The organism is Leclercia sp. CFBP8987 (assembly GCF_034044995.2).
Taxonomy (GTDB): Bacteria; Pseudomonadota; Gammaproteobacteria; order Enterobacterales; family Enterobacteriaceae; genus Enterobacter; species Enterobacter tamurae.
On record NZ_CM188255.1, the window covers coordinates 919648 to 1381020 of the forward strand.

A 461373-nucleotide genomic window follows, 5' to 3' on the forward strand; every position below is an offset into this window, starting at 1 on the left:
GAACAGCTGGCGCGGGATAACCCAAACTTCAGCTTCCACATTGCGCTGTCCGATCCGCTGCCGGAAGATAACTGGACCGGTTACACCGGGTTCATTCATAACGTGCTGTATGAAAATTACCTCAAACACCACGCTGCTCCGGAAGACTGCGAGTTCTACATGTGCGGGCCGCCAATGATGAACGCCGCGGTGATCAAAATGCTGCAGGATCTCGGCGTGGAAGATGAGAACATCATGCTGGATGATTTTGGAGGCTGATGATGGTGACCTTCCTGCTGACCTTCGCGATCTTTGTGCTGGTGATATTTGGCATGTCGCTCGGCTGGCTGATTAAGCGTAAAAGCATTCAGGGCAGCTGCGGCGGCATCTCTTCGCTGGGGATGGAGAAAGTCTGCGACTGCCCGGAGCCGTGCGACGCGCGTAAAAAGCGCATGGAACGCGAAGCACAGCGCCAGCAAAACCGAATCCTCTGAACGAAACAGGCCGCAACAGCGGCCTGTTTTTTTTACTTAACCCACGCTCTGGCCTGGGCCGGAGAATCCACCATCACCCCATCGGCCCCCAACGTTTGGGCTTTCTGATAATCCTCAGCGGAGTTAACACCAAGCAGGATCACATGGGCATTCCCCTGTGAGCGGAAACAGTCCATCGCCTCCTTATCCCATGTCAGGGTAGCCGGGGAGATACCATCCCCCAGTGTGAATTTCTCCACCACTTCCACCTTGCGATTCAGCTCCAGCCCGTACCAGTACGCATCCATTTTCTTTGCCGGGGTCTGGCAAACGTGGTTCAGGGAGATATTCGCCAGCCGGGTGCGGGTTTCACTCCGGGTGACAAAGCGCGGCACCTCTGCAGGCAGAGCATCCAGATAGCGATCCTCTGTGGAATAGACGCGAACACGCGCCAGGCTGTTGGTCTCTTTCAGCACGCCAAGCAGCTGTTTGCCCATCTCAGCCGGATCGGCGTCGGGGGATTTAATATCGATGTAAAAGTGTACGTCAGGCCAGCGTTCCAGTACCGCTTTCAAGGTCGGAATGGTGGTTCCGGCGACCTTTTCTTTCCATTTTGCACCGGCATCAAAGGTCGCCAGCTCGGCCTGGGTGTACTGAGAGACGTTGCCCTTTGCTGCGGTTAACGCGCTGAGATCGCTCGGGCGATAGAGAACGGGCACGCCGTCACGGCTGAGCTGCACGGTGACCCAGATCGCCTGAGCGCGGTTTTCCAGCGCAAGCTGGATGGCCGGAAGCGTATTCTCCGGCGCATCGGCGGTTCCCCCGCGGTGAGCGATAATTTGTGGGCTGGCCCAGGCGGAGGTCGTTAGCAGAAGTGAAGCGATAATCATCTTTTTCATGAATAATTTTCCATTTTAAATCATGTAATTCAATGAGTTGTAAATGCCCAATGGCTTATCCTTGTACCACGGTTTAATGACAGAAGTGCGACAGTAAATCTGCTGACGCATTTTTTGCACTTTGTTATACTGTGCATAATTACAGGTGTGGTGAAGATGATGCGCAAAATAATCCATGTCGATATGGACTGTTTTTTTGCTGCGGTGGAAATGCGGGATAATCCGGCGCTACGGGATATCCCCATTGCCATTGGCGGTAGTCGTGTGCAGCGCGGAGTGATCAGTACCGCGAACTACCCGGCACGTAAATTTGGCGTGCGCAGCGCCATGCCGACCGCGATGGCGTTAAAACTCTGCCCGCACCTCACCTTGTTACCAGGCCGTTTCGAGGCCTACAAAGAAGCGTCCCACCATATTCGTGAGATCTTCTCCCGCTACACTTCCCTGATCGAACCCCTGTCGCTGGACGAAGCCTATCTGGATGTCACCGACAGCCTTCACTGTCACGGCTCCGCCACGTTGATGGCCCAGGAGATCCGTCAGACGATTTTTGATGAACTGCAGCTCACCGCCTCGGCGGGCGTCGCGCCGGTTAAATTTCTCGCCAAAATCGCCTCGGATCTCAATAAGCCCAACGGCCAGTATGTGATCACCCCTGACGAAGTGCCGGCGTTTATCAAAACGCTGCCGCTGGGCAAGATCCCCGGCGTAGGGAAAGTCTCTGCGGCAAAGCTGGAGAACCTGGGGCTGCGCACCTGTGAAGATGTGCAGAACAGCGATCTGGGGATGCTGTTAAAGCGCTTCGGTAAGTTTGGCCGGGTGCTGTGGGAGCGGAGCCAGGGCATTGATGAGCGCAATGTTAACAGCGAGCGGCTGCGTAAATCGGTGGGGGTGGAACGCACCCTGGCGGAGGATATTCATGACTGGGCAGACTGCGAAGCCATTATCGTCGGGCAGCTCTATCCTGAGCTGGAGCGGCGGCTGGCGAAGGTCAAACCGGATCTGCTGATTGCCCGCCAGGGGGTAAAACTCAAGTTCAACGATTTTCAGCAAACCACCCAGGAGCACGTCTGGCCGCGGCTGAACAAAGAGGATTTGATTGCCACCGCGAAGAAAACCTGGGAAGAGCGTCGGGCAGGGCGGGGAGTACGGCTGGTGGGGTTGCATGTCACGCTGCTGGATCCGCAGCTGGAGCGGCAGTTAGTGCTGGGGCTGTAAAAAAGCCCGGTGGCGCTGACGCTTACCGGGCCTGGGTATTTCTCCCTCTCCCTGTGGGAGAGGGCTGGGGTGAGGGGATTACTTCGCCGGGATCGCTTTCAGCAGTTCGGTCAGCAGGGTCCAGTAATGGCCCACGCTTTCGATATGCACCTGCTCATCCGGAGAGTGAGGACCGGTAATGGTCGGCCCGATGGAAACCATATCCATATCCGGGTACGGTTTCTTGAACAGACCACACTCCAGACCCGCGTGGATCACCTGAATGTTCGGCGTGCTGTTGAACAGACGCTGATAGGTTTCACGCACCAGCGCCATCACCGGTGAACTCGCATCTGGCTGCCAGCCCGGGTAGCTGCCTTTGGCGACGGTTTGCGCGCCAGACAGTTTGCCCAGAGATTCCAGCATGCTCACCACGTACTCTTTCCCGCTGTCGATCAGGGAGCGGATCAGGCAGATAATCTCTGCGCTGTCGTCAGCCATGGTCACCACGCCGACGTTCAGGGAGGTTTCTACCACGCCTTTCGCCACGTCAGAGTTGCGGATCACGCCGTTTGGCGTAGCGTTCAGCAGCTGAACAAAGCGGTCGCGGGACTGTTCAGTCAGCGCAGCTTTATCCGTCGTAACCGCTTCCAGCACCACGGTCAGGTTCTTCTCTTTCGCTTCCAGTTCGTTTTTCAGGATATCCAGATAGACGGTGGAGAGCTTTTTCAGCGCATCGGCTTTGTCTGCGGCAACGGCCACGGTGGCAAAGGCTTCACGCGGGATCGCGTTACGCAGCGTACCGCCGTTGAAATCCACCAGACGCAGATCCAATTCGGCAGCATGACCGGCCAGGAAGCGGGCCAGCAGCTTGTTGGCATTGCCTAACCCTAAGTGAATGTCACCGCCGGAGTGGCCGCCTTTCAGCCCTTTCAGCGTCAGCTTGAAGGTCTGGAAGCCTGTCGGGATCGCTTCACGAGTCAGCGGCAGGGTGGAGATAAAGTCGATACCGCCCGCGCAACCCATGTAGATTTCGCCTTCCTCTTCGGAATCGGTATTGATCAGGATATCCGCCTGCAGCCAATTCGCCTGCAGACCAAAGGCGCCATCCATCCCGGCTTCTTCGGTCATGGTCAGCAGCACTTCCAGCGGACCATGCTCAACGCGATCGTCTGCCAGTACCGCCAGCGCAGAGGCCATACCGATACCGTTATCGGCACCCAGAGTGGTGCCGCGGGCTTTGATCCACTCGCCGTCGATGTACGGCTGAATCGGATCTTTGGTGAAATCGTGAACGGTGTCGTTGTTCTTCTGTGGAACCATGTCCAGGTGCGCCTGGAGCACAACCGGTTTACGGTTTTCCATCCCGGCGGTGGCAGGTTTACGGATCAGAATGTTGCCAACCTGGTCGCGTTCGGCGTGCAGCCCTTTTTCCTTCGCCCAGCCCATGATGTGTTCGGCAAGCTGTTCTTCGTGATAAGACGGGTGAGGAATGGAGCAGATTTTGGCAAAAATATCCCACAGCGGTTGTGGCGATAACTGAGACAGTTCAGACACAGTAAGTCTCCTTGTCGATGGCCTGCAGACAATGTTGCAGGTCACGGGGTTAGCAGGTTTAGAGTTACCACAAGTCAGACTTGCGAGGTGGGTTCGAGAATACCACTTTCTCTGTCGGCTGGTAGGGGTTAGCAAGTAAAAACTCCGGGCCGGGCCGCTTAGCACTGGTTTTTAGTGCTTCAGATCTCTATAATCTCGCGCAACCATTTTCCCCCTCGAACACTTTTTAAGCCGTATATAAACAGGCTGGGACAATTCACATGAGCGAAAAATACATCGTCACCTGGGACATGTTGCAGATTCATGCACGTAAACTGGCTGCACGCCTGATGCCATCTGAGCAGTGGAAAGGCATCATCGCGGTTAGCCGCGGTGGCCTGGTACCGGGGGCATTGCTGGCACGTGAGCTGGGTATTCGCCATGTCGATACCGTGTGCATCTCCAGCTACGACCACGACAACCAGCGTGAGCTGAAAGTGCTGAAACGCGCTGAAGGCGATGGTGAAGGTTTCATCGTGATTGACGATCTGGTTGATACCGGCGGTACAGCAGTCGCCATTCGCGAAATGTATCCAAAAGCCCATTTCGTTACCATCTTCGCTAAGCCAGCCGGTCAGCCGCTGGTTGACGATTATGTGATTGATATCCCGCAGGATACCTGGATCGAGCAGCCATGGGATATGGGCGTAGTATTCGTCCCACCTATTTCAGGCCGCTAATCCATACATTTTTAACGCCCGGTGATGCCGGGCGTTATTTTTTTCGCCCTTGTCGCGTTACAATGATGCCCTCTGACGTATCTTAAGAGGCAGCGCGCAATGTCCCAGGCGAATCTCAGCGAAATTCTCTTCAAGCCCAAATTCAAACACCCGGAAACCTCGACGCTGGTTCGTCGCTTCAACAGTGGCGTACAACCGTCAGTGCAATCGGCGCTGGATGGCAAAAACATCCCGCACTGGTATCGCATGGTTAACCGTCTGATGTGGATCTGGCGCGGCATCGATCCTCGTGAAATTCTGGATGTGCAGGCGCGTATCGTGATGAGTCAGGCCGAACGTACCGACGACGATCTGTACGACACGGTGGTAGGCTATCGCGGTGGCAACTGGATTTACGAATGGGCAACCCAGGCGATGATCTGGCAGCAAAAGGCGAGCCAGGAAGAAGATCCCTTGCTAAGCGGCAAGCACTGGCTGCATGCCTGTAACCTCTACAGCATTGCGGCTTACCCGCACCTGAAAGGCGACGAACTGGCCGAGCAGGCGCAGGCGCTGGCGAACCGCGCCTACCAGGAAGCGGCCCAGCATCTGCCGGGTCAGATGCGCGAACTCACCTTTACCATCCCTGGCGGCCCGGCGGTGACCGGCTTCCTGCATATGCCCGCAGGCGACGGCCCCTTCCCGACGGTGATGATGTGCGGCGGCCTCGACTCGTTGCAAACCGATTACTACAGCCTGTATGAGCGCTACTTAGCCCCGAAAGGGCTGGCGATGCTGACCCTCGACATGCCGTCAATCGGCTTCTCGTCCAAGTGGAAACTGACTCAGGATTCCAGTTTGCTCCACCAGCATGCCCTCAAGGCGCTGGAGCAGAATCCGTGGGTGGATCATACCCGGGTGGCGGCGTTTGGCTTCCGCTTTGGCGCTAACGTCGCCGTGCGTCTGGCCTATCTGGAATCCTCACGCCTGAAAGCGGTGGCCTGTCTGGGGCCGGTGGTGCATGCGCTGTTAAGCGAACCTGCGCGGCAGGGCAGCGTGCCGGAAATGTACCTCGACGTGCTGGCCAGTAGCCTCGGCATGCACGATGCCTCCGACGAGGCGCTGCGCGTGGAACTCAATCGCTACTCCCTGAAAACCCAGGGCTTACTGGGCCGTCGTTGTCCGACGCCGATGCTCTCTGGCTTCTGGAAAAACGATCCCTTCAGCCCGGAAGAGGAGTCCCGCTTAATCACCTCGTCATCTGTCGATGGCAAGCTGCTGGAGGTGCCGTTCAATCCTGTGTATCAGAATTTTGACAAGGCACTGCAACAGATAGCGCGCTGGATCCATCAGAGATTGAGTTAAGAGATTGCTAATTTTTGGTGTTTTGGTACAACAGTGGCTTCATAAAAGGAGATCGCAATGACGTTACCGAGTGGACATCCCAAAAGTAGAATGATCAAGAAGTTTATGGCTCTTGGCCCCTACATCCGCGAAGAGCAGTGCGAAGAGAATCGCTTTTTTTTCGACTGTCTGGCCGTTTGCGTTAACGTAAAGCCATCGCCGGAAAAGCGCGAATTCTGGGGATGGTGGATGGAAATGGAAGCCGAAGCGTCACGCTTCACCTATAACTACCAGTTTGGCCTGTTCGATAAAGACGGTCACTGGCAGGCGACGGCGATTAAGGATCCTGAAGTGGTTCAGCGCCTGGAGCACACCCTGCGTGAATTCCATGAGAAAGCCCGCGCGCTGCTGGCGACGTTCGATCTGAAACTCGAGCCTGCGGATGATTTCACCAACGAACCGGTGAAGCTGACCGCTTAACGTCCGGCGTAAAAAGCAGACAATAAAAAAACCCGGCCATCCAGCGCCGGGTTTTTTATTTCGCTCAATCAGAACTGGTAGGTCATGCCCAGGGCCACGATATCATCGCTGCTCACGCCCAGTTTATTGTCGTCATCAATCTGGTTGATTTTATAATCAACAAACGCGGACATATTTTTGTTGAAATAGTAGGTCGCGCCGACGTCGATATATTTCACGATATCTTCATCACCGATGCCTTCAATATCCTTGCCTTTAGACTGGACATAACCCAGGGAAGGGCGCAGACCAAAGTCAAATTGATATTGAGCAACCGCTTCGAAGTTCTGTGCTTTATTGGCGAAGCCACCGGAGATTGGCGTCATATTGCGCGTTTCGGTATACATGGTCGCCAGGTAAATGTTGTTGGCGTCATATTTCAGACCGGTGCCCCAGGCTTCGGCTTTTTCACCTTCACCACGTGCCAGCAGGTTCTGGGCATTGGTGCGGTCAGAGTTGGTGTAGGCGCCGCTGATGGCGAAGTCGCTGCCGCCGAAATCATAGGTCAGCGCCGTACCGAAACCGTCACCGTTCTGTTTCTTCGCTTCACGGCCTTCGTTTTTACCCTGATATTGCAGGGTCAGGTCCAGACCATCAATGGCACCGAAGAAGTCGGTATTACGGTAGGTAGCCAGGCCGCTGGCGCGTTTGGTCATGAAGTTGTCGGTCTGCGCGGAGGAGTCACCGCCGAATTCCGGGAACATATCGGTCCAGGCTTCGACGTCGTACAGGGCGCCGAGGTTACGACCGTAGTCGAATGAACCGAAGTCTTTCAGCTTGATACCGGCGAAGGCCAGACGGGTTTTTTGTGTCGCGTCGCTTTCGGCTTTATTGCCGGAGAATTCAGCTTCCCAACGGCCATAACCGGTCAGCTGTTCGTTAATCTGGGTTTCGCCTTTAAAGCCGAAACGCACATAAGTCTGGTCACCATCTTTGGCATCATCATCGCTGAGATAATGCATGGCTTTTACTTTACCGTACACGTCCAGTTTATTGCCGTTTTTATTAAATACTTCGGCTGCCTGTACAGATGAAGTTGCTACAACGCCCATGACCACTAATGCCAGAGTACTCTTTTTCATTTTCAATCCTGGTTTCTTATAAACGCGCTAATATTCGCTGAACAGTCAGCTCAAGCTTATGTTCCGTGAAAAAACAGGAAGGGTTTTAACGTTCTGAAATGAACGTTTTATGACAAATACAGAATAAGTTTAAAAAAGCGTATTTTTTTATTTCAGTAATAAAAGTGTCAACGTTTGCCGCTACGCTTCCTGATCCCGCGCAACAAAGTGCCAGCCTGCGTGTTATGGCGGTTGGCAACGGGCCCCAGTCCTGATAAAAAGTCTGATTGATATCATTTCCCTTATTATTAAACGGCAGAGAATCATGAGTGACAGCCAGACGCTGGTGGTAAAACTCGGCACCAGTGTATTAACAGGCGGATCGCGCCGCCTTAATCGCGCCCACATTGTCGAACTGGTGCGCCAGTGCGCACAGCTGCATGCCGCAGGGCACCGTATTGTGATTGTGACCTCCGGGGCGATTGCCGCCGGGCGTGAACATCTGGGCTACCCCGAACTCCCGGCCACCATTGCCTCCAAGCAGCTGCTGGCTGCCGTCGGACAAAGCCGACTGATTCAACTCTGGGAACAGCTGTTCTCTATCTATGGTATCCACGTCGGGCAGATGCTGCTGACCCGCGCCGATATGGAAGACCGCGAGCGTTTCCTCAATGCCCGCGATACCCTGCGCGCGCTGCTGGATAACAACATCGTGCCGGTCATTAACGAGAACGACGCGGTCGCCACCGCCGAAATTAAGGTTGGCGACAACGATAACCTCTCGGCGCTGGCCGCCATTCTGGCGGGTGCGGATAAGCTGCTGCTGCTCACCGATCAACAGGGGCTGTTCACCGCTGACCCACGCACCAACCCGCAGGCCGAGCTGATCACCGATGTGAAAGGCATCGACGATGCGCTGCGTGCCATTGCGGGCGACAGCGTCTCTGGCCTTGGCACCGGCGGGATGGGCACCAAACTGCAGGCCGCCGACGTGGCGTGCCGGGCGGGTATCGACACCATCATCGCCGCCGGCAGCCGTCCGGGCGTGATTGGCGATGTGATGGAAGGCATTTCGGTTGGAACCCGTTTCCACGCCGAAGCCACCCCGCTGGAAAACCGCAAACGTTGGATTTTCGGCGCGCCGCCTGCCGGGGAGATCACCGTTGATGAAGGTGCCACCGCCGCGATTCTGGAACGAGGCAGCTCATTGCTTCCAAAAGGAATTAAAAACGTGACAGGCAACTTCTCCCGTGGTGAAGTGATCCGTATCTGTAATCTGGAAGGGCGCGACATTGCCCACGGCGTGTGCCGCTACAACAGCGACGCGCTGCGCCGTATTGCAGGCCACCATTCACAGCAGATCGATGCCATTCTCGGCTATGAGTATGGCCCGGTTGCTGTCCATCGCGACGATATGATCACCCGTTAAGGAGCAGGACATGCTGGAACAAATGGGCGCCGCTGCCAAAGCCGCCTCGTACAAACTGGCGCTCCTTTCCAGCCGCGAGAAAAACCGCGTGCTGGAAAAAATCGCAGAGTATCTGGAATCACAATCCGCAGAGATTTTACGTGCCAACGAACAGGATTTAGCCGAAGCGCGCGACAACGGCCTGAGCGAGGCGATGCTCGATCGCCTGGCCTTAAACCCCGCGCGCCTGAAAAGCATTGCCGACGATGTGCGTCAGGTATGCAGCCTGGCCGATCCGGTTGGGCAGGTGATTGACGGCGGGCTGCTGGACAGCGGTCTGCGCATTGAACGTCGCCGCGTGCCGCTCGGCGTAATTGGCGTGATCTACGAAGCACGACCTAACGTCACCCTTGATGTCGCTTCTCTGTGCCTGAAAACCGGTAACGCTGCCATTCTGCGCGGCGGGAAAGAGACCTGGCGTACCAACGCTGCAACGGTAAAAGTGATCCAGCAGGCGCTGGAAGAGTGCGGCCTGCCGGCCGGTGCGGTACAGGCGATTGAAAGCCCGGATCGTGCCCTGGTCAACGAGATGCTGCGGATGGACAAATACATCGACATGCTGATCCCGCGTGGCGGGGCAGGGCTGCACAAGCTGTGCCGCGAGCAGTCGACCATCCCGGTGATCACCGGCGGTATCGGCGTATGCCATATTTTTGTCGATGAGACTGCTGAGATCGAACCGGCCCTGAAGATCATCGTCAACGCCAAAACCCAGCGTCCGAGCACCTGTAACACGGTGGAGACGCTGCTGGTGCATCAGCATATCGCCGAACGCTTCCTGCCTGCATTGAGCCAGCAGATGGCGCAGAGCGGCGTCACCCTGCACGCCGATGCCAATGCGCTGACGCTGCTGAAAGCGGGCCCGGCGAAGGTTGAGGAAGTGAAAGCAGAGCAGTATGACGACGAGTTTTTGTCGCTGGATCTGAACGTGAAAGTGGTTGCCGATCTGGACGACGCCATCGCCCACATTCGCGCCCACGGCACTCAGCACTCGGACGCGATCCTCACCCGTACCCTGAGCAACGCTAACCGCTTTGTGAACGAAGTGGACTCGTCTGCCGTCTACGTCAACGCCTCCACCCGCTTTACCGACGGCGGCCAGTTTGGCCTCGGCGCCGAAGTGGCGGTCAGCACCCAGAAGCTGCACGCGCGCGGCCCGATGGGGCTGGAAGCCTTAACCACCTACAAGTGGGTCGGCTTCGGCGACGATACCATTCGGGCGTAATCCCCGTGCGGGCGGCAACTGCTGCCCGCGCTATCCCTGTGAATTCTGTTCGATACGTTCCTGTGCCGCCGAGTCCAGCGTGGCAATTTGCTCCTGCAACGCCGTCAGGCTGAGTGGCCTGCTGATTAAATAGCCCTGCGTTTCATCGCACTTCATCATCATCAGCTTCTGCAGCTGGCCTTCGGTCTCTACCCCTTCAGCGGTAATACTCAGCGAGAATGCTTTACCCAGGCCGATAATGTTTTCAACGATGGTGTTGGCGCTGTCGCTATCCGGCATGCCGTCGATAAAGGACTTATCCAGCTTGATGCCATCGAACGGGAAATTGCGCAGATAGCTCAGGGAGGAGTAGCCGGTCCCGAAATCATCCATCAGCAGCTTCACGCCCAGCTTCTTCAGCGCCAGCATGATTTCGAGGCTGTTTTCCGGGTTCCACAGGGTGGCGTTTTCGGTGATTTCGATCTCCAGCCGGGCCGGGTCTAACTGTGAGATCTGCAGCGCATCCTTAATACGATCCACTACCTGCCAGGACTGGAACTCGACGGCAGAGATATTCACCGAGACCGAGAGACCGTGCAGAGACTGCTGTGCATCCCGACAGGCGGTCTTCAGCACCCAGTCGCTGAGCGGAATGATCAGCCCGGTCTCTTCGGCCAGCGAAATAAACTGATCCGGCATGATCAGGCCAAGCTCTGGGTGATCCCAGCGGATTAACGCCTCCACGGCGATGATCCGCGACAGGTCATGGCCGTAACGCGGCTGGTAGACCAGACGGAACTGCTCTTTTTTAATGCCGTCGCGCAGGCTCTCTTCCATCTCCCGGCGCTGCACCATCTGCTCAGCCATTTCGGGCATATAGAACACCCACTTGTTGCGCCCGGTGCTTTTGGCTTTGTACAGCGCGATGTCCGAGAAGCGCAGGAGTTCGCCCGCATCGACGGCATCGTGCGGCGCCATCGCGATTCCGATGCTGGCCCCGATCACGATCTCATTCCCGTTGATCAGGAAGGGGCGGGTCAACTCGGCAATAATACGTTCACACAGGGTATCAATGTACCGCCGATCATGAATGTCGGAGATAACCAGAATAAACTCGTCTCCGCCCTGGCGCGCCACCAGATCGTAATCGCGGATACAGTGCCGGAGCCTGGCCGAGGCCTCATGCAGCACGATATCGCCGGCGCCGTGACCGAACAGATCGTTGACCGGTTTAAACTTATCGAGATCGAGGCTAAGCATCGCCAGCGGGTGCATCTGCGTCGGCTGCGCCCGCAGTTTGCCCTCCAGAAACTCGCGCATCCGCACCCGGTTGGGCAGCCCGGTCAGCTCGTCGTGGCGGGAGAGATACTCCACGCGCGCCTGAGCTTCGACCTCCAGCGTGACATCCGTGGCGGTGCCCCGGTAGCCGGTTATCCCTTCCGGGGTGATAACCGGTTTGATCGCAATATGGCAGTAGCGCTGGTGGCCCATCGCGGAGAGATAGCGGCAGTGCAGCAGGCGGCGATGACCCGTCTGGCCGGGGAGGGTGATCCACTCCGCCAGCGACTGGTTTTCAGCGGACATTAACTCGCTCAGCGGGCGGCCGATCCAGGCTGATATGCTGTGCCCGGTAATGCCGGGAAAACGCTCGGAAAGCCAGGTAAAACGCAGCTCGGGATCGGTCTCCCAGATCCAGTCCGTGGTCGCCTCGGCGACGTCACGAAAACGGCGTTCGCTGGCGGTGAGCGCCAGACGGTTCTGGGCCAGCAGATAAGTATTTTCATCATACATCCGCGCCTTTTTGAGCGCGTTGCGTCCCAGCATCAGGCCGGGGATCGCGGTGCAGAGCGCCAGCAGGATCAACAGCGGCAGGATATAGCGCAGCAGTTCCCGACCAGGGTTCTCGCTTTTCCATTCAAAGGTGATTTGCTGGCCATCAATGGGAAGGGTTGCCACCCCGCGTCGCCCTGCCAGTTTCGCGGCACCCTTGTGCTGCACGCGGGTCTGGGCGATACCGTACTCTTCACCCAGCGCGCTGAGCTTACGGGCGTCCAGCACGTCAACAAAGACCAGCGCGGAGGCCGGGCCAGGAGCCACAGGGATACTCATGTCGTCACCCGTGGTGATGCGCGCTGCCGCCACCAGCGCCGGATGGCCGTCCTTCATCACCACTGTACTGGACACCGGCATGGCGTCCGGTTGGGCTATTTTCTGCAGCAGCTCGGGCAGAGGATCGTCTCCCAGCCAGGTTTGCAGCGAGCCTGTCACCAGCTTGCCGTCGATCACGCTGTAACGGGTCTGCCCGCTGCCGTCCACGACGAACAGCCCTTCGTACTCAAAATCGCGCCACAGCGTGGCACCCATGTTTTGCCGGGTGTACGCCCAGTCAGTATCCACGCTGGGATGAAGATGCTGGTAGGCTTCGCCCCACCAGGCGTAGTCTTTGACATGGGTGGTGAGCGTATCGACGCGGTTATGGATCGCCTTTTCCAGCAGCATGGCACTGTGCTTATCGCTGTCCTGATTGATGTTTTGCACAATCGTCAGCAGCGCGATGATGGCGATGAGAAATAGCCCTGACAGCAGGGCAACCATCAGCAGCAGGGCACGTTTGATAAAGGTCGCCGTTCTTTTCGGCTCCAGATCCGTGCCGGATATATCATCGGTGACAAAAAATTTATGCATTATTTACCCACTCTCTCAGGCATTTCTGTGTTCCGATTAGAATTAGTATCGACCTGTTCTGGCGGGGCTTTATTTTGAAATGTAAAACTTCAAGATAGCCGATCCTGGAGGGAAACGGGGGAGATGGCCTCTCCGGCGTGGGCAAGTAGCCGCAAAATGTGAAGAAAGGCGATGATAGCCCTTTTATTTGTAGGGTCTAAAGGCGGGTTGGTGTAAAAATCAACGACTAAAAGGTGAGGGGTTGACGAGGTGGGCGCTTTTTCTTACCCTTTTACACCGTAGTACCTCTCCTGAAAGCCGATATAGCTCAGTTGGTAGAGCAGCGCATTCGTAATGCGAAGGTCGTAGGTTCGACTCCTATTATCGGCACCACTCAGCATCTCTCAACGTCTGCTCAAGTTCACCAACGTCAGGCTTATCACTACTTTATAAGCCCAGGGCATTATTTACATTTTGAAAATCATATTGTTGCAGGAAAAAATAAGCGCCCGACCAGAACAGTAGCCGGGCTTGGCGAAATAAACCGGGACGTTACAGGCCCAGTTCCGATAACCCTGGATGATCGTCCGGACGACGCCCCAGCGGCCAGTGGTACTTGCGCTCGCTTTCCTTGATGGGCATATCATTGATACACGCGAAACGACGTTGCATCAGACCATCTTCGCCGAATTCCCAGTTCTCGTTGCCGTAAGAACGGAACCAGTTACCTGAATCATCGCGCCACTCGTAGGCATATCTGACTGCAATGCGGTTGCCGCCAAATGCCCATAATTCTTTAATAAGACGGTACTCAAGTTCCTTTTTCCATTTGCGCTCAAGGAATCCTTTGGCTTCTTCGCGATTATTGGCAAATTCTGCGCGGTTACGCCATTTGGTATCCAGAGAATAGGCCAGCGAGACCTTTTCAGCATCGCGGCTGTTCCAGCCATCTTCAGCAAGCCTTACTTTTTCAATCGCTGATTCAAGGGTAAACGGCGGAAGCGGTGGACGGATTTGTGCATCAGACATGGTAAAGACTCCTGTAAATTTGGGGGGATCGGTATGATCCTGCTTTACGAAACTCAGACATAAATTCCTCCACTGTTATTTGATGGTTCAGCATTGTCTATTAGCACTGGCATTCATTTTCAGAGGGGGCGTTGTGTCTATGAATTGATGGTAGAACGATCGTTCTACCTCGTCAAGATAGTCTTTATAAAAATAGTTAAATAATAAAAAAACCTCTCAAGAGGTTTTTTTAAGTTAATGAATAATAAGGTTTTTTTCGAGAGGTTGAATAGTGGTGGGAGTAAGGGGTAGGAAAAACAGAATACGATATCTATCGTTAACTTTGAATTAACGATAATAGAAGTAGATGCAGGGTGTTAATATTTCATAGCACAGTGTGCAATTAAATTAATCACATATGTGTCAAAGCCTCCAGTAATACTGGATATTCAGTGAGTATTTTATCTCTGGAATTCAGGTCTCTGTTATGAGACCTGTTTCAGTAATAGCTGAGCAATATCTTTGGCATCATCTGCGGCGCTGTAATCGCCCATAACACGTGACATGGTGATGGCACCTTCAATCAATAACAGCAACTGCCTTGCCAGTGCTGAGGAGTGCTCAATATTCAGCTGTCCGGTAAGTTCAAGGGCATAGTCCAGGATTTTTTGTTTATGCAGTCTGGCAATCTGGCGAACGGGATCGGCACTGTCACCCACTTCCCCCGCGGTGTTGATGAATGCGCACCCGCGATAGCCCTCTGACTCAAACCATCCTTTGAGCACGATGAACATATTCAGGATGCGTTCCTGCGGCGTATCCGCTTTGTCGCACTCAGTCCTGAACCATTCCATCCAGCGTACATCCCGTGCGTTCAGCGCTGCTGCCGCCACTTCGTCTTTGTTGGCGAAATAGCGATAAATACTTTTGCGCGCCACACCTGAAGTCTTTACCAGAAGATCCATACCGGTGGCATGAATACCGTTCTGATAAATGAGCTGTTCAGCGGTCGCGAGAATTTTTTCTCGGGTATCAGTCGTATTTTTGTTCATAGGTTAATGGTAGAACGATCGTTCTCCTCGGTCAAGTGCGCGTCAACACTCTTTTTGACCTGATGGGTTAATGAGATGGGGACGGCCAGCCTGAACGTGTCACCTGACAAAGACCAAGTGACCAGCATTGCTATGAACCCTTTCTGTTGCGGTAGGCCGCCACTTTCATGCGATTACCGCACGTCGCCATACTGCACCAGCGGCGGCGATGCGATTTGCTCAAATCCTGGAAAAGCAAAATACAGTTATGTGCTTCACACTGTCTCACGTATTCGAACTTGTCATCCGTGACCAGTTTCACCAGGGCATCAGCAACGGGCCAGAGCAGGCCTGCAGAGCTATGCGCGTTGGAACAGACATCAACACGGTATCGCTGTGTATTTTCATCCCATTGCAGCCCGATCTCAGGACGTCCTGCTTGCAGCACCCTGTTAATCACCGTCAGGTTAGCCGCAACGGATTTCATCGCGGCGTGGACCACTGCTCTGGCGGCATCGCGCAGCTGACGGGCTTCAACCAGTAAGTCATCGGGTGCTTCAGTGCCTTTCGGCACAAGGCCCGCCGTTTCCAGCCAGTCGATGACGCTGAGATTGTCTTCAAAACAATCATGCCGCTCATCACCTGTCCCATATTCACTGTTAATAAAATCCAGTGCGAGGTTATCGGCCAGGAAGAGAGGCTGAGAGGGAGGTTGTTTGAATTCCATAATTATCCGTAACTCATAAAATCATTTTGACAGGTTACCAAATTTGCATGTAACCTTCAAATTATCAATTTAACGGTTACAAGGAATTTGTCATGACCACCTCCATCACAGATAACGCATCTGCCTCGCCAGCTACGCAGATCCATTACCGCTATCAACAGTCAGGCGATGTTAACGTTTTCTACCGGGAAGCAGGCGATCCGGCTGCACCTGTATTGCTGATGCTTCACGGCTTCGCGGGCTCATCCTTTATGTTCCGTGATCTTATTGCCCAGTTGGCCGATCGTTATCATCTCATCGCGCCAGATTTGCCGGCCTTTGGTTTTACCGAGGCGCCAGCACGAGGTGAATATGCGTATACCTTTGACCAGCTTGCTAAGACCATTGAGCAGTTTACCGAAGCGCTCAATCTCGATAGCTATGCTCTGATGGTCCACGACTACGGTGCCCCTGTCGGATGGCGTCTGGCATTAGCCCATCCGCAGCGCGTGACAGCCCTTATTTCTCAGAATGGCAATGCCTACGAAGAGGGCCTGGGAGAGGCCTGGGCACCTATACAGAAATACTGGCACGAACCCACTTCTGAAAACCGACGTTCGCTGAGTGAATTCCCGACGCCAGCTTCAATCAAATGGCAGTATCTGGAAGGGGTTGCCGATCAGAGTCTGGTTTCACCTGATGGTTATACGCTTGAAGGGATGCAGGTATTACGGCCGGGTAATGCGGATATTCAGCTGGATCTGCTACTGGATTATGCTTCTAACGTGAAGATGTACCCGCTGTTTCAGCACTATTTCCGCCAGTATCAGCCACCATTATTAGCCGTATGGGGAAAAAACGATCCGTTTTTCATGGCGGCGGGAGCTGAAGCCTGGAAACGTGATCTGCCTGAAGCTGAAATACACTTTTATGACACCGGCCACTTCGCCCTTGAAACGCATGCTCAAGAGATAGGTATCGACGTGCGTGATTTTCTTGACCGGCATGTCCGGCAGTCAAATTAACGGGCTGGCCAATCAGATTGAAATTGAATTCTACTACCCTGGATAAGGGTAGTTAAACCCGTATCAGTCAGGAACATCGGAGGTTACCTACCGTATTTCCTGCGCTGTCCGTAAATCTGCCAGCGTATCGATATCAAACGTAACCCCATAATCCGCCAGCGAAAGATCCAGAACATCCCCCTGGCTGCGCGCATCCATGACTATCTCCCGTGCGCCCCTGTCTCCACTTAACCCCAACAACGCCTCGCGATATTCCCGCCGGAAGCCCACCGGGTGCCCCGCCTGCTGCTGGTGGTGAGGAACCACAATCCCTTTCTCCCCAAGCCCTTCAGCGACACTCAGCAAGGAAGCTGGCTGGATCAACGGCAGATCCGCAGGCAGAATCAACCATCCCGACGCCTCAGCCGTCGCCTGCACCCCAAGTGAGATCGACTCCCCCATGCCACAGGTGCCGCCCTCGGGCCTGACCAGATGCCAGGGCAGGTGCGCGGCTTCTACCGCCTGAATGACATGTGCCAGCACGGTTTTCCCGTCCAACAACGCCTCCAGCTTATGGGTTTTGCCCCCCGAAGCGAGAAACCGTTCGCCACGTCCGGCGGCGAGAATAAGCACAACCGACGAGGACATTAGCCTTCGTCCCGACGCAGGCGCGCGGCGGCCACGTCTGCCAGAACGGACAGCGCCAGGGTGCGCGCATCCCGGGCTTTCGGGAAGATGCCGATCGGCGCCTTGATGCGATCTATCTCTTCCTCCCGCCAGCCCAGCTCACTGAGCTTTTGCCGCCGCTGCATATGGGTTCGCTGGCTGCCCAGCGCGCCGATGTAAAAGGGGTTCGCGTTGCGGGCGGCCTGCAGAACGGGCAGTTCCCGGTGAAGATCGTGCCACAGCAGGATCACCGCCGTGTCAGCATCAATCTGCGAAGCAGGGTGACCCGAGAAGGGATCGAAATGACAAACGTCATACCCTGCCGCCGCCGCAAGTTGAGCCGTCGCCTGCGCTTCGATGGACCCCCCGTGGATCAGCACCTGCACGCAGGGGTGGAAGCACATCTCAATGCCGTTGTTATGCCAGCCGGTTCGGGTGGTCGCAGGCAGGAAGGTGAGGGTTTGGCTCTGCGGGGCGTAGCGCAACCCGGCGGGCTGGCGCTGCTCAAGGCGATTCAGCACCGCCAGCAGCGGCTGCGCCGAACGCAGCTTATGAATGGCAAGCGTAATCCCCCCGCCGCACGGGAGGACAATGTCGAACCAGGGGGAGCCCTGACCGTAACGCACCTCGCGATCCTCTCCTGTCGCGATGACCTCCAGCGCTTCAAACGCCGCCGCCGCTTCGACGCAGCCCCCGGAGACAAAGCCACAGTACTGGCCATCCTCACGCACCACCATCTGCGCCCCCAGGGATCGCGCCGCGCCGCCGCGTATCTCCGTCAGCATCACCAGCGCCGCCTCCTGGCCGGACATCAGGGTCTCTACCGCGAAGCGCATTATCTCCCGGCTGTCGTCGGTGAGAAACGCCCGTTCCGGCGTCCGGCGCAGATCGTCCGCCAGATTAAAAAGTTGGGGCATGGTTCCTCCTTAAACCGCGTCCGGCAGGTTGCTGAGCAGTTTATCGAGGGTGATGGGATAGTCCCGGACTCTCACCCCCGTCGCGTTATACACCGCATTGGCAATAGCCGCGCCCACGCCGCACAGGCCCAGCTCACCCACGCCTTTGGCTTTCATCGGCGAGGAGATAGGGTCGGTGTCGTCGAGGAAAATGACCTTCTGCTCGGGAACATCGGCATGGACCGGGACTTCATACCCGGCCATATCGTGGTTGACGAAATAGCCCAGCCGGGTATCCACCGCCAGCTCTTCCATCAGCGCCGCACCCAGCCCCATGGTCATCGCACCGATAACCTGACTGCGGGCGGTTTTCGGGTTAAGGATGCGTCCGGCTGCGCACACCGCGAGCATCCGGCGCACCCGCACTTCCCCGGTGGCGCTATCCACGCCCACCTCGATAAAGTGTCCGGCAAAGGTTGACTGCTGATACTGCTTATCCAGATCGCCGAACTCGATGCCGTCCTCGGCAGTCAGCGTGCCATTGGCGGCGGCCTCGGCAATATCCGCGCTGCGGGTATCAGTCGTTATCTTGCCGTCGCTAAACTGCGCCTGGTTGGGATCAAACCCCAGCTTCGTGGCAATGCTTTCGCGCAGCTTCACGCAGGCGGCGTACACCCCCGAGGTAGAGGTGTTGGCCCCCCATTGTCCCCCTGATCCGGCGGAGACCGGGAAGCTCGAATCACCGAGGTGAACCGTCACCTTTTCCAGCGGCACCCCCAGCATCTCCGCTGCCGTCTGGGCGATGATGGTATAGCTCCCGGTGCCGATGTCGGTCATGTCGGTTTCGACCGTCACGTTCCCGGCCGCGTCGAGATGCACCCGGGCGGCGGATTTATCTAACAGGTTATTACGAAAACCGGCGGCCATGCCGATACCCACCAGCCAGCGACCGTCGCGAACCTGGCCGGGCGTCGCGTTGCGCTGTTTCCAGCCAAACTCCTCAGCGCCGGTGCGCAGGCACTCGATCAGCTGACGACGGGAAAAAGGCCGACTGGGATCGGCCGGATCGACCTGAGTGTCATTGAGGATGCGAAATTCAACCGGATCGACGCCCGCTTTTTCCGCCAGCTCGTCGATGGCGATCTCCAGCGCCATCATACCTGGTGCTTCGCCAGGGGCGCGCATGGCGTTGCCCTCCGGCAGATCCAGTTTGGCCAGCCGCAGACCGGTATGGCGATTCGCGCCAGCGTAGAGCAGTTCAGTCTGCTGAACTGCCGTCTCCGGCGTACCGCCGGGAAGATTGCCGGACCAGCTGTCGTGGGCGATGGCGGTGATTTTCCCGGCGCTGTCAGTGCCAATACGGATATGTTGAATGGTGGCCGGACGGTGGGTGGTGTTATTGGGGATCGTCGGTCGCGACAGCATCACCTTAACCGGGCGTTTTATGGTGCGGGCGGCCAGCGCGGCCAGCAGCGCATCGCTACGCAGGAACAACTTCCCGCCAAAGCCGCCGCCGATATACGGGGAGATGACGCGCACATTCTCCTCTGGGATCTTCAGGGTCTCCGCCAGATCGGTGCGACACCAGGCCACCATCTGGTTGGAGGTCCAGACTGTCACCTTATCGCCCTCCCAGGCGGCCATCGAGGCGTGCGGCTCCATCGCCATATGGCTCTGGTCGGGAGTGGTGTAGGTGGCATCCAGCTTCACCGCGGCGGTGGAAAAGGCGGATTCAAAATTCCCGGTGTTTTTATCGGGCGTATCCTCGGGAGGCTGTTTAACATTGGGTTTTTCATCCGCCAGCGAGTACGATCCTTTTTCACGCCGGTAGCTTACCTGCACCAGCGACGCTGCCGCCCGGGCCTGCTCAAAGGTCTCTGCCACCACCAGCGCAACGGCCTGATGGTAGTGCTCTATCTTCGGGCCGCCCAGCAGCGTGGCCGCGTTTCTTTCGCCTTTGCCGAGCTCGCCTGCGTTACTGGCGGTGATTACCGTTAGCACGCCCGGCGCGTTTTTCGCAGCCTGGGTGTCGAGGGTAGCGATCTCGCCTTTGGCGATCGCCGATCCAACGACATAGCCATAGGCCGCATTGGGCGCCTTATCATGCCATTCGTAGGCGTAGTGTGCCGTGCCGGTGGTTTTTAATGCGCCGTCAATACGGTCCCGGGGCTGACCGACCACTTTTAAGCGATCGATCGGGTTTTCACCTGCGGGTTTATCGAATTTCATACCACAGCCCTCGCTTCTGTCAGCACGGAGGCAAGCGTTCGCTTCGCCAGGGTTAATTTGAACGCGTTTTCAGGCGTCGGGTGAGCGTCGGCAAACAACGCGTCATAGACGGCCTGAGCGCCCTGAGGGAGTTGCGCATCGGCCTGCTCAACCCGCCAGGGCTTATGGGCCACGCCGCCCAGGGCGACGCGTCCGCTACCGTCGGGCTGGACAATCGCGGCGACCGATACCAGCGCAAAGGCGTAGGAGGCGCGATCGCGGACTTTACGGTAGATGTGCTGCCCACCGACAGGTGGCGGCAGGGTGACGGCGGTGATCAGCTCCCCTGGCGTCAGAACGGTTTCAATATGGGGCGTTTTCCCCGGGGCGCGATAAAAATCGGCCAGCGGGATATTGCGCGCTTTGCCGTCAGCGGAAATGGTTTCCACTACCGCATCCAGCAGGCGCATCGCGACAGGCATGTCACCCGGATGCGTGGCAATACAGGCTTCGCTGCCGCCCACGACCGCGTGCTGACGGCTAAAACCTTCCAGCGCCGCGCAGCCGCTGCCGGGAAGGCGTTTATTGCAGGGCTGGTTGGTGTCGTAAAAATAGGGGCAGCGCGTACGCTGAAGAAGATTACCGGCCGTGGTGGCCTGGTTGCGTAACTGCCCGGAAGCGCCCGCCAGTAGCGCCCTGGAAAGCACACCATAGTCACGGCGCACGCGCTCGTCGGCGGCCAGATCGGTGTTTCGCACCAGCGCGCCAATGCGCAGACCACCCTCGTCAGTGGCGACAATCTGGTCCAGACCGAGCCCGTTGACGTCGATCAGATGGGTGGGGGTCTCGATCTCCAGCTTCATTAGATCAAGCAGGTTAGTGCCACCGGCGATAAATTTTGCGCCGCTTTTATCCCTGGCGCTGGCAGCAGCTTCGGCCGGGGTTTTTACCCGTTCATAGGTGAAGGCTTTCATGATTTAAGCTCCCCCGCAGCGTCTTCGATGGCGTCCAGAATGTTGGCGTACGCGCCGCAGCGACAGATGTTGCCGCTCATGCGTTCGCGAATTTCATCCGCATTCATTGGTGGAGGGGAGACAAGATCGAGCGTGACGTGGCTGGGAATGCCCGCCTCGATCTCTTTCAGGACCGCGACAGAAGAGCAGATTTGCCCTGATGTACAGTAACCGCACTGGAAACCATCATGTTTGATAAATGCCGCCTGCATGGGATGCAGATTGTCAGGCGTACCCAGTCCTTCGATAGTGGTGATATCGGCATCCTGATGCATGACAGCCAGCGTCAGGCAGGCATTAATCCGGCGGCCATCCACCAGCACGGTACAGGCCCCGCACTGGCCATGGTCACAGCCTTTTTTGGTGCCGGTAAGCTGCAAATTCTCGCGCAGCGCATCCAGTAGGGTAGTGCGTGTATCCACCTCAAGTTGCTGACTTTTGCCGTTAACGCGCAGCGTCAGGGGCAGGATCTCAGGTGGGGGCGTAACGGCGGGTTCGCCCTCGGCCAGTGCGCCACAGGGATAAACGGCCGCGGTTGCCGCCGCTGCGGCACTGACTTTGATCAGATCCCGTCGGGACAGGCTGAAATCGTGCGACTGACCATCTTCAGGGTATTCGCCTTGGTTGCTCATGCCAGGCCTCCGGTATGTAAAGGGGATAAAAAAGAGAGAGGGTGCGACTGTGTCGTCTGTTTTTTTAAACGTTAAGCATAGACGGCGATGGGGGTGGGATTACTCTTAAATCGAGAATGCTGTTATGAGGCGATTTGATAAGTGGCAGGGGGAAAGGGGAGGTGGTGAAGGGCGGGCCAGCTCATACGCCGGGTGATGCTACGCTTACCCGGCCTGTGAATGAGTTATCTGCGCGTAAACTGTTGCTCGGTGATGGAGCTACCCCACTGGTCGCCCTGCCACTCTTTTGTTAATTCAAAACCGAATGACTCATACAAACGCCGCGCCGCCGCCAGCTTATTGAAGGTCCACAGCTGAACCGCAGAAAACGCCTTCTCATCGCAAAATTTCATCGCTTCGGCAATCAGCTTTCTGCCCACGCCGCTGCCGCGACAGCCGTCATCCAGGATAAACCAGCGCAAATGCGCCTCGTTGTTTCCCAGGTCTTCGCCATCAATGGCGACAGAGCCGACGATGCGCCCGTTGAGCATTGCCAGCCAGATTTGATTGTCCGGGTTATCCAGACGCCCTGAAAATTCTGCCAGGCCCGCGGCGACTTTACTCTCAAAGAAACTGCCGAAATTGTGCTCGCGAGCATAAAAGCTGCCATGCATTTCCGTTATGCGGCCAATCATGCCCGGGTGATAGCCAGAGACAATCTCGATGGCGCTCCTGGTGTTCAGGTCGGCATCATCGCGGCAGGCTTTCAGGGCGCTGGCATAGAAGCCAAGACCCTCGGAAACGATGCGCTGCTGGCTGGCGTCCATTTTTTGCAGAGCAGAAATGACGCGTTCATTGCCGTAGGCATTAATCTTGCGCACCGTTTCTTTGCCCTGTGCGCTAAGGCTCAGCTGCTTGAACCGTGCATCTTCCGTGGAGGGGGTTTCTTCCAGCTCACCGGCCTTAATCAGTTTGGCGAGCATCCGACTGACGCTGGATTTCTCCAGTCCCAGAACCTGCACGATCTGGGCTGCCGTCATTGAGCCCCGGCTCTCCATTTCCAGTAGGGTATGCACCACAGAAGGGGAGTAGTCCGTTGCCGCCAGGGTGTGATTCATGAATCCGAGTTCCCGCACCATCAGGCGCGACGAGATACGAATTTCTTCAACAATCGACGAATCAGCCATCATTAACCTTAACTTGTGCTATTTAGTTGTACTATACAACCATGTTTCACAAGCGGCTGTCAATCAAGGCCAGAACCGCCAGGCTGCCAGCAGCACCACGACGTTCACTACTACAGTGATCATAAAGTACGTCCTGAACGGCTGTTTCCGGGTTTTATGGCGAAACAGCTGCTGGCCGAGGATCGCCCCAGGCCATCCGCCCACCACGCCAAATAGCAGCAATGTCGACTCAGGTACCCGGCGCCAGGCTTTGCGGGCCGCCAGTTTGTCTGCACCGTAGATAACCAGCGTCAGCACGCTGGAAAGCACAAACCACGTCGGCAAAGGGTGTGGCAGCAGGGTGCTGCCCACCGCGGTAAGGACCAGAAGAAAATAACAGAGGGAATTGAGATTCATAGGACAGTAATGGCATGAGCGAAAACAGGGGAGGGCAATGATACGTGATTCTGGCGGGAGAGTAATCAGGCCTGGTCCGGTAACCGTTTTGCCAGACAGATCGCCTCTTCACGCCCGACATAGGGGCCATAGTTGTTTATCTGTGCATAGCCATGCTTCAGGTAAAACTGCACGGCACGAGTGTTAATCTTTCGCGTCTCCAGCCACAGCTCACGATAGCCCATCGTTCGCGCCGCCTCTTCAAGCCAGGCGAGCAGCGCTGCCCCCGTGCCCGGATAAGCGCGGGAAGAGAACATTCGCTTGAGTTCGGCAGTGGTGTCCGAGAGGGGCCGCAACGCGCCGCAGCCAACGGGATGATTGTTTTCATCTTTCGCGATGGCCCACACGGCCCGCGCACCTGAGACATCCTGGGGATTAAAGTGACTTTTACCGCTGTCACCAGTAATCGCGGCCAGCTCAGCGGAGAGTTGCTCGATAAGTGCCTCCGAGTCGGTGGAGGTCGGGCTGGATTTTTCGATGGTTATCATTTTAAAAGGGTCAGAAGCAAGAGCTGCTGCCAGTGTAGAGCAACGTGTGCACCCTTACTCATACGAAAAATGTCTGAGAGCTTTTTCTGTTATCCGGGCCTTCACTGAACGCCGCGAAGACCCGACAGTCGTTACATCTGCGAAAACACGTTCATAATAATGCCGCCAGAGATAATCAGCAGCATAGCGAAGATCGCAGGCAGATCTGGTTTTTGCTTATACAGGATCATGGAGCAAATAGTGACTCCTACTATCCCGAACCCACACCACAGAGAGTAGGCCACGCCGACAGGGATGGTGCTCATCGCGCGGGTCAGGGCGAAATAGCACAGGGAATAGGCGCAGATCACCAGCAGGGAAGGCCCCAGCTTGCTGAATCCATTAGTCTTTTTGATCATAGAGGTGCCGGTAATTTCGGAGCAGATAGAGAGTGCCAGCCATAAAAATCCAAGATTAAACATGTTGTGCTTTTCCTTTCCTGTTAGTTGGCGGTTTTCGTATCCAGAGGGTTAACCGGTTCTGCGGGAGCAACATCGCTCTCCTCGCTGCCCATTTTCGAAAACAGATTCATGATGATGATGCCTGCGGCGATCACCGACATACCGATGATGGCGGCAGTATCCGGGTGCTGGCCGTAAAACGCCATTCCCAGCGTGGAGACCACGAGGATACCGGTGCCGGACCAGGTGGCGTAGGCCAGCCCGACGGGAATATCCTTCACCGCGCGGGACAGCGAGTAGTAGCAGGTGCAGTACAGCAGCACCAGTAGCCCGAGCAGCAGCATTTTGGTGCTCCCTTCACTGCTGCCGAACATTTTAAGGGTGGACGTGGCGGAGGTTTCTGAAACAATAACCAACAGCATCCATAGCCAACATTTTGTTTTTGAAGACATAAATTAAACTCCGGGTTAACTGGTTAAGGTAAGGTTCTTTTTTCTGTTTTTTAAAAAATCACTGGCGGCATCGGTTAACTGCGCTTCGGGTGCACAGGCCAGCGCCGGATTATTCACCACGTCTGTGACAGTGAGATAACGCCGCACGGTGCCTGCCTGAGGTGCCGTGACGTCGCTACCCGATGCCAGCCTGGCCAGCAGCTCATTCATGGTGCAGAGCGTAACCCCACATTCGACCAGGCGGGCAAGCGTGGCCTGTATATGTCCGGCGTAGGCGGAGTTCGGCTGCGCGCCCTGCAGCTGGTTAAGCTCGCTGGCGGGATCGCAGTGATAGCGCAGCGCCAGCACCGGCAGGCCGCTCAGCAGAGCATCGTGCACGCGGCGGGCAAGTGGACTGTGCAGGGAGCCATGCACCAGATCCGCCGCCAGCGGGTAGTCAAGAAATGGCAGCAGCAGCGCTTTATACGGAGCTGAAGGCAGTCCATGTTGCCAGTCGGCCGCAGACAGCGTTTTACCGATAGCCTGCCACTGCTCGTTGTCTTCAATTTCGCCATCCAGCACCAGATGCAGACTCTCGCCGCAGTCGGCCAGCCGCTGGCGAATGGCATGACGATAGCCTGCCGCGGCGGTTACCATCACCAGTACTGGCGACCGCAGACGTTGAATAATGCGTTCAACCAGGCATTCAATTTGTTCGTCGGTCATGGCGAGCCTCCGTTTAACCGATGAGCATGACCTGCGCGCCGTTTTTCAGGCCGGCGGCGTTGGCCTCTTCGGTATCAATATGAAACTCCAGCGCGAAGTCTTCGCGTACCCGCACTACCACTTCATCGAAGGTCAACTGGCGTTCGCCGTTGCTGCGGACGCTAACCTTCTGGCCATTGGTGACGTTCAGCTGACGGGCATCCTGGGGCGACATATGGATATGTCGCCAGGCGCAGATCACCTGAGAGTGCAGTTCAACATGGCCTACCGGGCCGATCAGCAGGGCGCTGCCCGCATTTTCCAGTTGACCGGATTCGCGCACCGGCGCTTGTATACCGAGCGCAAAGCAGTCGGCGCGGGAGATTTCCAGCTGCGATACCGGGCGGGTCGGGCCAAGGACGCGAACATGGGTGAGCGAGCCCTTCGGGCCAACCACGGTGACGCACTCCTTGGCGGCGAACTGCCCCGGCTGGTGCAGCGGCTTAAATGGCGTCAGGACGTAGCCCTTGCCAAACAACGCTTCGACGTCCTGCTGCGCCAGATGGACATGGCGGTTAGAGATGCCGACCGGAATGGCCGGAGCAACATGGCTCAGGCGGGCGGCGATTTTTTCATGTAGCAGAGTGTCGATCATCCCTTTTTCCCTTTCCCCATAGCCGCATTTTTAACTTCCGCCGGCACCTGCACGAGCGGGGGGGCGGGCTCGACGACGTCAACTTCAGGAGGCGCTACAGCGGGGGGTTCAGCGCGCGGGGGGCGACCTTTTAAGGAGCTGAGAGCTTCCACGACGCTGCGCTCAGGACGGGCGATCACCAGAGAATTGACCTGCGGGTCAATGGCCGCTGCAACGGCGACGCCACGTTCGATAGCGGTGTGAATGGCGCTGATCTCACCTGCAAAACAGACACTCACTAGCCCCGAACCGACTTTACGATAGCCGATGCAGGTTACGCCTGCGCTTTTACAGGCGGCATCCACCGCCTGAACGGCGGCCACTAATCCTCGCGTTTCAATTACGCCTAAACTTTTCATTGTCGGCTCCTGTTAATGGCGAACTAAGCGAATATCAAAATCAAACTGCGTGAAGAACCTCTCCAGCCGATCTAACTCTTCGGCGGAATAAGTCGGGTCCTGGGTAATGGGGTAGGGTATATCGAGACGTTCATATTTTTTGCGCCCGAGCTGGTGGTACGGCAACATATCGATGCGGCGGATATTTCCGCGCTTCGCCAGCTTTTGTACATAATCAATAGCCCCGGTAATGGCATCGAAGGAGTCGTTATATCCACGAACCAGCGGCATGCGAATGATCACGTTAGCGCCAGAATCCACCAGCCATTCCAGATTGCGGCGAATGCCTTCGTTGCCAATGCCAAATAACGCTTTATGGTGCTCGCTGTTAATTTGCTTAATATCGAATAAGAAGGTGTCAGTCACCGGCGCCAGCTTTTGATAATTAGCCAGCGGAGTCGTGCCCTGCGTTTCCACGGCGGTATTGAGCATCATCTTTTTGCATTCACTAAATAGCGCGACGGCAAAATCGGTTTGCAGGCTCATTTCGCCGCCGCCGATAGTGACGCCGCCGCCGGAAGCGATATAAAAATCATAATCCTGCATGATGATCTCCATCAGTTCGCTGACGGTCACGTCTTTGCCCATAATATCGAGCGCATTCCGGGTACAAATCTCTTCGCACTTGCGACAGCCTATACAGTCTTTATTGCGGTTGACGACGTGCTTCATTTCGCCGTTTTCATCCGCGCGGGAGTGAATACCCATCGGACAGACGTTCACGCAGTCGCCGCAGTTAATGCATTTATCCTCTGAGAACATCACCTGAAACTGGCTGCTCAGCCCTTCGGGGTTGGCGCACCACGGACAACGAATATTGCAGCCTTTGAAAAACACCAACGTGCGAATGCCATCGCCGTCATAGATCGAATATTTCTGAATATTGAATATTCGGCCGGTTAATTCTGTATACACGCTTCCTCCAGAAAAATAGCGGGACATCCCTGTCCCGAAACGTCTGTCTGTTTATCAGAACTTCTCAATCACCGTACGGCTGATAATCTCGTCCTGAACTTCTTTGCACAGCTCAACGAAGTAGGCGCTATAACCCGCCACGCGAACGATCAGATCGCGGTATTTTTCTGGCTCTTGCTGGGCCTTTTTCAGTACTTCGTTATCGACATAGCTGAACTGCATCTGGCCGTTGCCGAGAATCGACGCGGTGCGCAGCAGAGTGATCAGGCCATGGCGACCTTCCGGGGTATCAAGCAGTCCTTTAAGGAACTTGAAGTTGTGCACCATGCCGATGTTCATGGTTTCCACATTCATCTTGCTCACCGACTTGATGATCGCGGTCGGACCCTGCTTATCCGCGCCCTGAGTTGGACTGATACCGTCAGAGAGCGGCATCCACGCCAGGCGACCGTTCGGTGTGGCGTTGGTCAGCTCACCAATGGGGGTGTTGTTGGAGATGGACAGGGTGCCGTGGCTCAGCGTGGAGTAGAGCATCTGGTACTTACGGCACTCGCGCTCGGTCCACTCGGTGATATCCAGCGCATACTGGTCAACGTAGTTGTCGTCGTTGCCGTACTTCGGTGCGTTGAGGCAGTCGCGGCGCAGGCCTTCAAAGCCTTCGAAGTTTGCCAGCATCGCGTCGCGCATCTGCTCGAGGGTGTATTTCTTGTCCTCAAATACCAGCTTGCGGATCGCGGCGAGGGAGTCGACATAGGTCGCCAGCCCGGAGAAGATCAGCCCCGGTCCGTGGTTGATCATCGCGCCGCCGGCGGCCACGTCTTTACCCTGCTCCATGCAGCCTTCCACCAGCAGCGACATCAGCGGCTTCGGCGCCACGTCGCGGTGGACGCGCTGGCTGATCACCGTGCCAATCGCCGACAGGCGTACGATATGGGCAATCTGCTTTTTCACCGCCGCATCGAATTCTTCGAAGGTGTGCAGGTCGCGCAGGTCGCCGGTATCCAGCCCCTGATAGCTGTCGAACAGCACCATCCGACCACGGTTGAGCACGAACTCGATGGCGATTGGCCATTGGGTGTAGCCGGTGGAGGTCCACTGGTAGATACGCCCCGATTTCTGCGGTTCGACGCAACCCATCAGGCAGTAGTCGCGGGCGTCTTCAAAGTCGAACCCTTTGCGCAGCATCATCTTGATATGGGAGTCATCGAAGTGGCAGGCCGGGAAACCCATCCCCGCCTTCACCACATCGACGATTTTTTCCATGTACTTTTGCGGCGACTGATTGTGAATACGGCAGGCCAGCGACGGCTGGTACACCTTCACGAAGCGCACGGCATCCATAATCAGGTACGTCAGATCGTTACAGGCATCGCCGCCGGAGCGCTTCTGACCGCCAACGGTCAGGTTGATAAATGGCTGGTAACCGGCAAAGTATTTCGCCCCCAGTTCGCTGGACATCCACATCAGCTCGGCGCACTTGATGATAAAGGCCTGCATCAGTTCCAGCGCGGCGTCGTGGGTCAGGCGGCCTTCGCGGATATCGGCTTCGAACATCGGGTAGCAGTACTGGTCGACGCGACCCAGCGACAGGCCGGTCTGGTTCTCTTCGATTTCAAACAGCGACTCCACGGTCCAGATACTTTGCAGCGCTTCCTGCAGGGTTTTCGGTGGATTAGCCGGAACGTTCTGGTTCACCTCGGCAATGGTCAGCAATTCGGCGCGGCGCTGGGCGTTCGGCTCATTCGTAGCCAGCTCGCGGGCATGGGCGGCAATGCGATGGGCATAGTTCACCACCCCTTCGCAGGTCTCAATGGCCGCTTTGTAGTAGTAGATGCGGTCGATATCGTCCGGGTTTTCCATGCTCAGGCTGGCGAGATGCGCTTCGGCATCGGCTTTGATGCCTTTCATCCCTTTAGTAAACAGCAGCACGTCGTAGCCCGGGCAAGTATCGCCCCCGCCGTTGATCTGATGGTAGGAGAGGTCGCTGACGAAGGTTTCGCCGCTGAACGCCCACACGCCCGCTTCGCGGTATTGTGCCTCGCAGATCTCATCCAGCGAACGGCCTTCCCAGAACGGTACGATCTCTTCGCGAATGGTTTTCTTATCTTCTTCGCTGATCTCAAAAGGATCCTGTGGACGGGTGCTCATGGTTTCCAGTTCGTCGCGTACCCAGCGCCAGGCGATATCCGGCGAGAAGGCTCCCGCGCGCGGCTTGCCACACGGATGGCCGACGATCAGCTCATCGTCCTGAATCAGAATCGGCGCGGTTTCGCAGGCGTGGCGGAAGGCTTTGGCGCGCAAAAGAATCGTCGGCATTCCGGGGTTGGCTTTTACCACTTCGGTAAAGGCCAGCGCGCGGTAGATAGCGACGCTTGGGCGCACGGTCAGGTAGTGGTTGCGCAGGCGCTGCATGCGTGGGGTCAGACCTTCCATCACCGGCGTGTCGCTCCAGGCGGCGCACGGCGCGGTGGAAACGTGCTGCACGCCTTTAAACAGACGCACCGGCAGATTCAGCGCGCTGAGGTTGCGCTGGGCGTTGATGAACATATCAGACAGCGCATTGATACTGGCGTTTTCAAGGCTCGCACCATGCAGCAGGGCATCGAACATCGGATAGCCATCGACGGCGCAGGCGGCGCGTACTTCGCAAAGGTCTGCCAGTTTGAACCACAGGCTTTCAACGATCTCATAGGCCTGCTGCTCGTTCAGCGCGCCATTATTGATATCGTGCTGGTAGTAAGGCAGCAGGGCCTTATCGGCACCTTCCGGGTTGACGGCGTAGCTGCCGTTGTCTAATTGCAGCGCCAGCTGGAACAGATAGAACGCCTGGCAGGCTTCTTTAAAGCCGCGTGCCGGATGCGCCGGAACCTGGTGCAGAATGGCCGCGCTGTCTAACAGTTCAGCCCTGCGGTAAGTATTGGTTTCAGCGGCGGCAAGCTGCTCCGCGCTTTCTGCCAGTTTTTGCGCCAGTGCCATCAGAGCATCGCAGGCGTAAATCGCGGCGCGACAACCGTTGACTTCGTCCATACCGCTGCGGCTGACTGCGCTGCTCAGCGCACGGGTTTTCTCTTCCAGTTGGTGTTTTATCGCCAGCACACCTTTTTCAACCACCAGCTTATAGTCCGGAGAGTCGAGGTCGCTGTTCAGATTGAGAAACTGGAAGACGGACGGACGACGGGCGGCGCACTCTTCGTGGAAAATCGCCCCGTGTGGTTTGCGGGTCTGGTTACCGACGATCAGCTCGTCGGGGCTGATACACAGCGGTAGCTGGCGCATTAGTTCATAGAAGCGGTGCGCCGGTTTGACGGCGGCGGGGACCCCCGCGATATCGTTATCAAGGGCATTCAGCGTGGTGGCATGCTCGGTGCACAGGATGCTTTTTTGTGCGAGTAAACGTTCTGCCAACACTTTGACGCGCGGCGTTAAGCTGTAGTGTGCCATGGGTAAAGTTCTCCAATTCTTGTTATCAGTGGCCCTGAACGGCGTTGCCGGTCCACGCCCGGCGATAGAGTTCGGTGAGGGCAAGAGCGTCCGGCGTGCGTGGGTTGGTCGGCGTACAGCTATCGCGCAGCGCCTGGCCGACCATGTCCGCCAGCCGCTGTTCAAACTCGGCTGCGCTGATGCCGGTATCCCGAATGCCGGCCGGTATCGTCATTTCGTCTTTTAGCGCCTGAATGGCCACCAGCAGGCTGGCGACGCCATGGCGGGTAGTGGCCGCAGGCAGATCCAGCAGATGGGCTAATCGGGCATATTTGCGGGCGGCATCGGTCGCGCACTGCCCGTGATAATCGGCGTTCCAGGCCACTACATCCGCCATCAGTAGGGCGTTGGCGCGACCGTGGGGCACGCGAAATACGCCGCCGAGCGCGTGGGCGAGGCTGTGGGTAATGCCCAGCGAGGCGTTGGTGAAGGCCATACCCGCCATGCAGGAGGCGTTATGCATCTTTTCCCGCGCCAGCAGATCGCGACCGTTGCGCCAGCAGGTCGGCAGAAAGCGAAACACCTGCTGCACCACGTTTTCCGCCAGCGCATCGGAAAAGTCGCTCGCGGCGCGGGAGACATAGGCTTCCAGCGCGTGGCACAGTACGTCCATCCCGGTATCGGCGGTAATTGCTGGCGGCACCGAGGCCACCAGCGCCGGGTCGAGAATGGCGATATCCGGCAGCAGCGACGGATCCACCAGCACCAGCTTCTCGGCGTGAGCCTTCACCACCGAAAAGGTGGTGACTTCCGAGCCGGTGCCGCTGGTGGTGGGGATCGCCACAAAGCAAGGCGGTTCGCGACGCGCGTCCGGACGGGTTTGCGCCAGGGCGAAAATAACCGCTTTGGCTGCATCAATCACCGAACCGCCGCCCAGGGCTATAACCAGATCCGGATAGCTGTTATCCATCCGTTTCATACCACGCACCAGGGTGGCGATATCCGGGTCGGCCACCACGTCGTCCCAGATCTGGAAGGCGATACTGCGGGCATCCAGGATCTGCGTGACGCGCTGGGCGAGGCCAAACTTGACCATCGCCTGGTCGGTTACCAGCAGCACGTTGCGGGCGGGAAGCTCGTTCAGGATGGAAAGTGCATCCTGACCAAAGCGGATCCGGGGTTTCAGCAAAAATTCACTCATTGGGTTATTAACTCCTTAAGCGTCCCGAAACACGTTCTCGACAATGGCGACCACTGACATGGCCTTGTAGTGCTCTTTATTGAGCGCCAGATACTCTTCGGCCAGCACGATGTCGTGCATACCGGCGCCGACGCTATCAACGGCGACCCAGGTCTGGTCTTTCATCGGGTGCTGGTCATCATCTAATTTGACGATCAGAAGCAGATTGCTGCCCCGTAGCTCATCGCACTTCTGTGTGGCGACGACATGTCCGACTACCTTTGCGAGAATCAATGTTTTTATCGCCTTATATCAATGTGTTACTTGCCAATGCGTTCCAGCGCCTGGCGGATAACGCGTTCTACGTTTTCCTCATTGATCTCGCTTTCCACATCGGGAGCCGTCGCAAAACGATCGTCTGCGCTCACCGTCATTGTTGCGGCAACCGGGGTGTGGAAACGCTCATCGTTAAAGATGCTGCGGTTAGGACTGACCGTCGGGCTGACGATGTTCGGCTGCGGTTCCGGGCGACTGCCCGGCGCGCGCAGCTCATCGATGGAGCGAACGCCATAGCCCACTTTGCGGATGTTGAGCAGGTTCATCGGCCCGACGTTATCTGAGCTGGAGCCGCCGCCCACCGCGCCGCAGCCCAGGGTCAGGGCCGGAGTGAGGTTGGTAGTCGCGCCGATGCCGCCCAGCGCTGCCGGGGTGTTAATCAGAATGCGGTTAACCGGTTTTTCGAGGCAGAACTGGCGGATAACATCCTGGTTGCGGGTGTGGATCACCAGCGTGTGGCCGAGACCTTCGTTGGTCAGCAGTTCTACTACGCGGTGGCAGGCGGCTTTCCAGTCCTCTTCCACGTACAGGCCGAGTACTGGGCACAGTTTTTCCCGCGAGTAGGGGTTGGAGTGTGAAACGGTGGACTGTTTAGCAATCAGCACCCGGGTGCTGGCCGGGACGCAGAATCCGGCCATCTGGCTCAGATAGAGCGCGGTTTTACCGACCACTTTGGGATTGATAGTGCCGTTCGGGCGCAGCAGCAGGGCCGCCATTTTCGCCGCTTCGCCTTCGGTCATAAAGTATGCGCCCTGGGCTTCCAGCTCGCGGTGTACGTCGTCGTAGATGCAACGTTCGACGATGATCGACTGCTCGGAGGCGCAAATCACGCCGTTATCGAAGGTTTTACTGGTGATAATATCTTTCACCGCGTGGGGGATATCGGCGCTGCGTTCGATAAACGCCGGGCCGTTACCCGGACCACCGCTGATGGTTGGCGTGCCGGAAGCGTAGGCGGCGCGCACCATCCCTTCGCCGCCGGTCGCCAGGATCAGCGACACGTCTTTGCTGTGCATCAGCTCTGAAGTGGCTTCGAGTGTCAAATGGCTTATGACGTCAACGCTACCAGGCGGGGCGCCTGCCGCTTCGGCTGCACGTTTAACGATTTCAATCGCTTTCCAGCTGCACTGACGCGCGCCGGGATGCGGGGAGAAGATAATCGCGTTACCGGCTTTCAGCGCAATCAGCGTTTTGTAGATGACGGTAGAGGTGGGGTTGGTCGACGGCACCAGTGCACAAATCACGCCCAGCGGCACGCCCACGTCCATCACTTTTTGTATCGGATCGTCATGAATGATGCCGACGGTCTTCATCTCTTTGATCGTATCGTAAACGCGCAGCGAGGCGAAACGATTCTTCAGCACCTTATCCTGCCAGTTGCCAAAGCCGGTCTCTTCCGCGGCCATTTTCGCCAGCGCTTCGGCGTGATGCGCCGCTTCCTGGGCCACGTTCTTCACGATGGCGTCGATTTGCTGCTGCGAAAAGGTGGCCAGAATCGCCTGTGCCTTTTTGGCATTGCGCACCAGCGCCCGGGCGTTTTGCCGGGACTGCAAATCGTTGTCCAGTTCAATCATGAGTCTATCCTTCATCAGACGTAAAGAGTGGTGACGGGGCATGCCCTGTCAGGTCATGCTTTGTGCTGTTTGGCGATTTTTTCGATATCGTTATGCGGGCGAGCAATCACCCGGGAAGTGACGACTTCACCGATGCGCTTTGCCGCTTCCACGCCAGAATCCACAGCGGCGTTGACCGCTCCGACGTCGCCTTTCACCATTGCCGTCACCAGACCAGAACCCACGTTCTCGTAACCAATCAGTTCAACGTTGGCGGCTTTGCACATCGCATCTGCCGCTTCAATACAGGCCACCAGACCTTTGGTTTCGATGAGACCAAGTGCTTCTTTCATCAGCTTTTCTCCACTTATTCTGCGATTTTGTAGTGCGAGACGATTTTGTTGATGTCGTTATGCGGGCGGGCGATAACCAGAGAGGTCACCACTTCCCCGATGCGCTGTGCCGATTCCACGCCGGAATCTACAGCCGCTTTCACCGCTCCGACGTCGCCTTTCACCATCGCCGTCACGAGGCCGGAGCCGACGTTTTCATAGCCGATCAGCTCGACGTTGGCGGCTTTACACATCGCATCAGCCGCTTCAATACAGGCCACCAGACCTTTGGTTTCAATCAGACCTAATGCATCACCCATTTGTGTTCTCCTGGCTTTACGCCTTGTGTTTAATAACGATTTTGTTGATATCGTTGTGTGGACGCGCAATCACCAGCGACGTCACTACTTCCCCGATGCGCTGCGCAGACTCCACGCCGGAATCCACAGCCGCCTTCACCGCCCCGACGTCACCCTTCACCATCACGGTGACCAGGCCGGAGCCGATGTTTTCATAGCTGATCAGCTCGACGTTGGCGGATTTGCACATCGCATCCGCGGCTTCAATGCAGGCCACCAGACCTTTCGTTTCGATAAGCCCCAATGCATCACCCATGATTTCTCCTTCAGGACAGGTTTTAGATTCGGGAAAACCGTTCGCGTAACGACGTCAGGACGCTGAAGCGGCGTTCGCAGCTCACTATAAGCAAAGGCGCTTTCATTGAAATTTAAATTCGGTAGGCGTTTATTTTTAGTTTTTAATGCTGCTATTTAGGTTTTTATGCAGGCGTTTTTATGCCTTTATGCTGATTTTTCCCAGGGGATGTAGTGATGGATAAGGCAGGTTTTTCGGGTTTGCATGCCAGCCGGATGAATGTTAAGAAATTGCTAAACACATGGGTGCTAAGCGTGAAATATCCACGCTTAAAGTGTGGCTTTGGTCATCTATTTTTGCGGGAGGTGAAAACAAAATGTGCGGTTTTAACGTGAGGCTGGTGTGGGGGAAAAATGGAGTGTGAGGTCAGTCAAGTTTGCTGCCGGACTTCAGGGTACAGATGTAGAGCGGGGAGTTAATGGAGCTGAGCAGAATGGCTTTCTCGTTCAGCTTCTGGGCGGTGACAAACAGGCCATCATGACTATCGGACATCTCCCGCATGAAGTAGTCAAAAATCACGTTCGGGGATTCATCTATCGACGAGGCGCTGGCATCCCACTTGTTGACGAAGTACTGGCGTTCAGTGGAGGAGATGCGCTTGCTGGTCCAGTTGAATTTAACGTAGCGTTGCAGATAGAGCCAGCCGGCGGCGGAGTCGGTGTAACCTTCCACCACCATAGAGCCACGGCCATTGGCGTTAAAGTTGAAGTGCACGTTGCCATTCACATTCTCTTTATCCATGTTCTCAAAGCGCATGATCACTTTGGTCGAGCAACTCATCACCCCGGCATTTTCCGCAGGGAGAAGTCTCCAGGCGCTAAACCCGGTAGCGGCGATAAGCACCAGCGAGGAGAGGGCAAAAAAGGAGCGCGGGGCGAGTCTCATTGCGGGTTCCAGGAGTAGTAAAAATAATTATCGCAGTAGCTGAACGGGTTATCTTCATGCATGGCGCAGTTCGCCAGGAAGACACGGCCAAGACCGTTGGTCTCCAGCCTGTCGCCATAAAAGAAAACGAAGCGCTCACCCGGCTTACATTGCAGCTTTAGCCGCTGGCGCACCGCTTCAAAGTTATTCCCCCATGCGCTTTCGGCGACGGAGCGCAGCATGTCATCGCTGGCCATCAGTTCACACTCGCTGTGACGTAACTGCATGAGACTAATGGGGCGTAACTCGCTCTTCCCCACCAAACCGAGGAGCGTCAGCAGCAGTGCGGTCACCAGCATACCTGTACCCGCCATATACCAGCAGGTGCCGCGTGACGGCGGCGCTGTGTTCGTCACCGCCGTGGGAAGCGGTGCCGGGATGGGATCATTTTCGGCCACCATGGGGCTACTGGCATCTATCATCTCAATGCTCAGGGCTGGATTGAGCTGCAACAACCCGCGCGATACGGTGACAATAATGTTGTCGATGTCATAGTGGCGAAAGGTTTTACGCAGCATGCTCAGGTACTGATTGAGATTACTGTTAGACGAGGTTAGTCCGTTGTCATCCCAGACTTTTTTCAGGATTTCGTCACGGCTGATCACCCCGGTATAACGCAGCATAAAATAGAGCAGAGCGCTGGCAGTGATTGAGAGCTGGCTGTCCGGCTCCGGGCTGCCAGGCAGGGTCAGGGTCCCGTCGGAGGCGTCGTAGATTATCCGGGCGTTGATGTTGTAGCGCATCATGGCCTCAAGGTTGCCTCGGAATCCAGCAGCAGCTCCTGTAAACGGACAGGATGGTTTTTCCGGTGTTGGACTGTGTTGTTCATTTGCGGATCATACCGACCAGACGGTATTCATCTTTTTGATCGCTATCAATGTGGCAAGAGGTGAACCACGTTGATTGTCGTTATTGCGTGGAGGCTCACAATTTGTCATATAAATGATGGGCATAACCGATATAAGGTGCTCATTTACCCCGTCTCCAGTCCCCCAAAACTGACAATACGTGAACGCCCCAGCTCCTTGGCCCGGTACAGCGCCACGTCGGCGGCGCGCAGCAGGTTGTCGCTCTGGACGTGCTGCGGATAGCTGGCAATGCCGATCGATACGTCCACCGTGCCAATCTCCGCCAGCTCATAACGCAGGGCCAGACTGTGTACGTTGGTATGGATTTCCGAGGCGCAGGCAAAGGCTGCAGCGTCGTCTGCCCCCGGGAGCAGGATCAGAAACTCCTCCCCGCCATAGCGAAACGCCATCCCCTTGTCGCCTACCGCGCGTTGCACCACCGTCGCCACGCTTTTAATCACCAGATCGCCAGCATCGTGACCAAATTTGTCATTAATGGCTTTGAAATGGTCGATATCGATCATCAGACAGCTTACCGGCTGACCGGTATGCTGCGCCTGGCTGAGCTGGGTGCGCAGGGCATCCTCAAGATGATGACGATTGCGCAGATTGGTCAGCGGATCGAACAACGCTTTCTCCAGCAGAGCATCGCGCAGGCGCTGGTTGGCCAGCGCCAGGCCAAGTGCCTCGGCCATCAGCTCCAGATAGGCGCGGGAGGGAGCCATCGCCGGGGTTACGTTCTGGAATGAGAGCAAACCAATGGTCTCGCCCTGAGCAATCAGGGGCACGCAGAGGGAATGGCTGGCGCAGGTGTCTGGCAGGTGATAACAGGTAATATCCGGCTCACCGGTCACCGGCGGATGGCTCTGCCCGCGGCGCACCGCCCAGCACTGGTCCGGGTGGAAGGGCGCGGACTCGTCCTGCGGGTCAAGCCATTCGGCGGCACAGTGCATCTGCCACGGCTCCCGTTCGAGGAGCCATAGCCGTCCGGGGATGCCCGGCGCAATGCCTGGCGCGAACAGCCGTGCCACGTTCAGAACATCCTCGACGGATTCGCAGCCCTGCAGCCGCTGGGTCATGCGCGCCAGCAGCTCCCGGATCGCCCAGTCGGCATCACGCTCCTGCTCCAGCCGCTGTCGCACCAGGCCGTTTTCGCGGAAGATGCGGATCGCCTGCGCCATATCGCCAATCTCATCGATCTGACGGTAGTCCGGCGCTTCGACCGCATAATCCTGCGACGCCAGCCGGTTGACCACATCGCTCAGGCGCACCACCGGGCGCAGCACCCGGCGTTTGAGGATAAACCCGAGCACAAACAAAAACATCAGCGCGGTCAGGCCAACCATCACCTCCGAGAGCGTACGCAGTGCCCGGGATTTGACCGTGGCATCGTCAATCGCCGCGTCGGTGCGCCTGTCCAGCATCTGCCGGAAATGGTCGAGCTGATTCTGTACCTGCTCCAGCTCGCGCTCGTAACGCTCACCATAAATCAGCTCGATGGCCTGGGGTTGCTGCCCGCGCCCCACGCTGGCGATAGCGCGCTGTTGCTCATCCTGCAGGGCATCGGCCACCTGCAAACCTTCATGCAGCAAAGCCAGCTCTTCCTCACCGGCGCCCGCGTCATTCAGTTTTTGCAGGCGATGCTCGATCTTCACCATCGCTTGCGCTTTCTGGCGGTACTCGTCTGCCACCGCAGGATCCTGCTTGATGACGTACAGCCGCGCCAGGTCGGAGAGCGCCCAGGCGTCAACCTCCACCTCTTCGGTGAGTTGATCGAATACGTAGCGCTGTTCAACGGCCTGTCGCTCAACGTTTTCGGCGCTGGAGGCCATCAACATGGCCACACCGGAAGCGAGGGTCAGACAGACCGTGGCGCCGTATGCCCAGTTAGTGATAGTGGCGATACGCACGGCTTATTCCTTCTTCAAAGATCAGGTGAATTTCTCCCTTCTTCGATAATTGCATCGTCAATCTCCTCGGCATTACCGGCATGATCGCGACCTGAGAGCAGATTCCAGCAGGCGATAAACAGCGCGGCGATCAGCGGACCAATTACAAAGCCGTTGATGCCGTAAATCTCCATCCCACCAAGGGTGGTGATCAGAATGAGATAGTCGGGCATTTTGGTGTCTTTCCCCACCAGCAGCGGACGCAGCAGGTTATCCACCAGGCCGACCACCAGCACAAAGAACCCGACGATAAACAGGCCCTGCCACAGCTGATGGGTGGCGAAGAGGAAAATGGCCGCCGGCACCCAGACAATGGCCGAGCCGACCGCCGGGATCAGCGACAGGAACGCTATTAACGCACCCCACAGGATGCTGCCGTTAATACCGACGAACCAGAAGGCGAGCCCGCCCAGCACCCCCTGGACAATGGCCACCACCGCCGTGCCTTTTACCGTCGCCCGGGCGACCCCGGCGAATTTAGCAAACAGATGCTGTTTGGCGAAATTCGACAGCGGCAGGCTGTCGAGGATCTGGCGCACCAGCCAGGGGCCATCTTTCAGCAGGAAAAACAGCAGATAGACCATCACGCCAAAGCTGATGGCGAAGCCAAAGGTGCCTTTACCAATCAGGAAGGCGCTGCCGGCAAGGTATTGTCCACCTCTTAATGCCGCATCAGAGAGCTTTTGCTGGATCTGCGAGGCGGTATCCAGGTCATGCTCGATCATTAGCGCACGCAGCCAGTCAGGCAGATGCGAGAACAGATTCGCGAATACCCCGGAAAACTGGGTGTCGTTTTGCTGCAGGCGCGTGTAGACGATATTGAGTTCAAAGGCTAAAGAGGAAAAGATCACCATCAACGGGATAAAGACGATCAGGCAGATAAGCAGCACGCTCAACAGCGACGCCAGCCCGTTGCGATCGCCCATTTTGATACGCAGCGTATTTTTGACCGGGTAGAAAATCACCGCCAGGATCGCGGCCCACAGGATCGCCGAGAAGTAGGGTGACAACACATCAAAAAACGCCCAGGTGACAATCAGGAGTATGAGTATGAAAAACCCTTTGGTCAGTCCGTTAAATCGCATTAGCTCATCCTTTATGTAATAAACACTACGACTATAGAGTGTTTTACGTAATTTAACATATTGCGCTGTTACGCCGGGTGGCGGCTGCGCCTTACCCGGCCTACGTGGATTAGTAGGCCCGCGCAAGCGCAGCGCCGCCGGGCAACAGGCCGCGACGCTCTCTAAAGTTTAGTGAGAGAAAACAGATACCACTTTCGTTTGACCGACGGGGCGACCGGCGCGGTACATGCTTTACGTATCGGCTTGCAGGAGGTCTCTTATGGCATGGCGACCCTATCTATACGTTATTTACACGGTTCGACCCCGGCTAAGCGCTCGTCGCGCTCGACTTCGTCTGGTGCATGGCTAGCAATTTGTTAACAATCGCGGTATAAAAACACCTTCTTTGGATGTTTAGATGTCCATACGTATAGAAGGTGATATGCAAACAGAACAAAACGGGCAGCTACAGCGCACCATGAAGACCCGCCACCTGATCATGCTCTCCCTCGGCGGCGTGATCGGCACCGGGCTGTTTTTTAATACGGGTTACATTATATCCACCACCGGGGCGGCGGGGACGCTGCTGGCCTATCTGATTGGCGCGCTGGTGGTCTGGCTGGTGATGCAGTGCCTCGGCGAACTCTCCGTGGCGATGCCGGAGACCGGCGCCTTTCACGTCTACGCCACCCGCTATCTCGGCCCGGCGACCGGCTACACCGTGGCGTGGCTCTACTGGCTCACCTGGACGGTGGCGCTGGGATCGAGCTTTACCGCCGCCGGATTCTGCATGCAGTACTGGTTCCCGCAGGTGCCGGTCTGGGTGTGGTGCGTGGTCTTCTGCGCGGTCATTTTCGCCCTCAACGTCATCTCGACCCGCTTCTTTGCTGAAGGGGAGTTCTGGTTCTCGCTGGTGAAGGTCATCACCATCATTGCCTTTATCATTCTCGGCGGGGCGGCAATCTTTGGCTTTATCCCGATGCAGGATGGTTCTCCCGCGCCGGGGCTGAGCAACATCACCGCCGAAGGCTGGTTCCCGCACGGCGGGCTGCCGATCCTGATGACCATGGTGGCGGTCAACTTTGCCTTCTCCGGCACCGAGCTGATTGGCATAGCGGCAGGTGAAACCGAAAACCCGCACAAGGTGATCCCTGTCGCCATTCGCACCACCATTGCCCGCCTGATCATCTTCTTTATCGGCACCGTTTTTGTGCTGGCGGCGCTGATCCCGATGCAGCAGGCCGGGGTGGAAAAAAGCCCGTTCGTACTGGTGTTTGAGAAGGTCGGTATTCCGTATGCCGCAGATATCGTCAACTTTGTGATCCTGACGGCGATCCTCTCGGCGGCCAACTCCGGGCTGTACGCCTCCGGGCGCATGCTGTGGTCATTGTCGAACGAGAAAACCCTGCCGCGCTGCTTTGCCCGGGTGAATAAAAACGGCGTGCCGCTCACCGCGCTGTCGGTGTCGATGCTCGGCGGCGTGCTGGCGCTCTTCTCAAGCGTGGTGGCCCCGGACACGGTGTTTGTCGCCCTGTCGGCCATTTCAGGTTTTGCGGTAGTGGCGGTGTGGATCAGCATCTGCGCCTCGCATTTTGTCTTCCGCCGTCGTCATCTGCAGGCGGGTAAGCCCCTTAGCGATCTGCACTACCGCGCCCCCTGGTACCCGCTGGTGCCGGTGCTGGGCTTTGTCTTGTGTCTGGTGGCCTGTATTGGCCTGGCCTTTGACCCGAGCCAGCGCATCGCCCTTTACTGTGGCCTGCCGTTTGTGGCGCTGTGCTACGGTGCGTACTACTTTACTCAAAATATGAAAACGCAGGAGCCTGAACATGTCGCAGAATAATCCGCTTACCGCCCTCCTTGAGACCCAGCCGTTTGTGGTGCTGGACGGGGCGATGGCAACGGAACTGGAAGCGCGCGGCTGCAATCTCGCCGACAGCCTGTGGTCGGCCAAAGTGTTAATGGAAAACCCGGCGCTGATCCGCGACGTGCATCTCGACTACTTCCGCGCCGGGGCGCAGGTGGCGATCACCGCCAGCTATCAGGCTACACCGGACGGGTTTGCCGCCCGCGGGCTGGACGAGGCCCAGTCCCGGGCGCTGATCGGTAAAAGCGTGGGGCTGGCGCGCAAGGCGCGGGAAGCGTATCTCTCTGAAAACCCGCAGGCCGGTGCGCTGCTGGTGGCCGGCTCGGTCGGGCCCTATGGCGCGTATCTGGCCGATGGGTCGGAATACCGCGGTGACTATGTGCGCAGTGCTGAGGTGTTTGCTGCGTTTCACCGTCCGCGGGTGGAAGCGCTGCTGGATGCCGGTGCCGACCTGCTGGCCTGCGAAACGTTGCCGTCGTTTGCTGAAATTAAAGCTCTGGCGGATCTGCTGACCGCCTGGCCGCGCGCCCGGGCGTGGTTCTCCTTCACCCTGCGCGACAGCGAGCATCTGAGCGATGGCACCCCGCTGCGGGACGTGGTGTCGGTGCTGGCGAACTATCCGCAGGTTGTTGCGCTGGGCATTAACTGTATCGCGCTGGAGAACACCACCGCCGCGCTGCAACATCTGCAAAGCCTGACCGCGCTGCCGCTGGTGGTCTACCCGAACTCGGGCGAGCATTACGATGCGGTGAGCAAAACCTGGCATCACCACGGCGAGGCGTGCGAAACGCTGGCGGGGTATCTGCCGCAATGGTTAGCGGCAGGCGCGAAGCTGATCGGCGGGTGCTGCCGCACGACGCCGAAGGATATTGCAGAGTTGAACGCACAGCGCTGAGGATAGTGCCGGGTGGCGGCTACGCCTTACCCGGCCTACGTTTTGTGTAGTTCGTAGGCCCGGCAAGCGCAGCGCCGCCGGGCGATATTGCCGCCGAGGGTGATGTGCGGTCTGATGCCCTCACCCCGGCCCTCTCCCACAGGGAGAGGGAGAAAACACTAAAAACGACAACAGAGTTGCCGTTTTGCTTTTACCTAGGCCACTTCAGCCAATACAAACATCCCGTACGGGTGGATCTCCAGGTAATACGCTTCCCCCACGTCCGGCTGCAACCTTGTGGCGTTGACCTGCAACAAAATCTCCTGCCCGTGCCACTCCACAATCACCTCGTACTGCGGCCCCATATAGGCCACGTGGCGGATCACGCAGCGTTGGCTCTCTTCGCCGTGCTGGCTCAGGGTGATCGCCTCCGGGCGCACGCCGACGGTGCCCGTACCTTGCGCAGCAAAGTGCAGCGGACGCGGCAGGCGGTAGCCGTGGATCGCCACAGACTCGTGGCTGAAGCTGGCCGGGAACAGGTTGGCATCGCCCATAAAGCTCGCCATAAAGCGCGAGGCCGGCTGGCGATAGAGATCCTGCGGCGAGCCAATCTGCATGATGTTGCCCTTGTTCATCACCAGCACGGTGTCGGAGACCGCAAAGGCCTCGCTCTGATCGTGGGTCACGTACAGCGACGTAATGTTGAACTGCTTTTGCAGCTCGCGGATCTTGTCGCGCATGCTGCGGCGCAGGTTGGCGTCGAGGTTACTCAGCGGCTCATCGAACAGCAGCACTTTCGGTTTGAGGATAAGCGCCCGGGCCAGGGCCACACGCTGCTGCTGGCCGCCGGAGATCTGATCCACATAGCGATCGTCGAAGCCCTCCAGATCCACCATCGCCAGCGCCTCTTTGACGCGGGTTTTGATCTCGCCACGCGGCACGCCGAGCATCTTCAGGCCGTAGCCGACGTTCTCGCCCAGCGACATGTGCGGGAACAGGGCGTAGGACTGAAACACCATGCAGATATCACGCTGCTGAATGGAGCTGTGGGTCACGTCCTCGCCGTCGATAAAAATCTGCCCGTCGGTGGGCTTTTCCAGCCCGGCCACCAGACGCAGTACCGTGGTTTTACCGCAGCCGGACGGGCCGAGCAGGGTCACCATCTGCCCCTGCGGGATCGCCAGGTTAATGTTTTCAATCACCGTGTTCGCGCCAAAGCGCTTGGTCACGTTACGCAGTTCAACGAAATGTTTCTGAGTCATAGTGTTACGCCTGGTTTTTGGCTTTAGAGCGGGAGATACGAGCCTCACCGATCAGCCAGTCAAAGAGGAAAATGATCGCCAGCATGACCACAATCAGGATCGAGCCGTAGGCGATCGCCACGCCGTATTCGCCGTCTTCCACGCGGTTCAGAATGTACGCCGTAGCCACGCGGGTATCCGGCGTGACGAGGAACACAATGGCGCTGACGGTGGTAATGGCCCGCACAAAGCTGTAGATCAGCGCTGACAGAATCGCCGGGCGCAGCAGCGGCAGCAGGATGTGCGTAATGGTGCGCAGCGACCCGGCACGCAGGCTCAGCGAGGCCTCATCCAGCGACTTGTCGATCTGGCCTAAGCCCGCAATCCCGGCGCGAATGCCTACCGGCACGTTACGCATCACCATTGAGATAATGACGATGGCGGCGGTGCCCGTGAGGTACACCGGGGCGCTGTTAAAGGCCAGAATGTAGGAGACGCCCGCCACGGTGCCAGGCACCGCGAAGCACAGCATGGTAGTGAACTCGATGGTTTTTTTGCCCCTGAACTGCTGGCGCACCACCACCCAGGCGATCAGCAGACCAAAGCCCGCGGTGATCGGTGCGGCGATCCCGGCGTACAGCAGGGTATCCAGCAGCGAAGGCCATGCCCCGTCGCTCATCCCCTGGCCGAACAGCTTGATAAAGTTATCCAGCGTCAGGGTGTAATCCACCCCCCAGTTGACGGTAAAGCTGCCGTAGAAAATGCTGCCGTAGAGCAGGGCGTTAAAGGCGATCCACACCGTCAGCAGGGCGACGACTCCCCACACCAGGGTCACCGGCAGCGGCTGGACGTCACCACGATAGGACTTGCCGGAGACGGTCACGTAGGAGCGTTTGCCGATCCACATGTACTGGATGCAGAACACCAGCAGCGAGAACAGCAGCAGGAACGCCCCGAGGGTGCTGGCGGCCTGGTAATCGAGCTGCGAGCCGGTGATGTAGAAGTAGATCTGCGTCGCCAGCACGTCGAAGTTACCGCCGAGCACCAGCGGGTTACTGAAGTCCGCCAGCGACTGGACGATGACGATCAAAAAGGCGTTGGCCAGCGCCGGTTTCAGCAGCGGGACAAAGACGCCGTTAAAGGTCTGCCAACGGCTGGCGCGCAGGGTATAGGAGGCCTCTTCCAGCGATGGGTGAATAGTCTTGATCGCCCCGTCGAGGATCATAAAGGCCATCGGGGTGAAGGCCAGCACCTGCGCCAGCCAGATGCCGGTAAAGCCGTACAGCCAGTTGGTGTTGGTCAGGCCAAACCAGTCGACCATCAGCTCGGTAACGTAGCCGGAGCGCCCCATCATCAGCGTCACGCCCAGACCCACCACGAACGGCGGGGTGACGATTGGCAGGATCGAGAAGATGCGGCCAATAATGGCGCTGCGTCTGGCGATGCGGGTGGTGTAGATCGCCAGCACCAGGCCGAAGAAGGTGCAGCCGATCCCCACCGCAATGGCGAGCAGGATCGAGTTGATGATCACCTGAATGATGTGCGACTGCGACATCACATTCATAAACGCCAGCGGGGCGAACTCGCCCGCGTCGTTGGTGAACATCGGAATAAAGATGGCGATGCTCGGCCAGACGATAAAGATGCCGATCAGCGCGACGATGGCGATCAGCGAGCCGATCACAAAGCGGTCGCCCCCCAGCCACTCAAGGCGCGTCAGGGCCAGGGTCATGATCGCCCCCAGCGCCACAAACAACACGATCGTGGCATAGCCTAAACCGCGCCCTTCGATCGTGGCGCTGATGACGATAAAGGCCATGCACAGCAGCGCCCAACCGGCGTCGAGGTAGTGGCGGCTGCGCTGTTCGCGTTTTGCCTCGTTAAACGGGCGCACCAGCAGCAGGCTCGGGAGCAGATACCACAGCCAGCTGATGTTGAAGTGCGACCAGCTGTAGGCTGCGAGGATCTCATCCCCGGTGGATTCCAGCAGGCCATAATCCAGGCTCCAGCTCGGCAGCAGGGCAAAGGCCAGCCAGCCAACGAAAACCCAAAGGAAGACCGCATCCCGTTTTTTCACGGGATGAAGAGCGAGTGTCTGTGACATAGGTATTCCGGGTGTTGATGAAGTTGTAGGCCGGGTAAGCGTCGAGCCACCCGGCATTTACCGCATAGTGGGCTTATTTACCCATCTTCACGTCGCTGACCCACTTGTTGATCAGCGCCTTGCGCACGTCCGTTGAGCCGTACTTATCCATGTCGTAGCTGATCAGCTTCAGGTCATCCAGCTTCAGCGAGTTCGGGGAGGTTTCTGCGGTGGTGTTGGTCAGGATCTGATAAGACTTGCCCTGTTTCCACGCCAGCTCCTGAGCCTCTTTCGACAGCACCCAGTCCACGAACAGCTTCGCGTTCTCTTCGTTACGCGCGCCCTTCAGAATGCTGACGCCGCCGATTTCATACCCGGTGCCTTCGCACGGAGAGATCAGCTCCAGCGGCGCACCTTGCTCTTTTTCCAGCGAGTAATCGTGCAGGAAGCCGATGCCGATGGCGGTTTCGCCGCGGGCGGCGTTACGCGCCGGTGCAATACCCGATTTGGTGTACTGGGAGACGTTGCCATTCAGCTGCTTCAGGTAGTCGAAGGCCTGATCTTCACCCCACAGCTGGACGAAGGTCGCCAGTGCGGTATAGGCGGTGCCGGAGCTTTGCGGATCGGCAATCTGGATCTCGCCTTTGTATTCCGGCTTGGTCAGATCTTTCCAGCACTGTGGCACCGGCAGGTTCTTCTCTTTCAGGCGCTGGGTGTTAACGCCAAAGCCCAGAATGCCGACATAGACCGCCGAGGAGAGGTTGCCTTTTACCTTCGCCGGATCGCGGAATTTCTCCATGATCTGCTCGAGGTTGGCGGATTTGTACGGCTGCAGCAGCCCCATCTCACCGGCCTGAGATTGCGGGTCCAGAGTGCCGCCGTACCAGACGTCGGCCTGCGGGTTTTTCTTCTCGGCATCGACCTTCGCCAGGGTGCTGCCGGAGCCGTTGCGGATAAACGAGGTTTTGACGTCGTACTTATCGCCAAACGCTTTGGTTTCGGCTTCGCACATTTCGTTGGTTGCGCTACAGTAAACCACCAGACGGCCTTTGGCCTGGGCGGCACCGGTTAAGGTGGCCAGCGCGATCCCGGAAGCAATGAGGGTAGAGAGAAGCGTTGTTTTCATTATTCAGCCCTTGTTATGACGTTATGTGACTGCGAGAAGCGGTGATGCCCGCCATCAGCAGGGGCATCAGGAGTAAACCCATCAGCACGGCGGCAATCGAGAGCAGACTGAACATCCCCGACCAGCCGTAGCGTTCGATAACCTGTGACAGCGGCCATCCGGCCAGCGCCGCCCCCAGATAAGCGAACACGCCAAGAAAACCGGTAATCGAGCCTGCTGCCTGCTTGTGTCCACACTCCACGGCGGCAAGGCCGATGAGCATCTGCGGACCAAAGACAAAAAATCCCACCGTAAAAAAGCACATCGCCAGCAGGGCGTAGTGATGAACCGGAGCCAGCCACAGGGCCGCCACCGACACCATTAATCCCAGCGTGAACAGCAAAATCATCGGTGCCCGCTGGCCGCTGAACAGCAGATCCGATCCCCAGCCGGCGAACAGCGCCCCGAGCAGGCCGCCGACCTCAAACAGCATCACCGTGGCGTTGGCGCTCAGCAGGTTGACCCCGTGGCTCTCCGCCAGCCAGATGTTGCCCCAGTCGTTGAGGGCGATGCGGATCAGATAGACCAGCACATAGGACGCCCCGAGCAGCCAGATCATCGGGTTTTGCAGCATGGTGGTGCGCAACATCTGCCACAGCCCCATTGGCGGGCTCTGTTGTTGCTGGCGCAACTCCAGCGGATCGTTGCGCCACTCCCCGACCGTCGGGAGACCCTCTTCCTGCGGTGTGCCCCGCAGTTGTGTGGTCAGCCACAGGCCGAGCACGATACTGATGATCCCCGGTGTCAGCATCGCTGCCTGCCAGCCCCAGCGATGGGCGGCGAAGGCACAGATCAGCGGAATAATGGCCCCGCCGATGTTGATAGAGGTGTTCCAGCATCCCCACCAGAAGCCGCGCTCGTTGCGCGAATACCAGTGGGTGAGCAGTCTGGCGCAGGGCGGCCATCCCCATCCCTGAAAGAAGCCGTTCAGCGTCCAGATAAACAGCAGCAGCGGCAGGGAGTCGCCGAAGGCGAACAGCACGTTCAGTACCCCGGTGGCCATCAGGCCGATGCCCATAAACACCCGCTGGCCTTTGCTGTCGTGCCACAGTCCGGCGGCAAATTTCGACAGGCCGTAGCTCAGGTAAAACAGCGATCCGATCAGGCCGATATCGCTTTTGCTCAGCCCCAGATCCATCTGCAATGCAGGCAGGACGTAGTTGAGGCTTTTGCGCGTCAGGTAAAACGCGGCGTAACCAATCACCATGCAGATCAGCAGTCGCGGACGAAGCCGACGATAGCGTTGAGTAACCTGGTCAGCTGACAGTGCGGGCATGGCGTTCTCCGTTTGAGATGACTGTATGAAAGCGCGACGAAAAAGGGATGAGAGAAAGTCTGGCGTGACTAAGACTTTTTCCTGGTTAGCGGTGTGTTTGTTGCAAAACTGTGGGCAGGTTAACAATTACGCGCGTGCCGCCCTGCGACTCCAGGGTTAACTCCCCGCCGAGAGCATGCACGCGCTCGCGCATCCCCTGAATTCCAAAACCGGGCATCTGCTGCGGGCTGATGCCGCTGCCGTTATCCCGCACCTCCAGGCGCAGCTGGTCGTGGTGCTGGCAGAGCAGAATGCTGACCTCGCTGGCATCGGCATGTTTGCTGACGTTATTCAGCAGCTCTTGCAGCAGGCGATAGAGAGTAAAGACCAGGGTTTCACTCTGGGGCGGGGCCGCCAGCTGGTACTCAAACCGGCACTGGATCCCGCGCTCGGCAAAGGCGAACTCGTTCACCAGATGGTGCAGGGCCTCATTGAGTGACAGCTCGTCCAGCACCGGGGGGCGCAGCTGACGCAGCAGCTGGCGGGTGGAGTGATGGATGCGCCGCGCCAGCTCGTTGATCTGCCCGGCGGCCTCCAGCGCCTGCGGGGTATCGCTCGCCCGCTTCACCAGCTGGGACTGGATCTGAATCGCGGTAATGTTCTGGCCAATTTCGTCGTGCAGCTCCCGGGCCAGGTGCTTGCGGGTATCCTCTTCGGTGTGGATCAGCTTTTCCGCCAGCGCGCGCCGGGCCTGCAACTCCGCCTCCAGCCGACGGCGGTAGTGATCGAGGTTCATCGCCAGATGCTGCTGGCGACTGATGGCGATCCCCAGCCCGATCCCCAGCAGCGACTGGGTGGCGAGGAAAATCTCCAGTTCCAGCAAGTCGCTGAACCCCACCCCGACCTGGCGGGCGATGGTGATCATCATGCTTCCCAGCAGGCCGGAGAGCACGCCCCCCTGCCAGCCGAACTTCCACGCCATCACCACGTTGGGCAGAAATACTACGATCAGCAGCAGCCGCTCCAGGGCCGGGGAGAGCACCATCTGGGTGCCGATGCCGATAATAAAAAACAGGCTGCACCAGATAATCAGCGAGGTACGCAGGGGCGGGTTGCTGGTGTCGAGCCCGAGCAGATGATAGCGGTGCTGCTGGCGTAAAAACTCAAACACCAGGTAGACGAACGGGGTCAGCAGCACCCCGCCGGTAAAGGAGGCCAGCGCCAGTAGCGTAGTCGGGCTGTCGAGAAAGGGCGCCAGGATCAAAGTCTGGAGCAGGGCATTAAGGCTCACCGCGGCGATCAGCAGCGACAGGCGCTGCCAGTAGAGCGGAAAGCGGTGCCAGAAATGTTGCGCCAGCCACGCACAGACGGTGCCCACCAGCGGCACCACCAGCATCAGATGATGGGTGAGCAGTTGTTCGCTGTGCAGCCAGAGCATCGCCGCCAGCGGGGGAAGGATCAGCGCTGGCCAGAAGCGGCGCGAGAGCACGATCAGCAGCGCCAGATAGACGCCCTGGGGCAAAAACAGCGCCGCCTGCTGTCCGTTCTGGGTGAGGTAAAAGCTCAGTGTCCAGAGCATCAGCCAGCCGGTGCCCCAGGCCAGCATAATAAACAGCGAGAGAATGATGTGCCGCAGGGAGCGCCGCATCAGTGGCCGGTCAGCAGCTGGTGGTCGAGGGCAAAATGCACCAGCTCGATGGTGCTGTTGCACTGCAGTTTGCCCAGCACGTTGGCGCGGTGCACGTGAACGGTCTTGTGGCTGAGTTCGAGTTTGAAGGCAATCTCCTTCACGCTGTCACCCTTGACCAGCAGCTCAAACACCTCTTTCTCGCGCGGGGTCAGGGCGGCCAGCGCCTGGGACACCGGCTCGCCGCCGCGCAGGGCTTTCACCGCATCGGCACAGAGATAATGGCCGCCCATCCCGACGGAACGCACGGCCTGCACTAACTCTTCCGGCCCGCAGCGTTTGGTGAGATAGCCGCTGGCCCCGGCGTCCAGCGCGCTTTGCACAAAGGCGGGAGTGTCGTAGATGCTGAGGATGATGGCGCGAAACCCCGGGCGCTGCTGGCGCAGGCGTTTGAGCAGGCTCAGGCCGTTTTCATCGGGCATAGCAACGTCGAGTACCGCCACGTCGACGGCATCGCGGGTGAGGGCGGGCCAGGCCTCGGCGGCGCTGCTGTACTGACCTTCGACCACCAGATCGTCTTCCAGATTTAACAGCTGGGCGAACCCGGACCGCACCACCACGTGATCGTCTACCAGCACCACTTTGATCATCTCAGATACCTTTGCGGAATAGTGTCTCTATGATGCCTGTCCGCGTCGGGCTGGCAATTGTGCGGCTGCGGTTATGTAACGGATGTAACAAAATTGCAATAAATGCCGGGTGGCGATTTTGTAGGCCCGGCAAGCGCAGCGCCGCCGGGCAATGCTGACCGCACAAAATTCACTATCTATTGCCACTTTTTTTCTAAAAACGATTCGGCATTAACGATGCTTTTTAATTCCTTTATCAAAATTCCGCCGCCGGAAATACTGCCCCCATAACAACTCGGGGAGCAGACATTATGGCAATTTCATCGCGTTTTACCTTATTTGGCGCACTGGCGCTGTGGGCCGTTCAGGCGCAGGCGGTGGACGTCACCATCGCGTATCAAACTTCCGCTGAGCCAGCAAAAGTGGCGCAGGCGGATAACACTTTCGAAAAAGCGAGCGGCGCGAAAGTCGACTGGCGTAAGTTCGACAGCGGCGCCAGCATCGTGCGGGCGCTGGCCTCCGGCGACGTGCAGATTGGCAACCTCGGCTCCAGCCCGCTGGCGGTGGCTGCCAGTCAGCAGGTGCCGATCGAAGTCTTCCTGCTGGCCTCCCAGCTCGGCAATTCCGAAGCGCTGGTGGTGAAGAAAAACATCACTAAGCCCGAGGATCTGATCGGCAAACGCATCGCGGTGCCCTTTATCTCCACCACCCACTACAGCCTGCTCGCCGCCCTGAAACACTGGGGGATCAAGCCGGGGCAGGTGGAAATCATTAACCTGCAGCCCCCGGCGATTATCGCCGCCTGGCAGCGGGGCGATATTGACGGGGCCTACGTCTGGTCGCCTGCGGTAAATGAACTGCAGAAAGATGGCAGCGTGCTGACCGACTCCGCCCAGGTAGGCCAGTGGGGCTCGCCAACCCTCGACGTCTGGGTGGTGCGCAAAGACTTTGCCGAGAAGCATCCGGAGATCGTGAAAGCCTTCGCCAAAAGCGCCATCGACGCCCAGCAGCCCTACATTGCCAACCCGGATGAGTGGCTGAAACAGCCTGCCAACCTGGAGAAACTCGCCCGCCTGAGCGGGGTGCCGGAGGCCGACGTGCCGGGTCTGGTGAAGGGCAATACCTACCTGACGCCTGCCCAGCAGTTGCAACAGCTGGCGGGCCCGGTGAATAAAGCGATTGTTGATACTGCTGGCTTCCTGAAAGAGCAGGGCAAAGTGCCCGCGGTGGCGGCGGATTACAGCCAGTACGTGACCGATCGCTTTGTGAAGTAAGGAGGAGCGGATGCTGAATATTACAAATCTGTACGCTGATTACGCTGGCAAGCCTGCGCTGGAGGATATCAACCTGACGCTGGATAGCGGCGAGCTGCTGGTGGTCCTCGGCCCGTCCGGCTGCGGGAAGACCACGCTGCTGAATCTGATCGCCGGGTTTGTACCTTATCAGCACGGCACCATTCAACTGGCAGGCAAAAAGGTGGAGGGCCCCGGCGCCGAGCGTGGCGTGGTCTTCCAGAACGAAGGGCTGCTGCCGTGGCGTAACGTGCAGGAGAACGTCGCCTTCGGCCTGCAGCTGGCGGGCACCTCGCGGGAAGCGCGGCTGGCCACCGCCCGGGAGATGCTGAAAAAAGTGGGCCTTGAAGGGGCGGAAAAACGCTTTATCTGGCAGCTTTCCGGCGGCCAGCGTCAGCGGGTCGGCATCGCCCGGGCGCTGGCGGCGAATCCGCAGCTGTTGCTGCTGGATGAACCCTTCGGGGCGCTGGACGCCTTTACCCGCGAGCAGATGCAAACCCTGCTCCTGCGCCTGTGGCACGAGACCGGCAAGCAGGTGCTGCTGATCACCCATGACATCGAAGAAGCGGTGTTTATGGCCACCGAGCTGGTATTGCTCTCGCCGGGGCCGGGCCGGGTGCTGGAGCGTCTGCCGCTCAACTTTGCCCGCCGCTATGTCGCCGGGGAGCCGGTGCGCAGCATTAAGTCCGATCCTGATTTTATCGCCCGACGTGAATACGTCCTGAGCCGCGTGTTTGAACAGCGGGAGGCCTTCTCATGAGCATTGTGGTGAATGACAAAACGGCGGGCAAACGCCTGACCCTGCGCTGGCCCTTTTCCCGCCAGTTAACCCTCAGCGTCAGCACCCTGCTGGTGTTGCTGGCCGTGTGGTGGGCCGTGGCGGCGGCGCAGTGGATCAGCCCCCTGTTCCTGCCGCCGCCGGGTCAGGTGCTGGTGAAACTGTTCACCATTGCCGGTCCGGAAGGGTTTATGGATGCCACCCTGTGGCAGCATCTGGCGGCCAGCCTCGGGCGCATTCTGGTGGCCCTGCTGGCGGCGGTGATCCTCGGTATTCCGGTGGGGATTGCGATGGGCTTAAGCCCGACGGTGCGCGGGATCCTCGATCCGCTGATTGAGCTTTATCGTCCGGTACCGCCGCTGGCCTATCTGCCGCTGATGGTGATCTGGTTTGGCATCGGCGAGACCTCCAAGATCCTGCTGATCTACCTGGCGATTTTCGCCCCGGTGGCGATGTCGGCGGTAGCCGGCGTTAAAAGCGCCCAGCAGGTGCGGATCCGCGCGGCACAGTCGCTGGGTGCCAGCCGCACCCAGGTGCTGTGGTTTGTGATTTTACCCGGCGCGCTGCCGGAGATCCTCACCGGGCTGCGGATCGGGCTCGGGGTCGGCTGGTCAACGCTGGTGGCGGCAGAACTGATCGCCGCCACGCGCGGGTTAGGCTTTATGGTCCAGTCGGCGGGGGAGTTCCTGGCGACGGACGTGGTACTGGCAGGGATCATGGTGATCGCCGTGATCGCCTTCGGATTAGAACTGGGGCTGCGCGCACTTCAGCGTCGCCTGACGCCCTGGCATGGAGAGATACAATGAGTGAACGTCTGACCATTACCCCGCTGGGGCCGTACATTGGCGCACAGATTTCTGGCCTGGATGTCACCCGGCCATTAAGCGATAACCAGTTTGAGCAGCTCTATCATGCGGTGCTGCGCCATCAGGTGGTGTTCCTGCGCGAGCAGGCGATCACCCCGCAGCAGCAGCGCGCCCTGGCGCTCCGTTTCGGCGATCTGCATATCCACCCGGTCTATCCGCACGCGGAAGGGGTGGAGGAGATCATCGTCCTCGATACCCACAACGATAATCCGCCGGACAACGATAACTGGCACACCGATGTGACCTTTATTGAGACGCCGCCCGCCGGGGCGATCCTAGCGGCCAAACAGCTGCCGGAGAGCGGGGGAGATACCCTGTGGGCCAGCGGGATAGCGGCATTTGAGGCGTTATCCGCGCCGTTCCAGCAGCTGCTGAGCGGCCTGCGGGCGGAGCATGATTTCAAAAAATCCTTCCAGGAGTACAAGTACCGTAAAACGGAAGAGGAGCACCAGCGCTGGCTGGAGGCGGTGGCGAAACATCCGCCGCTGCTGCACCCGGTGGTGCGTACCCATCCGGTTAGCGGCAAGCAGGCGCTGTTCGTCAACGAGGGCTTCACCACGCGGATTGTGGATCTGAGCGAGAAAGAGAGCGAGGCGCTGCTGGGGTTCCTGTTTGCCCACGTTACCAAACCGGAGTTCCAGGTGCGCTGGCGCTGGCAGGAGAACGATCTGGCGATCTGGGATAACCGTGTAACGCAGCATTACGCCAATGCCGATTACTTGCCGCAGCGGCGCATTATGCACCGGGCAACGATATTGGGGGATAAACCTTTCTTCCGTGCGGGCTGATCCCCTCACCCCGGCCCTCTCCCCAAAGGGGCGAGGGAGAAAAGCTGTACGTGCTCATCTTCACATACGGCACCTGACTGTCCCCTCTCCCTTTCAGGGAGAGGGTTAGGGTGAGGGTGTTAAATGCGCTTCGATATACCGCTGATAACGGCTGGCTTTCAGATAACAGAGATCCACCAGCACCAGCCCGTCCACACAGTTGTTGAACGCCGGGTCGCTGCCGAAATCGATAAACTGCACCCCACCGGGCTCGCACAGCTCGGAATACTGCTTGTAGAGCGGCGGGATGCCGCACCCCAGATTGCCGAGCAGCGATTTCAGCCGGGTCAGATCCTCCACGTAATCTTCCCCACCAAACTGCGCCAGCACCTCGGGTAACGAGGCGGGATAGGGGCGTCGCGAAGCGGCCAGCGGATGGCTTGCCGGGAACCACAGCCGGTAGAAGGCCACCAGCAGATCCCGCGCCGCGGGCGGTAACCCACCGGAGATGGAGACCGGCCCGAACAGGTAGCGATAGTGCGGATAGCGCGCCAGATAAGCACCAATCCCGGACCACAGGTAATCCAGTCCGCGCCGTCCCCAGTAGCGCGGCTGAATAAAGCTGCGCCCCAGTTCGATGCCGTGTTCAAGGATGTCCTGCATTTTATCGTCGTAGTGGAACAGGCTGTAGCTGTAGAGCCCCTCCGGCTCCCGCATTGCCGTCGGGATAAAGCGGTAGGCGCCGACGATCTCCAGATCCTCGTCATCCCACAAAATCAGGTGCAGATAGTCATCATCAAAGCTGTCGGTGTCCCGACGCTTGCCGCTGCCTTCTCCCACCGCGCGAAAAGCGATCTCCCGCAGACGTCCCAGCTCGCGCAGGATCGGTGCCTCTTCCTGGCCGTTACGCTGCCACAAATAGATGGTTTTGCCATCGGCGGTGGTGCCCAGCGATTCCGCCTGCGCCAGCTCGCGCTTCAGGATCGCCCGGTCTTCCGCCCGGGCAATGGCGGATTCGGTTTTGAATACCCCCGGAAGCCCCTTACCGAGACGCAGCACGTGCTGGCGGCACTGCTCGGCCATCTCCCGCGGGGAGAGCGTGGGGCTGAACCACTTCTGCCAGCCGATCTGCTGCCCGATTTTCACCGGCAGGCGGCTGTGGCGGCGGCGGAACATCTGCTGCATCAGCAGCAGCATCGACAGGTTCGGGGAGAGCAGGGTGCTGGCATAGAACAGCAGGCTGTTGCGGGCGTCGATATTGACCGGCAGCAGCGGCGCGCGGAATTTGCCCGCCAGCTTGATAAAGCCGGGGTGCCACTTTTTATCGCGGATCCCGGTGCGCGTCGGGCGGGAGACTTCCCCCGCCGGGAAGAAGATCAGCACCCCGGCGTTTTGCAGGTGCTGTTCCATCAGGGTGAACGAGGATTTCGCCGTCCGCCCGCCCATGTTGTCCACCGGAATAAACAGCGAGCTCAGTGGCTCCAGATGCGTCAGCATGCGGTTGGTCACCACTTTCACATCCCGGCGCACCCGGGAGACGGCATACAGCAGCGCCAGTCCATCCAGCGTACCGGTAGGGTGGTTAGCCATAACAATTAACGGGCCGTGAGCGGGGATCTGTTCGAGGTCGTGAGCGGGAATGGTGCAGAGGATATCGAGATGGTCCAGAACCTGTTCCACCATATCCAGCCCTTTCAGGTGGCGGTGGTCGGCGGCAAACTGCCGGAACTCCTCTTCGTGGAATAACTTCTTTAACAGCCTTTTTTGCCAGGGTGTAGGCCTCGCCTGCGGCCAAAGGTCATCGAGAACGCTGTCGAGACTAAACATAGTGGCACCTCCTGCTGTCCTGTTCAGACAGTAGAAGCGCCAGATGTCGGTGGTATTGCAGTGTGGTGAAGGTTTGTCGTAGGCCGGGTAAGGCGAAGCCGCCACCCGGCACTACGGATTAACGCAGAATTTTCTTCTCGGCCAGATCCAGCGCGAAGTAGCTGAAGATCAGATCCGCGCCCGCGCGTTTGATCGCCCCCAGGCTTTCGAGGATCACTTTCTCTTCGTCGATCGCTCCCGCCTGGGCGGCAAATTTGATCATCGCGTACTCGCCGCTCACCTGATAGGCGCCCAGCGGCAGATCGGTGCGCTCGCGGATATCACGCAGGATGTCCAGATAGGCGCCGGCCGGTTTCACCATCAGGCAGTCGGCGCCCTGGGCTTCGTCGAGCAGCGATTCACGGATCGCTTCCCGGCGGTTCAGCGGATTCATCTGGTAGGTTTTGCGATCGCCTTTCAGCGCGGTGCCCGCTGCTTCACGGAACGGGCCGTAGAAGGAGGAGGCGAATTTGGTGGAGTAGGACATGATCGCGGTATCGGTGAAGCCCGCGGCGTCCAGCGCCTGGCGAATGGCCTGCACCTGGCCGTCCATTGCGGCAGACGGGGCGATAAAGTCAGCGCCGGCGGCGGCGGCCACGACAGCCTGTTTGCCCAGGTTGAGCAGAGTTGCGTCGTTATCCACGCCATGATCGCACAGCACGCCGCAGTGGCCGTGGGAGGTGTATTCGCAGAAGCAGGTGTCGGACATGACGATCATCTCTGGCACCGTCTCTTTGGCGATGCGCGACATGCGCGCCACCAGACCGTCCTCTTTCCAGGCATCACTGCCGGTAGCGTCGGTGTGGTGGGAGATGCCGAAGGTCATGATCGACCGGATACCGGCGTTGGCGATACGCTCAATTTCGCGCGCCAGGTGTTTCTCCGGGATACGCATGACGCCCGGCATGGCCTCGATGGCTTTGTAGTCATCAATCTCTTCTTCAACAAAAATCGGCAACACCAGATCGTTTAAGGTCAGTGTTGTCTCTTCAAAAAGCGCGCGCAGAGCCGGGGATTTGCGCAGACGACGGGGACGAGCAATTAAATCGTTCATGATATGCCTGACGAGTGTGAATCAAAGAGGGCCAGTGTACCCGAAACGCCCGTCGACTGTTTTACTAAAGTTGTCGTTTAGCCCGCAGAATGCGGGGCAGGATAGTCTGGCCTTATTTCCGGGTTTCATTTTATCGTCTGAAATAACTTTACGCTCTATTTACCTAAGATAAATCTGTCCCAAAGATATATCGGGACCAGGTAACATCCTAACCTGGCGGGATTCTATTTTTATGTGCGCGTTGTTACTTATTTATTTAATCTCTTATTTGCTTTTGTTTTATAACTTTCAATGATCTTTCACCTCTAATTTGCTTGCTTTCGAATGGGTATAAATTGTTGTATTTGGATGAGTTTTTATTATTTTTTATATTTCAAAAAGTATTTAACTTATTCCGTCTGTTTCCGGACATAATTGCTGGATTCATTGAACCATTTTGTTTTGAGGCTGCATAATTCGCCTCGCAATATATTTGCACTGTATTTACGGACAAACTTGCTTACGTCCCTGAGGAGGGATGACCCAATGCAAACATGGAAAAAGAAACTTGTTGTATCTCAACTTGCATTAGCCTGCACGCTGGCTATCGCTTCTCAGGCCAATGCAAAAGATATTTCTGGTAGCACTTACAACACCTTCGGTTACGATAATACCGCCACCTCGGCCTGGTATAACGGATATACCGACTGGAATTACTCTTCTGCGGCCCATGATGGCGATATCTATCCCGTCATCAATAAGTCGACGGTGAACGGCGTGATTTCAGCCTATTACCTGGATGATGGCGCAGGCGGTCGGGCCAACGCCCTGTCGATCGCCAACAGCACCATTAACGGGATGATCACCTCCGAGTGCATGACCACCGAATGTGCCGGCGGTCTGAATACCGACGGTACGACGCATCAACAGTACGATCGTTTTGCACTGACGGTGGACAACACCACCATCAACGACACCTATGAGCATTACGCTTATGACGTGGTGAACGGCTCCACCACTACCACCCAATACTGGGACACTCACGCGCTGGGCAACGCCATTACCCTCGACGTGGAATCTGACATCGTTATCCAGAACAACTCCCGCATCGCCGGGATCACCCTGACTCAGGGCTATCACCAGCTGGATAACACCCCATATGACGCGGTCACCGGCATCGAAGATAACAGCCATGTCTTCACCAATACCCTGCAGGTGAACGATTCCGTTGTCACTTCCGGTGCTTATAGCGATCTAGGCACCAGCGGTTTCTATGGCCAGTCGGCGAAACCGAGCGATTACGGTGAAAGCGCAGCCACCGCCCTGGATGATGCGGCGCTGATCGTGGCGGCCAGCAGCGCGGATAACGCCATGCGCACCACGGCTACCTTCGATCACTCCACCCTGACCGGTGATGTGCTGTTCAGCAGCACCTTCGACAATAACTTCTATCCGGATGGCGATCCGGCCACCGACACCACCGCTGACGGCGTCTACAACCCAACCACCAACGGCTGGGACGGGACTGACAGACTGGATCTGACCCTGACCAACGGCAGCAAGTGGGTCGGTGCGGCGGTTTCCAGCGTCGAAGCGATTGGACCTGCTGATATGTATGGCCTCGGCTACAGCAGCGTCGACTGGCACAGCCTGGTACCGAACAGCATCTGGCCAGGCTCCACCTTCAACAGCAACGGCCATCTGGTGGGCAACCAGGTTTATCAGAGCGGGATTTTCAACGTTGCGCTGGATAACGGTTCCGAATGGGATACCCGTAAGCAGTCCAACATCGATACCCTGACCGTCAACAACCGTTCGCAGGTGAACGTAGAGAGCTCCAGCCTGCTGGCTGACAGCATCACGCTGACCAACGCCTCCACCATGAATATCGGCGATGCCGGTGGTGTGGCAACCGACAGCCTGTATCTCGACAGTTCAAGCCTGACCACCCTGACTCAGGAAACAGCGGAGCTGTACGCCAACACCATTACCGTGGATAACCGTGCAGAGCTGGCGCTGGGTCTGGGCCAGGTCGACACCCATAAACTGGTGCTGACCGACGGCGGTGTGCTGAACGTGGCCAGCCGCGATTACGTGTTCAATTCCGATCTGAACAATGCCCGCTATGTCACCAACGATATCCACCAGGCAGAGTACGACTTCGGGACCATCGCTCTGAACTCGGATGGTCATCTGGCGGTGAACGGTGAAGTCTCCGGTAACTACAAAGTCCGTCTGGATAATGCGACCGGGGCCGGTTCCGTTGCCGACTATAAAAACAAAGAGATCGTTCGTATTTACGATAACAACGCTGATACTCAGGCCAGCTTCACCGCGGCCAACAAAGCGGATCTCGGGGCTTACACTTACCAGGCGCAGCAGCAGGACGACACCGTGGTGCTGCATCAGGAGCGCCTGACCGATTACGCCAACATGGCGCTGAGCATTCCGTCTGCCAACACCAACATCTGGCATCTGCAGCAGGATGCACTGGCTAACCGTCTGACCAACAGCCGTCACGGCCTGGCGGACAACGGTGGCGCATGGGTGAATGTCTTCGGCGGCAATTTCGACGGCGATAACGGCACTATCCACTACGATCAGGACGTCAGCGGCATCATGGTGGGTCTCGATACCCATATTGATGGCAACAACGCCGACTGGATCTTCGGTGCGGCAGCCGGCTTTGCCAAAGGCGATATGAACGATCGCAGCGGCCAGGTGGATCAGGACAGCCAGTCCGCGATGCTCTACTCCGCGGCACGCTTTGCTAACGATGTTTTCATCGACAGCTCCCTGAGCTACTCACGCTTCAATAACGATCTCTCTGCCAACATGAGCACGGGCGAATACGTTGATGGCAACACCACGACTGACGCCTGGGGCTTTGGGCTGAAGCTGGGCTACGACTGGAAACCGAATACTGCCGGTTACCTCACGCCGTATGCTGCCATCTCCGGCCTGTTCCAGTCAGGTGATGATTACCGCCTGAGCAACGATCTGCGCGTGGGTAGCCAGTCTTACGACAGCATGCGTTATGAAGCCGGTTTCGACGCGGGCTACACCTTCGGTTACGGCGACGATCAGGCGCTGACACCGTTCTTCAAACTGGCCTACGTTTATGACGACGCCGGTGAAGATGCCAGCGTTAACGGTGACAACATCGATAACGGTGTGAAAGGTTCCGCGGTACGTGTGGGCCTGGGTACGCAGTTTAGCTTCACCAAAAACTTCAGTGCCTACACTGATGCCACTTACCTTGGTGGTGGTGATGTTGATCAAAACTGGGGTGCCAACCTCGGTGTGAAATACACCTGGTAACACGCCTGATGCGGGGAGGATTATCTCCCCGCTTTTTTTGCGTCAGTTAAGATGACTCGAGATCTGCATGAACCGGTATGCAAAACCCATTTCTGAATTCTCCCGGCTCGAAAAGTGCCTCTCTGCGCACAGCACGCCGTTCAAACTCTCTGCCCAGCTTCCGGTGTTTGCGGAGCGCAATGAAGAAGAGTACTACGCGGTCGTACTGCAGTCAGGATCGCTCAGTATTCACCGACAGCAGGATGACCTGCTGGTTGAGATTGTCGCCGCACCCTACATCTTCGGGATCAACGCCGGCATGATGGGCTGCAGCACAGAGTACCTGCTGGTAACACAATCCCCCTGTTCCGGGTTCTACCTCCCCGCCTCTGGCGCCCGCCATCTGATCCAACAGGCCGGTTTATGGTCTGATGCGTTCTGCTGGCTCTCCTGGCACCACCGGGTGATGGAGATCCGCGATAAGCAGCTGGTGGGCAATAACTCCTACAGCCAGATCCGCGCCACGCTGCTGGATATGGCCCAGTGGGATGAATCCTTACGGATGCGGGTGGGGGTGATGAGCTACATTCAGCGACGCACGCGCATTTCACGTTCGGTGGTGGCAGAGGTGCTGGCGGCGTTACGGCAGGGGAACTACATCATTATGGAAAGGGGCAAACTGATTAGGGTCAACCATTTGCCCGCTGAATATTAGTCTAAGGACGCGGGGATCGCCCGCGGCTTGTTCTCGCTCAGTTCAACCACCAGCTGGTTGACGCCGTCGCTCATATTGACGAAACGCGTGAGCGGCGAGCGCGTCACGACCACGAATACGCCCACGTTAGACTGCGGGATCATCGCCATATAGGTAATGAATCCACCGCCACCGCCGGTTTTCTGGATAATGCCCGGACGACCATTTTTCGGTGCCATATAGACCCAGCCGAGGCCCAGCGCATCCGCGCGGCCTGGCACATCCATGCCAATCACCCGCGTTAACTGGCTGCGCTGATAAATCAGCGTCTGCATTCTGTCGGCCTGATTGCTGCGCGCATAGAAATCAGAAGAGAGGAACTGCTGCATCCAGCGCATCATGTCGCCCGGGGTGGAGTAAACTCCGCCGCTGCCCACCGCTGCCAGGGTGTTGTTACACGGGCTGGCTCCTTTCTCCGCCACCATCAGACGCTTGCACTGATCGGGGGAGGGGGTAAAGGTGGTGTCTTTCATCCCCAGCGGACGGGCGATTTGCTCGTCGAACAGCTGGGCATAGGGTTTGCCCGCCGCGGTGCCCAGCGCATCGGCCAGCAGATCAAAGGCCAGATTTGAGTAGGCGGCCTGCGAGCCCGGCGATGATTTCAGGGTAGCGGTGGATAACCAGTTCCAGCGTTGATCCCGGGTCGGCCAGACAAATACCGGACGATGCGCGGCGCCGCCCGGCTGTTCGCGTGGCAGGGCGCTGGTATGGGTAGCCAGGTTGACGAGGGTAATCGGCGCGCCCTGGTAAGTTGGCACCCGTGCCCCCGGCGGGGCATATTTGCTTAACGGATCGTTCAGCTTCACCACGCCCTGATCGAGCAGTTTCACCAGCATTTCACTGGTCATTAATTTGGTCAGGGAGGCAATGCGCACCACCGAATCCAGCTGCGGGTGAACGTTGTTTCCTGGACGCGTTTCGCCAAAGCTGCGAAATACGCGCTGATTGCCGTCAATCGCCACCAGGGCCATCCCCGTTGCGCCGCTGCCGTAAAAAATCAGGTTCGCATAGCGATCGACCACATCGGAGGCGAAAGCCGGATCGGCAATCGGCTGGGCAGGGGCAGCCTGCACGCAGGTGAGGCTGGCCGTATACAGCACGGCGGAGAGTAACAGACTACGTTTCAACGAAAGCATCCATGAAGTGAATGAAAAAAGTATGCGTATTTATACTACTAAACGGCGTATTGCAAAGGCCTGAACAGCATAACGATAGCGTGAAAAACGTAACCATGGGTAAATACAAACAATTTCGTTATTACCGATCTCATGTTTTGTGACATTGCGCTTATGATACCTGTCAGGTTCACTTACTTTTCCGCTCAGGTGGCGGTTGACGACGAACTAAAATCGGGCCGGCAGGTCTGATAATCCGTCGTCCACAGCAGTAGCGATAACTACAAGAAGGAAGCGTTATGTTTAAGTCGTTTTTCCCAAAACCGGGACCCTTTTTTCTCTCGGCCTTTATTTGGGCTCTGATCGTTGTCATTTTCTGGCAGGCCGGTGGTGGCGCCTGGTTAGAGCGCCTGTTCAGCATCACGGGCGATGTACCCATTAGCGCGGCGCGTTTCTGGTCGCCGGGCAATCTGCTTTTCTATGCGTATTACGCCCTCTGCGTCGGGGCGTTTGCCCTGTTCTGGTTTATCTGGTCGCCGCACCGCTGGCAGTACTGGTCTATTCTCGGCACCTCGCTGATCGTGTTCGTCACCTGGTTTCTGGTGGAAGTTGGGGTGGCGATCAACGCCTGGTATGCCCCTTTCTATGACCTGATCCAGACCGCCCTCAGCGCGCCGCATAAAGTCACCCTCAACCAGTTTTATCATGAAGTGGGCGCCTTCCTCGGCATCGCCCTGATCGCCGTTGTTATTGGCGTGTTGAACAACTTCTTTGTCAGCCACTATGTGTTCCGCTGGCGTACCGCGATGAACGAATACTATATGGCGCACTGGCAGCAGCTGCGCCATATCGAAGGGGCGGCCCAGCGTGTGCAGGAAGACACCATGCGTTTCGCCTCTACCCTGGAGAATATGGGGGTGAGTTTTCTCAACGCCATCATGACCCTGATCGCTTTCCTGCCGGTGCTGGTGACGCTGTCGGCGCACGTGCCGGAGCTGCCGGTCGTCGGTCATCTGCCGTACGGCCTGGTGATCGCTGCTATTGTCTGGTCGGTAATGGGCACCGGTTTGCTGGCAGTAGTGGGGATCAAGCTGCCGGGGCTGGAGTTTAAAAACCAGCGCGTTGAGGCGGCTTACCGTAAAGAGCTGGTCTATGGCGAAGACGATGCCAGCCGCGCCTCGCCGCCGACGGTACGCGAGCTGTTCAGCGCGGTGCGTCGCAACTATTTCCGCCTCTATTTCCACTACATGTACTTCAATATCGCCCGCATCCTTTATCTGCAGGCGGATAACGTTTTCGGCATAATCCTGCTGTTCCCCTCGATTGTGGCCGGTACGATTACGCTCGGTCTGATGACCCAAATCACCAACGTTTTTGACCGGGTACGCGGTTCGTTCCAGTACCTGATCAACTCCTGGACTACGCTGGTGGAACTGATGTCCATCTATAAACGTTTACGCAGTTTCGAACATGAGCTGGATGGTCAGGATCTACAGGAAGTGACCCATACGTTGAGCTAATACAGGGAGTCGTTATGTCTTTTACCGTACCGCGTGCGTTACCGTTGTCGTTGCTTGCCGCCCTGGTGTTAGCCGGGTGTGCAGAGAAGGGGGCTGCGCCACTGAAAAAGGGCGAAAAGCCCGTCGATGTGGCAAGCGTCGTGCGGCAAAAAATGCCTGCCTCGGTGAAAGACCGGGATCAGTGGGCGTCGGCGCTGGCGAAAACCTTCGAAAGCCAGAAGATCGCCCCTACCGAGGAGAATATCTGCTCGGTACTGGCAGTGGCGCAGCAGGAGTCGCTGTATCAGTCCGATCCGGCGGTGCCGGGGTTGAATAAGATCGCCTGGAAAGAGATCGACCGTCGGGCAGAAAAGCTGCACATTCCGGCGTTTCTGGTCCACACGGCGCTGAAAATCACCTCGCCGAACGGGAAAAGCTATAGCGAGCGGCTGGATACGGTGAAAACCGAGAAACAGCTCAGCGCCATCTTTGACGATATGATCGGGACGGTGCCGATGGGCCAGACCCTGTTTGGCTCCCTGAATCCGGTACATACCGGCGGGCCGATGCAGGTCAGTATCGCCTTCGCTGAAAAGCATACCGACGGCTATCCGTGGAAAATCGAGAATACGGTGCGTCAGGAGGTCTTCTCCCTGCGCGGCGGGCTGTGGTTCGGCACCTACCATCTGCTGAACTATCCCGCCAACTACGATGTGCCGCTCTACCGCTTTGCTGACTTCAACGCTGGCTGGTACGCCAGCCGCAATGCAGCATTCCAGAATGCGGTCAGCCGCGCCAGTGGCGTGAAGCTGGCGCTGGACGGGGATCTGATTGCCTATGGCAGTAGCGAGGCAGGGAAGACAGAGCTGGCGGTGCGTAAGCTGAAAGGCAAGCTGGACATGAGCGACAGTGAGATCCGCCAGCAACTGGGGAAAGGCGACAGTCTGGCATTTGAGAAAACCGAGCTGTATCAGCAGGTGTATAAACTGGCGGAGCAGAAGAGCGGCAAGACATTACCGAAAGCGATGCTGCCAGGGATCCAGCTTGAGAGCCCGAAAATCACCCGCAATCTGACTACCGCCTGGTTTGCCCAGCGCGTAGACGATCGCCGGGCGAAGTGTATGGCCTTGAATTAACGGTAGCGGCGCCAGCGCACGACCAGCGCAACGGCGCCCAATACCACCAGCCCCACCAGGAACGGGATCAGCCCGAAGACGGTTCCGACGCCCAGCCCAATTTCCACGCGCGGCCGCCCGGAATCTTCGACCTGCATCAGGTGTTCATACACGCCGGGCGCATGCACCAGGATGTTCAGCAGCTGTGAGCCTGCCCAGAAGCAGAACAGCACAAACAGAGCGTAAGCGATATTTCCTGCCGTGGAGGTCTTAGGTTGTCTGGTGCTGAAAATCGGCTTCGACATAGTAAAGTCTGCCATAACTACCTCCGGTATGTTCTGTCTGGCTAAATGCCTGTTGTACACGTTGAGTTTGACAGCACATGGCCGATGTCAATATCGGAATGATGGTAATTTAGCCTGGAGAATTCTCCTGGATGTGCGAATTTTGCCGCACATCACAGATTTTTTACTTAAGTGAAATTCCCTCTCATTTCAGATTTTCCGCATGCGCCACAGACCTGACGACAAAACTGTGCGAGGATAGATTTTTTCTTCTGGAGCGACCATGAAACTGCCTGCCAAAATCCGCCGTGACTGGCATTTCTACGCCTTTGCTATTGGGCTTATCTTTATTCTGAATGGGGTGGTGGGGCTGTTGGGCTTTGAAGCGAAGGGCTGGCAAACCTATGCGGTAGGGCTGGTGACCTGGGTTGTCAGTTTCTGGCTGGCTGGGTTTATCATTCGCCGCCGCCCGGAAGAGACGACGGCAAACGAGGCGGATTAACCTGTTACCGAAATCTGAAGCGCGCTGTCAGCGGCATGTCGCTCCAGCGCCAGTTCAATCAGACGAGTGATCAGATCCGGATAGCTGAGGCCGCTGGCCTGCCACAGTTTCGGGTACATGCTGATGTTGGTGAAGCCTGGCAGGGTGTTGATTTCATTGATAACAACGCGATTATCCGCCGTTAAGAAGACATCAACACGCGCCATGCCGCGACAGCCCAGCGCCTGATACGCTTCGATGGCAATGGCGCGGATCGCGTCATTAACCTTAGCATCCAGCACGGCAGGCACCACAACCTGCGCGCCCTGGTCGTCGATGTATTTGGTGTCGTAAGAGTAGAACTCGCTGTTCAGGACCACTTCGCCACAGGTGCTGGCCTGCGGGAAATCATTCCCCAGTACCGCGCACTCGATCTCACGGCCTTTAATTCCCTGTTCCACCACTACTTTGTGATCGAAGGTGAAGGCCAGACGCACCGCCTCGCTGAACTGCGCTTCGCTGTTTACTTTGCTGACGCCGACGGAGGAGCCCTGGTTTGCCGGTTTAACGAACAGCGGCAGGCCGAAGCGGGCGCTGAGATCGGTAAAGGTATGCTGGTCGCGGTTGGCGCGGGTGAGGGTGACAAAAGGTGCCACGTTCAGCCCGGCATCGCGCAGCAGGCGTTTGGTCACGTCCTTATCCATGCAGGCGGCGGAACCGAGGACGTCAGAGCCGACGAACGGCAGGTTAGCCATTCGCAGCATCCCCTGCAGGGAGCCGTCTTCGCCCAGCGTGCCGTGGACGATCGGGAAAATAACGTCGAGGTGCGAAAGCGTCTGTCCGGTGCTGGCATTGATCAGCTGGCCCTGCATTACCCCCGGTACGGTGGCAACGCTAATCTCAGACGGGTTCAGCGCAATGCGCGCGGGATCGTCGGCATTGAGCAGATAGCCCTGCTCGTCGTTAATGTGCCACTGGCCCTGTTTATCGATCCCTAACAGCACGACCTCAAAGCGGCTCTTATCAATCGCGTTAACGATATTTTTGGCCGATTGCAGCGACACTTCGTGCTCGGCTGATTTTCCCCCAAAGACAATACCTACCCGCAACTTCGCCATCACTTCGCTCATCCACTCTGACTCAAAACGCTTACCCTATCACGATGCCCGGCGGAATTCGCCGCCTTCTGCCATAATGTTTTGGCACATTGTTTCAGGAGGATGAGTGAAAGGGAAAAGCCTGATTATCTGTATTGCAGTCATTGCTGCGGCCATCGCGGGCTACCGCTGGCTGCCGTCGTATTACAACCCCTTTGCACCGCTTTCCCTCGACGATCCCCCCGGCACTCTGACCCAGTTTAAGCTGCGTCGCCTGACCCCTGAGCATTGTGAAATCCTGCTGGCGCAGGCCAATGCGCGCCAGCTGATCCGCACCCAGACGGTGGCCGATAGCACCGGGGAGTGCCCGCTGAGTGATGTGGTGCGCGTGCGCAGTTTTGGCCAGGTCAGTCTCAGCAGCAGTTTCCTCGCCAGCTGCCCGCTGGCACTCAGCTCGGCGCTGTTCGTCAATCAGCAGGCCCGGCCCCTGACCCAAACCATGATGGGCAGCAGCCTGTCGCGCATTGATCATCTCGGCAGCTTTGCCTGCCGGAATATCTATCATCGGCCCAATGCCCGGCGCAGCGAACATGCTACCGCCCAGGCGCTGGATATCAGCGGCTTTACGCTGGAGAACGGCCAGCGGATCTCGGTTCTGCGCGGCTGGAAAAATGACGCTTCCGGGCCGTGGCTGCGGGCGCTGCTGGGTGCCAGCTGCGGCTATTTCGGTAATGCCCTCGGGCCGGACTACAATGCCGCCCACGCCAACCATTTTCATCTGGGGATGCGGGGATTTGGCTACTGCCCGCAAAGCATAAATCACCAGACAAAAGGCCAAAATATGTGACATGTTTCACAGATATGATGACTGGGAAGATAAAACACCGAAGTCACGGCAGGCGCATCCCTGACAACTTTCGGCGCAGTGTAACTTGCTAATCTGATAGTGAATTCACGCAAAATGTAGACAGTATCCGCCTATGGAATCCTGGAAAGTTAACCTCATTTCGGTCTGGTTTGGTTGTTTTTTCACCGGCCTTGCCATCAGCCAGATTTTACCTTTTTTGCCGCTGTACGTTTCCCAGCTTGGCGTCTCGTCCCACGAGGCCTTATCGATGTGGTCAGGCCTGACCTTCAGCGTCACTTTTCTGGTTTCCGCTATCGTCTCGCCGATGTGGGGCAGCCTTGCCGATCGTAAAGGGCGCAAGCTGATGCTGCTGCGCGCCTCCCTGGGAATGGCAATTGCGATCCTGCTCCAGGCCTTTGCCACCAACGTCTGGCAGCTGTTTCTGCTGCGTGCGCTGATGGGGCTGACTTCCGGCTATATTCCAAACGCCATGGCGCTGGTGGCATCCCAGGTGCCCCGGGACCGCAGCGGTTGGGCCATCAGCACGCTGTCGACGGCGCAGATCAGCGGTGTGATTGGCGGCCCGCTGATGGGCGGCTTTCTGGCTGACCACGTCGGTCTGCGAGCGGTGTTCCTCATCACCGCTGTCCTGCTGGTGATCAGTTTTCTGGTGACGCTGTTTCTGATTAAAGAGGGGGCGCGTCCGAGCGTGAGCAAGGCGGAGCGCCTCAGCGGTAAGGCGGTCTTTGCCTCGCTACCTTATCCATGGCTGATGATCAGCCTGTTTATCACCACAATGGTGATCCAGCTCTGCAACGGTTCGGTAGGGCCGATCCTCGCGCTGTTTATTCAGTCGATGGCGCCGGAGAGCACCAATATCGCCTTCCTGAGCGGGATGATTGCCGCCGTGCCGGGCGTCTCGGCGCTGATGTCGGCCCCGCGTCTCGGTAAGCTGGGGGATCGCATCGGCACCGGCCGCATTCTGATGGCGACGCTTATCGTGGCGGTGGTGCTCTTCTTTGCCATGTCCTTTGTCACCACCCCCTTCCAGCTCGGGGTGCTGCGCTTCCTGCTGGGCTTTGCCGATGGCGCCATGTTGCCTGCGGTACAAACGCTGCTAATTAAGTACTCCAGCGATCGGGTGACCGGGCGGATCTTCGGCTATAACCAGTCGTTTATGTATCTGGGGAACGTCGCCGGTCCGCTGATGGGGGCGGCGGTCTCTGCGATGGCCGGATTCCGCTGGGTGTTTGCCGCTACCGCGGTGGTGGTATTGCTCAATATAATCCAGCTGGCATGGGCCATGCGGCATCGACGCCAGCAGGAAGCCCGGACGCGGGCGAGTAAAAGATTGTAGCGCCGCTGTAGAATAGAGTTAAGCCGGGCTGTCATTATCTTTTATTTGAAATGGCGGTTCTGCTTTTATTTGGCATTGTGGACTCAGTTTGAATTTAATTTAAGTCACACTTTTCCGGCAGCCAGCCAGATTAATTTATGAGGCGTGTGGCGTTTGGCTAAAAATAGTACTTTTAACTACTTTGCAAGCCTCAGGCATAATGATAACGTCGGAAAAAACGTGATAAGGAAATAGCGCTGTGAAAAATCTCATTGCTGAGTTGTTGCTGAAGCTTGCCCAAAAGGAAGAAGAGTCGAAAGAGCTGGTGGCCCAGGTCGAAGCCCTGGAAATTGTGGTGACTGCCTTGTTACGCCAGATGGCGAAAAGCGAGCAGCAGGCGCTGATCGACAGCGTGGAAGGCGCGCTGGATGAGGCCCGACCGGCTACGCAGGTATCGGCCCAGGACAGCGAAATGCTGCAGCAATACGTAAAAAAGCTGTTACGGCACCCGCGCAGCTGAACGGTCATATGACTTAAGTTTGTGTCATAGATCCGTCATATCGGTTGCCTATAGTCGCTCTGTTTTATTTTTTATCTATTTCTCCATGGAGAAAATAAGTGAAACAGAGCGCACGTTATATTGCATTACTTCCCCTGTTATTTACCCCTGCGATTTATGCTGAAACTGTGGCATCGACCAGAGTTCTGGATAATCGTGCCGCCCAGGGTGATATTACCCAGCCTGCCGCTGACCGGCAGGAAAAAAACGTCTGCCGGGTGGTTTTTTCAGCAGCACGAACCAGACTTACTGTGATCATCCACAGAAGGATAGTGCTATGAAAATCACCCTGCTGGTTACCCTGCTTGTCGGCCTGTTTTCTCTTACCCCGGTAGGGGCACAGGATAAACAGCTCACCCCGCAGCAGCAACGAATGACCACCTGCAATCAACAGGCGACCGCCCAGGCTCTGAAGGGCGACTCCCGCAAGACTTACATGAGCGACTGCCTGAAAAACGCCTCCTCGAAACCGGGCGAAAAAAGCCTGAATCCTCAGCAACAAAAGATGCGCGAATGTAATAGCCAGGCGACCCAACAATCCCTCAAAGGCGACGATCGAAATAAGTTTATGAGCGCCTGTCTGAAGAAAACCGGCTAGTTCAAACGGGTGAGCGAGCCCGGACGCTCACCCGAAATATCATACTTAGCCTAAAGTAAGCCTTTCTATAATTTGGGAAAATGCTTTTGAGTGTTCCCAAAAACCATGAATGATGAAAACTTTTACAGCAAAATCTTTTCCCGGGAAGGAATCGGTCAGGCATATTCGGCGGATGAGCATCACCGCTCGGGTCTCCGCCTGGCGCGTCAGTTGCGCTGGCCGCGTACAGCGGGTCTGGCCATTCTCTTTTTCCCGATTGCCAGCGTGCTGGTTGCGCAGCCAGTCAACGGTGTCTGGTGGCTGCTGCTGGTTGGCTGGGCGTTTGTCTGGCCCCATCTGGCCTGGCAATTAGCGGCGCGTTCGACCAATCCCTGGAACGGTGAGATGTTTAACCTCAAGGTCGACGCCATTATGGCCGGGGTCTGGATTGGGGTGATGGGAGTTAACGCCATGCCCAGCGCGGCGCTGGTGATGATGATGAGCATGAACCTGATTGGCGTGGGTGGCATTCGGCTGTACGGCCCCGGGGTGATAATGACCGCGCTGGCCGCGCTGGTCTCCCTGCAGCTTACGCACGTCACGCCGGACTATGCCAGCACGCCGCTGGAAATCGGGCTCGCGCTGCCGGTGATCGTCTGTTACCCCATGCTGTTTGCCTGGGTGAGCTTCCATACGACAAGTCGTCTGGTGGAGCATAAGCGCCGGCTTGAGTTGATGAGTACCCTGGACGGCATGACGGGCGTCTTTAACCGTCGCCACTGGGAAGTGTTGCTGCGCACGGAGTATGAAAATTGTCGCCGCTACCAGCGTAGCGCCACGCTTCTGCTGATCGATATCGATCACTTCAAGAGGATTAATGACAGCTGGGGCCATGACGTGGGCGATCAGGCGATTGTCGCCGTCACCCGTCAGCTGCAGCTCACGTTACGCGCCAGCGATATTATTGGCCGTTTTGGCGGGGATGAGTTCGCGGTGATCATGAGCGGGACGACGGCGGAGAGCGCCATTGCGGCGATGTCGCGGGTACACGAGCGGCTGGCAGATTTACAACTGCCGGGGCCGCCGCACGTAAAGATCTCCATCAGCGTCGGCGTAGCGCCGCTCACGACGTCGATGGTGCATTATCAGGAGTGGCTTAAAGCGGCGGATATCGCGCTCTACAAAGCGAAAAATGCCGGACGTAACCGCACCGAAGTGGCCGCCTGACGCCCGGCAGTCGGTCAGGACTTACTTAACAGCTCTGATTTTTCCATGCACTTCGTCATGGCTTCAATGACGGCAGCACGGAAGCCGCGCTCCTCCAGCACCCGCACCGCTTCGATGGTAGTGCCGCCCGGGGAACAGACCATATCTTTCAGCTCGCCCGGATGCTTGCCGGTTTCGAGTACCATTTTGGCTGACCCCATCACCGCCTGTGCGGCAAATTTATAGGCCTGCGCACGGGGCATTCCCCCCAGAACGGCCGCATCGGCCATCGCTTCAATAAACATAAACACGTAGGCAGGCGCCGAACCGCTGACCCCGACTACCGGATGGATCATCGCCTCGGCAATCACTTCGGCTTCCCCGAAGCAGCGGAAAATATTGATCACATCGGCCACTTCTTCAGCGGTCACCAGCGCGTTAGGGGTGATGGAGGTCATGCCTGCGTTGACCAGCGACGGCGTGTTAGGCATCGCGCGGACAATTTTACGGTCATGTCCCAGGGCGCGCGCCAGCTGGTCGAGGGTAACGCCCGCGGCGATAGAGACCACCAGCGTATCTTTATTCAGGCTGGAGGTGACGTCGCTCAGGACTTTCACCATCATGTTCGGCTTCACCGCGCCGAAGACGATATCGGCCACCTGCGCCACTTCCTGGGCGCTTTGCGCGGCGTTGACGCCATACCGATCGTGCAGAGCGGCAACCTTGTCAGGCGACGGGGTATAGACCCAGATCTGGCCAGGCAGCACCTGGCCGCTGGCGATCAGACCGCCGAGAATGGCTTTGCCCATGTTACCGCAGCCGATAAAACCGATTTTCTTCTCCATCACGTCTCCCTCTTAAACTTTGTTATGATTGTGGAACTTTAGCCTATCAGGTTTTATCACGCAGCATTATATGCCGGAGAGAGAAGATGGCGATTTGGGTGGATGCCGATGCGTGTCCGAATGTCATTAAAGAGATCCTGTTTCGTGCCGCCGAGCGCGTGCAGATGCCGATGACGCTGGTGGCGAATCAGACCCTGCGCGTGCTGCCGTCCCGCTTTATACGCACCCTGCGCGTGCCGGCCGGTTTTGACGTGGCCGATAACGAAATCGTGCGCCAGTGCAGCCCCGGGGATCTGGTGATCACCGCCGATATCCCGCTGGCGGCAGAAGTGCTGGAGAAAGGGGCAGCGGCGCTGAATCCGCGCGGGGAGCGTTACTCCCCGGCCACCATCCGCGAAAAGCTGACGATGCGCGATTTTATGGATACGCTGCGCGCCAGCGGCGTCCAGACCGGCGGGCCGGACAGTTTGTCCCAGCGCGACAGACAAGTGTTTGCTGCCGAACTCGATAAATGGCTGCTGGAAGTGAAACGCCGCCAGGGTTAATCATCACTGTGACATATGATTCGGCCACTATTACCCCGTTCCGGGGTTGTCAACGGCGGGTGGGTTCAGGTAAGGTGAGCGCACCGTTAAGTGCAATCATTTCTTTACAGGATATCCCCTGATATTTCTGGCATTGACTGAAATGGCATATTAACGCCACGCCTGATGTAATAAATTTTTTACGATTACTTATGTACTAGCTTAATGGTATCATGGCACTCTTTTCGACTTCACCCACCGCATGCCTGCGGCCTTAAGGGGAACACCTGGTTATGACCCAGCCTATTTTTTTAATTGGCCCCCGCGGCTGTGGAAAAACCACCGTCGGCCTGGAACTGGCGCGTCTGTGCCAGAGCGAATTTGTTGACACCGATCACTGGTTGCAGACCCATGCCGGTAAGAGCATTGCTGAGATCGTTGAGCAGGAAGGGTGGGAGAGCTTCCGCGCCCGCGAGACGGCCACTCTCGAGGCGGTGACGGCGGGTTCCGGCATCATTGCCACCGGCGGCGGCATTATTTTATCGGCTTATAACCGGCAGTTTATGCGCGAAAAGGGAACGGTGATTTACCTTTGCGCCCCGGTGCCGGTGCTGGTCGAACGCCTTGAAGCCTTCCCGGAAGAGGGCCAGCGCCCGACCCTGACCGGCAAGCCCATCAGCGAAGAGGTGAGCGCAGTGCTGGCCGAGCGCGACGCCCTCTATCGCGAAGCGGCTCACCACGTGGTGGATGCTTCTCTGCCACCGGCTCAGGTGGTGCAAAATATCGTAACCGCACTGCATCTGGCATGCGCCAGCTAACTGATGTCTATACTGTTAGTTCAGCCATGAAAAAAAAGGATGAACTATGCCAACCAGACCTCCCTATCCGCGTGAAGCCCGTATTGTTGCCGTTGAAAAAGGTGCGACGGGCCAGACTGTCACCTGGTATCAGCTGCGCGCCGACCACCCAAAACCCGATTCGCTGATCAGCGAGCACGAAACGGAGCTGGAAGCGCAGGATGCCAAAAAGCGTTATGAAGATCCCGATAAAGCCTGATCAAATTCTGAAAGCGGAAAAAACCGTACCCTAATCACACTATTTAAAAAGCGATAACTTTAAACGGAGGGTAATGTACTGGCTTAACAGACACATCCTGTCAGGCTCGCGGATCTTTACATTCCGGCTCGTTAATCAACTGCTACGCTTTTCAGCACTTTTTCTGAACAGCGCACTGTACAGCGAAGCGAGCCTGTCTCTGTGTCCCGATCACGGTAGTGGTAGTAAAGAAAGGCGAGAACAATGAAAGCGACGTTGGCGATCCTCACCATTGGGGTAGTCCCGGTAAGCGAAGTACTCCCGCTCTTAACGGAGCATATCTCTGAACAACAGATTACACATCACAGTCTGCTCGGTACGCTGAGCCGGGAAGAGGTCATGGAAGACTACGCCCCTGAACCGGGGGAGGCGCTGCTGCCAACCCTGCTCAGCGACGGCGAGCTGGGCAATGTCTCGCAGCCAAAGATCGAGCGCGCCCTGCAAAGCGTTATCGAAGTGCTCGATAACCGAGATTATGAAGTCATCCTGCTGATGAGTACTGCGCCTATCACCGGGCTCGTTGCCCGTAATGCGATCCTGCTGGAGCCGATGCGGATCATCCCGCCGCTGGTCGGATCAATTGTCGACAGCCATCAGGTGGGGGTGATCGTGCCGATCCCGGAACTGCTGGAGAACCAGTCGCACAAGTGGCGCGGGCTGGTCAAAACACCGCTGCTTTCCGTGGCGAATCCGTTCTGGGACAGCGAAGCGAAACTGATCGACGCCGGACGCGATCTGCTGGAGCGCGGCGCGGACGTTCTGATGCTCGACTGCCTCGGTTTCCATCAACGCCACCGCGATTTACTGCAAAAAACGCTGGATGTGCCGGTGCTGCTGTCAAACGTGCTGGTAGCCCGGCTGGCCTCGGAATTGTTGGTCTGATGATTTTGCGTGACAGGCATGGAGCGTCCCCCCTATATTGGATTCACATCCAATGACAATAAGGACCAGTCCATGCTTCAGAGTAATGAATACTTTTCCGGTAAAGTGAAGTCCATTGGTTTTACCAGCAGCATTACTGGCCGTGCCAGTGTTGGCGTGATGGCGGAAGGGGAGTATGCCTTCGGTACCGCGCAGCCTGAAGAGATGACCGTGGTCAGCGGTTCACTGAAAGTATTATTGCCGGGGGAGACGGAGTGGAAAGTGTATAACCCGGGCGATGTTTTTAACGTACCTGGCCACAGCGAGTTCCATCTGCAGGTAGCTGAGCCTGCGTCCTATCTGTGTCGTTACCTGTAAAAAAAGAGCCGGGTTAACCCGGCTCCTGTTTCTGGCATAAAGCCTGGCATTAAGCATTAACGCTGTGCTTCGCCGCCCAATCCTTCCACCACGCTCTGAATCAACGCCGCCAGTTCACCCGTCATCAGAATGAAGTCAGCATCAAAACGCTGGGCATAGTCGTCCCGGTCGATATCGTCGTTCTGATCGCGAAGCTCATCGGAGAACTTCAGTCGCTTGATCGAGCCATCGTCACACATCATGAATTGAATGCGCTGCTGCCAGTCGAGCGCCAGCTTGGTTACCAGCTTGCCGGCTTCGATGTGTACTGCGATTTCGTCGCTCACCAGCTCCTGCTTCTTGGCACGGATCACGCCGCCGTCTTCGAGGATTGCTTTCAGTTCGGCTTCGTCCAGCAGCTGGAAGCCCTGCGGAACGCTGTTACCCCGCACCCACTCGGTGAGGGTCAGCTCGATCGGGTTTTCCATCGTCAGCGGCACCACCGGCAGCGAACCGAGGCTTTTACGCAGCAACGCCAGCGTATCTTCCGCTTTTTTGGCGCTGGCGCAGTCGACCATAATCAGGCCGTTAACCGTGTCGATCCACATCATGGTCTGGCTGAAGCGGCTAAAGGCACGCGGCAGCAACGAGTGCAGAACTTCATCTTTCAGCGAATCTTTTTCGGTTTTTTTCAGCTTACGGCCCTGTTCGGCTTCAAGCTTGAAAATTTTGGCTTCCAGCGCCTGTTTCACCACCGGCGTCGGCAGGATCTTCTCTTCCTTACGCGCACAGATGATGATTTGACCATTGGTGGTGTGGGTCAGCGCATCGCTTTGTGATCCCATAGGCGGAACCCATCCGGTTTTCGCCATGTCCTGGCTGCCACACGGGGTAAATGCGTAAAGGTCTAACTGTTTTTCCATCTCGTCGGCGCGCAGCTCGATGTCGCGGCTGAGACGGTAAACCATCAAATTTTTGAACCACAGCATGATAATTTCCACGGTCTTGTCGTTTAATTCAGCGGGCATGATAGCGAATTGTCGCATCGCTTGCATTGCTAATCGGGTAGCAGGCTTCTACTCTGTTGATAATCAAAAAAATGAGGAACGTCCTGTGCGAATTGGTATAGATCTCGGCGGCACCAAAACAGAAGTCATTGCCCTGGGCGAGCAGGGGGAACAGCTGTTCCGCCATCGCCTGCCGACCCCGCGTGACGACTATCAGCAGACCATCGAAACCATCGCCAGTCTGGTGGAGATGGCCGAAAAGGCCACCGGCCAGACGGGCACGGTGGGCATGGGCATTCCAGGTTCGATTTCGCCCTATACCGGGGTGGTGAAAAATGCTAACTCCACCTGGCTTAACGGCCAGCCCTTCGACCGCGATTTAAGCCAGCGGCTGAACCGTGAGGTGCGCCTCGCGAACGACGCCAACTGCCTCGCGGTGTCGGAAGCCATTGATGGTGCAGCGGCGGGCGCGCAGACGGTATTTGCGGTGATCATCGGCACCGGCTGCGGAGCAGGGGTGGCCTTTGGCGGCCGCGCCCATAGCGGCGGCAACGGCACCGCAGGGGAGTGGGGGCACAACCCGCTGCCGTGGATGGATGAGGATGAGTTGAAGTACCGCGCTGAAGTGCCGTGCTACTGCGGCAAACAGGGCTGTATCGAAACCTTTATCTCCGGCACCGGCTTCGCCACCGATTACCGCCGTCTGAGCGGGCATCCGCTGAAAGGCAACGAGATCATGCGCCTGGTGGAAGAGCAGGATGCCGTCGCGGAGCTGGCCTTTAGCCGCTACGAAATGCGGCTGGCCAAATCGCTAGCGCACGTGGTGAATATCCTTGACCCGGATGTCATTGTGCTGGGTGGCGGAATGAGCAACGTGGATCGTCTGTATACCACCGTTCCGCAGCTGGTGAAGCAGTGGGTGTTTGGCGGTGAATTCGAAACCCCTATCCGCAAAGCGGTGCACGGCGACTCCAGCGGCGTACGCGGCGCGGCCTGGTTGTGGCCAGAATAAAAGCAAAACGGCAACGTACGTTGCCGTTTTTAGTGTTTGTTCCCTCTCCCCTGTGGGGAGAGGGTCAGGGTGAGGGGTAAAGACCGCACCGTTAATCCACCGCAAATACCTTATCCAGCCTGCTGTACCCCAGCCCGTTAATCTTCTTCACTTTGATCTGCACCGGAATGCGCTCTTTCATCGCCTCGACGTGGCTGATGACGCCAATGGTTTTGCCGCTGGCATTCAGCGCGTCCAGCGCATCCAGGGCGGTATCCAGCGTTTCGCTGTCGAGGGTGCCAAAGCCCTCATCGAGGAACAGCGAGTCAATCTGCGTTTTATGGCTCACCAGGTCGGAGAGCGCCAGCGCCAGCGCCAGACTCACGAGGAAGCTCTCCCCGCCGGAGAGAGTACGGGTATCGCGCACGGCATCCGCCTGCCAGGTATCCATCACCTCCAGCTCCAGCGCGTCGCTGGCCTTGCGTTGCAGCAGGTAGCGACCATGCAGGCGGGTCAGTTGCTGGTTGGCGAGCCACACCAGGTTGTCGAGGGTTAAGCCCTGGGCAAACTTACGGAAGCGATCGCCCTCTTTAGAACCGATCAGCGCGTTGAGATACCCCCAGTCATCCGCCAGCCGGGCTGCGGCCTCAATCTCCTGCATCAGCGCCTGCTGGTGCAGGCGGTTATCGCTGTCCTGCTTGAGCTGCTGGCGGATCTCCCCCTGGCGGGTGGTGTTTTCGCGAAGCCGGAGCGCGAGCTGCTGTAGCTGCTCCTGAAGAACCGGGGCTTCTGAGGTCACTCCTTCGGGGCGGTGTTCCAGATGCTCGTTCAGCCGCTGACCGGCCTGCTGGAGCAGCGCCGTCGCCTGCTGGATCTGGTTCTCCAGGGTCTGCTTCTGTTGCTCCAGGCGGTGGAGGGTATCGTCATCCAGCAGGGCGGCGAGAAACGCCTCGCGATCGGCAAAGACGCTGGCAGCCAGCGCGGCAGCAAACTGCGCTTCGGCATGCTGCAGGCGTTCGCTCTCCAGTTTGCGCTGCTGTTGCAGGGTGGCAAGCTGGCTGTGCAGCGACACACACTCGGTATGGATCTCGCGCCAGTTTTCCGGGATAACGCTTTCTGCTTCAGTCGATTCCGTGGCCGGAAGGGTCTCCAGCAGCGGTGTCAGGGCAGTGATGCGGTCCCGCAGGGCGTTATGCTGAGACTGCTGTGCCTGCCAGCGCTGCGACGCTTGTTCACGTTCCGCGAGCCAGGCCTGCTCTGCGCCGTCTTCGGGCATCGCCAGCGACAACGCCTGAAGAGATTGTTCCATCGCGGTGCGGGCTGCCGCCAGCTGCTGGAGATAGCTTTGTTGCAGGGCTTCCTCTTCGTGGAGCTGACTTTGCAGCGTCAGGCGCTGGCTAAGCTGGTATAGCTGCTGTTCGTACTGCTCCTGCTGATCCAGCCAGGGGGCGATATCATCCTGAATATTCAGGTTCACCCTCAGGGAGGCGCAAACCTGCTGCCACTCTTCAGTGAGCGCCTGCGCGTCCCGGACCAGCGTCTGCGCCTCGTCTGTTTCTCGCTGCATCTGGGTGGTGAGGGCATTCACCTGGCCCAGCACCAGCAGGCCCTCCTCTTTAAGGGTGGCGACCTCTTTCTCCATCGCCTCCCGGCGAAGCTGGTTTTCCGTGAGCGCTAACGCCTGGTACTGCGCAATGGCAGGGTGCTCGGTGGACCCGCAAAGCAGGCAGGGTTTGCCGGCCTCCAGTTCCGCCCGGTAGCTCTCCAGCTTTTTGATCTTCTCTTCCTGCTCGCATAAGGCCTTTAGATCGAGATAGTGCTGGTTTTTCTCTTTGTACTGCTGGCGGCGCAGCGTCAGCGTTTCATTGAGTTTTGCCAGATCGCCCTGCGCCTTTTGCACGCTCTCATTATTCTGACTGAGCCGCTTTTGCAGGGGCTGATAGCGGGCGTGGAGAGTGGTCAGACGCTGGCGCGCCGCGCGGGCCTGAGTTTGCTGCGCCATTTCGGCGGCAGCTTGTTCTGCCGTAAGCGTCAGGGTGTTTTCCGGCAGGCCCGCCAGCTTCTGGCGTAATTCCGCGATACGCCGGGTCAACGTCGCGAGCTGCGTTTTATCCCGGTTTAGCTGGGTGAAGTGCGCCCGCCAGCCCGCCATCTCCTGACCCCAGTGGCGGAAGCGGTCGTGGTCGGCCAGCCATTGCGTCAGGGTGGTGAATTCGGTCTGCAATTGATCCTGTACGCGCAGCGCTCCGTTGCGGATCCGCGCGCGCAGCGCCTCGCTGGACTGTAAGCGAGTATTCACATCCAGCATCTGCTGTTCCGTTTGCGCCAGGCGGGCGATCTGCTCCTGCTGCCGATCCCACTGCGGGCGCAGCAGGGCGGCGGGCTGAGCCAGATGCAGCTTTTCCAGCTCGGGAGTGGCGTCGGTCAGGGCCTGCTGCGCCTGCTGCCGGGCGGCCATCGATCGCTGCTGCTCGCGCAGCAGCTCATCGTGGCGGGTCAGCCAGTTAAACGCTTTCTGCTGGGCCTGCTGTTGGGCCAGCAGCTGTTGTTCTTCGTCAGTATGTACCTGCAAACCTTGCTGGAGCTGCTGCTGTTGCTCGTCGCTGAGTAACACCACCCCGGCGGCCTGGGCTTCACGCCTCTCCAGCTCGCTGCGCGCCGCTTTATGTTTTTCAAATACCATCGCCGAGATCTGGCCGTAAATTTCGGTCCCGGTTAGCTCCTCCAGCAGTTCGGCGCGCTCTTTCGGCCGGGCGTTGAGGAAGGCGGCAAATTGCCCCTGGGAGAGCAGCATCGAGCGGGTAAAGCGGTCATAGTCCAGCCCGGTCAGCGAGGCGACAAGCTCCAGTTTATCCTTCACTTTATCCGCGAGGATTTTGCCGTCTTCACACTGGGCCAGTTCCACGCGCGGCACCTGCAGGTTGCCGTCCGGCTGATTGCGCGCCCGGTTCTGGCTCCAGAAGGCGCGGTAGGCGACGCCTTTCACCTCAAACTCCACCTCCGCCAGACACTCAGCGGTGTCGCGGGTCATCAGATCGTTCTGCGATTGCGAGACGGTGTTGAGGCGTGGCGTCTCGTGGTACAGCGCCAGGCAGATGGCATCCAGCAGGGTGGTTTTCCCGGCGCCGGTGGGGCCGGTGATGGCAAACAGGCCGTTGCTAAGAAAAGGCTCGGCGGTAAAGTCGATTTTCCATTCGCCCTTGAGCGAGTTGAGGTTTTTCAGACGCAGGCTGAGAATTTTCATGCGTTATCCTCCTCGTTATCGAGAGCGTGCAGGGCATGGCTGAACAGCTCGTTTAACCGGGCCCGCCGGGCGTCATCGAGGGTCTCCTGCGCCAGGCGGCGCTCAAACACCTCCTCCACCCGCAGCTCGCTGAGGGTTTCACGCAGGCTGTTGGCGAGGAGCTTCTCACGCAGCTCGCGACTGCGCCGCACCAGCAGCACCTCTACCGGCAGATCTTCCGTCAGGTGCTGAATCTTACGCTGCATGTCGTGCAGGTACTCTTCGGTGGCAATTTCGATATCCAGCCAGACGGGAGGCGTCTGCGCCACGCCGCGCCACTGCTCAAGCTGGGCGGCGATGGCCGCCAGATCGCCCTTCAGCACCGCCAGCGGTTGGGTGATGGGCACCTCCAGGGCGTCGACGGCGCTGAGCTTACCCTGGTCAAAACTCACCAGATGCACGCTTTTGCTTTTGCCGGTTTCATCAAAGCTGAGGGGGATAGGGGAGCCGCAGTAGCGAATGTGATCGCAGCCGCCAATCTTCTGGGCGCGGTGAATATGGCCCAGCGCAATATAGTCCGCCGCCGGGAAATGCTGTGCCGGGAAGGCGTCCAGCGTCCCGATGTAGATGTCACGTACCGCGTCACTTTTACTGGCCCCGACGGTGGTGAGATGCCCGGTGGCGATAATCGGCAGGACGCTGTCGCCGCGAAGCTGGCAGGCGGCGGTATATTGATCGGCATAATAGTGGGTGATGGCCTCTAACAGCTGCTGCTGTTTCTCGATCCCCGAGAGGCCTGCCTGGCTTTTCATCACGTCGCGAGGGCGCAAGAACGGGATCGGGCACAGCACCGCCCCGGGCGTCCCGTCGCGTTTGCGCAGGATCTGCGGCCCGTGACCGGCGCTGGCGACCACGGTGGTATTAAGAAAGGCCAGAATTTCACGGGATTCATTCAGCGTGGCCACGGAATCATGATTGCCCGCAACAATCACCAGATGACAGCCGGTCTTCTGCAGGTTGACCACGAAACGGTTATACAGCTCTCGCGCATAGCTTGGCGGCGATCCGGTGTCGAAGATGTCCCCGGCCACGAGGATGGCGTCCACCTGGTGGGATTCTGCCATCTCAAGCAGCCAGGTGAGGAAGGCTTCATGTTCGGCGGCGCGGCTTTTACTGTAAAAGTTTTGTCCCAGATGCCAGTCCGAGGTGTGAAGTATGCGCATAACAGATCCGTGGCAAAAAAAAGTAAGCGGGATTATAAACATTCAGGGGAAGGAAGATAACCGCTACAATCAGGGCAGCCAGAAAACAACGGCTTGCCTTTATTGGTGGGCAGGTTTTTCATAAATCTGTCATAAATCTGACGCATAATGACGCCGTATTACAAACATGTAACCTAAATAAGACAGGGCTAAGTATGGCGAGACGTATTCTGGTCGTAGAAGATGAAGCACCCATTCGTGAAATGGTCTGCTTTGTGCTCGAACAAAATGGCTTTCAACCGGTAGAAGCCGAAGATTACGACAGCGCGGTGAATCAGCTCAACGAACCCTGGCCCGATCTGATCCTGCTCGACTGGATGTTGCCCGGCGGCTCAGGTCTGCAATTCATCAAACATATCAAACGTGAAGCCTTAACCCGCGATATCCCGGTGATGATGTTGACCGCGCGCGGCGAAGAGGAAGATCGTGTTCGCGGCCTTGAGACCGGCGCGGATGACTACATCACCAAACCTTTCTCTCCGAAAGAGCTGGTGGCGCGTATCAAGGCCGTGATGCGTCGTATTTCACCGATGGCGGTGGAAGAGGTGATTGAGATGCAGGGCCTGAGCCTGGACCCCACCTCGCACCGCGTCATGACTGGTGAAAATCCCCTCGATATGGGGCCTACCGAATTCAAACTGCTGCACTTCTTCATGACTCATCCGGAGCGCGTCTACAGCCGCGAGCAGTTGCTCAATAATGTCTGGGGCACTAACGTGTACGTTGAAGACCGGACGGTGGATGTACATATTCGTCGTCTGCGTAAGGCCCTGGAAACCAGCGGTCACGATCGCATGGTACAGACCGTCCGCGGCACGGGTTATCGTTTCTCAACCCGTTTCTGAACAATGACAGGAGTGTGACGCGTGCTGGAACGTCTGTCATGGAAAAGGCTCTGCTTTGAACTGATTCTTTGCTGTATCCCGGCCCTGATCCTCGGGGCCATTTTCGGTTATCTACCCTGGTTTTTGCTGGCGGCAGTCACGGGACTGCTGGTCTGGCACTTCTGGAATCTGCTCCGCCTGTCATGGTGGCTGTGGGTGGACAGAAGCATGACCCCTCCGCCGGGAAGCGGCAGTTGGGAACCGCTGCTGTATGGCCTGCACCAGATGCAGATGCGTAATAAAAAACGCCGACGCGAGCTGGGCAGCCTGATCAAACGCTTTCGCAGCGGTGCGGAATCCCTGCCGGATGCGGTGGTGCTCACCACCGAAGAGGGGGCGATGTTCTGGTGTAACGGACTGGCGCAACAGCTGCTGGGCCTGCGCTGGCCGGACGATAATGGACAGAACATCCTCAACCTGCTGCGTTATCCTGAGTTTGCGCAGTACCTGAAAAAACGCGATTTCACCCGCCCGCACAATCTGGTGCTGAACACCGGTCGCCATCTGGAGATCCGCGTGATGCCCTACAGCGACAAACAGTGGCTGATGGTGGCGCGCGATGTGACCCAGATGCACCAGCTGGAAGGGGCGCGGCGCAACTTCTTCGCCAACGTCAGCCATGAATTACGCACGCCGCTGACGGTGTTGCAGGGCTATCTGGAGATGATGCAGGAGCAGACCCTGGAGGGCGCGCCGCGGGAAAAAGCGTTGCAGACCATGCGCGAGCAGACGCAACGGATGGAAGGGCTGGTGAAACAGCTCCTGACCCTCTCCCGTATTGAGGCCGCGCCAACCTTAGCGCTCAACGAAACCATCGATGTGCCGATGATGCTGCGGATGTTAGAGCGTGAGGCGCAAACCTTAAGCCAGCAGCAGCACCAGATCACCTTCGAAGTGGATACCAGTCTGAAAGTGCGCGGCAGTAACGATGAGCTGCGCAGCGCCATCTCCAACCTGGTCTATAACGCGGTGAATCATACCCCGGCGGGGACCCATATCACCGTGCGCTGGCAGCATGCGCCCACGGGGGCGGAGTTCAGCGTCGAGGATGATGGCCCGGGTATCGGCCCGGAGCATATTCCCCGTCTTACCGAGCGTTTTTATCGGGTGGATAAAGCGCGTTCCCGCCAGACCGGCGGCAGTGGTCTGGGGCTGGCTATCGTCAAGCACGCCATTAATCACCACGACAGCCGTCTCGATATCGTCAGTACGCCGGGCAAAAGTACGCGTTTCAGCTTCGTGATCCCGGAACGTTTGATTGCCAGTAACAGCGCCTGACAGCCAACCTGTAATCAGATATTGCCATAGGCCAGCATATGCTGGCCTGTTTGCTTTGCAGTCAACCGAAGCGCGGATAAATTTTATACGCCTGTTGCTTTTTTGTTCGCATGATTAGCCATGGGTTTTTCTTATAATTGGTGTAATGTTTCAGGTCTGACTTTCAGGCTGGTATATTGTTCTGGTTTTGCGATCCCATATTGCCTTTAAACGTTATAAGCGTTTAAATTGCCCTCCTGATATTGTCGGACAGACTGTATTTGCGTGGTAAATCGAAAAAATATTCCTGACCACGGCAGCAGGAGAGCATTTCCCGCTGAAATTGCACATTTTTTCCGCTGTTTTGTTCCGCAAGGGATAGCGAAAAATTCAACATTTTCAACACCACATCCACAGGCAGTAAGGTTTTATGACCCATCAATTGAAATCGCGTGACATCATCGCACTGGGCTTTATGACATTTGCGCTGTTCGTTGGCGCAGGCAACATCATCTTCCCGCCTATGGTTGGCCTGCAGGCGGGTGAACACGTCTGGACCGCGGCGCTTGGCTTTCTGATCACCGCTGTGGGCCTGCCGGTTCTGACCGTCGTGGCGCTGGCGAAAGTTGGCGGCGGTGTCGATAGCCTCAGCGCGCCGATTGGTAAAGTGGCCGGGGTGATGCTGGCCGTCGTCTGCTATCTGGCGATCGGTCCACTGTTTGCGACCCCTCGCACCGCGACCGTCTCCTTCGAAGTGGGGATTGCCCCGCTGACCGGTGATGGCCCGCTGCCGCTGTTTATCTACAGCCTGGTCTACTTTGCTATCGTGATCCTGGTGTCGCTCTACCCGGGTAAACTGCTGGATACCGTGGGCAACTTCCTCGCCCCGCTGAAGATTCTGGCGCTGGTAGTGCTTGCGGTCGCGGCGATTGTCTGGCCGGCTGGCCCGCTGAGCTCGGCTACCGAAGCCTATCAAAACGCGGCCTTCTCTAACGGCTTTGTGAACGGCTACCTGACCATGGATACGCTGGGCGCGATGGCGTTCGGGATCGTGATCGTTAACGCCGCGCGTTCCCGTGGCGTGACCGAAGCGCGTCTGCTGACCCGTTACACCGTCTGGGCTGGCCTGATGGCGGGTGCGGGCCTGGCACTGCTCTATCTGGCGCTGTTCCGTCTGGGTTCCGACAGCAGCGTGCTGGTTGACCAGGGCGCGAACGGTGCAGCTATTTTACATGCCTATGTGCAGCACACCTTCGGCGGCGCGGGCAGCATGATGCTGGCTATCCTGATCTTCCTGGCCTGTCTGGTGACTGCGGTTGGCCTGACCTGTGCCTGTGCAGAGTTCTTTGCTCAGTACGTTCCGCTCTCCTATCGTACGCTGGTGTTTATCCTCGGCGGCTTCTCGATGGCGGTGTCGAACCTGGGTCTGAGCCACCTGATTCAGGTCTCTATTCCGGTGCTGACCACCATTTACCCGCCGTGCATCGTGCTGGTTGTGCTGAGCTTCACCCGTGGCTGGTGGAATAATTCCACACGAATTATCGCCCCGGCCATGTTTATCAGTCTGCTTTTTGGTATGCTTGACGGCATTAAGGCATCGGCAATCAGCGCCATGCTGCCCGCCTGGACACAGCGTCTGCCGCTGTCTGAACAGGGTCTGGCGTGGCTGATGCCTACCGTTGTGGCACTGGTACTGGCTATTATCTGGGATCGTGCTGCAGGGCGTCAGGTTACTTCGAACGCGCACTAAGCAACGGCTGAAAGTTAAACCACGGGGCGTAATGCCCCGTGGTTTTTTGTTTTTTTTAGTCTCAATTGGCAAGTCAAAAAATGGAAAGCACTAACAAACTCAAGCGTGGATTGAGCGCCCGCCACATCCGCTTTATGGCGCTGGGTTCTGCAATCGGCACCGGTCTTTTTTATGGCTCGGCAGATGCCATCAAAATGGCCGGTCCCAGCGTTCTGCTGGCATATCTTATCGGCGGTGTTGCCGCCTACATCATCATGCGTGCCCTGGGGGAGATGTCCGTTCATAACCCGTCGGCCAGCTCCTTCTCCCGCTATGCTCAGGAAAACTTAGGCCCGCTGGCCGGGTATATCACCGGCTGGACCTACTGCTTCGAAATCCTGATTGTGGCCATCGCTGACGTGACGGCCTTCGGCATCTATATGGGCGTCTGGTTCCCGACGGTGCCGCACTGGGTCTGGGTACTCAGCGTGGTGCTGATCATCTGCGCCATCAATCTGATGAGCGTGAAGGTGTTCGGCGAGCTGGAGTTCTGGTTCTCCTTCTTCAAAGTTGCCACCATTATCATCATGATTGCCGCCGGTATCGGCATCATCATCTGGGGGATTGGCAACGGCGGACAACCGACCGGGATCCACAATCTGTGGAGCAACGGCGGCTTCTTCAGCAACGGCTGGATCGGCATGGTGATGTCGCTGCAGATGGTGATGTTCGCCTACGGTGGGATCGAAATCATCGGTATTACCGCCGGTGAAGCGAAAGACCCTGAGAAGTCTATTCCGCGCGCCATCAACTCGGTGCCGATGCGTATTCTGATTTTCTACGTGGGCACGCTGTTTGTGATCATGTCCATTTATCCGTGGAACCAGGTCGGCACCAACGGCAGCCCGTTCGTGCTCACCTTCCAGCATCTGGGCATTACCTTTGCCGCCAGCATCCTGAACTTTGTGGTGCTGACCGCCTCGCTCTCCGCCATCAACGCCGACGTCTTCGGCGTCGGGCGTATGCTGCACGGCATGGCGGAGCAGGGCAGTGCGCCGAAGGCCTTCGCCAAAACCTCCAGCCGCGGCACGCCGTGGGTGACGGTGCTGGTGATGACCGTGGCGCTGCTGCTGTCGGTCTATCTGAACTACATCATGCCGGAGAACGTCTTCCTGGTGATTGCGTCGCTTGCGACCTTTGCCACCGTCTGGGTGTGGATCATGATTCTGATGTCGCAGATTGGCTTCCGCCGTCGTCTGTCGCCGGATGAGGTGAAAGCGCTGAAGTTTAAAGTCCCGGGCGGGGTGGCAACGACCGTGGTCGGCCTGATCTTCCTGGTCTTTATTATCGGCCTGATTGGTTACCACCCGGAAACCCGCATCTCGCTGTATGTCGGCTTCGCGTGGATTGCCCTGCTGCTGGTGGGCTGGGTGTTTAAACGCCGCCGCGAGCGTCAGTTAGCAGAAGCGCAGTAATCAGAATGCCCGGCAAATGCCGGGCATTTTTCTCCTCCCCCGTTCTCCTCCCCCAATAAACCTCATCGTGAGGAGTGAACATCAACTACCCTGTGGCAAGGTGACCTCATTTCTGGGATAGGGGATAAAAGATGTTGAATGCATGGCACCTGCCGGTTGCCCCATTTGTTAAGCAAAACAACGATAAACTCGTCATCACGCTGTGGCTGACGGGAGAGAACCTACCTGAGCGGGTAACGATGCGCGCTGAATTCGATAATGAAGAGACCTCGCTGCCGATGCACAAGCTGCGCAGCCAGCCACAGCCCGGCGTCACCGCCTGGCGGGCCACTATCGACACAACGAAAGGGCAGCCGCGGCACCGCTACAGCTTTAAAATGCTCTGGTATAACCGCCAGTTGTGGTTTACCCCGCAGGGGTTCAGCCGTTTCCCACCCGCCCGCCTGGAGCAGTTCGCCGTCGATTACCCGGATGCCGGGCCGGAGTGGGTGGTCGAGCAGGTCTTTTACCAGATCTTCCCGGACCGCTTCGCCCGCAGCCAGCAGCGCAACCCGGAGCGGGATAAAACCTACTTTCACCATGCCGCCGGTCACGAGACGATTTTCCATCAATGGGATGAGCCGGTTACCGCCCAGGCGGGGGGCTCAACTTTTTACGGCGGCGATCTCGATGGCATCAGCGAGAAGCTGCCGTATCTGAAAAAACTCGGCGTCACAGCGCTGTACCTCAACCCGGTGTTTGTCGCTCCCAGCGTGCATAAGTACGACACTGAAGATTACCGCCACGTGGATGAGCAGTTTGGCGGCGACGAGGCCCTGTTACGCCTGCGGGAAAATACCCACCGGGAAGGGATGCGCCTGATCCTCGACGGCGTGTTTAACCACAGCGGCGATTCTCACGCCTGGTTCGACCGCCATAATCGCGGAACGGGCGGCGCCTGCCATAACCCGGACTCTACCCAGCGGGACTGGTATAGCTTTGACGACGAAGGCCGGGCCCTCGACTGGCTGGGCTACGCCAGCTTGCCTAAGCTCGATTATCAGTCACCCTCCCTGGTGGACGAGATCTACGGCGGCGAAGAGAGTATCGTCCGCCACTGGCTGAAGGCCCCGTGGAGTATGGACGGCTGGCGGCTGGATGTGGTGCATATGCTCGGGGAAGGGGGCGGAGCGCGCCATAACCTGCAGCACGTCGCTGGGATCACCCGTTCCGCGAAGCAGGCCCGGCCCGATGCCTTCGTCTTTGGCGAGCACTTTGGGGATGCCCGCCAGTGGCTGCAGGCCGATGCGGAAGATTCGGCGATGAACTATCGCGGTTTCACCTTCCCGGTGTGGGGCTTCCTCGCCAACACCGATATCTCCTACGATCCGCAGCACATCGACGCTGAAACCTGCATGAAATGGATGGATAACTACCGCGCCAGCCTGTCGCATCAGCAGCAGTTACGCATGTTCAACCAGCTCGACAGCCATGATACCGCTCGCTTTAAGTCGCTGCTCGGCAAAGACGTGGCGCGCCTGCCGCTGGCTGTCACCTGGCTGTTTACCTGGCCTGGGGTGCCGTGCATTTACTACGGGGACGAGGTCGGGCTGGACGGCAATAACGATCCGTTCTGCCGCAAGACCTTCCCGTGGGAGGCCGAAAGGCAGGACCAGGGGCTGTTCACGCTCTATCAGCGGCTGATCAAACTGCGTAAACAGAGCCAGGCGCTGCGCTACGGCGGCTGTCAGGTGGTTTACGCTCACGACAACGTGGTGGTCTTTATGCGCGTCTACAACCAGCAGCGGGTGCTGGTGGCCATTAATCGGGGCGATGCCTGCGAAGTGGTGCTGGAAGATTCACCGCTGCTGGCGGGTAAAACGTGGAAGAGCAAAGAGGGTAAAGCGACGTTCCAGGATGGCGTGCTCACGCTTCCTGCGATCTCCGCTGCGGTCTGGTTCGGCAGTTAATGTCGGGCGGAACGGTTCCCACCTTTTAAGATGGCGTAAATGCAACGATTTGTGTCAATCTTAACGGATTGTTAACGGTGAAGGTGGAAACATGGACGAGCTTTACATCCTTGGCTGTCTGTTCCTGATTTTTGCGCTGGTGGTTGCGCCCGTGCTTGCGGTTATCGGATTTAATCGAAGCACGGCGGCGAAACAGGAGATCGCCCGGCTGCGCCAGCGCATTGAGGCCCTTGAGCAGCGCGGCGTGACAGAAAAAGCGCCGGATCCTGAACAGGCTGCTGCGCCGGTGGTCGTGGCCGAGCCGGTGGTTGACGACGCGCCCGCGCCTGTCGACCCCTGGCGCCCGAATATTCCCGCTGCCGCGGCAGCACCTGCTCCGGCTCCTGCGCCCGCGGCAAAACAGCCTTCTGCCTTTGGCGGCATACTGACGTCGCTGGTGCGCTGGTTCATGCAGGGCAATCCGCTGGCGAAGCTTGGGATCCTGCTGCTCTTTCTCGGCCTTTCATTTCTCCTGCGCTATACCGTCGAGCACTCCCTGTTTCCGCTTGAGCTGCGCCTGGCCGCGACGGCGCTGTTTGCTATGGTCCTGCTGGTCTTCGGGTGGCGGCTGCGGCACAAACAGCGCGTCTATTCCCTGATCCTCCAGGGTGGGGCGACAGGCATCCTCTATCTGACCGTCTTTGGCGCCTTCCGGCTTTGGCAGATGTTGCCGATGACGCTGGCCTTTGCACTGCTGGTGGTCATTTGCGCGGCGAGCGTCGGGCTGGCGGTGCTGCAGAGGGCGCTGAGCCTCGCTATGCTGGCGAGTCTCGGTGGGTATCTTGCGCCGCTGCTCTTGTCTACCGGAGGCGGCAGCTTTGTGGCGCTCTTCTCTTTCTACCTTCTGCTTTCCATCGGCATTCTCGCGATCAGCATCTGGCAGCACTGGCGCGAGCTGAATCTGCTCGGGCTGCTGTTTACATTCGGCGTCGGCGGCCTTTGGGGGCTGAACGAATACCGGCCTGAAGACTATGGGATCTGCCAGCTGTTCCTGATTGCCAACACGCTGATATTCGGCGTGCTGAGCGTGGCGCTGTCGCTGCGGGCGCAGGAGAAAGGGAAGCAGATTATTGACGGCGTGCTGCTGTTTGCCCCGCCGCTGGTTGGTTTTGGAATGCAGTACGGCATGACTCAGCACTGGACCTACGGCCCGGCGCTCAGCGCGCTGGGGTACGGTGCGTTTTACCTCTCGCTGGCGTTCCTCGCGCTACGGCGCTATCCCTCCCTCGGACGGCCGCTGGTCATGGCGGCGCTGGCGATCGGCGGCGGGTTTGCCACGCTCGCCATTCCGCTGGCGCTGTCGGCTCGCTGGACGGCGATGGCCTGGGGGCTGGAGGGGCTGGGTATCCTCTGGCTGGGCGTGCAACAGCAGCAGCGGCGCATGAGCTATAGCGGGACGGCGCTGCTGGTGCTGGCACTGGGTAGCGCGCTGTGGGCGCAAACGAACGGTGTGACATCGCTGAGCCTGCTGCTTATCTTCGCCGTCCTCAGCCTTTGCTGGCTGGCTGCGGCCTGGCTGTGGCGGGAAATCGTTCTGCCCGTCAGTTGGGTACTGCTGGCCGGCGGGCTGCTGTTCTGGATAGTGGCGCTGCTGGGGGCGTCGCAGCTGATGCTGAAGCAGGAATTATCCGTTCTGGCAGGCGTGCTGGCGCTCTCGACCGTCTCGGTCCTGGGCTGGCGGCAGGCGGCCGCTCGTCTGGCGTGGCGGGAGCTGGATGCCAGCAAATGGCTGCTGTGGCCGCTGATGCTGCTGATGGTGGCTTATCAGCTCTGGCATCAGCAGGTCTTTGCCGCTGACTGGTCAAATCTGGCCTGGTGCGTTGCGCTTCCTGCCGCACTGATGCTGCTGCGGCGCGACGGTAAAAGGCTCCAGCCGCGCATCGCGATGGGGCTGCATCTGTCGCTGTTCTGGATGATTTTAGTGGCGCTGGCCGCCGAGCTTTACTGGTTTGCCCGGTCGTTGCCGTGGGGGATGGAGGCCTGGGGCAGTGGACTGGCGATGGCCGCGGGTGGCGGTTTAATTATGGCGCTCTCTGCGGCGGTACGGCGTCGCGGGTGGCCGTTCCGGGAGTGGCCAGCGCTATACGCCTGCCTGGCACCGATCCCTGTTGTCGTGGCGCTGCTGGTGTTATTGGTCGTGACCAATTTCCAGGACGGCGTGGTCTATCGCCAGACCTGGCTACCGCTGGTGAACCCGCTTGAGGAAGGGGCCGCGTTCGCGCTGCTGGGGCTGGTGATCTTTTATCGGGCGGTGGATCGCTACTACCCCGCGTTGCTTTCGCAAGCCCGCCCGTGGCCTGCCGTCGCGCTTATGGCGTTTGGATTCTGGTGGCTTAACGGTGCGCTAATGCGCGCGCTGGCCTGGTATGGCGACGTGGCCTGGAATATGGAATCGCTGTGGGATTCCCGGCTTGTCCAGACCTGTTTTGCCCTGTTCTGGATGCTGAGCGCGCTGGTGGTCATGATCCATGCCACCCGTCGGGCTTCCCGGCAGGAGTGGCTCTGCGGCGCTGCGCTGCTGGGTGTCGTGATGGTTAAACTGATGCTGGTAGACAGCGCGGGCGGAGGCGGGCTGTCGCGAGCGGTGGCGTTTATCGGCGTGGCAATCCTGGTACTGATCGTAGGTTATTTCTCACCGCTGCCGCCCAAAACAGGAGATGAAAAATGAAATGGATGAAAGCGGTGGCGTGTAGCGCGCTGCTGATGCTTTCCGGCCCGGCGCTTTGCGACGAGGGACAAACGGAATCGCCCCGGGACTATGCCTTTGGTCGTTCACTGGATACGTCCGCCCCTTCCCAGTGGTATCGGGTCGCGCTCCCGCTCGCCGTCTATGAGCAGAGCACGTCACCCGATCTGCATGATGTCCGCGTCTTTAATCAGTCGGGCGAGCCGGTTCCCTTCAGCCTGGTCACCGTAACGCGTCCGCAAGCGTCAGCGCAATCCACACCACTTCGCCTCTTTACTCTGGACGCCTCGCCGCTCGCACCTGCGCGCGGGGATGAGGATAGCGATAAAATCCTGCTCCGCTCCCGAAACGGCGTAGAGATTGTGCTGGAGGGGCAAAAAGCCGCCGCAGCCGGGCAACATTATCTGCTGACCTTGCCGGAGCAGGCGACGGGCGAGATGGCCCTGTCCCAGTTGCAGCTGCTCTGGAATAGCCCTCAGACGCCGTGGCAGGGAACGGCGTCGGTTTATTACAGCGAGGATCTTAAGCAGTGGTATACCCTGCGCGAGGATATGCCTCTGCTGGACGTGGTCAGCGGCCAGGATCGCCTTAAGCTCGACCGGATCGATACCGATATGGTTTTATCTCCCGATGCGAATCGCTATCTCATGGTGGTGCTGAATACGCAAAGCCAGAAGATAACCCTGACCGGCGTAAACGCAATTAGCGCACCTGCGCAGGCGGCCCCGGAAGAGATCAGCCTGGAAGGGGAAGGAGAACAGTTATCGACAAGTGAAGTCCAGTGGCACTGGACGCGACCGCAGCCGCTGAGTGCTGTCAGCATCTCACTGAATGGCGATGGCATCCTTCCCGTGGAGATCGCGTGGCGGAGTAGCAAAAAAGACGCATGGCACCCGCTGAAAAAAGAGGTCCTTTACCGTCTGGAAGGGAAAATGTCTCCACCGGTTTCGCTTAACGGGGGTCTGGTGCAGGCGGTGAAAATTACGACGCTGAATGCGCGTTTGCCAGAATACCTGCCGGGCCTCATGGGGCATCGCGACCGCTATGAGCTGGTGTTCAACGCGCAGGGGAAAGCGCCGTATGTGCTCGCCTGGGGCAACGGGGCGGCAAAGCCTGCGAAAGTGGAGCCCGACATGCTGATCCCTGCCGACCTGCGCAAAACCTATGATATGGCAAACCTGCCGCAGGCTGATATTCAGGATAATGTCGCGTTAGGCGGCGAGGGGCGTCTGACCGCCACCTCCGCGGCCGAGCGGGAGAGCAGGATGACCGCACTGCTGGTGTGGGGCGTACTGATTGCGGGCGTGATTCTGCTGGCAGGCATGGCCTGGCGCATCTGGCGGGAGACACAGCGTAAGGCATAAAAAAAGGCCCGCATTTGCGGGCCTTTTTCGTAAACCGTGCCGATTACAGGCTGGATACGTTTTCGGTCAGGTATTTAGCAACGCCTGCTGGAGAAGCGGCCATACCTTCTTTACCTTTTTCCCACTGAGCCGGGCACACTTCACCGTGCTCTTCGTGGAACTGCAGCGCGTCAACCATACGCAGCATTTCGTCGATGTTACGACCCAGCGGCAGATCGTTCACCACCTGGTGACGCACGATACCGTTAGCGTCGATCAGGAAGGAACCACGCAGGGCAACGCCCGCGTCCGGATGCTCGATACCGTAAGCCTGCTGGATTTCGCGTTTGATGTCCGCAACCATCGCGTATTTCACTTGACCGATGCCGCCGTTGTCGACAGGGGTGTTACGCCATGCGTTGTGTACAAACTCAGAGTCGAAGGAGACGCCAACCACTTCCACGCCACGCTTCTGGAATTCTTCGTAACGCTTGTCGAAGGCAATCAGCTCAGACGGGCAAACGAAGGTGAAGTCCATTGGCCAGAAGAACAGAACGGTGGCTTTACCGTTGGTGTGCTGTTTGAAGTTGAAGTTTTCAACGATTTCACCGCTGCCCAGTACAGCTGCTGCTGTAAAATCCGGGGCCGGACGAGTTACCAGAACCATGTGATTCTCCTGTGATTACTAAGGTTATTTGGAACGCAACGCGGGCCAGTATAGAGAGTGTTCGCTCTAAAGACAAAGAGGCGCTGACAATCGTTAACCCAGCTTTTACCTATCAATCACATTTATATTAAAGCTGTCTATATTTCGCCTGTTCCATCATTCGCGGATAGAACTGCCAGAAGCGGGTCTCCAGTGCGTCGTAATGGGCATCCAGATCCTGCCAGGAGTCGCGCAGAGCGTCGAGGCGCGGACGGCGGCTGGCCATGCCGTTCAGCACCCGCTGAATAAAGTCCATCTCGCTATAGCGTTCGAGCCAGCGCTCTGACCACAGGTAGTTATTCAGATTCACAAAGCGCGGCGGAGAGTCCGGAAGGATAATCGCCACCTGGGCGTGGGCATAGCGCACGAACGCTGGCAGAGGCATCTCCGGGGAGAGCTGTTCCCAGTGGCGGGAGAGGAAATGATCCCACATCACGTCCAGCGTAATAGGGGCGACCCGGCGGGTTTCCGGGCGGAACCAGGCTTTGGCTTCTTTCACTTCGGGCAGATTGTCAGTCATGACGTCGATCCGGCGGTGCATGAAAATGCCCTCCACCACGTCAGCGGGGTAGTCCTCGGCGGGATTGCCGCGCACAAAATCGGCCAGCAAATTGCCGGAAAGCGAGCTGTCAGCGAGATGGGCGAGGTGCAGGTGAGCGAGAAAATTCATGCGATTCGTTATCCGGAGTCGGCTAGTTGTTGCAGCAAAGAGGTGTGAGCACTAGACTAAGCCGCCTGTTTTTAAGTCACGAGTATATGCCATGCGCGCCGCCGATTTCTCCTTTGAATTACCCGAGTCCCTGATTGCCCACTATCCTATGCCTGAGCGCAGTAGCTGCCGCTTATTGTCGCTGGATGGGCCGACGGGTGCGCTGACGCACGGTACTTTCACCGATCTGCTCGACAAGCTCAACCCGGGTGACCTGCTGGTGTTCAACAACACCCGCGTTATTCCGGCCCGCCTGTTCGGCCGCAAAGCCAGCGGCGGCAAGATTGAAGTGCTGGTCGAAAGAATGCTCGATGATAAACGTATTCTGGCACATATTCGCGCCTCCAAGGCGCCAAAGCCGGGCGCGGAGCTGCTGCTGGGCGATGACGAGAGCATCAACGCCACCATGGTGGCGCGCCACGATGCGCTGTTTGAAGTCGAGTTTAATGACGAGCGCACGGTGCTGGATATTCTGAACACCATCGGCCACATGCCGCTGCCGCCGTACATTGAGCGTCCGGATGAAGAGGCTGACCGCGAGCTGTATCAGACCGTCTACAGCCAGAAACCTGGCGCGGTAGCGGCGCCGACCGCAGGCCTGCACTTTGATGAACCTTTGCTGGAAAAACTGCGCGCAAAAGGCATTGAGATGGCATTTGTGACCCTGCACGTCGGGGCGGGCACCTTCCAGCCGGTGCGTGTCGACAGCATTGAAGATCACATCATGCACTCCGAGTACGCCGAAGTGCCGCAGGAAGTTGTGGATGCAGTGATGGCGGCGAAAGGCCGTGGGAGCCGCGTAATTGCCGTCGGCACCACCTCGGTTCGCTCGCTGGAGAGCGCCGCCCAGGCCGCTAAAAACGATCTGATCGAACCCTTCTTTGGCGATACCCAAATCTTTATCTACCCGGGCTATCAGTACAAAGTGATCGATGCGCTGGTGACCAACTTCCACCTGCCGGAGTCAACCTTGATCATGCTGGTGTCGGCATTTGCTGGTTATCAAAACACCATGAACGCCTACAAGGCTGCGGTAGAACAAAAATATCGGTTTTTTAGCTACGGTGACGCGATGTTTATCACGTACAATCCGCAAGCTTTGAATGAACGTGTCGGGGAATAACGCCGCGGCACTGGTCTAACGCGCCGGACTGTTTTTCTGACGCTGGAGAAAAAATGAAATTTGAACTTGATACCACCGATGGTCGCGCACGCCGTGGCCGTCTGGTGTTCGATCGCGGCGTAGTCGAAACGCCAGCCTTCATGCCTGTTGGCACCTACGGCACCGTAAAAGGGATGACGCCGGAAGAAGTCGAAGCCACGGGCGCGCAAATTATCCTCGGCAACACCTTCCACCTGTGGCTGCGCCCGGGTCAGGAAGTGATGAAGCTGCACGGCGATCTGCATGACTTTATGCAGTGGAAAGGCCCAATCCTGACCGACTCCGGCGGCTTCCAGGTCTTCAGCCTCGGTGATATCCGTAAGATCACTGAAAAAGGCGTTCACTTCCGTAACCCTATCAACGGCGACCCGATCTTCCTCGATCCGGAAAAATCGATGGAGATTCAGTACGATCTCGGCTCCGACATCGTGATGATCTTCGACGAATGTACGCCATACCCGGCAGACTGGGATTACGCCAAACGCTCGATGGAGATGTCGCTGCGTTGGGCGAAGCGCAGCCGCGACCGCTTTGATGGCCTCGGTAACAAAAATGCGCTGTTCGGCATTATTCAGGGAAGCGTTTACGAAGATTTACGCGATATCTCTGTTAAAGGTCTGGTAGAGATAGGTTTTGATGGCTACGCTGTCGGCGGTCTGGCTGTGGGGGAACCGAAGGAAGATATGCACCGTATTCTGGAGCATGTTTGCCCGCAAATTCCAACAGATAAGCCTCGATACCTGATGGGCGTCGGCAAACCAGAAGATCTGGTTGAAGGCGTACGTCGCGGCATTGATATGTTCGACTGCGTTATGCCGACCCGCAACGCCCGTAATGGTCATCTGTTCGTGACCGACGGCGTGGTAAAAATCCGTAATGCGAAGCATAAAAGCGACACCAGCACGCTCGATGCCGAGTGCGATTGCTATACCTGTCGCAATTATTCTCGTGCCTATTTGCATCATCTTGATCGTTGTAATGAAATACTGGGCGCGCGTCTCAACACGATTCATAACCTTCGCTATTACCAGCGCTTAATGGCTGGTTTACGCAAGGCTATCGAAGAGGGTAAATTAGAGAGCTTCGTGACCGATTTTTACCAACGACAGGGTCGGGATGTCCCACCTTTGAACGTTGATTAATTTATTTAATGAGGGAATTTTAATGAGCTTTTTTATTTCTGATGCGGTAGCGGCAACAGGTGCACCGTCGCAGGGCAGCCCGATGTCTCTGATTCTGATGCTGGTGGTGTTCGGTCTGATCTTCTATTTCATGATCCTGCGTCCACAGCAGAAGCGCACCAAAGAGCACAAAAAGCTGATGGACTCCATCGCGAAAGGCGATGAAGTGCTGACTAACGGTGGTCTGGTAGGTCGCGTAAGCAAAGTTGCTGATAACGGCTACATCGTTATCGCGCTGAACGATACTACTGAAGTAGTGATTAAACGTGACTTCGTTGCTGCCGTTCTGCCGAAAGGCACCATGAAAGCGCTGTAATTAACTTTTCCCAAAGGGAACTGCCGTGTTAAACCGTTATCCTTTGTGGAAGTACGTCATGCTGGTCGTCGTCATTGTCGTCGGCCTGCTGTATGCGCTTCCCAACCTGTATGGTGAGGATCCGGCTGTTCAAATCACTGGCGCGCGCGGCGTCGCCGCCAGTGAGCAAACGCTGATCCAGGTCCAGAAAACTTTACAAGAAGAAAAAATTACCGCTAAGTCTGTGGCACTGGAAGAGGGCGCTATTCTTGCTCGCTTCGACTCCACCGACACGCAGCTCCGCGCTCGTGAAGCGCTGATGGGCGTGATGGGTGATAAATATGTCGTGGCGTTGAACCTTGCTCCTGCAACGCCGCGTTGGTTAGCTTCTATCAACGCGGAGCCGATGAAACTCGGTCTCGACCTGCGTGGCGGCGTACACTTCCTGATGGAAGTGGATATGGAAACCGCCCTTGGCAAACTCCAGGAACAAAACATCGACAGCCTGCGTAGCGATCTGCGCGAAAAAGGCATCCCTTACACCACCGTGCGTAAGGAAGATAATTACGGGATGAGCATCGCGTTCCGCGACAGCACTGCCCGTAATCAGGCGATGGATTACCTGACCCAGCGTCATCGCGACCTGGTCCTCTCCTCTCAGGGCAGCAACCAGCTGCGTGCGGTGATGACCGATGAACGTCTGAAAGAAGCGCGTGAATACGCGGTTCAGCAGAACATCAACATCCTGCGTAACCGTGTAAACCAGCTTGGTGTTGCTGAACCGCTGGTACAGCGTCAGGGTGCTGACCGTATCGTGGTTGAGCTGCCGGGTATCCAGGATACCGCGCGTGCGAAAGAGATTCTGGGCGCAACCGCGACCCTCGAATTCCGTCTGGTGAACACCAACGTCGATCAGTCCGCTGTCGCGTCTGGTCGCGTTCCGGGCGACTCTGAAGTGAAGCAGACCCGTGAAGGCCAGCCTGTTGTGATGTACAAGCGGGTGATCCTGACCGGTGACCACATCACCGACTCGACCTCCAGCCAGGACGAATACAACCAGCCGCAGGTTAACATCTCGCTTGATAGCGCCGGTGGTAACATCATGTCTAACTTCACCAAGGACAATATCGGTAAACCGATGGCGACCCTGTTCGTGGAGTACAAAGACAGCGGTAAAAAAGATGCGAACGGTCGCTCCATCCTGGTGAAAGAGGAAGAGGTGATTAACATCGCCAACATCCAGTCTCGCCTGGGTAATAGCTTCCGTATCACCGGTATCAACAACCCGAACGAAGCACGTCAGCTCTCGCTGCTGCTGCGTGCCGGTGCGCTGATTGCGCCGATTCAGATTGTTGAAGAGCGGACCATCGGTCCAACTCTGGGTATGCAGAACATCACTCAGGGTCTTGAAGCCTGTCTGGCCGGTCTGGCGATCTCCATCATCTTCATGATCTTCTTCTATAAGAAGTTTGGTCTGATTGCGACAAGCGCGTTGATTGCGAACCTGGTGCTGATCGTCGGCATTATGTCCCTGCTGCCCGGGGCGACGCTGACCATGCCGGGGATCGCAGGTATCGTCTTAACCCTTGCGGTGGCGGTCGATGCTAACGTACTGATCAACGAACGTATCAAAGAAGAGTTGAGCAACGGGCGTTCAGTACAACAGGCGATCGACGAAGGTTACCGTGGCGCGTTCAGTTCCATCTTCGATGCGAACATCACCACGCTTATCAAGGTTCTTATCCTGTACGCAGTCGGTACTGGTGCCATTAAAGGTTTTGCTATCACTACCGGTATCGGTGTGGCGACCTCAATGTTTACCGCTATCGTCGGCACCCGTGCCATCGTGAACCTGCTGTACGGCGGCAAGCGCGTTAAAAAGCTGTCTATCTGAGGAGTGCGTTGTGGCACAGGAATATACTGTTGAACAATTGAACTACGGCCGTAAAGTCTGGGACTTTATGCGCTGGGACTACTGGGCCTTCGGCATTTCAGGTTTTCTGCTGATTCTGTCCATCGCCATTATGGGCGTGAAGGGCTTTAACTGGGGGCTCGATTTCACCGGCGGTACGGTAATTGAGATTAGCCTGGAAAAACCGGTCGATATGGACCAGATGCGTGAGTCGCTGCAGAAGGCGGGCTTTGAAGAGCCGCTGCTGCAGAACTTCGGCAGCAGCCGCGACATCATGGTGCGTATGCCGCCGGTTCATGATGCCAACGGCAGCCAGGAGCTGGGCAGCAAGGTTGTTAACGTGATTAACGAAACAACCAGCCAGACCGCAACCGTTAAGCGTATTGAATTCGTCGGCCCGAGCGTGGGTGCGGATCTGGCCCAGACCGGTGCGATGGCACTGCTGGTGGCGCTGATCTCCATCCTGGTGTATGTCGGTTTCCGCTTCGAGTGGCGTCTGGCGGCCGGGGTGGTTATCGCCCTGGCGCACGACGTGGTGATCACCATGGGCGTTCTGTCGCTGTTCCATATCGAGATCGACCTGACCATTGTGGCCTCGTTGATGTCGGTTATCGGTTACTCGCTGAACGACAGTATCGTGGTATCGGACCGTATCCGTGAAAACTTCCGTAAGATCCGTCGCGGTACGCCGTACGAGATCTTTAACGTGTCGTTGACCCAGACGCTGCACCGTACCTTGATCACCTCCGGGACCACCCTGATGGTGATCCTGATGCTGTATCTCTTCGGCGGCCCGATTCTGGAAGGCTTCTCGCTGACCATGCTGATCGGTGTTTCCATCGGTACGGCTTCATCCATCTACGTCGCGTCCGCGCTGGCACTGAAACTTGGCATGAAGCGCGAACACCTGCTTCAGCAGAAAGTAGAAAAAGAAGGGGCGGATCAGCCGTCCATTCTGCCGTAAGGCATTGTCTGATGCGTGACGAAATCCCGGTCTTATGGCCGGGATTTTTTTTGCCTGCTCCTGACAAACACTCCTGACAGTATGCTGTCAGGAGGCCTGGCGTAGACTCCTTCTGAACCTAAACAACAGGCAGGAGGATGTATGAAAAGTGTGATTAACTGGTTTGAAATTCCGGTCGCTGATATGGATCGTGCCATCAAATTTTACGAGCCGGTGCTGCAGGTGACGCTGAAGCGCGAGCAAATGGACGTTGCCGAGCTGGCCATTTTCCCCCATGAGGATCCGGCCACCGGCGGCGCGCTGGCAAAATTTGACGGCATTACACCCTCGTCGCAGGGCGCTATTATTTACCTGCATACTGACAACCTTGCGGCCACGCTGGATCGCGTTTCGTCTGCTGGCGGCGCATGCGTGTTTGGCCCACTTGAGCTGCCGCGCGGTATTGGCACCATCGCGCTGTTTACCGACAGCGAAGGCAACCGGGTTGGACTTCATCAACCCGCCTGATATTCACCTGTAAAGCGAAGAACCGATGACCCGACGCGCCGACCGTTTGTTCCAGATTGTGCAGATCCTGCGTGGCAGGCGGCTGACGACCGCAGCGCATCTGGCGGACAGGCTCGGCGTGTCGGAACGCACGGTCTATCGCGATATCCGGGATCTGTCGCTCTCTGGCGTGCCGGTGGAAGGGGAGGCGGGAAGCGGGTATCGCCTGATGTCGGGCTTCGACCTGCCGCCGCTGATGCTGACCAACAAGGAGTCCGAGGCGCTGATGGTGGCGATCCGCCTGCTGAAAACCTGGGGCGGGGAGTCGCTGTCGCGTGAGCTGGAATCGGCCCAGGAAAAGGTGCTGGCGATCCTGCCGGAGGAGAGCCGTCGCAAGGCCGAGCAGACCCGGATCTACGCCCCGGACATTGCCCTTCAGCCGCACTCCCGCAGCGGCTTCGATGTGATCCATCAGGCGATCTCCGCTCAGCGGGTGCTGGGGTTGCACTATCGGGATGAGAGCGGGCAGTTATCCTCCCGGGACGTTCAGCCGCTGGGGTTGTTCTTCTGGGGCGAGCACTGGCTGCTGGCGGCCTGGTGCGAACGGCGTGATGACTACCGCTGTTTCCGGCTCGACAGGTGTCTGAATATCACGATGGCGGACAGACGCTTTAGCGAAAGCGCGGAGCGTTCGCTGGCGGATTTTTTGAGGAAGGTGAAGCAATAAGATGCCGGCTAGCGGCTACGCCTTACCCGGCCTACGGTAAGTGCGGCCTGATGCCCTCACCCCGACCCTCTCCCACGGGAGAGGGCGCAAACATAAAAAACGGCAACCCGAAGGTTGCCGTTTTGCTTTTATTTCGCCACCCGGCACAACTACAGGATTAGAAGTTATAACCCACAACCAGGTAACCACCCCAGCCGGTAGAACGGACGCTGAAGTCACCGTCGCCGAAGTTCAGGCTGGCGTCGTCGTTCCACTGGCCACCGTTGTGCCAGTAACGCGCCACAACAGAGTAGTGCCAGTGATCGTAGTTCAGCGCCAGGATGTGGCTGGAGGCGATGGAGTCATTGGTGCGCGCTTTCTTACCGTTCAGGTCACGGAAGTCGTCGTTGCCCAGGTCTGAACCCCAGTCAAAGTTGGTGAAGCCGATGTAGCTCAGGTTGCCGCCCCACAGCTGGGTGATTGGCACAAAGTATTTCACTTTGAAACGGTAGCCATCCCACTCGTTTTCGTTCGCTGCACCGTAGTTCTGCCACTGGTATTTGGCATACACGTTCATGGACAGGCTCATCGGCAGACCGGTGTCGATATCAGTCCCCAGACCCATGTACCAGGTGCTCTGACGACCAGACTTGTTTCGGCCCATGTCGTAGATGTAGTTGTTTGCGACGTACCACTCTTTGAACGGACCAAACGCCAGGCTGGTGCCGGTCAGTTTATCGATGGAGAAGCGCGGTTCGATCTCCATGAACAGTGGGGAACCGTGGTTCCAGATACCTTTCGCATCAGTGTTACCACCGAAGAAGACCGGTGCATCCATGTAACCATAGAAATCAAACCAGTCTTTCTTGGCGAACGCTTCGTATTCCAGGTAGGTATCGTTGCGGATCTGCGGTCCAAAACGGGTGTGGTAGCTGCCCACAACGTTAACGCTCTGGTGCCACCAGTCGGAAACGTATTCTGGTTTATCGTTTTCTGCTGCCTGCACAGAGAAAGTTGAAGAAAGTGCCAGCGCTGCACCGGCTGCCAGTAATGTTTTTTTCATAATGATGCCACTGATTTGAAATCCCTTACGGGAGTGAAAAAGGCGCGAATTGCGTTTCTAAATATTTCGTATTTCTGGGAGCCTATTATAGGAATCCTTGCTCACAAAAATATGTGTTGTTTCACAGTTCTCTCACATACGTAATCGATTGCGTTCACGTTTGCGTATTTTTAACGGAGCGGATTGTAATAGCAAACATTTCTGTTGCCAATGTTTGTAAATAAAGAGGGGAGCGGAACGTGTAACACGTTCCGCAGGGGGATTATTGCGCGACGGGCTGAATATCGTGGATACGGATGAAACCGAGCTGATCGGGGGTCAGGCCATTTAGCTGAAGCGGAATGTCGACATCGCTCGGTGCCAGCACGCTGGCCGGAGCATTAATTAGCTGGGTCTGGACGTTCACTTCCTGGAAGCTGTCGGTCGTGCCCTGGATCTGGCCCCACTCCACGGTGGCGCTGAATGCCGGCAGCGGATCGTTTGATTCCCCCTGGATACGCAGCGTGGCGCGGGTACCGTCGGCGTTCGGCGCCGCGTTCACCAGTGACATCTTCAGCGTACCAATCTGGCTGTTCAGCCGGGCAGGGGTATTTGACCCTGGCAGCAGATAGACGCCGCTGGTCGATTTGGCGTTCAGCGCATTCTGCTGAGTGATCTTGACGGTTTCCTGGTTGAGCTTGTTCATAGTGGTATTCAGTGAACTGATGCTCTGATTCATCTGGCGCACTTCGCTTTGCTGGGCGCAGGCGCTGAGGCTAAAAAGGCTTCCCAGCAGCAAAACATGTAGGTAACGTCTTGTCATGGCAATTATTTCCCTGAAATAACGGATTCTGCTAAGGGTAGTCAACGACGCTGCCCCGCGTATAGATCCTTTATCTCAAAAACGCTCCTTCTTTGTTGTCAGCCCAGTTCAGGGTAAAATGGAGCTCAGTCAACCCGATAGCCAGGACACCGTATGCATTGCCCATTCTGTCTCGCCGTGGATACCAAAGTAATCGACTCCCGCCTCGTGGGAGAGGGCTCATCCGTACGCCGCCGTCGTCAGTGCCTGGTGTGTAACGAACGTTTCACCACCTTTGAAGTGGCAGAACTGGTGATGCCCCGCGTCGTAAAAAGTAATGACGTCCGCGAACCCTTCAACGAAGAAAAGCTGCGCAGCGGGATGCTAAAAGCACTGGAAAAACGGCCAGTCAGCGCAGATGACGTCGAAATGGCGCTTAATCACATCAAAACTCAGCTGCGTGCCACCGGCGAGCGTGAGGTGCCGAGCAAAATGATCGGCAACCTGGTGATGGAACAGCTTAAAAAGCTCGATAAAGTCGCCTATATCCGCTTTGCCTCTGTTTACCGCAGTTTCGAAGACATTAAAGAGTTCGGGGAAGAGATCGCCCGCCTACAGGATTAAGCATATGCAGGATGAGATTTACATGGCGCGAGCGCTGAAGCTGGCGCAGCGCGGTCGTTTTACGACCCATCCCAACCCCAATGTCGGCTGCGTTATCGTTAAAGATGGCGAGATCGTCGGGGAAGGTTTTCACTATCGTGCCGGTGAGCCGCATGCTGAAGTGCATGCCCTGCGTATGGCCGGCGAGAAGGCGCGCGGCGCCACCGCCTACGTCACGCTGGAACCCTGCAGCCATCATGGGCGTACGCCGCCGTGCTGCGATGCGCTGATAGCGGCCGGTGTCTCCCGGGTTGTCGCGGCCATGCAGGATCCTAACCCACAGGTCGCCGGTCGCGGCCTGTATCGCCTGCAGCAGGCGGGGATTGAGGTCAGCCACGGCCTGATGATGAGTGAAGCCGAGCGCCTGAATAAAGGCTTCCTCAAGCGGATGCGTACCGGTTTTCCCTATATTCAATTGAAGCTGGGCGCCTCGCTGGATGGCCGCACGGCGATGGCCAGCGGCGAAAGCCAGTGGATCACCTCCCCGCAGGCAAGGCGCGATGTGCAACGTCTGCGCGCGCAAAGCCATGCTATTCTCACCAGCCATGCCACCGTTTTGGCCGACGATCCGGCATTGACCGTGCGCTGGGATGAGCTGAATGCCGACACCCAGAAATTGTACCCGCAAGAGAATTTGCGCCAGCCGCTGCGCATTGTGGTCGACCGGCAGAACCAGGTTACCCCTGAGCACCGCATTGTGCAGCAGCCCGGGGAAACCTGGTTTGCCCGCACTCAGGAAGATGAGCGCAGCTGGCCCGAAGGCGTACGCAGCATTCTGGTGCCGGAGCACAATGGGCACGTGGATTTAGTGGTGCTGATGATGTTGCTGGGCAAACAGCAGATCAACAGTATCTGGGTAGAAGCGGGCCCGACGCTGGCCGGCGCGCTGTTGCAGGCCGGGCTGGTGGATGAGCTGATTGTCTATCTGGCGCCTAAACTGTTAGGCAGCGACGCCCGCGGCTTGTGCGTGTTACCAGGGCTGGAAACGCTGGCGGATGCGCCAGCATTTAACTTTAGCGAGATACGCCCGGTTGGACCGGATCTCTGTCTCCACCTGACCACCGCGTAAGGCTTGCCTAAATAGGGAAGCAGTGCGCAAAATATTATGATAAAATCCGCCCCCCTGCGGGGCCACCAAATGAACCCGTTAAGGAAGAGTATGAACATTATTGAAGCAGCCGTTGCTACCCCGGACGCTCGCGTCGCCATCACCATTGCGCGTTTCAACAACTTCATCAACGACAGCCTGCTGGATGGTGCGATTGACGCCCTGAAACGTATCGGCCAGGTGAAAGACGAAAACATTACCGTTGTCTGGGTTCCGGGTGCTTACGAACTGCCACTGGCAGCGGGCGCACTGGCGAAAACCGGCAAATACGATGCGGTAATTGCGCTGGGTACAGTGATTCGTGGCGGTACCGCGCACTTTGAATATGTGGCCGGTGGCGCAAGCAACGGTCTGGCGCACGTGGCACAGGAAGCAGAAATTCCTGTCGCGTTCGGCGTACTCACCACTGAAAGTATTGAACAAGCCATCGAACGTGCTGGCACCAAAGCCGGTAACAAAGGTGCAGAAGCTGCACTGACCGCGCTTGAAATGATCAATGTATTGAAAGCCATCAAGGCCTGATTTTTTTGTAAGGGGAATTCCGTGAAACCTGCTGCTCGTCGCCGCGCCCGTGAATGTGCCGTTCAGGCACTTTACTCCTGGCAGTTGTCCCAGAACGACATCGCTGATGTTGAATACCAGTTCCTGGCGGAACAAGACGTCAAAGACGTTGACGTCGTGTACTTCCGTGAACTGCTGTCGGGAGTGGCGACTAATAGCGCGTATCTCGACGGTCTGATGAAGCCGTACCTGTCCCGTCTGCTCGAAGAGCTGGGTCAGGTTGAAAAAGCGGTGCTGCGTATCGCCCTGTTTGAACTGGCTAAACGTGATGATGTGCCTTACAAAGTGGCCATCAACGAAGCGATCGAGCTGGCGAAAACCTTCGGTGCTGAAGACAGTCACAAATTTGTGAATGGCGTGCTGGATAAAGCTGCACCTGCGATCCGTCCCCGTAAAAAGTGATCCGCAAGCCGGAGTTTCGTATCGCCTTTGGGCGGTGCGGGCTCCGGTTTTTTTATTTTCTTTGCTGAGGCATAACGCATGGCATGTGGCGAGTTTTCCCTGATTGCCCGTTATTTTGACCGAGTCAGAAGCTCGCGTCGTGATGTGGAAACCGGCATCGGCGACGACTGTGCACTTCTCAATATCCCCGAAAAACAGACGCTGGCAATCAGCACCGACACCTTAGTGTCTGGTCACCATTTTCTGCCGGATATCGATCCTGCCGATCTGGCCTATAAAGCGCTGGCGGTGAACGTGAGCGATCTGGCGGCGATGGGGGCCGATCCGGCGTGGTTAACGCTGGCTCTGACCCTGCCAAAAGTCGATGAAAGCTGGCTTGAGGCCTTTAGCGACGCGCTGTTTGAACAGCTTAACTATTACGATATGCAGCTGATCGGTGGCGATACTACCGCCGGTCCGCTGTCGATGACCCTGGCGATCCACGGCTATGTGCCTAATGGACGCGCACTCAAACGGTCTGGCGCGAAACCGGGCGACTGGATTTACGTCACCGGTACACCAGGAGATAGCGCCGCGGGCCTGGCAATCTTGCAGAATCGCTTAACCGTAGAGCGTGCAGATGACGCGGCCTATTTTGTGCAACGCCATCTGCGCCCGACGCCGCGCATTCTGCACGGCCAGGCACTGCGCGACCGCGCCAGTTCAGCTATCGATCTCTCGGATGGCCTGATCTCCGATCTGGGCCATATCCTGAAAGCCAGCGGCGTGGGGGCGCGGATCGATCTCGATCTGTTCCCGCTATCTGAGGCGATGCGCAGGCATGTTGAGCCTGAGCAGGCGCTGCGCTGGGCGCTCTCCGGCGGCGAAGATTATGAGCTGTGCTTTACCGTGCCTGAGCTGAATCGCGGGACGCTGGATGTGGCGTTAGCCAATCTGGGCGCCGGGTTTACCTGCATCGGCCAGATCATGCCGGAAAGCGAAGGGATGCAGTTCGTGCAGAACGGCTCGCCGGTGACGCTCGACTGGAAAGGGTACGATCACTTCGCGTGATGTTAGCATTGTGCGGTTTGTGCCGGGGGCGCTGCGCTTGCCCGGCCTACAACACTATGCACGCTTCGTAGGCCGGGTAAGGCGAAGCCGCCACCCGGCTTTTTTATTACTTAAATCCCACCACCGGATGCTGCTTGTACGGCGTCTCCAGTTCGGCAATCTGTTCCGGCGTCAGGGTGATATCCACGGCGTTGATCAGCTCATCCAGTTGCTCTTCGCGCGAGGCACCGATAATCGGTGCGGCAACCCCTCGTTTACTTAACACCCACGCCAGCGCCACCTGGGCGCGCGTCACGTCGAGCTCCTCAGCAATCCTCGCAACACGTTCGGCAATTTGCGCGTTGTTAGCTTCGGTTTCCTCATACAGCGTTTTACCAAACTCATCCGATACCGAGCGGGCCGTGGTTTCGCCCCACGGACGGGTTAACCGCCCGCGTGCCAGCGGACTCCACGGGATCACCGCCACGCCGTGCTGATAGCACAGGGGCAACATCTCGCGCTCTTCTTCGCGGTAGATCAGGTTGTAGTGATCCTGCATGGTGACAAACGGCGCCCAGCCGTGCTGTTCCTGCAGCGCCAGGGCTTCGGCAAACTGGGCGGCGTGCATTGACGAGGCGCCGATATAGCGCGCTTTACCCGCTTTGACCACGTCATTCAACGCTTCCAGCGTCTCTTCAATCGGCGTGTTGTAATCCCAGCGGTGGATTTGCAGCAGATCGACATACTCCATGTTCAGGCGTCGCAGGCTGTCATCAATAGAGCGCAGGATCTGCGCCCGGGAGAGGCCTTCTGCCAGATCGCCTGTCTGATGGTAAACCTTGGTGGCGACCACCACCTCTTCACGGCGGGCAAAGTCGCGCAGGGCCTGGCCGACGATCTCTTCGCTGCTGCCGTCGGAGTAGCTGTTAGCGGTATCAAAGAAGTTAATGCCGCCTTCGAGGGCGTGTTTGATGATTGGGCGGCTGCTCTCTTCCGGCAACGTCCAGGCGTGCTTACCCCGGTCCGGCTCGCCAAAGGTCATGCAGCCCAGGCAAAGTCGGGAAACCTTAAGATCTGTTTTTCCTAATATATTGTATTGCATGGTTCCACTCCTGCTGATTACTTAAAACGTACCGTTAAGCATAGCAGGAGCGGAAAGGGGAGGGATTATGCCAGCCAGGCGGTGATGCGGGCTTCGATACCTGCAGCGTCCAGACCGATGTCGGCGCGCGCTTCGTCCTGGGTACCCTGCGGGATAAAGTAATCCGGCAGGCCAAGGTTCAGCACCGGCACGACTTTACGTTTCGCCATCAGCACTTCGTTCACACCGCTGCCTGCGCCACCCATAATGGCATTTTCTTCCAGGGTGATCAGGGCTTCATGCTGCGATGCCATCTGCAGAATCAGGGCTTCATCCAGCGGCTTCACAAAGCGCATATCCACCAGCGTCGCGTTAAGGGATTCCGCCACTTTTGCCGCTTCCGGCATCAGCGTACCGAAGTTCAGGATCGCCAGCTTTTCACCGCGACGTTTGACGACGCCTTTACCAATCGGCAGTTTTGCCAGCGGCTCCAGGGTGACGCCCACGGCGTTACCGCGAGGATAACGCACGGCGGTAGGGCCATCCTGATAGTGATAGCCGGTGAAGAGCATCTGTCGGCATTCGTTCTCGTCGCTTGGGGTCATCACCACCATATCCGGGACACAGCGCAGGAAGGAGAGATCGAACGCCCCCTGGTGCGTCTGGCCATCGGCGCCGACAATACCCGCCCGGTCAATGGCGAACAGCACCGGCAGTTTCTGAATGGCGACATCGTGGATCACCTGGTCATAGGCGCGCTGCAGGAAGGTGGAGTAGATCGCCACTACCGGCTTGTAACCGCCAATTGCCAGGCCTGCGGCAAAGGTCACCGCATGTTGCTCGGCGATGGCAACATCAAAATATTGCGTCGGATATTTGCGGGAAAACTCGACCATCCCGGAGCCTTCGCGCATCGCCGGGGTCACGGCCATCAACTTGCTGTCTTTGGCGGCGGTTTCACACAGCCAGTCACCGAAGATTTTTGAATAGCTCGGCATCCCGCCGCTGCTTTTTGGCAGGCAGCCGCTGGTCGGGTCGAATTTAGGCACCGCGTGGAAGGTGATCGGATCTTTTTCGGCCGGTTCGTAGCCCCGGCCTTTTTTGGTCATGATGTGCAGGAACTGCGGGCCTTTCAGGTCGCGCATGTTTTTCAGCGTCGAGACCAGGCTCAGCACGTCGTGCCCATCTACCGGGCCGATGTAGTTAAAGCCCAGCTCTTCAAACAGCGTGCCCGGCACCACCATGCCTTTGATGTGCTCTTCGGTGCGCTTCAACAGCTCTTTGATCGGCGGTACGCCGGAGAGAACTTTTTTACCGCCTTCGCGCAGGCTGGAGTAGAGCTTGCCCGAAAGCAGATTCGCCAGGTGGTTATTCAGCGCCCCGACGTTTTCGGAAATCGACATCTCGTTATCATTGAGTACCACCAGCATGTCGGGTTTGATATCGCCCGCGTGATTCATCGCCTCAAAGGCCATCCCGGCGGTGATCGCGCCATCGCCAATGACGCAGACGGTGCGGCGCTGTTTGTTCTCTTTTTCGGCGGCAACGGCAATACCGATCCCGGCAGAAATGGAGGTGGAAGAGTGACCGACGCTCAGCACGTCGTATTCGCTCTCGCCGCGCCACGGGAACGGATGCAGGCCGTCTTTCTGGCGAATGGTGCCAATTTTATCACGACGACCGGTGAGAATTTTGTGCGGATAAGCCTGATGACCCACGTCCCAGATCAGCTGATCGAAGGGCGTGTTATAGACATAATGCAGCGCCACGGTGAGTTCCACCGTGCCAAGCCCGGAGGCGAAATGGCCGCTGGAGCGGCTGACGCTGTCGAGCAGATAGCGACGCAGTTCATCGCACAGCTTCGGCAGGCTCTCTTTCGGCAACAGACGTAACTCCTGGGTGGAGTCAACCAACGCCAGTGTCGGGTATTTGGCAATATCAAAACTCATCAGAGACTCATCGTGGTGTTTTCGTTATTTATCACGCTGGATTATATAGTCCGCTAGCGCTTCCAGTGCCGAGGTGTCCAGTGACTGCGCGGCCAGTTGCTCTAGCGACTGACGGGCATCCGCAATCAGGTCCCGGGCTTTTTGTTGGGCTTGCTCAAGGCCCAGAAGGGCGGGATAGGTACTTTTGCCAAGCTGCTGATCGGCACCCTGACGTTTACCCAATGTTGCAGTATCGCCCACGACATCCAGAATGTCATCCTGAACCTGGAAGGCTAAACCGATACTTTCTGCATAACGATCCAGAACCGGCAGGGCTTTGCGACCCTGCTCACCCGCGCTCAGTGCGCCCAGACGAACGGCTGCACGAATCAACGCCCCGGTCTTGTGGCGATGAATTCGCTCCAGCTGTTCCAGATTAACCTGACGGCCTTCTGCTTCCAGATCCAGCGCCTGACCGCCGCACATACCGGCAACGCCGCTGGCCATTGCCAGCTCGGAGACCATCGCCAGACGATCGCGATCCGCCACTTCCACCATCGGCGCATCGCTCAGAATCGAGAACGCCAGGGTTTGCAGGGCATCGCCCGCCAGAATGGCATTCGCTTCGCCAAATTTAATGTGGCAGGTCGGCTGACCGCGACGCAGATCGTCGTCGTCCATCGCCGGCAGATCGTCGTGGATCAGCGAGTAGGCGTGAATACACTCGACCGCAGCGGCTGGCGCATCCAGCGTATCGGCGCTGATGCCGAACATTCCACCGGTGGCATACACCAGAAAAGGACGCAGGCGTTTACCGCCTAACAGTGCGCCATAATGCATGGCCTCAACCAGTGGAGTGTTCTGAAAAGGCTGGGGAGCGATAAAACGGCGCAGTGCGTCGTCAGCACGCCCGACGCACGCCTGAAGCTGGTTCGAAAAGTCCATCTACTCGGCATCCGGTGTGAAGGGGGTCGTGGCGGCATCTTCGTTATCGGAAAGCAGGATCTGCACGCGTTGTTCCGCCTGTTGCAGCTTAACCTGGCCCTGGCGCGCCAGCTGCACGCCGCGTTCGAATTCATTAAGCGCCTCTTCTAACGGCAGGTCGCCGCTTTCCAGACGGGTAACGATTTGCTCCAGTTCACTCAGCGCAGTTTCGAAACTGGCGGGTGCATCGTTTTTCTTCGGCATAGTGAATGTCTGACTCTCAGTTTTTTATCCCTGATATGGTATCGGACTCAGGGTAATTATCAAATAACGCGCAATGTGCGCAGGAGCCACGCGATGGTGGTATACTTCCGCGCCTGGATGCAGCCCTGGAAATGTGGGCTGCTGTACTTTTCCATTACAAGCCTTATCGCTTGCCAAAGAAACATTGCCGCCATGAAGTTTATCATTAAATTGTTCCCTGAAATCACCATCAAAAGCCAATCTGTGCGTTTGCGCTTTATTAAAATTTTAACCGGGAACATTCGTAACGTTCTGAAGCACTACGACGAGACGCTGGCCGTCGTGCGTCACTGGGATCATGTTGAAGTCCGCGCTAAAGATGAAAACAAGCGCCTGGACATTCGTGATGCCCTAACCCGTATTCCGGGGATCCACCATATTCTGGAAGTGGAAGATGTTCCTTTCACCTCCCTGCACGACATCTTCGAAAAAGCGCTGGCGCAGTATCGCGATCAGATCGAAGGTAAAACCTTCTGCGTGCGCGCCAAGCGTCGCGGTAAGCATGAGTTTAGCTCCATTGAAGTTGAACGCTACGTCGGCGGCGGGCTGAATCAGCACGTTGAGTCTGCGCGCGTGCGTCTGACCAACCCGGAAGTGACCGTTAATCTGGAAATCGAAAACGACCGTCTGCTGCTGGTGAAAGGCCGCTATGAAGGTATCGGCGGTTTCCCAATCGGTACCCAGGAAGACGTGCTGTCGCTGATTTCCGGCGGTTTCGACTCCGGTGTTTCCAGCTATATGCTGATGCGTCGCGGCTGCCGCGTGCACTACTGCTTCTTCAACCTCGGCGGCGCGGCGCATGAAATCGGCGTGCGTCAGGTGGCTCATTATCTGTGGAACCGCTTCGGCAGCTCCCACCGCGTGCGTTTTGTGGCGATCAACTTTGAGCCGGTGGTTGGCGAGATCCTCGAAAAAGTCGACGACGGCCAGATGGGCGTGGTGCTGAAGCGCATGATGGTACGTGCAGCCTCGAAAGTGGCTGAGCGTTATGGCGTGCAGGCGCTGGTCACCGGCGAAGCGCTGGGCCAGGTCTCCAGCCAGACCCTGACCAACCTGCGTCTGATCGACAACGTCTCGGATACATTGATCCTGCGTCCGCTGATCTCCCACGATAAAGAGCACATTATCGATCTGGCGCGTGAGATCGGTACCGAAGACTTCGCCCGCACCATGCCGGAATACTGCGGCGTGATTTCCAAGAGCCCGACCGTGAAAGCAGTGAAGGCGAAGATCGAAGCGGAAGAAGAGAACTTCGATTTCAGCATCCTTGAGAAAGTGGTGGCTGAAGCGTCCAACATCGATATCCGTGAAATCGCCCAGCAGACCGAGCAGGAAGTTGTGGAGGTCGAAACCGTCAGTGGTTTCGGCCCGGACGATGTGCTGCTGGATATTCGTTCGATTGACGAGCAGGATGCGAAGCCGTTTACGCCGGAAGGTGTGGAAGTGGCATCAGTGCCGTTCTACAAGCTGAGCACCAAATTTGGCGATCTGGACAAGAACAAAACCTATCTGCTCTGGTGCGAGCGCGGGGTGATGAGCCGTCTGCAGGCGCTCTATCTTCGCGAGCAGGGCTTTACCAATGTGAAGGTGTATCGCCCGTAGTTAAAATGCCCGGCGGCGCTGCGCTTGCCTGGCCTACAGGTTCGTGCTCTTTGTAGGCCGGGTAAGGCGCAGCCGCCACCCGGCTTTTTTTACGCATTACGCTTCGTAATAGTTATAGATCCCCGCCGCCATCACCAGCGAAGAGGCCACTTCATAGGCTTTTTCGCGCCCGACCAGCAGCTCGATAATCTTCAGTGCAAAATCAATCGACGTGCCCGGCCCCTGGCTGGTGAGCAGGTTTACGCGTGGATCCCAGACCATACGCTTATCCACCCACTGCTCTTCGGGGATCTTATCCTTCAGCGTTGGGAAACCGGTCATATTGCCAATCGGGAAGATATTGTGCGGCACCAGCACCGTGGCGGCGGCCGCGCAGATGGCGGCGACGATGCGCCCGGAATGGTGGAACTGCCTGACGGTTTCGACCAGCAGGGGGCTGTCACGGAAGCACTCCGCGCCCTTGATACCGCCCGGGAGAACGATCACGTCGTAATCACCGTCGGCCACCTCTACCAGCGGGGCATCTGCCACGAGCTTTACCCCACGCGAGCAGGTGATGATCAGATTGCCATCGCTGGCGACGCTCGCTGTCGTGACGTTAATCCCGGCGCGAACCAGCAGATCGATCGTAGTGACCGCTTCGGTCTCTTCGCTACCAGGGGCGAGGCATACCAGTGCCGACGCGCTCATACTCACTCTCCTTACGTTTAACCTGTTCGTACAGACGGACATTTTCCGGCACGCTGATACCGTGTGCGCGGGCGCGTTTTAGCAGGTAACCGGTAATGTAATCAATTTCGGTATGCCGGAGCCCGCGGATATCCTGCAGCATCGAAGAGATGTTCTGGGCGGTGCGCTCTATGACCTCGTCAACGTAATAGCGAATATCGTCCACCGAGGTGTGGATGCCCTCGCGCTCCACGACGGCCGCGACCTCTGCACACAGCGTGGCGATGGTCTGCGGATGGTTTTTAAGCTCACCGTTTGGACAATCCAGCAGGGCGGTCAGCGGATTAATCACGCAGTTTACCGCCAGCTTGCGCCACATCTGTGGGCGGATGTTATCGTGCCAGGCGACATCCGGCAGTACCTGCTGGAAACGATCCGCCAGATAACTGTAGTCCCCCTCCTGCGCTCTGGCCGGGCCGATGTGGGTCATCCCGCTGGCGACATGAACAATCACATTACCGTCACGGCGGGCCGCATGGGTGGTGATGGCCATCAGCAGCGGCTGGGGAACGCTTTTAAGCTCTTCAATGGTCCCCATCCCGTTATGAAGCAACATTATCGGTGACGTAGGGGGAAGGGTGGACGCCAGCGTCCGCACGGCATCAGAGACCTGCCAGGCTTTCAGGGTGACGAGCAAAAGATCGCTTTGGGCCAGGAAATCCGGATCGTTGGCGATAAGAGATTCGTTAAAGATACTCCCGTCTTCTTCAATCAGGTTTACACTGCAATAGGGCTGTGGCACGCGCATCCAGCCCTGGACTTCGTGTCCCTGTTTGCAAAGTGCGGCGAGCCAAAGTTGTCCCAGTGCCCCGCATCCGAGCACGGTAATTTTCATCGTTCCTCCTCACCTGCAACTGCGCCAGGTGTTACAACATGTAGTATAGCGTCGACAACTAAGCTTCTGTTGAGTTATGCCCCGTAGCGGGTATTATGCAACGCAACAAAAGTGAAGGGAGAAGAAAAGATGCCATCTTTCGATATTGTTTCCGAAGTTGATATCCAGGAAGTACGTAACGGCGTGGACAATGCCAGCCGTGAAGTTGAGTCACGTTTCGATTTTCGTGGCGTTGAGGCTAGTTTTGAGCTGAACGACGCAAATAAGACCATTAAGATCCTGAGTGAGTCCGATTTCCAGGTCACCCAGCTGCTGGACATTCTGCGTGCCAAGCTGTTGAAGCGCGGCATCGAAGGGACCTCCCTCGATGTGCCGGAGACCTTCGTTCACAGCGGCAAAACCTGGTTTGTCGAAGCCAAACTGAAGCAGGGCATTGAGAGCGCGATGCAGAAGAAAATCGTTAAGCTCATCAAAGACAGCAAGCTGAAGGTGCAGGCGCAGATTCAGGGCGAAGAGATTCGTGTTACCGGGAAATCCCGCGACGATCTGCAGGGTGTGATGGCGCTGGTGCGTGGCGGCGATCTCGGCCAGCCGTTCCAGTTCAAAAACTTCCGCGATTAAGAAAAAGCCCGGCGATGCCGGGCTTTTTTTCAGGCTTTAAGCGCCTGCTCAACTTCAAAGCGGTTTGTCACTTTACTGTCGATTTTAACGTACAGACTGCGCTCTTCCGGCACCAGTAATACCTCACTGACGCCCTCTTTGGCTTCAAGACGCTGTTTTAAGCCCTCACTCACCTCCACATCATGCGGAATTTCCACCCGCAGGCTGCTGACGTAACGTGGCTCTTTCATGGTGCTGGCCACCAGCAGCCAGACCGTTGCCAGCAGCGCGCCCGCCAGGAATACGGTTTGTGAATCGAACATGCCATCGACCCAGCCACCCAGCGCGCCGCCGATGGCCACGCCGATAAACTGGCTGGTGGAGTAGATCCCCATCGCCGTGCCTTTATAGCCTGCCGGAGACTCTTTACTGATTAACGATGGTAACAGGGCTTCCATCAGGTTGAAGGCGAGGAAGAAGAGCTGCACGCCCGCGACCAGCTCCCAGAAGTGCGGGCCGGAACCCCAGAGCACGATTTCGGCGATCAGCAGCAGGGCAACGCAGCCCAGGAAGACGCGCTTCATCCGGCGCTTCACTTCGGCGTAGATGATAAACGGCACCACGGAGACAAAAGAGATAAGCATGGTGAAGAGGTAGATTTTCCAGTGCTCAGCCGCCGGAAAACCGGCTGCGGCCAGCTGCCCGGGCAGGGCGACGAAGGTGGACATCAACAGAATATGCAGGCACATGATGCCGAAGTTGAGCTTCAGCAAACGCGGTTCGACCAGCACCTTGCTGAAGCAGCCTTTAACCATCCCCGATTCGCGGTTCAGCACATGATTTTTGCTGTCGGGCACCACCCAAATCGTCAGTGCGATGCCGACGGTTGCCAGCACGGCGATCATCCAGAAGAGGGCGTTTAACCCGAGCGCATGGGTAATGATTGGACCCAGCACCATCGCGATAGCAAAGGTGACGCCGAAGCTGACACCAATAAAGGCCATCGCTTTGGTACGGTTCTGTTCGCGGGTTAGATCCGACAGCAGCGCCATGACGGCGGCGGCGATGGCGCCGGAGCCCTGCAACGCACGACCGAGAATAATGCCCCAGATAGAGTGGGAGAGGGCGGCGATCACGCTACCGGCAACAAACACCAGTAGCCCGCCGACAATCAGCGGCTTACGACCGACACGATCGGAGAGCAGGCCAAAGGGGATCTGAAAGACCGCCTGCGCCAGGCCATAAATACCGATGGCAAGACCAATTAACGCCTCGCTTGCTCCCTGTAATACCATGCCGTATGTGGTCAGAACGGGCAGGACCATAAACATGCCGAGCATACGCAACGAAAAAACCGTGCCCAAACCCCAGGTGGCGCGTAGCTCGCCCGGCGTCATTTTATAATCGTTCATTACCACCTCAAATCAAAAGCAGGCATTAGTGTAGTGCGGGGAAGGGGCGGGGTAAACAACCTGTTATTTAACAAATATTACATGCGTTATTAATAGATTTTATGAATAAAAAAGGGTGCCGAAGCACCCTTTTTATTTGACCACATCTTACCAGACGTAAGTCAGCAGATTATGTGAATCCGGCACCATAAAGTCGACGGACATCATCACCGACAGAGACGTGATAGCGACAATTGAGAACACAAACAGTTTGCGTGCCCAGACTTTGTCGTCTTCCACTTTATAACCCCGCAGTGCCATACCGAGCCACCAGACGCTCACCGCCGCAGCAACCACCAGATATTTGTACCCAGCGTAACCGCCCAGTGAGAGCATCAGCGTAGCAACCGCAAAGGCAATGATGTAGAGCGTGATATGGTTCTTGGCAACGGAAATGCCTTTCACCACCGGCAGTACCGGAATGTTCGCTGCCTGATAATCCTTAAAGCGGAAAATCGCAATGGCGTAGGAGTGCGGCATCTGCCACAGGCTAAAGATAGCCAGCAGGATCAGCGCACCGCTGTCGAACTCATTGGTGACCGCGCAGTAGCCAATCACCGGCGGCGCAGCGCCGGAGAGTGAACCAATCAGCGTACCGTAGACGGAGTGACGTTTCATATACAGGCTGTAGACGCCCACATACACCACGAAACCCATCACCCCCAGCCAGCAGGCCAGAGGGTTGGCGCCGAACCACAGCAGCATAAAGCCAGCAATACCCAGCAAGGTGGCGTACACCAGCGAGACGGCAGGGGACATCAGGCCTTTTACCAGCACCCGATTTTTTGTCCTTTCCATCTTCCTGTCGATATCCCTGTCGATGTAGTTGTTAAATACACAACCGGACGCAACAACCAGTGACACCCCAACCAGCGTGTAGATAAAGAGGGTGTAATCGATGCTGCCTTTCGAGGCCAGCAGGAACCCTCCGATCACCGAGATCAGGTTGCCAAAGATGATGCCAGGTTTTGTGACTTGCAGGTATTGCTTAAACATACTCGCCGCTCTTAGTGAACCATCATGTTGTAGTTGAGGTTCCACATAATCCAGATGGAGCCGACTACCAGGATTGCGATGATAATCACGGTAAAGATAAATGCCGTCAGGTTCCAGCCTTCATCGGATTTAGTGTTCATGTGCAGGAAGCAAACCAGATGCACCAGAATCTGAATCACCGCCGTCACCAGGATTGCACCCAGGATAACCGGCTTAGACGCACTACCGTTCATCACCATCCAGAACGGAATCACCGTCAGGATGATCGACAGGATAAAACCTGTCATGTAGGTTTTTACGCTACCGTGGGAAGCGCCATGATCGTTTGAATGACTCATTACATCGCCCCCATCAGATAGACTACAGAGAACACACAGATCCACACCACATCCAGGAAGTGCCAGAACAGACTCAGGCACATGATACGGGTACGGTTAGTGCTGGTCAGGCCGCGACGGGATACCTGGAACATCAGAACCGCCATCCAGATCAGACCAGAGGTTACGTGCAGACCGTGGGTACCGACCAGCGCGAAGAACGCTGACAGGAAGCCGCTACGATCCGGACCGAAACCTTCGGCAATCAGGTGGTGGAATTCATAGATTTCCATCCCGATAAATCCAGCACCAAACAGCCAGGTCAACGCCAGCCAGGAGACAACCTGGCTCTTGTTGTTCTTGTACATGGCAATGGCAGCCATGCCGTAGGTGATGGAGCTGAATAACAGCAGTGCGGTTTCAACCAGTACGAACGGCAGCTCGAAAATGTCCTTACCGGTCGGGCCGCCCGCTGTGCCGTTCACCAGAACGGCATAGGTTGCGAACAGACAGCAGAACAGGATGCAGTCGCTCATCAAGTAGATCCAGAAGCCGAAAACTTTCATCGGCCCTGTATCGTGGTGCCCGTGTTCATGCGCATGGGCAGTCGCGTGGGTTAAAGTATCAGTTGCCATTTTTCAGCCCCGCTTTAGCAATCTCGTCGAAATGCTGTTTTTCCAGAATTTCAACTTCACGGACTGGTACGTAGTAGTCCACGTCCTCATCAAAGCTCTTCACAATCCAGCTGATCACGATGCCAGCAAAGCCGACGATCGCAAGCCACCAGATGTGCCAGATCATAGCGAAACCAAATACCGTAGCGAAGGCGGCGATAACCATGCCCGCTGCGCTGTTTTTCGGCATATGGATCTCTTCATAATGCGCTGGTTGCTTATACGCTTCGCCTTTTTCTTTCATTTCCCAGAATGCGTCACGCTCATGAATGTGCGGCACAACGGCAAAGTTATAGAACGGCGGAGGAGAAGAGGTTGCCCACTCCAGCGTACGGCCACCCCATGGGTCACCGGTCAGATCACGATTCTGATCGCGGTCGCGAATAGAGACGTAGAACATATACAGCTGGGACGCGATACCACAGGCAATCAGCGCTGCACCCACCGCTGCAACAACCAGCATTGGGTGGAACTGCGGATCGATCTGCTGGCTCAGACGACGGGTCATACCCATGAAGCCCAGCACGTACAGCGGCATAAATGCCACGAAGAAGCCGATGATCCAGAACCAGAACGCGCGTTTACCCCATTTTTCGTTCAGCGTGAAGCCGAACGCTTTTGGCCACCAGTAAGTTACGCCAGCGAAGCAGCCGAAGACGACGCCGCCGATGATAACGTTATGGAAGTGCGCAATCAGGAACAGGCTGTTGTGCAGTACAAAGTCAGCGCCCGGTACAGCCAGCAGTACGCCGGTCATCCCACCTACGGAGAAGGTGACGATGAAGCCGATGGTCCACAGCATGGCTGAGTGGAACTGGATACGCCCCTGGTACATGGTGAACAACCAGTTGAAGATCTTAACCCCGGTTGGGATCGCGATAATCATGGTGGTGATACCGAAGAAGGCGTTTACGTTCGCGCCTGCACCCATAGTGAAGAAGTGGTGCAGCCAGACGATGAACGACAGGACGGTAATACACACGGTTGCCCACACCAGCGAGGTGTAACCAAACAGACGCTTACGTGAGAAGGTCGCTGCGATTTCGGAGAACACACCGAAGACCGGCAGAACCAGGATGTACACTTCAGGGTGACCCCATGCCCAAATCAGGTTGATGTACATCATCATGTTGCCGCCCATATCATTGGTGAAGAAATGGGTGCCCAGATAGCGATCCAGGGTCAGCAGCGCGACGGTGACAGTCAGAATTGGGAATGACGCGATAATCAGGATGTTGGCGCACAGAGATGCCCAGGTAAATACTGGCATCTTGAACATCGTCATACCTGGTGCACGCATCTTCAGGATGGTCACGAAGAAGTTAATACCGGTCAGGGTAGTACCGACACCGGAGAGCTGTAGCGCCCAGATCCAGTAATCAACACCTACGCCAGGACTGTACTCAATTCCCGAAAGCGGTGGGTAAGCCAGCCAACCAGTCTGTGCGAATTCACCTACGCCCAGAGAGAGGTTAACCAGAATCACACCGACAACCGTGAACCAGAAGCTCAGGTTGTTCAGGAACGGATACGCAACGTCGCGCGCGCCGATTTGCAGCGGAACGACAACGTTCATCAGACCGATAACCAGCGGCATCGCCACGAAGAAGATCATAATCACGCCGTGCGCGGTAAAGATCTGGTCGTAGTGGTGCGGCGGCAGGAAGCCTGCTTCGCCAGCGGAGGCAAGCGCCTGCTGGCTACGCATCATGATTGCATCAGCAAAGCCACGAATTAACATGACGATACCGACGATGCAGTACATGATACCGAGTTTTTTGTGGTCAACCGAAGTCAGCCACTCATTCCACAGGTAGCTCCACTTACCGAAGTAAGTGATTAAGCCAACTAAGGCTGCGCCACCAATGACAATGGCAGCAATCGTAACCATGATAATCGGCTCATGGTACGGCACTGCATCCAGTGTTAATTTTCCGAACATTTTCTTCCTCGGCCCCTTAGTGAGAGGTTTCCGCGTGGCTCATGTCCATGCCTTCCATCCCTTCGTGCGAGCTATGCTCACCTTCAGGTTGGGTCACGTCCATGCTCTTGCCGTGGTCCATAAATTTGCCAATAACGTCTTTGAACAAATTCGGTTTCACGTTAGAGAAGTACTCCACCTTGTTGTATTCGCTAGGTGTTGCCACTTTGTCGAACGTAGCCATGTCAGACATGGTGTTCGGAGACTGTTTCGCTTTAGCAACCCACTGGTCGAAAGCGGCACGGTCCGGAGTGGCAATGGCTTTGAACTTCATACCAGAGAAGCCCGGGCCACTGTAGCTGGCGGAGATACCATCATAGGTGCCTGCTTCATTCGCGATCAGGTGCAGGTTGGTCTGCATACCGGCCATCGCGTAAATCTGGCTGCCCAGACGCGGGATAAAGAAGGAGTTCATCACGGAGTTAGACGTTACTTTGAACTGCACCGGGACGTTCGCCGGGAAGGCGATTTCGTTCACGGTAGCAATGCCCTGTTCCGGGTAGATGAAGAACCATTTCCAGTCCATGGAGACGACTTCGATCGTAATCGGTTTCTCATCGTGAACAAGCGGTTTTGCAGGTTCGAGCGCGTGAGTGGTTTTCCATGTCAGTACGGCAAGGAACAGGATGATCAGAATCGGCACCGTCCAGACCACAGCTTCCACTTTATTGGAGTGTGACCAGTTAGGGCTATACTTCGCATCTTTGTTGCTCGCACGATACTTCCAGGCGAAACCAACAGCCATCAAGATGGCGGGAATCACGACGATCATCATCAGGCCGAAAGCCGTCAGAATGAGCGAACGTTGCTCCAGTCCAATCTGTCCTTTGGGGTCTAGCAGCGCAGAATCACAGCCACTGAGTAAAACAGTGCCTGCAAATAACGACAACCATCCCAAACATTTATTGTATTTCCTAAGTGTCATTTAACGACCTCAATTCCACGGGGACCTGGTGGCGTTTAAAGTGTGGGGGCATTTTACGGGAAGGTTACATTACTGTAAACATCATTAGACCTGTGTCAGGAACGTGTTACCGGGTTCTGCCAGGGAAGTCACAGATGTTGCAAATTATAGCCGTTTTTCAGACGCAAGCACCGCCAGCCGGGCTTTATAACGAAACAGACTCTGTAGGTAGGGTAAAAAGGGCAATTGGTATAACCATTGCTAAAAAAACACAAATCATTAACAAATAATTATCAATAAAGAGACAACTAAAAAACGTAAAATTAATGTTTCGTTTGCTGAATCGGTTAACGAAAAATATCCTCTGTTCCTTGTTCCAATAATTTCCGAAATTCTAAGAGGCACGAAACAACAAATATTATTTTGCGCGAACGAATTTATTCGCCGTTATAATTTACCAGGGTGATTACAACGTAAAATAACCTTTTTTATGGTTTTACACCTTTTGGCTCTCACGCATAGCCAGGTAGTCGAGGAGACCCCCTGTGAGGATCCCGGTCAGCGCCAACAGCGCACCGATGTCCAGCAGCAGCAGGGCAAACGGAAGGGCGAGAATGGTCGTGGCATTAACGATCAGGACCACCAGCCACAGGGCCAGCATCACACATCCCGCCAGCAATATTCTTAATGCGAAGCGATAGGCCGACGGGAAATGCGTCCTGACCATAAAGTGTTCTGTCTGCTGGGTATATTCCAGCGAGCGGCGACATATTAATAGCAGCAGCAATCCCGGAATGGCCGCAAAGACCGAGAAGAGATAAAACTCAGCCCACCCGTGCGCTTCCACAAACCAGCCAGCGATAGGGCCGACATAGACCCGGCCCACGGCCGAGAGCGCAGAGAGCAGGGCGAACTGTGTCGCGGAGAAGGATTTGTTGCACAGGGTCATCAGCAGCGCGACAAACGCAGCCGTTCCCATCCCGCCGCACAGATTTTCAAAGAACACCGCCGCCGCCATGCTGAGCATCTGTTTATCGGTAATCGAGAGCAGCCAGTAACCGGCGTTAGAAATCCCCTGCAAAATGCCGAAGATCAGCAGCGCGCGGAACAGGCTTAAGCGCTGCATCAGCACGCCGCCATACAGCGCGCCGATAATGGTGGCAATCAGCCCCAGCGTCTTATTTACCACGCCGACTTCACCGGCATCGAAGCCTACGCCGCGGATCAAAAAGGTGGTGGTCAGGCTCATGGCAAACGCATCCCCGAGCTTATACAGCACAATCAGCAGCAGAATGAGCCAGGCATTGTTACGGCCAAAGAAGTCGCGCAGCGGTTCGGCAACCGCCTGTTCGAGGGAGCGAGGAACCGGGATAACATCGCTCGGTTCCGGGGCGAGGAACGTGGCGATCATGCAGGGAATGAGCAGCGCGGCCATCAGCCAGTACATGCCCTGCCAGCCGAGGTAACGATCCGCCAGCCATAAGGCCAGTCCGCCTGAAACCAGCATTCCCAGACGGTAGCCCAGAACGCTTATCGCAGCTCCGGTGCCACGCTCTTCGGCAGAGAGAACGTCGGTTTTCCAGGCATCAAAAACGATATCCTGGGATGCCGAACAGAAGGCAATCACCACCGCCAGCGCAGCCATCCAGCGCAGCTGCGATCCAGGTTCGAGGAAGCCCATGGCGGCAATCGCCAGCATCAGCAATACCTGGGTCATCAGCAACCAGCCACGACGCCTGCCGAGAAACGGCGGGGTGTAGCGGTCCATCATCGGCGACCATAAGAACTTGAAGACATAGGCCTGGCCGACCAGCGAGAAGAAGCCGATAGTTTTAAGATCGATATTCTCTACGGTCATCCACGCCTGTAGCGTGCCGGATGTCAGGGCAAGGGGTAAACCGGAGGCGAAACCGAGGATCAGCAGGATAGCTGATTTAGGTTGCTGGAAAATACGTAAGTATTGACTGGACATGAGCAGGCAAACTGACCCGACCGGAGGTCGGGTCAGCAGGCAGGATTAACGTGCGTTCTGCTTGATGAAGTCGTGAATGCTGGTGTCCTGCGCCATATCGGCGATGGTGTCGGTCAGCACGCTGTTGACGGCATTAGCGATATTCTTGTTGGTGGCCTGGAAGGCACCTTCAACAGAGTAGCTTGCGCGGTAGTTCTTGTTCATCTTATTGCCGTTCTTCGCGGTGGCGATGATGGCGATATCGGCTTTGGTCGCGATGTTGTAGCGCACATTGCCCTGAGAAACGTCAGCGTAAAGGTTATTGACGATAATCTGCAGATCAACCGCACCGCTTGGGCCAACCATGTAACCGCGGGAAGTCATTTGTTTCTCGAGCACTTCCTGCAACAGGAAACGCAGATCGCGTGAAGCAGTGAGGGTCACCAGCTGGTTATCACGGGTCACTTTCGCCAGCGCCTGGTCTTTACGCTGATCCGCGCCGTTGATGCTCACAGTGACGCCCATCAGGCTTGGATCCTGCTGTGGCAGAGTGATCTTCGGAGAAACATCAATGGTGGTAGGCGGGGTTGCACAGCCGGCCAGCATAAACAGGGCGACCATAGGGAAAAGGAGTTTTTTTAACATGTTCAGGCTCTCAGCGAATCGTAAGCATATATAGAAAAAAATTGCCGCCATCATAACATCGCCAACGGCAAGGGGAAGTGGTCAACGCATGTAAATTCATCGCCTTGTCTGAAAACTGACCACCTGAAACGCTTTTCCGTTATCCGGGCGACAAAACGACTCCCCCCTTATAGGGCTTCATACGCTTGAATGAGAAAATCAGATGAAAGCTAAATTTTTGTTGTCTTCTTGTTATGCAAGCGGTAAAAGCGGCTAACATTTAAAGGGATGGGTGACATCTCAGCGTTGTCGGAGGAGTAATTTCATGATGATACGTGAACAGATTGAAGATAAGTTAAGGGCGGCGTTTGAACCTGTGTTCCTCGAAGTCGTCGACGAAAGCTATCGTCATAACGTACCGGCAGGCTCTGAGAGCCACTTTAAAGTGGTGCTGGTCAGCGATCGTTTCGCTGGTGAGCGTTTTCTCAATCGTCACCGTATGATCTACGGAACCCTGACGGAAGAGCTCTCAACCACGGTCCATGCGCTGGCATTACACACGTATACGATCAAAGAGTGGAAGGGACTGCAGGATACGATTTTCGCATCGCCACCGTGCCGCGGGGCCGGGACGATCGCGTAATAAATCCTGTTTGCAACAGCGGGAGCTTTTCCAGTATGTTGCATAAAGATTACGTCAAAACGGCCTGCGGGCCGTTTTGTTTTGTCCGGGTTTTGAGCCGGTGGCGCGATTTTAAGGCCGAAAATAGCCTGAAATTGTGAAAAAAGCCGCAGCAACATGCGCCAACCGTTCTCGACTCACTAAAGTGATGCCGCTATAATGCCGCGTCTTAATATGAATGTCTTCGGGATGATTCTGGCGACAGGGAATGTGAATCTGCTAAGAGAGCATCCCGGTATTGCGAGGCAAATTCAGAGTTGACCGAGCACTGTGATTTTTTTGAGGTAACAAGATGCAAGTTTCAGTTGAAACCACTCAAGGCCTTGGCCGCCGTGTAACGATTACAATCGCTGCTGACAGCATCGAAAACGCTGTAAAAAGCGAGCTGGTCAACGTAGCAAAGAAAGTCCGTATTGACGGCTTCCGCAAGGGAAAAGTACCGATGAATGTCGTTGCTCAGCGTTATGGCGCTTCTGTTCGCCAGGACGTGCTGGGTGACCTGATGAGCCGCAACTTCGTTGACGCGATCATCAAAGAAAAAATCAACCCAGCCGGTTCCCCGACCTATGTTCCGGGCGAATACAAAATGGGCGAAGACTTCACCTACGCGGTAGAGTTCGAAGTTTACCCTGAAGTTGAGCTGAAGGGTCTGGACGCGATCGAAGTTGAAAAACCAGTCGTTGAAGTGACTGAAGCTGACGTTGACGGCATGCTGGACACCCTGCGTAAGCAGCAGGCGACCTGGAAAGACAAAGACGGTGCTGCGGATGCAGAAGACCGCGTCACCATCGACTTCTCCGGCTCAGTAGACGGCGAAGAGTTCGAAGGCGGCAAAGCCTCTGACTTCGTACTGGCAATGGGCCAGGGTCGTATGATCCCAGGCTTTGAAGACGGTATCAAAGGCCACAGCGCAGGCGAAGAGTTCACTATCGACGTGACCTTCCCGGAAGAGTACCACGCTGAAAACCTGAAAGGTAAAGCAGCGAAATTCGCGATTACCCTGAAGAAAGTTGAAGACCGCGAACTGCCAGAACTGACTGCAGATTTCATCAAACGTTTCGGCGTTGAAGATGGTTCTGTTGAAGGTCTGCGTGCAGAAGTGCGTAAAAACATGGAACGCGAGCTGAAAGGCGCCGTGCGTAACCGCGTTAAGTCTCAGGCGATCGACGGTCTGGTTAAAGCGAACGAAATCGAAATCCCTGCGGCCCTGATCGACAGCGAAATCGACGTTCTGCGTCGCCAGGCTGCACAGCGTTTCGGTGGCAACGAGAAACAAGCTCTGGAACTGCCACGTGAGCTGTTCGAAGAGCAGGCTAAACGCCGCGTTGTTGTTGGTCTGCTGCTGGGCGAAGTGATTCGTACCCACGAGCTGAAAGCTGACGAAGAGCGTGTTAAAGGCCTGATCGAAGAGATGGCTTCTGCCTATGAAGATCCGTCAGAAGTGGTTGCTTTCTACGGCAGCAACAAAGAGCTGATGGAAAACATGCGCAACGTGGCTCTGGAAGAGCAGGCTGTTGAAGCCGTTCTGGCCAAAGCGAAAGTGTCTGAAAAAGCCACTTCTTTCAACGAACTGATGAACCAACAGGCTTAATTCTGCCTGCTTCGTTTAAAGTTTGAGCAAAAAACCCGTTGCCTCCCGGCGGCGGGTTTTTTTTATCACGGTTATAAATCCCAAAGCGTGATAAAACGCCTTTTCAGTGTTAGCGTTAAAACAAAAGATTGTTATGCTTGAAATAGGGCTGAGCCGCCCCCATTAGTGGGGAAGCAGTATTAAAGAGACTGGCTGATAATCCGTCCACAAGGTTACAATCAGTACAGCAGGTATTTTCATTTTTTATCCAGGAGACGGAAATGTCATACAGTGGCGAACGAGATAACTTTGCACCCCATATGGCGCTGGTGCCAATGGTTATTGAACAAACCTCTCGAGGTGAACGTTCTTTTGATATCTACTCCCGTCTGCTTAAAGAACGCGTTATCTTCATGACCGGCCAGGTGGAAGACCACATGGCGAACCTGATCGTAGCGCAGATGCTGTTTCTGGAAGCGGAAAACCCGGAAAAAGACATTTACCTGTACATCAACTCCCCAGGTGGCGTGATCACTGCCGGGATGTCCATTTACGATACCATGCAGTTCATCAAGCCTGATGTAAGCACCATTTGTATGGGCCAGGCAGCATCGATGGGCGCATTCCTGCTGACCGCAGGGGCGAAAGGTAAGCGTTTCTGCCTGCCGAACTCGCGCGTAATGATTCACCAGCCGCTGGGCGGGTACCAGGGCCAGGCAACAGACATTGAAATTCATGCCCGTGAAATCCTGAAGGTAAAAGGGCGCATGAATGAACTTATGGCTCATCATACGGGTCAATCATTAGAGCAGATCGAGCGTGATACCGAGCGCGATCGCTTCCTGTCCGCACCAGAGGCAGTAGAGTACGGCTTAGTCGACTCCATTTTGACCCACCGTAATTGATGCCCACGGCGTGGGTGTGCCGCTATACTATGGTAGGGCGGCATTTTGCTAACCAGCAGCCTGCGTCTGAGAATGGCATTTGCGTCGTCATGTGCGGCACAAAGAACTTAAAAAGAGGTTTTGACTCATGACAGATAAACGCAAAGATGGATCGGGCAAACTGCTTTATTGCTCTTTTTGCGGCAAAAGCCAGCATGAAGTGCGCAAACTGATTGCCGGGCCATCCGTGTATATCTGCGACGAATGTGTCGACTTATGTAACGACATCATCCGCGAAGAGATTAAAGAAGTCGCACCACACCGTGAGCGCAGCGCGTTACCAACGCCGCATGAGATCCGTCATCATCTTGATGACTACGTCATCGGCCAGGAACAGGCGAAGAAAGTGCTGGCAGTGGCGGTGTACAACCACTACAAACGTCTTCGTAACGGGGATAACAGCAACGGCGTTGAGCTGGGCAAAAGTAACATTTTGCTGATCGGCCCAACCGGTTCGGGTAAAACCCTGCTGGCAGAAACCCTGGCGCGTCTGCTGGATGTTCCGTTTACCATGGCGGATGCCACCACCCTGACCGAAGCCGGTTATGTGGGTGAGGATGTGGAAAACATCATCCAGAAACTGCTGCAGAAGTGCGATTACGACGTTCAGAAAGCCCAGCGCGGTATCGTGTATATCGATGAGATCGACAAAATCTCGCGTAAATCCGATAACCCGTCGATCACCCGTGACGTGTCCGGTGAAGGCGTGCAGCAGGCATTGCTGAAACTTATCGAAGGGACGGTTGCCGCTGTTCCACCGCAGGGCGGTCGTAAGCATCCTCAGCAGGAGTTCCTGCAGGTTGATACGTCCAAGATCCTGTTTATCTGTGGCGGTGCGTTTGCTGGCCTGGATAAAGTCATTGCTAACCGCGTTGAAACCGGCTCGGGTATTGGCTTTGGCGCGACGGTGAAGGCGAAGTCTGAAAAAGCGAAAGAGGGCGAACTGCTGACCCAGGTTGAGCCAGAAGATCTGATCAAGTTTGGTCTGATCCCTGAGTTCATTGGTCGTCTGCCGGTTGTCGCCACCCTGACAGAACTGAGTGAAGACGCGCTGATTCAGATCCTGAAAGAGCCGAAAAATGCCCTGACCAAGCAGTACCAGGCGTTGTTCAATCTGGAAGGCGTTGAGCTGGAGTTCCGCGACGAAGCACTGGATGCGATTGCTAAAAAAGCAATGGCACGTAAAACCGGTGCACGTGGTCTGCGTTCAATCGTTGAAGCTGCCCTGCTCGATACCATGTACGATCTTCCTTCAATGGAAGAGGTTGAAAAAGTGGTTATCGACGAGTCCGTCATTGCTGGCCAAAGCAAGCCGCTGCTGATTTACGGCACGCCGGAAGCCCAGCAGGCCTCTGGCGAATAATTCGCCAGAGCATACAAGCAGTTAATCAAAAAGGGGGGATTTAATCCCCCCTTTTATTTTTCCGTAAACATGGCGTTGAATGTGTGGGAATCATCCCCATATACTGGATTACATGTTAATGGTTGCATGAAGCACAGTCCTGCAACCTGATTACCTGGCGGACACTAAACTAAGAGAGAGCTCTATGAATCCTGAGCGTTCTGAACGCATTGAAATCCCCGTATTGCCATTGCGCGATGTGGTGGTTTATCCGCACATGGTCATACCCTTATTTGTAGGGCGGGAAAAATCTATCCGTTGCCTTGAAGCCGCCATGGATCATGATAAAAAAATCATGCTGGTTGCGCAGAAAGAAGCATCAACGGATGAGCCGGGTGTAAACGATCTTTTCACCGTCGGGACCGTGGCCTCTATTTTACAAATGCTGAAGCTGCCTGATGGCACCGTGAAGGTGCTGGTCGAGGGGCTGCAGCGTGCGCGTATTACCACGCTATCTGATGATGGCGAACACTTCGCAGCAAAAGCCGAATACCTGGACTCGCCTCAGCTTGACGAGCGTGAGCAGGAGGTGCTGGTTCGCACCGCGATCAGTCAGTTTGAAGGCTATATCAAGCTGAATAAAAAAATCCCACCAGAAGTGCTGACGTCGCTGAACAGCATCGACGATCCTGCACGTCTGGCTGACACCATCGCTGCGCACATGCCGCTGAAGCTGGCTGACAAACAGTCCGTGCTGGAGATGTCCGACGTTAACGAACGTCTGGAATATCTGATGGCGATGATGGAGTCTGAAATCGATCTGCTGCAGGTTGAGAAACGCATTCGCAACCGCGTGAAAAAGCAGATGGAGAAATCTCAGCGTGAGTACTATCTGAATGAGCAAATGAAAGCCATCCAGAAAGAGCTCGGTGAGATGGACGATGCACCGGACGAAAACGAAGCGCTGAAGCGTAAGATCGACGCGGCGAAAATGCCGAAAGAGGCAAAAGAGAAGGCCGAAGCAGAACTGCAGAAGCTGAAAATGATGTCTCCAATGTCGGCAGAAGCAACGGTGGTTCGCGGCTATATCGAGTGGATGGTTCAGGTTCCGTGGAATGCCCGCAGCAAGGTCAAAAAAGACCTGCGTCAGGCCCAGGAGATCCTGGATACCGACCACTACGGCCTGGAACGCGTCAAAGACCGCATCCTTGAGTATCTCGCGGTTCAGAGCCGTGTTAATAAGCTCAAGGGCCCAATTCTGTGCCTGGTCGGGCCGCCGGGGGTGGGTAAGACCTCTCTGGGCCAGTCCATTGCCAAAGCGACCGGACGTAAGTACATCCGTATGGCGCTGGGCGGCGTGCGTGACGAGGCGGAAATCCGCGGTCACCGTCGAACCTATATCGGTTCCATGCCGGGCAAACTGATCCAGAAAATGGCAAAAGTAGGGGTTAAAAACCCACTGTTCCTGCTGGATGAGATCGACAAAATGTCGTCCGACATGCGTGGCGATCCGGCTTCAGCCCTGCTTGAAGTGCTGGATCCAGAGCAGAACGTGGCGTTCAGCGATCACTACCTGGAAGTGGACTACGACCTCAGCGATGTGATGTTTGTGGCTACTTCCAACTCCATGAACATCCCGGCCCCGCTGCTGGACCGTATGGAAGTGATCCGTCTTTCTGGCTACACCGAAGACGAAAAACTGAACATTGCCCGTCGTCACCTGCTGTCGAAGCAGATTGAACGTAACGCACTGAAAGAGAGCGAATTGACCGTTGATGACAGTGCGATCATCGGCATTATTCGTTACTACACCCGTGAAGCGGGCGTGCGTAGCCTGGAGCGTGAAATCTCCAAGCTGTGTCGTAAGGCGGTGAAACAGTTGCTGCTCGACAAGACGCTGAAGCACATTGAAATTAATGGCGACAATCTGCACGAATACCTCGGGGTTCAGCGTTACGACTATGGCCGTGCGGACAGCGAAAACCGCGTCGGTCAGGTAACCGGTCTGGCGTGGACGGAAGTGGGTGGCGATCTGCTGACCATTGAAACCGCCTGCGTACCGGGTAAAGGTAAGCTGACCTACACCGGCTCGCTGGGTGAAGTGATGCAGGAGTCCATTCAGGCTGCGCTGACCGTGGTGCGCGCGCGTGCGGAAAAACTGGGTATCAATCCGGACTTTTACGAAAAACGCGACATTCACGTTCACGTGCCGGAAGGGGCAACGCCGAAGGATGGTCCAAGCGCGGGTATCGCGATGTGTAGCGCCCTGGTCTCCTGCCTGACCGGCAACCCGGTGCGTGCTGATGTGGCGATGACCGGTGAAATCACCCTGCGTGGCCAGGTTCTGCCGATTGGCGGTTTGAAAGAAAAACTGCTGGCTGCACACCGTGGCGGCATTAAAACGGTCCTCATCCCGTATGAGAACAAGCGCGATCTGGAAGAGATTCCGGATAACGTTATCGCCGATCTGGATATTCATCCGGTGAAACGAATTGAGGAAGTTCTGACCCTTGCACTGCAGAATGAGCCTTACGGAATGCAGGTTGTGACCGCAAAATAGTGACCTCGCGCAAAGAGCGTCAATAAAAACAAGGCTGGTGAGCGATTTCGGGCTTGCCAGCCTTTTTTTGTATAGCTAATTTAGATTGCTGATTGGGCCAGCCATCAACAACGGGTGTTGTAAGGTCATGGCAGGCCTGATATAACTGCTGCGCGGTCGCGTTGTGAAGGATTCAGACGCGATATAAATTATAAAGAGAGGAAGAGAAGAGTGAATAAATCTCAACTGATTGACAAAATTGCTGCGGGTGCTGACATCTCCAAAGCTGCGGCTGGACGTGCGTTAGATGCTTTGATTGCTTCTGTTACCGAATCTCTGCAGGCTGGGGACGACGTGGCGCTGGTAGGTTTTGGTACTTTTGCTGTTAAAGAGCGTGCTGCCCGTACTGGCCGCAACCCTCAGACCGGTAAAGAGATCACCATCGCTGCTGCTAAAGTTCCGGGCTTCCGCGCCGGCAAAGCGCTGAAAGACGCAGTAAACTGATCGCTTTCTTACTTCAGGGAAGTTGAAAAGTACAAGGGCGCATCATTTGATGTGCCTTTTTTGTTTGTCCAGGCCTGATTTATGTGAGTTTATGCGAGTTGTGGGCTGACAATCGCCCCGGTTTCTTGTCACAATACGTCTTTATGCGCTGCGGTCAGGATTTCCGCCAGCGTCAGGTCACCAGTCACCTACAGCGGAGTGTGGTTACACCATGATGGACAGCTTACGCACGGCTGCTAACAGTCTCGTGCTCAAGATTATTTTCGGTATCATTATCGTGTCGTTCATTTTGACCGGCGTGAGCGGATACCTGATTGGCGGTAGTGCAAACTACGCCGCAAAAGTGAACGACCAGGAAATCAGCCGTGGGCAGTTTGAAAATGCATTTGCCGGTGAACGTAACCGCATGCAGCAACAGCTGGGCGAACAGTTCTCTGAACTGGCGGCGAATGAAGGGTACATGAAAAACCTGCGTCAGCAGACGCTGAACCGTCTTATCGACGAAGCGCTGCTGGATCAGTACGCCCGTGAGATCGGTCTGAGCATCAGCGACGATCAGGTCAAGAAAGCCATTTTCTCCACTCCGGCTTTCCAGAATGACGGCAAATTCGATAACACCCGCTATAACGCGATCGTGAATCAGATGGGGATGACGCCGGATCAATACGCTCAGGCGCTGCGTAACCAGCTGACCACTCAGCAACTGATCAACGCCGTAGTGGGCACCGACTTCATGCTCAAAGGCGAAGCGGATGAACTGGCAACGCTGGTTTCTCAGCAGCGCGTCGTGCGCGAAGCCACCTTCGACGTTAACGCCCTGGCTGCTAAACAGCAGGCGAGCGACGAAGAGGTGAAAAGCTACTACGAGCAGAACAAAAACAACTTCACCGCCCCGGAGCAGTTCCGCGTAAGCTACATCAAGCTGGATGCAGCGGCGATGCAGGAAAACGCTTCCGATGCCGAGATCCAGACTTACTACGATCAGCATCAGGATCAGTTCACTCAGCCACAGCGTAACCGTTTCAGCGTCATTCAGACCAAAACTGAAGCCGACGCCAAAGCGGCGCTGGATGAGTTGAACAAGGGCACTGACTTCGCCACGGTCGCGAAAGCGAAATCCACCGACATCATCTCTGCCAAAAATGGCGGTGACATGGGCTGGCTGGAAGAGGGCACCACGCCGGACGAGCTGAAAAATGCCGGTCTGAAAGAGAAAGGTCAACTTTCTGGAGTGATCAAATCCTCTGTTGGTTTCCTGGTTATGCGTCTGGATGATATCACCCCTGCGACCACCAAACCGCTGGCTGACGTCCGTGATGACATCGCGGCGAAAGTGAAGCAGGAGAAAGCGCTGGATGGCTTCTATGCGTTGCAGCAGAAGGTAAGCGACGCGGCCAGCAATGATAACGAATCACTGGCAGGCGCAGAGCAGGCAGCAGGTGCGAAAGCGGTCACTACCGGCTGGTTTGGTCGTGACAATCTGCCGGAAGAGCTGAACTTCAAACCGGTTGCGGATGCTATCTTCAACGGCGGTCTGGTAGGCGAAAACGGCACCCCGGGCAGCAACTCTGACATCATCACCGTCGACGGCGACCGCGCCTTTGTTCTGCGCGTGGCTGAGCACAAGCCAGAGTCGATTAAGCCGCTGGACGAGGTGAAAGATCAGATCGCTGCGCTGGTGAAACATAATAAAGCCGTGCAACAGGCGAAGCTGGATGCTGAGAAGCTGCTGGCTGAGCTGAAAGCGGGTAAAGGTGACGAGGCGCTGAAAGCGGCTGGCCTGAGCTTTGGTGAGGCCAGGACCCTGAGCCGTACTGGTCAGGATCCGATCAGCCAGGCGGCATTTGGTCTGAGCCTGCCGGCAAAAGACAAGCCGAGCTTCGGTATCGCCAACGATATGCAGGGCAACGTGGTGGTTCTGGCGCTGGACGAAGTGAAAGCGGGCACCATGCCGGAAGCGCAGAAGCAAGCGATGGTTCAGGGAATCACCCAGAACAACGCACAAATTGCCTTCGAAGCTCTGATGAGCAATCTGCGTAAAGAAGCCAAAATTAAGCTGGGCGATATCATGACCCAGCAGTAATTACGGCGCTGCTCGCAAATCTGAGCAACGTACTGCAACACCAAAAGGCCGCTTTCGCGGCCTTTTCCATTTCTGCAATCTGCTGTTTGTTCCGGAAAAGCGGCCCGTTTATGGTGAGTGAGCTGTCAACAAACAAGGAGAAAACAGCATGAAACATGGAATCAAAGCCCTCTATATTACGCTTGCCCTTATGTCTGCCGGGATGAGCCACTGCGCGCTGGCGGCGACACCAGCCGCCAAAACGCAGGTCGCACAAGGGAAGTCCGATGCACCGCCCCCACCCCAGCAGTCGAAAGCGGCGGAAGCGGAGAAGGGGCGGATCAGCATTAATTCCGCCCCGGCGGAGGAGCTGGCGCGGGTGATGAACGGCGTGGGGCTGAAGAAAGCCCAGGCAATTGTCAGCTACCGGGAAGAGTACGGCCCGTTTAAAACCCTCGACGATCTCAAGCAGGTCCCCGGTATGGGCGGTGCGCTGGTGGAGCGGAATCTTGCGTATCTGACGCTGTAATAACTTGCACAGTGGCAAAAATTTGCCAGGATAAAGAGGTCATACCAGTTATGACCTCTGACTCTTACAAATAACAACCCTGAAGGCTATTGCGCTATGCAGACCCAAATCAAAGTACGCGGTTATCACCTTGATGTTTATCAACACGTTAATAACGCACGTTATCTCGAGTTTCTCGAAGAGGCGCGCTGGGAAGGGCTGGAAAACAGCGACAGCTTTCAGTGGATGACCGAGCGGCGTATCGCCTTTGTGGTGGCGAATATCAACATTAACTATCGCCGTCCTGCGGTGCTCAGCGATCTCCTCACCGTCACCAGCCAGCTTCAGCAGCTGAACGGCAAAAGTGGGATATTAAGTCAGGTGGTGACGCTGGAACCGGAAGGGCAGGTGGTGGCAGATGCGTTAATTACTTTTGTCTGCATCGATTTGAAAACGCAGAAAGCGCTGCCGCTGGAAGGGGAACTGCGTGAGAAGCTGGAGCTGTTAATCACATAAGCCCGTTTTTGATGCCGGGCGAAGCAGATCCTTCACCCGGCAGGCTGGCCCGGATTAATTAAGACCGGTTTTCTTTTTCAGAGCCGCCATCACCCCGACTTTATCCGCCAGATAATGATTCAGGCCGTTGGCACGCAGATTACAGGCGGCGCACTGACCGCAGCCATCGCCCTGAATGCCGTTGTAGCAGGTCAGCGTTTCGTTACGCACCAGATCCAGCTTGCCCCAGTAGTCAGCCAGCGCCCAGGTTTCGGCTTTATCGAGCCACATCAGCGGCGTTTCGAAGCGGATATCTTTGGCCATCCCCAGACTCACTGCATGGTTGAGGGCTTTCACAAACTCGTCGCGACAGTCCGGGTAGCCGGAGAAGTCGGTTTCGCACACGCCGGTAATGATCGCTTCGGCTTTGACCTGGTAAGCATAGATGGCGGTTAGGGTCAGGAAGAGGATATTACGTCCCGGCACGAAGGTATTCGGGATCCCCTCGGCGTCCGGTTCGTAGTCCGGCACCGGAATACTGTCGCGGGTGAGGCTGCTCACCGCCAGTTCATTCAGCAGGGTGACATCCAGAACCTTATGCGCCCGTGCGCCGAGTTTCACCGCCAGTTTCTGCGCGACCTCAATCTCTTCGCTATGGCGCTGACCATAGTCAAAAGTCACGCAATGGACTTCATCATATTGCTGCAGAGCCTGAACCAGACAGGTGGTGGAGTCCTGGCCTCCACTGAACACGACAACGGCACGTTTCATTAATCTTCCCAACTTTGACGGTTAAAAACGTATGGTAACGTCTGCCCGTGGCGGCGACCAGCTTCTTCACGTTTTCGGGGCGGGCAGCCAGGCCTCGGTAAAATCAAACCAGCCGCGCGGATTCAGGCGGATGCCGTTCACCCCCGGCGGGGCGCTGATTTGATACTGATAGTTGAACAGCGGCGTCAGGACAGCACGCTCCATTAATTGTGCGAACACCTCTTTTAATGCCAGATGGCGCGCCGCGGCGTCGGGTTGAATCTGAACCGCATCCAGGGTCGCCATCAGGTGCGCAAACTGCGGGGCGCTGAGCAGATATGGCCAGAGCGCATCGCAGCGTAACCACTGCTCCAGGGTGTATTCCGGTGCCTCACCAATCAACCTGTCGCCCATCATGATATCGGCCTCCGCCAGGGCGGTGCAGCCATCCCAGGTTTTCGCGTCATGAAAAATCACCGTCAGCTGACAGCCTTCGTGGGCCAGGTAGCGTTTAAGCTGTTCCGCCATGGTGTGTAACTCTACCGGCAGGTGATAGATCAGGGTCAGCGTCTCCGGCAGAGCGATAGTTTGCGCCTGCGGCCACCGGGGGATAGACCATCCCGGGAGCAACTCCTGAGTCGGGGTGATGAGATTCTCGTCCAGCGGCAGGGTATGCAGCAGCGAGGTGTGATGAATGATGTCGATCAGCCTGCGGGCCTGGGCCTCGCTTAACCTGCCGCTCTGCTTCAGCGTGAGATAGCAAAAGCCGAGGCTGATGCTGTTACTGACCAGCCGCAGGCTGGCGAGTTCTTCCGGCTCGCCAATAGCGATCTGCACCGGATGGCGGCAGCTGGTGCCTAAATCCTGGTCAAAAAGCTGGGGGGTGATCCAGTATTCGATGGCTTTCAGCAGCGGATGGCCCAGATGATACTGCTCGTGGCTCTCGAGCCGGACCAGATCCGCGTCGTATATCGCCAGCCGAAACGGTCCGCTCCCCGTCAGGGGCTGTTCAGGGTGAGCAAGACGACTGCAATAGCTCGCCAGACGGTGCGCCAGCCAGTAATCCGGCTGATGTAACACGAAGGTCAGGCACTGCGGGTGGGTCACCGCAATTTGCTTCACGCTGTTAAACAGTTTGCGCAGTGCGGGCAGGGTGAGCAGCCGTGCCAGCTGGCTCTGGAGCTGAGCCGCCTCGACTTTGTCCCCGTTATGCCAGTGCAGCGTGGAGCGAATATAGAAGTGCCAGCGCAGCCCGTCGGCTGAGATCTCCCAGTGATGCGCCAGATCGCCGCCCGGTTCGCTGCTGGTGTCGCTGAACCGCGTCAGGCCGGAAAAGATCTGCCCGACCAGATGCTGCTCGGCGCGGCCGGGCAAAAAGCCCGGATGGAGCGGATCGAGGGGCCGGTAATAGGGAATGCGCAGCGTCGGGGTATTGTTCTGCCACTGCCCGCCGAGAAAAGGATGCAGCAGGGCACGCAGCGCCTGGGGTGCCAGCTGGGCCAGTTCCAGCGCGTTGTGCTGCTGACCGTTTTTGAGCGCCTGCTCCATCATCGTATTGCGTAGCGATTCTGGCGTGACGTGAAAGCGCAGCTCACCGCGCTTACCGCGCCCGGACTGTGCCTGCCAGCTTAGCCAGCCCGCCTCCTGGGCCTGACGCAAAAGCGTGCGCACATGTCGTTCGCTGCAAAAACAGCGGCTGGCCAGTTCGGCCACGCTCACCTGTTGCGGCGCACCGGCTGAGGGCTGCCACAGTCTCTGGTACTGATTAAGTCGATTAAGCTGGCGCATAGTAAACCCGGAACAATAATTTCCATCTATTCAGTATTACTTCCGTATATATCACGCAATACTGATGCACAAGTTAACCTCCTCACATTTTCGGAGTTCCCATGGCGCGGCTGGCTGCATTTGATATGGACGGCACCTTGTTAATGCCGGACCACCGTTTAGGCGACAAGACGCTGAGCACGCTTAAGCGACTGCATGAGCGCGACATTACGCTCACCTTCGCCACCGGACGGCATGTGCTGGAGATGCGCCACCTGATGGGCGCGCTTGCCCTCGATGCGTTTTTGATTACCGGCAACGGGACGCGCATTCACTCCCTGGAAGGCGAGGTGCTCTATCGTCAGGATTTGGCGCCGGACGTGGCGGAGCAGGTGCTGCATACCACCTGGGATACCCAGGCCAGCATTCACGTGTTTAATGATACTGGCTGGCTGACCGGAAAAGAGATCCCGGCGCTGCTGGACGCGCACGTCTACAGCGGCTTCCAGTATCAGCTGACCGATCTGCGCCGTATTCCGGCGCACGCGGTGACCAAAATCTGTTTCTGCAGCGATCACGACGATCTCTGCCGCCTGCGCATTCAGCTTAACGAGGCGCTGGGTAACCGCGCGCACCTGACCTTCTCGGCAATAGATTGCCTCGAAGTGCTGCCGGTCGGGTGCAACAAAGGGTCTGCCCTGGCGGTGCTGAGCGATCATCTGGGCTTAACGATGCAGGAGTGTATGGCGTTTGGCGATGCGATGAACGATCGCGAGATGCTGGGCAGCGTAGGCCGCGGTCTGATCATGGGCAATGCGATGCCGCAGCTGATCGCTGAGCTCTCGCATTTACCGGTTATCGGACACTGCCGCAACGAGGCCGTGTCCCACTTTTTAACCCATTGGCTGGATACACCCGATCTTCCTTATTCCCCCGAATAGTGAGACCCTTCCAGCAAGCCAGACGACAGTCTGGCTTTTTTTATTTTACCAGCCGGGCAATCTCCGCCAGCCACGGCGTCACGTCACCAATGTTGGCTTTCACCCACTCCGCGTTGTAGTAGGTATCCAGGTAGCGCTCGCCGCTGTCGCACAGCAAGGTAACGATCGAGCCGGTTTCCCCGGCGTCACGCATCCGCGCGGCCAGCTGCAATGCGCCCCACATATTGGTCCCGGTAGAGGCCCCAACCTTGCGCCCCAGCTGCGTTTCCAGCCAGTGGGCGGTGGCGACGCTGGCAGCATCTGGCACCCGGAGCATTTCGTCCACCACGTCAGGAATAAACGACGGCTCGACGCGCGGACGGCCAATCCCTTCTATTTTACTGCCTACCGGGCTGCGCAGGGCGGGGTCGCGCTGCTGCCAGTAATCGAGAAACACCGAGTTCTGCGGATCCACCACCATCAGGCGGGTATCGTACCCCTGGCAGCGAATATAGCGGCCAATGGTAGCCGAGGTGCCGCCGGTCCCGGCGCTCATTACGATATGGGCCGGCACCGGATGGGGCTCATTTTGCATCTGACGGAAAATACTGTCGGCAATGTTGTTATTGCCGCGCCAGTCCGTTGCCCGCTCCGCGAAGGTAAACTGGTCCATATAGTGACCGTTCAGCTCCCGGGCCAGCATCTCTGAGGCGGCATAAATTTCGCAGGCGCTTTCGACGAAATGGCAGAGTCCACCATAAAATTCGATCTGTTCGATTTTGCGTTTCGCCGTGCAGGAGGGCATCACGGCGATAAACGGCAGGCCGAGCAGGCGGGCAAAATAGGCCTCAGAGACGGCGGTTGAGCCGGAGGACGATTCGATGATGGTGGTGCCTTCATTGATCCAGCCGTTACACAGCCCATACAGGAACAGCGAGCGCGCCAGACGGTGCTTCAGGCTGCCGGTCGGGTGGGTGCTTTCGTCTTTCAGATAGAGCTGAATCCCGGCAAAACCCGGGAGAGTCAGGCGAATAAGGTGTGTATCCGCCGAGCGCTGATAATCGGCGTTAATTTCACTGATGGCGGTTTTAACCCAGGTGCTATTCATCGCGGTAATCCGTTTGTCATTTTGTGCCCAGCATAGCGAAAAGCACAGAAAAAATTGTTGCTATCTGGCCTTTAAAATAGAATGTAAGGAGAAAAATTTTCTCTGCGGGGGTGGGTATGCTAGATAAAATTGACCGTAAGCTGCTGTCCTTACTGCAAAGCGACTGCACCCTCTCTTTGCAGGCACTGGCGGATGCCGTTAATCTGACCACCACGCCCTGCTGGAAACGCCTCAAGCGACTCGAAGATGAAGGCATCCTGCTGGGACGCGTGGCGCTGCTCGATCCCGAAAAACTGGGGCTTGGATTGACGGCCTTTGTTCTGATAAAAACGCAGCATCACAGCAGCGACTGGTACTGTGGATTCGTCAGCGTGGTATCGGAAATGCCGGAAGTGCTGGGCTTCTGGCGCATGGCGGGCGAATACGACTACCTGATGCGCGTTCAGGTGGCGGACATGAAACGCTATGATGATTTCTACAAACGGCTGGTCAACAGCGTGCCAGGTCTGTCGAATGTCACCTCCAGCTTTGCGATGGAACAGATTAAATACACCACCGCCTTACCCATTGAATAACTTCCCGGCCTGGCCGGAATACGATCCTCAGGAAAAGACCGCGTGCGATTATTTGCTCAGTTAAGCTGGTACTTTCGCCGGGAGTGGCAACGCTATCTCGGTGCAGTGGCTCTGCTTATTATCATTGCCGTTCTGCAGCTCATCCCGCCGAAAGTGGTGGGCTATGTCGTGGACGGCGTTACGGAACAGCATTACACCACCGCACGGGTGATGATGTGGATCGGCACGCTGGTGCTGACGGCGGTGGTGGTCTATCTGCTGCGCTATGTCTGGCGTGTGCTGCTGTTCGGGGCCTCCTACCAGCTGGCAGTGGAGCTGCGGGAAGATTTTTACCGCCAGCTTAGCCGCCAGCATCCGGAATTTTATCTCCGCCATCGCACCGGGGACCTGATCGCCCGTGCCACCAACGATGTGGATCGCGTGGTCTTTGCCGCCGGGGAAGGGGTGCTGACCCTGGTGGATTCGCTGGTGATGGGCTGCGCGGTGCTGATTGTGATGTCCACCCAAATCAGCTGGCAGCTGACGCTGCTGGCCCTGCTGCCGATGCCGATTATGGCGCTGGCGATCAAACGCTACGGCGACCAGCTGCATGAACGCTTCAAGCTGGCCCAGGCGGCATTCTCCTCGCTCAACGACCGCACCCAGGAGAGCCTGACCAGTATCCGGATGATCAAAGCCTTCGGCCTGGAAGATCGCCAGTCGGCGCTGTTTGCCGCCGATGCCGCCGATACCGGAGCCAAAAACCTGCGCGTCGCCCGCATCGACGCCCGCTTCGATCCCACCATTTATATCGCCATTGGCACCGCTAACCTGCTGGCCATCGGCGGCGGCAGCTGGATGGTGATTAACGGTTCGCTGACCCTCGGCCAACTGACCAGCTTTGCCATGTATCTGGGGCTGATGATCTGGCCGATGCTGGCTCTGGCCTGGATGTTTAATATCGTCGAGCGCGGCAGTGCGGCCTACACCCGGATCCGCGCCATGCTTGCCGAGGCGCCAGTGGTGAATGACGGCAGCGAGCCGGTGCCGCCGGGCCGCGGTGAGCTGAATGTCGCCGTCCGCGCCTTTACCTATCCGCACACTGAGCAGGTGATCCTCGAAAACGTCAGCTTCAGGCTGCAACCCGGGCAGATGCTGGGCATTTGCGGCCCAACGGGTGCTGGAAAGAGCACCATTCTGTCGCTGATCCAGCGCCACTTTGATATTGACCAGGGCGAGATCCGCTTCCATGACATACCTCTGACGCAGCTGCAGCTGGATAGCTGGCGCAGCCGGCTGGCGGTGGTGAGCCAGACGCCGTTCCTCTTTTCCGATACGGTTGCCAACAATATTGCGCTGGGTTGCCCGCAAGCCACCCGGGAAGCGATCGAGCACGTTGCCCGTCTCGCCAGCGTGCATGAAGATATCCTGCGCCTGCCCCAGGGCTATGAAACCGAAGTGGGGGAGCGCGGGGTGATGCTCTCGGGCGGGCAGAAGCAGCGTATTTCTATTGCCCGCGCGCTGCTGCTCAATGCCGAAATCTTGCTCCTCGACGATGCCCTGTCTGCCGTCGATGGTCGCACTGAACACCAGATCCTGCATAACCTGCGACAGTGGGGAGAAGGGCGCACGGTGATCATCAGCGCCCATCGTCTGTCGGCCCTGACCGAGGCGAACGAAATTCTGGTGATGCAGCACGGACATATTGCGCAGCGCGGGCAGCATGAACAACTGGCGGACCAGCCGGGATGGTATCGCGATATGTATCGCTATCAACAACTGGAAGCGGCGCTGGATGACGTGCCGGATATGAATGAGGAGGCCGCCGATGCGTAGTTTTTCCCAGCTGTGGCCGACCCTTAAACGCCTCCTGGCGTATGGCTCGCCGTGGCGCAAACCGCTCTCGCTGGCGGTGGTGTTGCTGTGGATTGCGGCCATTGCCGAAGTGACCGGCCCGCTGCTGATCAGCTATTTCATCGACAACATGGTGGCGAAAAACTACCTCCCGCTCGGTCTGGTGGCCGGGCTGGCGGTGGCCTATATCGGCCTGCAGTTGCTGGCGGCCGGGCTGCACTACGCCCAGTCGCTGCTGTTTAACCAGGCCGCCGTCGGGGTGGTACAGCAGCTGCGTATCGACGTGATGGATGCCGCCCTGCGCCAGCCGCTGAGCGCGTTCGATACCCAGCCCGTCGGGCAGATCATCTCCCGTGTCACCAACGATACGGAAGTGATCCGCGATCTCTATGTCACGGTGGTGGCCACGGTGCTGCGCAGCGCCGCGCTGGTCGGCGCCATGCTGGTGGCGATGTTCAGTCTCGAGTGGCGCATGGCGCTGGTGGCGATGGCCATCTTCCCGGCGGTAATGATTGTGATGCTGATCTATCAGCGTTACAGCACGCCGATTGTCCGTCGCGTGCGCGCCTATCTGGCGGATATCAACGACGGCTTTAACGAAGTCATCAACGGCATGAGCGTCATCCAGCAGTTCCGCCAGCAGGAGCGCTTTGGCGAGCGGATGGGCGAAGCCAGCCGCTCCCACTATATGGCCCGCATGCAGACCCTGCGGCTGGACGGTTTTCTTCTGCGTCCGCTGCTCAGCCTGTTCTCGGCGCTGGTGTTGTGCGGGCTGCTGATGCAGTTTGGTTTCGCCGCAGGCGGTACTATTGAGGTCGGGGTGCTGTACGCCTTTATCAGCTATCTGGGCCGTCTAAACGAACCCCTGATTGAGCTCACCACTCAGCAGTCGATGCTGCAGCAGGCGGTGGTCGCCGGTGAACGCGTCTTTGAGCTGATGGATCGCCCGCGTCAGGCCTACGGCGATGACGATCGCGACCTGCAAAGCGGCACCATTGAATTTGATCATGTCTCCTTTGCCTATCGCGACGATCGGCTGGTGTTGCAGGATATCGATCTGAAGGTGCCGTCCCGGAGTTTTGTCGCCCTGGTGGGCCATACCGGCAGCGGTAAAAGTACCCTCGCCAGCCTGCTGATGGGCTACTACCCGCTTACCGAAGGGCAAATTCGCCTCGACGGTCGTCCTCTCGCGACCCTGAGCCACGCCGTGCTGCGTAAAGGGGTGGCGATGGTGCAACAGGATCCGGTGGTGCTGGCCGACACCTTCTTCGCTAACGTCACGCTTGGGCGACCGTTCAGCGAGGAGCAGGTGTGGGAGGTGCTGGAGAAAGTGCAGCTGGCAGAGCTGGCGCGCGGCCTGCACGACAACATTCACACCCGGTTGGGCGAACAGGGGAATAACCTCTCCGTCGGGCAAAAACAGCTTCTGGCCCTCGCCCGGGTGTTGATTGATACCCCGCAGGTGCTGATCCTCGATGAGGCCACGGCCAGCATCGACTCCGGCACCGAGCAGGCGATCCAGCAGGCGCTGGCCGCGGTGCGTGAACAGACCACCCTGGTGGTGATTGCCCACCGACTGTCGACCATTGTCGAGGCAGATACCATTCTGGTGCTTCATCGTGGCCAGGCGGTAGAGCGCGGCACCCACAAGCAACTGCTTGAGGCGAAAGGGCGTTACTGGCAGATGTATCAACTGCAGCTGGCCGGTGAAGAGCTGGCCGCCAGCTCGCGGGAAGAGTCGCTCAGCGCCTGATGCACTAAAATTAAGCAACCTGCCAGCCGCTGAATCGGTTGGTGCAAAAATGAAACGCATCATGCACTGTCATGGTGCGTTTTTTTTCGCCATCACGTCGCCACGCCTCATCCTTCCTCCTTTTTCAATTCTGGCACATCCCTTGCAATACCTAATCAGTTCGCGAGCCATTACCGAATTCTGACTGGAGGGATATATGAAGCTGGTTACCGTGGTCATCAAACCATTCAAGCTCGAAGACGTGCGTGAAGCACTCTCTTCAATGGGTATTCAGGGACTGACCGTCACCGAGGTGAAAGGCTTTGGGCGACAGAAAGGTCATGCGGAGCTGTACCGGGGCGCCGAATACAGCGTCAACTTCCTGCCAAAAGTGAAGATTGACGTGGCGATTGCCGACGATCAGCTGGATGAGGTTATCGACGTGATTAGTAAAGCAGCCTACACCGGCAAAATTGGCGACGGCAAAATTTTCGTTGCTGAGCTGCAGCGCGTTATTCGCATTCGTACCGGCGAAGCTGACGAAGCGGCACTGTAAAACATCAGGCACACAGTGATAGGGATCGAGAAAATGAACACAACAACACTCAAAGCAGGTCTGGGGTCTCTGGCACTGCTGCCGGGGCTGGCAATGGCTGCACCGGCGGTGGCAGACAAAGCCGATAACGCCTTTATGATGATTTGCACCGCGCTGGTGCTGTTTATGACCATTCCGGGGATTGCGCTGTTTTACGGCGGCCTGATCCGCGGTAAAAACGTTCTCTCCATGCTCACCCAGGTGACGGTCACCTTCGCGCTGGTGTGCGTTCTGTGGGTGGTCTACGGCTACTCGCTGGCCTTCGGGGAGGGCAACGCCTTCTTCGGCAGCTTTAACTGGGCGATGCTGAAAAATATCGAGCTGACCGCGGTAATGGGCAGCTTCTATCAGTACATCCACGTCGCGTTTCAGGGCTCGTTCGCCTGTATCACCGTTGGGCTGATTGTCGGGGCGCTGGCGGAACGTATTCGCTTCTCCGCGGTGCTGATCTTCGTGGTGGTATGGCTGACGCTCTCCTATGTGCCGGTAGCGCATATGGTCTGGGGTGGCGGTCTGCTGGCCTCCCATGGCGCGCTGGACTTTGCTGGCGGCACCGTGGTGCACATCAACGCCGCAGTGGCGGGCCTGGTGGGTGCATATCTGATCGGCAAACGCGTCGGTTTTGGCAAAGAAGCCTTCAAGCCGCACAACCTGCCGATGGTCTTTACCGGCACCGCGATCCTCTACTTCGGCTGGTTTGGCTTTAACGCCGGTTCTGCCAGTGCAGCAAACGAAATCGCGGCGCTGGCCTTCGTGAACACCGTTGTGGCCACGGCGGGCGCAATCCTCTCGTGGATCTTTGGCGAGTGGGCAGTACGCGGTAAACCTTCCCTGCTGGGTGCCTGTTCCGGAGCCATTGCCGGTCTGGTTGGCATCACCCCGGCCTGTGGTTTTGTCGGTGTTGGCGGTGCGCTGATCATCGGTATCGTGGCGGGCCTGGCGGGTCTGTGGGGCGTCACTGCGCTGAAACGTGTTCTGCGTGTGGACGATCCTTGTGATGTGTTTGGCGTGCACGGCGTGTGCGGCATTGTTGGCTGCCTCATGACTGGCTTCTTTGCCTCTACTTCACTGGGCGGCGTCGGCTACGCAGAAGGCGTGACCATGGGTCATCAGGTGCTGGTGCAGCTGGAAAGTATCGGCCTCACGGTGGTCTGGTCGGGTGTAGTGGCCTTTATCGGCTACAAACTGGCAGATATGACGGTGGGTCTGCGCGTACCGGAAGAGCAGGAGCGCGAAGGTCTGGACGTCAACAGCCACGGCGAGAATGCGTATAACGCCTGATAAGCAGCAAAACGGCAACCTCGGTTGCCGTTTTTAGTGTTTGTTCCCTCTCCCCGTGGGAGAGGGTCAGGGTGAGGGCATCAGGCCGCACATACCGTCATCCCCGGTTGCGCATCACCCCTTCCTGCACCGTAGACGCCACCAGCACCCCATCCTGGGTATAGAACTCACCGCGAACAAACCCGCGCGCGCTCGACGCCGAGGTGCTCTCCACGCTGTACAGCAGCCAGTCGTTCATATCGAACGGACGGTGGAACCACATCGAATGATCGATAGTGGCAACCTGCATCCCTTTCTCGAGGAAACCCACGCCGTGCGGCTGCAGGGCAACCGGCAGGAAGTTGAAATCGGACGCGTAACCCAGCAGATACTGATGGACGCGGAAATCTTCCGGCACTGTGCCATTGGCGCGGATCCAGACCTGACGCGCCGGTTCGGCGGTATGGCCCTTCATCGGGTTATGGAACTCAACCGGGCGGATCTCCAGCGGCTTGTCGCAGAGAAACTTCTCTTTAACCTGCGGGGGCAGCAGATGCGCCAGCGCACGGGCAATGTCCGTTTCAGACTTTAATTCGTCCGGCGCCGGGGCTGGGGGCATTGTTTTCTGATGCTCATAGCCCGGCTCCGGGGCCTGGAACGACGCGGTCATATAGAAGATCGGCTTGCCGTTCTGCACTGCCGCCACGCGGCGGGCGCTGAAGCTGTTGCCGTCGCGCAGGACTTCCACGTCATAGACGATCGGTTTCTGGCTGTCGCCAGGACGCAAAAAGTAGCTGTGAAAGGAGTGCACAAAGCGTTCTGCAGGTACTGTCTCTTTAGCTGCGTAGAGGGCCTGTCCTACAACCTGACCGCCGAATACCTGGCGCAAGCCCAGATCTTCGCTTTGTCCCCGAAAGAGTCCTTCTTCAATTTTTTCCAGGTTTAATAATGTCAGCAGATTGCCTAGTGCCTGACTCATAGTCGTCCTCAATTAAAACGCCGTGGCGAAAGATAGGCAGAGTATAACGCATAGATCTCAATAGTCGATTTGAAGAATTTCAAAGAATTAAACAATAGTTGAGCGTTTTTAAAACAGCAGATGACGTTGATTGAGTCCATCAAAATAACTTTTCGGTCAGTTCTTTTTTGGTGCTGATTTATTTTGCAGTACGCCACTGGCAAGAGAAGGTAAATCGAGAAAGACATTTATTAAATGAAAAATTAAAAATGACATTTAACATTATTAAAAAAGCCCGCGTGCCGCGGGCATAAAGTATTACAAGTAGATCAGTGGAAGGTAATATTCAGGACAGTTACTGCAGATGCGTTTTAAGTTCAGAAGATGCCTGTTGTAAGGCGGTACGCACGGTAGGCTCCTGGCTCAGGGCATTCAGAAGTCCATAGTCATGGATCATGCCGTTATAGCGGGTCACTGTCACCGGAACACCGGCGGCATCGAGCTTACGACCAAAAGCTTCGCCCTCATCACGAAGTACATCCAGCTCGGCAGTCTGAATGAGCGTCGGTGGTAATCCTTTCAATTCAGCGGCACTGGCGCGCAGAGGCGAAGCGAGAATGTTAGCGCGATCCTGCTCTGAGGTTGTGTAATTGTCCCAGAACCACTTCATCATGTTTTTAGTAAGGAAATGATTTTCCGCAAACTGATTGTAAGACTCATTAGAAAAGTGGGCATCCGTTACCGGCCACAGCATTACATTGTAGCGGACGGCTGGGCTATGGTTTCGCTCGGCCTGCAATGCTACTGATGCCACCATATTGCCACCCACGCTGTTACCGACAAGTGCAAGACGCTTTCCGTCAACACCAATTTCAGCACCGTTCTGTGCAACCCACTTAGTTGCCTCATAGGCCTGCGTAATGGCCACCGGGAAGTGTGCTTCGGGAGACGGGGTGTAGTTTACAAACACGGCTGCAGCCCCGGATCCGTTTACAAGATCACGGACCAGGCGTTCATGGGTCTGGAAGTCACCCAGTACCCAGCCGCCGCCGTGGAAAAACATAAATACCGGTAGAGTCCCGGTCGCGTTTTCCGGTTTAACAATGGTTAAAGTGAGCGGTTTGCCAAGAACGGTAATTGTCTTCTCAGAAACACTGGCAGGAGGTAATTTGATCCCTGACTGCGCACCAATAAGCACGTTACGTGCTTCGGGCACAGATAATTGCTCAATAGGTTTTCCGCCTGCGCTATTCAGAGCCTGAAGAAACGCGTCCACACCTTTTGTAGGCGAAGGTGTATTCTCCATGGAGCCCGCAAATGCTGCGCTCATCTGAGCAGCAAGAAGTACCGCTAACGCTTTGATTTTAAAATTCACAAATATCCCCTGTAATAAAATTGTTTAGTCATAACCCATTTAACGCTTTATCGTTACCGCAGATTAGTATCACGGCAGTGAAATTAATGCTTTCCGGTACGAGGAAATATAATCCAGATAATTATTTTTTAGTGATTAACGATTCAAGAATGCTGATTAACCACTTATTATTTAGTGTGAAGTTTTGCCTTATATATCCGGGCGTAAAACCTGTAAGTTCCCTGATGGTTCGTGTAAACGAGACCTGGCAGTTGAAGCCATTTTCAAGAGCCACGTCCAGTAGGGGCTTATCACCCTGTATTAAGGCATAAATAACGTTAATGACTCTCCGGGTACGCACAAATTCATATACGCTAAAGCCTGTTAACTGGTTAAACGTACGTTGCAGATGCCATACTGAATATCCACTTTTGCGTGATATTTCCTGCACGCTCAGGGGGGCGCTGAGGCGATCCTCAATCCAGACGACCATTTCCTGGATAACGGCAAACATTTTTTCGCTACGCACGCCCAGTCGGGCAGAGGCTGTATTGCTGAGCTCGACTTCTTTCACACCATCCTCGTTAAGAGGGATATGCAAATGAAGCGTTATCTGTTTATCTTTCTCCCTTACCCTCATATAAGGCAGGCGAGTCGTGTTCACGGCAGGAAAAAATGATGCTCTTGTCTGAATATGATGGTATGCAGTCTGCAACATGTTTTTACCTTCACAATAGTTCGGCTGCAAATAGTGCAACGCTGATAAGCCTCACAGATTTTGTCGAGTTCGGTATCAGAATTGATACACCAGGCCTAAAGCCACAATGTCATCGGTCGAAACGCCTGCTGCTTTGGTGAAGGTATTTTTGTCAACCATGTTAATTTTATAATCCACGTATGCCAGCATATTGCGGTTGAAGTTGTAAGATGTTCCAAAATCAACAAACTTAACTAAATCCTGCTTCCCAAAGACTGCCGCATCTCCAGCTCGTCCGAGATCTTTAGCACGTAACTGGTTGTACGCAATGAAAGGAACCCATCCTGAATCAAAGGTATACTGGGCAAAAACTTCGAATATCCGTGACTCATTTGCGAAGCCATAAATGTCTGAACTGGCACTTGAACCAAAGCGTGAGGCGTTATAAGCCTGGGTAAACATTACCCCGAGATAGACATTATTTGCTTCATATTTGAGAGAGGCAGAATAAGCTTCAGCGTTGTCGCCGCGCCCCATCATACCCGGTGTATTATTTTGTTCGTTCGTCCGGTCGGAGTGGGTAAACGCACCGACAGCTTTTATGCCATTTTCAAACGCATATGAAATCGACATGCCATAACCGGCACCATTCTGGCGTAACACATCCCTGGCGCCTGGTTCGCCACTACCATCATTTTTTGCCTGGTATTGAAGGGCAAAATTGAGATCGTCCACCAGCCCAAAAAAGTCTGTATTGCGGTAGGTAACCAGACTATTACCTCGACGGAACATAAACTGATCGGTGTTATAGGTTTGAGCATCAAATTCAGGTTGCATATCTGTCTGGCTTAGTGCGTCATATAACACGCCTGCATTGCGCCCATAATCTAACGACCCAAAATCTTCTACTTTAATACCTGCAAAAGCGAGACGAGTAAACATGGATTCATTTTTACTCTCTGGCTGATTCGCATTAAATTGACTCTGCCATTGACCATAACCCGTCAGCATATCTGATATTTGCGTCTGGCCTTTAAAGCCGACACGCATATAAGATTGATCGCCATCCTGACTTTTATCGTCAGTAATGTAATGCAAACCTGAAACAAGACCGTACAAATCCAGTCTATTGCCACTCTTGTTATAAATTTCCGCAGCTGATGCTTCTCCTACCAGTACAATTAATGGCGCGGCCAAGGCCACATAATTAAATCTCATCTCTTTCCCTTTAAAATGGTGTTGTATGCTTCATTTCTTATTATGGTTTTGCACAGTTTCAGGTTAAAGTTTTAAAAAAAAACGCCTTCATATTCTTTGCAAATTTTTCCGGAAATTCTGTAAAAAATATCCTCTTGCCCGGAGCACTCTTTTCTAAACCGAGACGGTGTTTTATCGAAATATTTCTTAAATGTCCGGCTGAAATTTTGTTGACTTGTAAATCCATTTTCACAGGCAACGTCTTTTAGGTCTTTGTCGGTAAAGGCAATGGAATGCGCAGCCCTTGCTATACGCCTTACTCGAATGTACGTCGCAAGGTTATAGCCTGTTTGTTCGCGAAATACTCTCTGGAAATGCCAACGGCTATACCCGCTTCGGTGGCTGACAGCCTTAACCCGAAAACATTCGTCATACAGATTCTCTTCGATCCAGGGCAGGATATCTTTTATGACATTAGATATGATTTTATTATTCACCATCTCTATCTGCTGGTCAGAGGTCGCATGTGCCATATGATTTTCCAGTATACAAATTTAACAGCCGTGTAAGGTTGGGAGCAGGAATGAACAAGTTTGTCTGGGAATAATTATCGGTGATGAGGCAAGAAACCTGTAGTATACAAAGGGATAGTTATACCGTGGGATAATTATACTAATGGATAATTGAAAACCCTTGCCGGATGCAAGCATGTATAAAATATCATCGCTTTTTTTAGTTTCAAAAATCAGACATTCATTACCCGCCATGAGTGCCTGAGTTTTTGTTAAAGAGAGTGTTATTATTTAGCTTTAAATCACAATGCGAAAATGTATAGCATTATCGGTGCTACAACCACCAAAACCAAAGCCATACATCCTGTAGTGATATTAGGCATTCTCCCAATGACCATTTCCATACAAAGAATGCGATTATTTCTAAGCGTGTTTCATACGAAACTTTATTTCAAAAGCATAATTAAAAGGATATATTGAGGCACCTGTAAATTACAGCACTCTGCAGAGTCATAATGAGTCAATATGATGAAAAAAGTTTATATCGTGGATGACGATGAATCCGTCATTGATGCGCTGCAAAATCTTCTCCGTTCAGAAGGTTTTCAAATCGAAGCGTTTACCTCGCCCTCAGAATTCCTGAACTTACAAGGCTATGTCACCCCCAGTTGCCTCATCGTTGACCTGAACATGCCGGGATTTGATGGGTTTGATGTTTCAACGGTGCTCAATGAGCGAGGCTACTCGATCCCAACAATTTTCCTGACAGGGCATGGCACTATCCCTGTGTCTGTTAAAGCGATGAAGGCAGGTGCGTTTGAGTTCCTCACCAAGCCAGTGCTCCCGGATGAGCTGATAATCAGTGTCTCAGACGCATTGGCCTTGTCAGAAAAAGGTGCGGCACAGTCTCAGGAAAAACTGCTCCTTACTACGCGTTATAATTCTCTTACACCTCGAGAAAGAGAGCTGATGCAGCATATCATTCGTGGATTGCTGAATAAGCAGATTGCTTCAGAAATGGAAATTAGTGAAATCACAGCCAAAGTACATAAACGGCGGGTTCTGGACAAAATGGTGGTACGGTCTGTACCTGAGCTCATAAGAGCTGCTGAAAAACTTGGAATTCTTCATGATAATTAACTGCCCTGACTGGCAATAAATGCTGTGTCGCCAGAGTAGTTAACCTGTCTCCCGCAACATGCTGCGGGAGTAGTGAAAGGACTTAATTAGACTGAGCTATCACCGGAAGCGTAAACCAGAACAGACTCCCCCCTTCCAGGCGATTTTCCGCGCTTAATATCCCGCCATGTCGCTTGATTATTGCATGGCTGATGGTTAATCCCATTCCCATACCTTCAGGCTTAGTGGTGTAGAAGGAATCAAAGATTTTATCGATGACCTCGCCAGAAAGTCCCGTTCCGCTATCAGCGACTTCAATTCTAATCAGAGCATCTGAAGGATTATAAGACGAGATTTTTAATGTCCGTGATCCTTTATTGTGCACCATCGCTTCGATCGCATTAATCGCAAGGTTTAACAATACCTGCTGAATTTGAACGCTCTGGCACATGATCGCATCACTATGTGCAGCGAGATCGAGTTCAAGCGCAACGGCCCGGCGCTCCAGCTCAAGGCGGGAAAGATTTATGATGTCCCTTGTGATCACATGCAGACTCGCGGGTGCAAGTTCGGAGGCCTGGTTACGGGTCAGCGCCTGCAGCCCACGTATTATTTCGCCAGCCCGACGTCCTTCCCGTATGATCTCATCGAGACTACTTACAACATGCTCCAGATGGGCAGGGTCACGTTTCAACCAACGTTGGCTTGCGCCGGCATTCGCGACAATCGACATCAGAGGCTGATTTATTTCGTGCGCGATTGAAGAGGTCAACTGGCCAACGGTAGTAGCACGTGCCACACGCGCAAGTTCCACCTGAGCGATCCTGACGGCATCTTCAGCCTGGCGCTGAGGGGTAATGTCGGTAAGCGTACCGAAGTATTCAGCAACCGCTGGCCAGTTCTCATTCGGTTCGCCAATGCCTTTTATATAACGGCATTCCCCATCATCCCGGATAATACGAAACTCGGCCTGCATAATCCCCCCATGGCTCACGCTCGTTTCTATCAGCTCACGCAGAGACTGAATATCATCCGGGTGTACACGACTTTGAAATTCAGCCATAGAGGTTGTAGTTTGCTCTGCTGGCAATCCCATAATGCGTTTATATTCGTCTGTGATGTACTGAATGTCAGGCTCAACATGCCAGTGCCAGGTTCCGGTATGACTGATTTTTTCACCAAGAATCAGTGAGGTCTGACTTGCCCGTAGCTGCTTCTCAATTTTTCTCCGCTGATTGTTTTCATCAACCAGTTCGGCATACAGGCGGGCAGTTTCAAGTGAGACCGCGGCCTGGGCACCTAACATTGAAACAATCCTGGAGTGATCGGCAGTAAAGACATCAGGCATTAACCTGTTCTCCAGATACAGCACGCCTACCATCTGCGCCTGCCTGAACATCGGGACGCACATAACGGCTGCACCAGATGCAACCAGATAATTGTCCTGGCTAAAGGGATTGAATGCCTCTGGTTTGCCGGTACGGATCTCCTGCCCGGTTCTGATAACTGCTGAAAGAACCGAAAGTGGCAGATCGGTGGCTGTGGGTATTTCCCTGACGATTCTGACCTTAATGCCATCTATCGTTGTAGACGCCTTTGCCTGAATTTCAGGAACGGTGCCATCAATCAAACGGATCAGCATGCAGTGTTGCGCACCCGCGCGCTCGACCAGCATCATCATCAGGATATGGATCAGACGATCCAGATTAATTTCTTCTGTAAGGGCGCGCATGACGGTCACCATACTCTGCAGATCGCTTATCACCGCGCTGTGTTCAAAGGAGACGGTACTCAGCGCTGTCTGAGAGTGAGGGCTGGCAAGCGTCGGGTACTGTGCTTCCAACTGATGCACCTTGGCGCCAGCCCCCCAACGATCCCATGCGGCAATGGCCCCTTTAATATATCCCTCAGAAGCAAAGGGCATGTTTCTGGTGATTGCCATTCGCGCAGCCAGTTCGCACGCCAGCCCGTTGATGTGATGGAACTGACCTTCGCGGGATAACGTAATCGCTTTTTCAAAATATTCTGCGGCCTGTGCGGTCTCCCCCTCCAGACGAAGCAGCTCAGCACGTAACAGTGCTTCTTTATCGCTGAACGTTTTGGCGTTTTCATTGGACCAGGTCACTATCCGATCGAGATGGATGTTCAACTGCTGACGCAACGCGTCATTCATAGTTCCTGAAGTAAGCGGTACCGTGAGTGAAAGGGCGCTATACAGATGAAAATCAAGCATATGGATATGCCCGGGTATAAGTCGGGTATAGGGCTCTGCCTCCCTGAACCAACGATCGGCTGCAGCGTATTCATTAGCAAAGAAGTGCGCCATGCCTTTATAAAGCCGCGACCAGAACTGCATAAGGAACATGGGTTCTACCGATTTTTCAGGCTTAACAACCTCAAGCACCGGTGGCAGGAAATCGTCCCCCGAAAACGAAGTGCCGCGGGTTTTTCGCAGAAATGATACATAATCCTGCTGCATGCTCAGGATCACTTCAACATCCTGATACTGCACCTTACGGACGAACTGAATACCGCGGGAGATGGCAGTATGCACGCTTTCGAGATGATCCCCCCGGGCGAGATAGTTCATGACGATGTGCCGTAGAGCCAGACAGGCTGATGTCCGGTCGCCCGTTTCGACGCCTACGTCAAAGGCCGCTTTCGCGCGCTCGATGGCATAACTCAGCGGCATGGTCCAGACACTGACCTGATCGAGTGGCAGAAGCGTGCGCGCTTTGAAGCTGACAAAGTCGTGCTTGTACACTAATTCCCGGGCCAGCAGGGTGCTGGCGAAACCACGGCTGTATTCATCATATTGATCGCCGCATACGACCCCGTACCATGACAGCGCCAATGTTGATGCCCCGCTCAGCCCGCGGGCCATGCTGAGATGAAGCAATTTACAAAGGAGCATAAAGTGCAGACGAGGATTGGTGAATGCAGCAAAGGTACTGGCGCTGGCCAGCAGATTCATTATGGCTGCCGTGTCCTTGCAGGTTACTACCGGCAGCGACCGGAATCGGGTATAAGGGTTTTTACCAACGTCATCCTTAAGCACAATCCTTGCTTCATCACACTCCTGCTGGCTCGGATTACGATTCAGGTGAATGCCAAATACCGCAAGCCAGGCAAGAGCCGTTTCCAGTGCGAGCTGGCTGTCCGACTGACGCATGTGAATTTCAGCTATCAGACAAGCGGCCTCTGCTTTATCTGTTATCTCCCCTGGAAGAGACTGGATTGTGTTACATAACTCCAGCGCGGCAGGTAAATTGCCGTTAAGAAATTCACACTCAGCTTCCTCGAGCAGAAACTCTACGCTTTCTTCATTGCCCGCACTGCCATTGATTAAACGGGTTATCTTCAGATAACGCAGTGCCGAAACGTAATCGCCTGTCATTTTTGCTCGTCTGGCGGCATTTATCATTAACTGGCATAACGCCAGAGCATTGTGCGTCAGTAATGAAAGATTTTTCACGGAGAGCAAATGGTGTGCAGCTCTGAAAAGAAGTGCGTTCGTGATATCCAGGCTGGATTCGTGCATGTAATAGTGAAGAGCCGCGTAATGGAACCCATCTTTTTCTTCGTCGGCCAGCAGTCCAAGTGCCGCCTCGTGCATGCTGCCATGCAAAAATGCATAACCTGTTGCATTCAGCGAGACCAGCCTGGCCGTGACGGCTGGCATAAGCGTCAGTTCAATATCTTTTACTGATTCATTGATAATTTTGCCGGTGACATTCAGTTCACCCGAACTCCCCAGAGAAGCTAACTTGCCCAAAAGTATCCGGGTCGGAAGGGGCAACGTAGATATATTGTGTAGCACACTGGCGGCCACATTTTGCGTATAGTGGCAGTTTTTGAGCGCCTGCGAATCATATGCCCATTTAAAGGGGGCATCGTGCGTAATTAAACCGTCGCTGACAGCCTGTCTGAAAAATTCATGGGTCGCTAGCGGATTGCCATCTGTTTTTTCATGAATGATCTCTGCCAGTTCCGCTGTTTCCTGATGACGGCTATGGAAAAGTCCGGCAAGCCAGTCAGCAATATTTTTTTCTGAAAGCGGGGCAGGCGTAATATCCGTAATGCGCGCAGCACAGGAGCGAATACGGTTCAGGTTGGCTGCGATGGTAGGGCAGGGTAAAGAAACGCTGTCTCTATGAGTAATCACCAGTAATAGCGGAATATCTTCGCTTAACGTGAGCAGATTTTGCAGCAGGAGAAGTGTGGCTTGATCGGCCCAGTGGACGTCGTCAATAAGAATCACCAGCGGACGTCCCGGTGCCGTAAAGGCTTTAACCAGGCTACATGCCACAAGATTGAGACGATCGCGTGCATCCAGAGAATGCGCATGGGTCTGAACCGTTGCCCTCTGATTCAGTAGTATCCCAAGCTCCGGAACCAGGTTCACTGCCAGTCCGACGTATTTTCCCAACAGCTGTGTAATATGTGTTTTCCAGCGAGTCATCTCTTCTGTTGGAAGGCCCAGAACATGCAGAGCCAGCGTTCTGAATGCCGCAGTAAATACGGCGTAAGGTAAAACAGGAGAGTGCTGATCCGCTTTTACAACCGTAATTAAAGCGTTTTTATTACGAAGCAGTTTTAAAGACGAAGCAATAAGGGAGGATTTACCCGAACCCGGTACGCCACTTATTGCTACCACTCTATGCTGGCCGCTTTTGCTGACATCCTCAAAAGCAGAAAGGATCTCCTGTGCCTGTGAATGCTCCGTAAAAAGGATTTCTGGTGCAAAGGTGGAAGGCTGCAAATCCTGAAGCCCGAGAGCGAAAGGCTCTATGATCCCATCAGGCCTTAGTGTGGAAGCACACCGACGAAGATCGGCCAGCAAGCCCTCGACGGTTTGATATCGATACTCCGGTGATTTGGCCAGCAATCGCATAATAATAGAAGACAAAACAAGCGGCACATCCTGGCGGATCATATGTGGAGGCAGGGCTTCGGAGGCAATATGATGATGGACCCACTCAGCATGGCCTCCTTCAGCGTTGCCATAAGGCAATCGCCCGGTCAGTAATTCATACAGCACGATGCCAAGGCTATAGAGATCGCTGATCTTATCGACCGGATGGGAAGAGCGGTAGGTATGTTCTGGAGACATATAAGCCAGCGTCCCCCCTGAAACCGGAATGCTGGACTGCTGAAGAAGATCGTTCTGTATTAATGAAAGCCCAAACCCACCAAGGCGAACGTCGCCCTCATCGTTGAAAAAGAAATTAGCAGGCTTTATGTCACCATGCACCAGTCCATGCTGATGGACCATGCTTAACGTTGCGCTGAGTTTTACTGCACAACTGAGAAATTCCGGAATAGTGCCGGGCGGCATGCACAACATATCGGCCAGAGTACGATAAGTGAAAGGATGATAAACCAGCGCGTAACGCCCTTGATAAAGGGTATGTCGTTGGGGTTGCAGCGACCAGCTCTCAGATAATTTTGCGCGAAGGCCATATTCATTTTTGAGCAACCCGGTGACATGAAATAGCGACTCTTCATTTCCTGCAGTCGCAAGGACAAAGGTCTCCCCCGTCGTGGCATGCTGGCACAAGAACCAGTCAATATTCCCTTCCTGGGCCAGGAGGTTGAAGCTAACTTCCTCTGACAGGACCAGCTGATCGTTTTCTGCTGTATTTAACACTTCCGGATTCGTTCTCATTGAGGAGCGACCTTCGGGGAGAACTCATGACGAATATATTCAAATAATGTATCAATTTCGATCGGCTTAGGCAGAAACGCAAGTGCGCCCAAATCGAGAGCCTGTTGCAACATCCCTTCATCGCCGTTGCCGGAAATGATAATACCCGGCGGTTTTTCAAGTCGCCGGGTAAGATTGATGAAAAGCTCAAAACCATTCATGCCTTTCAATTGCACATCAATGATAAAAAGCGCGGCATTTGCCATCGCTGCTTCATCACAAAGAAGAGATTCCGCCGACTCGAAGGCTTCGGTCAGATAGCCTTCAGACTGGAGCAGGTTGGTTAGACCGTTGCGGACAGAACGTTCATCATCGACGACGACAATGCGCTGCGACAGCTGCATGCTGTTTTCCTTTAAAAATTCACTTACTTATATGTGGCGCTGACTCAGGAGGTTTTGTCACCGGAGGGCGGTGGGGTGTCCCCGATTTTATGGTGATACTCATGACGGAACCAATGGAAATTAATAGGCTCGCGTTTAATTACTTTTTTAATCAGTGGGATAGCGTGCTCACCGATCTGCATTCCTAACAGTCCCACCAGAGCAATAATAGGTGGAGCCGGCGAGTTAACGTCGAGGATGGCATAAACAAGCCCAGCCAGAATACCTACAGATAACGAAACAGAATAGGTTTTCAACATAGTCAGCCCGCCTGTTTTGTACTGAGTGTGGTTAATGGCGGCCGCGTTTCCTGAGCAACCTGTGTATGTTGGCTGGCCGGGACCCAGGCAGTCGATTCGCTGTGAAAGAGTTTTCCACCCAGCGCACTGCCGATAACCATCCCAAGCAGGCCCACAAGCGCCACCGCCGGCGGAGCCGGAGACTGGACCTTCAGCAGGGCATACATCACACCGATTAATGCTCCCGCACCCAGAGAAATCAATAAAGGACTCACAGGTCCTCCTTAACGTATCGGCTGGCCCGTTGTGGGCCAGCCTGTATCACCAATTAACGAACCGGAGCAGGAACCGGCGCCAGAGTTTTGTGCTCACTCTTCTGACGAGAAGGCGCTTTGTGAACCATGGTATAGGCATAGTCAACACCAATGCCATAAGCACCTGAATGCTCTTTAGCAATGTTCATCACTGCGTCGTAAGTATCGCGGTGAGCCCAGTCACGCTGCCACTCCAGCATCACCTGCTGCCAGGTTACCGGGATCACGCCCGCCTGGATCATGCGCTGCATGGCATAGTCATGAGCTTCTTTGGTGGTGCCGCCGGATGCATCAGCCACCATGTAGATCTCGTAATCGCCTTCCAGCATCGCGCACAGGGCAAAGGTGTTGTTACACACTTCGGTCCACAGACCAGAAACCACCACTTTTTTCTTACCGTTAGCTTTCAGGGCATCACGCACTTTCTGGTCATCCCAGGAGTTCATGGAGGTACGTTCCAGGATGTCCTGGCCCGGGAAAACGTCCAGCAGTTCCGGGAAGGTGTTGCCGGAGAAGCTTTCGGTTTCAACAGTGGTCAGTACAGTTGGGATGTTGAAGACTTTCGCTGCTTTAGCCAGCGCAACAACGTTGTTTTTCAGCACCTGACGGTCGATTGACTGTACGCCGAAGGCCATCTGCGGCTGCTGGTCGATGAAGATAATCTGGCAGTTTTGCGGCGTTAATACTTCAAGTTTGCTATTGGTCATTATTTTGCCCATTCAAATAAAAGCTACGGAATTCCGTGAATATAACGGTTGGTGTCTGTCTGGGGCTCAGTGTAGGAAGCTTTTATTTTTCGGACTATTATCTTTAGGTATACTATACGATTGTATATCTATCCCTTTGTATAACTGGACGTTTTCCAGGCTTACTGACCATAATTTCCGCTATCTCAATCTCTGTCTGTTCGACAGCAATTATCAGTCCGCGGATCGCATTTCCGCATCGGACAATTCAATCCAGGAGATCTTATGGTTACCCTCGGTAAAGCCGATATCATTCTTATTAATGGGCGGTTTCATACCGTCGATCGCGAAAACCCGCTTGCAACAGCAGTAGCCATTCGCGACGGTAAGTTTCTTGAAGTAGGCAGCCAGTCAGAGGTCATGGAACACCACTGTGACGGTACTAAAATCATTGACCTTAAAGGCCACACGGCCGTTCCGGGCCTTAACGATTCTCACCTGCACTTGATCCGCGGCGGGCTGAACTACAACCTTGAATTACGCTGGGAAGGCGTTCCTTCGGTAGCCGATGCGTTACGTATGCTGAAAGAGCAGGCTCTTCGTACCCCAAACCCGCAGTGGGTGCGTGTGGTAGGGGGCTGGAATGAATTCCAGTTTGCCGAGCGCCGTATGCCAACGCTGGATGAGATCAACGAAGCTGCACCAGATACCCCGGTGTTTGTTCTTCACCTGTACGATCGTGCCTTGCTTAATCGCGCTGCATTGAAAGTAGTAGGCTACACCAAAGACACGCCTAACCCGCCGGGCGGAGAAATCCAGCGTGATGCGAACGGCAACCCAACGGGTATGTTGATTGCCCGCCCGAATGCCATGATCCTGTACGCTACGCTGGCAAAAGGCCCGAAACTGCCGCTGGAGCAACAGATCAACTCCACACGTCAATTCATGCGCGAGTTGAATCGTCTGGGCCTGACCAGTGCTATTGATGCAGGCGGCGGCTTCCAGAACTATCCGGAAGACTATGAGGTGATCGCGGAGCTGCATCAGAAAAACCAGATGACCGTTCGTATTGCCTACAATCTCTTCACGCAGCGCCCGGGGCATGAGCTGGAAGATTTTGAAAAATGGACCGATATGCTGGTTCCGGGGCAGGGCAGCGATTACTTCCGCCATAATGGCGCAGGCGAAATGCTGGTCTTCTCCGCTGCCGATTTTGAAGATTTCCTGGAACCACGTCCGGATCTGGCGCCAGGAATGGAAGATGAACTCGAGCGCGTAGTTCGTCACCTTGTGGAATACCGCTGGCCATTCCGCCTGCATGCCACTTATGACGAATCGATAAGCCGTATGCTGGATGTATTTGAGAAGGTCAACCGCGACATTCCGTTTGACGGCCTGCAATGGTTCTTCGACCACGCTGAGACCATCACCCAGCGCAATATTGATCGCATTAAAGAACTGGGCGGCGGCATCGCGGTGCAGCACCGTATGGCCTTCCAGGGCGAATACTTCGCTGAGCGTTATGGAATTGAGGCCACTCGTCACACCCCTCCTGTCGCTCGAATGCTGGAAACGGGTGTGCCAGTCGGTCTGGGTACCGACGCGACGCGCGTCGCCAGCTATAACCCCTGGACTGCACTGTACTGGCTGGTCTCGGGTCGTACCGTCGGCGGGATGCAGATGTATGATGTCAACGCACGCCTGGATCGCGATACCGCACTCATGCTATGGACACAGGGTAGCGCCTGGTTCTCCAGCGAGCAGGGTAAAAAAGGCCAAATCAAAGTCGGTCAGCTGGCTGATATGGCAGTATTGAGTAAGGACTTCTTCAGCGTGCCGGAAGAGGAGATTAAGGGCATTGAGTCGGTGTTGACTGTAGTGGGCGGGAAAATAGTCTATGCAGCCGGCTCGTTCAGTAGCGAAGCTCCGCCATCAATTCCGGTTCTGCCAGAATGGTCACCTGTGGTGAAGGTACCTGGTCACTACCGCAGCGCACCGCCAACGGCAGCAACCCGTGTGGGTATGCAGCAGATGCCTCATCAGTGCAGCGGTCCGTGCGGTGTACACAGCCACTCGCATGACATTGCTCGCGGCGCCAATCTGCCGGTTTCCGAGGATAACGCCTTCTGGGGTGCACTGGGCTGCAGCTGCTTCGCGTTCTGATTATCAAAGGAGTTTATTCTCTCAGCCGCCCCGCATTAATGCGGGGTTGTTCTTTGTGCGCCTTACTGACTGTTTATTGCTTAAAATTGCCAATCAGGAAAAAATGGCTGCCAGATAGCAGCCCTTTTCTTTTTACTGAAGATTCGAACCCTTACCACTGAGATGACTTTACTTACAGGTTTGTGTAAGCATTAATTTGTCACGTTAAAATGCGCTAACACGCGCTTCCCAATAACGTTCTCAATCGCTTTTGCAGCATAAATAACAGCGTAGTCATGGCCTGGTGCGCCATACACCGTGACCCCGAACGGCAGACCTGCGCTATCCAACCCTGCGGGGATGGCTACCACCGGCACGCCTGCTTTGCCGGTACATTTAGCCGCCACCGTCATGGGAGAGATCAGGACATCAGCATGGCCTTTGTTCAATGCAGCCAAAATACCTTTGTGAAGGCTCAATGCAACGTCATGTCTGCGGTCGTTAATATATTGTGCGGAACGAATATCAGGGGCTGCTTCGGCAGCTTCGAGAAGCGACTGACCGTAAGGGATCGCCTCCGGGTGTGATGTATTCCATTCGATAATGTCACGCATAGAAGTCATACCGCACGGCTTGAGACTGGCGAGCAATCGGTTAAGACTCTCATGGAACTCGGAACGGAAAACGCATGAACGCACCGCGTTAAGCTCTTCAGCAGCAGGCATATCGCAGTGATCGACAATGGTGGCGCCAGCCCGGGACAGAGAGGCAAGAAGATCGTTGAAAATAGCCTTATGGTCATCGGTATTCAAATTGTCGGCAATAAAGCGGCGGGGAATACCAATTCGCAGACCCTGCAGATCTTTATTACCGCGCGCTTCCTCAGAGAAATCAGCAAGCGTGGCGGTGTCATTTATATCCGGTCCCGCTATAGCCTGAAATATCAGCAGAGCATCATCGACAGAACGTGTCAGCGGTCCGGGTGAATCCTGGCTTGGGACAAGAGGAATGAGCCCGTGGCGACTAACCTGACCGACGGTGGGCTTAAAGCCAACAACGGAGGTGTGAATGGCCGGAGCCTGAATAGAATTTTGCGTTTCAGATCCTATTGCGAAGGCACAAAAACCTGCTGCAACCGCGGCAGCGGAACCGACACTTGAACCTTGCCCGCGTCCATACTGTAACCCTAACGGATTGCGTACCACACCGCCTGCTCCGCTGAACTCGGAAGGCATGGTGTCAGCCACAAAATCCGCGAATTCAGTCAGATTAGTTTTACCCAGCAATACTGCGCCAGCTTCACGCAGACGCGAAACTAACGTTGCTTCATAAGGCGGGATAAATTCCGCCAGTGCGCTTGCCCCGGCGGAAGCAAAGCTGCCGTCGAGGGTAAACACATTATCTTTAACCAGATAAGGAACGCCATGGAGAGGGCCTCTTGAACGGCCTGCAGCAAGTTCGTCATCAGCGCGTTTTGCCTCATCCAGGGCGAGTCGGGAAATACTTCTGACGCAATTGAGGCCATTCACACCCGTATTCAATAGCTGGATGCGCTTTAAATACCACTCAGTAGCCTCGACAGAAGTAAGTTCGCCGGACGCTATGGCCTCACCAATATGGCGGGCAGAGCCTGTGATTAGAAGAAGGGAAATATCTTTCATATTCCGGGTTCCGTAATGAATAAACTGAACCCACAAAATACAAGAACAGTCTGCGCACACTTATACAATTTCGCGCATTTAGAGCAGGATGAATGGACTTACAGGAGGAAAGTGTGAATGACGTTAAAGTGCTTCCCGTGTAGCGAAATTTTCAAGCGCCGGCCCGTCAAGGCGATAGCGAACCCACTCAGTCAGGGGAAGGGCATTAATACTGGTATAAAAATCTTTTGCTGATTTATCCCACTCCAGAACGTTCCATTCGATTCGGCTGCATTTTCTGCTGACGGCAAGTTGAGCAATATACTGAAGCATTACTTTACCCGCCCCTAATCCCCGATAGTCAGGCATAAAATAGAGATCTTCCATATTGAGGCTATGACGGCCTAACCATGTAGAGTAACTCATTGAAATGACAGAGTAACCAGCCATATTTCCATCAATTTCACATATATAGGCTTCTGCGGTGGTATCTGAAGAAAACAGGGACGTTCGTATCTCTTCCACATCGGGGATCACATCCTGTGGCGCCTCTCGGTAGACGGATAATCCGTTGATCATGTTATAGATGGCATCAGCATCCTGTGGGCTTGCCTGCCTAATCGTAACACTCATATACATTTATTCCGCTCTGGCGTTTGTTAGTCATCAGGATAAACGGTATCGTTCAATGAATTAAGTGCAATAAAATCAATAAAAGGTGAATTTCGTGCATCAGGCTTTGAGGCGTCTGGATCTAAATCTGCTTCCGATATTTGATGCCGTGTTCAGGCATCGTTCTGTCAGACTCGCTGCAGATGAGCTGTCAATGAGTACCTCGGCTCTGAGTCATGCTTTAACGCGACTGCGAGAATTCCTGAAGGATCCTCTTTTTTACCGTGAAGGACATAAAATGTGTCCCAGCGTCTATGCCTTTCAGCTTGCGCCTCATATTGCTGACGCTTTACAGGCTCTCAACCAGCACCTTAGCCCGGTGAAGCCCTTTGACCCCCTTACAAGTAATGAATTTTTCCGTATTGCGGTCACGGATTACACGGCGTTCTGTGTATTTCCTGTGCTAATGAAGGAGATCCATAACATTGCGCCTGGTATCAATTTTGAACTCTGCCATTTACCCCATAATCCGGCTCTCAATGAATTACTGGCGGGTGAGGTCGATCTGGCGCTGAGTTTCAGTGAGCCGGATGAAGTTAAACACCCAGATCTGGATGAAATAGATTTGTTCCAGGACGAGTTTGTTGTGATAAGCAATGCTCGCCGTAATAGCCTTTCACTCGAGGAATATCTTAAAGCCGGTCACCTGGTGGTAACGCCATGGAATGAAAAGAGGGGATTACTGGATACCCACCTTGAACGCATGGGGCTTGAGAGACGTATAACCCTCAAAACACCGTCAATGTTGAGTTCACCCCACGTTGTCGCCGAAAGTGAATTGCTCATGGCAATACCTACGTTTGTAGCAGGCAAAATTGAACAGATGGCGAATGTGAAAACCTTTAAGCTCCCCTTCTTCGCCCCACCATTTACCGTAAAGATTTTGTCGCACAAGCGCAGTGGCAGAAAAAAATCAACGGAGTGGTTAAAGGAATACATATCGGACTGCATTGATAATGGCGACTACGTTAATGATGTGCCTCGCAGTACTTGAAGGATCATCTTTTCAGTTCATCGTGTAATCGTTCGAAACTATCTCGACATCGAACAGTGGCGGCCCATCTATATCAGGTAGCCTCGCGTTCACATCGGCGAAAGGGAAGTGGTCCGATGGGTGCAATAATCTGAATAACAGGGAGATTCCAGGCATAAATAATTGATGTGTGCCACACTTACTTCCGTTAACCTGGTATTAACCACTCATCTGGCGGTATCGATCCCGCTGGTGCATTGATGATAAGGAGAACTCAATGAAACTCGTGCACGTGTTAAGTGGTTTAGCGGTAGCGGTTGCTCTTTCTGCCTGCGCGGATAAAAGTGCAGACATCCAGACGCCAGCGCCAAACCCAAATACTGCTGGCGTGGCGACACAGCCAACTATTCAGCAGCCTAATGTTTCCGGGACTATCTGGATCCGTCAGAAAGTGGCTCTGCCGCCAGATGCGGTATTAACCGTCACTCTGTCTGATGCTTCGCTGGCGGATTCGCCATCTAAAGTACTGGCACAGCGGGCGACCCGTACTGAAGGTAAACAGGCCCCGTTCAAATTTGAACTGCCGTTTAACCCGGCGGATGTGCAGCCTAACGCGCGGATCCTACTGAGTGCCGCGATCACCATTAACGATAAAGTTGTGCTGATGACTGATATCGTGAAACCGGTAATCAATCAGGGTGGTACTAAAGCCGATCTGGTCCTGGTGCCTGTGCAGCAGACCTCGCTGCCGTTGCAGCCTGGTGGCGGTGCGCCAACTACCGTACCTTCCACATCGCCAACTCAGGTGAGCCCGTCTACGGCCACCCCGGCGCCTACTCAGCTTTAATCTCTCCAGCCCCTCTCGCCTGAGAGGGGCTTTTTAATACCGCCAGCGGTACGCCTGCAAATCAATCTGCCCACTGCCTGATACCTGAACCCCTTCGCTGAGCAGCGCCTGACGTTGACGCTGTAAATCGGGGCCGGTTAAGGAGATCGCGCCGTGGCGGTTCACCACCCGATGCCAGGGCAGGGTGCTTCCTTCCGGCAACCGTTTAAGCACACCGCCCACCTGCCGTGCTGCGCGCGGAGAACCCGCCAGTCGTGCCACTTCGCCATAGGTGGTGACGGTACCTTCGGGAATCGAGGCTACTATCTGCCAGACCCGCTGGGGAAAAGCGTCGTGTTCGTCCATTTTTGTGCTCCTGTGTTGAGAGCATGATAGAGATTACCCGGCAAGACAGGAAGAAAACGTGCACTCTGTAAACGCTTTGCGCAATAAAACATCACCCGGACGCGGTTAACTTGCAATTGCTATCTGGTACAGTGATAATGCGCCAGCGCGTTGGTTAACAACGCTCTCAATGGGGGCTCTGTTGGTTCTCCCGCAACGCTACTCTGTTCACCAGGTCAGGTCCGGAAGGAAGCAGCCAGGGCAGACGACGTGTGTGCCGGGATGTAGCTGGCAGGGCCCCCACCCATTTCTGCCTTCGGCAAAACTTCTCGTATCCACTCCGCATTCAGCTTTCTCAGGCCACCAGCCCGACATCGACGCTTTTACCCATAACAACAGTAAGCACATTATATATTTCTCAGCCAGCCTGTTTATTTTCTTAATTGTCATCATACTGAAATGTGGTTGTCATTATTTTGTCATAAATGGCGTGCAGGGTAAGTGTGACATTTTTATGATATATAAGCAGGCAATATATATCTGGATAATAATGATAACTTCGTGTATTAATTTAATAAATTGATGTCAAGGATGTAGCCACCATGACCACTGCCGTGCTGAATGTAAAAATTGACGAAGCGCTGAAAGAGAAGCTTCGTCATTACGCAGAAGTGAATAATGAGAATCTTAGCGTTACCACAGAGAAACTGCTGCAAATGGCCTTTGCTGTAGCAGACGAGGCGGGAGTAACGGAAGAGGATATCGACAATCAACATACGGAAGAAGAGAGCGTAGCACCTTTTACTCCTAAAGAAATCAAAGCATTAAGAAAAATTCTGAAGAAGAAAAAATGAAACAACATCAGCAATCAACCGCCAGCAGCTACTTGGAAGCCTGCACGCTTCTGCGCTCTGGCTATGTCAAACATGTCCGTCTGGGCTGGGATGTTGGCAGTGATGAGTTCTTTCGAATTGCGTCTGACTGGTGTGATACCGGCGCGAAAATAAAGAAAGAAGGCGATAGTTTTGTTATTTCCCTGAAAGGTTTTCCTATCCCTGCTCAGCACTGACTTCCTCCCTGCTGAAAATGTCTGACTGTAACGATTACAGTCAGACATTTTTAAATCATCTCGTCTGCGTGGTTATTTGTACGCTCGCTCACTTTTTCCGGTAATAACTATTGCTGTTGCAGACGTTATACAAGGGGGCGTTTGAATGATTGCCCGCTTTTATTCAGCGCCAGCCACAGCGGCTTGATCCGCATCAGCGCACTTTCCAGCTCCGCTGGCTCCAGCGAAAAGGGCATCCGTAGATAACGGTCAAAGGCACCAGAAAGGCCAAAGCGCGTCCCGGTTCCCAGATGAATACCAGCCGCTTCGGCGCGGGTGGCCAGCTGGGTTGCCAGCATATCCGGCAGCTCCACCCAGTAGGAGAGCCCACCCTCCGGCATCTGGAAACGCCACTCCGCGAAGTGTTCCCGCAGTAACACCCCACAGCGATCCCGTCGCTCGCGCAGCATCTGCCGCCGGGCGGGTAAAAATGCGTCGCCATTTTCAATCAACCACAGGGTGGCCAGCTGCTCCAGCAGCGGCGAGCCGAGATCGAGCGTATCGCGGGTTTGTGCCAGCGTCGCGATGGTGCGCGCCGGAGCACGAACCCAGCCCAGACGCAGGCCTCCCCAGAAACTTTTTCCCGCCGAGCCGAGAGTAATGACATTCCCGTTCGGGCAGAAAGAGGCCAGCGGCGGCGGCGGGGGGGCATCGAACCAGAGATCAACCATGGTTTCATCCACCACCAGCGTGGTACGGGCCCGGGCGGCAATGGCGGCGATAGCCTCCCGGCTGCTCGCGTCCATGCAGCGGCCGGTGGGATTGTGAAAGTCGGGCATCAGGTAAGCCAGGCGCGGCGCGGTCTGGGCGAGGGTGGCGGCAAAACCGTCAATATCCCACCCGGTCTCCGGCAGCGATACGCCAACCGGCCGGCAGGAAGCCCCCTGAATGGCGGCGATAGCCAGCGGGTAGGTGGGGTGATCTACCACCACTCGATCGCCGGGTCCGGTGAACATCCGCAGCACCAGCGCCAGCCCGCTGACCGCACCGTTAACCACCATCACCTCTTCCGCCCGGGTAGGCAGACCGCGTGCGGTGTAGCGCGCGGCGATGGCCTCACGTAGCGCCAGCAAACCCAGCTGGTCGTAGCCGGTTTGCGTCAGATGCGGCGTCATGGCGGTCAGGGCGTGGGTATAGGCCTGATGGATCTCTGGCCCGGCACCCAGGGCGGCGGTAGAGAGATCCAGTGCCGCACTGGCGTTGGCGCGGGTAGGGGGCGTGCGGCTGTCGGGCAGGATCACGCGCGACCCGCTGCCATGGCGGCTTTCGAGGTAGCCTTCATCGCGCAGATGCGCAAGGGCGCTGCTGACGGTGGTACGGCTCACCTCCAGGGTTAAGGCCAGTTCGCGCTCGCCCGGCAGGCGCGTATCCAGCGCCAGCCTGCCGTCGAGGATCAGCAGGCGTAGCGCATCGGCAAGCTGACGCCACAGCGGGGTACGGGAGGTCTCCTGCTGCCAGTGGCCCAACAGGCGAACTAATGACTGACTTCCAAATCGACGCGATGACATAAGCAGTCCACTTTTTCAAAACTGGACATTAATCATAGTGCCATTTCAGGTAATGATGAAAGCATAGCTAACCGGAGAAAGATCATGTTACGTCGATTACTTCAGCTTTACGTCGGATTAAGCCTGTATGGGCTGTCAACGGCGATGTTTATACGATCGGATTTGGGCGCCGATCCGTGGAATGTCTTCCATATTGGAGTGGCAAAACTGCTGGAAATGGATATTGGCACCGTCATCATCCTCACCGGCGTGCTGGTGCTGATGCTGTGGATCCCGCTGCGACTGCGCCCGGGTCTTGGCACCATCAGTAACGTAATTGTCATTGGCCTGGCTGCCGATGTCGCGCTGACGTTTATCCCGGCTATCGACTCCCTGGTGGCACGCAGCCTGTTGCTGATCAGCGCGGTGATCGTCAATGCGCTGGCGACCGGGATGTACATCGGGGCCGGGTTTGGCGCCGGGCCGCGCGATGGCCTGATGACCGGGATCAATGCTCGTACCGGCTGGTCAGTTCGCAGCGTGCGTACGGCGATTGAGGTTTCAGTTCTGCTGTTGGGCTGGGTGCTGGGAGGCACATTTGGCGTGGGGACCGTATTGTATGCCTTAAGCATCGGCCCGCTGATCCAGATCTGTCTGCCGTGGTTTCGTCAGAAGCCGCGTACGTTAGTTCCACAGCCTGAGCGCGTTGTCTGATTTTGCGAAGCGCTCACATGCTTTACACAGTGGGTTATGACAGAATACGCGCATCAGTCACTGCAACGCGACGCGCATGAAAGCCATAACCCTATACGATGTTGCCCGCCTGGCGGGCGTTTCCTATCAAACCGTCTCGCGGGTCATCAATGACGCGGCGCACGTGTCCGCCCGGACCCGGGAAAAAGTGCTGCAGGCGATGGCCGAGTTGCACTATGTTCCCAACCGCGGAGCCCAGCAGCTGGCCGGCAAACGTACCCGCACCCTGGGGCTGATTACTACCGATCTGGCCCTGCATGCCCCCTCGCAGATTGCCTCTGCGGTCAAGACCCGCGCAGGCGAGTGCGGAGCAAGCGTGTTGATCTCAATGGTCGAACATCCACAGCAGTGTCTGGCGGCGGTACAGGAGTTGCTGGCCCAGCGCGTGGAGGGGTTGCTGGTTAACGTGCCGCTGGAGGACGAGCAGGCCGAAAGCCTGCAGGCGCAGGCCGTTCCGGTACCAGTGCTGTTTCTTGATGTCTCGCCTGGCGCCCGGGTGCACAGCCTGGTGTTTGATGCCGAACAGGGGGCAACCCTCGGTGCGCAGCATCTGCTGGCGCTGGGGCATCAGCGGATCGCTCTGCTCGGCGGGCCGCAAAGTTCCGTTTCGGCGCGGGCCCGTCTTGCGGGATGGCTGTCGACTCTGGAGGCGGCGGGCGTTGAACCCTTTGCCCTCGCTCAGGGCGACTGGAGTGCGGCCTCGGGTTACGAGAAAGGCCATCAGCTACTGGCCGGGGCTACGCTTCCGCAGGCGATCCTTGTGGCGAACGATCAGATGGCGCTCGGCGTGATGCGCGCCTGCGCCGAAAAGGGCATTGCCGTGCCGGGCCAGCTCTCGGTGGTGGGGTTTGACGATACCACCGACAGCGCCTGGTTTACCCCGCCACTGACCACCGTTCGCCAGGCGTTTCGTGAGGCAGGGCTGCGCAGCGTGGAGTGGCTGCTGGCGCAGCAGGGCAATGCCGGGCAGGCTCCCGCGCAAACCCGTCTCCCTGTTACCCTGGTCGAGCGACATTCCACCGCCCGGGAAGGGCTCCCGCAGGGCAGTGACGATCTGGCCCAGCAGCTAAAATCTCTGGCTATACTGGCCGAACAGCTGGCGCGACGTTAACGCTTTTGTGATCGCCATCGCTTCATCACGCTCTCCCGCTTTACCCTGTTACCCTGACAGGGCATTGTAACTAAAAATTGTGAGCGCTTCGCAAAGAGGTAATTATGTCCCATCCTGCTCCGCTGACTCTCAGCACTCTGGTTACGCGTCGTGACTGGGAAAATCCCGGTGTCACCCAATGGAATCGACTCCCTGCCCATGCCCCGCTCAGCGGCTGGCGTGACGAGCAAGCCGCGCGGGAGGAGGGGAGCTCCTCTTCCGTCCGCTCGTTAAACGGCGACTGGCAGTTCAGCTACTTTGCTGCGCCCGAGCAGGTTCCCGATAGCTGGACGCAGGAGGACTGCGCGGATGCGGTGGTAATGCCCGTTCCTTCCAACTGGCAGATGCAGGGCTTTGATACCCCGATCTACACCAACGTCACCTATCCAATCCCGGTCAATCCGCCATTTGTTCCGGCCGAAAACCCCACCGGTTGTTACTCGCTCACATTCGATATGAATAAAAGCTGGCTGGAGAGCGGGCAGACGCGGCTGGTGTTTGAGGGCGTCAACTCGGCGTTTTATCTGTGGTGCAACGGGCAGTGGGTCGGCTACTCCCAGGACAGCCGCCTGCCTGCGGAGTTTGATGTTTCCTCGTTCCTGCGCCCGGGCAGCAACCGCCTGGCGGTGATGGTGCTTCGCTGGTGTGACGGCAGCTATCTGGAAGATCAGGATATGTGGCGGATGAGCGGCATCTTCCGCGACGTCACCCTGCTGCACAAAGCTGACACCCATATTGCCGATTATCATGTTGTCACTGAGCTGAACGCCGACTATGACCGGGCCCAGCTCCAGCTGGGGCTGACCCTCGGCGGAGCCGACTACGCAGACTGCGAGGTCAACGTCAATCTGTGGCGGGCAGGGGAGTGTATCGCCAGCGCCACCGGCACGCCGGGCTCGGCCATTGTCGACGAGCGCGGCCACTGGCAGGAGCGGGTCCATGTCTCCCTCAAGGTGGATCAACCCGCCCTGTGGAGCGCGGAAATCCCGGCTCTCTACCGGTTAACCCTCGTGCTACGCAACGGGCAGGGCCAGGTGCTGGACGTTGAAGCCTGCGACGTCGGTTTCCGCCGGGTGGAAATCAGCAACGGGCTGCTGAAGCTCAACGGCAAACCGCTGCTGATCCGCGGGGTTAACCGCCATGAACATCACCCTAAGCACGGGCAGGTGATGGACGAAGCCACCATGCGCCGCGACATCGAGCTGATGAAGCAGCACAACTTCAACGCCGTGCGCTGCTCGCACTATCCTAACCACCCGCTCTGGTATCGCCTGTGCGATCGCTACGGGCTGTACGTGGTGGATGAGGCCAACATCGAAACCCACGGCATGGTGCCGATGAGCCGGTTGGCGGACGATCCCCGCTGGCTGCCGGCCATGAGCGAACGCGTTACCCGCATGGTGCAACGCGATCGCAATCACCCATCGATCATTATCTGGTCCCTGGGCAATGAGTCCGGCCACGGTGCTAACCATGATGCTCTATACCATTGGGTAAAGGCGACGGATCCCACCCGCCCGGTGCAGTATGAGGGCGGCGGAGCCAACACCGCGGCCACCGACATCGTCTGTCCGATGTATGCCCGCGTCGATCAGGATCAGCCCTTCCCGGCGGTACCGAAATGGTCCCTTAAAAAGTGGATCGGCATGCCGGATGAGACGCGTCCGCTGATCCTCTGCGAATACGCCCATGCGATGGGCAACAGTTTTGGCGGGTTCGCCAAATACTGGGAGGCCTTCCGCAAGCATCCTCGCCTGCAGGGCGGTTTCGTCTGGGACTGGGTGGACCAGGCCCTGACGAAGCATGACGAACAGGGCAACCCTTTCTGGGCCTACGGCGGCGATTTTGGCGATAAACCTAATGACCGCCAGTTCTGTCTGAACGGGCTGGTCTTCCCGGACCGCACCCCGCATCCGGCCCTGTACGAGGCCCAGCGCGCCCAGCAATTCTTTACTTTTACCCTGGTCAGCCGCTCGCCGCTGGTGGTGGAGGTGCAGAGTGATTATCTCTTCCGCGAGACCGACAACGAGCAGCTGCGCTGGTCGGTGGTGCGGGATGGCGAGGTGCTGGCCTCTGAGGTGGTGGCACTCACTATCCCGGCGCAAGGTACGCAACGACTGGAGATCGCGCTCCCGCAGTGGGCGGCGGCACCGGGCGAGCTGTGGCTGAATGTTGAGGTATTCCAGCCCGCGGCCACACCGTGGTCGGAAGAAAATCATCTTTGCGCCTGGGATCAGTGGTCGCTTCCCGCCCCGTTAACGATCGTACCGCCGAAAGCTGAAGGGGTCGCACCTCAGTTCACCCGTGAAGATGACGTGCTGGTGGTGACCCATCAGCAGCAGCGCTGGCAGTTTGATTGCGCCAGCGGCGATCTGACTCAGTGGTGGCGGGAAGGGGAGGCGACGCTGCTCGCCCCGCTGACAGACAACTTTACCCGCGCCCCGCTGGATAACGATATCGGCGTCAGCGAAGCGACCCGCATCGATCCCAATGCCTGGGTGGAGCGCTGGAAGGCGGCGGGGATGTACAGCCTTAAACCACGTCTGCTGGAGTGCACAGGCGAGCAGCTGGCACAGGCGGTGACGATCGCTACTCTACATGCCTGGGAGCATGACAATCAGGTCCTGTTCCTGAGCCGCAAATGCTGGCGCATCGACAGCCATGGCGTGCTGCATGGCGATGTTGAGGTGCAGGTGGCAAGCGACATGCCGGAGCCCGCGCGTATCGGGCTGAGCTGTCAGCTGGCGCAGGCGCCGCAGAGCGTGATCTGGCACGGGCTTGGGCCATATGAGAACTACCCGGACCGCAAGCTTGCCGCCCGACAGGGGCGCTGGGAGCTGCCGCTGGCGGCGCTGCATACCCCTTATATTTTCCCGACCGAAAACGGCCTGCGCTGCAACACCCGACAGCTGACGCTGGGGCGGCATCAGCTGGACGGCGACTTCCACTTTGGGGTGAGTCGTTACAGCCAGACGCAGCTGCGCGAGACCTCCCATCACCATCTGTTACGGGAAGAGCCCGGCTGCTGGCTGAGCCTGGATGCGTTTCATATGGGCGTCGGGGGCGACGACTCCTGGAGCCCCAGCGTGTCGCCGGAGTTTATCCTGCAGGGGAAAAAGGTGCGTTACACCTTTAGCTGGCAACAGAACTAAACTTAATCGCTGATGCGGTCACACCATGTGGCCGCACATTCACTTCGGAGGTTTATCTGATGAAGTATGTCGATGGTTTTGTGGTTGCCGTTCCCGCGAATAATAAGGAGGCTTATCGCGAGCTGGCAGCGAAAGCCGCGCCGCTGTTCAAAGAGTTTGGCGCGCTTCGCATCGTAGAGTGTTGGGCCGATGACGTACCCGACGGCAAATTAACGGACTTCCGCCTGGCGGTGAAGGCGGAAGAGAACGAAGAGGTGGTTTTCAGCTGGATCGAATACCCTTCCAAAGCGGTTCGCGACGAGGCGAATCAGAAGATGATGAACGATCCCAGAATGAAAGAATTTGGCGAATCGATGCCGTTTGACGGTAAGCGGATGATTTATGGCGGTTTCTCGCCGCTTCTGGACGAGTAAGCCTGGTGCCCGGCGGCACTCACCGCCGGGCACTATGCGTGTGATTCCGGGTCGAGATTATTTTCCGCCCACTGAATAAAGGCCTCTTTCGGCAGCGCTTTACTGTAAAACCAGCCCTGACCGTACTGCACCCCGTGGCGGCGCAACCATGTCAGCTGGCCTTCGGTTTCAATCCCTTCCGCCACCATCGCCAGATTGAGCGATCGGGCCATCTCAATGATATGCGGCGTCACGTTTTTGTACTCCAGCGCGTCCACGAATGACTTATCGATTTTCAGGGTGTCGACGTCCAGATCCTGCAGATAGCTGAGGCTGGAGTAGCCGGTGCCGAAATCGTCAATATAGACAGAGTGTCCTGCGCGCCGGAAGCGGGCAATGGCGGGGGCACTGACGGTGGGATCGGCAAATCCACGCTCGGTAAGCTCCAGCGCAATCTGCGACGGCGGGATCTGCCACTGATTCAGAAGACGGCTCAGCAGCGGAGGCACCGTCCCCGAGATCAAATCCGCCGGGGCAAGGTTAATCGAAATATGCTGGTCCGGATGCTGACGTAGCCACTCGCCCATCTCCTCAAACACTTTTTCGATAATCAGCGTGGTCAGCTGATTCATCAGGCCAGTCTGCTCAGCCAGGGAGACGAAAATATCGGGAGAGAGATAGCTGCCGTCCGGCTGCGGCCAGCGGGCGAGCGCTTCCGCCCCGGTCAGCTTGCCGCTGTTGAGTGCGACAATCGGCTGGAAATGAACCTGAAACTCTCTGGCACTGATGGCGTCCAGCAGGCGATGCCGGGGAGATTGCAGGCGGCGTAACACTCGCAGCACAAACCAGGCCGTCAGCAAACTGATCAACACGCCAAAAGGCAGCCAGAAATAGAGCTGGTGGTGCCAGCTCTCTTTTAGCGGCTTCAGGGAAGCCCACGCCACGATTGCAAACCCCAGGTCGGGCACGTTGTGCACGTTATACATGGCGCCGTTATGTTGAAAATGGGTGCTGCTATCCCGCTGCATCTGGTTGAAGACCTGCATGTCCAGGCTGTTACTGCTGGCGAAAACGAGATTGCGGCGGATCCCCACCAGGGCGACGTCGATCGGCCAGGAGCCAAAGGGGATCACGTCGATCAGCGAGGCCGGGTCGATCATCACGATATAATGGCCGGTGCCCAGGGCGGCCATATAACGGTTAATATTCAGATCGTTATGCGAGGTCACCCAGGCCCGATAGCCATCGGGCGTGATCCGCAATGCCGGAGGAAAGGGGGGAGTGTGACTCTCCTGTTCCAGCGAAGAGCAGCGCGGCTTGAGATCGTCAACGTAGATCACCTCCTGGATATAGCGCCAGGAGAAAGAGGCGCGGCGCATTACCAGCGCATGTTCGCGACTACAGGGGATGCCTTTGAAGGACTGCATTTCGGTGAGAGCGGATTTGGCCTGGGTAATCACTCTGTCGGTACGGATCTGGACCCGCGCTGAGTAGTCGTTCAGATCCTCAACAAACTTATCTTCCGCATTACGGTGCGCCAGCCAGACGCTCAGGCAGACAGGAACAAGCACTGCAATAACCAGTACGCAAGTCACCACACTTACCAGGTGTCGGGTTGTCATGCTCCTGTTTCCTTTTTATTACGCCGGGCGTGGGGCGCACAAGTCGATGACATTAAAACGGAAAGCCACGCTGAAGTGTAGAACTATTTTAGATGAGTTTACGGGCCGCTTATCCGCCGTGGGTTGTTTTTCCACCGCCACTCGGATATGCTAATTGTTATGTTATAACAATTCATTTCAGGAAGGGTAAATATGCAGGTTCTCAATTCATTGCGCAGCGCCAAAAAACGACATGCGGATTGCCAGATCGTCAAACGTAAGGGACGGCTGTATGTGATATGCAAATCCAATCCGCGGTTCAAGGCGGTGCAGGGTCGTAAGAAGAAACGTTAGGCCAGAATAAGAGGCTTGCCGCTAACAGCGAGGCTGTCGGCGGCAGGTCAGAGCGGGCTTCAGGCAGCCGTGCGGGCCAGGGTGAAGACGTCGTAAAAAGAGAGCTCGCCTTTGGTGGCGATCATTTTTTGCAGCTTCTCTTTTTGCTGGGAGTCAACCTGGGGTGAGTGCAGGATGCTGTCGATCAGCTGGTTGGGCACATAGCGCGTGTTGTACCACTCACCGTTGTAGCAGACGCGAAAATCGAGCACATCAATATCTTCGTAGCGGTAACGCGGATTAACGTCAAAGAAGAAGAAGGCGTTAAAGACGACGAACAATACCACCAGAAGCCAGACGGAACCGATCAGCGTGTCCGACTGCAGCATCACTACCAGCGTAGCCAGCCAGGCGGCGTACATGGCGACAAACAGGCCCGGATGTTTGCGAATAAAGCTGATGCTAAAGCGCGGTCTGTTGTCACGCTTTTCGCGAACATTGAGGTCATCAATGGTTTCGGTAAGCAGGCGTTGTATCTCGGTCATCTTCTGCCCTTTCTAAATCAACTCAAAACGGGGGGATCCGTGTATTTTAAGTGACCACAATGTTTGTGGAAAGTAACAGTTACGCTAAGAAAAAACATAACAGTTGCCAGAAAAGGGCGGGTCAGATGAGGCGGTCAAACTGTTCAGTACCACGCAGCGTTTCCGCTGGGTGTCACCCAATCAGCGTACAAATTTCCACACAGCGGTCGGGATTTTATCGTACAGCTTATTCATGGTAAGTTCAGCCAGGCGATGATCGGCTGCAGAATAGAATACCGCTAACTCATTATCAGAAAGCTCGTATTTATTTTTCTCAATCACACGTTCAAGGGTGTCAATTGACTGACAGCGTCGCAAACGCATCAAATAATCTGTTTTGGTTAATGGTTTATCAGACATAAATTCACCTAATTGTTTGTAATAATTTTAACCGGAGAAGCTAACGGGTTAGCCCTGCTTGCAGTGACAAAACAACGAAAAAGCCGATTGCCTGATTTACGCCATTTTTGCAAATCCTGCGCGTTAATGCCGTAGCTGCTGAATAACATAAAAGTGTCATCCAGGTATTCGTCAATTTGCTCAATCAACTTATTATCTTCGTTATACTTAATTTTATAATTAAGGGCGAAGGCTGCTATATGCTCAATCAACTCGTTTAACTGCAAATTAATGGCAGAAGTAGGGTCATTCACCCAGCCATGGTTGCTCTCATCGAGATTGGTCAGGCAGTCATGGTACAGGGATTCACAAAGGAATTTCAACTGTGCAATATCTTGCCTTTTGGGCGAGTATTCGTCCATAGCGCATCCCCTTTTTGAGTGATTTTTTACTCACCGAACATCGTTGTCGGGAAGGGTACAACTGACTTAGCGTCAACGACTACTGTATGCGTCTTAACGTTAACTATAATCTACTCTGATCAGGATTTCACCGCGCTATTACGAAAAATTACAATTACGCCACAGGTTAAAGGGTTTGGCGGTCACTATGTTATATATTGTTTTACCCGCAGGACGATCCTTTCTTATCACCCGTCTCGATTTTACGCCCATTTCAAAAAAACAATCAGGCGTCATCACAAACAAAAAACACCAGGAATACTCTTAATAACTCAGAAGCAACGCATGAATTTAAGAATTTATGTAAGAGGAATGGGTTAAATATGAGAAGTCGTTTAAAGCCGACATAAAATATATAAACCGCCCATAAGCTTATTTTATGATTTTCAATTGCCAAAAAAAAGGCCGCATTAGCGGCCTTTTTAACGGTTAACAACAGGTTCCGGTGGTCTTACACCGAATGTTTGTGTTCGATATCGTCGTTTTTACGGCTGAAACGACGACGTACCACCACAAAGAATACCGGAACAAAGAAGATAGCCAGTACGGTTGCGGTGACCATCCCGCCCATTACGCCAGTACCTACGGCGTTCTGAGAACCGGAGCCAGCACCCGTGCTGATGACCAGTGGCATAACACCAAGGATAAAGGCCAGGGAGGTCATCAGAATCGGACGCAGACGCATACGGACCGCGTCCAGCGTGGCTTCAATAAGCCCTTTGCCCTCTTTATCCATCAGATCTTTGGCGAATTCCACGATAAGTATCGCGTTCTTCGCCGACAAGCCAATGGTTGTGAGCAGGCCCACCTGGAAGTAAACGTCATTACCCAGACCGCGGAACGTGGCCGCCAGCAGGGCGCCAATGACCCCCAGTGGCACAACCAGCATAACCGAGAACGGAATCGACCAGCTCTCATACAGCGCCGCCAGACACAGGAATACCACGATCAGAGAGATGGCATACAGGGCAGGGGCCTGGTTGCCGGACAGACGTTCCTGATAGGACATCCCCGTCCAGTCATAACCGATGCCTGCTGGCAGTTTTTGCGCCAGCTCTTCCATCAGGTTCATGGCCTCACCGGTACTTCTACCCGGTCCAGCCTGACCAAGGATCTCCATGGATGGCAGACCGTTGTAACGTTCCAGACGCGGCGAGCCATACTCCCAGCGTGAGGTAGAGAAGGCGGCGAATGGCACCATTTGACCGTTACTGCCGCGAACGTACCAGTTGTTGATATCGCTAGGCAACATACGGTACTGCGCTTCAGACATCACGTACACCTTCTTCACACGACCGCGGTCGATGAAGTCATTGACGTAGCTACCGCCCCAGGCCGCGCCCAGCGTGGTATTGATGTCACTGATAGAAACGCCCAGCGCCTGTGCTTTCTCCTGATCGATATCCACTTTGAACTGCGGCGTATCTTCCAGGCCGTTAGGACGCACGCCCACCAGCAGGTCAGGATGTTTGGCGACTTCACCAAACAGCTGGTTACGCGCCTGAGTTAGTTTTTCGTGGCCCAGACCGCCCTGATCGATAAGCTGGAAGTCAAAGCCGGTTGCCGTACCCAGCTCAACGATCGCTGGCAGGTTAAAGGCAAAGACCATCGCATCTTTAATCTGCGAGAAGGTACCCATCGCGCGGCCAGTAATGGCTTCAACCTTGTTCTCTTCGCCCGGACGGTCAGCCCAGTCTTTCAGAGAAACGAAGGCGATACCGGTGTTCTGGCCACGACCCGCAAAGCCGAAGCCGTTAACCGCAAACACCGATTCAACGTTGGCTTTCTCTTTGGTGAGGTAGTAATCGGTGACCTCATCCAGCACTTTCTGGGTACGTTCCTGGGATGCACCTGCTGGCAGCTGGGCCATGGTCAGGAATACGCCCTGGTCTTCGTCCGGCAGGAAGGAGCTTGGCAGACGAATGAACAGGTACGCCATACCGACCACGATGATGATATAGAGCAGCAGATAACGACCGGTGCTGCGCAGGATGTTGCCCACGCTGTCGGTGTAGTGGTGCGTGCTCTTATCAAACATGCGGTTAAACCAGCCGAAGAAGCCTTTTTTGCCTTCGCCGTGATCGCCTTTGGCGACTGGTTTCAGCATGGTGGCACAAAGGGCCGGGGTCAGGATCAGAGCGACCAGTACCGACAGAGCCATCGCCGACACAATGGTGATGGAGAACTGACGGTAAATCGCACCGGTTGAGCCACCGAAGAAGGCCATCGGAATAAATACCGCCGACAGTACCATCGCGATACCGACCAGCGCGCCCTGGATCTGACCCATCGATTTACGGGTGGCTTCCTTCGGCGGTAGTCCCTCTTCGGACATAACACGCTCGACGTTTTCCACTACCACGATGGCGTCATCCACCAGCAGGCCTATCGCCAGCACCATCCCGAACATCGTCAGGGTGTTTATCGAATAGCCAAAGATCGACAGTATCGCAAAGGTACCCAACAGGACGACCGGAACGGCGATGGTAGGGATCAGCGTCGCACGGAAGTTTTGCAGGAACAGGTACATAACGATGAAGACCAGGATGATCGCTTCGACCAGGGTTTTCACTACTTCGTGAATCGAGATCTTAACGAACGGCGTGGTGTCATACGGATAAACGATTTTCAGGCCTGACGGGAAGAAAGGTTCCATTTTCTTCAATTCAGCACGGATCGCGGTAGCGGTATCCAGGGCGTTCGCGCCGGTCGCCAGTTTGATCCCCAGACCGGATGCCGGCTGGCCGTTAAACTTGGCGATAACGTCGTAGTTTTCACCGCCCAGCTCCACCTTCGCCACGTCACGCAGGCGAACCTGGGAACCGTCCGGATTCACCTTCAGCAGAATTTTACTGAACTCATCAGCCGAGGTCAGACGGGTCTGCGCGATGATCGAGGCGTTGAGCTGCTGGCCTTTGACCGGTGGCGTACCGCCTAACTGACCGGCTGCCACTTGGGCGTTCTGCGCTTTAATCGCGGTGATCACGTCCACTGGCGTCAGCTGGAAGTTGTTCAGTTTGTTCGGGTCCATCCAGATACGCATCGCGTACTGGGAACCGAACAGCTGCACGTCACCCACGCCAGAAGTACGGCTGATGGCGTCCTTCATGTTGGCGCCCACGTAGTCGGAAATATCCTCCTGCGTCATGGTGCCGTTGGTGTTGATAACGCCGACAACCATCAGGAAGCTACTGGAGGATTTCTCCACGCTCACACCCTGCTGTTGAACTTCCTGCGGCAGTAACGGCATCGCCAGCTGCAGTTTGTTCTGCACCTGAACCTGAGCGATGTCCGCATCCGTACCGGATTCGAAGGTCAGCGTGATCTGCACCGTACCGGTGGAGTCACTGTTGGAGGACATGTACATCAGGTTATCGATACCGTTCATGTTCTGTTCGATAACCTGGGTTACGGTGTCCTGCACCGTTTTGGCATCAGCCCCTGGGTAGGTTGCGGCGATTGAAATTGCTGGCGGCGCAATAGTTGGATATTGCGCGACTGGCAGCTTCAGGATCGCAAGTCCCCCGGCTAGCATGATGATGATGGCGATCACCCACGCGAAAATGGGGCGATCGATAAAGAAATTAGGCATGTCTTAACGGCTCCTGTTTAAGTTAAGACTTAGGTTGTTCTGACTGGCCGCCTGCGGAGGCTTGTTGTTGATTGTCAGACGTGACCTCTTGCGCTTTAACCTGGGCGCCCGGGCGAACTTTTTGCAAACCGGTAATGATGACACGATCGCCATCTTTCAGACCGTCGGTGACCAGCCATTTGTCGCCAATCGCCTGGGTTGCCGTGATCTGACGGACTTCGACTTTGTCTTCAGCGCCAATGACCATTGCACTGGCATCGCCGCGCGGCGTACGGGTCACACCCTGCTGTGGAACCAGCAGTGCGGTTGGGTTAGTCCCTTCTTCCAGGCTTGCACGAACGAACATACCCGGTAACAGCGTATGGTTCGGGTTCGGGAAGATGGCGCGCAGGGTGATAGAACCGGTGGTCTGATCGACCGTTACGTCAGAAAACTCGAGGCTGCCAGCCTGTGGGAACTTGATACCGTCGCTGGTGACCAGCTCCACTTTCGCTTTGCCGTTTTCCTGCTTCAGGGTGCCGTTTTCGAGCTCCTGTTTCAGACGCAGGAAATCATTGCTCGACTGGGTGACATCGACATAGATCGGGTCAAGCTGCTGCACGGTAGCCAGCGCGTTGGTCTGGCCACTCTGCACCAGAGCACCTTCGGTCACTGACGATTTACCAATGCGACCGCTGATAGGCGAGGTCACTTTGGTATAGGCCAGGTTAATACGTGCAGTTTCAACCGCGGCTTTCGCAGCAGTAACCGCAGCGTTAGCCTGCTGGGCATCGGCCTGGGCGCTATCGAATTCCTGTTGGCTGATGTACTGGGTGCCAATCAGTTTCTGATAACGGCTGACGGTCAGCTGAGCAATTTTTGCCGCAGCCTGGGCTTTTGCCAGATCGCCTTTTGCACTTTCGTAATTAGCCTGATAGGTAGCGGGATCAATCTGATACAGAGATTCACCGGCTTTAACATCGCCGCCTTCCGTAAAATTACGTTTCAGGATGATGCCACTCACCTGTGGACGCACTTCAGCAATGCGGTAAGCGCTGGTTCTGCCGGGTAGTTCTGTTTTTATCTGGAGAGGTTCGGATTTGAGCGTCACGACGCCAACTTCTGGCACCTGCTGAGCCCCTTGTTGAGCCTGTTTTTCGTCACATCCTGTAAGCGCTAAGCTGCCTGAGAGCATCAGAACGATCGCCAGAGGCGTTAACCCTCTGTTTTTGTTCATATGTAAACCTCGAGTTTCCGATTTCAAATTGATCAATGGATCACGCGTCCACAAACCCATTGCTGCGTTTATATTATCGTCGTGCTATGGTACATACATTCATAAATGTATGTAAATCTGACTCCTGTAAATTCACCTGGGTATGGCACGAAAAACCAAACAACAAGCACTTGCGACACGCCAGCACATCCTTGATGTTGCTTTGCGCTTGTTTTCGCAACAAGGGGTCTCTTCCACGTCGCTGGCACAGATTGCTCAGGCGGCTGGGGTAACCCGTGGAGCGATTTACTGGCATTTCAAAAATAAGTCAGATTTATTTGGTGAAATTTGGGAGCTTTCAGAATCCAATATTGGGGATCTCGAGACTGAGTATCGGGCAAAATTCCCTGACGATCCACTCTCAGTTTTAAGAGAGATTCTGGTCTATATCCTTGAGGCGACTGTTATTGAAGAGCGTCGTCGCCTGATGATGGAGATCATCTTCCACAAATGTGAGTTTGTCGGGGAGATGGCGGTGGTGCAACAGGCGCAGCGCAGTCTGTGTCTGGAGAGTTACGATCGTATCGAACAGACCCTGATGCACTGTATTAAAGCCAGCATGTTACCGGCCAATCTATTAACCCGTCGCGCCGCTATTCTGATGCGCAGTTATATTTCCGGCATTATGGAAAACTGGCTTTTTGCCCCCCAGTCTTTTGATCTGCAACGTGAAGCCCGTGATTACGTGGCGATCCTGCTGGAGATGTACCAGTTCTGCCCAACCCTGCGTGGGCAGCCAGAGCCGCTCCCGGCCTGACCCCAGGAATTGTCCGGGAGCCACCTGTTGACGCTATATTGCGCCCGATTGCCGTGATATTCTTCACGCCGGTCTTCCTGGTCATTCATCACACGAATCACACATAACTATGTTGCACTACACACGCAAACAGCATCCCATTTTTGCCTTTATTCTGGTTTTCTTTCTCTCGTTGATGGCTTCACCGGCTGCGTTTGCGCGTGCCGATAATACCAGCGACATCCCTACGCGGGCAGATGTTCAGAGCCAGCTCGACGCCCTGAGCAAACAGAAAGAGCTTACGCCGCAGGACAAGCTGGTCCAGCAGGATCTGACGGAAACCCTTGAGACGGTCGACAAGCTCGAGCGGATCAAAGCCGAAACCACGCAGCTTCGCCAGAAAGTGGCTCAGGCGCCGGAAGCGATGCGCAAGGCGACCGAGAGCCTCAATGCGCTGGGCGATGTCGATAATGATGCGGAGACCCGCAAAACGCTGGCGACCTTATCCCTGCGTCAGCTGGAACTGCGCGTGGCGCAGCTGCTCGACGATTTACAAACCGCGCAAAGCGATCTGGCCACCTACAACAGCCAGCTGGTGTCCCTGCAAACCCAGCCGGAGCGCGTGCAGAATGCAATGTACACTGCGTCGCAACAGCTGCAGCAGATCCGCAATCGCCTGAACGGAACCTCCGCGGGCGAAGCGGCATTACGCCCGACCCAACAAACGCTACTCCTGGCCCAGCAGCAACTGCTCAATGCGCAGATCGAACAGCAGCGTAAGAGTCTGGAAGGTAACACCGTCCTGCAGGATACCCTGCAAAAGCAGCGCGACTATGTCACCGCCAACATCAACCGTCTGGAGCATCAACTCCAGCTGTTGCAGGAGGCCGTTAACAGCAAGCGCCTGACCCTGACGGAGAAAACCGCCCAGGAGGCCGTCAACCCGGACGAAACCGCGCGCATCCAGGAAAACCCGCTGGTGAAGCAGGAGCTGGATGCCAACCACCAGCTCAGCCAGCGTTTGATCACCGCGACCGAAAACGGCAACTCGCTGGTTCAGCAGAACATCAAAGTTAAAAACTGGCTGGATCGCGCCCTGCAGTCTGAACGCAACATCAAAGAGCAGATCGCCGTCCTGAAAGGCAGTCTGCTGCTGTCGCGTATCCTGTATCAGCAGCAGCAAACCTTGCCTTCCGCCGATGAGCTGGAGGACATGACCAACCGCATTGCGGATCTGCGTCTTGAACAGTTTGAGGTCAACCAGCAGCGCGACGCCCTGTTCCAGAGCGATGCCTTCGTTGCCAAAGTGGAAGAGGGGCACAGCAGCGACGTCAATGATGAAGTCCACGACGCGCTGTTGCAGGTGGTGGATATGCGCCGCGAGCTGCTCGATCAGCTGAATAAGCAGCTGGGCAATCAGCTGATGATGGCCATTAACCTGCAGATCAACCAGCAGCAGCTGGTGAGCGTCTCCAAAAGCCTGCAGGAGATCCTCACCCAGCAGATCTTCTGGGTAAACAGCAACAAACCGATGGACTGGGACTGGATCAAATCCTTCCCGGGCATGCTGAAAGACCAGATTAAAGGGATGAACATCACCGTTAACTGGGAAAAAGCTGGTCCGGCGGTGGCCTTTGCCTTCCTGGCGGGTCTGCCGCTGTTGCTGATTGCCGGGTTAATCCGCTGGCGTCTCGGCTGGCTGAAAAAATACCAGGCGAAGCTGGCGAGTGAAGTGGGGCAGCTGCGTAATGACAGCCAGCTTCACACCCCGAAAGCGATTCTGATCGATCTGATCCGCGCCCTGCCGGTCTGTCTGTTAATTCTGGCGGCGGGACTGATCCTGCTCACCATGCAGCTCAATATCAGCGATCTGCTGTGGGCCTTCAGCAAAAAACTGGCGCTGTTCTGGCTGGTGTTTGGCCTGTGCTGGAAAGTGCTGGAAAAAGACGGCGTGGCGGTGAGTCATTTCAATATGCCTGCCCAGCTCACCAGCCACTGGCGACGCCAGATCGTGCGGGTGAGCCTGGCACTGTTGCCGCTGCATTTCTGGTCGGTGGTGGCCGAGCTCTCCCCGCTGCACCTGATGGACGATGTGCTGGGGCAGTTCGTCATTCTGCTTAACCTGCTGCTGATCGCCGTCCTGATGTGGCCGATGTGCCGCGACAGCTGGCGGGATAAAGAGTCCCACGCCATCCGTCTGGCGACGGTCACCGTGCTGTCCATTATCCCGCTGGCGCTGATGGTGCTGACGGCTACCGGCTATTTCTATACCACCCTGCGTTTGTCAGGCCGCTGGATTGAAACCGTCTATCTGGTGATCCTCTGGAACCTGCTCTACCAGACCGTCCTGCGCGGGCTGAGCGTTGCCGCCCGGCGTATCGCCTATCGCCGCGCCCTGGCGCGTCGGCAGAATATGGTGAAAGAGGGGGCCGAAGGCGCGGAGCCGCAGGAGGAGCCGACCATTGCTCTGGAGCAGGTGAACCAGCAGACGCTGCGTATCACCATGCTGGTGATGATCGCCCTGTTCGGCGTGATGTTCTGGGCCATCTGGTCAGATTTAATCACCGTCTTCGCCTATCTCGACAGCATCACCCTGTGGCACTACAACGGTACCGAAGCGGGGGCGGCAGTGGTGAAAAACGTCACCATGGGCAGCCTGCTGTTTGCGCTGGTGTCGTCGATGGTGGCCTGGGCTCTGATCCGCAACCTGCCGGGTCTGCTGGAGGTGCTGGTGCTTTCGCGCCTGAATATGCGCCAGGGGGCTTCCTACGCCATCACCACTATTCTGAACTATGTGATTCTGGTGGCGGGGGCGATGACCGTCTTCGGTTCGCTCGGGGTCTCGTGGGACAAACTGCAGTGGCTGGCGGCGGCGCTGTCGGTGGGTCTTGGTTTTGGTTTGCAGGAGATCTTCGGTAACTTCGTATCGGGTCTGATTATCCTGTTCGAGCGTCCGGTGCGCATTGGCGATACCGTGACTATCGGCACCTTCTCGGGGACCGTCAGCAAGATCCGTATCCGTGCGACCACCATCACCGACTTCGATCGGAAAGAGGTGATCATCCCGAACAAAGCCTTCGTGACCGAGCGGTTGATCAACTGGTCGCTCTCCGACACCATCACCCGCGTGGTGATCCGTCTCGGCGTGGCCTACGGTTCGGATCTGGATAAAGTGAAAAAAATCCTGCTGCAGGCGGCGATGGAACATCCGAAAGTGATGCACGATCCGGAACCGGCGGTGTTCTTCACCACCTTTGGCCCGAGCACGCTGGATCACGAGCTGCGTCTCTACGTGCGTGAACTGCGCGACCGCAGCTACACCGTGGATGAACTGAACCGCAGCATTGAACGCTTGTGCCGCGAGAACGACATCAACATCGCGTTCAACCAGCTTGAAGTGCATCTGCGCAATGAGAAGGGCGACGAGCATACGGAAGTGAAACGTGAAGTGAAGGGTGACGATCCGACGCCAGCGTGACATGACCTTTCACCCTCTCCCCTCAGGGGAGAGGGCCGGGGTGAGGGGATATTTTCCCCTCAAAATCCCGCCTCACAATCTCCAGCGCCTTCAGCACCGTCTCGGCGGGAATATCATGATTCTCCAGCAGCATAATCAGATCCACGGCCAGCTTCACTTCATCGGGGGCGTTTTCCAGTGACACACACTACTCCTGTTAACGGGTCAGACGCGCAATCACGCGCTCAATATCATCCAGTGCCTTACGACAGCGTTCAAGCCGCCCCTCCAGCGCGGTAATTTCGCGCATCAGCATCTGCTGCTCTTCCAGCGTTTCGACCTGGTTCAGCCGGGTCTCACGTTCAGACTTCATCTCACATAGCCGCCGCTCAAACTCCTGATGCTCAAGGCGCTTGCGCTGCCATTTAGTTGCCCCGGCAGAAGGGCTGTCCCAGACCCGTAAAGGCCAGGCGGCGATCTCCCGGTGCAGGGCGGCGATCTGCTCCGCCAGATGGGTGGCCAGCCAGGTCACCTGCTCCGTTTGTGCCTTCTCCACCGCACGACCCAGCTCATCCAGATTGTGCTGGGCTTCATCCAGGTAATCTTTAATCAGCGTGCTGCGGGTGCGGAACAGCTGCCGGTCAAAACGCGGCTTCAGGGTAGCGTGCTGCATCAGAGGCGCGGCCTGGTTTCGCAGGGCCGTCAGCTGATTTTGCAGCGTCTGTAAAAGCAAGGCTGTTTTCAATCCGCTCTCCAGTGGTACAGTAGCCGTTCATTTTGATAACGATTCGCATTATGCAGCGTACTATTTTACTCATCATTGGCTGGCTTGCGGTAGTGCTCGGCACGCTGGGCGTCGTTTTGCCCCTTCTGCCAACCACGCCCTTTATATTGCTGGCGGCCTGGTGCTTCGCCCGCTCCTCGCCGCGTTTTCACCACTGGCTCCTGTATCGCTCGTGGTTTGGCGGCTATCTGCGCCACTGGCAACAGCACCGCGCCATGCCGCCCGGCGCGAAGCCGCGGGCTATTGCCGTTATCCTTATTACCTTCGCCATCTCATTATGGCTGGTAAAGATCATGTGGGTGCGGATCCTGCTGCTGGCGATCCTCTCATGCCTGCTGATTTTCATGTGGCGGATCCCCGTGGTTGATGAAAAGCAACAAAAGCAATAATCCTCGGGTTGGCTGTTGCAATTCTTGTGCGCAGCCAGTAAATTCGACCGTTTTCGAGCACGGGCAGGCCTGGTTAAAGGTTAAACAATTGTTACCTTGACCGACCCACTATCCGCTCCGTGAGTAACACCGTTTTCATCAGGCATCCATTTATGACCGCAACTGCGCAGCAGCTTGAATACCTTAAAAACAGCATCAAAAGCATCCAGGACTACCCAAAACCTGGCATCCTTTTCCGTGATGTCACCAGCTTGCTGGAAGACCCGAAAGCGTACGCCCTCAGCATTGAACTGCTGGTAGAGCGTTACAAAAACGCCGGGATCACCAAAGTTGTCGGCACCGAAGCCCGCGGCTTCCTGTTTGGCGCCCCGGTTGCGCTGGCGATGGGCGTCGGCTTTGTGCCGGTGCGTAAGCCACGCAAACTGCCACGCGAAACCATCGCCGAGAGCTACGAGCTGGAGTACGGCACCGATCAGCTCGAGATCCATATCGATGCGATCAAGCCAGGCGATAAAGTGCTGGTGGTTGACGATCTGCTGGCAACCGGTGGCACCATTGAGGCAACCGTGAAGCTGATCCGTCGTCTGGGTGGCGAAGTGACCGATGCGGCCTTCATCATCAACCTGTTCGATCTGGGTGGCGAACAGCGCCTGGAAAAACAGGGCATCACCAGCTACTGCCTCGTGCCATTCCCGGGACATTAATCCTCCCGCCCGCAACCTCGCCCAACGGGTGAGGTTGTGTTAGCATTACCCCCCTGAATATCCACCTTCCAGCGTTGCAGAGCCTGCCCATGAGTTATCAGGTGTTAGCCCGTAAATGGCGACCCCAAACCTTTGCTGACGTTGTCGGCCAGGAACATGTGCTGACCGCCCTGGCGAACGGCTTATCGCTAGGACGTATCCATCACGCCTATCTTTTTTCCGGCACCCGTGGCGTCGGTAAAACCTCTATCGCCCGTTTACTGGCGAAAGGCCTCAACTGCGAAAGCGGGATCACCGCCACGCCGTGCGGTGTCTGCGATAACTGCCGTGAAATCGAGCAGGGGCGCTTTGTCGATCTGATTGAGATCGATGCCGCCTCACGCACCAAAGTCGAAGATACCCGCGATCTGCTGGACAACGTCCAGTACGCGCCGGCGCGTGGCCGCTTCAAGGTCTACCTGATCGATGAAGTGCACATGCTGTCGCGCCACAGCTTTAACGCCCTGCTGAAAACGCTGGAAGAGCCACCTGCACACGTCAAGTTCCTGCTGGCGACCACCGATCCGCAGAAGCTGCCGGTGACCATCCTGTCCCGCTGCCTGCAGTTCCATCTGAAGGCGCTGGATGTCGGGCAGATCCGCGATCAGCTTGAACATATTCTGAATGAAGAACAGGTCACGCATGAACCGCGTGCCCTGCAGCTGTTGGCGCGTGCCGCCGACGGCAGCCTGCGCGACGCCCTGAGCCTCACCGATCAGGCGATTGCCAGCGGCGACGGTCAGTTGACCACCCTGGCGGTCAGCACCATGCTCGGCACCCTGGATGACGATCAGGCCCTGTCGCTGATTGAGGCGGTGGTCGAGGCCAACGGCGAGCGGGTGATGGAGTTAGTCAACGCCTCGGCGGCGCGCGGCATCGAGTGGGAAGCCCTGCTGGTTGAGATGCTCAGCCTGCTGCACCGCATCGCGATGGTACAGCTCTCCCCGGCGGCGCTGGGTCCGGACATGGCCGCGATTGAGCAGCGCATGCGTGAGCTGGCGCGAACCATTCCGCCAACCGACGTGCAGCTCTACTATCAAACCCTGTTAATTGGCCGTAAAGAGCTGCCGTTCGCCCCTGACCGCCGTATGGGGGTTGAAATGACCCTGCTGCGCGCGCTGGCGTTCCATCCGCGCATGCCGCTGCCGGAACCCGAGGTGCAGCAGCCGTCGTTTGCCCCGGTCGCCCCCACTGCAGTGCTGACGCCGCCGCAGGTGCCCGTGCAGCAGAGTGCGCCTCCGCCGCCGCGCCACGATGCGCCGCTGTCGGATGCCACCAGTTCGGTGCTCGCCGCCCGCAGTCAATTGCAACGCGCGCAGGGAGCAACCAAGCCAAAAAAGAGTGAACCGGCAGCGCCTGCAAGAGCGCGGCCGGTAAATAACGCCGCGCTTGAACGTCTGGCCTCGGTCACGGATCGGGTGCAGACGCGTTCTGCCTCGGCCACGCCTGAGCCACAGGCTCCGGCAAAGAAAGAAGCGTATCGCTGGAAAGCCACCACCGTCACCGAAGAGGTGAAGGTAGAAGTCGCCACGCCGAAGGCGCTGAAAAAGGCGCTGGAGCACGAGAAGACGCCGGAACTGGCCGCTAAGCTTGCCGGAGAGTCGCTGGAGCGTGATGCCTGGGCGGCAGAGGTCAGTCAGCTGAAACTGCCCAAGCTGGTGGAGCAGGTTGCCCTGAACGCCTGGCGTGAACAGGACGGCAACCGGATCTGCCTGCATCTGCGTCCGGGCCAGCGTCACCTGAACTCGGCGAGCGCACAACAGGTGCTGACGGAGGCGCTCTCCACATTACAGGGCGCACCGGTTGAATTGACTATCATTGAAGATGATAATCCGGCGGTGCGAACGCCGCTGGAGTGGCGTCAGGCCATTTACGAAGAGAAACTCGCGCAGGCGCGTGAGTCGATTATCGCGGATAATAACATTCAGACCCTGCAGCGTTACTTTGATGCAGAACTGGATGAAGAGAGTATTCGACCCATTTGATCGTGAGTCTGACTTACGGTTGTTATCTTTAACGTGAAAGAAGAGAGAAGCCTATGTTTGGTGGTAAAGGCGGTCTGGGTGGTCTGATGAAGCAGGCCCAGCAGATGCAGGAAAAAATGCAGAAGATGCAGGAAGAGATCGCGCAGATGGAAGTCACTGGCGAATCTGGCGCAGGTCTGGTCAAAGTGACCATCAACGGTGCGCATAACTGCCGTCGCGTGGAGATCGACCCAAGCCTGCTCGAAGACGACAAAGACATGCTGGAAGATCTGGTCGCCGCTGCATTTAACGATGCTGCGCGCCGTATCGACGAAACCCAGAAAGAAAAAATGGCCTCTGTATCCTCCGGAATGCAGCTGCCACCGGGCTTTAAGATGCCGTTCTGATGCAAACCAGTCCGCTGCTCACGCAGTTAATGGAAGCGCTACGCTGCCTGCCGGGCGTAGGCCCGAAGTCAGCGCAGCGCATGGCGTTTACCCTGCTGCAGCGCGATCGCAGCGGCGGGATGCGTCTGGCGCAGGCTCTGACCCGCGCCATGTCAGAAATCGGTCACTGTGCGGACTGCCGCACCTTTACCGAGCAGGAGGTGTGCAACATCTGCACTAATCCGCGTCGTCAGGAAAATGGTCAGATCTGCGTGGTGGAGAGTCCTGCGGACATCTACGCCATCGAACAGACCGGGCAATTTTCTGGCCGCTACTTTGTGCTGATGGGCCACCTGTCACCGCTGGACGGTATTGGCCCGGATGATATTGGTCTGGACCGTCTGGAACAGCGTCTGAAATCGGAAACGATCAGCGAGGTGATCCTCGCCACCAACCCAACGGTGGAAGGGGAGGCGACGGCCAACTATATCGCCGAGCTGTGCGCCGAATCCGGCGTTGAAGCCAGCCGCATCGCCCACGGTGTTCCGGTGGGTGGCGAGCTGGAGATGGTGGACGGCACCACGCTGTCACACTCTCTGGCCGGACGTCACAAGATTATTTTCTGACCAAACGGAGGCTGCATGCGTGGCCTCCGCTTGAAAACCTTTCCGCGTATCCCCATCTCTCCCTCAACGCTTTTAAACCCCATTAAATGGCATTGTTGAGGTCGACTTAGTATGAAAGGACAAGAAACCCGCGGTTTCCAGTCAGAAGTAAAACAGCTTCTGCACCTGATGATCCATTCTCTTTACTCCAATAAAGAAATCTTCCTGCGCGAGCTTATCTCTAACGCCTCTGATGCGGCAGACAAGCTGCGTTTTCGTGCGCTGTCGAAGCCAGAGCTGTACGAAGGTGACGGCGAGCTGCGCGTGCGCGTCTCCTTTGATAAAGAGAACCGCACCCTGACCATCGCCGATAACGGCATCGGTATGACCCGCGATGAAGCCATTGATCATCTGGGCACCATCGCCAAATCCGGCACCAAAGCCTTCCTGCAGTCGATGGGTTCCGATCAGGCGAAAGACAGCCAGCTGATTGGCCAGTTCGGTGTGGGCTTCTACTCGGCGTTCATCGTGGCGGATAAAGTCACCGTGCGTACCCGTGCGGCAGGCGAAAGCGCCGAAAGCGGCGTGTTCTGGGAATCCCACGGCGAAGGCGAATATACCGTGGCCGACATCACCAAAGCCGATCGCGGGACCGAGATCACCCTGCACCTGCGCGAAGGGGAAGACGACTTCCTTAACGACTGGCGCGTGCGCTCCATCATCAGCAAATATTCTGACCATATCGCTCTGCCGGTCGAGATCGAAAAACAGGAAGAGCAGGACGGCGAAACCGTCATTTCCTGGGAGAAGATCAACAAGGCGCAGGCGCTGTGGACGCGCAACAAGTCTGAGATCAAAGACGAAGAGTACACCGAGTTCTACAAGCATATCGCCCACGACTTTACCGATCCGCTGACCTGGAGCCACAACCGTGTGGAAGGTAAGCAGGAGTACACCAGCCTGCTGTACATCCCGGCGCAGGCCCCGTGGGATATGTGGAACCGCGATCACAAGCACGGCCTGAAGCTGTACGTGCAGCGCGTGTTCATCATGGACGAAGCCGAGCAGTTCATGCCGAACTACCTGCGCTTTGTGCGTGGCCTGATAGACTCCAACGACCTGCCGCTGAACGTCTCCCGTGAGATCCTGCAGGACAGCACCGTCACCCGCAACCTGCGCACCGCCCTGAGCAAACGTGCTCTGCAGATGCTGGACAAGCTGGCGAAAGACGACGCGGAAAAATACCAGACCTTCTGGAAACAGTTCGGCCTGGTGCTGAAAGAGGGCCCGGCGGAAGACTCCTCTAACGTGGAAGCCATTGCCAAACTGCTGCGCTTTGCCTCCACGCACACCGACTCCTCCGAGCAGACCGTGTCGCTGGAAGAGTACATCTCCCGCATGAAGGAAGGGCAGAAGAAGATCTACTACATCACCGCCGACAGCTATGCCGCGGCGAAGAGCAGCCCGCACCTGGAGCTGCTGCGTAAGAAAGGCATCGAAGTGCTGCTGCTTTCCGATCGCATCGATGAGTGGATGATGAACTACCTGACCGAGTTCAGCGGTAAAGCGTTCCAGTCCGTTGCCAAAGCCGATGAGTCCATCGACAAGCTGGCGGATGACGTGGACGAAACCGCCAAAGAGGCGGAAAAAGCGCTGGAGCCGTTTGTTGAGCGCGTGAAGACCCACCTGGGCGATCGCGTGAAAGAGGTGCGTTTCACTCACCGCTTGACCGATACCCCGGCCATCGTGACTACCGAAGCCGACGATATGAGCACCCAGATGGCGAAGCTGTTCGCTGCTGCGGGCCAGAGCGTACCGGAAGTGAAGTACATCTTTGAACTGAACCCGGATCACGCCCTGGTGAAACGCGCGGCCGAGACACAGGACGAGACACGCTTTGCCGAGTGGGTTGAACTTCTGCTGGATCAATCCCTGCTGGCCGAGCGCGGCACGCTGGAAGATCCAAACCAGTTTATCAAGCGCGTGAATGCGTTGCTGTTAGCGTAATCATTTCATACAGCCCTCTCCCCCGGGAGAGGGCTTTCTAATATATTCCCCTCATTAACCGTTTCAGCCTTCCCGCCTTCCTTGAGCCACATTCGTTCTGATGGTATTGTTTAGCGCTTTTGAAAAATTGAACCAACTTTTGAGGGGATTTTCGCAATGCGTATTATTCTGCTTGGCGCTCCGGGCGCGGGTAAAGGAACTCAGGCTCAGTTCATCATGGAGAAATACGGTATTCCGCAAATCTCTACCGGTGACATGCTCCGTGCCGCTGTTAAATCTGGCTCCGAGCTGGGCAAACAGGCGAAAGACATTATGGACGCCGGCAAGCTGGTGACCGATGAGCTGGTGATCGCGCTGGTTAAAGAACGCATTACTCAGGAAGATTGCCGCAACGGTTTCCTGCTGGACGGCTTCCCACGTACCATTCCTCAGGCTGATGCCATGAAAGAAGCGGGCATCAACGTGGATTACGTGCTGGAGTTCGACGTACCGGACGAACTGATCGTTGACCGTATCATCGGTCGTCGCGTACACGCCGCGTCTGGCCGCGTTTACCACATCAAATTCAACCCGCCTAAGGTTGAAGGCAAAGACGACGTGACCGGCGAAGAGCTGACCACCCGTAAAGACGATCAGGAAGAGACCGTGCGTAAGCGCCTGGTGGAATACCATCAGATGACTGCTCCGCTGATCGGCTACTACTCTAAAGAAGCGCAAGCGGGTAATACCAAATACGCCAAAGTCGACGGCACCAAGCCTGTCGCAGAAGTCCGTGCAGAGCTGGAAAAAATCCTCGGCTAATCGCACCTCTCTCACCCGGTTTCCCGGGTGAGAAAAATTCTCATCTCACCTCTTACTGCAATTGGTTCCGTTTACGCACTTTTCAGATACACTTATCAGCCTGTTAAAAGGTTATGAGGCGTGAATGAGTCAGGCGAAAACCGGCATCCTGCTTGCCAATCTAGGTACCCCCGAAGCCCCAACCCCCGCAGCGGTCAGCCGTTATCTGCGTCAGTTTCTGAGCGATACGCGCGTTGTGGATACCCCACGCCTGCTGTGGTGGCCACTGCTGCGCGGCGTGATCCTGCCGATCCGTTCCCCGCGCGTGGCAAAACTCTATCAGTCCGTCTGGATGGAAGAGGGCTCGCCGCTGATGGTCTACAGCCGTCGTCAGGAGAAAGCGCTCGCCGCCCGTCTGCCGGATACGCCCGTTGTGCTCGGTATGAGCTACGGTAAACCATCCCTGGAAAGCGCCGTTGATAAACTGCTGGCGCAGGGCGTGGACCATATCGTGGTGCTGGCGCTCTATCCGCAATACTCCTGCTCCACCGTGGCCGCCGTCTGGGACGAGCTGGCACGTATTCTGGCGACCCGCCGCCGTATTCCTTCCGTGACCTTTATTCGCGACTACGCGGATAACGACATGTATATCAATGCCCTTGCCAGCAGCGCCCGCGCCTCCTTTGCAAAACACGGCGAGCCGGATCTGCTGTTGCTCTCCTATCACGGTATTCCGCAGCGATTTGCCGACGAAGGGGATGACTACCCGCAGCGCTGCCGCGATACCACCCGTGAGCTGGTCTCCGCCCTTGGCCTGCCGCCGGAGAAGGTGATGATGACCTTCCAGTCGCGCTTTGGTCGCGAGCCGTGGTTGACTCCTTATACCGACGAGACCCTCAAAATGCTGGGTGAGAAGGGAGTGAAACATATTCAGGTGATGTCGCCGGGCTTTGCGGCAGACTGTCTGGAGACGCTGGAGGAGATCGCGGTGCAAAACCGGGAGTTCTTCCTCGAAGCGGGCGGGGAAAAGTATGAGTACATTCCGGCGCTGAACGACGACCCTGAACACATCGAGATGATGGTCTCCCTGGTGACCAACAGCCGCTAATCGCACTCCGGGCCGGGTTTATGCTACCATTTCCGGCCCAACCGTCACTCGTAGCACTGAACATGAAATTTCCCGGTAAACGCAAATCCAAACACTACTTTCCCGTTAACGCCCGCGATCCGCTCCTGCAGCAAATTCAGCCGGAAAATGAGACCAACGCCGCCTGGGTGGTGGGTATCGATCAGACGCTGGTGGACATCGAAGCCAAAGTGGACGATGCGTTTGTCGCGCGTTACGGCCTGAGCGCCGGGCACTCTCTGGTGATCGAAGATGATGTGGCGGAAGCGCTCTATCAGGAGCTGGTGCGGAATAACCTGATCACCCATCAGTTTGCCGGGGGCACTATCGGCAACACCATGCACAACTACTCGGTGCTGGCCGATGACCGCTCCGTGCTGCTGGGCGTGATGTGCAGCAACATCGAAATTGGCAGCTACGCCTACCGCTATCTGTGCAACACCTCCAGCCGTACCGATCTGAACTACCTCCAGGGCGTGGACGGGGCAATTGGCCGCTGCTTTACGCTGATCGGCGAATCCGGAGAGCGCACCTTCGCCATCAGCCCGGGGCACATGAATAAGCTGCGCGCCGAGAGCATCCCGGAAGAGGTGATTGCCGGGGCATCAGCGCTGGTCTTGACCTCCTATCTGGTGCGCTGCAAGCCGGGTGAGCCAATGCCGGAAGCGACCATGAAGGCGGTGGAGTACGCGAAGAAGTACAACGTGCCGGTGGTCCTGACGCTGGGCACCAAATTCGTGATCGCCGATAACCCTGAGTGGTGGCAGGCGTTCCTGAAAGAGCACGTCTCTATTCTGGCGATGAATGAAGAAGAGGCCGAAGCCCTGACCGGCGAAAGCGATCCGCTCCTGGCGTCTGACAAGGCGCTGGACTGGGTCGATCTGGTGCTCTGCACCGCCGGGCCGGTTGGCTTGTATATGGCCGGTTTCACCGAAGAAGAGGCGAAACGCAAAACCCAGCATCCGCTGCTGCCGGGGGCGATTGCCGAGTTTAACCAGTTTGAGTTCAGCCGCGCCATGCGCCACAAAGATTGCGTTAACCCGCTGCGCATCTTCTCCCACATCGCCCCGTACATGGGCGGGCCAGAGAAGATCATGAACACCAACGGGGCAGGCGACGGCGCGCTGGCGGCGCTGCTGCACGACATCACCGCGAACGCCTTCCACCGCACCAACGTGCCGAACTCCAGCAAACACAAGTTCTCCTGGCTGACCTACTCGTCGCTGGCCCAGGTGTGTAAGTACGCGAACCGCGTGAGTTATCAGGTGCTGAACCAGCACTCACCGCGTCTGACGCGCGGCCTGCCGGAAAGAGAAGATAGTCTGGAAGAGTCGTACTGGGACAGGTAAAAGCAAAGCGGCAACCAGAGGTTGCCGCTTTTAGTGTTTGTTCCCTCTCCCTGTGGGAGAGGGCCAGGGTGAGGGCATCAGGCCGCAAAAATTTTACCCCGTCACCACCGCTTCCACCGGCGGTTTCTCCAGCAGCGACAGCATGGTATTGGCAATCTCACGCTCGCCCATCACCACCTGATTCGCGCCGCGCTCCATAATGTATTCCACTTCGTCGTCATAATGCGCCCGGGCGATAATCTCCAGGTGCGGGTATTTTTCGCGGGCGGAGACCACAATCTCACCGGCTTCGTAACCGTTAGGGATAGTCAGCAGCAGCCAGCGCGCGCAGTCCAGATGCGCCAGATTCATGATCTCTTCGTTCGCCGCATTGCCCAGTACCGCACGAATACCGCGCTCGCGCAGCTCGTCCACCCGGGTGCGGGAGGTTTCAATCACCACCAGCGGAATTCCCTGCGCCATCAGTTTCTCACCTAACAGGCTACCGACGCGGCCAAAGCCGACCAGCAGGGCATGGTTGCAGATATCCACCGGGATCTGTTTCTCTTCTTCCGTCGCCTCTTCCAGCGTCTGCTCTTCGAGGGTTTCGGTTTTCTCGAGGTATTTTTCCAGCAGCGCGAACAGCACCGGGTTGAGCATAATCGAGAGGATCGCCCCCGCCAGTACCAGGTTTTGTCCGGCCTGCGGCAGCAGATCCAGCGCCATGCCCAGTCCGGCCAGGATAAAGGCAAACTCACCAATCTGCGCCAGGCTGGCGGCGATGGTGAGCGCGGTACGCGGCGAGTGGCCGAACAGACGCACCAGGAAGAACGCGGCAACCGACTTACCAAAGATGATGATCGCCAGGGTGCCCAGCACCGCCAGCGGCTGGTCAATCAGCACCAGCGGGTCGAACAGCATCCCGACGGAGACGAAGAACAGCACCGCAAAGGCGTCGCGCAGGGGCAGGGTATCGTGGGCGGCACGGTGGCTCAGTTCCGATTCGTTCAGCACCATTCCGGCGAAGAAGGCACCCAGAGCGAAGGAGACATCAAACAGCTCGACGGCGCCAAAGGCGATACCCAGCGCCAGAGCCAGTACCGCAAGGGTAAACAGCTCGCGGGAGCCGGTAGCGGCGCTGCGGGAGAGGATCCACGGCACCAGGCGGCGGCCTACCAGCATCATAATGGCGATAAACGCCACCACCTTACCGATGGTAATACTCATATCCAGCGCCAGGGTGGCAAAGCCGACGTTGTCTTTTTCAAGCATTCCGGCGACCGCAGGCAGCAGCACCAGGGTTAAGACCATCACCAGATCTTCAACAATCAGCCAGCCAATGGCGATCTGCCCTCGCTGGCTGTCAATCAACTGTCTCTCTTCAAGCGCGCGCAGCAGCACCACGGTACTGGCGGTGGAAAGACAGAGGCCAAACACAATGCCGGTCATCAGCGGCCAGCCCAGCATCGCTGAAAGCGCCATACCCAGCAACGTCGCCACGGCTATCTGGGCGATCGCACCGGGAATGGCGATCGACTTTACCGCCATCAAATCCTTCAGGGAGAAATGCAAACCAACACCGAACATCAGCAGGATCACGCCAAGCTCCGCCAGCTCCGGGGCAAGTTTAGTATCAGCAACAAAACCTGGGGTAAAAGGACCGGCTAACACGCCCGCTAATAAATAGCCCACCAGAGGCGAAATGCGAAGTTTGTTGGCAAGCATGCCGAGTATAAATGCGAGTACAAGTCCACCGACAATGGTGGTGATAAGCGGTGTGGCGTGATGCATTCCGTCTCCTTTCGTTGCTGAGTTAATCCATTTTTGGTTCAAAACCAAAAAGCCGAGTAATAGTTTATGACAAATTTAATGATTATGTTTATGAATAATTATTGAAATTTGAGTAAAACAGCAATAAGGGTTAAACGGAAGCAGAACAGGACGATTTTTACGAGGCTGTGCTAAGAAAGGCTTATGGCAGTAGGGGAGGTTGCGGCCAAACCTGGAGTTTGACCGCGGATAAATCAGGCTTTATGCCGGTTATCAGGCAGGAATATGGTCAACATCCCGAGAAGTGGCAGGAAAGCGCAGATTTTGTAGACCAAAAAGATGCTGGTATGGTCTGCAATCAGCCCTAATACCGCCGCGCCAAGGCCACCCATCCCAAAGGCAAATCCAAAAAACAGCCCGGAAACCATGCCGATACGCCCCGGTAACAGCTCCTGGGCATACACCAGAATGGCAGAAAAGGCAGACGCGAGGATAAAACCAATGATCACGGTTAAAACCCCCGTCCACCACAGGGTTGCATAGGGCAAAATAAGGGTGAAAGGCGCTACGCCGAGGATAGAGCCCCAAATCACATATTTACGCCCAATCTTGTCCCCCAGCGGCCCGCCAATAAACGTCCCCGCGGCCACCGCAAAGAGGAAGGCGAAGAGGTGAAACTGGGCGTTTTGCACCGATAATCCGAATTTTTCCATCAAATAAAAGGTGTAATAGCTGCTGATGCTCGCCATGTAGAAGTATTTGGAGAAAATCAGCATCAGCAGGATGCTGACCGCCAGAATCACCTTGTTGCGCGGCAGGGGATTAATTACCGGCGCTTGTGGTTTGCCTTTATTAACCCGGTGCTGGGCAGCATACCAGCGGCTAATCTGGGCCAGCACCACGATAGCTAACAGCGCGGCCAGCACGAACCAGGCCACGTTACCTTTACCGTACGGGGCGATAATCACCGCCGCCAGCAGCGGGCCGAGGGAGCTGCCGAAGTTACCGCCCACCTGGAACAGCGACTGCGCCAGCCCGTGACGGCCACCGGAGGCCATGCGTGCCACGCGGGACGACTCGGGGTGGAAGACCGACGAGCCGGTACCCACCAGCGCGGCGGCCACTAATACGCCCTCAAAGCTGCCTGCCATCGCCAGCAGGATCAGGCCGCTCAGGGTAAAGCACATGCCAATCGGCAGCGACCACGGCATCGGATATTTATCCGTCCAGTAGCCCACCACCGGTTGCAGCAGCGACGACGCCAGCTGGAAGGTGAGGGTGATCATGCCGATCTGGACAAAGGTAAGAGAGAACTCGGACTGTAATAACGGATAGATCGCCAGAATAAGCGACTGGATCATATCGTTAAGCAGATGCGAAAGACTGATTGCGCCGAGAATACCAAATGAGGTGCGAGCCTTAGCAGCCGACACCGGTGGAGTAGATTCACTGATTGCCATAAATACCACGTCGATTGTTATAGGAAGTGCAGGATGTAATTATTATTCAGCTAACATACCTTCCCCCGACATTTGAGGAAAGTCGCAATTCTGAAAACTTATTTGTCTATTCTGCTTACTCGCTGTAATTTTTGCCTTTGTCTATGGATCAGGGAGTGAAGAAATGAAGTTAATGAAGCGAGGCGTCGCGCTGGCAATCATCGCGGCGTGCGGTCTGTTAAGCCTGCCTGCTCAGGCCTGGGAGCAGGATAAAACCTATAACATCACTATCCTGCATACCAACGATCATCACGGCCACTTCTGGCGCAGCGAATACGGCGAGTATGGCCTCTCGGCGCAGAAGACGCTGGTGGACGGGATCCGTAAAGAGGTCGCGGCGAAGGGCGGCAGCGTGCTGTTACTCTCTGGCGGCGACATTAATACCGGCGTGCCGGAATCGGATTTACAGGATGCAGAGCCCGATTTTCGCGGCATGAATTTGATCGGCTACGATGCGATGGCCGTCGGTAACCACGAGTTTGATAATCCAATCGACGTATTACGCCAGCAGGAGAAGTGGGCCAAATTCCCGTTCCTCTCCGCCAATATTTACCAGAAAAGCACCGGGGAGCGTTTATTTAAACCCTGGGCCATTTTCAAACGCCAGGATATTAAAATTGCCGTGGTGGGGCTGACCACCGATGACACGGCCAAAATTGGCAACCCGGAATATTTTACCGATATCGAATTCCGTAAACCGGCCGACGAAGCGAAGCTGGTGATCCAGGAATTACAGCAGAACGAAAAGCCGGACGTGATTATCGCCACGACCCACATGGGTCATTACGATAATGGTGACCACGGCTCGAACGCTCCGGGCGATGTTGAGATGGCGCGCAGCCTGCCGGCGGGTTCGCTGGCGATGATTGTCGGCGGTCACTCTCAGGATCCGGTCTGCATGGCCTCAGAGAATAAAAAGCAGGTCGATTATGTGCCAGGCACCCCCTGCGCGCCGGACAAGCAGAACGGGATCTGGATTGTGCAGGCCCATGAGTGGGGCAAATACGTAGGCCGCGCGGATTTCGAATTCCGTAATGGCGAGATGAAGCTGGTGCACTACCAGCTGATCCCGGTCAACCTGAAGAAGAAGGTGACTTACGATAACGGCCAGAGCGAGCGTGTTCTCTATACGCCGGAAATTGCGGAAAACCCGCAGATGCTCTCCCTGCTGTCACCGTTCCAGAATAAGGGCAAGGCGCAGCTGGATGTGAAGATCGGCACGCTCTCCGGCCGACTGGAAGGCGATCGCAGCAAGGTGCGTTTCGTGCAGACCAACATGGGTCATCTGGTGCTGGCCGCACAAATGGCACGTACCAATGCCGATTTCGCGGTGATGAGCGGCGGTGGGATCCGCGACTCCATTGAGGGCGGCGATATCACCTATAAAGATGTGCTCAAGGTGCAGCCGTTCGGCAACGTGCTGGTGTATGTCGATATGACCGGTAAAGAGGTGACGGACTATCTGACCGCGGTGGCGCAGATGAAGCCTGACTCCGGGGCCTATCCGCAGTTCGCCAACGTCAGCTTTGTGGCGAAGGGCGGGGTACTCAACGACCTGAAAATCAAAGGCGAACCGGTTGACCCAGCGAAAACCTACCGGATGGCGACGTTAAGCTTTAACGCCACCGGCGGCGATGGCTATCCGCACATTGATGATAAACCAGGCTATGTGAATACCGGCTTTATCGACGCCGAGGTGCTGAAGCAGTACATCCAGCAGAACTCTCCGCTGGATGTGAACGCGTATGAACCGAAAGGTGAGGTGAGCTGGCAGTAACGGAGCTGTTGTGCCGGGTGGCGGCTACGCCTTACCCGGCTTTTTATACAACACGTACGCCCGCCGCCATCGCCCGCTCCGGCGTTAATAACACGCTTTCGCTGGCATCATCGGTTTCCGCGCAGAGTAACATGCATTCAGAGGTTTCGCCGCGCATCTTCGCTTTCGCCAGATTACACAGCACCACCACCGTTTTCCCCATCAACGCCTCTTCCCGGTAATACGGCACCAGGCTGGTTACGGTTTGCAGCGTCCTGCCGCCCACATCAATCTGCGCAATATAGAGTTTGTCTGCGTTAGCGTGGCGCTTAACGTCCAAGATCGTTCCCACGCGGATCTCCAGCTTTGCAAAGTCATCGTAAGCTACCGTATCCATTCTCTCTCCTTGGTAAAATTTTACTAAATACTAGCACGGTATTTGCCGGAAGCAATGGGCAGTATATTTAGTAAAAACTGATGCATGTCCCGACTCATCCTTTACAATGGGTTATTACGTCGGGAATAAGGATAAACATGGCAACGCTCAAAGACATCGCGACGGAGGCTGGCGTCTCGCTGGCGACGGTATCCCGGGTTTTAAACGATGACCCAACGTTGAACGTAAAAGAAGAGACCAAACACCGCATTCTGGAGATTGCTGAAAAGCTGGAATATAAGAGCACAACGTCCCGCAAAATGCAGTCTGCCACTATGGGTCAGCAACACATCCTGGCGCTTTATAGCTATCAGCAAGAGCTGGAGATTAACGATCCCTACTACCTTGCCATCCGCCACGGCATTGAGACGCAGTGTGAAAAGCTGGGCGTCGACCTGAGCAACTGTTACGCCAATGCCACCCTGCCTGAGATTAAAAAACTCACCGGCGTACTGATCGTTGGCAAGCCCTCCTCAGCGATTCGCCGTACCGCGATGGCCTTAACGGACAACGTCTGCTTTATCGATTTTCACGAGCCCGGCAGCCAGTACGATTCCGTCGATATTGACCTCTCGCGCATCAGCAAGCAGATCATTGATTTCTTTATTCATCAGCATGTTAAGCGCATTGGTTTTATCGGCGGGGAAGATGAGCCCGGCAAAGCCGATATCCGCGAAGCCGCTTTCGTGGAGTATGGCCGTTTGAAAGGGGTAGTGTCAGAGCAGGATATCTGGCGCGGCGGTTTTTCCAGCTCATCCGGATATGAACTGGCAAAAACCATGCTGACACAGGCAAGCTGGCCCGGCGCGCTGTTTGTGGCCTCTGATTCGATAGCCATCGGCGTATTGCGCGCTATTCATGAAAAAGGGCTGTCGATCCCCGAGGATATTTCACTCATCAGCGTGAACGATATCCCGACCGCCCGCTTCACCTTCCCGCCACTTTCTACCGTGCGTATCCACTCGGAAATGATGGGCAGCCAGGGGGTTAACCTGCTGCTGGAAAAATCCCGCGATGGTCGTGCACTGCCGCTTCAGGTCTTTGTGCCGAGCGTGCTCAAACTGCGCGGTACTACCCGCTAATCCCCACGTTAAACACGCTGCCGGGCATGCCCGGCATTTTTTTTATTTGTGATCAAGTTAAAGCAAATCACCTTTACTGATTTTATTTAGTAAAATTTTTACTAAAATCCTCGGCAATGATGTTTACCCCTACAGGGAGATCGCATGAATCGCTGGGAAAATATTCAACTCACGCATGAGAACCGGCTCCCGCCGCGTGCGTATTTCTTCTCATATGACACTGTCGCGCAGGCTCGTACCTTTGCCCGCGAAGCCAGTGGCCACTTTTTATCACTCAGCGGCCAGTGGAATTTTCGTTTCTTCACGCATCCGCTGTATGTACCGGAAAGCTTCACCTCTGAGTACATGACCGGCTGGGACGACATTACTGTTCCGGCCATGTGGCAGATGGAAGGCCACGGCCAGCTGCAGTACACCGACGAAGGCTTCCCCTTCCCGATAGACGTTCCCTGGGTGCCTGCGGACAACCCAACCGGGGCGTATCAGCGCTACTTCACCCTGTCCGACACCTGGCAAAATAAGCAGACCCTCATCAAGTTTGACGGCGTCGAAACCTATTTCGAAGTCTATGTGAATGGTCAGTACATTGGCTTTAGCAAGGGCAGCCGACTGACCGCCGAGTTTGATATCAGCCATGCGGTGCACAGCGGACAAAACCTGCTGTGCGTGCGGGTGATGCAGTGGGCGGATTCCACCTACATTGAAGATCAGGACATGTGGTGGACGGCCGGCATTTTCCGCGATGTTTATCTGGTCGGAAAAAATCCCGCTCACGTGCGCGATTTCACCCTCAAAACCACCTTCGACGAGGCGTATCAGGACGCGACGCTCTTCTGTCAGCTTGAACTGGAAAACCTGGCCCCGCACGCATCAACCCTGTCGCTGGAGTATACTCTCTATGATGGCGAGGCGGTGCTCCAGCAGGGTACGACCGACAGCCTGACCGCGATCCGCGGCGCGGAAACCGCCTTCAGCATTGAGGTCAAACAGCCTCAGCAGTGGTCTGCCGAATCGCCCTATCTCTACCATCTGGTGATGACGTTAAAGGACGCGCACGGGCAGACGCTGGAAGTTATCCCGCAGCGCATCGGTTTCCGGGACATCAAGGTGCGCGACGGTCTGTTCTACGTCAACAACCGCTACCTGAAGCTGCACGGCGTAAACCGTCACGACAACGATCACCAGAAGGGCCGCGCCGTGGGCATGGATCGCGTCGAGCGCGACCTGATCCTGATGAAGCAGCACAACATCAACTCGGTACGCACCGCCCACTACCCCAACGATCCGCGCTTCTATGAACTGTGCGACCTCTACGGCCTGTTCGTGATGGCGGAAACGGATGTGGAATCTCACGGCTTTGCCAACGTCGGCGATCTGAGCCGCATCACGGACGATCCGGTATGGGAGCCCGTTTACGTTGAGCGCATCGAGCGACATATCCACGCCCAGAAAAACCATCCTTCAATCATCATCTGGTCGCTTGGCAACGAGTCCGGCTACGGCTGTAATATCCGCGCCATGGCCCGGGCGGCAAAGGCGCTGGATGATACGCGCCTGCTGCACTACGAAGAAGATCGCGACGCCGAGGTGGTGGATATCATCTCTACCATGTACACCCGCGTGCCGCTGATGAATCTGTTCGGTGAGTATCCCCACGCTAAGCCACGCATCATCTGCGAATACGCCCACGCGATGGGCAACGGCCCTGGTGGCCTGACCGAGTATCAGAACGTCTTCGATCGCCACGACTGTATTCAGGGCCACTACGTCTGGGAGTGGTGCGACCACGGTATTCAGGCCACGGACGCCAGCGGCAATACGTATTACGCCTACGGCGGCGACTTTGGTGATTACCCGAATAACTATAACTTCTGCCTCGACGGGCTGATCTACTCAGACCAAACGCCAGGTCCTGGCCTGCGTGAATATAAGCAGGTGATTGCCCCGGTCAAGCTGCGCTGGCAGAGCGGCGAGCTGCACGTTGAAAACCGCTACTGGTTCACCAGCCTGGACGATTACACCCTGCTCGCCGAGGTGCGTGCGGAAGGGGAAACGCTCTACAGCCAGCCGCTGGTCATCACCGGCCTTGCTCCCAACAGCGCACGCAGCATGCCTCTCGACCTGCCCGAACCCGATGAACGCGAAACGTTCCTGACCGTGCGCATCAGCAAAAACAGCCGCACGCGCTACAGCGAAGCCGGGCACGAGATCGCGGTGTATCAGTTCCCGTTAAACGCGTGCACGGCTCATGCCACGCCGTTTATTAACGCCAACGCGACGCCGCTGTTGCTGGAAGAGGATCGCCTGAGCTGCAGCGTGACCGGGCATAACTTCCGCGCCAGCTTCTCAAAAGTGACGGGAAAACTCTGCTCCTGGCAGGTTAACGGTGAGGAAAACATCACCCGCGAACCGAAGATTAACTTTTTTAAACCGATGATTGATAACCACAAGCAGGAGTATGAGGGACTCTGGCAACCCAACCACCTGCAGATCATGCAGGAGCATCTGCGCGGTTTCGAGGTTGAGCATCAGGACGATGCGGTCATCATCACGACCCGCAGCCTGATTGCCCCGCCGGTGTTTGATTTTGGTATGCGCTGCACCTATCGCTGGCGCATTGCCGCCGACGGGCAAATCAACGTAGAGCTGAGCGGTGAACGCTACGGCGATTATCCGCACATCATTCCCTGCATCGGCTTTACGCTCGGCATCAACGGCGAATTCGACCAGGTGAGCTATTACGGACGCGGGCCAGGAGAGAACTACCCGGACAGCCAGCATGCCAGCACCATAGACCTGTGGCATACCACGGTGGATGAGATGTTTGAAAACTACCCGTTCCCGCAGAACAACGGTAACCGCCAGCAGGTGCGCTGGGCAACGCTTGCCAACCGCCACGGCAGCGGCCTGCTGGTGGTGCCTCAGCAACCCATTCACTTCAGCGCCTGGCACTACACGGCAGAGAACATTCACGCCGCACAGCACTGCAACGAACTGCGGCGCTGCGAGGACATCACCCTCAATCTCGACCATCAGGTCCTGGGCTTAGGCTCCAATTCCTGGGGAAGCGAAGTGCTGGACAGCTGGCGCGTCTGGTTCAGACCGTTCCGCTACGGTTTTACCCTGCTCCCGCTGGAAGGCGGACAAACCGCCGCGCAGACGCTGGCGCGCCATCGGTTCGGCACCGGTTTCTTCTCCATGAATTCACACAGCGAGGCAGAAAAATGATCGTTCTGGATAGCCTGGAACAGTTCCAGCAGCTTTACCGTGCGGGCCGTAAATGGCAGCGCTGCGTAGAGGCCATCAACAATATCGACCACATCCAGCCCGGTGTTGCCCACTCGATTGGCGATTCGCTGGCTTACCGCGTGACCCGCGATGCCAGCACCGACGCGCTGTTCGTCGGTCATCGCCGCTATTTCGAGGTGCATTACTACCTGCAGGGGGTGCAAAAAATTGAGTATGCCGCAAAAGAAGCCCTTCAGCTTGTGGAGTGCTACCGCGATGAAACCGACCGCGAATATCTGAAAGGTGTGGGTCATACCGAACAGGTGCGCGAGGGGCATGTCGTGATTTGTGAGAATCATGAGGCGTATCGCTTTATCAGTGATACGCCGGCAAAAAAAGTCGTCCTCTATGTGACCGTCGAAGACGGTTATTTCCATAACAAATAATAATCCAGTGGTGCCAGTGAAGCACCGCTCTCCTCCTCGTACCCGGAGAAATATTATGTCTGGAACCACTAAGCGTAATACCATCGGCAAATTCGGCCTGCTGTCGCTGACCTTTGCCGCTGTATTCAGTTTTAACAACGTGATTAATAACAACATCGAGCTGGGGCTTGCCTCCGCGCCGATGTTCTTTTTAGCCACCTTGTTCTACTTCATTCCTTTCTGCTTAATTATCGCGGAGTTTGTCTCCCTGAATAAAAACTCCGAAGCAGGTGTGTACGCCTGGGTGAAAAGTTCGCTGGGTGGGCGTTGGGCGTTTATTACCGCCTACACCTACTGGTTCGTGAACCTGTTCTTCTTCACCTCGTTATTACCGCGCGTCATTGCCTACGCCTCTTACGCCTTTTTGGGATATGAGTACATTCTTACGCCGTTCGCCACCACGGTACTGAGCATGGTGCTGTTTGCCTTCTCGACCTGGGTGTCTACCAACGGGGCGAAGATGCTGGGGCCGATCACGTCTGTGACCTCTACGCTCATGCTGCTGTTGACCCTTTCCTATATTCTGCTGGCAGGTGCCGCGCTCATGGGCGGCGTACAGCCAGCCGACCCGATTACCGTTGACGCGATGATCCCTGACTTCAACTGGGCCTTCCTCGGCATCACCACCTGGATATTCATGGCCGCCGGGGGCGCAGAGTCCGTTGCCGTGTACGTTAACGACGTCAAGGGCGGCTCAAAATCCTTCGTTAAGGTGATCATTCTGGCGGGGATTTTCATCGGCGTGCTCTATTCTATCTCCTCCGTGCTGATTAACGTCTTTATCAGCAGTAAGGAGCTGAAGTTTACCGGCGGCTCGGTGCAGGTGTTCCATGGTCTGGCGGTATGGTTTGGCCTGCCGGAAGTGCTGATGAACCGCTTTGTCGGCCTGGTCTCCTTTACCGCGATGTTCGGCTCCCTGCTGATGTGGACGGCCACCCCGGTCAAAATCTTCTTCTCTGAAATCCCGAGCGGCATTTTTGGGCCAAAAACGGTGGCGCTGAACGAGAATGGCGTCCCGGCGCGGGCGGCGTGGATCCAGTATTTGATCGTCATTCCGTTAATGATTATCCCAACCATGGGATCGAATACCGCGCAGGAGCTGATGAACACCGTCATCAACATGACCGCCGCTGCCTCTATGCTGCCGCCGCTGTTCATCATGCTGGCTTACCTGAATCTGCGCCGCAAGCTCGATCATCTCCCGCGCGATTTCAAAATGGGCTCACGCACCACGGGTATTGTGGTGGTGTCGATGCTGATTGTGATTTTTGCCATCGGCTTTGTGGCTTCAACTTTCCCTACCGGTGCCAATATTATGACGATTATTTTCTATAACGTCGGTGGCATTGTTTTATTCCTCGGCTTTGCCTGGTGGAAATACAGCAAATACGTCAAGGGATTATCAAAAGAACAACAACAAATAGAAGCGTTACCTGCATCAAATATTCATTAACAGTGAAGATGTGAATATTTTATCATTGGGATAAGTGCATGAAAATTAAAAATAAAATAATTTGGATACTGGCTATCCTCTCTTTCTGCTGCCCTGCATTTGCCGCAGAAGACGCCCGGCCTGCTGAACATGATGATACCCGAACCCCGGAAATCACCTCTCCATCATTTCGTTTTGATGGCGAACTGGGGGTTGGCGGATATATGGATTTAGAAGGTCAGGATAAACATAAATACAGTGACGGGACCTATATTGAGAGCGGTCTGGAAATAAAGCACGGGCACTGGTTCGGCCTGATTTATGGCGAAGGCTGGACCGTACAGGCTGACCATCAGGGAAACGCCTGGGTGCCCGATCACAGCTGGGGCGGGTTTGAAGGTGGGCTTAACCGCTTTTACGGCGGCTACAAAACCGACAACAGCACCGAGATCATGCTCAGCCTGCGTCAGGACTCCTCCCTCGATGACCTGCAGTGGTGGGGGGACTTCACGCCCGATCTGGGCTATGTGATCCCCAACACCCGCGACATTATGTATGCGCTGAAAGTACAGAACCTCTCCGGGAACCTGCGCTATAGCGTCACCGCCACGCCTGCGGGGCACCATGACGAGAGCAAAGCCTGGCTGCACTTTGGCAAATACGATCGCTATGACGATAAGTATACCTATCCGGCGATGGCCAACGGTTATATCCAGTATGACATCGTCAAAGACGTCACCTGGATGAACGGCCTTGAAGTCACGGATGGCACCGGTCAGCTCTATTTAACCGGCATTCTGTCGCCCAACCTGGCGGCGCGCGCCTGGCATCACACCGGCCGGGCCAGCGGTAAAGACGTCCCCGGCACAGAGACCGGCTATATGGTCAGCGCTATGGTTGAAGCGTTAAAAGGCGTTTATCTCTCCACCGCTTACAGCTATGCAAAGCACCGCCCGGACAATGCCGCCGATGAAACGACCTCATTTATGCAGTTCGGTATCTGGTACGAGTACGGCGATGGGCGTTTTGCTACCGCTGCCGACAGCCGCTTCTATATGAAAAATGCCTCCGGCGACCCGAGCGATCGGATCTTCCTGATGCAATACGTCTACTGGTAAAAGGATCTTCCACCATGAAACTCAGCCTTACACCACTGGCCTGCGCGCTGGCGCTCAGTTTTTCGGCTCACGCCGCCAGCACAGCTGATTTTAAAAACGTCATCAACCGTACCGGTGCCCCGGCGTACATGCACGATTTCGACTATGACGACCACCAGCGTTTTAATCCCTTTTTCGATTTGGGCGCCTGGCATGGGCATTTACTGCCGAACGGGCCGCAGACCCAGGGAGGATTTCCCGGCATAGCGCTTCTCACCGAAGAGTACATCAACTTTATGGCGACGAATTTCGATCGCCTGAGTGTGTATCAGAACGGCAAAAAAGTGGATTTTACCCTTGAGGCTTACAGCATTCCCGGCGCGCTGGTGCAGACGCTAAATGCCAAAGATGTACAGATCGCGATGACGCTGCGCTTTGCCACCGCGCGCACCTCGCTGCTGGAAACCCGTATCACCAGCAAGACACCGCTCGACCTGGTGTGGGATGGCAAACTGCTGGAAAAGCTGGAGGCGAAAGAGGGCAAACCGCTGTCGGATAAAACTATCGACGGCGCGTATCCGGATTACCAGCGCAAGCTGGTCTCCACCCGTGACGGCCTGAAAGTGACCTTTGGCAAAGTGCGTTCCACCTGGGATCTGCTGACCTCCGGCAGTTCCGAATATCAGGTGCATAAATCCATCCCCGTCGACACCACCGTCGACGGGCATCGCTTTACCAGCCGGGCGCACATTACCGGCAGCACCACGCTGTATACCACCTATTCCCATCTGCTCAACGCGGATGAGGTGAAGCGGGAGCAGATGCCGATCCGCGATATTCTGGCGCGCCCGGCCGCCTATATGACGGCCTCGCAACAGCGTTGGGAAGGCTATTTGCAGAAAGGGTTAACCAACCCAAACGCGACGCCAGAGCAAACCCGCGTGGCGGTGAAAGCCATCGAAACGCTGAACGGCAACTGGCGCTCACCGGGCGGCGCGGTGCGTTATAACACGGTGACGCCATCCGTCACCGGACGTTGGTTCTCCGGCAACCAGACCTGGCCGTGGGATACCTGGAAACAGGCATTTGCCATGTCGCATTTCAACCCGGAGATCGCCAAAGAGAACATTCGCGCGGTCTTCTCCTGGCAAATCAAACCCGACGATCCGGTCCGCCCGCAGGATGCCGGCTTTGTGCCGGATCTTATCGCCTGGAACCTGAGCCCGGAACGCGGCGGGGACGGCGGCAACTGGAACGAGCGCAATACCAAACCGAGCCTTGCCGCGTGGTCAGTGATGGAGGTGTACAACACCACTCAGGACAAGGCCTGGCTGGCAGAGATGTACCCTAAACTGGTGGCCTACCACGACTGGTGGCTACGCAACCGCGACCATAACGGCAACGGCGTGCCGGAGTACGGCGCGACGGGTGATAAAGCCCATAATACCGCCAGCGGTGAGATGCTCTTCACGGTGAAAAAAGGTGATAAAGAGGAATCGCTTTCCGGTCTGAACAACTATGCCCGTGTGGTCGACAAGGGCCATTACGACAGTCTGGAGATCCCAGCGCAGGTTGCAGCCTCGTGGGAATCGGGGCGGGATGACGCCGCCGTCTTCGGTTTTATCGATCAATCCCAGCTGGATAAATACGTCGAAAACGGCGGCAAACGCAGCGACTGGGCGGTGAATTTTGCCGAAAACCGCGACAAAGAGGGCAGGCTATTGGGCTATTCGCTGCTGCAGGAGTCCGTCGACCAGGCGAGCTATATGTACAGCGACAATCACTATCTGGCACAGATGGCGAGCCTGCTGGGGAAAGAGCAGGAGGCCAGCCACTACCGCCAGCTGGCGGATAAGCTCGCGACCTACATCAATACCTGCATGTTCGACGCGAAAAGCGGTTTTTACTATGACATTCGCATCGAGGATAAACCGCTTCAGAATGGCTGTGCGGGTAAACCGATCGTCGAGCGCGGCAAAGGCCCGGAAGGCTGGTCGCCGCTGTTTAACGGTGCGGCAACGCAGGAGCATGCTAATGCCGTGGTGAAGGTGATGCTGGATCCGAAAGAATTCAACACTTATGTGCCGCTCGGGACGGCCGCGCTTACCAACCCGGCATTTGGCCCGGATATCTACTGGCGCGGCCGGGTCTGGGTCGACCAGTTCTGGTTTGGCCTGAAAGGGATGCAACGCTATGGCTATCGGGAACAGGCACAAACGCTGGCTGAAAACTTCTTTAAGCACGCAAAGGGGTTAACTTCTGACGGCCCGATCCAGGAAAACTACAATCCGCTGAACGGCGCGCAGCAAGGCGCCCCCAACTTCTCCTGGAGCGCAGCACATCTGTACATGTTGTATAACGACTTTTTCCGTAAACATTAACGGAGGAGCGGTATGCTGTGCCGGGTAAGGCGAAGCCGCCACCCGGTGCTTTTTACTCCCGACGCGCAATATCCGCAAACTGCGCATCGAGCATTCTGGCCAGATCGCTGGCCGCCAGCTCAATATCCAGCCCGCGCTTGCCGCCCGAAATATAGATCGTCTCAAAAGTCTGAGAGGGCGCATCAATCAGCGTCGGCAGGCGCTTTTTCTGCCCCAGCGGGCTAATTCCCCCCACCAGATACCCGGTTGTGCGCTGGGCCACCATCGGGTCGGCCATATCCACTTTTTTGGCGCCCAGCGCCTTTGCGACCTTCTTGAGATCCAGCTGTCCGGCAACCGGCGTCACCGCGACGGCGAGATGCTTCATATCGCCATTGACCGCTACCAGCAGAGTTTTATAAACCTGGTCGGCATTCAGCCCCAGCTTACGCACCACTTCATCGCCAAAATTGGTTTCGTTCGGATCGTGGTCGTAGGTATGGATCCGGAAAGTGATTTTGTTTTTTTCGAGTAATTTAACGGCGGGAGTCATAGCAATCCTTCTTAGCCCGGACAATAAACGCCCTAAGCATACGCCTCAGAAGAGGCTAAAAAATAGCACCATCTTGCGCATATAGTGTTGGCAGTGATGGTCACTTTGAGCGACAATCGGCTCAACCGGGGGTCTCCTCCGGCATAATAACAACGATGAAATTCCTCTTTGACGGGCCAATAGAAATATTGGCCACTTTTTTATCTCAGCAACGACGGCAAATTTCCCTCGCCGTATAAATGTAATGCCCCCACCGCCACCACATAGCGTCCCGCAGGCAGCGCGTGCAGCTTCTCGCACCACGCCTGGTTACGCTCGTGCATAAGCACGTCATACAGCGATTCGCTGAAGGTCGCCGGGAGCGCCAGCCTGTCGACGACAGGGGGCGAATCCAGCCACCAGCTCACCATAGTCTGCAGCAGGCGCGCGTTGGTATGCCAGTGAGTCAGGGTATCTTCCAGCAGCAGTAACCCGTCGTTCGGCATCTGGCGCAGCAGGGCAATCTGACTGTCGGCCCCTTCCAGCTCGATAATGGGCAGCTGCTGCGCGCGTGCGGCATTCAACAGCTGATAATCAATGCCGTAATCCCCCCGCAGCCCCAGACGCTGTGCCTGGGTGGCCTGCAACACCATCGCGATCTGCCACAGCGGCTGGCTCTCCAGCATGGACAGCGATAACCCCAGCTCGTCGGCAAGCCGCTCCAGCTCCGCCAGCTGACTGGCGCTGAGACGCTCATTCAGCGGAGGCGGGATCGCCAGCCCCTCAAAGGGCGACTCATTACCTGAGATATCCGCTTCCACGATCAGCGCATCGGCGTGACGCAGCCTGGCGATCAGCCCCTCGGGTAGAGGAGACATATCCCGGGTGCCCATATGGATGCTGCCGACCAGATGCAGATGCTGCCCGCCGGGCAGGGAAATATCGAGGCCCGGCCAGCGATAGCGGCGGGGGAACAGGGCGCGAAACGATGCTTTTATACGTTGAAACAGACTCATACGCGCTCCATGAAGGGAAAAATTCATGCTAGCGCGTGGGGAAGGGCGGTGCAAGACGTCCTTGTCTTATGCACCTTGTTACTCTTTAGGTTTAAAGCGCAGCAGGCGGTTGGCATTGCTCACCACGGTAATCGAGGAGAGGGCCATCGCGGCACCCGCCACCACCGGGTTGAGCAGCGTTCCGGTCAGCGGCCAGAGGATCCCGGCGGCGACTGGAATGCCGATGACGTTATAGACAAAGGCCCCCAGCAGGTTCTGCTTCATGTTGCGCAGGGTGGCTTTCGAGATAGCGAGCGCGTCGGCCACCCCCATCAGGCTGTGGCGCATCAGGGTAATAGCCGCCGTTTCGATAGCCACATCACTGCCGCCGCCCATCGCAATCCCGACATCCGCCTGGGCCAGCGCCGGGGCGTCGTTAATGCCGTCGCCAATCATCGCCACCTGGCGACCCTGGCCCTGCAATTTGATGATTGCGTCCGCTTTGCCATCCGGCAACACTCCGGCGATCACCTCATCAATACCGGCCTCGCGGGCGATAGCCTGAGCGGTGACGGCGTTGTCACCGGTGAGCATCACCAGACGATAGCCCGCGCGGTGCAGGCGTTGCAGTGCGCTAACGCTGTCAGCGCGCAGCGGATCGCGAACGGCAAACAGCGCCGCGATGTGACCCTCCACCGCCAGCAGTACCGGGGTGGCGCCCTGAGCGGCATGGGCCTGCAGCTGCGCATCCAGCGCCCCGGTGTCGATGCCGTTTTCTGCCAGCAGGGCCTGGTTGCCCAACAGCAGCGCATGGCCATCGACCTCTCCGCTGACCCCCAGCCCGCGCAGGGTACGGAAGTTACTTACCTGCGGTAACACTGTGTCCGCTTTCTCCAGAATGGCCCGCGCCAGCGGGTGACTGGAACCTTGTTCGAGCGCGGCGGCCAGGCGCAGGGCCTCGGCGGCATCAATCCCACCCGTCGTCTCGACGGCAACCACCTGCGGTTTACCCTCGGTGAGGGTCCCGGTTTTATCAAACACCAGCGTATCCAGGGTGCTGGCGCGCTGCAGGGCGTCGGCATCACGCACCAGCACGCCGGACTCCGCGGCACGACCCACGCCGGAGATAATCGACATCGGCGTCGCCAGCCCTAGGGCACACGGACAGGCGATGATCAGCACCGTGGTGGCGATCACCAGGGTGTAGACGATCTGTGGCGCGGGGCCAAAGAAGTACCAGATAGCGGCGCTGAACAGGGCAATCCCCACCACCACCGGCACGAAGATGGCGGAAATCTTATCTGCCAGCTTGCCGATCTCCGGCTTGCTGCTCTGGGCCTGGCGCACCATACGGATGATGCGCGACAGGGTGGTGTGGCTGCCGACCGCGCTGGCGCGGAACAGCACGCTGCCATCCTGCACCACCGTACCGGCGTGGATGCTCTCTCCGTCGCTTTTCTGCTGCGGCACCGGTTCGCCGGTAAGCATCGCTTCGTCAAACCAGGCTTCGCCCTGGGTGATCTCCCCGTCTACCGGGACGCGATCGCCAGTGGTGAGGCGCAGGATCATCCCGGCCTGAACCTCCGCCAGGGGCAGGTTCTGTTCACCATTTTCCGTCACCACCCGGGCGGTCGGCGGGGTTAAATCGAGCAATCTTTCCAGCGCTTTCGAGGAGCGCTGACGGGCCCGCGCCTCCAGCATATGGCCGAGGTTAATCAGGCCGATAATCATCGCGCTGGCTTCATAATAGAGGTGGCGGGCTTCCATCGGGAACCACTGCGGCCAGAGGTTAACGCTCATCGAGTAGAGCCACGCCGCGCCAGTACCCAGCGCCACCAGCGTGTCCATGGTGGCGGTGCGGTTTTTCAGGCTCTTCCAGGCGCTGGTATAAAAATGGCCGCCGGCGACGATCATCACCCCGAGGGTGAGAATGCCGATCGCCAGCCACAGGGTGCGGTTGTCGTCGGTGACCATCATGTTGTCGCCGAGCATTCCCCAGCCCATCACCGGGATCCCCACCAGCAGGGCAACAATCGCCTGCCAGCGAAAACGTTTCATGGTGGCGATGGCGGTCTCCTGCTGGCGCTCCCGGCGCTTGAGGTCGTCTTCAATCGCCTCGGCACCGTAGCCCGCTTTTTCAACGGCCTGGACTAAATCAGCGGCGGAGGCACTGCCCATAATCAGCGCAGTGCGTTCCGCCAGGTTGACCCGTGCCTGTGCCACACCCGGTACCGCCTGGAGGGCGTTCTGGACCCGGGTCACGCAGCTGGCGCAGCTCATGCCGTTGATCAACAGCTGTTGGCTGTCATCACTGTCGTGAGCTGCCGGAAGCTCAGAGGGGGCCGCTGTCAGTGCTTCCGACGGCGTTGTTGACGCTGTCAGCGGATCAGTCTTTGGGTGGCTTAACACCGCGCCGTAACCGGCCTGTTTAATGGTGTCGATCAGGGCATCGGCGCTGGCGCTGCCGGTCACGGCGGCGTGGTCGATGGTGACCTCTGCGGTATCAACGTCCGGGCGTTGCTCCAGACTCTCTTTGACGCGTTTGACACAGTGGCCGCAGGAGAGGCCGTCCAGTGTCAGATCGATGGTGTGAGACATACGAATACTCCTTATAAATCTCCAGCCAGATATTGACCGGAGGGACACTTTCATCTAACTGTTATGAAGGTTAAACCTTCCATCAAGGGGAAGGTCAAGGGGGAAACGTGAATATCAGTGATGTTGCCAAAAAAACCGGCTTAACCAGCAAAGCGATCCGCTTTTACGAAGAGAAGGGGCTGGTGACGCCGCCGCTGCGCAGTGAGAACGGCTACCGGAGCTATACGCAAAAGCACCTCGATGAACTGACGCTGCTGCGCCAGGCCCGTCAGGTGGGGTTCAATCTGGATGAGTGCGGCGACCTGGTGAACCTGTTTAACGATCCCGCCCGGCACAGCGCCGATGTGAAAAGCCGGACCCTGGAGAAGGTGGCCGAAATCGAACGTCATATCCTGGAATTACAGGCGATGCGCGACCAGCTGCTGGCGCTGGCCGAAAGCTGCCCGGGGGATGAGAGCGCCGACTGCCCGATCATCGACAACCTCTCCGGTTGCTGCCACCGCAAGGCGAAGGCCTAACCGCGCGCCGGGTTGAGCATAAACACCACCGTCCCGCGATACCAGGGGGAGCGCTGGAGCTGCGCTTCGGCCTGGCGATCCCGTTTGCCGTCCTGGACCAGCCCGAGCTTAAACGGAATGCGCAGCCGGGAGAGCGCGGGCAGATAGGCCTGATAATTCTCTACCGTATGGCGGCCCTGATAGCTCTGGATCACCAGCTCATCCACCGCCAGCGCGTTCAGCGTGGCGACATCCCCGGTTTTCGCCCAGTCCAGCAGCCCGGTCACCCCCAGGGAAAACTCGGGCGGCAGCTGCTGGCGTAATTGCTGTAAAAAGCGCGCGTAGTCTGCCAGCTGGTGGGTTGCGGCATCAAAATCGACCTGCAAACCCACCACCTGATTCCCGGCAGCCTGCCAGCGCTGCATCAGGCGGACAATTCTCGGCACGATGGCTGGCGGCACCTCAAGGGTGGTAAAGCGCACGGTCAGCCAGATGGAGGGAAAGGTCAGGCGGCTGACCGGCAGGCCGAGGCGCTGAAACACCACCTCATTCGGCCGGGCCAGCACTTCACCCTGATGGAGATAGACCGTTTGCGCCGCTTGCAACGCGTCGCTGGCCTTCACCCCCGACCAGAGCCAGAAAGCAGGGTGCTCCCGGGCGGTGACGATATCCGCCGCCTGCGCCTGTCCGGCCAGCAGCGCGGCTACCAGTAGTATTTGAGTTTTTGCGCCCACGGACTGCCCGGATACTGCGTTTTCAACTGCGAGAACCAGCCTTTGCGCTGGGCTTTTTCCACCTCTGGTCCGCCACACTCGTTATAGCCGGACGGGGCGTAACACATGATGGCCCGATAGAGCGCGTAGCTCTTATCTTCATGCTCCGCCTTCGGTGAAGCGATGACCTGCTGGTAGTAAGCCTGTCTGTTGAACTGCCCGTAGGGTGCTTTGCGGTGGATCGCCGCTTCCAGCACGACGTTGCCAGCGCTGTCTTTCCACAGATCGACATGGGTATTCGAGGTGCGGAAGAACTCGCCCAGACAGTTCAGGGCATGGGCATCTTTGGCGTTCTGGCTGAGAACCTGCACGGTTTTATCCAGACTACGGCAGACGTAACCGGCTTCGGCGGCCTCACCGTTCCAGTCGAAGGTGCTCAGGTTAACATCGTCAAAGGCCTTGCCCACCACGGGTGACGTTATGGCGCTGGCGAGCTTTCTGTCATTTAACCAGTCGCTAAAGCGGTTCTCCGTCAAATCGCGCACCAGCAGGGTATGCAGCGCAATGGTGCGCTCTTCGTTGTTGGGCCCCTCGCTGGCCTGCTGGCGTAACCGCTCAGGCGAGGCCACGGCTTTCAGCACCCGGGAGCGATAACGCAGACTGGTGACGGCGCTATCCGGAGCAAAAATCGCCTCGGTATTGCCGCTAAAGACCAGGGTCGCCGCCAGTCTGGCCTGTACATACTGCTGCTGTTCAGCATCCTGGCTGAGCTTCAGCAGTTTCAGCCAGAAATCGCGCGCTGCGGGCCACTGCTTCTGCGCCATCAGCGCGTCGCCGTACAGCACCTGCTCGCTGAAGGCGAGAATGTCGTGCGTCGGGAGTTTTTCCGCCGGTTTGACGGCCTGAAGAATAGCGGCCTGGTTACCCGTCGCCTGCCACAGGTTCAACTGTAGATTGCGCCACAGCGCCAGCTTGCCGCTCTGTTCAAACGCCGGTTTGCTGGCGTTGAGATCCTCCTGGGTCAGGGTCGGTTTCTCGTCGCTGTTCAGGCGAAGGGCGCGCAGCAGTTCGATATAGCTGATCAGCGGCGCGTCGGGGAAGGCCTCCCGCACGGCGCGACCGTTGAACTGCATGCCGTAGACATTATCGTATTCAATTACCAGCCCACGCAGCGCCTTTGCATCGCCAGCCTGCTGGAACCGCTGCTCATACAGACCCGCCAGCTGCGGCCAGGCCTGCAGATACCAGTTGATGCGACGCAGCATGCCACGCGCCGACTCAGCATAACGCCCCTCCGGCCAGCGCTGGAGATAGGCCTGGGCGGCTTTCTGCGCCTGTTCAGCGGCCGGGCGGTCGATGCGATCGATATCAAAATCGCCGTACTCGCCCATGCTGTTCTGGCTGCTTTTGTTCAACGCGGTGCGCATCAGCATATAGCTGGCGGTCTCTGCCAGCCACGGACGATCGCTGTCGACAAGCGAGGTAAAGGCCCGATCCGCACCCGCGTAATCCCCGGCATAAAAATGGGCCGCTCCGGTCAGATAGGTTTTATACAGCAGGGCAGAGGATCCCGCCGGGAGCGTCGCCAGGGCGGCGGAAATCTGCTCATCGGTGGCACCCGCGTAGAGCCCCAGACGCGCCTGGCCCAGGGCATGGCGCTGCTCAGCCGTCAGGGAATCGTCGGCCAGCAGCGCGGCAAAAAACTGGCTGAGGCTGTCGGCACTGTTTGAGACGAAGCGGTTTTCCTGCTCGCCGTCCTGATGGGTTTCGACGGGCTCAAGCTGCAACGCGGCCAGCTGCTTCGTGAGAAGGCTCTGTTCGGCCGGTTTATCCGCCGCTGCGGCGGCCGGGGCATCGACGTCATCCCACTCCGGGTGGTAAGCAAAGTAGACATCCCGGGAGCGGGTGATATCCGCAGGCATCGACTGCACCGGCAGGGCGAAGGATTTGGCTTCGCTCAGCAGACGCAGCAGATTGTCGCGGGAGTCGTTACCAGGGATCAGCACCGGATCGCCTTTCAGCAGGCAGTGCTCATCGCTCCAGTTGCAGTCTTCCATATCAAAGGAGGCGAATGCCGGGGCGGCGCTCGCCAGTAATGCGCTAACGCTGATTGCCAGCGTTGTCTTCCTGACCATCATGCTATTCCTGTTCTTATCGGGAAAGGGCCCGGATGCGAAGGGTGATCCCTTCGACAGCCACAACTTCAACTTTGGTGCCGGGGCTGAGATCGTCCTCGGCAATGACCGGCCACGAGCTGTCGCCGACGCGCATATGACCGCGCCCGTTCACCAGGGCGGTATCCAGGGTAAACTGCATCCCCACCAGCTGCTGTCCGCGCTGGTTGAGGCGGGCATCGGCGGGTTTTTGCCTGCGCACCTGCCTTGAGAGCCAGCGCCACCAGAGCCAGGCGGCCGTCAGGGTCAGCACGGCAAACAGCGCCCCCTGCCACGCCCAGTCGAACGGCAATACCCAGACCAGCAGCCCGACGATCACCGCCGCCACGCCGCTCCACAGCAGGTAGCCGTTGCCGCCGAGCATTTCAGCCGCCAGCAGCAGGCCACCAAGGCTCAGCCAGAAGACATGCGGATGAAGCGCGATCGTCTCGATCATAATTTGCGCTCGTTGCCGCTGGTTTTGATCAGTTCCGCAATGCCGCCGATCGCGCCCATCAGGCTGCTGGCATCCAGCGGCATCATCACCACTTTGCTGTTATCCGCGGAGCCGATCTGCTGCAATGCTTCGGTGTATTTCTGCGCCACGAAGTAGTTAATCGCCTGGATATCCCCGGCGGCAATCGCCTCCGAGACCATCTGGGTGGCGCGGGCTTCCGCTTCCGCCGAACGTTCCCGGGCCTCAGCTTGTAAAAACGCGGACTGGCGTTCACCCTCGGCTTTGAGGATCTGCGACTGTTTCTCCCCTTCGGCCTTCAGGATCTCCGCCTGGCGCACCCCTTCCGCCTCGAGGATGTAGGCGCGTTTGGTTCGCTCGGCCTTCATCTGGGCGTTCATGGAGGTGATCAACTCTGCGGGCGGGCGCACGTCGCGAATTTCGATGCGGGTGACTTTGATGCCCCACGGGTTGGTGGCTTCATCGACGATATGCAGCAGGCGGGTATTAATGCTGTCGCGCTGGGAGAGCATCTCGTCCAGCTCCATGGAACCCAGCACGGTACGGATGTTGGTCATGGTCAAATTAATAATCGCCAGTTCAAGGTTGCTCACCTCGTAGGCCGCTTTTGGCGCGTCAATCACCTGAATAAAACAGACCGCGTCGATGGTGACGTTAGCGTTATCCCTGGATATCACCTCCTGGGAGGGGATATCCAGCACCTGCTCCATCATATTGATCTTGCGACCAATGCGGTCCATGAAGGGCACCACCAGGCTTAAGCCGGGCTGCAAGGTGTTGGTGTAACGACCAAATCGCTCAACCGTCCACTGATAGCCCTGCGGGACGATTTTCACCCCGGCGGCAACAATGACCAGCGCGACGAAGATCAGAATGGGGATGACGATGAACATATAAAACCTCCTGTTTTGTATTCCATGTGGCGATAACAACTGTTCGTTTGTTACCCACAAGTATACCGACAAACAGGGCCAACTTCGCGCCGAATCAACCAGGCGGGCAGGATCCAGACATAAAAAAGCCCCGCTAAAAATGGCGGGGCCCGATGAATGACTTGACCAGAGGATCAGTACAGCAGGGCGTAAAGCTTACGGCGATAGGTTGAGGCCAGAGAGTCACCCGTGCCGAGCGCGGCCAGAATTTCCTGGAACATTTTACGCGCCTGACCGTCAGCGGCAGCCAGATCGGTTTTCAGATGACCGAACAGCAGTTCCAGCGCCTCTTCGTTACGACCGACCTGATGCAGCTGCAGGGCCAGCTGGCTGGCCAGCGCGGCGTCGGCTGGGTTGGCGGCGACGTGCTGCTGCAACTGCTGAATTTCCGGGGTATCCGCGGCCTGCTTCAGCAGTTCAATCTGCGCCACCAGGCCCTGATAACGGGTGTCCTGATCCTGCAGAGGGATAGTCTTCAGCACGCCTTCGGCATCTTCGGAGCGTTTCAGGATAATCAGCGTCTCCGCCAGCAGCAGGCCGGTTTCGCTGTTGTGACCGGAGAGCTCCCAGGCCTCTTTCAGCAGCGGCAGGGCGTCGTCATGTTTGCCTTCGGCCATCAGGGCTGCTGCCTGCTGCGCTTTCAGCTCATCTTCGCGCGGTAGCACTTTATCCAGCAGGGCGCGAACCGCCTCTTCCGGCTGTGGACCCTGGAAGCCATCTACCGGCTGACCATTCTGGAACAGATACACCGTCGGGATGGCGCGCAGGCCAAACTGTGAGGCGATCATCTGCTCGGCGTCGCAATCCAGTTTTGCCAGAATAAACTGACCGTTGTACTGGGCCGCAAGCTTCTCGAGCACCGGCGTCAGCTCCAGACAGTGCTGGCTACGTTCAGACCAGAAGTAGAACAGCACCGGTTTGGTCATCGACTGTTCAAGGGTCTGGTGCAGGTTGGCTTCGGTAATGTTGACAATATTCTGTACGGACATGCGGCATTCTCGGTTATGAGTTTTAATTTACATGGGGGCGCGGCGCGTGGCTTCAACTCAGCCCTGTAAAATTTTGTCCATCATCCGGCCGGGCAGCAGGCGCTTCAGCAGGCCGACGGCATGGGTCACCAGGGTGACCGGATAACGCATTTTAGGGTTTTTGCTCTCAAAAGCATGGCGCACTTTAGCGACTACCGCCTCCGGGCCGAGCGTAAAACGTGCGGCAATACCCGGGTTTTCCACCGGCTTGTCGGCCTGGGTCTGATTGACGTTGTCGGTAAAACGGGTGCGGATGGGGCCGGGCTCAATCAGGCTCACCTTAATGCCGCTGTGGCGCAACTCCATGCGCAGCGCATCCGACCAGGCTTCCAGGGCGTATTTGCTGGCGGCGTAAGCCCCGCGTCCCGGCGTGGAGATCAGCCCCATCACCGAGGAGGTCATCACGATCCGCCCTTCGCCGTGCGGCAGCATGGCAGGCAGCAGACGCATGGTGAGCTGGTGGACGCCAAAAAAGTTGGCGGAAAATTGCTGTTCAAGCTGCTGGCGGGTGACGGTCTGCAGCGGGCCGTAAACGCCGAAACCGGCATTATTAAACAGCCCGTACAGACGATTATGGGTGAGGGCGATCACCTCTTCGGCGGCGCGCTCAATGCTGTCGGTACAATCCAGATCCAGCAATACGCCGGTAAAACCCATCCCGTTCATCCGTTCAACGTCTTCGGGTTTGCGGCAGGCGGCCAGTACCCAGAATCCCTGACGCTTCAGTTCAAGGGCGCTTTCAAGGCCAATTCCGCTGGAACATCCTGTTATTAAGACCGATTTTTGCATAACTTTACCTGTCAGGATCTCCGCTGAATTACGAGTCATGTTTAACTAAGGGAGCCAGCCGGGTTGCCATCCAGTCGGCAATAAACGGCTGTGCGTCCCGATTGGGGTGAATACCGTCATCCTGCATCCACTGCGGTTTCAGGTAGACCTCTTCCATAAAAAAGGGCAGCAGCGGAACATCGAACTCTTTGGCAAGCTTCGGATATATCGCACTGAAGGCTTCATTATACCGACGACCGTAGTTGGCGGGCAGACGAATTTGCATCAACAGCGGCTGGGCATTGGCGGCGCGAATATCCTGCAAAATTTTGCGCAGGGTCTGTTCGGTCTGTTGAGGCTGGAAGCCGCGCAGACCGTCATTGCCGCCGAGTTCCACCAGCACCCAGCGCGGCTGATGCTGTTTCAGCAGGGCAGGCAGGCGCGAAAGCCCCTGTTGGGAGGTATCGCCGCTGATGCTGCCGTTGATAACGGTCGTTTTAGTCTGCCATTTATCGTTCAGCAGCGCAGGCCAGGCGGCACTGGCCGCCATCCGGTAGCCCGCGCTGAGGCTGTCGCCCAGAATTAATAACGTGTCCGCCGCCGCGGCGCGAAATGTCATCAGAATCAGAAACAGGAAGGGCAAATGCCAGCGGAAAACATTGTTGAAGTTCATCATCTTAAGAAGTCCGTGGGTCAGGGTGAGCACGAGCTTTCCATCCTTACCGGAGTTGAACTCATTGTCAAACGCGGGCAGAGCATCGCCCTGATTGGTGAGTCGGGTTCCGGCAAATCCACCCTGCTGGCGATCCTTGCCGGTCTGGATGACGGCAGCAGCGGTGAGGTCCACCTGGTCGGGCAACCGCTGCATGCGCTTGATGAAGAGGCGCGTGCCGCCCTGCGCGCGAAGCACATAGGCTTTGTTTTCCAGTCGTTTATGTTGATCCCGACCCTCAATGCGCTGGAGAACGTCGAGCTGCCGGGGCTGCTGCGCGGCGAAAGTACCGGCCAGAGCCGGGCAGGTGCCAAAGCGCTGCTGGAGCAGCTGGGGCTGGGCAAACGCCTCGATCACCTTCCGGCGCAACTTTCCGGCGGGGAGCAGCAGCGCGTGGCGCTGGCCCGGGCATTTAACGGCCGCCCGGACGTGCTCTTTGCCGATGAGCCCACCGGCAACCTCGATCGCCAGACCGGGGATAAAATTGCCGATCTGCTCTTTTCCCTGAACCGCGAGCACGGCACCACGCTGATCCTCGTCACCCATGACCCCCAGCTGGCGGCCCGCTGCGACCGCCGTCTGCGCCTGGTGAACGGTGAACTGCGGGAGGAAGCATGATTGCCCGCTGGTTCTGGCGCGAATGGCGCTCCCCCTCGCTGCTGATCGTCTGGCTGGCGTTAAGCCTGGCGGTGGCCTGCGTGCTGGCCCTCGGCAGCGTCAGCGATCGGATGGAAAAGGGACTCAGCCAGCAAAGCCGTGAGTTTATGGCCGGCGACCGGACGCTGCGCAGCTCCCGCGAGGTGCCGCAGGCGTGGCTTGAGGAGGCGAGAAAAGCGGGGCTGAAGGTCAGCGAGCAGCTGAGCTTCCAGACCATGACCTTTGCCGCCGATACCCCGCAGCTGGCGAGCGTGAAGGCCGTCGATGATCTTTATCCCCTGTACGGCGAATTGCAGACCACCCCGCCGGGCCTGAAACCGGCTCCGGGCACGGTGCTGCTGGCCTCGCGTCTGATGGCCCTGCTGAATTTAAAAACCGGCGACAGCATCGACGTCGGCGATGCCACTCTGAAAATTGCCGGGGAGGTGGTTCAGGAACCCGATTCCGGATTTAACCCCTTCCAGATGGCGCCACGCCTGCTGATGAACACCGCGGATGTGGCCAACACCGGGGCGGTACAACCCGGGAGCCGCGTCACCTGGCGCATTAAGTTTGGCGGCACGCCCGCACAATTAGCGAGTTACGAGAAGTGGCTCCTGCCGCAGCTGAAGCCGGAGCATCGCTGGTCCGGGATGGAGCAGGAAGAGGGTGCGCTCGGCAAGTCGCTGGAGCGATCCCAGCAGTTCCTGCTGCTCTCGGCGCTGCTGACTCTGCTGCTGGCGGTAGCGGCGGTGGCGGTGGCGATGGGCCACTACTGCCGCAGCCGTTACGACCTGGTGGCGATCCTCAAAACCCTGGGAGCGGGCCGGGCGCAGCTGCGCAAGCTGATCGTCGGCCAGTGGCTGATGGTGCTTGCCCTCTCTGCCATCACCGGCGGGGCGATGGGGCTGCTGTTTGAAAAAGTGCTGATGGTGCTGCTCAAGCCGGTGCTGCCTGCCGCGCTGCCGCCTGCCAGTCTGTGGCCGTGGCTGTGGGCCATCGGGGCGATGATCGTTATCTCCCTGCTGGTGGGGCTGCGTCCGTATCGCCTGCTGCTGGCAACCCAGCCCCTGCGCGTCCTGCGTCGGGATGTGGTCGCCAGCGTCTGGCCGCTGAAGTTTTACATTCCGGTTATCGTCGCGGTGGTTGTGGCGCTGCTCGCCTGGCTGATGGGCGGCAGCATGTTGCTGTGGGCGGTACTGGCCGGGGCGGTGGTGCTGGCGCTGCTGTGCGGCGTGCTGGGCTGGATGCTGCTCAGCGTCCTGAAAGGGCTGACGGTGAAATCCCTGCCGGTGCGTCTGGCGGTGAACCGCCTGCTGCGCCAGCCGTGGTCGACCCTCAGCCAGCTGTCGGCGTTTTCGCTGTCGTTCATGCTGCTGGCGCTGCTGCTGGTGCTGCGCGGCGACCTGCTGGATCGCTGGCAACAGCAGCTCCCGCCGGAGAGCCCGAACTATTTCCTGATCAACATCGCCCCGGAGCAGATCGCACCGCTGAAGGGGTTCCTCGCGGAGCACCAGATTATCCCCGAATCGTACTACCCCATCGTGCGGGCGCGTCTGACTCAGATTAACGGCCAGACGACCGAGGGCAACAAGGATGAATCGCTTAACCGCGAACTCAATCTGACCTGGCAGGATAAACGGCCGGACCATAATCCGATCACCGCCGGCAGCTGGCCGCCGAAAGCGGGGGAGGTGTCGATGGAGGAGGGGCTGGCGAAACGCCTCAACGTCGGGCTGGGGGATACGGTAACCTTTACCGGCGATACCCAGGACTTTAGCGCTAAGGTCACCAGCCTGCGCAAGGTCGACTGGGAGAGCCTGCGACCGAACTTCTTCTTTATCTTCCCTGCCGGGGCGCTGGACGGGCAGCCTCAGAGCTGGCTGACCAGCTTCCGCTGGGAGAACGGCAACGGCATGCTCACCCAGCTTAACCGCGAGTTCCCGACCATCAGCCTGCTGGATATCGGCGCGATCCTTAAACAGGTCGGGCAGGTGCTGGAGCAGGTGAGCCGGGCGCTGGAGGTAATGGTGGTACTGGTGACGATATGCGGCGTGCTGTTGCTGCTGGCGCAGGTGCAGGTCGGGATGCGTCAGCGTCATCAGGAGCTGGTGGTCTATCGCACCCTGGGAGCAGGCAAAAAACTGCTGCGCACCACCCTGTGGAGCGAGTTTGCCCTGCTGGGGCTGGTGGCAGGCCTGGTGGCGGCCATTGGGGCTGAAACCGCGCTGGCGGTGCTGCAAACCCGGGTATTCGACTTCCCGTGGGAGCCGGACTGGCGGCTGTGGGTGATCCTGCCGCTCTGCGGGGCGGTGATGCTCTCGCTGTGCGGCGGCTGGCTGGGCGCTCGTTTACTGAAAGGCAAAGCCCTGTTCCGTCAGTTCTCCGGTTAATTCCCCTCCGCAATCATTACGCGCCGGTTAATATACCGGCGCATTCCACTTAAGTAGCATAAAAAGATAATTCCTTGAGTATTAGTGGCACAAATCATTAAAAACCGGGCAACACGGACGGATTAATCCTGGTTAATATTCACCTGCTAAATAAATGGCAGTGTGTCTATCAAGGAAAAATAATGACCATAACTAAAAAAGCGCTGGCGGTAACGATCGGCGCAGCAGTGGCGTTGGCGTCTTTTGCATCCCAGGCTGAAATCATCGTACTGAAACAAGATCCGCAGGCGGGTGACCCGCTGAGCCGTCTGAATTTCACCGTGGGCGGCAGTATCCGTCCTCAGTTCCAGAACATGACCGGCGACGACGGCAAGAACAGCTACAAGCGTAACGGCTTTGACGGCGGCACCCGCTTCCGTTTCGCAGCAGATTACTACCTTTTTGATGACATCAGCTGGATCAGCTATTACGAGCTGGGCGTGAACATTCCGGCCCAGTTCAACTGGGACAATCACCATGCCGACGGTGCGCACGACACCTCCCGCCGTATGCTCTACACCGGCCTGAAAAGCGACACCTGGGGTACTCTGACCTTCGGCCAGCAGAACAGCGTTTACTATGATGTGGTGGGCGCGAAAACCGATATCTGGGACTACGACATGATCGGCCAGGCACCGGGTAACGGCATCAACGGCGACTACGACGGCTCTTACCGTTCACGCCAGATGCTGAAGTACAAGAAAACCCTCGGCGATGCGGACATCTACGCCTCTTACCTGTTCGAAGACAGCGAATATCTGCCGGGCAACGGCCTGCGTTACAAGCGTAAAGGCGGCGGCTCGCTGGGTGTGGATTATCGTCTGACCACCGACCTGACCTGGGGCGCGGCCTGGAACTACACCCGTGCCGACATGCGTAACCCGGATAACGGCGACAGCAAGTCCTGGGATCAGAACATCCTCGGTACCGCGCTGAGCTGGACCCCGGACAACTGGACCTTCTCCGCAGGCGGCGGCTGGTATCAGAACTTTACGACCAGCAAAAAAGTGTCAGTAAATGACTACTTCGCGGGCGATGCGTGGGGGATTGAGTACTTTGCGGGCTATAAATTCCCGATTGGCCAGTATGCGGTGAAATCCATCCAGCCTTACTTCATGGGCGATCGCATTGAAACCATGAATGGCCGCAACTACCAGCGCATCGACAACGGCGTGGGTATCAGCTTCCAGCTGGATTACGGTTTCCGTGTGGATTATGAGCACGTGTTCACCTCCAGCACCGACGATCTGGGCGATATGAACCTGGTGCGTCTGCGTTACGACTTCTAACCCTCACCCTAACCCTCTCCCTGAAAGGGAGAGGGAATAGTCGGGTAGAACTTGTAGGCCGGATAAGCGTTAGCGCATCCGGCTTTTTTCAACGACTCAGCCAGCCAGCTACGTCCTCAAACGTCCCACGATAAACAATCTTGTCCGCCTTCTTCTCCAGCTGAAAGCGATACATCGGATCGTAATAATCGTTCAGCAGCGGTGCCAGCCAGCTAAAGTGCGCTTCGGTATCACCTGTGCGCTGTTGCTCGACGAGCGCGCTATCCAGCAGGGCCGTTAATTCAGCAAAACGCTGTAATCCCAGCCGACGGCGGATGGCAAACAGACCGTGGTGCAGGTACTCACCGTACTCAATCCAGCCCGCCTCTTCGCCCCGCGCAGTGCGAAAAGCCTGCCACATCTGCTCGAAATACTCTTCCCGCAGACGCTCCAGACGCGCCTCGAACGGATCTTCCACCACCGCAATCGGCGACTGCACCATGCGGTCACGCAGGCACTCCGGCAGGTGGTTAGAGCCAATCATCCGCCCCTCGTCTTCCAGCACCCAGCGCGCGGCGTCCTTTTTCAGCAGCTCCACCGCGAGATGGTTTTCAAAGCTGGCCTGCGAAAGCTGCGGCGTCAGCGTGCGGCCAAACGACGAACCGCGATGGTGCGCCAGCCCTTCGAGGTCAATCCCGTCAGGCCGGGCCTTCACAAGCAGCGTTTTGCCGCTGCCGGTACAGCCGCCAATCAGCACGGTCGGTTTTTGCACCTGCTCGACGGTAGCCTGTATTGCCGCCTGGCGCAGGGCTTTGTAGCCCCCGTGGATCAGCGGGTAATCGACGCCAGCCTCTTTCAGCCATGCCTGCACGATATGCGAGCGCTGCCCGCCCCGGGCGCAACAGAGATACCCCTGGGGTTGCGCGAGACAGGCGGCACGCCAGGCCTCGAGGCGCTGATTGCGCGTCTCGCCGCTCACCAGCCTATGGCCGAGCGCAAGCGCCGCCTCCGGCCCCTGGCGTTTATAGCAGGTGCCCACGGCGGCGCGTTCGTCGTCATTCATTAACGGCAGGTTGATAGCCGCAGGCATGGCGCCCTGAGCAAATTCCACGGGGGCACGCACATCAATTACTGGCGTGTCGGAAGTAAGAATGGCGCGGTAGTCCGTCCCATCGTTCATAAGGATCCCTCAAAACAGCGATGGGCAGGATTTTACGCCGGGGAAGGGGAATAGCAACTCCCCGGCGGTGGGGCTTAACTCAGCGTGGACTGCGCCCAGGCGATACCGCTGGCGTACTCCGGCGGCAGTAGAGGCACAATGGCGTCGAGCGTTGCGCTCAGGCGAGAAATATCGCTGTCGTTCAGGTTGAGGTGGCCGACTTTACGCCCTGGACGAACCTCTTTGTCATACCAGTGCAGATGCACCAGGGGCAGATTCAGCCAGTCGTAGTTCAGATCGGTACCGATCAGGTTGATCATCACTGACGGGCTGTTGACCACCGGCTGCGGCAGCGGCAACCTGGTAATGGCGCGCAGGTGCAGCTCAAACTGGCTGATGGAGGCACCGTTTTGCGTCCAGTGGCCGCTGTTATGCACGCGCGGGGCCAGCTCGTTGATCAGCAGGCCATCCGGGGTGACAAAGCACTCCATCGCCATTACGCCGACGTAGCCCAGCTCCTGCATAATCGCCGAGAGCATACTTTCGGCCTGCGCCTGCTGAGCCGCATTGGCCTGCGGGAAGACCACGCTGGTGCGCAGAATGCCGTCCTGATGCAGGTTGTGGGTCAGGGGATAAAAGACGGTGCTGCCGTCGTGGCCGCGGGCACCCACCAGCGACACTTCGCCGCTGAAGTTAATCCCCTGCTCAACGATGCACTCCCCGTAGCACTCATCCGGCAACTGGTCGGTTTCACCGTCGCGCAGACGCCACTGGCCGCGTCCGTCGTAGCCGCCGACGCGGCGCTTGACGATTGCCAGCTCGCCCAGGGTGGCAAACACGCCGGACCACTGGTTTTTATCCGTCAGCAACTGCCACGGCGCGGTGGCAAGGTGCAGATCGTCGAACAGCTGCTTTTGCGTCAGACGGTCGGCAATGATCGGGAAGACGTCGCGGTTAACGAAGGCGTTATGGCGAGCCAGTTCACGGGTGAGGGCAGTTTCCGGCCAGCGCTCAATCTCTGCGGTGATCACGCTCTGCTGGAAGGGCACGGCTTCGGGTTCATCGTCCAGCCCGACCGGCCAGACGGCGATCCCCAGCGGTTCACCGGCCTGACGCAGCATGCGGCCTAACTGACCGTTACCGAGGACGCACACCTGTTTCATGCCGCACCTCGCGGGTCCGGGTTCTCCAGTACCTCGTCGGTCTGGGCGGTACGCCATGCGACCAGGCGCTGATGCAGTTCTTTATCATGAGTGGCGAGGATCTGTGCGGCAAGCAGAGCAGCGTTAGCGGCACCGGCTTTACCAATCGCCAGCGTCCCCACCGGAATGCCGCGCGGCATCTGCACGATGGAGTAGAGGCTATCGACGCCGCTCAGGGCAGCACTTTGTACCGGGACGCCGAGCACCGGCACCAGGGTTTTGGCGGCAATCATGCCGGGCAGATGCGCAGCCCCGCCGGCACCGGCAATAATCACCTGATAACCGTTCTCTTCTGCGCCTTCGGCGAAGCTGAACAGTTTATCGGGGGTGCGGTGTGCGGAGACCACTTCAACGTGGTGAGGAACGTTCAGGATGTCAAAGATTTCGGCGGCGAACTGCATGGTAGCCCAGTCGCTTTTGGACCCCATCACGATGGCGACACGCGCCGGATTATTGCTGGAAGACATGCGTCTTAAAACTCCTGTGGTGCTCAATTCTCGGCTTTTGAGGTGACAGAGAATAGCACGATAGCTAGGCAAGGAAAACGGTTGCGCGGCTAAAACTTCTGCCAACGTCCGTCTGTTGCAGGAACAAAAAAACCGCCTTTCGGCGGTCTTTTCACAGGAGGCTTACGCTATCGTTACAGGAGATTGCCTGCGGTCAGGTTCTCTTTGTCGAAGGCATGGTTCACATCAATATGATTCTGCTGGAACCTGGTGTCGATATTCGACCCGGCCTCCGGCATGGAGACGTGATGCTCTGCAGCCATTGCGCCAGATGACAGTGAAGCGGCCAGCAGCAGGGCGCTGACGATGCTGATATTTTTCATTCTCTTTTCCTTCTTCATCGTATTGTCGCTGTCGCTGGGCTCTTATCTGGCGGCACGGCAATCAGTTAAATTATTTAGTCAGTTCAGCGGTCATGTGCACGCGGTTGTCGAACTGGGCGCTGGTGATTTTGTACGCGGCGCCTTCTTTAGCGGCCTGGGCGGCAATTTGCGCTTCGGCACGGTCCAGGGTAGAGGCGGTAGCGCTGACGCTCTGAGCGAAAGAACCGAAAGAGATCAGAGAAAGCGCGGCAACTGCAACGAAAGTTTTGATGGATTTCATGGTCGTATTCCTTAAATGATTTTGTTTGGGGTAGGGCGTTGTTGCCCTGATGTGAGTAATCATAGGCCGACCAGAGTGTGATTAAAATCAAAACAATTTGCCGATACTATTCAAAAAAATTGAATGATTTTCGGGCGGGGGAATTCAGAATGGGAAAGCGATCAGTTCCACGCCTTCGGGCGTGACCTTGATCATCGAGCCTTCGGTGTGCCAGGCCCCTAACACCACGCGGTGAGCGGGCTCGCCGTTGACGGTCAGATCGTGCACGTCCGGGCGATGGGTATGGCCGTGGATCAGCCACTGCACCTGATGTTTCTCCATCACGCTGACGACCGCCTGCGGATTGACGTCCATGATGGTCATCGATTTACTGCTGTTGGCGGCTTTACTGCCGGCGCGCATCTTCGCCGCAATGCGGCTGCGGATAAACAGCGGCAGGGCGAGAAACAGGGTCTGGATCCAGGGGGTATGCACTTTAGCGCGAAAAGCCAGATAGCCGGTATCGTCGGTGCAGAGGGTGTCGCCATGCATAATCAGCACGCGGCGGCCATACAGGTCGAGGACGGTCTCTTCCGCCAGCAGGGTCATGCCGCTTTCACGGGCAAAACGCTTGCCGATCAGAAAGTCGCGGTTGCCGTGGATAAAGAAGCAGGGGACGCCGGAATCAACCAGCGTTTTAAGCGCACTTGCTATCTCGCGGTGCAGCGGGTTGGGATCGTCGTCGCCAATCCAGGCTTCGAACAGATCCCCGAGGATGTAAAGCGCATCGGCATGCCGGGCTTCACCCTGTAAAAAACGCAGAAAACCGGCGGTGATCGCCGGTTCTTCTGTTTGCAGATGCAGATCTGCAATAAAGAGTGTCGCCACGAATTATTCGCTGACGGTCACGCTTGTGATCACTACGTCTTCTTTTGGAACGTCCTGGTGCATACCGCTGCGGCCGGTAGAAACGCCTTTGATCTTCTCAACAACGTCCATGCCTTCAACCACTTCTGCGAACACGCAGTAGCCCCAACCCTGCAGGCTTTCGCCGGAGAAGTTCAGGAAGTCGTTGTCTGCCACGTTGATGAAGAACTGCGCGGTTGCAGAGTGCGGAGCCTGAGTACGGGCCATTGCCAGCGTACCACGGGTGTTTTTCAGACCGTTGTTGGCTTCGTTTTTGATCGCCGCTTTGGTCTCTTTCTGGTTCATGCCAGGCTCAAAACCGCCGCCCTGAATCATGAAACCGTTAATAACACGGTGGAAAATGGTGTTGTTGTAGAAACCTTCGCGGCAGTAGTCCAGGAAGTTTTTAACTGTTTCAGGCGCTTTGTCATCAAAGGTCTTGATTACGATATCGCCATGATTAGTGTGGAAAGTAACCATTTTTGCATCCTGTTCCGTTTATAGTGGTGCTTCGACCCCGCGGGGGGCCACAATAAGCGCTTGTTATAGCATAACCTCACGGCGCGATCACCTTGCATTGTGTGCTGCTTCGCGTTTGAATTACGGGTACACGCCTCATCCTTTAAGCTGCCTCATCGTTGGCTGCGTTCAGAAACCCCGGTCACATAGTTATCTATGCTCCCGGGGATTTCTTCGCTTGCCGCCTTGATGCAACTTAAATGATTTTGCGTGTAGAATATGCCGTTTTCACCCACACACGTCTCACATGGAATCTTCGATGTTAAAAATCTTCAACACACTGACGCGCCAAAAAGAGGAATTCAAACCTATTCATGCCGGGGAAGTCGGCATGTACGTGTGTGGTATTACCGTTTACGATCTCTGTCATATCGGCCATGGCCGTACCTTCGTCGCCTTCGACGTAGTGTCACGCTATCTGCGTTTCCTCGGGTACAACCTTAAGTATGTACGCAATATCACCGATATCGACGACAAAATTATCAAGCGTGCTAACGAGAACGGTGAAAACTTCGTCGCGTTAGTCGATCGCATGATTGCCGAAATGCACAAGGATTTTGATGCGCTGAATATCCTGCGCCCGGACCTCGAGCCGCGTGCCACGCACCATATCCCTGAGATCATTGAGATCACCGAACAGCTGATTGCCAAAGGTCACGCCTACGTGGCGGACAACGGCGACGTGATGTTCGACGTCCCGACCGATCCGCACTACGGCCAGCTCTCCCGTCAGGACCTGGATCAGCTCCAGGCCGGGGCGCGCGTGGACGTGGTTGACGTGAAGCACAACCCGATGGACTTCGTGCTGTGGAAGATGTCCAAAGAGGGCGAGCCAAGCTGGCCATCGCCGTGGGGCGCGGGCCGTCCAGGCTGGCATATCGAATGTTCAGCCATGAACTGCAAACAGCTGGGTAACCACTTCGACATTCACGGCGGCGGTTCAGACCTGATGTTCCCGCACCATGAAAACGAAATTGCCCAGTCCACCTGCGCCCACGACGGCGAGTATGTGAACTACTGGATGCACTCCGGGATGGTGATGATTGACCGCGAGAAGATGTCTAAATCGCTGGGCAACTTCTTCACCGTGCGCGACGTGCTGAAGTATTACGATGCCGAAACCATCCGCTACTTCCTGATGTCTGGCCACTATCGCAGCCAGCTGAACTACAGCGAAGAGAACCTCAAGCAGGCGCGTTCCGCCCTGGAGCGTCTGTACACCGCCCTGCGCGGAACCGACACTTCCGTAGCGGCGGCCGGTGGCGAGGCGTTCGAAGCCCGTTTTGTCGAAGCGATGAACGACGACTTCAACACCCCGGAAGCCTACTCGGCGCTGTTTGATATGGCCCGTGAAGTGAACCGTCTGAAAGGCGAAGATGCCCATGCCGCTAACGCGCTGGCCTCCCATATGCGTAAGCTGGCTGGCGTGCTGGGTCTGCTGGAGCAGGCGCCGGAAGTGTTCCTCCAGAGCGGTGCTCAGGCGGATGATGGCGAAGTGGCGGAGATTGAAGCGCTGATCAAAGCCCGTCTGGAAGCCCGTCAGGCGAAAGACTGGGCCGCAGCCGATGCCGCGCGTAACCGTCTCACCGAGATGGGGATCATTCTGGAAGATGGCCCGCAGGGCACCACCTGGCGCCGTAAGTAACCCCTCACCCTAACCCTCTCCCCATAGGGGAGAGGGAATAGAACGTAGGCCGGGTAAGCGCAGCGCCACCCGGCTTTTTTTACCGCCGCCGCCACCACAACAACCCCATCAGCACCACCCCCGGCAGCCACACCCACAGCAGTTCCGAAAGAATCACCTGATGCCCGTAAGGCGTGGTGTAGCGCGACAGCGCAAAGGGCGCGACCTTGATCACCTGCCAGGGCGCAAAGAAGCGTTCATCCGACCACGGCCACAGCCAGCCGACCCCTTTCCCGCCCGTCGTCACCGAGTCCAGCAGGCTGTGTGACAGCAGCGATACCGTTAAAAACAGCCAGCAGCGTACCAGGCCGGCCCTGAACCATCGTCGGGCGACTAACACGCAGAGTAACGGCACCACAAAAGCGAACAGCAGAGAGTGGGTAAAGCCGCGATGACCAAAAATATTGCCGTAGGCGACGCCGAACTTAAACGACAGCACGTCGGCATCCGGCAGCATGGCGAGGACAATCCCGGCAAACAGCAGGCGAGGGGGAATAACCCGGGTGCCCAGCCCTAAGCCCAGGCAAATCGGCACCGCGGCGTGGGTAATGATGGTTGGCATAACAATTATCCATGGCAAATCATGGAAATATAGCAGAGCGCGGCTAACCGCAGAGCCGGGCGTAAATCTGAATTATGCCGACTCACGGGCGATCAGCTGCCCTGACAGGGTAATGCGCTGGGTTTGCAGTTCAGGCTCTTTCAGCTTGCGGATCATCAGCCCTGCCGCCTGACGGCCCGTCTCTTCGCTGGCGGAGGAGACATAGGTAAAGGACGGCGAGGTCAGGTTGACGTGCAGCATATCCTCAAACCCCACCAGCGCCACCTGCTGGGTCAGAAACACATCTTTCCCCACCGTGCGGCCCACGTGGTGAATACCCGAGATGGAGCCGATCATCGCATCCGGCGAGTGGCAGAGCAGGGCGGTGATGGTGTTGTTTTTCTCCAGCAGCTGCCGGGTGGCGAAACTTACCGCCCGTGTATCGTCGCTGCAGGCGGGAGCGGATTCATCCCGGAACACCAGCCCGTTTTGCGTCATCGCGCTGCGAAAACCGAGCAGACGCTGCTCGCGGATCAGATCCCCTTCCATCCCGCCGATATAGGCGATATTGCGATGGCCGCGCTCAATCAGATAGCGGGTGGCCAGATGCGCCGCCTGGCGGTTATCGCGCATCACCAGATTGCAGTTTTCATCCAGCAGCGACTGCGACACCGCCACCAGCGGCAGCGGACACTGACGGATCAACGCCGGGAGAGCGGCATGACGGGTGTCAGACGCCAGGTAGATCACCCCGGCGACGCCCTGCTGCTTAAAAGAGAGCAGGCAGCGCTCCAGGTGCTCGCCATCGTTCAGCGGCTGGCCGAGAAAAACCATATAACCCTGCTTCTCCAGCTCCTGGACGATGCTCGCCATCACCTTGATGGAAAAGCTGTCGCTGAAGTCGCGCAGGATCAAACCGATAAGATTAGAGGTGTTGGCGCGAAGGTTGGCAGCGGCAATGTTATGCACGTAGCCCAGGGCGGTGATGGCGGCATTGACTTTGTCGATCGTCGCCTCGGAGATCTTTCCTTTCTGACGCAGGACCAGCGAGACGGTGGAGACGGAAACCCCTGCCTCTCTGGCGACATCAATGATGCTGACCTTCTTCACATCTTCTCCCTGAAATGCCCGATAAGACAACGTCTCCCGTAAGATACAGGAGACGTGTCGGTCAGGCAGCTTATTATTTACCGATCATGGTGGACATCGTCTGGGCGATAAACTGCGCCCTGGCGCCAAAGATAACCTGAATGCCGGAGTCGCCGACGAAGACCACGCCGCGTGCGCCGAGGCCGTTCAGACCGTCTTTATCCACCATCTCGCTCTTCGCCACTTCCAGACGCAGACGGGTGATGCAGGAGCCGACGGAGTCGATGTTCTGCGCCCCGCCCAGCAGGCCGATGATTTCGGTGGCGATTTCGCTATCCGTTTTGTCATTCGCATTGGCGGTGACTTCAGTACGGCCCGGCGTTTTCACGTCGAAACGACGGATCACAAAGCGGAAGGTGAAGTAGTAGATCAGCGCCATCGGGATCCCGATGATAATGGCGTTGAGGAAGTTGGTCTGGTAGCCGTTAAACGACGGCAGGATCCCGAACGACAGGTAGTCGATAAAGCCGGCAGAGAAGGATTTGGCGATATGGGCATGCATCAGGTACATGGTCATGTATGCCAGGCCCGCCATGATGGCGTTAAAGACGTAGAGGATCGGCGCCACGAAGATAAAGGTGAACTCTACTGGCTCGGTGATCCCGGTCAGGAAGCAGGTCAGTGCCGCAGAGAACAGGATCCCGGCCGCAATCTTTTTGTTTTTGGTGTGCGCTTCGTGGTACATCGCCAGACAGGCCGCAGGCAGCGCGAACAGCATCAGCGGGAACTCGCCCTGCATGAACTTACCGGCGTTCTGGTAGGTGTCGCTGCTGAAGGATTTGGTGCCTTCTTCCAGCATTTTGAACCAGATAGTCTGGTCGCCGTGGATCACCTGGCCCGCCTGGGTGGTGTAATCCCCGAACGAATACCAGAACGACGGATACCAGATGTGGTGCAGACCCAGCGGGATCAGCGCACGTTCCACCAGACCAAAGATAAAGGTTGATGCCGCCTGGTTATCGCCGTTAACCACCACCGACAGGGCATCGATTCCGGCCTGGATATGTTGCCAGATATAGGGCAGCAGCAGGCCCATCAGGAACGACAGGAACGCCGTTGCAATGGCGACAAAACGCTTCCCGGAGAAGAAGCCGAGGAATTCCGGCAACTGCATGGTGTGGAAGCGGTTATAACACCAGGCGGCGAGGATACCGCACAGCAGGCCGCCAAAGACCCCCATCTGCAGCGTCGGGATGCCCACCACCATGGCGTATTTCCCGCCCTGGGAGGCCATCTCCGGCGTAATGCCGAGTACGGTGCCGATGGTGATGTTGGTGACAAACACCGCCACCGCCGCCGACAGCGCCGCGATCCCGGATTCGGATGCCAGCCCGACGGCCGAACCGATGGCAAACAGCATCGGCAGGTTATCAAAAATGACGCCGCCCGCGTTCATCATCAGCGGCAGGTGGAACTTATCCCCGAAGGCCAACAGCAGGCCTGCAGCGGGAAGCAGTGAGATCGGCAGCATTAAGGCGCGACCAATCATTGATAATTTCGACAACGATTTAACAAACCCTGATATCAGACTCATGCTGATTTCCCCCGAGTGCGCTCTGTGAGCGCTGTTATAGTGAGTAGAACGTTTTAGTAGAACGTTCTACTTATCGTGATGAAAGCCTGAAATTCGCGCAACTTAATTTTCACATTTCAACAGATGAAATAGTGATTATTTGAAGTTGATCGATAATTAACCGTGATAGGTGTGAGGGATTGGAGAGGAGGGGGTTGTAGGCCCGGCAAGCGAAGCGCCGCCGGGCATCAGACGACTCAGGCCGTAACGGTCACGCTCTGACCTTCAAAACTGACTGTCTGACCGGCAACAATCTTGCAGCGCTTGCGGGTCTCTACCACGCCATCCACTTTAACCAGACCGTCAGCAATGACGATCTTGGCCTGGGCGCCGCTCTCGCTCCAGCCTTCGAGCTTCAGCAGATCGCACAGCTCAACGTGCGGGTGTTTACCTAATGAAAAAGTGGCCATCTTACGCTTCCTCTACGTCGTGATACTCTTCGCACGCCTGCAAAGTATTCTGAATCAGTGTGGCGACGGTCATCGGACCTACGCCGCCTGGAACCGGGGTGATATAAGAGGCGCGGGCAGCGGCATCTTCGTACACCACATCGCCTACCACTTTGCCGCTCTCCAGACGGTTAATCCCCACGTCCACGACAATCGCCCCTTCCTTGATCCACTCGCCCGGAATAAAGCCCGGTTTGCCCACGGCCACGATCAGCAGGTCGGCATTTTCGACGTGCTGACGCAGGTTTTTGGTAAAGCGGTGGGTGACGGTGGTGGTGCAGCCAGCCAGCAGCAGCTCCATGCTCATCGGGCGGCCCACGATATTGGACGCGCCAATCACCACGGCGTTCAGGCCGTAGGTGTCGATGTTATAACGCTCCAGCAGGGTTACGATGCCGCGCGGGGTGCACGGACGCAGGCGTGGCGCACGCTGGCACAGACGGCCAACGTTGTACGGATGGAAACCGTCCACGTCTTTGTCCGGCGCAATACGTTCCAGCACCTTCACGTTGTCGATGCCCGCAGGCAGCGGCAGCTGGACCAGAATGCCGTCGATCGCGCTATCGGCGTTCAGGGTATCAATCAGCTCCAGCAGCTCTGCTTCGGAAGTGGTTTCCGGCAGATCGTATGAGCGGGAGAGAAAGCCCACCTCTTCGCAGGCTTTACGCTTGCTGCCGACATAAATTTGCGATGCCGGGTTGCTGCCGACCAGCACAACGGCCAGCCCGGGGGCGCGTTTTCCGGCCGCTGTACGCGCCTTCACTTTTTCCGCAACCTCAGAGCGCACCTGCTGCGCAATCGTTTTACCGTCAATAATCTTTGCTGCCATCAGAGAGAAGATTCCATCTGTAAGGTATGAAAGGGGGATTGCGCATATTTTGTCAGAAGCGAGGGCTGATGTCAGTCACACTTTGCGAGATTTCACCATTCGCCTGCCGCGCACCCCCGATAACCCCGCATTCGGGATGGGTACTTTCTTAGGCGATTTTAGGAGGTAACCGGGTTAACTGGCAGTATTTGGGCATATTCACCGCTTTATTCCTGGGCTACTTTAGCCACGTCCAAAATAATGCATCAATTATGCAAGTGATAGTCACGCTACTTTCCGGTTGCCATCGGGAAGGGCTTTTTACATTTAAAGGAAATCCTATGAATTTAAGTACTATTTCAGCGGCTGTGGTTGCTACTCTGGTATTAATGTCTGGCGCAGTCTGGGCTGAAGATCCGCCAGCGGTTTCGGTTAATGGCGGCACCGTGCATTTTAAAGGTGAATTAGTCAACGCGGCCTGTGCAGTAAATACCAAATCTGCCGATCAGATTGTTTATCTGGGGCAGTACCGGACGGCGAAATTTACCAAAGTGGGCGACACCACGGTGAATATCCCGTTTACCATTGTACTGAACGACTGCGATCCGGCGGTGGCGAAAACCGCGTCCGTGGCCTTTACCGGTCAGATTGATGCCACTGACGATACCCTGCTGGCAGTCTCTTCCGGCAGCAACGACAACGCGGCAAAAGGCGTGGGCATTGAAATCCTCGACAATAAATCCAGCACGCTGACCCCGGATGGCGCCAGCTTCTCTGCGGCCCAGGCGCTGATTGAAGGCTCTAACACCCTGAACTTTGCCGCACGTTATAAAGCGACCGCGGCGACCACCCAACCCGGCCAGGCAAACGCCGACGCAACCTTCGTGATGAAGTACGAATAATAGCGCGTCAGGTCTCAGGGATGAGACCTTTTACCTTGTGTCTGGCTAACGTTTATTTCTGACGACATACAGATCTGTAAATATTTTATTAAAGGTAACCTGGTGATGAACCTGATCGTTAAATCGGGCGCGGTTGTTTATTTTATTTATAGCCTTTTATCCGGGGTTGCTTGTGCATCGGGAGGTATTGCTCTGGGCGCCACCCGGGTTATTTATCCGGCAGAGGCGCAGCAGACCTCCCTCGCAATGACCAACAGCAATAAACAAGAGCGCTATTTAATTAATGCCTGGATTGAAAACGAGCAGGGAAAAAAAGAAAAAACCTTCGCCGTGACGCCACCGCTGTTTGTCAGCGAGCCGAACAGTGAGAACACCTTGCGGATTATTTACGCCGGGCCGCCGCTGCCCGCCGATCGCGAATCGCTCTTTTATATGAACGTGAAGGCGATCCCGTCGGTGAATAAAGCCAGTCTGGAAGGCAAAAACGTCCTGCAGCTGGCGATTTTGTCGCGGATCAAGCTCTTCGTGCGGCCAGCCAGGCTAGAGATGCCCCCGGAGGAAGCCCTGTCGCATCTGCGCTTTGCGCGCACAGGCAACTACCTGAAGGTGAGTAATGCCTCACCTTATTACATCACGCTGGTCAATGTTCAGCTCGGCGGGCAGAAACTGGATAACCTGATGATCGCCCCAAAAAATCACGCCATGCAGGCGATCCCGGCCGGGGCCAGCGGCAGCCTCTCCTGGCAGAGCGTTAACGACTACGGCGCGATTACGCCAGCCCGCAGTGTCAGCCTGTGAGCAGAGGCAGGATCATGACGCACGCGCGAGGATGTTATTGCCCGATGGCAGTGGCCCTGATAACCACGATCTGGTCACCGCTGAGCCAAAGCGAAAGCTACTTTAACCCGGCCTTTTTAACCGACGGCACGGCCAATGTGGCGGATTTGTCGCGTTTCGAGCAGGGCCACCAGCAGGCACCGGGCACGTACCGCGTTGACGTCTGGCGTTACGATGAGTTTATCGGCACCCTGGATATTCCTTTTGAGGCAGCAGACGAGGATTCGCCGCCGCCTGCCGGGGGGCTGACACCCTGTATTACCCGCGCCATGCTGGAGCGGATGGGGGTGAATGTGCCCGCGTTCCCGGCGCTGGCAACGGTGGCGCCAGGGCACTGTATCCCGCTGAAAACGGCCATTCCGGGCAGTGAAATTGACTTTAATTTTGCATCGCTACGCCTGAACATCAGCCTGCCGCAGGTGGCGATGCACAACAGCGCCCGCGGCTACATTCCCCCGGACCAGTGGGATCAGGGCATCCCGGCGATGCTGTTGAACTACAGCTTCAGCGGCAACCGGGGAACTGACGATGACAGCTATTATCTGAACCTGCAAAGCGGGCTGAATTATGGGGCCTGGCGACTGCGTAACACCGGCTCGTGGCGCGATACCCGCAGCAACGGCAGTCGGCATACCGAATGGCAAAACATTGGCACCTGGGTGCAGCGCACGATTATTCCCCTGAAAAGCGAGCTGGTGGTGGGCGACAGCAACACCGGGAACGACGTCTTTGACAGCGTGGGTTTTCGCGGGGGGCGACTGTACTCCTCGGACAGCATGTACCCCGACAGCATGCAGGGCTATGCCCCCACGGTGCGGGGCATCGCGCGAACGCCGGCCAAAGTGGTGATCCGTCAAAACGGGTACGTAATCTATCAAAGCTATGTCCAGGCCGGGGCCTTTGCCATCGCCGACCTGAACCCGACCTCATCAAGCGGCGATCTTGACGTCACGGTGGAAGAGAACGACAGCAGCCAGCAACGCTACACCGTGCCGTACTCAACCGTGCCGCTGCTGCAGCGTGAAGGTCGCCTGAAATATGATCTGGTTGCCGGAGATTACCGCAGCGGTAACCGCGACCAGGAGTCACCCTCCTTCGCCCAGGGGACGCTGATTGCAGGTCTTACGAAGGGCTACACGCTTTACGGCGGCACGCAGCTCGCCGCACGTTACACGGCGCTGGCCCTTGGGGCGGGTAAAAATCTCGGCGACTGGGGAGCCCTCTCGCTCGATGTCACCCACGCCCGCAGCCAGCTGGCGGACGACAGCCGCCACGAAGGGCAATCCCTGCGCTTCCTGTATGCCAAATCGTTGAACACCCTGGGGACACACCTCCAGCTGCTGGGTTATCGCTACTCAACCACCGGGTTTTACACCCTCGATGACGTGGCATGGCGCACGATGGAGGGCTATCAGTATGGCGATGACAGCGACCATGACGGCGTGCCGGATGTGCAGAGTTATCACAACCTGGCGTGGAATAAAAAAGGGCGCCTGCAGGTCAATATTTCTCAGTCGCTGGGGGATTATGGCTCGGTGTATCTCTCCGGCAGCGAACAGACCTGGTGGGGAAACCGCGACGCCAGCGTCTGGTATCAGCTCGGCTATGCTGGCGGCACCCGGGGGGTGAGCTACTCCGTCTCCTGGTCGTGGAACCAGGCCGCGGAGAGTGGCGGCACCGACAATATTGTTTCCCTGAATGTGTCGGTTCCGTTCAGCCTGTTTACCGGCCAGGGTTTTCGCCGCGACAGCGCGTGGGATCGTGCCTGGGCGACAGCCTCGGCGAGCCGTAGCCGTGGGGGCGATACCAGCGTGCAAACCGGCATCAGCGGCACGCTCCTGGACCAGCACAACCTGAGCTACAGCCTGACCCAGGGCCACAATAGTCACACCGGCGGCAGCGGTAGCGCCGGTGCCAACTGGCAGGCCACTTACGGCTCACTGGGGGCCGGGTATAACTACTCCCGCCAGCAGCACGATCTCAACTGGCAGGTGTCGGGCGGCGTGGTGGGGCATGCGGATGGTGTCACCTTAAGCCAGCCGCTGGGAGATACCAACGTGCTGATCAAAGCCCCGGGCGCATCGGGCGTCAGCATCGAGAACCAGACCGGGGTGAAAACCGACTGGCGCGGTTACGCGGTGATGCCCTACGCCACGGTGTATCGCTACAACCGCGTTGCGCTGAATACCAACACCATGAGCACCAGCACCGACATTGAAAACAACGTCAGCAGCGTGGTGCCTACCAAAGGTGCGCTGGTGCGTGCCAGCTTTGATACCCGCATCGGCGTGCGCGCTTTGCTGACCGTGATCCACGCCAGCCAGCCGGTGCCGTTTGGTGCCGTCGTGCGCGAGAGCAAAACGGGTGTCACCAGTATGGCGGGGGAGGACGGGCAAATTTACCTGAGCGGCCTGCCGCTTAGCGGTGAGCTGTTAATTCAGTGGGGCGAGGGCGCGAATGCACAGTGTCGCGCGCCCTACACGCTGCCGGAAAAGAGCCTGCAACAGGCGATCACGCTTAAGGAGATCCGCTGTGATTAATACCCGCTGCCTGCTGGTGCCGCTGCTGGCATTGCTGCCCGCCGCGCAGGCGCTGGCGAGCGTTTGCGTCAACGAAACGGGCGTGCCGACGGATATCTTTTACGATCTGTCGGATACCTTTACCCATTCCAATAACCAGCCGGGGCAAATCGTCACCCTCAGCGAAAAATCCCAGTGGGTGGGCGTCAAGGCGGTCTGCCCAAAAGGGACGACGGGAACCACCACCCTGCGCAGCTATGTCACGGATTTCCCGATAACCACAATGATGGATAACTATAAATATTTGCGACTGAATGAGTATCTGGAGGGGGCGATGAAAATTACCGACAGCTATGCCGGCGTCTTTTATCCCCCGCAAAACTATATCCAGATGGGAAGCCATCCAAACGTGCCGAAGAACCAGGCCTTTCCGGTGCAAGATTCCAGCCTGATCTTCCGCCTGAAAGTGACGCGGCGGTTTATCAATATGGTGGTGATCCCGCGTGCAACGATGTTCCGCGTCTACGTCACGACAACCTCCTCCGATCCGTTCAGTTCGCCGGTTTATACCCTCTCCTATAGCGGCACTATTCAGGTGCCGCAGAGCTGCGCGATCAACGTCGGGCAGATCGTGGAATTTGATTTCGGTGATATCGGCGCCTCGCTGTTCAGCAAAGCAGGGGCCGGAAACCGGCCTGAAGGGGTATCGGCGCAGAGCAAAACCCTGGCCATCAAATGCACCAACGTCGAGGCCAACGCCTGGCTGACCCTGCGCATCGAGGCGGAAAAAGCCTCCGGCAGCACGCTGGTGTCCGATAACCCGGATGTGGGATTTGTGGTGGCGAATGCGTCCGGTACTCCACTTACACCCAACCATCCCGGCAGCCTGATCCCGTTCCGTCTGGATGATAACGCCTCAGCACAGGTGGGGATTATGGCGTGGCCGGTGAGTATCACTGGCCATAAACCGGCGGAAGGGCGCTTTACCTCGCGCGGCTATTTGCGCGTGGATTATCAGTAAGGAGACAACATGCGTAAAGGGATCACGGGGGTAATGGCCGCCGCCGCGCTGTGGCTGCCGCACGCTCAGGCGGATTCGCCTCTGGGGAATATCAATATTCAGCTCTACGGCAACATTGTGGATTTTACGTGCGTGGCAGAAGGCAGTGACAGCAACAAAACGGTGCAGCTGGGTCGCTGGCCGACCCGACAGCTCAGTGCCACGGGCAGCCGGACGCAGGCGATACCTTTTACCCTGAAGCTCACGGGCTGTCCACCTGGGGCCGCGTCAGTCACCTTTTCTGGCATCGCGGATGCCAGTGATAATCAACTGCTGGCCCTGAATGATGCCAGCCAGGCACGCTCGGTGGCGGTGGAGATTCTTGATAGCACCAAAACGCGGCTGCCGCTTCAGCAGGCCAGTCGCGAAGTGACGGTGGATGCGGCAGGAAATGCGGAGCTGGCGTTTTATGCCAACTATATTGCCACGGCTAACAATCCTCAGCCGGGACGCGCCGACTCAGATGCGACTTTTATGATTAATTACTATTAAGCGTGAAGCCTCCCTGAGACATTATGGTGCGACAGGGAGGGGCTTTATTTAAAGCAGTTCATGATCTTTGGCATAATCAATAAGCTCAACAATACTCTGCACGCCTAATTTCATATAGATATTTGACTTATGGGCGCTAATTGTTTTATTGCTCAGTAATAATTGTGCAGCAATTTCTTTGTTCGATAATCCATTTGCCAGATAACGCAATACCGTGACTTCCCGGTTGGATAACGGCATGTCGCTCGGATTCCCTTTGCGCGTAGTTGAATGGTTTATAAGATTTAGCGTATCGGCAGGAAAGAATGAATATCCTGCGAGCAGCATCTGTACGGCATTATAGATATCACCCAGATCTTTTCGCTTGCTGACAAAGCCATTGGCCCCGGCACGCATGGCTCGCCCGGCATAAAAAGATTCTGATTTTGACGACAAGAACAGGACTTTGATTTTATTATTTAATTTTTTGATTCTTTTCAATAAGGTAAATCCATCCATTCCCGGAAGGTCAATATCAAGGATCACCATATCGACCGGGTGATGACGGATATGCTCGAGGGCTTCATGACAGTCTCCCGATTTAAGCGTGATGGTAATATTTTTATTTTTCTGTAGCAGGACTTCTATCGACATTCTGACAATAGGGTGTTCGTCCATAATGATGACGGATGCCGGTTTCATTGTTATGCCTCAGATTGTTTAAGCGCGGGTGAGCCGGAAGGATAGTTCTTATTCCCTGGAAAGAGCGAAAGCATCCTTGTTTACGTCATACTAAAAAGAGTCCCGCAGCGCAGTGACTGAAAAGAAATTATCCAGATAAATGAAATTGTATTTTTCATTCACGGCTGGAATATGACTTAGTATACCTTTTAACGGTTGTGCGAAAAGTCTGAAGATTGACTTCATCCGCTTTCTCAACATGATCTTCTGGATAATTTAAGTGAATATTTTAAAAAGAGGCTAAATATCCACTAATTTTCATTTGCATGGATTATCGTGATTTTCTCATAATAAAAATAATACAACCCTCTGATTGTTAATATTTTGTGATGGTCGCTGGCATCCGTAAAACGTTCCTCATGCCGGGATCGCAGGATCGTCTGCATGCCATTCAGTGCCCCAGGGCGAGGAGTGCTGAAGTAATTTGTTTTACATCATTATCATAATATTAACCGACTCAACCAAACCTTAACGACTGAGCAAAAATGTTGCAATGCGCCCGTCGCTCGGGATTTAACGTTGCTGGAAGGGGCAATTAGGAATAGTTGCTATTGTTTGTAAGTTGTTAAATTAATGCATAAAAATTACAACAATGCGTCAGTTATCTCGTCACGATCCAGGGGATAACGTGTTAACCGGCCAGGCGATGCAACAGGTGCAGCAACGCCTGGCGGCGATGCAGGCCGAGCTTATCGACGATGCGCCCCACCCGGTAGACGATGCGGCTGTAAGGGCGATCGCACAGGCACGCAATATTGCGTAACGACTCCCCACAGGTTAACAGGCGCAGAATGGCCCACTCCTCCCGCGTAAACCACTCCCTGCCAGAGGTGACGGGGCGATGGTTGCGGGAGAGCTTCTGCTGAAGCAGGGCGGCAGAGGACTGGCGTTCAATGAGGTTAAACGGACCGGCAGCCCGGCAAAAAAGCCGTCGGTCGACGTCATCTGCACGCACCAGCAGATGGACCGGCGTGTAGGGGGGATACAGCCTCAGCCTGCGCAGGCTGTCGAGCGTATCCATCAGGGGCTGCGTCCGGCACTCCATATCAATCACCAGCCTTGCCGAGGGCCACTGCTGGATCGTGCTTATTGCAGGCGTAAGAGTGTCAAACTGACGGCAGTGATTCAGTGGGAAGGGGCCAGCCTGTAATCCGGCGCAGAGAAAACGATCGTCAGTGACCAGCACCAGCCAGGGGGCATCTGTTTTACGGCGCTGATTGATGGACTGGCTCAGGTAAACAAGGCGGTCAAAAAAGGGCGCACTGAAGGGGGGTTGTGCAAAACCTATAGAATCACTTCCCGTGCGACGCCGTCGGTAGCGGCGTACATTGATGCGCATATCATCCCTCTGCTGTTTGAGAAGCTAAGCGCAACAATCGGATCAGGCCATTTTTTGGCAGAGCAGAAAAGCATGCGGCACCCACTTCACTATCCTGTTGTGTTCCGGCATACGGGCACCGGAACATCGCGGGTAGTGTGCGGGCAAACGGGGGGCGAAAATAGCAGGCGCGGCTTAATTATGGCTAAGGCATTTCGTAGTTATGCGGGAGGCGCTATGGCGAAAAAATAGACGTCTTCATTCAGGAACCACGGGCAACAGGATATAAGAGAAGCGATCGCGCCAAAAGGCATTGACTCACCAGACATTGACCGTATAATTCCAGGCGTTTCACCACCTCGCACTACACGCATTTCCATGCGCCCTTAGCTCAGTTGGATAGAGCAACGGCCTTCTAAGCCGTAGGTCAAAGGTTCGAATCCTTTAGGGCGTACCATTTAAGTCTGTCAGTTGTCCCCTTATCCCTTTTTATCCGTAAAAAAAAGCTGCCGTGTTCAACGGACTAACCCGCTACTCCCAGGCTGCGGTTTCGCACCGGGTATTGGCCTGAGACTTGACCCCATTCTCACAAAGATTTTTCTGTATAATAGCGCCGAACGCGCTGGCAGCCCCTGCGCGGATGTCGGGTGAATATGAAGAGGGAATGATGTCCGGTATTGCGCATTACTATGAACAGCAGCAGATTAGCAGCCCGCAGCAGGTGGCCACGCTATCGGCGCAGCCGTCGTCAGCCGGAATGACGCAGACCAGCGTACCCGCCTCTTTTCAGCAGTTAACCCATTCTGCGCAGCCGATCGTCGCCCAGCCTGCGGCAAGCTCACCGCAACCTGCCGACCGCCGTCATGCCTCGGTGACCGCCACGCCCGCCTCGTTTGAGCAACTGGGGCAGTACGCCAGCCTGCAGGGCTGGCGTGAAAATCAGCTCGCGCTGATGAACCGCTTACCTCAGTACCGCAACAGCCGCACCGGGCCCGCATGGTCGTCGGTCGGGGGTATCCGTGGGATCCGCAATAACAACCCCGGCAATCTGGAGGCCAGTTGGGCCTTCACCTGGCAGGGGCAGAATGGCACCGACGGGCGTTTTGCCACCTTTGCGTCCCCGGAACACGGCATCCGCGCCCTGGGCGTCAACCTGCTTGCTTACCAGCGGCGCGGGCTGGATACCATCAGTAAAATTATTAACCGCTGGGCGCCGCCGCAGGACAATAACAATACGACCGCGTACATTCAGAACGTCAGTCAGGCCTTGGGCGTCACCCCGACCACCCGGCTGGATGTGGCCTCGCCAGATGTCTTAACCGCGCTGAGTAAGGCCATTATTCATCAGGAGAATGGCAACGTGCCGTTTTCCGATGAGACCATCGCAAGCGGGATTGCGTCGGCGCTGGGGATGGCGGCCCTGTCGGACAGCCCGACGCCGATAGTGGGGGCGCCACTCCCGGCGCCGTTGCGCAGTACCAAAGGATAGTCTCGCCCCCTCTGGGTTGTTTTCTCATCGTTTTTTTACTTTGTTGCCCCTGTTTACACTTGATTACAGATGGATAATGAGTATAGTTCTCATTCTCTTTAGTGTTTGCGGGCGCGTAGGGACTATCCCGCATCAACAGTGAGTGCAGATCTCACACGGAACACTGAGTGTTATCGGTGGACGCTGCACTGGCCTGACGGCCTGAAACCCTAACCATAATCGCAACCATTATGCGACGCAGGCGTCCTCCTCAAATTTGATTTGCACGGTAAAGGATGTCCCTGATGACCAAGAAATTGTCCGCCCTGGCGCTGCTTGTCGCCGTCTCCCTTAGCGGCTGCGCCGCACAGCACACGGCGACAACCGCGCCCGCTGCCGATGCCCCGAAACCTGCCGCCCCCGCGCAAACCAACGTGGTAAAACGCGATCTGGCGGATGGCCTGTACGAAATGGTGCTGAGCCCGAAAGGCGATGCGCTGTACGTTGCCAGCTCAGAAGGCTTTAAGGACGTGCAGGGCGGCGTGGTCTACAAGCTCGATCCAACGACCCTGAAGACCATTGGTCGCAGTCATACCGATCTGAAAAACTTCGCCCTCGCACTCTCTGAAGACGGTCAGACCCTCTATGCCACTAACTCGCTGGACGGTGGGATCAGCGCCATCAGCACCGCTGACGGCAAGGTCAAAAAACGCCTGCTGTTTACCGAGCGCAACAAAGAGGGTTACCCGTACGGCGCGCGTCAGGTGCTGCTGCATAACGACGTGCTGTACATCGGCGGCGTCGCCGATCCGGCGGTGATCTGGGTGGTAGATGCCAACACGCTGAAGCTGAAAAAGACCATCAAAAATGCGGGCCAGTGGGTCACCGGCCTGATGTGGTCTGAGCAAACCCAGCGCATTTACGTGGCGAACGGTGGGGGTGAAATCCTGGTGCTCGACCCTAAGAGCAACCGCATCGAAAAACGCTGGAAGCCGCTCGGGGACAAACCTGCGCTGCTGCTGAACCTCGCGGAAGACAACGCGACGGGTCGCCTGTTCGTGACCGACAACTCGAAGGCCAAAACCACCCTGGTGCTGGATATCCGTACCGGCGAGCTGATCAAGCAGCTGGATGTCGGCGATTCAATGGGGGTGAAATTCAACCCGGCGCGTAACGAGCTGTACATCACCCAGCGCGAAAGCGGCAAGCTGCTGAGCCTCGATGCTAAGACCTATGCCGTGAAGCAGAGCTGGGATCTGCCGCCGAATCCGAACAGCCTGCTGCTGTCGGCGGACGGTCAGACCCTGTACGTCACCGTTAAACAGGCGTTCAACAAAGACCACTCTACCAACGGGCCGGACAGCGTTGTGCGTATCGCCCTGAAGTAATTTTTTCCCATAACAATTAAGGCCCGGAAACGGGCCATTTTGCGCGTACTTTGAACGAGTTAATCATGAACCACACCAGAAAAATGAACAAAACGCTGCTGGCCCTCGCCATTGGCGCAATCGCTCATTCCGCCGTGGCGGCCGAGAGCAAAAAAGAAGAGACCATCGTGGTGCAGTCCGCTGCCAGCGACTTTAAATCCGGCGGCGACCAACTGGTGCCGGCCTTCCTTGACGGGCAGGTGGCGAACGGCGGACGTATGGGGATGCTCGGTCAGCAAAATGCGATGGACGTGCCGTTTAACATCATCAGCTACACCTCCAAACTGGTGGAAGATCAGCAGGCGCGGACCATTGGCGACGTGGTGGCGAACGATGCGGGCGTCCAGTCCGTGCAGGGCTACGGCAACAGCGCGGAAAGCTACCGTATTCGCGGCCTGAAGTTCGACGGGGATGACATGACCTTCGGCGGCCTCTCCGGCGTGCTGCCGCGTCAGGTGGTGGACGCGCAGATGGTGGAGCGAATTGAGATCTTCAAAGGCGCTAACTCCCTGATGAACGGCGCGGCCAGCTCCGGCGTCGGCGGGATGATCAACCTTGAGCCAAAACACGCGGGCGCAACCCCGCAGGCGAAAGTGGGCGTCGATTACACCTCAGATTCGCAGATCGGTACCACTCTTGATGCCGGTCGTCGCTTCGGCGACAGCGACCAGTTTGGCGCCCGCGTCAACGTGGTGCACCGTGAAGGCGAAGCGCCGGTCGCTAACGACCGTCGTCGCACCACGCTGCTCTCCACCGGCCTCGACTATGCCGGGGAGAATTTCCGCACCTCCGTGGATATGGGGTATCAGAAGAAAACCTTCCACGGCTCCGAGACCGGGGTCAACATCTCCGGGGTGGATTTCGTCCCTGAGCCGCCGAAAAACGATCGCAACTACTCGCAGAAATGGGCCTACAGCAACATCGAAAACGAATTCGGCATGTGGCGCAGCGAGTACGACATCACCGACAGCTGGACCGCCTATACCGGTCTCGGTGCCCAGCACGCCCATGAAGAGGGGCTGTACAGCGGGGCGAAGCTGGTCGACAGGAGCGGCAAAGCCACCGCGTCCCGCCTGGATACCAACCGCATCAGCGACAGCGTAAGCGGCATGGCGGGCATCCGCGGTAACTTTGCCACCGGCTTTGTAACCCACAAGGTTAACGTCGGCTACTCGGCGATGACCAAAAACGAGAAAATTGCGTGGAAGATGTCGGCGGCGAAGGATAACCCGGTGACCAACATCTACCACAACACCGGCGTGGACGCGCCGCCGAGCACCAACTCCAACGGGGCGGGCGGTAACTACAGCGATCCGCTGACCAGCGGCCGCACCCGCACCCAGGGCTGGCTGCTGAGCGATACCCTCGGCGTGCTGGATGACAAACTGCTCTTCACCGTCGGGGCCCGTCATCAGAAGGTGGTGATCCGCGGCTATAACAAAGTGACCGGCATCGAAAACGCGGGCGACAGCTTCGACGGCGACCGCTGGATGCCGACCTATGGCGTAGTCTACAAGCCGTGGAACGAGATCTCACTGTATGCCAACCACACCGAGGCGCTGCAGCCGGGTAAAACCGCGCCTAACACCGCGATCAACTACGGCCAGAGCACCGGTATCGTCCACTCTAAGCAGAACGAAGTGGGCGTGAAGGCCGACTTTGGTCGCGTGGGCGGCTCGCTGGCGCTGTTTGAGATCAAAATGCCGTCCGCCATTCTCGACAGCCAGACCAAATATTACGGTCTGGATGCCGAGCAGCGTAACCGCGGTGTGGAGCTGAACGTCTTTGGCGAGCCGATGCTGGGCCTGCGTCTGAACGCCAGCGCCACCTGGCTGCAGGCGGAGCTGACCAAAACCAACAACGGGGTTAACCAGGGTAACGACGCCATTGGCGTCCCGTCGTTCTACGGCGTGCTCGGCGCGGAGTATGACATCAAGCCGGTCGATGGTCTGACCGCCATCGCCCGCATGAACCACTCTGGTTCGCAGTATGCGGATCTGGCCAACAGCAAAAAGCTGGACAGCTACACTACCCTGGATCTTGGCATGCGTTATCGCTTCGCGGTGAACAACGATCAGAACCAGATGACCGTTCGCGCCGGGATTGAAAACGTCACCGACGAGAACTACTGGTCAAGCGTGGACGACGGCGGCACTTACCTGTTCCAGGGTGAGCCGCGCACCTTTAAGGTCTCCGTCGGCTACGAGTTCTGAGTTCGACCCTCGTTATCGGGGCAGGGATGCCCCACCTCTCGACTGTTATAAAAATGTAATCAATTGTTCTTATAGTGTTCCCACTTTGTCATTTCTTAGCCTAAAGACAGGAAGCCATCGTGGGTAAACCTCTTAAGTCCGTATTTAAAAAAGAACATCGCGACGATGTCAGCAATCCCAGTGCTAACCCGGTATTTTCCAGCGTGGCGGAGATGTTCCTCTCCCGCCGACGTTTCCTGCAGATGGGCGCCGTTGCCGGTGCCGCTGCCTCCTTCCCCTTTTTACTCAAGCCTGAAAACGCCCTGGCCGCGGTTTCACAGCCTTCAGCCCTGAGCAAAGCGGTCTCGCTCGGCTTTACCAGCATTCCGGTCTCGACCGACGATACGGTCAGGGTGCCCGAGGGCTATATCGCGCGGCCTTTCTACCGCTGGGGCGATGCCACCGGCATCAAGGGGAATATGCCTGAATTCAAATTTGACGCCAGCAACACGGCGGACGAGCAGGCGGCGCAGGCGGGCATGCACCATGACGGCATGGCGTGGTTTAGCCTGCCGCAAGGGGAGGAGAATCCCGGTCACGGCCTGCTGGCGATGAACCACGAGTACATCGACAACGGCATGCTCTTTACCGACGGTACCGCCAGCTGGAACCTGGATAAAGCGCGCAAAGGCCAGAACGCCATGGGCGTGTCGATTATCGAAGTGAAAAAGAGCGGCAGCGACTGGGAAGTGGTGCGTCCCTCCGGCTTTGCCCGCCGCATCACGGTGACCACCCCGATGCAGCTCACCGGCCCGGCGCGTCAGCAGACGTTGATGAAAACCGCCGCCGATCCTCAGGGCGAGCGGGTGCTGGGCACCATGCAGAACTGCGCCAACGGTTACACCCCCTGGGGAACCTACCTCACCTGCGAAGAGAACTGGTCAGATATTTTCGTCAAGAAAGGCGAGCGTAACGCCCTGGAGAAGCGCTACGGCATCAGCGATAGCGATGAATCCTACCGCTGGAGCGAAGTGGACGACAGGTTCAACGTTGACAAAACCCCCAACGAGCCGAATCGCTTTGGCTGGGTGGTCGAGATCGATCCCTACAACCCGGACTCCACGCCGCGCAAGCACACCGCGCTGGGGCGCTTCAAGCATGAAGGCGCCGCCGTCACCCTGGCCGCCGATAAGCGCGTGGTCACCTATATGGGCGACGACCAGAAGTTTGAGTACATCTACAAATTTGTTTCCGACAATAAATACAATCCGGCGGATCGCGACGCCAACCTGCAGCTGCTGACCGCGGGCACGCTCTACGTCGCCCGATTCAACGACGACGGCTCCGGCGAGTGGCTGCCACTGGTGTTTGGCCAGAACGGCCTGGATAAGAGCAAAGGCTTCGAAAGCCAGGGCGATCTGCTGGTTAAAACCCGTCTGGCGGCCGACGCCGTGGGGGCGACGAAGATGGATCGTCCGGAATGGATTGCGGTCGATCCCCATAACAGCGGCAGCGTTTACTGCACCCTGACCAACAACAGCGATCGCGGCAAAGAGGGCAAAGCGCCGGTGGATGCGGCCAACCCGCGAGCAAACAACGCGTTCGGCCACATTATGCACTGGCACGAAGAGGGCGGCGATCCTGCGGCGTTACGCTTCAAATGGGACATCCTGGTGCTGGCCGGGCGCACGGACACCGTTGATGAAAAGGCGAAGGGCAGCATGAAGGGTGCCGAATTTGGCAGCCCGGACGGCCTGTCGTTTGACCATCAGGGCGTGCTCTGGATCCAGACCGACGTCTCCTCCAGCACCATTAACAAGAAAGCGTATGAGGGGATGGGCAATAACCAGATGGTGGCGACCATTCCGGGCACCAACGAGTATCGCCGCTTCCTGACGGGCCCGCGCGGCTGCGAAATCACGGGCATTGCCTTCACCCCGGACAACCGCACGCTGTTTATTAATATTCAGCATCCGGGGGAGGGCGGGGACGACATTACCGACCCGGCTAACCCGCGCGCCGTTTCTAACTGGCCGGACAACAATCCGCAAGGGCGTCCCCGCGCCTCGACGGTGGTCATCACCAGAGCGGACGGCGGCATTATCGGTTCGTGATCGCCTCTCGCCGGGCAGCAACCGTTGCCCGGCGTTTAACTTGCTCCCGTCTGCCTGAAGTGTTAAAAGGTGCCCCTTCCATAAAAAGAGACAGGGGTCAGACGTGAAAAACGCGTCATCCGCTTCAGGCAATGGTGTTGCTGAAGCCTCGTCGGAACAGACACCGACGCTGCATCGTGGTTTACAGAACCGACATATTCAACTTATCGCCCTCGGTGGCGCCATCGGCACCGGGCTGTTTCTCGGCATCGGTCCCGCTATTCAGATGGCCGGCCCGGCCGTGCTGCTGGGTTATGCCATCGCGGGCATTATCGCTTTTCTGATCATGCGCCAGCTCGGCGAGATGGTGGTGGAAGAGCCGGTGTCCGGCTCCTTCGCCCACTTTGCCTATAAATACTGGGGCCCGTTTGCCGGCTTCCTCTCCGGCTGGAACTACTGGGTGATGTTCGTGCTGGTGGGCATGGCAGAGCTGACCGCCGCAGGCATCTATATGCAGTACTGGCTCCCGGACGTGCCGACCTGGATCTGGGCGGCGGTGTTCTTCATCATCATTAACGCCGTTAACCTGGTGAACGTGCGCCTGTACGGTGAGACCGAGTTCTGGTTCGCCTTAATCAAGGTGCTGGCGATCATCGGCATGATCGGCTTTGGCCTGTGGCTGCTCTTCTCCGGACACGGCGGCGAGCGGGCAACCATCGACAACCTCTGGCAGCACGGCGGCTTCCTCGCCACCGGCTGGAAAGGGCTGGTGCTGTCGCTGGCGGTGATTATGTTTTCCTTTGGCGGGCTGGAGCTGATCGGCATTACCGCCGCCGAAGCGCAGGATCCGCATAAAAGTATCCCGAAAGCGGTCAACCAGGTGGTGTACCGTATTCTGCTGTTCTATATCGGTTCGCTGGTGGTGTTACTGGCGCTCTACCCGTGGGTGGAAGTGAAGTCCGACAGCAGCCCGTTTGTGATGATTTTCCACGATCTGAACAGCAACGTGGTGGCTTCGGCGCTCAACTTTGTGATTCTGGTGGCCTCGCTGTCGGTTTACAACAGCGGCGTCTACTCCAACAGCCGGATGCTGTTTGGCCTCTCGGTGCAGGGCAACGCGCCGAAGTTTTTAACCCGCGTCAGCCGTCGCGGCGTGCCGGTGAACTCCCTGCTGCTCTCCGGGGGCATTACCTCCCTGGTGGTGCTGGTCAACTACCTGCTGCCGCACGAAGCCTTTGGCCTGCTGATGGCGCTGGTGGTCGCGACATTGCTGCTGAACTGGATCATGATCTGCCTGGCGCACCTGCGTTTCCGTGCGGCGATGCGTCGCAAAGGGCGTGAGACCCAGTTCAAAGCGCTGCTCTACCCGGCGGGGAACTACATCTGTATCGCCTTCCTGGCGATGATCCTGGTGCTGATGTGCACCATGGACGGCATGCGCACCTCGGCCATTCTGTTGCCGGTGTGGATTGTGTTCCTGTTTGCGGCGTTCAAACTGTCACGGCGGAAGGCGAGTTAATCCTGAAAATGGCCTGCGATTGCAGGCCATTTTGTTAAAAATGAAACGCCACCCGCTTACCGGTCGGCAGGGTGACATCGATACTCACTTCGCCCCCCAGAGCAGTAACATAGCGTTTAAGCGTTGAAAGGCGGGGGTCATTATCAGGCTGTTCGATCTTTGCAACGGTAGGCTGTTTAACCCCCATCGCGGCGGCAAGCTCAGTTTGCGAAATATTGAGTTCTTCACGCAGTTGATTCAGCGCGACAATAATACGCAGCTCCTCAACTTTAGCGGCAATCCGCTCCTGACTTTCTTCACTCTGCTGGGCCATGAGTTGTTTTAACGTTGCCATTTGGCCTCCTGATTTGCCAGATACCTGCTGAATTCAGCGTCAGCTATGACGATCATCTGTTTATAGAATCGCTTTTCAACGGTTCCGGTCTTGTTGCCAGCGCATAAAATAATGGCTTTACGACCGGGATCGAAGGCAAAAAAAGCACGAACCGGATCGCCTGCATGCTGAATGCGCAGCTCTTTCATATTGGTAAATTGTGAGCCCTTGATAGTATCGACCAAGGGACGCCCAAGTTGTGGACCATACTCTGAAAGAATGTACATTGCTGCCAGTACGTCTTCTTTCAGAGCTTGTTTCTGATTATGAAACCATTCGTCAAACGTATCCGTTGTTTCGACTTCCCACATAGTTATTTCCTTATAGCCTTTTGGCTATAACAGAATATAGCCAAAAGGCTATAACTGCAAATGCCGGGTGGCGCTACGCTTACCGGGCCTACAAGTTCGGGGCCGTTATGATTTAGTAGGCCGGGTAAGCGCAGCGCCACCCGGCACCTCTCCGCACCTATCCTCATCTTTATCGTGACCCCCTTCGCACTTCTCAATCAACTCACAGGATCTTTATTTTGTAATCGATTACTTTTCATGTGATACGGTTTTGTAATCGATTACTTTTTAAGGGTGGGGCAGATCATGGTGTCAACAACTGAAAGTAGTGGAAAGGTGATAGGGCAGCACCGGATGCTGGTGCCGCGCCTGTCGCTGATGATGTTCCTGCAATTTTTTATCTGGGGTAGCTGGTCGGTGACCCTCGGTCTGGTGATGACCCAGCACAACATGTCATTGCTGATCGGCGATGCCTTCTCCGCCGGGCCGATCGCCTCGATTCTGTCGCCGTTCGTCCTCGGCATGCTGGTGGACCGCTTCTTCGCCTCGCAAAAGGTGATGGCGGTGATGCACCTCGCCGGGGCGGCGATCCTGTGGTTCGTACCGGGCGCGTTGATCGCGGAAAATGGCGCGCTGCTGATCGGCCTGCTGTTCGGCTACACGCTCTGCTATATGCCAACCCTGGCGCTGACCAACAACATCGCCTTCCACAGCCTGGCGAATGTCGACAAGACCTTCCCGGTGGTTCGCGTGTTTGGCACCATTGGCTGGATTGTGGCCGGGATCTTTATCGGCGTCACCGGCGTGGCCTCCAGTGTTACCATCTTCCACGTGGCGGCGGCCAGCTCCGTTCTGCTGGCGCTCTACAGCCTGACGCTGCCGCACACGCCAGCGCCGGCCAAAGGGATGCCGGTGCAGATACGCGATCTGTTCTGCGCTGACGCCTTTGCCCTGCTGAAAACCCGTCACTTCTTTATCTTCTGCCTGTGCGCGATGCTGATCTCCGTGCCGCTGGGCACCTACTACGCTTACACCGCCTCCTATCTGGCGGATGCCGGTATTGCCGACGTCAGTACCGCCATGTCCTTCGGCCAGATGTCTGAAATCTTCTTTATGCTGGTGATCCCGCTGCTGTTCCGCCGTCTGGGCGTGAAATACATGCTGCTGATCGGCATGCTGGCGTGGTTCGTCCGTTACGCGATGTTTGCCATGGGCGTAAGTGAAGAGGGCCGCATTCTGCTGTACCTCGGCATTCTGCTGCACGGCGTCTGCTATGACTTCTTCTTTGTGGTGGGCTTTATCTACACCGACCGCGTGGCGGGCGAAAAGGTAAAAGGCCAGGCGCAGAGCATGATCGTGATGTTCACTTACGGTATCGGCATGCTGCTGGGCTCGCAGATCTCTGGCGCGCTCTACAACCGTCTGGTGGCCGGGCAACCCGTGCCCGAGGCGTGGGTAACATTCTGGTGGATCCCGGCGGTGGCTGCTGCCGTGATTGCACTCGTTTTCCTTGTCTCGTTCAAATATGAAGATGACAAGGCGTAATTTCTGGAGGTGGTATGAGGACGATTAAAGGCCCGGGAATTTTTCTGTCGCAGTTTATCGGTGGGCAACCGCCGTTTAACACTCTCGACGGGCTGGCAGGCTGGGCCGCGAAGAAGGGCTATAAAGCGCTGCAAATTCCCTGCAATCATAAGGCAATTTTTGACGTGGAGCTGGCGGCTGAAAGTCAGACCTACTGTGACGACATCAGCGGCAAACTGGCCCAGCACGGGCTGGTCATCAGCGAGCTCTCCACTCATCTCGAAGGGCAGCTGATCGCCGTTAACCCGGCCTACGACGAGGCGTTTGATAACTTTGCCCCGCAGGCGGTGCGCGGCAATGCCGCCGCCCGCCAGGCGTGGGCTACCGATATCGTGACAAAGGCGGCGGTGGCCTCGGCCCGGCTCGGGTTAACCGCCCACGCCACCTTCTCGGGATCGCTGGCCTGGCCGTTCATGTACCCCTGGCCGCCGCATAACGAGGCGCGCTTTGAAGAGGCCTTCAATGAACTGGCCCGCCGCTGGCGGCCGATTCTGGACGCCTTCGACGAGCAGGGGGTGAATGTCTGCTATGAGATCCACCCCGGCGAAGATCTGCACGACGGCGTCACCTTCGAACGTTTCCTTCAGCTTCTGGATAACCATCCGCGCTGCAATATCCTCTACGATCCGAGCCACCTGCTGCTGCAGCAGATGGATTATCTGTCCTTTATCGACCACTACCACACCCGCATCAAGGCGTTTCACGTCAAGGATGCCGAGTACCGCCCCAACGGGCGCAGCGGGGTGTACGGCGGGTACCAGAGCTGGATCAACCGCGCCGGGCGCTTCCGCTCCCCGGGTGACGGACAGATCGACTTCAAGGGCATCTTCAGCAAGCTGACCCAGTACGACTACGACGGCTGGGCGGTGCTGGAGTGGGAGTGTTGCCTGAAGGATGGCGACACCGGGGCGCGGGAAGGTCGCGAGTTTATCTCCCGCCACATTATTCCGGTTTCCGATCGGGCGTTTGACGATTTCGCTGCAGGAGAACTTCATGATTAACGTCGGCATTATCGGCAGCGGTTTTATTGGCCCGGCGCACATCGAAGCCCTGCGCCGTCTCGGCTTTGTGCAGGTCGTCGCCCTGTGCGACGGCTCTCAGGCGCAGGCCGAAGAGAAAGTCCGGGCGCTGAACATTCCCCACGCCTATGGCAACGTGGACGCCCTGCTGGCCCACCCGGATCTGCACGTGGTGCACAACTGCACGCCCAACCATCTGCATGCCGGGATCAACCGCCAGATCCTGCGCGCCGGGAAGCATGTCTTCTCGGAAAAACCGCTGTGCATGACCCCGGACGAGGCGCGGGAACTGGTGGCCCTGGCGGAGCAAGCGGGCGTGGTGCACGGCGTGAGCTTTGTCTATCGCCAGTTTGCAATGGTGCGCCAGGCGGCGAGCATGGTAGAGGCGGGCACGCTGGGGCGACTGTTTGCTGCCCACGGCAGTTATCTGCAGGACTGGATGCTGCTGGAAACGGATTACAACTGGCGGGTCGACGCGGCGCTCGGGGGAGCGTCTCGCGCGGTGGCGGACATCGGTTCCCACTGGTGCGATACCATCCAGTTCCTGACCGGACGGCGCATCACTGAAGTCATGGCCGACCTCTCTATCGTCTGGCCGACCCGCAAGGCCAACGTGGCCGGGAACCAGACCTTCAGCCAGGCGGGCGATGCGGTGTATGAAGACAAGCCCGTCACCACCGAGGATTTCGGCTCGGTGCTGTTCCGCTTCGACGACGGCAGCAAAGGCAGCTTTACCGTCTCGCAGGTCAGCGCCGGACGGAAAAACCGCCTCAGCCTCGAGGTGAACGGTAGCGAGTGTTCCGTGGCCTGGGATCAGGAGGTGCCCCAGCGGCTGTGGGTGGGCCATCGCGCGCAGGCCAATCAGACTCTGACGGACGATCCGGGCCTGATGAACCGCGACGTGGCCGACAGCGCCCACTTCCCGGGCGGCCACATTGAGGGCTGGCCGGACGCCTTTAAGAACATGATGGCGCAGTTTTATCGCGCGGTGCAGGCGGGTACCATGCCGGAAAAACCGCTGTTTGCCACCTTCCACGACGGGGCGAACGTGATGTATATCATTGACGCGATAGTAAAAAGCCATCAGCAGCAGCGCTGGGTCAGCGTCGCGCAGTAACAGGCTGCCCGTTACGCCGGGCAGCAAATTTATGGTAGCCTGCTGCAAACGCTAACTGCAGGATCACTCGTCGCTATGTCAATTCAGAAAATCGCCCAACTGGCGGGCGTCTCGGTGGCGACGGTATCGCGCGTGCTGAATAACAGCGATACCGTCAAAGCCAAAAACCGCGATCGCGTCTTGCAGGCGATTAAAGAGGCTAACTACCAGCCCAATCTTCTCGCTCGTCAACTGCGCACCTCGCGCAGCTATATGATCCTGGTGATGGTCTCTAACATCGCCAACCCGTTCTGCGCCGAAGTAGTGAAGGGTATTGAGGAGCAGGCGGAGAAAAACGGCTACCGCATTCTGCTGTGCAACTCCGGCTCCGATATTGAACGCTCCCGCTCGGGGCTGAGCCTGCTGACCGGCAAAATGGTCGACGGCATTATCACCATGGATGCCTTTACCCGCCTCACCGAACTGGCGGCGCTGATTGGCGATGCGCCCTGGGTGCAGTGCGCCGAATACGCCGATGCCGGGGCGGTCTCCTGCGTCGGGATCAACGATGTCGATGCCTCCCAGCACGTGGTCAGCCGTCTGGCGGACGGTGGGCGTCAACGGATTGCGCTGATCAACCACGACCTGAGCTACAAATATGCCCGTCTGCGCGAGCGGGGCTACAAAAGCGTCCTGCACCTGCGGGATCTGTCGTATCAGGCTATTGAGTACGCCAGCGATCTCAGCGCGGCGGCCGGGATGGCGGCGATGACCAGACTGCTGGCGGCTGAACCGCGCCCGGATGCGGTGTTTGCGGTGTCTGACACCCTGGCGGCGGGAGCGTTACGCGCTATCGAAAAGGCCGGGTTACGCGTGCCGCAGGATATCGCGGTGGTCGGGTTCGACGGCACCGAGCTGTCGGAGATGGTCTCCCCGCAGCTCAGCACTATCGAGCAGCCGTCGCGGGATATCGGGCGCAAGGCGGTCGATCTACTGCTGAATAAAATCGACAACCCCGATGCCCCCACCGAGCGGGTGATGATGAACTGGCACTTTATTTCCCGCGCCAGTACCTGAGTTATTTCGCCAGGACCCCGGCCAGGGAGCGAATATCGTTTCCGGTCGGCGTCTGGTGAATGCGCAGACCAAATTCATCGATCACTGCGAAGATATGATCGAAAATATCGGCCTGAATCGCCTCATATTCCGCCCAGATTACGGTGTTGGTAAACGCATATATTTCAATCGGCAGCCCGTTGGCATCCGGGGCTAATTGCCGCACCATCAGGGTCATATCCTGGCGAATACGCGGATGGTTGCGCAGATATTCATTCAGGTAGGCGCGGAAGGTGCCAATATTGGTCATCCTGCGCAGATTGAGCACCGATTCCCCTTCGCCATTCTCCTGATTCCACAGCGTAATTTCCTCGTGGCGCGTGGCCATATAGGGCTTGAGCAGCTTCGCCTGAATCAGCTGCTGCTGCTCCTGCTGGTCGAGAAAATGGATGCTAGTGGTATCAATATTCAGGCTGCGCTTAATCCGCCGCCCGCCGGAGGCTGACATCCCGCTCCAGTTGATAAAGGCGTCGGAGACCAGCGCCCAGGTCGGAATGGTGGTAATGGTGTTATCAAAGTTCCGCACCTTAACGGTGGTCAGGCCGATATCGGTCACCGTGCCGTTAGCACCATATTTCGGCATCTCCAGCCAGTCGCCGAGCTTGAGCATATCGTTGGCCGAGAGCTGAATGCCCGCCACCAGCCCGAGGATCGGATCTTTAAACACCAGCATTAATACCGCGGCCATCGCGCCGAGGCCGCTAATCAGAATAGCGGGGGACTGGCCGATCAGCAGGGAGATAATAAGAATGCCCACCAGAATGGCGCTCACCAGCTTGATACCCTGGAAGATCCCCTTCAGCGGCAGCTGCGAGGCGGTGGCCATCTTTTGCGACAGGTTGAAAATCACGTCCAGCAGCGAGAAGAAGGCCAGCAGGGCGTACACCATCACCCACAGCCTGGCGCAGGTGGTAAGTATTTCCGCCGCGTCGCTGCCTTTTTGCAGCCACAATACCGCCTGAACGTTGACGATTATCCCCTGCAGGGTAAAGGCCAGACGGTGAAATAACTTATTCTGGGTAATGATTTGCAGCCATAAATGGCTGCTGGCCTGGGCGCGTTTCTCGAACGCCCGGAGCACCACTTTGTGCAGAATAAAATGAATAATCAGTGCAGTAAGAAAAATAATGCCAAAAATGATCGCGAGGGAGGTGGTGTGATTAATTTCAATACCCGTCTCTTCGACCAGGGAAATGAACTCCTGCATAACGTCTCCTGTATTAAAGCAGCCGCCATAATGGCGGCTGTGGATCTATTATGCAAATTCGCCAGACCTATTTTACCGCCTGACAGGGCTTCACCACCGGTAAACACAGGCGATGGCGCAGCCGCAGGGTGGCCAGCGCCAGGACGATCATCATGACGGTTTCCACCACCAGGAAGAGGTTAATTGCCTCTGCGTAATCCCCGTGATGGTTGTGCAGGGCGTGGAGCAAAATCGCACCGAAGATCGCCGGGCCGAGGCCGAGCGCCGCCTGTTGCAGGGTGCTGAGAATGGCGCTGGCGGCCCCGGCGTCGTCAGGCTGGATATCGCGCATCCCGATGCGGTAGAAGCTGTTCACAATCAGCGCCTGGCCGTAGCCCACCAGCCCGGTGGCCGGGGCGAGGGTCAGGGCGGTGTTCTCCAGGCCCCAGATGCGGAAGGTAGCGATCAGCGCCAGCAGGCCGCTTATCTGGATCGCCAGCCCGGTAAGCAAAATGGTGCTGGTGCGATAGCGGGCAATCAGGCGCGGGGCAAACCATGCCGAGACGAAATAGGTCACCCCGAGGGCGATAAAGCTGTTGCCGGACTGCCAGGGTGCCATCCCCAGACCGGTCTGCATGGTCAGCGCCATACAGAACATAAACCCGGACCAGACGCTGAAAAAGAGCAGCGCAATCAGCACGCCAAAGCGGATGCTGCCGAGCTGCATTAAGCGCGGCGGGATCAGCGGATGGGCGCCTTCGCGCTCTTTTTTACGCGCATTCAGCGCCATCAAATACGCCAGCGGAATAATGGCAATCAGCGCCGCCTTCAGCGGCCAGGACCAGTGCCATTGCGGCCCCAGCGCCATCGGGAACAGCAGACAGCAGAGGATCGCCGCCAGCAGCGCGGTGCCCGGCCAGTCGATGCGCGACGGCGTGTCGCGTCGGGTTTCCGGCACGTAGCGACGGCTCAGGGCCAGCACCAGCAGGCAGATCGGCACGTTGACAAAGAAGGCGTTACGCCAGCCCAGCCCGGCGATATCCGCCGACACCAGCCAGCCGCCGCCCATCTGCCCGACGATAAAGGCAATTCCGCCGATGCCGCCAAACAGGCTGATGGCTTTGGCGTGGGCGGTGCCTTTCAGCGTCACGTGCAGGGTGGCGAGAATTTGCGGCATGATCAGCGCTGCGCCTGCACCCTGAACGATGCGCGCGGCCAGCAGCTGCTCGATATTCCCCGCCATCCCGCACAGCAGCGAGGCCAGGCCAAAGCTCGCCACGCCCCACATAAACAGACGGCGGCGACCGAGGTTATCTCCCAGCTTGCTGCCGAGCGCCAGGCAGACGGCAAAGGCCACACCGTAAAGGGCGACAATCAGCTCCAGCCCGGTGGCGGTGGCGTGCAGCGAGTGGGTGATGGAGTCCAGCGCCACGTTGGTGATTGAGGTATCAATCAGCGGCAGCATCTGGCCAGTTAACAGCAATATCAGGCCTGCCCGGCCCGGTGAAACAACTGACGTATTCATGGTGACTCCATTGCGTCAAACAGCGTAGCGTCGTAGCATCAACCATCTGATAAACGGGTACCAGTTCTTGCTTATACTGGTACTGGCACTACCATGCAGGGGGCACTATGGCGCTGATGTCTGAACTCGTCACCTCACTCCAGGATGACACCCGTAAACAGCTCGGCGCATTTCTACGTGCCCGGCGAGAAAGTCTCGATCCGCAGCGCCTCGGCCTGCCGCGCAGCGGCCGCCGTCGCACGCCAGGTCTGCGTCGTGAAGAGGTCGCCATGCTGGCCGACGTGGGTGTGACCTGGTACACCTGGCTGGAGCAGGGCAGGGACGTCAATCCGTCCAGCACGGTGATGGCGGCAGTGGCGAAAGCATTGCAGTGTACCCCAACCGAAGCCCGACACCTGTTTGTGCTGGCTGGTCTGCCACCGGGGGAAGCGCCCCAGGCGGTGTGCTGCGAGGGGATCAGCGAAGGCACCCGACGTCTGCTCGATACCCTGATGCCGAAACCCGCCAGTATTCAGAAGCCGAACTTCGATATCGTGGCGTGGAACGACAGCTTTGGCCATCTGATGGGCGTTGACTTTAACGCCATCCCACCGGAAGACCGCAACTGCATCTACCTGTTCCTTACCCACCCGGCGTGGCGCGCCCGGCTGGGCAAGCGCGGCGACGTGCTGCCGATTTTTGTCTCCTACTTCCGCGCGGCGATGGCCGAGCACCGGGGTGACCCGCAGTGGGAAGCCAAACTGGCGCGCTTCTTTGCGGTGTCCGGGGAGTTTGAAGCCCTGTGGCACCAGCGCAACGATGTGCGCGGCGTGGAAAACCAGCTGAAACTGTTTACCCATCCCGAGCTGGGAGATTTCCATCTCCAGCAGATGTACTGGTACTCCGCTCCGCGTAACGGCTCGCGCCTGCTGGTTTATCTCCCGGTGGATGACGAGGGCGAGCGCGCGCTGACGTGGCTAACGGAGCAGGCCAAATGAACGTCACCCGCAAACAGGAACGCGCGCGGTGCTGTTGCCGTGGGCGCTGCTGTTTGCCGTGGCGGCGGTGGTCTCTGTTTACATCAGCCTGAAAACCGACGACGGCATGCTGCGCGGTTTTGGCCTGACGTTTCTCGGGATCAACCTCTATACCCGCTACTTCGAATACTTCTGGGACGGGATGAATAAGGTGCTGTTTTTCCTGATCCTGGCGGCGTCGCTGGCGGTAATCGGGCGCTATGCGGAGCGGATCTGGCATGGGGGAAGTGGGTCGAAGTAAGATTTTTGCGAGGAGCTTTCAGGGAATGGATGCGATTTCGGCCTGACCCGGATAAAGCGTGTAAGGTAAATCACGAAATGCAAAATTAGCCTTTAATGCAAATTGCCTTACATGCTAATATCTTCAGGGATGAAAAAACGTGTTCAGACTCATCGTTCATCAGGCAGTCAGAGAGGAGATCCTCTCGCTAATCCGTCTGGCACTGAAACGACAACAGGAGATGTTGGATGAGCAAGAAGATTATTGACTGGGATGTATTAAGAGCAGAGCTGTTAGGCGATTCAGACGTACAGGCTGCTTTTGATGCCGAAGAACGCAAGGAGCGTCTGCGTGAGATGCTGGCGCAGTGGCGCAAACAGGCCGGGCTTACGCGTGCTCAGGTGGCAGAGCGAATGGGGGTCAGCGCGCCAACGGTATCCCGAATGGAAGCCAATATTACCCGGGCGAGCCTGGATACCTTAACGCGTTATGCGCTGGTGTGCGGCGTTAAGCATCCGCAGATTACACTTTATTGAGTACAAGTCAACGTTATACAACCCACTGAATTTCCATCATTTCGATGAGTAACGAAGTGGACTATAATTACGCGATGAGAAACAACCCGATGTCGCCATTGATGATTGATTCTGCTGACTTCAGCCACAAGTTGGGACTCGTCTCCCGAAACGTTGAACATACCGAAGCTTTCCTTGCGCGCGGTACTGCGGATTTTCATCTGCCGGGCTTTGTATTGCCTGTGGGCTACCGTCTTTTAAAATCGCTTTACAGCGACGAGTATCGGATCGTAACCACTGACGAGGGAAAGCCTTACACGGCATATGCCGTTAAGCTGGAATTTCACAACGAGATTACCTTCCCCCACGGTGCTGCCACGCAGGTGATGGTCTGGCGTACCCCGCGTACTCTTCATCAATCTGTGGTGAGCGGTTTTCCGCAATTCTTTTTCCAGTGGCTCCTGAGCGAATACAATGTCGTGGTGTCAGACAGCGAGCAAACCGGGGATGGACAACGCTTTTGGCTACGGATGATCGACTGGGCGTTTACCATGAATTATCAGATCAGTGTGGCGGACGGCACGGTAGGGGAAGAGTGGCATTTAACGCCAGTTAATTCATATGCTGAACTGGAAGAGCGCTGGATTGCGTTCGCCTGGGGATACGATCGTGATGTGCATCCGCATCGCAGACTGGTTATCAGTAAAAAGTAACGGGCCGCTATTCGCGGCCCGTTTGCATTAGCACTCAGTCACAACCGTGCTCAGCGGCAGGCGTGATTTTGGCAGCGTGGCGTTAAAATCTTCCACGCTGTGATGCCCAACCGGCACCACCACCAGGCTGGTGAAACCTTTCTCTTTCAGACCAAACTCTTCGTCGAGGACCGCCGCGTCGAAGCCTTCAATCGGCACCGCGTCCAGGCCCATGGCGCCCACGCCCAGCAGGAAGTTGCCGACGTTAAGGTAAACCTGTTTCGCCATCCACTGGTCGTCATCTTTCAGCTCGACGCGGTGCAGATCGGCGAAGAAAGTGCGGCCTTTGTGGTTGGCGGCTTTCGCTTCCGGGGTGTTGAAACGGCCGTCGGCCTCTTCCTGATCCACCACGCGGGTCAGCCATGCATCGTCCATCGCGGTTTTGGCGCAGAAGACCACCACGTGCGAGGCATCCAGCATTTTGCGTTCGTTAAAGACAAAGCCACCGGCTGCGGATTTTGCCACGCGCGCTTTGCCTTCTTCGGTGCTGGCGACGATAAAGTGCCACGGCTGCGAGTTGGTGCTGGACGGGCTGTACTGCAGCAGGGTTTTAATCTGTTCTGCCTGGTCGGCAGTCAGTTTTTTACTCGGGTCAAAGGCCTTGGTTGAGTGACGCTTCAAGGCAACAGAGATGATATCCATTACGACTCCTGGGGTTCAGTGCAAAAGGGAAAATAATACAAAGGGAAGGGGGCAAAGGTAAGGGCATTACGGGCGTTTAACCGCCGGGACGTAGACGTTTTTGCTCTTTTTTCGGCAGCTTATCCACCACCAGATGCCACGAATCGTTGACCAGATCGGCTATCAGCGCCGGGGTAATATCCTCTGCGGCGTAAACCGAGATCCAGTGCTTTTTATTCAGATGGTAGCCAAGCTCAATTCCCTGGTAGATCTGCTGATTGAGCAGCGATTTTTGCGGATCGGATTTCAGGCTGACGTGCAGACGTCCGTGCGCCTTGCCCATTAGCATAAAAATCTTGCCGCTCACCTTAAACACCTCGTATTCCGGGCCAAACGGCCAGCAGTGTTCGGTAAACGGCAGTTCCAGTGCCACTTTCTGCGCGCAGCCGGTAAGGGTTTTACTGTCCATGGACATCCTCTTCAGCCAGCGCTCGCCACATGGCTTCAAAACCCAGCGCCTTGATTTCGGTGGCGCGCGCCGGTTCGCGGGTGGCGAAAGACATCGTCGTCTCCGCCAGCGACAAAAACAGGGCATCGCCAAACAGACGAAATTCTTCAGACATAAACACCGGACGAATCGAACGACGGCAAAGTTCATGCAGTTCCGGGAACATCTCGTGCACCGCCTGTTCGGTTTCGGCGTTAATCTTCTCGCTCACCCCGAGCTGGCGGATGGCGCCGTGGGCCACCGGGTTGCGGATCCCCCAGTCAATGTAGCTGTTCCAGATATTGCGGGTATGCTCTTTTGGCTGGGTAAGGGCCCTGTCCATATTCGCCAGCATGGTCTGGCACAGATCCTGTTTCAGGTGCAGGTAGAGGGCGTTGAGCAGATCGTCTTTGGTGGCGAAATAACGAAACAGGGTGCCTTCAGCCACCCCTGCGCTGCGGGCGATTAACGCGGTAGAGGCCGCAATGCCCGACTGGGCAAAAGCGGTGGTTGCCGCGTCCAGCAACGCCAGTTTTTTATCTTCACTTTTCGGACGAGCCACTGCATTTCCTCCAGTTTATGTGCAAAAACCCTGATTGAATCATGCTCTTTGCGGGGCTGCAACGCGGAATGTCAAAGATCTTAAAACGTCTTGACGACTTTCGCATCACTTCTATAATGAGTGCTTACTCACTCATAATCAAGTTTTGCCCGCGCAGGCCATCGGATGGGGCGCGAATTCGGGTCGGGATATGAAAAAGCGTTTTATTATTAGCCTGGTGGTAGTGATGATTATTGCAGCAGCGGCGAGTTTGCCGTTCGTACTGAATGCCGGATTCGGCCAGCCGCCACAGGGCGCGCAGGTAAGTGAGTTTGCCGCTTCGCCGCAGTATCGCGACGGACAGTTCCATAACACCCTGCCCACGCCGGGCTTTACCGGCAACAAGAACATGCTGACGGCCTGGTGGGATTTTCTGGTGACCAAACGTGAAAACGCGCGTCCGGCCCAGCCGCTGCCGCTGGTAAAAACCGATCTCGCCCAGTTGCCGCTGGATCAGGACACGCTGGTCTGGCTCGGTCACTCCTCATGGTATCTGCAGCTGGCGGGCAAACGTATTCTGATCGATCCGGTATTCAGCAACTATGCCGCACCTTTCTCCTTCCTCAACAAAGCCTTTGCCGGAGAGTATCCGTGGCATGCTGAAGAGATGCCCGATATCGATCTGCTGATTATCTCCCACGATCACTACGATCATCTCGATTACGCCACCATCAAGGCGCTGCTGCCGAAAGTGAAGCGCGTGGTCACGCCGCTCGGGGTGGGATCGCATCTGCGCTACTGGGGCATGGCGCCGTCCATCATTGAGGAGCGGGACTGGGATCAGTCGGTACGCATCAGCGATGATCTGACCGTGCACGTTCTCCCGGCGCGCCATTTCTCCGGCCGCGGACTGAAGCGCAACCAGACGCTGTGGGGCAGCTTTATGTTTGTCACCCCGCAGCAGAAGGTGTTTTACAGCGGCGATTCTGGCTACGGCCCGCACTTTAGCGCCATCGGCGAACAGTTTGGTGCAGTCGATCTGGCGATCATGGAGAACGGACAGTACGACCAGGACTGGAAGTACATTCACATGCAGCCTTCTGAAACGGCGCAGGCCGCCGCGGATCTGAACGCCAGGGCGGTGGTGCCGGGTCACTCCGGGCGCTTTGTACTGGCAAAACATACCTGGAACGACCCGCTGATCAAGCTGTCGCAGGCCAGCAAGGATAAAGCGTATCGCCTGCTGACGCCGGAACTCGGTGAGCCGCTCAGAGTGGATGATGCCACGCAACAATTTCGCGCGTGGTGGGAATAATGTTTAATCGAAGAGCAGAGGGGGAGAGCAACATGACTATTTCCGCTCAGGTTATCGACACCATTGTCGAGTGGATCGACGACAACCTTCATCAGCCGTTGCGGATCGAGGATATCGCCCGTCACGCGGGCTATTCTAAATGGCACCTACAGCGGCTGTTTATGCAGTATAAAGGTGAGAGCCTGGGGCGGTACATTCGGGAACGTAAGCTGCGGCTGGCGGCGCGGGATCTGCTTGAATCGGACGAAAAGGTTTACGACATTTGTCTGCGCTACGGTTTTGACTCCCAGCAAACCTTTACCCGCGTCTTCACCCGCACCTTTAACCAGCCGCCTGGCGCTTATCGCAAGGATAACCACAGCCGGGCGCATTAAAGCATCAAACCTGCTAATAGCCCAGTGGCGCTGCGCTTACCGGGCCTGCAAAACCGCCAATCCCTCTAATGATATTGAAAATTATTACCATTTGCATTAGCGTTGGTAACAAATTTCGTCGGGGACATGCGGTAATGAAGAGGGTATGGAGTGGGTTGTTATTAGGGATCGGCGCGCTGCCTGCGATGGCGGCGACCTGTGAACATTCTTCCCTTCAGGGAGACGTACAGGGGAAGTTTGATGCCAGCGGCGAAGTCTGTTTTTCACTGCCGCCGCTGGACGAGAATTACGTTTCCGCCACGCTGAACGGCGTAACGGATGCCCGCCTGCTGGACGAACAAAACCGAAAGATTCGCACCCTGGTTGAAAAGGGTCCTGCCGATGGGGAACACACGCTGCTCTTTGCTCTGCCCGTGAAGCAAAACACCTCGCTGGTGCTGCAGGGGGAGGAGGGCAAAGCCTGGCGTTTTCAGTGGCGGATGAAAGAGACCACTGCCTTACCGCGGGTGCAAATGCTCGAGCCGGATAGCCCGACGCTGCAGGCGCTGGCAAAAACGGTTGCTGCCGGTGGAAGTACGGATGCGTTCTGGCAGGCGCAGCATCAGCAGGGCACGCCGATGGTGGAGCCGGTGGATGCCAGCCATAAGCGTGTCACCTTCCTGTGGCGTGGCGCGCGGGACAACGTCTTTATTCTGGGCTCTCCGGCGGGCGATCACGATCCGCTGTTCCGCCTCGGTAAGAGCGACGTCTGGTTTCGCAGCTACGTGGTCCCCGCCGACACGGTGATGCAGTATAAACTCGCGCCGGATGTGCCGCTGATTGACGGCTCTCCTCGCGATCAGCGACGGGCGATCCTCGTAAGCGCCCAGGCCGATCCGCTCAATCCAAACACCTTTGGTGAACAGAAGGCGGATCGCTGGAACCGCTTTTCTCTGCTCGATCTCAGCCCGGCGCGTTACTGCTCGGCGCAGGCCGCAGCCCAGCCGCTGGTGAGCGGCACGCTGACCCGCCAGATGGTTAACAGCACAATCCTTGGCAATGCGCGTGAAGTGATGATCTACAAACCGCGCACTGCCCAGCCCGCGCGCTGGACCTTAATCCTGTTCGATGGGCAGATCTATCAGGACGACTACCATTTCGCTAACGTGCTGGATGGCCTGATTGCCCGCCATCACCTGCCGCCCGTCAACCTGGTGTTTATCGACAGCCTCGATCACGCCCGACGCAGCAAAGAATTACCGCCGAACCCGGATTTCGCCGACTTTATGGCCCATGAACTGCTCCCGTGGTTGCGCGGGCAGGGGATGGCGATGCAGCGGCAGAAAACGGTGCTGGCGGGTTCAAGCTACGGAGGCATAGCCTCCTCATGGGTGGCGTTGCGCTACCCGCGACTGTTTGGCAACGTGCTAAGTCTTTCTGGCTCGTACTGGTGGGCGCCGAAAGGTGAAGCGTCCGGCTGGCTGACGCGTCAGTATCAGCAGTCTCCACCGTATCCGGTCCGCTTCTGGCTGCAGGCCGGGAAGTTTGAAACCACGGGGCCAGGGGGCGGGATCTACCGCACCACGAAGGATTTCGAAAAGGTTTTGCAGGAGAAAGGCTATCGCGTCAGCTTCCACCCGTCGTCAAGCGGCCACGACTACGCGGCCTGGTGTGAAGCGCTGATCCACGGGATGCGTGATTTCACCGGCTTACGACGCCCGGGAAAACCAGCGGCGCCAGACGAAGCGCAGGATAAAGAACTCCACGGCGCCGAGCAGTAAAAACCACAGGCAGAAGATAATGGTGTAGAGCTGGTTGAGATCCATCAGATGGAAGGTGCTCATCAGCTTCTGCGCCACCACCAGCCCCAGGGAAGGAGCAGGCAGCAGCAGAACGGAGAGAAAGGCCATCAACAAGATGCCGCCTGCCGTTAACAGCGATTCCAGTGGGTGTTTCATAATTATGTTAATCGTCAGTTAAAAATAACATTGTCACGGATAGGGCTTCGTAAAGCAATATCAACCGCAACGCGCGCGGGCGATAAATAATCACCCATTAATTCGCTGCTATTTTCCCGACAGGTGTCCGCTTATTCAATTAATCTTGATTAACGTAAATTATTGTCACCCTCCGGCAAATAATTTTACGAAGGTATATGTGCTATATCCAATTAACGTCGCAATAACAATGGCAACGATAATATATAACGCCAGGCGGCGCCCGCGATAAATCCCAAACATGCTTACCTCTCGTTTAGTTTCGGTTTAGAAATAATTTGTAAAAATCACTCTATTGAAATGAAACGTTATCTGTTTAATGCCATCGACAGAAATAATAGTGCGTTAAATTAATTGTCCTGACAACCCATTAAATTAACGCCCGACGATTTATAAAAGCAGACATGGAATTCAGGCTTTTGCTCACCGCAAATTGAAGGAGCTGAAATATGACCAAAATGCATCATACCCACACGCCCCGGTCCAACCCGGGCCACGCACCGACGCAGGCTTATCAGCAGACCGTCGAACAGACCCTTGAGGCACAGCGCAGCACCGCTGCCGGCCTGAACCGCGCCGAGGCGCAGGCACGCCTGCAGCAGCATGGCCCGAATGCCCTGCCGGAAAAAAAAGCCAGACCAGCATGGCTGCGTTTTCTGGCCCATTTTAACGACGTCTTAATTTACGTCCTGCTGGCCGCCGCGGTATTAACTGCCATTATGGGCCACTGGGTCGATACGCTGGTGATTCTGGGTGTGGCGGTGATTAATGCCTTAATTGGTCATATTCAGGAGAGTAACGCCGAGAAATCCCTGAGCAGTATCCGAAATATGCTTGCCAGTGACGCGCGCGTTATTCGTGAGGGCGTTCACGAAACAATACCGACAACTGAAATAGTTCCCGGGGATATTATTGTATTGCGCGCCGGGGATCGTATTCCGGCAGATATGCGGGTCATTGAAGCGCATAATTTACGCGTGGAAGAGGCGATCCTGACCGGTGAATCCACGGTGGTCGATAAACATATTAAGCCCTTAACCGGAGAATTAACCCTCGGCGACCGCACCAATCTGCTGTTTTCCGGCACCACCGTTAGCGCAGGCGGCGGCATGGGCGTGGTGATTGCCACTGGCCAGGAGACCGAACTGGGCCACATCAACCAGATGATGGCCGGCATTGAAAAGCACCGCACCCCGCTGCTAGTGCAGATGGACAAACTCGGCAAAGCCATCTTCGGCCTGATCATGGCGATGATGGTCGCGCTGTTTGTCTTCAGCCTGCTGCTGCGCGATATGCCGATTGGCGAGCTGCTGCTGTCGTTAATCAGCCTGGCAGTGGCCGCGGTACCGGAAGGTTTGCCAGCCATTATCTCGATTATCCTGTCGCTGGGCGTGCAGGCGATGGCGCGTAAGCGGGCGATTATCCGCAAACTGCCTACCGTAGAAACGCTCGGGGCGATGACCGTGGTCTGCTCGGACAAAACCGGCACCCTGACCATGAACGAAATGACCGTCAAAGCGATCATCACCGCCGACAGTTGCTATCGCGTCGGGGGTGACAGCTATGCTCCGGAAGGCAATATCTGCCTTGAGGGTAGCGACGAGCCGGTGCAGATCCAGCCGGGCACCGTGCTGGAGCAGTATCTGCGCACCGTCGACCTGTGTAACGACAGCCAGATGATTCAGGACGAGCGCGGCCTGTGGGGGATTACCGGTGGGCCGACCGAAGGCGCGCTGAAGGTGCTGGCGGCGAAAGCCCACCTCACACCGGTCATGACCACGCTTATCAACAAGATCCCGTTCGACTCGCAGTACAAGTACATGAGCACCCACTACCAGATCGGCAGTGAGGAGCAGATCCTGATCACCGGCGCGCCGGACGTGCTTTTCGCCCTCTGCTCGCAGCAGCAGACCCGTCACGGAGCCGAAGCCTTTAACCGCGCCTACTGGGAAGCGGAGATGGAGCGTTATGCCCGCCAGGGGCTGCGCATGGTGGCTGCGGCGTTCAAACCGGCCAACGGCGAGCAGTCGCTGACTCACGACGATCTCAGCCACGGCCTGATCTTCCTCGGCATCGCCGGAATGATGGACCCGCCGCGCCCGGAGGCGATCGACGCTATTCACGCCTGCCAGCAGGCGGGGATCCGCGTGAAGATGATCACCGGGGATCACCCCCAGACCGCGATGAGCATCGGCCAGATGCTGGGGATCACCAACAGCGCCCAGGCGGTGACCGGCTATCAGCTGGAGCATATGGATGATACTGAGCTGGCGAAAGCGGCGGTGGAGTATGACATCTTCGCCCGCACCAGCCCGGAGCATAAGCTGCGTCTGGTGCAGGCCTTGCAGGAGCAGGGCGAGATCGTCGGCATGACCGGCGACGGTGTGAACGACGCTCCGGCCCTGCGCCAGGCGGACGTGGGCATCGCCATGGGCATCAAGGGCACCGAAGTGACCAAAGAGGCCGCCGACATGGTGCTGACGGACGATAACTTCGCCACCATCGCCAGCGCGGTGAAAGAGGGGCGTCGCGTCTACGACAACCTGAAGAAGACCATTCTGTTCATCATGCCGACCAACCTCGCGCAGGGGCTGCTGATTGTGATTGCCCTGCTGGCGGGGAACATCATTCCGCTGACGCCGGTGCTGATTTTGTGGATGAACATGGCGACCTCAGCCACGCTCTCCTTCGGCCTCGCCTTTGAAGCCGCCGAGCGCAACATCATGCGTCGTCCGCCGCGTCAGACCGGACAGCACGTCATGGATGCCTATGCTGTCTGGCGCGTGGCCTTCGTCGGGACACTGATTGCCGTCGCCGCCTTTGCGCTGGAAGCCTGGCTGGCCCCGCGCGGCCACAGCGCGGAGTTCATTCGTACCGTGCTGCTGCAGATGCTGGTCTGCGCCCAGTGGGTCTACATGATTAACTGCCGCAACACCGAAGGCTTCTCCCTCAACCGCGGCCTGCTGGCGAACAAAGGGATCTGGCTGGTAACGGGCGTGCTGCTCCTGCTGCAGCTGGCGATTATCTACCTGCCGTTTATGCAGATGCTGTTCGGCACCGAAGCCCTGCCGCTGCGCTACTGGGGTGTCACCCTGGCCATAGCGAGCGCGATGTTCTTCATTGTCGAAATCGAGAAGCGACTGACCCGCAGGTTCCGTAAGGCTGCATAACAAAAACCTTACCCCTCACCCTAACCCTCTCCCCAAAGGGGAGAGGGGATAGTCCGGTTTTCTCCCTCGCCCCTTTGGGGAGAGGGCCGGGGTGAGGGGACAAACACCGAGATAATCCCGATGAAACGCATTTTCCTGCGCGCCGCCCTGACCAGCGCACTCCTCGCCTGCACCCTGCAACCCGCCTTCGCCGCCATTCCCGTGCGTGTCGCCACCGTGGAGCAGACCGCCCACGCCGCCGAGCGCCAGATCCCGGGCCGCGTTGAAGCCATTCACACCGTTGAGCTGCGGGCCCGCACCGAGGGAGCGATCACCAGGATTCACTTCCGCGACGGGGAGTATGTGAAAAAAGGTGACCTGCTGTTTGAACTGGACGATGCCGAGCCGCGTGCCGCCGTGCGTCTGGCCCAGGCCGAGGTGAAGAGCGCCGAAGCCACCCTGCGTCAGGCGCAGCAGCAGCTCTCCCGCTTTGAAAGCCTGGGCAACAACAACGCCATCAGCCGTCACGATGTGGATAACGCCCGGATGCAGCGCGACGTCGCCAGCGCGGCGCTGGAGCAGGCCAGAGCCCGGCTTGAAACTCGCAACGTCACTCTGGCATACACGCGCATTACTGCGCCAATTGATGGTCGCGTGGGGCACAGCCGCTTCCACGTGGGCAGCCTGGTGAATCCTGCAAGCGGCGTGCTGGTGGAGGTGGTGCAGCTCGACCCGATCCGCATCGCCTTTGCGCTGGAGGAGGGGACGTTTGCCACCAAAGCCGGACAGCATGCGGATATCAGCACCATGAAAAAAGCCTGGCGGGCCCTGATAGAGAGCAACGGCCAGCGCATCAGCGGGGAACTGACCTCGGTGGATAATCGCATCGACCCGCGCACTGCCAGTGTGATGCTGCGCGCCGAGTTCGCCAACCCACGGCATCAGCTGCTGCCCGGCGGGAATGTGAATCTGTTTCTGCGCCCGGCAAGCGAGGAGCCGGTGCTGACCCTGCCCGCCGCGGCGGTGCAGCAAAACGGCGACGGATTCTTTGCCTGGGTGGTTAACGCTGACGACAAAGCAGAAATGCGTCCGCTGAACGTTGCCGGGCAGATCGGCCAGCAGTTTCAGATCGCCTCTGGCATCGCGTCCGGTGAGCGAGCGATTACTGACGGCGCGCAACGGGTACAGCCTGGCGCAGCCGTCCAGATATTGAATTAAGGAGCCATCATGCTGACGTTTTTCATCAAACGCCCGCGCTTTGCGATGGTGATTGCGCTGGTTATCACCCTGCTGGGGGCCATCGCGTTGAAGATCATTCCGGTGGAGCAGTATCCGCAGATCACGCCGCCGGTAGTAAATGTCTCGGCCAGTTGGCCCGGCGCCAGCTCGGCCGACGTGGCGGAGGCCATCGCCACGCCGCTGGAGACCCAGCTTAACGGCGTGGATCACATGCTGTATATGGAGTCCACCAGTTCGGACGAGGGCGCATACAGCCTCAACATCACCTTCGCAGCGGGCACCGATCCGGATCTGGCCGCCATCGACGTTCAAAACCGCGTGGCGCAGGCGGTGGCGCAACTGCCCGCCGAGGCGCAGCAAAACGGCGTCCAGGTGCGCAAGCGCGCCACCAACCTGATGATGGGGGTAAGCCTTTACTCACCGAATAAGACACACTCGCCGCTGTTGGTCAGCAACTACGCCAGCACCCAGGTGCGTGAGGCGCTGTCCCGCCTGCCGGGCGTCGGGCAGGTGCAGATGTTTGGCGCACGCGACTACAGCATGCGCATCTGGCTGCGTCCGGACCGCATGAACGCCCTCAACGTCACCACCGACGACGTGGCCCAGGCCCTGCGCGAGCAGAACGTGCAGGGCGCGGCAGGCCAGGTGGGGACGCCACCGGTGTTTAATGGCCAGCAGCAGACCCTGACCATTAACGGGCTGGGGCGCTTAAATCAGGCCGAAGATTTCGCCGGGATCATTATCCGCGCGGGAGAGATGGGCCAGCTGGTGCGCCTGAAGGATGTCGCCAGTATCGAACTTGGCTCGCGCAGCTACAGCTCCGGCGCACAGCTGAACGGGCATGACTCCGCCTATCTCGGCATCTATCCCACGCCGTCCGCCAACGCTCTGCGCGTGGCCGACGCGGTGCGCGCCGAGCTGGAGCGCTTGTCGACACGTTTTCCGGACGATCTGACCTGGGAAGTGAAGTTCGACACCACGCAGTTTGTCGCCGCGACCATCAAGGAGATTGGCGTCTCGCTGGCGCTGACCCTGCTGGCGGTGGTGGTGGTCGTCTCCCTGTTCCTGCAGAGCTGGCGCGCGACGCTGATTGTGGCCCTCGCCATTCCGGTGTCGCTGGTGGGCACCTTTGCAGTGCTCTATACGCTGGGATACTCGGCCAACACGCTCAGCCTGTTCGCCATTATTCTGGCCCTGACCATGGTGGTGGATGACGCCATCGTGGTGGTGGAGAGTGTGGAAACCCTGATGGCAGAAGGGCAGAGCCGCACGGCGGCCACCGCGCTGGCCCTGCGTCAGATTGCCGGGCCGGTGATTGCCACCACTCTGGTGCTGCTGGCGGTATTTGTCCCGGTGGCGCTGCTGCCGGGGATTGTCGGCGAGCTCTACCGCCAGTTTGCGGTGACGCTTTCCACGGCGGTGACCCTCTCAAGCCTGGTGGCGTTGACCCTGACGCCCGCGCTTTGCGCGCTGCTGCTGCGTCCGCGCCCTGAGCGTCCGGCGGCGATTTACCGTGGCTTTAACCGCGGGCTGGATGCGACGCGCAACCTTTACACCCGGATTGTCAGCGCGTTCAACCTGCGCCCGTGGCTGGCGCTGCTGGCGACAGCAGGCGCGGCGGCCGTAGTGGTGTTCAGCTTTATGTCGATGCCAAAAGGCTTCCTGCCCCAGGAGGATCAGGGCTACTTCTTCGCCAGCGTTCAGCTGCCGGAGTCGGCCTCGCTGGAGCGTACCGAAGCGGTGATGACCACGGCACGCGAACTGATTGCTAAAAATCCGGCGGTGGAGGATGTGATTCAGGTCTCCGGGTTTAACATTCTCAACGGCACCAGCGCCTCCAACGGCGGCTTTATCTCCGTGATGCTGAAGGACTGGAGCGAGCGTCCCGCCCTGGATGAGGTGATGGGCACCCTGCAGCGCCAGCTGCTGGCCCTGCCGGAGGCGACCATTATGACCTTTGCCCCGCCGACGCTGCCGGGGCTGGGCAACGCCTCCGGTTTCGACCTGCGCATTCAGGCCCAGGCAGGGCAGAGCCCGGCGGAGCTGGAGCGCGTCACCCGACAGGTGCTGGCGAAGGCCAACCAGCATCCGCAGTTGAGCCGGGTGTTCACTACCTGGAGCAGTAACGTACCCCAGCTGACCCTGACCGTTGACCGCGAGCGCGCCGCGCGCCTTGACGTGCCGGTCTCGCGCATCTTCAGCAGCCTGCAAACCGCCTTTGGCGGCACGCGAGCCGGGGATTTCAGCGTCAACAACCGCGTCTACCACGTGGTGATGCAAAACGAGATGCAGTGGCGCGAGCGCGCAGAGCAAATCAGCGAGCTGTTCGTGCGCAGCAACAATGGCGAGCGGGTGCGCCTGAGCAACCTCGTCACCATCACCCCGACCGTCGGCGCGCCGTTTCTGCAGCAGTACAACCAGTTCCCGTCGGTGTCGGTAAGCGGCTCGGCGGCAGAAGGGGTGAGCAGCAGCACGGCGATGGCGGCGATGGCTGAGCTTCTGGCGGATAACCTGCCTGCCGGGTACGACTACGCCTGGAGCGGGATGTCGTATCAGGAGCAGCAGACCGGGAATCAGGCGATCTGGATCGTGTTGGCGGCGGTGGTGATGGCGTGGCTGTTCCTTGTCGCCCAGTATGAGAGCTGGACTTTACCGGCGAGCGTGATGCTCTCGGTACTGTTCGCCATCGGCGGGGCGCTGGTATGGCTGTGGGCCGCCGGATACGCTAACGACGTGTATGTGCAGATTGGGCTGGTGCTACTGATAGCCCTGGCCGCCAAGAACGCGATTCTGATCGTTGAGTTCGCCCGCGCGCGGCGGATGGAGGGGATGGCGATTGTCGATGCCGCGAGAGAGGGGGCCTCCCGCCGCTTCCGGGCAGTGATGATGACCGCGGTGTCGTTCATTATCGGGGTACTACCGATGATGCTGGCGAGCGGGGCGGGGGCCCAGAGCCGCCGCATCATCGGTACCACGGTGTTCAGCGGCATGCTGGTGGCCACCGTGGTAGGGATTGTCTTTATCCCGGCGCTGTTCGTGCTGTTCCAGCGCCTGCGCGAGTGGGGACACCGGCTTACGGACTCGTAGCCCACAGTTCGGCATGTTTTTGCACTAAGGAGATGAGCGAGCCACCGTCTGCGATAAAGTCCCGCATGCGCTGCGCCTCGCTCTTGCCCTGCTTAAGCATCAGGGCAATTTCCTGAATCGCGCTTGTGGCACCCAGCTTCTCGGCGGACAGCGCGACGCGCTCCAGTAGCCAGGCGAGATCCTCGGCGATGGTTTTCTGCTCCCCGGTATGCACGTCCGTCAGGATCCCCGCTAACCCGTAGCGACAGGCCTGAAAACGGTTGAAGCGGTAGAGTAAGAAATCCTGCTCCTGATGCTTATAAGGCCGCGTGGTCAGCAGCCAGTGCGAGGTGGCCTGAATCAGCCCGGCGATGTTGATGGCATGGGCCAGCGTCAGCGGCGTATCCATCACCCGCACCTCGACGGTGCCGAAATGCGGGCTCGGGCGAATGTCCCAGTGCAGATCTTTAATGCTGTCGATCATGCTGGTGTGGCTCAGGCGGCGAAACAGCCCCTCGAACTCCTGCCAGCTGTTGACCCACGGCATCAGGCCGTTATCCGGGAACCCGGAGAAGATGTTGAGTCGCGAGGAGGCAAATTTCGTGTCGGTGCCCTGCATATAGGGGGAGGTTGCCGCCAGGGCGATAAAGTGTGGCACGAAGCGCGACAGGCCGTGCAGCAGATAGATGGCCTCATCGCCGGTGCGGCACCCGACGTGGACGTGCTGGCCGAATACCGTGGCCTGCAAGATCAGATAGCCAAAGCGCTCCAGGGTGGCGTTATACCGCTCGTCCTCGCATACCTGCTGACGCTGCCATTTCTGAAACGGATGCGTGCCGCCGCCGCAGATCTGGATATGGTGCTCCGCCGCCGCACGCAGAATGCTCTGCTGCATGGCGGAAAATTGCGCCGCCGCCTGGTCGATGTTGTGACACACGCCAGTGGCGATCTCCAGCATGCTTTCGGTGATATCGTGCTTCACCTCTCCGGCTTTGATATCGTTTTTCACGGCGTCGATCAGGGCGGACGAATCCTGGCTCAGATCATAGCCCGGCGGGTTCACCACCTGTAATTCGAGTTCGATGCCGAGGGTGTAGGGCTCAGAGGAATGAAAGTCGGGTAAAGGCATAGCGCACTCCGTTGTCTGTGATGAGTTGAGTATAGACAACGGGTGACGTTCTCCTTCTGACTGTGGGAGAGGCTCAGTCTACCTTGACGCTCCAGAGTCGTTATCGCTATTAATATTGGCCTGATTATTAACGCTAAGGAGTAAGCAATGGTCTCGTTTCGACCCCTGACAGAAGATGAGTATCCTGCTTATCTGGATTATTTTATTGATGATTATGCCAAAGAGATCGCTACAAACTACGGGCTCTCTCAACATGATTCGCTTGCCAGAGCAAAGCAGGAAATTGCCGAAATGCTTCCTGAAGGCGTGAATACCCATGGACACGTTTTACTCTCTCTTGTTGCGCCAATAGATCAGACCGACAGGCATGTCGGTTATCTCTGGTACAAACCCGATACGATGATGCGCTCAGTGTTTATCTATGATTTTCATATTTTCACCTCCTGCCAGGGACAAGGGCTGGGTAAACAGACTCTCCGCGCTCTTGAAGCGCATCTTTGCGAGAAGGGTTTTAAAGAGATCAGACTGCGTGTAGCAGGGGATAATGCCCGCGCCCGGCATCTCTACGAGACCAGCGGTTTTGGAATTACCGGGATCAATATGAGCAAGTCTATTGTCGGGCTCGCGGAAAAAACGCCGTGAGAATGCTATTATCCAGGCAGAAACTGACACCCTGAGGATCCCTTATGAGCAACGACGTACCGATTAAATATTATGACATCGTGGATGAGTACACGACGGAAGCCGCAACGCCGGTGAGCGAAGCAGAGCGTGATCCCCTGGCGCTCTATTTTCAACTGCTGATCACCCGTCTGATGAATAACGAAGAGATCAGCGAAGCGGCGCAGACTGAGATGGCGGTGGAAGCCGGTATTAATGCCCAGCGTATCGATGATATTGCCAATTTCCTCAATCAGTGGGGCAATGAGTAGTTCCTTGTATTAAAGGCGTGGTCTGTGCAGACATTGTGCTTTACACTGCGCGCGGCAAAAGTTGAGTTGATAAACGATTAATTAGGCGGTAACGGTAATGGCGATGAACGGAACAATCACAACCTGGTTTGAAGACAAGGGTTTTGGATTTATCAAAGATGAAAACGGCGATAACCGTTATTTTCATGTGATTAAGGTCGCCAACCCTGAGCTGATTAAGAAAGATGCCGCGGTGACGTTCGAACCCACCACCAATAACAAAGGATTGTCTGCCTTTGCGGTAAAAGTGGTCCCGGAAAGCAAATACATCTTCATTGATGGCGAGCGTCATAAGATCACCTCCATCAAGTCTTACCTCGTCTACAGCGAAGAAGAGTCTGGCGACACCAAACTTGATAAAGAGGTGCTGTCGGTGAAGAGCCTGATGGGTAATATCGCCCCAAAATCAACTGCGAAAGTAAGTGAGATGCGTACGGTGAAAAAACTGGCGATCACCACTTTCCAGGGCAAAACGTTCATCTTCTCCGAAGATGAAATCGATATCGATGCCACGGTGAAACAGCTTAAGAACCTGATGTAATCTGCAGTGCCGGGTGGCGGCTACGCCTTACCCGGCCTATAAATCTCACCCCACCTTGTAGGCCCGTGCAAGCGCAGCGCCGCCGGGCAATAACACTGTTTCATCCGATGTTCCCCTCTAAGCATGACCCTCCGATCAAACACCTGCTGTAGTTTCAGTCGATTCAGCAGTACTGTTATGTCGTCAATCCTGTATTGTGAAATAACAATCTATTAACAAACAAAAAGGGGTAGAGCGTGCCGGAAATTAATATCTGGGGGCAGACCGTTAACGATCCTGTTCCCGACTGGCAAGGGGCCAGCGTATTAGAGCGTGGAGTGCTGGAAGGGCGTTTTTGCCGCCTTGAACCACTGGATGCGGTAGAACATGCGGTAGATCTGTTCGAGGCTTATGCCTTAGGTGATGACAGCGACTGGACCTGGCTTGCCAGCAATCAGCCTGCCAGCGTCGAGGCCACCGTCGACTGGTTGCAGATCAAAGTGCAGGACGAAGGGCTGGTGCCCTTTGCGGTGATCGATCGCCACAGCGAGCGCGCCGTCGGACTGGTCTGTTATATGGCGATTGAACAGCAGTTGGGCTCGGTGGAGATCGGTCATGTCACCTGGTCGCGGAAAATGAAAAACAGCCCGCTCGGCACTGAGGCTGTCTGGCTGCTGTTGAAGTATGGCTTCGAACGCGGCTATCGGCGTCTGGAGTGGAAGTGCGATTCGATGAATATTGCCTCCCGCCGGGCCGCCGATCGCCTGGGCTTTACCTGGGAAGGGCGGCTGCGTCAAAAACTGGTGCGCAAAGGCCGTAACCGCGACAGCGATATGCTGTCGATTATCGACAGCGAATGGCCGGAACGGGATGCAGCTATTCGCGGCTGGCTGGCCGCGGATAATTTTGATGCTGAAGGACGGCAAATCAGGCGGCTTGAGACATTTCATGTTCGCCCGGAATCGGTCTGATTTTTTAGCGACCTGAACGTATTCTGAAAACGCCATTTTACTGGTTAAATATCCAGCTTAAAGGCGATCTTTTCGGCGATTCAAGCGTAATATTGCGGCGGGTGCCTGATGCTTTCTGAGCTCAGGCAGGTGTGGTGAGGCAGAAAGCAAAAGCCCCGGAGATGTTTCCATCAACCGGGGCTACCAAACCAAACCTCAACAATTTGGATGGTAGCCTCTTCTTAGCAAGGAGGCAATGACATGCTTAACAAGTACGCCTTTGCGGCGATCCTGGTCCTGAGTTTAACGGTGCTGGGAGTCACGTTTCTGGTTCACGAGCAGTTATGCGAACTGAGCTTTAAGGAGCGCGATATGGAAGTGAAAGCTGTTCTCGCTTACGAAACGAAGAAGTAGCGGTACGCGGGGAGCAATCCCCGCTTATCCAGTTGTCGGTCTGGTGCAGGCACCCGTTTTTTTGCCCCGTCTGGTGATGAGTCAGGCGGGGCATTTTTATTCTTCAACCGAAGATCTAAACGTATTCTGAAAACGCTATTCTACTGGTTAAATATCCAGCTTAAAGGCGATTTTTTCGACGGTACGGGAGTAATATTGCGGCGGGTGCCTGATGCTTTCTGAGCTCAGGCAGGTGTGGTGAGGCAGAAAGCAAAAGCCCCGGAGATGTTTCCATCAACCGGGGCTACCATCACCAAACCTAGACAATTTGGATGGTAGCCTCTTCTTAGCAAGGAGGCAATGACATGCTTAACAAGTACGCCTTTGCGGCGATCCTGGTCCTGAGTTTAACGGTGCTGGGAGTCACGTTTCTGGTTCATGAGCAGTTATGCGAAGTGAGCTTCAAGGAGCGCGATATGGAAGTGAAAGCTGTTCTCGCTTACGAAACGAAGAAGTAGCGGTACGCGGGGAGCAATCCCCGCTTATCCGATTGTCGGTCTGGTGCAGGCACCCGTTTTTTTGCCCCGTCTGGTGATGAGCCGGACGGGGCATTTTTACGTCCTGACCCGCGCAACCGTCTCCTGCCAGGCCTGCCAGCGGGTCTGCAACCGGGCGTGACGCGCCATATCCGGGCTAAAAGTGACATGTTCCGGCAGATACTGGCGCAGCTGCGCGGTGGTCAGATTGAACAGCGCCTTACGCGCCAGCAGCGCTGCCCCCATCGCGGAAAGTTCTGCCACGTCGCTGCGCATCACCGGGCAGCCGAGGAGGTCCGCCTGATACTGCATCAGCCAGTCGTTTTTCGTCGGCCCGCCGTCGACCATCAGCGCGTTCAGGCTAAAGCCCGGATGAACGCGCATCGCCAGCACCACGTCGGCAATCTGATAGGCGATCGACTCCAGCGCCGCGCGGATCAGGTGCGCTCGCTTCACCCCCCGGCTCAGGCCGTGGATCATGCCGCGGGCGTTTTCATCCCACCATGGTGCGCCGAGGCCGGTAAGGGCGGGAACAAAATAGACCCCGAGGGTCGAGTCCACCGAGCGGGGCAGGGTGTTCAGCTCATGGGCCAGCTCCGCCTGCGACAGCTCGCTTAAACCGGTGCTGTCCGCCATCCACGCCACCGCATCGCCGGTGTGGGGAATATTGCCCTCCAGACCGTAGACCAGATTGTCACCGTCATGCCACGCCACGGTAGTCGCCAGGGCGCTGACGTCGCAGCGAGCGGAAGAGACCGGCGCCATCACTGACGAACCGGTGCCATAGGTGGCTTTCACGCAGCCTTCGGCGCCCAGACCGTGGGCAAAGAGCGCGGCGTGGGAATCACCGATCATCGCCATTACCGGCAGTCCGTCCGGGATCGACGAGCAGCCGCGGGTGTAACCAAACAGGCCGCTGGAGGGCTTGATATCCGGTAGCGCTGCTCGCGGGATGGCAAACAGCGCCAGCATCTCCGGGTCCCAGTCCGCAGCGTGCAGATTCATCAGCTGGGTGCGGGCGGCGTTGGCATAGTCGCAGCTGAAGGCCTGACCCTGGGTCAGGTTCCACAGCAGCCAGCTGTCGACAGTGCCGAGGCAAATCTCGCCCCGGGCGGCACGCTGCGCACCGTCGGGAGTGTTATCCAGCAGCCAGCGCATTTTGGAGGCCGAAAACAGCGGCGCGATGGGTAAGCCGGTCGCTGCTTTGATGTTCGGTCCGTGGCCCTGCTCACGCAGCTGGTGGCAAAAGGCCGCGGTGCGGGAGCACTGCCAGCTGAGCGCCGGGGCAATTGGCTTGCCGGTTGCCCGATCCCAGCCCACCACGGTTTCACGCTGATTGCTGATCGCCAGGGCGGCAACCCGGTCTACTCCGACGGTGGCAATAGCCCGGGCCACCACCTCAAGCGAGGCTTCAACCAGCAGTTCAGCGGATTGCTCCACCCAGCCTTCGTGCGGGGTCTGGATCGCCAGCGCCCGGGAGAAGCTCGCCACCACGTGCCCGTTTGCGTCCAGCGCCACCGCTTTGGCATTGGTGGTGCCCTCGTCGAGGGCAATAATGATGTCCTTGTTCACCGACATAGCGGCCTCCGGCCTTAACGATGGAGATAAGTTGAGACGCCGAGGTAGCGGGTGAAGGCCTCATGCAGGATCTCCGCGCTGGCGGAGTGGTTCATCGCCACGTGGTGCTCAAAGCCGTTGCGGCAGATCCAGTTCAGCAGGTTCTCCAGATGCGGAACCTGGATCACCGCCCGGCAGCCCACGGTGTCGAGCGGATCGTCCACCGACTGGCCCTGGCCGACGTACGCTTTGATCTCCCCGGTGAGATCGTCGGTGCTCAGGCGGAAATAGGTCAGCGGCCCGCTTTTCAGACGACCGTGGACCGCGCCGCAGGTGTTCTCTTTCCCGACGGTGGTGCCGATGATATCGGCGGTGCCCATATGTGGGGATTCGAGGCTGGAGGCGGCAAAGTTCCCGCAGTGGAACAGAACGCATTTGTCGCGATCGTCGCCGAAATTATTATTCCAGTCGGCAATCGAGGCCGGATTCATATTGCTGCTGGCCAGGGCGAACATCGACAGCGCCCCCATCACGTCCACTTCACAGGCGCTCGGCATCAGCTGCCCGGACATCACGCTCATGATCGAGCAGACGTTAATCCCGAGGTTCTCCTGCAGGGAGGTCCAGCACTGAATGGCGGTGGTATCAATGTCGTTGGCGACCACCCACTCACTGATGACCACAAACAGCTTCGCCATGGTCACCAGCTTGTCGGCCGGAATACGGCTGGCGTCGGCATTGTCGATCAGGATCCGGCGTTTTTCATCCACCCGAATATCGTCATCGCGCAGGGTTTTAATCCGGGTAAAGACTTCAGACAGGTCGAGGGTTTCCACCGCAATGCCCAGGCGTTCCAGCAGTTTCTCGCTGTAGCGCACGGTGTTAAAGCCTGCCGGACGGGCACCGATCGCCCCCACGCGCACGCCGCGCATGCTGGTGACCACGCGGCACACCTGTTCGAAGCGCCGCAAATCCTGCTCAAATACCTCGCCGGTCAGAGCGCAGACGTGCTGGGTAGTGAGGGTGAACGGAATGCCGTACTGACGCAGGTTGTTGCACAGGGAGATCTTGCCGCAGAAACTGTCCCGGCGGGTTGCCAGCCCCATTTTGTCGAGGTTGTCCTCCTCGGCCTGGACCAGCACCGGCACGTTCAGGCCGGAGAGACGCAGGGTTTCCGCAATCGCTTTTTCATCGCCGAAGTTGGGCAACAGCACCACCACGCCGTGAATGCGATCGCGATGAGCGCGAAACAGTTCGGCGCAGACTTTGGCATCCTGACGGGTTTCGACGCCGCCGAGTTCGGTCTGGCTCGGATCGAGCATGATGGTGTTAATACCCAGACGGCCAAACAGGGCAATCGCCTGCTCGCGCGCTTCTGCCACCAGATAGCTCGGGAAAAATCCGCGGTTACCGATGATCACGCCCATCGTCAGTTGTTGAGGAATTCGGGACATTGCATTTCTCCAGTAAGATGTTGTTGTTATTTTCAGGAAGCCAGTCGCGCGATCATTTCCCGGGCGTGTTTCACCACGCCGGCGACATCAATCTCATGGCGTGCCCGCGTTGACGCTCTGTCGGCGGCAATCGCATATTGTCCATCCAGGATCCCAAGGCGTTTCAGCGGGATGGCGCAGCCAGCTTCGGCCAGCACTTCCGCCACCAGGCTGCCGACGCCGCCGTTGACGTTATGCTCCTCGACGCTCACCACCGCCTTGCAGGATCCTATGGCTGCCAGCAGCTGTTGGGTATCACAGGGACGAATAGATGGAACGTTGATAACAGTGGCGTCAATACCTTCTTCCGCGAGTTGTGCGGCGGCTTCCACTATTTCATGTACGGTGGAACCCATGGCCACCAGCGCCACATCCTGGCCCGCACGCAGAACGTCAATCTTGCCCGGCGCAAACCGGTAGCTTTCATCGTGCAGTTCCGGCAGGTTTTTCCCGTCGAGACGGATATAGACCGGACCGACGTGGTCAAGGGCGTAGTCGATGATCTGACGGCACTCGTTGGGGCTCGACGGGGCATAAATCTCAATGTTGCCGAAGCCGCGCATAATGGCGATATCGTCGATGCTGTGGTGGGTGCTGGCGAGCGGGCCGTAGCTGGCGCCGGCGTTCAGGCCAAACAGCTTGACGTTGGTGTTGTTGTAGCAGATGTCGACTTTGATCTGCTCGTTAGCGCGCGAGATCAAAAACGGCGCGGCGTTGCAGGTGACGGCAATCTTGCCGCCAATCGCCAGCCCGGCGGCAGCGCCTACCTGGGTCTGCTCGGCGATGCCAACGTTGACCAGTCGGCCCGGAAAGCGCTGCATAAAGGGGGCGATTTTTGCCGTCGAGGTGGAGTCTGCCACCACCGGGACCAGATCCACGCCGCGATCGACGGCATCGATAAAGGCATTAACCATCACCGTGGCAAGGTGTTCGCTATTACTCATCTTTCAGTTCCTCCAGCGCCAGTTCAATTTCTTCCCCTTTCGGCACCCGGTGGTGCCATTCAGGCCGTCCCTGGATAAACGAGATCCCCGCGCCTTTGGTGGTGTGGGCGATCACCACATGCGGTTTGCCGTTGGGCTTCAGGCCTTCGAGGGTGGCGACCACATCCGCCATGTCGTTGCCGTTGCAGCCGGTCACTTCCAGGCCGAACGCTTTCCATTTCGCATCCAGCGGGTCGGTATTGAGGATCTCTTTGGTGGAGCCCGCCAGCTGAAGGTTGTTTTTGTCGTTGATAATAAACAGGTTATCCAGCTGGTAATGGGCGGCCACCAGCGCGGCTTCCCAGTTGCTGCCTTCCGCCAGTTCGCCATCCCCGGTTACCACGAACACCCGGCGTTTGCTGTTGCTGCGTTTCGCCGCCAGGGCGATCCCCACCGCCACCGGCAGACCATGGCCCAGCGCGCCGGTATTCAGCTCAATGCCTGGCGTTTTGTGTTTCACCGGATGGCCCGGCAGGTGAGAGTCGGCATGCTGATAGGTGGAAAGCCACTCGACGGGGATAAACCCGGCTTCGGCCAGCACGCAGTAATAGCCGCCCACCGCGTGGCCTTTCGACTGGATGTAGATATCGCGTTCATCGCTCTCCTTCAGCTGCGGGGAGCAGTTCAGAATGCGGAAATAGAGGGCGGTGAGCAGTTCGACCTGTGAAAGATCGGCCCCGGTATGGCCGCCCGCCGGGCTTTCGGCATTCAGCACGATGATCTTGCGACGAATCGAGCGCGCCCGGGTTTCGAGCTCCGCGATGGAGAGCGAAAACGGATTCATAACATACCTCCTGAATTTATAATCTGTTGTGAATAATTATTCCAGCCGGGTACGTTTTTCCCTGTTCTCGTTGTCAGAGCAGGGAGCTATGACCGCTTTGAATATATATTCAATGCTGATTTATTATTCATGATAGTAAGATATGCCCGGCTCAGGCGTTTGTCTACGGTTTGCGCAGGCATATTTCGAAGAAAAGAGAAAAGGATCACATTTGCCCGGCGGATCGCGGCGGCGTTGGCTTGTTAAATATTCAGTGATGAATAAAAATAACGACAGCCGATTAAGGGGAACGTTATGTCGAAGCAGGATGAACAGCGACTGCTGGTCAAGATCGCCACACTTTACTATAGCGAGAATAAAAAGCAGTCCGAGATTGCCTCGCTGCTGCATCTCTCGCAGTCCTTTGTCTCGCGGGCGCTGACCCGCTGCCAGAAAGAGGGGCTGGTCAAAATTACCGTGGTGCAACCGACCAACATTTTTGTCTCGCTGGAAAAGGCGCTGGAAGATCAGTACGGCATCCGCCAGGCCATCGTGGTGGACGTAGGCGAAGACCCGACCAACGCCCAGATCAAGCACGCCATCGGCAGCGCGGCGGCACACTATGTCGAAACCCGTCTGCGCCCGGAAGACCTGGTGGGGATCTCCTCCTGGAGCAGCACCATCCGCTGCATGGTGGATGAGATGCACCCGCAGAATATCCGCGCCGCCGGAGTGATCCAGCTGTTAGGCGGCGTCGGGCCGAACGGCAACGTGCAGGCCACCATTCTGACCCAGCAACTGGCGGCGCATCTCGGCTGTCCGGCGGGGCTGTTGCCGTCCCAGAGTATTGAACACTCGGTGGAGGAGCGCGCCCGGCTGGTGAGCAGCCCGGACGTGGCGGCGGTGGTGGGCAAGTTTGCCGAAGTGGACGTGGCGATTGTCGGCATTGGCGAGCTGGAGCCGTCGCAGCTGCTGAAAAACTCCGGCAACTATTACACCGAAGAGATGCTCAAGCTGCTGGCCGAACGCGGGGCGGTAGGGGATATCTGCCTGCATTACTACGATGCGAAAGGCGAGCCGGTGCTTAGCCCGGAAGAGGACCCGGTGATTGGCATGGAGCTGGCGCAGATCCGCGCCTGTCCGCAGGTAATTGCCCTGGCCGGTGGCGCAGAAAAACGCAATGCCATTCACGGGGCGCTGGTCGGGAAGTATATCGATGTGCTGATCACCGATTACCCGACGGCGCGGAGTTTGTTGAAAGGGTAATCAGGCAAAGCGCCCGGGATCGGTGCGGCTTGATGCCCTCACCCCGACCCTCTCCCACAGGGAGAGGGTGCAAACACTAAAAACGGCAACTTGCGTTGCCGTTTTGCTTTTACCTCCCTTCCATGACCGCTTTCTGCGCCACCACGGCTGCCTTCTGCTGCATCCGGTTTTGCATCTGGTCGATGATCACCGCCACGATAATCACGATCCCTTTGATCACCATCTGCCAGAACTCGCTGACTCCCATCATCACCAGGCCGTCGGCGAGGAAGCCGATCACGAAGGCGCCAATCAGGGTGCCGAGAATGGTGCCGCGCCCGCCTGCCAGCGAGGTGCCACCCAGTACCACCGCGGCGATGGCGTTCATCTCAAAGGCGGTGCCGTTGGCCGGGTGACTGGCCAGCAATTGCGCGGAGACCACAATCCCGGCGATGGCGGCGCAGAATCCCGACAGGGTATAGACCAGCACTTTCACCTGCTTGACCCGCACGCCGGAGAGTTCCGCCGCGCGCTCGTTATCGCCGATGGCGTAGACGTGGCGGCCAAACGGCAGACGGCGGGCGATATAGGCGATCACCAGCGCCAGGACGATCATCATCCAGATGGCCCATGGAATGCCGAGCAGTGTTCCGGCACCAATCTCATCGAAGCCGGTATTCCCCAACTGCGGGTTGCCGGAGAGACCCGGGAAGGTCTGGCCGTCGGAGGTGAGCATCGACGCCCCGCGCAGGACGTACATGGTGCCGAGGGTGCAGATAAAGGGGGCGACGTTATAGCGGGTGATGATCCAGCCATTCATCGCGCCTATTAGCGCGCCAATCAGTAGCACCACGGGCACAATCACCCACACGCTCGGGAAGATGGCGATGCCAAACATCGGCAGCACGATCCCTTTGGTGATCATCCACCCGGCGATCATCCCGCACAGCCCCAGCGTCGCACCGATCGACAGGTCGATCCCGGCGGTGATGATCACGAAGGTGATCCCCAGCGCCAGGAAGGCGTTGATGGCGATATGCTTAATCATGATCACCAGACTGCCCGCCGAGAGAAAGCCCGGCACGGTCATGGTGAAAAAGCCGACAATCAGGAACAGCGCAATGAAGGTGCGCATTTTCAACAGCAGCAGAAGCAGTTTTTCCCGGGAAGGCGCGGCCCCTTTTTGCGGCGTCAGCGCGACAGACTGTGTTGTTTTCATCTTAGAACCCCTGAGCACTTGCGGTTACCAGTGCCGATTCGTCGGCCCGATCGCGAACAATATCGGCGGTCAGTTTGCCGCCGGACATCACCAGAATGCGGTCCGATACCGCCATAATCTCTTTCAAATCGGAGGTGGAGAAGACTACCGCGATGCCCTGCTGCGACAGCTCCACCATCATGCGGAACACGTCCGCTTTGGCACCCACGTCAATGCCGCGGGTCGGTTCATCGAGAAACAGCACCTTCGGATTGGTCAGCAGCGAGCGGCCAATCACCACTTTTTGCTGATTACCGCCGCTCAGGGCCTGGATCTCGACCTCCGGGGTGGAGACCTTGATCGACAGATTGCCGATGGTGCTGGCCACCACCGCCTGCTCCGCTTTCTGCGCAATGGTGAAACCGCGCTGCAGGCGGCGCCACAGGCTGGCGATGGTCAGGTTGCTGGCCACCGACGAGCCCGGAAATATCCCGGTGCGTTTGCGGTCTTCCGGCACCAGGCTCATCCCCATGCGGATGCGATCGGCGGTGGTTAAGCGCTGCGGCACTGGTTTGCTGTCGAGCCACAGCTTGCCCAGATAGTTGCGTTCGGTGCCGAGCATGCACTCGAACAGCTCGGTGCGCCCGGCCCCCATCAGGCCGTAAATCCCGACAATCTCCCCGGCGTTCACCTGGAAGCTGACGTCATTGACCACCGTATTCCCGGCGGCATTGACGCAGGTGATATGTTCCGCCTCCAGCACCGGTGCCCCGAAGGTGCGGCCCGGTTCGAGGAAGTTGCTCACCGGATCGCTGCCGAGCATCTCGCGCACAATCCAGGGCACGTCGATATCCTGCACCTTCGCTTCGGCCTGGAATTTGCCGTCGCGCAGGATGGTGATCACATCGCCTATCGCCATCAGCTCTTCCAGCCGGTGAGAGATATAGATGATGGTGACCCCCTGGCGGGTCAGCTCGCGGATCACCCGAAACAGGATCTCCACCTCGGTTTTACTCAGCGCCGAGGTGGGCTCGTCGAGGATCAGGATATCGGCGTCCTCGGCCAGCGCTTTGGCAATCTCAATCAGCTGCTGCTGCCCGACCTTCAAATTACCGACCAGCTCGCGCGGGGAGATGGGCTGATCGAGGCGTTTCAGCAGCGCCGCGGTGCGGGACTCCTGCTCCGCCTCGTTGATCGGTGTCACCCCTTTTTGCAGCTCGCGGCCGAGGAAGACGTTCTCCGCCACGTTGAGGTTTTCAAACAGGTTCAGCTCCTGATGCACCATGCCGATCCCGTGGGCGGCGGCGTCGCGGGTGCTGGCGAACGCCACCTGCTTACCGTTGAGCCACATCTCGCCGAGGCTGGGCTGCTGCACCCCGGCAAGGATCTTCATCAGCGTCGATTTCCCGGCGCCGTTCTCACCGATAATGACGTTCACTTTGCCGCGCCAGACGCGGTAATCGACCTTATCCAGCGCCACGGTACCGGGGAACAGCATCGAGATACCGCGGGTGCTGAGGATAATCTCCTCTACAGGGCTTTCGCTCATCACGGCGCCTCCTGTTTCAGTTCCAGCGCTGCCGCTTCATTCGCTTTGCCGCCCGTCAGGGTGGTGGCGAACAGGACAGTGGCATTTTTGCCGCTCCAGCTCTCATCCACTTTCGGCAGATGCTTTACCGCCTCGCGGTTCAACGCCCGGGAGAGCTGGGCGTACTGCACCTGATTGGTAAATTCATCGAAGCGGAACCCGGCGGCATCGCGGAGGGCGTTGCCGCGCATCACCGGCCCGGTCTGGATCTGAAGCGGCTGGCCGTTCACCGTCATCACCAGTTTCTGCTCGTTGGCGCTGCTGGCTTCCACGCGCTCCACTTTGCCGCTGAGGCGCACAAAGACGCTCTGCGGTTTGTCAGAGGGGGTCTTCAGCTGAGTGGAGAGGGCGCTGGCGTCCAGGGCATGATTTTTGGCGGCGTCGAGGATCCGCGGCTGCCAGGTTTGTTGCGCGATCTGCTGTGGGGTCTGGTTGTCAAAGCTCGCTTTGGCGTTGGGATCGGCAGGCATGATTGGCTTGCCGTTCTCATCCAGATCCACCACCGTGCAGGCCGTCAGCAACAGGGCGGCTGCGCCTGTCAGCGCGGCGCCCCATTGTGTTAACCGCATACTGCCTCCGCTTATTTGCTGAGATTGAACACATTCAGCTTGCTGGCGTTGGTCTCATCAATCAGCACGCAATCCATCAGCTGTTTCTCATCTTTTTGCGCTTTGCCGTTTTTGAGGTAGTAATCCGCCTGCTCAACGGCCATCTGCGCCTGCTCCCAGCCCGGCTGCAGAACCGTGGCTTTGATGTTGCCGTTTTTCAGGATCGAGTCGCGGGTGTAGTCGCTGCCGTCAAAGCCGACCACAATGACGTTGGTTTTTCCGGCGGCTTTCAGCGCCGCTTCGGCACCCAGCGCCATGGTGTCGTTGCCGGAGATCACGCCCACGATATCCGGGTTGGTCTGTAGGATGGCTTCCATACGGGTGAAGGCTTCGGTCTGGCTCCAGTTAGCGGTCTGCTGCGCCACCATCTTCATGTCCGGGTAGTCATCCAGCACGTCGTGATAGCCCTGGGAGCGGACGTGGGCGTTGGTATCCGACGGACGGCCCAGCAGCTCAACGTATTTGCCTTTGCCGTCCAGCAGTTTGGCGAACTTCTCTGCACCAAGCTGGGCCCCCTGATAGTTGTTCGACACAATCTGCGCCACCGCAATGCCGGTTTTGTTGATTTCTCGGTCGATCAGGAAGGCAGGGACGCCTGCCGCTTTGGCCTTCTCCAGCGGACCGACGGTGGCATCCGCCCCGGCGTTATCCAGAATGATCGCTTTCGCTTTACGGGCGATGGCGGTCTCAATCAGCTGGTTTTGTTTGTTCACGTCGTCGTCGTGCGAGGCGACAAGGGTGGTGTAACCCAGCTCTTTCGCTTTCGCCGCCGCGCCGTCGGCTTCTGCCTTGAAGAACGGGTTGTCGTGTGAGGGGGTAATGATCGCAATGAGTCCGTTATCGGCGGCAAACAGGGAACCGGAAGCGGCGATCATTGAGGCCAGTAAAGCGGATTTTACAAAGGTCGTGTTCATTCTTTTTCTCCACATTGAATATTTATTCAATAATGATTTATTATTCAATGTAACGATAAGTCTGCCTGATAAAACTGTCTACGGTTTAGGCAGCTAATTTGTTTAAAAGGAGAAAAGGATCACGATCCTGAGCAATTAAGCAGCACAGATCAGGGTCACTACCGTCGCGTCGTGTTGACACCAGTGCGCGGTAAATGCCTGATTTTGTGCAAAGGGCGGGAGAGGGCGAGTGAGGGTTAAGGTCAGGGTGTGGGCGGTAAGCGACGTGATACGCGCGCTGTCGAAGCCCATCCACGCCTGCACCTCGGGGAACAGGGCTTTGAACAGACTCTCCTTGGCGCTAAAGGCGAGGGTAAAGGCCAGATGGAAGGGGAGATGACTCGCGACCAGGAGCTGAGCTTCCTGCGCTTCAATCACGCCGTCCTGAATTTCACGGGCTTCAGTTTGGTCAATGATGGCTTCACAATCGATGCCTACAAGGCTGTTTTCCTGGCAGATCGCCACGGCCTGATTGCCGCTGTGGGAAATGCTCCCGCTCACCCCCGCAGGCCACAGCGGTTCACCGCTGCTGCCAATGGCAGGAATAGCCTGCCGGTTCAGGGCATGAAACGCGGCGAGCCGACCGGCCAGATGATCGGCTTTACGCTTGCGCCCGGCGTGGCTCAGTTGTTGATGGTGCGGCAGCCACAGAAGATCGGCCTCGGTAAAGGTCGCAGAATCGAAGGTGATGCAGTGAACGGTTTGCCCGGCCAGAAGAAACGTGGAGTAAGTGGTGTACATCTGTTTCTCACCGCTAAAAAAGGAACGCCATGGTAGCACACGCGTTCCGACTGTTCCCTCTCCCCTTTGGTGAGAGTAGTGGAAGCATGAAAGACCGTTTATTGAATGTCACCGATGGGAATTTTCCTTAAGTAAAATCCTTGTTGAGAATGTGGTTATTGCTTGTAAAATGACCTCTGTGATTATTTCTATAACAAGTAGAGGGACTTATGAAACAGTACAACAACGATCTTACTCCGGAAATTCTGGCTAGCCTGCAAGAACCCGCGTTCACCTCTGAACAAATCGCTGAAATGCCTGAAGATGCCCGCAAAATTGTCATGGAACAACTGGCGTTACAACAACGTCCTGTCGCTGCCATTTATCGACCTGCTGTTGCAGGCAGCCTGACCCGGCAGGGAGGTATTGCTGATGAATTTGAACCCGATCCGAACAAAGGCGTAAAAGCCCTACTCAGTAATGGTCAGTACGCCAGTGTATTGTATGAAGGCTGCACCGTTACCTACGCTGATGGCACAAAAAGCAGGATCGCCACCAGCGCAGGTCAGTCTCACACCGTGGCAGGTAAAGGAATAGGGCTGGTTGGAAGCCTTCTGGAAAACGGGGATGAAATCGTCAGCACGCCTGCTAACAGTGGATTTATTGTTAAGTATGAAGATGACCCTGTAGCGGAGAATTTTTTATCTGCCCATGAGGTAGCGTAATGGGAAATCGTTCAGATTGCTACGGACGGGGAACGGCGCTGGAAGGTGATAAAACGACCACTGGCGCTGTATGTATTGCTTCTATGTCCAATGATATCGAGCACGGGCGCAGAGTCATGCGAGTTGGTGACAAAACGACCCGATGCCTCAAGTGTGGCGAACCTGGGGTTGTGGTTTCGGGAGAACCACGCGATACCAATATGGGTAAAATAGCAGCGGTAGATGGTTCAATCGTGCGCTGTGCCTGCCCTTCAGGGTCTAACCGGATTATCGCACCTGCCGGGCAGTGGGTAGGGCCGGGAGAGGATCCGTCGATTGCCGCACGAGCACAACTATTTGCAGAACGTAAAGCTGCTCAGGAAGCCGAAGAGAAGCGACGGGCAGAAGAGCAGGAACGTAACCGGGTTTTTGCTAAATCCTGTCTTCGTGGTGAAGGCTGTAACGATGCAGGGACGCAGCAGGAGCCTCATACCAATTTTGCTGATATGGGCTTGTTTAAGGCGGCACCAGCTACTGATGCAGCAACCGATTCAGATGCACCACAGCACGCACAGACAGCAAAGAAAAAGCCACCAGCTCCGGAGGATATCCCAAAACCGAAGAAGCGCAGTGCCCTGTACAAATGGCTTAACGGCAACCATGAGGAAATGGAGTATCAGGCCGCTGTTGCAGCCGCAGCCAGTGCAACCCGGGCACAGACAGCTACCGCTGGGGTTAGCGTTCTAGAACAGATTGGCGGGCGCTTTGCTACCTATGGTACATGGGCGGTACGCGGGGCTGAAATCGCAACGGCTGGTGCAGGCGCATCCGTTGCCGGGTTTTTAGTGGGTATGATGCCCGGACGACTGAACGACGGTGAACAGGACTTCATCGACCGTATGCGGCTTGCACAGATGAGTGAAGCGCCGACTCGTGTGCGCTATACATGGGAGAATGACAGCAACGGAAATCCCGTTCCGCATGGCTGGCACACCCCACCGGGTAAAGATATGGTGCGGGTGCGTAAAATGCAGTGGGACAGCACCCGACAGGCGTACACCTTCACCACCGAGGAAGAAAGCCCGGTAACCATCATCTGGACTCCCGATCATTCTGGTGCTAACACTCCGACAAACACGGGTAACCAGACACCACCGAGGCTGCCGGGAACAATACTCGTTAACCCGTTACCTGATGGAACTCAGATCACCAGTACGACAACCCCTGCACCGGATGAGAAGAATTTCGCGGATTACATTCTCATCCTTCCCGTATCAGACATCCCGCCGATTTATATCTATTTGAATGCGGAGCACAAATACCACACTGCACCAAAAGGAACACCTCCCTTACCCGCATTTCCTGATGCGAAGAGAGCGCCGCGTAAAACGGCTATTCAAGGTGGCGGGCAACTTCGAGCAAGATGGAAAGACTCCAAAGGTAAAATTTACGAATGGGATTCTCAACATGGCACAGTAGAAGTTTATGATCGTTCGGGACGTAACCATTTGGGCGAGTTTAATCATATAACTGGTGAGCAGACCAAGCCAGCAGATCCAACCAGAAAGGTAGAAAAGTGATGATAATCTATTCTGTGGAAATTTTTGATAAACAAAACGAAGAGTTGGTTTTAGAAGTCGAGATCCCTCAAAGCAAGTTGAAAGGAGTTGCTGCTATTATGGGATGGGGGTCTGATGACGAAGATGCATTTGTCAAAGGTATCGCAGGATTTAATGTCAGCCAAAAACAGGCATTGGATTTAGAAAATTTACTCGGCGAAAAATTTTATTCGGATGACGTTATCGTGCAAATTGCTGGCGGAGAAATAGCTTGAAAAGGATATTCAGCGATTATACTGAAAGGGAGTTTTTAGAGTTTGTCCGTAGATTATGCGATTTTGCGAATACAACCGAAAGTGAAGACATCAAAAATATTTTAGAATTTAATAGGCTTACGGAACATCCCGCAGGTTCTGATCTTATCTTTTACCCTGAAGACGGACAGGACGATAGCCCGGAAGGTATCGTTCAGCAGGTCAAAGAATGGCGTAAAGCCAACGGCAAGCCCGGTTTTCGCGATGAGTAAATCATATGTGTGAACATAAAGGCTGGGCTTTATCCCGGCCTTTATGTTGTTTGCTAATTCGCTTTATCTGCAACACAAAGTGGAATACCGAAAAAGTGCAGCGCCCTGTACAAATGGCTTAACGGCAACCATGAAGAAATGGAGGGTCCGTAAAATACAGTGGGACAGCACCCACAGGCGTACACCTTCACCACCGAGGAAGAAAGCCCGGTAACCATCATCTGGACCCCGGATCATTCTGGTGCTAGCACTCCGACAAACACGGGTAACCAGACACCACCGAGGCTGCCGGGAACAAAACTCGTTAACCCGTTACCTGATGGAACTCAGATCACCAGTACGACAACCCCGGCACCGGATGAGAAGAATTTCGCGGATTACATTCTGATCCTTCCCGTATCAGACATCCCGCCGATTTATATCTATTTGAATGCGGATCATAAGTATCACGTGGCTCCACGAGGTACACCGCCATTACCCGCATTTCCGGATGCTAAAACGGCTAAGAAAAGAACCCCAGTAAAAGGTGGGGGAACACTACGTTCAAGATGGAAGGATTCTAAAGGGCGTATTTTCGAGTGGGACTCACAGCACGGTACGGTTGAAATGTATGATCGATCAGGCCGAAACCATCTCGGGGAGTTTGATCCTGTATCAGGAGAGCAGACTAAGCCGGCGGATCCAACCAGAAGGGTAGAAAAATGACAATTATTTATACTGTTGATGCATTTGATCGTGTAGATGAACTACTTGTTTTTGAGGTTGAAGTACCTAAAGAAAAACTTCCTGAAGTTAGTGAGGTTATGGAGTGGAGCGAAGAGGACTATAACGACTTTGCTGCGGGGCTTGGGGGGTGGAATCTGACCGAACAAAAAGTTAGAGCCATTGAAGGGATTTTAGGCCAAGAATTCTATCAGGAAGATCTCGACTATCAGATTTCAGGTGGCGAAGTTTGAAAATGATGGATCTTGTACACTCATGCTCTTGTTGCGGTCAGTATGAATTCCCCGAAGAGGGAAGTTATGAGATTTGCCCGGTTTGCAACTGGGAAGATGATCCTGTTCAGGCTGAAGAGCCAGACTACAGAGGTGGGGCTAATGTTATGAGTTTGAACGAAGCGCGCGAAGCATTCCGGCAAGGCCGAAAATTAAGTTAGCCTGATTTGGTGCATTTCATCTGTGAGCGGAATGGCTGGGTTTTGCCCCAGCCTTTATGTTGTTTGCTAACTCACTTTATCTGCAACACAAAGTGGAATACCGAAGAAGCGTAGTGCCCTGTACAGGTGGCTTAACAGCAACCATGAGGAAATAGAGTATCAGGCCGCTGTTGCAGCCGCAGCCAGTGCAACCAGAGTAAAGATAGTTAACGCTGGGGTTAACGTTCTTGAACAGATTGGCGGGAGCTTTGCTACCTATGGTACATGGGCGGTACGCGGGGCTGAAATCGCTACGGCTGGTGCAGGCGCATCCGTTGCCGGGTTTTTAGTGGGTATGATGCCCGGACGACTGAACGACGGTGAACAGGACTTCATCGACCGTATGCGGCTTGCACAGATGAGTGAAGCGCCGACTCGTGTGCGCTATACATGGGAGAATGACAGCAACGGAAATCCCGTTCCGCATGGCTGGCACACCCCGCCGGGTAAAGATATGGTGCGGGTGCGTAAAATGCAGTGGGACAGCACCCGACAGGCGTACACCTTCACCACTGAGGAAGAAAGCCCGGTAACCATCATCTGGACTCCCGAACATTCTGGTGCTAACACTCCGACAAACACGGGTAACCAGACACCACCGAGGCTGCCGGGAACAATACTCGTTAACCCGTTACCTGATGGAACTCAGATCACCAGTACGACAACCCCGGCACCGGATGAGAAGAATTTCGCGGATTACATTCTGATCCTTCCCGTATCAGACATCCCGCCGATTTATATCTACATTCGCAACAATCCGGGGCAAGTCACAGGTAAAGGTCAGAAGGTTACAGGTACATGGTTAGCTGATGCGAATCAGGGCAACGGGTCGCCGATACCATCTCAGATAGCCGATAAACTGCGCGGTCGTACCTTCTCCAATTTTGATGGGTTTAGGGAAGCATTCTGGGAAGAAGTCAGTAAAACCCCTGAGTTATCAAGTCAATTTGATATCCGTAACTTAGCGACTATGAAGAATGGTCGTTCTGCTTATGCCAGAAAATTTGAAAGTGTTGGGCAAAGGGTAAAATATGAGCTTCACCATATCGAAGAGATTAGAAATGGCGGTGCAGTTTATGACGTTGATAATTTGAGCGTCACCACGCCGAAACGGCACATAGAAATTCATCAAGGAAAATAAAATGGTAGCACATAAAGAAATCGCTGATTTTACTGAAGCTGAATTCCTCAAGTTTGTCGAAGATATCTGTAACGATACCTACCCCTCAGAAAAGGCTCATATGGCTGCTGTTGCTGAATTTGAAAGGATTTCTGGGCATCCTTCAGGCTCAGACTTGATTTACTACCCGGAAGAAGGGAAAGGTGGACCGCTCGCGATTGTTCAAGAAATCAAAGAATGGCGAAAAGCTAATGGTAAACCCGGCTTTCGCGGTGAGTAAATCACATGTGTGAACAGAAAGGCTGGGCTTTATCCCGGCCTTTCTGTTGTTTGCTAATTCACTTTATCTGCTACACAAAGTGGAATACCGAAAAAGTGCAGCGCCCTGTACAAATGGCTTAACGGCAACCATGAGGAAATGGAGTATCAGGCCGCTGTTGCAGCCGCAGCCAGTGCAACCAGAGTACAGACAGCTACCGCTGGGGTTAGCGTTCTAGAACAGATTGGCGGGCGCTTTGCTACCTATGGTACATGGGCGGTACGCGGGGCTGAAATCGCAACGGCTGGTGCAGGTGCATCCGTTGCCGGTTTTTTAGTTGGCATGATGCCCGGATGACTGAACGACGGTGAACAGGATTTCATCGACCGTATGCGGCTTGCACAGATGAGTGAAGCGCCGACTCGTATGCGCTATCCCACCGATTTATATCTACATTCGCAACAATCCGGGACAAGTCACAGGTAAAGGTCAGAAGGTTACAGGCATATGGTTAGCCGATGCGAATCAGGGCAACTGCTCGCCTGTCCCGTCTCAGATTGCCGATAAGCTGCGTGGGCATACCTTCTCAAACTTTGACAGATTCAGGGAAGCATTCTGGGAAGAAGTCAGTAAAACCCCTGAGCTATCAAGACAATTTCGGGGAGCAAATATTCGACATATGCAGAAAGGAAGAGCGCCAGTATCTTTTGGTGATGGCAGAGTCGGTGGGAGAACAAAGTTTGAAATACATCACATCAAACTCATAAGCAAAGGTGGTGAGGTCTACAATGTCGATAATATGGGCGTTGTAACCCCGAAGCGCCACATAGAAATACATCTCGCAGGATCGAGGAAATAATATGATGGATAGGAAAGAAATCTCTGATTATACCGAGAACGAATTTTTGGGCTTTGTACGTAAAATCTTTAATGCTGAAGGGGAAACTGAGCAGGAAGATGTGGAAAATATCCTGGAGTTTGTAAGGTTATGCGAACATCCTTCTGGTTCGGACCTTATCTTTTACCCTGAAGACGGACAGGACGATAGCCCGGAAGGTATCGTTCAGCAGGTCAAAGAATGGCGTAAAGCCAACGGTAAACCTGGCTTTCGCGGTGAGTAAATCACATGTGTGAACAGAAAGGCTGGGCTTTATCCCGGCCTTTCTGTTGTTTGCTAATTCACTATATCTGCAACACAAAGTGGAATACCGAAAAAGTGCAGCGCCCTGTACAAATGGCTTAACGGCAACCATGAAGAAATGGAGGGTGCGTAAAATGCAGTGGGACAGCACCGACAGGCGTACACCTTCACCACCGAGGAAGAAAGCCCGGTAACCATCATCTGGACCCCGGATCATTCTGGTGCTAACACTCCGACAAACACGGATAACCAAACCCCGCCGAGGCTGCCGGGAACAATACTCGTTAACCCGTTACCTGATGGAACTCAGATCACCAGTACGACGACCCCGGCAACGGATGAGAAGAATTTCGCGGATTACATTCTGATCCTTCCCTTGTCAGACATCTCGCCGATTTATATCTATCTCAGTAAAGCGCGGGAAGGGCTTCCGGAGAAAGATCATAGCTATCACCCGGCACCAAAAGCAGAGGAGATTGTGGGAATATCGGGCATTCAAAAAGCTAAGAAAAAGACACCGAAACAAGGTGGTGGGGCTTAAGAGAGCGATGGATCGACGCAAAAGGTAAAAGAATATATGAATGGGATTCGCAGCATGGAGAGCTGGAAGAGTACAGGGCCAGTGATGGCGAACATTTAGGGTCAGTGGACTATAAGACTGGAAATCAATTGAAACCCGCCGTAAAAGGCAGAAGTATTAAATGATATCTGTGAGGGCGCTATGGGACTGAAACTAACATTGGAATGGTTTAGAAAGTCAGATGAGATTTTTGTTGGAGAAGAAACATCTACGGACTTGGGGAACGATGGCAGCATCATCAAGAAGTTCGGTTTACCGTTTGATGGCAGGATCTATGATGGTGGCTTCGATGTATTGGCATCTTGGATAAGTGATTTACAGCCATTGTTTACTCACAAAATTGATTTTCAGCATCATGATTATCAGCTTGTATTTGAGCGTACTGAACAGTAAATCGCGTGGATAAAAGCAATTATAAAGGATCACTCTGAATACCATTTCAGACTATATGGAAAACGAGTTCTTGGCGCTGCTAAGCAAAATCTGCTTAGCTGATATTGCGACAGAGGAAGAAGGAAAAAATCGTAAGGGAGTTCAAAAGATTAGCTGAACATCCTGCTGGGTCTGATCTTATCTTTTACCCTGAAGACGGACAGGACGATAGCCCGGAAGGTATCGTTCAGCTGGTTAAAGAATGGCGTAAAGCCAACGGTAAACCCGGCTTTCGCGGTGAGTAAATCCCATGTGTGAACAGAAAGGCTGGGCTTTATCCCAGCCTTTCTGTTGTTTGCTATTCACTTTATCTGCAACACAAAGTGGAATACCGAAGAAGCGCAGCGCCCTGTACAAATGGCATAACGGCAACCATGAAGAAATGGAGGGTGCGTAAAATGCAGTGGGACAGCTCCCGACAGGCGTACACCTTCACCACCGAAGAAGAAAGCCCGGTAACCATCATCTGGACTCCCGATCATTCTGGTGCTAACACTCCGACAAACACGGGTAACCAGACTCCACCGAGGCTGCCGGGAACAATACTCGTTAACCCATTACCCGATGGAACTCATATCACCAGTACGACAACCCCGGCACCGGATGAGAAGAATTTCGCGGATTACATTTTGATCCTTCCCGTATCAGATATCCCGCCGATTTATATCTACATTCGCAACAATCCGGGGCAAGTCACAGGCAAGGGCAAGAAGGTTACAGGCACATGGTTAGCCGATGCGAATCAGGGCAACGGCTCGCCTGTCCCGTCTCAGATTGCCGATAAGCTGCGTGGGCGTACATTTTCCAATATTAATAGCTTCAGGGAAGCATTCTGGGAAGAAGTCAGTAAAGATTCTGAACTATCAAAGCAATTTATCCCCAGCAACTCAGCCCGAATGAAGTATGGATTGTCGCCGCGAACAAGATTTGTAGAGACAGTAGGGAAAAGGCGTTCTTTTGAAATTTACCACATCAAGCCAGTGAGCCAAGGTGGTGATGTCTATAACGTGGACAATATGGGTATCACGATACCTAAACGCCACATTGATGTTCATTGAGGGACATAGTTTGAAAAATATGAGCGAATTATCAAGAAACGATTTCATAAAGCTAATTGCAGAAATTATTAATGCTGAAGGGGGAGAAAGTCATCAGGACGAACTTTTAGAACAGTTCATTGATTTATCGGAGCATCCCTCAGGTTCTGATTTAATCTATTACCCAGAATCGGGTAAACAAGCAACCCCAGAAGCGATTGCTGATGAAGTGCAGAAATGGCGTAAAGCCAACGGTAAACCCGGCTTTCGCAGTGAGTAAATCCCATGTGTGAACAGAAAGGCTGGGCTTTATCCCGGCCTTTCTGTTGTTTGCTAATTCGGTTTATCTGCAACACAAAGTGGAATACCGAAAAAGCGCAGTGCCCTGTACAGGTGGCTTAACGGCAACCATGAGGAAATGGAGTATCAGGCCGCTGTTGCAGCCGCAGCCAGTGCAACCAGAGCACAGACAGCTACCGCCGGGGTTAACGTTCTAGGACAGATTGGCGGGCGCTTTGCTATCTACGCTACATGGGCGGTACGACTCTCAAAAACGGCGACCAGGTCGCCGTTTTGCTTTTAACTATCAGAACTGCGTATTCACGCTCATATACCAGGTGCGGCCTGGTTCGTTATAGGTATATGCCCCTGCGCCATACATATACGCTCCCGTCGTGGTATTCCCGGTGGTTTGAGCATTCCCCGCACGCCACTGGCGTTTATCGAAGACGTTATCCACGCCGCCGGTCAGGCTGACGTATTTGGTCACGTCCCAGGTCGCGCTCAGGCCAACGATGCTGTACGGACTCACTTCGTCCAGCTCCGATCCGCTCGCCGGCTGGCCTTTGTAGTTGTACTTCTTCGGCTGCTGCTTGCCGTACCAGGTGAAGGTCGACTGCAGGGAGACATCCTGCTGTACCTGCCAGCTCAGGGTTGAGTTCAGCGTGTACTCCGGGATGATCGACAGACGGTCGCCGGTCTCCTTGTTCTTGCTTTGCAGCATGTAGGTGATGTTGTTGGTCCAGTTGATGGTATCGCTGACCGGCACGTTCAGGGTGCCTTCCAGCCCTTCCACCACCGCTTTCGGCACGTTTTCCCACTGGTAAATATCGGTCTGCACTTTACCGGAAGAGGTGTGCCCCACCGGGGCATAGCCCGCTTCAATCTTGTCGCGATAGTCGTTACGGAACCAGGTCACGCCCGCCAGCCAGCCGTCGCGTTTCCACTCCAGGCCGATCTCTTTGTTGATGCTGGTTTCGGCTTTCAAATCCTCGTTACCCAGCATATAGCAGCCGACGCCGTCGGAGCTTGCGTAGCAACCCTGGCCCTTGCTGTAGAGCAGGTAGTTCGGGTTGGTCTGGTACAGGCTAGGGGCTTTATAGGCCCGGGCGATGCCCATCTTCAGGGTGAAATCATCTCCCAGACCCTGGGACAGGTTCAGGGACGGGCTCCAGTTGTTGCCCACGATGGAGTGATGGTCGAAGCGCAGCGCCGGAGTCAGCATGGTGCTGTCGGTCAGCTCCATGTTGTTCTCCGCGAACAGGGAGAAGATCTCCGCATCGGAGTACGGGCTGCGGCTGTCGCTTATCCCCGGAACCGCACCGCCCTGCAGGGCCTGGCCGTTGGAGGACATATCCTTCATCCGCTGCTGATCCCACTCGGCGCCCAGCGTCAGGTTTTGGTTAACGATAAAGTCGATCGGCAGGCTGATTTCGCTGTGCAGCATCACGTCGGACAGGTCGGTATCGGTGAACGTGTTGCTGTTGAACAGCCCCTCCAGACCGCCCGCCAGCCCTTCGCCGAGACGCGAGTTGCGGGTATGTTCGTACTGCGCCCAGTTGTTGGTGGTGATGCCGTTATCCCAGCCGCCGGTCCAGGTCAGGGCGAAGTTCTGGCGATAGAGACGGTTGGTCTCTTTGCCGTAGTTCTTCTTCACCAGCCCGTTGCTGCTGTTGTCGTTGTTGGTGTTCTGGGTATCGCCCGCGTAGAGGTTGTTCTGGCGGCTGTAACCGGCTTCGAACTGCAGAGCCTGCATCGGGGCAAAGTCCCAGCGCAGCACGCCGTTGACGTCTTTATTCTCGACCCCTTCGCGTCCGGCAGGCAGGGTATCGGCGTAGGCGCCGGTACGTTCAGACTGATGACCCTGGTTGATGTCCCAGGCGTCGGCCTGAGTTTTATCCAGGTTGCCATACAGACGGAAGCTGAAATCGCCGCCCAGCGGGCCATTGAGGCTGAAGTTGGTGCGTTTGGTGGAGCCCTCTTCGTCGTGCTCAGGGGCATTCAGATAGGTGTTCCAGGAGCCATGCCACTCGTTGCTGACCTTTTTGGTGATGATGTTCACCACGCCACCTGCCGCGCCGTTGCCGTATCGCGCTGCTGCCGGGCCACGGATCACTTCGATGCGCTCGATCATCTCTGGCGGCACCCAGCCGGTATCGCCGCGGGTATCACGCTCGCCGCGCCAGCCCAGACGGATAGAGTTGCGGCTGGTTACCGGCTTACCGTCAATCAGGATCAGGGTGTTTTCCGGGCCCATGCCGCGGATATCAATCTGGCGATTGTTGCCGCGCTGGCCGCTGGTGGAGTTACCGGTGAGGTTCACGCCCGGCATGGTGCGGATGATCTCAGACACATCGCGTGCTGCCGGGTTTTTACGAATTTCATCGGCGGTGATGGTCGATACGCCCGGCGCCTGCAGGTTCTGCTCGGCGGCGGTGATCACCATGGTGTCTTCGTTGCCCGCGGTTTCGGCTGCCATCGCAGGCAGGGCCACACCGTAAATCCCCAGATTGACCAGTAAGGCCAGTGAGTGAAGCTTATTATTCATTGTCTGTCCTGCTTTTCAATGCCGCATGCCTCAGGGCTCCGTCCCGAATGGATGAGGCGGCGGAAGGATATCGCCCGCAGTCTGCGAAAACCCCTCGACCCTGAGTCAGTACGCAGCGCATGGCATGGTTATTTACTGTTCGCGCTTCCCACAGCGCGCCCATACGCTATTGCAAATGAAAATAGTTATCAATAATATTATCGATATTGTTTAACTTTAATCAAAAAAACCGAACAGGTCATGGGGTTATATCAGTGACGACGCTGGAAACGGGAAGCGACGCCTGGTGGCAGTCGAAACAGGGGCCCGAGTGGGTACGGGAAGGGGACCATTACCGGGTGACCTTCTGGTGGCGCGATCCGGGCGGAACAGAGCACTCCTCGCCCCTGAAGCGGGTGTGGCTGTACATCACCGGCGTGACCGATCACCATCATAATGCCCGCCCGCAGACGCTGGCGCGCATTGCCGGAACCGATGTCTGGCAGTGGCAGGGCGAGTTCAGCCCACACTGGCGGGGCAGCTACTGTTTTATCCCCTCTGTTAATGAAGACGACTTCAGTGAGGCGGTGTTTGCCACCGATCCGCCGGACCGCATGGCCCTGCGCGAAGGCTGGCGCAAGCTGCTGCCGCGCGCGATTGCCGATCCGCTTAACCGCCAGCACTGGCGCGGCGGACGCGGCCATCCGGTGTCGGCGCTGGAGATGCCCGAGGCCCCGGTTCAGCCCGGCTGGAATCAGCCTGACACCCCTTATATTCCCCCGCAGTCTGTTTCCTGGCAGAGCGCCAGGCTCGGCAACACCCGCCGGGTGTGGATCTTCACTACCGGTGAACAAAACGTACAAGAGCGCCCGTTGGCGGTGCTGCTCGACGGCCAGTTCTGGGCTGAAAGCATGCCGGTCTGGCCTGCGCTTTCTGCGCTCACCACCGCAGGCCAACTGCCGCCCGCGATCTATGTGCTGATCGATGTGATCGACACCGCCCACCGCAGCCGCGAGCTGCCCTGTAACCCCGACTTCTGGCTGGCGGTGCAGGAGGAACTCCTTCCGCAGGTGCGCAAGCTGGCCCCGTTCAGCGATCGCGCCGACCGCACGGTGGTTGCCGGGCAGAGCTTCGGCGGTCTCTCCGCCCTCTATGCCGGGCTGCACTGGCCGGAGCGTTTTGGCTGCGTGCTCAGCCAGTCGGGCTCCTTCTGGTGGCCCCATCGCGGAGGCAAGCAGGACGGCGTGATTATCGAACAGCTTAAAAACCAACAGCTGTCGGCTCAGGGCCTGCGCATTGTGCTGGAAGCGGGGCGACGGGAACCGTTGATCTACCGCGCCTGTCAGGCGCTGTACGCCGGGCTACAGCATACGCAGCAGCAGGTTTACTGGCGTCCGGTGGACGGCGGACATGATGCACTTTGCTGGCGGGGAGGGCTGACGCAGGGGCTGATGACTCTCTGGCAGCCGATTATTTAATGACGGAGTCTGGTATGGAATTCAGTAACCCCTTCGACGATCCGCAGGGTCTGTTCGCCATTGTGCAAAACGCGCAGCAGCAGTACAGCCTGTGGCCGCAGCAGTGCGCCTTACCCGACGGCTGGCGCGTGGTGTGCGAGCCGCAGTCGCAGGACGCCTGTCAGCAGTGGCTTGCCGCCCGGTGGCAAACCCTGATCCCGGCCCATTTTGCACAGGTGAACCCATGAGCGCACAACTTCCTCTCGTGGCCGCCCAGCCTGGGATCTGGATGGCGGAACAGCTTTCCGACCTGCCTAACGCCTGGAGCGTAGCCCATTACGTCGAGCTGACCGGCCCGGTAGACGCACCCCTGCTGGCGAAAGCGGTGGTGGCGGGGATGATGCAGGCCGATACCCTGCGCATGCGTTTTACCGAAGACAACGGCGAGATCCGCCAGTGGGTGGACGAGAGTGTCATTCTGCCGGCACCGCAGATCATCGACCTGCGAGCTAACGCCGATCCGCATGCCGCGGCGCTGGCGCAGATGCATGCCGATCTTAACCAGAACCTGCGCGTCGACAGCGGTCAGCCGCTGGCCTTCCACCTGCTGATTCAGGTGGCGGACAACCGCTGGTACTGGTATCAGCGTTATCACCATCTGGTGGTGGATGGCTTCAGCTTCCCGGCCATTACCCGCCAGATCGCCGCCATTTATCGCGCCTGGTCTGACGGCGGCGCCACGCCGCAATCGCCGTTTACGCCGTTTGCGGAGGTGGTGGGGGAGTATCAGCGCTACCGCGACAGCGAAGCATACGTGCGCGACGGCACCTTCTGGGCCGAACAGCGCCAGCAGCTCCCGCCGCCGGTATCGCTCTCCAGCGCCCCGCTGCCGGGTCGCGCCGCCACCACCGATATTCTGCGCCTGAAGCTGACCGCCGATCGTCAGGCGTTTAGCCGTTTGACAACGGCCAGCCAGACTCAGCGCACCGACCTCGCTCTGGCGCTGGTGGCCCTGTGGCTGGCCCGCCTCACCGGACGGATGAACTATGCTGCCGGTTTTATCTTTATGCGCCGGATGGGCTCCGCGGCGCTGACCGCTACCGGCCCGGTGCTGAACGTCCTGCCGCTGGCGGTGAACATTAATCCGCTGGAAACCCTGCCGGAGCTGGCCCAGCGCCTGGCCGGGCAGATGAAAAAGATGCGCCGCCATCAGCGTTACGACGCCGAGCAGATTGTCCGCGACAGCGGGCGCGCCGCCAGCGACGAAGCCCTGTTTGGCCCGGTGTTCAACGTCAAGGTCTTCGATTACCAGCTGGATATCGAGGGCGTGCAGGCGGTGACTCACACTCTCGCTACCGGCCCGGTCAACGATCTCGAGATGGCACTGTTCCCGGACGAAGAGGGCGGTCTGAGCATTGAGATCCTCGCCAACAAGCAGCGTTACGATGAGGCCACCCTGGTGCGCCACGTCGAGCGCCTCCATGGGTTATTGGCGCAGTTTGCCGCCAATATCGACCTGCGTTGCGGGGAGGCCGAAACGGTTTCCGAGGCCGAATACCAGCAGCTGGAAAAGATTAACCAGACAGCGGTTTCTCTGCCGCTCACCACCCTGAGCGGGCTGGTGGCAGAGCAGGCGGCGAAAACCCCGGACGCCCCGGCGCTGGTCGATACGCAATACGAACTGAATTATCGCCAGATGCGCGAGCAGGTAGTGGCCCTGGCGAACCAGCTCCGTGTCCGGGGGGTGAAGCCCGGCGACAGCGTGGCGGTGGCGCTACCGCGTTCGATATTCCTGACCCTGGCCCTGCACGCCATCGTCGAAGCAGGGGCCGCGTGGCTGCCGCTGGACACCGGCTATCCCGACGATCGCCTGCAGATGATGATCGAGGACGCGAAACCGTCGCTGCTCATCACTACTGACGACCAGCGCCCGCGCTTCAGCCATCTGCCCGTGGCGGTATTTAGTTACAACACACTATTCAATGCTGAGGGCAACGCACCGCTCAACCTTAGTGCCCCGGAACAGACCGCCTATATCATCTTTACCTCCGGCTCGACAGGGCGGCCGAAAGGGGTGATGGTCGGCCAGACCGCTATCGTCAACCGCCTGCTGTGGATGCAAAACCACTACCCGCTCACCGCCGCCGACGTGGTGGCCCAGAAAACGCCGTGCAGCTTTGACGTCTCGGTATGGGAGTTCTGGTGGCCGTTTATCGCCGGGGCGAAGCTGGTGATGGCCGAGCCGGAAGCGCACCGCGATCCGCTGGCGATGCAGGATTTCTTCGCGAAGTACGGCGTCACCACCACCCACTTTGTCCCGTCGATGCTGGCGGCCTTTGTCGCCTCGCTGACCCCGGAAAACGTCGCCTGCTGCGCCAGCCTGAAACAGGTGTTCTGCAGCGGCGAAGCCCTGCCAACCGCCCTGTGCCGGGAGTGGGAGCAGCTGACCCAGGTGCCGCTGCATAACCTGTATGGCCCCACCGAAGCCGCGGTGGATGTCAGCTGGTATCCGGCCTTTGGCCCGGAACTGGCATTGGTTACAGGCAACAGCGTGCCGATCGGCTTCCCGGTGTGGAATACCGGCCTGCGCATTCTGGATGCGATGATGCGTCCGGTGCCATTCGGCGTGGCGGGGGATCTCTATCTCACCGGCATCCAGCTGGCGCAGGGCTATCTGGGCCGTCCGGATCTGACCGCCAGCCGCTTTATCGCCGATCCGTTCGTGCCGGGCGAGCGCATGTACCGCACCGGCGACGTGGCCCGCTGGCTGGATAACGGCGCGGTGGAGTATCTCGGGCGCAGCGACGATCAGCTGAAAATTCGTGGCCAGCGCATTGAGCTCGGGGAAATCGACCGGGCGATGCTGACCCTGCCGGACGTGGCCCAGGCGGTGACCCATGCCTGCGTCATCAACCAGGCGGCGGACACCGGCGGCGATGCCCGTCAGCTGGTGGGCTACGTGGTGTCGGAGTCCGGCCTGCCGCTGGACCGCGACGCGTTGCTGGCTGAACTGAAAACCCAGCTGCCACCGCATATGGTGCCGGTGGTGTTGCTGCAGCTCAGCGCGCTGCCACTCAGCGCCAACGGTAAGCTGGATCGCAAGGCGCTGCCGCTGCCGGAACTAACGGTGAAAACCCAGGGCCGCGCCCCGGAAAGCGATACCGAACGGGCGATTGCCGCAGCGTTCTCTACGCTGCTGGGCTGTGAGATCAATGACATCGAGGCGGATTTCTTCGCCCTCGGCGGCCACTCGCTGCTGGCGATGCGCCTTGCCGCCAGCCTGAGTCGTCACTTTGCCCGCCAGGTTACCCCCGGCCAGGTGATGGTAGCCTCGACGGTGGGCAAGCTGAGTGCGTTGCTGGCATCCGACATCAGCGACGAGCAGGCCCGCCGTCTGGGTTACGAGACGATATTGCCCCTGCGCGAAAGCCACGGCCCGACGCTGTTCTGCTTCCATCCGGCCTCCGGATTTGCCTGGCAGTTCAGCGTCCTGGCGCGCTACCTCCATCCGCGCTGGTCGATCGTGGGTATCCAGTCGCCGCGACCGGGCCCGATGCAGCACTGCGCCACCCTGGATGAGGTGATCGAGCATCATCTGGCAACGCTGCGGGCTCAACAGCCGCACGGACCCTATCATCTGTTCGGCTATTCGCTGGGCGGCACGCTGGCGCAGGGCATCGCCGCCCGCCTGCGCGCGCAGGGTGAAGAGGTAGCGTTCCTCGGCCTGCTGGATACCTGGCCGCCGGAGACGCAAAACTGGTCCGAAAAAGAGGCTAACGGCCTCGATCCGGAAGTGTTAGCGGAGATCGAGCGTGAGCGTCAGGCATTCCTCGCCGCTCAACAGGGGCAGGCATCCGGGGAGCTGTTCAGCGCGATTGAAGGCAACTATGCCGATGCGGTGCGTCTCCTGACCACGGCGCACAGCGCGAAGTTTGACGGCAAAGCGACGCTGTTTGTTGCCGAACGCACGCGAACCATGGATCCGCTCGTCGCCTGGTCGCCATGGGTAGGGGAGCTGGAGGTCTACTCTCAGGACTGCGCCCACGTGGACATTATCTCCCTGCAGGCGTTTGAGACGATAGGACCGGTGATTAAGGGGATTCTGGGGTAATTTCCCCTCACCCCGGCCCTCTCCCCATAGGGGCGAGGGTGAAAAGACGGCTCCGTGCGATCCCCTCTCCCCTATGGGGAGAGGGTTAGGGTGAGGGGCTCAGACCGCACGTTTCCCCAGCGGCACCACCAGCGGCGTGCCCGCTACCGGATCGTCAATAATCATGCAGCGCATCCCGTAGATCCGCTCGATCAACGCCGGGGTGACAATCTCTTTCGGCGCACCTTCGGCCACAATCTTACCCTCGCGCAGGGCAATTAAATGGGTGGCATAGCGGCAGGCCTGGTTCAGGTCGTGCAGCACCGCCGCCAGGGTAAAGCCCTGGGTGCGGTTCAGGTCGCTCAGCAGCTCCAGGAGATCGATCTGATGGCTGATGTCCAGCCAGGTGGTCGGCTCGTCCAGCAGCATAATCGACGTCTCTTGGGCCAGCACCATCGCAATCCACGCCCGCTGGCGCTGCCCGCCGGAGAGGGTGTCCACGCTCTGCGCCGCCAGATCGGTAATCCCGGTAGCCTGCATCGCTTTCGTGACCGCCACGTCATCCTCTTTACGCCAGCGGGTGAACAGCGGCTGGTGCGGATAGCGCCCGCGCGCCACCAGCTCCTGCACCGTGATATCTCCCGGCGTGGTGGCATTTTGCGCCAGCAGCCCGACCCGGCGTGCCACCTCTTTGCTGGCGTAGCGCTGGATCTGTTCGCCATCCAGAAACACGTTGCCGTGCAGCGGGGTCATCAGGCGGCTGAGGGTGCGCAGCAGGGTCGACTTGCCGCAGCCGTTAGGGCCGATAATGGCGGTGAAGTGGCCGTCGGGGATCGCCACCTGCAGATCCTCGGCCACGATTTTCTTACCGTAACCGAGGGTCAGATTTTCGCCGCGCAAGCGGGTTTGATTGGCACTCATTTCTTGCGGGACTCCTGAACAAGCAAGACGATGAGGTAGATGCCGCCAAGACTGACGGTCACGACCCCCACCGGAAGTTGATACGGCATAAACAGCTGCTGGGCGCAGAGATCGGCGGCCAGCAGCAGCAGCGATCCGCACAGCGCCGACTGGGTTAACCCCCAGCGGGCGGTGCCGCTCAGGCGACGGGCGATGTGCGGCGCTACCAGCGCAATAAAGGAGATCGGCCCGGCAATGGCAGTCGCCGCGGCGGTTAAGACGACGGCGACCAGCATCAGCAGCAGACGCGAGCGCTCAACGCTGACTCCCAGCGCGCAGGCGCTGTCGTCGCCCATCTCCAGCAAACGCATGCGCTTCACCAGCAGCAAGGCGCAGACAAACATCAGCAGGATCAGCGGGGCGGCGGGCAGGGTTTTGGCCCATGTCAGGCCGTTAAGCGACCCGGCGAACCACAGCCCGGCAGAGAGCGAGGTCTCCAGCGAGGCCTGCAGCAGCAGCCAGGTGTTAAAGGCCATCAGCATGGCGCGCATGCCGATGCCAATGATGATCAGGCGGAAGGTTTCGATCCCGTCACGCCACGCCAGCCCCCAGACGATCAGCGAGGTGAGAATGCCGCCCGCCATCGCCGCCAGGGTAATGGCCGTCAGGTGTTGACCAAACAGCACCATCGCCACCAGCACGCCGCTCCAGGCCCCGGTGTTAAAGCCCATCACATCCGGACTGCCCAGCGGGTTGCGCATCAGCGACTGGAAAATCGCGCCGCTGATCCCAAGCGCTGCGCCCACCAGCAGGGCCATCATCACCCTTGGTAAGCGCCATTCGGTGACCACCATGGTGATATTGCGCGGTGCGCTGCCGGTGAGGGCGTTAAAGACCTGGTTGAAATCAAGCGTCACCGCCCCGCTGCGCAGGCTAAACAGGGCCACGACGAGGCTGACCAATATCAGCATCAGGCAGCTGAGAACTAAACGACGGGACGGGGCCATCACAGTCCACCTCCGCGCTTGCGGCGCACCAGGAAAATCAGCACCGGCGCGCCAATAAAGGCGCTGACCACCGATACCCGCAGCTCGCCGGGCACCAGCAGGCGCCCGATAATATCGGCAAACAGCAGCAGGGCAGGGGTGGCAAGCAGGGTGACTGGCAGGGACCAGCGGTGATCGGCCCCTACCAGCCAGCGTGCCATGTGCGGCATCATCAGGCCGATAAAGGCGATGGGGCCCACTACCGCCGTGGCGCTGCCGCACAGAACGGTGATGGTCAGTAATCCGAGCAACTGGGTGCGCGCCACGCGACTGCCGAGGGCGGTGGCGGTGTCGCTGCCGAGGCTCAGGCTGTTGAGCGCCCGGCTTAACAGCAGCGCCACGGCGGCGGCGATCAGCACCGGCACGCTCACCACCTGTAAGGTTTGCAGGGTGCGGATATCCAGCGAGCCCGCCTGCCAGAAGCGCAGCTGATCGTAGACGTCCGGGTTGAGCAGGGCAATGCCGTTGGAGAGACCATCCAGCACCGCGCCCAGCGCCACGCCCGCCAGGGTCAGGCGTACCGGGCTGAGCTGGCCTCCGCCCTGGCTGCCGGTAAAGGCCACCAGCAGCGAGGCGGCAAAGGCCCCGCACAGAGCCATCACCAGCTGTTCGCCGGGGGAGGAGAAACCAAACAGCGCCGCGCCCAGCACGATGGCGAAGCTGGCTCCGGCGTTAACGCCGAGAATCCCCGGGTCGGCGAGCGGATTGCGGGTCAGGGTTTGCATCAGCGCCCCGGCGAGACCGAGGGCGGCACCGGCCAGCAGTCCGGCGAGGGTGCGCGGCAGACGGGCATCCCGCACGATAGTGCAGTCGGCGCTTTGACAGGTGGCGGTGAGGGCATCCACCACCACGGAAAACGGCAGCGGTTTCGCACCCACCGACAGGCTGAGGGCGATGGCAAACGTGAGTAGCAGCAGTAAACCGGGCACGGCAAGGGCGCGTGACGCGGAAGAGGAGTACGACATAGCAACGTCCATGATTTGATAATGATAGTAATTATCGTTATCTATCTTATTTAGCTATGTTAGCATGTGCGGCCATGGAATTGGTACAAAAGAAACCATTAAGGCTTTGTAATGACCCGACAATCCTGGCTGCTCAATCTGAGTCTGCTGAAGACCCATCCGGCGTTTCGTGCTGTTTTTATTGCCCGTTTTATCTCGATTTTATCCCTTGGCCTGCTCGGCGTGGCCGTACCGGTGCAAATCCAGATGATGACCCACTCCAGCTGGCTGGTGGGGCTGGCTGTCACCCTGACCGGCGGGGCGATGTTTATCGGGTTGATGGTCGGCGGGGTGCTGGCGGATCGCTACGAGCGTAAGAAGCTGATTTTGCTGGCGCGCGGCACCTGCGGAGTGGGGTTTGTCGGGTTATGTCTGAATGCGATGCTGCCGGAGCCGTCGTTGATTGCCATCTATGCCCTGGGCCTGTGGGACGGATTTTTTGCATCAATAGGGGTGACGGCGCTGCTGGCAGCGACACCGGCGCTGGTAGGGCGTGAAAACCTGATGCAGGCGGGGGCGATCACCATGCTGACCGTGCGTCTGGGCTCGGTGATCTCGCCGATGGTCGGCGGCCTGCTGCTCGGCACCGGGAATGTGGCCTGGAACTATGGCCTGGCGGCGGCGGGGACCTTTATCACCACCTTAACCCTGCTGCGTCTGCCGCTGCTGCCGCCTCCGCCGCAGCCGCGTGAACATCCGCTGAAATCGCTGATGGCGGCGATCCGTTTTCTGTTCACTAATCCGCTGATTGGCGGCATCGCCCTGCTGGGCGGCCTGCTGACGATGGCCAGCGCGGTGCGGGTACTCTATCCGGCACTGGCGATGGAGTGGCAGATGAGCGTGTCGCAGATTGGCCTGCTGTATGCGGCGATCCCGCTGGGGGCGGCTTTTGGCGCGCTCACCAGCGGTAACCTGGCGCAGAGTGCCCGTCCGGGTCTGATTATGCTGGTGGCGACCCTGGCCTCGTTTATTGCGATTGGTTTCTTCAGCCTGATGCCGGTCTGGGCGCTGGGCGTGATCTGTCTGGCGCTGTTTGGCTGGCTGAGCGCGGTCAGTTCGCTGCTGCAATATACCCTGATCCAGACCCAGACTCCGGAAGCGATGCTTGGCCGCATCAACGGTTTGTGGACGGCGCAGAACGTGACGGGTGATGCCATAGGCGCCGCCATTCTCGGCGGGCTGGGGGTGATTATGACCCCGGTGGCCTCGGCCAGCAGCAGCGGGTTTGTGCTGGCGATGGTAGGGGCGATACTGCTGGTGGCCCTGGTGGAGTTACGCCGGTTCCGGCAGGAGCCAGCACCGGTTTAAAACGGTGGAATTTGCCGGGTGGCGGCTTTGCCTTACCCGGCCTACGGTTTTCTCCCTCTCCCTGTGGGAGAGGGCCGGGGTGAGGGCATCAGGCCGCACCTTATTTAAACAACCCCTCTAAACGCCCTAACACCCGCATCGCGCTGAAGTAATCCAGGCGGAAAGTCTCGGTACCCAGCGCCCAGACGCGTTTGTTTTGCACCGCTGGCAGATGGGCCAGCAGCGGGTTGGCGTAGATCGCATTCACATCCTTCTGATCCCCGGCAAACAGGAACAGCCCTTCGCCGTTCAGGCCGGTCGCCAGGTTCTCACCCCCTAACTGCACAATGTCGTGGCGCTTGCCCTGGCTCTGGGAGGCGTTCAGCCCGGCGGGCGGGGTGGCAAGCGTGAAGCCCAGCTGTTGCAGCAGCTTGCCCTGTGCCGACTCGGCGGTCCAGAGGTTGGCGCTGTGGGCCGCGGCGGTATAGACAATGGCGTTCACCGGCTGCGGGGGCTGCTTCAGCTGCTGTTTCACCCGGGTGAGCTGGGTATCAAACTCCGCAATCCGCGCGGCGGCCTGCTTCTCCTGTCCGGTAAGGGTGCCCAGTTGAGTCAGCAGCGCCTGCCAGCTTTTGTCGTCGTAGTTAATCACCAGCGTCGGGGCGATGGCCGACAGCTGATCGTACAGCGCCACGGCAGAATCCCCGCCGGTGGCGCTGACCAGGATCAGATCCGGCATCTGAGCGGCAACGGCTTCGGCACTCGGCTCACCGATGTACAGGCGTGCGAGCTTGCGCTGTTTAGCCACCTCGCCCCACTGGCGCAAAAAGCCCTGATCGTCCGCCACCCGGTTGTTTGGCGTGGTCGCCCCGCTGGCAATCACCGGGGCATCAATCGCCAGCAGCGAGCCGGTGAGGGTCACGCTGGTGGAGACAATCCGCGTCGGTTTGCTGTCCAGCGTGTGGGTTCCGTGACTGTCCGTGACCTGACGCGGCCAGTCGGCGGCCAGCGCTGAGGTTAATCCTGAAATTAAAAGTCCCATTAAAAGCAGGGTGTTACGACAAACAGCGGGCAGTTTCACTAAGGGGCATCCTGTTTTCGTTGAAGTTAATGCTTCTCATTTTCATAAATGAGCCGCCGGGATGCAAGCGATAGTCGCACAAGTTGCGCCGTCGACGGTTGACACCATCGCGCTCTGGGATTAGGTTAGCCAGCGAAAATATAAATGATAATAATTCTTACTGCTTTTATCATTTCAGGAGGATGATATGGATACGTCACTGGCTGAGGACGTTCAGCACACCGCGACCACGCTGCAAAAAGAGAGCTTCTTCTTTATGTCGCCTTATCGCAGCTTTACCACGTCTGGCTGCTTTGCCCGATTTTCCACCCCAGCCGTCGGCGGCGACGATCCGGCCAGCGCGTTTCAGCAGCAGCTGGCGCAGGCCTTTGCCGACGCCAAAGCCGCCGGGATTGCTAACCCGGTGATGGTGGGGGCGATCCCCTTTGATACCCGCCAGCCGTCGTCGCTGTTCATTCCGCAGGAGTGGCAAAGCTTTGCCCGCCCGGCGCGCCAGCAGTCTGCCCGCTACGCCACCCGGACCTCACCGCTGACGGTCACATCCCGCACCGAGATCCCGGCCCAGTTAGCCTTTGAAGAGATGGTGGCCCGCGCCGCCGCCCTGACCGCCACCCCGCGCGTCAATAAGGTGGTGCTGTCGCGCCTGATCGATATCACCACTGAACAGAATCTCGACAGCGGCGCGCTGCTGGAAAAACTGATTGCCCAGAACCCGGCCAGCTTTAACTTCCACGTCCCGCTGGAGGATGGCGGGGTGCTGCTCGGCGCCAGCCCGGAACTGTTGCTGCGCAAAGAGGGGGCGCATTTCAGCTCCCTGCCGCTGGCCGGTTCCGCGCGGCGTCAGCCGGATGACATGCTCGATCGCGAGGCGGGCAACAAGCTGCTGGCCTCGGCAAAAGATCGTCACGAACATGAGCTGGTCACCCAGGCGATGAAAGCGGTCCTGACCCCGCGCAGCCATCAGCTGACCATGCCTGCTTCTCCGCAGCTGGTGACCACCCCGACCCTGTGGCACCTCGCCACCCCGGTGGAAGGCGACGCGCATGAAGATGAAAACGCCCTGACCCTGGCTTGCCTGCTGCACCCGACCCCGGCCCTGAGCGGCTTCCCGCACCAGGCGGCGAAAGAACTGATTGCCGAGCTGGAGCCGTTCGACCGCGAACTGTTCGGCGGCATCGTCGGCTGGTGCGACAGCGAAGGCAACGGCGAGTGGGTAGTGACCATCCGCTGCGCGCGCCTTCGCGCCAACAGCGTGCGCCTGTTTGCCGGCGCCGGGATTGTCCCTGCCTCCTCACCGGTGGCCGAGTGGCGCGAGACCGGCGTCAAACTGACTACCATGCTCAACGTTTTCGGCCTGCACTAAGGATCCACCATGACTATTCCCTTTACCCGCTGGCCCGACGACTTCGCCCGCCGCTACCGTGAGAAAGGCTACTGGCAGGATCTGCCCCTGACAGAGATTCTGACCCGCCACGCCGACAGCGATGCGCTGGCGATTATCGACGGCGAGCGTCGCTTCACGTATCGCCAGTTCCAGCAGTCCGTCAATAATCTCGCGGCAGCCCTCCAGGCGCAGGGAGTCCAGCGGGGTGAAACCGCCCTGGTGCAGCTGGGCAACGTCGCCGAATTCTACATCACCTTTTTCGCGCTGTTGCAGGTGGGCGTGGCCCCGGTCAATGCCCTCTTTAGCCATCAGCGCAGCGAGCTGAACGCCTACGCGAGCCAGATTGAACCCACGCTGTTGATTGCCGACCGCGCCCATGGGCTGTTTGCTGGCGACGACTTCATCAATACCTTTGTCGATCAGCACCGCTCCGTGCGGGTGGTATTGCTGCGCGGCGAAGGGCTGGAGGCAGAGATTGCCCGTCCGGCAGAGAACTTTATCCCCAGCCCGACCCCGGCGGATGAGGTGGCGTTCTTCCAGCTCTCCGGCGGCAGCACCGGCACGCCGAAGCTGATCCCGCGCACGCATAACGACTATTACTACAGCATCCGTCGCAGCAACGAGATCTGCGGTATTAGTGCGCAAACCCGCTACCTGAACGCTCTTCCGGCGGCGCATAACTTCGCGATGAGTTCACCCGGCTCGCTGGGGATCTTTATGGCCGGGGGCTGCGTGGTGCTGGCCCACGATCCGAGCGCCACGCTCTGCTTCCCGCTAATCGAACAGCATCAGATTACCGTCACCTCGCTGGTGCCGCCTGCGGTCAGCCTGTGGCTACAGGCTATCGCGGAAGGGGCAGGCAATGCCCAACTGGCCTCGCTGCAGCTGTTGCAGGTGGGCGGGGCGAGACTCTCCGCCACCCTGGCGGCCCGCATTACGGCGGAGATCGGCTGCCAGCTCCAGCAGGTGTTTGGCATGGCCGAAGGGCTGGTGAACTACACCGCGCTGGACGATGCCCCGGAACGCATCATGAATACCCAGGGCCGCCCGATGTGCGCGGATGACGAAGTGTGGGTAGCTGATGAGAACGGCAATCCGCTCCCGCGCGGCGAGGTCGGGCGTCTGATGACCCGCGGGCCGTACACCTTCCGCGGCTACTACAAGAGCCCAGAACACAACGCCAGCGCCTTTGATGCCAACGGCTTTTACTGCTCCGGAGATCTGATCACCATCGACGAGCAGGGCTACATCACCGTACAGGGGCGCGAGAAAGATCAGATCAACCGCGGCGGGGAAAAAATTGCCGCCGAAGAGGTGGAGAACCTGCTCCTGCGCCACGAGGCGGTGATCCACGCCGCGCTGGTCAGCATGGAGGACAGCCTGCTGGGCGAGAAGAGCTGCGCGTATCTGGTGGTGAAACAGCCCCTGCGCGCGGTCGAAGTGCGCCGCTTCCTGCGCGAGCAGGGCGTGGCTGAATTCAAACTGCCGGATCGCGTGGAGTGCCTGGAGGCACTGCCCCTGACGCCGGTAGGCAAAGTCGATAAAAAACAATTACGCCTGTGGCTGGCCGAACGGGCGCAGGGCTGAGGAGCAGAAGATGGCAATTCCAAAATTAACCGGTTACGCGCTGCCAGGCGCGGCAGATCTGCCGACCAACAAAGTGAGCTGGACGATGGAGCCCGCGCGCGCCGCGCTGCTGATCCACGATATGCAGGAGTATTTCCTCAATTTCTGGGGTGATAACTGCCCGATGATGGCTCAGGTAGTGGCGAACATCGCCCGCCTGCGTGACTACTGCAAACAGCACAATATTCCGGTCTACTACACCGCCCAGCCGAAAGAGCAGAGCGATGAAGACCGCGCCCTGCTGAATGACATGTGGGGGCCGGGCCTGACCCGCTCCCCGGAGCAGCAGCGCATTGTTGCGGAGCTCACCCCGGATGAAGCCGACACCGTGCTGGTGAAGTGGCGCTACAGCGCCTTCCACCGCTCGCCGCTGGAGCAGATGCTGAAAGAGAGCGGCCGCGACCAGCTGATTATCACCGGCGTGTACGCTCACATCGGCTGCATGACCACCGCCACCGACGCCTTTATGCGCGACATTCAGCCGTTCTTCGTCGCCGATGCGCTGGCGGATTTCACCCGTGACGAGCATCTGATGTCGCTCAACTATGTGGCCGGTCGGTCCGGGCGCGTGGTGACCACCGACGAACTGCTGCCGTCCATTCCGGTCTCGAAAGCGGCGCTGCGCGAGCTGATCCTGCCTCTGTTGGATGAGTCCGACGAGCCGCTGGATGACGAAAACCTGATCGACTACGGTCTGGATTCGGTGCGGATGATGGCCCTGGCGGCGCGCTGGCGCAAAGTGCATGGCGATATCGACTTCGTGATGCTGGCGAAAAACCCGACCCTGGATGCCTGGTGGGCGCTGCTCTCCCGCGAGGTGAAGTAATGGCTACGTTCGATTTCGCCGGGAAAACCGTCTGGGTGACCGGAGCCGGGAAAGGCATCGGTTACGCCACCGCGCTGGCGTTCGCAGAGGCGGGCGCGCAGGTGACGGGCTTTGACGTCGCCTTTCCGCAGGCAAATTATCCCTTTACCACCGAAGTGCTGAACGTGGCGGACGCTGTTCAGGTGAACGATGTCTGCGGACGTTTACTGGCGACGGTTGAACGTCTGGATGTGCTGGTGAATGGAGCCGGGATCCTGCGGATGGGGGCAACTGACCAGCTCTCGCAGGAGGACTGGCAGCAGACCTTTGCGGTCAACGTCGGCGGGGCGTTCAACCTGTTCCAGCAGACGATGGGCCAGTTCCGTCGTCAGCAGGGCGGGGCGATTGTCACCGTCGCCTCCGACGCGGCGCACACTCCGCGCATCGGTATGAGCGCCTACGGGGCCTCGAAAGCGGCGCTGAAAAGCCTGGCCCTGACCGTCGGCCTCGAGCTGGCGGGCAGCGGCGTGCGCTGTAATCTGGTGTCGCCGGGCTCTACCGATACCGACATGCAGCGCACCCTGTGGGTGAGCGACGACGCAGAACAGCAGCGCATTCGCGGCTTTGGCGAGCAGTTCAAGCTCGGCATTCCGCTGGGCAAAATCGCCCGTCCGCAGGAGATTGCCAGTACCGTGCTGTTCCTCGCCTCCGATCTCGCCAGCCACATCACCCTGCAGGATATCGTGGTGGACGGCGGCTCCACCCTGGGGGCCTAGATGATCTGGAGACGACATTTATCCCTGGAGGCGCTGAACGCCACCAGCCTGAATACTATGGTGGCGCATCTGGGGATCCTCTATACCCGCATCGGCGACGACACCCTCGAGGCCGAGATGCCTGTGGATACCCGCACCCATCAGCCGTTTGGTTTATTGCACGGCGGCGCCTCGGCGGCACTGGCGGAGACCCTGGGGTCAATGGCCGGTTTTCTGATGACGCGCGACGGACAGAGCGTGGTGGGGACCGAGCTGAACGCCACCCATCACCGGGCGGTGTCGCAGGGTATCGTGCGCGGAGTATGTCAGCCGCTTCACCTCGGGCGCACCAGCCAGAGCTGGGAGATTGTGGTGTATGACGAGCAGGGACGGCGGTGCTGTACCTGCCGGTTGAGTACCATGGTGTTGGGGTAGGTTGAGATTGTGCGCTCTGGGCCCCTCACCCTAACCCTCTCCCCATAGGGGAGAGGGAATTGCACGGAGCCGTCTTTTCTCCCTCGCCCCTATGGGGAGAGGGCGGGGTGAGGGGTTACAGCATGGAAACGACCCGCTTCAACAACCGGATACGCGGTTCAATCGAGGACTTATCCAGCCACTCTGCCGGGCTGTGGAAACCGGCCCCGATCGGGCCAAAACCGTCGAGAGTCGGAATACCGAGCGCCGCGGTATGGTTCGCATCACTGCCGCCGCCGACCGCCTGCCATGTTATAGCGACCCCTTCTTCGCGTCCCGCTTTCTCAACCTGCGCCATCAACGCCTGCGTCGCTTCGCTGGCGGCCATCGCCGGTTTATGGTTCACGCGGGTGAGGGTGGTGGTGACCCCGTCGAGAAAACCTTTCGCGCAGAGCGCCTCCAGCGCCTGATGCACCCGATCGTATTCGTCGTTCTCCCAGAAGCGCACGTCCAGCTCGGCATCTGCGCTGTCGGCCACCACGTTGCCCGCGCTGCCGCCCTGTATCACCCCAACGTTCAGCGTGGTGCCGCGCGCCAGGTCGGTTAAGTTGTTAATCGCCAGAATGCTGTGGGCCAGCGCCACGATCGCCGAACGGCCTTTTTCCGGGTCGTTACCGGCATGGGCCGCCACGCCGCTGAAGTGCAGCTGATAGCCCGCCATCCCTTTACGCGCCTTCACCAGCGACCCGTCGGCACGGGCGGCTTCGCATACCAGCACGCAGCGGGAACGTGTTGCCAGCTCGCCGATCCAGTGGTGCGAGTACACCGAGCCGGTCTCTTCGTCCGGGTTCATCGCCACCGCAATCGACAGCCGCTGTTTATCACTATCGTCCAGGCCGCGCATCGCCCACAGAATATTGAGCAGGCCGCTCTTCATGTCCGAGACGCCAGGGCCGTACAGCCGGGTGTCATCCTGACTCAGCGGACGCGCCGCCGCCGTGCCAGGGGCAAATACCGTGTCGAGATGGCCGACCAGCAGCACGTCGAATTGTTGCGCCTGCGGTTTGTTGGTGACAAACACGCCGGGCCCCACCCGATCGCCCAGGTCAACCTGTTCGGTGTGCCAGCCTTCAGCCTGCCACAGGCGCTGCATAATGCCCGCTACCGTCGCCACGCCGTCGAGGGTTTTGGTTCCGCAATCAACGTTGACCAGGGTTTTCAGCTCTTCAATATAGTGTTCAAGATTCATGAGAGGTCCTTTTTCAGAGAATAATGCGCATCAGCAGCATGGCTAAGAAGGCGTTGATCACCGAGATGGCGATCATCAGCGGAATGCGGGTGGCGCGGGTGCCAATTACCCCGAGGATGCGCCCGAGGTACTGCACCTGGGAGCCCATCAGGTAGATGGCCGGGGCGAGGATCGCCAGGTGTTCACCGGTGAGAATGCCTTTATCAAACAGGCCGATAGCGACGCCAATGCCGCCGCCCATCGACATCCAGCCGCCGATCAGCACCGCGGCGGCTTCCCCCGGCAGGCCAAACAGGCCCATCAGCGGGGCGAATAGCATCCCCAGCCCTTTTAATGCGCCGGTGATCTCCAGCGCTTTAATGATGATAAAGGCCATCACCACGTTCGGCAGGGTGCTGCTGGTGGCGATACCCCAGCCTTTGCGGGCGCCTTCGACAAACACATCGGTAATAACAGGATTGGTGTTCGGGGCGCTCATCAGGCTTCTCCTTCTGCCGGGGTGGTGACGGGGGCTTTAGTCTGGAATCTGACAATCAGGCGCATCATATTGGCGCCGACGATTTTCATAATGAACATCACCGCGATGCAGGCCCCGATGGAGGTTGGCACCGCCGCCGTGCCGTCGATAGCCACCAGGGTGAAGAGGATCGCGCCAGATGAGAAGAAGTTGGTGATCATCGCGCCCGCCGAGAACTGGAACATGGCGAAGACATCTTTTTCGTTCTCGCTGATCTGCCCTTCATCCGCGAGGTTGCGGGTGAGCGACGCTCCCACGTCGGTACTTTGCAGACTGCCGATCAACGCCAACCCGGTGGTGCCGGGAATGCCCAGCAGCGGGCGCAGCAGCGGCGTCAGCAGTTTACGTGCGGCCCGCAGCGCGCCGTAATGCTCCAGCACGTTAATCATGCCGAGGGCAAACATCACCGCTGGAATAAGACCCAGAGCAAACAGAAAACCGTCCATCGCGCCGCTGCCGCCGGAGCCGCGAAAGGCGCTGGTAGTGGTGGTTAAGGTGCCATCCTGTAGACTCGCTTTACTGACCACCTTGCCGAATGCACCGTTCAGGGTGGTGAAATCGAACACGCCATACCACTCTTTTCCGCCTAACAGGCCGGAGAAAAATACCGCCGCAAACGCCAGAGCGAAATAGGCGCCGGGACCAACCTTGTACTCCTCAGGGGGTAAACTTTTCATATCCTTTTCCTTGTTAACGTAGTGTCCTGCAAGGCTATTCTGGTGAGAAAAGGTAGAAAAAAACTGATGTAAATCATTCTGTAATTTCAGATACGGCAAAAATTGCCTGAATTGTGAACTGGATAAGCTGTGGAGCGGGGTGAAAGTGATCGGCTTAACAATGTTATGTAAATGACTGGTTGGATGTCTGTTTTTACGTGTAGTTGAGTTGTTAAATCTTAAGCGAGTGTTATAGATACAAAATGTAACATCTCACTTCTGCGATGATGGAAACCATATCATGAACAACTCAGGGAAATACCTCATCTGGGCAGGGCTCTCCGTGGTGGGGGCCTTTGCGCTGGGCTATATCGCCCTCAACCGCGGTGAACAGATCAATGCGCTGTGGATAGTCGTCGCAGCGGTCTGTATCTATCTGATTGCCTACCGTTTTTACGGTAAGTTTATCGCCCGTAACGTGCTCTCTCTCGACCCGACGCGCATGACACCTGCGGTGCGGCATAACGACGGTCTGGACTACGTCCCGACCGACAAAAAGGTGCTGTTTGGTCACCACTTTGCCGCGATTGCCGGGGCCGGGCCGCTGGTTGGGCCGGTGCTTGCCGCGCAGATGGGCTATCTCCCGGGGATGATCTGGATCCTCGCCGGGGTGGTGCTGGCCGGTGCGGTGCAGGACTTTATGGTGCTGTTCGTCTCCACCCGCCGCGACGGGCGCTCGCTCGGCGAGCTGGTGAAAGAGGAGATGGGCCCTACCGCCGGGGTGATTGCCCTGGTGGCCTGCTTTATGATCATGGTGATTATCCTCGCCGTGCTGGCGATGATCGTCGTGAAAGCCCTGACCCACAGCCCGTGGGGAACCTACACCGTCGCCTTTACTATTCCACTGGCGATCTTCATGGGGATCTACATTCGCTATCTGCGCCCGGGGCGCATTGGCGAAGTGTCGGTGATTGGTCTGTTCTTCCTGATTTTCGCCATTATCTCCGGTGGCTGGGTGGCCGAGAGCCCAACCTGGGCCCCGTACTTTGACTATACCGGCGTCCAGCTGACCTGGATGCTGGTGGGCTATGGCTTTGTGGCGGCGGTGCTGCCGGTGTGGCTGCTGCTGGCTCCGCGCGATTACCTCTCCACCTTCCTGAAAATCGGCACCATCGTCGGCCTGGCGATCGGCATTCTGATTATGCGTCCGACCCTGACCATGCCTGCGGTGACTAAGTTTATTGACGGCACCGGTCCGGTCTGGTCCGGCAACATGTTCCCGTTCCTGTTTATCACCATCGCCTGTGGCGCGGTCTCTGGCTTCCATGCCCTGATCGCTTCCGGCACCACGCCGAAAATGCTGGCCAATGAAAGCCAGGCCTGCTTTATCGGCTACGGCGGCATGTTGATGGAGTCCTTCGTCGCCATTATGGCCCTGGTTTCGGCCTGCATTATCGATCCAGGCGTCTACTTTGCGATGAACAGCCCGATTGCAGTGCTGGCTCCGGCCGGTACGGCGGACGTGGTGGCGTCGGCGGCCCAGGTGGTGAGCGGCTGGGGCTTTGCTATTACCCCGGAAACCCTGACCCATATCGCCAATGAGGTGGGTGAGCAGTCGATTATCTCCCGTGCGGGCGGGGCGCCGACCCTGGCGGTGGGGATGGCCTACATTCTGCACGGCGCGCTGGGCGGCCTGATGGATGTGTCGTTCTGGTATCACTTTGCGATCCTGTTCGAAGCGCTGTTTATCCTGACGGCGGTGGATGCGGGAACCCGTGCGGCACGCTTTATGCTGCAGGATCTGCTGGGGGTCATCTCTCCTGGGCTGAAACGCACCGAATCGCTGCCGGCCAACCTGCTGGCGACGGCACTCTGCGTACTGGCGTGGGGCTACTTCCTGCATCAGGGGGTGGTCGATCCGCTGGGCGGCATCAACACCCTGTGGCCGCTGTTCGGTATTGCTAACCAGATGCTGGCCGGTATGGCGCTGATGCTCTGCGCGGTGGTGCTGTTCAAGATGAAACGTCAGCGTTATGCCTGGGTGGCCCTGGTGCCAACGGCCTGGCTGCTGATCTGTACCCTGACCGCCGGCTGGCAGAAAGCCTTCAGCCCGGATGCGAAAGTCGGCTTCCTTGCTATCGCCAATAAGTTCCAGGGGATGATCGACAGCGGCAAGATTCCGGCGCAGTACACCGAGTCGCAGCTGTCACAGCTGGTGTTTAACAACCGTCTGGATGCCGGGCTGACCATCTTCTTTATGGTGGTGGTTGTGGTGCTGGCGCTGTATTCTCTGAAGACCGCGCTGGCCGCCCTGAAGCAGGACAAGCCAACGGCGAAAGAGACACCGTATGAGCCGATGCCTGCCAACTATGAAGAGATTGTGACCCAGGCGAAAAGTGCCCATTAAAGACAATGCCGGGTGGCGCTTGCGCTTACCCGGCCCACATTTCCAGTGAGATGAGCGATATGTTCGACACCCTATCCAAAGCAGGTAAGTACTTAGGCCAGGCCGCAAAAATGATGATCGGCGTGCCGGACTATGACAACTACGTTGAGCATATGCGCATCAACCATCCCGACCAGACCCCAATGACCTATGAAGCGTTTTTCCGCGATCGCCAGGACGCCCGCTACGGCGCCAAAGGCGGAGCGAAGTGCTGTTAACCCTCTTTCGGCAGGTACAGGCTGATCTGCTCCTGCTTGCAGCCGTAAATAGCCGCCAGTTTTTCACGGGTGCGTTTTTGCGGACGAGAGTCAACGGCTTCCAGTTGTGACACGGCGGACTGGCTGATGCCCAGTTTGTCGGCCACCTCCTGTTGCGATAAGCCGCGCAGGATGCGCCAGGCGGCCTGCAGGCTGACTTGTTCATAAGTCATAATGCGGCAGACATCTTCGGGTAAACCAACATGATCATAGATGTCGGTTTCGCTATCAATTTTCTCCCATTCTTCTTCATTTTCATCATCATATTCCGCCAGTTGCAGTTGCATACGGAAGTACTCGTCGTAAGGAATAACGACATATTGCGGCTTACCTTCGTCATCATTGATCATTTGTACAGCCATAGAGAGTGTTCTCCTCATGCAGATAAGTGGTGGACGTTCTTCGCTTGACGGCTACGATGTAGCAAACATCCCGCGACTCTCCCTGGAAAATGAAGATCACCCGGTAATCTCCAGTCCGTAAGCGATAATAATCCTCACCCATATCGAGTTTTTTAATATCAGGACGCGGCGCATTTCTGTCGTTGATTGCCGCCATTTTCTCTTCAATTCGCATCTGGTAGCGTTTATCTATCTTTGCCAGATCGCGCTTAGCGGTTCTTGACCACACAATCTTCATCCGTACCTCCACTGTACGCCCACACAAAATATAAGGAAATAATAAGACTGTTAGATAAATTCCGAATGTCTTATGAGGTACTGTAGGTCGGGGGCTGGCGCGGAGAAAGCGGCAAGAAGCGGATCGTCGAGGCGGGTCGAAAATACCTCTGCCGGGCGACAGAGGCATGCATAACCTTTGCGAGCAGGCGTCAGGCGTTCAGGCCGCCATCCACGTCCAGCCCGGTGCCGGAGATCTGCCCGGCGGCGGGGCTGGCGAGGAAGGTGACCGCGGCGGCGATATCTTCCGGCTGACCGTAATGCCCGGTGGCAATAAGCTGACGCTGGGATGCGGCCTGCTCACCATCTTCCGGGTTCATATCACTGTTGGTAGGGCCGGGGTGGACCAGGTTGACGGTAATGCCGCGCGGGCCGAGGTCGCGCGCCAGGCCGCGGGTCAGGGAGTTGAGCGCCGATTTGGTCATCGAATAGACCGCGATACCCGGCTGGGCGACGCGGTTGGCCAGACAGCTGCCGATGTTGATGATCCGTCCGCCGTCGGACATATGCCCCAGCGCGGCCTGGATGGCGATCACCACGCCGCGAATATTGACGTTAATCAGGGCGTCAATATCCGCCAGGGTCATGGACTCCAGCGGGCCGCCGCGCGCAATCCCGGCGTTATTCACCAGAATATCCAGCCCACCCAGGGTGCGCGCCGCATGGGTGACGGCATTCTGAATAGCCTCTGCGCTGGCGCTGTCAGCCTGAATCGCCTCGCTGAGGCGCCCCAGCGCCGTAATTTCATCGGCAACGGCCTGGGCTTTATCGGCGGATTTCTCGTAGGTGATAACCACATCGGCACCCGCCTTCGCCAGCGAGAGCGCAATGGCGCGACCTAAACCCCGACTGGCACCGGTAACCAGCGCCTTCTTACCTGTTAAATCGATCTGCATGATGACCTCAACTCAAGAGTGATGAGAACCCTCATTAGGTATAGAAGGCGCGTGTCCGGCGTCAATGCGCCGGGTGGCTGAGGTTTTCCACTTTCTCAAACGCGGCGCGCAGGATCGCTGGCGTCAGGGTAATCGGCAGGGCATGGATCGACTCCACCGGGCGCAGGGTATGGGCGATCACCCGATCCAGCTCGTCGCGGTTGTGGATGTCCACCTCCAGCGCGCGCAGGGTGGTCGGCAGATTAAAGCGCTGGTACGCCGCAATCAGCTCGCGCAGCACCTCGTCCTGGCCGAGCAGGGCGCTCTGCACCAGAATGCCGTACGCCACTTTGGTGCCGTGGAGGAACTGCGCGGTCTGCGGCAGCACCGTCAGGCCGTTATGCACCGCATGCGCCGCCGCCACGCGGGTGTAGCGTTCTCCCAGCCCGCCCACCATGCCACCGCCGGCGATAATGGCGTCCACCACGTCATGAAACTCCCGGGTGACCTCGCGGCGGGTCTGGTCCGCCAGCGCCTGCTCGCTCTGTTCCAGCAGCACGTCGCGGATCGCCAGCGCGCCGTTAATGCCGAGCCTGACCGTCAGCGGCAGCAGCTCGGGCTGCGGGGCCAGCACCACCGCTTCATACCATTTCGCCAGGGTATCGCCGATCCCCGCCAGCAGGTACTCCGCAGGGGCATTGAGGATAATCTCCGGCTCGACCAGCACCAGGAAGTTAGCATCGTCAAAAATCTCGAAGTGCAGCGCCTGACCGGCATCGTTGTACCACACCGACAGCGGGGTCCAGGCGGCGCAGGTGGCGGCGATGGTGGGAATGGCAACTACCGGCAGGCCCAGACGGCGGGCCACCGCTTTGACAGTATCCAGCAGCGCGCCGCCGCCGACGCCAATCACCACGCTGCGGTTATCGCCCGCCTCCTGCACCAGTTGATTTACATCGTGCTCGCTGCAGTGGCCTTTAAACAGCAGATGTCTGGCTCCCTCGGTATGGAAGCTCTCCGGCAGGAAGGGTTTCGCCCCGGCAAGGGCGCGTTCACCGTAGATCCATACCGCCCGGGAGAGCTGTTCCGGGGTGAAAAAGGCGTCCAGGTGGGCAAGGGCTCCGCGGTGAGAGTAGTAGTTGGCCGGGCCAGGTACGACGCGGATATCAGTGTTGCTCATGATGGTGTCCTTTTTATGAAGCGCTAACCCGATGTTATGGCTAGACATCCAGATGGCTAATACTATTTTGCTTTATCTTATGCTTTTTCCTTCGTTGCCAGCCAGTCCCGGCTGTGAAAAATTCCATAAATCAAAAGATTAATGATAAGGGATCGCAGCGAATGTCAACCAGTCGCCTCGAGATGCGCGGCATCAGCCTGGCTTTTTCTGGCTTTCAGGCGTTGTCGCGCGTCGATTTCACCCTGACGGGCGGATCGGTACACGCGCTAACGGGCGCGAACGGCGCCGGGAAATCCACCCTGATGGCGGTCCTGTGCGGTACGCACGCGCGCTATGAAGGCGAAATCAGCATCAATAACCAGCTCGTCACCCTTCGCGAGCCGGTGGATGCTAAACAGCTGGGTATCCATCTGGTGCAGCAGGAGGTGGACGTGGCGCTGATCCCCGGCCTGAGCATTGCGGAAAACATCATGCTCGATCATCTGGCGCAGCCGGGACACCGCTTCCACTGGGGGAAACTGCGCGAGCAGGCCCGACAGGCGCTGGCGCAGCTGGACGTCACCCTTGACGTGCGGCGTTCCATCGACGGCTGCACCCTGGCGGAAAAGCAGCAAATTTTGCTGGCCCGGGCGCTGTCCCATCATTGCCGCTTTTTAATTCTGGATGAACCCACCGCCCCGCTGGACGCCCACGAGAGCGAGCGGCTGTTCGCCGTGGTGCGACGCCTGCAGCAGCAGGGGATCGGGGTGGTGTTTATCTCTCACCGCATTCACGAGCTGAAGGCCATCTGCGACACCTTAACGGTGCTGCGGGACGGGAAGCTGATTGAGTCCGGCCCGATGGCGGATCTCAGCGGAGAAGCGATCGTCGAGAAGATGCTGGGCCATCAGCTGAGTGATATCTACCCGCCTGCGCGACCTCCACACAGCGGCGAAACCTTGCTGCGCGTGGAAGGATTACATGACGAAGGGCTGCTGAAGGATATCTCCCTGCACCTGCGCAAGGGCGAAATTCTCGGCATTGCCGGGCTGGCGGGCGCCGGAAAAACCGAGCTCTGCAAGGCGCTGTTTGGCGCCAGCAAAAGCCGCGTGGCGCGCGGTGAACTGAATCAAAAAGCGTGGAAACCGCGCGACCCGGCGGACTCCGTCCTGCGCGGGCTGGCGCTGGTGCCCGAAGAGCGACGCAAAGAGGGTATTTTTATCGATGAGCCGGTGAGCATGAACCTGTCGGTGTCAGCGGATAACAGCTTCTCGCGCTGGAGCCTGTTCGGCCATCGTCAGGCGTGGCGCTGGGCGGAAGAGGTGATCGCCCGGGTGGGCGTGCGCACCCGCGGACCGGGGCAGGTGCTGCGCCGTCTGTCGGGCGGCAACCAGCAGAAGGTGGCGATCGGCAAATGGCTGCGCGGCAACGCCCAGGTGCTGATCTTCGACGAGCCCACTAAAGGGGTGGACGTGAAGGCCAAAACCGATCTGTTCCAGCTGATTGACGGCCTGGCGCGGGAAGGCAAAGGGGTGATTTATGCCTCGGGGGAATTCGCCGAGCTGGTGGGCCTGTGCGACCGCATCTGCGTGCTGTGGGACGGGCGCATCGTGGCGGAACTCGAAGGGGCAACCGCCCGCGAAGAGACATTACTTTATTATTCAACCGGAGGAACGGCGTCGTGAGCAAGGCCCTTTCAGTGACGGCGGCGGCGTCTGGCCGTCAGCAAATTTTCGATTTTCTCTACAAATGGGGCATGTTGCTGACGGTGGTCGCGCTGGTGGCCATTTTCGGCGTGGCGTCAGAGAATTTCCTCGATCCGAACAACATCATCAACATTCTGCGCTCCATCGCCATCGTGACGGTGATTGCCATCGGCGTCTCCATCTCGCTGACCATAGGCGGGTTTGACCTGTCGGTGGGGTCCACCGCCTCGCTGGCCAATGCGCTGGTGATCTCGCTGTTTGTCTGGCACGGCTTCGGCACTACCGAATCCATTCTGATCACCCTCGCGCTCTGTACCCTGGTGGGGCTGTTTAACGCCTTTTTAATCGTCATCCTGCGCATTCCCGACATGCTCGCGACGCTGGCCAGCCTGTTTGTGATCCAGGGCGTGGCGATGACCTACAGCTACGGCGGGTCGATCACCGAAAACATGGTGCTGCCGAGCGGCGACATGGCGGAAGGGACTATTCCGGCGGCGTTTGGCGCGCTGGGGCAGGTGCCGACCATCGTCATAATCATGCTGGCGGTTACCCTGCTGGCGCAGCTGGGGCTGTCCCTGACCACTCACGGACGCCGCATGTACGCCATTGGCGGCAACCCGGAGGCGGCGCGGCTGTCCGGCATTCGCACCACCCGCTACAAGGTGGCGGCCTACGTGATTGCTTCTCTGCTGGCGGGCCTCGGCGGCATTCTGCTGGCCTCGCGCATCGGCTCCTCACAGGTGAATGCGGGCGGCGGCTATCTGATGGATGCGGTGGCGGCGGCATGGATCGGGTTTTCGCTCGCCGGTTCCGGCAAGCCAAACGCGCTGGGCACCCTGGTGGGGGCGGTGATCCTCGGGGTGCTCTCCAACGGGCTGGTGATGCTCTCGGTGCCGTATTACGCCATGGACATTATAAAAGGGCTGGTGCTGGCGATTGCGCTGGCCATCACCTACGTACAAAAACGTTAACAACACGACGGGAATAAAAATGAAAAAAATTGCACTCTCTTTGCTGACCCTGGGATTACTGAGTTCACTGCCGGGCTATGCGGCGACCCCTGCGCCGGTGCCGGCAGCCATCGCCAACCACGACGGGCAGATCCGCATCGCGGTGATCCGTAACCTCGGCTCTGACGACAACACCACCCAGTTTGTGGCCGGTGCCATCCAGGAAGGGAAAAAGCTCGGCTTTAAGGTCAGCACCTTTTTAAGCAACGGCGACGACGCTAAATTCCAGGACTTCGTTAACCAGGCGATCACCCAGAAATATGACGGGATTATCCTCTCCCAGGGGCGCGATCCGTACTCCACCGCGCTGGTGAAAAAGGCGGTTGATGCCGGGATCAAGGTGGCGGTATTCGATACCGCGGTAAACGGGGAGATCCCGGGCGTGACCGTGACCCAGCAGGATGATGCCTCCCTGACCAACCTCTCCTTCGGCCAGCTGGTGAAAGATTTCAACGGCCAGGCCAACATCATCAAACTGTGGGTGGCCGGCTTCCCGCCGATGGAGCGTCGTCAGACCGCCTATCAGGAACTGCTGAAGCAGAACCCGGGCATCAAAGAGCTGGAGTCCATTGGCGCAGTGTCTTCTGACGTGCAGGGTGACACCGCCAACAAGGTGGGCGCGGTGCTGGCGAAATACCCGAAAGGCAAGATCGACGCCATCTGGGGCACCTGGGATGCCTTCAGCCAGGGTGCTTATAAGGCCCTGAAAGAGAACGGCCGTACCGAGATCAAACTCTACAGCATCGACATCTCCAACCAGGATCTGCAGCTGATGCGTGAAGCGGGCAGCCCGTGGGTGGTGAGCGTGGCGGTGGATCCGAAGCTGATTGGCGCCACCAACGTGCGTCTGATCGCCAACAAGATTGCCGGCGAAGCGACGCCAGCGACCTATGACTTTAAAGCGGCGGCTATTCCGCAGGCGCTGCTGTCGGCCCAGCCGGGCGCGGTGAACGTGGCGTCATTAGGAAAAATCATTCCGGGCTGGGGCCAGACCGAAGACTTTATCGCCCCGTGGTTTGCTACTTTAGAAGCGAAGGCAAAATAACATTGCCGGGTGGCATCGGGTGCGGCCTGATGCCCTCACCCCGGCCCTCTCCCACAGGGAGAGGGTGAAAACCAACGCCACCGGGCAACAGGAGCTAACGTGTCTGCCTTACCCACCCCCGAATACAGCCGCAATATGCGCTTAATCGGCCACAGCGATCAGGGCGGTCGCCCGGACGGCGTGCAGCTGATGGTCCATCGCGGCTTTGCCTACATCGGCCATATGGTGTCGCAGGGCTTCTCGATCGTTGACGTGCGCGATCCGAAGAACCCGAAGGCCGCAGGCTATGTGCCTGCGCCGCCGGGTACCTGGAACGTGCACCTGCAGGCGCACGACGACCTGCTGCTGGTAATCAACGCCCGGGATCTGTTCGCCGATGCCCGCTTTGCTGACGAAAAGGTCTACTACACCCGCCAGGTGGGGGAGACGGTCAGCGACGTGAAGGACAGAGGCTGGAGCGCCGGGCTGCGCGTGTTTGATATTTCCACCCCCGATAAGCCGCGGGAGATCGGTTTTCTCTCGCTGAGTGGTATCGGTATTCACCGCATCTGGTATGTGGGCGGGCGCTGGGCCTATGTCTCGGCGCTGATCGACGGCTTTACCGATTACATCTTTTTGACCATCGATCTGGCGGATCCGCGCAAGCCGGAAGTCGCCGGGCGCTGGTGGCTGCCGGGGATGAACCAGGCGGCAGGCGAAAAACCGGACTGGCCGGAGGGCAAGCGCTATGCCCTGCATCATGCCATTATCGCCGGGGATACCGCCTACGGCAGCTGGCGCGACGGCGGCCTGACGCTGCTGGATGTGAAGGATCGCAGCCAGCCGAAATTGATCAGCCACCGCAACTGGAGCCCGCCGTTTGGCGGCGGCACCCATACCGCGCTACCGCTGCCGGATCGCGACCTTTTGGTGGTGCTGGACGAAGCGGTGCTCGACAATCAGGAGGATGGCGAAAAGCTGATCTGGCTGTTTGATATTCGCGAGCCGTCGAACCCGGTCAGTATCGCCACCTTCCCGCAACCAAAAGAGCGGGATTACGTGGCCAAAGGGGCGCACTTCGGGCCGCACAACCTGCATGAAAATCGTCCCGGCAGCTTTGTCAGCTCAACGCTGATTTTTGCCACGTACCAGAATGCGGGCGTGCGCGCATACGACATTTCGGACCCGTATCGTCCGGTGGAGACCGGGGCGCTGGTACCTGCCGCACCGGAAAAGATGATGGACACCCGGCCAGGGCGTCCGCGGGTGATCCAGTCCTGCGATGTGTTTGTCGATGCAGAGGGGATTATCTACAGCACGGATTACAACGGCGGGTTGTCGGTGATTGAGTATCTGGGGTGAGTGCGGTTTTCTCCCTCTCCCTGTGGGAGAGGGTTGGGGTGAGGGCAACAGGCCGCACTCAACTGTACTGACGCACCCGCGCCACCAGCTCATCCACGCTGTCGATTCGGTCGGCAATCACAATCAACGCTCTACCGAGGGTGATGGCGTGGCGCAGGCATTCATGGCGCATCTCTTCATCGCGAATGGTATCGATATCCGCCACGTGCGACAGGCCCACGCTGCGGCGGATCAGTTCGGTGCCGCAGAAGCCAATCGCGTCATGCCATACCTTTTTCAGGAACTCGCTGGCATAGCCCGGCACGCACAGTGCCGCATCGCGGGATTTCTCCGTAGCCAGGGCCTGGAAACGTTCCGCGAAAGTGGTCCACAGCTGCTGAATATCGATCAGACGCTGTTCACGCCCGGCTGCCGCGTCGCGAATGCCGAGGTGGCCCGGCAGGCCGCAGAAGTTCAGCAGCAGATTGCCGATGGCCGTACCCACATCAAACCCAATCGGGCCGAAATAACCGAACTCCGCGTCAATGGCTTTCAGGCTGCCGTCGGCGACAAAAATTGAGCCGCTATGGATGTCGCCGTGCAGCAGTGCTTCGGCCTGGGAAAAGAAGCGGTGCTTCAGGGAAGCGACGGCAATCTTCAACTGATGGTCGTTGCGCAGAGCGGCGACGTCGTTTTCCAGCGCCGCCGGGTAGTTATTGCGCTCGTGGATCTGGTACGGATCGTTGAAGAACAGGTCTTCGGTGATCTCACACATCTCCGGGTTGATGAACTGGGCTACCTGCGCTTTTTTGGCGTGCGGATGGAGGTAAAAATCGCTGGTATGGAACAGGGTGTGAGCCAGGTATTCCCCCAGCTGGCGTGCCGCCTGAGGATAAAACACATTGTTGATCAGCTCGCCGCGCCAGATCTTATGGCTGGAGAGATCTTCCATCACCATCACCGCCAGGTCCGGGTCGAAGTGATGGATTTTCACCGTGTGCTGCGGGCTGTGCTGATAGTGTTCCACCAGGGTTTGCGCTTCGAGGCGGGCACGGTCCAGCGTCAGCGGCCAGGATTCACCCACGCAGCGCACGTAGGGCAGGGCCTGCTTAACCACGATGCGGCTCACGCCTGCGTGGTCGAAAATTTTAAACACCAGATTGAGGTTGCCGTCGCCTACCTCCTGCGCCTCCACCAGTGACGAGGGGTCTTCGAGGCCGCCAAACTGTTGGGCATAAGCCACGGCGTCCTGAGCGGTAAAGGTACGGTATTGCGACATTGCCAGTTCCTCATCTGTTCCGGTAATAAAGACATTTAGACGTCTATACATCTGAATTTTATCCTGACACAATGTGCTACAACAACGCAACAGAGAATTAACGACATGCAGAGATTACAGACGACCAGCCTGCGAGTGGCGGACAATCAGTTATTTATTCTCGATCAACAGGCGCTTCCGCAGGAGAAACGCTGGCTGGATGCCTCGACGGTAGAGGCGCTGGTGGGGCATATTCACGCCCTGCGCGTGCGCGGTGCGCCGCTGATTGGTCTCTCTGCCAGCCTGCTGCTGGCGCTGCTGGCGGAGAACGGCCTCAGCCGGGACCAGCTGGCAACCGCGCTGGAAACGTTGCGCGCCTCGCGTCCGACGGCGGTGAATCTGATGAACAATCTCGACCGCATGAAGCAGGTATTGTGGCAGGAGGATTTTGTCCCGGCGCTGGTGGCGGAGGCGCTGCGTCTGATTGATGAAGACAAGCGGCTCTGCGATGCCATTGCGCAGGCGGGAAGTCAGCTTGTGAAGCCGGGCAGTCGCCTGCTGACCCACTGCAACACCGGCGGGCTGGCGACGGCGGGCGTCGGCACCGCGCTGGGGGTGATAGCCCTCGCGCATCAGCAGGGCAACGTCAGTAACGTCTGGGTGGATGAAACCCGTCCGCTGTTGCAGGGCGGCAGATTAACCGCCTGGGAGCTGGGCGAGCTGGGCGTGCCGTATCAACTTATCACCGATTCGATGGCCGCCAGCCTGATGGCCAAAGGGCAGGTGGACGCGGTGTGGGTCGGGGCAGACAGGATTGCCGCCAATGGCGACGTGGCGAACAAAATCGGCACCTATTCCCTGGCGGTGCTGGCGAAATTCCACGGCATTCCGTTTTACGTGGCGGCCCCGCAAACCACCCTCGATCCAGCGTGTCCGAACGGGGAGGCGATCCCGATTGAGCAGCGCGATGCCCGGGAGGTGACCGGCGTGGCAGGGAGCTTCGGCGCGGTGCAGTGGGCGCCGGAAAACGCCCAGGTCTATAACCCGGCGTTCGACGTCACGCCCGCGGCGCTGATTAGCGGCTGGGTGCTGGATAGTGGGGTGGTGTTGCCGGAGGATGTAGAACGCGGGATTTTTGATAATAGTGCGGTCTGAGCCCCTCACCCCGGCCCTCTCCCCATAGGGGCGAGGGAGAAAAGACGGCTCCGTGCAGTTCCCTCTCCCCTATGGGGAGAGGGTTAGGGTGAGGGGAAAAGCCTCAAGGCAATCTTGGATAGCTATCCGCAATGGCATCACCCGTAAACTGCGCCACCCAGCCTTCGGGGTTATCGAAAATACGAATGGCGGTAAAGTTCGGCTCAGAGCCCATATCAAACCAGTGCGGTGTGCCGGCGGGGACTGAAATCAGGTCGTTTTTCTCGCACAGCACCTGACAGACCTGGTCATCAATGTGCAGGCAGAACAGCCCGGCACCTTCGACAAAGAAACGCACTTCATCTTCGCCATGGGTGTGTTCATTTAGAAACTTCGCGCGCAGGGCCTCTTTTTGCGGGTTATCCGCCCGCAGGCTGATCACGTCCCAGCTCTGGTAGCCTTTCTCTGCCACCAGCCTGTCGATGGCATGCTGATAGGCATTAATCACGGCGTCGGGAGCCGGATCGTGGCCTAAATCCCGGTCGGCTTCCCAGCGCTCAAAGCGGACGCCACGGGCATTCAGCTGCTGCTGGATCGCCTCAGGGTCGGTGCTGTGCCACTGCGGCTCACTGGCTTCTTTATCGGAAAAAATGGTCAATGCGCTCATGAAGGGATCTGCTCCGGATTGATGTCGTCGAACTGGTGCACCTGATGATGATGGCTGGCGCCGTCCTCATCCCCGCGAATCAGCTGCAGGGTGCGGAAACCCGCCTGTTCTGCGGCGTCCAGCTCCTGATGAATATCCGACAGGAACAGGATCTGCGAAGGGGCTGCGCCAATCTGTGCCGCAATATTCTGGTAAGACTGGACGTCACGCTTGGCGCCGATATGGGTATCAAAATAGCCGCTGAACAGATGAGTAATATCACCTTCGTCGCTGTAGCCAAATAACAGTTTTTGCGCTGCCACGGAGCCGGAGGAATAAACATAGAGATCAATGCCCTGCGACTTCCATTTTTCCAGTGCAGGCAGCACGTCCGGGTAGAGGTGGCCGGTGAAGTCGCCGTTGACATAGCCATCCTGCCAGATGATCCCCTGCAGCGCTTTCAGCGCCGTCGATTTGCGATCTTCGTCCATAAAGGTGAACAGGGTGGCGATTAGGTCGCTGGTGCTGGCCTGCGGCTGAGCAATCTCTTCGCGCAGATTATCCAGAATGGTGTTGACCGGTTCGGCATACTGCTGGGCGCTGACAAAGGCCGCCAGCCGCTCGCGCGCATAGGGGAACAGGACATTATGGACAAAACGAATATCGCTGGTGGTGCCTTCAATATCCGTCACAATCGCGCGAATCATACTCTCTCCAGTTGTCGTAAACGCATCTCGCACTCGAACAGGAATTCGAGGCCTTCAAGGTGACGCCGGGCTTCTGCCACGTCGCGTCCCCAGCAGGTTAAGCCATGACCGCGCAGAAGAAAACCATAATTCAGCGGGCACTCCTGAGCGTAATGAGCGATTCGGGAGGCCAGCGCGTCGATGTCCTGGTCATTATCGAACACGGCAATAGGCAGGGTATCGAGATGGCTGGTCTGGCCGCGGAGGGATTTCTGCATCTCAAAGCCGCTGAGGTGCAGCTCAGGCTCTTTAACCAGTCGTGACAGCACCGTGGCATTCACCGTATGGACATGCAGCACCGCGTTGGCTTCCGGGAAGAGGCGATAGACCAGAGTATGCAGCCCGGTTTCCGCCGAGGGTTTTCGCCCGGAGGGGGCGCGGTTGGTGGCAATCTCAACCTGCAGGAAGTCATCGGGGGTCAGGCTGCCTTTATCTTTACCGGATTCGCTGAGCCAGCACCAGCTGGCGTCCTGCCGCACGGACATGTTGCCGCCGGTGGCCGGGGCCCAGCCCTTTGCGCCGATCCAGTGGCAGGCGTCGACCAGGGATGTGAGTTGCAGGTTGTCTGTCATCCTTCTTACCTCTTCGGCAGGAATATCATTATGGTTTAGACGTCTAAGCGTCTTGATTGCCAAATACTAACATCGTGTTATAGTGGCAGCAACATATGTATTACATACAGGCCCGTCGACATGCGCAATAACCCATTGATTCCAGAGAGTAAACTTCCCGGTCTCGGCACCACGATCTTCACTCAGATGAGCGCCCTGGCGCAGCAGCATAAGGCGATCAACCTGTCGCAGGGTTTTCCCGATTTCGATGGCCCGGACTATCTGCAACAACGGCTGGCTTACCATGTGGCGAACGGTGCCAACCAGTATGCGCCGATGACCGGAGCGCAGCCGCTGCGTGAGGCGATCGCCGATAAAACCGCCGAACTGTACGGCTATCAACCCGATGCGAACACGGAGATCACCGTGACCGCCGGGGCCACCGAAGCCCTGTACGCGGCCATTACCGCCCTGGTGCGTACCGGCGACGAGGTGATCTGCTTTGACCCGAGCTACGACAGCTATGCCCCGGCGATTGAATTATCTGGCGGCGTGGTCAAGCGCGTGGCGCTCCAGCCGCCGCACTTTCGTCCGGACTGGCAGGCCTTCGCGGCGCTGCTGAGCGATAAAACCCGGCTGGTGATCCTGAATACGCCCCATAATCCGTCGGCGACGGTGTGGCAACAGGCGGATTTCGCCGCCCTCTGGCAGGCCATTGCCGAGCGTGAAATTTATGTCCTGAGCGATGAAGTGTATGAGCACATCTGCTTTGCCGACGCAGGGCATGCCAGCGTGCTGGCCCATCCGCAGTTGCGTGAGCGGGCGATTGCTGTCTCATCATTTGGGAAAACCTTCCACATGACCGGCTGGAAGGTGGGGTACTGTGTGGCTCCGGCGGCCATCAGCGCCGAGCTGCGCAAGGTGCATCAGTTCCTGACCTTTGCGGTCAACACCCCGGCACAGCTGGCGATTGCCGATATGCTGCGCCACCAGCCGGAACATTACCGGGAACTGCCGGACTTCTATCGCGCCCGCCGGGATCTGTTTATTAATGCCTTAAGTGCAAGTCGGCTGGAGATTTTACCCTGCGAAGGGACCTATTTCCTGCTGGCAGACTACAGCGCCATCTCCGATCTAGATGACGTCAGTTTTTGCCAGTGGTTAACCAAAGAGGTGGGGGTGGCGGCGATCCCGTTATCGGTCTTCTGCGCCGATCCGTTCCCGCACAGGCTGATTCGACTCTGCTTTGCCAAGCAGGAAGCGACGTTACTGGCGGCGGCGGAACGGCTGAACTCGCTCTGAATCATTAGCCTGTTATATTAAATACACCGGAATAATAAAATAACTCCGGTGTATTTTGTTGATGCTAATAATAAATCGGAAATATAATTTTTAGTATCAGTCATATTCAAACCCTTCCGTGCTGATCTTTTCAATAAAGCTGGAGAATATTTTGCTGGTTAATGCCGCACGGTTATACATCATATAAATGTTTACTGGAGGCAATTCAAAGGGCGTTTTCACCTTTTTCAGTTTCAAGGTGTCACGATACTGTTGATAGGCTAGTTCTGGAACATAACCCAGCAAATTAGAAGAGCTGATCATATTGATAAGCGAGAAAAAGGAGTCACTGCGAAAACCGATTTTTCTGTCAGGTAAGTGCTTTTCTGTCTCGGTGCGGAAGTGACTGATGCCGGGTTCATTAGCGATAAAATAGGTGAATTTCTCTGCCTTCAACTGCTCCATTGTGGCACTGTCATCGATGCGCGGATGATCCTGTCGACACACGATGGAAATGGGCAAGGTCAAAAAATGGGTACAGATAATCGAGCGGTTATTAATAGGGAAAAATGAAAAGATGAGATCGGCTTTACGATAGGCCAGCAAATCTTCCGCCGTATCCTTGGAGAGCAGCAAATCATGATATTCGATCTCGTAATTGTGTTCCCGTATCAGCATCTTCATTGGCGTGAACAGACGATCTGGCGTCAGCACCTGTGGGGAGTAGATGATGATATTCTTCTCCAGCGACGAACCATGCATGATGTTAATCGTCTGCTCAAGCTGATTCAGGTTCTCTTCCAGGTGCTTATGCAGGTTGGCGCCTACGGTGGTGGGGGTAATGCCTTTACCGGAGCGGATAAACAGCGGGTCGTTCAACTGGTTGCGTAAACGCTGCAGCGACTGGCTTACGGCTGAAGGGGTAATAAACAGGGTCTCAGCGGCCTTGCTGATACTCAGGTGCTGATAGATGCATTCAAATATGACCAGCAAGTTTAAATCAAATTTTTTCAGATCGTAGAGATTAGCCATGATTCATCCTGATTAGCTGTGCTGTTACCGTAATCTTATACACGATAACTATAGAAGTTAGTTAGCCATTCTCCATCCATTTGATTGGCTAACTTAACTAATTTTAAATTCCAGCTTAATATATCATGGCTACAGATTAATAAAATAAAAGCGACGCTATTGTTTAAATAATTTTATCCACAAAAGTCGGACGGCTATGTTGAATTCATGCCGCTACTCCTGTATTAACCCGGGCCCATCATCCTGTCTGGTGGGCTGTTATCGGGTATGCCCAGCAGCGGGCATAATTCATGTTTGTTATCTATTTATTAAAGCGAAGGTTCGGTAAAACCTATCACAGTCATAGGGATTATCACCCCGTTAGCCAATTGCCCTTTCGTTGGCAGGATGATGTAATCCCTTCGCTGTTACGACCTTGCTAAAGGTAATGTAGAGCGCAACGCATCGCCAGCTTCGGCTGGCACTGATGTTACCTTCGGGTAGCTCAGGTATCAGGGCCGCCGTCAGGCGGCCTTTTTACTTTGTGGCCTCTGCACGGGTTGTTAGGTATTGCTGATTGATTTGATACGGCAAACGCATTAGCCCGAAACGGCAAAGTTGGTTACCTTAGCTCTCAACGAAAACACGGAGGAAGTACAGATGTCTTTAATTAATACCAAAATCAAACCTTTCAAAAACCAGGCGTTCAAAAACGGCGACTTCGTAGAGATCACCGAGAAAGATACCGAAGGCCGCTGGAGCGTGTTCTTCTTCTACCCGGCTGACTTTACTTTCGTCTGCCCGACCGAACTGGGTGACGTTGCAGATCACTACGACGAACTGCAGAAGCTGGGCGTAGACGTTTACTCTGTCTCTACCGACACCCACTTCACCCACAAAGCGTGGCACAGCAGCTCTGAAACCATCGCTAAAATCAAATACGCGATGATCGGTGACCCGACTGGCGCCCTGACCCGTAACTTTGAAAACATGCGTGAAGACGAAGGTCTGGCCGACCGCGGCACCTTTATCGTTGACCCGCAGGGCATCATCCAGGCCATCGAAGTTACCGCTGAAGGTATTGGCCGTGACGCATCCGACCTGCTGCGCAAAATCAAAGCGGCTCAGTATGTTGCTTCTCACCCAGGCGAAGTGTGCCCGGCGAAATGGAAAGAAGGCGACGCGACTCTGGCTCCATCCCTGGACCTGGTTGGCAAAATCTAAGTCTGCAACGCCCGGCGGCGCTACGCTTGCCCGGGCAATCAATGGGCGCATCTGCGCCCATTTCATTCCAACACCATGATGCAAGTTGCATTCAGGCAGCCCGGATAAGGCCGCTTGCATGATGATGTTTTTTAAGCAGGAGATGAATAATGCTCGACACCAACATGAAAACCCAGCTCAAGGCCTACCTTGAGAAACTGACCAGGCCTGTTGAGCTGATTGCCACGCTGGATGACAGCGCTAAATCGGCAGAAATCAAGGAACTGCTGGCTGAAATTGCCGAACTGTCTGCGAAAGTGACCTTTAAAGAAGATAACAGCCTGCCGGTGCGCAAGCCGTCCTTCCTGATCACCAACCCAGGCTCTACCCAGGGCCCGCGCTTTGCCGGTTCCCCGCTGGGACACGAATTTACCTCTCTGGTCCTGGCGCTGCTGTGGACCGGTGGTCATCCGTCGAAAGAGGCCCAGGCGCTGCTGGAGCAGATCCGCGACCTCGACGGTGATTTTGAGTTTGAAACTTACTACTCGCTCTCATGCCACAACTGCCCGGACGTGGTGCAGGCCCTGAACCTGATGGCCGTGCTGAACCCGCGCATCAAACACACCGCGATTGATGGCGGCGTGTTCCAGAACGAAATCACCGATCGCAACGTGATGGGCGTTCCGGCGGTATTTGTGAACGGGAAAGAGTTTGGTCAGGGTCGTATGACGCTGACTGAGATCGTCGCCAAAGTAGATACCGGCGCGGAAAAACGCGCAGCGGAAGAGCTGAACAAGCGCGACGCTTACGATGTACTGATCGTCGGCTCCGGCCCGGCGGGTGCTGCGGCTGCGGTGTACTCCGCGCGTAAAGGCATTCGTACCGGTCTGATGGGCGAACGTTTTGGCGGCCAGGTGCTGGATACCGTGGATATCGAAAACTATATCTCCGTGCCGAAAACCGAAGGTCAGAAACTGGCTGGCGCCCTGAAAGCGCACGTCAACGACTATGAAGTGGATGTGATTGACAGCCAGAGTGCCAGCAAACTGGTGCCTGCGGCGCAGGAAGGCGGCTTCCATGAGATTGAAACCGCATCCGGCGCGGTGCTGAAAGCACGCAGCATCATCATTGCCACCGGTGCCAAATGGCGCAACATGAACGTGCCTGGCGAAGACCAGTATCGCACCAAAGGGGTGACCTACTGCCCGCACTGCGACGGCCCGCTGTTTAAAGGCAAGCGCGTGGCGGTGATCGGCGGCGGTAACTCCGGTGTTGAAGCAGCTATCGACCTGGCGGGTATCGTTGAGCACGTCACGCTGCTGGAGTTCGCACCAGAGATGAAGGCCGATCAGGTCCTGCAGGATAAAGTCCGCAGCCTGAAAAACGTCGATATCATCCTGAACGCACAGACCACTGAAGTGAAAGGTGACGGCAGCAAAGTGACCGGTCTTGAGTACCGTGACCGCGTGAGCGGCGATGTGCACAGCGTGCCGCTGGCGGGGATCTTCGTGCAGATTGGTCTGCTGCCAAACACCACCTGGCTGGAAGGCGCGATTGAGCGTAACCGCATGGGCGAGATCATCATTGACGCTAAATGTGAAACCAGCGTGAAGGGCGTATTTGCGGCGGGCGACTGCACCACCGTACCGTACAAACAGATTATCATCGCTACCGGTGAAGGGGCGAAAGCGTCCCTGAGCGCCTTTGATCATCTGATTCGTACCAAAGCATAAAAACGTAAGACAACACCTGCAACGTAAAGAGGCTACCTGACGGTAGCCTCTTTTTTTTATCTCACCACCAGCACCGGAACGTAAGCGTGGCGGATCACGCTCGAGGCATTCGAGCCCAGCAGATGGGTGGAAATCGAAGGATTACGCGACCCGATCACCACGATATCCGCTTTTAGCTCGCTGGCCATCTCGTTGACCACGTCACGTACGTTACCAAAACTGACATGGGTCCTGATCCGCGACGGATCAATGCTGAAATGGCTGACCATGGTCTTCAGCCGGGTTTGTGCCTCGTTCCGGATATGCTCCTCGAAGCGGCGCATATCGGCGGCAAAGCGATGCAAACCAAAGCTGGAAGAGCCTGGTAAAACATGCAGTAAGTGAATAATGCCATCCTGCTGCGCCAGGAATTCAGCGTGGCGGATCGCCTTGTCGCTCAATTCCATCTCAAAAACATCCACCGGCATAATAATCGTCTGGTACATAACCGTTTCTCCCTGTTTATTTACGCTTAATTCATTCAAACACAAAATATATTCAGATTCTGATAGCTCGCTGACACTTTTTAATATCGCCCCGATGGTGAGCGTTTTGCCGTATCGCTTTGCAGCCAGGAATAATCCCAAAGCCGTGCAATTTCCCGGTATACCCCTGCTGATGGCTACCCTTTTAAGGTAAACCCGCATTTTTTCTCTGAATCCGGAGGTCGAATGAAAGCATTGACGTATCACGGACCACACAGCGTTAAGGTTGAAACAGTACCCGATCCGGTCATTGAGCAAGCTGACGATATCATTCTGCGCATCACTGCAACCGCGATCTGCGGTTCTGATTTGCATCTCTATCGCGGGAAGATACCTAAGGTTGAACATGGCGATATCTTCGGTCATGAGTTTATGGGCGAAGTGGTGGAGACCGGGCGGGAGGTGAAAAATCTCGTTAAGGGCGATCGGGTGGTGATCCCCTTTGTCATCGCCTGCGGCGACTGTTTTTTCTGTCGCATGCAGCAGTACGCCGCCTGTGAAACAACCAACGACGGGCATGGCGCGGCGCTGAACAAAAAACAGATCCCACCTCCGGCTGCGCTCTTTGGTTACAGCCACCTCTACGGCGGCGTGCCCGGCGGGCAGGCGGAGTACGTCCGCGTGCCAAAAGGCAACGTTGGGCCTTTCAAAGTCCCGCCGCTGCTCTCAGATGATAAAGCGCTGTTCCTCTCGGATATCCTGCCCACCGCCTGGCAGGCCGTCAAAAATGCCCAGATTACTAAGGGCAGCAGCGTCGCGGTGTTTGGTGCCGGGCCGGTGGGACTCCTGACCATTGCCTGCGCCCGCTACCTCGGGGCTGAGCAGATTTTTATTGTCGATCACCACGACTACCGGCTGCGTTTCGCCGAGATGCGTTACGGCGCGATCCCGATCAACTTTGACCGCGACGACGACGCCGCAGAAAAAATCATCGAGCAGACCAAAGGCCAGCGCGGGGTGGACGCAGTAATTGATGCGGTCGGCTTTGAGGCGAAAGGGAGCACCACGGAAACGGTGCTGACTAACCTCAAGCTTGAGGGCAGTAGCGGTAAAGCCCTGCGGCAGTGTATTGCGGCGGTACGGCGCGGGGGGATTGTCAGCGTGCCGGGCGTCTATGCCGGCTTTATCCACGGTTTCCTGTTTGGTGACGCCTTCGACAAAGGACTCACCTTTAAGATGGGGCAGACCAACGTCCACGCCTGGCTTGGGGAGCTGTTGCCGTTGATCGAGCAAGGGCTGCTGACACCGGAGGAGATCGTGACCCACTATATGCCGTTTGAAGAGGCGGCCCGCGGCTACGAGATCTTTGAGAAACGTCAGGAAGATTGCCGGAAAATCATTCTGGTACCCGGAGCGCAAAGCGCGGAAGTGGCAAAAGAGCGGGTAACCGGGCTGGTCAACCCTGTGCCGGGCGGCGTTATCTGATAGCGGAGGAAGCGGAAAGAGGATGCCCTGGCATCCTCTGGGCAAAGCGGGTTAACGCTTGTTCAGATGGGATCAGCGCAGGTACTCGCCCGCGGCTTCAGGCTGCCAGATAAGTTCCAGCACCTCCAGATGCGTGGCGATACCGCCTGGCAGTTCCCAGTGAATGGTATCGCCGATACGCAGGCCGATTAACGCGGCGCCCACCGGTGCCAGCACTGACAGCTGCGTGCTGCTGTCGGTCATGTTCGCCGGATAGACCAGCGTGCGGGTACGTACTTCGCCGGTAGCCAGATCGCGAAATTTCACCTGGCTGTTCATGGTCACCACGTCAGCGGGCATGTCCTGCGGGGCGCACATCTGCGCGCGATCCAGTTCGTCATTCAGGGCAGCGGCGACGGGCAGCGAGGCAAAGGCCGGTTGTTCCAGCAGGCGGTCAATACGCTCAGCATCGAGTTCGTTAATGATAATTGTGGGTCTGGACATTATTTACTCCATGTCGTTAATGCTGCGACAGCCGCAGAAGAGATGCCAAAAGAAAACCCTCGCCATCCGGTAGCGAGGGTTTAACACTGTCTGATAATACTGAGTCTGTGCCCCGGTTTGAAGTGATGCGTGTCACATTCATGGTGTGGATGTAATTCGCGGGCAGCAACTGGGTCGTTAGTATGAAATTCAGGCGAAAAAGGTGATCCTTCGCCAATTTGGTTTATCCTTCTAAGGCGCAGGTTATGTAGCGTGACACACCCATAACAGCAGAACAACGAAGACTGTAGCACTGAATTCAGTCTTACTTTTCTACGGATTGCGTTACGCTGATCCCCTTGGGGTAGGGGGATGAGCGAAGCGTAATCCGTGCCTGCCGGTCTTTATTCCTGAATTATCCAGAGAGCACTATGTACTTTTATCAACCTTCCCAGGGACACGGCCTGCCGCACGACCCGTTAAACGCCATTGTCGGACCCCGCCCGATCGGCTGGATTGCCTCCTGCGATGCTGAAGGCCGCCCGAATCTGGCCCCGTACAGCTTCTTCAACTGCTTTAACTACCATCCGCCGATCATCGGCTTTGCCAGCACCGGCTGGAAAGACAGCGTGCGCAATATTGTCGAGACCGGGGAGTTTGTATGGAATCTCACCACCCGCGAACTGGCCAGCGCCATGAATGAAACCTCCGCCAGCCTGCCGCACGGCGAGGATGAGTTTTTACGTGCCGGGCTGACCAAAGCAGAAAGCCGGGTAGTGAAGGTGCCGCGCGTCGCGCAAAGTCCGGTCAACTTTGAGTGCCGCCTGTCGCAGTGCATCCAGCTGACGGCGGCAAACGGAGCAGAGATCGATACCTGGCTGGTGCTGGGGGAAGTGGTTGGGATCCACATCGATGAAAGCCTGCTGCATGACGGCATCTACCAGACGGCGAAAGCGCAGCCGGTACTGCGTGCCGGTGGCCCGACGGCGTATTTCGCCATCGGTGAAGATCAACGTTTTGACCTGGTCCGCCCGGACGCCCGAAAAGCGGGCGGTCAGTAACCGATCTTGTCGATCACAAACTGCTTGCCGCAGTTACCCGGGTGCGGCTGAGCCATAAACGAGCGGGTCGCCAGCGGGGCGTTAATGCTGGCGGCGGTCAGCGTGAGTTGTACCTCGGTGAGATAGGCCGGGTTGCCGCTGCAGCTGAGCTTGACGGCTTTCACCGTCGTTGGGCCCCAGCTTCTGGCTACTGCGGCGTCAAAGGCGCTGCGGGTAACGGTTTTGCCGTAGTTTGCCGCCAGGAACTGCCCCAGCGGGCTGGCCTTCACTTCCTGATTCATCCGCACCATAGTGCCGAAATAGGCGTCGGGATCGAAGCCGAAGCAGACGCCGTGTTTTGCATATTCATACCGTTCCAGGCAGGAGTTACCGCCTGCACCGGGCATCACCTCATTCAACTTCGCGGCACCGGTCAGCGAAAGTCCGGTCTCGGCGGCGTCACATTTACGGCTGGCTTTTGCCTCCGGCAGATTGGGGATCGGGCGGGTCGCGCAGCCATAACGCATCCAGCGGCGATCGTCGACCCCGCGTGCGGCGATCGATTTCGGTAAGCCCGGCCACAGGCCATGAACGGTGAGGATCGTGGCTTTATCGTCACGCTCTTTTTGCAGGCGACACTCATCCGGCGCCGCGCGGTTGCGGTCATGCAGGCTCTGGCAAAAGCCGGACTGCCATGAGAGCGCCAGCACGTAGCGATCAAAATCCGCATATTGCGTTGCCTGAAGCGGGGCGGCCTGCGCCGCAAACGCGCACAGCACAACTGCGGTTGCGCTGACAGGCAAAACGAGATCCTTTCTGAACATGTCAATTCCTGATGATTGAAAGCAAAATATTGCTGAGGGCTATTAAAGCACAAAAAGCGCCCGCAGGCGCTTTATGCTCCAGGGCGACTTAGCCTATAGCGGTGCCCGGTACCAGCACTTCCGTGGCGATAATCACGATCACCAGACCAACGAGGACCGGAACTGAGGTCCGTTTCACCACTTCGAACGGTGAAATTTTTGCCATCCCGGCGACGGCCACGACCACGCCGGAGACCGGGGAGATAGTACGGCCCAGGTTGGAGGCCTGCAGCATCGGGATGGTGAGGTAGGCCGGGTTAATCCCGGAGGAGTGCGCCAGTTTCGGGATCATCTCCACGAAGGCATAGAAGGGCGCGTTACCGGAACCGGTGGTCATCGCCGCCAGCATGGTCAGAACCACCAGCACCATCATCAGGATAATGCTCGCCGAGCCGAACGAGGTGGCGATGGAGATCAGGCTCTGGATAAAGCCGATGGTGCTCAGCCCCTGGGCAAAGACCCCGGCCGCCACCAGCAGCATCACCACGCCCGCGAAGGCATCCGCCATCCCGCGATAGGCCACTTCCAGACCGCTAAATACTTTTTGCGTATTGAAGCCGCGAACAAACTCCAGCACCGCCGCCAGCAGCATGCAGATCACCAGAATAGTGATGATGTGCAGCTCCGGGCCCCATTTACCGTCGAAAATCAGCACCCCGACAATCGGCGTAAATGGCAGGATGGCGTAGAAGGACGGTGCCGTGGTGGTGATTTCGCTGACGTCGAGTCTTTCGTGGGAGATGTTCTCTTTTTTATCGAGGTAGCGCTGCCAGAAGAAGTGCGCAATCGCCATGCCGATGATGGCCGCAATGGAGATCGGCAGGGTGGTTTTAAACGCGAAGTCGATCAGCGGCATCTCAGCGGCTTTAGCGGCCAGCACCACGTCACCGGAGGTCGGGGAGAGAATAATCGCCGCCGGGGAGGCACAGATAGCCGCCGCCGCACCGCGGCTGATCCCCACGTTGACCATCACCGGGAACAGGGTTGCCATCAGGAGGACACCCAGACCGGTTGCTGACGACACGGCCAGCGACATCAGACAGGCGACGAAATAGGCGGCGATCATCAGCAGGTAAGGGGAGTTGATATAGCTCAGCGGCTTCGAGGCCAGCTTGACCACCATATCGTTGGCGCCGATATGGGTCATGTAGGCGGCAAACCCACAGAGCATCATGATCATCATCCCCAGATCGCCACCGCGGCTCATCAGCAGGATTTTGATGTATTCGACGATGTCGGTTGCGGTGTAGCCAGTGCTGGTGGCGCTGGACGGCAGCACCTTATGGCCCATCAGGGCGCTGACGATCAGCAGAACAAGGCCGCCGACAAACAGCACCCCGGTGGCGGAGTAGCCTTTGATGATGTAGCGCGCGACGCCGACAATGACAACTACCCCGATCAGGAGCTCGATAAACGTTAGCATGGATCCCTCTGTATCCCGACGCCCCAGAGCGAAAGGAGAAATGAGCAATGAAATTAAGGTGACAAAATGTGCCGAAATAATGGTCCGGCCTCGCTGACCAAAATCAATAAAACGACTACTAAAGGGGTAACCTGGCCGATTTTGCTGCTGTCGTGCCATGAAGGTGTGCGGGGTGGTCCTGTATGGCGTAGAGAAATGCAATAACCATACAAAACGTAAATAAATCTAAAACGGCTTTTATCTCAGCAATATCCCTGCTTATACTCGGGACTCTTTTTGCAACCTCAAGACGCTGCTATGCCTGCCAGCTGGATCTTTCGACTGCGCTATCTGAAAAAACATCTGCTGATGCTGATGTTCGCTTTCGGCTGGCTGTTGATCCAGAGCCAGGTGGCGGTGGCCTCGCACGACTGTACCATCAACGTGCAGGGCGAGACGGCCACCCTTCAGCATCTGGACATGATGGCGATGCCGCAGCATCACGCCGCGCCTGCGCCGTCGGGGCTGTGTGATAAACACTGCGTGCCGGAGCAGGTGCAAAAAGACACCGGGCATCCGCAGCTGGTGGCGCTACCTGCCGCCATGATGATTACCCTCAATGACCCGGACTGCACCGCTATTGCATCGTCGTCCTGCGTCGTCACGCCGCCCGCCGTGGGGCCACCGGCAACGATCCGTTTTTGCCGGTTCCGGGAATAAACACGCCTGTTAATTGGTTGATTTACTTTCAATTACGTTTAACAGGAGCTTTATCATGCGTGCTTTACTCTTTTCCGCGCTGCTTGGCGCGTGCTTTACCCTCTCTTCCTGTTCCGTTCAGGCGACCACGAACGTTTCCCCGGTGACCCCGCAGTGGCAGGGGCAGGGCGTGATTCGGGCGATCGACGCGCAGGCGTTGGTTATCCAGCATGATCCTATCCCGGCCCTGAAGTGGCCTGCCATGACTATGCCGTTTGCCTTTTCAGCCGATGTCGATCTCAGCGCCGTGAAACCGGGCCAGCCGGTGACATTTACGCTGGAGCGGGCCGGTGACGGCTTCCGGATAATCTCGCTCACGCCGCTGCGCTAAGCGAGGCTCCCATGAAAACAATCACACTGAGCATCTGGCTCGGTGGGGCGATGCTCGGGCTTTTCAGTGCGGCCGGGCAGGCCGCACCCTGGACGCTGGAGCAAACCCTGACCGCAGCCCAACGCTACTCGGCGGCGTTATCCGCCAGCCGTAACGAGGCCCGGGCGCTGGATGCGATGGCGGATTCCGCCACCCAGCTCCCTGACCCAAAACTGAAGTTCGGGATTGAAAACGTCCCGGTGCAGGGCAGCAATGACCGGCGCTTTACCCGGGAAGGGATGACCATGCAGCGGGTCGGGATCATGCAGAGCTACGTCAGCCAGCAGAAGCGAGAGCGAAAGGCGCAAACCCTGCAGGCGCAGGCGCGGGGCGTGCTGGCGAAAGCCGACGCGGTGCGTGCTGCCCTGCAGCGGGATACCGCCCAGGCCTGGCTGGAGCTGGCTCTGGCGCAGCAGGGACTGAAAACGGCGGAACGGCTGGTCAATGAGACGGCGCGGCAGCTGACTGTGCAGAAGGCCAGCGTCGGGGCCGGGAGTGCCAACCCGGACAGCGTGCTGGCCCTGCGCATGACTCTCAGCGCCATGCGCGACAAAGCGACCCTGGCCAGGCGTGACGTTCAGCTGGCGCAGAGCCGGTTGCTGCAACTCACCGGCCAGCAGGTCGAGGACGTGCAGGGGCCGCTGCCGCGCTATCAGCGTCTGCCTGCCGACGTCAGCCAGCTCGAAGAGGCCATCGCCCGTCACCCGGAAGTAGAGGCCGCCCGGCGAGAAGCCGAGACCGCGAAAGCCCGCTCGGCGCAGTCGGCGGTGGCGGCGATCCCGGATGTCGATGTGGAGGTGTTCTACGCCCATCGTGCCGAAGGGTATGACGATATGGCCGGAGTGATGTTCACGGTCGATCTGCCCCTGTTCCAGTCGGGACGCCAGGACAAGGACTATGCCGCAGAGCTCTCCCGCTCTCTGCAGGCGGTGGATGAACTCACGCTGATCAAGCGGGAGCACATCGCCCAGGTGCAGTCGCTGGTGGCCCAGTATCAGGCCGCGCAAACCCTGTGGCAGCGCCAGCGCGACGAGGTGCTGCCGTTACAGCATCAGCGGCTGGCGGTGCTGAATGCGCAATATCGTTCGGGTCAGTCAGAGCTGCCCGCCCTGCTCGAGGCACGACGCAGCGTGCTGGACAGCGAACTGGCAGTCAATCAGGCCGAGCGCGAGATGGCGCGTACCTGGGCTGCGATCCAATGGTTAATCCCGCAGGAGTGGGCACAATGAAAATCACATTCCGGGTCGCCGTGCCTCTGGCCTTGCTGCTGGCAGCGGGCGGCTATTACGCGGGGCAGCGTCACGCCCCACACGAGGCGGCATCGGCCCCTGCCGAACGCAAGGTGCTTTACTGGTACGATCCGATGGTCCCGGGCCAGCGTTTTGATAAGCCGGGGCGGTCGCCGTTTATGGATATGGATCTCGTGCCGCGCTATGCCGACGAGGAGGATGAGACGGCAGGCGTGGGGATCAGCACCGACCGACAGCAAAATCTGGGCATGAAGACCGCCCGCGCAGAGCGTCGGGAGCTGGTCTCGCCCTTTACGGCCTTTGCAACCATTGCCGCCGATGAGCGCAGCGTCACGGTGGTTTCGGCACCCGCAGCGGGCGTGGTGACGAAGCTGTATGTCCGGGCACCGCTCCAGCAGGTGAAAGCCGGTGAAGCGCTGGCCCAGCTGTGGATCCCCCAGTGGACGCAGACGCAGCAGGAGTATCTGGCGGTGCGCGCGCTGGGCGATACGGCATTAACCGCCGCCGCCCGGGAGCGGCTGAAGCTGCAGTTTATGCCTGAGGAGGTGATCCGCGCGCTGGAACGCAGTGGGAAGCCACAGACCTCGCTAATCCTCCGGGCCGCTCATGCAGGCTATGTGGCGAAGCTGGACGTGCGCGAAGGGACACAGGTGGCGGCGATGACCGCATTGTTTGAAATGGCGCGTCTCGATCCGGTCTGGCTGGTGGTGGATTATCCCCAGTCGCAGGCGCAGGCCCTGAGCATCGGCAGCGAAATGGTGGCAACCTCAGAGAGCTTCCCGGGGATGCGTTTTCACGGGCGGGTCAGCGAGCTGCTGCCCCAGATGGATACCGCCACCCGCACCCTGAAGGCGCGAATTCTGGTGGACAATCAGCAGCAACAGCTGAAACCGGGCATGTTCCTGACCGTCTCCCGGGCGCAGTCGATGGCGCAAGCACCGGTGCTGGCCGTACCGGAAGAGGCGGTGATCGACACCGGGAGCAGCAAACGCCTGCTGCTGGCCAGCGGCAACGGCTATTTCCAGCCGGTGAACGTGGAGACCGGGATCACCGCCCAGGGGTGGACCGAAATCCGATCCGGCGTGCAGGAGGGGGATGAGGTGGTCACCTCCGGGCAGTTCCTGATCGACTCCGAAGCCAGCCTGCGCAGCGCGCTGCCGGAGGTGACGAAATGATCGCGGCGGTGATTAAAGCGTCCCTGCGTAACCGGCTGCTGGTGATCCTGGCGGCCCTGATGATGGCGGGGTGGGGCATCTGGGCGGTGCAGCGTGCGCCGCTGGATGCCCTGCCGGATCTGTCGGACGTGCAGGTGATCGTCCGCGCCAGTTTTCCGGGCAAGGCACCGCAGGTGATTGAGGACCAGGTCACCTGGCCCCTGACGACCTCGATGCTCTCGGTTCCGGGCGCGAAAACGGTGCGCGGGTTCTCGATGTTTGGCGATGCCTATGTATACGTGCTGTTCGAGGACGGGACCGATCTCTACTGGGCGCGATCCCGGGTGCTGGAGTATTTAAGCCAGGTCCAGTCGCAGCTGCCGGCCGGGGTCAATGTCGCCCTGGGCCCGGATGCCACCGGGGTGGGCTGGATCTATGAGTACGCGCTGGTCGATCGCAGCGGCAAACATAGCCTGGCCGATCTGCGCGCCATTCAGGACTGGACCCTGAAGTTTGAGCTCAAGAGCGTGGCAAATGTGTCAGAGGTTGCCAGTATCGGGGGCATGGTGCGTCAGTATCAGGTGGTTGCCGATCCGGCGAAAATGCGGGCCCTCAATATCACCCACGGGCAAATCGTGACGGCGCTACAGGCGGCTAATAAAGAAGGGGGCGGCGCGCTGCTGGAGAAGGGCGAAGCGGAGTACATGGTGCGCACCACCGGCTATCTGCACAGCCTGGAAGATTTTCGCAACGTGGTGATCGCCTCCCGTGACGGGGTGCCGATCCTGCTGGGCGACGTGGCAATCGTCGGCTATGGTCCGGAGATCCGCCGGGGCGTGGCGGAGCTGAACGGCGAAGGTGAAGTGGCCGGCGGCGTGGTGGTGATGCGCTACGGGCAGAACGCGCTGGAGACGCTGCATGCGGTAAAAGCGAAGCTGGCTGAGCTGCAAAAAACGCTGCCCACCGGGGTGCAGATTGTTCCGGTCTACGATCGCTCGACGCTGATTGAGGATGCCGTCGAAACCCTCACCCACAAGCTGCTGGAGGAGTTCGTGGTGGTGGTGCTGGTCTGCGCCCTGTTCCTGTTCCATTTCCGTTCGGCGCTGGTGGCGGTGGTCTCCCTGCCGCTAGGTATTCTGGGGGCGTTCGTGGTGATGCACTACCAGGGGATCAACGCCAACATCATGTCGCTCGGTGGGATTGCCATCGCCATCGGTGCCATGGTCGATGCCGCGATTGTGATGATCGAGAATATGCACAAAGTGCTGGAGCAGTGGCGGCACGATAACCCGGGTCAGGAGCCAACCTCAGCCGATTACTGGCGGCTGGCGGAGCGGGCGGCGATTGAAGTGGGCCCGGCGCTGTTCTGCAGCCTGCTGATCATCACCCTGTCGTTTATCCCGGTTTTTTCGCTGGAAGCGCAGGAAGGGCGCATGTTCGCCCCACTGGCGTTCACCAAAACCTGGGCAATGGCGGTGGCGGCGGGGCTCGGCATCACCCTGGTACCGGTGCTGATGGGCTATTTCATTCGCGGACGCATCCCGGATGAGAAGGCCAACCCGATCAACCGGGTGCTGATCCGCCTGTATGAGCCGCTGCTCGACCGGGTGCTGCGTTTTCCAAAAATGACGCTGGCGCTGGCGGCGTTCCTGCTGCTGGTCACGCTCTGGCCGTTGAGTCGGCTGGGGAGCGAATTTATGCCGCCGCTGAACGAGGGGGACCTGCTGTATATGCCATCAACCCTGCCGGGGATCTCGGCCCGGGAAGCGGCCCGGCTGCTGCAACAGACGGATCGGCTGATCAAAAGCGTGCCGGAGGTGGCATCGGTGTTCGGCAAGGCCGGACGGGCGGAGACGGCAACCGATCCGGCGCCGTTAACCATGCTGGAAACGACCATCCACTTTAAGCCGCGTGACCAGTGGCGGCCGGGCATGACGCCGGAAAAACTGGTTGAGGAGCTGGATCGCACCGTCCAGCTGCCGGGGATTGCCAACGTCTGGGTACCGCCGATCCGCAACCGCCTCGATATGCTGGCGACAGGCATTAAAAGCCCGGTGGGGATCAAGGTCAACGGCAACAATCTGGCCGATATCGAACGCGTTGCCCGGCAGATTGAGCAGGTAGTGAAGCAGGTGCCGGGCGTCACCTCCGCGCTGGCGGAGCGGCTGGCGGGCGGGCGTTACGTCGATATTCGTATCGATCGCCAGAAAGCTGCGCGCTATGGCGTCTCCGTGGAGGAGCTGCAGGGGATGGTCGCCACGCTGGTGGGCGGGGATAAGGTAGGCGAGGTGATCCTCGGGCGCGAGCGCTACCCCATTAACCTGCGGTATCCGCGCGACAGCCGGGATTCTGTCGATAAGCTGCGGACATTGCCGGTGGTGGCAGCCAACGGCAGCCAGATAGCGCTGGGCGAGCTGGCGGATATCCTGGTGACCGAGGGGCCGCCGATGCTGAAAAGTGAAAATGCCCGCCTCTCGAACTGGATCTATGTGGATCTGCGCGGGCGCGATCTGAAATCAGCCGTAGAGGAGATGCAGCAGCGGGTGACCCGGGAGGTTATTTTGCCGCAGGGGGTATCCCTCGCCTGGTCCGGTCAGTTTGAATATCTCGAGCGGGCCACTGCGAAGCTGAAAATAGTGCTTCCCGTCACCCTGATAATTATATTTGTTCTCCTCTGGCTGACCTTTAAGCGTATTTCAGATGTTCTTATCATTATGGGAACCTTACCTTTTTCACTTATTGGTGGAGTCTGGTTATTATGGCTGCTGGAATATAATTTATCGGTGGCTGGGGCGGTTGGATTTATTGCTCTCGCAGGCGTGTCGGCAGAGTTCGGCGTTATTATGGTGCTCTATCTTAATCAGGCGCTGGATAAATATCGCACACGAGATGGCGATAGCGAAAATAGCGTGTTAATTAAGGCTATTCACGAAGGTGCTGTCCTGCGCGTGCGCCCCAAAGTGATGACCGTGGCGACCATTATGGCCGGATTGCTGCCGGTAATGTGGGGCGGAGGAAGCGGGGCAGAGGTGATGCAGCGCATTGCTGCCCCGATGATCGGCGGTATGGTCAGCGCGCCACTGTTGTCCATGCTGGTTATTCCCGCGCTGTATAAGCTATTGCATCAGCGTTAATTTTTCTTAATTGCGCCTTAAATATTTTAAGGCGCACTCTTTATTCCCAGGAGTATTCTTATGAAATTAAGCAAACAATTAAGATAAACGCCAATGCCGCCTTGATTCCATTCAACTATTCTAGGCCAGAACACCCGGCGAATAGTTAAGTGGTAACAGGATTGTGACAGTTATTAATAATTTCTTTCTTATTTTTACTTTTATTTTTGCTCAGTTAACATTTTCAACTGCGGCAACGGCTAAAGACGTGCCCCCTCTCAGAGCTTGGGTCAAAACGATTCATAACGATATGATTGAGACCTGGGAAGCGCCTCAGCATTACGATCTCTACGTGCCCGCCATTACCTGGCATGCCCGCTTCGCTTACGACAAAGAGAAGACCGATCGCTACAACGAGCGACCGTGGGGCGCGGGGTTTGGCCAGTCACGCTGGGATGAAAAAGGTAACTGGCATGGCCTTTACGCGATGGCATTTAAAGACTCCTACAATAAATGGGAGCCGATTGCGGGCTACGGCTGGGAGAAAACCTGGCGCCCGCTGAACGATGATAACCTCCATCTGGGGCTGGGCTTTACCGCTGCCGTAACGGCGCGTGATAACTGGAATTACATCCCCGTTCCGTTGGTCCTGCCGCTGGCCTCAGTAGGGTACGGCCCGGCTACGTTCCAGATGACCTATATCCCGGGAACCTATAACAACGGCAACGTTTACTTTGCCTGGATGCGCTTTCAGTTTTAGCTGAAAAAACGTTACATGCTGGTGATTTAATAGCCACTTATTGAAGAGTAAAGGATAAAAATTGGGGGCCAAAAATTAACGCGACTTTTGTCACTTTTCTTCAAAAAGGCGCTGGACAAAACCGCTCACAATTGTTGTACTGATACCCGACACAGCATTTGTGTCCAATTTTCATGTAAAGGTAATTTTGATGTCTAAGATTAAAGGTAACGTTAAGTGGTTTAATGAATCCAAAGGATTCGGTTTCATTACTCCGGAAGATGGCAGCAAAGACGTGTTCGTACACTTCTCTGCAATCCAGAGCAATGGTTTCAAAACCCTGGCTGAAGGTCAGCGCGTTGAGTTTGAAATCACTAACGGTGCCAAAGGCCCTTCTGCTGCTAACGTCATCGCACTGTAATTCAGTCGAGACCAGCAAGAATTTCAAAACCCGCTCCCTGAGCGGGTTTTTTTCGTTCTGGCTCAGCTAAACAAGTACAGTCTCAAAAAGCTGGCCAGAATCGCCACGCTCAGCACTACCATCCCCGCATTTGTTATTTTCTCTTTCATTGCGTCACCCTCAGTGTATGTGGTGACAGGTTGCCTGAGAAAAATTAAGCCAACATTAAGGCCGCGGGTTTTAGTGAGCATTTACCGCAGAGATTAACCAAAATGCGAGCGCGGTCATCATTAGCGAACCCAGCAGATTGACCGCAATGTTCAGCAGCGCCCAGGCCGCGCGGCCATCCTGCAGCAGAAAGACCACCTCTGCCGAGAACGTTGAGAAGGTCGTCAGCCCCCCGCAGAAGCCGGTGGTGATTAACAGTTTCCACACCGGATCGATGTGGGTCATTCGGTTAAACCACGCCAGCCCCAGCCCAATGATAAAGGCGCCAATAAGGTTGGCCGTGAGCGTACCGAACGGGATCTGCTGGTGCAGAGGGTTAAGCCGCATGCTTAACAGCCAGCGCGCCACGCTTCCTGTGCCCCCGCCAATAAAAACGGCTAAAAGTAGTTGAAACACGAACAATACCTGCTATTTGATGTGTAAGAACTCAGAGTGTAACGCCGTATAAGGCAAGGGGAAAATATGTACGTTGCGGTTGGACAATTTGCAGTAACGGCAAACTGGCAAAAAAATGCTGAAACCTGCGTGTCGTTGATGGAGCAGGCGGCCGCGAAAGGTGCATCGCTGCTGGTGCTGCCCGAAGCGCTGCTGGCCCGCGATGATAACGATCCCGACCTGTCTGTGAAATCGGCCCAGCCGCTGGACGGCGGCTTTTTAACGATGCTGCTGGCAGAGAGTGCCCGTAACGAATTGACCACAGTGCTGACCGTGCATGTCCCCTCTACCGCGGGCAGGGCGATTAACACCCTGGTCGCCCTGCGTGCCGGACAGATCGTGGCGCAGTATGCCAAGCTGCATCTTTACGATGCGTTCAGCATTCAGGAATCCAGGCTGGTGGACGCGGGAACGATCGTGCCGCCGCTGATCGAAATCGACGGCGTCCGTCTGGGGTTGATGACCTGCTACGATTTGCGCTTCCCGGAGATGGCGTTGAATCTGGCCCTGGCAGGGGCAGACGTTTTGGTTCTGCCTGCGGCATGGGTCAGAGGGACGCTCAAGGAGCACCACTGGTCAACGCTGCTGGCGGCCCGGGCGCTGGACACGACCTGCTATGTGGTGGCGGCAGGGGAGTGCGGCAACAAGAATATTGGCCAGAGTCGCATTATTGACCCTCTGGGCGTGACGATTGCGGGCGCGGCAGAGGGGCCGGCGCTGCTATTAGCCGAGATGAGCCGGGAGCGCATTACGCTGGCGCGTCAGCAGCTGCCGGTCCTGCGCAACCGACGCTTCGCCCCTCCGCAATTAGCGTGACGTTTTTTAAACAACGCTTGATTCACCTTGTTACAGATTGCTATTGTGTGCGGGCGTCAAATGACCGTTAATAACGTCGGGTTTTTAGGGCGCGAAACGCAGCCTGTTTACGTCAAGAAGGTATCTATGGGTGAGATTAGTATTACCAAACTGCTGGTGGTAGCCGCACTGGTTGTCCTGCTGTTTGGTACCAAGAAATTACGTACGCTGGGCGGAGATCTGGGTGCTGCCATCAAAGGCTTTAAGAAGGCGATGAATGACGATGACGCCACGGCGAAGAAAACTGCCGATGCGGAAATCGCGGCCGAGAAACTCTCCCACAAAGAGTAACGGCCATGCCTTAATGGCTTGCGATAGAAAAAAACCGGCTCAGGCCGGTTTTTTTATGGGTGAACTGTAAGTTTTTGTAACGGACCTACTTCACTTCTTCGCCTTTCGCCTGCATATCAGCGTGGTAGGACGAACGAACGAACGGGCCGCAGGCGGCATGGGTGAAGCCCATCGCCATCGCTTCGGCTTTCATTTCGTCAAACTCTTCAGGGCTGACGTAACGCTGCACCGGCAGGTGGTGACGGCTTGGCTGCAGATACTGGCCCAGCGTCAGCATGGTGACGCCGTGGCGACGCAGGTCGCGCATCACTTCAACGATCTCTTCGTTGGTTTCACCCAGACCGACCATCAGACCCGATTTGGTTGGGATCTCCGGATGCGCTTCTTTAAAACGCTCCAGCAGCTTCAGGGACCAGTTGTAATCGGCACCCGGACGAACCTGACGGTAGAGGCGCGGTACGTTTTCCAGATTGTGGTTAAACACGTCTGGCGGGGTGGCGTTGAGGATCTCCAGCGCACGGTCCATACGACCGCGGAAGTCCGGTACCAGGGTTTCGATTTTGATGTTCGGGCTTTTTTCGCGGATAGCGGTGATGCAGTCGGCGAAGTGCTGGGCACCACCGTCGCGCAGATCGTCGCGGTCAACGGAGGTGATAACGACGTAACGCAGCGCCATGTCAGCAATCGTCTGACCCAGTTTCTGCGGCTCATTGGCGTCAGGGGCGACGGGACGGCCATGGGCAACGTCGCAGAACGGGCAGCGGCGGGTACAAATCGCGCCGAGGATCATGAAGGTCGCGGTGCCGTGGTTAAAACATTCAGCAAGGTTCGGGCAGGAGGCTTCTTCACAAACGGAGTGAAGGCCGTTTTTGCGCATCGCTGCTTTAATTCCCTGAATACGCGAAGAGTCCGCCGGAAGTTTGATCTTCATCCAGGCCGGTTTTCTTAACAGCGCTTCGCGCTCCGTAGCCACGTTTTTAACCGGGATTAGGGCCATTTTATCGGCATCACGGTATTTAACACCGCGTTCCATCACAATGGGTTTACTCATAGCGTGCGTCTTCCAGTTGCGAAAATCGAAGGAAAGCGTTTCAATTCAAGGGAATGTTGTATTTATCAACTATTTTTGAACGAACGACAGGCAGTATATCATTGATACGGGCGAGAAAGCAGCCTGCCCGGTCGCCAAATTGTAAAATAGTTGTTGTTTAGTGCCTTTTGTGTGGGCCAGCACAGCCTTGAGGCTAAGGACCCTCTTTCAGAAGGCCTTGCGGATGACGTCAATCAGGTTTTCCAGCACCGGATCGCGCAGGCTCAGCTTGTTGTAATACAGCGAGATTTCAACGCATTCGGCATTGAGCGGGGCGAAGGGGATATGCTCCAGCGGCCAGCAGTGGCGCACCAGGGTAAACAGGCGCTCGGGGATGATACCGATCAGATCGCTGCTGCCGATCAGGGCGGCAATCGTAAAAAGATTGTAACTGCTAAAGTTCACCAGACGTTCCGGGAAAATATCGTTAATACGTTGTCGCAGGCCATTCAGGTTTTGTCCTTCCAGCATCAGCAGCGTTTGCTCGTATTGCTGAAGATTTTCCACCGTGGCGGCCTGGCTCAGTGCCGGATGGTTTTTACGGCAGATGAGCAGCAGTTTGTCTGCAAAAAGGACGTTATGGCTCAGGGCGCGGGCATTCAGGGAGTTGCTGTCAACGATAAGATCGGTCTGGAACTGGGCTAACTGCGTCTCGGCGTCATTAACCGAAATATTGCGTAGCAACAGCTGGGGCGCATGGGCCCTCACGGCCTGGTAGATCTGCGGCAGTACCAGCGCGCCGACGGTCGGAGTGGTACCGATGGTGATGGTGCGCTGCTTATCGTAGCTGCCGGTGAGATCCAGCGCCCCGAGAATCGACTCCAGCCCCTGGCTGATGTATTCGTGCAGATGCGTGGCGTAGGCGGTAGGCGTCACGCCCTGGCCTTTGCGGATAAACAGCGGATCGGGAAAAATGGTGCGTAATTTTTGAATGGACTGGCTGATTGCTGAGGGAGTGAGATTCAGAATTTTCGCAGCATTGACGATCCCTTTGTGAACATACACCGCCTCAAAAATCGTCAATAAGTTGAGATCAATATTACGTAACGTACGAAAAATTTGTGGTTTTGCTTCACTGCCTGGATCGCTCAAGCGCTTACCTGGAGAATTATTATTATCCACGCTATCCCTCCCTAATTATTCACAATATAAATAATAGTTGAATTTAAATAATGTGCTTATTGTTGTGGCTAAACTGTTTTTGACAATTAACATTCTTAAGTATAATCATTGGGTTGTCTAATTTTTGCGCAGGTGTGTTCCACGCCTGTCGGTTAGCCAGGCCGGAGCAGAAAAGAGGTGAATGCTTATAGGCAGGCGCGTTGCGGGTATTTTGAAAATATAGAAACTACGGATTGTTGTAAAGCCTAAAAGCTTTGAATTAAGGATGGCTCATCAAATAATGAGCCAAATGGCGGAAGTGATTAAGCAGTAATATATTTATGGGGTGGATTGTTTAGCAGTGCTAAAAAAGCATTAAGCAAATGAGGACGCGCAATTTCCGGCGTAATGTTCTCTACCCACTGGCGCATTTGCGTCATTTCCATCCCCGCATAACCACAAGGATTGATGCGCCGGAAAGGCGAAAGATCCATATTGATATTTAATGCGAGACCGTGAAAAGAGCACCCTTTACGAATACGCAGACCGAGTGAACATATTTTCATTTCGCCCACATAGACGCCGGGCGCATCCGCGCGCGGGTGCGCATCGATATCAAATTCGGCCAGCGTATTGACCACCGTCTGTTCAAGCAGCGTCACTAGCTCGCGCACGCCGAGTTTTCTGCGCTTCAGGTTGAGCAGGACATACATCACCTGCTGACCCGGCCCGTGGTAGGTGATCTGCCCGCCACGATCGCTCTGGATAACCGGAATATCACCAGGCATCAGCAGATGCTCTGCTTTCCCGGCCTGACCCTGGGTAAAGACCGGAGGATGCTCTACCAGCCAGATCTCATCCGGCGTGTTCTCGTCGCGCGTGTCAGTAAAATCATGCATAGCCTGGGAGACAGGTTCATAGGGCTGCAGCCCAAGCTGGCGGACGAGAATAGTATCCTGATACAAAACGAGATCTCCGAACGAAGGAACAAACTGGAGCGGGGAGTATATCACAGAGGGGAAACAGGTTACCCGGCGATGCGGGTAACCGAAAGGCGTTACAGTACCATGCGAACGATATCGATATTACCGAGCTCTTCGTACAGGGTCTCGACTTGTTCAATATGCGTCGCCGTGATGGTGATAGACACGGAATGGTAGTTGCCTTTGCTGCTTGGTTTCACCGTCGGAGAGTAGTCCCCTGGCGCATGGCGCTGGACCACTTCAACCACCTGATCAACCAGCTCAGGCAACGCCTGCCCCATTACTTTGTAAGTAAATGGAGTAGGGAATTCAAGCAGTTCGTTAAGTTTGGTTTTCATGGGAGCTCCGGCAGTACGTCAAAAAAAGAATAACTCCCACGTCGGGTGGGAGTTATCAGGTTACATAGTATATGGGGATGGAAATCACACTTTCAAGTGTTCAATTCTTAACCAAACCAGTGATGGAACATCAGTTTAATGTAATCAATGATTTTGCCGAAGAAATTGCCTTCCGGGATTTCGTCCAGCACCACCAGTGGGCGCTGATCGATGGTTTTGCCATCAAGCTGGAAGTTGATGGTGCCCACGACCTGGTTTTTCTTCAGCGGAGCGTGCAGCTCGCTGGCGGTGAGGACATAGCTGGCCTTCAGATCTTTCATGCGGCCGCGTGGAATTGTCAGGTAGAGATCTTTATCAACACCCAGGGAGGCGCGGTCGTTATCACCAAACCATACCGGCTCAGAGGCGAACTCTTTGCCCGCTTTCAGTGGGTTCACGGTTTCGAAGAAGCGGAAGCCCCAGGTGAGCAGTTTTTTGCTCTCGGTTTCACGCCCTTTGAAGGTACGACCACCCATCACCGCAGAGATCAGACGCATCTGGCCTTCGGTGGCAGAGGCGACCAGGTTGTAACCGGCTTTATCGGTGTGCCCGGTTTTGATGCCGTCAACGTTCAGGCTGTTGTCCCACAACAGACCGTTGCGGTTGGTCTGGCGGATACCGTTAAAGGTGAACTCTTTCTCTTTGTAGATCGTGTATTCGTTCGGCACGTCACGGATCAGCGCCTGGCCAATCAGGGCCATATCGCGCGCCGAGCTGTACTGACCCTCAGCATCCAGGCCGTGTACGGTCTGGAAGTGGCTATTTTTCAGACCCAGCGCGGAAACGTAGCTGTTCATCAGACCCACAAAGGCGTCCTGGCTGCCCGCGGCAAAGTCGGCCATTGCCACACAGGCGTCGTTACCGGACTGCAGGTTGATACCACGGATCAGCTGGGAGACAGGCACCTGCATGCCGGGTTTCAGGAACATCAACGATGAGCCCTTGAACACCGGGTTGCCGGTGGCCCACGCATCGTTGCCGATGGTCACCAGGTCGGTTTCTTTGAATTTACCTGCTTTCATGGCCTGACCGATGACGTAGCTGGTCATCATTTTGGTCAGACTAGCCGGGTCGCGTCGTGAATCCGCGTTCTGCTCAGCCAACACTTTGCCGGAGTTGTAATCGATCAGGATGTAGGATTCCGCATCGATCTGCGGAACGCCCGGGATCATGGTCTTGATATTCAGGTCATCGGCGTGAGCAACAGAGAGCGTGGCTGCACAAAGCGCCGTAGTGAGCGCCATGCGCTGCATAAAACGAGCGGAGAAAGTGGTCTTCATGGTTAGAAAAACGACATCCGTGATGGAATTAAAAAAAGTGCCTTACTATAGCAAATGCTATACAGGCCGGCATCCGACTTTCGGCATGAGAGTGTGAATCAACATGACAAATACTGACAATTCGGATACCGCCGATTAATCATTTCGCAACAGCGATAAATGACTGTAACTGCGCTTCATTCTGCAGACGTTGCTGTAAAGCTGCCGCCTGAGATTTGCTGGCAAACGGACCCAGCTGAATACGCCATACCGCGCCATTTTGCTCAACGCGACCCGGTACGCCAAACTGCTGGCCGAGGCGCTGCTGATACTGCTGGGCACGTGCCTGGTCGCTGACTGCGCCAACCTGAACGACGTAGCCACCGGCCTGGGCAGGGGCAGAAACGGGCGCCGTCACCGGAGCCTGAGTCGGGGCAGAGACAGGTGCCGTCACCGGAGCCGTCTGGTTCACCGGCGCGGTGACAACCGGCTGAGGTGCAGGCGGTTCGCTGCCTTCCAGCACGCCGGAGGCGAGGGTGGTTGGAGCGCCAAGGAAACCGCTGCTGCTGACCGGCGCGCCCATGCTGTCTTCGCTTTTCAGCGTGTCGTTACTGATGGCATGTACGTCACCCTGCGGTGCAGGTTCGGAAACGGACGACGCGCCACCCATACCGCTGCTCAGGTCGGGACGCGCGGGCAGGGCATAAGTCTGTTTAGCCACGGTGGTACAGGCCATACCCGGGCCGGAGAGCGAACCGTCCTGAGCGACAATAATCGGGTCGATACGCACTTTGGTGTTGTTGGAGGTATTCAGGCGGTCGGCCGCGGCGCGCGACAGCGAGATCGCGCGGTCATTGCCGTAAGGACCACGATCGTTGATACGCACTACGATCATCCGGCCATTCGCCAGGTTGGTGATACGCGCATAGCTTGGGATCGGCAGCGTCGGGTGCGCAGCAGTGAGCTGCATCGGATCGAAAGCTTCGCCGCTGGCGGTCAGGTTGCTTCCCGGCTCAGCGTCATAAATTGCTGCCAGGCCTGCCTGACTGAATCGGGAAAGGTCCTGAACGATTTTGTAGCTTTTACCGTCGCGTTCGTAATCCTGATTGGCGGTGGCGCTCAGCGGTTCGAAACGCGGATCGGCTCCGCTGATCTCAACCACCGGACCATTACATACCGCTGGCTGCGGTGGTGCGACGGTCGCTTGCTGCTGACCATCGTCACTTGTACAGGCTGCCAGTAAACTCACTGCGATGCAGATCCCAGACCACTGCTTACGCATTGCGTGCCCCTTATACGCTTTTTGACAACATTTTTCTGTGTGTGTGGATCGACATCACGATCCCGAACCCGGCCATCAGAACGATCAGGGCCGAGCCTCCATAACTCACCAGGGGAAGCGGTACGCCTACCACCGGCAGAATACCGCTCACCATACCAATATTTACGAAAACATAAACGAATAAAATCAACATCAAGCCACCGGCCATTACCCGGCCAAAGGTGGTTTGCGCCCGGGCGGCAATCCACAATCCGCGCATGATTAACAGCAGGTACAGCGCCAGCAGGATCAGAATCCCGACCAGACCTAACTCTTCCGCCAGAACCGCAAAGATAAAGTCGGTGTGGCGTTCGGGCAGAAACTCAAGCTGCGACTGAGTACCGTGCAGCCAGCCCTTACCGCGCAGGCCGCCAGAGCCGATTGCAATCTTCGACTGTATAATATGATAGCCTGCCCCGAGCGGGTCGCTTTCCGGATCGAGCAACATCATCACGCGTTGGCGCTGATAATCGTGCATCAGGAAGAACCACAGGATCGGGATAAAGGCCGCAAGTAACACTGCCGCAATGCCAATAAGCCGCCAGCTGAGTCCGGAAAGGAACAGCACGAACAGACCGGAAAGGGCGATCAGAATCGAGGTACCGAGGTCCGGCTGGGCGGCTACCAGCAGCGTCGGCAGGAAGATCAGCACCAGCGCGATAGCGGTGTTTTTCAGCGACGGCGGACAGACATCACGGTTAATAAAGCGGGCCACCATCAGCGGAACGGCGATTTTCGCAATCTCAGAGGGCTGAAAACGCACAATACCGAGATCGAGCCAGCGCTGTGCGCCTTTCGAGATGGCGCCAAAGGCATCCACCGCCACCAGTAGAATGATACAGAAGATATAGAGATAGGGCGCCCAGCCTTCGTAGACGCGCGGCGGGATCTGCGCCATCACCACCATCACCACCAGACCCATGGTAATCTGGCCGATTTTACGTTCCGTCATGCCGAGATCCTGGCCGCTGGCACTCCAGATGACCATGGCACTGTAGACCAGCAGCGCCAGCAGGATCAGCAGCATGGCCGGGTCGATGTGGATCTTGTCCCACAGCGATTTTTTATTCGGATTATCCGTCACGATTATTGGTCCTCCGCGCCGGCGGTTGCCGGGCTTTCACTCGGCAGTTCAGTGTTGTTATCACCCAGCATGATGTGATCAAGGATCTGGCGCATGATAGTACCGACCGCCGGGCCGGCACCGCCGTTTTCCAGAATAATCGACACCGCCACCTGCGGGTTTTCGTATGGAGCAAACGCAATCATCAGCTTGTGGTCACGCAGACGTTCAGCGATTTTATGCGCGTTATAGGTTTCATTCGCTTTCAGACCAAAGACCTGCGCGGTACCGGATTTTGCCGCGATTTTATACGGCGCACCGGCAAAGTATTTGTGTGCTGTACCGTTGGCGCGGTTGGCTACGCCATACATCCCGTCTTTGGCAATTTCCCAGTAGCCGGAATGGATGTCGCCCACCGGTGGCTCGTGCGGCTGCGACCAGGGTACTTTTTTGCCGTCTTCAACGGTGCTCATCAGCAGGTGCGGCACTTTCACCACCCCGTCGTTGATCAGGATCATCAGCGCTTTGCTCATCTGAATCGGTGTGGCGGTCCAGTAGCCCTGGCCGATCCCCACCGGAATGGTGTCGCCCTGATACCACGGCTTTTTAAAGCGTTTCAGCTTCCATTCACGGGTCGGCATGTTGCCGGAGCGCTCTTCTGAGAGGTCGATACCTGTGTAGTGACCATAGCCAAATTTGCCCATCCATTCTGACAGACGGTCAATGCCCATGTCGTAGGCCACCTGGTAGAAGAAGGTATCCGCCGACTCCTCCAGTGATTTGGTGACATTCAGATGGCCGTGGCCCCACTTCTTCCAGTCGCGGTAGCGTTTTTCCGAGCCAGGCAACTGCCACCAGCCCGGGTCGAAGAGACCGGTATTGCGGGTGATCACCCCCGCGCTTAACGCAGATACCGCCACATAAGGTTTTACCGTGGACGCCGGGGGATAAACACCCTGAGTCGCGCGGTTGATCAACGGCGTGTTCGGGTCGTTAAGCAGGCCCGAATAATCTTTGCTGGAGATACCATCAACGAACAGGTTCGGGTCATAGCTCGGCGTCGAGACCAGGGCCAGAATGCTGCCGCTGCGCGGGTCAGTCACAATGACCGCCGCACGACTGCCTGCCAGCAGGGTTTCGACGTACTGCTGGAGTTTGAGATCCAGGGTCAGATAGATGTCATGCCCGGCCTGAGGCGGCACCTCTTTCAGCTGGCGGATCACCCGGCCACGGTTGTTGACTTCAACCTCTTCGTAACCGGTCTGACCGTGGAGCATATCTTCGTAGTAGCGCTCAATCCCCAGCTTGCCGATATCGTGCGTTGCCGCGTAGTTGGCGAGCTTGCCGTCTTTATCCAGCCTGTCGACATCTTTATCGTTGATTTTCGAGACATAGCCGATGACGTGCGTCAGGGCAGAGCCGTACGGGTAGAAGCGGCGCTTGTAACCTTTGACTTCTACACCGGGAAAGCGGTACTGGTTCACGGCGAAACGGGCTACCTGCACCTCGGTGAGGTTGGTTTTTACCGGAATCGACGTGAAGCGATGCGAGCGGGAGCGCTCTTTTTTGAAAGCGGCAATATCGTCATCATTCAGATCGACCACGCCGCGCAGCGCGTCGAGCGTCTGCTGCACGTTATCGACCTTCTCCGGCATCATTTCAATCTGGTAGATCGTGCGGTTCAGCGCCAGTGGTGTACCGTTGCGATCGTAGATAATGCCGCGGCTTGGGGCGATAGGGACGAGTTTGATGCGGTTTTCGTTGGAGCGGGTCTGGTAATCGGTAAAACGGACAATTTGCAGATTATAGAGGTTGGCGATTAGCACGCCAGTCAGCAGCAAAATCCCCAAAAAGGCGACCACCGCCCGGCGCACGAACAGCGCGGACTCAGCCGTATAGTCGCGAAAAGAATTCTGTAGTTTCATCCGCTGCTTAATTTATCCAGGACGTCATCATTACTCACGGTGATAAGGATGGTTAGTCGTGATGCTCCACGCGCGATAGAGACTTTCAGCAACCAACACCCGAACCAGCGGGTGGGGCAGCGTCAGCGCGGAGAGAGACCAACTCTGTTCTGCTGCCGCTTTGCAGGCGGGAGATAATCCCTCGGGACCGCCAATTAACAGGCTGACGTCGCGACCGTCCTGCTTCCAGCGCTCCAGTTCATGCGCCAGCTGCGGTGTATCCCAGGGCTTGCCCGGAATATCGAGCGTGACGATGCGGTTTTTGCCTGCGGCAGCCAGCATCAGTTCACCCTCTTTGTCGAGAATGCGTTTGATATCTGCGTTTTTGCCGCGTTTGCCGGCGGGGATCTCCACCAGCTCAAACGGCATATCTTTCGGAAAACGACGCAGATATTCAGTAAACCCTGTTTGTACCCAGTCGGGCATTTTTGTGCCGACGGCTACCAGTTGCAGCTTCACGCATTAACCCCAGAGTTTTTCCAGCTCATACAGGCGACGGCTCTCTTCCTGCATGACGTGGACAATCACATCGCCAAGGTCAACAACGACCCAGTCAGCGGTCGCTTCGCCTTCAACGCCCAGCGGCAGCATACCGGCAGCGCGGGATTCCTGCACAACATGGTCAGCGATGGAAGCAACGTGGCGAGTGGAAGTACCGGTGCAGATAATCATGCAATCGGTGATGCTTGATTTGCCCTGAACGTCGATGGCGATGATGTCCTGACCTTTCAGGTCATCAATTTTGTCGATAACAAAATCCTGGAGTGCTTTACCCTGCAAGTTTTCCCCCTGGGAAAGTGAGATTGAATAACTGTAAATTCGTAGCCAGACAGTATACCTGAACTGGCCGCAGTGTCGGGACTAATGTCACCGGACGGGCCTGCGAAGGCGGGTATCATCCCACCCTATGCCGGAGATTGCATCGCCATTTTTGTAAAACAGTTTTTGTAAAACAGTGCTGGCGGGAAGTCTGGCAGCGGAGGATATCAGCCTGGACGGGGGTGTCAATGCTGAGAGCGCGAATGGCGCGCTTTTTCTCCCGGCGTCCAGTCAGTTGCTGCTTTTCTGATACAGACCCTGCTGTTGAATGTAACGTAGCACCGCCGCCGGTAACATCTCATCACAGGGGAGTCCCTGCTGCAGACGCTGGCGGATCTGCGTGGCCGAAATATCAAACCACGGCGTTTCCGCCAGATAGATTTTACCGGCTGGCAGGGTATGCAGATCTTCAGCCTGATATGTCAGGTGCTGCTCCAGCCACTGTTGATGCTGCTCCTCTTTCATCGCCAGCGGATAACCCGGACGACGACAGACGATCAAATGGCTGTTATCGAGGATCGTCTGATACTGATACCAGCCTGGAAAGCTAAGCAGTGAGTCCTGGCCGATGATAAAGGCCAGCGGTCTCTCCGGCCCCTGTTCGCTGCGCCACTCCTGCAGGGTTTGCGCGGTATAGGACGGGCTGTCCCGACGCAGTTCACGCTCGTCGAGGTGAAACAGCGGCTTATCGGCAATCGCCAGCTCCAGCATCGTTTTGCGCTGTGCGGCGCTGGCTTCAGGCTGGGGACGGTGCGGCGGCACGTTGTTCGGCATAATAGTGACGCGCTGCAGACCAATCTGGTTCGCCAGAATTTCGACCGGTTTCAGATGCCCGTAGTGGATCGGGTCAAAGGTGCCGCCAAACAGAGCCTGGAGAGAGTGCATCTCTTACCCTTCTATAAAGATATCGGCCAGCGCCTTGTGGCACAGCAGCAGCGAAAGGCTTTCCAGCTCGGACCAGATCGACTGGCCGTAATCCTGCTTCAGGGTCAGCTCGGTACGCGTCAGCAGCTGAACGGCCTGGCGCAGCTGTTCCGGGCTCAGGCGGTTCAGGGCCTCGGTGGTCATGCCGCGACGGTTCTGCCAGACCCGGTGTTTATCAAACAGCGCACGCAGGGGCGTATGTGCCGACTGACGTTTCAGGGTCAGGAGCAGCAACAGTTCACGCTGCAGGGTTCTGAGCAGGATCACCGGCTCACTGCCTTCGAGACGCAGCTGTTGCAGGATATGCAGGGCGCGCTTGCTCTTCGCCGAGAGCAGGGCATCGACCCAGTGGAAAGGGGTGAAATGGGCTGCGTCGTTGACGGCCTGCTCGACGCGCGGCAGGGTCAGTTTGCCATCCGGCCAGAGCAGCGACAGCCGCTCGAGCGCCTGGGCAAGGGCCAGCAGGTTGCCTTCGTAGCAGTAACAGAGCAGCTGATTCGCCGCGTCATCCAGCTGCAGATTGTTCTGCTTTGCCCGGGCCGCCACCCATTTGGGCAGGTGTGCCTGCTCCGGGGTCTGACAGGTCACCAGTACTGAATGGTTTGCCAGCGCCGTAAACCAGGCGGCATTCTCCTGGGCTTTGGTCAGCTTGTTGCCGCGGACAATCAGCAGAAGATCGTTATGCAGCAGACTTACCAGCGTGGCCAGTTGTTCGTTGATGGCCGCATTAGGGCCGTTTTCCGGTAACTGGATAAGCAGAGTCTGGCGGGCGGCAAAGAGGCTCATCGCCTGACAGAGAGAGAAAATCTCCTGCCAGTCGGTGCTGTTATCCAGGGTGAAACTGTGATGCTCTTCAAAGCCCTGGGTCGCCGCAAGCTGACGTACGGCGTCCTGGCTCTCCTGCAGCAACAGCGGATCGTTTCCGAGAAGCAGATACGCCGCGCGCAGCCCTTCATTGAGCTGCGCGCGGAGTTGTTCAGGGTACAACCTGAGCATTACTGACCCAGCGTCGTGGTGACGCGAGATGAGGATGCCGCTGGCTTAGCCACAGGCTGCGCTTTTAGAGCATTCTCTTTTTCAGCAGTATGGACGCTCGGCAGCTTACGGATCAGCTGCTCTGCTGCCTTGTCATACATTTCGTTAACGATAATGGTCTGCTCAGCATCTTTCGCCAGCGCAGTCTGCGGGTTATCGAAGAACGAACGGTAGACCTTGGTACTGATAGGGTAAATATCGCTACCCGGGATCAACACCGCAGCGTGAACTTCCATCACCATCTGGTATTCCGCAGTACGACCATCCTGGAAGATGGACGCGGTATCCTGGCTCAGGGTATAGCTTAATACGCGGAATGACGGAATATCCTGGCGCAGCGTTCCTTTTTCGATCAGGTCAACGCCGTTAAGGCGCAGTTGGTTACGGATAGAACGGCTCAGCGGACCATTTGGATCGCCCGAATCGAAAATCATGGTTTTCATCTGTTCCGGCACCTGTGTAGTGTTACGCAAGTGCCAGCCACAGCCGGCGGTGACTAACACCGCCAGCGATAACAGTAATGTTGCCAGTTGTCGCACGCTTCCTCCCGCGCTTAGCCAACGACCAGGTTCAGCAGTTTACCGGGCACGTAGATCACTTTACGTACGGTAACGCCATCAAGATACTTCGCCACCAGATGTTCCTGGCCGGCGCGTTCACGGACCTGCTCTTCGGTTGCATCAACCGGAACAGTGATTTTACCGCGCACTTTGCCGTTGACCTGCACGACGACCAGCGTGGTGTTTTCCACCATTGCGGATTCATCCGCCACCGGCCACGGTGCATTGTCGATATCGCCTTCGCCGTTCAGCTCCTGCCACAGAGTAAAGCTGGCGTGAGGGGTGAACGGGTTCAGCATACGGACAACCGCCAGCAATGCTTCACGCATCAAGGCACGATCCTGCTCGCCTTCCTGCGGGGCTTTCGCCAGCTTGTTCATCAATTCCATAATAGCCGCAATTGCGGTGTTGAAGGTCTGACGGCGACCAATATCATCGGTTACTTTGGCAATAGTTTTATGAACATCACGACGCAACGCCTGCTGATCTTCCGTCAGGGCTGCGGTATCCAGTGCCGGTGCTTCGCCCTGTGAGGTGTGTTCGTACACCAGTTTCCAGACACGTTTCAGGAAACGGTTAGCCCCTTCAACGCCGGATTCCTGCCACTCGAGGGTCATGTCTGCCGGAGAGGCGAACATCATGAACAGACGCACGGTATCGGCACCGTAACGCTCTACCATCACCTGCGGGTCAATGCCGTTGTTTTTGGACTTCGACATTTTGCTCATGCCGGTATACACCAGCTCGTGACCCGCGGCATCTTTCGCCTTAACGATGCGGCCTTTTTCGTCGCGCTCAACGATGGCATCAACCGGAGAGACCCAGTTACGCTCGCCGTTCACGCCCACGTAGTAGAAGGCATCCGCCAGCACCATGCCCTGACACAGCAGCTGTTTGGCTGGCTCATCAGAGTTCACCAGGCCCGCGTCGCGCATCAGCTTGTGGAAGAAGCGGAAGTAGAGCAGGTGCATGATGGCGTGTTCGATCCCGCCGATGTAGATATCGACCGGCAGCCAGTAGTTTGCTGCATCGGAATCCAGCATGCCTTCCTGATACTGCGGGCAGGTATAACGCGCGTAGTACCAGGAGGACTCCATAAAGGTGTCGAAGGTGTCAGTTTCACGCAGCGCAGGCATGCCGTTCACGGTGGTCTTCGCCCACTCAGGATCGGCTTTGATCGGGCTGGTGATGCCGTCCATGACCACGTCTTCCGGCAGGATCACCGGGAGCTGATCTTCCGGGGTTGGCAGGACGGTGCCGTCTTCCAGGGTAACCATCGGGATTGGTGCGCCCCAGTAACGCTGACGGGAAACACCCCAGTCGCGCAGACGGTAGTTAACTTTACGTTCGCCCACGCCCAGCGCCGTCAGTTTGTCGGCAATGGCGTTGAAGCCCTCTTCAAAGCTCAGGCCGCTGAATTCGCCGGAGTTGAACAGGGTGCCTTTTTCCGTCAGCGCCTGCTCGGACAGATCCGGCTCAGAGCCGTCTGCCGCGAGAATAACCGGCTTGATCGCCAGGCTGTATTTGGTGGCAAATTCGTAGTCGCGCTGATCGTGACCCGGTACGGCCATCACGGCACCCGTACCGTACTCCATCAGCACGAAGTTGGCAGCCCAGACCGGGATCGCTTCGCCGGTCAGCGGATGTGTCGCGTAGAAACCGGTAGCAACGCCTTTCTTCTCCATGGTCGCCATATCGGCTTCGGCCACTTTGGTGTTGCGGCATTCGTCGATGAAGGCAGCCAGTTCCGGATTGTTCTCTGCCGCTTTCTGCGCCAGCGGGTGACCTGCAGCCACGGCCAGGTAGGTCGCACCCATGAAGGTGTCCGGACGGGTGGTGTAAACGGTCAGTTTCTGATCGTAGTTCTCAACGTCGAAGGTGATTTCCACCCCTTCAGAACGGCCGATCCAGTTGCGCTGCATGGTTTTCACGGTATCTGGCCAGTGATCCAGATTGTCCAGGTCGCTCAGCAGTTCATCGGCGTAAGCGGTGATTTTGATAAACCACTGTGGGATCTCTTTACGCTCTACTTTGGTGTCGCAGCGCCAGCAGCAGCCGTCGATGACCTGTTCGTTGGCCAGAACGGTCTGATCGTTCGGGCACCAGTTAACGGCGGAGGTTTTCTTGTAGACCAGCCCTTTTTTATAGAGCTCGGTGAAGAACTTCTGCTCCCAGCGGTAGTATTCCGGGGTGCAGGTCGCCAGCTCGCGGCTCCAGTCATAGCCAAAGCCCAGCATCTTGAGCTGGTTTTTCATGTAGGCGATGTTGTCGTAGGTCCACGGAGCAGGCGCGGTATTGTTTTTTACCGCCGCACCTTCAGCAGGCAGACCAAACGCATCCCAGCCGATCGGCTGCAGGACGTTTTTACCCAGCATGCGCTGATAGCGAGCGATCACATCACCGATGGTGTAGTTACGCACGTGGCCCATGTGTAGTCGGCCAGAAGGATAGGGAAGCATCGACAGGCAGTAATACTTCTCTTTGCTCTCGTCTTCGGTGACTTCAAAAGTGCGCTTCTCGTCCCAGTGTTGCTGGACTTTCGATTCTATCTCTTCCGGGCGGTATTGCTCTTGCATGGCAGCCAGTGGTCCTGTGTTCAATACAGCTACAAACGTAGCCAATGGATGTGGTAATTCAGATCCGCATAGCATAGCCCAAACGCCCGCGTCAAAACAGCCTTTACCTCAAAAGCGCCTTGCAGGAATTTACGCAGAGTGTGGATGACCTGACAAAGCGGGGCGCAAATAAGGTCTATCATTAGAGAGAGTTACTTACCCGGGAGGCAAATGATGAACAAGGTTGCTCAATTTTACCGTGAACTGGTCGCCACATTAACTGAACGTCTGCGTAATGGTGAGCGTGATATTGATGCGCTCGTCGAACAGGCGCGCCTGAGGGTGATGCAGACGGGTGAGTTAACACGTACCGAAGTGGAGGAGGTGACCCGCGCGGTGCGTCGGGATCTGGAGGAGTTCGCCCGCAGCTACGAAGAGAGCCAGGATGAGGTCGCTGACAGCGTCTTTATGCGGGTAATCAAAGAGAGTCTGTGGCAGGAGCTAGCAGATATTACCGATAAAACGCAGCTGGAGTGGCGCGAGGTGTTCCAGGATCTTAACCATCACGGCGTGTATCACAGTGGGGAGGTGGTTGGGCTCGGCAATCTGGTGTGTGAAAATTGTCACTTCCATCTGGCGGTTTATACCCCCGACCTGCTGCCGGTCTGTCCGAAGTGCGGTCACGACCAGTTCCAGCGTCGTCCGTTTGAGCCTTAGCAGTGATAATAACGATGCGTCATCTGACGCATCGTTATTATCCGCATAAGACTACGAACGATAAAACGCGAGTCTTTCTGCCAGTAAATCAACGAAGGCCTGGCGATCGATATTCAGCATGATCTCGGTGTTGGGTTCGTTACCGCTAAGGAAATAATAATCCACCACCGTCATACCCTGAGTATATTTCCCCTGCGTTTCGACGCCGACCCAGCGTCTGGCGGTGGTGAATATCTCCGGCTTCAGCAGCCAGGCGATGGTGCAAGGGTCGTGCAGCGGTGCGCCCTGGAAACCCCATTTTTCCGTCTTGTGATACTCCATAAAGAAATCGAGCAGTTCCGCTACGGTGCGGGCCACGGGGTTATTGATCGCACGAAAACGCTCAATATCTTCCGCCATGATTTGCGCGTTGTGCGTTACATCTAGTCCGGCCATCACCACCGGAATACCGGACTGGAAGACGATTTCAGCCGCTTCAGGATCGACAAAGATGTTGAATTCAGCGGCAGGGGTCCAGTTACCCAGCCCCATGGCGCCGCCCATGATCACAATCCGGGCGATTTTCGCATGCAGCTCCGGATGGCTGTTCAGCAGCAGGGCGACGTTAGTTTGCGGACCGGTAGCCACCAGCGTCACCGGTTCGGCGCTTTCGCGCAGTATCTTCGCTATCAGCTCTACGGCCGTGCAATGTTGCGGAGCAAAGCCCGGCTCGGGCAGGGCGGGGCCATCAAGACCGCTTTCACCGTGCACGTTGTCCGCAATAATGAGCTCCCGCATTAACGGCTTAACGGCACCGCCGGCTACCGGGATATCGGTGCGCTTTAGCAGCGTGAGCATGCGCAGGACATTACGCAGCGTTTTGTCCGGGGTCTGGTTTCCGGCTGAGGAGGTAACGGCTTTGACATCAAGTTCTGGTGAGGCGAGGGCAAGGACGAGTGCTATCGCGTCGTCATGACCCGGATCGCAATCGAGGATAATGGGCAGTGCCATAGAATTCTCCATTTCTCAGTGTTGTTTTGTGGCAAGGCTAACGCTGAAGAGAGGAGCCGACGAGGCAAACAGATGAAAAGCGTGAAGCAGTGCGCAATCTGAGCGATTGCGCACCAGGGAGATTAATGCAGGATTTTGGCGAGGAAATCTTTGGCGCGATCGGACTGAGGGTTGGCAAAGAACTCTTCTTTGGCGGAGTCCTCCACGATTTTCCCTTCATCCATAAAGATCACGCGGTTCGCCACTTTACGGGCAAAGCCCATTTCGTGGGTCACCACCATCATGGTCATCCCTTCTTGCGCCAGCTGTACCATAACGTCCAGTACTTCGTTGATCATTTCCGGGTCGAGGGCGGAGGTTGGCTCATCAAACAGCATTGCCACCGGATCCATACACAGCGCGCGGGCAATCGCGACACGCTGCTGCTGGCCGCCGGAGAGCTGCGCCGGGAACTTATCGGCATGCGCCGTCAGACCCACGCGCTCCAGCAGTTTCAACGCTTTTTCACGCGCCTTCGCTTTATCGCGTTTGAGCACTTTTACCTGCGCCAGGGTCAGGTTTTCAATGATCGACAGATGCGGGAACAGTTCGAAATGCTGGAACACCATCCCGACGTTAGAACGCAGCGTCGCCAGGTTGGTTTTCTTGTCATTCACTTTGGTGCCGTTGACGATAATCTCGCCCTGCTGCACTGGCTCAAGGCCGTTCACGGTTTTGATAAGGGTGGATTTGCCCGAGCCGGACGGCCCGCACACCACCACCACTTCGCCCTTTTTCACTTCCGTGGAGCAGTCGGTCAGCACCTGAAAGTGCCCATACCATTTAGAAACATTTTTCAGGGAAATCATTACACTGTCCTTTTCTTCAGCCAGCTGACCAACAGCGACGCGCTTAAACTAATTGCAAAATAGACCGCACCTGCGAACAGGATCATCTCAACCTGAGTACCATCGCGCTCACCGATGGTGGAGGCGGTGCGGAAGAAGTCTGCCAGGCTCAACACATAAACCAGCGAAGTATCCTGGAACAGCACGATGCCCTGGGTCAGCAGCAGTGGAACCATGGCGCGGAACGCCTGCGGCAGAATGATGAGCTTCATCGACTGCCAGTGGGTCATGCCTAATGCCAGGGCGGCACTGGACTGCCCGCGGGAGATACTCTGGATCCCGGCGCGGATAATCTCTGAGTAGTACGCCGCCTCAAACATTGAGAAGGCCACCATCGCCGAGATCAGACGAATATCGGATTTCGGCGACAGGCCAAGCACGTTCTGCAGCAGGCCCGGTACGATCAGGTAGAACCACAGCAGCACCATCACCAGCGGGATGGAGCGAAACACGTTGACGTAGGCCGTGGCAAACCAGGCGACAGGCTTGAAGCTCGACAGGCGCATGACCGCCAGCAGAGTGCCCCAGACAATCCCGATAATCACCGCCGTCAGGGTGATCTTCAGGGTGATGATCAGGCCATCAATCAGGTAGGGCAGGGAAGGAACAATGGAACTCCAGTCAAACTCGTACATTATTTGCCCCCCAGGTTGCCCGGCAGGCGAACTTTACGTTCGACCAGGTTCATCACCAGCATAATCACTGCGTTAATCAGCACGTACGCCAGGGTAATGGCGGTAAAGGATTCCCACGCGTGCGCGGAGTAATCCAGCAATTTGCCCGCCTGCGCGGCCATATCCACCAGACCGATAGTGGAGGCGATGGCCGAGTTTTTCACCAGGTTCATCATCTCCGAGGTCATCGGCGGCACAATCACGCGATAGGCATTCGGCAGCAGAACGTAACGGTAGGCCTGCGGTAAGGTCAGACCCATCGCCAGCGCGGCGTTTTTCTGTCCACGGGGCAGAGACTGGATCGCCGCACGCACCTGCTCACATACGCGGGCAGCGGTGAACAGACCCAGGCAGAGCATGGAGGAGACAAAGAACTGAACGTTAGGATCCAGTTCAGATTTGAACCACATGCCGAGATCTTCCGGCAGCAGTTCCGGGATAACCAGATACCAGGTGAAGAACTGCACGATCAACGGAACGTTACGGAACAGTTCGACGTAGCAGGTTCCCAGCGAGGAGAGAAAACGGTTAGGCACGGTACGCAAAATACCGAACAGCGAGCCGACCAGGAAAGCGATGATCCAGGCGGTGATCGACAGGGCGACCGTAACCTGAAAACCGCTCCACAGCCAGCCAAGATAGGTGGTGTTGCCGAACGGGGCTTGCTGCAGAAAAATGCCCCAGTTCCAGTCGATTGACATAATAAACTCCAGAAAAAAAAGGGTAGCAGCGCTACCCTCGAAGATTGGTGAGAAGCTTTAATATTCGCGCTGAGTGGGGAACGACCACTCAACGTTTAGTCTGTCCGCGCTTCCCGACAATCGAGAGGGCAGGAGGTCCCGCCCCTTAATGGTTCTAATTAGTTAAGTGCTTTGTCATTTGGTTCTTTAAACAGTGCCTTCATGTCGTCGGACAGCTCAAAGTTCATGTTCAGATTTTTTGGTGGGATTGGGTTTTTAAACCACTTATCGAACCATTTCTCTGCGTCGCCGGAGGTCTGAACCTGAGCGATGGTGTCATCAACCAGTTTCTTAAATTCCGCGTCGTCTTTACGCATCATGCAGCCATAGGCCTCTTTGGATTGCGCGGTGCCGACGATTTCCCAGTTGTCCGGTTTCTTCGCTTTCGCGCGCTCACCAGCCAGCAGGGCATCATCCATCATAAACGCGACGGCGCGACCGCTCTCCAGGGTACGGAAAGAGTCACCGTGGTCTTTAGCGCTGATGATGCGCATGTCCATTTTCTTCTCTTCGTTCAACTTGTGCAGCAGCACTTCAGAGGTGGTGCCGGAGGTGACGACCACCGCTTTGCCTTTCAGGTTGTCGAAGTCTTTGATCTCGCCGCCTTTTTTGGTCAACAGACGGGTACCGACCACGAAGATGGTATCGGAGAAGGCTGCCTGTTTCTGACGCTCAAGGTTGTTGGTGGTGGAGCCACACTCAAAATCAAAGGTGCCGTTTTGCAGCAGCGGAATACGGTTTTGTGACGTGATTGGGATCAGCTTCACTTCCAGATCCGGTTTGTTCAGCTTTTTCTTCACCGCGTCAACGATGGCATTGGAGTAAGCCTGAGAGTAACCCACGACTTTTTGCGTGTTGTCGTAGTATGAGAACGGAACAGAGGATTCACGGTGGCCGACCACAATCACGCCGTTTTTAGCGATTTTTTCGAGGGTGCCGCCCGCCGCCGGCGCAGCGTCTTCGGCGTGAACGACGCCTGCAGACAATCCCATCACCAGCATTGCTGTGGCCAGTTTACGTAATTGCATATCCAACTCCTTTTTTATCAGCGACAGGGGCGCATTGATATTCGGTGTGATGTTGTTATAGCTCGCGCGATACGAGTGCAGTGTTATACGTGTTTGTTAACATTTAGTTTGGCTTAATGTAAAGATTTTGCTGCGTTATTGTTTATTTTTGCGAAGCGCGCCGCACCATTCAGAGGCATAAATCCCCCGTTGCACCGTTTCGGTGCTACCGGTGAACAATGCTGGTGCGACAAGGTTGCACGTTAAGCCAAATCGCGTTTGCGTGAATAAATAAAGCAATCGGCGTGCCAGAATTGACCCTCACCCCGACCCTCTCCCTGAAAGGGAGAGGGAAAAAGGCCAGGATGCGGCAAATATGCGAGGACTATTCCCTCTCCCCTGTGGGGAGAGGGTTAGGGTGAGGGGTGAGAATTACTTACGACGCTGACGAAGGCTCATCAGCACGGCACCAAAGCCAAAGAGCACGGTCAGGATCCACAGCGGCCAGTTGCCGGTGCGAGCGTAAGGCGTTAACCCTGTCGTCGGCGTGACCTTTGCCGTCAGCACGTCGCGGGTAAACTGCGGGAGCATGGCCTGAATTTCGCCCTGCGGCCCAATCACCGCGGTAATGCCATTGTTGGTGCTGCGCAGCAGCGGGCGCGCCAGCTCCAGGGAGCGCATCCGCGCCATCTGGAAGTGCTGCCATGGGCCAATCGATTTACCGAACCAGGCATCGTTAGAGATGGTCAGCAGATAATCGGTATCCGGGCGGAAATTATCCCGCACCTGCTCACCGAGGATAATCTCGTAGCAAATGGCGGCGGTCAGCAAAAAGCCGTGCGCGCTCAGCTGAGGCTGAACATACGGACCCCGGCTAAACGAGGACATCGGCAGATCGAAGAATGGCGCCAGCGGACGTAGAATCGACTCCAGCGGCACAAACTCACCGAAAGGCACCAGGTGATTTTTGTTGTAGCGGTTGGTCGACTCATAGCTGTACGGATTGTCTTTCCCCAGCGTGATGATGGTGTTGTAGGTGTCGTAACGGTTCTGCTTGTTCAGACGCGCATCGACAATCCCGGTGATCAGGGTGGTGTCACGGGCGCGCAGCAGATCGTCCATCATGGCGAGGAAACGCTGCTGGTTAATCTCCAGATCCGGGATCGCCGACTCCGGCCAGATAATCAGCTGCGACTTGCCCATCTCTTTCTGGGTCGCATCCAGATAAATTTTCAGGGTGTTGACCAGCTGACCTTCATCCCATTTCAGTGACTGGGGAATATTCCCCTGCACCATCGACACCTGGGTGGCGCGTTGCGGCTCGAGGGTAAACCACTGGATAAAACGCAGCGGGAAGGGCAGGGCAAAGAGGATCAGCGCCGCCGCCAGCGGACGCCAGTTGCGCTGTACCAGCGCCAGTACCAGCAGGCCGCTCACTACCATCAGCAGGAAGTTGATCGCCTCGACGCCCATCACCGGCGCCAGACCTTTCAGCGGGCCGTCGATCTGGCTGTAGCCGAACTGCAGCCAGGGAAAACCGGTCAGCACCCAGCCGCGCAGGAATTCGCTGCACTGCCAGACCACCGGGGCGGCAATCGCCACCCGCAGCCAGCTGGTTTTCGGCCACAGGCGCGAGAGGACCCCGGCGAAGAGGCCGGTATACAGCGAAAGATAGGCTGCCAGCAGCACCACGAGGAAGACATTCACCGGACCCGGCATGCCGCCAAATTGCGCAATACTGACGTAAACCCAGTTAATACCGGAGCCAAACAGGCCGAGACCCCAGACGTAACCAATCGCCGCGGCCTGTACGGGCCGTCGGTTCAGCGTCAGCCCCTGCAGTCCCATCAGGGAGAGGAGCGCGGCGGGCCAGAAGTCATAAGGGGAAAAAGCCAGCGTTCCGCTGGCTCCGAGGATTAGCGCCAGCAGCAGACGTACGCGCTGGCGTTCAAACAGTGGGGCAAATGCCATTTAAATCAATCATCCAGTGTGGGTTGCGGAGCATCGTCCGGCATTCTTACATGAACCTGAATAATACGTCGACTGTCGGCCATTGCGACCTTGAACTGGTAACCGTCTATTTCCACGGTCTCACCGCGCGCCGGAAGGTGACCAAAGGCCTGCATCACCAGCCCGCCAATGGTATCCACCTCTTCATCGCTGAAGTGTGTCCCGAAGGTGTCATTGAAATCTTCGATCGGAGCCAGCGCACGCACGGTCCAGGTGTGGCGGCTCAGCTGACGGAAGTCGATATCCTCTTCTTCGTCATATTCGTCTTCGATTTCACCAACAATCAGTTCAAGAATATCTTCGATGGTGACCAGACCCGAAACACCGCCAAATTCATCGATAACAATCGCCATGTGGTAGCGCTGAGAGCGAAACTCTTTCAGCATGCGGTCAACCCGCTTGCTTTCCGGGACAACCACCGCCTGACGTAGCACTTTTTCCATGCTGAAGGCTTCGGAATCGCTGCGCATAAACGGCAGTAGATCTTTAGCCATCAAAATCCCTTCGATGTGATCTTTATCTTCGCTGATCACCGGGAAACGCGAGTGAGCAGACTCGATGATAACGTCGAGGCACTCATCTAAGGTCTGGTTGCGTTTCAGGGTAATCATCTGCGAGCGGGGGATCATGATATCGCGAACGCGCTGGTCGGCGATGTCCATAACCCCTTCGAGCATTTCGCGCGTATCTTCGTCGATAAGCTCGTTCTGCCCGGAATCACGGATCAGCTCCAGAAGATCGTCACGGTTTTTAGGTTCACCGTGGAACAGCTGGCTCAGAAGGAGGGAGAAAAATCCCTTTTTGCTGTTAGGTGTGTCGCTACTGTGTGAATTGTCGTCGCTCATGGCGTTTGTTAAGGGTTCTCATGTTGATTTAAAACTGCCGTCGCGGACCTTTGTCTGACACGACGGCACATTATGTCAGTCCGGCGCAAAACCGCCGAACAGACTACTCTTTCTCGGCAATGTACGGATCCTCATAGCCCAGAGCAAGCATTATCTCTGTCTCGAGGGACTCCATCTCTTCCGCTTCTTCATCTTCAATATGGTCGTAGCCCAACAGATGCAGGCTCCCGTGCACCACCATATGCGCCCAGTGGGCTTCGAGCGGCTTTTGCTGCTCCTTAGCCTCCTGCTCAACCACCTGCCGGCAGATGATCAGATCACCCAGCAGCGGCAGTTCGATGCCCGGCGGCGCCTCAAACGGGAAAGAGAGCACGTTGGTCGGCTTATCTTTCCCGCGATAGGTCAGGTTCAGGTCGTGGCTTTCTGCTTCATCCACCAGGCGAATCGTTACCTCTGACTCTTCCTGAAACTGAGGGATGACGGCATTCAGCCACGCCTGGAACTGGCTCTCTTCCGGCAGGCCGGAATTGTCTTCACAGGCCAGCTGTAAATCGAGGATCACCTGACTCATTTCTGCTCTTGCTCCTGGGCTTCGCGTTTGCGTTCCGCGGCCTGCTCTGCTTTACGTTTTTGATCTGCTGCTTCCCACGCTTCATATGCCGTGACGATGCGGGCCACCACCGGGTGACGCACTACGTCTTCGCTGTGGAAGAAGTTAAAGCTGATTTCGTCCACTTCGGACAGGACTTCAATGGCGTGACGCAGACCCGATTTGGTGCTGCGCGGCAGGTCGACCTGGGTGATATCGCCGGTGATCACCGCTTTGGAGTTAAAGCCAATACGGGTCAGGAACATCTTCATCTGTTCGATGGTGGTGTTCTGGCTCTCATCCAGAATGATAAACGCATCGTTCAACGTACGGCCACGCATATAGGCCAGCGGAGCCACTTCGATAACGTTACGTTCGATCAGTTTTTCAACCTTCTCAAAGCCGAGCATCTCAAACAGCGCATCGTACAGCGGGCGCAGGTATGGGTCGACTTTCTGGCTCAGGTCGCCAGGCAGGAAGCCCAGCTTCTCGCCCGCTTCAACCGCCGGACGGGTGAGCAGAATACGGCGGATCTCCTGGCGTTCCAGGGCATCCACGGCAGCAGCCACCGCGAGGTAGGTTTTACCCGTCCCCGCCGGACCGACGCCGAAGGTGATGTCATGATCAAGGATGTTGGCGATGTACTGCGCCTGGTTTGGCGTGCGTGGTTTAATGACGCCACGCTTGGTCTGAATGTGGATAGCTTTGCCGAACTCCGGCACGCTCTCTGCGCTCTGCTCCAGTACCCGCGACTCTTTGATCGCCAGATGGATCTGTTCCGGCTCAATATCCTGCGTTTCACCGCGCATCGGGGCGGTATCAACGTACAGGCTACGGAGGATATCCGCAGCGGCATTGACGCAAATGGCGCGTCCGGTGAGTTTGAACTGGTTATCGCGACGATTAATCTCGATACCCAGACGTCGCTCCAGATGTTTGATGTTGTCATCAAACGGCCCGCACAGGCTCAGCAGGCGAGCGTTGTCTGCTGGCTCAAGGGTAATTTCACGTGTATCTATATTCAAACCGTTCCTCTTAATGTCCTGGATGCCATAAGGCAGTGGGTCTGTCTTATGAAAGTATTCACGCCAGAGAATAAAGGCGCAAGCATTGCGAAGGATATGGGGGAGAGAAGAGGGGAAAACAAGGCCTGCCAGAAATGGCAGGCCACAGGCATTATGGCTGATAAACGCCGACGCCCAGATCGCTTTCTTTACGGGTGCGGGCGATCACTGATTCGGGTGACTCGGCGATACGCAGACCCATTTCCTCTTCGGTGCGCACCAGTTTTCCGCGCAGGGAGTTGGTCAGCACTTCAAGGATCTCGATATCAACGAACTTACCGACCAGATCCGGCGTTCCTTCAAAGTTCACCACGCGGTTGTTCTCGGTACGGCCAGAGAGCTGCATGATGCTCTTACGTGAAGTGCCTTCGACCAGTACGCGCTGCACGGTGCCGAGCATCCGACGGCTCCAGGCGTTGGCCTGCTGGTTAATGCGATCCTGCAGAATATACAGACGCTGCTTTTTCACCTCATCCGGTACGTCATCAACCATATCGGCGGCAGGCGTTCCCGGACGGGCCGAGAAGATGAAGCTGTAGCTCACGTCGAAATTCACATCGCCAATCACCTTCATGGTGCGCTCGAAATCCTCGTCCGTTTCACCCGGGAAGCCGACGATAAAGTCTGAGCTAATCTGAATATCCGGGCGGGCGTCACGCAGCTTGCGGATAATCGCTTTATATTCCAGCGCGGTGTGGGTGCGGCCCATCAGGTTCAGCACGCGGTCAGAACCACACTGGATCGGCAGATGCAGGAAGCTCACCAGCTCCGGTGTATCGCGGTAGACATCGATGATGTCATCGGTGAATTCAATCGGGTGGCTGGTGGTGAAGCGAATACGGTCGATGCCGTCGATGGCGGCCACCAGACGCAGCAGGTCGGCAAAAGAGCCGGTGCTGCCGTCGTAGTTCTCGCCGCGCCAGGCGTTCACATTCTGTCCGAGCAGGTTCACTTCACGTACGCCCTGCGCCGCCAGCTGAGCAATCTCGAACAGGATGTCGTCGCAAGGACGGCTGACTTCCTCACCGCGGGTGTAAGGCACCACGCAGTAGGTACAGTATTTGTTGCAGCCTTCCATGATGGAGACGAAGGCGGTCGGGCCATCCGCGCGCGGTTCTGGCAGACGGTCAAATTTTTCGATTTCCGGGAAGCTGACGTCGATGATCGCCTTGCGCTGTCCGGTCCCGCGTACGGCGTTGATCATCTCCGGCAGGCGGTGCAGGGTCTGCGGACCAAAAATAATATCGACATAGTGCGCGCGCTGACGAATCAGCTTGCCTTCCTGGGAGGCGACACAGCCGCCGACGCCGATGATAACGTCCGGTCGTTTTTGCTTGATCAGCTTCCAGCGACCGAGCTGGTGAAAGACTTTCTCCTGCGCCTTCTCACGGATCGAGCAGGTGTTCAGCAGCAACACGTCTGCCTCTTCCGCCACGTCGGTGAGTTGATACCCATGGGTGGCATCCAGCAGATCGGCCATCTTTGATGAATCGTACTCGTTCATCTGACAGCCCCAGGTTTTTATATGGAGTTTTTTTGTCATCGACTTGCTCGTGCTCAGGATTGCAGGGCGCGTATTGTAATGCTTTGGTGCGGTTGTGACCAGTATGAAGGTTCCCGGACCCAAGGCGAAAAAATCCGGTAAACTTAAGGGATTCTCAAATAAGGACAAATGACCATGACTATCCAACAAACCGGGATCGCCATCGTCGGCGGCGGTATGGTCGGCGGGGCGCTGGCGCTGGGGCTGGTGCAACACGGGTTCGAGGTAACGGTTATCGAACAGGCGGCACCGCCTGCTTTTGACGCCTCTCAGCAACCGGATGTACGCATCTCCGCCATCAGCGCCGCCTCGGTCGATCTGCTTCGCGGGCTGGGCGTGTGGGATGCCATCCTGGCGATGCGCGCGCACCCTTATCGCCGCCTGGAGACCTGGGAGTGGGAAAATGCCCATGTGGTGTTTGACGCCGCGGAGCTTAAACTCCCCCTGCTGGGGTATATGGTGGAAAATACGGTTCTGCAGCACGCGCTCTGGCAGGCGCTGGAGGCGCATCCCCAGGTCACGCTGCGCGTCCCCGCGTCGATCAAACATGTGCACCGCCATAACGAGCAGCACCTGATCGAACTGGATAGCGGTGAGCAGCTGGCGGTGAAACTGCTGGTGGGCGCAGACGGGGCCAATTCCCGGGTACGGGAGCTGGCCGGGATCGGCATTCACGCCTGGCAGTATCAACAATCCTGCATGCTGATCACCATTGCCTGTGAGAACGATCCGGGCGACAGCACCTGGCAGCATTTTACCCCGAATGGCCCGCACGCCTTTTTACCGCTGTTCGACAACTGGGCGTCACTGGTGTGGTACGACACCCCGGCGCGCATTCGCCAGTTGCAGGGGCTGTCGATGGAGCAGTTGCAGCGCGAAATCGCCCACCATTTCCCGGCGCGTCTTGGGGCTGTCAAGCCGGTCGCTGCCGGGGCCTTCCCGCTGACGCGCCGTCATGCGCTGCAGTATGCGCAGGAAGGGTTGGCGCTGGTGGGTGACGCGGCGCACACTATTCATCCGCTGGCAGGGCAGGGCGTTAATCTTGGTTATCGCGATGTCGACGCGTTGATAGATGTCCTCAACAATGCCCGTAACCACGGCGAAGCCTGGGCCAGCCATCAGGTGCTTAAGCGGTATCAGACCCGACGGATGGCGGACAACTTCATTATGCAGTCGGGGATGGATCTGTTTTACGCCGGGTTCAGCAACGATCTGGGGCCGCTACGCGTCCTGCGTAATGTGGGATTAATGGCGGCGCAGCGCGCCGGCGGGCTGAAACGTCAGGCGCTGAAGTACGCCTTAGGGCTCTAAAGGTCTTCCAGGCCGGGTAAGGCGAAGCCGCCACCCGGCATTTACATTCTGGAAACGCAGAAAAGCAAAAAGCTCGCCGAAGCGAGCTTTTTTAGTGTGGCTGGGGTGCAGGGATTCGAACCCCGGAATGCTGGTATCAGAAACCAGTGCCTTACCGCTTGGCGACACCCCAATTGCGTTAAACAATAAACATCTAACGACTTTTTAAATTGGCTGGGGTACGAGGATTCGAACCTCGGAATGCTGGTATCAGAAACCAGAGCCTTACCGCTTGGCGATACCCCAACAATTTTTTTTAGTTTACCGACAGAATCGATAACTTACTAATATGGTGGCTACGACGGGATTCGAACCTGTGACCCCATCATTATGAGTGATGTGCTCTAACCAACTGAGCTACGTAGCCAGTACTGCTTTCTTCGATGGCTGGGGTACCTGGATTCGAACCAGGGAATGCCGGTATCAAAAACCGGTGCCTTACCGCTTGGCGATACCCCAATAACCGCGGAGAACCGCAAAATCGAAGAAATATGGCTGGGGTACCTGGATTCGAACCAGGGAATGCCGGTATCAAAAACCGGTGCCTTACCGCTTGGCGATACCCCATCCGTGCAACGCTTTTATGGGAATGGTGCGGGAGGCGAGACTTGAACTCGCACACCTTGCGGCGCCAGAACCTAAATCTGGTGCGTCTACCAATTTCGCCACTCCCGCAAAAAAGATGGTGGCTACGACGGGATTCGAACCTGTGACCCCATCATTATGAGTGATGTGCTCTAACCAACTGAGCTACGTAGCCATCTTTTTTTCGCGTTACCTTATCGGCGTTGCGGGGCGCATTATGCGTATAGACCCTTGCAGCGTCAACACCTTTTTCAACGAAAATGTCTGGAATGTGACTGTTTGGTTAGGTTGCGAACAGCGTGGCCGAATATTCGGCAATTATTGGTTATTAATCGTTTTTGTCCAGCAAAACGCGAGGCAAAAAAAGAGGCCCCGCAGGGCCTCATGGAAACGCTTTTTGCTTATTTATAAGCAGACTGGTGCACACCCACGGCACGACCTGATGGATCGTTCATGGTTTTGAACGCTTCATCCCACTCAATGGCTTTTGCAGAGGAGCAGGCAACGGAAGGGCCGCCCGGAACACACTCTGCTGCGCTTGGCAGCGGGAACAGCTCTTCGAAGATCTCACGGTACAGATAGGCTTCTTTCGAACCCGGCGTGTTGTACGGGAAGCGGAAACTGGCGGTTTCCAGTTGTTGATCGGAAACTTGCTTCGCGGCCACCTCTTTCAGGGTGTCGATCCAGCTATAACCTACACCGTCAGAGAACTGCTCTTTTTGACGCCATGCCACGCTTGCCGGCAGGTAAGATTCAAAGCATTCACGCAGGACATGTTTTTCCATCTTGCCGTTGCCGCACATCTTATCCTGCGGGTTGATACGCATGGCCACGTCGAGGAATTTCTTATCCAGGAACGGTACGCGCGCTTCCACGCCCCAGGCGGACATCGCTTTATTGGCACGGGCGCAGTCAAACATGTGCAGCGCCTGCAGCTTACGTACCGTCTCTTCGTGCAGCTCTTTGGCGTTCGGCGCTTTGTGGAAGTAGAGATAGCCGCCAAATACTTCGTCAGAGCCTTCACCGGACAGCACCATCTTGATGCCCATCGCTTTGATTTTACGCGACATCAGGTACATCGGGGTGGAGGCGCGGATGGTCGTCACGTCATAAGTTTCAATGTGATAGATCACGTCACGGATCGCATCCAACCCTTCCTGCACCGTAAAGTGGATCTCATGGTGCACGGTGCCGAGGTGGTTGGCCACTTCCTGCGCGGCTTTCAGATCCGGAGATCCTTCCAGACCGACAGCGAAGGAGTGCAGCTGTGGCCACCAGGCTTCGGAGCGCTCCTGATCTTCCACGCGACGCGCCGCGTATTTTTTGGTGATCGCCGAGATAACAGACGAATCCAGACCGCCGGAGAGCAGCACGCCATAAGGCACGTCTGACATCAGGTGGCTTTTTACCGCCTCTTCCAGGGCCTGAGTCAGCTCAGCCTTGTCGGTAACGTTGTCTTTAACGGCATCGTAATCGAACCAGTCGCGTTGATAGTAAGAGCGGATTTCGCCATCTTTGCTCCACAGGAAGCTGCCTGCCGGGAACTCTTTAATGGTGCGGCATACCGGCACCAGGGCTTTCATCTCTGAGGCCACATAGAAGTTGCCGAATTCGTCGTGACCCATATACAGCGGGATGATCCCGATGTGGTCGCGGCCAATCAGATAAGCATCTTTCTCGCTGTCGTAGAGAGCGAAGGCAAACATCCCCTGCAGTTCATCAAGGAATTCCGGGCCTTTTTCCTGGTACAGGGCGAGGATCACTTCACAGTCAGAACCAGTCTGGAAGGCATAGCGGTCGCCATATTCTGCGCGCAGCGCCTGGTGGTTGTAGATCTCACCGTTGACCGCCAGGGCATGGGTTTTCTTCTCGTTATACAGCGGCTGGGCACCGGCGTTGACGTCCACAATCGACAGACGCTCATGGGCCAGAATCGCTTTATCGCTGGCGTATACACCGGACCAGTCCGGGCCGCGATGGCGCATCAGACGGGATAACTCCAGTGCTTTTTTACGCAGTTCGCCTGCGTCAGTTTTAATATCCAGTACGCCGAAAATTGAACACATAACCTTCTCCATTAACCCTGTTGCAGTGTGATGTTGCTTGCTTATGAAAATGCCGCAAAAGGGGAGGAGCGGCAAGCGTTTTGCCGGGTAAAAGAGAAAAAGTGCAACGGTCATTGCCGAATGTTGAAAAAAGCGTACAGGCAGGGCTCATTTATTGAGGATTATTCAATGAATGACGATTTTGTTTAGACGCGGCGCTGTTTTTGCCGCTACAAAATGAAAAAACCACGTCCGGGGACGTGGTTTCAGACTATAGAATATCGATTTCCGCGACCGAGGGGTAAATCCAGCTCGGCCGGAACGGCATCGAATCAATATCATCGAGGGTCGATACCCCCGACAGCACCAGAATGGTCTCCAGCCCTGCCTGGAAGCCAGCCAGAATATCGGTGCGCAGGTTGTCGCCCACGATCACCGTATCTTCCGAGTGGGCCTGCATTTTGTTGAGCGCCGCACGAATGATCCACGGGCTGGGCTTACCGACATAAAACGGCATGCGGCCGGTCATCTTCTCGATACCGGCACAGAGCGCGCCACAGGCCGGATAAAAACCGCGGCCGTGGGTATCCGGGTTGGTGGCGATAAAGCGGGCGCCGCTGGCGACGAAGAACGCTGCCTTGTGCATCATCTCCCAGTTATAGGAGCGCGTTTCACCCACGATGACGAAATCGGGATTGACGTCGGTGATGGTGAAGCCTGCTTTATATAACTCATGGATCAGCGCGCCTTCGCCCACCACATAAGCTTTTTTGCCTTCCTGACGCTTCAGAAAATCGGCGGTAGCCATTGCCGAGGTGTAGAAGACGCTGTCGGGCACATCGATACCGGCAGTCGCAAAACGGTTCGCCAGATCCTGCCCGGTCTGCGACGGGAAGTTGGTGAGCAGAACCAGCGGCATGCCTTGTTCCATGATGCGGTTAAGAAATTCGGCTGCGCCCGGCACGGCAACGTTGTCGTGCATCAGCACGCCGTCGATATCACAAATAACATTCTTAATGGTCATGAACTTCCCGGCATCAAAAAAGAAGGCGACACTATAAAACGCTGTCAGCTTTCCAGCAAACGCTGCAACAGGATACCGTTAAGCATGGCGCGTTTTACCAGCGCAAAGGCACCAATCGCCGACCGGTCATTTAACGCGGAGCGAACCACGGGCAGATTCTGACGAAACGCCTTCAGCGCCTGGGTATTGATGCACCCCTCGATGGCGGGCAGCAGCACTTTTTCGGCTTCGGTAATTTCGCCCGCGATCACCACTTTTTGTGGGTTAAACAGGTTGATGGCGATGGCGATAGTTTTGCCTAGGTGGCGGCCAACCTGTTCGATCACTTCGCTGGCCAGCGCGTCGCCTTTGTTGGCGGCTTTACAGATGGCATTGATTTTACAGTCATCAAGGGTAACGCGGCTCTGGTATCCCTGCTCCAGCAGATGACGCACACGCTGCTCGATGGCGGCGTTGGCGGCCACCGTTTCCAGACAGCCAAAGTTGCCGCAGTGACAGCGCTCGCCCAGCGGATCGACCTGAATGTGGCCTATCTCGCCGACGTTGCCGTTCCGCCCAATAAAAATGCGTCCGTTGGAGATGATCCCGGCCCCTGTACCGCGGTGAACGCGCACCAGGATAGAGTCTTCACAGTCCTGGCTCGCACCAAAGTAGTGCTCAGCCAGCGCCAGGCTACGGATATCGTGACCCACAAAACAAGTTACGGCGAAGCGTTTTTCGAGAGCGTCGATCAGCCCCCAGTTTTCGACCTGAATATGCGGCATATAGCGGATCACACCGCTTTCCGGGTCCACAAGGCCGGGCAGGATCACCGAGATGGCGATCAGCTCGCGAATTTTGCGCTGGCAGGAGTCGATAAATAGCTCAATGGCGTTGAGCAGGGCGTGCTCAAGGGTCTCCTGGGTGCGTTCCGGCAGGGCATAGTGCTCTTCAGCAACCGCTTTGCTGCTCAGATCGTACAGCGTCAGGGTGGCATCATGACGGCCAAGGCGCACGCCGATGGCGTGAAAATTGCGGGTTTCGGTGACAATCGAGATAGCGCGACGGCCCCCGGTGGAGGCCTGCTGATCCACTTCTTTGATCAGCCCGCGCTCAATGAGCTGGCGGGTAATTTTCGTCACGCTGGCGGGGGCAAGCTGGCTCTGTTCTGCAATCTGGATCCGCGAGATGGGTCCATGCTGGTCGATCAGTCGATATACCGCCGCACTGTTCAGCTGCTTTACCAGATCAACGTTACCAATTTGAGCTTGTCCGCCAGGTGTCATACGTTTACTTACTCTGTGACGACCTCGTTACCATTAACGATGGTCTTGATGATTTTATAATCGTGTGTGAATGCGGTGAGGTTAGCCACCATGCCCGGGGCAATGCTGCCCAGCTGCTTGTCCACGCCAATCGCGCGTGCCGGGTAAAGGGTTGCCATACGCAGCACTTCATCCAGGGCAATGCTGCAATGTTCCACCAGATTGCGCACGCCTTCGATCATGGTCAGAGCCGAACCACTTAAGGTACCGTTCTCATCCACACACAGTCCATTCCGGTAGTATATTGTTTTACCAGCAAAAATGAACTGTTCAATATTTGCCCCCGCTGGCGCTGTGGCATCGGTAACCAGACACAACTTGTCGCCTTTCAGGCGTTTGGCGTTACGCACGTTGGCATAGTCGACATGTAACCCGTCGGCAATGATGCCGCAGTAGACGTCCGGCTCATCGAAGATAGCCCCGGCCAGACCCGGTTCGCGCCCGGTGATGTACGGCATGGCGTTATAAAGATGGGTGGCGAAAGTGATACCGGCACGGAAGCCAACTTTAGCCTCTTTCAGCGTGGCGTTGGAGTGTCCGGCAGAGACAACAATGCCTGCGCCCGCCAGCTTGCGAATGACGTCCGGGTCAACCATCTCTGGCGCCAGGGTCACTTTGGTGATCACATCCGCGTTGGCACACATGAAATCGACCAGCTCGTCTTCAGGTTTACGCACAAAGCTCGGGTTATGGGTGCCTTTCTTGACGATATTCAGCCACGGACCTTCAAGGTGCAGGCCCAGCGCCTGGTGCGGATATTTCGCCAGGTATTCACGCATTACGCGAATGCCCTGTTTCATCAGATCGTCGCTGGTGGTGATCAGCGTCGGCAGATAGCTGGTGCAGCCCGATCTTTCGTTAGCGCGCTGCATAATCTCCAGCGTTTCAACCGTAACGGCTTCCGCTGTATCATTGAACTGCACGCCGCCACAGCCGTTAAGCTGTACGTCGATAAAACCGGGGGAGATGACTGCCCCATTGAGCGAGCGTTGTTCTATTTCCGCCGGCAGCTCGGCCAGGGGGCAGACACGTTCAATCAGGCCATTTGCGATTACAATCGCATGGTCATCCAGAATTTCATGGCCGGTATAAATCCGACCGTGGGTTAAAGCATACATAACGACCCCCGGTATAAAAATAGCATCCCGCCCCTGATAACAGAGGCGGCGTAACATTACAGACCTTTGATGTTTTCTGCTTCTAATTCGTTGAAGTATTTCAGCGTCTTCACTTTCAGTTCCATGGTGGACGGCTCATCGCACACCACCACCGCTTTCGGATGCAGCTGCAGGCAGCTGATGGTCCACATATGGTTGACGTTGCCTTCAACCGCGGCCTGCAGCGCCTGCGCTTTCACGCCGCCCAGCACCAGAATCATCACTTCTTCCGCATCCAGCAGGGTACCCACGCCAACGGTCAGGGCGTATTTTGGCACCTGGTTCACGTCGCCATCAAAGAAACGGGAGTTTGCCACACGGGTGTCATGGGTCAGGGTTTTGATACGGGTACGGGACGCCAGAGAAGAGGCCGGTTCGTTAAACGCGATATGACCGTCGTTGCCTACGCCACCCATGAACAGATGAATTTTGCCGTACGCGCGGATTTTTTCTTCATAATGACGGCATTCAGCGTCAATATCCGGCGCATTGCCATCCAGCAGGTTAATATTTTCCGGCTGAATATCAATGTGATCAAAGAAGTTACGGTGCATGAAGCTATGGTAGCTTTCCGGATGATCTTTTGGCAGACCAACGTACTCATCCATGTTGAAGGTGACAACATGCTCGAAACTTACCTGGCCCGATTTATGCATCTCAACCAATGCTTTATAGGCGGTAAGAGGGGTGCCACCGGTCGGCAGGCCGAGTACAAAAGGACGATCGGCAGTCGGTTTGAACGCATTGATACGGTTTACGATATGGCGGGCAGCCCATTTACCGACTTGTTCTGCAGTTGCCAGGGGGATCAGTCTCATTATTCACCTCTGAAGTTTTCATAAAAGTTGGCGGATTGCTTGTCCGGGCATGATTAAGACTAACCTGGTTCACACCGAGAGGGCGCAATTCGTCTTGATTTTTCGTATCATAAAATAAGTTTTGGCAGTTTGCCAGTAGAGGGGAGGGTGATAAACAATATTTGGTGACAAAACTCACAAAAAGTACGCTTTTAATTTGCGATACGAATTAATTTTCCACACACTCAATCAGCCAGTGAATCATCAACTGTATGTATAAGTTAGTGACACAATAAAAACACAGCTGAGAACACACCGTTAACGGGGTCTCATAGGGGGAATAAATTGAGCATTTTAGGTTATTTACAAAAGGTTGGTCGCGCCTTAATGGTGCCGGTCGCCACGCTGCCAGCAGCAGCAATATTGATGGGTGTTGGTTACTGGATTGACCCGGTGGGTTGGGGTGGAGACAACGCGTTAGCGGCGTTCTTCATTAAGTCCGGTTCTGCCATTATCGATAACATGTCCGTACTGTTTGCCATTGGTGTGGCTTATGGTATGTCGAAAGATAAAGACGGTGCTGCGGCACTGACCGGCTTCGTGGGCTTCCTGGTGTTGACCACGCTCTGCTCCCCGGCTGCGGTGTCGATGATTCAGAAGATCCCTGCGGACCAGGTTCCGGCAGCGTTCGGTAAGATCAATAACCAGTTCGTGGGTATCCTGGTGGGTATCATCTCTGCTGAACTGTACAACCGCTTCAGTAGCGTTGAGTTGCCAAAAGCACTCTCCTTCTTCAGCGGTCGTCGTCTGGTGCCGATCCTGACCTCCTTCGTGATGATCGCTGTGGCCTTCATTCTGATGTACATCTGGCCGATGATCTTTGATGGTCTGGTGAACTTCGGTGAGCACATCCAGAAGCTGGGTTCCGTCGGTGCGGGCGTGTATGCGTTCTTCAACCGTCTGCTGATCCCGGTCGGTCTGCACCACGCCCTGAACTCCGTATTCTGGTTTGACGTTGCAGGTATCAACGACATACCTAACTTCCTCGGCGGCGCACAGTCCATCGAAGCAGGTAAAGCGGTTATCGGTATCACCGGTCGTTACCAGGCGGGCTTCTTCCCGATTATGATGTTCGGTCTGCCGGGTGCGGCGCTGGCTATCTACCACTGCGCGCGTCCAGAGAACAAAGCGAAAGTGCTGGGTATCATGATGGCGGGCGCATTCGCGGCCTTCTTCACCGGTATCACCGAGCCGCTGGAATTCTCCTTCATGTTCGTTGCCCCGGTACTGTACGTGATCCACGCCGTGCTGACCGGTATCTCCGTGTTCATCGCCGCATCCATGCAGTGGATTGCCGGCTTCGGCTTCAGTGCGGGCCTGGTGGATATGGTGCTGTCGTCCCGTAACCCGCTGGCGGTTCACTGGTACATGCTGATCCTGCAGGGTCTGGTGTTCTTCGTGATCTACTACGTGGTGTTCCGCTTCACCATCACCAAATTCAACCTGATGACCCCGGGTCGTGAGCTGGCGGTTGCTGGTAGCGAAGCGGATGGTCAGGATGTGAACGTGAGCGGCACCGCGACGGAAGACGTTTCCGGTCTGGCGCGTCAGTACATCGCGGCAGTCGGCGGTTCCGACAATCTGACCGGTATTGATGCCTGCATCACCCGTCTGCGTCTGAACGTGAAAGACTCTTCTCTGGTTAACGAAGCGATGGCGAAACGCCTGGGGGCTTCTGGCGTTATCCGCCTGAACAAAACCAGCGTGCAGATCATCGTCGGCTTCGTGGCTGAGAAAATCGCTAACGCAATGAAAACCACCGGCCCGGTTGCCGCTGCTGAAGCGACCTCTGCCCCAGTCGCAGCACCTGCCGCCGTTAAGCCACAGGCTGTTGCCAATACCACCACCATCGCTGCGCTGGTTTCGCCAGTGACCGGAGACGTGGTTGCCCTGGAGCAGGTGCCTGATGAAGCCTTCGCCAGCAAAGCAGTAGGCGATGGTGTAGCGGTAAAACCAACGGATAAAACCGTGGTCTCCCCGGCAGCCGGTACTATCGTCAAAATCTTTAACACCAACCATGCGTTCTGCCTGGAAACGGAGAAAGGCGCGGAGATCGTGGTCCACATGGGTATTGATACCGTGGCACTGGGTGGTCAGGGCTTCAAGCGCCTGGTTGAAGAGGGTGCCGAAGTGGTTGCCGGCCAGCCAGTGCTGGAAATGGATCTCGACTTCCTGAACGCCAATGCCCGCTCCATGATCAGCCCGGTTGTCTGCAGCAACATCGATGACTTCAGCGGCCTGGTCATCAAGGCGCAGGGTCAGGTTGTTGCCGGTCAGACACCACTGTATGAAATTAAAGGCAAGTAAGTGCTCCTGAGTTAGCGTTAATGCCTTAGCGGCGGGGATATCCCCGCCGCTTTTTTTTGCAGCAATCGCCCCGATTATTCTCTCCACAGACCTTTTTCACGTAACTAAAGGTTGTCACTACGCCCGGCTTATAAGATCATATGCCGTTATACGTCGTTTACGCTTTGAGGAATCCACGATGAGTGAGGCTGAAGCCCGCCCAAGCAACTTTATTCGTCAGATCATCGATGAAGATCTGGCCACTGGTAAGCACACCACTGTTCATACCCGTTTTCCGCCGGAGCCAAATGGCTACCTGCACATTGGTCATGCGAAATCGATCTGCCTGAACTTCGGCATTGCGCAGGACTATCAGGGTCAATGCAACCTGCGTTTCGATGACACCAACCCGGTGAAAGAAGACATCGAATACGTAGAGTCCATTAAGAACGACGTGCAATGGTTGGGCTTCAACTGGTCTGGCGACATCTGCTACTCCTCTGACTATTTTGACCAGCTATACGCCTACGCCGTTGAGCTGATCAACAAAGGCCTGGCCTACGTTGACGAGCTTTCCGCTGACGAAATCCGCGAATACCGCGGCTCGTTGACCGCGCCGGGTAAAAACAGCCCGTACCGCGATCGCAGCGTGGAAGAGAACCTGGCCCTGTTTGAAAAAATGCGTGCCGGTGGCTTCGAAGAGGGTAAAGCCTGTCTGCGCGCCAAAATCGATATGGCTTCGCCGTTTATCGTGATGCGTGATCCGGTGCTGTACCGCATTAAGTTTGCCGATCACCACCAGACCGGCAGCAAGTGGTGCATCTACCCGATGTACGACTTCACCCACTGCATCAGCGATGCGCTGGAAGGCATTACCCACTCGCTCTGTACCCTGGAGTTCCAGGACAACCGTCGCCTGTACGACTGGGTGCTGGATAACATCTCTATTCCGGTGCATCCGCGTCAGTACGAGTTCTCTCGTCTGAATCTGGAATACACCGTGATGTCCAAGCGTAAGCTGAACCTGCTGGTCACTGACAAGCACGTTGAAGGCTGGGATGACCCGCGTATGCCGACCATCTCTGGTCTGCGTCGTCGTGGCTATACCGCGGCATCCATCCGTGAGTTCTGCAAACGCATCGGCGTGACCAAGCAGGACAACACCATCGAGATGGCGTCGCTGGAATCCTGTATTCGCGAAGATCTGAACGACAATGCACCGCGCGCCATGGCGGTTATCGATCCGGTAAAACTGGTTATCGAAAACTACCCGCAGGGCGAAAGCGAGCTGGTTACAATGCCGAACCATCCGAGCAAGCCGGAGATGGGCAGCCGTGACGTGCCGTTCAGCGGCGAGATCTGGATCGATCGTGCTGACTTCCGTGAAGAAGCCAACAAGCAGTACAAGCGTCTGGTGATGGGTAAAGAAGTGCGTCTGCGTAATGCCTATGTGATCAAAGCCGAGCGTGTCGAAAAAGACGCAGAAGGCACTATCACCACTATCTTCTGCACCTACGATGCTGAGACCCTGAGCAAGGATCCAGCCGACGGTCGCAAGGTGAAAGGTGTTATCCACTGGGTGAGCGCGGCTCATGCGCTGCCGGTTGAAATCCGCCTTTACGATCGTCTGTTCAGCGTGCCAAACCCGGGTGCCGCCGAGGACTTCCTGCAGGTGATTAACCAGGATTCACTGGTGATCAAGCAGGGCTTTGCCGAGCCATCCCTGAAAGCTGCCGTTGCCGGTCATGCGTATCAGTTCGAGCGCGAAGGCTACTTCTGCCTCGACAGCCGCTATGCCACCGCCGACAAACTGGTATTTAACCGCACCGTCGGTCTGCGTGATACATGGGCGAAAGCGGGCGAATAATTCCCTTTTTCCTGTAAAAAACGCCGCGCACTGCGGCGTTTTTTTTGGCCTGCCATAAGCCGTTAGTCTTTTAAATCTTCGCGTTGCGAATTAATTCTGTTTCTTAAAACGGTTCGCTTTCTCTTCCTTTTCGCAAATTAATCGCTAATACGGCCGGGCAGGGTATGTAATCTTTATTTATTAAAAATAAATCGCTCATTCTGAAGATTATTTTAAATAAATATTCTTCCTCATTTCCTTTGTTACAAACCGCAACCAAATATGTGCGCTTTGTCATAATCCTGACTTTTGATCGCTGAAAAGCGTTGATAATTCGCGTCGCGAAAAATAGTCTAAGGGCAGGAGATGTAAGCGGGTATTTCCGCTTACCTCCACTTTTAACTTTTTTGTTTTTCGCCGTTTTAGGCGCTTTTAATACGTCAAAGAGGATTAATTATGCGTACGTTTAGTGGCAAACGTAGTACGCTTGCGCTGGCTATCGCCGGTGTTACAGCAATGTCAGGCTGGGTGATTTCTCCGGAAGCTCAGGCCGAAGGTTTCATTGATGATTCAACCCTCACGGGCGGTATCTATTACTGGCAGCGTGAACGTGACCGTAAAGATGTTGAGTCAGATAAATATAAAACTAACCTCGCTCACTCCACCTGGAACGCCAATCTTGATTTCCAGTCCGGCTATGCCGCTGACATGTTCGGCCTTGATCTGGCTGCCTTCACTGCCATCGAAATGGCGGAAAACGGCGACAGCGGCCACCCGAACGAAATCGCTTTCTCCTCCAGCAACAAAGCCTATAAAGAGGACTGGTCCGGCGATAAGAGCGGGATCAGCCTGTATAAAGCGGCAGCAAAATTTAAATACGGTCCGGCCTGGGCCCGCGGCGGCTGGTTACAGCCAACCGGTCAAACCCTGTTAGCGCCGCACTGGAGCTTTATGCCGGGTACCTATCAGGGTGCCGAAGCCGGGGCCAACTTTGACTACGGCGATAGCGGTGCGTTGAGCTTCTCTTATATGTGGACCAACGAGTACAAAGCGCCGTGGCATCTCGAGATGGACAAGTTCTATCAGAATGACCGAAAAACCCGCGTCGACTATCTCCACTCCTTCGGCGCGAAGTACGATTTCAAAAATAACCTGATCCTGGAAGCCGCTTTTGGTCAGGCTGAAGGCTTCATCGATCAGTACTTTGCCAAAGCCAGCTATAAGCTGGATATCGTCGGCGGTCCGCTCTCTACCACCTATCAGTTCTACGGCACGCGTGATAAAGCCGACAGCGGCACCGTGAACGATATCTACGACGGTACGGCCTGGCTACAGGCGCTGACCCTGGGTTACAAAGTCGGGCAGGTCGATTTACGTCTGGAAGGGACTTACGTCAAGGCAGAAGGGCAGCAGGGTTACTTCCTGCAGCGTATGACCCCAACCTATGCGTCTTCCAACGGTCGTCTGGACGTGTGGTGGGATAACCGCTCCGACTTTAACGCCAACGGCGAAAAAGCGGTCTTCTTCGGCGCCATGTACGATCTGAGCAACTGGAATCTGGCGGGCTGGAGCGTTGGCGCGTCTTATGTCTACGCCTGGGATGCGAAACCGGCCGACTGGTTAATCAACAGTGCCGGTCAGCGTGAAGATATCGCCTCGAACAAGATCAAGGAATCGGCCTACAGCCTGGATGCGATCTACACCCTGCAGGATGGCCGCGCGAAAGGGACTATGTTCAAACTGCACTTCACGCAGTATGACAACCATTCCGATATCCCAAGCTACGGCGGCGGCTACGGCAACATCTTCCAGGATGAGCGTGACGTGAAGTTTATGGTTATCGCCCCATTCACCATCTTCTGATGACAATCCGGGCGGGGAATTCCCCGCCTGACTGGAGACCGTTATGCTGAAAAAAATCGTACTGGTCGCGGTGCTGGCATCAGGACTGGCCGCCTGCGCACAACCCCAGACCCAGAAAGAAGACACGCGTCTGAAAGAGGCCTACAGCGCGTGCATCAATACCGCTGAAGGTTCGCCAGAAAAGATCGAGGCCTGCCAGAGCGTACTGGACGTGCTGCGCCAGGAGAAGGCACACGAACAGTTTGCGACCCAGGAAACCGTCAGAGTGGCGGATTACCAGGCCTGTATTCAGGCGCGTAAAACGGGTAACAATCAGGACGTGACCAAAAACTGCGATAAAATCTGGCAGGAGATCCGCAGCAACAACGCGAAGTAATCTGCTTTTTGCCACGCCCGGTGGTGCAAACTGCCGGAACTGAGCCCGTAGGCCCGCGTAAGCGTAGCGCCACCGGGCTCTTTTTTTGCCTGTAAAAAGGCAAAAAAAAAGCCAACCGTCAGGTTGGCTCAGTGTCGATGCAGGGATTACTTCGTGTCGTGCGCGTGGTCATTTTCGCGACAGTCGCCTTCGGCACAGTGACCGTACAGGTACAGACTGTGGTTGGTCAGGCGAATGCCGTGACGTGCGGCAATTTCGCGCTGGCGTAATTCGATGGAATCATCGCTGAATTCGATCACTTTGCCGCAGTCGAGGCAAATCAGGTGATCGTGGTGATGCTGCTGCGTCAGTTCAAACACGGATTTACCGCCTTCGAAATTATGACGCGTGACGATGCCTGCATCGTCGAACTGGTTCAGTACACGGTAAACGGTAGCCAGACCAATCTCTTCGCCCATGTCGATCAGACGCTTGTATAAGTCTTCCGCACTGACATGATGGTTATCCGGACCCTGAAGCACTTCCAGGATTTTTAACCGTGGAAGCGTGACTTTCAGTCCGGCCTTCTTTAATGCGGTGTTGTTGTCAGTCATGCGGAATCTGTCCTGTTGCTAAACGATTCACTTCTAAAGAAGAAGTGACAGAAAATGCACCTGGGATAATGCGTCTCATTATAGAACTGCCATGACGTAATGAAAACTGCAAGTCTCAAGTAAAGTATGCTTATAAAAACGAGGTACCGCCAACAAAGTTGTTACAAGGTTCCCCGTTTACTCCTGGATCATTGTACAGGTATGGCAGCAAAAGTTAAAAATTTGTAGCAATTATTTTGATTGGAATTACCTATCAATGCGGCGCAACTTTAGCGTTGCGCCGCGACATCATCAAGCGTTGAGGATGTCGTCGAGGTGCAGTTCTTCGCGGATTTGTTTAACCCATTTGTCCACGCGCTCAGCGGTCAGTTCCGGCTGACGGTCTTCGTCGATAGCCAGACCCACGAAGTTGTTATCATCGGCCAGACCTTTAGAGGCTTCGAAGTGGTAACCAGCGGTTGGCCAGTGGCCCACAATCACCGCGCCGCGTGGCTCAATGATGTCGCGAATGGTGCCGAGGGCATCGCAGAAGTATTCTGCGTAGTCTTCCTGATCGCCACAGCCGAACAGGGCTACCAGCTTGCCGTTGAAGTCGATCTCTTCCAGAGACGGGAAGAAGTCGTCCCAGTCACACTGCGCTTCACCGTAATACCAGGTCGGGATGCCCAGCAGCAGAATATCGTAACCTTCGATATCTTCTTTGCTGCTTTTCGCAATGTCATGCACATCGGCAACGTCTTTACCTAACTGTTTTTGAATGTTTTTTGCGATGTTTTCGGTGTTACCCGTGTCGCTGCCGAAAAAAATGCCGATGATTGCCATGAGTAAAATAACCTCTTGATACTTAATGGTATGGTGGCGCAATTTAGCCACGGATAAGGGCAATCATAGCAGAACAGAGAAGCCTGCGGAAACTGCTATCACGCAGGACTGCACTCTGTGCTACATGAAAGCAACAAGAAGGGGAGTTTTCTGAGTTAAACCTTGCCGTGCCATTTCTCGAGCTGCGCGATCAGCATCTCTTCGATAAGCTCACTGCGGCTGATATCACGGGCATTCGCCAGCTCATTCAGCGCATCGACAGCGTCAGCATTCAGTTTCAGCTCGACGCGTTTAAGCCCACGACTTTTATCGCGTTTAAGCTGATTGCGCTTATTAATGCGCAGCTGTTCATCACGCGATAGCGGATTGGTTTTCGGTCGTCCCGGGCGACGCTCATTCGCGAACAGATCTATTGTCGTGCGGTCCGTGTGTTCTTTGGCCATGATTCTGAGACTTCGGGGGAAACAAGACACCCTGCTAATGCCCGGGCGATAAGCGCGCCATCATACATCACCGAAAACGGCACGCCAACGACTGGAGGCCTGCCGGCGACCAGTCGCTCTCTTTTTAATCAATTATTGATGTCAGCGAGGTAACGGCGGATAGCGCGCAGCACCGCGTCCGGTTTTTCAGCATGAACCCAGTGTCCGGCCCCGGCAATGACATGCGCTTTGGCCTGAGGGAATTGCGCCAGCAGCGCATCGCGGTACGCTTCGGTGACATACGGGGAATTGCCGCCAGTGATGAACAGGGTAGAGTGCGGCCACGCCGGGACCGGCTGCCAGCCGACGATCTGGTCATACCGATCCCAGAGAACCGGCACGTTGAAGCGCCACGCGCCGTCGACGAAGGATTTCAGCAGGAACTGCACCACGCCCTCTTCATCCAGATGTTCACGCATCAGCGCCGCGGCCTGCTGGCGGGTGCTGACCCCGGCGTCGGTGACGGCATTGATGGCAGCGAAGATCTCATCGTGGCGGCGTACGTCGTAATCCACTGGGGCGACGTCGATCACCACCAGCCCGGCAATCCGCTCCGGGGCTATGGCCGTCAACGCCATGACCGCTTTGCCGCCCATTGAGTGACCTATCATGATCGCCTTTTCAATATTGTGCTCATCCAGCGTATCCAGCAGATCCTGGGCCATGTCGGCGTAGGTCATCTCTGCCGAGCGCGGCGACAGACCGTGGTTGCGCATATCCACCTGCAGCAGCGCGTGGTCGGTCACCAGATCCCGTGCCAGCACGCCAAGGTTATCCAGGCTGCCAAACAGGCCATGCACCAGGACGATGGGAGAATTATTGTGCGGCGATTGTGCAGATTGCGCTCGGGTATTCAATTTCATGGCAAAGTTCTTTTTTTACGTATGTCAGGTTAGGGTATCATGTTGACCATTCTGCCGCCCGGCTGCAAGGAAACAGTTAATTCTGACTTTTGCCGCCATTCTGGCTTGACGCTATCCGCTGTTGGGTTTTGACCTTATACTCCCAACGACTTGTATTCAGATAAGATATCGCACTGGATTAAGATGAAAACAATCGAAGTTGATGACGAGCTTTATCAGTATATCGCCAGCCAGACGCGGCATATCGGTGAGAGCGCGTCCGACATTTTACGGCGCATGCTGAAAATTGCCGCCGCCTCCCAGTCTGCCGCTCCGGCCATCAAAGAAACGCGCCAGCCCGCTGCTGTCGCGCAGGAAAAGCCGCTGTCACCGGTAAAAGACAAAGTGCGTGCGATGCGCGAACTGCTGCTTTCTGACGAATATGCTGAGCAGAAGAAAGCCGTTAACCGCTTTATGCTGGTGCTGACTACACTCTATTCACTGGATAACAACGCATTTGCCGACGCGACGGAGTCTCTCCACGGTCGCACCCGCGTCTATTTCGCGGCTGACGAGCAAACGCTGTTACAGAATGGCAATCAAACTAAGCCCAAGCACCTGCCTGGTACGCCGTACTGGGTGATCACCAATACCAACACCGGACGCAAGCGCAGCATGATCGAACACATCATGCAGTCCATGCAGTTCCCGGCGGAATTGACTGATAAGGTTTGCGGCACTATTTAACCCTTGCATCAGAAGGACCAGGCAATGGCAAATCACAATCGTGCGGGTCAACCTGCACAACAGAGCGATTTGATTAACGTCGCCCAGCTTACCGCCCAGTACTACGTGCTGAAGCCGGAAGTGGGTAACGCAGAACACGCAGTGAAGTTTGGTACATCCGGGCACCGCGGCAGTGCGGTACGCCACAGCTTTAACGAGCCGCATATTCTGGCCATTGCTCAGGCCATCGCGGAAGAGCGTGCCAAAAATGGCATCACCGGTCCGTGCTACGTGGGTAAAGATACCCACGCCCTGTCAGAGCCCGCTTTTATTTCCGTGCTGGAAGTGCTGGCGGCCAACGGCGTGGACGTCGTGATTCAGGAAAACAACGGCTATACGCCGACCCCTGCGGTCTCTAACGCCATTCTGGTGCATAACCAGAAAGACGGCGCACAGGCGGATGGCATTGTGATCACGCCATCCCACAATCCGCCGGAAGATGGTGGCATCAAGTACAACCCACCGAACGGCGGCCCGGCTGACACCAACGTCACCAAAGTGGTGGAAGATCGTGCCAATGCCCTGCTGGCCGACGGCCTGAACGGCGTGAAGCGCATTTCCCTGGACGAGGCGATGGCCTCCGGCCATGTGAAAGAGCAGGATCTGGTGCAGCCGTTCGTTGAAGGACTGGCGGATATCGTCGATATGGCGGCGATCCAGAAAGCCGGTCTGAAGCTGGGCGTCGACCCGCTCGGCGGTTCCGGTATCGAATACTGGAAACGTATTGCCGAACACTACAAGCTGGATCTGACCATCGTGAACGATCACGTCGATCAGACCTTCCGCTTTATGCACCTCGATAAAGATGGCGCGATCCGCATGGACTGCTCCTCCGAGTGCGCGATGGCGGGCCTGCTGGCGCTGCGCGACAAGTTTGATCTCGCCTTTGCCAACGACCCGGATTACGACCGTCACGGCATCGTCACTCCTGCCGGCCTGATGAACCCGAACCACTACCTGGCGGTAGCCATCAACTACCTGTTCCAGCATCGTCCACAGTGGGGCGCAGAGGTTGCCGTGGGTAAAACCCTGGTCTCCTCCGCGATGATCGACCGTGTGGTTAACGATCTGGGCCGCAAGCTGGTGGAAGTGCCGGTAGGCTTCAAGTGGTTTGTTGACGGTCTGTTCGACGGTAGCTTTGGCTTTGGCGGCGAAGAGAGCGCGGGCGCGTCCTTCCTGCGCTTCAACGGCACCCCGTGGTCTACCGACAAAGACGGCATCATCATGTGCCTGCTGGCGGCGGAAATCACTGCCGTCACCGGTAAGAACCCGCAGGAGCATTACAACGAGCTGGCAGCCCGTTTTGGCGCCCCGAGCTACAACCGTCTGCAGGCCTCTGCCACTTCTGCCCAGAAAGCGGCGCTGTCTAAGCTGTCACCGGAAATGGTCAGCGCCAGCACCCTGGCAGGTGACCCGATCACTGCCCGTCTGACGGCAGCACCAGGTAACGGTGCGTCCATCGGCGGCCTGAAGGTGATGACCGAGAATGGCTGGTTCGCCGCGCGTCCATCCGGAACTGAAGACGCGTACAAAATCTACTGTGAAAGCTTCCTCGGCGACGAACACCGTCAGCTGATCGAGAAAGAAGCGGTTGAAATTGTGAGTGAAGTGCTGAAAAACGCATAATCATCAAAAACGGCAACCTGGTTGCCGTTTTGTTGTATTCGTAGGCCCGGTAAGCGCTAGCGCCACCGGGCTTTTTTGTGCTCAAAGCATAAACCGATAGCCAATCCCGGTTTCGGTTAACAGGTGGCGTGGCCGCGCGGGGTCCGCCTCGAGTTTTTGCCGCAGGTGTCCCATATAAATCCGCAGGTAGTGACTGTGCTCCACCGCATTCGGTCCCCAGACCTGGCTTAACAGCTGGCGCTGGGTGAGCACCTTGCCGTGATTGTTGAGCAGGACCGCCAGCAGGCGGAACTCGATAGGGGTCAGGTGGATTTCCGTCTCATCCCGCTGAATGCGCCGTGAGGCCAGATCGACGCGAATATCAGAGAAGCTATACACCGGGTCGGCAGGGGAGGTTGTTGCGTGGCGGCGCAGGGCAACGCGCAGACGCGCCTGCAGTTCGCCAATGCCAAACGGCTTGCTGAGATAGTCGTCGGCCCCGGCATCGAGCGCGGCAATTTTGTCGGTCTCTTCCAGACGCGCCGAGAGCACAATGATCGGCATCTGGCTCCACTGACGCACTTCCCGGATAAAGTCGAGGCCGTCGCCGTCCGGCAAACCCAGATCGAGGATCACCAGATCCGGCTTACGGGTAGCGGCTTCAATCAAACCCCGCTGCAGCGTGCCGGCCTCGTGGACGCGCAGCCCTTCACCTTCCAGCGCGGCGCGCAGAAAACGGCTGATAGCGAGTTCATCTTCAACAATCAGGACGTTAATCACAAATCCTCTGGGAATTCATTCAGTTCGGGTGGCGTATCGCGCGGCAGTGTAACACAAAAACCGGCTCCCCCTTCGGGACGGTTATGGGCCGTGATGGTGCCGCCGTGCACCTCAATAATCGCCTGGCAGATGGCCAGCCCCAGCCCGACGCCGGGAATGGCGGACTCCTTATTCCCACGGGCGAACTTATCAAAGATAGCCTGTTCCTGGCCCAGCGGAATGCCGGGACCGGTATCCCACACCTCCAGCTGCAGCTGTTCGGGCGTGACGCTGGCATGAATGCCGATTTGCGCTCTGCTGCCCGCGTATTTCCCTGCGTTCTCCAGCAGGTTAATCAGCACCCGCTCGAACAGTGGGCCGTCCACGTGGATCAACGCCAGAGGATCGGCCATATCGAGCGCGATATGCCGGCCACCCAGACCCGGTTCCAGCGTTTTTAAGGCGCTGCCGATCACCTCTTCCAGGGTCAGCCACTCTTTTTTCAGGTTAAAGCCGCCGGACTGGATCCGCGCCATATCCAGCAGATTGTTCACCAGCCGGGTGGTATTCAGGACGTGCTGGCGGATCTCGCTGGCCTGCAGGGCGTGGCGGGAGCCCTCGGCCGCCAGGTCGAGGGTAAGGATCTCCGACTGACCGAACAGCACCGTCAGCGGGGTGCGCAGATCGTGGGAGAGGGCCGCCAGCAGCGAGTTGCGAATGCTTTCCCGCTCGCTGGCTAACCGCGCCTGCTCTTCGCTGGCGGTCAGTGCCAGCCGCTCGAGGGCATTGGCAACCAGCAGGGTAAAGGTCTCCAGCAGGCGCTGCTGCTCGGGGATCATCAGCTGACGCAGGTTGGACGGCTCGACGATGGCCACCCCCTGATGCTGCAGCGGCAGGATAAGATACGGCACGCCGGGCAGGGTATCGGTTCCCGCCCCGGCGGGCTGGCCCTTGTCAAAGCTCCAGCGGGCAATGGCCTCATCCCAGGGCGTCATGCCCGAGGCCGGGGTCAGCGGGCGCAGCTGGCCCTCCTGATCTGGCAGCAGGATCAGGCTGCGGGCGTGAAAAGTGGAGTGAATAAACTGCTGGCTGGTCTGGACGATATCCTGCGTCGTACGGCCCACCGCCAGCGCCTTCGACATCTCATACAGATGGCGGGTGCGCTGCTCGCGGTAGCGGGCGATCCGCGCCTGATAGCGCACCCCCGCCGTCAGGTTGCCGATCAGCAAGCCCACCGCCAGCATCACGGCAAAGGTGAGGACGTACTGCACGTCCGACACCGCCAGAGTGCCGCGCGGGGCGATGAAAAAGAGATCGAAGCTGACCACGTTGATCACCGTCGCCAGCACCGAGGGCCAACGGCCATAAAACAGTGCCACCACCACCACCCCAAGCAGGTAGATCATCACCAGGTTGGCGGCATCGAATTCCGGTAGCCACTGGCTGGCGATAACGGTGATCAGGGCGCAGAGCAGCACCGCCACCAGACAGCCGCGCAGCTGGATCCGCCATTTGTCACTGAACGTCCGGTTATCCGGGGTTCTGGCGGGCAGGGCCGCGGGCTTATCGTCGAGGGCGACGATCAGCAGGTCGAGGTCCGGCGCGCGCTGCGCCAGCCTGTCGGCAAAGGTCTCCCGGTTGAACCAGCGGCGATGGGAACGCCTGCCGATAACAATCTTGCCGAGGTTATGCTCCCGGGCGTAACGCAGGATGGCTTTGTCTTCTGCCTGTTCGGCCAGGGTAGCGGTTTCAGCCCCCAGCTCCTGGGCCAGCCGCAGGGCGCTGAGAATGGCGCGGCGCTGGTTCTCCGGCAGGCGGTGCAGCTGCGGGGTCTCGACGTAGACGGCGTGCCAGACGCTGCCGAATTTCGCCGCCAGACGCGCGGCGGTACGCACCAGCTTCTCGTTGCCGCTGCCGTGACCGATACAGAGCAGGATCGCATCGCGGGTATGCCACACTTTTTCCTCGCCCTGACGATCGCGCCAGGCCCTCATCTGATCGTCCACCCGGTCGGCGGTGCGGCGCAGGGCCAGCTCGCGCAGGGCGATCAAATTGCCTTTACGGAAGAAGTGTTCGATGGCCCGCTCCGCCTGCCCGGCAATGTAAACCTTGCCTTCGTGCAGGCGCTGGCGCAGATCGTCCGGGGGCAGATCCACCAGCACCACTTCGTCCGCCGCGTCGAAGAACGGGTCCGGGACGGTCTCCCGGACCTGAACCCCGGTGACGCCGCTGACCACGTCGTTAAGACTCTCCAGATGCTGGACGTTGACGGTGGTAAAGACGTCGATGCCCGCTTCCAGCAGCTCTTCGACGTCCTGCCAGCGTTTAGGGTGGCGCGAGCCGGGGGCGTTGCTGTGTGCCAGCTCGTCCATCAGGATCAGCGCCGGACGGCGGGCGAGGGCGGCATCGAGATCGAATTCGGTTACCAGGCGCCCGCGATGATGAATGCGCCGGGGCGGCTGGGTCGCCAGCCCGGCCAGCAGGGCGGCGGTCTCCTGACGACCGTGGGTCTCCGCCACGCCGATCAAAATATCGAGCCCCTGGGCGCGCCGACGCTGCGCTTCACTGAGCATGGCGAAGGTCTTGCCGACGCCCGCGCAGGCGCCGAAGAAGATTTTCAGCTTGCCGCGATGGGGGGCGGCAGCCTGCTCCAGTAATTTGTCCGGGTCCGGGCGCTGAGGCTCGTCGATCATTTAGGGTTTCCTTAGTGCGTCCAGCGCCAGATTTAATTCAACAATGTTGACCACCGCCCCGCCCATCGCGCTGAACAGCGGTTTTTGGGTATGTTCCGCCACCAGCTGGCTGAGCTGCCCGGGCGCTATCTGACGCGCCTGCGCCACGCGCGGGATCTGCCAGGCGACGGCCTGCGGCGTCAGGCTGTAGTCCAGCCCGCTGGCCGAGGCGGTCACCAGCTCAACCGGCACCGCCTGGCTGGCCTGCGGGTTGGCGACGCGTAATGCCGCAACCCGTGCGCGAACGGCGTTATCCAGCTCAGGGTTGCTGCCCGCCAGGTTGCTGCCGCCCGAGGCCAGCGGATTATACGGGCTTTCTGCCGTGGCGGAAGGACGTCCGTGAAAGTAACCTGCTCCGGTAAAGTCTTGTCCAATCAGGCGGGAACCGCGGATCTCCCCCTGCTGGCGGATAAGGGATCCGTTAGCCTGGTCGGCAAACCACCACTGCCCCAGGGCGGTAGTCACCAGCGGATAGACACCCCCGGTGATCAGGGCCAGCAGAATAAACAACAGTATAGCGGGACGTAACATAGCCATTTGATTTTCCTCTTAAACCAGCCCGAACAGGGTGAGTACCAGGTCGATGGCCTTAATGCCGATAAAGGGCACTACCAGCCCACCCAGACCGTAAATCCACAGATTGCGGCGCAGCATGGCGGCGGCGGTGAGCGGCTTGTAGCTCACCCCTTTCAGCGCCAGCGGGATCAGAAAGACAATGATCAGGGCGTTAAAGATCACCGCGCTCAGGATGGCCGAGGCGGGGGAGTGCAGGTGCATCACGTTGAGGGCATTCAGCTGCGGATAAGTTGCTGCAAACGCCGCCGGAATGATGGCGAAATATTTCGCCACGTCGTTGGCGATACTGAAGGTGGTCAGCGAGCCCCGGGTCATCAGCATCTGTTTGCCGATATGTACCACTTCAATCAGCTTGGTCGGGTTGGAATCGAGGTCGACCATATTCCCCGCCTCTTTTGCCGCCTGGGTGCCGGAGTTCATCGCCACCGCCACATCGGCCTGGGCGAGGGCCGGTGCGTCGTTGGTGCCATCCCCGGTCATCGCCACCAGCCGTCCTTCGGCCTGGTACTGGCGGATCAGCGCCAGTTTGGCCTCCGGCGTTGCCTCGGAGAGGAAATCATCCACTCCTGCTTCGGCGGCAATGGCGGCGGCGGTCAGACGGTTATCCCCGGTGATCATCACCGTTTTGATGCCCATTTTACGCAGTTGGGCAAAACGCTCCTTGATGCCGCCTTTGACGATGTCCTTCAGGGCGATCACCCCCAGCACGGTAGCCCCTTCGGCCACCACCAGCGGGGTGGCCCCCTGACGGGCGACGTTCTCCACCAGGGTATCGACCTGCGGCGGGAAGTGGCCGTTGTTGGCGGCGATATGCCGGCGAATGGCATCCACCGAGCCCTTACGAATCATCCGCTCCTGGAAGTTAATCCCACTCATCCGCGTCTGCGCCGTAAAGGGCACAAAAGTGGCATGCAGGCTCTGCACGTCGCGCTGGCGCAGGTTAAAGCGCTGTTTGGCGAGGATCACGATGCTGCGGCCTTCCGGAGTTTCATCCGCCAGCGAGGCCAGTTGGGCAGCGTCGGCCAGCGTTTTTTCCTCCACCCCCGGGGCGGGCAGGAATTCGGAGGCCTGACGGTTGCCGAGGGTGATGGTGCCGGTTTTATCCAGCAGCAGCACGTCGACGTCGCCCGCCGCCTCCACCGCCCGGCCGCTGGTGGCGATGACGTTTGCGGCAAGCATTCGGCTCATGCCTGCCACGCCGATGGCCGACAGCAGGCCGCCAATGGTAGTCGGGATCAGGCACACCAGCAGGGCAATCAGGACGGTGACGCTCACCGCCGTGCCGCCATACGACGAGAAAGGCCACAGGGTGGCGGTCGCCAGCAGGAAGACGATAGTCAGCGCCACCAGCAGGATGGTGAGGGCGATTTCGTTCGGGGTTTTACGCCGCTGGGCGCCTTCCACCATGGCGATCATCCGATCGAGGAAGGTCTCCCCCGGGTTAACGCTGCACTGGATCACCAGCCAGTCGGAGAGAATGCGCGTCCCGCCGGTGACCGAGGCAAAATCACCCCCGGACTCGCGGATCACCGGCGCGGATTCGCCGGTGATGGCGCTCTCATCCACCGAGGCGCCCCCTTCGATGACTTCCCCGTCGCAGGGGATAATGTCTCCGGCCTCCACCAGCACGATGTCGCCCTTGCGCAGCGTGTCCGCCGGCACCCGGTCGGTATCGGCACCGTATTTCGCTTCGCGCAGCTTGCGGGCGAACGCCGTTTTCTGCACCCCTTTGAGGCTGTTGGCCTGCGCTTTACTGCGTCCTTCCGCCAGCGCTTCGGCGACGTTGGCAAACAGCACGGTGAACCACAGCCACAGGCTGATTGCCGCAGTAAACGAGGCGCTCCCTGGAAGCAACCCACCTGCCATGGCAAGGGCCAGCAGGGTGGTCAGCAGGCTGCCCAGCCAGACAATAAACATCACCGGATTGCGCCACTGCACGCGCGGGTCGATTTTTTTTACCGCATCCATCAGCGCCTGACGAACCAGCGAGGGCTCGAGCAGGGCCAGTTGCTTACGACTCATGACCATTACTCCGCAAAATCAGCGTAAAGAGAGATGTTCCGCGACCGGGCCTAAGGCGAGGGCGGGAATAAAGGTAAGGGCGCCCACCAGCAGGACGGTGCCAATCAGCAGACCGACAAACAGCGCACCGTGGGTGGGTAGCGTGCCGCCAGAGGCGGGCTGGCGGGTCTTATTGACCAGCGATCCGGCGATCGCCATCACCGGGATAATCACCCCAAAGCGTCCGATTAACATGCAGAACGCCAGCAGGCAGTTCCAGAACGGCGAGTTGGCGCTCAGCCCCGCAAAGGCGCTGCCGTTGTTGTTGGACGCCGACGACACCGCGTACAACACCTCACTGAACCCGTGGATCCCGGGGTTGAAGATGCCGCTGCGTCCGGCCTCGGTCATCAGTGCCAGTGCGGTACCGAGCAGCACCAGCGCCGGGGTGACGAGGATCGCCAGCGCGGTGAGCTTCATCTCCCGCACGTCGATTTTTTTGCCCAGATATTCCGAGGTGCGGCCAATCATCAGCCCGGCGATAAAGACCGCCAGCAGCACGAACAGCAGCATCCCGTACAGGCCCGATCCAACGCCGCCAAACACCACTTCCCCAATCTGCATCAGCCACAGCGGGATCATCCCGCCCAGCGCGGTGAAGGAGTCGTGCATGGCATTGACCGCCCCGCAGGAGGCGGCGGTGGTGACCACGGCGTACAGGCTGCTGGCGAGAATGCCAAAGCGGCTCTCTTTGCCCTCCATATTGCTGTTGCTGTCGGCACCCAGCAGCATGAAGTGGCTGTTGCCCTGCCACTCCGCCCACATCACCAGCGCGGCGCAGATCGCAAAGATGATCGACATGGTCCAGAGGATCGCGTGCCCCTGGCGGCGATCGCTGACCGCCTCGCCAAAAGCAAAGCACAGCGCGGTGGGGATCAGAAAGATCGCCAGCATCTGCACGGCGTTAGTCAGGGCGGTCGGGTTCTCAAACGGATGGGCTGAGTTCGCATTAAAGAAGCCGCCCCCGTTGGTACCGAGCATTTTGATCGCCTCCTGGGAGGCCACCGGCCCCATCGGCAGCAGCTGTTTGGCCCCTTCCAGCGAGGTGAAGGGCTGATACGGCAGCAGGTTTTGCAGCACGCCCTGCTGGATAAACAGCAGCGCGATGACCAGCGACAGCGGCAGCAACACCCACAGGGTTATGCGGGTCAGGTCGACCCAGGCATTGCCCAGGGTGGTGACATTCTGGCGGGCAAAGGCGCGGGTGAGGGCGAAGATTACCGCGATGCCGCTGGCCGCTGAGAGGAAGTTTTGCACCGTCAGCCCGGCCATCTGGCTGAAATAGCTCAGGGTGGTCTCCCCGGCATAGGACTGCCAGTTGGTATTGCTGACAAAGCTGACGGCGGTGTTCAGCGCCAGATGCCAGGAGAGGCCGGGGAGCTGCTGCGGGTTGAGCGGCAGATATCCCTGCAACATAAGCATGGCGAACAGCGCTGCCAGGCCTACCCCGTTCAGCAGCAGAATTGCCATGAGATAGTGACGCCAGCCCATCTCGTCGGAACGGATCCCGAGCAGGCGCAGCAGTCCTGCATCAAGGGCTTGCACCCCAGGCAGAGGCAGGCCGTTAATCATCCGTGCCAGCCACATCCCCAGTGGCCGGGCAAGTATGAATAGCACCAGCAGAAAGCCGGCGATAAGCAGAAATCCTTGTGCGGCCATCAGAATGCCTCCGCGTTCAACAGGGCATAAATTAGATATCCCAGTAACAGGAATACCAGCACGATGCCCGCAATTACACCTGCACTCACAATTCACCTCCGGGTGACATTAGTAATGGTGCAAAGGGTAAAATTTCGGTCGCAAAGATTTCGCAAAAATCAGAGGGAGAGGTGTAAAAAAAGTATAAAGAGGGATAAAACCATAATTTAACTAATGATTAGTATAAATTTAACTTTTCGGTAACTAAATTACGGCGTGATGTGTAAATATTCACTAAATGGATAAGAAAAAGTGGTCGGATGAGTAGTAAAATTACAGCCAAAGCGTTATTATTTTCACCAGATAACCAGTTTTATTTTTCCGGAGAGGGTTTCCGGCCAGAAAGAGGGGAGAAAATGATGGAATTTTACAAAGCATATCCGGCACATATCGTTTTTATTCGCCGCACTTTCGCTGTTCTGGCGGGTGTTCTGGCGTTACCAGTGATGCTTTTCTGGAAAGAACGTGCTCGTTTTTATAGCTATCTGCATCGCGTCTGGGCCAAAACCAGCGACAAACCGGTGTGGATGGATCAGGCCGAAAAAGCCACTTGTGATTTTTATTAAGTATTAAGAAAGACTACACACAGCACCTGCAGCAATAAAAAAACCGCCATAGCAATATGGCGGTTTTTTTTATCCCTCGGGATTCGCGGTCCGTTGGGAAGACTGCAACTCTACCAGAGAAGGCCATTCTCGCTGAACGGAAACCCGTGGTCAAACCGCGTGACCTAAACATATTCTCAAAGAAGCGTAACATAGGTTTACCACCGGGCCATACCTTCTATTATGAACCGTCTCTTTTCGCCATCTCGCAAATGGGCACCGGTCCCGGGAAAGGTCTATCAACAACCGTTGCAACTCGTACCAGAGCTTGTGTCTGCCGGATTATCACCGGTGGTGAACGGTGGAGCGGTTAGTTTGCAGGGACCGCATAATGAAACGCTATCTATGTATCGCGTTCATTGTCGCCAGCGTACTCGTGGTAAGAAGTGACGATCCAGCCGTGTTCGTTACCCTTACTTCATTCACGCAGGACAAGTAGCGTTAAGGCCGCCATCAGGGCGGCCTTTTTTATGCCAGTATGGCTACACTTGTTAAAGCAAAGTATCCTCGGTGACTTGTAGATGTTACAGACGATAATCCTGGAGTGTTATGGCCACCCATCTGGTCTGGTTTCGCGCCGATCTGCGCATCCACGACAACCTGGCGCTTGCCGCCGCCTGCCGCGACAAAAATGCCCGTGTGCTGGCCCTTTTCATCGCCACGCCGCAACAGTGGCAACAGCACGCCATGGCACCGCGCCAGGCCGCGTTTCTTCACGCCCATCTCAACGGTCTGCAGCAGCAGCTCGCCGATAAAGGCATTCCTCTGCTGTATGCCCAGGTTGATGATTTTGCGGCGCAGGCTGAGAAAGTGGTTCAGCTTTGCGACGAGCATGACGTTACCCAACTCTTTTATAACTACCAGTACGAACTGAACGAGCAGCAGCGCGATCGCCAGCTGGAACGTATGCTGGAGGTGGTGACCTGTCAGGGATTTGATGACAGCGTTATCCTGCCCCCGGGCAGCGTCATGACCGGCAATCACGAGATGTACAAAGTGTTTACGCCGTTTAAAAACGCCTGGCTGCGGCGGCTGAAAGAGGGGCTACCCGAGTGTGCGGCGGCACCTGCCGGGCGCGAAGGCGAGAAGGTCACGCCCGTGGCGCTGGATTTTGACTATCCGCAGCAGCCGTTCGATACAGCGCTGTTTCCGGCAAGCGAGAAAGAGGCGATTGCCCGGCTGCGCCAGTTCTGCCAGCACGATGCGGGCGAGTATGAAACCCAGCGCGATTTCCCGGCGATTGAAGGTACCAGCCGTCTCTCCGCCTGTCTGGCGCTGGGGGTGCTGTCACCCCGTCAGTGCCTGCACAGATTGCTGGCTGAGCAACCCCAGGCGCTGGAGGGCGGGCCGGGCGCAGTGTGGCTGAACGAACTTATCTGGCGGGAGTTTTATCGTCACCTGATGACGTATCACCCTGATTTATGTAAATATCGACCATTCATCCGCTGGACTGATAATGTGAAGTGGCAGGCTGAAGATGCCCAGCTGCAGGCCTGGCAAGATGGACAGACCGGCTATCCGATCGTCGATGCCGCCATGCGCCAGCTGAATGAAACCGGCTGGATGCACAACCGCCTGCGGATGATCACCGCCAGCTTCCTGGTGAAAGACCTGCTTATCGACTGGCGAGCCGGGGAGCGTTACTTTATTTCGCAACTGATTGATGGCGATCTGGCCGCCAACAATGGCGGCTGGCAGTGGGCGGCGTCAACAGGAACCGACGCGGCCCCCTATTTTCGTATTTTTAACCCGACAACCCAGGGGCAGAAGTTCGATACCGACGGCGTGTTTATCCGCCGCTGGCTACCGGAGCTGGCTACCGTGCCGGACAAAGCCATCCATGACCCCTGGACCTGGGCGGACAAGCAGGGGATCCCCCTCGATTATCCGCGCCCGGTTGTCGATCATAAACAGGCACGCGTCGCCACGCTGGCAGCGTATGAAGCCGCCCGGAAAGCGTAAGGGAGCAACAATGAAAAACAGTGAACTGGAAAGACTGATTAACGACAAGCTGAACAGCGCAAGCTTCAGCGACTATGCGCCGAACGGCCTGCAGGTGGAAGGGCGTGAGCAGGTGCAGAAGATTGTCACCGGCGTGACCGCAAGCCAGGCGCTGATCGACGAGGCGGTGCGCCAGCAAGCCGACGCGGTCATTGTCCACCACGGCTATTTCTGGAAAGGGGAGTCCCCGGTGATCCGCGGCATGAAGCGCAATCGCCTGAAAACGCTGCTGGAAAACGACATCAATCTTTACGGCTGGCATCTGCCGCTGGACGCGCATCCGGAGCTGGGGAACAACGCCCAGCTGGCGGCGCTGCTTGGCATTACCATCATGGGTGAAATTGAGCCGCTGGTGCCCTGGGGCGAACTCTCCATGCCGGTCCCGGGTCTGGAGCTGGCGTCATGGATTGAAGCCCGACTCGGACGTCGTCCGCTGTGGAGCGGCGATACCGGGCCAGACACCGTACAGCGCGTCGCCTGGTGTACTGGCGGTGGGCAGGGCTTTATTGACAGTGCGGCGCGCTTTGGCGTCGATGCTTTTATTACCGGCGAAGTGTCGGAGCAGACTATTCACTCTGCCCGGGAGCAGGGGCTGCATTTTTATGCGGCAGGACACCATGCTACGGAACGCGGCGGCATTCGCGCCCTCAGCGAATGGCTGACGGAAACCACTGACCTGGATGTCACCTTTGTGGATATCCCTAATCCAGCCTGATGAGAGGTATATAAGTGCAGCGAGCACGTTGTTATCTGTTAGGCGAAACCGCCGTCGTACTGGAGCTCGAGCCGCCGGTCACCCTGGCGACGCAAAAGCGGATCTGGCGACTGACCCAGCGACTGGGTGAAATTCCCGAAGTGGTGGAAGCCATTCCGGGGATGAATAACATCACCGTGGTGTTGCGCAATCCTCACTCGGTTGCGCTGGATGCGATTGAGCGTCTGCAGCGCTGGTGGGAGGAGAGCGAGGCGCTGGAGCCCGAGTCGCGCTATATCGAAATCCCGGTGGTGTACGGCACCGCAGCGGGTCCCGATCTGGGCGAAGTGGCCCGGCACGCCGGGTTGACCGAGAAACAGGTCGTGGAGCTGCACTCGTCCATTGATTATGTGGTCTGGTTTTTAGGTTTTCAGCCGGGCTTTCCTTATCTGGGCGGGTTGCCTGAGCAGCTCGCGACGCCGCGCCGGGATGAACCCCGGCTGCAGGTTCCGGCGGGCTCGGTGGGGATTGGCGGGGCGCAAACCGGCATTTATCCGTTAGCCACCCCTGGCGGCTGGCAGCTGATTGGGCACACCCCGTTGCCGCTGTTCGATCCCGAACGTGATGAGCCGGTGCTGCTGCGACCGGGCGATACCGTGCGGTTTATCCCGCAGAAGGAGGGGGTATGCTAAAAGTTATTCGCGCAGGGCTCTATACCTCGGTGCAGGACGGTGGACGCATCGGTTTTCGCCAGTCGGGGATCAGCTACTGTGGCGCGCTGGATAAACCGGCCCTGCAGATTGGCAACATCCTGGTGGGCAACGACCCGGACGATGCCGCGCTGGAGATCACCCTCGGGCAGTGCACTTTTGAATTTGAACAGGACGGCTGGTTCGCCCTGACCGGGGCGGGCTGCGACGCCCGGCTTGACGGCGCGGCGGTCTGGACCGGCTGGCGTCTGCCGGTGAAGGCCGGGCAACAGCTCACCCTGAATCGCCCCCTGCGCGGCATGCGTAGCTATCTGGCGATTGCGGGTGGCATCGACGTGCCATCGGTGATGAACTCCCTCAGTACCGACCTGAAGGTGGGACTCGGCGGCCACGGAGGGCGTCTGCTGAAAGATGGCGATCGGCTGGCGGTTCGGCCTGGCGGGCGCGAGTTCCTCGAAGCCCAGGGCGTTAAGCAGCTGCTGTGGGGTAACCGCGTGCGCGCTTTGCCGGGGCCGGAATACCACGAGTTTGATAAGGCCTCGCAGGATGCGCTCTGGCGTCTGCCGTGGCAGCTCAGCCCGCAAAGTAACCGCATGGGCTATCGCCTGCAGGGGCAGAAGCTGGTGCGCAATACCGAGCGTGAAATGCTGTCGCACGGCCTGCTGCCGGGCGTAATCCAGGTGCCGCACAACGGGCAGCCGATCGTACTGATGAACGATGCCCAGACCACCGGGGGCTATCCGCGGATCGCCTGCATCATCGAGGCCGATATGTACCACCTGGCACAGGCCCCGCTCGGACAGCCGATCCACTTTGTCCCCTGTACGCTGGAAGAGGCGCTCGACGCGCGTCGGATCCAGAAGCAATACATCGAACAACTGGCGTGGAGGTTGCATGATCGCGGTTGATTTAAATGCCGATTTAGGCGAAGGCTGCGGCAGCGATGCCGCGCTGTTACAGCTGGTGTCGTCAGCCAATATCGCCTGTGGTTTTCACGCTGGCGATGCTCAGACCATGCTGGCCTGCGTGCGTGAGGCGTTAAAAAATGGGGTCTCCATCGGGGCGCACCCAAGCTTTCCGGATCGGGAAAATTTTGGCCGCACGGCCATGACCCTGCCGCCGGAGACGGTCTATGCGCAAGTGCTGTACCAGATTGGCGGCCTGGCGGCGATCGTGCGCGCCGAAGGAGGGCAGCTGCGTCACGTGAAACCGCACGGCATGCTCTATAACCAGGCGGCAAAAGATCGCGATCTGGCCGATGCCATCGCACGGGCCATCTCTACCATCGACCCGGATTTGATTCTGGTGGGGCTGGCAGGGAGCGAGCTGATCCGCGCGGGGACGCGCTATGGCCTGATTACCCGGGAAGAGGTGTTCGCCGATCGCGGATATCAGGCTGACGGCAGCCTGGTGCCGCGTACCCAGGCCGGGGCGCTGATCGCCGATGAAGATCAGGCTCTGACGCAAACCCTGGAGATGATCCAGCGCGGACGGGTGAAAAGCATTACCGGTGAATGGGCCACCGTGCACGCGCAGACGGTGTGCATTCACGGTGACGGAGAACACGCCCTGGCCTTTGCCCGTCGCCTGCGCACAGAATTTGAAGCAAACAATATAAAAATCAGTGCATAACGCACACTTGCAAACACCACAACAGGAAACAGAACATGGCAGAGACGCTATCCCTCTGGCCACTCATCGGTATCGCGGTGATTGTGGTCGGGTTTTTATTACGCTTTAACCCGGTGCTGGTGGTCATTGTCGCCGGGATCGTCACTGGCCTCGCGGCACAGATGCCGGTTGCCACCATCCTGGAAAAACTGGGTGAAGGGTTCCTCAACACCCGCAACCTGCCGTATATCCTGCTGATCCCACTGGCGGTTATCGGCCTGCTGGAGCGTCACGGCCTGAAAGAGCGGGCCCAGGCGTGGATCGCGAAGATCCACAGCGCTACCGCCGGTCGTCTGCTGATCGTCTATCTGTTTGTCCGCGAAGCGACGGCGGCGATGGGGCTGACCAGCCTCGGCGGGCATCCACAGATGGTGCGCCCGCTGCTGGCACCGATGGCAGAAGGGGCGGCAGAGAAGAAATATGGCGAACTGCCAGGGGCGGTGCGCTATCGCCTGCGGGCGATGTCGGCGGCCACCGATAACGTCGGGCTGTTCTTTGGCGAAGATATCTTTGTCGCCTTTGGCGCCATTATCTTTATGCATAACTTTATGCTCGAATCCGGTGGGATCCAGACCGAACCGCTGCATATTGCTCTGTGGGGTATCCCGACGGCGCTCTGCGCCTTTGCGATCCACGCCACCCGCCTGTACCGCCTGGATAAGCATCTGGAGCGCGAGCTGGCTAAAGTGCAGGGAGAAGCGAAATGAATTTCCAGCAAAGCTATCTCTACTGGCTGGCAGGCCTGATCCTGCTGATCGTGGCGCTGATGTCGTTTCGCGATAAAGCCAACCCGCGACGCATCACCACCGGCCTGTTCTGGGGCATTTACGGCCTGCTGTTCCTGCTCGGCAACTGGACCTACGAGCTGGTGGGCGACAAGCGCACGGTTCATATTGCCGTCGGTGTGGCAGTGGTCGGGCTGGCGCTGATCGCCGGTTTTGGCGGCGTGCGCCTGGGCAGCTATCATCAGCGCACCACAGAAGAGCGTGAGAGCAGCGCAAAGCGTCTGGGCAATCGCCTCTTCTTACCGGCACTGGCTATCCCGGTGGTGACGGTGGTGGGCGTGCTGATGTTTAACCACATTCCGGGCCTGCAGGAGACGCTGTTCGGGCCGGGCAACCACTCGACGCTGGTGACCTTGTTCTCGATGACGGTCGGCTCGCTGGTTGGTCTGGCGATGGCGGTCAAAATGACCCATGAAAAAGTGCATCAGCCCCTGCAGGAGGCGCGCCGTCTGCTCGACTCCATTGGCTGGGCCTTTATTCTGCCGCAGATCCTCGCCACCCTTGGGCTGCTGTTTACCGCGGCCGGGGTCGGGGAGGGGATTTCATACCTTACCCAGACGTATCTGGCGGTCGACAGCCGCTTCATCGCGGTGGCGGTTTATGCCATCGGCATGGCGCTGCTGACCATGGTGATGGGCAACGCCTTTGCCGCTTTCCCGATTGTGACGGCGGGCATCGGCATTCCGATCCTGGTTCTGCAGCACGGCGGCAACCCGGCGGTGATGGCGGCGATTGGCATGTTCTCCGGCTACTGCGGTACCCTGATGACGCCGATGGCGGCCAACTTCAACATCGTGCCCGCGGCTCTGCTGGAGCTGCCCGATAAAAACGCGGTTATCAAGGCGCAGGTGCCTACCGGGGTACTGCTGCTGATTGCCAACGTGTTCCTGCTCTACTTCCTGATGTTCCTGTAAGGAGAAATGATGCAAACCGTATTAATCACGGGTTTTGAGCCCTTTGGTGGCGAAACCGTTAACCCCTCCTGGGAAGTGGTGAAGCTGCTTGATGGGATGATTATTGACGACTGTCGCGTGGTGGCCAGACAGCTGCCCTGCGTGTTCGGCGAGTCGTTAGAGGTGCTGAATGCGGCCATTGACGCGCTGCAGCCCACCGTGGTGCTGGCGATAGGGCAGGCCGGTGGCCGCGTGGATGTCACCGTCGAGCGAGTGGCGCTCAACGTCGATGACGCGCGCATCCCGGATAACCGCGGGCAACAGCCGGTGGACGTCGCCATCGTGCCGGGTGGCCCGGCCGCCTGGTTCAGCACGCTGCCGATCAAAGCGATGGTGGCGGCGCTGCGCGAAGCCGGTATTCCTGCTTCGGTTTCGCAGACGGCTGGCACATTCGTCTGCAACCATGTGATGTATGGCGTACTGCACAAGCTGGCCGACTGGCCGGAGGTGAAAGGCGGCTTTATCCATATCCCCTACCTGCCTGAGCAGGCCGCGGCGCACCCCGGAGCCCCGAGCATGGCCGCGCACACCGTGAAGCAGGCGCTGGAGATTGCCATTACGGTGGCGTTGCGCCAGGCGCACGACATCAAAGTGATCGGCGGTGCAACGCACTAAATAAGGAGTCATGATGCCAGAAGGCCCGGAGATCCGCCGTGCGGCGGATAGCCTGGAGGTGGCGATAAAAGGCAAACCACTCACCGACGTGTGGTTTGCTTTTCCTCAGTTAAAACCCTTTGAGTCCCGGCTTATCGGGGAGAGGGTCACGCATCTGGAGACGCGCGGCAAAGCGCTGCTCACTCACTTCTCCAACCAGTTGACGCTCTACAGCCATAACCAGCTTTACGGCGTCTGGCGGGTGGTAGATACCGGCCATGAGCCAGAGACTACGCGGGTGTTGCGCGTTAAGTTACAGACCGCAGAGAAAACCATTCTGCTCTACAGCGCCTCGGATATTGAGATGCTGACGGCGGAGCAGCTCACCACCCATCCCTTCCTGCAGCGGGTGGGACCGGATGTGCTGGATTTACGCCTGACGGCAGAGGATGTGAAAGCGCGGTTATTGTCAGCAAAATTCCGCAACCGGCAGTTTTCCGGACTGCTGCTGGATCAGGCGTTTCTCGCCGGTTTAGGCAACTATCTGCGGGTGGAGATCCTGTGGGAGGTGGGGCTGGCGCCGCAGCATAAAGCGTCACAGCTGACCGAAGAGCAGCTCGATGCGCTGGCGCACGCGCTGCTGGCTATTCCGCGCCTGTCGTACAACACCCGTGGGGTGGCGAACGAGAAGAAGCATCACGGGGCACTGTTCCGCTTTAAGGTGTTTCATCGGGCGGGGAAAAAGTGCGAGCGGTGCGGTGGGGTAATTGAGAAAACGACATTGTCGTCGCGACCGTTTTACTGGTGTCCTGAGTGCCAGATATAAAAAAGCCGGGTGGCGGCTTCGCCTTACCCGGCCTACGTCGTTTTGTAGGCCCGGCAAGCGTAGCGCCGCCGGGCATTGCTATTAGCGTTTGGTAATATCGGTTTCGAAATTACGCTGCTCGTAGCCGGTGTACAGCTGACGTGGACGCGCAATCTTCATCCCGTCGGTGTGCATTTCGTTCCAGTGTGCAATCCAGCCCACGGTACGCGCCATCGCAAAGATCACGGTAAACATGGAAGACGGAATGCCCATCGCTTTCAGGATGATACCGGAGTAGAAGTCGACGTTCGGGTAGAGTTTCTTCTCGATGAAGTACGGGTCGTTCAGCGCGATGTGTTCCAGCTCCATCGCCACCTGCAGCAGGTCATCTTTGGTGCCCAGTTCTTTCAGCACTTCATGGCAGGTTTCACGCATCACGGTTGCACGTGGATCGTAGTTTTTGTAAACGCGGTGACCGAAGCCCATCAGACGGAAGGAGTCATTCTTGTCTTTCGCGCGACGAACGAACTCAGGAATGTGCTCAACGGAGCTGATCTCTTCCAGCATCTTCAGTGCAGCTTCGTTCGCGCCGCCGTGTGCCGGTCCCCACAGGGAGGCGATACCTGCAGCGATACAGGCGAACGGGTTAGCGCCGGAGGAGCCTGCGGTACGCACGGTAGAGGTAGAGGCGTTCTGCTCGTGGTCAGCGTGCAGGATCAGAATACGATCCATGGCGCGTTCCAGAACCGGGTTCACTTCGTACTCTTCGCACGGCGTAGCGAACATCATACGCAGGAAGTTACCGGCGTAGGAGAGGTCGTTACGTGGGTAAACAAACGGCTGTCCAATGGAGTATTTGTAACACATCGCGGCCATGGTAGGCATTTTGGACAGCAGACGGAATGCGGCGATATCGCGATGACGCTGGTTATTCACGTCCAGGGAGTCATGGTAGAACGCAGCCAGCGCACCAGTGATCCCGCACATGACCGCCATCGGATGTGAATCACGACGGAACGCATGGAACAGACGGGTGATCTGCTCATGAATCATGGTGTGGCGGGTAACGGTGGTTTTGAACTCATCGTACTGTTCCTGGGTCGGCTTTTCGCCGTTCAGCAGGATGTAGCACACTTCCAGATAGTTGGATTCGGTGGCTAACTGATCGATGGGGAAACCGCGGTGCAACAGGATGCCTTCGTCACCGTCGATATAGGTGATTTTGGACTCGCAAGATGCGGTGGAAGTAAAACCAGGGTCAAAGGTAAACATACCTTTAGAACCAAGACTACGGATATCAATAACATCCTGACCGAGCGTGCCTTTTAGCACATCCAGTTCGATAGCAGTATCACCATTTAGGGTGATTTTTGCCTTAGTATCAGCCATTTACGGTCTCCTTAGCGCCTTATTGCTTAAGACTGCCCTTAACCGGATTTGCATTCAACTGATTTATCATTGTTACCAGTTTGTTATTTGGCTCGCCGCTCAGCTCACGAGGAGAAACCAGGGTACAGAGCAATGGCGCTAGCAGGTAAGCGAATGAGAAATCAGAGAAATAACAGCAAATCAGTGTTTGTGCAGTCCGAATTATTCAAACCTGTATATCACTAATAACTGTCCTGATAACTTCGGTCAATACCATCACACTGTTACATAACTTATTCTCAGGTGAAAGAGAGACCTCATAACTTTTGCGCATTATATGCCTTTTCTGGTGATGTTTGTAACAATAATGTTTAAGATTTGTCAAATCAGATGATTAAAAATTAAAAAGATGTTGTTATCGTGACCCTGATCACTGTTCCGCATAAAACCAGACAAACTGTATGTAGGTTAATTGTAATGATTTTGTGAACGGCCTATACTGCCGCCAGGTCTCCGGAAAACCCTGCAATCCCGAGCCAACCAGCGTTGTAACGTGTCATTTGAGCATCTGGAAGCAATGTTTTGCATGACGCACAGTTATATAAAAGGCACGCTGTCTGACCCGCATCGCAGTCCGGAGGAAGGAAACTATAAGAACAGCATGTGGGCGTTATTCATGATAAGAAATGTGAAAAAACAAAGACCTGTCAATCTGGATCTGAAAACGATCCGATTCCCTGTAACGGCAATAGCGTCCATCCTTCATCGTGTATCCGGCGTGATCACGTTTGTCGCGGTGGGTATCCTGTTATGGTTATTGGGTACCAGCCTCTCGTCTCCGGAAGGATTCCAGCAGGCCTCTGCCATCATGAACGGTTTCTTCGTGAAATTTATCATGTGGGGCATCCTGACCGCGCTGGCCTATCACGTCGTCGGCGGCATCCGCCATATGTTGATGGATGTGGGTTATCTTGAAGAGACCTTCGAAACCGGCAAACGCACCGCTAACATCTCATTTGTTATCACTGTCGTGCTTTCACTTCTCGCAGGAGTCCTCGTATGGTAAGCAACGCCTCCGCATTTGGACGCAACGGCGTACATGACTTCATTCTGGTCCGTGCTACCGCTATCGTTCTCACCCTCTACATCATCTACATGATCGGTTTCTTTGCCACCAGCGGCGACCTGACGTGGGAAATCTGGACCGGTTTCTTCGGTTCGGCGTTCACCAAAGTCTTCACCCTGCTGGCGCTGGCCTCCATCCTGATCCACGCATGGATTGGTATGTGGCAGGTACTGACCGATTACGTTAAACCCGTGGCGATTCGTCTCGTTCTGCAGCTGGCTATTGTGGTTGCTCTTGCGGTTTACGTTATTTATGGATTCGTTGTGGTGTGGGGTGTGTGATGAAACTGCCAGTCAGAGAATTTGATGCTGTAGTGATTGGAGCCGGTGGCGCAGGTATGCGCGCAGCGCTGCAAATTTCCCAGAGCGGCCAGACCTGTGCGCTGCTCTCTAAAGTCTTCCCGACCCGTTCCCATACCGTATCAGCGCAGGGTGGCATCACCGTGGCGCTCGGTAATACCCATGAAGATAACTGGGAATGGCATATGTACGACACGGTGAAAGGCTCCGATTACATCGGTGACCAGGACGCCATTGAATATATGTGTAAAACCGGCCCGGAAGCGATTCTGGAGCTGGACCATATGGGTCTGCCATTCTCCCGTCTGGAAGATGGCACCATCTATCAACGTCCGTTTGGCGGCCAGTCGAAAGACTTCGGCGGCGAGCAGGCGGCACGTACTGCAGCAGCAGCCGACCGTACCGGTCACGCGCTGCTGCATACCCTCTATCAGCAGAACCTGAAGAACAAGACCACCATCTTCTCCGAGTGGTATGCGCTGGATCTGGTGAAAAATGAAGATGGCGCCGTAGTAGGGTGCACCGCGCTGTGTATCGAAACCGGTGAAGTCGTCTACTTCAAAGCCCGCGCTACCGTGCTGGCCACCGGCGGTGCAGGCCGTATTTACCAGTCTACTACTAATGCCCACATCAACACCGGTGACGGCGTCGGTATGGCGATCCGCGCTGGCGTGCCGGTGCAGGATATGGAGATGTGGCAGTTCCACCCAACCGGTATCGCCGGTGCGGGCGTACTGGTAACAGAGGGCTGCCGTGGTGAAGGTGGTTACCTGCTGAACAAACATGGCGAACGCTTTATGGAGCGTTATGCCCCGAATGCGAAAGACCTGGCGGGTCGTGACGTGGTGGCGCGTTCCATCATGATCGAAATCCGTGAAGGTCGCGGCTGCGACGGTCCATGGGGCCCGCACGCGAAGCTGAAGCTTGACCATCTGGGTAAAGAGGTTCTGGAATCCCGTCTGCCAGGCATCCTTGAGCTGTCCCGTACCTTTGCTCACGTCGACCCGGTTAAAGAGCCGATCCCGGTTATCCCAACCTGCCACTACATGATGGGCGGTATTCCGACCAAAGTGACCGGCCAGGCGCTGACCGTGAACGCGCAGGGCGAAGACGTGGTGATCCCGGGCCTGTTCGCGGTAGGCGAAATTGCCTGCGTATCCGTACACGGTGCCAACCGTCTGGGCGGCAACTCTCTGCTCGACCTGGTGGTGTTTGGTCGTGCGGTGGGTCTGCATCTGCAGGAGTCCATTGCCGAGCAGGGTCCGCTGCGTGATGCCACCGACGCCAACATCGACGCCTCTCTGGAACGTCTGAATCGCTGGAACGGTAACCGTAACGGTGAAGATCCGGTGGAAATTCGTAAGGCGCTGCAGGAGTGCATGCAGCACAACTTCTCGGTATTCCGCGAAGGTGACGCGATGGCGAAAGGGCTTGAGCAACTGAAAGCGATCCGCGAGCGTCTGAAAAATGCCCGTCTGGATGACACTTCCAGCGAGTTCAATACCCAGCGCGTTGAGTGTCTGGAGCTGGATAACCTGATGGAAACCGCTTACGCGACCGCGGTCTCTGCAAACTTCCGTACCGAAAGCCGTGGCGCACATAGCCGCTTCGACTTCCCGGATCGTGACGACGAAAACTGGCTGTGCCATTCCCTGTACCTGCCAGAGTCGGAATCCATGACACGTCGTAGCGTCAATATGGAACCGAAACTGCGTCCGGCGTTCCCGCCGAAGATTCGTACCTATTAATGCGGAGACAGGACAATGAAACTCGAATTCTCAGTTTATCGTTATAACCCGGATGTCGACGACGCTCCGCATATGCAGGATTACACCCTGGAAGCGGAAGAAGGCCGGGACATGATGCTGCTTGATGCGTTAATGCAGCTGAAAGAAAAAGATCCGACACTGTCATTCCGTCGTTCCTGCCGTGAAGGGGTGTGTGGCTCCGACGGTCTGAACATGAACGGCAAAAACGGTCTGGCCTGTATCACTCCGATCTCGGCGCTCAACCGTCCAGGACAGAAGATTGTGATTCGCCCGCTGCCGGGTCTGCCGGTCGTTCGCGATTTGGTGGTGGACATGGGGCAATTCTATGCACAATATGAGAAGATTAAGCCTTACTTATTGAATAATGGGCAAAATCCACCCGCTCGCGAGCATTTACAGTCGCCAGAGCAGCGTGAAAAACTCGATGGCCTGTATGAGTGTATTCTCTGTGCATGTTGTTCGACCTCTTGCCCGTCGTTCTGGTGGAACCCGGACAAGTTTATCGGCCCGGCTGGCCTGCTGGCAGCGTACCGCTTCCTGATTGACAGCCGCGATACCGAAACCGACAACCGCCTGGAAGGGCTGAGTGATGCTTTCAGCGTATTCCGCTGCCACAGCATCATGAACTGCGTCAGTGTATGTCCTAAGGGGCTGAACCCGACGCGCGCTATCGGCCACATTAAGTCGATGTTGTTGCAGCGCAGTGCGTAAGTAACAACGCCGGATGGCGCTGCGCTTATCCGGCCTACGTCACAGTAGGCCCGGTAAGCGTAGCGCCACCGGGCAAAATGCAGAAACCTTTAAAAACTGCCCTGAAGTTTAGACAGTTTCTAAAGGTTCCTTCGCGGGCCAAATGAAAAGAGCTCGCAGGTGAACCCCGGCACGTACACGTGGTGTGCGTGGTAGTTTCTACGGCGAAAGTAAGCATAAAAATGCTTAAGGGATCACGATGCAGAACGGCGCAATGAAAGCCTGGCTGGACTCTTCATTCCTCTCTGGTGCAAACCAAAGCTGGATTGAACAGCTCTATGAAGACTTCTTAACCGACCCTGACTCAGTGGACGCTAACTGGCGTTCGATGTTCCAGCAGTTACCTGGAACAGGAGTCAAACCGGATCAATTTCATTCCAAAACACGTGATTATTTCCGTCGTCTGGCGAAGGATGCCTCACGTTACTCTTCCGCCATCTCCGACCCTGACACCAATGCAAAGCAGGTTAAAGTCCTGCAGCTGATTAACGCCTACCGTTTCCGTGGCCACCAGCATGCGAATCTGGATCCGCTGGGTCTGTGGCAGCAGGAGCGCGTGGCGGACCTCGATCCGGCTTATCACGATCTGACCGAAGCTGATTTCCAGGAAACCTTTAACGTAGGTTCTTTCGCGATCGGCAAAGACACGATGAAGCTGGGCGAACTGCTGGAGGCGCTGAAGCAAACTTACTGCGGCTCCATCGGTGCGGAATATATGCACATCACCTCAACCGAAGAGAAGCGCTGGATCCAGCAGCGTATTGAATCGGTTGCCGGTAAATCCACCTTCAATGCTGACGAGAAGAAGCGCTTCCTTGGCGAACTGACCGCAGCAGAAGGGCTGGAGCGCTATCTGGGCGCGAAATTCCCGGGCGCAAAACGCTTCTCGCTGGAAGGCGGCGATGCGCTGGTGCCAATGCTGAAAGAGCTGATCCGCCATGCGGGCAACAGCGGTACCCGTGAAGTGGTACTGGGCATGGCGCACCGTGGTCGTCTGAACGTGCTGATCAACGTGCTGGGTAAAAAGCCGCAGGATCTGTTCGACGAGTTCGCGGGCAAACATAAAGAACACCTCGGTACCGGTGACGTGAAGTACCACATGGGCTTCTCATCGGATATCGAAACCAAAGGCGGCCTGGTGCACATGGCGCTGGCGTTCAACCCGTCGCACCTGGAGATCGTCAGCCCAGTGGTGATCGGTTCCGTGCGTGCCCGTCTGGATCGTCTGGACGAGCCAAGCAGCAACAAAGTGCTGCCAATCACCATTCATGGCGATGCGGCAATCACCGGTCAGGGCGTGGTTCAGGAAACCCTGAACATGTCCAAAGCACGCGGTTACGAAGTGGGCGGTACCGTTCGCATCGTGATCAACAACCAGGTGGGCTTCACGACCTCTAACCCGCTGGACGCGCGTTCTACTCCATACTGCACCGACATCGGTAAGATGGTTCAGGCGCCAATTTTCCACGTCAACGCGGATGACCCGGAAGCGGTCGCTTTCGTGACTCGTCTGGCGCTGGACTTCCGTAATACCTTCAAGCGTGACGTACTGATCGACCTCTTCTGCTATCGCCGTCATGGCCATAACGAAGCGGACGAGCCAAGTGCAACCCAGCCGCTGATGTACCAGAAAATCAAAAAGCATCCGACCCCGCGCAAAATCTACGCTGACAAGCTGGAAGCGGAGAAGGTTGTGACGCTGGAAGATGCCACCGAGCTGGTGAATCTCTACCGCGATGCGCTGGATGCCGGCGAGTGCGTGGTGAAAGAGCTGCGTCCAATGAACATGCACTCCTTTACCTGGTCGCCGTACCTCAACCACGAGTGGGATGAGAGCTACCCGAACAAGGTCGAGATGAAGCGTCTGCAGGAGCTGGCTAAACGCATCAGCACCGTACCAGAAGCCATTGAGATGCAGTCCCGCGTACAGAAAATTTATTCTGACCGTCAGTCCATGGCGTCCGGCGATAAGCTGTTCGACTGGGGCGGCGCGGAAAACCTGGCCTACGCAACCCTGGTTGACGAAGGCATTCCGGTTCGTCTGTCCGGTGAAGATGCGGGCCGTGGCACCTTCTTCCACCGTCATGCGGTGATCCACAACCAGACCAACGGTTCCACCTACACTCCGTTGCAGCACGTGCATAACGGTCAGGGCCAGTTCAAGGTCTGGGACTCCGTGCTGTCGGAAGAAGCGGTGCTGGCGTTTGAATACGGTTACGCCACTGCAGAACCACGCACCCTGACCATCTGGGAAGCGCAGTTCGGCGACTTCGCAAACGGTGCGCAGGTGGTTATCGACCAGTTCATCTCTTCTGGCGAGCAGAAGTGGGGCCGTATGTGTGGCCTGGTGATGCTCCTGCCGCACGGCTACGAAGGGCAGGGCCCGGAGCACTCCTCCGCGCGTCTGGAGCGTTATCTGCAACTTTGTGCTGAGCAGAACATGCAGGTTTGTGTTCCGTCTACCCCGGCACAGGTTTACCACATGCTGCGTCGTCAGGCGCTGCGCGGGATGCGTCGTCCGCTGGTGGTGATGTCACCGAAATCTCTGCTGCGTCATCCGCTGGCGGTTTCCACGCTGGATGAGCTGGCAAACGGCACCTTCATGCCGGCGATTGGCGAGATTGACGAGCTGGATCCGCAGGCAGTTAAACGCGTGGTGATGTGTTCTGGTAAGGTTTACTACGACCTGCTGGAACAGCGCCGTAAGAACGATCAGAAAGATGTCGCCATCGTGCGTATCGAACAGCTTTATCCGTTCCCGCATCAGGCGATGCAGGACGCATTAAAACCTTATGCTCACGTACATGATTTTGTCTGGTGCCAGGAAGAGCCGCTCAACCAGGGCGCATGGTACTGCAGCCAGCATCATTTCCGTGAAGTGATTCCATTTGGGTCTGCTCTGCGTTACGCAGGTCGCCCGGCCTCTGCCTCTCCGGCAGTAGGGTATATGTCCGTTCACCAGAAGCAGCAGCAAGATCTGGTTAATGACGCGCTGAACGTCGATTAATTAAAGGATAAATAATGAGTAGCGTAGATATTCTTGTTCCCGACCTGCCTGAATCCGTCGCTGATGCGACCGTTGCAACCTGGCACAAAAAACCGGGCGATGCGGTAAAACGCGATGAAGTGCTGGTAGAAATCGAAACTGACAAAGTGGTACTGGAAGTACCAGCCTCGGCGGACGGCATTCTGGATGCAGTGCTGGAAGATGAAGGCACGACCGTAACCTCTCGTCAGCTGCTGGGTCGCCTGCGTGAAGGCAACAGCGCGGGCAAAGAGTCCAGCGCCAAATCTGAAGAGAAAGCCTCTACGCCAGCACAGCGCCAGCAGGCTTCTCTGGAAGAGCAGACCAACGACGCGCTCAGCCCGGCGATCCGTCGCCTGCTGGCCGAGCACAACCTCGACGCGGCGGCCATTAAGGGCACCGGTGTCGGCGGTCGTCTGACCCGCGAAGATGTGGAAAAACACCTGGCGAAAGCACCAGCCGCAACGGAAGCAAAAGCACCAGCTACTGCACCGGCTCCGGCTGCACAGCCTGCGCTGGGCGCACGCAGCGAAAAACGCGTCCCGATGACCCGCCTGCGTAAGCGCGTGGCCGAGCGTCTGCTGGAAGCGAAAAACTCCACCGCGATGCTGACCACCTTCAACGAAGTCAACATGAAGCCAATCATGGACCTGCGTAAGCAGTACGGTGACGCGTTTGAAAAACGTCACGGTATCCGTCTGGGCTTTATGTCCTTCTACGTGAAAGCGGTTGTTGAAGCCCTGAAACGCTACCCGGAAGTGAACGCGTCTATCGATGGCGAAGATGTGGTGTACCACAACTACTTCGACGTGAGCATGGCCGTTTCTACGCCACGCGGCCTGGTAACCCCGGTTCTGCGTGATGTAGACACCCTGGGCATGGCTGACATCGAGAAGAAGATCAAAGAACTGGCAGTGAAAGGCCGTGACGGCAAGCTGACTGTAGAAGACCTGACCGGCGGTAACTTCACCATTACCAACGGCGGCGTATTCGGCTCGCTGATGTCTACTCCAATCATCAACCCACCACAGAGCGCGATTCTGGGCATGCATGCCATCAAAGATCGTCCTATGGCGGTTGACGGTAAAGTAGAGATCCTGCCGATGATGTACCTGGCGCTCTCCTACGACCACCGTCTGATCGATGGCCGCGAGTCTGTGGGCTACCTGGTAGCGATTAAAGAGCTGCTAGAAGATCCAACTCGTCTGCTGCTGGACGTCTAGTTTTTAGCACCATTGCCCGGCGGCGTGTCGCCAGCCGGGCTTATAAAAGCATGACCTAACGATTACCCTGAAGGATGGATAGAACACATGAACTTACATGAATATCAGGCAAAACAGCTGTTTGCCCGGTATGGCTTACCGGCTCCGGTGGGTTATGCCTGCAATACCCCTCGCGAAGCAGAAGAAGCCGCATCTAAAATCGGCGCCGGTCCTTGGGTAGTGAAATGTCAGGTTCACGCTGGCGGCCGCGGTAAAGCGGGCGGTGTGAAAGTCGTTAACAGTAAAGAAGAGATCCGCGCATTTGCTGAGCACTGGCTGGGCAAACGTCTGGTGACCTACCAGACAGACGCGAGCGGCCAGCCGGTTAACCAGATCCTGGTTGAAGCGGCGACCGATATTGCAAAAGAACTGTACCTCGGTGCCGTGGTAGACCGTAGCTCCCGTCGCGTGGTGTTTATGGCTTCTACCGAAGGTGGCGTGGAAATCGAGAAAGTGGCGGAAGAGACCCCGCACCTGATCCACAAAGTGGCTATCGATCCGCTGGCAGGCCCAATGCCTTACCAGGGACGCGAGCTGGCCTTCAAACTGGGTCTGGAAGGTAAACTGGTGCAGCAATTCACCAAGATCTTCATGGGCCTGGCCAACATCTTCCTGGAGCGTGACCTGGCGCTGATCGAAATCAACCCGCTGGTGATCACTAAGCAGGGCGACCTGATCTGCCTCGACGGCAAACTGGGCGCTGACGGCAACGCACTGTTCCGCCAGGCTGACCTGCGCCAGATGCGCGACCAGTCTCAGGAAGATCCACGTGAAGCTCAGGCTGCACAGTGGGAACTGAACTACGTGGCACTCGATGGCAACATCGGCTGCATGGTTAACGGTGCGGGCCTGGCAATGGGCACCATGGACATCGTTAAACTGCACGGCGGCGAGCCGGCAAACTTCCTCGACGTGGGCGGCGGCGCGACCAAAGAGCGCGTGACCGAAGCCTTCAAAATCATCCTCTCTGACGACAACGTGAAAGCGGTTCTGGTGAACATCTTCGGCGGCATCGTACGTTGCGACCTGATCGCTGACGGCATTATCGGTGCGGTAGAAGAAGTGGGCGTAAATGTCCCGGTAGTGGTGCGTCTGGAAGGGAACAACGCTGAACTTGGCGCGAAAAAACTGGCTGACAGCGGCCTGAATATTATTGCAGCGAAAAGTCTGACGGATGCCGCTCAGCAGGTAGTTGCCGCAGTGGAGGGGAAATAATGTCCGTTTTAATTAATAAAGATACCAAGGTCATCTGCCAGGGCTTCACCGGTAGCCAGGGTTCATTCCACTCTGAGCAGGCGATTGCTTACGGTACGCAGATGGTTGGCGGCGTTACGCCAGGGAAAGGCGGCACCACTCACCTGGGCCTGCCGGTGTTCAACACCGTACGTGAAGCCGTAGAAGCGACGGGCGCCACCGCCACCGTGATCTACGTTCCGGCCCCGTTCTGCAAAGACTCCATTCTGGAAGCCATCGACGCAGGCATCAAACTGATCATCACCATCACCGAAGGTATCCCGACGCTGGATATGCTGACCGTGAAAGTGAAGCTGGACGAAGCGGGCGTGCGCATGATCGGGCCAAACTGCCCGGGCGTGATCACCCCAGGTGAATGCAAAATCGGCATCATGCCGGGTCACATTCACAAGCCAGGCAAAGTGGGCATCGTCTCCCGTTCCGGTACTCTGACCTATGAAGCGGTTAAACAGACCACCGACTACGGTTTCGGCCAGTCCACCTGTGTGGGCATCGGCGGCGACCCAATCCCGGGCTCTAACTTCATCGACATCCTGAAGCTGTTCCAGGAAGATCCGCAGACCGAAGCGATTGTGATGATCGGTGAAATCGGCGGCAGCGCGGAAGAAGAAGCCGCTGCGTACATCAAAGACCACGTGACCAAGCCGGTTGTGGGCTACATCGCGGGTGTGACTGCGCCGAAAGGCAAGCGTATGGGCCATGCGGGCGCCATCATCGCGGGCGGCAAAGGTACTGCGGATGAAAAATTCGCGGCGCTGGAAGCAGCAGGCGTGAAAACCGTTCGCAGCCTGGCTGACATCGGTGAAGCCCTGAAATCCATCATTAAGTAAATCCTCTCTGCTCCCCGTGCGGGGAGCTTTGACATAATAAATGTCCGTTTCGACATGGTTGGCCATCGTAAGATGGCCTTTTTTTTGGCGGTGAGAAACAAACCGGTAACATTACTGTGTTAATTTCCGGATTATCAAAAGTAAAATATTTGTAATAAAAAGCGCTGATAAAAATAGAATAAAAAAACAGTGTGAAATGACCAGCATTAATAGTTCGGAATTATTAAAAAGTTGATTCTATTTCCGCGTTAATTTAAATCACCTTTATTTATATTTCCTCCTTTCATCGATAACGATCAATAGCATATTTAAACATATCGTTAACATTACGCCTATTGCGTTTACTATGTGGATACACCCTTAACACGCCTGCGCAATATTGATTTATATCAATATTTAATACCTGGAAAAGGGCGTCAAAAAGCGTTAAATTGCTCCCGATCAATTTGGTTGAAAAGTGGTAAAGTCGCTATATATTGATCGCTGTCGTAAAACGTAAAGCGCTTTCAATAAAAACCTGTTTATTGTAAGGGTTTTGCGGCGTAATATATTTGCGGGATCAATTTCGGGTTTTAATTAACGTATCTGTAACTTTTCATCATGGCTTTTTCCTCCTGGGAAGATTAAGTAACGAAGAAAGGATGCGGATAATTTTTTGTATTGGGGCATGTGTGTGGATCTTTTCTAGCAGGATCCACTCCCGGAGTCTTCATGCGATGAGCAAGGAGTCATGATGTTAGATGTAGTCGAACTGTCGCGCTTACAGTTTGCCTTGACCGCGATGTACCACTTCCTTTTTGTGCCACTGACGCTCGGTATGGCGTTCCTGCTGGCCATTATGGAAACGGTCTACGTCCTTTCCGGCAAACAGATTTATAAAGATATGACCAAGTTCTGGGGCAAGTTGTTTGGTATCAACTTTGCGCTGGGCGTGGCCACCGGTCTGACCATGGAGTTCCAGTTCGGGACTAACTGGTCTTACTATTCCCACTATGTCGGGGATATCTTCGGTGCGCCGCTGGCCATTGAAGGTCTGATGGCCTTCTTCCTCGAATCCACCTTTGTAGGTCTGTTCTTCTTTGGCTGGGATCGTCTGGGTAAAGTGCAGCATATGGCTGTGACCTGGCTGGTCGCCTTAGGCTCTAACCTGTCCGCACTGTGGATCCTGGTAGCCAACGGCTGGATGCAGAACCCTATCGCGTCAGATTTTAACTTCGAAACCATGCGTATGGAGATGGTCAGCTTCTCCGAGCTGGTGCTGAACCCGGTCGCTCAGGTGAAATTTGTTCACACTGTGGCATCCGGCTATGTCTGTGGCGCAATGTTCGTCATGGGGATCAGCGCCTACTACATGCTGCGTGGTCGTGACTTCGCCTTTGCTAAGCGCTCCTTCGCCATTGCGGCGAGCTTCGGTATGGCGGCTATCCTCTCTGTTATCGTGCTGGGTGATGAATCCGGTTACGAGATGGGCGACGTGCAGAAAACCAAACTGGCGGCGATCGAAGCAGAGTGGGAAACCCAACCGGCTCCGGCAGCCTTCACCCTGTTTGGTATTCCCGACCAGGATGCGCAGGAAAACCACTTTGCTATTCAGATCCCTTATGCGTTGGGCATCATTGCCACCCGCTCTGTGGATACGCCGGTTATCGGTCTGAAAGATCTGCTGGTGCAGCATGAAGAGCGGATCCGTAACGGGATGAAAGCTTACTCTCTGCTGGAACAGCTGCGTGCCGGTTCTGCCGATCCGTCCGTTCGCGATCAATTTAACGACGTGAAAAAAGACCTCGGTTACGGCCTGCTGCTGAAACGCTATACCCCGAACGTCTCTGACGCGACGGAAGAGCAAATCCAGATGGCGACCAAAGACTCGATTCCACGCGTTGCACCACTGTACTTCGCGTTCCGTATCATGGTTGGTTGCGGCATCATCATGCTGCTGATCATTGGCGCCTCCTTCTGGTCGGTCATTCGTAACCGTATCGGTCAGCGTAAATGGCTGCTGCGTGCTGCGCTGTACGGCATGCCACTGCCGTGGATTGCCATCGAATCCGGCTGGTTTGTTGCGGAATACGGTCGTCAGCCGTGGGCTATCGGTGAGGTGCTGCCAACCGCGGTGGCCAACTCCTCCCTGACCGCCGGGGATCTGATTTTCTCCATGCTGCTGATTTGTGGCCTGTACACCCTGTTCCTGGTGGCTGAACTGTTCCTGATGTTCAAATTTGCGCGCCTTGGCCCAAGCAGCCTGAAAACCGGTCGCTACCACTACGAGCAGTCCACCGTGGCTTCTCAGCCGGCACGCTAAGACAGGAGTCGTCAAATGATCGATTATGAAGTATTGCGTTTTATCTGGTGGCTGCTGGTCGGGATCTTACTGATTGGTTTTGCGGTCACTGACGGTTTCGACATGGGGGTGGGCATGCTCACCCGCTTCCTCGGTCGTAATGATACCGAGCGTCGAATTATGATTAACTCCATCGCCCCACACTGGGACGGTAACCAGGTGTGGCTGATCACCGCAGGCGGCGCGCTGTTCGCTGCCTGGCCGATGGTCTACGCGGCGGCGTTCTCCGGCTTCTATGTGGCGATGATCCTGGTGCTGGCGTCGTTGTTCTTCCGTCCGGTCGGTTTTGACTACCGTTCGAAGATCGAAGACACCCGCTGGCGCAACATGTGGGACTGGGGCATCTTCATCGGTAGCTTCGTGCCGCCGCTGGTGATCGGCGTGGCGTTCGGCAACCTGCTGCAGGGCGTGCCGTTCCACCTCGATGAATACATGCGCCTGTACTACACCGGCAACTTCTTCCAGCTGCTGAACCCGTTCGGTCTGCTGGCGGGCGTGGTCAGCGTGGCGATGATCCTGACTCAGGGTGCCACCTATCTGCAGATGCGTACCGTGGGTGAACTGCACCTGCGCTCCCGCGCCGTCTCGCAGATTGCGGCTCTGGTGACCCTGGTCGGCTTCGCGCTGGCGGGTGTCTGGGTGATGTTCGGTATCGACGGTTACGTAGTGACATCGGCGATTAACCATACCGCGCCGTCTAACCCGCTGACCAAAGAAGTGGCACGTCAGGCAGGTGCCTGGCTGGTGAACTTCAATAATATGCCGGTTCTGTGGGCTATCCCGGCACTGGGCGTGGTGCTGCCGCTGCTGACCCTGCTGACTTCCCGCATGGAAAAAGGCGCATGGGCCTTCGTCTTCTCCTCATTGACGCTGGCGTGCATCATCCTGACGGCCGGTATCGCGATGTTCCCATTCGTGATGCCATCCAGCACCATGATGAATGCTAGCCTGACGATGTGGGATGCCACCTCAAGTCAGATGACGCTGAACCTGATGACGTTTGTGGCTGCCGTGTTCGTACCGCTCATTCTGGCCTACACCACCTGGTGTTACTGGAAAATGTACGGTCGTATCACGAAAGAACATATCGAAAGTAATTCTCACTCTATGTATTAAGGAAGGAGCTGAATATGTGGTATTTCGCATGGATTTTAGGAACGCTTCTTGCCTGTGCATTTGGTGTGATCACCGCCCTGGCGCTTGAGCACGTTGAAGCGTCCAAAGCTGGTGAAGAAAAACACTGATGATCGCGTATCTCTACGGGATCATGGACAAGCGCCCGCTGAGGGCGCTTTCCTTAGTGATGGCGTTACTGCTGGCGGGTTGCATCTTCTGGGACCCGTCGCGCTTTGCGGCGAAGACCAGCGAGCTGGAAATCTGGCACGGTTTTCTCATCATGTGGGCAGTGTGCGCCGGGGTGATCCACGGCGTCGGCTTTCGCCCGAAAGCCTTACTCTGGCAGGGCATCTTCTGCCCGCTGCTGGCGGATGTGATCCTGCTGGTGGGCCTGATTTTCTTTTTCAGCTGAATAAGAACTATCCGTTAATATTATGGGCTTACCCTGGCCCATAAAAATTTACTCTCTGTTTACTTTCCCCCATTCCAAACCACCATTCCCGCGCGTATAGTAGCGAAGTTTAGAAGATCTGACCCTTTTTGTATTACCGGGATGTAAAGTGAATACAACGCTATTTCGATGGCCGGTGCGTGTCTACTACGAAGATACGGATGCCGGTGGTGTGGTGTACCACGCCAGCTACGTTGCCTTTTATGAACGAGCACGCACTGAAATGCTGCGCCATCATCACTTTAGCCAGCAGGTTCTGTTGGCGGAGCGAGTTGCCTTCGTGGTACGCAAGATGACGCTGGAGTATTTTGCGCCCGCCAGACTCGACGATATGCTCGAAGTCCAAACGGAAATAACATCAATGCGCGGGACCTCAATGGTTTTCACGCAGCGGATCGTCAATGCAGAAAACACGGTACTGAACGAAGCTGAAGTCCTGATCGTCTGTGTTGATCCAATCATCATGAAGCCTCGTGCGCTTCCTAAGTCTATTGTCGCGGAGTTTAAGCAGTGACTGACATGAATATCCTTGATTTGTTCCTGAAGGCTAGCCTTCTGGTTAAACTTATCATGTTCATTTTAATTGGTTTTTCTATCGCCTCCTGGGCCATCATTATCCAGAGAACCCGTATCCTCAATGCGGCAACCCGTGAAGCGGAAGCCTTTGAAGATAAGTTCTGGTCCGGTATCGAACTTTCCCGTTTGTATCAGGAAAGCCAGGGGCGTCGTGAAAACCTCTCCGGCTCCGAGCAAATTTTCTATAGCGGCTTTAAAGAGTTTGCCCGTTTGCACCGCGCTAACAACCATGCGCCGGAAGCGGTCGTTGAAGGGGCATCCCGTGCGATGCGTATTTCAATGAACCGTGAACTGGAAACGCTGGAAACGCACATTCCGTTCCTCGGCACCGTCGGTTCCATTAGCCCGTATATCGGTCTGTTTGGTACGGTCTGGGGGATCATGCACGCCTTTATCGCCCTGGGTGCGGTAAAACAGGCGACGCTGCAGATGGTTGCACCGGGTATCGCAGAAGCACTGATCGCGACCGCTATCGGCCTGTTCGCTGCTATTCCTGCGGTAATGGCGTACAACCGCCTGAATCAGCGCGTGAACAAACTGGAACTGAACTACGACAACTTCATGGAAGAGTTCACCGCGATTCTGCACCGCCAGGCGTTTACCAGTACCGAGAGTAACAAGGGGTAAACCATGGCCAGACAGCGTGGACGGGGTCGTCGCGAACTGAAGTCCGAAATCAACATTGTACCGCTGCTGGACGTGCTGCTGGTGCTGCTGCTGATCTTTATGGCCACAGCACCCATCATCACCCAGAGCGTTGAGGTTGATCTGCCGGATGCGACAGAATCTCAGGCTGTAAGTAGCAATGACGATCCACCGGTCATCATTGAAGTATCCGGAGTAGGGCAGTACAGCGTGGTGGTTGAAAAGGATCGTCTCGATCAACTCCCGCCGGAGCAGGTCATTGCCGAAGCGCAACGACGTCTGCAGTCCAATCCGAAAACGGTCTTCTTAATCGGTGGTGCGAAAGACGTGCCTTACGATGAAATTATAAAGGCGCTGAACCTGTTGCATAGCGCGGGCGTTAAGTCAGTCGGCTTGATGACGCAGCCTATTTGATCATCTGCGTACACAACAGAGTTTTTGGGAACCCATAGTGTCAAAGGCAACCGAACAAAACGATAAGCTTAAGCGGGCGATCATTATCTCGGCGGTGCTGCATGTCATTCTTTTTGCAGCACTGATCTGGAGTTCGTTCGATGAGCATCTCGATACCGCTGCTGGCGGTGGGGGAGGTTCATCCATCGATGCCGTGATGGTCGATCCCGGCGCGGTGGTGCAAAACTATAACCGCCAGCAACAGCAGCAGGCGAGTGCAAAACGTGCTGAAGAGCAACGCGAAAAGCAGGCGCAACAGCAGGCGGAAGAGCTGCGTGAAAAGCAGGCCGCCGAGCAGGAACGTCTGAAGCAGCTTGAGAAAGAACGTTTGCAGGCGCAGGAAGCGGCGAAAGAGCAGGCGGAGCAGCAAAAACAGGCGGAAGCCGCAGCGAAGCAAGCGCAGGAAAAACAGAAGCAGGCGGAAGAGGCAGCAGCCAAAGCCGCAGCGGATGCCAAAGCGCAGGCAGATGCTCAGGCGAAACAAGCTGCTGAAGCGGCAAAACAGGCCGCGGATGCCGCTGCATTAGCCGCGAAAAAAGCCGCTGCCGATGCGCAAAAACAGGCTGAAGCTGAAGCCGCCAAAGCTGCTGCTGATGCGAAGAAGAAAGTAGAAGCCGAAGCTGCGAAGAAAGCTGCTGCTGACGCGAAGAAAAAAGCGGAAGCGGAAGCAGCCAAACAAGCAGCCCAGGAAGCCGAGAAGAAAGCGGCTGCCGACGCGGCTAAAAAGGCTGCTGCAGCAGAAAAAGCCGCAGCTGAAAAAGCTGCTGCTGCCGAGAAAGCGGCCGCTGAGAAGAAAGCCGCTGCGGCAGAAAAAGCAGCTGCAGATAAAAAAGCCGCTGCAGATAAGAAAGCAGCTGCCGATAAAGCAGCTGCTGACAAAGCTGCCGCCGCGAAAGCCGCAGCAGCGAAAAAAGCCGCCGCGGAAAAAGCTGCTGCATCGGACGTTGATGACCTGTTCGGCGATCTGAGCTCAGGTAAGAATGCGCCGAAAACAGGCGGTGGGGCTAAAGGAAGTAACGCAGCCCCGGCCGGAAGTGGTAACACTAAGAACAATGGTGCTTCTGGCGCTGAAATCAACGATTACAAGAACCAAATTGCGGCGGCTATATCCAGCAGGCTTAACGACAAATCATTGTATACAGGGAAAACATGCAAACTGCATATTAAACTGCATACTGATGGTACCGTGCTGAGCGTTGAGTCAGAAGGTGGCGATGACGCGTTATGTCAGGCTGCACTTGTGGCGGTGAATCAGGCAAAACTACCTAAGCCACCGACTCAGGCTGTCTATGAGGTATTCAAAGACGCCTCGCTGAACTTTAAGCCGTAAGCAGAACGGTAACGTTATCCGTTACCTGGTTCTGATAATGTTGTGTATTTGAGTTTGTTAACCTTCTGCTAGATTATCCAGAGCTGATTGTTCGGATAAGGGAGATATGATGAAGCAGGCATTACGATTAGCATTTGGCTTTTTAGTCCTGTTGACTGCAACAGTGCATGCAACAGTTAGCATTGACATTACCGACTGGAACGACTCGGCACGTCCGATTGGTGTGGTTCCATTCCAGTGGAAAGGGCCAGGTGCTGCGCCGGAAGATGTGGGTGGCATTGTTGCCGCTGACCTTCGCAACAGCGGTAAATTCAACCCGTTAGATCGTTCTCGTCTGCCACAGCAGCCGGGCACAGCGGCAGAGTTACAACCGGCGGCATGGTCTGCGCTGGGTATCGATGCGGTGGTCGTGGGTCAGGTTACGCCTAACCCGGACGGCGGTTATACCGTGGCTTACCAGCTGGTTGACACCGGTGGCGCACCGGGCACCGTGCTGGCGCAGAACACTTATAAAGTGAACAAGCAGTGGCTGCGTTATGCGGGTCACACGGCAAGCGACGAAGTGTTTGAGAAGCTGACCAGCATCAAAGGCGCGTTCCGCACCCGTATCGCTTATGTTGTGCAGACCAACGGCGGCCAGTTCCCGTACGAGCTGCGCGTCTCTGACTATGACGGTTACAACCAGTTCACCGTTCACCGTTCACCACAGCCGCTAATGTCACCGGCCTGGTCACCGGACGGTTCTAAGCTGGCCTACGTAACCTTCGAAAGCGGTCGTTCAGCGCTGGTTATCCAGACCCTGTCCAACGGCGCGGTGCGTCAGGTTGCCTCTTTCCCACGTCACAACGGGGCACCGGCCTTCTCGCCGGACGGTTCTAAACTGGCGTTTGCGCTGTCTAAAACCGGTAGCCTGAACCTGTACGTAATGGACATCGGTTCCGGTCAGATCCGTCAGGTCACCGACGGTCGCAGCAACAACACCGAACCAACCTGGTTCCCGGACAGCCAGAACCTGGCCTTTACCTCTGACCAGGCGGGTCGTCCACAGGTTTATAAAGTTAATGTTAACGGCGGTGCACCGCAGCGTATCACCTGGGAAGGTTCACAGAACCAGGACGCAGACGTGAGCGCTGACGGTAAGTTTATGGTAATGGTCAGCTCGGCCGGTGGTCAGCAGCACATTGCCAAACAAGATCTGGGTGGTGGTGGCGTACAAGTTTTATCGTCAACCTTCCTGGATGAAACGCCAAGTCTGGCACCTAACGGCACTATGGTTATCTACAGCTCTTCTCAGGGGATGGGATCGGTGCTGAATCTGGTTTCTACAGATGGGCGTTTCAAAGCGCGTATTCCGGCAACTGATGGACAGGTAAAATCACCTGCCTGGTCGCCGTACCTGTAATAATAATTAATTGAATAATAAAGGAATCATAGAAATGCAACTGAACAAAGTGCTGAAAGGGCTGATGATCGCTCTGCCTGTTATGGCAATCGCAGCGTGTTCTTCTAACAAGAACGCAAGCAACGACCAGAGCGGCGAAGGCATGATGGGTGCCGGCACCGGTATGGACGCAAACGCCAATGGCAATATGTCTTCTGAAGAGCAAGCGCGTCTTCAGATGCAACAGCTGCAGCAGAACAACATTGTTTACTTCGATCTGGACAAGTTCGACATTCGTTCTGACTTCGCTGCGATGCTGGATGCGCACGCTAACTTCCTGCGTAGCAACCCGTCTTACAAAGTCACCGTAGAAGGTCACGCGGACGAACGTGGTACTCCTGAGTACAACATCTCTCTGGGTGAGCGTCGTGCTAACGCCGTTAAAATGTACCTGCAGGGTAAAGGCGTTTCTGCTGACCAGATCTCCATCGTTTCTTACGGTAAAGAAAAACCTGCAGTACTGGGTCACGACGAAGCGGCTTACTCCAAAAACCGTCGTGCCGTACTGGTTTACTAAGAGAATTGCATGAGCAGTAACTTCAGACATCATCTGTTGAGTCTGTCGTTACTGGTTGGTATAGCGGCCCCCTGGGCCGCTTTTGCTCAGGCACCAATCAGTAGTGTCGGCTCAGGCTCGGTAGAAGACCGGGTCACCCAACTCGAGCGTATTTCTAATGCTCACAGCCAGCTTTTAACCCAACTTCAGCAGCAGCTCTCTGACAACCAAACCGATATTGACTCACTGCGCGGACAGATTCAGGAAAGCCAGTATCAGCTCAATCAGGTTGTGGAGCGTCAGAAGCAGATCCTGCTGCAGATGGATAGCCTGAATAATGGCGGCGCAGCAGCGCAACCAGCAACAGGCGATCAAAGCGGCGCAGCTGGTGCAGCGGCAACGCCTCAGGCTGACGCGTCAGCCTCAGCAGGGGCGCCTGTACAGAGCGGTGACGCGAATACTGACTACAATGCGGCAATCGCCCTGGTGCAGGATAACTCGCACCAGGACGAGGCGATGGCGGCGTTTCAGAACTTCGTGAAGAAATACCCTGATTCAACCTACCAGCCCAATGCGAACTATTGGCTGGGACAGTTGAATTACAACAAGGGTAAAAAAGACGACGCGGCATTCTATTTTGCCTCCGTGGTAAAAAATTACCCGAAATCACCGAAAGCGCCTGACGCGATGTACAAGGTCGGGGTGATCATGCAGGACAAAGGCGATACCGCGAAAGCGAAGGCCGTCTTCCAGCAGGTGGTCACTAAGTTCCCGGGCACCGAAGGTGCGAAACAAGCGCAAAAACGTCTTGCTGCGATGGGATGATTGCCGGATGACCAGAAATCGCGTTTTTTCTGGTCTTGCCGCATACTTCCTAAGCAGTTAAGTGATATTCATCAAAATATTAGTTGCGCAGAATTCTTAAATCAGTAATATATGCCGCCGTTGCCAAGGGATATCAAACAGCCCAAAAGCAGCCAAAATAGTGGGTCGTTAGCTCAGTTGGTAGAGCAGTTGACTTTTAATCAATTGGTCGCAGGTTCGAATCCTGCACGACCCACCACTAATAGCAGTTCCGGCAGTACAGAGTGGGTGATTAGCTCAGTTGGTAGAGCATCTCCTTTACACGGAGGGGGTCGGCGGTTCGAGCCCGTCATCACCCACCACTCGGGTCGTTAGCTCAGTTGGTAGAGCAGTTGACTTTTAATCAATTGGTCGCAGGTTCGAATCCTGCACGACCCACCAATCTTTTTGATTGGTGCCGAGTAAAAATTTCAGGCAACACCCGAATGGGTCGTTAGCTCAGTTGGTAGAGCAGTTGACTTTTAATCAATTGGTCGCAGGTTCGAATCCTGCACGACCCACCAGCCTGAAAAGAATTAAGCAGTACATCCCGCAAGGGGTCGTTAGCTCAGTTGGTAGAGCAGTTGACTTTTAATCAATTGGTCGCAGGTTCGAATCCTGCACGACCCACCAATGTAAAAAGGCGCCCTAAAGGCGCCTTTTTGCTATCCAGCCCGATGACATTTCTCTTCAGATTCGCTATCTTGTTTAGTATACAAAACACAATAGCCATTCATTTTGCTGTGTCGCGCAAAATAAAGGCGATGTTGTTAAGCCAGTAAAACGAGAAGCCAAAATGAGTGTGATGTTTGATCCTGAAGCCGCCATCTATCCTTTCCCGCCTAAGCCGGTCCCGCTGAGTCTGGACGAAAAGCAGTTTTACCGCGAAAAGATCAAGCGCTTGCTCAAAGAGCGCGACGCGGTGATGGTGGCGCACTACTACACTGATCCGGAAATTCAGCAGCTGGCAGAAGAGACCGGCGGCTGTATATCGGACTCGCTGGAGATGGCGCGCTTCGGTGCAAAACATCCCGCTTCAACGTTGCTGGTGGCCGGTGTGCGTTTTATGGGTGAGACGGCAAAAATCCTTAGCCCGGAAAAAACCATTCTGATGCCGACCCTGAACGCAGAGTGCTCGCTCGATTTAGGCTGCCCGATCGACGAATTCTCCGCCTTCTGCGACGCCCATCCCGACAGAACGGTGGTGGTCTACGCCAACACCTCCGCCGCGGTCAAAGCGCGTGCCGACTGGGTGGTGACCTCCAGCATCGCTGTCGAACTGATTGAGCATCTCGACAGCCTCGGGGAGAAAATTATCTGGGCGCCGGACAAGCATCTGGGTAACTATGTCCAGAAACAGACCGGGGCAGATATTCTGTGCTGGCAGGGCGCCTGTATCGTCCATGACGAGTTTAAAACCCAGGCGCTGGAGCGTATGAAGAGTCTCTACCCGGATGCCGCCGTGCTGGTCCATCCGGAGTCGCCACAGGCGATCGTCAACATGGCGGATGCCGTGGGTTCAACCAGCCAGCTGATTGCTGCCGCGAAAACGCTGCCGCATCGCCAGCTGATCGTTGCCACCGATCGCGGCATCTTCTACAAAATGCAGCAGGCGGTGCCGGAGAAAGAGCTGCTGGAAGCGCCGACAGCGGGCGAGGGGGCAACCTGTCGCAGCTGCGCGCACTGTCCGTGGATGGCAATGAACGGGCTGAAAGCCATCGCAGACGGGCTGGAGTCGGGCGGCGCGGCGCATGAAATCCATGTAGATGCGGCGCTGCGGGAAGGGGCGTTAATTCCGCTTAACCGGATGCTGGATTTTGCGGCTACACTACGTCCTTAAGCAACGTAACGTAACGCTGAGGGAAAAAGATGGATTTTTTTAGCACGCAAAACATTCTGGTACATATACCGATTGGCGCTGGCGGCTATGACTTGTCATGGATTGAAGCCGTCGGGACGATAGCGGGTCTGCTCTGTATCTGGCTCGCCAGTCTGGAGAAGATCGTCAACTACGCGTTTGGCCTGGTGAACGTCACGCTGTTCGCCATCATCTTCTTTCAGATCCAGCTGTATGCCAGCCTGCTGCTGCAACTGTTCTTCTTCGTGGCCAATATCTATGGCTGGTACGCCTGGTCGCGGCAGAACAGCCAGCAGGAGGCGGAACTGCAGATCCGCTGGCTGCCGTTGCCTAAAGCCCTCGGCTGGCTGGCCGCCTGCGTGGTGGCTATCGGCCTGATGACGGTCTATATCGACCCGGTGTTCGCCTTCCTGACCCGCGTGGCGGTGTCGGTGATGAGCAGCCTGGGCCTGAACGTCACCATGCCGGAGCTGCAGCCTGATGCCTTCCCGTTCTGGGATTCGTGCATGATGGTGCTGTCGATTGCCGCCATGATCCTGATGACCCGCAAATATGTCGAAAACTGGCTGCTGTGGGTGATCATCAATGTGATAAGCGTGGTGATCTTTGCCCTGCAGGGCGTCTATGCCATGTCGCTGGAGTACATGATCCTCACCTTTATTGCCCTGAACGGCAGCAGGATGTGGATTAACAGCGCGCGTGAACGAGGTTCCCACGCGCTGGCACGTTAATGGTGATGATGGGCGTGGCCGGACTGGATATCGTTAAGGTGACAGTCCGGTCCGTTACAGGGGGTGTATTCCATCTGGATAGTGCTGTGCGCGATGGCGTAATGGTGCTCCAGGAAATGCTGGATACGCCCCAGTAACGCATCGTGATCGTGAGGAGGAACGACCTGCACATGTAGGGTCATCAGCGGCTTTTCGCCCACCATCCAGACGTGAATATGATGCACGTCGCGCACTTCAGGAATAGAGCGGGTTAAGTTGCGCTTTAACGCCGGAATATCCAGCGACGCCGGCGCACCCTCCAGCAGCTCATTCACACTCTCCTGCAATAACCGCCAGGCGCTGCGTAACACCAGACACGAGACAACAATCGACAGGATCGGGTCTATCGGCGTCCAGCCCGTCCAGAGGATCACCAGCGCCGCAACGATGGCTCCCACCGAACCCAGCAGATCCCCCAGCACGTGTAGCGCCGCCGCCCGCACGTTGAGATTTTTCTCCTCACTGCCGCGATGCAAAATCCAGAACGCCAGGATATTGGCGATAAGCCCGGCAACCGCCACGACCATCATGGTCACGCCCGCAACAGGCTGAGGGTACCGGAACCGTTGGAAGGCTTCCCAGACAATTAAAATGGTGATCAATACCAGCGCGATGGCGTTAACGAATGCAGCAAGCGTCGTGAGGCGCAGCCAGCCAAAGGTGCGGCCATGGCTCGGCGGGAGACGGGCAAATACCACCGCCAGTAGCGCAAACAGCAGTGCAGCCGCGTCCGTTAACATATGCCCGGCATCAGCCAACAGCGCCAGTGAGCCAGAAATCAGCCCGCCGATCACCTCGATGATCATAAAGGTGGCGGTGACGCCGAACGCCAGCATTAAGCGTTTAGCATTTCCATCCTGCGAAGAAGGGGTATGTGAGTGGGTGTGCGCCATGAATCCTATCCCGGTCCATTATTATTGTAAGTGTAGCGTTTTTAACATCTTGCACAAAAAATAAAGGAGAGCCGTAGCTCTCCTTCATCATAACCGCATTACCGTTGATTACTGGGTAGTGCCGTCAGTTTTTTGTTCTTGCGGAGTTCGTTCAGAATCGACTTTACCGGACTGATCCGGGCATTTACCGTCTTTACACATCGAATTCTTGTGCTGATCGTCCTTGGTCATGCCGTCATTACCCATCTTGCTTGGGTCATCATTACCCATGATGGAATTAGAGCCACCCGTTGTAGAGCTATTGCCGCTACCGGTAGTCGTACCGCTAGTGGTGGCGTTAGTACCATCAGGATTTAACATGGTGCCGCTGCCGCCGCTGGTTGTACCTGTGGTACCAGAACCCGTATTAATCTGGCTGTTACCGGTATTATTTGGAGCAATATTCTGATGCGCATCAGGCGCTACTGCTCCGGCATCCGCCGCGGCATTTGCCTGGCCGTTATTGGTGCTGGAGCCTGTGTCTGCTGCCAGCGCCGCACCACTTGCCATGGTGAGCGAAGCTGTCAGGAAAAGAGTGGCGAGTTTAGTCATTTTCATCATGCTGCTCCTGTTCTGGTCGTTATGTTCTGGATAACTTCTTTCCACAGTGCATATGCGAAATCGATATACTGCTCAGTGGTTAAAGATGCCATGATCCATACTTAGGTCAGTATGGAATCTCAATAAACGTAATAAATGCAGTGCATACAGTTAAAAAGTTTAGGGTGTATCTCGCTTTTCGCTACTTTGTGGGGTTTTTTAAGCGAATTCCAGGATTTATCTGTGCGTAGTGTAAAAGCCAGTTTACACTTCCTGACTGACAAGATAGATTGAAGGGATTGCATTCGTTTATAAAAATATGGCAACGCTGGAAAGAACATGAATTATCAGAATGACGATTTACGTATTAAAGAGATCAATGAGTTATTACCCCCTGTAGCACTCCTTGAAAAGTTTCCTGCCACCGAAAATGCTGCCAACACCGTTTCTCATGCCCGTAAAGCGATCCATAAGATCCTGAAAGGTAATGACGATCGTCTGCTGGTGGTGATCGGTCCATGCTCCATTCACGATCCTGCGGCGGCGAAAGAGTATGCCGCGCGTCTGCTGACGCTGCGCGAGACGCTGAAAGATGAGCTGGAAATTGTCATGCGCGTCTACTTTGAAAAACCGCGTACCACCGTGGGCTGGAAAGGGCTGATCAACGATCCGCATATGGATGGCAGCTTCCAGATCAACGACGGCCTGCGCATCGCCCGTAAGCTGCTGCTGGATATTAACGACAGCGGCCTGCCGGCGGCGGGTGAGTTCCTCGACATGATCACCCCGCAATATCTGGCAGACCTGATGAGCTGGGGCGCAATTGGCGCACGTACTACCGAATCTCAGGTTCACCGCGAGCTGGCATCTGGTCTTTCCTGCCCGGTGGGCTTCAAAAACGGCACCGATGGCACCATCAAAGTGGCGATCGACGCCATCAATGCTGCCGGGGCGCCGCACTGCTTCCTCTCCGTCACCAAATGGGGTCACTCCGCTATTGTAAATACCAGCGGTAACGGCGACTGCCATATCATTCTGCGCGGCGGCAAAGAGCCTAACTACAGCGCGGCGCACGTGGCAGAAGTGAAGGCGGGCCTCGATAAAGCGGGTCTGGCTGCACAGGTGATGATCGACTTCAGCCATGCCAACTCCAGCAAGCAGTTTAAAAAGCAGATGGACGTTAGCACCGATGTCTGCCAGCAGATTGCGGGCGGTGAAAAGGCGATTATTGGGGTGATGATTGAGAGCCACCTGGTGGAAGGCAATCAGAATCTGGAAGGCAGCGAGCCGCTGGTTTACGGTAAGAGCGTAACCGATGCCTGCATCGGCTGGGACGACACTGAAACGGTGTTGCGTCAGCTGGCGAACGCAGTGAAAGCCCGTCGCGGCTAAAAAAATGCCGGATAAGCATCCGGCATTCAGAACCTAAGGCCCGGCCATCGCGACCGGGCTTTTTTATTACTTAGCTTTACCCTGGTTCGCAACGGCCGCAGCTTTAGCCGCGATCTCGTCAGCGTTACCCAGATAGTAGTGCTTGATTGGTTTGAAGTTTTCGTCGAACTCATACACCAGCGGTACGCCGGTTGGGATGTTCAGCTCGAGGATCTCGTCTTCGCCCATGTTGTCCAGGTATTTCACCAGCGCACGCAGGGAGTTACCGTGAGCCGCGATGATCACGCGCTCGCCGCTTTTCAGGCGTGGCAGAATGGTTTCGTTCCAGTAAGGCACAACGCGATCGATGGTCAGCGCCAGGCTTTCAGTCTGTGGCAGTTCAGCATCGGTCAGTTTCGCGTAACGCGGGTCGTGGCCCGGGTAGCGCTCGTCATCTTTGGTCAGCTCTGGTGGTGTTACCGCGAAGCCGCGACGCCACTGTTTAACCTGCTCGTCACCGTATTTTTCTGCGGTTTCTGCTTTGTTCAGACCCTGCAGCGCACCGTAGTGACGCTCGTTCAGTTTCCAGGATTTCTCAACTGGCAGCCAGGCCTGATCCAGTTCGTCCAGCACGTTCCACAGGGTGTGGATGGCACGTTTCAGCACGGAGGTATAAGCAAAATCGAAGCTGAAGCCTTCGTCTTTCAGCAGCTTGCCAGCCGCTTTCGCTTCGCCAACGCCTTTTTCGGACAGGTCAACATCATACCAACCGGTAAAACGGTTTTCGTTGTTCCACTGGCTTTCGCCATGACGTACCAGAACCAGCTTAGTTACAGCCATATTTTACTCCTCCAGAACAAGCATTATTTGAATGATAACAATTCTCATTATATTGCCGCAGCTGAGCCACGGGCAACGCTTAACCCTAACCATAGCGAAAATAGTGTCGCAGTGTAAGATGCTTGTGAATGAGGGGTTGTGATTTTGTCCGTAACTGACGCTATTTTCAGCAAGATGGATAAAAAAAGCCCTCCTGCTGGAGGGCCGGTTTTTATTGCGCAGTAAAGTGATATTCCGTCACGCTGACGTAGGTTTCACCCGGGTGCAGCACGCAGTCTGGCTGCGGCCATTCCGGGTGGTTCGGGCTGTCCGGTAAGAACTCGCTTTCCAGCGCCAGGCCTTGCCAGGCCCGGTACTCACCGTCTTCCCGCGCCGGAGTGCCGTCGAGGAAATTACCAGAATAGAACTGCAGGGCAGGGGCGGTGGTGTAGACCGTCATCTGCAGCTTTTCATCGGCAGACCACAGGTGCGCCGCAGGCTGGCCGAGATCGCCCTGGGCATCGAGCAGGAAAGCATGATCGTAACCTTTCACCTTGCGCTGATCGTCATCCACCAGGAAATCCTCGGCAATGGCTTTGCTGGTGCGGAAATCAAAGCTGGTGCCTTCAACCGCTTTTAACCCTTCCTGCGGGATCCCCATCTCATCAACCGGCAGATACCTCTGGGCCAGCAGTTGCAGCTTATGATTGCGCACGTCGCTGCAGTCGCCGTCGAGGTTGAAGTAAGCGTGGTTGGTCAGGTTGACCGGGCAGGGCTTGTCTACCGTTGCGCGGTACTCAATGGCGATCCGGTTATCTTCCGTTAAGCGATAATGGACGCTCGTCTCACAGTTACCCGGGTAGCCCTGATCGCCATCCGGGGAGTGGAGGGTCAGCAGCGCTTCGCCATCATTCTGCTTGATAATGCGCCAGCGACGCTTGTCGAAGCCGTCCGGGCCGCCGTGAAGCTGGTTTTCACCCTGGCTCGGCAGCAGCGCATAGCTCACGCCGCCAAGCTCAAAGTGGCTTTTAGCGATACGGTTGGCGTAACGGCCCACCGAGGCGCCAAGGAACGCGGTTTGTTCAATGTATTGCTCAGGCGACGCGCAGCCGAGCAGGGTTTCGCGCACGCTGCCATCACGCATCGGGACGCGGGCTGACAGGAGCGTGGCGCCCCAGTCCATCAGCGTCACCACCATCCCGGCGCTATTGCGCAGGGTTAACAGGCGGTACGGCAGGCCGTCAGGGGCGAGAGCAGGGGTTTCGTTTAGCACTGGCCAGCTCCTTGTGAGGCGTTGCAGACGTAGAAGGTCTCTTTGATGCCGGTTTTGGCTTCATACTGCTGTTCAACAGCCTGCTGCACTACCGGAACCAACTCTTCCGGCACCAGCGCCACCACGCAGCCACCGAAACCTCCTCCGGTCATGCGTACGCCGCCCTGTTCACCAATCGCCGCTTTCACAATCTCCACCAGGGTGTCGATCTGCGGCACGGTGATTTCGAAATCATCGCGCATGGAGGCATGGGACTCGGCCATCAGCTCACCCATACGACGCAGATCGCCTTTCTCCAGCGCCGCCGCCGCTTCCACGGTACGGGCGTTTTCGGTCAGGACGTGACGAACGCGTTTCGCCACCACCGCATCCAGCTGGTGAGCCACTTTATTGAACTCAGTGAGCGAGACATCACGCAGCGCAGGCTGCTGGAAGAAGCGCGCGCCGGTTTCGCACTGCTCGCGGCGGGTGTTGTACTCGCTACCGACCAGAGTGCGTTTGAAATTACTGTTAATGATGATCACCGCCGCGCCTTTCGGCAGGCTGACCGCTTTGGTACCCAGCGAACGGCAGTCGATCAATAACGCGTGACCTTTTTTACCCAGCGCCGAGATCAGCTGATCCATGATGCCGCAGTTACAGCCGACGAACTGGTTCTCTGCTTCCTGGCCGTTAAGGGCGATTTGTGCCCCATCCAGCGGCAGGTGATACAGCTGCTGGAAGACGGTGCCGACGGCTACTTCCAGCGAGGCGGATGAGCTTAAGCCCGCGCCCTGCGGCACGTTGCCGCTGATCACCAGATCCGCGCCGCCAAAATTTTTGTTGCGCTTCTGCAGGTGTTTTACCACGCCGCGAACGTAGTTCGACCACTGCTGGCTGTCATGCTCAACAATCGGCGCATCCAGCGAGAACTCGTCGATTTGGTTGTCATAATCCGCCGCCAGCACGCGTACCTTGCGGTCGTCGCGTTTCGCGCAGCTGATCACCGTCTGGTAATCAATGGCGCAGGGCAGCACGAAACCGTCGTTGTAGTCGGTGTGCTCGCCGATCAGGTTAACGCGGCCAGGCGCCTGAATCGCGTGAGTGGCAGGGTAGCCGAACTTTTCAGCAAACAGGGCGTGGGTTTTATCTTTCAGAGTCATTGTTATTCTCCGGATTCGCGAAAATGGACATCACTCACTGCACGCAGGCGCTCTGCGGCCTGTTCAGCCGTCAGGTCACGCTGGGTCTCTGCCAGCATCTCGTAACCGACCATAAATTTACGTACGGTTGCGGAGCGCAGCAGCGGCGGATAAAAGTGGGCGTGCAGCTGCCAGTGTTGATTCTCTTCGCCATTAAACGGCGCGCCGTGCCAGCCCATGGAATAGGGGAAGGAGCACTGGAACAGATTGTCATAACGGCTGGTCAGCTTTTTCAGCGCCAGGGCCAGATCGCTGCGCTGGGCCTCGCTCAGATCGGTGATCCGCAGAACATGCGCTTTCGGCAGCAGAAGTGTTTCGAATGGCCACGCCGCCCAGTACGGCACCACGGCTAACCAGTGCTCGGTCTCCACCACGGTGCGGCTACCGTCGGCCAGCTCGCGCTGGACGTAGTCCAGCAGCATCGGCGACTGCTGCTCAGCGAAATAGGCTTTTTGCAGGCGATCTTCCCGCTCCACTTCGTTGGGCATGAAGCTGTTGGCCCACACCTGGCCGTGCGGATGGGGGTTGGAGCAACCCATCGCCGCGCCTTTATTCTCGAAGACCTGCACCCACGGATAGCTCTGCCCCAGCTCGGCGGTCTGTTCCTGCCAGGTTTTCACCACCTCGGTCAGGGCCTCAACGCTCAGTTCCGGCAGGGTTTTGCTGTGATCCGGCGAGAAGCAGATCACCCGGCTGGTGCCGCGTGCGCTTTCACAGCGCATCAGCGGATCCTCACTCTGCGGCGCGTCCGGCGTGTCGGTCATCAGGGCGGCAAAGTCATTAGTGAAAACGAAGGTGCCTTGGTAATCGGGGTTAACATCCCCGGTGACGCGGGTATTCCCCGGACAGAGGAAACAGTCCGGGTCGTGCTGGGGCAGCGTTTGTTTCGCTGGCGTTTCCTGCGCGCCCTGCCAGGGGCGCTTGGCGCGATGCGGAGAGACCAGGATCCACTGCCCGGTTAACGGATTAAAACGACGATGTGGGTGATCGACGGGGTTAAATGGGGTCATGACAGATCCTTAGTCCGGGTAACCCTGCGGGTGGCGAGACTGCCAGCGCCAGGTATCCTGTGCCATTTCATCGAGCGTGCGCGAGACACGCCAGTTAAGCTCTTTCTCGGCCTTGCTGGCATCCGCCCAGTAGGCAGGCAGATCGCCGTCGCGACGTGGGGCAAAGTGGTAGCTCACCGGTTTGCCACAGGCGGCGCTGAAGGCGTTAACCACATCCAGCACGCTGCTGCCGACGCCCGCGCCGAGATTATAAATATGGACGCCCGGTTTATCCGCCAGCTGCTGCATGGCCGCGACGTGACCGTCGGCGAGATCCATCACATGGATGTAATCGCGCACGCCGGTGCCGTCCGGGGTCGGGTAGTCGTTGCCGAACACCGCCAGCGAATCACGACGGCCCACCGCCACCTGAGCGATATACGGCATCAGGTTATTCGGAATACCCTGCGGATCTTCCCCCATATCCCCTGACGGATGCGCACCCACCGGGTTGAAATAACGCAGCAGGGCGATGCTCCACTCCGGCTGGGCTTTTTGCAGGTCGGTGAGGATCTGTTCCACCATCAGTTTGCTTTTGCCGTACGGACTTTGCGGCGTCCCGGTCGGGAAGCTTTCGGCATAAGGGATTTGCGGCTGGTCGCCATAGACGGTGGCCGAGGAGCTGAAGATGAAGTTTTTCACGCCCGCCGCGCGCATGGCAGAGACCAGACGCAGCGTACCGTTGACGTTGTTATCGTAATACTCCAGCGGTTTCGACACCGACTCGCCGACGGCTTTCAGCCCGGCAAAGTGGATCACGGTATCAATGGCGTGATCGTGGAGGATCTCGGTCATCAGCGCTTCGTTACGAATATCGCCTTCGACAAAGGCAGGCTGTTTACCGGCCAGACGTTCCATAACCGGCAGCACGCTGCGTTTACTGTTGCACAGGTTATCGAGGATGATGACGTCGTGGCCGTTTTGCAGCAGTTGCACACAGGTATGACTTCCTATGTAACCGCTACCACCTGTTACCAGAACTCGCATATTTCGCTCCATTAGGCTTATGGTATGAGATAATCCTAGCATATCAGACAGCAGGAAAGTGTGACATGGGATAAAATAGTGGAATCGCTTACACTGCATTAAGCGCAGCAGCGTTCCGGCTAAAAAAGGATTGTAAATCAAAGTGCCTGGGGTGGGATGTTGCAGGTTATCTGAAAAAGGCGGGGGCGTGGCCCCCGTCAGGGTGTCAGACCGGGCCCGTCTGGTAGCGGTAACTGTCGCCGTCAGCGACAAACTCCAGCCGATGGGTGATACAGGCGGGGGCATCTTCCGCATGGTGGGAGACAAACAGCAGCTGCGTTTCCCCTTCGCTAATCAGGACATCCACAAAGCGGCGAATCAGCTGGCGGTTGAGCGGATCCAGCCCCTGCAAAGGTTCATCGAGGATCAGCAGGGTCGGGTGTTTCACTAGCGCGCGCACGATCAGCGCCAGCCGCTGCTGGCCCCACGACAGGCTGCTGAAGGGGGCATCCGCGACCCGGTTATCCATGCCGAGAATATCCAGCCACTGCTGCGCCAGCTTGTGCTGCTTATCGGAAACCGCCTGATAAATGCCAATGGAGTCAAAATAACCCGACAGAATAACGTTGCGCACCGTGGTGCTGACCCGGTAGTCGAGGTGCAGGCTGCTGCTGACGTAGCCGATATGCTTTTTGATATCCCAGATGGTTTCGCCGCTGCCGCGACGGCGGCCAAACAGGGTTAAATCGTTGCTGTACCCCTGGGGGTGATCGCCGGTAATCAGGCTCAGCAGGGTTGATTTCCCGGCGCCGTTAGGGCCGACAATTTGCCAGTGCTCACCGGGATCCACCGTCCAGCTGAGCTGGTCGAGGATTGGGCGATCGTTATACGACACCACGCCGTCATTGAGTACAATCCGCGGTTGATCCTGCGGCAGGGCATGGCGCGCCGAAGGGGCATCCGGTTCCGGCAGGGTGATGCCGTTTAGTTTTTCGCTGTGCGCCAGCTGGGCAATCAGGGCTCGGTTCAGCAGGTGGGCTTTTTCACCCACCGCCGTCAGGGTGCAATCCGCCAGTACCCCGGCGTTCTGCACAAAGTCGGGGATCTCGTCAAAACGGTTCAGGACCAACACCAGGGTGTAACCCTGCTGATTGAGCGAGGCCAGCAGATCCGCCAGCTGCCCGCGCGATTTCACATCGAGGCCGTCGAAAGGCTCATCGAGGATCAGCAGTTCGGGCTCGGCCATCAGGGCCTGGCAGAGCAGCGTTTTGCGGGTTTCACCGGTGGAGAGGTATTTAAAGCGTCGGTCGAGCAGGTGAGTAATGCCGAACTGTTCCGCCAGCTCGCGGCAGCGGGCCTCGTCTTTGACCTCGTCCTGGATGATCCCAGCCGCCGTGCGGCCGGTATCCTCTTCGCCGGGGCTGAGCAGGTCGGTGTTATTGCGTTGCCACTCGTCGCTGACCAGCTTTTGCAGCTGTTCGAAGGAGAGGCGGGTGAGGCGCGTAAAGGTGCTCTGGCGTTCGCCCTTCAGCAGCGTCAGCTCCCCGGCCAGCGCCCGGGCGAAGGCAGACTTGCCGCTGCCGTTACTGCCAACGAACGCCCAGCTTTCACCAGCATTGAGCGTAAAATCCGCGAGCGTGAGCGTTCGGGTATCGCTAAGACGAAACGTGCCTTGCGAAATTTGCAATGATGACATGACTTATCCCATTTTTTGCAGCAATAAGTCTCAGGGATACCCACTGTCGGCGCGAATGTCAATGCGCTTAGCACAACGTGGCGATAATCACCCGGTCAGCATTAAAATATGCCGTCGCCTCAGCACCTTCTTCTAAACCCAGGCTCTGGGCCAGGGGCAGGGTGGCGCAGAGCGTCTGGCCATCGGGCAGGGTCATCAGCACTTCACACTGCTCGTCGCCACGATCGATATGGTTGATGATCCCTGGCAGCTGGTTATCCGCCTGCTTCGCCGTTTCATTGTCCTGAGTGATGCTGACCCAGGGCGCTTTCAGCAGCACCAGCACTTCTTTGCCCTCATCCAGCCCCAGCCGCTTACCGCTCCGGGCAGTAATCGCCGCTTTCAGGCGGGTGGTGCCGTCGGCAAGCAAGACCTCCACATGCTGTTGCACCTGGTCGTTATCGCGGGCGGTAACGGTGCCAAACCACTGGTTGCGGGCGCTGGTCTGTAAAGAGAAACGCGAGATGGCACCGAGCAGGCTGTCCAGCGGCAGGGCGTCGTCATGGCTTAAGACATCGAAGGCTTTCTGTTGGATCTGCGCCAGCAGGTCATAGAGCTGGATCAGCCGCTGTCCGTAGCGCGTCAGAATCGCACCGCCGCCGCCTTTGCCGCCGGTGGCGCGATCGACCAGGGGGTGTTCGCTCAGGATATTCATCTCGTTGATAGCATCCCAGGCGCTTTTGTAGCTAATGCCGGCGTTCTTTGCTCCCTGGCTGATGGAGCCGGTCTGCGCGATCTGTTTAAGCAGGGCGATGCGGCGGGGATCGGCAAACAGTTTTTGCTGAAGACGTAGGGTGAGGAGAATTTCGGCCTGCATAACAATGTCCTGGCAAAAGGGGTATTGTGACGGAATTCGTTTTATGCGCAAACTGTACCGCACAAAAGGGGATGTATTTCTCGCTTTTCCGGTTAGAATGAAGCATTCACATTGTCTGGAGAAAGCCATGTTAGAGTTGCTGAAAAGTCTGGTATTCGCCGTAATCATGGTGCCAGTGGTGATGGCTATCATCCTCGGTGCTATTTACGGTCTGGGTGAGGTGTTCAACATCTTTTCCAATGTCGGCCACAGAAAACAGCCGAAAAAGCAGAATTAATTCCCTGTAAAAACGCCCGGTTCCGCCGGGCGTTTTGCTCTCAAGTTTCCCCCCTCCGCGCCGATATTATTTTTGGCATCAATTTGATCTACTCACCGATCGGTACGATTTAACGCTGGGCAAACCCTGGGGTTATCGTTATATTTCGCTGTATATAACGAAACTCAAAGGAGCTAAAGATGGCACGTGCATGGTTACGCCTTTTCGCAGGGGCAACGCTGACCCTCACCCTGACCGGGCATGCCCTGGCGGATGAGGGCAAAGTTACCGTCTTCGCGGCGGCCTCCCTGACGAACGCGATGCAGGATATTGCAGCGGCGTATAAAAAAGAGAAAAACGTTGAGGTGGTATCATCGTTTGCCTCTTCCTCGACCCTGGCGCGTCAGATTGAAGCGGGCGCGCCTGCCGACCTGTTTATCTCTGCCGATCAGAAGTGGATGGATTACGCCGTCGGGAAAAAAGCGATAGATACCGCCAGTCGTGCAACTCTGCTCGGCAATAGCCTGGTGGTCGTGGCACCGAAAGCGAGTGCTCAGGGCGAGATCGCCATCAATAAAGAGACCAACTGGACCAGCCTGCTGAAAGAGGGGCGTCTGGCGGTAGGCGATCCGGACCACGTGCCGGCGGGCATTTACGCCAAAGAGGCGCTGCAAAAACTGGGGGCCTGGGAGACGCTGTCACCAAAACTGGCCCCGGCAGAAGATGTACGCGGTGCCCTGGCGCTGGTGGAGCGCAACGAAGCGCCGCTGGGGATCGTTTACGGTTCCGATGCCGTTGCCGGAAAAGGGGTGAAAGTGGTCGGGACCTTCCCGGAAGACTCGCACAAGAAAGTGGAATATCCTGTCGCCATCATCGATGGACATAAAAACGCGACCGTCAGCGCCTTCAACGAATATCTGAAGGGGCCGCAGGCGTCGGCAATCTTTAAACGTTACGGATTTACGACTCACGAATGATATTGACCGATCCCGAATGGCAGGCCGTGCTGCTGAGCCTGAAAGTCTCTTCCCTCGCGGTTGCATTTAGTTTGCCCTTTGGGATCTTTTTCGCCTGGTTGCTGGTCCGCTGTAAGTTCCCCGGTAAAGCGCTCCTCGACAGCGTTTTGCATCTGCCGCTGGTGCTGCCGCCAGTGGTAGTCGGCTATTTGCTGCTCATCGCTATGGGGCGCCGCGGGTTTATCGGTGAGCGTCTGTACGAGTGGTTTGGCCTGAGCTTTGCCTTCAGCTGGCGCGGGGCGGTAATGGCCGCCGCGGTGATGTCGTTCCCGCTGATGGTGCGGGCGATCCGCCTGGCGCTGGAAGGGGTGGATATGAAACTTGAGCAGGCCGCCCGCACGCTGGGGGCCGGGCGCTGGCGCGTCTTCCTGACCATCACGCTTCCCCTGACGCTGCCGGGCATTATTGTCGGCACCGTGCTGGCCTTTGCCCGCTCGCTGGGGGAGTTTGGCGCGACCATCACCTTTGTCTCCAATATTCCCGGCGAAACCCGCACCCTCCCGTCGGCGATGTATACCCTGATTCAGACCCCTGGTGGCGAAGGAGCCGCCGCGCGTCTGTGTATTATCTCCATTGTGCTGGCGATGGTGTCGCTGCTGGTGTCGGAGTGGCTGGCCCGTGTAAGTCGTGAACGGATGGGGAACTGACCATGCTGGAACTCAATTTTACCCAGACCCTGGGCGAGCACTGCCTGACCCTCAACGAAACCCTGCCTGCCAGCGGGATCACCGCCATTTTTGGCGTCTCCGGAGCAGGGAAGACCTCGCTGATCAATGCCATCAGCGGACTGACCCGGCCCCAGTCTGGCCGCATCGTGCTCAACGATCGGGTGCTGAATGATGTCGAAAAGCGCATTTACCTGACCCCGGAAAAGCGCCGGATTGGCTATGTCTTCCAGGATGCGCGGCTGTTCCCGCACTACAAGGTGCTGGGCAACCTGCGTTACGGCATGGCGAAAAGCATGGCCGGACAGTTCGATAAGCTGGTGGCCCTGCTGGGCATTGAGCACCTGCTTGATCGGCTGCCGTCATCGCTGTCGGGCGGGGAAAAACAGCGCGTGGCGATAGGCCGGGCGTTACTCACCGCCCCGGAACTGCTGCTGCTGGACGAACCGCTGGCGTCGCTGGATATCCCCCGCAAGCGTGAGCTGCTGCCCTATCTGCAGCGCCTGGCGCGCGAAATCAATATCCCGATGCTGTATGTCAGCCACTCGCTGGATGAGATCCTGCATCTGGCCGATAAGGTGCTGGTGCTGGAGAACGGCAGCGTGAAGGCGTTCGGTAATCTGGAGGAAGTGTGGGGCAGCAGCGTGATGCATCCCTGGCTGCCGCCGGAGCAGCAGAGCAGCATTATGAAGGTGAGCGTGCTGGAGCACCATCCCCACTACGCCATGACCGCTCTGGCGATTGGCGATCAGCATGTCTGGGTGAATAAGCTGGATAAACCGCTGCACACTAACCTGCGCATTCGCATTCAGGCGTCGGATGTTTCGCTGGTGCTGCAGCCCCCGTTACAGAGCAGCATCCGTAACATTCTGCGCGCCAAAGTGGCCCAGTGTTACGACGATAATGGTCAGGTTGAGGTCCAGCTGGAAATCGGCAGCCGCACGCTGTGGGCGCGCATCAGCCCGTGGGCCAGGGATGAACTGGGGATCAAACCTGGCCTCTGGCTCTACGCGCAGATCAAGAGCGTGTCGATTACCACCTGATCACACCAGGTGGGTATAGATGAATTGCGCGATGCTGTCGGTGGTGTTGTCGCCAATCACAATGTTGGCGCGCGCTTTGACGGCGTCGTCCGCATTTCCCATCGCCACCCCGGTCCCGGCCGCTTCCAGCATACTGATGTCATTGTAGTTATCGCCAAAGGCAATGACATCCTTCATTGACCCGCCGATGGACTCCACATACTGCGCCAGGCGTTTGCCTTTGCTATTGCCTTTGCGGGCGATATCCACCTGATCGTGCCAGGACCATTCACATTCCAGGCCCAGCGTCTGCTCCACGTGTTTAGCGAAGGCGTTCAGCTTTGTGGTGTCCTCATCGGTGAGGGCGAATTTCCAGATGGCGTTAACCTCCCGGGCCGCCTGCGCCAGCGACGGCACCTGAGTGAACACTGGACGCTGCGCTTGCGGCAGCGACAGCGCCCAGTTGCTGGTGCGGATCACGTGGCCGGTCGGGCGTTCGTAAAGCATCGCGTCGTCGACATACATCAGGCCGTGAATGGCGTGTTCATCGAGCAGATCAATTAGTTGCAGCGCCTGGGGAACCGGCAGCGGATCGGCCTGCAGAACCTTTTTTGCTTGATAATCATACAAATAGGTGCCATTACAACAAATTGCAGGTGTATCCAGCGCCAGTGCCTGATAAAAAGGATGAATCGCAACATGATGACGACCGGTCACGATGAGGAGCTGGTATCCCACTTCCTGAGCACGTTTCAGTGCCTCAAGCGAAGAGGGGAGCAGGGTTTTTTGCGGGGTTAACAGCGTACCGTCTAAATCCAGTGCAATCACACGCGAGGTCATTTGATCTTCCGGGTTAATGTTGAAAGGGCAGAATGAGCAGATGGTACACCGCGCAACTAACGCTGCAAAATTCCTGGTTAAAATTCAGCATTCACCGTTAAAAAAGACTATCCTGGTACATTACTTTTACGCGCAGTGAGGAAAGGAGCATTCATGAAACAAACCGTTTATACCGCCAGTCCTGAAAGCCAGCAGATCCATGTCTGGCGTCTGAATCCCGAAGGTACACTCACCCTGGTTCAGGTCGTCGATGTTCCCGGCCAGGTTCAGCCGATGGCGATCAGCCCGGATAAACGTTTCCTGTATGTGGGTGTGCGTCCGGAATTCCGGGTGCTCGCGTACCGTATCTCTCCTGACGATGGCGCCCTGACGTACACGGCCGAAGCGGCCCTGCCAGGTAGCCCGACCCATATCTCAACCGATCTGCAGGGGCGCTTTATCTTCAGCGGCTCTTACAACGCTGGTTGCGTCAGCGTGACCCGCCTGGATGACGGCATCCCGACGGAGACCGTTGAGGTGGTTGAAGGCCTGGAAGGGTGTCACTCAGCTAACATCTCCCCGGATAACCGCACCCTGTGGGTACCGGCGCTGAAACAGGATCGTATCTGCCTGTTTACGCTGGGTGATGACGGCAAACTGGCGGCGCAAACGCCGGCAGAAGTCACCACCGTTGAAGGTGCTGGCCCGCGTCATATGGCGTTCCACCCGAACCAGAAATTTGCCTACGTAGTGAATGAGCTGAACTGCTCGGTAGACGTCTGGGCGCTGCGCGATCCGCACGGCAATATCGAGTGTGTCCAGACCCTGGACATGATGCCAGCTGACTTCACCGACACGCGCTGGGGGGCGGATATCCACATCACGCCTGACGGGCGCCATCTCTATACCTGCGACCGTACTTCCAGCCTGATCACCATTTTCAGCATCTCTGAAGATGGCAGCGTGCTGGCTATTGAAGGCTTTCAGCCGACCGAGACCCAGCCGCGCGGCTTTAACGTCGATCACAGCGGTAAATTCCTGATTGCGGCAGGGCAAAAATCGCACCATATCGCACTGTATGAGATTCAGGGCGAGCAGGGGCTGCTGGAAGAGAAGGGACGTTATGCCGTCGGCCAGGGGCCAATGTGGGTGGTGGTTAACGCTTACTAAGGCGGATGAAATAAAAAAACCTCGCACATGCGAGGTTTTTTTATGCCCGGTGGTAGCCGGGTGAGCACATCGATATAAACCAACTCACTTATCTTAGCGCCGCAGATAATGCTTACACAACCTCAGACACGTACCGATGTTAGATCAGGTTATGATGATATAAATATAACTATTTGATTTATAATGATTTTAATTGCTTCCCTTTATACATTCTTATTTGATGGAGAGCTGTTTAAATATACAGCCTTCTCTGTTTATAATCAGCTGTTGGTATCAATGTGTGGCAGTCCGCTATCAGGGATCTTTTTCAAGTCCTGGCTGGCGGGTGGTGCCGTCAGTGCCTTAACTGCGGAGCACATCGATGTAAACCAACGCCCACTGGTGACAGGCAGCGGAAAGGTAAGTCAGTGGAAGTGCTCCTGACCAAAGGAGTGGCGTATGAGCAGTATGGGATGGGTAATTCTGTTCCTGCAACTCATGGTTGCAGTATTGCAACTGCTGGATGCGTATCTTAAGACCGGTGCCTGACGTGCCCAGCCGCAGCATCAAGGGGGAGTCACTCCCCCTTTTTGCTAAAATCTTACTGCTTCGGTTCTGCGATCACTTTGCTACCCACACCGCGGTTGTTGTATTCCCACATGCGGTTGAAGTTCGCCTCGTTGAAGTTACGCTGCACGTTGCCTTTGTCATCCACCGCACCGGTATTACCCGCGTACGGACGCTGAGAGACAGCCGCGTTGCCCCATGGTTTTGCCATGTTGAAGCCTTCGTTGATCACGCTGTCGCGGATCACCACCTGGCCGTTAGTGGCAGAATCCACATCCAGCGAGCGGCCCAGCTGTGCCACACCGTCACCCATTGCGGTAAAGCGACTGTTCACCGCCAGGAAGCCGTAGAACATGTTCGACAGAGTGGCTGGCGCAAAGACATAGCCTTCCTGTTGAGTACGGCTGTTCATTACGCGGAAATCGGTGTTATCAAACACCACGGCACCGCGCCCGGAGACAATATCCACATCGCCTTCGATGTAGCTGTTGGTGACCAGCGTACGGGTGATGCGGTTGTTTTTCAGGGTGTTCTCAACGCCACTGTTGGTGACGAAGAAGGTGTTCTGACGACCCAGAATATTCACCTTGTCGATCTGCACCTGATCGCCGTCGCTGCGTAGGGCTACCGCCTGGTGGTTACCGGCATCAACGCTGTCACCCAGATTGTTTTCAATCGTCAGGTTCTGCAGCTGCAGGCCGGTGTTCTGCGACCAGAAGACCGCAGAACACATCACGCCAACGGTGGCG

432 protein-coding genes, 14 tRNA genes, 1 other RNA gene, 3 pseudogenes and 1 other annotated feature (2 of these 451 cut by a window edge) are annotated in these 461373 nt (G+C 56.9%); of the genes and pseudogenes, 234 read left to right on the plus strand and 216 right to left on the minus strand.

Annotated features, from left to right (window positions below; genetic code table 11):
• Together nqrF and nqrM are read left to right on the plus strand one after the other, a co-directional pair.
• Positions 1–258 carry the 3' end of an NADH:ubiquinone reductase (Na(+)-transporting) subunit F gene (gene nqrF, locus SOM40_RS04305; protein ID WP_106995999.1) on the plus strand. Its footprint begins 966 nt before the window's first position, so 258 of the gene's 1224 nt are visible here — the last part of the coding sequence; the start codon falls outside the window, past its left edge; it ends in the stop codon at positions 256–258.
• Positions 258–473, plus strand: coding sequence for a (Na+)-NQR maturation NqrM (gene nqrM / locus SOM40_RS04310; protein ID WP_166181652.1), 216 nt, complete (start codon positions 258–260; stop codon positions 471–473). Before nqrF ends, nqrM begins: the two co-directional genes overlap by 1 nt.
• Positions 474–505: 32 nt before the next feature.
• On the opposite strand, the gene SOM40_RS04315 is transcribed toward nqrM, so the two are convergent.
• On the minus strand, positions 506–1351 hold the full coding sequence (locus SOM40_RS04315) for a glycerophosphodiester phosphodiesterase family protein (RefSeq protein ID WP_106995997.1): 846 nt from the start codon (positions 1349–1351) through the stop codon (positions 506–508).
• Between the two features lie 159 nt (positions 1352–1510).
• Between SOM40_RS04315 and dinB the strand changes: the two genes are divergently transcribed.
• Positions 1511–2569 carry a DNA polymerase IV gene (dinB, locus tag SOM40_RS04320; protein ID WP_261643815.1) on the plus strand — a complete coding sequence of 353 codons (1059 nt, stop codon included), beginning with the start codon at positions 1511–1513 and terminating at the stop codon, positions 2567–2569.
• Between the two features lie 78 nt (positions 2570–2647).
• Here dinB and pepD read toward each other — a convergent pair whose 3' ends face one another.
• The gene (pepD, locus tag SOM40_RS04325; protein ID WP_106995996.1) at positions 2648–4105 is read right to left on the minus strand and encodes a cytosol nonspecific dipeptidase; all 1458 of its coding nucleotides are present in this window, start codon (positions 4103–4105) and stop codon (positions 2648–2650) included.
• Positions 4106–4365: 260 nt separating this feature from the next.
• Here pepD and gpt point away from each other — a divergent pair, with 260 nt between their 5' ends.
• From gpt to crl, 3 genes are all read left to right on the plus strand, one after another.
• Positions 4366–4824 carry a xanthine phosphoribosyltransferase gene (gene gpt, locus SOM40_RS04330; protein ID WP_106995995.1) on the plus strand — a complete coding sequence of 153 codons (459 nt, stop codon included), beginning with the start codon at positions 4366–4368 and terminating at the stop codon, positions 4822–4824.
• A gap of 99 nt (positions 4825–4923) precedes the next feature.
• Positions 4924–6168, plus strand: a complete 1245-nt coding sequence (frsA, locus tag SOM40_RS04335; protein WP_261641714.1) for an esterase FrsA — start codon at positions 4924–4926, stop codon at positions 6166–6168.
• 57 nt (positions 6169–6225) lie between these two features.
• Positions 6226–6627, plus strand: a complete 402-nt coding sequence (gene crl, locus SOM40_RS04340; RefSeq protein ID WP_106995993.1) for a sigma factor-binding protein Crl — start codon at positions 6226–6228, stop codon at positions 6625–6627.
• A 68-nt stretch (positions 6628–6695) separates the two neighbouring features.
• Here the strand turns inward: crl and phoE are convergent, their stop codons facing one another.
• Positions 6696–7748, minus strand: coding sequence for a phosphoporin PhoE (gene phoE / locus SOM40_RS04345; RefSeq protein ID WP_106995992.1), 1053 nt, complete (start codon positions 7746–7748; stop codon positions 6696–6698).
• A gap of 304 nt (positions 7749–8052) precedes the next feature.
• Between phoE and proB the strand changes: the two genes are divergently transcribed.
• Positions 8053–9156, plus strand: coding sequence for a glutamate 5-kinase (gene proB, locus SOM40_RS04350; RefSeq protein ID WP_032616689.1), 1104 nt, complete (start codon positions 8053–8055; stop codon positions 9154–9156).
• Positions 9157–9166: 10 nt separating this feature from the next.
• Complete coding sequence (gene proA / locus SOM40_RS04355; protein WP_320530590.1) at positions 9167–10420, plus strand: glutamate-5-semialdehyde dehydrogenase; 1254 nt, start codon at positions 9167–9169, stop codon at positions 10418–10420.
• Between the two features lie 30 nt (positions 10421–10450).
• Here proA and SOM40_RS04360 read toward each other — a convergent pair whose 3' ends face one another.
• The gene (locus SOM40_RS04360) at positions 10451–13084 is read right to left on the minus strand and encodes a bifunctional diguanylate cyclase/phosphodiesterase (RefSeq protein WP_320530591.1); all 2634 of its coding nucleotides are present in this window, start codon (positions 13082–13084) and stop codon (positions 10451–10453) included.
• 296 nt (positions 13085–13380) lie between these two features.
• On the opposite strand from SOM40_RS04360, the gene SOM40_RS04365 reads away from it, so the two are divergent.
• A tRNA-Thr gene (locus SOM40_RS04365) sits at positions 13381–13456 on the plus strand.
• 159 nt (positions 13457–13615) lie between these two features.
• Here the strand turns inward: SOM40_RS04365 and SOM40_RS04370 are convergent.
• From SOM40_RS04370 to SOM40_RS04380, 3 genes are all read right to left on the minus strand, one after another.
• Entirely contained in the window at positions 13616–14092 is a 477-nt protein-coding gene (locus SOM40_RS04370; protein WP_106992061.1) for a nuclear transport factor 2 family protein, read from the minus strand.
• 464 nt (positions 14093–14556) lie between these two features.
• On the minus strand, positions 14557–15123 hold the full coding sequence (locus SOM40_RS04375; RefSeq protein ID WP_320530592.1) for a TetR/AcrR family transcriptional regulator: 567 nt from the start codon (positions 15121–15123) through the stop codon (positions 14557–14559).
• A gap of 130 nt (positions 15124–15253) precedes the next feature.
• Entirely contained in the window at positions 15254–15829 is a 576-nt protein-coding gene (locus SOM40_RS04380) for a CGNR zinc finger domain-containing protein (RefSeq protein ID WP_320530593.1), read from the minus strand.
• Between the two features lie 92 nt (positions 15830–15921).
• On the opposite strand from SOM40_RS04380, the gene SOM40_RS04385 reads away from it, so the two are divergent.
• The gene (locus SOM40_RS04385) at positions 15922–16833 is read left to right on the plus strand and encodes an alpha/beta fold hydrolase (RefSeq protein ID WP_106992064.1); all 912 of its coding nucleotides are present in this window, start codon (positions 15922–15924) and stop codon (positions 16831–16833) included.
• Positions 16834–16920: 87 nt separating this feature from the next.
• Here SOM40_RS04385 and SOM40_RS04390 read toward each other — a convergent pair whose 3' ends face one another.
• The 25 genes from SOM40_RS04390 to SOM40_RS04510 all read right to left on the minus strand — a co-directional run bounded on the left by SOM40_RS04390 (position 16921) and on the right by SOM40_RS04510 (position 40180).
• Positions 16921–17460: a nucleotidyltransferase family protein gene (locus SOM40_RS04390; protein ID WP_106992065.1), complete on the minus strand. Its 540-nt coding sequence runs from the start codon at positions 17458–17460 to the stop codon at positions 16921–16923.
• The gene (locus SOM40_RS04395) at positions 17460–18395 is read right to left on the minus strand and encodes an XdhC family protein (RefSeq protein WP_106992066.1); all 936 of its coding nucleotides are present in this window, start codon (positions 18393–18395) and stop codon (positions 17460–17462) included. The genes SOM40_RS04390 and SOM40_RS04395 overlap by 1 nt, the downstream gene beginning before the upstream one ends.
• Before the next feature lie 9 nt (positions 18396–18404).
• Positions 18405–20603, minus strand: a complete 2199-nt coding sequence (paoC, locus tag SOM40_RS04400) for an aldehyde oxidoreductase molybdenum-binding subunit PaoC (protein ID WP_320530594.1) — start codon at positions 20601–20603, stop codon at positions 18405–18407.
• Positions 20600–21556, minus strand: coding sequence for an FAD binding domain-containing protein (locus tag SOM40_RS04405; RefSeq protein ID WP_261641729.1), 957 nt, complete (start codon positions 21554–21556; stop codon positions 20600–20602). Before SOM40_RS04405 ends, paoC begins: the two co-directional genes overlap by 4 nt.
• The gene (gene paoA / locus SOM40_RS04410; protein ID WP_166181670.1) at positions 21553–22227 is read right to left on the minus strand and encodes an aldehyde dehydrogenase iron-sulfur subunit PaoA; all 675 of its coding nucleotides are present in this window, start codon (positions 22225–22227) and stop codon (positions 21553–21555) included. Before paoA ends, SOM40_RS04405 begins: the two co-directional genes overlap by 4 nt.
• A 224-nt stretch (positions 22228–22451) precedes the next feature.
• Positions 22452–23396: a bifunctional helix-turn-helix transcriptional regulator/GNAT family N-acetyltransferase gene (locus SOM40_RS04415; RefSeq protein WP_320530595.1), complete on the minus strand. Its 945-nt coding sequence runs from the start codon at positions 23394–23396 to the stop codon at positions 22452–22454.
• Positions 23397–23456: 60 nt separating this feature from the next.
• Complete coding sequence (locus SOM40_RS04420) at positions 23457–23789, minus strand: DUF1294 domain-containing protein (RefSeq protein ID WP_106992071.1); 333 nt, start codon at positions 23787–23789, stop codon at positions 23457–23459.
• A gap of 65 nt (positions 23790–23854) precedes the next feature.
• Positions 23855–24316: a GNAT family N-acetyltransferase gene (locus tag SOM40_RS04425; RefSeq protein ID WP_225759433.1), complete on the minus strand. Its 462-nt coding sequence runs from the start codon at positions 24314–24316 to the stop codon at positions 23855–23857.
• 131 nt (positions 24317–24447) lie between these two features.
• Positions 24448–24777 (minus strand): DMT family transporter, encoded by a 330-nt coding sequence (locus SOM40_RS04430; protein WP_261641740.1) that lies wholly within the window; start codon positions 24775–24777, stop codon positions 24448–24450.
• Between the two features lie 20 nt (positions 24778–24797).
• A complete protein-coding gene (locus tag SOM40_RS04435; protein WP_261641743.1) occupies positions 24798–25208 on the minus strand; it encodes a DMT family transporter in 411 nt (136 codons plus the stop codon).
• Positions 25209–25223: 15 nt separating this feature from the next.
• Positions 25224–25913 (minus strand): hypothetical protein, encoded by a 690-nt coding sequence (locus SOM40_RS04440; RefSeq protein WP_261641745.1) that lies wholly within the window; start codon positions 25911–25913, stop codon positions 25224–25226.
• Positions 25914–25926: 13 nt separating this feature from the next.
• Entirely contained in the window at positions 25927–26547 is a 621-nt protein-coding gene (locus SOM40_RS04445) for a phosphate propanoyltransferase (protein WP_320530596.1), read from the minus strand.
• Positions 26544–26945, minus strand: coding sequence for a BMC domain-containing protein (locus SOM40_RS04450; protein ID WP_320530597.1), 402 nt, complete (start codon positions 26943–26945; stop codon positions 26544–26546). The genes SOM40_RS04445 and SOM40_RS04450 overlap by 4 nt, the downstream gene beginning before the upstream one ends.
• Positions 26946–26957: 12 nt before the next feature.
• Positions 26958–27926, minus strand: coding sequence for a choline TMA-lyase-activating enzyme (gene cutD / locus SOM40_RS04455; protein WP_414672286.1), 969 nt, complete (start codon positions 27924–27926; stop codon positions 26958–26960).
• A gap of 27 nt (positions 27927–27953) precedes the next feature.
• On the minus strand, positions 27954–31340 hold the full coding sequence (gene cutC, locus SOM40_RS04460) for a choline trimethylamine-lyase (RefSeq protein ID WP_320530599.1): 3387 nt from the start codon (positions 31338–31340) through the stop codon (positions 27954–27956).
• 25 nt (positions 31341–31365) lie between these two features.
• The gene (locus tag SOM40_RS04465; protein WP_320530600.1) at positions 31366–32520 is read right to left on the minus strand and encodes a 1-propanol dehydrogenase PduQ; all 1155 of its coding nucleotides are present in this window, start codon (positions 32518–32520) and stop codon (positions 31366–31368) included.
• Positions 32521–32535: 15 nt separating this feature from the next.
• On the minus strand, positions 32536–32793 hold the full coding sequence (locus SOM40_RS04470; protein WP_261641761.1) for a EutN/CcmL family microcompartment protein: 258 nt from the start codon (positions 32791–32793) through the stop codon (positions 32536–32538).
• Positions 32794–32819: 26 nt separating this feature from the next.
• Positions 32820–34409 carry an acetaldehyde dehydrogenase (acetylating) gene (locus tag SOM40_RS04475; protein WP_320530601.1) on the minus strand — a complete coding sequence of 530 codons (1590 nt, stop codon included), beginning with the start codon at positions 34407–34409 and terminating at the stop codon, positions 32820–32822.
• Between the two features lie 53 nt (positions 34410–34462).
• Positions 34463–34741 carry a BMC domain-containing protein gene (locus SOM40_RS04480; RefSeq protein ID WP_261641765.1) on the minus strand — a complete coding sequence of 93 codons (279 nt, stop codon included), beginning with the start codon at positions 34739–34741 and terminating at the stop codon, positions 34463–34465.
• A 14-nt stretch (positions 34742–34755) separates the two neighbouring features.
• Positions 34756–35040, minus strand: coding sequence for a BMC domain-containing protein (locus SOM40_RS04485; protein WP_261641768.1), 285 nt, complete (start codon positions 35038–35040; stop codon positions 34756–34758).
• A 16-nt stretch (positions 35041–35056) separates the two neighbouring features.
• The gene (locus SOM40_RS04490) at positions 35057–35335 is read right to left on the minus strand and encodes a BMC domain-containing protein (RefSeq protein ID WP_010634659.1); all 279 of its coding nucleotides are present in this window, start codon (positions 35333–35335) and stop codon (positions 35057–35059) included.
• Positions 35336–35740: 405 nt separating this feature from the next.
• Positions 35741–36259 carry a FidL-like protein gene (locus tag SOM40_RS04495; RefSeq protein ID WP_261641791.1) on the minus strand — a complete coding sequence of 173 codons (519 nt, stop codon included), beginning with the start codon at positions 36257–36259 and terminating at the stop codon, positions 35741–35743.
• Positions 36256–37041 (minus strand): winged helix-turn-helix domain-containing protein, encoded by a 786-nt coding sequence (locus SOM40_RS04500; protein ID WP_320530673.1) that lies wholly within the window; start codon positions 37039–37041, stop codon positions 36256–36258. Before SOM40_RS04500 ends, SOM40_RS04495 begins: the two co-directional genes overlap by 4 nt.
• 230 nt (positions 37042–37271) lie before the next feature.
• Entirely contained in the window at positions 37272–39056 is a 1785-nt protein-coding gene (locus SOM40_RS04505) for a diguanylate cyclase (RefSeq protein WP_320530602.1), read from the minus strand.
• Between the two features lie 14 nt (positions 39057–39070).
• The gene (locus tag SOM40_RS04510; RefSeq protein WP_106992075.1) at positions 39071–40180 is read right to left on the minus strand and encodes an AI-2E family transporter; all 1110 of its coding nucleotides are present in this window, start codon (positions 40178–40180) and stop codon (positions 39071–39073) included.
• A gap of 421 nt (positions 40181–40601) precedes the next feature.
• Here SOM40_RS04510 and mmuP point away from each other — a divergent pair, with 421 nt between their 5' ends.
• On the plus strand, positions 40602–41999 hold the full coding sequence (gene mmuP / locus SOM40_RS04515) for an S-methylmethionine permease (protein ID WP_106992076.1): 1398 nt from the start codon (positions 40602–40604) through the stop codon (positions 41997–41999).
• Positions 41986–42918, plus strand: coding sequence for a homocysteine S-methyltransferase (gene mmuM, locus SOM40_RS04520; protein ID WP_320530603.1), 933 nt, complete (start codon positions 41986–41988; stop codon positions 42916–42918). The genes mmuP and mmuM overlap by 14 nt, the downstream gene beginning before the upstream one ends.
• A 194-nt stretch (positions 42919–43112) precedes the next feature.
• Here the strand turns inward: mmuM and fbpC are convergent, their stop codons facing one another.
• The 6 genes from fbpC to SOM40_RS04550 all read right to left on the minus strand — a co-directional run bounded on the left by fbpC (position 43113) and on the right by SOM40_RS04550 (position 50918).
• Positions 43113–44159: a ferric ABC transporter ATP-binding protein gene (gene fbpC, locus SOM40_RS04525; protein ID WP_261641804.1), complete on the minus strand. Its 1047-nt coding sequence runs from the start codon at positions 44157–44159 to the stop codon at positions 43113–43115.
• 4 nt (positions 44160–44163) lie between these two features.
• Positions 44164–46242, minus strand: a complete 2079-nt coding sequence (locus SOM40_RS04530) for an ABC transporter permease (RefSeq protein ID WP_320530604.1) — start codon at positions 46240–46242, stop codon at positions 44164–44166.
• A 73-nt stretch (positions 46243–46315) separates the two neighbouring features.
• Positions 46316–47347, minus strand: coding sequence for an ABC transporter substrate-binding protein (locus SOM40_RS04535; protein ID WP_106992080.1), 1032 nt, complete (start codon positions 47345–47347; stop codon positions 46316–46318).
• Positions 47348–47360: 13 nt separating this feature from the next.
• The gene (gene uhpC / locus SOM40_RS04540; RefSeq protein WP_320530605.1) at positions 47361–48662 is read right to left on the minus strand and encodes an MFS transporter family glucose-6-phosphate receptor UhpC; all 1302 of its coding nucleotides are present in this window, start codon (positions 48660–48662) and stop codon (positions 47361–47363) included.
• Positions 48663–48747: 85 nt separating this feature from the next.
• On the minus strand, positions 48748–50289 hold the full coding sequence (locus tag SOM40_RS04545) for an MASE1 domain-containing sensor histidine kinase (protein WP_312188001.1): 1542 nt from the start codon (positions 50287–50289) through the stop codon (positions 48748–48750).
• Positions 50289–50918: a response regulator transcription factor gene (locus tag SOM40_RS04550; RefSeq protein ID WP_166181682.1), complete on the minus strand. Its 630-nt coding sequence runs from the start codon at positions 50916–50918 to the stop codon at positions 50289–50291. The genes SOM40_RS04545 and SOM40_RS04550 overlap by 1 nt, the downstream gene beginning before the upstream one ends.
• A gap of 290 nt (positions 50919–51208) precedes the next feature.
• On the opposite strand from SOM40_RS04550, the gene tauA reads away from it, so the two are divergent.
• The 4 genes from tauA to tauD are packed head-to-tail and all read left to right on the plus strand — an operon-like array spanning position 51209 to position 54621.
• Positions 51209–52171, plus strand: coding sequence for a taurine ABC transporter substrate-binding protein (tauA, locus tag SOM40_RS04555; protein WP_225759425.1), 963 nt, complete (start codon positions 51209–51211; stop codon positions 52169–52171).
• Positions 52172–52181: 10 nt separating this feature from the next.
• Positions 52182–52949, plus strand: a complete 768-nt coding sequence (gene tauB / locus SOM40_RS04560) for a taurine ABC transporter ATP-binding subunit (protein ID WP_106992085.1) — start codon at positions 52182–52184, stop codon at positions 52947–52949.
• Entirely contained in the window at positions 52946–53773 is an 828-nt protein-coding gene (tauC, locus tag SOM40_RS04565) for a taurine ABC transporter permease TauC (RefSeq protein WP_261641814.1), read from the plus strand. Before tauB ends, tauC begins: the two co-directional genes overlap by 4 nt.
• Positions 53770–54621 (plus strand): taurine dioxygenase, encoded by an 852-nt coding sequence (tauD, locus tag SOM40_RS04570; RefSeq protein ID WP_106992088.1) that lies wholly within the window; start codon positions 53770–53772, stop codon positions 54619–54621. The genes tauC and tauD overlap by 4 nt, the downstream gene beginning before the upstream one ends.
• A gap of 105 nt (positions 54622–54726) precedes the next feature.
• Here tauD and olsF read toward each other — a convergent pair whose 3' ends face one another.
• Together olsF and hemB are read right to left on the minus strand one after the other, a co-directional pair.
• Positions 54727–56427, minus strand: coding sequence for a bifunctional ornithine lipid synthase OlsF (gene olsF, locus SOM40_RS04575; RefSeq protein ID WP_320530606.1), 1701 nt, complete (start codon positions 56425–56427; stop codon positions 54727–54729).
• Between the two features lie 118 nt (positions 56428–56545).
• Positions 56546–57520 carry a porphobilinogen synthase gene (hemB, locus tag SOM40_RS04580; RefSeq protein WP_106992090.1) on the minus strand — a complete coding sequence of 325 codons (975 nt, stop codon included), beginning with the start codon at positions 57518–57520 and terminating at the stop codon, positions 56546–56548.
• Between the two features lie 525 nt (positions 57521–58045).
• Between hemB and SOM40_RS04585 the strand changes: the two genes are divergently transcribed.
• Together SOM40_RS04585 and SOM40_RS04590 are read left to right on the plus strand one after the other, a co-directional pair.
• A complete protein-coding gene (locus tag SOM40_RS04585) occupies positions 58046–60820 on the plus strand; it encodes an autotransporter YaiT-related protein (protein ID WP_320530607.1) in 2775 nt (924 codons plus the stop codon).
• Positions 60821–60887: 67 nt separating this feature from the next.
• Positions 60888–61514, plus strand: coding sequence for a helix-turn-helix domain-containing protein (locus SOM40_RS04590; protein WP_106992092.1), 627 nt, complete (start codon positions 60888–60890; stop codon positions 61512–61514).
• Here SOM40_RS04590 and ampH read toward each other — a convergent pair.
• On the minus strand, positions 61511–62680 hold the full coding sequence (gene ampH, locus SOM40_RS04595) for a D-alanyl-D-alanine-carboxypeptidase/endopeptidase AmpH (RefSeq protein ID WP_106992093.1): 1170 nt from the start codon (positions 62678–62680) through the stop codon (positions 61511–61513). The genes SOM40_RS04590 and ampH overlap by 4 nt on opposite strands.
• Positions 62681–62967: 287 nt before the next feature.
• Between ampH and sbmA the strand changes: the two genes are divergently transcribed.
• Positions 62968–64188 carry a peptide antibiotic transporter SbmA gene (gene sbmA, locus SOM40_RS04600; protein WP_320530608.1) on the plus strand — a complete coding sequence of 407 codons (1221 nt, stop codon included), beginning with the start codon at positions 62968–62970 and terminating at the stop codon, positions 64186–64188.
• Positions 64189–64202: 14 nt separating this feature from the next.
• Positions 64203–65303 (plus strand): DUF1615 domain-containing protein, encoded by a 1101-nt coding sequence (locus SOM40_RS04605; protein ID WP_106992095.1) that lies wholly within the window; start codon positions 64203–64205, stop codon positions 65301–65303.
• Here the strand turns inward: SOM40_RS04605 and SOM40_RS04610 are convergent.
• Positions 65300–65602, minus strand: a complete 303-nt coding sequence (locus tag SOM40_RS04610) for a DUF2755 family protein (protein ID WP_106992096.1) — start codon at positions 65600–65602, stop codon at positions 65300–65302. The genes SOM40_RS04605 and SOM40_RS04610 overlap by 4 nt on opposite strands.
• A 247-nt stretch (positions 65603–65849) precedes the next feature.
• Here SOM40_RS04610 and SOM40_RS04615 point away from each other — a divergent pair, with 247 nt between their 5' ends.
• The gene (locus SOM40_RS04615; protein ID WP_106992097.1) at positions 65850–66068 is read left to right on the plus strand and encodes a DUF2754 domain-containing protein; all 219 of its coding nucleotides are present in this window, start codon (positions 65850–65852) and stop codon (positions 66066–66068) included.
• Here SOM40_RS04615 and ddlA read toward each other — a convergent pair.
• On the minus strand, positions 66065–67165 hold the full coding sequence (gene ddlA, locus SOM40_RS04620; RefSeq protein ID WP_320530674.1) for a D-alanine--D-alanine ligase: 1101 nt from the start codon (positions 67163–67165) through the stop codon (positions 66065–66067). The genes SOM40_RS04615 and ddlA overlap by 4 nt on opposite strands.
• Positions 67166–67271: 106 nt before the next feature.
• Between ddlA and SOM40_RS04625 the strand changes: the two genes are divergently transcribed.
• The 6 genes and pseudogenes from SOM40_RS04625 (at position 67272) to adrA (ending at position 71690) form a co-directional block, all read left to right on the plus strand.
• Positions 67272–67991 carry an extensin-like domain-containing protein gene (locus SOM40_RS04625; protein WP_106992098.1) on the plus strand — a complete coding sequence of 240 codons (720 nt, stop codon included), beginning with the start codon at positions 67272–67274 and terminating at the stop codon, positions 67989–67991.
• A gap of 133 nt (positions 67992–68124) precedes the next feature.
• On the plus strand, positions 68125–69348 hold the full coding sequence (locus SOM40_RS04630; RefSeq protein WP_106992099.1) for a multidrug efflux MFS transporter: 1224 nt from the start codon (positions 68125–68127) through the stop codon (positions 69346–69348).
• 238 nt (positions 69349–69586) lie between these two features.
• Entirely contained in the window at positions 69587–69847 is a 261-nt protein-coding gene (gene iraP, locus SOM40_RS04635; RefSeq protein WP_106992100.1) for an anti-adapter protein IraP, read from the plus strand.
• Between the two features lie 98 nt (positions 69848–69945).
• Positions 69946–70086, plus strand: a pseudogene (locus SOM40_RS04640) (hypothetical protein); the annotation flags it as partial.
• Between the two features lie 77 nt (positions 70087–70163).
• Positions 70164–70484: a phosphate starvation-inducible protein PsiF gene (gene psiF, locus SOM40_RS04645; RefSeq protein ID WP_106992101.1), complete on the plus strand. Its 321-nt coding sequence runs from the start codon at positions 70164–70166 to the stop codon at positions 70482–70484.
• A gap of 90 nt (positions 70485–70574) precedes the next feature.
• The gene (gene adrA / locus SOM40_RS04650) at positions 70575–71690 is read left to right on the plus strand and encodes a diguanylate cyclase AdrA (protein WP_181247189.1); all 1116 of its coding nucleotides are present in this window, start codon (positions 70575–70577) and stop codon (positions 71688–71690) included.
• A 14-nt stretch (positions 71691–71704) separates the two neighbouring features.
• On the opposite strand, the gene proC is transcribed toward adrA, so the two are convergent.
• Complete coding sequence (proC, locus tag SOM40_RS04655; RefSeq protein ID WP_225759419.1) at positions 71705–72514, minus strand: pyrroline-5-carboxylate reductase; 810 nt, start codon at positions 72512–72514, stop codon at positions 71705–71707.
• Between the two features lie 86 nt (positions 72515–72600).
• On the opposite strand from proC, the gene SOM40_RS04660 reads away from it, so the two are divergent.
• The 5 genes from SOM40_RS04660 (at position 72601) to ppnP (ending at position 75372) form a co-directional block, all read left to right on the plus strand.
• Positions 72601–73059 carry a YaiI/YqxD family protein gene (locus SOM40_RS04660; RefSeq protein ID WP_320530609.1) on the plus strand — a complete coding sequence of 153 codons (459 nt, stop codon included), beginning with the start codon at positions 72601–72603 and terminating at the stop codon, positions 73057–73059.
• Positions 73060–73331: 272 nt separating this feature from the next.
• Positions 73332–73856: a shikimate kinase AroL gene (aroL, locus tag SOM40_RS04665; protein ID WP_225759418.1), complete on the plus strand. Its 525-nt coding sequence runs from the start codon at positions 73332–73334 to the stop codon at positions 73854–73856.
• 46 nt (positions 73857–73902) lie between these two features.
• Positions 73903–74094, plus strand: a complete 192-nt coding sequence (gene yaiA, locus SOM40_RS04670; RefSeq protein WP_106992105.1) for a protein YaiA — start codon at positions 73903–73905, stop codon at positions 74092–74094.
• A 243-nt stretch (positions 74095–74337) separates the two neighbouring features.
• Positions 74338–75015 carry an AroM family protein gene (locus SOM40_RS04675; protein WP_320530610.1) on the plus strand — a complete coding sequence of 226 codons (678 nt, stop codon included), beginning with the start codon at positions 74338–74340 and terminating at the stop codon, positions 75013–75015.
• A 72-nt stretch (positions 75016–75087) separates the two neighbouring features.
• Complete coding sequence (ppnP, locus tag SOM40_RS04680; protein ID WP_106992107.1) at positions 75088–75372, plus strand: pyrimidine/purine nucleoside phosphorylase; 285 nt, start codon at positions 75088–75090, stop codon at positions 75370–75372.
• 56 nt (positions 75373–75428) lie between these two features.
• On the opposite strand, the gene rdgC is transcribed toward ppnP, so the two are convergent.
• Positions 75429–76340: a recombination-associated protein RdgC gene (gene rdgC / locus SOM40_RS04685; protein ID WP_106992793.1), complete on the minus strand. Its 912-nt coding sequence runs from the start codon at positions 76338–76340 to the stop codon at positions 75429–75431.
• Positions 76341–76464: 124 nt separating this feature from the next.
• Between rdgC and mak the strand changes: the two genes are divergently transcribed.
• Positions 76465–77370 carry a fructokinase gene (mak, locus tag SOM40_RS04690; RefSeq protein ID WP_166181695.1) on the plus strand — a complete coding sequence of 302 codons (906 nt, stop codon included), beginning with the start codon at positions 76465–76467 and terminating at the stop codon, positions 77368–77370.
• 91 nt (positions 77371–77461) lie between these two features.
• On the opposite strand, the gene sbcC is transcribed toward mak, so the two are convergent.
• Together sbcC and sbcD are read right to left on the minus strand one after the other, a co-directional pair.
• Complete coding sequence (gene sbcC / locus SOM40_RS04695; RefSeq protein WP_320530611.1) at positions 77462–80593, minus strand: exonuclease subunit SbcC; 3132 nt, start codon at positions 80591–80593, stop codon at positions 77462–77464.
• Positions 80590–81795, minus strand: coding sequence for an exonuclease subunit SbcD (gene sbcD, locus SOM40_RS04700; protein WP_312999225.1), 1206 nt, complete (start codon positions 81793–81795; stop codon positions 80590–80592). Before sbcD ends, sbcC begins: the two co-directional genes overlap by 4 nt.
• Before the next feature lie 194 nt (positions 81796–81989).
• Between sbcD and phoB the strand changes: the two genes are divergently transcribed.
• The 7 genes from phoB to SOM40_RS04735 all read left to right on the plus strand — a co-directional run bounded on the left by phoB (position 81990) and on the right by SOM40_RS04735 (position 93217).
• Positions 81990–82679, plus strand: coding sequence for a phosphate response regulator transcription factor PhoB (gene phoB, locus SOM40_RS04705; RefSeq protein ID WP_032616792.1), 690 nt, complete (start codon positions 81990–81992; stop codon positions 82677–82679).
• Between the two features lie 21 nt (positions 82680–82700).
• Complete coding sequence (phoR, locus tag SOM40_RS04710; protein ID WP_320530612.1) at positions 82701–83996, plus strand: phosphate regulon sensor histidine kinase PhoR; 1296 nt, start codon at positions 82701–82703, stop codon at positions 83994–83996.
• A 409-nt stretch (positions 83997–84405) separates the two neighbouring features.
• Positions 84406–85725: a branched-chain amino acid transporter carrier protein BrnQ gene (gene brnQ, locus SOM40_RS04715; RefSeq protein WP_106992112.1), complete on the plus strand. Its 1320-nt coding sequence runs from the start codon at positions 84406–84408 to the stop codon at positions 85723–85725.
• Between the two features lie 80 nt (positions 85726–85805).
• On the plus strand, positions 85806–87179 hold the full coding sequence (gene proY / locus SOM40_RS04720; protein ID WP_106992113.1) for a proline-specific permease ProY: 1374 nt from the start codon (positions 85806–85808) through the stop codon (positions 87177–87179).
• 131 nt (positions 87180–87310) lie between these two features.
• On the plus strand, positions 87311–89128 hold the full coding sequence (gene malZ, locus SOM40_RS04725; protein WP_320530613.1) for a maltodextrin glucosidase: 1818 nt from the start codon (positions 87311–87313) through the stop codon (positions 89126–89128).
• A gap of 91 nt (positions 89129–89219) precedes the next feature.
• The gene (locus SOM40_RS04730; RefSeq protein ID WP_320530614.1) at positions 89220–91835 is read left to right on the plus strand and encodes a DUF2339 domain-containing protein; all 2616 of its coding nucleotides are present in this window, start codon (positions 89220–89222) and stop codon (positions 91833–91835) included.
• Positions 91832–93217: a DUF3999 family protein gene (locus SOM40_RS04735; protein ID WP_320530615.1), complete on the plus strand. Its 1386-nt coding sequence runs from the start codon at positions 91832–91834 to the stop codon at positions 93215–93217. The genes SOM40_RS04730 and SOM40_RS04735 overlap by 4 nt, the downstream gene beginning before the upstream one ends.
• A 43-nt stretch (positions 93218–93260) precedes the next feature.
• Here the strand turns inward: SOM40_RS04735 and SOM40_RS04740 are convergent, their stop codons facing one another.
• Both SOM40_RS04740 and acpH read right to left on the minus strand, forming a co-directional pair.
• The gene (locus tag SOM40_RS04740; RefSeq protein WP_106992117.1) at positions 93261–93863 is read right to left on the minus strand and encodes a peroxiredoxin C; all 603 of its coding nucleotides are present in this window, start codon (positions 93861–93863) and stop codon (positions 93261–93263) included.
• Positions 93864–93990: 127 nt separating this feature from the next.
• Positions 93991–94572, minus strand: coding sequence for an ACP phosphodiesterase (gene acpH / locus SOM40_RS04745; protein ID WP_320530616.1), 582 nt, complete (start codon positions 94570–94572; stop codon positions 93991–93993).
• A 91-nt stretch (positions 94573–94663) separates the two neighbouring features.
• Between acpH and queA the strand changes: the two genes are divergently transcribed.
• The 7 genes from queA to SOM40_RS04780 all read left to right on the plus strand — a co-directional run bounded on the left by queA (position 94664) and on the right by SOM40_RS04780 (position 101338).
• The gene (gene queA, locus SOM40_RS04750) at positions 94664–95734 is read left to right on the plus strand and encodes a tRNA preQ1(34) S-adenosylmethionine ribosyltransferase-isomerase QueA (protein WP_320530617.1); all 1071 of its coding nucleotides are present in this window, start codon (positions 94664–94666) and stop codon (positions 95732–95734) included.
• A 53-nt stretch (positions 95735–95787) separates the two neighbouring features.
• On the plus strand, positions 95788–96915 hold the full coding sequence (gene tgt, locus SOM40_RS04755) for a tRNA guanosine(34) transglycosylase Tgt (RefSeq protein WP_106992120.1): 1128 nt from the start codon (positions 95788–95790) through the stop codon (positions 96913–96915).
• A 22-nt stretch (positions 96916–96937) separates the two neighbouring features.
• Positions 96938–97270: a preprotein translocase subunit YajC gene (yajC, locus tag SOM40_RS04760; RefSeq protein WP_106992121.1), complete on the plus strand. Its 333-nt coding sequence runs from the start codon at positions 96938–96940 to the stop codon at positions 97268–97270.
• 25 nt (positions 97271–97295) lie between these two features.
• Positions 97296–99143, plus strand: a complete 1848-nt coding sequence (gene secD / locus SOM40_RS04765; RefSeq protein ID WP_106992122.1) for a protein translocase subunit SecD — start codon at positions 97296–97298, stop codon at positions 99141–99143.
• Between the two features lie 10 nt (positions 99144–99153).
• Entirely contained in the window at positions 99154–100125 is a 972-nt protein-coding gene (secF, locus tag SOM40_RS04770; protein WP_320530618.1) for a protein translocase subunit SecF, read from the plus strand.
• A 141-nt stretch (positions 100126–100266) separates the two neighbouring features.
• The gene (locus tag SOM40_RS04775) at positions 100267–100632 is read left to right on the plus strand and encodes a VOC family protein (protein ID WP_106992124.1); all 366 of its coding nucleotides are present in this window, start codon (positions 100267–100269) and stop codon (positions 100630–100632) included.
• 25 nt (positions 100633–100657) lie between these two features.
• Positions 100658–101338 (plus strand): helix-turn-helix transcriptional regulator, encoded by a 681-nt coding sequence (locus tag SOM40_RS04780; protein WP_261641880.1) that lies wholly within the window; start codon positions 100658–100660, stop codon positions 101336–101338.
• 157 nt (positions 101339–101495) lie between these two features.
• Here the strand turns inward: SOM40_RS04780 and SOM40_RS04785 are convergent, their stop codons facing one another.
• Both SOM40_RS04785 and SOM40_RS04790 read right to left on the minus strand, forming a co-directional pair.
• The gene (locus SOM40_RS04785; RefSeq protein WP_320530619.1) at positions 101496–102380 is read right to left on the minus strand and encodes a nucleoside-specific channel-forming protein Tsx; all 885 of its coding nucleotides are present in this window, start codon (positions 102378–102380) and stop codon (positions 101496–101498) included.
• 262 nt (positions 102381–102642) lie between these two features.
• The gene (locus tag SOM40_RS04790) at positions 102643–103182 is read right to left on the minus strand and encodes a SadB/YajI family lipoprotein (RefSeq protein WP_166181705.1); all 540 of its coding nucleotides are present in this window, start codon (positions 103180–103182) and stop codon (positions 102643–102645) included.
• A 153-nt stretch (positions 103183–103335) separates the two neighbouring features.
• On the opposite strand from SOM40_RS04790, the gene nrdR reads away from it, so the two are divergent.
• The 5 genes from nrdR to thiL all read left to right on the plus strand — a co-directional run bounded on the left by nrdR (position 103336) and on the right by thiL (position 106945).
• Positions 103336–103785: a transcriptional regulator NrdR gene (gene nrdR / locus SOM40_RS04795; protein ID WP_032616812.1), complete on the plus strand. Its 450-nt coding sequence runs from the start codon at positions 103336–103338 to the stop codon at positions 103783–103785.
• Between the two features lie 4 nt (positions 103786–103789).
• On the plus strand, positions 103790–104893 hold the full coding sequence (ribD, locus tag SOM40_RS04800) for a bifunctional diaminohydroxyphosphoribosylaminopyrimidine deaminase/5-amino-6-(5-phosphoribosylamino)uracil reductase RibD (RefSeq protein WP_312188053.1): 1104 nt from the start codon (positions 103790–103792) through the stop codon (positions 104891–104893).
• Positions 104894–104983: 90 nt separating this feature from the next.
• Complete coding sequence (ribH, locus tag SOM40_RS04805; RefSeq protein WP_012016288.1) at positions 104984–105454, plus strand: 6,7-dimethyl-8-ribityllumazine synthase; 471 nt, start codon at positions 104984–104986, stop codon at positions 105452–105454.
• A gap of 21 nt (positions 105455–105475) precedes the next feature.
• Positions 105476–105895, plus strand: coding sequence for a transcription antitermination factor NusB (gene nusB, locus SOM40_RS04810; protein WP_106992129.1), 420 nt, complete (start codon positions 105476–105478; stop codon positions 105893–105895).
• Positions 105896–105973: 78 nt separating this feature from the next.
• Positions 105974–106945, plus strand: coding sequence for a thiamine-phosphate kinase (gene thiL, locus SOM40_RS04815; RefSeq protein WP_320530620.1), 972 nt, complete (start codon positions 105974–105976; stop codon positions 106943–106945).
• Positions 106946–107051: 106 nt separating this feature from the next.
• On the opposite strand, the gene SOM40_RS04820 is transcribed toward thiL, so the two are convergent.
• The 4 genes from SOM40_RS04820 to xseB all read right to left on the minus strand — a co-directional run bounded on the left by SOM40_RS04820 (position 107052) and on the right by xseB (position 111121).
• Positions 107052–108026 carry an aldo/keto reductase gene (locus SOM40_RS04820; RefSeq protein WP_106992131.1) on the minus strand — a complete coding sequence of 325 codons (975 nt, stop codon included), beginning with the start codon at positions 108024–108026 and terminating at the stop codon, positions 107052–107054.
• 65 nt (positions 108027–108091) lie between these two features.
• On the minus strand, positions 108092–109954 hold the full coding sequence (dxs, locus tag SOM40_RS04825) for a 1-deoxy-D-xylulose-5-phosphate synthase (RefSeq protein WP_320530621.1): 1863 nt from the start codon (positions 109952–109954) through the stop codon (positions 108092–108094).
• 24 nt (positions 109955–109978) lie between these two features.
• On the minus strand, positions 109979–110878 hold the full coding sequence (gene ispA / locus SOM40_RS04830) for a (2E,6E)-farnesyl diphosphate synthase (protein WP_142488423.1): 900 nt from the start codon (positions 110876–110878) through the stop codon (positions 109979–109981).
• The gene (gene xseB / locus SOM40_RS04835) at positions 110879–111121 is read right to left on the minus strand and encodes an exodeoxyribonuclease VII small subunit (protein WP_032616819.1); all 243 of its coding nucleotides are present in this window, start codon (positions 111119–111121) and stop codon (positions 110879–110881) included.
• 192 nt (positions 111122–111313) lie between these two features.
• On the opposite strand from xseB, the gene thiI reads away from it, so the two are divergent.
• On the plus strand, positions 111314–112762 hold the full coding sequence (gene thiI, locus SOM40_RS04840) for a tRNA uracil 4-sulfurtransferase ThiI (RefSeq protein WP_106992794.1): 1449 nt from the start codon (positions 111314–111316) through the stop codon (positions 112760–112762).
• A 96-nt stretch (positions 112763–112858) separates the two neighbouring features.
• Here the strand turns inward: thiI and yajL are convergent, their stop codons facing one another.
• Together yajL and panE are read right to left on the minus strand one after the other, a co-directional pair.
• Positions 112859–113452 carry a protein deglycase YajL gene (gene yajL / locus SOM40_RS04845; RefSeq protein WP_225759408.1) on the minus strand — a complete coding sequence of 198 codons (594 nt, stop codon included), beginning with the start codon at positions 113450–113452 and terminating at the stop codon, positions 112859–112861.
• The gene (gene panE, locus SOM40_RS04850) at positions 113415–114326 is read right to left on the minus strand and encodes a 2-dehydropantoate 2-reductase (protein WP_262672432.1); all 912 of its coding nucleotides are present in this window, start codon (positions 114324–114326) and stop codon (positions 113415–113417) included. The genes yajL and panE overlap by 38 nt, the downstream gene beginning before the upstream one ends.
• Positions 114327–114455: 129 nt before the next feature.
• On the opposite strand from panE, the gene SOM40_RS04855 reads away from it, so the two are divergent.
• Positions 114456–114947 (plus strand): YajQ family cyclic di-GMP-binding protein, encoded by a 492-nt coding sequence (locus SOM40_RS04855; protein WP_106992136.1) that lies wholly within the window; start codon positions 114456–114458, stop codon positions 114945–114947.
• Positions 114948–114976: 29 nt separating this feature from the next.
• Here SOM40_RS04855 and SOM40_RS04860 read toward each other — a convergent pair whose 3' ends face one another.
• The 8 genes from SOM40_RS04860 to SOM40_RS04895 form a co-directional block, all read right to left on the minus strand.
• Entirely contained in the window at positions 114977–116338 is a 1362-nt protein-coding gene (locus SOM40_RS04860; protein ID WP_225759406.1) for an MFS transporter, read from the minus strand.
• Positions 116339–116485: 147 nt separating this feature from the next.
• Entirely contained in the window at positions 116486–117373 is an 888-nt protein-coding gene (gene cyoE / locus SOM40_RS04865; RefSeq protein WP_106992138.1) for a heme o synthase, read from the minus strand.
• 11 nt (positions 117374–117384) lie between these two features.
• A complete protein-coding gene (locus SOM40_RS04870; RefSeq protein WP_106992139.1) occupies positions 117385–117711 on the minus strand; it encodes a cytochrome o ubiquinol oxidase subunit IV in 327 nt (108 codons plus the stop codon).
• A complete protein-coding gene (locus tag SOM40_RS04875) occupies positions 117711–118325 on the minus strand; it encodes a cytochrome o ubiquinol oxidase subunit III (RefSeq protein ID WP_032616828.1) in 615 nt (204 codons plus the stop codon). The genes SOM40_RS04870 and SOM40_RS04875 overlap by 1 nt, the downstream gene beginning before the upstream one ends.
• A complete protein-coding gene (cyoB, locus tag SOM40_RS04880; RefSeq protein ID WP_106992140.1) occupies positions 118315–120306 on the minus strand; it encodes a cytochrome o ubiquinol oxidase subunit I in 1992 nt (663 codons plus the stop codon). The genes SOM40_RS04875 and cyoB overlap by 11 nt, the downstream gene beginning before the upstream one ends.
• 16 nt (positions 120307–120322) lie before the next feature.
• Positions 120323–121270 carry a cytochrome o ubiquinol oxidase subunit II gene (gene cyoA / locus SOM40_RS04885; RefSeq protein ID WP_106992141.1) on the minus strand — a complete coding sequence of 316 codons (948 nt, stop codon included), beginning with the start codon at positions 121268–121270 and terminating at the stop codon, positions 120323–120325.
• A gap of 475 nt (positions 121271–121745) precedes the next feature.
• A complete protein-coding gene (ampG, locus tag SOM40_RS04890; RefSeq protein WP_320530622.1) occupies positions 121746–123221 on the minus strand; it encodes a muropeptide MFS transporter AmpG in 1476 nt (491 codons plus the stop codon).
• A gap of 45 nt (positions 123222–123266) precedes the next feature.
• Positions 123267–123845, minus strand: a complete 579-nt coding sequence (locus tag SOM40_RS04895; protein WP_106992143.1) for a lipoprotein — start codon at positions 123843–123845, stop codon at positions 123267–123269.
• A 304-nt stretch (positions 123846–124149) separates the two neighbouring features.
• Between SOM40_RS04895 and bolA the strand changes: the two genes are divergently transcribed.
• The 9 genes from bolA (at position 124150) to SOM40_RS04940 (ending at position 134491) form a co-directional block, all read left to right on the plus strand.
• Positions 124150–124467 carry a transcriptional regulator BolA gene (bolA, locus tag SOM40_RS04900; protein WP_039032378.1) on the plus strand — a complete coding sequence of 106 codons (318 nt, stop codon included), beginning with the start codon at positions 124150–124152 and terminating at the stop codon, positions 124465–124467.
• 331 nt (positions 124468–124798) lie between these two features.
• A complete protein-coding gene (gene tig / locus SOM40_RS04905; protein WP_106992144.1) occupies positions 124799–126097 on the plus strand; it encodes a trigger factor in 1299 nt (432 codons plus the stop codon).
• A gap of 260 nt (positions 126098–126357) precedes the next feature.
• Positions 126358–126981, plus strand: a complete 624-nt coding sequence (clpP, locus tag SOM40_RS04910) for an ATP-dependent Clp endopeptidase proteolytic subunit ClpP (protein ID WP_032616835.1) — start codon at positions 126358–126360, stop codon at positions 126979–126981.
• Positions 126982–127108: 127 nt separating this feature from the next.
• Positions 127109–128383, plus strand: coding sequence for an ATP-dependent protease ATP-binding subunit ClpX (clpX, locus tag SOM40_RS04915; RefSeq protein WP_032616836.1), 1275 nt, complete (start codon positions 127109–127111; stop codon positions 128381–128383).
• Between the two features lie 184 nt (positions 128384–128567).
• Positions 128568–130922, plus strand: a complete 2355-nt coding sequence (gene lon, locus SOM40_RS04920; RefSeq protein ID WP_106992145.1) for an endopeptidase La — start codon at positions 128568–128570, stop codon at positions 130920–130922.
• Positions 130923–131132: 210 nt separating this feature from the next.
• On the plus strand, positions 131133–131405 hold the full coding sequence (hupB, locus tag SOM40_RS04925) for a nucleoid-associated protein HU-beta (protein WP_002444653.1): 273 nt from the start codon (positions 131133–131135) through the stop codon (positions 131403–131405).
• Positions 131406–131616: 211 nt separating this feature from the next.
• Complete coding sequence (gene ppiD / locus SOM40_RS04930) at positions 131617–133488, plus strand: peptidylprolyl isomerase (protein ID WP_320530623.1); 1872 nt, start codon at positions 131617–131619, stop codon at positions 133486–133488.
• Between the two features lie 148 nt (positions 133489–133636).
• Positions 133637–133996, plus strand: coding sequence for a helix-hairpin-helix domain-containing protein (locus tag SOM40_RS04935; RefSeq protein ID WP_320530624.1), 360 nt, complete (start codon positions 133637–133639; stop codon positions 133994–133996).
• Positions 133997–134092: 96 nt separating this feature from the next.
• A complete protein-coding gene (locus SOM40_RS04940; protein ID WP_106992148.1) occupies positions 134093–134491 on the plus strand; it encodes a YbgC/FadM family acyl-CoA thioesterase in 399 nt (132 codons plus the stop codon).
• Between the two features lie 54 nt (positions 134492–134545).
• Here the strand turns inward: SOM40_RS04940 and queC are convergent, their stop codons facing one another.
• Positions 134546–135241, minus strand: coding sequence for a 7-cyano-7-deazaguanine synthase QueC (queC, locus tag SOM40_RS04945; RefSeq protein ID WP_313824317.1), 696 nt, complete (start codon positions 135239–135241; stop codon positions 134546–134548).
• Positions 135242–135307: 66 nt separating this feature from the next.
• Positions 135308–137008: an SgrR family transcriptional regulator gene (locus tag SOM40_RS04950; RefSeq protein ID WP_225759402.1), complete on the minus strand. Its 1701-nt coding sequence runs from the start codon at positions 137006–137008 to the stop codon at positions 135308–135310.
• A gap of 101 nt (positions 137009–137109) precedes the next feature.
• On the opposite strand from SOM40_RS04950, the gene cof reads away from it, so the two are divergent.
• On the plus strand, positions 137110–137928 hold the full coding sequence (gene cof / locus SOM40_RS04955) for an HMP-PP phosphatase (protein ID WP_313824318.1): 819 nt from the start codon (positions 137110–137112) through the stop codon (positions 137926–137928).
• Between the two features lie 40 nt (positions 137929–137968).
• Here the strand turns inward: cof and SOM40_RS04960 are convergent, their stop codons facing one another.
• Positions 137969–139015: a PLP-dependent cysteine synthase family protein gene (locus SOM40_RS04960; RefSeq protein WP_106992152.1), complete on the minus strand. Its 1047-nt coding sequence runs from the start codon at positions 139013–139015 to the stop codon at positions 137969–137971.
• Positions 139016–139131: 116 nt separating this feature from the next.
• Here SOM40_RS04960 and SOM40_RS04965 point away from each other — a divergent pair, with 116 nt between their 5' ends.
• The 5 genes from SOM40_RS04965 to amtB all read left to right on the plus strand — a co-directional run bounded on the left by SOM40_RS04965 (position 139132) and on the right by amtB (position 145031).
• The gene (locus SOM40_RS04965; protein WP_106992153.1) at positions 139132–139590 is read left to right on the plus strand and encodes an Lrp/AsnC family transcriptional regulator; all 459 of its coding nucleotides are present in this window, start codon (positions 139132–139134) and stop codon (positions 139588–139590) included.
• A 42-nt stretch (positions 139591–139632) separates the two neighbouring features.
• Entirely contained in the window at positions 139633–141405 is a 1773-nt protein-coding gene (locus tag SOM40_RS04970; RefSeq protein ID WP_320530625.1) for a SmdA family multidrug ABC transporter permease/ATP-binding protein, read from the plus strand.
• Entirely contained in the window at positions 141398–143176 is a 1779-nt protein-coding gene (locus SOM40_RS04975; protein WP_320530626.1) for a SmdB family multidrug efflux ABC transporter permease/ATP-binding protein, read from the plus strand. Before SOM40_RS04970 ends, SOM40_RS04975 begins: the two co-directional genes overlap by 8 nt.
• Positions 143177–143372: 196 nt before the next feature.
• Complete coding sequence (gene glnK / locus SOM40_RS04980; RefSeq protein ID WP_032616849.1) at positions 143373–143711, plus strand: P-II family nitrogen regulator; 339 nt, start codon at positions 143373–143375, stop codon at positions 143709–143711.
• A gap of 33 nt (positions 143712–143744) precedes the next feature.
• Positions 143745–145031, plus strand: a complete 1287-nt coding sequence (gene amtB / locus SOM40_RS04985; protein ID WP_166181738.1) for an ammonium transporter AmtB — start codon at positions 143745–143747, stop codon at positions 145029–145031.
• 97 nt (positions 145032–145128) lie between these two features.
• On the opposite strand, the gene tesB is transcribed toward amtB, so the two are convergent.
• The 5 genes from tesB to SOM40_RS05010 all read right to left on the minus strand — a co-directional run bounded on the left by tesB (position 145129) and on the right by SOM40_RS05010 (position 149749).
• Positions 145129–145989, minus strand: a complete 861-nt coding sequence (gene tesB / locus SOM40_RS04990) for an acyl-CoA thioesterase II (protein ID WP_106992157.1) — start codon at positions 145987–145989, stop codon at positions 145129–145131.
• A gap of 334 nt (positions 145990–146323) precedes the next feature.
• Positions 146324–147298 (minus strand): alpha/beta hydrolase, encoded by a 975-nt coding sequence (locus tag SOM40_RS04995; RefSeq protein WP_106992795.1) that lies wholly within the window; start codon positions 147296–147298, stop codon positions 146324–146326.
• 166 nt (positions 147299–147464) lie between these two features.
• The gene (locus tag SOM40_RS05000) at positions 147465–148040 is read right to left on the minus strand and encodes a helix-turn-helix domain-containing protein (protein ID WP_320530627.1); all 576 of its coding nucleotides are present in this window, start codon (positions 148038–148040) and stop codon (positions 147465–147467) included.
• Between the two features lie 75 nt (positions 148041–148115).
• Complete coding sequence (locus SOM40_RS05005) at positions 148116–149237, minus strand: porin (protein ID WP_320530628.1); 1122 nt, start codon at positions 149235–149237, stop codon at positions 148116–148118.
• A 71-nt stretch (positions 149238–149308) separates the two neighbouring features.
• Positions 149309–149749, minus strand: coding sequence for a helix-turn-helix domain-containing protein (locus tag SOM40_RS05010; protein ID WP_261641938.1), 441 nt, complete (start codon positions 149747–149749; stop codon positions 149309–149311).
• A gap of 504 nt (positions 149750–150253) precedes the next feature.
• Here SOM40_RS05010 and SOM40_RS05015 point away from each other — a divergent pair.
• Positions 150254–150868: a response regulator transcription factor gene (locus SOM40_RS05015; protein WP_106992161.1), complete on the plus strand. Its 615-nt coding sequence runs from the start codon at positions 150254–150256 to the stop codon at positions 150866–150868.
• Between the two features lie 82 nt (positions 150869–150950).
• Here the strand turns inward: SOM40_RS05015 and SOM40_RS05020 are convergent, their stop codons facing one another.
• Genes SOM40_RS05020 through SOM40_RS05040 form a run of 5 tightly spaced genes read right to left on the minus strand, consistent with a single transcriptional unit; the run spans position 150951 to position 158197 of the window.
• On the minus strand, positions 150951–156515 hold the full coding sequence (locus SOM40_RS05020; RefSeq protein ID WP_320530629.1) for an ATP-binding sensor histidine kinase: 5565 nt from the start codon (positions 156513–156515) through the stop codon (positions 150951–150953).
• Positions 156512–156898 carry a response regulator gene (locus tag SOM40_RS05025; protein WP_106992163.1) on the minus strand — a complete coding sequence of 129 codons (387 nt, stop codon included), beginning with the start codon at positions 156896–156898 and terminating at the stop codon, positions 156512–156514. The genes SOM40_RS05020 and SOM40_RS05025 overlap by 4 nt, the downstream gene beginning before the upstream one ends.
• Before the next feature lie 44 nt (positions 156899–156942).
• Positions 156943–157197 carry a DUF1427 family protein gene (locus tag SOM40_RS05030; protein WP_106992164.1) on the minus strand — a complete coding sequence of 85 codons (255 nt, stop codon included), beginning with the start codon at positions 157195–157197 and terminating at the stop codon, positions 156943–156945.
• Positions 157198–157199: 2 nt separating this feature from the next.
• The gene (locus tag SOM40_RS05035; RefSeq protein ID WP_106992165.1) at positions 157200–157451 is read right to left on the minus strand and encodes a DUF1427 family protein; all 252 of its coding nucleotides are present in this window, start codon (positions 157449–157451) and stop codon (positions 157200–157202) included.
• Positions 157452–157504: 53 nt separating this feature from the next.
• Positions 157505–158197: a hydrolase gene (locus SOM40_RS05040; protein ID WP_106992166.1), complete on the minus strand. Its 693-nt coding sequence runs from the start codon at positions 158195–158197 to the stop codon at positions 157505–157507.
• Between the two features lie 264 nt (positions 158198–158461).
• Here SOM40_RS05040 and SOM40_RS05045 point away from each other — a divergent pair, with 264 nt between their 5' ends.
• The gene (locus tag SOM40_RS05045) at positions 158462–160339 is read left to right on the plus strand and encodes an amidohydrolase (RefSeq protein WP_320530630.1); all 1878 of its coding nucleotides are present in this window, start codon (positions 158462–158464) and stop codon (positions 160337–160339) included.
• A gap of 191 nt (positions 160340–160530) precedes the next feature.
• Here the strand turns inward: SOM40_RS05045 and SOM40_RS05050 are convergent, their stop codons facing one another.
• On the minus strand, positions 160531–161979 hold the full coding sequence (locus tag SOM40_RS05050; RefSeq protein ID WP_320530631.1) for an amidase family protein: 1449 nt from the start codon (positions 161977–161979) through the stop codon (positions 160531–160533).
• Positions 161980–162102: 123 nt separating this feature from the next.
• Complete coding sequence (locus SOM40_RS05055; protein ID WP_106992796.1) at positions 162103–162591, minus strand: GNAT family N-acetyltransferase; 489 nt, start codon at positions 162589–162591, stop codon at positions 162103–162105.
• 85 nt (positions 162592–162676) lie between these two features.
• Here SOM40_RS05055 and SOM40_RS05060 point away from each other — a divergent pair, with 85 nt between their 5' ends.
• Both SOM40_RS05060 and SOM40_RS05065 read left to right on the plus strand, forming a co-directional pair.
• Positions 162677–163624, plus strand: a complete 948-nt coding sequence (locus tag SOM40_RS05060) for a LysR family transcriptional regulator (RefSeq protein ID WP_261641959.1) — start codon at positions 162677–162679, stop codon at positions 163622–163624.
• A 256-nt stretch (positions 163625–163880) separates the two neighbouring features.
• Positions 163881–164450, plus strand: a complete 570-nt coding sequence (locus SOM40_RS05065; protein WP_106992170.1) for a YbaY family lipoprotein — start codon at positions 163881–163883, stop codon at positions 164448–164450.
• A 33-nt stretch (positions 164451–164483) separates the two neighbouring features.
• Here SOM40_RS05065 and SOM40_RS05070 read toward each other — a convergent pair whose 3' ends face one another.
• Entirely contained in the window at positions 164484–164795 is a 312-nt protein-coding gene (locus tag SOM40_RS05070; RefSeq protein WP_106992171.1) for an MGMT family protein, read from the minus strand.
• A 179-nt stretch (positions 164796–164974) separates the two neighbouring features.
• Here SOM40_RS05070 and ffs point away from each other — a divergent pair.
• The 3 genes from ffs to SOM40_RS05085 all read left to right on the plus strand — a co-directional run bounded on the left by ffs (position 164975) and on the right by SOM40_RS05085 (position 165843).
• Positions 164975–165071: signal recognition particle sRNA small type (gene ffs, locus SOM40_RS05075), an RNA gene on the plus strand.
• 305 nt (positions 165072–165376) lie between these two features.
• On the plus strand, positions 165377–165628 hold the full coding sequence (locus tag SOM40_RS05080; RefSeq protein WP_039032396.1) for a hypothetical protein: 252 nt from the start codon (positions 165377–165379) through the stop codon (positions 165626–165628).
• Entirely contained in the window at positions 165625–165843 is a 219-nt protein-coding gene (locus tag SOM40_RS05085) for a hypothetical protein (RefSeq protein WP_106992172.1), read from the plus strand. Before SOM40_RS05080 ends, SOM40_RS05085 begins: the two co-directional genes overlap by 4 nt.
• Positions 165844–165968: 125 nt before the next feature.
• On the opposite strand, the gene yczR is transcribed toward SOM40_RS05085, so the two are convergent.
• Positions 165969–167390 carry a MocR-like transcription factor YczR gene (yczR, locus tag SOM40_RS05090; RefSeq protein ID WP_320530632.1) on the minus strand — a complete coding sequence of 474 codons (1422 nt, stop codon included), beginning with the start codon at positions 167388–167390 and terminating at the stop codon, positions 165969–165971.
• Between the two features lie 84 nt (positions 167391–167474).
• Between yczR and yczE the strand changes: the two genes are divergently transcribed.
• The 4 genes from yczE to SOM40_RS05110 all read left to right on the plus strand — a co-directional run bounded on the left by yczE (position 167475) and on the right by SOM40_RS05110 (position 172837).
• On the plus strand, positions 167475–168083 hold the full coding sequence (gene yczE / locus SOM40_RS05095; protein WP_320530633.1) for a membrane protein YczE: 609 nt from the start codon (positions 167475–167477) through the stop codon (positions 168081–168083).
• 76 nt (positions 168084–168159) lie between these two features.
• Positions 168160–169233: a LacI family DNA-binding transcriptional regulator gene (locus tag SOM40_RS05100; RefSeq protein ID WP_225759394.1), complete on the plus strand. Its 1074-nt coding sequence runs from the start codon at positions 168160–168162 to the stop codon at positions 169231–169233.
• Positions 169234–169337: 104 nt separating this feature from the next.
• Positions 169338–172424, plus strand: a complete 3087-nt coding sequence (locus SOM40_RS05105) for a beta-galactosidase (protein WP_320530634.1) — start codon at positions 169338–169340, stop codon at positions 172422–172424.
• Between the two features lie 59 nt (positions 172425–172483).
• A complete protein-coding gene (locus SOM40_RS05110; protein ID WP_106992177.1) occupies positions 172484–172837 on the plus strand; it encodes a DUF1428 domain-containing protein in 354 nt (117 codons plus the stop codon).
• A gap of 32 nt (positions 172838–172869) precedes the next feature.
• Here the strand turns inward: SOM40_RS05110 and pdeB are convergent, their stop codons facing one another.
• On the minus strand, positions 172870–174438 hold the full coding sequence (gene pdeB / locus SOM40_RS05115; protein WP_320530635.1) for a cyclic di-3',5'-guanosine monophosphate phosphodiesterase PdeB: 1569 nt from the start codon (positions 174436–174438) through the stop codon (positions 172870–172872).
• A gap of 192 nt (positions 174439–174630) precedes the next feature.
• On the opposite strand from pdeB, the gene ykgO reads away from it, so the two are divergent.
• On the plus strand, positions 174631–174771 hold the full coding sequence (gene ykgO / locus SOM40_RS05120) for a type B 50S ribosomal protein L36 (RefSeq protein WP_106992179.1): 141 nt from the start codon (positions 174631–174633) through the stop codon (positions 174769–174771).
• A 59-nt stretch (positions 174772–174830) separates the two neighbouring features.
• On the opposite strand, the gene SOM40_RS05125 is transcribed toward ykgO, so the two are convergent.
• The 5 genes from SOM40_RS05125 to acrA form a co-directional block, all read right to left on the minus strand.
• Entirely contained in the window at positions 174831–175295 is a 465-nt protein-coding gene (locus SOM40_RS05125; RefSeq protein WP_225759391.1) for a YlaC family protein, read from the minus strand.
• 180 nt (positions 175296–175475) lie between these two features.
• Positions 175476–175694, minus strand: coding sequence for a hemolysin expression-modulating protein Hha (hha, locus tag SOM40_RS05130; RefSeq protein WP_032616864.1), 219 nt, complete (start codon positions 175692–175694; stop codon positions 175476–175478).
• Between the two features lie 8 nt (positions 175695–175702).
• Complete coding sequence (gene tomB, locus SOM40_RS05135; RefSeq protein WP_106992181.1) at positions 175703–176095, minus strand: Hha toxicity modulator TomB; 393 nt, start codon at positions 176093–176095, stop codon at positions 175703–175705.
• A 490-nt stretch (positions 176096–176585) separates the two neighbouring features.
• A complete protein-coding gene (gene acrB / locus SOM40_RS05140; RefSeq protein WP_166181747.1) occupies positions 176586–179726 on the minus strand; it encodes a multidrug efflux RND transporter permease subunit AcrB in 3141 nt (1046 codons plus the stop codon).
• A 22-nt stretch (positions 179727–179748) separates the two neighbouring features.
• Positions 179749–180942, minus strand: coding sequence for a multidrug efflux RND transporter periplasmic adaptor subunit AcrA (acrA, locus tag SOM40_RS05145; RefSeq protein ID WP_106992183.1), 1194 nt, complete (start codon positions 180940–180942; stop codon positions 179749–179751).
• A gap of 142 nt (positions 180943–181084) precedes the next feature.
• On the opposite strand from acrA, the gene acrR reads away from it, so the two are divergent.
• Together acrR and mscK are read left to right on the plus strand one after the other, a co-directional pair.
• A complete protein-coding gene (acrR, locus tag SOM40_RS05150; protein ID WP_106992184.1) occupies positions 181085–181738 on the plus strand; it encodes a multidrug efflux transporter transcriptional repressor AcrR in 654 nt (217 codons plus the stop codon).
• A gap of 109 nt (positions 181739–181847) precedes the next feature.
• Entirely contained in the window at positions 181848–185195 is a 3348-nt protein-coding gene (mscK, locus tag SOM40_RS05155) for a mechanosensitive channel MscK (RefSeq protein WP_320530636.1), read from the plus strand.
• 22 nt (positions 185196–185217) lie between these two features.
• On the opposite strand, the gene rsmS is transcribed toward mscK, so the two are convergent.
• The gene (gene rsmS / locus SOM40_RS05160) at positions 185218–185379 is read right to left on the minus strand and encodes a pleiotropic regulatory protein RsmS (protein WP_166181749.1); all 162 of its coding nucleotides are present in this window, start codon (positions 185377–185379) and stop codon (positions 185218–185220) included.
• A gap of 12 nt (positions 185380–185391) precedes the next feature.
• Complete coding sequence (priC, locus tag SOM40_RS05165) at positions 185392–185919, minus strand: primosomal replication protein N'' (RefSeq protein WP_262672407.1); 528 nt, start codon at positions 185917–185919, stop codon at positions 185392–185394.
• Between the two features lie 50 nt (positions 185920–185969).
• Here priC and SOM40_RS05170 point away from each other — a divergent pair, with 50 nt between their 5' ends.
• From SOM40_RS05170 to SOM40_RS05210, 9 genes are all read left to right on the plus strand, one after another.
• Positions 185970–186347 carry a DUF454 family protein gene (locus tag SOM40_RS05170; RefSeq protein ID WP_106992188.1) on the plus strand — a complete coding sequence of 126 codons (378 nt, stop codon included), beginning with the start codon at positions 185970–185972 and terminating at the stop codon, positions 186345–186347.
• 152 nt (positions 186348–186499) lie between these two features.
• Positions 186500–187051 (plus strand): adenine phosphoribosyltransferase, encoded by a 552-nt coding sequence (gene apt, locus SOM40_RS05175; protein ID WP_106992189.1) that lies wholly within the window; start codon positions 186500–186502, stop codon positions 187049–187051.
• 89 nt (positions 187052–187140) lie between these two features.
• Positions 187141–189075, plus strand: a complete 1935-nt coding sequence (gene dnaX, locus SOM40_RS05180; RefSeq protein WP_262672406.1) for a DNA polymerase III subunit gamma/tau — start codon at positions 187141–187143, stop codon at positions 189073–189075.
• Positions 188405–188469 (plus strand) — a sequence feature (DnaX frameshifting element). Its footprint overlaps the gene before it by 65 nt.
• A gap of 53 nt (positions 189076–189128) precedes the next feature.
• A complete protein-coding gene (locus tag SOM40_RS05185; protein WP_032616874.1) occupies positions 189129–189461 on the plus strand; it encodes a YbaB/EbfC family nucleoid-associated protein in 333 nt (110 codons plus the stop codon).
• Entirely contained in the window at positions 189461–190066 is a 606-nt protein-coding gene (gene recR, locus SOM40_RS05190; protein ID WP_261641990.1) for a recombination mediator RecR, read from the plus strand. The genes SOM40_RS05185 and recR overlap by 1 nt, the downstream gene beginning before the upstream one ends.
• Before the next feature lie 111 nt (positions 190067–190177).
• Positions 190178–192052 (plus strand): molecular chaperone HtpG, encoded by a 1875-nt coding sequence (gene htpG / locus SOM40_RS05195; protein ID WP_320530637.1) that lies wholly within the window; start codon positions 190178–190180, stop codon positions 192050–192052.
• 156 nt (positions 192053–192208) lie between these two features.
• Positions 192209–192853, plus strand: coding sequence for an adenylate kinase (gene adk, locus SOM40_RS05200; RefSeq protein ID WP_106992193.1), 645 nt, complete (start codon positions 192209–192211; stop codon positions 192851–192853).
• A gap of 124 nt (positions 192854–192977) precedes the next feature.
• Positions 192978–193940 carry a ferrochelatase gene (gene hemH / locus SOM40_RS05205; protein WP_106992194.1) on the plus strand — a complete coding sequence of 321 codons (963 nt, stop codon included), beginning with the start codon at positions 192978–192980 and terminating at the stop codon, positions 193938–193940.
• A gap of 62 nt (positions 193941–194002) precedes the next feature.
• The gene (locus SOM40_RS05210; protein WP_166181754.1) at positions 194003–195307 is read left to right on the plus strand and encodes an inosine/guanosine kinase; all 1305 of its coding nucleotides are present in this window, start codon (positions 194003–194005) and stop codon (positions 195305–195307) included.
• Between the two features lie 93 nt (positions 195308–195400).
• Here SOM40_RS05210 and ybaL read toward each other — a convergent pair whose 3' ends face one another.
• Positions 195401–197077: a YbaL family putative K(+) efflux transporter gene (gene ybaL / locus SOM40_RS05215; protein WP_106992196.1), complete on the minus strand. Its 1677-nt coding sequence runs from the start codon at positions 197075–197077 to the stop codon at positions 195401–195403.
• A 233-nt stretch (positions 197078–197310) separates the two neighbouring features.
• The gene (locus tag SOM40_RS05220; RefSeq protein WP_106992197.1) at positions 197311–198516 is read right to left on the minus strand and encodes an MFS transporter; all 1206 of its coding nucleotides are present in this window, start codon (positions 198514–198516) and stop codon (positions 197311–197313) included.
• A 163-nt stretch (positions 198517–198679) separates the two neighbouring features.
• Here SOM40_RS05220 and ushA point away from each other — a divergent pair, with 163 nt between their 5' ends.
• Positions 198680–200332, plus strand: coding sequence for a bifunctional UDP-sugar hydrolase/5'-nucleotidase UshA (gene ushA / locus SOM40_RS05225; protein ID WP_312080204.1), 1653 nt, complete (start codon positions 198680–198682; stop codon positions 200330–200332).
• Between the two features lie 43 nt (positions 200333–200375).
• Here ushA and SOM40_RS05230 read toward each other — a convergent pair whose 3' ends face one another.
• Complete coding sequence (locus SOM40_RS05230; RefSeq protein WP_106992199.1) at positions 200376–200708, minus strand: tRNA-binding protein; 333 nt, start codon at positions 200706–200708, stop codon at positions 200376–200378.
• 137 nt (positions 200709–200845) lie between these two features.
• On the opposite strand from SOM40_RS05230, the gene ebgR reads away from it, so the two are divergent.
• The 6 genes from ebgR (at position 200846) to ygjK (ending at position 210452) form a co-directional block, all read left to right on the plus strand.
• Positions 200846–201829: a transcriptional regulator EbgR gene (gene ebgR / locus SOM40_RS05235; protein WP_106992200.1), complete on the plus strand. Its 984-nt coding sequence runs from the start codon at positions 200846–200848 to the stop codon at positions 201827–201829.
• A gap of 144 nt (positions 201830–201973) precedes the next feature.
• Entirely contained in the window at positions 201974–205057 is a 3084-nt protein-coding gene (ebgA, locus tag SOM40_RS05240) for a beta-galactosidase subunit alpha (protein WP_320530638.1), read from the plus strand.
• Positions 205054–205503 carry a beta-galactosidase subunit beta gene (locus tag SOM40_RS05245; protein ID WP_106992202.1) on the plus strand — a complete coding sequence of 150 codons (450 nt, stop codon included), beginning with the start codon at positions 205054–205056 and terminating at the stop codon, positions 205501–205503. The genes ebgA and SOM40_RS05245 overlap by 4 nt, the downstream gene beginning before the upstream one ends.
• Positions 205504–205558: 55 nt before the next feature.
• Complete coding sequence (locus tag SOM40_RS05250; RefSeq protein WP_106992203.1) at positions 205559–206995, plus strand: amino acid permease; 1437 nt, start codon at positions 205559–205561, stop codon at positions 206993–206995.
• A gap of 38 nt (positions 206996–207033) precedes the next feature.
• A complete protein-coding gene (gene ygjJ / locus SOM40_RS05255; protein WP_320530639.1) occupies positions 207034–208092 on the plus strand; it encodes a protein YgjJ in 1059 nt (352 codons plus the stop codon).
• A 14-nt stretch (positions 208093–208106) separates the two neighbouring features.
• Positions 208107–210452 carry an alpha-glucosidase gene (gene ygjK, locus SOM40_RS05260; protein WP_106992205.1) on the plus strand — a complete coding sequence of 782 codons (2346 nt, stop codon included), beginning with the start codon at positions 208107–208109 and terminating at the stop codon, positions 210450–210452.
• A gap of 52 nt (positions 210453–210504) precedes the next feature.
• Here ygjK and ybaK read toward each other — a convergent pair whose 3' ends face one another.
• The 3 genes from ybaK to copA all read right to left on the minus strand — a co-directional run bounded on the left by ybaK (position 210505) and on the right by copA (position 214556).
• Complete coding sequence (gene ybaK, locus SOM40_RS05265; RefSeq protein WP_166181757.1) at positions 210505–210984, minus strand: Cys-tRNA(Pro)/Cys-tRNA(Cys) deacylase YbaK; 480 nt, start codon at positions 210982–210984, stop codon at positions 210505–210507.
• 200 nt (positions 210985–211184) lie between these two features.
• Complete coding sequence (locus SOM40_RS05270; RefSeq protein ID WP_106992207.1) at positions 211185–211979, minus strand: TraB/GumN family protein; 795 nt, start codon at positions 211977–211979, stop codon at positions 211185–211187.
• 78 nt (positions 211980–212057) lie between these two features.
• Positions 212058–214556, minus strand: coding sequence for a copper-exporting P-type ATPase CopA (gene copA / locus SOM40_RS05275; protein ID WP_320530640.1), 2499 nt, complete (start codon positions 214554–214556; stop codon positions 212058–212060).
• 107 nt (positions 214557–214663) lie between these two features.
• On the opposite strand from copA, the gene cueR reads away from it, so the two are divergent.
• Positions 214664–215074, plus strand: a complete 411-nt coding sequence (cueR, locus tag SOM40_RS05280; protein WP_106992209.1) for a Cu(I)-responsive transcriptional regulator — start codon at positions 214664–214666, stop codon at positions 215072–215074.
• On the opposite strand, the gene SOM40_RS05285 is transcribed toward cueR, so the two are convergent.
• From SOM40_RS05285 to tesA, 7 genes are all read right to left on the minus strand, one after another.
• Entirely contained in the window at positions 215071–215787 is a 717-nt protein-coding gene (locus SOM40_RS05285; RefSeq protein WP_320530641.1) for a DUF3142 domain-containing protein, read from the minus strand. The genes cueR and SOM40_RS05285 overlap by 4 nt on opposite strands.
• Positions 215757–217901 carry a PA5441 family protein gene (locus tag SOM40_RS05290; protein ID WP_320530675.1) on the minus strand — a complete coding sequence of 715 codons (2145 nt, stop codon included), beginning with the start codon at positions 217899–217901 and terminating at the stop codon, positions 215757–215759. Before SOM40_RS05290 ends, SOM40_RS05285 begins: the two co-directional genes overlap by 31 nt.
• Before the next feature lie 16 nt (positions 217902–217917).
• Complete coding sequence (locus SOM40_RS05295) at positions 217918–218376, minus strand: NfeD family protein (RefSeq protein ID WP_261642010.1); 459 nt, start codon at positions 218374–218376, stop codon at positions 217918–217920.
• Entirely contained in the window at positions 218373–219287 is a 915-nt protein-coding gene (locus tag SOM40_RS05300; RefSeq protein ID WP_106992212.1) for an SPFH domain-containing protein, read from the minus strand. The genes SOM40_RS05295 and SOM40_RS05300 overlap by 4 nt, the downstream gene beginning before the upstream one ends.
• Positions 219288–219460: 173 nt before the next feature.
• Entirely contained in the window at positions 219461–220315 is an 855-nt protein-coding gene (locus tag SOM40_RS05305) for a co-chaperone YbbN (RefSeq protein ID WP_106992213.1), read from the minus strand.
• Positions 220316–220372: 57 nt separating this feature from the next.
• A complete protein-coding gene (locus SOM40_RS05310; RefSeq protein ID WP_166181762.1) occupies positions 220373–221182 on the minus strand; it encodes an SDR family oxidoreductase in 810 nt (269 codons plus the stop codon).
• Complete coding sequence (tesA, locus tag SOM40_RS05315) at positions 221172–221795, minus strand: multifunctional acyl-CoA thioesterase I/protease I/lysophospholipase L1 (RefSeq protein WP_505311353.1); 624 nt, start codon at positions 221793–221795, stop codon at positions 221172–221174. Before tesA ends, SOM40_RS05310 begins: the two co-directional genes overlap by 11 nt.
• On the opposite strand from tesA, the gene ybbA reads away from it, so the two are divergent.
• The 3 genes from ybbA (at position 221766) to SOM40_RS05330 (ending at position 226191) form a co-directional block, all read left to right on the plus strand.
• Positions 221766–222452 (plus strand): putative ABC transporter ATP-binding protein YbbA, encoded by a 687-nt coding sequence (ybbA, locus tag SOM40_RS05320; protein WP_262672392.1) that lies wholly within the window; start codon positions 221766–221768, stop codon positions 222450–222452. The two genes, tesA and ybbA, sit on opposite strands and share 30 nt — an antisense overlap.
• The gene (gene ybbP / locus SOM40_RS05325; RefSeq protein ID WP_320530642.1) at positions 222449–224863 is read left to right on the plus strand and encodes a putative ABC transporter permease subunit YbbP; all 2415 of its coding nucleotides are present in this window, start codon (positions 222449–222451) and stop codon (positions 224861–224863) included. Before ybbA ends, ybbP begins: the two co-directional genes overlap by 4 nt.
• A 182-nt stretch (positions 224864–225045) precedes the next feature.
• Complete coding sequence (locus tag SOM40_RS05330; RefSeq protein WP_320530643.1) at positions 225046–226191, plus strand: porin; 1146 nt, start codon at positions 225046–225048, stop codon at positions 226189–226191.
• Between the two features lie 88 nt (positions 226192–226279).
• Here SOM40_RS05330 and mnmH read toward each other — a convergent pair whose 3' ends face one another.
• The 7 genes from mnmH to ppiB form a co-directional block, all read right to left on the minus strand.
• Complete coding sequence (mnmH, locus tag SOM40_RS05335) at positions 226280–227350, minus strand: tRNA 2-selenouridine(34) synthase MnmH (protein WP_320530644.1); 1071 nt, start codon at positions 227348–227350, stop codon at positions 226280–226282.
• Positions 227351–227424: 74 nt separating this feature from the next.
• On the minus strand, positions 227425–228492 hold the full coding sequence (gene purK / locus SOM40_RS05340) for a 5-(carboxyamino)imidazole ribonucleotide synthase (RefSeq protein ID WP_320530645.1): 1068 nt from the start codon (positions 228490–228492) through the stop codon (positions 227425–227427).
• A complete protein-coding gene (purE, locus tag SOM40_RS05345; protein WP_032616904.1) occupies positions 228489–228998 on the minus strand; it encodes a 5-(carboxyamino)imidazole ribonucleotide mutase in 510 nt (169 codons plus the stop codon). Before purE ends, purK begins: the two co-directional genes overlap by 4 nt.
• 173 nt (positions 228999–229171) lie before the next feature.
• A complete protein-coding gene (locus SOM40_RS05350) occupies positions 229172–229360 on the minus strand; it encodes a hypothetical protein (protein WP_106992221.1) in 189 nt (62 codons plus the stop codon).
• 70 nt (positions 229361–229430) lie between these two features.
• On the minus strand, positions 229431–229640 hold the full coding sequence (locus tag SOM40_RS05355) for a YdgH/BhsA/McbA-like domain containing protein (protein ID WP_106992222.1): 210 nt from the start codon (positions 229638–229640) through the stop codon (positions 229431–229433).
• Between the two features lie 144 nt (positions 229641–229784).
• A complete protein-coding gene (gene lpxH / locus SOM40_RS05360; protein ID WP_262662484.1) occupies positions 229785–230507 on the minus strand; it encodes a UDP-2,3-diacylglucosamine diphosphatase in 723 nt (240 codons plus the stop codon).
• 3 nt (positions 230508–230510) lie between these two features.
• Entirely contained in the window at positions 230511–231005 is a 495-nt protein-coding gene (gene ppiB, locus SOM40_RS05365) for a peptidylprolyl isomerase B (protein ID WP_106992224.1), read from the minus strand.
• Positions 231006–231303: 298 nt separating this feature from the next.
• Here ppiB and cysS point away from each other — a divergent pair, with 298 nt between their 5' ends.
• On the plus strand, positions 231304–232689 hold the full coding sequence (cysS, locus tag SOM40_RS05370) for a cysteine--tRNA ligase (protein ID WP_320530646.1): 1386 nt from the start codon (positions 231304–231306) through the stop codon (positions 232687–232689).
• Between the two features lie 79 nt (positions 232690–232768).
• Here cysS and SOM40_RS05375 read toward each other — a convergent pair whose 3' ends face one another.
• The 5 genes from SOM40_RS05375 to folD form a co-directional block, all read right to left on the minus strand.
• Positions 232769–233290, minus strand: a complete 522-nt coding sequence (locus SOM40_RS05375) for a metal-dependent hydrolase (RefSeq protein WP_106992226.1) — start codon at positions 233288–233290, stop codon at positions 232769–232771.
• A gap of 72 nt (positions 233291–233362) precedes the next feature.
• Entirely contained in the window at positions 233363–234379 is a 1017-nt protein-coding gene (gene malI, locus SOM40_RS05380; protein WP_320530647.1) for a Mal regulon transcriptional regulator MalI, read from the minus strand.
• Positions 234380–234452: 73 nt separating this feature from the next.
• Positions 234453–235952, minus strand: coding sequence for a PTS transporter subunit EIIC (locus SOM40_RS05385; RefSeq protein ID WP_106992228.1), 1500 nt, complete (start codon positions 235950–235952; stop codon positions 234453–234455).
• A gap of 236 nt (positions 235953–236188) precedes the next feature.
• A complete protein-coding gene (gene ybcJ, locus SOM40_RS05390; protein WP_023334767.1) occupies positions 236189–236401 on the minus strand; it encodes a ribosome-associated protein YbcJ in 213 nt (70 codons plus the stop codon).
• Position 236402: 1 nt separating this feature from the next.
• Positions 236403–237269: a bifunctional methylenetetrahydrofolate dehydrogenase/methenyltetrahydrofolate cyclohydrolase FolD gene (folD, locus tag SOM40_RS05395; protein WP_166181774.1), complete on the minus strand. Its 867-nt coding sequence runs from the start codon at positions 237267–237269 to the stop codon at positions 236403–236405.
• A gap of 320 nt (positions 237270–237589) precedes the next feature.
• Between folD and fimA the strand changes: the two genes are divergently transcribed.
• The 5 genes from fimA (at position 237590) to sfmF (ending at position 243058) form a co-directional block, all read left to right on the plus strand.
• Positions 237590–238150 carry a type 1 fimbrial major subunit FimA gene (fimA, locus tag SOM40_RS05400; RefSeq protein WP_320530648.1) on the plus strand — a complete coding sequence of 187 codons (561 nt, stop codon included), beginning with the start codon at positions 237590–237592 and terminating at the stop codon, positions 238148–238150.
• Positions 238151–238255: 105 nt separating this feature from the next.
• Entirely contained in the window at positions 238256–238948 is a 693-nt protein-coding gene (gene fimC / locus SOM40_RS05405) for a type 1 fimbria chaperone FimC (protein ID WP_320530649.1), read from the plus strand.
• 44 nt (positions 238949–238992) lie between these two features.
• On the plus strand, positions 238993–241527 hold the full coding sequence (locus SOM40_RS05410) for a fimbrial biogenesis usher protein (RefSeq protein WP_414672287.1): 2535 nt from the start codon (positions 238993–238995) through the stop codon (positions 241525–241527).
• A complete protein-coding gene (gene fimH, locus SOM40_RS05415; RefSeq protein WP_320530651.1) occupies positions 241520–242527 on the plus strand; it encodes a type 1 fimbria D-mannose specific adhesin FimH in 1008 nt (335 codons plus the stop codon). Before SOM40_RS05410 ends, fimH begins: the two co-directional genes overlap by 8 nt.
• A 9-nt stretch (positions 242528–242536) precedes the next feature.
• Positions 242537–243058 carry a fimbria assembly protein gene (sfmF, locus tag SOM40_RS05420; protein WP_320530652.1) on the plus strand — a complete coding sequence of 174 codons (522 nt, stop codon included), beginning with the start codon at positions 242537–242539 and terminating at the stop codon, positions 243056–243058.
• 48 nt (positions 243059–243106) lie between these two features.
• Here sfmF and fimZ read toward each other — a convergent pair whose 3' ends face one another.
• Together fimZ and SOM40_RS05430 are read right to left on the minus strand one after the other, a co-directional pair.
• Positions 243107–243739 (minus strand): fimbria biosynthesis transcriptional regulator FimZ, encoded by a 633-nt coding sequence (fimZ, locus tag SOM40_RS05425; protein ID WP_320530653.1) that lies wholly within the window; start codon positions 243737–243739, stop codon positions 243107–243109.
• Positions 243740–244409: 670 nt separating this feature from the next.
• Positions 244410–245117 carry a DNA-binding response regulator gene (locus tag SOM40_RS05430; RefSeq protein ID WP_320530654.1) on the minus strand — a complete coding sequence of 236 codons (708 nt, stop codon included), beginning with the start codon at positions 245115–245117 and terminating at the stop codon, positions 244410–244412.
• A 359-nt stretch (positions 245118–245476) separates the two neighbouring features.
• On the opposite strand from SOM40_RS05430, the gene SOM40_RS05435 reads away from it, so the two are divergent.
• The 6 genes from SOM40_RS05435 to pheP all read left to right on the plus strand — a co-directional run bounded on the left by SOM40_RS05435 (position 245477) and on the right by pheP (position 253795).
• Positions 245477–245553, plus strand: a tRNA-Arg gene (locus SOM40_RS05435).
• Positions 245554–245760: 207 nt separating this feature from the next.
• Positions 245761–246585 carry a hypothetical protein gene (locus SOM40_RS05440; protein WP_414672288.1) on the plus strand — a complete coding sequence of 275 codons (825 nt, stop codon included), beginning with the start codon at positions 245761–245763 and terminating at the stop codon, positions 246583–246585.
• A gap of 284 nt (positions 246586–246869) precedes the next feature.
• Positions 246870–247952 (plus strand): YncE family protein, encoded by a 1083-nt coding sequence (locus SOM40_RS05445; RefSeq protein WP_166181783.1) that lies wholly within the window; start codon positions 246870–246872, stop codon positions 247950–247952.
• Positions 247953–248017: 65 nt separating this feature from the next.
• A complete protein-coding gene (locus SOM40_RS05450) occupies positions 248018–250204 on the plus strand; it encodes a TonB-dependent receptor (protein WP_320530655.1) in 2187 nt (728 codons plus the stop codon).
• A 119-nt stretch (positions 250205–250323) separates the two neighbouring features.
• Positions 250324–252297 (plus strand): PhoX family protein, encoded by a 1974-nt coding sequence (locus tag SOM40_RS05455; RefSeq protein ID WP_320530656.1) that lies wholly within the window; start codon positions 250324–250326, stop codon positions 252295–252297.
• A 103-nt stretch (positions 252298–252400) separates the two neighbouring features.
• The gene (gene pheP / locus SOM40_RS05460) at positions 252401–253795 is read left to right on the plus strand and encodes a phenylalanine transporter (protein WP_166181786.1); all 1395 of its coding nucleotides are present in this window, start codon (positions 252401–252403) and stop codon (positions 253793–253795) included.
• Positions 253796–253829: 34 nt separating this feature from the next.
• Here the strand turns inward: pheP and SOM40_RS05465 are convergent, their stop codons facing one another.
• Positions 253830–254129, minus strand: a complete 300-nt coding sequence (locus SOM40_RS05465) for a helix-turn-helix domain-containing protein (protein ID WP_225759359.1) — start codon at positions 254127–254129, stop codon at positions 253830–253832.
• Positions 254117–254479: a type II toxin-antitoxin system RelE/ParE family toxin gene (locus SOM40_RS05470; RefSeq protein ID WP_261642098.1), complete on the minus strand. Its 363-nt coding sequence runs from the start codon at positions 254477–254479 to the stop codon at positions 254117–254119. Before SOM40_RS05470 ends, SOM40_RS05465 begins: the two co-directional genes overlap by 13 nt.
• A 285-nt stretch (positions 254480–254764) precedes the next feature.
• Between SOM40_RS05470 and SOM40_RS05475 the strand changes: the two genes are divergently transcribed.
• The 4 genes from SOM40_RS05475 (at position 254765) to SOM40_RS05490 (ending at position 259234) form a co-directional block, all read left to right on the plus strand.
• Complete coding sequence (locus tag SOM40_RS05475) at positions 254765–256003, plus strand: MFS transporter (RefSeq protein WP_106992240.1); 1239 nt, start codon at positions 254765–254767, stop codon at positions 256001–256003.
• A 14-nt stretch (positions 256004–256017) separates the two neighbouring features.
• Positions 256018–257043, plus strand: coding sequence for a sugar phosphate isomerase/epimerase family protein (locus tag SOM40_RS05480; RefSeq protein WP_261642101.1), 1026 nt, complete (start codon positions 256018–256020; stop codon positions 257041–257043).
• Complete coding sequence (locus SOM40_RS05485; RefSeq protein WP_320530657.1) at positions 257036–258178, plus strand: Gfo/Idh/MocA family protein; 1143 nt, start codon at positions 257036–257038, stop codon at positions 258176–258178. The genes SOM40_RS05480 and SOM40_RS05485 overlap by 8 nt, the downstream gene beginning before the upstream one ends.
• Before the next feature lie 75 nt (positions 258179–258253).
• Complete coding sequence (locus tag SOM40_RS05490) at positions 258254–259234, plus strand: LacI family DNA-binding transcriptional regulator (protein WP_106992243.1); 981 nt, start codon at positions 258254–258256, stop codon at positions 259232–259234.
• 1 nt (position 259235) lies between these two features.
• On the opposite strand, the gene SOM40_RS05495 is transcribed toward SOM40_RS05490, so the two are convergent.
• Positions 259236–260480, minus strand: a complete 1245-nt coding sequence (locus SOM40_RS05495; RefSeq protein WP_261642105.1) for a mechanosensitive ion channel family protein — start codon at positions 260478–260480, stop codon at positions 259236–259238.
• 67 nt (positions 260481–260547) lie between these two features.
• Positions 260548–261984, minus strand: coding sequence for an MFS transporter (locus SOM40_RS05500; protein ID WP_320530658.1), 1437 nt, complete (start codon positions 261982–261984; stop codon positions 260548–260550).
• Positions 261985–262091: 107 nt separating this feature from the next.
• Between SOM40_RS05500 and SOM40_RS05505 the strand changes: the two genes are divergently transcribed.
• The 4 genes and pseudogenes from SOM40_RS05505 to SOM40_RS05520 all read left to right on the plus strand — a co-directional run bounded on the left by SOM40_RS05505 (position 262092) and on the right by SOM40_RS05520 (position 264448).
• Entirely contained in the window at positions 262092–262961 is an 870-nt protein-coding gene (locus SOM40_RS05505) for a helix-turn-helix transcriptional regulator (RefSeq protein WP_320530659.1), read from the plus strand.
• 19 nt (positions 262962–262980) lie between these two features.
• Positions 262981–263241, plus strand: a pseudogene (locus SOM40_RS05510) (DUF2157 domain-containing protein); the annotation flags it as partial.
• A 227-nt stretch (positions 263242–263468) separates the two neighbouring features.
• On the plus strand, positions 263469–263756 hold the full coding sequence (locus SOM40_RS05515; RefSeq protein ID WP_106992247.1) for a helix-turn-helix domain-containing protein: 288 nt from the start codon (positions 263469–263471) through the stop codon (positions 263754–263756).
• An 89-nt stretch (positions 263757–263845) separates the two neighbouring features.
• The gene (locus SOM40_RS05520) at positions 263846–264448 is read left to right on the plus strand and encodes a hypothetical protein (RefSeq protein ID WP_262672242.1); all 603 of its coding nucleotides are present in this window, start codon (positions 263846–263848) and stop codon (positions 264446–264448) included.
• A gap of 27 nt (positions 264449–264475) precedes the next feature.
• On the opposite strand, the gene nfsB is transcribed toward SOM40_RS05520, so the two are convergent.
• From nfsB to SOM40_RS05535, 3 genes are all read right to left on the minus strand, one after another.
• Entirely contained in the window at positions 264476–265129 is a 654-nt protein-coding gene (gene nfsB, locus SOM40_RS05525; protein ID WP_320530660.1) for an oxygen-insensitive NAD(P)H nitroreductase, read from the minus strand.
• 76 nt (positions 265130–265205) lie between these two features.
• The gene (locus SOM40_RS05530) at positions 265206–265577 is read right to left on the minus strand and encodes an MmcQ/YjbR family DNA-binding protein (protein WP_320530661.1); all 372 of its coding nucleotides are present in this window, start codon (positions 265575–265577) and stop codon (positions 265206–265208) included.
• Positions 265567–266157 carry a TetR/AcrR family transcriptional regulator gene (locus tag SOM40_RS05535; RefSeq protein WP_106992251.1) on the minus strand — a complete coding sequence of 197 codons (591 nt, stop codon included), beginning with the start codon at positions 266155–266157 and terminating at the stop codon, positions 265567–265569. The genes SOM40_RS05530 and SOM40_RS05535 overlap by 11 nt, the downstream gene beginning before the upstream one ends.
• Positions 266158–266347: 190 nt before the next feature.
• Between SOM40_RS05535 and SOM40_RS05540 the strand changes: the two genes are divergently transcribed.
• From SOM40_RS05540 to SOM40_RS05550, 3 genes are all read left to right on the plus strand, one after another.
• Positions 266348–267451, plus strand: a complete 1104-nt coding sequence (locus SOM40_RS05540; protein ID WP_312079880.1) for an MBL fold metallo-hydrolase — start codon at positions 266348–266350, stop codon at positions 267449–267451.
• 32 nt (positions 267452–267483) lie between these two features.
• Positions 267484–267825: a RamA family antibiotic efflux transcriptional regulator gene (locus tag SOM40_RS05545; RefSeq protein WP_106992253.1), complete on the plus strand. Its 342-nt coding sequence runs from the start codon at positions 267484–267486 to the stop codon at positions 267823–267825.
• Between the two features lie 134 nt (positions 267826–267959).
• Positions 267960–269585: an alpha/beta hydrolase-fold protein gene (locus SOM40_RS05550; protein ID WP_320530662.1), complete on the plus strand. Its 1626-nt coding sequence runs from the start codon at positions 267960–267962 to the stop codon at positions 269583–269585.
• Here SOM40_RS05550 and SOM40_RS05555 read toward each other — a convergent pair.
• On the minus strand, positions 269514–269762 hold the full coding sequence (locus tag SOM40_RS05555) for a DUF1158 domain-containing protein (RefSeq protein WP_106992256.1): 249 nt from the start codon (positions 269760–269762) through the stop codon (positions 269514–269516). The two genes, SOM40_RS05550 and SOM40_RS05555, sit on opposite strands and share 72 nt — an antisense overlap.
• Before the next feature lie 497 nt (positions 269763–270259).
• Between SOM40_RS05555 and SOM40_RS05560 the strand changes: the two genes are divergently transcribed.
• The 3 genes from SOM40_RS05560 (at position 270260) to SOM40_RS05570 (ending at position 277276) form a co-directional block, all read left to right on the plus strand.
• Entirely contained in the window at positions 270260–272971 is a 2712-nt protein-coding gene (locus SOM40_RS05560) for a cation-transporting P-type ATPase (protein WP_414672289.1), read from the plus strand.
• A gap of 120 nt (positions 272972–273091) precedes the next feature.
• The gene (locus SOM40_RS05565) at positions 273092–274168 is read left to right on the plus strand and encodes an efflux RND transporter periplasmic adaptor subunit (protein ID WP_320530664.1); all 1077 of its coding nucleotides are present in this window, start codon (positions 273092–273094) and stop codon (positions 274166–274168) included.
• A gap of 9 nt (positions 274169–274177) precedes the next feature.
• Positions 274178–277276, plus strand: a complete 3099-nt coding sequence (locus SOM40_RS05570; RefSeq protein ID WP_320530665.1) for an efflux RND transporter permease subunit — start codon at positions 274178–274180, stop codon at positions 277274–277276.
• Here SOM40_RS05570 and SOM40_RS05575 read toward each other — a convergent pair.
• Positions 277263–278384: a YbdK family carboxylate-amine ligase gene (locus SOM40_RS05575; RefSeq protein WP_106992260.1), complete on the minus strand. Its 1122-nt coding sequence runs from the start codon at positions 278382–278384 to the stop codon at positions 277263–277265. The two genes, SOM40_RS05570 and SOM40_RS05575, sit on opposite strands and share 14 nt — an antisense overlap.
• A 147-nt stretch (positions 278385–278531) precedes the next feature.
• On the opposite strand from SOM40_RS05575, the gene SOM40_RS05580 reads away from it, so the two are divergent.
• The 6 genes from SOM40_RS05580 (at position 278532) to SOM40_RS05605 (ending at position 281736) form a co-directional block, all read left to right on the plus strand.
• Complete coding sequence (locus tag SOM40_RS05580) at positions 278532–279026, plus strand: GNAT family N-acetyltransferase (protein ID WP_320530666.1); 495 nt, start codon at positions 278532–278534, stop codon at positions 279024–279026.
• Between the two features lie 44 nt (positions 279027–279070).
• Positions 279071–279316: a YmjA family protein gene (locus SOM40_RS05585; protein ID WP_106992262.1), complete on the plus strand. Its 246-nt coding sequence runs from the start codon at positions 279071–279073 to the stop codon at positions 279314–279316.
• Positions 279317–279413: 97 nt separating this feature from the next.
• Positions 279414–279896, plus strand: a complete 483-nt coding sequence (locus SOM40_RS05590; protein WP_320530667.1) for a cold-shock protein — start codon at positions 279414–279416, stop codon at positions 279894–279896.
• Positions 279897–280132: 236 nt separating this feature from the next.
• A complete protein-coding gene (locus SOM40_RS05595) occupies positions 280133–280846 on the plus strand; it encodes a GNAT family N-acetyltransferase (protein ID WP_106992264.1) in 714 nt (237 codons plus the stop codon).
• A 240-nt stretch (positions 280847–281086) separates the two neighbouring features.
• The gene (locus SOM40_RS05600) at positions 281087–281239 is read left to right on the plus strand and encodes a Hok/Gef family protein (RefSeq protein ID WP_106992265.1); all 153 of its coding nucleotides are present in this window, start codon (positions 281087–281089) and stop codon (positions 281237–281239) included.
• Between the two features lie 344 nt (positions 281240–281583).
• Complete coding sequence (locus SOM40_RS05605) at positions 281584–281736, plus strand: Hok/Gef family protein (protein ID WP_142488559.1); 153 nt, start codon at positions 281584–281586, stop codon at positions 281734–281736.
• A gap of 96 nt (positions 281737–281832) precedes the next feature.
• Here the strand turns inward: SOM40_RS05605 and SOM40_RS05610 are convergent, their stop codons facing one another.
• Genes SOM40_RS05610 through SOM40_RS05625 form a run of 4 tightly spaced genes read right to left on the minus strand, consistent with a single transcriptional unit; the run spans position 281833 to position 286571 of the window.
• On the minus strand, positions 281833–283332 hold the full coding sequence (locus SOM40_RS05610; RefSeq protein ID WP_320530668.1) for an FGGY family carbohydrate kinase: 1500 nt from the start codon (positions 283330–283332) through the stop codon (positions 281833–281835).
• A 14-nt stretch (positions 283333–283346) separates the two neighbouring features.
• A complete protein-coding gene (locus SOM40_RS05615; protein WP_166181805.1) occupies positions 283347–284765 on the minus strand; it encodes an L-fucose/L-arabinose isomerase family protein in 1419 nt (472 codons plus the stop codon).
• Between the two features lie 32 nt (positions 284766–284797).
• Positions 284798–285748: a transketolase family protein gene (locus SOM40_RS05620; protein WP_320530669.1), complete on the minus strand. Its 951-nt coding sequence runs from the start codon at positions 285746–285748 to the stop codon at positions 284798–284800.
• Entirely contained in the window at positions 285741–286571 is an 831-nt protein-coding gene (locus SOM40_RS05625; protein ID WP_166181807.1) for a transketolase, read from the minus strand. Before SOM40_RS05625 ends, SOM40_RS05620 begins: the two co-directional genes overlap by 8 nt.
• 294 nt (positions 286572–286865) lie before the next feature.
• On the opposite strand from SOM40_RS05625, the gene SOM40_RS05630 reads away from it, so the two are divergent.
• A complete protein-coding gene (locus tag SOM40_RS05630; protein ID WP_106992271.1) occupies positions 286866–287816 on the plus strand; it encodes a sugar-binding transcriptional regulator in 951 nt (316 codons plus the stop codon).
• A gap of 109 nt (positions 287817–287925) precedes the next feature.
• Here the strand turns inward: SOM40_RS05630 and SOM40_RS05635 are convergent, their stop codons facing one another.
• The 5 genes from SOM40_RS05635 to entD all read right to left on the minus strand — a co-directional run bounded on the left by SOM40_RS05635 (position 287926) and on the right by entD (position 292883).
• Positions 287926–289014, minus strand: coding sequence for an ABC transporter permease (locus SOM40_RS05635; protein ID WP_106992272.1), 1089 nt, complete (start codon positions 289012–289014; stop codon positions 287926–287928).
• A gap of 1 nt (position 289015) precedes the next feature.
• A complete protein-coding gene (locus SOM40_RS05640; RefSeq protein WP_312079887.1) occupies positions 289016–290542 on the minus strand; it encodes a sugar ABC transporter ATP-binding protein in 1527 nt (508 codons plus the stop codon).
• Complete coding sequence (locus tag SOM40_RS05645; protein WP_106992273.1) at positions 290542–291150, minus strand: DUF2291 family protein; 609 nt, start codon at positions 291148–291150, stop codon at positions 290542–290544. Before SOM40_RS05645 ends, SOM40_RS05640 begins: the two co-directional genes overlap by 1 nt.
• An 11-nt stretch (positions 291151–291161) precedes the next feature.
• Positions 291162–292103 (minus strand): D-ribose ABC transporter substrate-binding protein, encoded by a 942-nt coding sequence (locus SOM40_RS05650; protein WP_106992274.1) that lies wholly within the window; start codon positions 292101–292103, stop codon positions 291162–291164.
• A 135-nt stretch (positions 292104–292238) separates the two neighbouring features.
• Positions 292239–292883: an enterobactin synthase subunit EntD gene (gene entD / locus SOM40_RS05655; protein WP_320530670.1), complete on the minus strand. Its 645-nt coding sequence runs from the start codon at positions 292881–292883 to the stop codon at positions 292239–292241.
• A 209-nt stretch (positions 292884–293092) separates the two neighbouring features.
• Between entD and SOM40_RS05660 the strand changes: the two genes are divergently transcribed.
• The 17 genes and pseudogenes from SOM40_RS05660 (at position 293093) to SOM40_RS05740 (ending at position 301695) form a co-directional block, all read left to right on the plus strand.
• The gene (locus tag SOM40_RS05660) at positions 293093–293587 is read left to right on the plus strand and encodes a hypothetical protein (RefSeq protein WP_320530671.1); all 495 of its coding nucleotides are present in this window, start codon (positions 293093–293095) and stop codon (positions 293585–293587) included.
• Positions 293587–295146, plus strand: a complete 1560-nt coding sequence (locus tag SOM40_RS05665; RefSeq protein ID WP_501050498.1) for an S-type pyocin domain-containing protein — start codon at positions 293587–293589, stop codon at positions 295144–295146. Before SOM40_RS05660 ends, SOM40_RS05665 begins: the two co-directional genes overlap by 1 nt.
• Positions 295146–295400: a DUF7683 domain-containing protein gene (locus SOM40_RS05670; RefSeq protein WP_422655545.1), complete on the plus strand. Its 255-nt coding sequence runs from the start codon at positions 295146–295148 to the stop codon at positions 295398–295400. The genes SOM40_RS05665 and SOM40_RS05670 overlap by 1 nt, the downstream gene beginning before the upstream one ends.
• Positions 295397–295651 (plus strand): bacteriocin immunity protein, encoded by a 255-nt coding sequence (locus SOM40_RS05675; RefSeq protein ID WP_320530779.1) that lies wholly within the window; start codon positions 295397–295399, stop codon positions 295649–295651. Before SOM40_RS05670 ends, SOM40_RS05675 begins: the two co-directional genes overlap by 4 nt.
• A gap of 159 nt (positions 295652–295810) precedes the next feature.
• Positions 295811–296356: a colicin E3/pyocin S6 family cytotoxin gene (locus SOM40_RS05680; protein ID WP_501050500.1), complete on the plus strand. Its 546-nt coding sequence runs from the start codon at positions 295811–295813 to the stop codon at positions 296354–296356.
• Positions 296353–296607: a pyocin S6 family toxin immunity protein gene (locus SOM40_RS05685; RefSeq protein ID WP_166181814.1), complete on the plus strand. Its 255-nt coding sequence runs from the start codon at positions 296353–296355 to the stop codon at positions 296605–296607. The genes SOM40_RS05680 and SOM40_RS05685 overlap by 4 nt, the downstream gene beginning before the upstream one ends.
• Before the next feature lie 5 nt (positions 296608–296612).
• Positions 296613–296807, plus strand: a complete 195-nt coding sequence (locus SOM40_RS05690) for a CPCC family cysteine-rich protein (RefSeq protein WP_166185108.1) — start codon at positions 296613–296615, stop codon at positions 296805–296807.
• Between the two features lie 334 nt (positions 296808–297141).
• Positions 297142–297987: a pyocin-S2/colicin E7-DNase domain-containing protein gene (locus tag SOM40_RS05695; RefSeq protein ID WP_501050840.1), complete on the plus strand. Its 846-nt coding sequence runs from the start codon at positions 297142–297144 to the stop codon at positions 297985–297987.
• A 1-nt stretch (position 297988) separates the two neighbouring features.
• On the plus strand, positions 297989–298246 hold the full coding sequence (locus tag SOM40_RS05700) for a bacteriocin immunity protein (RefSeq protein ID WP_225759328.1): 258 nt from the start codon (positions 297989–297991) through the stop codon (positions 298244–298246).
• A 388-nt stretch (positions 298247–298634) separates the two neighbouring features.
• On the plus strand, positions 298635–299084 hold the full coding sequence (locus tag SOM40_RS05705; RefSeq protein ID WP_341850036.1) for an HNH endonuclease signature motif containing protein: 450 nt from the start codon (positions 298635–298637) through the stop codon (positions 299082–299084).
• Positions 299085–299088: 4 nt separating this feature from the next.
• Positions 299089–299346 (plus strand): bacteriocin immunity protein, encoded by a 258-nt coding sequence (locus tag SOM40_RS05710; protein ID WP_320530789.1) that lies wholly within the window; start codon positions 299089–299091, stop codon positions 299344–299346.
• A 159-nt stretch (positions 299347–299505) separates the two neighbouring features.
• Positions 299506–299907, plus strand: a complete 402-nt coding sequence (locus tag SOM40_RS05715) for an S-type pyocin domain-containing protein (protein ID WP_320530777.1) — start codon at positions 299506–299508, stop codon at positions 299905–299907.
• Between the two features lie 32 nt (positions 299908–299939).
• Positions 299940–300071, plus strand: coding sequence for a colicin E3/pyocin S6 family cytotoxin (locus tag SOM40_RS05720; RefSeq protein WP_501050842.1), 132 nt, complete (start codon positions 299940–299942; stop codon positions 300069–300071).
• A gap of 16 nt (positions 300072–300087) precedes the next feature.
• Positions 300088–300339, plus strand: coding sequence for a colicin E3-like toxin immunity protein (locus SOM40_RS05725; RefSeq protein ID WP_320530776.1), 252 nt, complete (start codon positions 300088–300090; stop codon positions 300337–300339).
• A gap of 55 nt (positions 300340–300394) precedes the next feature.
• A pseudogene (locus tag SOM40_RS05730) lies at positions 300395–300623 on the plus strand (bacteriocin immunity protein).
• Between the two features lie 153 nt (positions 300624–300776).
• Positions 300777–301436 (plus strand): pyocin-S2/colicin E7-DNase domain-containing protein, encoded by a 660-nt coding sequence (locus tag SOM40_RS05735; protein WP_320530775.1) that lies wholly within the window; start codon positions 300777–300779, stop codon positions 301434–301436.
• A gap of 19 nt (positions 301437–301455) precedes the next feature.
• Positions 301456–301695, plus strand: a complete 240-nt coding sequence (locus SOM40_RS05740) for a bacteriocin immunity protein (RefSeq protein WP_320530787.1) — start codon at positions 301456–301458, stop codon at positions 301693–301695.
• A gap of 306 nt (positions 301696–302001) precedes the next feature.
• Here SOM40_RS05740 and SOM40_RS05745 read toward each other — a convergent pair whose 3' ends face one another.
• Positions 302002–304242 carry a TonB-dependent siderophore receptor gene (locus tag SOM40_RS05745; RefSeq protein WP_320530774.1) on the minus strand — a complete coding sequence of 747 codons (2241 nt, stop codon included), beginning with the start codon at positions 304240–304242 and terminating at the stop codon, positions 302002–302004.
• 254 nt (positions 304243–304496) lie between these two features.
• Here SOM40_RS05745 and fes point away from each other — a divergent pair, with 254 nt between their 5' ends.
• The 3 genes from fes to entF are packed head-to-tail and all read left to right on the plus strand — an operon-like array spanning position 304497 to position 309789.
• Positions 304497–305699, plus strand: a complete 1203-nt coding sequence (gene fes, locus SOM40_RS05750) for an enterochelin esterase (RefSeq protein WP_320530773.1) — start codon at positions 304497–304499, stop codon at positions 305697–305699.
• Between the two features lie 14 nt (positions 305700–305713).
• Complete coding sequence (locus SOM40_RS05755) at positions 305714–305926, plus strand: MbtH family protein (protein ID WP_166181817.1); 213 nt, start codon at positions 305714–305716, stop codon at positions 305924–305926.
• Entirely contained in the window at positions 305923–309789 is a 3867-nt protein-coding gene (gene entF, locus SOM40_RS05760) for an enterobactin non-ribosomal peptide synthetase EntF (protein ID WP_320530772.1), read from the plus strand. The genes SOM40_RS05755 and entF overlap by 4 nt, the downstream gene beginning before the upstream one ends.
• Positions 309790–309888: 99 nt before the next feature.
• On the opposite strand, the gene fepC is transcribed toward entF, so the two are convergent.
• From fepC to fepD, 3 genes are read right to left on the minus strand one after another with little or no spacing between them, the layout of a single operon-like run.
• Positions 309889–310689: an iron-enterobactin ABC transporter ATP-binding protein gene (gene fepC / locus SOM40_RS05765; RefSeq protein WP_262671845.1), complete on the minus strand. Its 801-nt coding sequence runs from the start codon at positions 310687–310689 to the stop codon at positions 309889–309891.
• Complete coding sequence (gene fepG, locus SOM40_RS05770; RefSeq protein WP_320530771.1) at positions 310686–311678, minus strand: iron-enterobactin ABC transporter permease; 993 nt, start codon at positions 311676–311678, stop codon at positions 310686–310688. The genes fepC and fepG overlap by 4 nt, the downstream gene beginning before the upstream one ends.
• On the minus strand, positions 311675–312679 hold the full coding sequence (gene fepD, locus SOM40_RS05775; protein WP_225759321.1) for a Fe(3+)-siderophore ABC transporter permease: 1005 nt from the start codon (positions 312677–312679) through the stop codon (positions 311675–311677). Before fepD ends, fepG begins: the two co-directional genes overlap by 4 nt.
• Positions 312680–312790: 111 nt before the next feature.
• On the opposite strand from fepD, the gene entS reads away from it, so the two are divergent.
• Positions 312791–314026, plus strand: coding sequence for an enterobactin transporter EntS (entS, locus tag SOM40_RS05780; RefSeq protein ID WP_320530770.1), 1236 nt, complete (start codon positions 312791–312793; stop codon positions 314024–314026).
• Positions 314027–314126: 100 nt separating this feature from the next.
• Here the strand turns inward: entS and fepB are convergent, their stop codons facing one another.
• Positions 314127–315086, minus strand: coding sequence for a Fe2+-enterobactin ABC transporter substrate-binding protein (gene fepB / locus SOM40_RS05785; RefSeq protein ID WP_312997944.1), 960 nt, complete (start codon positions 315084–315086; stop codon positions 314127–314129).
• A gap of 187 nt (positions 315087–315273) precedes the next feature.
• Here fepB and entC point away from each other — a divergent pair, with 187 nt between their 5' ends.
• From entC to entH, 5 genes are read left to right on the plus strand one after another with little or no spacing between them, the layout of a single operon-like run.
• On the plus strand, positions 315274–316449 hold the full coding sequence (gene entC, locus SOM40_RS05790; protein ID WP_320530769.1) for an isochorismate synthase EntC: 1176 nt from the start codon (positions 315274–315276) through the stop codon (positions 316447–316449).
• Positions 316450–316458: 9 nt separating this feature from the next.
• Positions 316459–318057, plus strand: coding sequence for a (2,3-dihydroxybenzoyl)adenylate synthase EntE (gene entE, locus SOM40_RS05795; protein ID WP_320530768.1), 1599 nt, complete (start codon positions 316459–316461; stop codon positions 318055–318057).
• A 10-nt stretch (positions 318058–318067) separates the two neighbouring features.
• Positions 318068–318922 (plus strand): isochorismatase, encoded by an 855-nt coding sequence (locus tag SOM40_RS05800; RefSeq protein ID WP_312188217.1) that lies wholly within the window; start codon positions 318068–318070, stop codon positions 318920–318922.
• The gene (gene entA, locus SOM40_RS05805) at positions 318922–319677 is read left to right on the plus strand and encodes a 2,3-dihydro-2,3-dihydroxybenzoate dehydrogenase EntA (protein WP_320530767.1); all 756 of its coding nucleotides are present in this window, start codon (positions 318922–318924) and stop codon (positions 319675–319677) included. The genes SOM40_RS05800 and entA overlap by 1 nt, the downstream gene beginning before the upstream one ends.
• Positions 319678–320091 (plus strand): proofreading thioesterase EntH, encoded by a 414-nt coding sequence (entH, locus tag SOM40_RS05810; protein ID WP_106992289.1) that lies wholly within the window; start codon positions 319678–319680, stop codon positions 320089–320091.
• A gap of 115 nt (positions 320092–320206) precedes the next feature.
• Here entH and SOM40_RS05815 read toward each other — a convergent pair whose 3' ends face one another.
• From SOM40_RS05815 to SOM40_RS05825, 3 genes are read right to left on the minus strand one after another with little or no spacing between them, the layout of a single operon-like run.
• Positions 320207–321319, minus strand: a complete 1113-nt coding sequence (locus SOM40_RS05815; RefSeq protein ID WP_106992290.1) for a M20 family metallopeptidase — start codon at positions 321317–321319, stop codon at positions 320207–320209.
• 13 nt (positions 321320–321332) lie between these two features.
• Complete coding sequence (locus SOM40_RS05820) at positions 321333–321797, minus strand: YjiG family protein (RefSeq protein ID WP_106992291.1); 465 nt, start codon at positions 321795–321797, stop codon at positions 321333–321335.
• The gene (locus SOM40_RS05825; protein WP_261642179.1) at positions 321797–322513 is read right to left on the minus strand and encodes a nucleoside recognition domain-containing protein; all 717 of its coding nucleotides are present in this window, start codon (positions 322511–322513) and stop codon (positions 321797–321799) included. The genes SOM40_RS05820 and SOM40_RS05825 overlap by 1 nt, the downstream gene beginning before the upstream one ends.
• A 280-nt stretch (positions 322514–322793) precedes the next feature.
• Here SOM40_RS05825 and cstA point away from each other — a divergent pair, with 280 nt between their 5' ends.
• Positions 322794–324899, plus strand: a complete 2106-nt coding sequence (gene cstA, locus SOM40_RS05830; protein ID WP_106992293.1) for a pyruvate/proton symporter CstA — start codon at positions 322794–322796, stop codon at positions 324897–324899.
• Between the two features lie 59 nt (positions 324900–324958).
• The gene (locus tag SOM40_RS05835) at positions 324959–325156 is read left to right on the plus strand and encodes a YbdD/YjiX family protein (protein WP_106992801.1); all 198 of its coding nucleotides are present in this window, start codon (positions 324959–324961) and stop codon (positions 325154–325156) included.
• Here SOM40_RS05835 and SOM40_RS05840 read toward each other — a convergent pair.
• The 4 genes from SOM40_RS05840 to SOM40_RS05855 all read right to left on the minus strand — a co-directional run bounded on the left by SOM40_RS05840 (position 325153) and on the right by SOM40_RS05855 (position 327927).
• The gene (locus tag SOM40_RS05840; protein ID WP_312080112.1) at positions 325153–325557 is read right to left on the minus strand and encodes a helix-turn-helix domain-containing protein; all 405 of its coding nucleotides are present in this window, start codon (positions 325555–325557) and stop codon (positions 325153–325155) included. The two genes, SOM40_RS05835 and SOM40_RS05840, sit on opposite strands and share 4 nt — an antisense overlap.
• A complete protein-coding gene (locus SOM40_RS05845) occupies positions 325535–325834 on the minus strand; it encodes a type II toxin-antitoxin system RelE family toxin (protein ID WP_312080111.1) in 300 nt (99 codons plus the stop codon). The genes SOM40_RS05840 and SOM40_RS05845 overlap by 23 nt, the downstream gene beginning before the upstream one ends.
• A 190-nt stretch (positions 325835–326024) precedes the next feature.
• Positions 326025–326768 (minus strand): SDR family NAD(P)-dependent oxidoreductase, encoded by a 744-nt coding sequence (locus SOM40_RS05850; RefSeq protein ID WP_312188227.1) that lies wholly within the window; start codon positions 326766–326768, stop codon positions 326025–326027.
• 61 nt (positions 326769–326829) lie between these two features.
• Positions 326830–327927: an oxidoreductase gene (locus SOM40_RS05855; RefSeq protein ID WP_320530766.1), complete on the minus strand. Its 1098-nt coding sequence runs from the start codon at positions 327925–327927 to the stop codon at positions 326830–326832.
• Positions 327928–328088: 161 nt separating this feature from the next.
• Between SOM40_RS05855 and SOM40_RS05860 the strand changes: the two genes are divergently transcribed.
• The 4 genes from SOM40_RS05860 (at position 328089) to SOM40_RS05875 (ending at position 333008) form a co-directional block, all read left to right on the plus strand.
• Positions 328089–329591: a sugar ABC transporter ATP-binding protein gene (locus SOM40_RS05860; protein ID WP_320530765.1), complete on the plus strand. Its 1503-nt coding sequence runs from the start codon at positions 328089–328091 to the stop codon at positions 329589–329591.
• The gene (locus SOM40_RS05865; RefSeq protein WP_032616998.1) at positions 329588–330583 is read left to right on the plus strand and encodes an ABC transporter permease; all 996 of its coding nucleotides are present in this window, start codon (positions 329588–329590) and stop codon (positions 330581–330583) included. The genes SOM40_RS05860 and SOM40_RS05865 overlap by 4 nt, the downstream gene beginning before the upstream one ends.
• Before the next feature lie 19 nt (positions 330584–330602).
• Positions 330603–331667 (plus strand): sugar ABC transporter substrate-binding protein, encoded by a 1065-nt coding sequence (locus tag SOM40_RS05870; RefSeq protein ID WP_106992299.1) that lies wholly within the window; start codon positions 330603–330605, stop codon positions 331665–331667.
• 99 nt (positions 331668–331766) lie between these two features.
• Positions 331767–333008: an LVIVD repeat-containing protein gene (locus tag SOM40_RS05875; RefSeq protein WP_320530764.1), complete on the plus strand. Its 1242-nt coding sequence runs from the start codon at positions 331767–331769 to the stop codon at positions 333006–333008.
• Between the two features lie 58 nt (positions 333009–333066).
• Here SOM40_RS05875 and mtnK read toward each other — a convergent pair whose 3' ends face one another.
• Positions 333067–334266, minus strand: a complete 1200-nt coding sequence (gene mtnK, locus SOM40_RS05880; protein WP_312080136.1) for an S-methyl-5-thioribose kinase — start codon at positions 334264–334266, stop codon at positions 333067–333069.
• Positions 334267–334371: 105 nt separating this feature from the next.
• On the opposite strand from mtnK, the gene mtnA reads away from it, so the two are divergent.
• On the plus strand, positions 334372–335400 hold the full coding sequence (gene mtnA, locus SOM40_RS05885) for an S-methyl-5-thioribose-1-phosphate isomerase (RefSeq protein WP_320530763.1): 1029 nt from the start codon (positions 334372–334374) through the stop codon (positions 335398–335400).
• A gap of 103 nt (positions 335401–335503) precedes the next feature.
• Here mtnA and SOM40_RS05890 read toward each other — a convergent pair whose 3' ends face one another.
• Genes SOM40_RS05890 through SOM40_RS05900 form a run of 3 tightly spaced genes read right to left on the minus strand, consistent with a single transcriptional unit; the run spans position 335504 to position 337343 of the window.
• A complete protein-coding gene (locus SOM40_RS05890) occupies positions 335504–336046 on the minus strand; it encodes a 1,2-dihydroxy-3-keto-5-methylthiopentene dioxygenase (protein ID WP_106992303.1) in 543 nt (180 codons plus the stop codon).
• Complete coding sequence (gene mtnC, locus SOM40_RS05895) at positions 336043–336732, minus strand: acireductone synthase (protein ID WP_225759309.1); 690 nt, start codon at positions 336730–336732, stop codon at positions 336043–336045. The genes SOM40_RS05890 and mtnC overlap by 4 nt, the downstream gene beginning before the upstream one ends.
• Entirely contained in the window at positions 336729–337343 is a 615-nt protein-coding gene (locus SOM40_RS05900) for a methylthioribulose 1-phosphate dehydratase (protein ID WP_320530762.1), read from the minus strand. Before SOM40_RS05900 ends, mtnC begins: the two co-directional genes overlap by 4 nt.
• A 120-nt stretch (positions 337344–337463) precedes the next feature.
• Here SOM40_RS05900 and SOM40_RS05905 point away from each other — a divergent pair, with 120 nt between their 5' ends.
• Positions 337464–338624 carry a pyridoxal phosphate-dependent aminotransferase gene (locus tag SOM40_RS05905; RefSeq protein WP_320530761.1) on the plus strand — a complete coding sequence of 387 codons (1161 nt, stop codon included), beginning with the start codon at positions 337464–337466 and terminating at the stop codon, positions 338622–338624.
• Between the two features lie 96 nt (positions 338625–338720).
• Here the strand turns inward: SOM40_RS05905 and citR are convergent, their stop codons facing one another.
• Complete coding sequence (gene citR / locus SOM40_RS05910) at positions 338721–339635, minus strand: DNA-binding transcriptional repressor CitR (protein WP_320530760.1); 915 nt, start codon at positions 339633–339635, stop codon at positions 338721–338723.
• Positions 339636–340274: 639 nt separating this feature from the next.
• Between citR and ahpC the strand changes: the two genes are divergently transcribed.
• Both ahpC and ahpF read left to right on the plus strand, forming a co-directional pair.
• Positions 340275–340838, plus strand: coding sequence for an alkyl hydroperoxide reductase subunit C (gene ahpC, locus SOM40_RS05915; RefSeq protein WP_106992308.1), 564 nt, complete (start codon positions 340275–340277; stop codon positions 340836–340838).
• Between the two features lie 149 nt (positions 340839–340987).
• A complete protein-coding gene (gene ahpF, locus SOM40_RS05920; RefSeq protein ID WP_106992309.1) occupies positions 340988–342550 on the plus strand; it encodes an alkyl hydroperoxide reductase subunit F in 1563 nt (520 codons plus the stop codon).
• A gap of 56 nt (positions 342551–342606) precedes the next feature.
• On the opposite strand, the gene uspG is transcribed toward ahpF, so the two are convergent.
• Positions 342607–343035, minus strand: a complete 429-nt coding sequence (gene uspG, locus SOM40_RS05925) for a universal stress protein UspG (RefSeq protein WP_262671820.1) — start codon at positions 343033–343035, stop codon at positions 342607–342609.
• 225 nt (positions 343036–343260) lie between these two features.
• Here uspG and SOM40_RS05930 point away from each other — a divergent pair, with 225 nt between their 5' ends.
• The gene (locus SOM40_RS05930) at positions 343261–344499 is read left to right on the plus strand and encodes a zinc-dependent alcohol dehydrogenase (protein ID WP_225759305.1); all 1239 of its coding nucleotides are present in this window, start codon (positions 343261–343263) and stop codon (positions 344497–344499) included.
• A gap of 72 nt (positions 344500–344571) precedes the next feature.
• Here SOM40_RS05930 and rnk read toward each other — a convergent pair whose 3' ends face one another.
• A complete protein-coding gene (rnk, locus tag SOM40_RS05935) occupies positions 344572–344982 on the minus strand; it encodes a nucleoside diphosphate kinase regulator (RefSeq protein ID WP_106992312.1) in 411 nt (136 codons plus the stop codon).
• A gap of 410 nt (positions 344983–345392) precedes the next feature.
• Between rnk and SOM40_RS05940 the strand changes: the two genes are divergently transcribed.
• Positions 345393–346022, plus strand: coding sequence for a flavin reductase family protein (locus tag SOM40_RS05940; protein WP_166181845.1), 630 nt, complete (start codon positions 345393–345395; stop codon positions 346020–346022).
• Here the strand turns inward: SOM40_RS05940 and rna are convergent.
• Positions 346016–346825 (minus strand): ribonuclease I, encoded by an 810-nt coding sequence (rna, locus tag SOM40_RS05945; protein ID WP_106992314.1) that lies wholly within the window; start codon positions 346823–346825, stop codon positions 346016–346018. The genes SOM40_RS05940 and rna overlap by 7 nt on opposite strands.
• A gap of 88 nt (positions 346826–346913) precedes the next feature.
• Positions 346914–348287, minus strand: coding sequence for an anaerobic C4-dicarboxylate transporter DcuC (gene dcuC, locus SOM40_RS05950; RefSeq protein WP_320530759.1), 1374 nt, complete (start codon positions 348285–348287; stop codon positions 346914–346916).
• 297 nt (positions 348288–348584) lie between these two features.
• Between dcuC and SOM40_RS05955 the strand changes: the two genes are divergently transcribed.
• The 7 genes from SOM40_RS05955 (at position 348585) to cspE (ending at position 356072) form a co-directional block, all read left to right on the plus strand.
• Positions 348585–348986, plus strand: a complete 402-nt coding sequence (locus SOM40_RS05955) for a hypothetical protein (protein ID WP_320530758.1) — start codon at positions 348585–348587, stop codon at positions 348984–348986.
• A 55-nt stretch (positions 348987–349041) separates the two neighbouring features.
• The gene (locus SOM40_RS05960; protein ID WP_106992317.1) at positions 349042–349356 is read left to right on the plus strand and encodes a copper-binding protein; all 315 of its coding nucleotides are present in this window, start codon (positions 349042–349044) and stop codon (positions 349354–349356) included.
• 11 nt (positions 349357–349367) lie between these two features.
• A complete protein-coding gene (locus SOM40_RS05965; protein ID WP_320530757.1) occupies positions 349368–350624 on the plus strand; it encodes a TolC family protein in 1257 nt (418 codons plus the stop codon).
• Positions 350621–351820 (plus strand): efflux RND transporter periplasmic adaptor subunit, encoded by a 1200-nt coding sequence (locus SOM40_RS05970; protein ID WP_320530756.1) that lies wholly within the window; start codon positions 350621–350623, stop codon positions 351818–351820. The genes SOM40_RS05965 and SOM40_RS05970 overlap by 4 nt, the downstream gene beginning before the upstream one ends.
• A complete protein-coding gene (locus SOM40_RS05975; RefSeq protein ID WP_320530755.1) occupies positions 351817–354933 on the plus strand; it encodes an efflux RND transporter permease subunit in 3117 nt (1038 codons plus the stop codon). The genes SOM40_RS05970 and SOM40_RS05975 overlap by 4 nt, the downstream gene beginning before the upstream one ends.
• A 163-nt stretch (positions 354934–355096) precedes the next feature.
• A complete protein-coding gene (gene pagP / locus SOM40_RS05980; RefSeq protein WP_312079729.1) occupies positions 355097–355672 on the plus strand; it encodes a lipid IV(A) palmitoyltransferase PagP in 576 nt (191 codons plus the stop codon).
• 190 nt (positions 355673–355862) lie between these two features.
• Positions 355863–356072 carry a transcription antiterminator/RNA stability regulator CspE gene (gene cspE / locus SOM40_RS05985; RefSeq protein WP_002439184.1) on the plus strand — a complete coding sequence of 70 codons (210 nt, stop codon included), beginning with the start codon at positions 355863–355865 and terminating at the stop codon, positions 356070–356072.
• Positions 356073–356291: 219 nt separating this feature from the next.
• Here cspE and crcB read toward each other — a convergent pair whose 3' ends face one another.
• On the minus strand, positions 356292–356675 hold the full coding sequence (crcB, locus tag SOM40_RS05990; RefSeq protein ID WP_106992321.1) for a fluoride efflux transporter CrcB: 384 nt from the start codon (positions 356673–356675) through the stop codon (positions 356292–356294).
• Positions 356676–356741: 66 nt separating this feature from the next.
• Between crcB and SOM40_RS05995 the strand changes: the two genes are divergently transcribed.
• Both SOM40_RS05995 and tatE read left to right on the plus strand, forming a co-directional pair.
• Complete coding sequence (locus tag SOM40_RS05995) at positions 356742–357530, plus strand: deaminated glutathione amidase (RefSeq protein WP_320530754.1); 789 nt, start codon at positions 356742–356744, stop codon at positions 357528–357530.
• Between the two features lie 126 nt (positions 357531–357656).
• Complete coding sequence (gene tatE, locus SOM40_RS06000; protein ID WP_106992803.1) at positions 357657–357860, plus strand: twin-arginine translocase subunit TatE; 204 nt, start codon at positions 357657–357659, stop codon at positions 357858–357860.
• A gap of 85 nt (positions 357861–357945) precedes the next feature.
• Here tatE and lipA read toward each other — a convergent pair whose 3' ends face one another.
• From lipA to leuS, 14 genes are all read right to left on the minus strand, one after another.
• Positions 357946–358911 carry a lipoyl synthase gene (gene lipA, locus SOM40_RS06005; protein ID WP_106992323.1) on the minus strand — a complete coding sequence of 322 codons (966 nt, stop codon included), beginning with the start codon at positions 358909–358911 and terminating at the stop codon, positions 357946–357948.
• 207 nt (positions 358912–359118) lie between these two features.
• On the minus strand, positions 359119–360072 hold the full coding sequence (locus SOM40_RS06010; RefSeq protein WP_106992324.1) for a YbeF family transcriptional regulator: 954 nt from the start codon (positions 360070–360072) through the stop codon (positions 359119–359121).
• A 302-nt stretch (positions 360073–360374) separates the two neighbouring features.
• Positions 360375–361016, minus strand: a complete 642-nt coding sequence (gene lipB, locus SOM40_RS06015; protein ID WP_106992325.1) for a lipoyl(octanoyl) transferase LipB — start codon at positions 361014–361016, stop codon at positions 360375–360377.
• Between the two features lie 92 nt (positions 361017–361108).
• A complete protein-coding gene (gene ybeD / locus SOM40_RS06020; protein ID WP_003022706.1) occupies positions 361109–361372 on the minus strand; it encodes a DUF493 family protein YbeD in 264 nt (87 codons plus the stop codon).
• 107 nt (positions 361373–361479) lie between these two features.
• Positions 361480–362691, minus strand: coding sequence for a D-alanyl-D-alanine carboxypeptidase DacA (dacA, locus tag SOM40_RS06025; protein WP_106992326.1), 1212 nt, complete (start codon positions 362689–362691; stop codon positions 361480–361482).
• Between the two features lie 139 nt (positions 362692–362830).
• Entirely contained in the window at positions 362831–363952 is a 1122-nt protein-coding gene (gene rlpA, locus SOM40_RS06030; protein ID WP_225759297.1) for an endolytic peptidoglycan transglycosylase RlpA, read from the minus strand.
• Between the two features lie 10 nt (positions 363953–363962).
• Complete coding sequence (gene mrdB / locus SOM40_RS06035) at positions 363963–365075, minus strand: peptidoglycan glycosyltransferase MrdB (protein ID WP_106992328.1); 1113 nt, start codon at positions 365073–365075, stop codon at positions 363963–363965.
• Between the two features lie 2 nt (positions 365076–365077).
• Entirely contained in the window at positions 365078–366979 is a 1902-nt protein-coding gene (gene mrdA / locus SOM40_RS06040) for a peptidoglycan DD-transpeptidase MrdA (protein WP_261642262.1), read from the minus strand.
• Positions 366980–367009: 30 nt separating this feature from the next.
• The gene (rlmH, locus tag SOM40_RS06045) at positions 367010–367477 is read right to left on the minus strand and encodes a 23S rRNA (pseudouridine(1915)-N(3))-methyltransferase RlmH (RefSeq protein ID WP_003858701.1); all 468 of its coding nucleotides are present in this window, start codon (positions 367475–367477) and stop codon (positions 367010–367012) included.
• Between the two features lie 3 nt (positions 367478–367480).
• Positions 367481–367798, minus strand: a complete 318-nt coding sequence (rsfS, locus tag SOM40_RS06050) for a ribosome silencing factor (protein ID WP_032617029.1) — start codon at positions 367796–367798, stop codon at positions 367481–367483.
• A gap of 270 nt (positions 367799–368068) precedes the next feature.
• Positions 368069–368722 (minus strand): nicotinate-nucleotide adenylyltransferase, encoded by a 654-nt coding sequence (nadD, locus tag SOM40_RS06055; protein ID WP_225759296.1) that lies wholly within the window; start codon positions 368720–368722, stop codon positions 368069–368071.
• A gap of 3 nt (positions 368723–368725) precedes the next feature.
• Positions 368726–369757, minus strand: a complete 1032-nt coding sequence (gene holA / locus SOM40_RS06060; RefSeq protein WP_166181856.1) for a DNA polymerase III subunit delta — start codon at positions 369755–369757, stop codon at positions 368726–368728.
• A complete protein-coding gene (gene lptE, locus SOM40_RS06065) occupies positions 369757–370335 on the minus strand; it encodes an LPS assembly lipoprotein LptE (protein ID WP_225759295.1) in 579 nt (192 codons plus the stop codon). Before lptE ends, holA begins: the two co-directional genes overlap by 1 nt.
• Positions 370336–370349: 14 nt before the next feature.
• Positions 370350–372932, minus strand: coding sequence for a leucine--tRNA ligase (gene leuS / locus SOM40_RS06070; protein ID WP_146145493.1), 2583 nt, complete (start codon positions 372930–372932; stop codon positions 370350–370352).
• Between the two features lie 213 nt (positions 372933–373145).
• Between leuS and SOM40_RS06075 the strand changes: the two genes are divergently transcribed.
• Positions 373146–373628: a zinc ribbon-containing protein gene (locus tag SOM40_RS06075; RefSeq protein ID WP_106992804.1), complete on the plus strand. Its 483-nt coding sequence runs from the start codon at positions 373146–373148 to the stop codon at positions 373626–373628.
• A 51-nt stretch (positions 373629–373679) separates the two neighbouring features.
• On the opposite strand, the gene rihA is transcribed toward SOM40_RS06075, so the two are convergent.
• The 10 genes from rihA to miaB all read right to left on the minus strand — a co-directional run bounded on the left by rihA (position 373680) and on the right by miaB (position 383977).
• Positions 373680–374618 carry a pyrimidine-specific ribonucleoside hydrolase RihA gene (gene rihA, locus SOM40_RS06080; protein WP_106992334.1) on the minus strand — a complete coding sequence of 313 codons (939 nt, stop codon included), beginning with the start codon at positions 374616–374618 and terminating at the stop codon, positions 373680–373682.
• 122 nt (positions 374619–374740) lie between these two features.
• The gene (locus SOM40_RS06085) at positions 374741–375466 is read right to left on the minus strand and encodes an amino acid ABC transporter ATP-binding protein (RefSeq protein ID WP_106992335.1); all 726 of its coding nucleotides are present in this window, start codon (positions 375464–375466) and stop codon (positions 374741–374743) included.
• Entirely contained in the window at positions 375466–376140 is a 675-nt protein-coding gene (gene gltK / locus SOM40_RS06090; RefSeq protein WP_106992336.1) for a glutamate/aspartate ABC transporter permease GltK, read from the minus strand. The genes SOM40_RS06085 and gltK overlap by 1 nt, the downstream gene beginning before the upstream one ends.
• Positions 376140–376880, minus strand: coding sequence for a glutamate/aspartate ABC transporter permease GltJ (gene gltJ, locus SOM40_RS06095; protein WP_032617037.1), 741 nt, complete (start codon positions 376878–376880; stop codon positions 376140–376142). Before gltJ ends, gltK begins: the two co-directional genes overlap by 1 nt.
• Positions 376881–377038: 158 nt before the next feature.
• Complete coding sequence (locus tag SOM40_RS06100) at positions 377039–377947, minus strand: amino acid ABC transporter substrate-binding protein (RefSeq protein WP_166181861.1); 909 nt, start codon at positions 377945–377947, stop codon at positions 377039–377041.
• A 411-nt stretch (positions 377948–378358) separates the two neighbouring features.
• Positions 378359–379897, minus strand: coding sequence for an apolipoprotein N-acyltransferase (gene lnt / locus SOM40_RS06105; protein ID WP_106992339.1), 1539 nt, complete (start codon positions 379895–379897; stop codon positions 378359–378361).
• Positions 379898–379902: 5 nt separating this feature from the next.
• On the minus strand, positions 379903–380781 hold the full coding sequence (corC, locus tag SOM40_RS06110; protein WP_106992340.1) for a CNNM family magnesium/cobalt transport protein CorC: 879 nt from the start codon (positions 380779–380781) through the stop codon (positions 379903–379905).
• Positions 380782–380884: 103 nt separating this feature from the next.
• The gene (gene ybeY, locus SOM40_RS06115) at positions 380885–381352 is read right to left on the minus strand and encodes an rRNA maturation RNase YbeY (protein ID WP_106992341.1); all 468 of its coding nucleotides are present in this window, start codon (positions 381350–381352) and stop codon (positions 380885–380887) included.
• Positions 381349–382395 (minus strand): PhoH family protein, encoded by a 1047-nt coding sequence (locus SOM40_RS06120; RefSeq protein WP_103178684.1) that lies wholly within the window; start codon positions 382393–382395, stop codon positions 381349–381351. Before SOM40_RS06120 ends, ybeY begins: the two co-directional genes overlap by 4 nt.
• Positions 382396–382546: 151 nt before the next feature.
• Entirely contained in the window at positions 382547–383977 is a 1431-nt protein-coding gene (gene miaB, locus SOM40_RS06125; protein ID WP_106992342.1) for a tRNA (N6-isopentenyl adenosine(37)-C2)-methylthiotransferase MiaB, read from the minus strand.
• 135 nt (positions 383978–384112) lie between these two features.
• On the opposite strand from miaB, the gene ubiF reads away from it, so the two are divergent.
• Positions 384113–385288 (plus strand): 3-demethoxyubiquinol 3-hydroxylase, encoded by a 1176-nt coding sequence (ubiF, locus tag SOM40_RS06130; RefSeq protein WP_320530753.1) that lies wholly within the window; start codon positions 384113–384115, stop codon positions 385286–385288.
• Positions 385289–385385: 97 nt separating this feature from the next.
• Here the strand turns inward: ubiF and SOM40_RS06135 are convergent.
• The 12 genes from SOM40_RS06135 to nagB all read right to left on the minus strand — a co-directional run bounded on the left by SOM40_RS06135 (position 385386) and on the right by nagB (position 392260).
• Positions 385386–385460, minus strand: a tRNA-Gln gene (locus tag SOM40_RS06135).
• 38 nt (positions 385461–385498) lie between these two features.
• Positions 385499–385573 (minus strand) — tRNA-Gln (locus SOM40_RS06140).
• A 44-nt stretch (positions 385574–385617) separates the two neighbouring features.
• A tRNA-Met gene (locus SOM40_RS06145) sits at positions 385618–385694 on the minus strand.
• 17 nt (positions 385695–385711) lie between these two features.
• Positions 385712–385786 (minus strand) — tRNA-Gln (locus SOM40_RS06150).
• 33 nt (positions 385787–385819) lie between these two features.
• Positions 385820–385894: transfer RNA gene (locus SOM40_RS06155), tRNA-Gln, on the minus strand.
• A gap of 23 nt (positions 385895–385917) precedes the next feature.
• Positions 385918–386002 (minus strand) — tRNA-Leu (locus SOM40_RS06160).
• An 8-nt stretch (positions 386003–386010) separates the two neighbouring features.
• Positions 386011–386087, minus strand: a tRNA-Met gene (locus SOM40_RS06165).
• A 226-nt stretch (positions 386088–386313) separates the two neighbouring features.
• On the minus strand, positions 386314–387978 hold the full coding sequence (asnB, locus tag SOM40_RS06170; protein ID WP_106992344.1) for an asparagine synthase B: 1665 nt from the start codon (positions 387976–387978) through the stop codon (positions 386314–386316).
• A 250-nt stretch (positions 387979–388228) separates the two neighbouring features.
• Positions 388229–388981 (minus strand): HAD-IIA family hydrolase, encoded by a 753-nt coding sequence (locus SOM40_RS06175; RefSeq protein WP_262671798.1) that lies wholly within the window; start codon positions 388979–388981, stop codon positions 388229–388231.
• 44 nt (positions 388982–389025) lie between these two features.
• Complete coding sequence (gene nagC / locus SOM40_RS06180) at positions 389026–390246, minus strand: DNA-binding transcriptional regulator NagC (RefSeq protein ID WP_106992346.1); 1221 nt, start codon at positions 390244–390246, stop codon at positions 389026–389028.
• Positions 390247–390254: 8 nt separating this feature from the next.
• Positions 390255–391403 (minus strand): N-acetylglucosamine-6-phosphate deacetylase, encoded by a 1149-nt coding sequence (gene nagA / locus SOM40_RS06185; RefSeq protein ID WP_320530752.1) that lies wholly within the window; start codon positions 391401–391403, stop codon positions 390255–390257.
• Between the two features lie 56 nt (positions 391404–391459).
• Positions 391460–392260, minus strand: a complete 801-nt coding sequence (gene nagB, locus SOM40_RS06190) for a glucosamine-6-phosphate deaminase (protein ID WP_320530751.1) — start codon at positions 392258–392260, stop codon at positions 391460–391462.
• Between the two features lie 324 nt (positions 392261–392584).
• Here nagB and nagE point away from each other — a divergent pair, with 324 nt between their 5' ends.
• The 4 genes from nagE (at position 392585) to chiQ (ending at position 398670) form a co-directional block, all read left to right on the plus strand.
• Positions 392585–394606, plus strand: coding sequence for an N-acetylglucosamine-specific PTS transporter subunit IIBC (gene nagE, locus SOM40_RS06195; protein WP_320530750.1), 2022 nt, complete (start codon positions 392585–392587; stop codon positions 394604–394606).
• Positions 394607–394784: 178 nt separating this feature from the next.
• Positions 394785–396452 (plus strand): glutamine--tRNA ligase, encoded by a 1668-nt coding sequence (gene glnS, locus SOM40_RS06200; protein WP_166181869.1) that lies wholly within the window; start codon positions 394785–394787, stop codon positions 396450–396452.
• A gap of 435 nt (positions 396453–396887) precedes the next feature.
• The gene (gene chiP, locus SOM40_RS06205) at positions 396888–398294 is read left to right on the plus strand and encodes a chitoporin ChiP (RefSeq protein ID WP_320530749.1); all 1407 of its coding nucleotides are present in this window, start codon (positions 396888–396890) and stop codon (positions 398292–398294) included.
• 46 nt (positions 398295–398340) lie between these two features.
• Positions 398341–398670, plus strand: coding sequence for a ChiQ/YbfN family lipoprotein (chiQ, locus tag SOM40_RS06210; RefSeq protein WP_106992806.1), 330 nt, complete (start codon positions 398341–398343; stop codon positions 398668–398670).
• A 146-nt stretch (positions 398671–398816) separates the two neighbouring features.
• Here chiQ and fur read toward each other — a convergent pair whose 3' ends face one another.
• From fur to ybfF, 4 genes are all read right to left on the minus strand, one after another.
• Positions 398817–399263 carry a ferric iron uptake transcriptional regulator gene (gene fur, locus SOM40_RS06215; RefSeq protein WP_106992353.1) on the minus strand — a complete coding sequence of 149 codons (447 nt, stop codon included), beginning with the start codon at positions 399261–399263 and terminating at the stop codon, positions 398817–398819.
• 291 nt (positions 399264–399554) lie between these two features.
• Positions 399555–400085: a flavodoxin FldA gene (fldA, locus tag SOM40_RS06220; RefSeq protein ID WP_181247199.1), complete on the minus strand. Its 531-nt coding sequence runs from the start codon at positions 400083–400085 to the stop codon at positions 399555–399557.
• Positions 400086–400240: 155 nt separating this feature from the next.
• On the minus strand, positions 400241–400528 hold the full coding sequence (ybfE, locus tag SOM40_RS06225; RefSeq protein ID WP_261642284.1) for a LexA regulated protein: 288 nt from the start codon (positions 400526–400528) through the stop codon (positions 400241–400243).
• A 128-nt stretch (positions 400529–400656) separates the two neighbouring features.
• Positions 400657–401430 carry an esterase gene (ybfF, locus tag SOM40_RS06230; RefSeq protein WP_320530748.1) on the minus strand — a complete coding sequence of 258 codons (774 nt, stop codon included), beginning with the start codon at positions 401428–401430 and terminating at the stop codon, positions 400657–400659.
• A gap of 183 nt (positions 401431–401613) precedes the next feature.
• Between ybfF and seqA the strand changes: the two genes are divergently transcribed.
• Positions 401614–402156, plus strand: a complete 543-nt coding sequence (gene seqA, locus SOM40_RS06235) for a replication initiation negative regulator SeqA (protein ID WP_142488699.1) — start codon at positions 401614–401616, stop codon at positions 402154–402156.
• Positions 402157–402180: 24 nt separating this feature from the next.
• On the plus strand, positions 402181–403821 hold the full coding sequence (pgm, locus tag SOM40_RS06240) for a phosphoglucomutase (alpha-D-glucose-1,6-bisphosphate-dependent) (protein ID WP_320530747.1): 1641 nt from the start codon (positions 402181–402183) through the stop codon (positions 403819–403821).
• Between the two features lie 81 nt (positions 403822–403902).
• On the opposite strand, the gene kdpE is transcribed toward pgm, so the two are convergent.
• The 6 genes from kdpE to kdpF are packed head-to-tail and all read right to left on the minus strand — an operon-like array spanning position 403903 to position 411676.
• Complete coding sequence (gene kdpE, locus SOM40_RS06245; RefSeq protein ID WP_106992358.1) at positions 403903–404580, minus strand: two-component system response regulator KdpE; 678 nt, start codon at positions 404578–404580, stop codon at positions 403903–403905.
• Positions 404577–407252 carry a two-component system sensor histidine kinase KdpD gene (gene kdpD, locus SOM40_RS06250; protein WP_320530746.1) on the minus strand — a complete coding sequence of 892 codons (2676 nt, stop codon included), beginning with the start codon at positions 407250–407252 and terminating at the stop codon, positions 404577–404579. Before kdpD ends, kdpE begins: the two co-directional genes overlap by 4 nt.
• A complete protein-coding gene (gene kdpC / locus SOM40_RS06255; protein ID WP_225759288.1) occupies positions 407253–407828 on the minus strand; it encodes a potassium-transporting ATPase subunit KdpC in 576 nt (191 codons plus the stop codon).
• 12 nt (positions 407829–407840) lie between these two features.
• Positions 407841–409889, minus strand: coding sequence for a potassium-transporting ATPase subunit KdpB (gene kdpB, locus SOM40_RS06260; RefSeq protein WP_166181874.1), 2049 nt, complete (start codon positions 409887–409889; stop codon positions 407841–407843).
• An 18-nt stretch (positions 409890–409907) separates the two neighbouring features.
• On the minus strand, positions 409908–411587 hold the full coding sequence (kdpA, locus tag SOM40_RS06265; RefSeq protein ID WP_320530745.1) for a potassium-transporting ATPase subunit KdpA: 1680 nt from the start codon (positions 411585–411587) through the stop codon (positions 409908–409910).
• A complete protein-coding gene (gene kdpF / locus SOM40_RS06270) occupies positions 411587–411676 on the minus strand; it encodes a K(+)-transporting ATPase subunit F (RefSeq protein WP_071886481.1) in 90 nt (29 codons plus the stop codon). The genes kdpA and kdpF overlap by 1 nt, the downstream gene beginning before the upstream one ends.
• 309 nt (positions 411677–411985) lie before the next feature.
• Here kdpF and SOM40_RS06275 point away from each other — a divergent pair, with 309 nt between their 5' ends.
• The 10 genes from SOM40_RS06275 to nei all read left to right on the plus strand — a co-directional run bounded on the left by SOM40_RS06275 (position 411986) and on the right by nei (position 420465).
• The gene (locus SOM40_RS06275) at positions 411986–412192 is read left to right on the plus strand and encodes a YbfA family protein (protein WP_106992808.1); all 207 of its coding nucleotides are present in this window, start codon (positions 411986–411988) and stop codon (positions 412190–412192) included.
• A 588-nt stretch (positions 412193–412780) separates the two neighbouring features.
• A complete protein-coding gene (gene phrB / locus SOM40_RS06280; protein ID WP_106992363.1) occupies positions 412781–414193 on the plus strand; it encodes a deoxyribodipyrimidine photo-lyase in 1413 nt (470 codons plus the stop codon).
• A 10-nt stretch (positions 414194–414203) separates the two neighbouring features.
• Positions 414204–414947 carry a type 2 GTP cyclohydrolase I gene (locus SOM40_RS06285; protein ID WP_166181877.1) on the plus strand — a complete coding sequence of 248 codons (744 nt, stop codon included), beginning with the start codon at positions 414204–414206 and terminating at the stop codon, positions 414945–414947.
• A gap of 14 nt (positions 414948–414961) precedes the next feature.
• Positions 414962–415618 carry a 5-oxoprolinase subunit PxpB gene (gene pxpB / locus SOM40_RS06290; protein ID WP_320530744.1) on the plus strand — a complete coding sequence of 219 codons (657 nt, stop codon included), beginning with the start codon at positions 414962–414964 and terminating at the stop codon, positions 415616–415618.
• Positions 415612–416544, plus strand: coding sequence for a 5-oxoprolinase subunit PxpC (gene pxpC / locus SOM40_RS06295; RefSeq protein ID WP_320530743.1), 933 nt, complete (start codon positions 415612–415614; stop codon positions 416542–416544). The genes pxpB and pxpC overlap by 7 nt, the downstream gene beginning before the upstream one ends.
• On the plus strand, positions 416534–417268 hold the full coding sequence (pxpA, locus tag SOM40_RS06300) for a 5-oxoprolinase subunit PxpA (protein WP_320530786.1): 735 nt from the start codon (positions 416534–416536) through the stop codon (positions 417266–417268). The genes pxpC and pxpA overlap by 11 nt, the downstream gene beginning before the upstream one ends.
• A 35-nt stretch (positions 417269–417303) precedes the next feature.
• A complete protein-coding gene (locus SOM40_RS06305; RefSeq protein WP_106992367.1) occupies positions 417304–418014 on the plus strand; it encodes a DUF969 domain-containing protein in 711 nt (236 codons plus the stop codon).
• Positions 418011–419006, plus strand: coding sequence for a DUF979 domain-containing protein (locus tag SOM40_RS06310; RefSeq protein ID WP_106992368.1), 996 nt, complete (start codon positions 418011–418013; stop codon positions 419004–419006). Before SOM40_RS06305 ends, SOM40_RS06310 begins: the two co-directional genes overlap by 4 nt.
• Before the next feature lie 9 nt (positions 419007–419015).
• Positions 419016–419660 (plus strand): pyroglutamyl-peptidase I, encoded by a 645-nt coding sequence (gene pcp / locus SOM40_RS06315; protein ID WP_320530742.1) that lies wholly within the window; start codon positions 419016–419018, stop codon positions 419658–419660.
• Between the two features lie 13 nt (positions 419661–419673).
• Positions 419674–420465: an endonuclease VIII gene (nei, locus tag SOM40_RS06320; protein ID WP_320530785.1), complete on the plus strand. Its 792-nt coding sequence runs from the start codon at positions 419674–419676 to the stop codon at positions 420463–420465.
• 81 nt (positions 420466–420546) lie between these two features.
• Here the strand turns inward: nei and SOM40_RS06325 are convergent, their stop codons facing one another.
• Positions 420547–421833, minus strand: coding sequence for a citrate synthase (locus SOM40_RS06325; RefSeq protein ID WP_166181881.1), 1287 nt, complete (start codon positions 421831–421833; stop codon positions 420547–420549).
• A 205-nt stretch (positions 421834–422038) separates the two neighbouring features.
• Positions 422039–422146, minus strand: coding sequence for a hypothetical protein (locus tag SOM40_RS06330; protein ID WP_418936630.1), 108 nt, complete (start codon positions 422144–422146; stop codon positions 422039–422041).
• 327 nt (positions 422147–422473) lie between these two features.
• Here SOM40_RS06330 and sdhC point away from each other — a divergent pair, with 327 nt between their 5' ends.
• The 26 genes from sdhC (at position 422474) to pnuC (ending at position 444408) form a co-directional block, all read left to right on the plus strand.
• Positions 422474–422878, plus strand: a complete 405-nt coding sequence (gene sdhC / locus SOM40_RS06335) for a succinate dehydrogenase cytochrome b556 subunit (protein ID WP_181247215.1) — start codon at positions 422474–422476, stop codon at positions 422876–422878.
• Positions 422872–423219, plus strand: a complete 348-nt coding sequence (gene sdhD / locus SOM40_RS06340) for a succinate dehydrogenase membrane anchor subunit (protein ID WP_106992372.1) — start codon at positions 422872–422874, stop codon at positions 423217–423219. The genes sdhC and sdhD overlap by 7 nt, the downstream gene beginning before the upstream one ends.
• Positions 423219–424985: a succinate dehydrogenase flavoprotein subunit gene (gene sdhA / locus SOM40_RS06345; protein WP_320530741.1), complete on the plus strand. Its 1767-nt coding sequence runs from the start codon at positions 423219–423221 to the stop codon at positions 424983–424985. Before sdhD ends, sdhA begins: the two co-directional genes overlap by 1 nt.
• A gap of 15 nt (positions 424986–425000) precedes the next feature.
• Complete coding sequence (sdhB, locus tag SOM40_RS06350) at positions 425001–425717, plus strand: succinate dehydrogenase iron-sulfur subunit SdhB (RefSeq protein WP_039029333.1); 717 nt, start codon at positions 425001–425003, stop codon at positions 425715–425717.
• A gap of 238 nt (positions 425718–425955) precedes the next feature.
• Positions 425956–428763, plus strand: coding sequence for a 2-oxoglutarate dehydrogenase E1 component (gene sucA, locus SOM40_RS06355; protein WP_320530740.1), 2808 nt, complete (start codon positions 425956–425958; stop codon positions 428761–428763).
• Positions 428764–428777: 14 nt separating this feature from the next.
• On the plus strand, positions 428778–430004 hold the full coding sequence (gene odhB, locus SOM40_RS06360; protein ID WP_320530739.1) for a 2-oxoglutarate dehydrogenase complex dihydrolipoyllysine-residue succinyltransferase: 1227 nt from the start codon (positions 428778–428780) through the stop codon (positions 430002–430004).
• A gap of 87 nt (positions 430005–430091) precedes the next feature.
• Positions 430092–431258 carry an ADP-forming succinate--CoA ligase subunit beta gene (sucC, locus tag SOM40_RS06365; RefSeq protein WP_106992376.1) on the plus strand — a complete coding sequence of 389 codons (1167 nt, stop codon included), beginning with the start codon at positions 430092–430094 and terminating at the stop codon, positions 431256–431258.
• Positions 431258–432127 (plus strand): succinate--CoA ligase subunit alpha, encoded by an 870-nt coding sequence (sucD, locus tag SOM40_RS06370; RefSeq protein WP_032617085.1) that lies wholly within the window; start codon positions 431258–431260, stop codon positions 432125–432127. Before sucC ends, sucD begins: the two co-directional genes overlap by 1 nt.
• 733 nt (positions 432128–432860) lie before the next feature.
• Complete coding sequence (gene cydA / locus SOM40_RS06375; RefSeq protein ID WP_313824490.1) at positions 432861–434429, plus strand: cytochrome ubiquinol oxidase subunit I; 1569 nt, start codon at positions 432861–432863, stop codon at positions 434427–434429.
• A 15-nt stretch (positions 434430–434444) separates the two neighbouring features.
• Positions 434445–435584, plus strand: a complete 1140-nt coding sequence (gene cydB / locus SOM40_RS06380; protein WP_106992378.1) for a cytochrome d ubiquinol oxidase subunit II — start codon at positions 434445–434447, stop codon at positions 435582–435584.
• A gap of 14 nt (positions 435585–435598) precedes the next feature.
• Positions 435599–435712, plus strand: coding sequence for a cytochrome bd-I oxidase subunit CydX (cydX, locus tag SOM40_RS06385; RefSeq protein WP_006177208.1), 114 nt, complete (start codon positions 435599–435601; stop codon positions 435710–435712).
• The gene (ybgE, locus tag SOM40_RS06390) at positions 435712–435996 is read left to right on the plus strand and encodes a cyd operon protein YbgE (protein WP_106992379.1); all 285 of its coding nucleotides are present in this window, start codon (positions 435712–435714) and stop codon (positions 435994–435996) included. The genes cydX and ybgE overlap by 1 nt, the downstream gene beginning before the upstream one ends.
• A gap of 148 nt (positions 435997–436144) precedes the next feature.
• Complete coding sequence (gene ybgC, locus SOM40_RS06395; RefSeq protein ID WP_106992380.1) at positions 436145–436549, plus strand: tol-pal system-associated acyl-CoA thioesterase; 405 nt, start codon at positions 436145–436147, stop codon at positions 436547–436549.
• Positions 436546–437238: a Tol-Pal system protein TolQ gene (gene tolQ, locus SOM40_RS06400; protein WP_106992381.1), complete on the plus strand. Its 693-nt coding sequence runs from the start codon at positions 436546–436548 to the stop codon at positions 437236–437238. The genes ybgC and tolQ overlap by 4 nt, the downstream gene beginning before the upstream one ends.
• Positions 437239–437241: 3 nt before the next feature.
• A complete protein-coding gene (gene tolR, locus SOM40_RS06405) occupies positions 437242–437670 on the plus strand; it encodes a colicin uptake protein TolR (protein ID WP_106992382.1) in 429 nt (142 codons plus the stop codon).
• Positions 437671–437707: 37 nt separating this feature from the next.
• A complete protein-coding gene (tolA, locus tag SOM40_RS06410) occupies positions 437708–439039 on the plus strand; it encodes a cell envelope integrity protein TolA (protein ID WP_320530738.1) in 1332 nt (443 codons plus the stop codon).
• A gap of 109 nt (positions 439040–439148) precedes the next feature.
• Positions 439149–440441, plus strand: coding sequence for a Tol-Pal system beta propeller repeat protein TolB (gene tolB, locus SOM40_RS06415; RefSeq protein ID WP_320530737.1), 1293 nt, complete (start codon positions 439149–439151; stop codon positions 440439–440441).
• A 34-nt stretch (positions 440442–440475) separates the two neighbouring features.
• Positions 440476–440997, plus strand: a complete 522-nt coding sequence (gene pal / locus SOM40_RS06420) for a peptidoglycan-associated lipoprotein Pal (RefSeq protein ID WP_106992384.1) — start codon at positions 440476–440478, stop codon at positions 440995–440997.
• 9 nt (positions 440998–441006) lie between these two features.
• Positions 441007–441801 carry a cell division protein CpoB gene (cpoB, locus tag SOM40_RS06425; protein ID WP_320530736.1) on the plus strand — a complete coding sequence of 265 codons (795 nt, stop codon included), beginning with the start codon at positions 441007–441009 and terminating at the stop codon, positions 441799–441801.
• A gap of 162 nt (positions 441802–441963) precedes the next feature.
• Positions 441964–442039, plus strand: a tRNA-Lys gene (locus SOM40_RS06430).
• Positions 442040–442066: 27 nt separating this feature from the next.
• A tRNA-Val gene (locus SOM40_RS06435) sits at positions 442067–442142 on the plus strand.
• Between the two features lie 3 nt (positions 442143–442145).
• A tRNA-Lys gene (locus SOM40_RS06440) sits at positions 442146–442221 on the plus strand.
• Positions 442222–442267: 46 nt separating this feature from the next.
• Positions 442268–442343 (plus strand) — tRNA-Lys (locus SOM40_RS06445).
• Positions 442344–442376: 33 nt separating this feature from the next.
• Positions 442377–442452, plus strand: a tRNA-Lys gene (locus SOM40_RS06450).
• A gap of 163 nt (positions 442453–442615) precedes the next feature.
• Entirely contained in the window at positions 442616–443659 is a 1044-nt protein-coding gene (gene nadA / locus SOM40_RS06455; protein WP_106992386.1) for a quinolinate synthase NadA, read from the plus strand.
• A gap of 29 nt (positions 443660–443688) precedes the next feature.
• Complete coding sequence (gene pnuC, locus SOM40_RS06460; protein ID WP_166181885.1) at positions 443689–444408, plus strand: nicotinamide riboside transporter PnuC; 720 nt, start codon at positions 443689–443691, stop codon at positions 444406–444408.
• Here pnuC and zitB read toward each other — a convergent pair.
• Positions 444405–445340, minus strand: coding sequence for a CDF family zinc transporter ZitB (gene zitB / locus SOM40_RS06465; protein ID WP_225759279.1), 936 nt, complete (start codon positions 445338–445340; stop codon positions 444405–444407). The two genes, pnuC and zitB, sit on opposite strands and share 4 nt — an antisense overlap.
• 108 nt (positions 445341–445448) lie before the next feature.
• Entirely contained in the window at positions 445449–445937 is a 489-nt protein-coding gene (locus tag SOM40_RS06470) for a protein YbgS (RefSeq protein WP_106992389.1), read from the minus strand.
• Between the two features lie 321 nt (positions 445938–446258).
• On the opposite strand from SOM40_RS06470, the gene aroG reads away from it, so the two are divergent.
• A complete protein-coding gene (gene aroG / locus SOM40_RS06475; protein WP_106992390.1) occupies positions 446259–447311 on the plus strand; it encodes a 3-deoxy-7-phosphoheptulonate synthase AroG in 1053 nt (350 codons plus the stop codon).
• 66 nt (positions 447312–447377) lie between these two features.
• On the opposite strand, the gene gpmA is transcribed toward aroG, so the two are convergent.
• From gpmA to modE, 7 genes are all read right to left on the minus strand, one after another.
• Positions 447378–448130: a 2,3-diphosphoglycerate-dependent phosphoglycerate mutase gene (gene gpmA / locus SOM40_RS06480; RefSeq protein WP_032617105.1), complete on the minus strand. Its 753-nt coding sequence runs from the start codon at positions 448128–448130 to the stop codon at positions 447378–447380.
• A gap of 211 nt (positions 448131–448341) precedes the next feature.
• Positions 448342–449382, minus strand: a complete 1041-nt coding sequence (gene galM / locus SOM40_RS06485; protein ID WP_106992391.1) for a galactose-1-epimerase — start codon at positions 449380–449382, stop codon at positions 448342–448344.
• Positions 449376–450524, minus strand: coding sequence for a galactokinase (galK, locus tag SOM40_RS06490; protein WP_166181889.1), 1149 nt, complete (start codon positions 450522–450524; stop codon positions 449376–449378). The genes galM and galK overlap by 7 nt, the downstream gene beginning before the upstream one ends.
• Before the next feature lie 2 nt (positions 450525–450526).
• Positions 450527–451573, minus strand: a complete 1047-nt coding sequence (galT, locus tag SOM40_RS06495) for a galactose-1-phosphate uridylyltransferase (protein ID WP_320530735.1) — start codon at positions 451571–451573, stop codon at positions 450527–450529.
• Between the two features lie 9 nt (positions 451574–451582).
• Positions 451583–452599 (minus strand): UDP-glucose 4-epimerase GalE, encoded by a 1017-nt coding sequence (gene galE, locus SOM40_RS06500; RefSeq protein ID WP_106992394.1) that lies wholly within the window; start codon positions 452597–452599, stop codon positions 451583–451585.
• A 205-nt stretch (positions 452600–452804) separates the two neighbouring features.
• Complete coding sequence (modF, locus tag SOM40_RS06505; protein WP_320530734.1) at positions 452805–454274, minus strand: molybdate ABC transporter ATP-binding protein ModF; 1470 nt, start codon at positions 454272–454274, stop codon at positions 452805–452807.
• A gap of 67 nt (positions 454275–454341) precedes the next feature.
• Positions 454342–455130 carry a molybdenum-dependent transcriptional regulator gene (modE, locus tag SOM40_RS06510; RefSeq protein WP_320530733.1) on the minus strand — a complete coding sequence of 263 codons (789 nt, stop codon included), beginning with the start codon at positions 455128–455130 and terminating at the stop codon, positions 454342–454344.
• Positions 455131–455257: 127 nt separating this feature from the next.
• Between modE and SOM40_RS06515 the strand changes: the two genes are divergently transcribed.
• The 4 genes from SOM40_RS06515 to modC all read left to right on the plus strand — a co-directional run bounded on the left by SOM40_RS06515 (position 455258) and on the right by modC (position 458110).
• A complete protein-coding gene (locus SOM40_RS06515) occupies positions 455258–455407 on the plus strand; it encodes an AcrZ family multidrug efflux pump-associated protein (RefSeq protein ID WP_032617112.1) in 150 nt (49 codons plus the stop codon).
• A 179-nt stretch (positions 455408–455586) separates the two neighbouring features.
• Positions 455587–456363, plus strand: a complete 777-nt coding sequence (gene modA / locus SOM40_RS06520; protein ID WP_320530732.1) for a molybdate ABC transporter substrate-binding protein — start codon at positions 455587–455589, stop codon at positions 456361–456363.
• Positions 456360–457049: a molybdate ABC transporter permease subunit gene (gene modB / locus SOM40_RS06525; RefSeq protein WP_106992398.1), complete on the plus strand. Its 690-nt coding sequence runs from the start codon at positions 456360–456362 to the stop codon at positions 457047–457049. The genes modA and modB overlap by 4 nt, the downstream gene beginning before the upstream one ends.
• Before the next feature lie 2 nt (positions 457050–457051).
• Positions 457052–458110, plus strand: coding sequence for a molybdenum ABC transporter ATP-binding protein ModC (gene modC, locus SOM40_RS06530; protein WP_106992399.1), 1059 nt, complete (start codon positions 457052–457054; stop codon positions 458108–458110).
• Here modC and SOM40_RS06535 read toward each other — a convergent pair whose 3' ends face one another.
• Positions 458111–458929 (minus strand): pyridoxal phosphatase, encoded by an 819-nt coding sequence (locus tag SOM40_RS06535; RefSeq protein WP_320530731.1) that lies wholly within the window; start codon positions 458927–458929, stop codon positions 458111–458113. It lies immediately after the preceding gene.
• 153 nt (positions 458930–459082) lie between these two features.
• Between SOM40_RS06535 and pgl the strand changes: the two genes are divergently transcribed.
• Together pgl and tisB are read left to right on the plus strand one after the other, a co-directional pair.
• The gene (pgl, locus tag SOM40_RS06540; RefSeq protein ID WP_106992401.1) at positions 459083–460078 is read left to right on the plus strand and encodes a 6-phosphogluconolactonase; all 996 of its coding nucleotides are present in this window, start codon (positions 459083–459085) and stop codon (positions 460076–460078) included.
• A 438-nt stretch (positions 460079–460516) separates the two neighbouring features.
• Positions 460517–460606, plus strand: a complete 90-nt coding sequence (gene tisB / locus SOM40_RS06545) for a type I toxin-antitoxin system toxin TisB (protein ID WP_142488739.1) — start codon at positions 460517–460519, stop codon at positions 460604–460606.
• A gap of 52 nt (positions 460607–460658) precedes the next feature.
• Here tisB and SOM40_RS06550 read toward each other — a convergent pair whose 3' ends face one another.
• Positions 460659–461373, minus strand: the 3' portion of a protein-coding gene (locus SOM40_RS06550) for a putative acyl-CoA thioester hydrolase (protein WP_320530730.1). 569 nt of this gene lie beyond the right edge of the window; the window shows 715 of its 1284 coding nt (coding positions 570–1284); the start codon falls outside the window, past its right edge; its stop codon occupies positions 460659–460661.

Coding starts and splice junctions, on each gene's coding strand:
- SOM40_RS05045 (WP_320530630.1), top strand. CDS start 158,462: ATGGTTACCCTCGGTAAAGCCGATATCATTCTTATTAATGGGCGGTTT.
- SOM40_RS05670 (WP_422655545.1), top strand. CDS start 295,146: ATGATAATCTATTCTGTGGAAATTTTTGATAAACAAAACGAAGAGTTG.
- SOM40_RS05650 (WP_106992274.1), bottom strand. CDS start 292,103: ATGAACACGACCTTTGTAAAATCCGCTTTACTGGCCTCAATGATCGCC.
- SOM40_RS05310 (WP_166181762.1), bottom strand. CDS start 221,182: ATGACTCGTAATTCAGCGGAGATCCTGACAGGTAAAGTTATGCAAAAA.
- SOM40_RS06285 (WP_166181877.1), top strand. CDS start 414,204: ATGAAAAACAGTGAACTGGAAAGACTGATTAACGACAAGCTGAACAGC.
- fbpC (WP_261641804.1), bottom strand. CDS start 44,159: ATGACTCAGAAACATTTCGTTGAACTGCGTAACGTGACCAAGCGCTTT.
- uhpC (WP_320530605.1), bottom strand. CDS start 48,662: ATGCCCGCACTGTCAGCTGACCAGGTTACTCAACGCTATCGTCGGCTT.
- SOM40_RS04590 (WP_106992092.1), top strand. CDS start 60,888: ATGAACCGGTATGCAAAACCCATTTCTGAATTCTCCCGGCTCGAAAAG.
- brnQ (WP_106992112.1), top strand. CDS start 84,406: ATGACCCATCAATTGAAATCGCGTGACATCATCGCACTGGGCTTTATG.
- pal (WP_106992384.1), top strand. CDS start 440,476: ATGCAACTGAACAAAGTGCTGAAAGGGCTGATGATCGCTCTGCCTGTT.
- SOM40_RS05520 (WP_262672242.1), top strand. CDS start 263,846: ATGTCGCCATTGATGATTGATTCTGCTGACTTCAGCCACAAGTTGGGA.
- panE (WP_262672432.1), bottom strand. CDS start 114,326: ATGAAAATTACCGTGCTCGGATGCGGGGCACTGGGACAACTTTGGCTC.
- SOM40_RS04450 (WP_320530597.1), bottom strand. CDS start 26,945: ATGAAAAGTTTAGGCGTAATTGAAACGCGAGGATTAGTGGCCGCCGTT.
- sucD (WP_032617085.1), top strand. CDS start 431,258: ATGTCCGTTTTAATTAATAAAGATACCAAGGTCATCTGCCAGGGCTTC.
- SOM40_RS05410 (WP_414672287.1), top strand. CDS start 238,993: ATGGCAGTGGCCCTGATAACCACGATCTGGTCACCGCTGAGCCAAAGC.
- SOM40_RS04445 (WP_320530596.1), bottom strand. CDS start 26,547: ATGATCGACACTCTGCTACATGAAAAAATCGCCGCCCGCCTGAGCCAT.
- ahpF (WP_106992309.1), top strand. CDS start 340,988: ATGCTCGACACCAACATGAAAACCCAGCTCAAGGCCTACCTTGAGAAA.
- SOM40_RS05700 (WP_225759328.1), top strand. CDS start 297,989: ATGGTAGCACATAAAGAAATCGCTGATTTTACTGAAGCTGAATTCCTC.
- ahpC (WP_106992308.1), top strand. CDS start 340,275: ATGTCTTTAATTAATACCAAAATCAAACCTTTCAAAAACCAGGCGTTC.
- SOM40_RS05905 (WP_320530761.1), top strand. CDS start 337,464: ATGCGCAATAACCCATTGATTCCAGAGAGTAAACTTCCCGGTCTCGGC.
- SOM40_RS04475 (WP_320530601.1), bottom strand. CDS start 34,409: ATGATTGAACTGGACAACGATTTGCAGTCCCGGCAAAACGCCCGGGCG.
- SOM40_RS04360 (WP_320530591.1), bottom strand. CDS start 13,084: ATGCATAAATTTTTTGTCACCGATGATATATCCGGCACGGATCTGGAG.
- SOM40_RS05815 (WP_106992290.1), bottom strand. CDS start 321,319: ATGAATCTTGAACACTATATTGAAGAGCTGAAAACCCTGGTCAACGTT.
- dinB (WP_261643815.1), top strand. CDS start 1,511: ATGCGCAAAATAATCCATGTCGATATGGACTGTTTTTTTGCTGCGGTG.
- ybaK (WP_166181757.1), bottom strand. CDS start 210,984: ATGACTCCCGCCGTTAAATTACTCGAAAAAAACAAAATCACTTTCCGG.
- SOM40_RS05110 (WP_106992177.1), top strand. CDS start 172,484: ATGAAGTATGTCGATGGTTTTGTGGTTGCCGTTCCCGCGAATAATAAG.
- fimA (WP_320530648.1), top strand. CDS start 237,590: ATGAATTTAAGTACTATTTCAGCGGCTGTGGTTGCTACTCTGGTATTA.
- SOM40_RS05430 (WP_320530654.1), bottom strand. CDS start 245,117: ATGCGCATCAATGTACGCCGCTACCGACGGCGTCGCACGGGAAGTGAT.
- SOM40_RS04995 (WP_106992795.1), bottom strand. CDS start 147,298: ATGAGCGCAGCATTTGCGGGCTCCATGGAGAATACACCTTCGCCTACA.
- seqA (WP_142488699.1), top strand. CDS start 401,614: ATGAAAACAATCGAAGTTGATGACGAGCTTTATCAGTATATCGCCAGC.
- rnk (WP_106992312.1), bottom strand. CDS start 344,982: ATGTCCAGACCCACAATTATCATTAACGAACTCGATGCTGAGCGTATT.
- cof (WP_313824318.1), top strand. CDS start 137,110: ATGGCGCGGCTGGCTGCATTTGATATGGACGGCACCTTGTTAATGCCG.
- SOM40_RS05600 (WP_106992265.1), top strand. CDS start 281,087: ATGCTTAACAAGTACGCCTTTGCGGCGATCCTGGTCCTGAGTTTAACG.
- tauD (WP_106992088.1), top strand. CDS start 53,770: ATGAGTGAACGTCTGACCATTACCCCGCTGGGGCCGTACATTGGCGCA.
- zitB (WP_225759279.1), bottom strand. CDS start 445,340: ATGGCGCACACCCACTCACATACCCCTTCTTCGCAGGATGGAAATGCT.
- SOM40_RS04585 (WP_320530607.1), top strand. CDS start 58,046: ATGCAAACATGGAAAAAGAAACTTGTTGTATCTCAACTTGCATTAGCC.
- hha (WP_032616864.1), bottom strand. CDS start 175,694: ATGTCTGATAAACCATTAACCAAAACAGATTATTTGATGCGTTTGCGA.
- sbcC (WP_320530611.1), bottom strand. CDS start 80,593: ATGAAAATTCTCAGCCTGCGTCTGAAAAACCTCAACTCGCTCAAGGGC.
- SOM40_RS06175 (WP_262671798.1), bottom strand. CDS start 388,981: ATGACCATTAAGAATGTTATTTGTGATATCGACGGCGTGCTGATGCAC.
- SOM40_RS04490 (WP_010634659.1), bottom strand. CDS start 35,335: ATGGGTGATGCATTGGGGCTTATCGAAACGAAAGGTCTGGTGGCCTGC.
- mnmH (WP_320530644.1), bottom strand. CDS start 227,350: ATGAACGATGGGACGGACTACCGCGCCATTCTTACTTCCGACACGCCA.
- SOM40_RS05690 (WP_166185108.1), top strand. CDS start 296,613: ATGGATCTTGTACACTCATGCTCTTGTTGCGGTCAGTATGAATTCCCC.
- SOM40_RS05015 (WP_106992161.1), top strand. CDS start 150,254: ATGATGAAAAAAGTTTATATCGTGGATGACGATGAATCCGTCATTGAT.
- pdeB (WP_320530635.1), bottom strand. CDS start 174,438: ATGACAACCCGACACCTGGTAAGTGTGGTGACTTGCGTACTGGTTATT.
- SOM40_RS05025 (WP_106992163.1), bottom strand. CDS start 156,898: ATGCAGCTGTCGCAGCGCATTGTCGTCGTCGATGATGAACGTTCTGTC.
- SOM40_RS05585 (WP_106992262.1), top strand. CDS start 279,071: ATGAGCAACGACGTACCGATTAAATATTATGACATCGTGGATGAGTAC.
- SOM40_RS04500 (WP_320530673.1), bottom strand. CDS start 37,041: ATGCGCTACAACATCAACGCCCGGATAATCTACGACGCCTCCGACGGG.
- entD (WP_320530670.1), bottom strand. CDS start 292,883: ATGTACACCACTTACTCCACGTTTCTTCTGGCCGGGCAAACCGTTCAC.
- nagB (WP_320530751.1), bottom strand. CDS start 392,260: ATGAGACTGATCCCCCTGGCAACTGCAGAACAAGTCGGTAAATGGGCT.
- SOM40_RS04375 (WP_320530592.1), bottom strand. CDS start 15,123: ATGAACAAAAATACGACTGATACCCGAGAAAAAATTCTCGCGACCGCT.
- phoB (WP_032616792.1), top strand. CDS start 81,990: ATGGCGAGACGTATTCTGGTCGTAGAAGATGAAGCACCCATTCGTGAA.
- SOM40_RS05995 (WP_320530754.1), top strand. CDS start 356,742: ATGTACGTTGCGGTTGGACAATTTGCAGTAACGGCAAACTGGCAAAAA.
- adk (WP_106992193.1), top strand. CDS start 192,209: ATGCGTATTATTCTGCTTGGCGCTCCGGGCGCGGGTAAAGGAACTCAG.
- citR (WP_320530760.1), bottom strand. CDS start 339,635: ATGGCTAATCTCTACGATCTGAAAAAATTTGATTTAAACTTGCTGGTC.
- SOM40_RS05570 (WP_320530665.1), top strand. CDS start 274,178: ATGCTGACGTTTTTCATCAAACGCCCGCGCTTTGCGATGGTGATTGCG.
- entS (WP_320530770.1), top strand. CDS start 312,791: ATGACCCGACAATCCTGGCTGCTCAATCTGAGTCTGCTGAAGACCCAT.
- SOM40_RS04415 (WP_320530595.1), bottom strand. CDS start 23,396: ATGATGGCTGATTCGTCGATTGTTGAAGAAATTCGTATCTCGTCGCGC.
- SOM40_RS05640 (WP_312079887.1), bottom strand. CDS start 290,542: ATGAGCGAAAGCCCTGTAGAGGAGATTATCCTCAGCACCCGCGGTATC.
- dcuC (WP_320530759.1), bottom strand. CDS start 348,287: ATGCTAACGTTTATCGAGCTCCTGATCGGGGTAGTTGTCATTGTCGGC.
- queC (WP_313824317.1), bottom strand. CDS start 135,241: ATGAAACGTGCCGTTGTCGTGTTCAGTGGAGGCCAGGACTCCACCACC.
- nadA (WP_106992386.1), top strand. CDS start 442,616: ATGAGTGTGATGTTTGATCCTGAAGCCGCCATCTATCCTTTCCCGCCT.
- SOM40_RS05445 (WP_166181783.1), top strand. CDS start 246,870: ATGACCAAGAAATTGTCCGCCCTGGCGCTGCTTGTCGCCGTCTCCCTT.
- ppnP (WP_106992107.1), top strand. CDS start 75,088: ATGCTTCAGAGTAATGAATACTTTTCCGGTAAAGTGAAGTCCATTGGT.
- kdpB (WP_166181874.1), bottom strand. CDS start 409,889: ATGAGTCGTAAGCAACTGGCCCTGCTCGAGCCCTCGCTGGTTCGTCAG.
- SOM40_RS06330 (WP_418936630.1), bottom strand. CDS start 422,146: ATGCGCAAAAGTTATGAGGTCTCTCTTTCACCTGAGAATAAGTTATGT.
- pnuC (WP_166181885.1), top strand. CDS start 443,689: ATGGATTTTTTTAGCACGCAAAACATTCTGGTACATATACCGATTGGC.
- cutD (WP_414672286.1), bottom strand. CDS start 27,926: ATGTCCCGCTATTTTTCTGGAGGAAGCGTGTATACAGAATTAACCGGC.
- leuS (WP_146145493.1), bottom strand. CDS start 372,932: ATGCAAGAGCAATACCGCCCGGAAGAGATAGAATCGAAAGTCCAGCAA.
- SOM40_RS05020 (WP_320530629.1), bottom strand. CDS start 156,515: ATGAGAACGAATCCGGAAGTGTTAAATACAGCAGAAAACGATCAGCTG.
- cyoA (WP_106992141.1), bottom strand. CDS start 121,270: ATGACACTTAGGAAATACAATAAATGTTTGGGATGGTTGTCGTTATTT.
- yczE (WP_320530633.1), top strand. CDS start 167,475: ATGTTACGTCGATTACTTCAGCTTTACGTCGGATTAAGCCTGTATGGG.
- ybcJ (WP_023334767.1), bottom strand. CDS start 236,401: ATGGCCACTTTTTCATTAGGTAAACACCCGCACGTTGAGCTGTGCGAT.
- cysS (WP_320530646.1), top strand. CDS start 231,304: ATGTTAAAAATCTTCAACACACTGACGCGCCAAAAAGAGGAATTCAAA.
- entH (WP_106992289.1), top strand. CDS start 319,678: ATGATCTGGAGACGACATTTATCCCTGGAGGCGCTGAACGCCACCAGC.
- copA (WP_320530640.1), bottom strand. CDS start 214,556: ATGTCTCACACCATCGATCTGACACTGGACGGCCTCTCCTGCGGCCAC.
- SOM40_RS04630 (WP_106992099.1), top strand. CDS start 68,125: ATGGAATCCTGGAAAGTTAACCTCATTTCGGTCTGGTTTGGTTGTTTT.
- malZ (WP_320530613.1), top strand. CDS start 87,311: ATGTTGAATGCATGGCACCTGCCGGTTGCCCCATTTGTTAAGCAAAAC.
- SOM40_RS04535 (WP_106992080.1), bottom strand. CDS start 47,347: ATGAAAACAACGCTTCTCTCTACCCTCATTGCTTCCGGGATCGCGCTG.
- tauA (WP_225759425.1), top strand. CDS start 51,209: ATGGCAATTTCATCGCGTTTTACCTTATTTGGCGCACTGGCGCTGTGG.
- rdgC (WP_106992793.1), bottom strand. CDS start 76,340: ATGCTGTGGTTCAAAAATTTGATGGTTTACCGTCTCAGCCGCGACATC.
- cydX (WP_006177208.1), top strand. CDS start 435,599: ATGTGGTATTTCGCATGGATTTTAGGAACGCTTCTTGCCTGTGCATTT.
- SOM40_RS04895 (WP_106992143.1), bottom strand. CDS start 123,845: ATGTTAAAAAAACTCCTTTTCCCTATGGTCGCCCTGTTTATGCTGGCC.
- amtB (WP_166181738.1), top strand. CDS start 143,745: ATGAACACAACAACACTCAAAGCAGGTCTGGGGTCTCTGGCACTGCTG.
- SOM40_RS05955 (WP_320530758.1), top strand. CDS start 348,585: ATGCCTGCCAGCTGGATCTTTCGACTGCGCTATCTGAAAAAACATCTG.
- SOM40_RS04390 (WP_106992065.1), bottom strand. CDS start 17,460: ATGTCCTCGTCGGTTGTGCTTATTCTCGCCGCCGGACGTGGCGAACGG.
- chiP (WP_320530749.1), top strand. CDS start 396,888: ATGCGTACGTTTAGTGGCAAACGTAGTACGCTTGCGCTGGCTATCGCC.
- clpX (WP_032616836.1), top strand. CDS start 127,109: ATGACAGATAAACGCAAAGATGGATCGGGCAAACTGCTTTATTGCTCT.
- SOM40_RS06515 (WP_032617112.1), top strand. CDS start 455,258: ATGTTAGAGTTGCTGAAAAGTCTGGTATTCGCCGTAATCATGGTGCCA.
- cpoB (WP_320530736.1), top strand. CDS start 441,007: ATGAGCAGTAACTTCAGACATCATCTGTTGAGTCTGTCGTTACTGGTT.
- htpG (WP_320530637.1), top strand. CDS start 190,178: ATGAAAGGACAAGAAACCCGCGGTTTCCAGTCAGAAGTAAAACAGCTT.
- clpP (WP_032616835.1), top strand. CDS start 126,358: ATGTCATACAGTGGCGAACGAGATAACTTTGCACCCCATATGGCGCTG.
- cydA (WP_313824490.1), top strand. CDS start 432,861: ATGTTAGATGTAGTCGAACTGTCGCGCTTACAGTTTGCCTTGACCGCG.
- SOM40_RS05070 (WP_106992171.1), bottom strand. CDS start 164,795: ATGGACGAACACGACGCTTTTCCCCAGCGGGTCTGGCAGATAGTAGCC.
- SOM40_RS05930 (WP_225759305.1), top strand. CDS start 343,261: ATGAAAGCATTGACGTATCACGGACCACACAGCGTTAAGGTTGAAACA.
- SOM40_RS04465 (WP_320530600.1), bottom strand. CDS start 32,520: ATGAGTGAATTTTTGCTGAAACCCCGGATCCGCTTTGGTCAGGATGCA.
- SOM40_RS05125 (WP_225759391.1), bottom strand. CDS start 175,295: ATGACCGAGATACAACGCCTGCTTACCGAAACCATTGATGACCTCAAT.
- asnB (WP_106992344.1), bottom strand. CDS start 387,978: ATGTGTTCAATTTTCGGCGTACTGGATATTAAAACTGACGCAGGCGAA.
- SOM40_RS05210 (WP_166181754.1), top strand. CDS start 194,003: ATGAAATTTCCCGGTAAACGCAAATCCAAACACTACTTTCCCGTTAAC.
- modE (WP_320530733.1), bottom strand. CDS start 455,130: ATGCAGGCCGAAATTCTCCTCACCCTACGTCTTCAGCAAAAACTGTTT.
- ybbA (WP_262672392.1), top strand. CDS start 221,766: ATGCCAGCGGAAAACATTGTTGAAGTTCATCATCTTAAGAAGTCCGTG.
- SOM40_RS05495 (WP_261642105.1), bottom strand. CDS start 260,480: ATGCAGGAGTTCATTTCCCTGGTCGAAGAGACGGGTATTGAAATTAAT.
- SOM40_RS05055 (WP_106992796.1), bottom strand. CDS start 162,591: ATGAGTGTTACGATTAGGCAGGCAAGCCCACAGGATGCTGATGCCATC.
- SOM40_RS05740 (WP_320530787.1), top strand. CDS start 301,456: ATGAGCGAATTATCAAGAAACGATTTCATAAAGCTAATTGCAGAAATT.
- SOM40_RS04605 (WP_106992095.1), top strand. CDS start 64,203: ATGTCTTTTACCGTACCGCGTGCGTTACCGTTGTCGTTGCTTGCCGCC.
- entC (WP_320530769.1), top strand. CDS start 315,274: ATGGATACGTCACTGGCTGAGGACGTTCAGCACACCGCGACCACGCTG.
- yajL (WP_225759408.1), bottom strand. CDS start 113,452: ATGAGCGCGTCGGCACTGGTATGCCTCGCCCCTGGTAGCGAAGAGACC.
- SOM40_RS05505 (WP_320530659.1), top strand. CDS start 262,092: ATGGCGCTGATGTCTGAACTCGTCACCTCACTCCAGGATGACACCCGT.
- SOM40_RS04425 (WP_225759433.1), bottom strand. CDS start 24,316: ATGATAACCATCGAAAAATCCAGCCCGACCTCCACCGACTCGGAGGCA.
- fimZ (WP_320530653.1), bottom strand. CDS start 243,739: ATGAAACCGGCATCCGTCATCATTATGGACGAACACCCTATTGTCAGA.
- SOM40_RS05970 (WP_320530756.1), top strand. CDS start 350,621: ATGAAAATCACATTCCGGGTCGCCGTGCCTCTGGCCTTGCTGCTGGCA.
- corC (WP_106992340.1), bottom strand. CDS start 380,781: ATGAGCGACGACAATTCACACAGTAGCGACACACCTAACAGCAAAAAG.
- SOM40_RS05605 (WP_142488559.1), top strand. CDS start 281,584: ATGCTTAACAAGTACGCCTTTGCGGCGATCCTGGTCCTGAGTTTAACG.
- tesB (WP_106992157.1), bottom strand. CDS start 145,989: ATGAGTCAGGCACTAGGCAATCTGCTGACATTATTAAACCTGGAAAAA.
- kdpD (WP_320530746.1), bottom strand. CDS start 407,252: ATGATCGACGAGCCTCAGCGCCCGGACCCGGACAAATTACTGGAGCAG.
- acpH (WP_320530616.1), bottom strand. CDS start 94,572: ATGAATTTTCTCGCTCACCTGCACCTCGCCCATCTCGCTGACAGCTCG.
- SOM40_RS05540 (WP_312079880.1), top strand. CDS start 266,348: ATGAAAAAGCGTTTTATTATTAGCCTGGTGGTAGTGATGATTATTGCA.
- SOM40_RS04855 (WP_106992136.1), top strand. CDS start 114,456: ATGCCATCTTTCGATATTGTTTCCGAAGTTGATATCCAGGAAGTACGT.
- SOM40_RS06275 (WP_106992808.1), top strand. CDS start 411,986: ATGGAATTTTACAAAGCATATCCGGCACATATCGTTTTTATTCGCCGC.
- SOM40_RS05590 (WP_320530667.1), top strand. CDS start 279,414: ATGGCGATGAACGGAACAATCACAACCTGGTTTGAAGACAAGGGTTTT.
- cspE (WP_002439184.1), top strand. CDS start 355,863: ATGTCTAAGATTAAAGGTAACGTTAAGTGGTTTAATGAATCCAAAGGA.
- miaB (WP_106992342.1), bottom strand. CDS start 383,977: ATGACAAAAAAACTCCATATAAAAACCTGGGGCTGTCAGATGAACGAG.
- SOM40_RS05800 (WP_312188217.1), top strand. CDS start 318,068: ATGGCAATTCCAAAATTAACCGGTTACGCGCTGCCAGGCGCGGCAGAT.
- ygjK (WP_106992205.1), top strand. CDS start 208,107: ATGAAACTCAGCCTTACACCACTGGCCTGCGCGCTGGCGCTCAGTTTT.
- cyoE (WP_106992138.1), bottom strand. CDS start 117,373: ATGTTTAAGCAATACCTGCAAGTCACAAAACCTGGCATCATCTTTGGC.
- SOM40_RS06325 (WP_166181881.1), bottom strand. CDS start 421,833: ATGGCTGATACTAAGGCAAAAATCACCCTAAATGGTGATACTGCTATC.
- SOM40_RS05170 (WP_106992188.1), top strand. CDS start 185,970: ATGCAGCGTACTATTTTACTCATCATTGGCTGGCTTGCGGTAGTGCTC.
- cstA (WP_106992293.1), top strand. CDS start 322,794: ATGAACAACTCAGGGAAATACCTCATCTGGGCAGGGCTCTCCGTGGTG.
- nqrM (WP_166181652.1), top strand. CDS start 258: ATGATGGTGACCTTCCTGCTGACCTTCGCGATCTTTGTGCTGGTGATA.
- SOM40_RS05030 (WP_106992164.1), bottom strand. CDS start 157,197: ATGTTGAAAACCTATTCTGTTTCGTTATCTGTAGGTATTCTGGCTGGG.
- kdpC (WP_225759288.1), bottom strand. CDS start 407,828: ATGGCTATGTTACGTCCCGCTATACTGTTGTTTATTCTGCTGGCCCTG.
- SOM40_RS05375 (WP_106992226.1), bottom strand. CDS start 233,290: ATGCCAACCATCATTACCCACGCCGCGGTGCCGATTTGCCTGGGCTTA.
- SOM40_RS06310 (WP_106992368.1), top strand. CDS start 418,011: ATGAATTTCCAGCAAAGCTATCTCTACTGGCTGGCAGGCCTGATCCTG.
- gltK (WP_106992336.1), bottom strand. CDS start 376,140: ATGTACGAGTTTGACTGGAGTTCCATTGTTCCTTCCCTGCCCTACCTG.
- SOM40_RS05500 (WP_320530658.1), bottom strand. CDS start 261,984: ATGAATACGTCAGTTGTTTCACCGGGCCGGGCAGGCCTGATATTGCTG.
- SOM40_RS05005 (WP_320530628.1), bottom strand. CDS start 149,237: ATGAGATTTAATTATGTGGCCTTGGCCGCGCCATTAATTGTACTGGTA.
- xseB (WP_032616819.1), bottom strand. CDS start 111,121: ATGCCGAAGAAAAACGATGCACCCGCCAGTTTCGAAACTGCGCTGAGT.
- SOM40_RS05290 (WP_320530675.1), bottom strand. CDS start 217,901: ATGGTCAGGAAGACAACGCTGGCAATCAGCGTTAGCGCATTACTGGCG.
- modA (WP_320530732.1), top strand. CDS start 455,587: ATGGCACGTGCATGGTTACGCCTTTTCGCAGGGGCAACGCTGACCCTC.
- SOM40_RS05635 (WP_106992272.1), bottom strand. CDS start 289,014: ATGAAAACAACACAGTCTGTCGCGCTGACGCCGCAAAAAGGGGCCGCG.
- SOM40_RS05355 (WP_106992222.1), bottom strand. CDS start 229,640: ATGAAATCCATCAAAACTTTCGTTGCAGTTGCCGCGCTTTCTCTGATC.
- SOM40_RS05625 (WP_166181807.1), bottom strand. CDS start 286,571: ATGAATCCGTTTTCGCTCTCCATCGCGGAGCTCGAAACCCGGGCGCGC.
- SOM40_RS05825 (WP_261642179.1), bottom strand. CDS start 322,513: ATGAAAAGTTTACCCCCTGAGGAGTACAAGGTTGGTCCCGGCGCCTAT.
- SOM40_RS05630 (WP_106992271.1), top strand. CDS start 286,866: ATGTCGAAGCAGGATGAACAGCGACTGCTGGTCAAGATCGCCACACTT.
- acrR (WP_106992184.1), top strand. CDS start 181,085: ATGGCACGAAAAACCAAACAACAAGCACTTGCGACACGCCAGCACATC.
- SOM40_RS04735 (WP_320530615.1), top strand. CDS start 91,832: ATGAAATGGATGAAAGCGGTGGCGTGTAGCGCGCTGCTGATGCTTTCC.
- fldA (WP_181247199.1), bottom strand. CDS start 400,085: ATGGCAATCATCGGCATTTTTTTCGGCAGCGACACGGGTAACACCGAA.
- entF (WP_320530772.1), top strand. CDS start 305,923: ATGAGCGCACAACTTCCTCTCGTGGCCGCCCAGCCTGGGATCTGGATG.
- SOM40_RS05695 (WP_501050840.1), top strand. CDS start 297,142: ATGATGCCCGGACGACTGAACGACGGTGAACAGGACTTCATCGACCGT.
- ygjJ (WP_320530639.1), top strand. CDS start 207,034: ATGAAAATTAAAAATAAAATAATTTGGATACTGGCTATCCTCTCTTTC.
- SOM40_RS05665 (WP_501050498.1), top strand. CDS start 293,587: ATGGGAAATCGTTCAGATTGCTACGGACGGGGAACGGCGCTGGAAGGT.
- tgt (WP_106992120.1), top strand. CDS start 95,788: ATGAAATTTGAACTTGATACCACCGATGGTCGCGCACGCCGTGGCCGT.
- SOM40_RS05350 (WP_106992221.1), bottom strand. CDS start 229,360: ATGAAAAATATCAGCATCGTCAGCGCCCTGCTGCTGGCCGCTTCACTG.
- olsF (WP_320530606.1), bottom strand. CDS start 56,427: ATGTTTAGTCTCGACAGCGTTCTCGATGACCTTTGGCCGCAGGCGAGG.
- ddlA (WP_320530674.1), bottom strand. CDS start 67,165: ATGGCGAAGTTGCGGGTAGGTATTGTCTTTGGGGGAAAATCAGCCGAG.
- odhB (WP_320530739.1), top strand. CDS start 428,778: ATGAGTAGCGTAGATATTCTTGTTCCCGACCTGCCTGAATCCGTCGCT.
- SOM40_RS05245 (WP_106992202.1), top strand. CDS start 205,054: ATGATCGTTCTGGATAGCCTGGAACAGTTCCAGCAGCTTTACCGTGCG.
- ybfE (WP_261642284.1), bottom strand. CDS start 400,528: ATGGCCAAAGAACACACGGACCGCACGACAATAGATCTGTTCGCGAAT.
- SOM40_RS05615 (WP_166181805.1), bottom strand. CDS start 284,765: ATGTCCCGAATTCCTCAACAACTGACGATGGGCGTGATCATCGGTAAC.
- SOM40_RS04315 (WP_106995997.1), bottom strand. CDS start 1,351: ATGAAAAAGATGATTATCGCTTCACTTCTGCTAACGACCTCCGCCTGG.
- holA (WP_166181856.1), bottom strand. CDS start 369,757: ATGCTCAGGTTGTACCCTGAACAACTCCGCGCGCAGCTCAATGAAGGG.
- SOM40_RS05475 (WP_106992240.1), top strand. CDS start 254,765: ATGGTGTCAACAACTGAAAGTAGTGGAAAGGTGATAGGGCAGCACCGG.
- ppiB (WP_106992224.1), bottom strand. CDS start 231,005: ATGGTTACTTTCCACACTAATCATGGCGATATCGTAATCAAGACCTTT.
- kdpA (WP_320530745.1), bottom strand. CDS start 411,587: ATGGCCGCACAAGGATTTCTGCTTATCGCCGGCTTTCTGCTGGTGCTA.
- SOM40_RS04615 (WP_106992097.1), top strand. CDS start 65,850: ATGAAACTGCCTGCCAAAATCCGCCGTGACTGGCATTTCTACGCCTTT.
- SOM40_RS04385 (WP_106992064.1), top strand. CDS start 15,922: ATGACCACCTCCATCACAGATAACGCATCTGCCTCGCCAGCTACGCAG.
- SOM40_RS05975 (WP_320530755.1), top strand. CDS start 351,817: ATGATCGCGGCGGTGATTAAAGCGTCCCTGCGTAACCGGCTGCTGGTG.
- SOM40_RS04950 (WP_225759402.1), bottom strand. CDS start 137,008: ATGCGCCAGCTTAATCGACTTAATCAGTACCAGAGACTGTGGCAGCCC.
- SOM40_RS05870 (WP_106992299.1), top strand. CDS start 330,603: ATGAAAAAAATTGCACTCTCTTTGCTGACCCTGGGATTACTGAGTTCA.
- SOM40_RS04440 (WP_261641745.1), bottom strand. CDS start 25,913: ATGACCGACGAACAAATTGAATGCCTGGTTGAACGCATTATTCAACGT.
- SOM40_RS05890 (WP_106992303.1), bottom strand. CDS start 336,046: ATGAGCGCATTGACCATTTTTTCCGATAAAGAAGCCAGTGAGCCGCAG.
- SOM40_RS04550 (WP_166181682.1), bottom strand. CDS start 50,918: ATGATCAAAGTGGTGCTGGTAGACGATCACGTGGTGGTGCGGTCCGGG.
- modC (WP_106992399.1), top strand. CDS start 457,052: ATGCTGGAACTCAATTTTACCCAGACCCTGGGCGAGCACTGCCTGACC.
- ybgE (WP_106992379.1), top strand. CDS start 435,712: ATGATCGCGTATCTCTACGGGATCATGGACAAGCGCCCGCTGAGGGCG.
- acrA (WP_106992183.1), bottom strand. CDS start 180,942: ATGAACAAAAACAGAGGGTTAACGCCTCTGGCGATCGTTCTGATGCTC.
- recR (WP_261641990.1), top strand. CDS start 189,461: ATGCAAACCAGTCCGCTGCTCACGCAGTTAATGGAAGCGCTACGCTGC.
- SOM40_RS05270 (WP_106992207.1), bottom strand. CDS start 211,979: ATGAGTCTGTTTCAACGTATAAAAGCATCGTTTCGCGCCCTGTTCCCC.
- galK (WP_166181889.1), bottom strand. CDS start 450,524: ATGACTCTGAAAGATAAAACCCACGCCCTGTTTGCTGAAAAGTTCGGC.
- SOM40_RS05900 (WP_320530762.1), bottom strand. CDS start 337,343: ATGACAGACAACCTGCAACTCACATCCCTGGTCGACGCCTGCCACTGG.
- SOM40_RS05220 (WP_106992197.1), bottom strand. CDS start 198,516: ATGGCAATCAGTGAATCTACTCCACCGGTGTCGGCTGCTAAGGCTCGC.
- SOM40_RS04495 (WP_261641791.1), bottom strand. CDS start 36,259: ATGAGACTCGCCCCGCGCTCCTTTTTTGCCCTCTCCTCGCTGGTGCTT.
- SOM40_RS05560 (WP_414672289.1), top strand. CDS start 270,260: ATGCATCATACCCACACGCCCCGGTCCAACCCGGGCCACGCACCGACG.
- aroL (WP_225759418.1), top strand. CDS start 73,332: ATGACCCAGCCTATTTTTTTAATTGGCCCCCGCGGCTGTGGAAAAACC.
- SOM40_RS05050 (WP_320530631.1), bottom strand. CDS start 161,979: ATGAAAGATATTTCCCTTCTTCTAATCACAGGCTCTGCCCGCCATATT.
- gpmA (WP_032617105.1), bottom strand. CDS start 448,130: ATGGCTGTAACTAAGCTGGTTCTGGTACGTCATGGCGAAAGCCAGTGG.
- mtnK (WP_312080136.1), bottom strand. CDS start 334,266: ATGTCGCAATACCGTACCTTTACCGCTCAGGACGCCGTGGCTTATGCC.
- SOM40_RS04965 (WP_106992153.1), top strand. CDS start 139,132: ATGCTAGATAAAATTGACCGTAAGCTGCTGTCCTTACTGCAAAGCGAC.
- ushA (WP_312080204.1), top strand. CDS start 198,680: ATGAAGTTAATGAAGCGAGGCGTCGCGCTGGCAATCATCGCGGCGTGC.
- SOM40_RS05080 (WP_039032396.1), top strand. CDS start 165,377: ATGACCACTGCCGTGCTGAATGTAAAAATTGACGAAGCGCTGAAAGAG.
- SOM40_RS05185 (WP_032616874.1), top strand. CDS start 189,129: ATGTTTGGTGGTAAAGGCGGTCTGGGTGGTCTGATGAAGCAGGCCCAG.
- SOM40_RS04790 (WP_166181705.1), bottom strand. CDS start 103,182: ATGACAAGACGTTACCTACATGTTTTGCTGCTGGGAAGCCTTTTTAGC.
- SOM40_RS05065 (WP_106992170.1), top strand. CDS start 163,881: ATGAAACTCGTGCACGTGTTAAGTGGTTTAGCGGTAGCGGTTGCTCTT.
- SOM40_RS05480 (WP_261642101.1), top strand. CDS start 256,018: ATGAGGACGATTAAAGGCCCGGGAATTTTTCTGTCGCAGTTTATCGGT.
- ribD (WP_312188053.1), top strand. CDS start 103,790: ATGCAGGATGAGATTTACATGGCGCGAGCGCTGAAGCTGGCGCAGCGC.
- SOM40_RS05575 (WP_106992260.1), bottom strand. CDS start 278,384: ATGCCTTTACCCGACTTTCATTCCTCTGAGCCCTACACCCTCGGCATC.
- SOM40_RS05745 (WP_320530774.1), bottom strand. CDS start 304,242: ATGAATAATAAGCTTCACTCACTGGCCTTACTGGTCAATCTGGGGATT.
- SOM40_RS04420 (WP_106992071.1), bottom strand. CDS start 23,789: ATGAATCTCAATTCCCTCTGTTATTTTCTTCTGGTCCTTACCGCGGTG.
- SOM40_RS05105 (WP_320530634.1), top strand. CDS start 169,338: ATGTCCCATCCTGCTCCGCTGACTCTCAGCACTCTGGTTACGCGTCGT.
- SOM40_RS05580 (WP_320530666.1), top strand. CDS start 278,532: ATGGTCTCGTTTCGACCCCTGACAGAAGATGAGTATCCTGCTTATCTG.
- SOM40_RS05820 (WP_106992291.1), bottom strand. CDS start 321,797: ATGAGCGCCCCGAACACCAATCCTGTTATTACCGATGTGTTTGTCGAA.
- pxpC (WP_320530743.1), top strand. CDS start 415,612: ATGCTAAAAGTTATTCGCGCAGGGCTCTATACCTCGGTGCAGGACGGT.
- SOM40_RS05860 (WP_320530765.1), top strand. CDS start 328,089: ATGTCAACCAGTCGCCTCGAGATGCGCGGCATCAGCCTGGCTTTTTCT.
- SOM40_RS05450 (WP_320530655.1), top strand. CDS start 248,018: ATGAACCACACCAGAAAAATGAACAAAACGCTGCTGGCCCTCGCCATT.
- sfmF (WP_320530652.1), top strand. CDS start 242,537: ATGCGTAAAGGGATCACGGGGGTAATGGCCGCCGCCGCGCTGTGGCTG.
- fepC (WP_262671845.1), bottom strand. CDS start 310,689: ATGAGTGCCAATCAAACCCGCTTGCGCGGCGAAAATCTGACCCTCGGT.
- SOM40_RS05490 (WP_106992243.1), top strand. CDS start 258,254: ATGTCAATTCAGAAAATCGCCCAACTGGCGGGCGTCTCGGTGGCGACG.
- SOM40_RS04935 (WP_320530624.1), top strand. CDS start 133,637: ATGAAACATGGAATCAAAGCCCTCTATATTACGCTTGCCCTTATGTCT.
- SOM40_RS05840 (WP_312080112.1), bottom strand. CDS start 325,557: ATGGCTGTACAAATGATCAATGATGACGAAGGTAAGCCGCAATATGTC.
- acrB (WP_166181747.1), bottom strand. CDS start 179,726: ATGCCTAATTTCTTTATCGATCGCCCCATTTTCGCGTGGGTGATCGCC.
- SOM40_RS05565 (WP_320530664.1), top strand. CDS start 273,092: ATGAAACGCATTTTCCTGCGCGCCGCCCTGACCAGCGCACTCCTCGCC.
- SOM40_RS06535 (WP_320530731.1), bottom strand. CDS start 458,929: ATGACCTCGCGTGTGATTGCACTGGATTTAGACGGTACGCTGTTAACC.
- SOM40_RS05085 (WP_106992172.1), top strand. CDS start 165,625: ATGAAACAACATCAGCAATCAACCGCCAGCAGCTACTTGGAAGCCTGC.
- tig (WP_106992144.1), top strand. CDS start 124,799: ATGCAAGTTTCAGTTGAAACCACTCAAGGCCTTGGCCGCCGTGTAACG.
- crl (WP_106995993.1), top strand. CDS start 6,226: ATGACGTTACCGAGTGGACATCCCAAAAGTAGAATGATCAAGAAGTTT.
- ubiF (WP_320530753.1), top strand. CDS start 384,113: ATGACTATCCAACAAACCGGGATCGCCATCGTCGGCGGCGGTATGGTC.
- ribH (WP_012016288.1), top strand. CDS start 104,984: ATGAACATTATTGAAGCAGCCGTTGCTACCCCGGACGCTCGCGTCGCC.
- SOM40_RS05000 (WP_320530627.1), bottom strand. CDS start 148,040: ATGTTGCAGACTGCATACCATCATATTCAGACAAGAGCATCATTTTTT.
- SOM40_RS05545 (WP_106992253.1), top strand. CDS start 267,484: ATGACTATTTCCGCTCAGGTTATCGACACCATTGTCGAGTGGATCGAC.
- SOM40_RS05685 (WP_166181814.1), top strand. CDS start 296,353: ATGACAATTATTTATACTGTTGATGCATTTGATCGTGTAGATGAACTA.
- lnt (WP_106992339.1), bottom strand. CDS start 379,897: ATGGCATTTGCCCCACTGTTTGAACGCCAGCGCGTACGTCTGCTGCTG.
- sucC (WP_106992376.1), top strand. CDS start 430,092: ATGAACTTACATGAATATCAGGCAAAACAGCTGTTTGCCCGGTATGGC.
- tolR (WP_106992382.1), top strand. CDS start 437,242: ATGGCCAGACAGCGTGGACGGGGTCGTCGCGAACTGAAGTCCGAAATC.
- proY (WP_106992113.1), top strand. CDS start 85,806: ATGGAAAGCACTAACAAACTCAAGCGTGGATTGAGCGCCCGCCACATC.
- SOM40_RS05250 (WP_106992203.1), top strand. CDS start 205,559: ATGTCTGGAACCACTAAGCGTAATACCATCGGCAAATTCGGCCTGCTG.
- mrdA (WP_261642262.1), bottom strand. CDS start 366,979: ATGAAACTACAGAATTCTTTTCGCGACTATACGGCTGAGTCCGCGCTG.
- SOM40_RS05735 (WP_320530775.1), top strand. CDS start 300,777: ATGCAGTGGGACAGCTCCCGACAGGCGTACACCTTCACCACCGAAGAA.
- proC (WP_225759419.1), bottom strand. CDS start 72,514: ATGGAGAAGAAAATCGGTTTTATCGGCTGCGGTAACATGGGCAAAGCC.
- ybbP (WP_320530642.1), top strand. CDS start 222,449: ATGATTGCCCGCTGGTTCTGGCGCGAATGGCGCTCCCCCTCGCTGCTG.
- SOM40_RS04395 (WP_106992066.1), bottom strand. CDS start 18,395: ATGCCCCAACTTTTTAATCTGGCGGACGATCTGCGCCGGACGCCGGAA.
- yczR (WP_320530632.1), bottom strand. CDS start 167,390: ATGTCATCGCGTCGATTTGGAAGTCAGTCATTAGTTCGCCTGTTGGGC.
- pgm (WP_320530747.1), top strand. CDS start 402,181: ATGGCAAATCACAATCGTGCGGGTCAACCTGCACAACAGAGCGATTTG.
- mmuM (WP_320530603.1), top strand. CDS start 41,986: ATGTCGCAGAATAATCCGCTTACCGCCCTCCTTGAGACCCAGCCGTTT.
- fepD (WP_225759321.1), bottom strand. CDS start 312,679: ATGTCGTACTCCTCTTCCGCGTCACGCGCCCTTGCCGTGCCCGGTTTA.
- SOM40_RS04740 (WP_106992117.1), bottom strand. CDS start 93,863: ATGGTTCTGGTAACTCGTCCGGCCCCGGATTTTACAGCAGCAGCTGTA.
- nrdR (WP_032616812.1), top strand. CDS start 103,336: ATGCATTGCCCATTCTGTCTCGCCGTGGATACCAAAGTAATCGACTCC.
- mmuP (WP_106992076.1), top strand. CDS start 40,602: ATGCAAACAGAACAAAACGGGCAGCTACAGCGCACCATGAAGACCCGC.
- SOM40_RS04485 (WP_261641768.1), bottom strand. CDS start 35,040: ATGGGTGATGCATTAGGTCTGATTGAAACCAAAGGTCTGGTGGCCTGT.
- glnK (WP_032616849.1), top strand. CDS start 143,373: ATGAAGCTGGTTACCGTGGTCATCAAACCATTCAAGCTCGAAGACGTG.
- SOM40_RS04675 (WP_320530610.1), top strand. CDS start 74,338: ATGAAAGCGACGTTGGCGATCCTCACCATTGGGGTAGTCCCGGTAAGC.
- SOM40_RS04370 (WP_106992061.1), bottom strand. CDS start 14,092: ATGTCTGATGCACAAATCCGTCCACCGCTTCCGCCGTTTACCCTTGAA.
- hemH (WP_106992194.1), top strand. CDS start 192,978: ATGAGTCAGGCGAAAACCGGCATCCTGCTTGCCAATCTAGGTACCCCC.
- thiL (WP_320530620.1), top strand. CDS start 105,974: ATGGCATGTGGCGAGTTTTCCCTGATTGCCCGTTATTTTGACCGAGTC.
- SOM40_RS05515 (WP_106992247.1), top strand. CDS start 263,469: ATGAGCAAGAAGATTATTGACTGGGATGTATTAAGAGCAGAGCTGTTA.
- SOM40_RS04975 (WP_320530626.1), top strand. CDS start 141,398: ATGCGTAGTTTTTCCCAGCTGTGGCCGACCCTTAAACGCCTCCTGGCG.
- SOM40_RS05530 (WP_320530661.1), bottom strand. CDS start 265,577: ATGGACAGTAAAACCCTTACCGGCTGCGCGCAGAAAGTGGCACTGGAA.
- sdhA (WP_320530741.1), top strand. CDS start 423,219: ATGAAACTGCCAGTCAGAGAATTTGATGCTGTAGTGATTGGAGCCGGT.
- pcp (WP_320530742.1), top strand. CDS start 419,016: ATGCAAACCGTATTAATCACGGGTTTTGAGCCCTTTGGTGGCGAAACC.
- SOM40_RS05620 (WP_320530669.1), bottom strand. CDS start 285,748: ATGAGTAATAGCGAACACCTTGCCACGGTGATGGTTAATGCCTTTATC.
- SOM40_RS05555 (WP_106992256.1), bottom strand. CDS start 269,762: ATGAAACACCCACTGGAATCGCTGTTAACGGCAGGCGGCATCTTGTTG.
- SOM40_RS05855 (WP_320530766.1), bottom strand. CDS start 327,927: ATGAGCAACACTGATATCCGCGTCGTACCTGGCCCGGCCAACTACTAC.
- SOM40_RS05755 (WP_166181817.1), top strand. CDS start 305,714: ATGGAATTCAGTAACCCCTTCGACGATCCGCAGGGTCTGTTCGCCATT.
- SOM40_RS06470 (WP_106992389.1), bottom strand. CDS start 445,937: ATGAAAATGACTAAACTCGCCACTCTTTTCCTGACAGCTTCGCTCACC.
- SOM40_RS05040 (WP_106992166.1), bottom strand. CDS start 158,197: ATGACCAATAGCAAACTTGAAGTATTAACGCCGCAAAACTGCCAGATT.
- cutC (WP_320530599.1), bottom strand. CDS start 31,340: ATGGCACACTACAGCTTAACGCCGCGCGTCAAAGTGTTGGCAGAACGT.
- mscK (WP_320530636.1), top strand. CDS start 181,848: ATGTTGCACTACACACGCAAACAGCATCCCATTTTTGCCTTTATTCTG.
- fimC (WP_320530649.1), top strand. CDS start 238,256: ATGAACCTGATCGTTAAATCGGGCGCGGTTGTTTATTTTATTTATAGC.
- nei (WP_320530785.1), top strand. CDS start 419,674: ATGCCAGAAGGCCCGGAGATCCGCCGTGCGGCGGATAGCCTGGAGGTG.
- nfsB (WP_320530660.1), bottom strand. CDS start 265,129: ATGGATATCATCTCTGTTGCCTTGAAGCGTCACTCAACCAAGGCCTTT.
- paoA (WP_166181670.1), bottom strand. CDS start 22,227: ATGAGCAACCAAGGCGAATACCCTGAAGATGGTCAGTCGCACGATTTC.
- phrB (WP_106992363.1), top strand. CDS start 412,781: ATGGCCACCCATCTGGTCTGGTTTCGCGCCGATCTGCGCATCCACGAC.
- SOM40_RS05330 (WP_320530643.1), top strand. CDS start 225,046: ATGACCATAACTAAAAAAGCGCTGGCGGTAACGATCGGCGCAGCAGTG.
- SOM40_RS04430 (WP_261641740.1), bottom strand. CDS start 24,777: ATGTTTAATCTTGGATTTTTATGGCTGGCACTCTCTATCTGCTCCGAA.
- SOM40_RS04940 (WP_106992148.1), top strand. CDS start 134,093: ATGCAGACCCAAATCAAAGTACGCGGTTATCACCTTGATGTTTATCAA.
- SOM40_RS04775 (WP_106992124.1), top strand. CDS start 100,267: ATGAAAAGTGTGATTAACTGGTTTGAAATTCCGGTCGCTGATATGGAT.
- SOM40_RS05295 (WP_261642010.1), bottom strand. CDS start 218,376: ATGATCGAGACGATCGCGCTTCATCCGCATGTCTTCTGGCTGAGCCTT.
- frsA (WP_261641714.1), top strand. CDS start 4,924: ATGTCCCAGGCGAATCTCAGCGAAATTCTCTTCAAGCCCAAATTCAAA.
- phoE (WP_106995992.1), bottom strand. CDS start 7,748: ATGAAAAAGAGTACTCTGGCATTAGTGGTCATGGGCGTTGTAGCAACT.
- SOM40_RS04780 (WP_261641880.1), top strand. CDS start 100,658: ATGACCCGACGCGCCGACCGTTTGTTCCAGATTGTGCAGATCCTGCGT.
- dnaX (WP_262672406.1), top strand. CDS start 187,141: ATGAGTTATCAGGTGTTAGCCCGTAAATGGCGACCCCAAACCTTTGCT.
- SOM40_RS06100 (WP_166181861.1), bottom strand. CDS start 377,947: ATGCAATTACGTAAACTGGCCACAGCAATGCTGGTGATGGGATTGTCT.
- thiI (WP_106992794.1), top strand. CDS start 111,314: ATGAAGTTTATCATTAAATTGTTCCCTGAAATCACCATCAAAAGCCAA.
- tolB (WP_320530737.1), top strand. CDS start 439,149: ATGAAGCAGGCATTACGATTAGCATTTGGCTTTTTAGTCCTGTTGACT.
- galE (WP_106992394.1), bottom strand. CDS start 452,599: ATGCGAGTTCTGGTAACAGGTGGTAGCGGTTACATAGGAAGTCATACC.
- SOM40_RS05305 (WP_106992213.1), bottom strand. CDS start 220,315: ATGTCCGTACAGAATATTGTCAACATTACCGAAGCCAACCTGCACCAG.
- ybfF (WP_320530748.1), bottom strand. CDS start 401,430: ATGAAATTGAATACCCGAGCGCAATCTGCACAATCGCCGCACAATAAT.
- SOM40_RS04960 (WP_106992152.1), bottom strand. CDS start 139,015: ATGAATAGCACCTGGGTTAAAACCGCCATCAGTGAAATTAACGCCGAT.
- SOM40_RS04435 (WP_261641743.1), bottom strand. CDS start 25,208: ATGTCTTCAAAAACAAAATGTTGGCTATGGATGCTGTTGGTTATTGTT.
- sdhB (WP_039029333.1), top strand. CDS start 425,001: ATGAAACTCGAATTCTCAGTTTATCGTTATAACCCGGATGTCGACGAC.
- psiF (WP_106992101.1), top strand. CDS start 70,164: ATGAAAATCACCCTGCTGGTTACCCTGCTTGTCGGCCTGTTTTCTCTT.
- lipA (WP_106992323.1), bottom strand. CDS start 358,911: ATGAGTAAACCCATTGTGATGGAACGCGGTGTTAAATACCGTGATGCC.
- rlpA (WP_225759297.1), bottom strand. CDS start 363,952: ATGCGTAAGCAGTGGTCTGGGATCTGCATCGCAGTGAGTTTACTGGCA.
- SOM40_RS05465 (WP_225759359.1), bottom strand. CDS start 254,129: ATGGCAACGTTAAAACAACTCATGGCCCAGCAGAGTGAAGAAAGTCAG.
- SOM40_RS05845 (WP_312080111.1), bottom strand. CDS start 325,834: ATGAAGATTGTGTGGTCAAGAACCGCTAAGCGCGATCTGGCAAAGATA.
- folD (WP_166181774.1), bottom strand. CDS start 237,269: ATGGCAGCAAAGATTATTGACGGTAAAACGATTGCGCAGCAGGTGCGC.
- ppiD (WP_320530623.1), top strand. CDS start 131,617: ATGATGGACAGCTTACGCACGGCTGCTAACAGTCTCGTGCTCAAGATT.
- ybaL (WP_106992196.1), bottom strand. CDS start 197,077: ATGCATCACGCCACACCGCTTATCACCACCATTGTCGGTGGACTTGTA.
- SOM40_RS05440 (WP_414672288.1), top strand. CDS start 245,761: ATGATGTCCGGTATTGCGCATTACTATGAACAGCAGCAGATTAGCAGC.
- proB (WP_032616689.1), top strand. CDS start 8,053: ATGAGTGACAGCCAGACGCTGGTGGTAAAACTCGGCACCAGTGTATTA.
- rna (WP_106992314.1), bottom strand. CDS start 346,825: ATGTTCAGAAAGGATCTCGTTTTGCCTGTCAGCGCAACCGCAGTTGTG.
- dxs (WP_320530621.1), bottom strand. CDS start 109,954: ATGAGTTTTGATATTGCCAAATACCCGACACTGGCGTTGGTTGACTCC.
- SOM40_RS05645 (WP_106992273.1), bottom strand. CDS start 291,150: ATGCGGTTAACACAATGGGGCGCCGCGCTGACAGGCGCAGCCGCCCTG.
- SOM40_RS04870 (WP_106992139.1), bottom strand. CDS start 117,711: ATGAGTCATTCAAACGATCATGGCGCTTCCCACGGTAGCGTAAAAACC.
- SOM40_RS04610 (WP_106992096.1), bottom strand. CDS start 65,602: ATGGCAGACTTTACTATGTCGAAGCCGATTTTCAGCACCAGACAACCT.
- ispA (WP_142488423.1), bottom strand. CDS start 110,878: ATGGACTTTTCGAACCAGCTTCAGGCGTGCGTCGGGCGTGCTGACGAC.
- uspG (WP_262671820.1), bottom strand. CDS start 343,035: ATGTACCAGACGATTATTATGCCGGTGGATGTTTTTGAGATGGAATTG.
- SOM40_RS04545 (WP_312188001.1), bottom strand. CDS start 50,289: ATGCGGCGCTCCCTGCGGCACATCATTCTCTCGCTGTTTATTATGCTG.
- aroG (WP_106992390.1), top strand. CDS start 446,259: ATGAATTATCAGAATGACGATTTACGTATTAAAGAGATCAATGAGTTA.
- SOM40_RS05965 (WP_320530757.1), top strand. CDS start 349,368: ATGAAAACAATCACACTGAGCATCTGGCTCGGTGGGGCGATGCTCGGG.
- bolA (WP_039032378.1), top strand. CDS start 124,150: ATGATGATACGTGAACAGATTGAAGATAAGTTAAGGGCGGCGTTTGAA.
- SOM40_RS04730 (WP_320530614.1), top strand. CDS start 89,220: ATGGACGAGCTTTACATCCTTGGCTGTCTGTTCCTGATTTTTGCGCTG.
- sbmA (WP_320530608.1), top strand. CDS start 62,968: ATGTTTAAGTCGTTTTTCCCAAAACCGGGACCCTTTTTTCTCTCGGCC.
- ybeY (WP_106992341.1), bottom strand. CDS start 381,352: ATGAGTCAGGTGATCCTCGATTTACAGCTGGCCTGTGAAGACAATTCC.
- tomB (WP_106992181.1), bottom strand. CDS start 176,095: ATGGACGAATACTCGCCCAAAAGGCAAGATATTGCACAGTTGAAATTC.
- paoC (WP_320530594.1), bottom strand. CDS start 20,603: ATGAAATTCGATAAACCCGCAGGTGAAAACCCGATCGATCGCTTAAAA.
- modF (WP_320530734.1), bottom strand. CDS start 454,274: ATGTCATCATTGCAAATTTCGCAAGGCACGTTTCGTCTTAGCGATACC.
- SOM40_RS05710 (WP_320530789.1), top strand. CDS start 299,089: ATGGATAGGAAAGAAATCTCTGATTATACCGAGAACGAATTTTTGGGC.
- gltJ (WP_032617037.1), bottom strand. CDS start 376,880: ATGTCAATCGACTGGAACTGGGGCATTTTTCTGCAGCAAGCCCCGTTC.
- SOM40_RS05230 (WP_106992199.1), bottom strand. CDS start 200,708: ATGGATACGGTAGCTTACGATGACTTTGCAAAGCTGGAGATCCGCGTG.
- mtnC (WP_225759309.1), bottom strand. CDS start 336,732: ATGATTCGCGCGATTGTGACGGATATTGAAGGCACCACCAGCGATATT.
- SOM40_RS05470 (WP_261642098.1), bottom strand. CDS start 254,479: ATGTGGGAAGTCGAAACAACGGATACGTTTGACGAATGGTTTCATAAT.
- SOM40_RS04380 (WP_320530593.1), bottom strand. CDS start 15,829: ATGGAATTCAAACAACCTCCCTCTCAGCCTCTCTTCCTGGCCGATAAC.
- mtnA (WP_320530763.1), top strand. CDS start 334,372: ATGCAGAGATTACAGACGACCAGCCTGCGAGTGGCGGACAATCAGTTA.
- tauB (WP_106992085.1), top strand. CDS start 52,182: ATGCTGAATATTACAAATCTGTACGCTGATTACGCTGGCAAGCCTGCG.
- cydB (WP_106992378.1), top strand. CDS start 434,445: ATGATCGATTATGAAGTATTGCGTTTTATCTGGTGGCTGCTGGTCGGG.
- sdhD (WP_106992372.1), top strand. CDS start 422,872: ATGGTAAGCAACGCCTCCGCATTTGGACGCAACGGCGTACATGACTTC.
- glnS (WP_166181869.1), top strand. CDS start 394,785: ATGAGTGAGGCTGAAGCCCGCCCAAGCAACTTTATTCGTCAGATCATC.
- entE (WP_320530768.1), top strand. CDS start 316,459: ATGACTATTCCCTTTACCCGCTGGCCCGACGACTTCGCCCGCCGCTAC.
- pgl (WP_106992401.1), top strand. CDS start 459,083: ATGAAACAAACCGTTTATACCGCCAGTCCTGAAAGCCAGCAGATCCAT.
- SOM40_RS05660 (WP_320530671.1), top strand. CDS start 293,093: ATGAAACAGTACAACAACGATCTTACTCCGGAAATTCTGGCTAGCCTG.
- SOM40_RS05385 (WP_106992228.1), bottom strand. CDS start 235,952: ATGAGTCTGATATCAGGGTTTGTTAAATCGTTGTCGAAATTATCAATG.
- SOM40_RS05835 (WP_106992801.1), top strand. CDS start 324,959: ATGTTCGACACCCTATCCAAAGCAGGTAAGTACTTAGGCCAGGCCGCA.
- SOM40_RS04530 (WP_320530604.1), bottom strand. CDS start 46,242: ATGTCACAGACACTCGCTCTTCATCCCGTGAAAAAACGGGATGCGGTC.
- queA (WP_320530617.1), top strand. CDS start 94,664: ATGCGCGCCGCCGATTTCTCCTTTGAATTACCCGAGTCCCTGATTGCC.
- SOM40_RS04660 (WP_320530609.1), top strand. CDS start 72,601: ATGGCGATTTGGGTGGATGCCGATGCGTGTCCGAATGTCATTAAAGAG.
- SOM40_RS05725 (WP_320530776.1), top strand. CDS start 300,088: ATGGGACTGAAACTAACATTGGAATGGTTTAGAAAGTCAGATGAGATT.
- galT (WP_320530735.1), bottom strand. CDS start 451,573: ATGACCCCATTTAACCCCGTCGATCACCCACATCGTCGTTTTAATCCG.
- ampG (WP_320530622.1), bottom strand. CDS start 123,221: ATGTCCAGTCAATACTTACGTATTTTCCAGCAACCTAAATCAGCTATC.
- nadD (WP_225759296.1), bottom strand. CDS start 368,722: ATGCACTCTCTCCAGGCTCTGTTTGGCGGCACCTTTGACCCGATCCAC.
- tatE (WP_106992803.1), top strand. CDS start 357,657: ATGGGTGAGATTAGTATTACCAAACTGCTGGTGGTAGCCGCACTGGTT.
- SOM40_RS04405 (WP_261641729.1), bottom strand. CDS start 21,556: ATGAAAGCCTTCACCTATGAACGGGTAAAAACCCCGGCCGAAGCTGCT.
- ebgR (WP_106992200.1), top strand. CDS start 200,846: ATGGCAACGCTCAAAGACATCGCGACGGAGGCTGGCGTCTCGCTGGCG.
- SOM40_RS05850 (WP_312188227.1), bottom strand. CDS start 326,768: ATGCAGATCGATTTAACAGGTAAGAAGGCGCTGGTTACCGGTGCCAGT.
- ykgO (WP_106992179.1), top strand. CDS start 174,631: ATGCAGGTTCTCAATTCATTGCGCAGCGCCAAAAAACGACATGCGGAT.
- entA (WP_320530767.1), top strand. CDS start 318,922: ATGGCTACGTTCGATTTCGCCGGGAAAACCGTCTGGGTGACCGGAGCC.
- dacA (WP_106992326.1), bottom strand. CDS start 362,691: ATGAAGACCACTTTCTCCGCTCGTTTTATGCAGCGCATGGCGCTCACT.
- apt (WP_106992189.1), top strand. CDS start 186,500: ATGACCGCAACTGCGCAGCAGCTTGAATACCTTAAAAACAGCATCAAA.
- sucA (WP_320530740.1), top strand. CDS start 425,956: ATGCAGAACGGCGCAATGAAAGCCTGGCTGGACTCTTCATTCCTCTCT.
- sdhC (WP_181247215.1), top strand. CDS start 422,474: ATGTGGGCGTTATTCATGATAAGAAATGTGAAAAAACAAAGACCTGTC.
- SOM40_RS05550 (WP_320530662.1), top strand. CDS start 267,960: ATGAAGAGGGTATGGAGTGGGTTGTTATTAGGGATCGGCGCGCTGCCT.
- SOM40_RS05100 (WP_225759394.1), top strand. CDS start 168,160: ATGAAAGCCATAACCCTATACGATGTTGCCCGCCTGGCGGGCGTTTCC.
- tesA (WP_505311353.1), bottom strand. CDS start 221,795: ATGAACTTCAACAATGTTTTCCGCTGGCATTTGCCCTTCCTGTTTCTG.
- yajC (WP_106992121.1), top strand. CDS start 96,938: ATGAGCTTTTTTATTTCTGATGCGGTAGCGGCAACAGGTGCACCGTCG.
- nagC (WP_106992346.1), bottom strand. CDS start 390,246: ATGACACCTGGCGGACAAGCTCAAATTGGTAACGTTGATCTGGTAAAG.
- modB (WP_106992398.1), top strand. CDS start 456,360: ATGATATTGACCGATCCCGAATGGCAGGCCGTGCTGCTGAGCCTGAAA.
- cyoB (WP_106992140.1), bottom strand. CDS start 120,306: ATGTTCGGAAAATTAACACTGGATGCAGTGCCGTACCATGAGCCGATT.
- ybeD (WP_003022706.1), bottom strand. CDS start 361,372: ATGAAAACCAAACTTAACGAACTGCTTGAATTCCCTACTCCATTTACT.
- tisB (WP_142488739.1), top strand. CDS start 460,517: ATGAGCAGTATGGGATGGGTAATTCTGTTCCTGCAACTCATGGTTGCA.
- SOM40_RS05610 (WP_320530668.1), bottom strand. CDS start 283,332: ATGTCGGTGAACAAGGACATCATTATTGCCCTCGACGAGGGCACCACC.
- rihA (WP_106992334.1), bottom strand. CDS start 374,618: ATGGCACTGCCCATTATCCTCGATTGCGATCCGGGTCATGACGACGCG.
- SOM40_RS05485 (WP_320530657.1), top strand. CDS start 257,036: ATGATTAACGTCGGCATTATCGGCAGCGGTTTTATTGGCCCGGCGCAC.
- SOM40_RS04480 (WP_261641765.1), bottom strand. CDS start 34,741: ATGAAAGAAGCACTTGGTCTCATCGAAACCAAAGGTCTGGTGGCCTGT.
- lon (WP_106992145.1), top strand. CDS start 128,568: ATGAATCCTGAGCGTTCTGAACGCATTGAAATCCCCGTATTGCCATTG.
- SOM40_RS04875 (WP_032616828.1), bottom strand. CDS start 118,325: ATGGCAACTGATACTTTAACCCACGCGACTGCCCATGCGCATGAACAC.
- tauC (WP_261641814.1), top strand. CDS start 52,946: ATGAGCATTGTGGTGAATGACAAAACGGCGGGCAAACGCCTGACCCTG.
- SOM40_RS05010 (WP_261641938.1), bottom strand. CDS start 149,749: ATGGCACATGCGACCTCTGACCAGCAGATAGAGATGGTGAATAATAAA.
- proA (WP_320530590.1), top strand. CDS start 9,167: ATGCTGGAACAAATGGGCGCCGCTGCCAAAGCCGCCTCGTACAAACTG.
- SOM40_RS06085 (WP_106992335.1), bottom strand. CDS start 375,466: ATGATTTCCCTGAAAAATGTTTCTAAATGGTATGGGCACTTTCAGGTG.
- SOM40_RS04860 (WP_225759406.1), bottom strand. CDS start 116,338: ATGAACGATTATAAAATGACGCCGGGCGAGCTACGCGCCACCTGGGGT.
- SOM40_RS06305 (WP_106992367.1), top strand. CDS start 417,304: ATGGCAGAGACGCTATCCCTCTGGCCACTCATCGGTATCGCGGTGATT.
- SOM40_RS04785 (WP_320530619.1), bottom strand. CDS start 102,380: ATGAAAAAAACATTACTGGCAGCCGGTGCAGCGCTGGCACTTTCTTCA.
- gpt (WP_106995995.1), top strand. CDS start 4,366: ATGAGCGAAAAATACATCGTCACCTGGGACATGTTGCAGATTCATGCA.
- SOM40_RS04510 (WP_106992075.1), bottom strand. CDS start 40,180: ATGCGATTTAACGGACTGACCAAAGGGTTTTTCATACTCATACTCCTG.
- SOM40_RS06075 (WP_106992804.1), top strand. CDS start 373,146: ATGAACAAGGTTGCTCAATTTTACCGTGAACTGGTCGCCACATTAACT.
- SOM40_RS04820 (WP_106992131.1), bottom strand. CDS start 108,026: ATGCAATACAATATATTAGGAAAAACAGATCTTAAGGTTTCCCGACTT.
- SOM40_RS05960 (WP_106992317.1), top strand. CDS start 349,042: ATGCGTGCTTTACTCTTTTCCGCGCTGCTTGGCGCGTGCTTTACCCTC.
- hemB (WP_106992090.1), bottom strand. CDS start 57,520: ATGAACGATTTAATTGCTCGTCCCCGTCGTCTGCGCAAATCCCCGGCT.
- nagA (WP_320530752.1), bottom strand. CDS start 391,403: ATGTATGCTTTAACCCACGGTCGGATTTATACCGGCCATGAAATTCTG.
- sbcD (WP_312999225.1), bottom strand. CDS start 81,795: ATGCGCATACTTCACACCTCGGACTGGCATCTGGGACAAAACTTTTAC.
- SOM40_RS05300 (WP_106992212.1), bottom strand. CDS start 219,287: ATGTTCATCGTCATCCCCATTCTGATCTTCGTCGCGCTGGTCATTGTT.
- purK (WP_320530645.1), bottom strand. CDS start 228,492: ATGAAACAGGTGTGCGTCCTCGGTAACGGTCAGTTAGGCCGCATGCTG.
- fur (WP_106992353.1), bottom strand. CDS start 399,263: ATGACTGACAACAACACCGCATTAAAGAAGGCCGGACTGAAAGTCACG.
- purE (WP_032616904.1), bottom strand. CDS start 228,998: ATGTCTTCCAGCAATAATCCGGCGCGTGTCGCCATCGTGATGGGGTCC.
- yaiA (WP_106992105.1), top strand. CDS start 73,903: ATGCCAACCAGACCTCCCTATCCGCGTGAAGCCCGTATTGTTGCCGTT.
- SOM40_RS05940 (WP_166181845.1), top strand. CDS start 345,393: ATGTACTTTTATCAACCTTCCCAGGGACACGGCCTGCCGCACGACCCG.
- ebgA (WP_320530638.1), top strand. CDS start 201,974: ATGAATCGCTGGGAAAATATTCAACTCACGCATGAGAACCGGCTCCCG.